Genomic DNA, 461,373 nt, shown 5'->3' with positions numbered 1-461,373 from the left:
CGAGGAGATCGGCCGCGTCTACGGTTACAACCGCCTGCCCAGGACCGATGCCGCGTCCCACATGGAACTGCGCCCGGTGTCCGAGGCCGTGGTGGATATCGAGCGCATCAAGGACCTGCTGGTGGACCGGGGCTACCAGGAGGCCATCACCTACAGCTTCGTGGATGCCGCCACCCAGCTCAAGATCGAGCCGGAGCTGGAAGTCATCCCGCTGCAAAATCCCATCTCCTCGGAACTGGGCGTGATGCGCACCGGTCTTTGGTGCGGCCTGCTGGATGCGGCCTTGAAGAACCTGAACCGCCAGCAGACGCGGGTGCGTCTGTTCGAGGCGGGCCTGCGCTTCACCCGCCGCGAGGGCGCCATCGTTCAGGAAAAGTCCCTGGCCGGCCTGGTTCTCGGCGATGCGCGCGAGGAGCAATGGGGCGAGGCCACGCGCCGCGTCGATTTCTTCGACCTCAAGGCCGATCTGGAGGCCATCCTGCGCCTGACGGGACATGAAGGCGATGTGGTCTTTGTCGCTGGGCAGCACCCGGCCCTGCATCCGGGGCAGTCGGCGCTCATTACGCTCGGCGGGGAAAAGCTGGGCTGGGCTGGCATGCTGCATCCTTCGCTGGAAAAAGAGCTGGGTTTTGACTGCCGGGTATTTCTGTTCGAGCTGGATCAGGGTATCTTGCTGTCGCGCGAGGTGCCGGCATTCAAACCCTTGTCGCGCTTCCCGCAGGTGCGGCGCGATCTTGCCGTGATCGTCGACGAGACGGTGAAGGCGGCGGACGTGGCGGCTTGCGTGCAGGGCTGCGCCCGGGATCTGATCCGGCAGGTGTTGCTGTTCGATGTCTACCAGGGGCCCGGCATCGAGGCCGGCAAGAAGAGCCTGGCCCTGGGCCTCGTGCTGCAGGATGATGCCGATACCTTGACGGATGCGCGGGTGGATGCGGTCATGACCGCGGTCGTGGCCGAGTTGGTCAATGTCTTTAATGGAAAATTGAGGGATTGAACTTATGGCCTTAACCAAAGCCTGTCTGGTGGAAAAGCTGCTGACGGAACTTGGGATGAACAAACGGGACGCCAAGGTTCTGGTGGATCAGTTTTTCGAAGAGATCAAAACAGCCCTGGAAGAGGGCAGGGCGGTGAAGTTGTCCGGTTTCGGCAACTTCGACCTGCGCGACAAGCGCCAGCGCCCTGGCCGCAATCCCAAAACCGGCGAGGAAATTCCCATCACCGCCCGCCGCGTCGTCACCTTCAAGCCGGGACAGAAGCTGAAGGTGCGCGTCGAGTCCCATTCCGCGTCGGCTTGACGCCCCTGGCATCCAGGTTTCGCTTGCTTCGTGAAGAGACAACCGTGGCGCATTGGGGCAGCGGCTATCCGGGCCTGAGGCTGGCTCCATGATACGGGCTGGTATAGTCGGCGGCACCGGTTATACCGGGGTCGAACTGTTGCGCATCCTGGCGCTGCACCCGGATGTCCGCTTGGCCGCGGTGACCTCCCGGGCGGATGCCGGCAAGCGGGTGGACGAGGCCTATCCCAACCTGCGTGGTTATGTGGATGCCGTATTCCGAGCGCCGGATGCTTCGGCCCTGGCCGAGTGCGATGTGGTGTTCTTCGCCACGCCCAATGGCACGGCCATGCGCATGGCGCCGGAACTGGTCAGCGCAGGCAAGAAGGTCATCGACCTGGCGGCCGATTTCAGGCTGTCCGATCCGGCCGAGTGGGCGCGGTGGTATGGCGAGCCCCATGCTTGTCCGGACCTGTTGGCCGAGGCGGTTTACGGTCTGCCCGAGGTCAATCGCGAGACGATCCGCAACGCGCGCTTGATCGCCTGCCCCGGCTGCTATCCGACTTCGGTGCAGCTGGGCCTGCTGCCACTGGTGGAGGCCGGGCTGATCGAAATGGATCACCTGATCGCGGACGTGAAGTCCGGCGTCAGCGGCGCGGGCCGCAAGGCCGAGATCCCCATCCTCATGAGCGAGGCGGGCGAGAGTTTCAAGGCCTACAACGTGGCCGGGCACCGCCACCTGCCGGAAATCCGCCAGGGTCTGGCGCGAGCGGCCGGGCGGGAGGTGGGCCTGACTTTCGTTCCGCACCTGGTGCCCATGATACGCGGCATCCACGCGACGCTATACGCACGCATGACCGGCGAGGCCGGTGATCTGCAAGCCCTGTTCGAGGCCCGCTACCGCGACGAGCCCTTTGTGGATGTGCTGCCGGCGGGCTCCCATCCGGATACGCGCAACGTGCGCGGCGGCAATCGCTGCCAGATTGCTGTTCACCGACCTCAGGGTGGTGATACTGTGGTGGTCTTGTCGGTGATTGACAATCTGGTCAAAGGCGCCGCCGGACAGGCCGTGCAGAACATGAACCTCATGTTCGGTCTGGCCGAAACCACCGGGCTTCGCGCCATCGGCCTCTATCCTTGACCTTCGAGCCAGTCGCGGGCGCAAGCCCGGCCTCTTCTGGAGGGCACCCATGAATGACCGCAGCGCCGTGATCTCCGCCCTGACCACCCTTCGCGATTATGTGCGTTGGGGAGCCAGCCGTTTCAACCAGGCCAAGCTGTGTTTTGGGCATGGTACCGTCAACGCCATCGACGAGGCCGCGGCCTTGGTGCTGCACGCCATCCACCAGCCGCACGATCTGCCCGCCGGCTATTTCAACTGTGTCCTGAGCCTCGAGGAGCGCGAGGACGTGCTGAATTTGCTGCAGCGCCGCATCGAAGAGCGCTTGCCCGCCGCCTACCTGACGGGGGAAGCCTGGTTCGCCGGCCTGGCTTTTAAGGTGGACCCGCGGGTGCTGGTGCCGCGCTCGCCCATCGCCGAGTTGATCGAGCAGCGCTTCAGCCCCTGGATTGGCGAGCCGGAGGCGGTCGAAGACATTCTTGACCTATGCACGGGCTCGGGCTGCATTGCCATCGCCTGTGCCTATGCGTTTCCGGATGCCGACGTCGATGCGGTGGATATCTCCGCGGATGCCCTGGACGTGGCAGCCAGCAACGTGGAGCGGCACGAGGTGGAAGACCAGGTCAGTCTGTACCAGGGCGATCTGTTCGCAGCCTTGCCGGAAAAACGCTACGACATCATCGTCAGCAATCCGCCCTATGTGAACAGTGAGGAGTGGGAAGGACTGCCGGCGGAGTTTCATGCCGAGCCGAAGCTGGGCCTTGAGGCCGCCGATAATGGCCTGGCGGCCGTAAAACAGATCCTGCGCGAGGCAGGCGAATTTCTCAAGCCCGAGGGAATCCTGGTGGTGGAAGTGGGTAGCAGCGCCGAGGCGCTCGAAGAGGCCTACCCGGAAGTGCCGTTCTGTTGGCTGGACTTCGAACGGGGCGGCGATGGGGTGTTCCTGTTGACGGCGGAGCAGCTTAGGGAGTATTCAGCCCTTTTGAGCTAGGCCGTGGCCGCAGGCCAGGAAGAAGGTTTGCAAGGGAGAGGGACGATGCGTATTGTTTTGCTTGTGGTTTGTCTGTTGCTGGGTTGCTCCAGCAGCCCCAAGCTGACTCCGGTGCCGCCGGACGGCGTGATCCTCGCGTTTGGTGACAGTCTGACCCACGGAACCGGTGCGGGGGATGGCGAGTCCTATCCAGAGGTCTTGCAAGGATTGATCGGGCGGACGGTGGTCAATGCCGGTATTCCTGGCGAAACCACGGCCGAAGGCTTGGCGCGCCTGCCGGGGGTGCTGGATGAAACCACGCCGCGGCTGATGATCCTGTGCTTGGGCGGCAACGACTTCCTGCGCCGCCTGGACGAGAAGCAGGCCGCCGACAACCTGCGCGCCATGGTGGCCCTGGCCAGGTCCCGCGGCGTGGAGGTGGTGCTGATGGCGGTGCCCAGGTTCGGCCTGACGCTATCGCCTCCCGAACTCTATGCCCAGATGGCGGAAGAACTGAAGTTGCCGCTGGAAAGCGGGATCATGCGCTCGGTGGTGATGAACAGCGCCATGAAGTCCGACGAGGTGCACCCCAATGCGGCGGGCTACAAGGCGGTCGCCGAGGCCTTGGCGGAACTGCTGAGGAAGAGCGGGGCGGTTTGACTGCGGCGGAGGCTTAGTCGATTGTTGCCGACCGATCTTTTTGCTCCTTCCTCTTGGCAGGGGAACGGAGATGTTTCAACGGTTGGCGCAGCCATAGTCCAACAATTGGTCACCCGGCAGCCGGGCAAGCCTGTGCGCTTGGTCCCTGCTCCGCTACGTCGGCTGGAATGCGCAAAGGCGAATCCCAGCCCGGTTTAGAGAAAATCAAGAATGTCTGGAAACACCATCGGTAAACTTTTCACCGTCACCTCCTTCGGCGAAAGCCACGGGCCAGCCCTGGGCTGCATCGTCGACGGTTGCCCGCCAGGTTTGCAACTGTGCGAAGCCGACCTGCAGGGCGATCTGGACCGGCGCAAGCCCGGCACCTCGCGTCATACCACCCAGCGGCGGGAGGCGGACCAGGTGAAGATCCTGTCCGGCGTGTTCGAGGGCGTGACCACCGGCACGCCCATTGGTCTCTTGATCGAGAACACCGACCAGCGCTCCAAGGACTACTCGGCGATCGCCGAGCAATTCCGCCCGGCCCATGCCGACTACACCTACCACATGAAATACGGCATCCGCGACTACCGCGGCGGCGGGCGCTCCTCGGCGCGTGAGACCGCCATGCGCGTGGCGGCGGGGGGCATCGCCCGCAAGTTCCTGCGTGAGCGGCTGGGAGTGGAAATTCGCGGTTTCCTGGCCCAGCTCGGGCCCATCAAGCCGCAGCGCCTGGTTTGGGAAGAGGTGAACAACAACCCGTTCTTCTGCCCGGACCCCGATCGCGTTCCCGAACTTGAGGCCTATATGGATGCCTTGCGCAAGGAGGGCGATTCCATAGGCGCGCGCATCAATGTCATCGCCATGGGCGTCCCGCCCGGGCTGGGCGAACCCATCTTCGACCGCCTGGACGCGGACCTGGCCCACGCCCTGATGAGCATCAACGCCGTCAAGGGGGTCGAGATCGGGGACGGTTTCGGGTGCGTGGAGGCCAAGGGCACGGCGTTTCGCGACGAGATCACGCCGGAGGGGTTTCTCAGCAATCATGCCGGCGGCATCCTCGGGGGCATTTCCTCGGGCCAGGACATCGTCGCCAGCATCGCCCTGAAGCCCACCTCCAGCCTGCGACTGCCGGGACGCAGCGTCAATGTGCGGGGCGAGCCGGTGGAGGTGATCACCACCGGCCGGCATGATCCCTGCGTCGGCATCCGCGCCACCCCCATCGCGGAGGCGATGATGGCGATCGTGCTGTTGGATCATTACCTGCGTCACCGCGCCCAGAACCAGGACGTCATCACTGAATTGAAGCCCATCCCCGCCGCGGCCCCATGAGTCCGGCGGCCCGACACGACTGAGGGCCATGGGTGGCGCCGCACCGGTGCCGTACTGGCGGCTCTCCGGGTTTTATTTCTTCTATTTCGCGGCCCTGGGCAGCTTTCTGCCCTATTGGTCGCTGTATCTCCAGGCGAGCGGCTACGGCGCGGACCAGATTGGGCTGATCATGGCCGTGCTGGCGGGCACCAAGCTGGTCTCGCCCAATCTATGGGGCTGGCTGGCGGATCACAGCGACCGAAGCGTGCGGCTGATCCAGTTGTCCTCCTGCCTCACCGCTCTCAGTTTCTTTCTCGTAGACCGTTATTCGGGCCTGGGCTGGATGCTGCTGATCACCTCGGTAGTGGGGCTGTTCTGGAACGCACCCCTGCCATTGTTCGAAGCGGTGACCCTGGGGTTTCTGCAAAGCGATGCCCATCGCTACAGCCGCATTCGCGTTTGGGGTTCCATCGGTTTTGTCGTGGCCGTGCTGGCGGTGGGGGCGGCGCTCAAGTCGGTGCTGCTGATCCAGTGCCTGCCGCAACTGGTGTTCCTGCTGTTCGTCGCCATGGCCCTGGTGACCCTCAGCCTGCGCGAGATATCCATCGCCGCCGGTCAGGGGAGCGCCTCGAAGCTCTGGCGGATTCTGCGGACGCCAGGCGTGGCGGCGTTTTTCTGGGTGGCGATGCTGGTTCAACTGGCACATGGCCCCTACTACGTGTTTTTTTCCATCTTCCTGCAGGAAAGCGGCTACGACAGCGGTCAGACCGGCCAGTTGTGGGCTTTGGGCGTGCTGGCCGAGATCATCCTGTTTCTGTACTTCAGCCGCTTGCAACGGCGCTACAGCGCCCGCCGAATACTCCTGCTCAGCGTGATGCTGGGTGCTCTGCGCTGGTGGTTGATCGCGTGGTACGTGGATTCGTCGTCGCTGATCGTGCTGGCGCAGTTGCTGCACGCCGCCAGCTTCGGCGCGACTCACGTGGTTTCGGTGCAACTGGTGCAGCGCTACTTCGGCCGTGGCCAGCTGGGCAAGGGCCAGTCCCTCTACAGCAGTCTCAGCTTCGGCCTGGGGGGCATGTTGGGCAGTTACTACAGCGGTGAACTCTGGACGGTACTGGGTCCGTCCTGGGTGTTCAGCATCGCGGCGGGCGCCAGCACCCTGGCGGGCCTGATCGTGTGGTGGCGGGTGGAGCGGCCCGCCGACCGTGCCGCTGCGCCGGGCTTGGGTTAGAATGTGGCGCGCGCGACTGCCGGGCGCATCTTAGTGAAGGAAGCCAATCGTGCTTGAAGTCATCAAAGCGGGCGGCTGGGTCATGTGGCCCATCATCGCCTGTTCCATCATCGCCATGGCGATCATCGCCGAGCGCTTCTGGACCTTGCGTTCCAGCCGCATCATGCCGCGCAACCTGGTGCCGCAGATCTGGAACCTGCATCGCCAGGGTCAGCTGGACGCAACCCATATGCGCCAGTTGCGCCTCAGTTCGCCCCTGGGCGCGGTGCTGGCGGCTGGCCTGGCCAACCACCGGCACGGGCGCGAGGTGATGAAGGAGAGTCTGGAGCAGGCGGGGCGCGCCGTGGTTCATGAATTGGGCCGCTACCTCAACACCCTGGGCACCATCGCCTCCATCTCGCCTTACCTGGGCCTGCTGGGCAGCGTGCTCGGCATGATCAAGGTGTTCTCCACCTTTTCAATGGAGGCGGGGATCAGCAATCCGGCGCACCTGGCCGGTGGTATTTCCGAGATTTTGATCGCCACGGCCTCGGGCCTGGCCATCGCCATTCCCAGTTTGATGTTCCACCGCTACTTCCTTGGGCGCGTGGACGACCTGGCTGTCAAGATGGAAGAGGAAGCCTTGCGCCTGATCGAAATGCTGCACGGCGAGCGCGACGAATAGCCATGAATTTCCGGCCGAAGCGGGACGACAAGCCCGATCTCAACCTGATCCCGATGATCGACGTGCTTATCGTGCTGTTGATCTTCCTGGTGCTCACGACCACCTTCAGCCGCGAGGCGGCCCTGCACATCAAGCTGCCGGAGGCCTCCAGTTCCAGCGAGACCGAGGAGAAGGGCGTGGAGATCGCCATCGACGCCGAGGGCCATTACATCGTCAACCAGCACCAGACCATCAATACCGAGGTGGATACCCTGCGTCAGGCCCTGCTGCAGGCGGCGGGCGACAACAAGGACCCCCTGGTGATCATCAGCGCTGACCAGAAGACGCCGCACCAGGCGGTGATGACGGCGCTGGACGCCGCGAGCCAGTTGGGCTTCGTGCACATCAGCTTTGCCGCCAAGGTCTCCGCCGAGGAAAAGCCCTGAACGGGGCCTTGGCTTGAAGCTTTCCGCCGCTCTGACCGGCTGGATACAGGATCAGTGGTACGGCCGGCCTGAGCCGCCCATGCTGCTGCGGCCAGTGGCCGGGCTGTTCTCGGGCGTGGTGTTCCTGCGGCGCAAGGCCTATGCCCTGGGGCTGAAGCGCGCCGAGAGGCTGCCGGTGCCGGTGGTGGTGGTGGGGAACCTCTCGGTGGGCGGCACCGGCAAGACGCCGCTCACCATCGCGGTGGCCGAGATCCTGGCGCGCGCGGGCTTTCACCCGGGCATCGTCAGCCGCGGCTACGGCGGCCGACCGCAGCCGGCGCCGGTCTCGGTGGGCGCGGACAGCGACCCCGGCGAGGTGGGCGACGAACCGGTGCTCATGGCGCGCCGCAGCGCGTGCCCGGTGGCGGTCTACCCGGTGCGGTCGGCGGCGGCCAGGCATTTGTTGGACACTGCGGGCTGCGACATCATCGTGGCGGACGATGGCCTGCAGCATTATGCCCTGGCCCGCGATCTGGAGATCGCCGTGATCGATGGCACCCGCCGCTTCGGCAACGGCGCCTGCTTGCCGGCGGGCCCGCTGCGGGAACCGCCTTCGCGCCTGGCCAGCGTGGATCTGGTGGTGTGCCAGGGCGGCGTCGCCCAGGCGGGAGAGTTCCCCATGCGGCTGGAGGGCGGAGAGGCCGTCAAGCTGCTGGACCCCGGTGAGCGCAGGCCGCTGGCGGCGTTCGCCGGCACCGCCTGCCGGGCGCTGGCCGGTATCGGCAACCCGGAGCGTTTCTTCGCTCATCTCAGGGCGGCAGGGCTGGAGGTGGTGGGGCGGTCATTCCCGGACCACCACCGCTTCGTGCCCGGTGATCTCGAGGGGCCAGAGGGTGTGCCGTTGCTCATGACGGAGAAGGATGCGGTCAAGTGCCGCACCTTTGCGGGCTCCGATCATTGGTACGTGCCGGTTACGGCCCACTTGCCGGATGGCTTTGAACAGCAACTATTGAACCGACTGAAGGCGAAACGCGATGGATAAAAAACTGCTCGACATACTGGTGTGTCCGGTCTGCAAGGGAGATCTCATCTACCGCAAGGACGAACAGGAATTGATCTGCAAGGCCGACCGGCTGGCCTACCCGATCCGCGAGGACATCCCGGTGATGCTGGAGTCCGAGGCGCGCCGGCTCAGCCTGGAGGAATACGACGCCCTGCAAGGAAAGCATAGCGCTGGCCCCGCGGCCCATGGCGATAGCGTATAAGGTCGTCATCCCGGCTCGCTACGGATCGAGCCGGCTGCCCAGCAAGCCGTTGCTGCCCATCGCCGGGCGGCCGATGATTGCCCATGTGTGCGAACGGGCGCTGCTGGCGGAACCGGAGCAGGTGGTGGTGGCCACGGACGACGAGCGCATCGTCGAGGCGGTGGCATCGCTTCCGGTCACTGCCCTGATGACGCGGCCGGATCACCACAGCGGCACCGAACGCATCGCCGAGGTCTGCGAACGGCTGGGCTGGGGGGATGAAACCCTGATTGTGAACCTGCAGGGTGACGAACCGCTGATGCGCCCCGATTTGATACGCCGCCTGGCGGTGGCCTTGTCCCAGCAGGAGGGCTGCCGGGTCGCCACCCTGGCCGCGTCTATCAGCGAGCGGGCGGAAGTGTTCAACCCCAATGCGGTGAAGGTGATCCTGGATCGGGACGGCAATGCCCTGTACTTCAGCCGCGCCCCGATCCCCTGGCATCGCGATTCCTTCTCAGGCCAGGGTGGTGAGGCCGCGCTGCCCGAAGGCTTTCCCTATCTGCGCCATATCGGCATCTATGCCTATTCGGCGGGCTTCCTGCGCCGCTACATTTGCTGGCCGGCTTCGCCTCTGGAGGCGGTGGAGTGCCTGGAGCAACTGCGCATCCTGTGGATGGGGGAGCGTATCTTCGTGCTGCCGGTGGAGCGTGCCCCCGAAGCCGGTGTTGATACCGAGGAAGATCTGCAGCGGGTGCGCCGGGTTCTGGCGGACGCGGCGCCGTAACCTATAAATTAGGCCCCAAAATACCCGCCTGGTATTTCGGGCCGACGCCAAGGTCGTTCGCGCCCGACCTTGGCTGACGCGGCTAGTGGCCGCGCCGGGGCATCCGTGCCCCGCATTAACCCGGCCGGGTTAATAGCCTTTCAGTCCACTTCGAAATCCAGTTCGGCCAGCTTGCGGGACAGGGTGTTGCGGCCATATCCCAGCAGGCGCGCTGCGTCCTGCTTGCGGCCTCGGGTGACGCGCAGGGCGGCGCGGATCAGGATGCTCTCGGCGGAGCGGATGGCATCGCGCGCCACATTGTCGTTCCCCAGGCGCAGTCGCTGATCCACCCAGGTTTCGAAGCATTCCTCCCAATCCAGGGTGGTCGGCTGGCTCAGGCGCGGCGCGCCCAGCAGTTCCGCCGAAAGATCATCGAGTTCTACCTGTCGCTGGCTGAGCATGGCAGTGATGCGGCGACAGGTGTTCTCCAGTTCGCGCACATTGCCAGGCCAGTCCCAGCGGCGAAGGAATTGCTCCGCCTCGGCGCTCAGGATCTTGGCGGGACAGCGCAGTTCGCTGGCGGCTTTTTCCAGGAAATACCGCAGCAGGGGGCCGATGTCCTGGCTGCGCTCGCGCAGCGGGGGCAGCCGCACGCGGATGACGTTGAGCCGGTGGTAGAGGTCTTCGCGGAACTCGCCGGTTTTCACCAGCGGTTCCAGTTCCCGCGCGCAGGCGACGATGAGCCGCACGTCGACAGTGACACGTTCCAGGGCGCCCGCCGGGAAGAACTCGCCCGAATTGAGCACGCGCAACAGGCGAGCCTGCATGTCCAGAGGCAATTCACAGATTCGGTCCAGAAACAGGGTGCCGCCGTGGGCCTGGTCGAAGCAGCCGTAGCGGCGGCTTAAGCTTCCCTCGCCCATGCCTTGGACCTGCCCGAAGAGCTCGGCTTCGACCAGGTGGGAGGGGATAGTGGCCAGGTTCACGCTAACGAAGGGCTGCGATGCACGGGGGCTGAGCTGGTGCATGGTGCGCGCCACCAGTTCCTTGCCGGTTCCCGGTTCTCCCTGTATCAGGACGGTGATATCCGAAGGCGCCAGACGCCGGATGAGCCCGGTCACTTCCCGCATGGCGGGCGACTCCCCGACGATGATGTGTGGCTCGCGCGTTGCAGAGGCGGTGAGCTCAGGTAGGGAGCCGGTCACGCGGTCATTCTCTCCTTTTCCGGTGGTGGCTTCTCCGCCGGAGGGTCGTGGCGAAGAGAGGATGATCGGTTGGCAGTCGGTCAAGGTTGCGGCTCGCTCGCCTGGTTTCGTAACGAAACCAATTAAACCAGAGAGCGGCATGCACTGCAATCGCTTATTGGTGGATTTACACCATTATTTTTTTAATAGAGGCGGAAATGGTTTATATAAACCAGTTTTTCGCCCTGATGTGGATCACGCACTTCCGTTCTTTGGCGATGGCTCATTCAGGCGCTGCCGTATGTCGGTGAATTCCGCCAGCTTGTTCATGACACGCGCGTTGATGGTGTCTGCTGCGAATCGCCCCTCTTCATCCGGTGTCCCCACAGGTGTCGCCAGCAGCAGTTCTAGCGCCTGGTCCGCGGAGTCGACGGCGTGGATGTGGAATCGACCGGCGCGCGCCGCTTCGACGACATCCTCCCGCAGCATCAGGTGGGGCACGTTGGCGGCGGGAATGATCACGCCCTGCTCGCCGTTCAGGCCCCGCGCCGCGCAGATGTCGAAAAAGCCCTCCACTTTTTCGTTGACCCCGCCGATGGGCTGCACCTGGCCGTGCTGGTTCACCGAGCCGGTGACCGCCAGGGACTGCAGCACGGGCAGCCCCGAAAGAGACGAGATGATGCAGCACAGTTCCGCCAGCGAGGCGCTGTCGCCTTCCACCCCGCCATAGGACTGTTCGAACACCAGGCTGACGGCGACGGAAAAGGGCGTGCTGCGAGCGTAGCGGGAGGCGAGGAAGCTGGACAGGATCATGACGCCCTTGCTGTGGATGGCGCCGCCCAGTTCCGTTTCCCGTTCGATATCCACCACTTTTCCCGAGCCCAGGCGGGTGGTGGCGGTAATCCTCGAGGCCTGGCCAAAGGCGAACTCACCCAGGCTGAGCACGGACAGGCCGTTGACCTGGCCAATGGCCCCGCCCTGGGTATCGATGAACAGGGTGCCGCGCTGGATGGCGTCGTAGACGTGATCTCGGACCCGCGCATTGCGATAGACCTGATGCTCGATGGCGGAGACGACATCGTCTCGCCCGATGACCTTACGTCCGGCCTTGCCGGCGCAATAATCCGCCTCCTTCAAGAGGTCGTTGAGTTCGCGCAATTGCGTGGTCAGGCGCTGGGAATCCTGCGCCAGGCGCGCGCCGTGCTCGATCACGCGGCATACCGCCGACTTGTCCAGGGGCCGCAGGTCCTCGCGACGGGCCAGGCTGGCGATGACCCGTGCATACAGGGCGACGCTGTCCCCGCTGCGGGGCATGCTCTCGTCGAAGTCGGCGGATACCTTGAAGAAATCGCGAAACTCCGGGTCGTACAGACAGAGCAGGTAGTAGAGCAAGCGTTCCCCGGTGAGGATGATCTTCAGGTTCAGGGGGATCGGTTCCGGCTCCAGCGAGGCGGTGCTGACCAGGCTGAGGGTGCGCTCCAGGGATTCGATGCGGATTTCCCCTGCCTGCAGGCAGCGTTTCAGGCTTTCCCAGGCGAAGGGTTGCATCAGGAGCTTGCGCGCGTCCAGGATCAGATAGCCGCCATTGGCCTGGTGCAGGGCCCCCGGCTTGATCATGGTGAAATCGGTAACCAGTGCGCCGAGCTGGGCCTGGTATTCGATGCGCCCGATCAGGTTGCCGTGGCTGGGCAGGTCTTCGCACACGATGGGCGCTTGATGGCTGCTTGCGTGGTCCACCAGCAGGTTCACTCGGTAGCGGGAGAGGATGTTGCGGCGGCCGCCAAGCGCAAAAGGCGAGGACGAGTCCGAGCGCGGGAAGAACTCTTCCGCATGCTCGACGATGTCCTGTTCCGCATCGGCCAGGTATTCCATGATGCGTGCATGCTCCGCGTAGCGCTGCCGCAGATCCGCGATCAAGTGGCCGACCGAGAGGGCGGCAAATTCCCGGTTCAGACGCTTGATGCGTTCCTTGGCCTCCTTGCGCCAGATGGGAAACTGCCGCAGCAGCTTTTCCAGTTTCTGGTGCAACTGGGCGATGGTTTCCTGCAAGGCACGCTGTTCTTGTTCGCTCAGCTTTTCGAACTGCTCCGGGCCCATCACCTGGTCATTGGCGTCCACCGGCGCGAAGGCATAGCCGGTGGGCGTTTCGATGACGCTGACATTCTGCTTTCTTGCTTCGCCGCGCAAGGCGTTGAGGGAGGTCAGTTCCTTGATCCTGGCCTTTTCCTCGATGTCCTCGGCGCGGGTGCGATATTCCTCGCCCTCGAAGGTAGCGGGTATCGCGGTGTTCAGTTCCTCGCACAGATGCTCCATGTCCTGGGCAAACCGCTTGCCGACGCCGGCGGGCAGGCCCAGGGCCAGGGGCTTGGCCGGCTGGTCGAAGTTGGTCACGTAGCACCAGTCTTGCGGCGGAGGCTGGTTCTGGGCTTCGCGGGTCACGATTTCCTTGACGGCTGTCAGCTTGCCGCAGCCGGGAGGGCCCAGGGCGAAGATGTTGTAGCCGGGGCGGGCCATGCCGACACCGAAATGGATGGCGGTGAGGGCGCGGTCCTGGCCAATGATGACATCGGCATCGGCCAGTTCCTCGGTGGTTCCGAAATCCAGCAGGGTGCCGTCGCAAGGCGTGTAAAGCTTATCCGCCGGCAACGGGGTATGAAGCGGTTTCATGGCGGCCATTCTGCTCGGGACGGGTGGATGGATGAAGGCAGGAGGGCGGCCAGTACAGGGGCCCTTCGCGTTCTCGTGGAGGGCAGTATAGCGACAGCAGGCTGGCATGAAAGCCCCGCCGGGGGAGATCCATGATCCGCGGCGGGGAAGGGAGGTCGCCGCCGGAGGGCGGCGGGGAGGGCACCCGGCTTCAGTTCATGGCCATGGCGGCCAGGGGGAGTTCCTCGTTCTGGGCCTTGGGCATGTACCAGGCATCTTCGTAGAATTCGACGATGCCGGTCTCGACGTCGTACATGCCGCCAACGATGCCCAGTTTGCCCTGATCCACCAGTTCGCGGAGGATTTCGCTGCTCTGATAAATATCCCGCATGACCCATTTCACATTGTTGATCGCGACGCTGTGGACGAAGTCCGGGTTCTTCGAGTTGTGCGGCGGCGGTATGTGCGTGACCTTGCGGATGGCGGGCTGGACCTTGGCTACGAGGCCGCTGAGATGGCCCATCTGCACGTGGTCGCAGGCTCCCTTGATGGCTCCGCACTTGCTGTGGCCCAGCACCACGATGATCTTGGAGCCCGCGACTTTGCAAGCAAACTCCATGCTGCCGAGTATGTCTTCGTTCAGGATGTTTCCGGCGATGCGGATGCTGAAGATGTCACCTAGCCCGAGGTCGAAGATCAATTCGGACGATGTCCGCGAATCGATGCAGCTCAGTACCGTGGCGAAGGGATGCTGCCCGTCCTTGGTGATGCCGATGAGATTGACCACGTCCCTCTGGGCCTTGAGATTGTTGACGAAGCGGAAGTTTCCTTCCTTCAGCAACTGCAAGGCCAGGTGCGGATTCAGGCGGGACTGCAGGCGCTTGTGCAGGTTGGGCGCATCGATCAATTGCCCGGTCTGCGCGGGTTCCTCGGCCATGACCACGTCGTAGATGCTGGGCGTGTTCTCGATGGCATACTCGCTCTTGAAGCCCAGCAGGGTGAGCTGGATGCTCTTCGCCGGCGCCTTGATCTGGATGAAATCACGGATGATCTCCAGCACGTCGGCATCGATGTAAGCGCTCTTGGAGGCATCGATGATCAGGCGGGAGTCGGGCGGCACGCTGGCCAGGGAAACCAGGACGTTGGCCCGGCTGAGAAACGAGACCTCGGTGCTCAACTCGATCTTGATGATGCGGTCCTTGATGTGCCGATTGCGGAAGAACGACAGGGGATCACGAAAATTGCGCTGGAGGATGAAAAGGATGCTCACGGCCAGGCCGATGGCCACGCCGCGCAGGATGTCCGTCAGCAGGACGGCGCCCACCGTGACCAGGAAGGGAATGTACTGATCGCGCCCCTGAGCGAAGATGGCGCGCAAGGCCTCCGGGCGCACCAGCTTGTAACCGACCATCAGCATCACCGCGGCAACCGCCGCCAGCGGAATATGATTGAGCAGCGCGGGCATGGCGAGCACCGCCAGCAGCAGCAGGGCGCCGTGACAGATGGTGGACAACTGGCTGCGGGCTCCCGCTTCCAGGTTGGCGGAACTGCGCACTACCACCGAGGTCATCGGCAGGCCGCCGATCATGCCGGACAGGGCATTGCCCACGCCCTGCGCAACCAGCTCTTCATTGGGCGGCACATAGCGACGCTCGGGATCGAGCTTGCTGAGCGCCTCCAGGCACAACAGGGTCTCGACCGAGGCCAGCAGGCCGATCATCAGGCCGAATTCCAGCACCTTGGGATCGTTCCAGCGGCTGAAGTCGGGAAAATCCACCGCTTGGGCGAAATCGGCAAGGCCGCGGGTCACCGGCAGGTTGACCAAGTGTGATCCATTCAGGGCCCAGGGGCTATGCAGTGCCAACAGGATTTCATTGAACAGCAACCCGGCCAGGATGGCTGCCAGGCTGCCAGGGATCCAGCCCAGCTTGCGCCGGACGTCCACGGCGATCATGCCCGCCACGGCAAGGAGGGAAACTGCGGCTGCGCCTGGATGCAGATTGCTAAGGAGGCTCCCCAATTCGGTAAAGGTGTTCTTGCCGTCGTTCTGGAAGAAGGCGAAATCCCCTTCGGCGTCCATGTCCCAGCCCAGGGCATGGGGCAGTTGCTTGAGGATGATGATCAGGCCTATGCCGGTCAGCATGCCCTGCACCACGTTGGAGGGAAAGTAATCGGCGATCAGCCCGGCGCGGGCCAGTCCAAGGAGGATCTGCAGCAAGCCTGCGAAAACGACGCTGAGCAGGAAGGCCTCATAGGAGCCCAGTTCCTGGATTGCAAACATCGTGAAGGCGGTCAGGCCGGTGGCCGGTCCGGTCACGCTGTGAGGCGATCGGCTGAGGCTGCCTACCACCAGACCTCCGATGATGCCGGCTATGATGCCGGAATAAAGAGGTGCGCCCGAGGCCAGGGCAATGCCGAGGCACATGGGCAGGGCGATAAGGAACACGACAAGGCCGGCGGGTATGTCCTGTTTGATGTGATCAGTCAGGCGGGCTCGTGGACGCACGGTAGTCACCTCGGGCTTGATAGAGATGGGGTGAAGGTTTCGTTTCGAAACATATAGTGGTATCGATTGCGAACCGTGTCAATCGGGAACAGCCTATTTCCCAAATCGCTGTCGCCGCCAGGTGACACATCGTGACAAAGGCCGGTTCCGTCTGGATAATCTAAAACTTTTGGACGGATTCCAGCATCGACGCCCATGTGGTTTAAAAACCTGTCTCTATTGCGATTTACCGAACCTTTCTCCCTCACCGCCGAGGAACTCGAGCAGCGCCTGCAAAGCGGCCGTTTTAGGCCCTGTGGGAGCCTCGAGCCGGTCAGCTACGGCTGGTGCCCGCCCGTTGGCCGCAACGACGATGACGCCCCACTGGTGCATGCCACCAATGGCTGCATGATGGTCTGCGCCCTCAAGGAGGAGAAGATCCTGCCCGCGTCCGTGGTCAACGAAATTCTGGCGGAGCGGTTGCTGGAGCAGGAGGAGCGCAAGGGCTCGCGCCTGGGCAAGAAGGAGCGAGACGCCCTGCGTGACGAAGTGATCCACGAGCTTTTGCCCCGGGCTTTCAGCCACAGCCGGCGCAACTATGCGTACATCGATCCCAAAGGCGGGTGGCTGGTGGTGGACAGCGCCAGTTCCAAGAAGTCCGAGGAACTGGCGTCCTGGCTGCGCAAGTGCCTGGACAGCCTGCCTGTGTCGCCGCCCGCCAGCAATGAACGGCCAGCGGCCGTGCTGACCCGTTGGCTTAGCGAGGGCGCCGCGCCGTCCGACATCGTGCTCGAGGACGAGTGCGAACTGCGCTCCACCGGGGAGGATGGCGGTATCGTGCGCTGCAAGCGGCAGGATCTGTCGGCTCCGGAAATCCAGAATCACTTGGAGGCCGGCAAGGAGGTCAGCAAGCTGGCGGTCACCTGGAGTGACCGTCTCGGTTTTGTCCTGGACGACGCATTGGGCATCAAGCGACTAAAATTCCTGGATCTGGTTCAGGAACAGGCGAGCGAAGTGGAAGCCGCGGACGAAGTCGAGCGTTTCGACGTGGATTTCTCCATCATGTCATTGGAATTGGCGGCCCTGCTGCCACGCCTGTTCGAACTATTCGGCGGTGAGAGCGCTCCAAACAAGTAACATCATGGTTAAGGACGAAAGAATGTCGCGCAATTTGTGGTATTTCAGGAAGAGCGGCCTGGCCGCAGGTTTTGCGGTTGCGGCCGCATATTACGCGGGCGCCGCTTACTCGGAGGTATTCAGCTTGCCGCCCGCGGGGGATGATCTGATCGGCGAAGTGCGCTACACCAAGGCCCGCCACGAGGACACCCTCATCGATATTGCCCGGGAGTACAGTCTGGGTCAGGACGAGATCGTCATGGCCAACCCCAAGGTGGACCGCTGGCTACCCGGGGAGGGCAAGGATGTGCTCGTGCCCCGCCGCTTCATCCTGCCGGAAGCGCCGCGTGGCGGCATCGTTGTCAACATCCCGGAAATGCGCCTTTACTATTACCCGGACGCCACCGCGAAAACGCCGGCGACCCGGGTGATCACCTATCCCATCAGCATCGGACGCATGGACTGGCGCACACCGCTGGGGGCGACAAAGGTGATGTCCAAGCAGAAGGACCCTTCCTGGCGACCGCCATCCACCATCAAGGCCGAGCATGCCAAGGACGGTGATTTCCTGCCGGACGTCGTGCCGCCCGGGCCGAACAACCCGTTGGGCCGCTACGCCATGAAACTGGGCGTGCCGGGTTATCTGATTCATGGTACCGGCATCGACAAAGCCTATGGCATCGGCATGCGCGTGACCCATGGCTGTATCCGCATGTACCCAGAGGACATCGAGAAACTGTTCCCGCTGGTTTCGGTGGGCACCACCGTGCGCCTGGTGAATCAGCCCATCAAGCTGGGCTGGATGGGCGACGATCTCTATATCGAGGTCAGCCAGCCCTTGGACGAGGATCGCATGAGCTTTCAGGAACTCTACGCGCGCGCCATGGATCAGGTCGCCAAGAAAACCGCCAAGCGCCCGGTGAGTCTGGACACCGAGGCGCTCAAGGCGGCGGTCAGCGAACCGACGGGCATCCCGGTACGTATCTCGGCCGCCGGTCCTGCGGCCATGCCTGTGTCCGCGCCGGTGATGGATGAGCGCCCGCTGCAGTCGTCGCCGGAAAGCGAACCGGCACCGCGGGATGAATATTACCCCGCGGAGGAAGCGCCCCCGTCTTCCGACGAATACCAACTATTCTGAGGCAGAGACGAGCCCGCAGGCGAGAGCAACCCGGCGGTCCTAGCCCGCTTTGGGGGGTACGTAACCTTCCGGCAGGGCCGCGCCAGGGCCGAATAGGTACTTCTCACGCTCCTGAGCGAGAAACTGCTTGGCTTGCGCTTCGAAGGGCATCAGGCGATGCTCGTTGATCAGCATGGTCTGGTGGCGCAACCATTCCTGCCAAGCCTGCTTGGAAATGTTTTCGAAAATGCGCTTTCCAGCCTCGCCAGGAAAAGGCGGCGCATCCAGTCCCTCGGCTTCAGTGCCGAGTTTCACGCAGTTCACGATTCTGCTCATGTCAGGTTCAAGCCTTGTGTGTTGAGGATTGGGAGGCGCCGGCGGCGCACTCTTCCAGGAGCCTGCGAACCGGTGCGGGAAGGGCTAGATCCGGATGCGGGGCGAACCAGGCGCCGTGCCCCGGTTCCGCCGCGTTGTACCGGGCTTTTGCCACCCCGATCACGGGTCGGTAATCCAGGTGAAAGTGGCTGAAAGTATGCCGGCGTTCCGGAAGGCACTCAAGCTCGCCGACTTCCAGACCGCGTTGAATACACCATTCATGGATAGTGTCCAGGCTGTCGAATTCGGGCAGGCTCAGGAGTCCGCCCCAGATGCCGATGGGGGGTCTGCGCTGCAGCCAGAATTCGCCGTTCCGGTTATTCAGGACCGCCAGCAGGCAGCGCCTGACCGGCATTGAGCGGTTGGGGCGCGGGGCCGGAATGGAGGCCGTCTGGCCGCTTCGATGGGCTTCGCAGTCGCCGCTTAACGGGCAGGCATCGCAGCGTGGTCGCGTTCGGGTGCACACCGTGGCGCCCAGGTCCATCATGGCCTGATTATATTCTGCAGTCCGCGACGTCGGCGTGTAACGCTCGCTGAGCTCCCACAGTTCCCGCAGCACGCGAGTCTCGCCGGGCCAGCCGGCGAGACCGGCGTGGCGGCTTAACACCCGCTTGACGTTGCCGTCGAGGATGGCGGCGGGTAGTCCGTGGCCCAGGCTGAGGATGGCGCCGGCCGTGGAGCGCCCGATGCCTGGCAGTGCCGCGAGGGCCTCGAGGCGCTCCGGCAGCCTGCCAGCGTGCCGCTCGACAACCTCTCGCGCCGCGCAGTGCAGATTGCGGGCGCGGCTGTAATAGCCGAGGCCTGCCCAGTAGCTGAGGACTTGGTCCAACTCCGCTGCTGCCAGCGTCGGAAGGTCCGGAAAGCGCTGCATGAAGCGGCTGAAGTAGGGAATGACCGTGGCGACCTGGGTCTGCTGCAGCATGATTTCGGACACCCAGACCCGGTAGGCGGTCGGGGCCTGCTGCCAGGGCAGGTGTTTGCGGCCATGGATTTCAAACCAGTCCAGGACTGCGCGCTGAAAAGCTTGTGGACTCATGCGTGCGTGTTTGCGTTGGGATGAGCGAACTTTTGCTTTAAACTTCCCCCTTTTCGCTGCGGGCCGCCGGGGTTCGCGCGGCCACTGGATTCTACACCGATCAGCATGTTTTCTACCTCACGCGTGACCGCCTTCGTGGTGTTAGTTGCGGCTCTGCTCGTGGCATGCGGGCAGAAAGGCCCTTTGTTCATGCCTGAGGACGAATTGCCCAAGGCGGCAAAAGCCCAGCAGAAGCCCAAAGCCAAGCCAAAGCAGTCTCCCAAGCCGCAGGCGGCGCCGTCACCGACCCCGACCCCGACCCCGCAGCCGGAAGAGCCCTCGCCGGATATGGACGAGACGCAGGATGGCTATGCTCCCATGGCGGACCCCAACGACTTCTGATGACCTGAGCGCATGGACCATTTCAATTACCGTAACGGCGTGCTTTGCGCCGAAGACGTGCCCTTGTCGGCGATTGCCGAGCAGTTCGGCACACCCTGCTATGTCTATTCCCGCGCCACCCTGGAGCGTCATTGGAAGGTGTTCGACCAGGCCTATTCACAAGGTCCGCACTTGATCTGCTATGCGGTGAAGGCGAACTCCAACCTGGCGGTGCTCAATCTGCTGGCCCGCCTGGGTTCTGGTTTCGACATCGTTTCGGTGGGCGAACTGGAGCGTGTGCTGGCGGCCGGCGGCGACCCCGCCAAGGTAGTATTTTCCGGCGTTGGCAAGCGCGAGGACGAGATCCGGCGGGCGTTGCAGGCCGGCATCCGCTGTTTCAACGTGGAGGTGCCCGGGGAGCTTGACAGACTGAACCGTATCGCGGGTGAAATGGGGCTGCGCGCGCCGGTTTCGTTGCGCGTGAACCCCGATGTGGACGCCAACACCCATCCCTATATTTCGACAGGCCTGAAGGAAAACAAGTTCGGGATCGATATCGAGCAGGCGGTGTCTGAGTACCGGCGCGCGGCGTCCATGGCCCATCTGGATGTGGTGGGCATCGACTGTCACATCGGTTCGCAGCTGACCACGACGGAGCCATTTCTCGATGCCCTGGACCGCCTGCTGGGTCTGGCACTGCGCCTGCGCGAAGCCGGACTGCAGATCCATCATCTGGATCTGGGCGGCGGGCTGGGCATACGCTACCGCGACGAGGAACCGCCGGAACCAGCGCAGTTGGCCTCCCTGGTGGCCGAGAAGCTCAAGGGGCAGGACTTTGAAGTCATCATCGAGCCGGGCCGGGCCATCGTCGGCAACGCCGGCATCCTGCTGACCCGGGTCGAGCACATCAAGGCCACCAGCGCGAAGAATTTCGCCATCGTAGATGCCGCCATGAATGACCTGCTGCGCCCGGCGCTCTATGACGCCTGGCAGGCCATCGTGCCGGTTTGCCAGGAGAGTTCGGCCGGCAGCCTCACGGTGGATGTGGTGGGGCCGGTTTGCGAAACCGGCGACTTTCTCGGCAAGAACCGGGAACTGGCGGTAAGCGAGGGGGATCTCCTGGCGGTGCGATCGGCCGGGGCCTATGGCTTCAGCATGAGTTCCAACTACAACTCCAGACCCCGCCCGGCCGAGGTCATGGTGGACGGCGAGCGGGCCCATCTGGTTCGCCCCCGTGAAAATCTGGCATCGCTGTTTGCCGGCGAGAGCCTGTTGGACTGATCCATGCTACATTTCACGAAAATGCACGGCCTGGGCAACGACTTCGTGGTGATCGACGCGGTTCGCCAGCAGGTTGATCTGACTGCCGAGCGCGTACGCCACATTGCCGACCGGCACTTCGGGATCGGCTGTGATCAGGTTTTGTTGGTGGCGCCGCCGCTGCGCGAGGGCGCGGACTTCAGCTACCGCATCTTCAATGCCGATGGCGGTGAGGTGAACCAGTGCGGTAATGGCGCCCGCTGCTTTGCGCGTTTTGTTTATGAGCAGGGCCTGTGCGATAAGGCGGAGGTGAGGGTCGACACGGGCGCCGGTCAGCTCCTACTGCGCCGAGAAGCCGATGGTAACATCACGGTGGATATGGGAATTCCGCGGCACGCGCCAGGGGAGGTGCCCCTGCTGGCGGAACGTGAGTTGCCTGTCTACCGGTTCGAAGCCTTGGGTCAGGCTTTTGAATTTGGTGCGGTATCCATGGGCAACCCACATGCCGTGTTGCGGGTCGAAAGTGTCAGGACGGCACTGGTATCAGAGTTGGGGCCATTGCTCGAGGGTGCGCCGGTGTTTCCCGAACGGGCCAATGTCGGGTTTATGGAAGTGCTCGGCAAGGGACATATCCGCCTCCGGGTGTTCGAGCGTGGTTCCGGCGAGACCCTGGCCTGCGGGAGCGGGGCTTGTGCGGCGGCCGTGGTCGGAATCGAATGGGGGCTGCTGGAGTCTCCCGTGCAGGTGGACCTGCCCGGAGGCACGCTGAGCATCCGTTGGTCCGGACGTGGTTCGGCGGTGCTCATGACAGGGCCCGCCACCACCGTTTTTGAAGGAAAGTTGCAGCTATGAAATTGAGCAAGGCACAGCGACAGGAGCAACCCAGCGTGACGGCTGCCGACGTGGAGGCTTACTTGCGTTCCCACCCGGATTTTTTTCACCAGCATCTGGAACTGCTCGAAACGCTGCGGGTTCCTCACCCCAGCGGCGAGGCGGTTTCCCTGGTTTCGCGCCAACTGGACGTGCTGCGCGACAAGAACCGCCGCTTGCAGATGCAGTTGAACGATATCCTGCAGATCGCGCGCGACAATGATTCGCTGGCGCGCCGCATACACCAGTTGACCCTGTCCCTTCTGGACGCCACTTCCTTGGATGATGCCTTGGGCGGCTTGCGCTGGCTGCTGCATGAATGCTTTCAGGCCGACTTCGTGGCGGTGCGCCTGCTGGAGCCGGTCATCGACAGCCCGATCGCGGACCTGTGCATTCCACCTGACTGCGCCGAGGTGGATCATCTCCGCCATGTGCTGGAAAGCGGCAAGCCGGAATGCGGCCAGCCCACTCCTTTTCAGGCAGAGGTGCTCTTTGGGAGCGAGGGGCCCGACGTCATGTCCTTCGCCCTGGTGCCTTTGCAACATGCCGGGCTCAAAGGGGTTCTGGCCATCGGCAGCCGAAACGCCAGCCGCTTCGAGGCGGGCATGGGACATTTGTTCCTGAACCAGATGGGCGACATCGTCGCCGCACGCCTGGTGGCCTTGCTTAAGGGATTGCCATAGGCCAAGCCAGTGGACTCCTCGGCCGCGCGTCAACAGCTCGAGCGCTTTCTGCAGGGGCTCAAGACGCGCCAGAGGGCTTCGATGCATACCTGTGCCGCATACGGGCGCGACCTCTCCCGATTCCTCACGTTCTGCGGCGTCCAGGGGCTGGAAGGCTGGGACCAGGTGATGCAGCACCATGTTCGCCTCTATGTCGCAGAACGTCATCGGCAGGGCATCGTCAGTCGCAGCCTGCAGCGGGAGTTGTCCGCCCTGCGCGGATTTTTCGATTTCCTGATCAAGGAACGGGTGCTCGGCCTCAATCCGGCTCAGGGCGTGCGGGCGCCCAAAGCCCCCCGCAAGCTGCCGCGTCTGCTGGACGTGGATCAGATGTCGGGCCTGCTGGAGGCGGACCGGGAGGGTCCGCTGGAAACGCGCGATGTGGCCATGTGGGAACTGTTCTACTCCTCGGGCCTTCGTCTCAGTGAATTGACAGCCCTGAACGTGGTGGATATGGACCTGGTGGCCGGTTCAGCGCACGTGCGCTCCGGAAAGGGCCGCAAATCGCGCTACGTGCCCGTGGGGAGCAAGGCCGCGGAGGCCGTGGCGCGATGGCTGTCAGAGCGCGCTAACGTGGCTTCGCCCGGGGAGGATGCCCTGTTCGTCAGTCGCCTGGGCACCCGGATCGTGCCGCGTACGGTGCAGATGCGGCTCCAGCGTTGGGCGCGCAAGCTGGGTGTGGCCGAACAGGTGCATCCGCATATGCTGCGGCACTCTTTCGCCAGTCACATGCTGGAGGCCAGCAGCGACCTGCGTGCCGTACAGGAACTGCTGGGACATTCCAACATCAGCACGACCCAGATCTACACCCACGTGGACTTCCAGCGCCTGGCCGCCGTCTATGACCAGGCACATCCGCGTGCGCGCAAGCGCCATGACCGCGATACCCCTTGAACATCGGGCCTGGGGTTGCCGTGTCAAAGCCGTCGCCCCAGCGAGCTCACTTACGATATAATCCCGGCTGTATAAAAAACGCAACCAGGACAAGCTGATGTCTGTGCTCAAGAAAATGCCTAGCCGCGGGCCGACACCGGTCGGACCTCCGGGACGCTTTAGCCCGAAGATGAGCAAGGAACGGGGCATTGCCTGGAGCATCGGCATGGGAGTGGTCGTCCTGCTCCTGCTTCTGGGAATCCTGACGGAATACTGGGGCCAGGAGCCTGACCGCTTCGATGTGCAGAAGGCGGCCATGGAGGCGGCAGGGGTCGAGAACGTGAAGGAACTTCCCCTGGGTTACGCTTATGCGACTGCCATCATCGAGGTGGCGCAGACCCTGTTGCACAAGCCAGGCGGCTTTCTATCCAATGACATGTTCCCGCCGGGCGTCTTCATGGACAACATGCCAGGTTGGGAATATGGGGCGCTCACCGCCCTGCGTGACGGTACATCTGCCTTGCGCAACCATATCGCCCGCGCCCAGTCGCAATCCAAGGAGGACGCTGACCTGGCCAAGGCGGAACCGATGTTCTATTTCGACCATAAGTCGTGGCAGTTGCCTTCCTCCGAGTCCGAGTACTTCAAGGGCGTGGAAGCCATGGAGCATTACCGTGAGCGCTTGGCCCAGCGGGAATCGCAGTTCTACGCGCGCGCCGACAACCTGCGGCAATACCTCGAGATTCTGGAAAAGCGCCTCGGTAGTCTCTCCAACCGCCTGAGTGCCAGCGCCGGCGACAGCCGCCAGCTGAGCCCGGAGCAACTGCAGCCCGTGCAGATGAAGACGTCGTGGATGATGATCGATGACGTGTTCTTCGAAGCCCGGGGCTACTGTTGGGCGACCATTCAGATCTTGCGCGCCGTGGAATACGATTTCCGCGACATTCTGGGGAACAAGACGGCCATGGTGTCCTTGCAATCCATCATCCATGAGTTGGAGGATGGCCAGGCCGAATTCCTGAGCCCGGTAATCCTCAATGGCGGTGGGTTCGGGCTTTTTGCCAATTATTCCCTAACCTTGGCCAACTACATTGCCCGAGCGAACGCAGCCACCATCGATCTGCGCAATCTGCTGCAGCAAGGCTAGCGAGGTGAATTTGATGTCCGACCACGCGGGTCCGGGTTTTCGGCTGGTCCTATTCCGATAGGTTGGATTTCAAGCATCGCCTTGCAGATTTAGGGTTACCAAGGGCCGTCGCCATATCACGGCCCTTTATTTTGCATAGAGACAGAACTACCGGTCATTCCCCATGAGAGAACTTCCACTGGAACCGCAGATTCCAACCAACGCTTTTCTGCGCCTTTTGTTCATGGTGATCTTTTTTGCCCTGTTCGGCGCGGTACGCATCCTGGCCTGGTTGGTCGTTCTTTTCCAGTTCTTGTCGCATCTGTTTACTGGACGCGTCACCGAGCGCGGCTCGCGCTGGGGCAAGGCGCTTTCCGACTGGATTCATCAGATGCTGCTGTTCATGACCTACAACACCGAACGGATGCCGTTTCCGTTTCATCGCTTGGGTGCCGGCCGGGATTAAACTAGCCTGAGGCGAGCGGCCGTCAGGGATGGAGGGGGCCGCTCCGCACAAGTCCTTGGGCAGCGAAACGACCTTTCAGCAGGATGTGTGCGATCCATCGGTGCTGGCGGCGACCTTACGCGCCTTGGCGGGGCCGCTGCTGGAAAAACTGGCGGACCGCGGCTGGCATGCTAGCACCGTCACACTCAAAGTGCGCTATGCCGACTTCCAACTGGTGACGCGCAGCCGCAGCCGCCAGGACCTGCCGGTGCGGCGGATGGGCGAACTCATGCCGGTGCTCATGGAGCTGCTCCGGCACACGGAGGCCGGACCGAGGAAGGTCCGGCTCATAGGTGTGTCATTTTCCGGGCTTCAGGAACCGGTAGTGGCAATGGGAGCGTTCAGGCAGATGAGCTCGTTCGATTGAACTGTGTGCCTGTCGCCCCGAGTTTCCGTGCAGTCAATCGGGTTTTGGACTAGGAATCGGTTTCCGTGGCCCAATGCAGAAGCGGGTTCACCATACCTTGCATATTGCCAGTGAACAAGCCGCGGGCCGAGTCGCCATTCATGGCATCGGTCATCTGCACCACGATGTAACGGTCTGCGGCGAATTCGCCCCGACGCGGTGAAAGTACCAGGCAGCTGGGCATGATCAGAATGCGGCCATCCAGCAGCAGGTCACCGGGCACGGTGACGGAACTCTTGTAGCGTCCCGCCGGCCGCGGTTTGCCCCGCCATGCCGGGTCGTCGTCCAGCGACGTGAAGATGACGATGGACTCCTCGTTGAGGAAGTGGACGTGAGGCAGCAGTTCATAACCTGACTGCAGCACGTCGTATTCCATTTCCACCACGAAAGGTTCGCGGACGTCGAAGAGGTTGGTAACCTTGCCGTTGGGCCGGCGGACGCGAACCGCGCGCAACCGCGCAATGTCACCTCCCGGCGCTTTTTCCACATCCGGCCATGTCAGTTCGGACAAACTGGTGTCGAGGACCGAGCCAAGATAATTGCTGACGACCTTGGTGGCGGGGCCATCCTCATGCAGTTTCCCCTCGCGCATCCAGATCACGCGTTCGCAGAGCCGGCTCATGGCCTGCATGTTGTGGGATACGAACAGCACGGTTCGCCCCTGCTTGCTCACGTCCTGCATTTTCGTCAGGCACTTGCTGGTGAAACTGGAATCGCCAACCGCCAGCACCTCGTCGACGATCAGCACTTCGGTTTCCAGGTGGGCGGCCACTGCAAACGCCAGTCGCAGGTACATGCCGCTGGAGTAATGCTTTACCGGGGTATCGATGAACTTGCCGACCTCCGAGAAGGCGACGATCTCGTCGAAGTTCTTGAGGATTTCCTGGCGGCGCATGCCCAGGATCGCTCCGTTGAGGAACACGTTCTCGCGACCGGTTAGTTCGGGGTGGAAGCCGGTACCCACTTCCAGCAGGGAGCCTACGCGGCCAAAGATATCGATTTCGCCCCGGGTCGGATCGGTGATACGTGAGAGGACCTTGAGCAGCGTGCTCTTGCCTGCGCCGTTGCGCCCGATGATTCCGACGACTTCGCCGAACTTGATGTCGAAAGAGACATCGTTGACAGCCCAGATGATTTCGTCCAGTTCGGCAGCGCCCGACGCCTTACCCCGCAGCAGGTTGCCGACGCGCCGGAAGGGTCCGACGACCAGATTGCCGATACTCTCGCGCAGTGTCTTGTAATTTGACCGGTGGGTTTTTAGCGCACCGATATGGTACTGCTTGCTAACGTTTCTGACGCTGATTGCAATGTCATTCATGATTCAAACTACGTCCGCAAAAGTCTTTTCCATACGGCGAAAATACACCAGGCCGCTCAGCAGGATGAGCAGCGAAACGCTGGAGGAAACCAGGATCATGTGGAGCGGGAGGATTTCTGTGCCCAGCAAGGCCCATCGAAAACCTTCGACCACCCCGGCCATGGGATTGAGGCCATAGTACATGCGCCAGGCCTCTGGGATCAGGCTGCTGGGATACGCGATGGGGGTCGCGAACAGCCAGAATTGGGTCAGAAAGGGCACGGTGTAGCGCACGTCCCGGAACTGAACATTCATGGTGGCCAGCCACAATGAAACGCCTAGGGAGGTGACAAAAGCCAGCAGGAGGAAGCAGGGCAGCCAGACTACGTTTGCTGTCGGAATGATGTGGAAGTAGGCCATCATGCCTAGCAGCACGGCGAATGCCAGGGTGAAGTCCACGGTGCCAGCCAGAAGCGTTGCCAATGGCATGGCTAAGCGCGGGAAATAGATTTTCTTTACCAGGTTCGAGTTGGTCACCAGGGTATTGGAACCATTGGTCAAGCCATTGGCGAAGAAGCTCCAAGGCACCAGCGCGGCGTAGGCGAAGATGGGATACGGAATGCCGTCGGACGGGATTTTACCGAGCTTGCCGAAGAACAGGCTGAATACCAGCATGGTAAAAAAGGGCTGAATGATGGCCCACGCGGCGCCCAGCACGGTCTGCTTGTAACGCACCTTGATGTCGCGCCAGACCAGGAAATACAAAAGTTCCCGGTATCGCCACAGTTCTGCGAAATTGATCGGAACCCATCCTCTCGACGGCCTGATGCGTATGAATGATCTCTCCGGGTATTGGGCGGAAGGGCCACTACCCATAGGCTCGATTGGTTGTTCGGCTTGCATAGGTCTGGTATCCAGTTAAGGAATTGAACAAATTGAGGTTCCCGCGGCACGCCAGCGAGGCGGCGTCGGCGCGCCCGGAAGTCGAAATCTCGGGGGGCCGTGCAAGGCGTGCATTCCGGGCATGGCCGAGGAAAAGAAACGGCGGCTCACGCTTTACATGCCAGGTCCAAGCGACCGAACGCTTGGGCTTCGGACTTAGCCTAGCACCGCTTATGGAAAAGCACCGCTTCAGCTTCATTCCGAACCGCATCCCCGTAGAGCCCAAGCTGAGTCATAGACTTCCAGCGTGCGCTCAGCAATGCGCGTCCAGGCGAACGCTTCGGCTCTCAGGCGGCTGGCGACGCGCATGGCCTGCCGCTGGCCATCATCGCCGCGCAGGTCCAGAATAGCGCGAGCCAAACGCTCGGGGTCTCTCGTCGGGACCAGGACTGCGCAGGCGGCATCCACATAGTCCCGCACGCCGGCAAGTTCGGTAGAGACGATCGGCACGCCGCAGGCCATGGCCTCCAGGATGCTGTTGTTGGCAGTGGCATCGGTCAGGGGCAGGACCATCAGGTCTGAGCGTTGGTACATGGAAACCAGGGCGCTGTCTGTCACGGACGAGTGCAAGTCTACATTAGGCAACTGCGAATAATGACGGAAAAGCTCGGGTCGCGTCACGATGTCGAAACGCACTTCGGGGGCTGTATCCCCGATCAGGCGGGCCGCTGCGGCCAGCGTTGCGTGATCGCGCAGGTGCGAGCCCACGGCGATGCAGCGGAAAGCCCCATCCTCGCCGCGTTTGACCGTCGGGTCTGGGGTGAAGAAATCGGTGTCTATGCCGTGAGGAACGAAATGGATGAGCTCCATTGGCATGTGTCGAGCTAGAAAGTCCTTTTGAACGTCGGACATCACGATGACCGCGTCAAGATTCGAGAGGAATCCAGCATCCGTAACGACTTCGCGAAAGCGCTGCTCGGGCGTGTGATAGGTTGCCACCAGGATATTGCCCGCGTGCAACTTGCGCAGCAAACCGGCGAAGCGGAACTGGTTTTCCCCGTACAGAAAATGGAAAACCTGTCCTTTGGTCGAGATCCACCGCCTGGCAACGCTCAGTTCCGTGACAAAAGAAGCGCGGTGATACCAGGCCAGCCCGGAACGCCGGATGATGGGCTTGCAAAGCTTGCCGATGATCCGTTGCATTACGCTCAGGTGCTGCGGGGCGTGGATCACTTGCGCACCCAGATAACCGCTGAGGCGATCGTAACCTGAGGCGGAGGCGTGGTGGGCCATGCGCAGGGACACCAGGTTGACCGGATAGCTGCGCGGTGCGGGCCGGCTGGCCTGCGCGTGTTTCCCGAGCTCTGCGGATGCGGTGTTGTCCTTCATCGTGACTGTGCGCTGCCCGTCAGCTTCCGTAGAGGGCGCGCGATATAGCCGCGGGTGAGCCTGGCGGCCGCTCGGACCAGTTCGAGCAGACTAAACGGGTAGCCAACGTTTTCCAGGGACTGGCGCTGAAAATCGCGAAAAGCGGGATCGAGCAGTTTGATGTGCTGGCGAGATAATTCCTCGTAGTAAAGCTGCAGCCTTTCGTCACAGGCCTGCTTCAATTCAGCCTGCGTCATGAAGTCCGGTCCATAACGGGTAAGCATGGCGAGGCCTTCCAACCGGTTGGTGTTGAGCTTCTGCGCGATGGTCGCCGTTCGGGACTCCTCGTGCAGCCGTGTGTAGGTCAGTACTTGGTGGACATAACCAAAGTCCCAGTCTTTCAAGATTTCGAACAGGACCGCCACATCCACGTGCAGGCTGTCTTGCGGATAGAACGGTACCCGGCTGCGCACGATGTCGGAGCGGATCAGGATGGAAGAGGGCGAACCAAAAAGATACGGGCCACCCTGCAATCTGTCCTTGCAGGTAGCCCGGCCTGACAAAACCGTATCGGTGTAAGGAAGTCCGTCGCCGCGCACTTTGCAGCCACTCAGCACGTAGGCTCCCACCACGCCGACACGGGGGTTCGCATCGGCAAGACTTACCATCTTCTCCAGGCATTCCGGATACATCCAGTCATCCGCGTGCAGGATCTTGCAGTAAGCGCTGTCGTCAGCCATGTAGGTGAGAGCGCGATTACTGTTCTCTATGGCTCCGACAAAATCCGTGGCGTCGATTACCCGGATGCGGGGATCGAGCTGCGCATAAGACTGGGCAATGGCTAGAGTCTGATCCTTGCTGCAGTTGTTGGCGATGATGAACTCGAAATTCTCGTAGGTTTGCGCGAGGACGCTTTCGATGCACTCGCGCAGGTATTTCTCGCCGTTGTAGACCGGTGTGACCACCGACACCAGGGGTTGCTGGGCTCGATTCATGCTAATTTGCTGGAAACCCTAATTTGAAGACACCAAGACAAAAACAGCTTGGTTTCGGTAACTGGCGCTGATACGGGTAGACATCATTCCCGCATCCGGACTACGCGGGCGGGGGAGCCGACGGCGATCGCGCCAGCCGGCACATCCTTGGTGACCACGGAACCCGCTCCGACGACCGCGCCGCGCCCGATGCGCACGCCGTCCAGCACGATGACGCCATATCCCAGCCAAACGTCATCTTCAATGACGATACCCCCCTTGCTGACCAGTTCCTGCTCGCGGATCGGGCGTCCCGGCGCAATCTGATGGTTGTACGGGTAGAAGGCGCAGGCCGGTGCGATCTGTACATCGCTTCCGATTTCGATGACGCCGCAATAGGCCGAGAGTTGGTTGCGTGGCTGTATGCTGGTTCTGGCCCCAATACGGATTACGCCGCCAACCCCCGTTTGGAGGATCGAGTCGCGGTGCAGGTGGACCTTCTCCCCCAATTCGATCATGCCCTCCGAATTATCTCCGTACAGCAGTACCCGATCGTCCAAATAGATGTATCTTCCCAACCGGACATTGCGGTGGTTGACGATCGCCGAAGGCGAGACGTAGCCGAACGGCGCCAGGTTGGAAAGCCTCAGTCGGTCATAGTAATGGCCTGTCGCCGCCCAGCAGGCCAGGCGCGTAGCCAGTCGGCCGGTGCGGCTGAGGCTCGCCTTGCGCATCCAGAAGCGCACCCACGCCCTACGCGCACTACTTAGTGACATAGTGAATCCGGTTGTACGTGTGACATGGCCCAAATTCCAAAACCTAGCGGACATCGGCATTCTGTTGCCCCGCAATCGGCTCTGGGCAAGGTGCGAGCACTGATCGCGCCCCCGGGTTATGAAGGTCATGTGATCCCTGGCCTCCATCGATTACGCGCGAGTTGACCGCAAAATACCCGCCGCATTGCCTAATTAAGTGTAGACACAAGGGCGAATGGCGCGCGCGGTTAAAGCATTAAGACTAACTGCTGAACCCGCTTACTGCAAGGCATGCAGCGGCTTTAAGCGCCAGGCTGGGCGTCGCTTGAGGACGACGCCGGCGGCCGGCAATGCCTCGGGCCGCGATTGTTTGCCTATGTTCAAATCGCCGCGGGTGTGGCGACCGACGCAAACGGGGGATAATGGGACCTGGTTTCTTGACGAACGCAATGCGAAGGTAGGTACGCGTGAAGAAGTTCATCAATACGGTCGACACCTTGTTGGAGGAATCATTAAGTGGTTTTGCGCGGGCGCATACGGATATCGTCAGGTTCAATCGCGAGCCGCGCTACCTGGCTAGGTTGGCTGCCCGCAAGCCAGGGAAGGTGGCGCTGATTTCCGGTGGGGGTTCCGGGCATGAGCCGCTGCATGGCGGCTTCGTCGGGCTGGGCATGCTGGATGCCGCCTGTCCTGGCCAGGTTTTCACCTCGCCCACTCCGGACCAGATGCTGGCGGCGGCGCAAGCAGTGGATTCCGGCGGCGGCATACTCTTCATCGTCAAGAACTATGCGGGCGATGTCATGAATTTCGAAATCGCTGCGGAGATGCTGGATCTGCAGCACGCTATCGTGCTGGTGCATGACGACGTTTCCATTCCTGAGCACCAGGGCATGGGAAGGCGGGGCGTGGCCGGAACCGCCATCGTCGAGAAAATGGTGGGTGCCGCCGCCGAGGCTGGGGCCGATCTGGCAACTTGCCAGGCCTTGGGCGAGCGGGTCGTGCGTGCTACAGCGTCCATGGGTGTGGCCCTGACCAGTTGCACGGTGCCTGCGGCTGGTCGACCCACGTTTGAAATTGGCGACAGCGAGATGGAACTCGGGGTCGGCATTCACGGCGAAAAGGGCAGGGAGCGCAGGGCAATAGCTAGCGCAACGGACATCATCGGACTGTTGGGTCAGACCATCGAAGCGGAACTGAAACCAGGCGACGGGCAGCGTGCGCTCCTGCATATCAACGGCTTCGGGGGAACGCCTTTAATGGAATTGTACTTGCTCTATGAACTCGCCGAACGCTTCTGGGCCGAGAGAGGTGTCCGGATAGAGCGTTCCCTGGTGGGCAATTTCACTACGTCCCTGGACATGGCGGGAGCTTCCGTGACCCTGACGCTGCTGGACGACGAACTGATCCGGTTGTGGGATGCGCCGGTGCATACCGCAGCTCTGCGCTGGGGCTGCTGAGGGCCGGGTTCAGGTGCTGCCTTCGAGGTGCCGGACTATGGCTTCGATCATCAATTGGCTGGTTCTGGCGCCTGGATCCAGGTAGCCCCGGGCGCGCTCGCCGAGGAATGATGCGCGGCCTTTGCCTGCGATCATGTCGCGGGTGGATTCGCAGCCCGCGCGGGCCGCTTCAGCAATGGCCTGGAGGGTGACGGCCGGCAGGCTCTGACTTTCCGTCGCCGCCCTCCACGCCTGCGCCACAGGGATCAGCACATCGAGCATGGTCTTGTCGCCCACGTCCGCCTTGCCGCGCTGTTTCATGGCCTGCACTCCTTGGGCAAACCCATGGGCGAGACTTACAGCCGAGCCCTCAGGCGCTTTCAAGGCCTTGCCCATCGCCATGAACAGGGTTCCGTAGAGGGAGCCTGACGCGCCGCCGATGCTGCTCATCAGGCTCATGCCGGATTTCTGCAGGAGGTCTGGCCAGTCCATGGCTTCCCAGTCAGCGGCGGCGCGTAGCAGCGTCTCCAGCCCCCGCTGCAGGTTGGTGACGTGATCGCCATCACCTATGGCCTGGTCCAGCGCGGCGACTTCCTCGGCGTGGTCGCCTATCGCTGCGGCGGCCTTTTGCAGTAATGTCAGAAATTCACGGTTGTGTGCGGACATCGCTGCGAGCCTCCGGTCGAATTCGGTCGGTGTGAAGGTTGGAACCGGGCACGACAACGCCTCGCGGCGGACAGAGTTGCCGGCTAGCGCAAGGTTGCGTGAAACTTGGGCCGCGGCGCAGTTTAATGCAAAATGCTCCCATCAGCTAACAGCTCCCATGCGGCTACCATGACCGACCCCAATATACTCGCAGACGTTCGTGCCCTCATCATCGATATGGATGGCGTACTTTGGGCGGGAGACCAGCCCATGCCGGGCCTTGCGGAGTTCTTCCAAACGCTGCGGCGGCGCTCCATGCGATTCGTGCTGGCTACCAACAATGCCCTGAAAACGCCGGACCAATATGTCTCTAAGCTGGCCAGCATGGGCGTGAGCGTGGCCCGTGACGAGATCATCGGTTCGGGACTGGCGGCCGCCCTGTATCTGAAACAGCATGCCCGGCCTGGCGCCAGGGTATTTCCCATAGGCGGCGATGGCGTGCGGCAGGCGCTCATCGACAATGGCTTTCAGTTGGTGGGTCTGTACGAAAAGAATGCCGACTATGTGGTCTGCGGCATGGATCATGAGTTGTCGTGGGACAAAATTGCGACCGCCACCCTCAATATCCGGGAGGGAGCTCATTTCATTGGTACCAATCCGGATACGTCCCTGCCGACGGAGCACGGTCTCACGCACGGTAATGGCGCCATCCTGGCCGCCTTGCAGACGGCCACCGGGGTAGCGCCCTTCATCATCGGCAAGCCGGAACCGATCATGTATCGCATCGCCATGGAGCGGCTCAAGGCCAATGCCGAGGAGACGGTCGCCGTGGGCGACCGCCTTGATACGGACATTTTGGGAGCCGTACGCACCGGCATACGCAGCATCCTCGTTCTCACGGGGGCGTCCCGGCGGGAACACCTGGCGCAGATGGACTACGAGCCAACCTGGGTCATGCAGGATATTCGCGAAATCACCGCCTTGCTGGCCTGACACTCTCGAGGAATCATCATGGCGCTGTTTCTGGATTCCGCCCATGCCGCGGATGCCCGCACCGCAATGGCCTTCGGGTTCGTGGGTGGGATTACCACCAACCCCAACCTGATGGCGCAGACCGGGCGCAAAGCACTGGAAGTCATCGCGGAATTGACGGAGATCTGCCCCGGTCCCGTGTTCTATCAGTTGTCGGGGGCTACCCTGGAGGATCGAGAGGCCGAGGCGCGGCGCTTTCTCGCTTTGCGCTCCAATGTTGCGCTCAAGATCGCCATGACGTCGGAGAACATTGGGCTCGCCGCGCGTCTGGCCCGCGAGGGCACGACGGTCGGCATGACCGCCTGCTACAGCGCGGCTCAAACGTACCTGTGCTGTGAGGCGCGGACGGCGTATTCCATCGCTTATGTCAACCGCAGTACCCGTCTGCAGGGAGACGGCTTGGCGCTGACCGGGGAAATGCGCGCGGTGGCGGACGCCTGCGGCCGCGAGACACGCATCATGGTCGCCAGCCTCAAGTCGGCCCGGGAAGTCGTGCAGGCCATATTGGCGGGGGCGCAGGATGTGACGATTCCACTTTCATTGCTCAAGGAGATGGGTAATCACCCGTTGTCGGAGCAGACCATAGAAGAATTTGCGAGAGCGGCAGCCTCCGCGTAAGTGACGCGCTTTCCGCCGATTGAAGATGTATTTAACTGAAGGAGTCCCGCCATGAACGACAAGCAATGCGTCGCGGAAGAGGCTGTTCGCCACGTTCAGGATGGAATGTTGATTGGGTTGGGCACCGGTTCGACCGCCAACGCATTTATCGAAGCGCTGGCCCGCCGCTACGCTGAAGAAGGTTTGCGCATACGCGTCGCGGCAAGTTCAGTGGTCAGTACCATCAAGGCCCAGGAACTCGGTCTGCCATTGGTGGCCATGGAGCATCTGACCAGTCTGGACTTGTATGTGGATGGGGCTGACGAGGTGTCTCCCGACCTGGCCTTGCTCAAGGGGCGCGGATCGGACCTGGTTCGCGAGAAACTCCTTGCGCGCGCCTCCGACCGTTTTCTGGTCCTCGTCGATGAAAGCAAACTGGTTGGGCGTATCGGCGAACGTTATCCCATACCGGTGGAAGTCATGCCCTTCGCCTGGCAGGTGGTTCTGCGGGAGTTGGAGCGTCACGGCGCCCAAGGGGGACTGAGGCCGAACGCCTCCAAGGATGGGTTGGCGGTGACATCCCATGGTAGTCTGGTGTTGGACATGCGCTTTCCGGTGGAAATGCCCAGTGCTGCATTGAATGCGTTGCTGGACGCCATGTCGGGTGTCGTGGAGCATGGTATTTTCCACGGTCTGGCGGGCTCCGTTCTGGTCGTCAGCGAGGGCCACGTGCGAACCCTTTCGCCAGCGGGCCCATAAGCCAATCTTTGCATTCCTGGTTGCCGGCGGGCTTGAAACTCGAACGCGCTACCGCCAGTCGGTCGTTGTAAATTCCCTGAAAGCTTGTCTTATGGCCGCGGCTGCTGCGCTTGCTGGCGGCGCTAAATTCACTTCTATACGTGGTTCCTCTGTTCCTGCTGGCCCGTCAGCAAAGTTTACGGTTTCTTGTGTTAGTGCCGTGGTTTCGTTCTAACAATATGAAATTGTGGCGATTTATTGATTGGCATTAAAGCTGCTTTCTTGCTGCTGTGTGGTTCAATTTACTGGAGCAAACGCAATGAAAGCCTTAGAGCCCCTGTGGTACGAAGTTTCCCCTTACGTGTTCTTTATCATCGGCATCAGCGCCATTTCCAACGCAGGACGCATGGGTGAAGTTTTCGGGGTGCTTCTGCTACTTATGGCGCTCCTGATCATCAAAATGCGTTGGACTCATCGCGCCACGATGGCCTATGGCAGGACGCGCGTCGCGCGGAGAGCGCCGCGGCGCGTGGCCGCTACCGCTGACGCTCGGGCCCGCTATCGTCCAAGCCCGCGCATTCCGCGTACACGCTGACCGCTGTTCGGCGCCACAGGGCGGAGGGCGATCGACTCAGTGGGTTCCTGATTGGTCGATCCGATCACCTGCCTGGCAACGGGCTACAAACGACTGAAGCATTGCCTGGGCGGTGTCAAGGGACTCAAAGGGACCCATCAGGCCCTCGCTGGTCTTGAAAAACCAGCGGGCAGGGGTCGCGCCAACGGGTGGTCGTTCGATGATGCGATCTGGGATATTCATGCGGCGTCCATGTTTGTCGAGTGATCGGTGTTGCTGATTGTCGCCATGCTGTCCGCGTTCAATCCAGGCAATAGTTACTTTTGATCCGGTAATTTTCCCGGCCCGGACGCAGGCGTGTCGGAAATCATGCCTCTGTGGAATGTTGGTGTCCTGGCTTTTTTAAGCAGGACTTGTGCCTGAGTTTATGCTGACTTTTACAGCGGTTTGACGAAGCGGTCGGGATGGTTCGTTCGGAACAGTGTCAGCGCATTTTACAGTTCCAGTGGACAAACGCTGGCGTTGAGCCGGTCAAGACGATCAACGCATTGATATTAATAAGATGAATTTTGTCTGGTATGTGTTTTGCTTTTCTGGTCTCTATTGTTGGGGGCACAAGTTCGCAGGGCTATCGGGCGTCGAGATCGAACATTCTCGCTCGCTTCCACTCGGGATTAGCAGCCTGCGAGACTCGCACCGGGTTATGACAGTCCGTACAGAATTTGAAACCATTTTGGAGCAGCTTTGATGTCCACGGTCCCCGCTCATGAACTGATTTCAAGGGAATCGGTGCGCAGCCCAGCACGCGGTTTGGAACACTCGGCTTCGAAGGTGTTGATCCGGCCGCACGTGTCAAAGATCTCTGCGCTGGAGCGTTTGTGCGACGGACTTTACATTTGGGCGAGCCTTTGGACCTGCTCGCAAATCCTGGGCAATGGCTGGCAATCGGATTACAGCGGGCTCACCTTAGGTGCCCTGCTGCTCTTCAATTTCTTCGCGGAGATCTTCGAGGTCTATTACGACTGGCGTGGTTCGCCCATGCACAAGGAGGCGGGGCGCTTGTTCTTGGCGTGGTCGTTCGCCGCTGCGAGCTTGATGGCATTGATTGCGGCTGTCGGAGGTATTCCGGACTCGACTGGCGCTCTGTTGTTGGCTTGGATAATGTCGCTGCCGCCTGTCCTCCTGCTGTCGCACAGCTTGTTCCGCTTGCTGGCCGGACTGGTTCGCCGGTGCAGCAGTGACACCCGGCGCGTCGCCGTGGTTGGGTGTAACGATCTGGGTCTGCGCCTCTTTGCATCGATGACCAGCATGCCCTGGCTGGGTTACAACGCACTAGGGTTCTACGACGACCGGACAGAAGCGGGCGGTCGCGGTCCCGACCGCACCCGATTCAAGCTGATTGGCGGTTTCGATGTGTTACTGGAGGATGCGCGCGAGGGTAGGGTGGACACGCTCTACATCACCTTGCCGCTGCGTTCGGAGAAGCGGATCGAGAACTTGCTCGAGCGTCTGGCCGACACGACAGTATCCGTGTATTTGGTGCCGGACTTGTTCGTCTTCAATCTGATGCATTCTCGTTGGACCTCGATGCAGGGCATTCCCACTGTGAGCGTCTACGAATCGCCTTTCAGCCAGATTGACGGATTTTACAAGCGCGTACAGGACGTGATTTTCGCGACTTTGCTGTTGGGTTTGCTGGCCATTCCCATGCTGCTGGTCGCACTGATCATTCGATTGACCTCGCCAGGCCCCATCATCTTCAAACAACGACGCTATGGCATGCGTGGACAGACCATCGAAGTTCTTAAGTTCCGCACGATGACTGTGTGTGAAGATGGCGACAGCATTCGCCAAGCCACGCGCAACGATCCCCGGGTGACCCCGTTTGGGCGCCTATTGAGGTCCACTTCGCTAGACGAACTTCCGCAGCTCTTTAACGTTCTGGGTGGTTCAATGTCCTTGGTGGGACCGCGGCCCCATGCGGTTGCGCACAATGAGGAATATCGCAAGTATGCGCGCGGCTATATGCTCAGGCACAAAGTAAAGCCTGGCATCACGGGTCTGGCGCAGGTCAGTGGCTGCCGGGGCGAGATCCACGATGAGGAGATGCTGAAACGGCGCATCCATTTCGACCTTGAATACATACGTTCCTGGTCGCCGATGCTGGATTTCAAGATTCTGGCTATGACGGCGGTCAAGGGCGTGTTCGGTGAACAGGCCTATTAAGGCGCAAATCGGGCTAATTCTGGCAAGTCAAGAAACGCGCTGCGGCGTGATTATGGTAGTAGCATGAAAACGACGATGAACAACAGGGTTTCGATTCTTGGGCAGTTCGCTCCGCGCTGGATAGTCTTCAGCCTCTTGCTGATGGCGCAGGCGGGTTTGGCTCAGGCATTCGATCTCATGGTGAGTAGTGCATCGAGCCGCAGTCCGGCGTCACTGCTTGAGGGTGGCACCGTGAGCGGTAACATCTATGTGTTCACGACGCCGGAAACGGGGGCCTCCCGCGTATCCTTTTTCATCGACGGTTCCACGACAGCCAACAAAATCGAGGGGGTAAGGCCCTACGACCTTGCGGGAACCGCAGCTGACGGTTCAGCGTTCCCATTCAACACCGCTGCTTTAAGCGACGGTCTCCATACCTTGAGAGCGGCCGTTCTGACCAGTTCAGGGACAACCGAAACCATAACCGCACAGTTCACGGTAGGTAACACGGTCACGCCGCCGCCTTCGCTGATTTTCGCTCCAGCGAGCACGGCATTTTCGGCAACCGCCGGCAGCAATCCGCCCATCCAAAGCGCCACTTTGTCGACCAGTAACGGGAGTGCCACTACGTATGGCATCACTGTCAGCTACGACGTTGGCGGCAGTACTGCATGGTTGATCGCCACTCCGACTTCGTCAATCTCCAGTTCGTCAGTCGGTGTCAACCTGGCTGTCAACGCAACTGGGCTGCCGGCAGGAACTTACACTGCCACGGTCAACGCTACCGCTAGCGGATACACTGCAGTCAGTTTGCCGGTTACGTTGACGGTGACTTCCGCCACAAGCCCATACGAACTGAGGATGAGCAAGACGTCCGATCGTGCCTCTGCGGTTTCCTTGGACGGACAGACTGTGGCCGGTCAGATTTATGCTTTTACCACCCCGGAGACCGGGGTCAAGAGTGTGTCGTTTTTTCTAGACGGAGCGACCACAGCGTACAAGACGGAAGGGGTGAAGCCCTACGATCTGGCTGGCACAGCGGCAAACGGGTCGGCCTTGCCATTCAATACCGCCAGTCTAAGTGACGGCATTCATACATTGAAGGCCACTATCACAACACTTACATCCGCCACGCCTGAAAACGTGACGGCTCAGTTCACGGTGAAGAACGCTGTCACACCAAGTGCTGCGCTGATATTCTCTCCAGCAAGCGCCACGTTCACGGCGAGTTCCGGCAGCAATCCGGCAGCCCAAGGCGTCACCTTGTCGACCAGTAACGGGAGCGCCGCTACTTCCGGTATCAATGTAACGTATGGCGCTGGCGCCAGCACGGGATGGTTGACCGCCACCCCGACTTCGTCGGTCCCTAGTTCTTCTCTAGGAGTCAACCTGACTGTCAATACAACAGGGCTGCCAGTAGGAACCTACTCCGCCACAGTCAGTGCCAATGCCAGTGGATTCACTGCAGCCAGCTTGCCGGTTACATTGACCGTAACGGCCGCATCGAGCGGGTACGAACTGAGGATGAGCAAATCATCCAATCGCGCCTCTCCGGTTACGCTGGATGGTCAGACTGTCGCTGGGCAAATTTACGTTTTCACCGGCCCGGATACTAACGTTCGCCGTGTCACCTTTTTCCTAGATGGGGCTGCCGCCGCTTACCGCATCGAAGGCCTGGGGCCGTTCGATTTCGCGGGAACGGCCGCTTCTGGCGCTGCTCAGCCCTTCAACACGGCAACACTGACCGATGGCAATCATTTCGTCACTGCAAATATCGAGTTGACGACCGGCGCGGTGCAGAGCGTCACGGCCCAGTTTACGGTCAGTAATAACTCGTCGGTCCCTACTTACAGTTCAGACAATTTCAACGATGGCGACTATACCGGCTGGACGATGTTCGATGACTCCCTCGCGGTGCCATCCAACTGGATTGTCACTGGAGGCCAGCTTGTGCAGACCGCCGAGGTGGGCAATTACGGTACCGCCCTCCTGAATGCCTATCACAAGGGCACATACGCCATTTTCGATGCCACCCGCGGTCTGGAAAACTACCGCTTCCAGGTTACCGCCACGCCGCAGTCCGATCTGGGGCGCGATATTGGTGTCATGTTCCGTTTTGTGAACAATGACAATTACTATCGGCTGTACTTCAGCGCGGACGACGGCGGAGTCCGCCTGGAACGCAAACTGGGTGGCGTGTTCACGACACTTGCAAAGAACGCGCGCGGTTACAAGGCCAATGTTCCTATCACGATCACCATCGAAGCCAAGGGGTCTTTGTTTCAGGTTGGCGTTAACGGCGATGACCAATTGTTCGGGTTTTATGATGCCAACTTGCAGGCGGGTGCGGTGGCACTGTATTGCCGCCACGCTTGTGCATTTGACGACGTCAGTGTGGATTTGAATTCAGGCGCCACCAGTCTGGTCATTGCCAAGCCCGAGGCCTACAGCGTCGCTACGGGTGGTACCCTGAATGTCTCGGCGATCCTTATGAACAAACCGGTTGCCAGTACGGCTCAGGTCCAGTTCTCCCTGGATGGCGTCGCCTGTACTGCGCAGCCGACAGCCGAGTCCCAGGCCGCTCCGGGCTTGTTCCAGGCTCAATGCGCGGCACCCCTCAACGTGCATGTGCAGGACCTGACCGCGCAATTGCTGCTCAATGGTCAGACTACTGCGTTTTCAGATACGAATGTACAGATCGGATCCAGGGGAGCCAATTTCCTGGCCATAGGCGATAGCATCACCTTCGGTCTCGGGGACGATTTCAATGCCGACAACAGCGAGTTGGATGGTTGGGTGCAGAACATGCAGGGGTACGAGGCTCCACTGACGGGGGCCTTAAACCAATTGCACCCGGAAACCCCGACGATCATTTTTAACAGCGGATTCCCGGGTGACCGCGCGCAGGAAGTGCTAGGGAGGGGGCGCCTCGATGCGGCCTTAGAGAAATATAGCGACGCTGATCAGGTTCTAGTCATGTTAGGGACCAACGAGGTTGGCACCAACGTGCCCAGTGGCTTGGACTGTTCCGGAACAGCGTGTGCCGGAACATTCAAGGCGAACATGCTGGAAATCATCCGCAGAATTCGAAACGCAGGCAAAAAGCCATTCGTGGCTAGAATTCCGCCTCGCTTTGGCGACTCGGAAACCACGCTCTACTCGGCTCCAGAGTCGCATGCCAAGAACCTCAAGGCTCAGGAGATGAACCGCGTAATCTCCGAGCAACTTGGGCTAGCGCCCGACGAAATTGGGCCCGACTTCTATGATGCGTTTCTCGGGGCGGGTGTAAATCGCTTCAGTCTTTTTGTAGACACGTTGCATCCCAACGCACTGGGTTACAGCTTGATGGCCCAACTGTGGTACAACCACTTTTCAGGCGACAACGGTATGCCGTTCCTGTTGGATGCCATCTGCGTTCGCGTCGTTAATCAGGGGGGCTGCGTCAGTCCGTCCACGTACAAACAGAACGCAGTAGGGGTGGGCGACCCGTATTACGCAGACGCCAACTACACCATCACGGGTTACGCCACGTCGAGCGTAAACCACCCGGGGGAATTGCCGGCGGAGATTGCGGGCGGCGTGTGGGTCATGACCAACAACGGCGACAAGTCGCTCGCCAATTCGGATTATCTGACCCTGAATTTCGGTGGTTCAGCCACGGTCTACGTCGCTTACGATGATGGTGGTGCCAAGCCCAACTGGCTCACCAGCGGGTTTGTCGACACCGGCATGCGGTTGACGACGTCGAATGCCGCGGCGGCTCCCAGCATGCGGCTTTACCGGAAAACCAGCGTGACGGCTCCATTCACCCTGCTTGGTAACATGGCCACTGGTGCCAGTGGAACACCGGAAAACTATCTTGTCATCGTCAAACCCAACTGAAAGCCGGTGGCGCTAATCGGTTCGCAGCCGGAACCTCCCGTTCCGGCCACCGAGGCCACAATACTTAGGCAGGGCCGCGTACACTTGCTATAGTAACGGAACCAGGCTCGGGCGGCTCCTTTGGGCCGCTCTGCCGCACCTCATCGACGGATGTAAAAGTACACATGCAAGGCTCAACCAACGCGCCGCACTTCGGCGACTATATTGGCATTATCTCGAGGCGCAAGAATCACTTCCTGATTCCTGCGACGATTGTGGCCATCGCGGCAGTTGCCTTGGCCTTCCTGTTGCCTCCGGTTTACCGGTCGACCGCCACCGTGCTGGTGGAAGAGCAGGAGATTCCCGATGACCTGGTGCGGTCGACGGTCACCTCCTACGCATCAGAGCGCATCGAGCGCATCGCTCAGGAAGTGCTCAAGCGTGACAATATTCTCGCCATTGCCGAGAAATACAATCTCTTTCCGGACCTGCGCGCGGTCGGCATGCTGCAGGAGATCCCGGCCAAAGTTAAAGCCAACATACAAAAGGAATTGGTGGGTGCCGACGTGAAAGACCCACGTAAAGGAGGAGGCGGCAAGGCCGAGGCGACTATCGCCTTTACAATCTCTTATGACGGCGATAGTCCGGATGTGGCGCAAAAGGTCACCACCGATCTAGTGGACCTCTTTCTTGGTGAGAACATCAAGGTGCGCATGAAGAGTGCGGAGGAAACAACGGCTTTTCTGAGCGCCGAGTCCGAGGCGTTGAGTCGCGAGATTGCCGAAATCGAGCAGGAGATTGCCGCGTTCAAGGCTGAGAAGGCAGATTACCTGCCGGAAAATCTCAATGTTTACAATCAATTTGTGTTACGCACGGAGGATGAGATCCTTCAGTTGACCAAGTCGATTGACGCTCAGGAACAACGCAAGCTCGAACTGGAAGGTACCTTGATCACCATAGAACCCTATCAGGGCATGGTGTCTTCGACGGGTGAACGCATCATGAGCCCTCAGGAGCAGTTGAAGGTCAAGAAGACAGAATTGATTCGTCTGTCTGCGCTTTATAGCCCGGACTATCCAGATGTGGTCAAGCTCAAAAATGAAATTGCCAGCCTAGAGAAGACGCTGGGAAGGTCAGGCAATAGCGGCCGAGAGAATTTTCAGGATCTGGAACTTCTGAAAAGCCAATATGCCGATAAGCTCGAGAAGTACTCCAAGGACCACCCGGATGTGATAAAACTGGAACGCGCCATCGAAAGGCTTGAGAAGGAACAGAAGGCCACCGCACGAAGTGCCCGTCGTGTTCAGGATGACGCGCCGCCGGAAAACCCCGCGTATATCTCCACGCAGACCCAGATCCGGGCCGTGCAGAGCAATATCAACTCCATGCTGGGTCAGCGCGCAGGTTTGAAGGCGAAAGTGGAGATGTATGAGCAGCGTCTTGCAAGGATTCCTGAGGTTGAACGGGAATACCAGAAACTGATGCGCGATTACCAGGATGTACGTGATCGTTATCACGACATCAAGAACAAACTTTTGCAGGCTAAGATTGCGCAGTCGCTAGAAGAAAAAGGCAAGGGCGAGCGTTTCTCGTTGTTGGAGCCCCCGGATTTTCCTGATCGACCAGTCAAGCCGAACCGTATCGGTATCATGCTTCTGGGGTTTGTATTGGCTATGGGTACAGGTGTCGCCTTCGCCTTCATCGCGGAATTTTTCGACAACAAGATTTATAAAGAGAGCCAACTGGCGGATATCTTGGGAGAACTGCCGCTAGTCAATATCCCCTTGCTGGCGGACGATGACATTGTCGTTACTCGGCAACAGTTAAAGTCCCTTGGGAAGGCATAAAGAGCGCAAGCTGATCGCGTGTCTTGCATTTGCTGGGCTGCCAACTAGTCTTGGATCGAAAATCGGCGGACTGAGCGCTGCGGGAATCCGTGGTTAAAGTCGTTTGTGATGCCAGATCCATCTTCACTTTTGGCGTGAATCTTGCCTTGTATCTAGCTTTCTCTTCATTTTTTCCGGTTTGCGTGGACATCGTATAATGGATCAAAAGAAAAAGTCCTCTGAGATCGCGCGTCTTGAGAATGACTTCGAGGCGGCGATCAATCTGGCGCGCCCCCCAGTCCCAGCGGTTCCCAAGAGCAGAGGCGCTCGGGTATTACCCGAGAGTATTGCGTACAATCAGACCAAAACGATTCCGGTCCCGCCTGATGTATTGGGACGGCGCAGGGTTATTTCTGGCTTGGCGACAGGCAGCTATACCCATGCTTTCAAGGTGTTGCGGACCAAGATTCTGCAACGTCTGCGTGAAAGCAATGAGAACCTGCTTGCCGTTACCTCGCCGCGTGCCGGTGCAGGGTCTACCCTGACTGCTATCAATCTGGCCATAACGCTGACCATGGATCTAGGTAATACCGTGCTGCTGGTTGACTGCAATTTGGCGCAGCCCTCAGTGCACGCGTATTTCGGTATCAAGCCCGATTTCGGTTTGTGCGATCGCTTGACTGACAGTGTGCCCTTGTCGGAGATTCTCATCAATCCCGGTATCGAGCGTCTCGTCATTCTTCCTGGGGGGCGGCCCATAGGACGTTCCTCAGAGATGCTGATGTCCCCTCAGATGAATGATCTGGTGCACGAGATCAAAAACAGGTACCAGTCCCGAATCATCGTGTTCGACTTGCCACCCATGTTCCCCAGCGACGACGCCTTGGCGTTCCTTCCTAGCGTGGACAGCGCTCTTTTGGTTATTGAGGCTGGACGCAGCACCACAGACGAGGTTAGGCGTGCAGCTCGTTTGATCGAGGGTGCCGGCGTAAGGCTGCTCGGGACTGTTTTGAATAAGTGCTGATCGACATTGCCGTGCCGCGTTCAGGGGGGGGCGACAAGGTGGCGGCTTGAATCTACCCCTTGATACCTAGACAATGCTCCGCGATGCGCGGGTTGCCGGCCTCGGACTCAGGTGAGACCATCGCCGTTCTGGATCAACGCGGGGTGAGCCCAAGTTCGTGGCTCAACGGGATCAATTACCAGTGAACTGGAGACGAGGTTAAAGTGAAAAGCAAATTCTTGAGTATCGTGGCGAGCCTGTGTTGTCTGTTCGGCGCCAGTGTCTTTGCGGCTGACGAGAAGCCGACGGAATACCTGATTGCGGCCGGCGACATTCTCGACGTTTCCGTCTGGAAGGAACCTGAATTGACCCGTGAAGTGCCCGTGCGGCCGGACGGGGGCATCACCTTCCCGTTGATCGGAAACGTTAAGGCAGCGGGGAAGACGGCCGATCAGCTGCGGGACGAAATCGCCTCCAGCCTATCGAAATTCATGCCGGATCCGGCCGTGTCGGTGACCGTCAAGATGTTCAAGGGCAACGTCATCTACGTCATCGGAAAGGTCAACAAGCCCGGAGAATACCCAGTCGGTCGGTATGTTGACGTCATGCAGGCCATCAGTCTGGCGGGCGGCCTGACCGTGTATGCGGATGAAGACGATATCAAGGTCTTGCGCCGCACCAAGGATGGCACGGTAACCTTCAATTTCGACTATAACGAGGTAGTCAACGGGGAAAACCTCGAGCAGAACATCATCCTGCAGCCCGGCGATACCGTTATGGTTCCGGAGTGAGGGATTCAGCGCGCCAGATGGGATTCCGGTAGTCGGAGTACACCGAAAATTCGGGTGACCCTTTGCATCCGAAAAAATTGGGAAGGGCGAATGTCTCGGTGCGCGCATGACCGCCATCAGGCACTAGCCTCAAAAAGGTGGCGGGTGCAGGCCACCAGAAGAATTGATGGAGGCATATGAAGGCAGTAATCTTGGCGGGAGGCTATGGGACCCGCATCAGCGAGGAAAGCGCGATCAGGCCTAAGCCGATGGTGGAAGTGGGGTCGATGCCCATACTCTGGCACATCATGAAGATCTACTCCGCTTATGGCATCAATGAGTTCGTGATTTGTTGTGGCTACAAGGGTCACGTCATCAAGGACTATTTCATCAATTACTACCTGCACACGGCCGACCTCACGCTGAACCTGGCGGACAACCAGATGGATGTGCACCAGCACGGCGCGGAACCCTGGAAGGTAACCCTCGTGGATACAGGCGAGGGGACAATGACCGGCGGTCGTCTCAAGCGGGCACGGCGCTATATCGGCGATGAGACTTTCTGCCTGACCTACGGTGATGGCGTCAGCGATGTCAACATTCACGAACTGGTCAAATTCCACAACGAGCAGAAAGTGAAAGCCACTGTCACGGCGGTGCAACCCCCAGGCCGTTTTGGAGCGTTTACCTTGAAAGAGGAAGATACCCGCGTGCCCTCCTTCCGCGAAAAGCCGGACGGAGATGGCGCCTGGATCAATGGCGGTTTCTTCGTGCTGGAGCCTGAAGCCATAGACTACGTCGAAGACGAAACGACGGTCTGGGAACAAGGCCCCATGGTGAGGTTGGCTAAGGAGGGACAATTGGCGGCATACAAGCACAAGGGCTTTTGGCAACCCATGGATACCCTGCGCGACAAACATGTGCTCGATGATTTGTGGGCCAGTGACAAAGCGCCCTGGAAGGTCTGGTAAACCCCATGAGCACGTGTGACTTTCTGGTTCTGGGGGGAGGCATTATCGGCGTCAATGTGGCGCGCGAACTCAAGCGTGCTTATCCGGATGCCAAGGTAGTCGTCCTCGAAAAGGAGGACGGTTGCGGGCGGCACACCAGCGGCCGTAACAGCGGCGTGCTGCACGCCGGGTTTTATTACACGGCGGATAGTCTCAAGGCACGCTTTACCAAGGAGGGCAACCGCGCGCTGACCGAGTTCTGTGATCATCACGGCATTCCCATCAATAAGTGCGGGAAGCTGGTAGTCGCCAAGGACGAGGCGGAATTGAAGACCATGGATGAATTGATTGCGCGCGGCAAGGCCAATGGCATCGAACTGCAGTCCATTACGGCGGCCGAGGCGCGGGAGATCGAGCCACTGGTCGCAACCCATGAGCGGGGCTTGTTTTCGCCCACCACCTCCTCGGTCGACCCCATGCAAGTGCTGGCCAAGATGCAGGAGGATGCCTTGGCTGAAGGCGTCGAGTTCCGCTTCTCGACGCGTTACCTGGGATTCAAGAACGGACAGGTATTGACCAGCGGTGGACCTGTCGAAGCGGGGTACACCGTCAACGCGGCAGGTTTGTATGCCGACAGCATTGCGCGGGATTTCGGATTTTCCCAGGATTATTCGATAGTCCCCTTCAAGGGCATCTATCTGACTTCCAGTCGCAAGCCCGGATTCCTCCGCACCAATATCTATCCGGTTCCCAACCTGAAGAATCCCTTCCTGGGCGTGCACTTCACGGTGACCGTTTCGGGCATGGTTAAGATCGGCCCCACGGCCATCCCGGCGTTCTGGCGCGAGCATTATGAGGGACTGGGGAATTTTGAATTGGGCGAATGCATGGAAGTGCTGGTCAACCAGATGCGACTGCTGACGGGCTCAACTTTCGATTTTGCCGCGCTTTCCATGGAGGAGTTCAAGAAATATTCAAAGCGTCACCTGCTGAATCTGGCGAGCACCATGGTGACGGACATGGATCCGACGCAATTCGACAAATGGGGCAAGCCGGGGCTGCGGGCACAGTTGATCAACATCAAGAAAAAATGTCTGGAGATGGACTTCATTCTGGAGGCCGATAAGCGTTCTTTGCATGTGCTGAACGCCGTTTCGCCCGGATTCACGTGCTCCATTCCATTCTCGAAATTCGTTTGCGAAGAAGTTATTAAGAACTTGGGATAACACTGTGAAGATATTGATTACAGGAAACATGGGATATGTGGGGCCAGGCGTCGTCAAGACTCTGCGCCAAGACTATCCGCAGGCGCAGATCATCGGCTACGACATGGGCTATTTTGCCCATTGCCTTACGGCCTGTGACGTATTGCCTGAGACTCGGGCCGATGTTCAGTATTTCGGTGATGTCAGAAACATGGACCCGGCGGTGCTCGACGGGGTGGATGTCGTTGTGCACCTGTCTGCCATCTCCAATGATCCCATGGGGAATCTCTACGAGGCGGTGACCGAGGAGATCAACTACAAGGCCAGTATCGACATTGCCCGGCTGGCGAAGAAGGTCGGGGTGAAGCGGTTTGTGTTCGCTTCCAGTTGCAGTATTTATGGTTCCGCCGATAGTGCGCCCAGAAAGGAAGACTCGGACCTAAATCCTTTGACGATGTATGCCAAGTCCAAGGTGTTTTCCGAGGAGGCATTGAAAGAGGTGGCGGATGAAGGATTTTCCGTCACCTGCCTGCGTTTCGCCACCGCCTGCGGCATGAGTGACCGGCTGCGCTTGGATCTGGTGCTCAATGATTTTGTCGCCGGAGCCATGGTTTGGAAGAAGATCGATATTCTCAGCGACGGTACCCCGTGGCGGCCTCTGATCCACGTCAATGATATGGCGCGGGCGATTTCCTGGGCCTGTGTCCGTGAGGCCAGTAGCGGTGGCACATGTCTGTCTGTGAACGCGGGTTCCGATGCCTGGAATTTCCAGGTGAAGGATTTGGCGGAGATTGTCGCCAACATCCTGCCGGGTACGGCGATTTCGATCAACAAGGATGCGCAGCCCGACAAGCGCTCCTACCGCGTCGATTTTTCTCTCTATAAGCAGCTGGCGCCGAATCATCAGCCGCAAGTGCGCATAGAGGATGCCATCAGCGAGATCAAGGACCGCTTGTCGTCCATCGGCTTTGCCGATACCGATTTCCGTAGCTCCGATTTTATCCGTCTCAAAGTCCTGCAGAAACTGCAGAACAAAGGCTTGCTGAATACCGACCTGAAATGGGTCCGGGCCTGATCGATCGGATCGTTCCGCACCATCAGCCGCTGCTCAAAGGAATCAGAAGAATGACAGACCATACCTATCACTGCCGTTTTTGCGGGACCGGACTTACCCACAAGTTCGTCGACCTAGGCATGTCGCCCCTGGCGAACTCCAACATCAAGCCTTCCCAACTGAGTCAGGCCGAAGCTTTTTATCCACTGGATGTATATGTGTGCACATCCTGTTTTCTGGTGCAGTTGGCCGAATATGAAAGTCCGGCCAATATCTTTTCGGACTATTTGTATTTTTCTTCCTATTCCGAAAGCTGGCTGCGTCATGCGAAGCGCTACACCGACGACATGCAGAGTCGCTTCGGTTTGAACAGCAGCAATCTGGTGGTGGAAATTGCCAGTAATGACGGATATCTGCTGCAATATTTCAAGGAGAAATCCATTCCCGTTCTGGGAGTCGAACCGGCGGCAAATGTGGCGGAAGTGGCGGTGGCCAAGGGGATACCGTCGGTGGTCAAGTTCTTCGGCGTGGAGACCGCCAAATCCCTGGTCGCTGAAGGAAAGTCAGCAGATCTGTTGCTGGGCAACAACGTGCTGGCGCATGTGCCTGACATCAATGATTTTGTTGGCGGCATGAAGGTGCTGCTCAAGGACAGCGGCATCATCACCATGGAGTTCCCGCACTTGCTGCAGTTGGTGGAACATAATCAGTTCGACACCATCTACCACGAGCATTACTCCTATCTGTCCGCGACGGCTGTGAGCAAGATCTTTGCTGCCCATGGTCTTCGACTTTTTGACGTGGAGGAATTGCCGACCCACGGTGGATCGCTGCGCATCTATGCCTGCCATGACGGCAATGCCAATCGTCCACAGGAAGCGCGGCTCACCGATTTGCTGGCCCGCGAACAGGCGGTCGGCGTTCAGGACCTGGCGTATTACGACAGCTTCACTGAGAAGGTCAAAAGGACGAAGCGCGAGGTGCTTAAATTTCTCATCGCCACCAAGGAAGCGGGCAAGACCATCGTTGGCTACGGTGCGCCCGCCAAAGGAAATACCCTCCTCAATTACTGCGGCGTACGGACCGATTTTCTCGACTACACCGTCGACCTGAGTCCTCACAAGCAGGGACTTTACCTTCCCGGTGTGCACATTCCGATATTCGCCCCTGATCGCATTCGGGAGACCAAGCCGGACTATGTCATGATTCTCCCCTGGAATCTGAAGGATGAGATCATGCAGCAAATGGCCTATATCCGTGATTGGGGCGGCAAGTTCATCACGGCCATTCCAGAGGTTCAGGTTCACTGATTCGTATGCGGTTCTACGAAACGGAAATTCGCGGCGCCTTTCTCATCGAACTGGAACGATTCTCCGACACCCGTGGCTACTTCGCCCGGACGTGGTGTAGAAAGGAGTTTGCCGAGCATGGATTGAACGCCGAACTGGTGCAGTGCAACACGTCCTTCAATCACAGGGAGGGCACGCTTCGGGGCATGCATTATCAAGCGGAGCCATTTGGGGAGTGCAAGCTCGTTCGTTGCACCCGCGGTGCCATCCACGATGTCATCATCGATCTAAGAAGGAATTCCCCCACCTACCTGCACCACGTCGCAGAAACCTTGACCGAAGACAACGGCCGCATGCTGTTCATTCCGGAAGGTCTGGCCCATGGTTTTCAAACCTTGGCTAATGACACTGAAGTGTTCTATCAGATGTCAACTTTTTACGAGGGAAGTGCCGCCCGCGGTGTGCGCTGGAACGATCCGGCGTTTGGCATATCATGGCCCATGGAAGCTCGGTTAATTTGCGACAGGGACGCGAACTATCCGGATTTCAACGGGTCGGATGAATTATGAGGATCAGCGAAGCAAAGACCGAACTTCTCAAAGAACCAGAAATCCTGGGCGGGATGCGGCCGTTGATGGAACAGTTGTACCCCATCTGTCGCAGCATTACCGGTCAAGGTGTGCGCGATACGCTCGAGGTGATTGGCTCGCGGATTGGGCTGGATATGGTGGCAGTTCCTACCGGGACGCAGGCGTTCGACTGGACAGTGCCCAAGGAATGGAATGTGAAGGGGGCTTACATCAAGGGACCCAACGGGGATACCGTTGTCGATTTCGCCCGACTCAACCTTCACCTGGTCAATTACAGCGCGCCATTTCGCGGAGTGATGAGCCTCTCGGATTTGAAGCCGCATCTGCACAGTCTCCCGGAGCACCCGGATTGGGTTCCCTACCGCACTTCTTATTACAGTGAGTCTTGGGGCTTTTGCCTGTCCCATAACCAGTTACAGTCCCTGCAAGATGGCTCCTACGAGGTGGTTGTTGACACCAGCTTGGGTGATGGTGTGCTGAACTATGGCGAGTTTCTGGTGCGAGGAGAGACAGAACGAGAGGTGCTCTTTTCCTGTCATATCTGCCATCCTTCGTTGGGTAACGACAATCTGTCGGGGATTGCTGTGGCGACAACTCTGGCGGACATGCTGACTCGCATGAAGACACGCCTGAGTTACCGGTTTCTTTTCATTCCGGGAACGATCGGTTCAATCGTCTGGCTTTCCCGCAATGAGGAGTGGGCTTCACGCATCGTCCACGGCTTGGTGTTGACCTGCATAGGCGATGCCGGTGGCTTCACCTACAAGCGGAGCCGACGAGGAGACTCATTAACTGACCGCTACATGGAGCATGCATTACGGCGCTTCGGAGTGCCGAGTCAAATCCAAGACTTTTCACCCTATGGCTACGACGAGCGGCAGTTCTGTTCTCCGGGATTTGATCTGCCGGTGGGATGCCTGATGCGCACGCCGCATGGCTGCTATCCCGAATACCACACCTCAGCCGACAACCTCGAATTCGTCAAACAGCAGTCCTTGGAAGAGAGTCTCAGGCTGTGTCTGGATTTCATCGAACTGGCAGAAAACGACGCAGTCTTGGTCAACCAGAATCCAAAATGCGAGCCGCAACTTGGCCGTAGGGGACTTTATAAGGCGGTCGGTGGTCAGCATCGGCAGCAAGACTTTCAGATGGCGGTGTTGTGGATCCTGAATCAGTCAGACGGTCAGCATTCTTTGCTCGATATCGCAGAGCGCTCTGGGATCGATTTTGCCACCATTCGTCATGCGGCCGAGCGCCTGCAAGACGCGGAGTTGTTGCGGCCGGCAGGTCGCGCTTGAAATTGCCCCTGATCGATGACTGAACGCACCGCGATCATAACCGGGGCTGGGAGCGGTATCGGCCGAGCCATCGCCCTGGGCCTTACGGTTTTGGTGGATTCAATCGTCCTTATTGGTCGTGATGCGGCGAAATTGGCGCCGGTATGTGAGGAAATTGGGAAGCGTGGCAAATCCGCGGTTCCTCTATGCGCCGACTTGTCATCAGAGCCAGGGTTGGCTGCAATTCGTCACTATGTGGAGGATCGGTTGGAGGGCCTTGACGCTCTGGTACATTGCGCGGGTGCCTATCGCCGGGGCTTGGTTGGCGACACTGGAACGGAAGACATGGACTGGCACTATGCGGTTAACCTGCGGGCGCCTTGCGCACTGACCCAGATCAGTCTGCCAGCGTTGAGACGATCCCAGGGCCAGATTGTATTCGTCAATTCCAGCGCGGGGCTTTCCGCCAGACCAGCGCTCGCGGCCTACTGCGCCAGTAAGTCTGCCCTCAAGGCTTTTGCCGACGCTCTTCGGGCAGAGGAGAACGCCAACGGCGTGCGCGTGTTGAGCGTATTTCCCGGCCGAACGGCGACGCCGCTGCAAGAGAAAATTTTTGGTCTGGAAAGCCGGATCTATGACCCCGGCTTGTTGCTGCAGCCCGATGATATCGCCCAGACCGTCGTGTCTGCCTTGTCGCTTCCGCGGTCGGCGGAAATTACCGAATTGATGATCCGAGGGATGCGAAAGGTTTAAGCAACTTCGCTGATTTTAGCGTCTGAAGATCGTGTACTGACAGCTTATCGTGCTTCTTGCCTAAGTTCTTGACGGCATGCAGAGTTGGTAAATCTCCGCGACTTGTCTCGCAATATTATCCCAGTCGTAATCCCGCTCGATCATGCCCCGCAGAGCGTCCAGTTCCATAGTGGAAGGCGGATCACTTACCGCTTGAGTCAGGGCCTGCTGCAGGGCGTCCACATCACCCAGCGGAAAGTAACTCGATGCCGGAAGCTCCAGTTCAAGGTGTGCAGGAATGTCGCTGAGCAGAACTGGTAGCCCGTAGCCGAGTGCTTCCAGGGCAGCGATCGGATTGCCTTCGTGCGAAGAAGGCAGCACAAATAGACCGGCATGAGCAAAAAGGCTCCTGAGTGCGGCGCCGGTCAGAAATCCCGTGCAGACGATGTCCGGATTTTGCTGCGCGGCTTCGGTGACGCTCTCAGAATAATCGTCCGGATGGTCGGAAGCGCCGACTATCGCCAGTTTCCATCCGTCCAACCGCGCTTTCTCGAAAGCCTTGATCAAGTCGTGATGCCGTTTCTCCGGTACCAGCCTGCCTACGATGACGACGTAGCGAGAAGGTTCCAGCCCAAACCGAGTAACCTCCGAACTCGCGCCTGCTTCTTGGCCCAGCTGCACGCCGTTGGGAATGCGAAAAGCGGGTTTCCCATATTTCGTGCGAACCAGTTTTTCGAGCTTTCTTGAAATCACGATGCGTTGATTCGCAAAGAGCATTCCCATGGCTTCGCCCCAGCGCAGCACCAAGCGGGCGAATTTCCCCCACTTCTGGCGCTCGTAATCCTCACCATGGTGGGTTACCACTACCTTCAAGCCGGCTAAGCGGGCGACTGGCGTCACGATCGCGGGGCCTATCGCGTGAATATGCAGGATGTCTGGGCGCTCGAAAGCAGCGACTATGACGCCAAGCAGGCTATGCAAGATGGTTTCCAGGGATTTCCTTTTTGGCGCCCACAGACGTTTGAAACGGACGCCGGACCATTCGTCGTGCTCCATGTAGGGCGAGCGCGCCAGCACAATCACGTCATAGCCGAGGGACCGGATTCTCGGGTAGATATTTTCGCAATGGGTTTCCACGCCCCCCATGACCCCTGGAAATCCCCGGAGCCCGAGCACCATAATCTTCATGCATGATTCCTGTGAGTCTTCATGACAGCGGAATGCGCGCAGCCTCCTGGTAGAGGGCCAAAATCCGACCGCGATAAGCATCGGGGGAAAAGTCCGCTTCCATCCACTGACGGGCAAGTCGCCCCATCTCCTCCAGACGGGAATCCGGCAGGTTTAGAAACTCTGATATCGCTTCGGCAAGCGAGTCGGCGTCCCCGCTGACGAAGGTCTTGCCGGTTTCATCTTCGCGGATCATTTCGGTAATGCCGCCTATGCGGGCCCCTATGGCAGGCTTCCCCAGGGCATAGCCTTCCATAAGGCTGATGGGCGCGTTTTCGTACCATTCCGACGGCAGAACCACGGCACGTGCCATGCGGACTTCATCATAGAGGTCCTTTCCTGTCTTGTAGCCTGCAAATTCCACATTAGTTCCTAAAGTCGCAGCCAAGGCCCGCAAACTCGCTTCCTCCGGACCGGTGCCGACGATACGCAGTCCTGCCTTGGTAAGGGCGCAGGCTCTGATCAGGGTGTGCAGACCCTTCTCGTGCCCGAGTCGACCAAAATAGAGCAGTTTGCGTCCGGGCGTGTAGTCAGGCTGTAAGTCCTTGGCGCGAACAAAGTTCGGAACATGGGCGAAGTGTGCCGGATCCCAGCCCCAATCTATCAGCTTCTGAATATAGAAGCGGCTAGGGACCACAAATCGGTGGACATTGTCCTGGTAGCTTCGCAGTGACCGGTTGACGACAGCTTCGAGATAGGCGATTGCGCTGAGCCCAAGCGAACTTTTGAGGCATCGGTGCTTCACCACCTCAAAGAGTTGTCCGTTTTTGCAACGTTCGCAGACCCCGTCGTGACTGAGCATTTTATAGGCAGGACAGGCGATTTTAAGGTCATGCAGAGTGAGGAATGTCGGGATTCCACGTCGCTTCAGCAGCCCCAGGATAGAGGGTGAAATGTGATGGTAGATATTGTGGGCATGGCAGACGTCCGGTTTGATCTTGGACAGCAGGGAATCAAGCTTGCGTCGGGCCTCCAGGGAATAGATGACCTTGGGCACGCGCACCAGCTTTTGCAGCACTGAATACTGCGCACCAAATTCGATTTCCTCGACGAAATGGGGCGACCATGGGCTCGGGAGGTTGCTTGGGTGCTGCATGCAGAAAGGCACGATGTCCCAGTTCAATTCCGCGAAGAGGTCGTTGTGATCGAGAAAAACGGCTTCGGCGCCACCACGCCGATAGTAATAGTTGTTGATCGAAAGCAGGGTAGGCAAAAGGGGCCTCGTTCTTACCTGACTGAACTTGAGTGTTAGCGAAGTATAACCGAGGCGCGAGACATCGAGCAGATCAAGCTCTGTCCGCGACAGTTCATGTCTGGTCGTTCAGAGTCGCGTCAAGCTGGGTGTTGTGCTGCGGCGACAGCAACTGGGTACTTGGCCTCTATTTCCCAACAGCTCTCGCCGGGAGGCGAGGGTAGGTCAAAAATATATTTTGATTTAACAAGCAGTTGTGAGTGTTGCTTTTGCTTTCGGGCGTCGCGCCAAGAAATCCCGTTCCGCTGCCAGGTTCGGCACGGGCGATCCCTGGGTAACCATCAGCAATCACGCGAATGTCGCTTCCTGGCGACATAAATGAAATGTGAAGACGGTGCGAACCCCGTTTGTCAGATTTAAGTATATGAAAATGCGAAACTTTTTGTAAGTGGCCCGCATTTTGTAAAAAAAACTGACGCTGCAGTGTGAAAATACATTTGTCTAAAAATATCTTACTGAGGGTTTTTATGGGTAACCGTTCAACAAAATGGCTCGGAGTTCTGTGTTCGAGCCTGAGTGTTATGTTCGCACTCCATTCGTCGGAAGCGGCTGCCGCATCCAGCCTGCTTGTCAGTGCATCGTCAAACCGCTCAGCACCAAGCACCTTGGCTGGACAAGCCCTGAGCGGGAACATCTATGTGTTCACTAACTCAACCGCAGCGGTCAAGTCTGTTCAGTTCTATCTGGACAACGGTCTGAAGCAAACCGAAGGCGCAGGTCCCTATGATTTCGCGGGCACTGCCGCTAATGGGACAGCCAACCCATTCGATACGAATACCATCGCGACCGGCGGGCATACAATCAAGGCCGTCGTTACACTTACTTCCGGTGCGATCGAGACAGTGACCGGAACGTTCACCCGCAGTGCGCCAGTCACCGCTTCAGCACCGGTTTCCGTTTCGACTACCAGCACCAACTCTGGAAAGAAGTGGAATCCCGGTCATTATGTGATCGCCTACGAAGATGCTGGGGTGGCCAATTTAGACAAGATTAATGGCGATCCCTATTTCAAAGGAATAAATGCTTGGCACTATTGGCGAGAGGTCGAGGGTGGAAAAGGCGTCTACAACTTCAATGAGATAGCGACGGAGCTCGCCAAGGCAAAATCCATGGGCAAGCAGTATTGGCTGACCATGATGTTCAAGACGTTTGCCACTAGACACACGCCTTGCGTGCCGAATTATATGCTGACGGCGGAATACCAGGGTGGACAGTCCGTACGATACAACTCTGACGGATCAGTCAGATCCTGTGTAGCCAAGGTCTGGGTTCCGGCCGTTCAGGCTCGTCTGAACGCGCTTTACTCGGCACTGGGTCAGCGCTTCGATGCCGATTCGAATTTCGAAGGCATCGCGACTTCGGAAAATTCACTGTCCGGCGTTGATGTGATGACCAACCCAAGCGGTTATACGCTGCAGAACTATACCAATGGACTCAAGAGTGGTATGGCGGCTTTAGCAAGTGCTTTCCCGCGTTCACAGGTTTCGGTCACCGTGAATTGGGTCAAGGCGCAGCTCGATCAACTGATTCCCTATGCGCACTCACTCGGGATTGGGATTGGATGTCCGGACTTGATACCGCCGCTTTCGGGTACGACGACTATCGAAAGCTATGCCTACTATCCTTCGTACTATGGCAAGATGCCTCTGGCGGCGAATGTAGAGCTTGGGGTCAAACCGTTCCTCCAAAGCGGACGTCTTTCCCTGACCGACCTTTTTAATTATGGCGTAGTTAACCCTAGAGGTCTGCTTGCAAATTATGTGTTCTGGACGATCGGGCAGCAGGCGAACGATCCAATCTGGAACGTAAAGCCCTTGGTCGACGGTCGCAAAGGCTTCATCAACAGCGCATGTCCCCTCAATACCAGGTGTCAGTAAAGCGTTCGCGCAAGCCAAACTGACTGTGACAGCGGACACCGGGCGACACAATCGCCCGGTGTCTTGTTTTTTTCTAGTTACAAACGTGAGAGGTTTCGCCTTGGGAAGCGCGGAATAGATCCAGCCTGGAAGGTCTAAGCGCCCATCACCGGAACGGCTCTGTTTTCCGTTTACTCACAAATTCAGCCACTTGCTCTCGCCGTTATCGGCAGCGCAATTATGAACTGCGGGATGCGTGCGCAAATCCGAGGTTCCCTTGTCGTCGCCCCCGCATTTATCGCCACAACGTAGGGCTTTCTAGTTTTGAATCGAAGCTTTAAGTGCATCACCATTAGTGCGGGCGGGCCTCATGACCGTCGCTAAATGCATGAAATGCGCTGACTTGCTGAAGCACTGAGGTCTTGATCCTAACAATGAAGCGAACGCCGAAAGCCTTATTGACCTCGCCATCGACAGAATTACGGCGCATGCGCCATGCAGGGCTTCATGGATCGGGTCACAAAGGCGGTGATAACTTATAATCAAACGGCTGTGACGCGGTGGCGTGTTGGTGAAATTTGGACGTCCGCATCGCTTGCGGACAACAAAGACAGCGCTGGGCGCCGTGAATCGCCTCAGAAGTCCGCGCGATCGGTGGCCGGGTTAGGGCTGTTTGCGTTGCGGCTTCGATTCTGAAAAGTTGCTCTGGCTTGCGTAGGCCAGAATAGAGGACGCTGACACAGGCGCTGCGTTGTATACTGCGTGTTCGGAACGCGAATTTGACGGCGCATTAGCCTCACACGCCTTTCCCTCTAAATTACGGAGACTGGTCCACTAGGAGTGATGTATTTTCATGAAAATCAACAATAGCGCCTTACTTGCTGCTGGTTTCGTGATCTGCGGGTCTTCGCCGACTGGCTTGTGGGCTGCCGACTTCGCGCTGCTTCCTAGTATTGCCGGTGAAACCAGTTTTAACGATAACCTGTTTCTTCAGGCAGATTCTCAGCTATCCACTTGGCGAATGGTTGTTTATCCAGGGCTGGCTCTTCGCTATGGTAGTGGCCCGTTCAAGTTGCAAACGACAACATCTGCAGCAATCAACCGATATATCGATAATTCTGAGTTTAATACTGAAGATCAATTTTATCGGGTTGTAAGTGGTTACGATTTCGGGCGACACAATTTGAATCTTGATTTTCGTTATACCAAGATAGCGACATTACGTACTGAGATAGCGGATACCGGTGACTTGCGCTCTACGACTCAGCGTGAGCGAATTAACCTAAACCCTAGTTGGCAGTATTTATTGTCAGAAAATTCGAGGTTAACAATCGGGTATCTGTATAATCAAAACTCTTATGGGCAATCGGCCAGTGGTTTTTCTAATTCTACCCAATTGACCGGTTCGACGTCTCAGGGTGGCAATGTTCTTCTTGATTACTCAATTACAAACAGATTGCGTGTCGGAACGGAGGCGTCTTACTCGCATGTGACTGGTGATACTGGGTATCTGGCTGATAACTACATGCTGAGATTCCCGGTGACTTATGATTATTCGGAGACATTTCGGACTGCTCTGAATGTGGGCGGTAGATATATTCAGGCTAGCAGTGAAGGTGATAATAGCGGTGGTGGAGATATTGGCTTCTTGCTTGGGTTTACCTTTTTCAAAAAGTTTGATATCGGACAGGTTGATATTTCAATAGCGCACGATGTGCAGCCCAGTGGATTCGGTACTCAGCGGCAACGTGATAGTGTAAAGCTAGACTTACGGGGATACGTTACCGAGACTTTATTTGCCGGACTTCTTGCGCAATACTTTAAAAACGAGAACATTGGTAGCTCGACAAGTTCGGCTAACAATCGAGACTTCTTCGAAGTGTCGCCAAATTTGCGTTGGCAATGGACGCATAATTGGGCGGTTAATGCGGGGTATACATTTCGTGCGCAGAAGTTTGACAACCAACAAGGTACGGGCTACGGAAATCTTGTTTTCTTGACTGTCGGATATTCCTTTGATGACCTGTTTCTTCCAGAGTGATTTGCGATTTTCATGGGAAGTGGTGCATTGTCACATTGAGCTTGCGAGTGGCGGTGGCGTTCAGAAAGCTGGCAGGTTTTTCTGTTCAGTCAGAGGCGGACACTTTGCCCTACTTCAGATAATTTAATTTCCATCATTCGGTTCATGGGGCACGGCTGACGTTTTGAAAATATGAGTGCTTGATGCTGGTCGCTCTATGCAGGGCGCCTCTAACTAGTTGGAGTGCTTGTGAAGATCGCGTTATACGTTAATAGCTTTCTGCCTCAAATTGGGGGGCGGGAGTTGGTGGTCTACTATCTGGCGACCGCATTAACCAAGCTTGGACACCAGGTTAGAGTCATTGGTCCTGGAGGATGGTGGAAGAATCGCAAGTTCAAATTTGGGTATCCAGTCTATCGATATCCTATTTTAAATCAGAAGTTGCCTGATATTGTAAAGGTTTCTCAGCTTGGGTATGACTGTTTGTTAAACGGGTGTGACCTGATACATGCCCACGTCACTTATCCCTGCGGTTACCTCGCTGCGCGATTCAAAAGGTTTTCAAGGGTGCCTTTGGTAATTACGCCACACGGAGTCGATATTCACGTTATACCTGAGTTGGGGCATGGCCTGCGGCTCGATCCGGTGATCGCTGAAAAGATAACGTACGCGTTGGAGAGCGCAGACGCTCTGACCGCTATTAGTGCGAGCATCGAGAATTCTTTGCGCGATGCCGGTGCTCCCGCGGACAAGATCGTCTCCATATCCAATGGCGTTGATCTGGATCGCTTCGCTCGCGGATCGGCAGAAGCTGGTCGGGCTTGGCTCGGTCTCCCAGAGAACGCCAGGCTGCTGGTAATGGTGGGCACTTATAATGCCCGCAAGGGCCATGAGGTGATGGTGAGAGCCATGTCCTCTGTGGTTCGTGCAGAACCCAATGCGTACTTGGCTATTGTGGGTAGAAGAAACGAGGTGCTGTTGCCGCTTATTGAGAGCCTCGGACTCAAGGGAAAAGTCTTGTGTCCCGGACAGCTTGATTTTCCTCTCAGCGCCCAGGTTTCCCCGTCCTCGGAATCTCGGACAGACCACCTCGCCGATCTCTATCAGGCTGCGGAGCTGTATATTTCTTCCGGTATCAATGAAGGGTCGGAAGGGCTTTCCCTTGCCCTGCTTGATGCTATGGCGGCCGGCGTTCCCGTTGTCGCCAGCAATATTTCTGGCAACCGCGATATCGTAGTGAGCGGTGAGAACGGCATTCTAGTCACACCGAATGATTCCGAGGCACTCGCGGCAGCTGTCATCGATGTGCTAAGGCAGCCTGATTGGCGCATTAAAATGGGGCAAGGTGCCAAGTCAACTGCGTCGCAATATGGCTGGGATACCATCGCCCAAAAATATCTTGATGTCTACCAACGTGTGTGCCGCAAGTAAGGTGCGCCTGGCCCCGGAAGCGTTGCTCTCAAGGCTCGGGCTGTTTGTCGGTAGCTTTTCTTGCTCGTCTCGCTGACTGCTGAACCGCAGGGTTGACGGTGCCTTCGGTTCGGCTCAGTCGATTTCAACGGTCGCCGATGTCATACCCCTCACATCCGATACCATTTCCGACACGGTCGTAAGCTTGGCAGTCTCCCTCGGGATGCAGTGACTGGCGGTCATAGGCCAGCCAGGCCAAGGCAAAGATCGCCGCGGCCCAGGCGATAATATCTGTTCTGCTCATTCGCTTCCTCGCCCTGTATTGGTGGCTGATAGTGGAGTGCAATCGAAGGGCACTCCGCGCCCTTTGCTCAAAAGGCGGAATGTAATGCATCTCCGCATTTTCGTGAACCCACGGTTAGGATGGTTTTGGCGTATTTCAGACCACAAATGACAATGCGCTAGCATTCCCTGAAGGGGTTTCATGCGGCACAACTGTGCAGGCTTCACATCGTGCACTTTGGCTGACTACCTCTTGGGTGGGTTTCCGCGGCATAATCCCGCGTGCCTCTCGTCGCGAACCTGACAGCCAAAGGAGTGTGCCATGGACGAAAATGCCCTGGGGGCCGAGGCCCCTCTGGACTGGAAGGCCTTCATCGAAAACCGCCGGCAGCGCGCGGACTTCTATTTCAAATCGGTACTGGAAGGTCAGCAAGATTGGTATACCGGCAAGGCCGACACCCAGAAGAGCCGGTATCTGGGGCTGGCAATCCTGGTGATCGTGCTGGGCGCCTTGATCTCCATCCTGCAGGTGTGGGGCGAGAATGCCTGGGTGCCCGGAGCCACCGCCGTGTTGGGCTCGCTGGTGGCGATCCTGCGCTCCGTGGACAGCCTGTTGCGCCCGGCCGAGACCTGGCAGGCCTATCGCAAGGCCTGTGAGTCCATGAAGCGGGAGTACCGGCTCTACCTAACCGGGGCGGATGCCTATCAGGACAGCGCGGACGAAGATGGGGCGTTTCGCCTGCTGGTCAGCCGGGTCGAGGCCGTCATCGCCGAGGAACAGCAGCTTTACTGGCAGTTCAATGGCAAGAGCGCGGAGCCGCAGGCGCCAGCGGCTGCCGGCGTGCCCGATGTTGGGGAACTGAGCGCGCCCGACGCCGAACCGGCGGAGCCTCAGCTTGCCCCGCGGGAGTAGTCCTAACCGGGGCTTTGGAGCGGGAAGCCCTTGCGCCGTGCCTGAAGTCAGATCTATGGGGAGGTCTTTGATGCTTAATCGCGTGGTGTTTGCAGCCTTGTGCTTGATCGCCTCGACGGGACAGGCCGTCGCACTGGACCTGCCGGTGCCGGAAAAGCTGGAGCGGCAGTATGCGCTGAAGGCCCGGACCGTCGAGGTGGTGGAGCCCCACACATCCACGCCGGACGACCCGCTTCGCGTCCGCTACCGGGCTCTGCCCGCTGACGAGTTGCTGGGCCGCTGGTTTGGCGAGGGCTGGAAGGCCCAAGACGCGGCGGTCGTGTTTTTTGCCCGTGATGGCTACCGCTCCGTGATTCCGGCATCCCGCTTTGCCCGCCACCGGGCCTATCTTGCCTTCGGGCGGGAAGACGGCGCGGCTTTTGCCGTGGACAATCGGCAGCAGCACGAGCAGGGCATAGCCTTGGGGCCTTACTACCTGATTTGGGACAACCTGGGGTCTGAGGACTTGCTGCGCCAAGGCGCCTACGGCTGGCCCTATCAAGTCACCCGCGTCGAACTGCAGTCGGCGGCGGATGAGCGCCGCCTCTTGCCGTCCGATGCAAGCCCCGAGGTGCTGCAAGGCTTCGAGGCTTCACAGGAATATTGCCTGACCTGCCACCACATTCGCGGCATGGGCGGAGCAAAGGTCGGCGAGGATCTCGCCCAGGCGGCTTGCCGCTGGAAGCCGGAGGATCTGAAGGCCTGGATGATCGAGCCCGCCCGCTGGCGTCCCGGCACCGCCATGCCGCCGCTCAATCCCAGGTTGAGCGAGAGCGAGCGCAGCCTGGCCTCCGAACGTATTGCCGCCTTCCTAGCCGCGCAGCCTCACGAATCGGGGTGTGCCCTGTCCCGGCCAGGCTCGTAGTCCCTACTGGAAATCCCACGACTTGAACGCCAGGCGGCCGATGCCGCCGCTCCAGTCCGCCAAGCGGGTGGCGATCAGGTGCAGCACGCCATCTTCCTGCTGCACCGTGCCGGTGGCCGCCAGCAGCCGCGCTTTCAGCAGGGCCTTGCGCTGGGTTGCGGCGACCTTCGGCCAGACGATCAGGTTGACCTGCCCGGTCTCGTCCTCCAGGGTCACGAAGGTGACGCCGGCGGCGGTCATGGGGCGTTGGCGGCAGATCACCAGGCCGGCCACACGCGCCTGCACGCCGTCGGGCCGCTCCCATAACTGACGGGCGGTCACCACGCCGCGCCGTTCCAGATCTTCGCGCAGCAGGGCCAGGGGATGGCGGCGCAGGCTCAGCCGGATGCTGGCGTAGTCGGCCAGGATGTCCTCGCCCTCCGAGGGCGGGCGTAGCAGCGGGGCGCCTTCCGCGATGCGGGGCACGCCAAACAGCGGCGTCTGCCGCTCCACCCCCGCCGCGGCCCAGAAGGCACGATGCCGGTTGCCGGCCAGGCCGCTCAGGGCATCCGCCGCCGCTAGGCATTCCAGGTCACGCGCATCCAGCCCGGCACGGGCGGCGAGGTCGGACAGATCCTGGAACGGCCCCTGGGCGCGGGCCTGGACGATGGCTGTGGCGGACGCGGCGGAAAGCCCCTTCACCTGGTTGAAGCCCAGCCGCAGGGCCGGTTCCCTGTCCCTTGGATATTCCAGGGTGCAGTTCTCGCTGCTGGCCTGCACATCCACCGGCCGCACCGCCACCCCATGGCGACGGGCGTCCTGCACCAGTTGCGAAGGGCCATAAAAGCCCATGGGCTGGCTGTTGAGCAGGGCGCAGACGAAGGCCGCCGGGTGGTGGCGCTTGAGCCAGGCAGACACATAGGCCAGCAGGGCGAAGCTGGCGGAATGGGACTCCGGAAAGCCATAGTCGCCGAAACCCTTGATCTGCTGGTAGATCTGCCGGGCGAAGTCGGGGCGGTAGCCGCGCGCCGCCATGCCATCCATGAGCCGCTGCTCGAAGGGCTCCAGCCCGCCCTTGCGCTTCCAGGCCGCCATGGCGCGCCGCAACTGGTCCGCCTCGCCGGCGCTGAAGCCCGCCGCCACCATGGCTATCTGCATGACCTGCTCCTGGAAAATCGGTACGCCCAGGGTGCGCTCCAACACCTTGCGCACCTCGGGACTGGGATAGGTGACGGGTTCCAGCCCCTTGCGCCGCGCCAGATAGGGATGGACCATCTCGCCCTGGATGGGCCCTGGCCGGACGATGGCGATCTCAATCACCAAGTCGTAGTAATTCCTGGGTTTGAGCCGCGGCAGCATGCTCATCTGGGCGCGGGATTCCACCTGGAACACGCCGATGCTGTCGGCCTGCTGCAGCATGGCGTAGACCTCGGGGTCTTCCGCCGGCACCTCGGCCAGGGACCAGGCGCGCCCGGTGTATTCGCCCAGCAATGCCAGCGCCTTGCGGATGGCGGTGAGCATCCCCAGGGCCAGCACGTCCACCTTCAGCAGTCCCAGAGCTTCCAGATCGTCCTTCTCCCACTGGATGACGGTGCGCTCCGGCATGGCGGCGTTCTCCACCGGCACCAGCCGCGACAGTTCCCCTTCGGCGATGACGAAGCCGCCCACATGCTGGGACAGATGGCGCGGAAAGCCTTGCAGTTGCAGCGCCAGGTCGGTCAGGCGGCGACTGGACGGGCTTTCCGGATCGAAGCCGCATTCCCGCAGGGCTTCCGGCATCAGCCGGCAGCCGTCCCAGCGGTCCACTGAGTCGGCCAGCCGTTCCACTTGGGACAGCTCCAGCCCAAGGGCTTTGCCCACGTCGCGGATGGTGCTGCGCGCCCGGTAGGTGATGACGGTGGCCGCCAGGGCCGCCCGGTGCCGGCCGTACTTGCGGTAGATGTACTGGATTACCTCCTCGCGCCGCTCGTGCTCGAAATCCACGTCGATGTCGGGCGGCTCGTTGCGTTCGCGGGAGATGAAGCGTTCGAACAACAGGTCCAGGCGCGCGGGGTCTACCTCGGTGATGCCCAGACAGAAGCACACCGCCGAGTTGGCGGCGGACCCCCGCCCCTGGCAGAGGATGCCGCGCTCGCGGGCATGGCGCACGATGTCGTGCACCGTCAGGAAATAGGGCTCGTAGCCCAGTTCGGCGATGAGGGCCAGTTCGTGCTCGACCTGTCGCCGCACCTTGTCCGGCGCACCATCCGGCCAGCGCCGGGCAAGGCCTTCCTCGGTGATGCGGCGCAGCCAGGAACTCGGGCTATGGCCTTCCGGCACCAGTTCCTTGGGATATTCGTAGCGCAACTCGTCCAGGGAGAACTCGCAGCGCGCGGCGATGTCCAGGCTCGCCGCGAGCCAGTCCGGCGGATACAGCCGGGCCAGCTTAGTTCTGGAGCGCAGGTGGCGCTCGCCGTTGGGGAACAGGGCATGGCCCAGTTGCGCCAAGGGCTTCTTCAGGCGGATGGCGGTGAGGGTGTCCTGCAGCATGCGGCGTTCGGGCGCGTGCATGTGCACCTCGTTGCAGGCCACGACCGGGAGCTTTAGGCGCAGGCCGGCTTCCCTGGCGGCGGTTAGGCGTTCCTGGTCGCGGCCGGAGAGGAAGCGGCCGCAACCCAGCCAGAGCCGGTCGCCGAAACGCTCCTTCAGCCACAGCCCGTCGGCGTCGTCGAGGGCATCGCCTGGCAGCCAGAGGGCCAGGCAGCCCTCGGGCAGGTGCGCGTCCAGATCATCCCGGCTCAGGCGGTAGCTGCCTTTTTCCGCCTGCCGTCGAGCCTGGGTGATCAGGCTGGCGAGCTGGCCGTAGCTATCGCGGGCCTGGGCCAGGAGCACCAGTTTGAGGCCGTCCTCCAGGCGCAGTTCGCTGCCGATGATGAGGCGGATGGCATGGTGCTTGGCTTCCAGGTGGGCGCGCACCACGCCCGCCAGGGAGCATTCGTCGGTGAGGGCCAGAGCCCGGTAGCCCAGGCGCGCGGCCTCCGCCACCAACTCGTCCGGATGCGAGGCCCCGCGCAGGAAGCTGTAATTGGACAGGCAGTGGAGTTCGGCGAACCCCGGCCCGTCGTCCGACTCATCCGAACAGGCCATGGAGTTGCCAGCCGCCGGGCTGGTCCAGATCGCGGAACACCCAGAGCCTTCGGCCCTGGCGGTCAAGCGCCACGCGGTAGTCGCGGCGGATGGGGGCGCCGTCCCACCAGCCGGATTCGATGCGTTCGGGTTCGGAAACCAAGCGCAGCCCGCGCCCAGCCAGGGGCTTCGGCCGTGGCAGCAGCCAGAGCGGGCGGGGCGGCAGGGCGGGCAGCACGCCAGAGGCGGCCTCGCCCGGGCCTTGGGCGCGTTCGGGGCGGTGATCGTCCAGGGCGGCGAGGCCTTGCAGGACCCCGGGGCCCAGCCGCGCCTGCAACTGCTCCAGCGCCGCCTGCCAGGCACGCTCATCCGCAGGCGCAGTGCCCTGCCCACCGAACAAATCCGCCCGTTCGGGACGAAATGGGGCCAGTCCGGTGCTGGAAAGGGTCAGGGCGATGACCGGCGCGGTCAGGGGCGAGCGTTCCAGTTTCTCCCGCAGCAGGGCTAGCCAGTGGGCGGCATCGCGGTTGCCGGAGCGAAAGCGCAGCTCGATGCGGGTGGCGGACCGGCCCAGGTGCAGCAGGGCCAGGCAGATACCCAGGGCCGCGGCGTCGCGGGTCTTGAGGAAAGCCTGGAACTCGGCGGCCAATTCCGCGATGGCCGGGAAGAAATGATCTAGCCGCTCCAGCGCGATGGGCAGGTCGCGCTGGGCGGCGAAGCGCGGCGGCGGTTGATGGGCGCCCGGCAACCGGGTTTCCTGGCCGGTCAGGGCATCCAGTCGGTGCAAAAGACCCGTGCCGTAGCGCCGGGCCAGGCCATCGCGGGGCAAGCGCCACAGGTCCGCCAGCAGGCGCAGGCCGCTGCCCTGCAGGCGGCGCAGGGTCTTGCCATCCGGCAGCAGCGCCGTCAGCGGCAGCCGCCCCAGCGCCGAGCGCAGGTCTTCAGGGTCCTCGATGAGGGCTTCCAGTCCGTTTTCAGCCAGGAGGGCACTGGCTTCGGCGGAAGGCGTGATGGCCAGCACCGGGCGGTGGCCCAGGGCTTCAAGCCGCGCCCGCAGCTGCTCCCTGAGGCTCTCCGCGCCGCCGAACAGCCTGAGGCTGGCGCCGATTTCCAGCAGCAGGCTGCCGGGCCGCTCCAGGCTGACCCAGGCGGTGAAGGCCAGCCCCGCTTCCGCTAGCAGTACCAGAGCCGTGTGCTCCGCCGCGGGCTGGCGCGGCTTTAGGACTAGGCCGGGGCACAGGGCCAGGGCGGCGGCCATCGCCATGCCCGGTTCGGCCCCGGCGGCCCGCGCGGCTTCCGTCACGGCCTGCAGGCAAGGCCGGCCCCGCGCTTCCTCCAGGGTCGCCGCGGGAATGGAGGGCTCCAGGCCCAGCACTTCCAGGGGCAAGTCGGGAAAGTGGGCGCACAGCCAGAGCCGTGCCGGACCCCGTGGCGCGGGTCGGGGCGGCGAGGCCTGGAGGAAGGGGGGCTGAGGCAGGGCGCGGGCGGAAGCAGGCATGGCTCATACCGCAAGCACCAGGGAGCCGCGCTGCAGGCTGCCCCGGGCCTTGAGAAGGTCCACGCCCAGCCCCTCCGGGAGCGGCTGCAGCTTGAGGCGCAGGGCGGCATGGGGGGAGCCGCCACCCGCCAGCAGGAATAGCACCGCCAGGGCCTGGCTCTCCTCCGCGGCCAGTTGCAGCCGGCGCGCCTGGTGATCCGCCAGGCTGCGGGGCCAGGCCAGGACCGCGCCGCAGGCGCCGCTGCGCAGCAGTTTTTCCAGGGTCCAGGGAATATCCGCCTCGCCGCAGGACTCCACCACCAGCACCTGCGCCAGGTCCACGCCGGCTTGCAGCAGGGCCGGCGCATAGGGACGGTGGGGCGGCGCGACCCAGGCTAGATGCCGCCCGCTGCGGCTGATTGCACACAGGGCGGGCAGCAGCAGGCGCAACTCGCCCACGCCCAGGCAGGGAATGCGGATTTCCAGCAGCGCGCCCAATGGCCAGCCGCCGCCCGGCAGGGCCGCGTCCAAGTCCGGAAAGCCGGTGGCGATGACCGGCCCCGTGGTCTGCTCGGCCCTGCGTCCCCGCCACAAGCGGGGCTGGCGGCGCAGCAGGTTTTCCAGCGCGGCGCTGTCCATTTTCAATCCAGCTCGGTGCGGATCACGCCCACCACCACGCCCTCGATGGCCAGGCTTTCCCGCGCCAAGTTCACCTCGATCACCGCGAACTCGGGATTGGCCGGCTCCAGATAGGCCTTGGCCGCTTCCAGGCGCAGACGCTTCACCGTCACCTCATCGTTGATGCGCGCCACCACGATCTGCCCGCTGCGCGCTTCCGGCGTGCGTTGCACCGCCAACAGGTCGCCGTCCAGGATGCCGGCCTCGCGCATGCTCATGCCGCGCACTCGCAGCAGGTACTCGGCGCGGTGCTGGAAAAGTTCCGGCCCCAGCGGGCAATAGCGCTCGATGTGTTCCTCCGCCAGGATGGGGCGTCCCGCCGCCACCCGTCCCACCAGGGGCAGCCCCGCGCCCGCCGGTGGCCTGAGCAGTCGGATGCCGCGCGAGACGGAGGGCACCAGCTCGATCACGCCTTTCTGCGCCAAGGCCTGCAGGTGGCCGCGGATACTGTTGCTGGAACGGACGCCGAAGGCTTCCGCGATCTCGGCGATGGTGGGGGGAAACCCTTCCCGGACCAGGGTCTGCTCGATGAAGGTGAGGATGTCCTGCTGACGGTCGGTGAGCGGCTTCATACTGCTTTTATTAATACTGATTATTTAAGCAGTATTCTAGGCCTTCCGTGGCGGTATGCAACAGGAATGTGGGGCGTGTCCTGCTGTAAGGCTCCGGCACGCTCAGGCGGATTGGTGGTCTTCCCGGGAGGCGGGCGGCGACAGTTCCGTGCTGCAGATCCGGCAGTAGTTGGCGTCCGCCTGATGCCCGTGCGCGCGGCAGCGGGTGCAGGTTCTCTTGTCCAGGCCGCCGCTGTCCTTGCGCATTTCCCGCGACAGTTCCGCGGTGAAGATACCGGTAGGGACCGCGATGATGGCGTAACCGACGATCATGACCAGGGAGGCGACGCCGCGCCCCAGGTCCGTTTTCGGCGTGATGTCGCCGAAGCCCACGGTGGTCAGCGTCACCACGGCCCAGTAGATGCTCACCGGTATATTGCTGAAGCCGTTCTCCGGGCCCTCGATCAAATACATGGCCGAGCCGAAAACCACCAGCAGGGTCGTGACCGTGAACAGGAAAATGCTGATCTTGAGGCGGCTGGCCAGCAGGGCATTGAGCAGCAAATTCGACTGGTTGATGAAGCGCATCAGCTTGAGCACCCGGAATACCCGCAGCACCCGCAGGATACGCACCACCTGCAGGTAATGGGTGCCCGAGATGAACAGGCTGAGATAGAACGGCACGATTGCCAGCAGGTCGATGATGCCGTAGAAGCTGAAGATGTATTTGCTCGGCTTGTGGATGCAGAAGATCCGCAGGATGTATTCGACGGTGAACAGGCCGGTGAAGAACCATTCCGCCAGAAGAAAGAATTCCCCGTGGCGCTGATTCAGCGAGGCGACGCTGTCCAGCACCATGACCAGCACGCTGGCCAGGATGCAGAGGATCAGGGCGATGTCGAAGCCTTTGCCGGCGGGCGTGTTGGCTTGATAGATGATGGTGTAAAGGCTGTGGCGCAGTTCTTCTACACGGCTCCGCACGAAAAGGACTCCTGTCGGGTTGCCTCGGCTGTTCCAGGATTATCGGTCACCTCGGCTCTTCCGCAAACCGCCGCCCCGCTTGTCGCGAGGCCGGCTGCCGTCAATCCAATCGTCGGTTTGGGAGGATGCGGGGCGTTTCAAGCGCCTGCGATCTGGTCCAGGGCCTGGGACAGTGTCGCCACGGTCCGATCCGTGTCATAGAGTTTGTCGAAGCCGAACAGGCCGATGCGGAAGGTGGTGAAATCCGGGCCTTCGCCACACTGCAAGGGCACGCCGGCGGCGATCTGCAGGCCCCGTTCGGCAAACTTCTTGCCGGTGCGGATGCCATCGTCCCCGGTGTAGCAGACCACCACGCCGGGCGCGCCGAAACCCTCGGCCGCCACCGACTTGAAGCCGTGCCGGGCCAACAGTTCGCGCACCTGATTGCCCAGGTTCCATTGCGCCTGGGCGGCCTTGGCGAAGCCGTAGCTTTCCACTTCCCGCATCGCCTGACGCACGGCCCGCAAGCCGTCGGTGGGCATGGTGGCATGGTAGGCATGGCCGCCCTGTTCGTAGGTCTCCATGATGCTCAGCCATTTCTTCAGGTCGGCGGCGAAACTGGTGCTGGTAGTGGCCTCGATGCGCTCACGCGCGGCATCGCCCAGCATCACCAGGCCGCAGCAGGGCGGGCCGCTCCAGCCTTTCTGCGGCGCGCTCACGAGGATGTCCACGCCCAGTGCGCGCATGTCGACCCAGGCCGTACCGGAAGCAATGCAGTCCAGCACGAACAGCCCACCCACCGCATGCACCGCTTCGGCCACGGCCCGCAGGTAGCCGTCGGGGAGGATCATCCCGGCCGAGGTTTCCACATGGGGCGCGAACACCAGATCCGGCTTTTCCTTCGCGATGGCGTCCACCACCTCTTCGATGGGCGCCGGAGCATAAGCCGGCTGGGGGGCCGATTCCACCGGACGGGCGCAAAGCACAAGGGATTCCGAGGGGATGCCGCCCATTTCGAAGATCTGCGTCCAGCGATAGCTGAACCAGCCGTTGCGGATCACCAGGCACTTCTTGCCGGTGGCGAACTGGCGCGCCACGGCCTCCATGCCGAAGGTGCCGGAGCCGGGCACGACCACGGCGCTGCGGGCGCCATAAACGTCCTTGAGGATGCGGGAGACGTCCCGCAGGGTTTCCTGGAACACGTTCGACATGTGGTTGGTGGCTCGGTCGGTATACACCACCGAGTATTCAAGCAGGCCGTCGGGATCGACGCCGGGCAATAGTCCAGGCACGGTTCATCTCCTCATGGAATCATCAAGGCAAACGCAGCAAATTCTGCGCCTCGCCATGAATGGCCCGGACCGCCTGGGTAATCGGGCGGATACGCGCGGCCAACGGCGCGGCAAGCGTCCGGGCGAGGGCAGAGTCTGCACTCAATTGTCGCAGACCTGACAATTATCCGGCCAGTCTTTGCGGAGTCGCGTGTTGGGTGCGGAATCCCCGGACGCTGGCGCGCGGGAACGCCAAGTGCTTCTCGCACGGGTGCCCAGGCGTCTTTGTTACTCGCCCGCTTAAATCTGAACGACTCCCTCGATGTTAGGCTCCCGATAAGCCAAATACCTCCATAGATACTGTCGCCTGTAGGCGTCATAAACTGACCGCGAGACCATTATAAGGTTAAGCTGATTGGCGATTCGCTGACAAAACCTGAAACTATTCATAGTGTCAAGCTTGGAAAAACTACTAATGTATTCTACAGTATTGACTTGGCCAAAAGCCGCGTCATCTCTGATGTTGCTGGCGCGGATGGGTTTGGGTTGAAACTCAAAGATACTTCATTCTTGATGTGCGGATACTGCGCCGTGTTAGTAGGGCTGCTGCCTTCTAATTCAGCTGGGCGCGACTTCTCAATATAGGGAAAATAGCCAATGACTCTCGCCAGATTCATGCGCGGAACCGGATTCAACCCGTTCATTTTCTTGATATGCACGGTATTCCTCTGTGGGATTTCCGACCTACGCGCCGAAGGCAGTCGAACCCTTTACCCCAGCACCTATCCAGTTACCTGCGGCGCTGCGACGGGGCAGGGTTGCCGTTCGAATCTGGATTTGCAACCCGCTGAACGTTATGTCGGGAAAGTGCTGCGACGTACCTTTCTCTACGTTTACGCGCAACAGGGCGAATATATTCTGCTGGGATCCCGCAACCGCGACGCGGGTGGCGATATTCGTGTCTATGACCCCGCGGTGTTCGGTGTTCCCGGCGACGAGACGGTACCCGCCTCGCCCAGCTTCTCCTGTGCCAGCGCCACCGCGCCCGCCGGTTCCTTCAGCGGCGGCAGTCGCGGTCTCATCGCCAGTCGGGCAGCCGAACTGGCCGGCCCAAACAGCGCCGACAATTCCCAAACGGTGGCGGGCGGTTATGCCCCCTGCGCCTATCAGGCGCCCGTCACCGGGATTTACGGTGTGATCTTCTCTGCCGCCAGCACCGGCGGTGCGCCCAACGGCTCTGTCGATACGCCCGCCCGCAGCAGCAATTCCGTTTCTGCCTGGGACGTCACCGTGCGCGGCGGCGCCACCTCCCTCGACGACCTCAATGGCCGCTTGTTCACCTATGCCTGGATCGGCTTCACCGGCGGCAACAACCGTCCCGATTATTCCGTCCATTACTACGTGACCAGCGACGGTTATCGCTATGCTCAGAACCTTCGGGGGCTCGATCCCAACGGTTATGCCCTGTATGCCAATAGCGCCGGATTTCTGGACAATGGCCAGCCGATGTACAAGGACATCCGGGGTCGCGAAGAATTGGTGACCAGCCTGCCGGCGGGCGTCACGACGCAGATCGCCCAGTACCCCAGCTTTTTCAGCGATATCACGCCGGGTGGTCCCAACGAGACCGAACTGGCGCGGGTGCTGGGCGCGCTCGGCATTCCTACCGTGCCCGTCGAGCCAAATCTGTTCAATGTGCGTTTCAGCGGGCATCTGGGCGGTTCGGTGACGACCCAAGGCGCGGGGGGGATTTTTCAATTCGATACCGTCAACGCCCAGAGCTATGAAATCGTCGTCAGCCGCGACGGAATCAATTTCGATCCGGCCAACCCCGCGAACCGTGTGCTCACCGGCACCACCGGTGCTGGCAGCCAAAGCGTGGATTGGGACGGCAAGGACAACAGCGGCGCCGTGTTCCCGGCCCAGGCAGCGCCGTTCTCGTACCGCGTGCGCGGGCACAATGGCGAGATCCACTTGCCCATCATCGACGCGGAGAACAATCCCGGACGCGGGCCGACGATCACCCGCCTGAACGGCAGCGGCAGCCCCAACACGCAGGTGTATTACGACGACCGTGGCTACCGCACCGCCGGCGGCCAATTGGTGGGAATACTGAATGGATTCCTGTGTGGAGCCAGCCTGCCTGGCGGGCCCAGCGTGCAGGTAAGCCTCACCGGTGTGGATTCCGCGACCGGTTACCGCGACTGGGTCTCCGGCCGCAATGCCAACAGCGACTGCGCCCGTGATGCCGGTTGGGGCGATACCAAGGGCCTGAATCTGTGGAGTTCGTTCGCGACCCCGGATGTACTGGGCAGCCTGGGGATCCAGGACGCGTTGGTGGATGTGGCCACCGCGGTCACTGCTCCTGCCAGTGTTGCCGCAGGCACCCAGGTTCAGGGCACCTTCAGTTTTGCCAATAACGGCAGCAGTCCGGCGCAAGGCGTCACCTACAGCATGAGCCTGAACCCCGGGTTGGGGGCCGTCAGCTTCACCAACCTGCCTGCCGGCGCCGGCGCCAGTTACGACAACGCCACTGGCATCGTGACCCTAAGCGGCTTGCCTTCGACCCTGGCGGCAAACCAGAGCATCCCGTTCATTGGCTTTGGCTACACGGCGCCCGCGTCGGGCACCGTTACCGTCAGCACGGCGATCAACACGACGAGCCAGGATGCCTTCACCGAAAACAATACGGCGAGTGCCAGCACCGGCATCGGTGACAGCGACGTCTTGACCACGGTCACGGTGCCGGCTTCGGCGTCTTCCGGCGATCCCGTCAGCGGCAGCTTCAGCTTCGCCAACCACGGCGGAAGTCCCGCGAGCGGCGTGAACTACACCGCCACCATCGGCAGCCCCGGCAGTTTTCCCGTAGCAGTGGACTTCACCAGCCTGCCCACGGGCGTCACCGCCAGCTACGACAGCAGCAATGGCCAGGTGAGCTTCCAAGGGCTGCCCGCCACGCTGGTTTCGGGCCAGGCCTTCAACTTCGGTTTCGAGTACGTGGCGCCCGCCTCCGGGAGTGTGTCGGTGAGCACGTCCATCGCCACCACCTCGCCGGAGTCCAGTACCGCCAACAACACGGCCAGCGGCACCACGGACATCACGCTGGGTTCCGACATGAGCGTCTCGATCACTGGGCTGCCAACCGCCACCAGTCCTGGCGCGAGTGTGACGGGAATCGTCGTCTGCACCAATGAGGGAAGCGGTGCCGCCCAGGATGCCACCTGCGCCGTCAGTACCGGCACGCTGTCTGGCTGTTTTCAGACGCCGGGCGACATTGCCGTCGCGGTTCCCGTCAGCGTGGCCAGCCTGCCGCCAGGGGACAGCATCCGTTGCACCCTCACCGTTACGGCTCCGACCAGCGGCGTGCTCACCGTCAGCGGCAGCACCGGCGCCAGCAACGACCGCAATCCCGCCAATAATGCCGTGACAGTCCCGCCCATTCCGGTCATCGATGCAGTGGACGACGGACCTGTCAGCCTTCCCGTTGGCGGCGGCGTGATGGGCGTGCTTGGCAACGACACGCTGGGGGGCGTGCCTGTGGTCTTCGGCAGCCCGGATGCCACTATTTCCGCGCCGACCCTCATCAGCAACGGCGGGCTGAGCGGCCTGAGCATAGATAGCGCCGGCCGCCTCGTGGTGCCCGCCGACAATCCCAGCGGCCGTTACACCGTGTCCTACCAGATATGCAGTTCGCCCCCGGCTACACCCCCGGCCTGCGACAGCGCGCAGGCGGTGATCCAGTTAGGCGGCGCGGGTGCGGGTAACCGGCCGCCCCTGGCCAATAATGATGCGGCCAGCACCCTCCGCAATGTTCCGGTGGCCATACCGGCGGCCAGTAATGACTCCGCTGGCCCTGGCGCCGTGCTCAATCCAGGCGCCATTGATCTGAATCCCCTGGTCGCGGGCCGCCAGACCAGCTATACGGTGCCGGGGCAAGGAACTTTCAGCATCGACCCGGGTGCGACGGACGGAATCGTGCGATTCACGCCGGTTGCGGATTTTGTTGGCACGGTGTCGGCTGCCTACACCATTGGCGACACTCTGGGGCAGGTGAGCAACCCGGCGCGCATGACGGTGACCGTCATCGAGCCGGCTGCGGGCAATCCTCCGGTCGCCAATGACGACCGCCTCACCACACCGCAGGGCGTACCAGCGACGGTTCCGGCCTCACAGAACGATGTGGCCGGGCCTGGCCAGGTGCTGGCGCCGGGTTCCCTGAGCCTGATCGATCCGGCGGACGGCCAGCCCAAGGCCCAGGTGACCACGGCCGAGGGGGTGTGGCGCGCCAATGACCCCGTGGCGGGCAGCGTGCTGTTCACTCCGGCAAGCGGGTTCACCGGGGTCGCGGTGATCGACTATGTCATCAGTGACGGCAGCGGCGCCAGAAGCGAGCCGGCCTCCATCACGGCGATCGTCACTGGAGCCACGGGCAGCGCGCTGGCCGTGGATGACAGCGGAACCACGCGCGCCACGACGCCCATCAGCCTGTCCGTGCTAAACAACGATCATCCTTCGGCGGGCAGCAGCCTGGTGCCTGGCTCGGTGGATCTGGACCCGACCACGCCGGACAGCCGCGAGTCCACCCGTAACACCCCCGAAGGTGTCTGGTCGGTGGATGACAATGGCCTGGTGCGTTTCGTCCCCACCCGCGATTACCAGGGATCGGGCCAGCCCTTCACCGGCACGGCCACGCTGCCCTACACGGTACGCGACAGCGGCGGACGGATGAGCAATCCCGCGACGGTCACCGTGGTGGTGAGCCCTGCCGCGGTGAACGCGGTGAACGATAACGTCGTGACCCCGGAGAACACGCCGGTGATGTTGAGACCGGCCGCCAACGACCTGGCGGCACCGGGCGCGGTCATCAACCCGGCTACGGTGGATCTGGATCCCAGCACCCCAGACGTCATTGATCGGGGGCCTATCACGACGCCCGAGGGCACGTGGGAGGTGATCGACAATGCCGGGACCGTGCGCTTCACGCCCGCTCCGGGTTATAGCGGCAGCGCCACCATCACGTACCGGGTCAGCGACAGCCTGGGCAACACCGGGACTGCGGTGATCACGGTGACCGTGGCTCCGGCGGAGACCTTGCCCGGCTTGCCGGACGCGGTGGACCAGAACGTGACGACTCCGCAGAACACGCCCGTCAGTGGCAATGTGACCACTGGCGGCACGGTGCCGGAGGGTTCCAGCGTGAGCCTCAACAGCAACCCGACTCATGGCAACGTGATTCTGGAGCCTGATGGGTCGTTTACCTATGTCCCGGATACGAACTACTCGGGGACCGACAGCTTCACATATAAAATCTGTCTGGCGCCGCCCAACCAAGCCATCTGCGATACCGCGACGGTGAACATCACGGTGGGGGACGGCAAGGCTGAGCAGCGGCCGGTGAACCTCACCCTGAAGTCAGGACGCAAATCGGTTCGCTGCGGACGTGCGGTAGCCTTGGTCGTCCGCGGAGGCAGCGGTAAGGGGGCGCTGAAGTTTTCGGTAAGCTCCGAGGGGACGGTGACCTGCAAGATCGTCAAGTCACGGGGCAAGCCCTATCTGAAAGCCTCGGGCACGCCGCCGGGGTCCTGCAGCGTCACCGTCACCAAGAAGGCGGACAAGACCCACGCGGCGGCAACGTCCAACACCATCACCGTGAAGGTGAAGTGATGCGCGTGCTGTCGGGCGGCTGGGCTTTGCTCCGGTGAGACTCATCACGCCGCGCTGCGGCTTACCCAAAAGAACGAGAGCCATGATGACATCGAGACCAAATCGTTCCGATTCGCGCCATACCCGTCGGCTACTGCTTGCCTCATTGTTGATGGCCCAGTCAGTCGGCTGGGCAGAAACGCCTGGTGCCGAGCATGAACTGGACTGGACCGGTTTTTACGCGGGCCTGAGCGCCGGCGCCATCCTCAACGAATCGGATATCAAGGCGACCCATGTGGGGCTGGTGAAGAACCCGGTTCACGACAATATCCAGTTCACGTCTTTCATTCCTGGCGCGCAGGCGGGCTATCTGAAGCATTTCTCCAACGGCTGGGCGGCGGGCGTGGAGATCGATTTCACCTATCCGGACAGCGAAGGGCACGCCGACGTGAGCTGCGGATCGTGCCCGGGCACCGTCGATCACTTCACGGTCAAGAACCGGATTCAAGGTGCGCTGCTGGGGCGTGTCGGTCATCCCTTTCATCATGACCAGTGGTTTCCCTATCTGACGGCAGGGGTCAGTTTCGCCGACACCAGCCTGGGATATACCAACGACGTCGGCGACCGCTACGTGAAGAACACTGCCCAGACCGGCTGGGTGCTGGGTACCGGCCTGGAGTATCGACCGATGCAGCCTTTGTCGGTGCGCGCGGAATACCTCTACACCGACTATGGTGATGCCTTGAACATGAACCTGCCCGTGATCGATGGAACCGAGGATCCGGCGGGCCACGCCGAAGCCGATCTGGCTTCCCACACCTTCCGCATGGCCGTGAACTACTGGTTCTAGCCGTCTGCCAGCGGCGGCGGTCATCCGGCTGCCGCCCATTCCCGACCTGCCTCGCACTCGCTCGGCACCTTGTTCCAGCCTGCGCTTCCAGCGGCATTACCGGCGGAACCCGCAGCCGTTGTAGAATGGGCCTCGTCGAAGTCTCTTCAGCGGTTTTCACTCGCAGCCCGCGGAGGCTGGAGCAGACTTTCAGGGCGCCTTTGCGCGCCCGCTCCGGCCGAGTCGCCCGCAATTCCCGGCTCCGGAGTTTCCCTCAAGACCCAGCAAGAGGCATCTGAACATGAACCAGAATCTGTCACCCGAGTTGAAGCGACTGGTGGAGGGAAGGCACAGCGACCCCTTCGCGTTGCTCGGTCGCCATCCGCAAGGCGATCGCGTGGTGCTGCGGGCGCTTTTGCCCCACGCCGAGGAAGTGTCTCTGGCGGAGGGCGGTCATGTGCTGACGCGCGTCGAGGGGACTGACCTGTTCGAGTGGCACGGGGCCAGCGATCAGGTGCCGGAGCGTTACCGCCTGATCTGGCGCGACGACCAGCACCTGGAACACATCGCCCACGATCCCTACTGCTACCCGCCGCAATTGTCCGATTTCGACCTGCACCTGTTTGGGGAAGGCAAGCACTGGCATGCCTATCGGCTGCTGGGCGCGCGCGTGCACAGCGCGGATGGCGTGGCCGGCGTGTTGTTCTCGGTATGGGCGCCCAGCGCGGAACGGGTCAGCGTGGTGGGCGACTTCAATCGCTGGGACGGCCGTGCCCATCCCATGCGAGTGCATGGCAACGGCGTGTGGGAGTTGTACATCCCAGATCTGGCGCCCGGCGTGGTCTACAAGTTCGAGATTCGCGCCCGCAATGGCGATGTGTTTCTGAAGTCCGACCCCTATGGGCGCCGTTTCGAATTGCGCCCGCTGACCGCGTCCATCGTCGAGCCACCGTCCGAATTCCAGTGGCGTGATGCGGCCTGGATCGAAGCGCGCGCTAAGTTCGACTGGCAGCATGAGCCGATGTCGGTCTATGAGGTGCATCTGGGCTCCTGGCAGAGGGGCCCTGAAGGGGAGATGCTCAACTACCGGGATATCGCCCTGCGTCTGGTGGAGCACGCCAAGGCCTTGGGCTTCACTCATGTGGAACTGATGCCGGTCACCGAGCACCCCTACGACAAGTCCTGGGGCTACCAGACCACCGGTTACTACGCCCCCACCAGCCGCTTCGGCACGCCGGACGATTTTCGCTGGTTCGTCGATCATTTCCACGAGAACGGCATCGGCGTGATTCTGGACTGGGTGCCGGCGCACTTCCCCAAGGATGCCCACGGCCTGGCCTGGTTCGACGGCACGGCGCTCTACGAGCATGAGGATCCGCGCCTGGGCGAACACAAGGACTGGTCCACCCTGATCTTCAATTTCGGCCGTTACGAGGTGAAGAACTTCCTGATTTCCAGCGCCCTGTATTGGCTGGAGGAGTTCCACATCGACGGCCTGCGCGTGGATGCGGTGGCCTCCATGCTGTATCTGGATTACTCCCGCGAAGAGGGAGAGTGGATTCCCAACCGCTACGGCGGGCGGGAGAACCTGGAAGCCATCGACTTCATGCGCCAGCTCAACGAGGTGACCCATGCCGCGGTGCCGGGTGCTCTGGTCATGGCCGAAGAGTCCACCTCCTGGCCGCAGGTGACCAAGCCCACCTATCTGGGCGGGCTGGGCTTCGACCTGAAGTGGAACATGGGCTGGATGAACGACACCCTGCGCTACATCGAAAAGGAACCCATCCACCGCCAGTACCACCAGGGCGAGCTGACCTTTAGCATGCTCTACGCCTTTTCCGAGAACTTCCTGCTGCCCTTCTCCCATGACGAAGTGGCCCACGGCAAGCACTCCATGCTGTACAAGATGCCGGGGGACGAGTGGCAGCAGTTCGCCAACCTGCGCCTGCTGTACGTCTACATGTTCACCCATCCCGGCAAGAAGCTGCTGTTCATGGGCAGCGAGTTCGGCCAGGGGCGCGAGTGGGACAGCACCGGCATCCTGGACTGGTATGTGCGCGACTATCCTTTCCACCAGGGGGTGGAAAAGCTGATCGCTCACCTGAATGGCATGTATTGCGCGAGCCCGGCCCTGCACGGCCTGGACTTCGACTGGAAGGGCTTTGAATGGATCGACTGCCATGACGCGCAGAATTCCACCCTGGTCTACTTGCGCCGCTCCGGCGAGGATTTCGCCGTGGTGGCCCTCAATTTCACGCCGGTGCCGAGGCTAGGCTACCGCATCGGCGTGCCGGAGCCCGGCGTCTACCGGGAACTGGTCAGCTCGGATGCCAACGCGTTTGGCGGTAGCGGCTTGGGCAATACGCAGCCCCTGACCAGCGAGGACCTGCCGTGGATGGGCAGGCCCCATTCCATCGCCATCACCTTGCCGCCCCTGGCCGGTGTGGTCCTGGCGCTGGATACAAAGCCGTCCGCAACCAGGGAGGCGGATGATGAGTAAGGATGCCCTGCCCAAGAACTATCTGCTGCAGAAGCAGGAGCACCGGGCCTTCATCGAGGCGGTGGAGCACCTGGGCAAGGTGGTGCGGGAGCAGGGGCCGATTGACGACAAGACCGCGCACCTGATCCAGTTGGCCGCCGCAGTGGCCATTCACTCCGAGGGTTCCACCCACAGTCATGTGCGCCGGGCTCTCGCGGCCGGCGCCAGCCCGGAGGAAATCCGCCACGCCATCATCCTGCTCACCAGCACCATAGGCTTTCCCACGGTCAGCGCGGCGTTGACCTGGGCTCAAGACGTGTTGGGTGACGGCTGAGGCTTGAGGCGGACAGACCCCAGGGCGCGGAGCCGAGATTTTCATGAAGAACTTCTTTCTCACGGTATGGCTGATGTGCTGGGTCGCGCGGGTTGCGGCCGGAATTCCCGCGACCCCGGTCATGAGCCTTTACCAGTTCAACGGGCCGATGGAAGTCCCGTACTACGACGCCGACAGCTTCGCCGCTTCCGGCGCGGCGAGACCAGCCGGTTATCTCACCCAGGGCAGTTCGGTGATTCCGTGCCTGGTGATGCGCGGCGGCACGCCGCTCACCGACCGCGACGGCACGCCTTACGTGGGTTTCCAGATGGTGGTGGACGTCAACACGGCAACGCCGGCTTCCACCGAGCGCTTCAAGCAGGCCGTGGCGCAGCGGGCCGGCATGACGGTTGCCAACCATCATTGCGAGCCCGGCGTGCGGCATGTCATCGATGTGCGCCGGCTCTACGCCCTGGATAAGGCCCCGTTCTTCCGCCAGGGTGGCGGTGAGGCGGCGCCGGCGAAAGCGGTTACCCAGGGCGAACTGGACGGCATCATCCGCGCTTTTCACAATTCGCCCGACTGCGAGCAGGCCAACCGCGAGCTGGTGGGTCGCCGCCTCGCCCTGCAGCGCGCCTGGGCCGCCTTTGCCGCTGGCCATGCGGGCCGCTGGCCGTCCCGCCAGATCGAGCGCGCCAAGCATCTGGACTATGTGATGCGCACGGCGCTGTTCGAAGGGCATCTGGACCGCGGCTGCAACGCCTATGGCAGCTGCGAGCGCAACATCATCGCCCTGTCCATCCGCAACCGCGGCCGTGAACTGTGCATCGCAGGCCAAGGCTGCGGGAGCGAGGGAGACTTTCAGGGCGTCGCCTCCAAGGTGTCGCAATACAATATCTGGGACGAATTCCTGACCCAGACTTCGGGACTTACCTCCTGCTTTCTGCGCAATGGCCCGGTGCCGGGCCAGCAGGGAGTGTTCCTGGCCAAGCTAAAGGCCATGTACGAGCAGAACCTGCCCGATGTGGAACGCATCCTGTTCGGCGATGACGCTGACCTGTCCGAGATTTTTCCCGGTACGCCCTTGTCCGAATTGAAGGCGGTGCGACATTACTATCACGCCCCGGCCATGGGGAAATGTTTTCCCAGCCACGACCGGGTCGAATACATCACCGGCGCGGTGGCCCATCGAGGCTCGGATTACGCCTTGCTGGCCAATACGCGCATCAAGGTGGACGAAGCCAGCGGCGGGGGTTATCTGTTCCGCAGTTTCAAGGTCAAGGCAGGGGAGGAACGGGATGAAATTGATCTCGTCGACGATTTTCCCGGCTTCGTAGTGGACCGGCGCAAGGTGCAGCTCAAAGGCGCCGGGAGTTGTCCGCCCTATGGTATTCCCCGCGGCTGCTCCTTCGAGGAGGTGGGCCGCTACCGCACCACGCCATCCTGGCTTAACTCGGGCCGTCCGGTGGAAGTGACCTGCCGTATCCGCGATCGCGGCGCCAATTGCCAGGGTCCCGGAAGCCTTGTCACGGCCCGCGTGGGCGGCGTCTGCGACACCCAGATGCGGCCGGTGGCAGGAATCCGCTAGGCCGGCTGTGAACCCTAGGGGCTCGCGATGATCCAGCTTCCACGCGTGACAGGCGTGCGGCCCTGTCCCGAATCAACAACAGAGAGTGAATTTTTGGCCGTTTGCCGCGCGCAGACGCGTTGCATCCTGATGGACGTTGCCGCCCGCAAGGGGTGAATAAGCCATATGCGTAGTGGGCTGGGGCCGATTCCCGGGTCCCTTCCCCTGACAAAGGGCGTTGTCGCTCAAGAGAGACGATTGAAGTAAGTTGTACGCTTATTTTGTGGTTTTCTCGCGAAGGGTGAAATTTTTAAGTAGCTGAAAATTAGCGTTTAAGCTTCTTCGGGGAGGTCGATTCATCCCCCGATTTTTCTAAGTCTCTGGCTGATTCTCTGGCACGGCCATTGCAAACCCTCGGTTGACTTCAACCATTCCGAGGTACCGCGATGAGCGTGAACGAACACGTACTCGGTAACAATTCCTCCTATCTCAGGTTGTCGCCACGGGCGACCCTGGCGAAAGTGCGCGCGCAGCGCCGCCGCCCCCAGGCCGCCTTCGTCGCGCGTTCCGTCACGGCGCTGTTCATGGTGTGTGTAACGGCGACGCTGGCGATGGCCTGGTTAATCCGTGAGCGCGAGTATCTGGTAGCCAAGGAGGGTTTGGGCTACTACTTGGGAATCATCGGCGGTGTCTTGCTGCTGCTGCAGTTCCTCTATCCCCTGCGCAAGAATCTTCGGTTTATGCGCAACTGGGGCACCGTGAAACACTGGTTCTATGCGCACAAGATGCTAGGAGTGCTGGGACCTCTCCTCATCGTGCTGCATTCCAACTTCAAGCTGCACGCCATCAACAGCAATGTGGCGCTGTTCTCCATGCTGGTGGTGGTGGCCAGCGGCCTGGTGGGGCGTTATCTCTACGCCAAACTGCATTCCAGCCATCATGGTGAACTGCTGACCCTGCAGGGGTTGCAGGAGGCCTTCGGGATTTCGCGCGACGCCATGGATCAGGATCTCTACATAGACCCGCGCGTCAAAGAGCATCTGCACACATTCGAGGACGAGGTATTCCTGCCCGAGCCGGGCTTCTGGAAGGGTTTCTGGAACCTGCTGACCCTGGGGCAGCGCACCCGCCTTGCGCGGGCGCGAGCCTACCGCGAAGTGAAAGACACGCTCTACGCGCGCGCTCTTCGGGACGGTTGGAGCGAGGAACTGCTGTCTCTGCGCCAGAACCATGACCGCGAGTTGATCCGCTTCTACCTGAGGGGTGTCTCGCGCGTGGTGGAGTTCCGCTTCTATAGCCGACTTTTTGGTCTTTGGCATACCCTGCACATTCCCCTGTTCGTCATGTTGGTGCTGACCGGCGTCGTGCATGTGGTCGCGGTTCACATGTACTGATTCACGCCGTCACCGAATGACGCAAGGAGACTTTGTCTGATCGTCCGACTGCTGACCGCACTTTTCGTCCTGTGTCTTCTGTCCGCGGGGTTGTCCGCGCAGGCCAGCCCGCTGGAGACCCTGGTCATGCCGGGTGACGTGGTGCAAGGCCACGCCAAGGTCGAAAAGCAATGCGAACGCTGCCACGAGCCTTTCAGCCAGTCCGTGCAGAACAAGCTCTGCCGGGACTGCCATGAGGACGTGGATCATGACGTGCAGCGTGGACAAGGTTTCCACGGCCGCCTCAAGGATATCGAGCAGCGCCAGTGCAAGAGCTGCCACACGGACCACAAGGGCCGGGGCGCACAGATCGTCCTGCTGGACCGTGACACCTTCGATCACGCCCATACGGACTTCGCGCTCAAGGGCGAACACCAGAAGGTTCAGTGCACGGGCTGCCACAAGCCCAAAGCCAAGTTCCGCGAGGCGCCGGGCCGCTGTGTCGACTGCCACAAGGCCGATGATCCCCACCGCGGAAAGCTCGGGGAGAAGTGCTCCGACTGCCACGACGAAAAGTCCTGGAAGAAGGAACAATTCGATCACGGCAAGACGCAGTTCCCGCTACTCGGCAAGCACAAGGACGTCACCTGCCAGACTTGCCATGTGGACCCGGCCTACAAGGATACCCCGAAGGAGTGCGTCGCCTGCCATAAGATCAACGATGTGCACGGCGGCAAACTGGGCCCAAAATGCGAAAGCTGCCACGGCGTCAACGACTGGAAGAAGCCCAAGTTCGACCATGACCGCGACACCCATTTCCGCCTGACCGGGCGTCACGCGAGCACCGCGTGCGCGGGCTGCCACAAGGGCAATGCCTTCGAGGAGAAGCTAGGCACCACCTGCGTCGCCTGTCACAAAAAGGATGATGAGCACAAGGGCCGCAATGGCACCGAGTGCCAGGACTGCCACGTGACCAGCAGTTGGACGCGCAGCAGCTTCGACCATGACAAGACTCGGTTCCCGCTGCGGAACCGGCATGAAAAGGTGGCCTGTGAGAGTTGTCACAAGGGCTCGCTGGTCAAGGACAAGCTCAAGCTGGACTGTGTTTCCTGCCACGAGAAGGACGACGTGCACAAGAAGCAGGAAGGGACGCAGTGCGAGAAATGCCATAACGACCAGGGCTGGAACGTGCGCGTGACCTTCAGTCATGAGCTCACGCGTTTCCCGCTGATCGGCCTGCACGCCATCACGCCCTGCGGCGAGTGCCATCTCAATTCTTCATTCAAGGACGCCGAACAGGAATGCGTCGCCTGCCACAAGCAGGATGACACCCACAAAAGCACCTTGGGAGGGCGCTGCGAGCAGTGCCACAACCCCAATGGCTGGCAGTTCTGGAATTTCGACCATGGCAAGCGTACCGACTTTGCCTTGACCGGCGCCCACGAAACGCTGCAATGCAAGGCCTGCCACAAGGACCCGGTGGTCGGCGACAAGCTGGAACTGCCCGCGGCCTGCAGCGACTGCCATCAGAAGGACGACATCCATCGCGGCAGTTACGGGCAGAACTGCGAACGCTGCCACCAGCCAACGCGCTTCAACGAACTGAAATCGAGCCTCAGGTGAACGCAAAAACTCAGCTTTCGCTGCCCGTCGTGCTGATAAGGTCAACTCCGGCCTTGATCCCGGAGGGGACATTCGCGTCCATCCGCCTGTGGCTCCTGGCCCTGGCGGCACTCGGGTGTCTCCTGTTCGGCGCCGCGTCTGCGCAGGCGGCCGAAGAGGCGGACGCGTCCAAGTCGTTCAACCACATGAGCACCGGTTTCGCCTTGCGCGGTGCGCACGAGCGGCTGACCTGCGAATCCTGCCACGTACGCGGCATATTCAAGGGTACGCCGACTCGCTGTTCCGGCTGTCATCTGCGCTCCACCGACATGGAGGCTTCGAAGAAATCCCCCAACCACATTCCGACCACGGAGGAGTGCGATGTTTGCCATAACGATTTCCTGCCCAACGTGAGCTGGCAGCTGGTCCGCATGAACCATGTGGGGATCGTGAACAACTGTGTCCAGTGCCATAACGGCACCTTCGCGCCGGGCAAGGATGCCAACCATATTCCCACGCAGCAGCCTTGCGAGTTGTGCCATCGCTCGACGGTGAGCTTTGCGGGCGGTCAGATGGACCACACCGGCATTGTCGCCAGCTGCTCCCGTTGCCATAACGGCAATCTAGCCACGGGGAAGTCGGGCAACCATGTCCCGACCTTCCAGCCCTGCGAGATCTGCCATTTCTCGACCACCAGCTTCGCCGGCGCCACCATGAACCACCAGGGCATCAGCACGGGCTGCGCCCGCTGCCATGTTCAGGGCGTCGCCACCGCCAAGCCGCCCAACCATATTCGCACCACGCAGTCCTGCGAGCAGTGCCACCGCTCCTTCGCCACGTTTGCCGGCGCGACGATGGATCACACGGGCATCGTCAGCAACTGTGCCAGTTGCCACGAGGCCGGCAACCTCTATGGCATCACGGGCCGGCCTGCGCCGCCGCACCCACCCAAAAGCGTCGGCGATTGCAGCCAGTGCCATTTGAACACCCGCTCCTGGCTGCCGGCATTCTCACCCTAGTCCAATGAGTACTCTTGCATTGCATGACTCCGCCCATCGCGGCGGCTTGTTGGCGGGGCGCGCGCTGCTGCGAGCCCTGGTCGCCTCCCTGTGGCTGCTGGCGGGACGCTCTGCCTTGGCAGCCGTGCCTGCGGGCGGTCAGATGCTGGACGATGTCCGCGTGGAGAGCGGGGAGCAAGGCGCAGTGATCCATGTGGAGCTCGCCTCGCCCGTGCGCGTGATCCGCCATGCTCCCGCCGAGCAGGGCGATGTCCTGCGCCTATGGGTGATTCCCACCGATGCGGGCCGGGAGCAAGGTGTGGCCGCGCCACGCGAATCGCGGCGGTGGCAGGAGAGCGGCGAGGTTCCCCTGCAGGAAGTGCTCTATGAATATGGCACGGCAGGGGAGCAACTGGTATTGCGCTTTTCCCGGCCCGTCCGCTTCCGATTGAAGCCTGGCCAGGATTTTCGCAGCGTCGACGTACAATTGCTGGACGGCACGGCGGGAGACAGTGCTACGGCACCGATGGCCATGCCCGTTCCGGCGGCGAAGGGTAAGAAATCCTGCGACGTGCTGTTGGGGCGCAACCCGCCTCCGTCCGAATTGCTGGAGGGGGCGCGGCGCTGCGTGGTCCAAGAGGACTGGGCGGCGGTGCTGGGACTCTACGGCAAGCTGCTGCAGCAGCCGGACACGGCCTATCAGGCGGAGGCGCTGGAAATGGTGGGGTTGGCGCGGGAGCGCAGCGGACAGCCGTTCCGTGCCAAGTCCGAGTATGAGAAATATTTGTCGATCTATCCCAAGGGCGAGGGCGCTGTCCGGGTGCGCCAGCGTCTGGACGCTTTGGAAAGCGCGGGAGCGCAGCCGCAGCCCAAGCTCAAGCCGGTCTCCGTGGACGAAGGGCGCAACAGTTGGGAAACCTTCGGCAGCTTCTCCCAATATTATTTCCGCGAAGCCTTGATCAGCGACAGGCAGGGCGAGGTGGCGCAGCAGTCCTTGTTTCTGACCAACCTCGACGTCACCAGCCGCCTGCGCACGCCGCGATTCGATGTGCGGGGTCAGTTCGACGCCCGCTATCGGCAGAACTTCCTGCCGGTCACCTTCAACGAGAATGACCAGTTCCGCGTCAGTAATGCCTTCGTGGATATCGCGGACCGCCAGTTGGGCCTGTCCGGCCGTCTGGGCCGACAATCCCGGGCCAGTGGCGGCGTGATGGGCCGTTTTGACGGCGGCGTGGTCAGCTATCGCTTCAACCCCCAGTGGCAAGCCACCGTGGTCGGAGGTTTTCCGGTCAGGCCTTACCGTTCCACCGCGCCGGACTGGGACAAGTCATTTGCCGGCATATCGCTAGAATACGGGCCTTTCGCGGACTATTTCGCCGGTAACGTGTTCTTCATCAACCAGGTGGCCTCGGGGCGGACGGACCGCCGGGCGGTGGGCGGCGAGTTCCGCTACCAGCACCCGGTGCATCCGGTGTTCACCCTGCTGGACTACGACGTCTATTTCAACGCGCTCAATACCGCGCAAGTGATGGCCAATTGGAACTTCGACAACGGCGCCATCGTCACCTTCACTGCGGATTACCGCAAGACGCCCTATCTCAGCACCAGCAACGTGGTGATCGGCTCGGGCGCCGACTCCTTGCAGGACGCGCTGTTCCGCCAGTCCGACTACAACCTGGCCGCCATCGCGGAGGACAATACCGCCACCTTCAAGACGGCGTCCGTGGGCGGCATCATGCCGCTCACGCCCAGGCTACAAGTCAACGGCGACGTGACCGTGACCGACCTTTCGGCAACCAAGGGCTCGCCCTGGGTCACGCCTTACCAGGGCAGCGGCGTACAGGTGTCCTATGCCGGACAGTTGATCGCTAGCAGCCTGTTTCAGGAGGGAGACATCTGGAACTTCGGCCTGCGCTACTCGACTCAGCAGATCAACGACTACATTTCCCTGTTCGTCGATGGACGCCACCCGGTGACGCCGGATATCCGGCTGGACCCGAGACTCCGGGTGGACTATTTCACCAGCTTTGACGGACCGAGCGTCTGGCGCGTACGGCCGGGCCTGCGTTTCAACTACCGGGTCGCCGGCAAGCTCAATCTGGAACTGGAAGGGGGCTTCGAATACGCCAATCAGCCGGTTTTCAAGGACGAAAGGGATACGACCGGTTACTATATCAGCGCCGGCTATCGTTGGGATTTCTAGGACGCGCCGCCCTGGGACGATGACAGTGGGAGGGGCAGTGCAATCATGCCCTCCAGAGTTTGCCGCCCGGGTCGCGATTCTCCAGCGAAGCACCGAGTCCGCAAGGACTGGAGCTCCTGACACCCGCCGAAGGAAGCGGCACTTCTGCCGCACATACAAATCCGGGCCGCGCGAGCGGTCGTTGTTTTATGACGCGACATGTCCAACACCGATTCTTCCATGCTGACTCCGGATGCCCAGGTTTCCTTCTGGCAGAACCTGCGCCGTGAACGCCTCTACATGCTGCTGTTTGCCGGCATCCTGACTTTCTGTTTCCTGACCAAGGTTGCCCGCCTGGGCTTCCCGACGGACTTCTATTTCGACGAGGTCTATCACGGCTTTACCGCCACGGTCTATCTCCACGGCGATAAGCAGGCCTATGATCCCTGGGCCAAGCCGCCGCAGGGGAAGGCTTTCGAATGGACCCATCCGCCCCTGGCCAAGCTGATCATGACCGGGATGATGGTGGTGTTCGGTGAGAACTCATTCGGCTGGCGCATCGGCTCGGTCCTTTTCGGTACCGCCGCGACGGTGGCGACGGCACTGCTGGCCTTCGAACTTTTCGGCTCCATGACCGTTGCGTTGACCGCCATGGCGCTCATGAGTCTGGAAGGCTTGGTGCTGACCCAGTCGCGGGTGGCCATGAATGACGCCTATTTCATTTGTTTCACTTTGCTGGCCTTCATCTTCTATGTGCGCTGGCGCAAGGATGAGTCTCGCGTGCCGCCGCTTTACCTCTGTGGCCTGGGCCTGGGTCTCGCGGTCGCCACCAAGTGGACCGCCTTCTATCTGTTCGTGATTCTGGCCCTGGATCTGGCCGCCCGCGCCATCTGGACCCGAAGGCTGCCTGAGTCCCGTGTCCTGCTTCACCTGCCCCTGGCCCTGGCGCTGCTGCCGGTTGCTTTGTACATGGCTTCCTATATCCATTTCTTTGCCATGGGCTGGGAATGGAAGAATTTCGTCGAACTGCAGAAGCAGATGTGGTGGTACCACACGGGACTCAAGGCCGGGCATTCATTCCAGTCCGTGCCCTGGCAATGGATTTTGAACCTCAGGCCGGTGTGGCTGTATGTGGACTACTCCAAGGAGGGGTATGCGGCCAACATCTATAACCTGGGCAATTCGGTGATCCTGTACACCGGACTCTGGGCCGTGTTCTCGACCATGGTTCAGATGCGCGACCGCCTCGCCACCTGGCCGGTCTGGTTCGCCCTGCTGTCCTATTTCATGCTATGGCTGCCCTGGACCTTCTCGCCGCGCATGATGCTGTTCTACCACTACCTGCCTGCCGTGCCCTTGCTGTGCATCCTGCTCGCGCGCTGGCTCGAGGACAAGCGCACCAGCCCACTGGCTGGCGAGCAGGTACTGGCGCCCATGGTTCTCGGCATGGCCTTCGTCTGGTTCGTGGTGTTTTATCCGGACAACACCGCCATTGCCGTGCCGCAGGCTTTCGCCGACTTGGTGTACTTCGCCGTGCCGGGCTGGAAGTTCTAATGGCGGTCCGATTTTGTGGGCAGCTAGTCTAGGGCATTGCTGCCGGGATTGCGCGGGCCCGGTCGGATACCGCGACTATGTCGATGCCCCCCCTATGGAACACGATGGGATAATGCCGCTGGTAATCTCGGCCATCGATTTTGAAGCGCCGCCGCTCGTAGTCGCTGAGATAGACGTAGTCGATATGGTAACGATCCATCAGTTCGCGCGCGCTTTCCGGTTGCGTGAACAAGCGGGCCACGTCCGCCGCCTGGCGTTCGTAGTTGATCCCGTGGAAAAACAGGAAGGACGGGGACCCGAGCACGATATTGCGCCCGGTTAGCACGGCCACCGCGTTGTTGTGGTTGTCGGCCGTCAGAAACAGGCTGTCCTTGGGGGTTTGGGCCTTGATGAACTCTGCCGCAGCGACTTCGTCCGCATCGAACAGGCGGTAGGACGAGACCGCCTCCCTGCCCAGACTCAGAAGGGCCGCGAAGCTGCAGACCAGAAGCACGCCGGCAGCCAGCACCACGCGCTCACGCCTTCCAGCCAGCCCATTCCACAGCCGGACCAGGTATTCGCCCACCAGGATGCAGGCGAACACATACCAGATGTAAAACAGCTTGTTGTTGTCATAGGGGTTGGGCTGAAAGATCCATAGCTCCGCAACCACGAAAATCAGCAAGGCTCCGGAATGGATCTGCCAGCGGCGCCGGTCCGCGGCGCATAGCGACGGGAAAACCAGGAGAAACACCGGCCCCACATTCTTGACCCAGAACCAGGGCCAGATGTCGTGATCGTTGGCCCAGTCGAGGTGCAGCTTGACGAAGCCCCCTTCATTGGCCTGGCGGAAGGTCCAGTAGGTCAATTGCGGTATGGAAAGCAAGGCGGCGATCGCAGCGTAGAGCAGCCAATGTTTCCAATAAGCGCGGCGGTCGCCTGGCGTCTGGTCCGGACTATGGGCAAGCAGCCAGCCCAGCGAAACCAGTCCCAGGCCCAGGAAGGAATGGGTGTGGATCATCGGCATGAGCCCTGCGACCACGCCGGTTGCGAGGAAGTAGCGCGCCTTCCGGCTGCTCAGGGCATGCTGGAGGAGCCAAAGGGCAAGAAGCAGAAATGCCCAGCCGGCCAAGGTCGTGCGCTGGGGAATCAGCATGTCGCAGATGACATTGACCCAGCGTATGTTTTTATCCACCAGATTGGTTGGGGTTTCGTAGAACGCCGAGAAGATACGGGTGAAATTTCCGGGGTCCGTGGCCAGATTCTCCAGGAAATAGGCGAAGCCAAAGCCTCCGTTCAGAAAGAACAGGACGGCGGCGAGGATAGCGGCTGCTCGGCTGCCTGTGACGGCATAAGCCAGGACGGGAAAACCCCAAAGCACGCAGGCCATCAGCACCAGGCTGGGCAGTAGGACAGCCCAGCGCAGTGGTGTGCCCAACAGGAAGAAGGACGAAGAGAGGGAATCGACCAGGAAGGGGTAGCTGAGCCGGTGGCCCGGAAAGATGGAGTATTCGGGCGGAAAATGCCCCTGAACGGCAATGCTGGATACGATGCCCAGGTGCAGGCTGAGGTCGCCGAAGGTGGACTGACCCACGTAGAGACCGCCGTCCTCGCCTGGCAACAGCACGTGGGTGTGCAACAGGTAGGCGTAAAGTAGAAGGAAGGGCAGGGTGAAGGTAAGTGCCGGCGCGAAGATGCTCTTGGATTCCACTGGCGGAGATGGCGCGGGCGAGGCGAATCGCCAGCTCAGCAGAGGTATCACAGCCATGGCGCCCAGCGCCAGGCCGTGGCTTAGCGTGCCGAAGCCGAACGGGAACGAGAACAAGGCCACCAGCCACATCATGCCCGCCAGTCCCAGCAGGCTGCCGGACCAGATGCGGAACCACTCCGGCTGATCGCGGAAGACACGCCAGGCAGTGAGTACGCCCAGGGCCAGGAACACCAGCAAGTAGAGGACGCCCACGTTTACCGATCCGAGTTTTTTAATTCAATTCCTTTCGCCAGTTTCTTGGCAAGCCTCGAAGCGGGCCTCGGCCCAGTCGGCATGATCGTTGTTGTTATCGCCGAGGGAGTCCACCGAGAGTAACAGGCGGCGTCCGCCCTTTATGCTGACGTCGACGGGCATGGCCGCGCTGCCCGAGGTCAGTTCCGGACTATTCCAGATCCTAACCTGGTCCAATTCGACGGAAAACATGACGCGGCCGCCGCTGCTGCTCCGATCCAGTCCGGCCGTGGCCTTGAAGCGGCAGGCATCCTCCGGGATACGGTAAGCTATGGACGAGCGTGCGTGGGTTGCAAGGCCCGTGGCATAGCAGTCCGCGGCGATACATAGCGGCTGGCCCTGCAGGTTGCGGTCCGTCTGCAGTTCCCCCCATTCCTGGTACTGGTTTTCCGGTGCCAACTGGTTCAGAAACAATGCCTGTTCTCCGTTAAGCATCGCTTGGGCTGGCCGTGGAATGGCATCGGCCAGCTCCATCCCGAACAGTCCCGTCCAGGCCACGATCAACGCCGCGTAGGGCAAGCCGGGTGCGCTGCTCAAGTAGTTGATCAGGGCATGGGCCGCCACCTCGAAACGTCGGCTGGTGACATGCAAGGCGAGTCCGAAGAATGCCAGGATTACCGTCACCGAAAGGATTTTCCAACCCGGGGGGCTGGCCAGGTTGAGTACGAAATTGGTGTTGAGGTAGACGATGGTGGTGAGTAACGGGTACCAGAGGCGATACCGGGGTTGGTGGCTGACCCACAGGGCGCAGAAGGGCAGCGCCAGGAACAGGTAGCGTTCATGCATGGCGCTGGAGAAGGCAAAGAAACCGAGGGAGGTCAGTACCGCCAGGCCGAGAGCCGAATCCAGCCGAGGCCGGCGCCAGCACCTCAGGAAGGCGAAGCCGGAGAGGGCGGCGAACACCAGCATGCCGATGCGCGAGGGGCTGACCCAGGCCGCCCAGGGGGCGGCTGCCCATTCGCCGGTGAGGAGGGTCGGCGGCGTCAGCCTATGACTGCCTCCCGCGTATAAATACCAGAAGTTGGCCGCGTTCAAGCTGAAATAGGGGAAGGCGCCCACATTGCCCCAATAAGCGCGTTCCATGGCGGCATAGATGCCGCCGGCGGGTATGAAGGGCGCAAAGCAGAGCAGGACCAGAAGGGCGGCTATGATGGCGCCCGGTAGCTGGCGCCTCCACGTATTCATCGCGAGACCGGCAATCACCGGCACGAACACGATCGACTGGAATTTGATCAGCAGGGCCAGGGCCAGCAGCGGCAAGGTCCAGATGGCGCGGCGCCGGTCCATGGCCGCCAGCATCGCGGCATAGAGCGGAAGGAACGGCAGAAGGTCGACCTGTCCCCATAGCGGTCCGGTCAGGAATATCGCCGGGTTGAACACCGTAAGCCAGAAAGTCGCCGACTCCATGGGGTCCGACCCGCGCTCGATCAGGGTACGGGCGACCAGTTCGATCAGCAAGAGCTGGCACAGCAGCACCGGAAGCAGGGTCCAGGTCTTCACCAGCATATCGCTGTCGGGTGTCGCGCCGACAGCGTCCAGCAACCAGACGAGTACCCGGAACCAGTGCTGGATCAGGGGCGGGTAGTTGGCGGGCGGCCACATGGTGGCCAGAGCGGGATAGCCCCCTACCTGCAACTGCCAGATCCAGGACTTCCAGAACTCGATGTCCTGGTCCATGCTGGTCCAGTACAATGCGATGAGCATGGCGGCGGCGCTCAGCCACAGGCCGATGCGCCACCGCCCGCCTGCCGCCGTGGAGTCTTGCATGGTGATTTTCAGTCCTTTGGTTTGCCTGAGCGATCGAAGACTTCGGCGATGAAGTAACGAGGCCGCGCCTTGGCCTCCATGTAGATCTTGCCCAGGTACTCGCCAATCACGCCGAGGCTAAGAAGCTGGATGCCGCCCAGGAAATACATGGGAAGCACCGTGGATGCCCAGCCTGGAATGGCCTCATCGGTGTAAATGCGGACCCACACGGCCCATAGTCCGATGCCGAAGCTGATCGCGGAGATCAGAAGACCCATGGTGGTGATGATTCGCAGGGGCACCACGGAAAACGACGTGATCCCCTGCAGGGCCAAGGCCAGCATCTTGCTCAGAGGATACTTCGATTCTCCGGCGAAGCGCTCGGCGCGGTCGTAGTAGACCGTGCCGGTCGTGAATCCAAGCTGTGGGATGATGCCGCGCAGGAACAAATTGGCCTCCCCGTACTGGCGCAACGCCTCGATGGCCCGTCGGCTCATGAGACGGTAATCGGCATGGTTGAACACGATCTCCACGCCCATCAGGGCCAGCAGGCGGTAGTAGGCTTCCGCGGTGAAGCGTTTGAACACGGAGTCGGTCTTGCGCGCCTTGCGCACGCCGAAGACGATGTCGCAGCCTCCCTGGTAGGCGTCCAGCATTTGCTCAATGGCCGCGAGGTCGTCCTGAAGGTCGGCATCCACGCTGATCACCACATCGGCCTGGGCGGTCATCAGGCCAGCCAGCAGCGCATTCTGGTGGCCACGGTTGCGCGACAACTTTATGCCACAAACGAAGTCATGGGTCCTGGCCTGTTCGCCGATGATGCGCCAGGTGGCGTCCTTGCTGCCGTCGTCCACATAGTAGACCCGGTAGCCGTCGGCGACCTTGCCGCGCTGGTGCAGATCCGCTAGAAGGCTGGCCAGGCGCGATGTGGTTTCCGGCAGGACCTCTTCTTCGTTGTAGCAGGGGATGACCATTGCGAGGGTAGTCATTTTCGTCTGTCCTTGCGTTTTGATGGCTGCGGTTTGCGCTTCGCCGGCTGGCTTCTCTTTCCGCGCCGTGAGGGCGGAGCCGGCTTGGGCTTCGGCGCGGCGAATGTCCAGGTCAGGCTGGCCACAAAGTTCCAGAATAGCACCACGACGGTGGCCGCCAATTGGATCCCGATGTAGGGCCATGCGCTGTACCGCAGGCCTGCTTCGAGAATCAGGCCGTTCAATCCAAGTCCCGTTCCTGCCATGAACACGAAACGAGGCAGTGCGGACAGGTGGCCCCGCGTGGATTTGAAGGTAATGGCGTAGTTCAGCGCATAGTTGAATAGCGAGCTGACGATGAAACCCAGGGTCGATGCCCAGGTCGGGTGCCAGTGCCGGAATTGGACCAGCAGGATCAGGATGAGGTACTGGATGGCCGTGGCGGTGCCGCCCACGGCCACGAACAATATGAATTTGCGCAGTATGACCTTCATGGGTCGTCGTTTTTTGTCCAGGCCCAATGTCCGCGGGGAAGTGCTCTTCCACAAAGCGCATAGTTTAACTGCCCCCGGCGGCCGTGCCACTTTGGCTTTTTCAACGGCAATTGATCGGAGAGCGCAGCCCCTGCCTAAGCCGCTGGGTGATGAAAAGGCACCCCCTTCCAGCGAAACCGGAAGAGGGTTCAGGGCGGGACTTGCAGAGTGAGTCACTCAGGCGTAGAGGCGCCCAAGCTTTAACGGGGAACGATGGAATTACTCTTTGCAGCTTGCTGGCGCATTCTTAACGGTTCTTTCATCCACGTGGCCACCAACCTCGGCGCGGACAACACAGAACGTATCGCCAGTGGCGAACAGGCGCCATTCACCCTTGCTGTTGAGGGTAGCGCTGCCTAGTTTGGCCTGGCTTACTGCATCAGTCAGGTTGACCGAATAACCGGCATAGCTGCCGCTGCTGTCGGCCAAGCTGACTTTTCCGGAGATCAGCGTGGTGTGATCGTGGTTGCGTGCGAAAGCCTTGATGATGGCGATTGCACCGATCTTGGCGTCCACCGGCGCGCCATTGTTATCCATGACCACGATTTCCGTCTGCTTTGAGATCTGCTTATTGTTGGCGTCGAAGTCATCCGACGCGTTGATTTGCAGCGGGAAGCGTTTGCCAGCGTCCTGGGCTTCCGGGGTATACACCAGTTCGGCCTGCCATTGGCGCGTGGTTGGGTCGAACCCTGTGGCGCTCAGTTTTGCGCCGCTGGGCAGCTCATCGATGCTGAAGCTGACCCGGTCACCGTCGGCGTCGGTCGCGCTCAAGGGGATCTTCAGCTCGCTTCCCGGTAGGGCCACGAAAGTGCCAGGAATCGCCGCAATTTCCGGGTGTTCGTTCAGCCAAGCCGCCCGTTTGACGTTGAGCGTCAACTCGTGCTCGCTACTGGTCTTGCCGTCGCTGGCTTTCAGCAGCAAGGGATGCAGCCCGCTACTGCGCTTGCTCGGAGTCCAACTGAAAGTGCCCACGCCGTTCTTGATGCTAAATGAGGCGGAACCGTCCTCCGACTTTGCGGAGACCTTCTTGTTGTCCAGCCAAGCTGACAAATTGATGGGGTCGCCGTCGGTGTCGCTGGCTTCCACCTTGATCGTGACCGTAGAACCTGCGATCAGGCTGGCGCTACTGCCCGGCGTGGCATGGATGCGCGGAATGTGGTTGACCGCTGGCGGCGCGCTTGGCGCCGCGGGTGAGGGCTCGGTGCTCGGGCCAGGCGTAGCGCTCGGATTGGGGGTTGCTGCAGGTGTCGGAGTCGGCACGGCGGAACCGTTAGGCGTCGGCTTCGGAATTGCGGTTCCCTGGGGGGTCGGCACGGGTGCCGTCGTGGGGTTCGGGATCGGTGCCGTGGTCGGCGCGGCGGTTGGTTTGGCCGTTGGCGCTGCCGTCGGTTTGGCGGTTGGTGCGGCGGTGGGTTTCGGAGTGGCTGCCGGGGGACAGGCGGGGCTAACGCCATTGGCGAAGTTCTTGACGCCAGTGTTGCCACAGGACTGAAAGGCACTGAGTGCTCCCGCCTTCACTGTCGATTTATCAACGGTGGCACCGGCATCATGGCAGGCGAAGCAATTTGAAACGCCCGTGGCCGCGGAAATGGCCGGGCTAGCCATGGCACTTCCCGATAAGGCGCTGCCGGTGGCGACCAGAATCGCCAGCGGTAGCGCCTTGCCGTGTAGTTCCGGAAACGCGTGGTTTGGTCTCTGATGTCTCGGTTTCATGGTTCGCTCCTTAGTGTGGTTTTTTGCGTGACCCGGTAACTGTGTGGGCCGTCGTGGCCAATCCACGAATTTGTACACTTACAAGTCACGGAGATGTCTTACGCAGATCGTGTGCCATAAATTTAAAGCATTGAAAAAAATCAAATAATTTATAAATTGCATGGTAATTCTGATAAGAAATGTCGTTATCGCGGGACACTTTCCGTATTGCGAGCCCCCGGTCATGGACGTGCAGTCGGACCTTGCGTGCTGTTTTTGCGGGCGTTTGCGCGAGGCGGACCACACGAATCTGATGTGTCGCTAATTAGCATCGAAAACTCAAAAAAATAGGCAGAAAAGTAGCGAAATGATTGTGAATTTCTATTTATTGCGCCTAAAAGGGGGCAGGTGCTGCGCCGCAGCACCTGCCCAAGGCTGAGTGGGGGGTAAGGACGGGCCGACGGCTGAAGCGCCGGCCGCGCGGTCAGGAGACTTAGTTGTCGCAGTGCTTGGCGCCGCTGGTGTGCTTAACGCCTTTTTTGCCTTGGAATTCGCCTTCGACGAGACAGGGAACGGCGCTCTCATCCGCTACGGGGATACTGGCTCTCCACTTTCCGCGGTGATCAGCGTTGACCCGAGCCAGTTCGGCGTTGCTTTGCGGATCCGTGATGGTGACGGGTGAGGTGATAGCCGCCGAGCGGTCGGACTTGGAGATTCCCTTACGGAAACGCAGCTTCCCGCTCAATTTCAACTCGCCCGTCTTTGCGCTATAGCTCGCGTTCGAGACGGTAGCCGACTTCACGACCGTTGCGTCTTGAGACACGCCTTGCTCGGCAGGCAGCACCTCGATGTCGACCTTCTTCTCCGGAGACACGCTGCCATCGGCCACCGCCCTGAAGCCGATGGTCTTTTTCTGGCCGGCGTCCTCGGGTTTCGGGGTCCAGGTGACCACGGTCTTCGGCTTCTTTAGGTCGTCGTCATAGTCCTGGGTGACCTTAGCGCCTTTGGGCAGGTTGGATGCCTCGATCTTGACGTCGCGGTCCTTGTCGTCATGGGCCGTGACTGCAACCTTGGTAGACGTACCGGCGCGGGTGACCACCTTCTTGGGCGCATCGTCCAGTTCCGGCTTGGATGCATGATCGTCGTCATGCTCGCAGTCATCACGGTCATCGTCATCGCCCTTGAAGTCATGGCGGCCCTTCTTTCGCGAGTCATGATCGTCATAATCGTGCTTGCGGTCATGGTCCTCGTGCTTCTCGTGATCGTCGTCGTCACGACATTCGGGGGTTGGTCGGGGCGTTGCGCTGGGCTTAGGTGTTGCGGTGGGCTTAGGCGTCGCGCTAGGTGCAGGAGTCGGCGTGGCACTGGGAAGTGGCGTCGCTGTAGGGCCGGGTGTCGCGGTCGGTCCTGGGGTTGGAGACGCTGTGGGAGACGGAGTCGCCGTCGGTCTTGGGGTTGGAGTCGGTGTCGGTGTCGCAGTCACGGGATTGCACACCGCATTTACGCCGCCGGATTTGAAGGCGCTGGCGACGCTGGTGGTGGCATTGCCCTTGGATTCACCCCCTGCAGTGGAATTGTGGCAAGTCTGGCAGCCGTTCGTTAATTTCGCGGCGCACTGGCCTGCAACCTGGGCAAATATGCTCGAGGTGGCTGCGGCGTCCGTTGCAAAGCCTGCGGCAGCAAGCATCGCAGCGGCTGGTAGCGCTCTCCCCAGTACTTTTCTGGCCGGCGCATGCGGGACGCCGGTCGATACGGTGTTGCGTTGTTCTTTCATGGGTTACTCCGTGTAGTGGTTGGATAACAAACCCTTCCCGCTGCGCTAACCAGAGGGAAAGGTTCGTGGTACTGACGGGCGCGGCGCGGGCCACGCCCTTCAGTTCATTGCCGGCCGTTTACTTGAGGCAGGTCTCCGGCGCTTTCTTGACGCTGCGGCTGCCTTCCCGGCCGTTGAGTTGGGCGCTGACTTCGCACGGAACCGTTGAGTCGCTTAGGCTATCGACCTTAGCGTTCCACTTCCCGCTGGGCTGGAGCGGGAACGTGCCCAATTGACTGTCTCCCGCGCCGATGAGGGTGATTTGGGCGCCTTCGCTGTATGCCTTGCGGTCGCTGGCGTTCAGGGCATGACTGAAGTCGACCCGCCCGGACACCAGAAGCGCTCCATCGGACCAGCGCGCACTTTGCACCTTGACCCCGGTGATGGCGCCTTCTTCGTAGCCGCTTCCTGCCGGGAAGACACGGATGCGCACCTTCCAGGGTTTGGATGCCTTGTGGCTATCCGCTGTCTGTTTTGCGCTGAAGCGGACCAGGAAACTTTGGTTGGCCTGCGAACTCGACGGAGTGAACTGATATTGGCCGCTCCAGGCTCCTGACGTGTCAAAATCCTGGCCTTCCGACAGCAGGGATCCGCCCTTGAGCCGGGACGCCTTGATCAGGATGGGAACGTCGTTACAGTCCAGCGCGGATACGGTGAAGGACAGGGTTTGGCCGACCGTCGCGTTCTGCTCGCCGATGGGGAACATGATGGGTTTCGCTTTTGCGGAGGCACCATCGCAACTGGCGGAGGCCGCGGTCGAAGGCGTGGGGCTCGGCGATGCGGTGGGAGTTGGGGAAGCTGTGGGAGCCGGTGTGGCTTTCGGTACTGGGGTTGCGGTGGGGGCTGGCGTGGCCGATGGCGCTGGCGGTGCCGAAGGAGTCGGTGTTGCGGACGGCGCGGGTGTAGCCGTTGGGGCGGGTGTCGGGGTTGCGGTTGGCGCACCAATGTCCGCCTGCCCCCCCATCTCCAGGGCGATGGCATTCAATTCCGCATCAGTAAGGGTGGCGAGGCTGGCCATCATAGGCTGCGTGCTTATGGCGGCTTTGGTCGCGGAGGCGTCTTTCTTACCTTTGAAACTGAAGGGGGCGCCCGCGCCTTTGGGATCGGCGCCGTGACACCCACCGCACTTGGTGGCGTAATCGTTGGCAGCCAGACTGTCGGTGGAAACGGCCGCCGCGGCGAGAGCAAGTGCTGCCATGGGCAGCGAAGCGCGATAAGTCGTTGCGGCTAAAGAAGTTTTCTTGTGTTGCATGGCGTATCTCGTGTTGTCAGCGGAAGCCACGGTGGGTGGCATGACCCGAGACAACACAAGTTGCGTGCCAAAATAATAAAGTTCCCTAGATTCAGATGTCTGGAAGGCCCGGCGTGTGTTTTTGGGCTTGTTGGGGCGGAAAAGTGTCGTGGCGTAGGGACAAATCGTAGCCTTCGGCGTGTCGGGTGGTTTGACGGCGCCTGCATTGGTTACGGCATCAAAATCGCTTAGTCACTGGTTTTATAGGGTTTATAAAGGCTTGGCTGGCCGGTCGGACTGCGACGTCCTCGGGCGTCACGTACTTAGAATAAGCCGATATCTGAGTTATGAAGATTGGGGTGGCGTATTGCCCCGACTTCTTATGTCGGGCATGTCTTACGAGGGCTGGCTGGTGCACCGGATCGCGTGGGGGCAGAGCCGCGCGGTTGGCCGTTAATTCCTTGAGTTTTCAAAGGGACGCACCAGGAAATCGCCGACTTGGTTCAGCGATTTCCTGAATGGATAGGTGTCTCGGCGAATTCCAGGGGCTGCGGATATTGCGTCGTCAAGGGCTTGGGGCTAGCGCGAACAATCCGGGGCCTTTTTCACTGTACGCGGCGTTGCGGACTTACCGTTAAACTGAGCCGAAATTTCACAGGGAACGCCGGACTCAGCCGTGGCCGCGGCTTGCACCGACCATTCGCCGTTGGGTTTGACCGCCGCGGTTGCATATGTCACGGCGCCGCTGGTATCGGTGAGGCTCAGGTTGGTGCCGGATGCCAGGGCTCCGCGCTCCGCAGCATTCAGTGCCTTGCTGAATAGCACCTTGCCCTTGACCCGCAAGTTGCCGTTGGACCAACGCGCGCTCTGGATTTTGACAGCGGTGACGGCGCCGTCGTCGTAGGATGATCCGGCGGGAAACACGCGGATTCGCACTGGCCTTGGGGTGGATGCCTTGCGTTCATCTTCTGTTTCCACCGCGGTGAATTTCACGGTGAACGACTTGTTTGCCTGAGATTGGGTCGGGGTAAACGTGAATATGCCGGTCCAAAGGCCTGAGTCGTCGAAGTCCTGGCTGGTCGCGGGCATGGAACTGCCTTTGAGCTTGGAGGCCTTGATGATGATGGGCACATCATTGCAGTCGACGGCGCTCACGGTAATGCTGAGCGTCTGACCGACGCTGGCATCCTGGTCGGGCAGCGCATTGACGAGCGGCTTGTCCTCGGCGCCGTTGCAGGCGCCGGGGGGCGGTGAGGGCAGCGGTGAAGAGGAAGGGGATGGCGCGGGTGCTGGCGTAGGTGACGCGCTAGGCTCGGGCAGATTATCTTCGCCACCCAACTCCCTGGCGATGTCGTTCAATTCGGCGTTGGTCAGGCCTCGCAAGGCGCCCATCCCGCCACGATCAGCATTGATGGCTGACCTGATCTGCGAGGCCGAACGTCCCCGGCGTTCCGAACTCGCCAAGGGGCCGTGGCAGCTTGAACACGCGGAGGTATAGGTGTTCGCCGCCTCTGCCGGTGGCAGGAGCAACGGGGCGGCGAGAATTGCGCAGAGTCCGGTCCTCAGGGCGTTTTGGAATTTGCGGGTGCGGACGTCAATGATCAGGGAGGGCGGAATCCAGTGCATGGGGCATCTCCATTCTGCTGCGGCATCGCTTGAAGGGCCGCCGCACTGCCCGCGTCGCTGCACTCTCGCGGACACGCGCCAGTCACGGCTTGCGCCATCCTACCATCGGGGTAAAAAGCATCGCAATTTTTGCCTGCCCTAAGAGATTCGCTGGTTCTTCCGTGAATGGAAAAAGGTCGACAGGCCAAGGGCTGGCGGATTCCGCAACGACTGAACTGAGAGGGTTCCCTAGAAAAGTCCTGGCCGGTTGTTGACGCCAGGCCAGTGTTCCAGTGCGTCTACTGCCGCCTGATGAGCGTTGCTTTGCGCCAGGGACAGAGCCGTATCATGATTTCTGTTGCGTAGCGCGGTATCCGCTCTGCCATCGAGCAAGGCACGCACGCTGTCGACATGGCCCTGCGCGGCGGCCAGCATGAGCGCGGTATTTCCCAGATGATTCGCGGCGTCCACGTGAGCGCCACGGCCAAGTAAAAGCTTCACGGCCTCCGAGTGGCCATGGGCAGCGGCTAGCATCAGGGCGGAATTGCCGCCGTGATTGACGGCATTCACCTCGGCGCCCCTTTCCACCAGAACCTTCAGGATATCGGTGCGCCCGGTTCTTGCGGCCAGTACCAGCGGCGTATTGCCGCCGGCATCGTCGGCGTCGATGCCGGCGCCGTGGCTCAGGAGTTCATCGACGAGTGCCGCGTCGCCGTTCCCCACAGCCAGCAGCAAAGGAGTATCGCGTCTGGCGTCGGCCCGATTCGGGTCGGAACCGGCACTCAGAAGGGCCCGTGCCGCCTCTTTGAAACCATGCCGCACGGCGAGGGCGAGGGCTGTCTGACCGTCCTTGCGGGCTGCGTTGCGATCGGCGCCCGCGTTTAACAGCGCTTTGATCACGTCCAGGTGCCCGGCAGAGGCAGCCAGGGTGAGCGCCGAATCGCCGTTAGGATCTTGCGGCTGCGTGGTGGCGCCACCCTGCAACAGGGCTTCCGCGGCTTGCACATGGCCGAAGCTGGCGGCGCGCATGAGGGGCGTTCTGCCGTCGCTGTCGCTGACATCGGGGCGTGCGCCGTGTTCCAGCAATAGGCGAACAATTTCCGCGTGACCGTTCCAAGCCGCCCGGGTCATGGCCGTGTCTCCCCGGGCGTCAGCTGCATTGGGGTCGACACGCTGTGCCAACAAGCCCTTGACCGCCGCGGTATCGCCACGCCAGGCGGCAATCGTGAGCGCGGGCCAGCCCTGATAGGCCTTGTTGTTGTCGAGCGGCGGTGCGTTGCTGCACTTGGCCGGGTTGGCGCTGACCTTCGCGGCTGATGGTCCGAGATCGGTCCGGGCACCGGCCTCTACGAGCAATTGGGCGATGGCTTGATGCTGACTGTCCAGCGCGAGACGGTAGGCGGTGCGTCCTTTGCTGTCGCGGGCATCGATGGCGGCTCCACCTGCGAGGGCGTTCTTGACCGCAGCGATATCGCCGCGGCGTACGGCATCATGCAAAACGCTCCGAGCTTTGCCGACCGCGCCTTGCTCCTCATGCGCGGGGCGCGGCTCGTTCGCGCGGCGCTCAGCCATGGCATGCCCCTGTGCCGCGGCGCGCCGATACCAGCGCTCGGCCTCTCCGCGGTCCACGGCGACGCCCAAGCCTTTTTCGTATACCAGGCCCAGTTCGTACTGCGCCGGGGCGAAGCCCTGCCGCGCCGAGGCGGAAAACCAGCGGCATGCCGTGGCGGGATCCTTGTGTACACCGCGTCCTGTGAGGTAAAGGCTGGCCAGGTGATACTGCGCTTCCGCGTTGCCCTTTTCGGCCATCGGGCGCCAAAGTTCGACAGCCTTGGCATAGTCGTGCCGTTGGACGGCCGAAAGGCCCTGGTCGATTTCGGCGCCCAGAAGGCCTCGGAAAGGCAGGGCAAGGGCGCTTAAGAGTATCAGGGTCTTATGTGAAGACGGGTTCCAGGTCATGTGCGATCCTCGTATGTCGGCCGCGTCCGCGGTCGGGTGCCGGCTGTCAGGGCGTGCCGAACTTGGTTTCTACGGCGATACCGAGTCCTGTGAGAAATTCCGTAGGTAGGACGCCGCCGGCGCAGACGATGACGGCGTCGTTGGGTATTTCGCGCGAGCGGCCCGCGCATTGCACGTGCACCGTGTCGGCCGTGATCTTTTCGAGTTCCGATGGCATGAGCACGCTGAGACGCCCAAGCCTTTCCAACTCCTGGATCTGCGAGCGATTTGCCTCTCGCGCCCGTGAAAAAGCGTCGCCGCGGTAGGAAAGGGTCACCTCGGTATCCGGCTGTTCGGCGATGACCGCGGCGGCCTCCAGGGCGCTGTCGCCTCCGCCGACCACCAGCACGCGCCGGCCCCGGTATTGCTCCGCGTCGATCAGCCGGTATACCACCTTTGGCAGTTCCTCTCCGGACACTCCCAGCTTGCGCGGTGTCCCGCGCCTTCCGATGGCCAGGAGGATGGAGTGGGTTCGATATTGGGCCCGATTGGTGGTTACCAGATAGCCTTGATCTTGAGGGGTAGCGCTTTCCATGCGCTCGCGGTAATGAATCTGCAGCCCGACTTTGCTTTCGATAGCCTGCCAAAATTCCAGCAGCGCCTCCTTGGTGGTCTCGGTCAACCGGACCTTGCCGACCAAGGGCAGTTCCACCGGAGCAGTCATGACGATTTTGCCGCGCGGATACTGAAACACCGCTCCGCCCAAGGATTCCTGCTCGAGGGTCACGAAGCGCAGTCCGCGCTCCTTGGCTGCGAGCGACGCGGCAAAGCCGGCAGGACCAGCGCCTACGATCAGGACGTCCAGGCCGTTTTCGTCGTTTTGCCTGCCGTGCTGGCTGATCGACTCCAGGGCCTGGCGACCCTGCTCGATGGCGTTGCGGATCAGACCCATGCCGCCCAGTTCTCCAGCGATATAAATCCCAGGGATGTTGGTCTCGAAGTCCGGTTTGACCATGGGTATATCAACGCCGCGGGTTTCCGTGCCGAACACGAGGCTGATGGCGTCCACGGGACACGCCGCTTTGCAGGCGCCATGGCCGATGCAATGGGTGGGATTGATGAGCTGCGCCCGGTTATCGATGATGCCGAGGATGTCGCCTTCCGGGCAAGCGCGCACACAGGTGCCGCAGCCTATGCAACGAAAGGCGTCGATCACCGGGTGCAGTGAAACCGGCTCGGTGAGGCCGGCTTCTTCATTGGCGCGCAGAATATCCAGGCTGCGTGCCTGCTTGCGTGCTCGCGTGGAGCCGTAGAGCCAGAAGATGAGAATGAGGGGCGCGGCGTAGACCAGCGCCATCCACAACGGAAAAGGCGACCACATGATTAGAAGTTCCTGCGCCGGCCTGCCGGTAGCGGGTAGCGCGTTGTAAGCAGTTGTCGCAGGTTAACCGATCCATTTCCATCGGTTCAACTGTCGGGAATGCGGGACGCTGGCGGGGGAATAGGCGGGCGGAAGCGCCCGTGTGCGGTTCTCGAGAGAAAAGCGGAATCAGCCCACCCTGGATTTCGCCGCGGCCGTGATCCGGAAACGCAGGTTTCCAATGGCTTTCAAAATCAGTGCAGTGTAGCCACCGGGTTTGGAGTCGCAGACCCGCACGGCATGATCTGCGAACAAATCCCCTGTTCCCAGCCAGACGTGGTGCGGCCGATCAGTAACGGGCTGTCTTGGTCGTTTGATCCCGCCGAGGTTGCGCAATCAGGCGGATGGTTCTTGCGCCGATGTGGCTGTGCACCCGGCGAGGGGCTTGGTCGCCAGATCCAGACGATACCGGGTGAACAGCAGCGCTAGTGGCGCATGCGCGTCATGCCGCCTTGGCCGGCGATACGTCCGGCAGACGGCGCTCCTTGGTGGCTTCGCGTATGATCTCCCGGGCAGCCAATGCGCATTTTCCGCACTGATCGCAAGCCCCGAGACATGCCCTCAATTCCCTCATGCTGCTGACGCGATGTTCCAGGACCGCCTTGCGGATCTGGTGGTCGGTGATGTTCTTGCAGATGCAGATATACATACATTCTCAACCAGGATGTGACCTGGATAAAGCATAGCTTTTTTGAGAATGCTTATCAACCGTCTGGAGCGAAAAATTTAACGCCTCCCGCCAGTCTGTTATGGATTTGACTTATCTTTGTTCGTTCACATCTGGCTTTGCAGGTAATTCTGCAGGCCGATGCGGTCGATCAGGCCGAGTTGGGTTTCCAGCCAGTCGGTGTGATCCTCTTCGGTGTCATCCAGCAATTGCATCAGGATACGCCGGGTCTCATAGTCCTGCGCAGCCTCGCAGGCTTTGATGACCTCCTTGAGGTGCGCGATCACCTTGTATTCGACCCCCAGGTCATTCCTGAGCATTTCCGGGACGTCGCGGCCGATAGCCAGTGGCTCGCGCTTGCTCAGGTCGGGCGTGCCTTCCAGGAACAGGATGCGCTTGATGAGGCTGTCGGCATGCTGGCGTTCTTCCTCCATTTCGTGCTGGGTGTGTTCGTGCAATTTGTGAAAACCCCAGTCGTGATACATGCGGGCATGCGCCAGGTACTGGTCGATGGCGGTCAGCTCGCCGGCGAGCAGGGCGTTGAGGTGATCGATGATGTGTGTCTGGCCTTTCATGACAGGGTCCTGGGAATGGGTTGGCTATGCCGAAATTGAAGCAGAATTGCGTATAATAGTCACCTTTTTACCCTGCGCCGGCCCGCGCAGCGGCGGGTGCCATGAATCCATGCCCTAGCCCCGGGCCGCTGGCGCTGACACCACGGAAATGCCATGACAGAAATAGAATACGAAGTCCGAGAACAGGACCTGATAGCCTTCAACGAGCACCAACTGGAGGGCACGGAGAGGCTCCAGAAAGTCATGCGCCGCCACCAGGCCATCATGCCCGGTATCATCGTCACCGTTTCCCTGTTCCTTTTCTTCTACTTCAAGGACATGCTCTCCGCCGCCTATGTCGGCATCATCGCGGTGGCCTGGGGTATCGGCGTACCGCATATCTTGCGCTGGAGCTGGCGCAAGCAGATCCGCACGACCTACAGCGAGGAGGAAAAAGCCGCGGCGGTGGGGCGCTATACCCTGCGGGTTGATCGCGACCATCTGGTGGAAGTCACCCCGAAGGGCGAGTCCAGGATCGCCTGGGGTGATGTGCTGCGCGTCGAAGTCACCAAGAAGTACGCCTTCGTCTTCATTTCCCTGGATTCGGCCCTGATCATTCCGCGCGCTACCATCACCCGGGGCAATTTCAAGGAATTCGTGATCAAGGCGGACGAGCGCATCGACAAGGCGGCCTGATGCCAGGCGTGCCTTTGCATCCACGGCGGCCGGCGGAATGATCGCGTTCAAGTCGCTCGCGCTGCGCCGGGGTGTCCGGCTGTTGTTCGAGGATGTCAGTTTCACCATCCACCAGGGACAGAAGGTGGGCGTTACCGGCGCCAATGGGGCCGGCAAATCCAGCCTGTTCGCCCTGCTGCTGGGACAACTGCACGCCGACGCCGGTGAGCTGAGCGTTCCGCCCGGGGCGGTGATCGCCCATGTGGCCCAGGAGGTCCAGGCGGACGGCCGGGAAGCCATCGAATACATCATGGACGGCGACACGGAACTGCGTGCGGTGCAGGAGGCGCTGCAGCAGTGCGATGCCGGTAAGGACGGCGTGGCCTATGCCCATCTGCATGCCCGCTATGAAAGTATCGGCGGTTATCAGGCCCGGGCGCGCGCGGCCCGGCTGATGAACGGTCTGGGTTTCCAGGCTGAGGACGAAGCCCGGGCCGTGGCGGAGTTCTCCGGCGGCTGGCGCATGCGCCTGAATCTGGCCAAGGCGCTGATGTGCCGCTCCGACATCCTGTTGCTGGACGAGCCCACCAATCACCTGGATCTGGACGCCGTCATCTGGTTGCAGGAATGGTTGGTCGAGTACCCGGGCACACTGCTGCTGATTTCCCATGACCGGGATTTCCTGGATGGCATCACGGACTGTATCGCCCATCTGGAGAACCAGCGAATAACCCTTTATACCGGGAATTACTCAAGCTTCGAGACGCGCCGCGCCGAGCAGCTCGCCCAGCGCCAGTCGGCCTATGAGAGGCAGCAGCGCGAGATCAAGCACATCCAGTCCTTCGTCGACCGGTTCCGCGCCAAGGCCACCAAGGCCCGCCAGGCCCAGAGCCGCATAAAGGCTTTGGCGCGCATGGAAGTGATCGCCATGGCCCATGTCGACTCGCCCTTCGAGTTCACCTTCCCGGCTCCACGCAAGCTGCCCAGGCCTCTCCTTAGTCTGGATGAGGTGAACGTGGGCTATGCCGGCCGTGCGATTCTCGAAGGCGTGCAACTGAGCCTTGCGCCAGGTGATCGTATCGGGCTGCTGGGCGCCAATGGAGCCGGCAAGTCCACGCTGATCAAGACGCTGGCCGGCGCATTGCCCCTGCTGAGCGGACGCTTGACGCGGGCCCAGGATCTGCAACTCGGCTATTTTGCCCAGCATCAGATTGAGCAACTGGACATGCAGGCCAGCCCGCTGCTGCATCTGCAGCGTCTGGATCCCCGCGCCAGTGAAAAGGAATTGCGCGGATTCCTCGGGGGCTTCGACTTTCAGGGTGACATGGCGCTGGCACCGGTGGCCCCCTTCTCCGGTGGCGAAAAAGCGCGGCTGGCCCTGGCGCTGCTGATTTTTCAGCGTCCCAACCTGTTACTTTTGGATGAGCCGACCAACCATCTTGACCTGGAAATGCGCCATGCGCTGGGCGTGGCCTTGCAGGACTACGAGGGCGCGCTGGTGCTGGTATCCCACGACCGCCATTTGCTGAGGACCGTGACCGACGATTTCTGGCTGGTCGGGGCAGGCCAGGTGCAGGCCTTCGATGGAGATCTGGACGATTATCGTCGACAATTGAACGAGTTGCGCCGTACTACCGCCTCGCTTGGCCTCGACGGCGCAAGTGCGGGCGGCCCGTCGCGCAAGGATCAAAGGCGCCAGCAGGCGGAAAGGCGCTCCCAACTCGGCCCCTTGCGCAAGGCCTTGACGACGGCAGAGGCGCGGCTGGAAAGCCTGTCCCGCGCGCGGCAGGAACTGGAGTCGCAGTTGGCGGTTCCGGGCCTTTACGAGCCCAATCAGAAGGAGCGCCTGAAAGAGCTGCTTACAGCGAAGGCCACGGCCGACCGCGAGGTGGAAATGGCCGAATTGGCCTGGCTGGAGGCGGGGGAGGCCCTGGAAATGGCGGAACGGGACATTCCTGCGTGATCCGGCCGGGCGCGGCGCGCCTTGAAGGGGGATGGCCGGTGCCGGCGCTGGCCGACGGGAGATTTTGGATGGAGATGTATTTGGCACGGCAAGGTGAGACGAATCATGCCCTTGATCCAGCTGTTCATTGATATTTGCCTGTTCAGGCGGGGACCACAGGATGTGCCCGCCTCGCAACTGCTCCTCGGACTGGCGGTGCTGGTCTACCTGACTGTCGGCGTGGTGCTGCTCGGCCTCGAGGGCATGAGCATGGAGGCTGTGCTGCAGGCATTGGTGGAACTCCTGATCCTGCTGGGGTTTGTCTGGGGTAATTTAAAATTTTTGCGGCTGCAAAAGCGCTTTGTGCAGACGGCTATTGCCATGCTGGGTGCGGATGCCCTGATCAGCAGCCTCGCTATTCCTCCCGTGGCCTGGATGGCCTATTCGGCGGGTGCCCGCGGCGCTTACCTGCTGCTGTTGCTACTGATGCTCTGGCACCTGGCCGTGGTCGCTCATATACTGCGTCACGCCCTGTCGCGGCCATTGGGCGTGGGAATCGGCCTGGCCGTCGTCTATGTGGTGGCGAGCTATCAGGTCATGTTAACCCTTTTTCCGCCCGCCGCCTGAACGGCGGAGGGCGCGCTACCTGCGCTCCCCGCTCCATCATTACACTGGAGGAATCATGGAAAGCTACCGCAAGATCCTGCTGGCGACGGATTTCAACGAGCACAGCGACCAGGCCGGAGCGCGCGCCATGGACCTGGCCCAGCGCCACCAGGCCGAGTTGAGCGTGCTGCATGTGGTGGAAAACCTGCCCATCGGTGATGCGGCCTACGGCCCCATCGTCCCCTTCGACATCGACCTGACCGACCAGATGATGGACGCGGCCCGCGTCCGCCTGAAGGAACTGGGCGAGCGCCTGGGAGTTCCGGAAAGCCGGCAATTCGTGGAAATTGGCAGCCCGAAGGGTGAAATCATCCGGCTCGCCGAGGACCTAGGCGCGGACCTGATCGTGGTGGGCTCCCATGGCCGTCACGGCATCGCCTTGTTGCTGGGATCCACTGCCGCCAGCGTGGTGCATCATGCCCGGTGCGACGTGCTTGCCGTCCGCCTGCGCGAGCCCTGATCCAGCGCCATCGGTCATTTCGGCCCCGTGTCAGGCACACGCGCGGCGCGCAGGGCCCCAACTCGCCGTCCCCGTGTGTTACGCTCTCGCTCCAGGACTTGGGCCTGAAAGCGAGACGCTTCCGCGCGCTCATCCCCGTGGCAGGCATCGCCTCCGTTCAGGTTCGCGCTTCTCTTGAAGTGGGCTGATGCCCATCAGACAGACCCGGCCCCGCACCCCACCCAATCTTGACTCCAGGAGTCCCCATGGATCGTCCCGTGTTGTCCAGTCTTGCGGCAAAGCCCGCTTTCGATGGATTGAAGAAAACCTGGCGCTGCGATGTCGTAGCCGGATTTCTGGTCTTCCTCATCGCCCTGCCATTGTGCCTCGGGGTGGCTGTGGCCTCCGGCTTTCCGCCGATGTCGGGGCTGATTACCGCCGTCATCGGCGGGCTATTGGTTTCCCGCATCAACGGCTCTCACCTTACCATCACCGGTCCTGCGGCCGGACTGGTGGTGGTCATTCTGGGTGCCGTGGATGCGTTGGGCGAAGGTGACCCCATGGCCGGTTACCGCCGCACCTTGGCCGCCATCGTCGTGGCGGGAGTCATCCAGGTGGTGCTGGGCCTGCGCAAGGCTGGCCGTCTCGCCGCCTTCTTTCCCAACTCGGTGGTCCACGGCATGCTGGCGGCCATCGGCATCATCATCATGATCAAGCAGATTCCGGTCATGGCCGGCGTCGGAACCGAGGCTGGACCGAGCCTGCTTGCGGACCTGGCGGCGCTTCCCCACGGGCTGGCCTTCTTCGTGCCGGAAACGGCCTTCATTGCCCTGGTCGGGCTTGCGATCCTGGTCGGCTGGCCGCTGGTCAACGCCCGTTTCCTGCGAAAAATCCCGGCGCCCCTGCTGGTGATCCTGTCCGGGATGGTGCTGGGGAAGCTATTCGGCCTGGCAGATCTGCACCCCGGAGACGCCTTCATCGTGCCCAAGGACCTGCACCTCGGCCCCGATTTCCTGGTGGCGATACCCGACAGTTTCCTGGCGAGCATCAGCTTTCCCGATTTTTCCCGCGTCCTGACCCTAGCATTCTGGCAGAGCGTCATCGCCATCTGCCTGGTTGGGAGCCTTGAGACCCTGCTCAGCGCTGCGGCGGTGGACAAGCTCGATCCCCGTCAACGGCAGAGCGACCTGAATCGGGACCTTTGGGCCGTGGGAGTCGGAAATGTGCTTGCCGGCCTGATCGGCGGCCTTCCCATGATCGCCGAGGTGCTGCGCAGTTCCGCCAACGTGGACGCCGGCGCCGAGAGCGGCTGGTCGAACTTCTTTCATGGGCTCTTGTTGCTGGTGTTCGTGTTGGCTTTTCCTCATGTGATCGGCGTCATTCCGCTGGCCTCGCTGGCCGCCCTGCTGGTCTACAGCGGCTTCCGCCTGGCCTCGCCCCAGGCATTCGTCCGGACCATGGACTTGGGCCGGGAGCAGATGGCCCTGTTTCTGATCACCATCATCGGGGTGCTGGCGACCAATCTGCTGGTGGGCGTACTGATCGGGGTCGCCGCCAAGCTGGTGCTGCATGTGGGGCGGGGCGTGCCCCTGCGCAATCTCCTCGCGATTTCCTATCAGGTCGAGCATACGGAGCCGGGAACCTGCGTCGTGCGTGTTAGGGGATCGGCGATCTTCTCCAATTTCCTGGCCCTGAAAAGCGAGCTGGCGGGATTTCCGGCGGGCAAGTCCATCATTTTCGATCTGACGGATGCGTACCTCGTCGATCATACCGTGATGGAGTTCATCGAGCAGTTTCGTGAGGACTGTGTCGCGAAGGGCGGCCGTTGCGAGATTCACGGCATCGAGGCGCACACGGCCGCCTCGGCGCATGAATTGTCGGCGCGGATCAACCGGCCGCGATAGGCCGCGCCGTGAGGAACTATTTGCGCCAGAACGCGGGGGTGAACAGGATCAGGGCGGTGAAAACCTCGATGCGTCCCAGGAACATGGCCAGGGAACACATCCAGGTCTGGAAGTCGGTCAGGCTGGCAAAGTTGGTGGCGGGTCCCACCTGGTTGAGGCCGGGGCCGGCGTTGTTGACGCAGGCCAGGATGGCGCTGAACGAGGAAACGATATCGAGACCGCTGATGACCAGCGCCAGGGTCAGGATCACGATGCTCATGAAATAGACGAAGATGAACCCCAGGATGGACAGCAGGATGCTGGAGGGAATCACCATCTTGCCCAATTTGAGGGGATTTACCGAGGTCGGGTGGGTGAGCAGGAACATCTGCATCTGGCTCTGCTTCACCAGGATCAGGGTGCGCATCATCTTGATGCCGCCGCCGGTGGAACCGGTGCAGGAGGTGATGCAACTGAGGAACAGCATCCACAAGGGCGCGAAGATGGGCCATTGGTTGAAATCCACGCTGGCGAACCCGCAGTCGGTAGCAATGGATATCAGATTGAAACTGGCATGCCGCAGGGCGGTCCAAAAGTTGCCATAGGTGCCGGTCAGGAACAGATAGAGGGCGATACCGACGCAACTGCCGAGGCTCAGAAGGAGGAAGGGTTTGGCTTCGATATCGTGCTGGTAGGGGTGCAGGCTCTGGCTGCGCAGGGCCAGAAAATGAGTCGCGAAGTTCATGCCTGCGATTAGCATGAATAGGCTTAGGACGACCTCAATGGCCACCGAGTCGAAATAGCCGATGTTGGCGTCATGGGTGGAGAAGCCTCCCAGTCCCATGGTGGCGAAAGCGTGGCAAACCGCGTCCAGCCATTCCATCCCCGCCAGCCGGAGCGCCAAGATGCAGGCCAGGGTGATGCCGGCATACACGAGCCACAGATTTTTGGCGGTCTCGGTGATGCGCGGCGCCAGTTTGCTGTCCTTCATGGGCCCCGGGGTTTCGGCCATGAACATCTGACGTCCGCCGACTCCCAGTACCGGCAGAATGGCGACGGCGAGTACGATGATCCCCATGCCTCCGAACCAGTTCAGTTCGTGCCGCCACAGATTGATGGCGGGCGGCAGGTTGTCCAGTCCCGCCAGAACCGTGGCCCCCGTGGTGGTGAGCCCCGACATGGTTTCGAAATAGGCGTCGGTGAAGGAAAGATCGCGGATGTAGGACTTCAGCGGGAAGGTGGAGAAGGCCGCCATTCCCAGCCAGGCCATGACCACCAGCAGGAAACCATCCTTGGATTTCAATTCCCGGACATAGTCGCGGGCGATGATCCACAGCACGCCTCCGCAGCCGAAGGTCAGCAGCATGTCCTCCACGAACAGCACCAGGGTGCCATCGTCGAAAACCAGCGAGGTCACGATGGGCATCAGGTAGGTGACACTGAAGACCATCAGCATCAGGCCGAAGACCCGCGCCAGCGAAAACAGCCGGATCAGGGTCGGCGGCAGACTGCTGGCGCTGTGCTGGGAAAAGGCTGCGCTCTGGCTTCGCGGCATCTTGGCGGGAATCCGGCGCTGGCCCAGTTCAGCGCGGCAGTTCCGTGGCGCCCATCAGGTATTCGTCCACGGCGCGTGCCGCCTGGCGGCCCTCGCGGATGGCCCACACCACCAGGGACTGTCCGCGGCGCATGTCGCCGGCGGCAAACACCTTGTCCACCGAGGTGCGGTAGTCGTCGGTGTCGGCCTTGACGTTTCCGCGTTCATCCAGAGCGACGCCCGATTCCTTGAGCAGACCTTCGTGTATCGGATGTACGAAGCCCATGGCCAGGAGCACCAGGTCGGCCTTGAGGGTGAACTCGCTGCCGGGAATCTCGTTCATCACCCAGCGTCCGCCCGCCTGCTTCCATTCCACGCGCACGCAGTGGATCGCGGTGACTTTGCCGCCCGCGCCCTCCAGTTTCCGGGTGGCGACACTCCATTCGCGCGCACAGCCCTCCTCCTGGGAGGTGGATGTGCGCAGCTTGTTGGGCCACTCCGGCCAGGTTAGGGACTTGTCTTCCTTTTCCGGGGGCTTGGGCAGGATTTCCAGCTGGGTCACCGAGGCCGCACCGTGGCGGATGGAGGTGCCAATGCAGTCGGAGCCGGTATCGCCGCCGCCGATGACGATGACGTGCTTGCCGGTGGCGAGTATGGCGGCATCGTCCGCGATCGAATCGCCGGCCACGCGCTTGTTCTGTTGCGGCAGGAACTCCATGGCGAAATGCACGCCGTCCAGCTCGCGCCCAGGCACCTCGAGGTCGCGCGGCTTTTCCGAGCCACCGGTGAGGACGATGGCATCGTACTGCTCCATCAGCGAATCCAGCGGGATGTCCTTGCCGATATGGCTGTTGGGTCGGAACACCACGCCTTCCGCCTGCATTTGGGCGATGCGGCGGTCGATCAGATGCTTTTCCATCTTGAAGTCGGGAATGCCGTAGCGCAGCAAGCCGCCGATGCGGTCGGCCTTCTCGTAGACCACCACGGTGTGGCCGGCCCGGGCCAGTTGCTGGGCGCAGGCCATTCCCGCGGGTCCGGAGCCGATGATGCCCACGCGCTTGCCGGTGCGGCGGGCGGGAATCTGCGGCTTGATCCAGCCTGCCTCCCAGGCGCGGTCGACGATGCTGCACTCGATGCTCTTGATGGTCACCGGTTCGTCGGTGAGATTGAGCGTGCAGGCCGCCTCGCAGGGGGCCGGGCAGATGCGCCCGGTGAATTCCGGGAAGTTGTTGGTGCTATGCAGTACCTCGATGGCTTCCTGCCAGTTGCCCTGATAGACCAGGTCGTTCCAGTCGGGAATGATGTTGTTGATGGGGCAGCCCTTGTGGCAGTAAGGAATGCCGCAGTCCATGCAGCGCGCGCCCTGCTTGCGCACTTCCTCTTCGCTCAGGGGGATGACGAACTCGCGGAAATGCTGGATGCGGTCGCCAACCAGCGTATAACGCCGATCCTGGCGTGAGATCTCCATGAACCCCGTAGGCTTGCCCATTCTTCTTTTACCTCAATTCAATTGATGTCGTGCCGGCGGGCGGCGCTGGCCGCCCAGGCCTGGCTCACGCGCGGGAGGGGTCGCGCGCGCCTGTTCCCACGCGCGCGGCGACTTGGCGGTCTTGTCTCAATGGTGGAGTCCGGACTGCACCTGGCTCTGCCGCATCTTCTCCAGGGCCTGACGGTAATCCACCGGCATGACCTTGACGAAGCGGGGCGCGTAGCTGCTCCAGTTTTCCAGGATGTGGCGGGCGCGCTCGCTGCCGGTGTAGCGGCGATGCCGCTCGATGAGGTTGCGCAGGCGCCGGACATCGTTGCAGGTCATGTCGCGCATGATGTCCACCAGGCCGTGGGTTTCCAGGTCGCCGCCCTGGTGGTCCAGGCTTTCCAGTGCTTCGTCCTCGGAAGGAATGGGCTCCAGTTCCACCATGGCCAGGTTACAGCGGCGCTCGAAATCGCCGCCTTCATCCAGAACGTAGGCGACGCCACCGGACATGCCCGCCGCGAAGTTGCGGCCGGTCTGACCCAGCACCACAACGCAGCCGCCGGTCATGTATTCGCAGCCGTGATCGCCGACCCCTTCCACTACCGCGATGGCGCCGGAATTGCGCACCGCGAAGCGCTCCCCGGCGACACCGCGGAAATAGCACTCGCCGTTGATCGCGCCGTAGAGCACGGTGTTGCCGACGATGATGTTTTCCTCCGGCACGATGGGGCAATCCTTGGAGGGGTAGATGACGATACGCCCGCCCGACAGGCCCTTGCCCACGTAGTCGTTGGCCTCGCCCTGCAGTTCCACGCTGACGCCCGCGGCCAGGAAGGCGCCGAAGCTCTGGCCCGCGGTACCCTTGGCGAGGATGGAAATGGTGTCTTCCGGCAGGCCCTCATGCCCGTAACGCTTGGCGACCTCGCCGGACAACATGGCGCCGAAGGTGCGGTTGTAGTTGTGGACCTCGGTCTCTATCTTGACCGGCTTGCGTTCTTCCAGGGCTGGTTTGGCCTGCTCGATGATGACGCGGTCCAGGGCCTTGTCGAGGCCGTGATCCTGACGCTCGCAGTTGGAGATGGCAACGCCCGGTCCCGCCTCCGGCTTGTGCAGGATCTTGGATAGGTCGATCTTGGAGGCCTTCCAGTGGGAGATGGCGCGGCGCATGTCCAGGGCTTCGGAGCGGCCGACCATCTCGTTGACGGTGCGGAAGCCCAGTTTGGCCATGAGCTGGCGCAGTTCCTCGGCGACGAAGAAGAAGAAATTGACCACGTGTTCTGGCTGGCCGGTGAAGCGCTTGCGCAGTTCCGGATCCTGGGTGGCCACGCCCACCGGGCAGGTGTTCAGATGGCACTTGCGCATCATGATGCAGCCCTCCACGATCAGCGGAGCGGTGGCGAAGCCCACTTCGTCCGCGCCCAGCAGGATGGCGATGGCCACGTCGCGGCCGGTGCGCATGCCGCCGTCGGCCTGCACGCTGATGCGGCCGCGCAGCTTGTTCAGCACCAGGGTCTGGTGGGTTTCGGCCAGGCCGATCTCCCAGGGCAGGCCTGCGTGTTTGATGGAAGTGATGGGGCTGGCGCCAGTGCCGCCGTCATAGCCGGCGATGGTCACGTGGTCCGCGTGCGCCTTGGCGACGCCGGCGGCGACCGTGCCCACGCCCACTTCCGACACCAGCTTGACGCTGATGCGGGCCGCCGGGTTGACGTTCTTCAGATCGTGGATGAGCTGCGCCAGATCCTCGATGGAATAGATGTCGTGGTGCGGCGGCGGCGAGATCAGCCCTACGCCCGGGGTGGAATGACGCACCTTGGCGATGACGCTGTCCACCTTGTGGCCCGGCAGCTGACCGCCCTCGCCGGGCTTGGCGCCCTGGGAGATCTTGATCTGGATGTCGTCGGCGTTGACCAGGTACTCGGCGGTGACGCCGAAGCGGCCGGACGCCACCTGCTTGATGGCCGAGCGCATGGAATCGCCGTTGGCCAGTGGCTTGAAGCGCTCCGGCAGTTCGCCGCCCTCACCGGTGTTGGACTTGCCGCCGATGCGGTTCATGGCGATGGCCAGGGTGGTGTGCGCTTCGTAAGAAATGGAGCCGAAGGACATGGCGCCAGTGGCGAAGCGCTTGACGATCTCCTTGGCCGGCTCGACTTCGTCCAGGGGGACGGGTTCGGCGGCGAACTTGAAGTCCATCAGGCCGCGCAGGGTCAGCAGATGTTCGTTCTGCTCGTTGATGATCTGCGCGTATTCGGCGTAGGTCCGGGCATCGTTGGCACGGGTGGCGTGCTGCAGCTTGGAGATGGTCTCCGGCGTCCAGATGTGGTCCTCGCCGCGTACCCGGTAGGCATATTCGCCGCCCACGTCCAGGGCATTCTGGTAGATGGGGGCGTCCCCGAAGGCGGCGCGGTGGCGGCGCACGGTCTCCTCGGCGATCTCCAGGATGCCGGCTCCGTCGGTGGTGCTGCTGGTGCCGGTGAAGTACTCGTCCAGGAAGGCCTCGCTCAGGCCGATGGCATTGAAGATCTGGGCGCCGCAGTAGGATTGGTAGGTGGAAATGCCCATCTTGGACATCACCTTGAGCAGGGCCTTGCCTATGGCCTTGATATAGCGCTTGTGCACCTCCTCCTCGGAGAGTTTCTCCGGCAGGCGCTCGCGCAGATCCGACAGGCTGTGGAACGCCAGATACGGGTTAACCGCCTCGGCGCCATAGCCCGCCAGCAGGGCGAAATGGTGCACCTCGCGCGCCTCGCCGGTTTCGATCACCAGGCCAACCTTGGTGCGCAGGCCCTTGCGGATCAGATGATAGTGCACCGCCGAGGTGGCGAGCAGGGCCGGGATGGCGATATGGTCCGCATCCACGCGGCGGTCGGACAGCACCAGGATGTTGTTGCCGTCGTGCACTGCCTGTTCGGCCAAGGCGCACAGGGCCTTAAGCGCGGGTTCCATGCCGGCGGCGCCGGTTTCCGCTGTGTAGACCATGCTCAGGGTCTTGGTCTTGAAGGCGCCGGCGGTGCGCGTCTCGATGCGGCGGATCTTCTCAAGGTCCTGGTTGGTCAGGATGGGCTGGTGCACTTCCAGGCGCTTGTGGCTGCCGCCGTCGGCCAGGCCCAGCAGGTTGGGGCGGGGGCCGATGTGCGAAACCAGGGACATGACCAGTTCCTCGCGGATCGGGTCGATGGCCGGGTTGGTCACCTGGGCGAAGCCCTGCTTGAAATAATCGTAGAGCAGGCGCGGGCGGTTGGAGAGTACCGCCAGGGCCGCGTCGGTGCCCATGGAGCCTACCGGCTCCTGGCCGGTCAGAGCCATGGGTTGCAGGAAGAACTTGATGTCCTCCTGGGTATAGCCGAAGGCCTGCTGCCGATCCAGCAAGGTCTTGGTGTCGGGCGCCATGGCTGCCACTTCCGGCGGCAGGTTGTCCAGCGGGATTTGGGTTTCATCCAGCCACTTCTGGTAGGGCGCGCGGTTGGCCAGCTCGGCCTTGATCTCGGCGTCATCGATGATGCATCCCTTCTCCAGATCGATAAGGAACATCTTGCCGGGCTGTAAGCGCCACTTCTTGACGATCTTGTGCTGGGGAATGTCCAGCACGCCCATCTCCGAGGCCATCACCACGTGGTCGTCGTCGGTGATCAAATAGCGCGCGGGCCGAAGGCCGTTGCGGTCCAGGGTGGCGCCAATCTGGCGGCCATCGGTGAAGGCCACGGCGGCGGGGCCATCCCAGGGTTCCATCAGGGCCGAGTGATACTCGTAGAAGGCGCGGCGCTTCTCGTCCATCAGCGGATTGCCGGCCCAAGCTTCCGGGATCAGCAACATCATGGCGTGCACCAGGGAGTAACCGCCGGTGACCAGCAGTTCCAGGGCGTTGTCGAAGCAGGCGGAGTCGGACTGGCCTTCGGCGATCAGCGGCCAGACTTTGTTCAGGTCATCGCCCAGCAGCCCCGAGGACATGGAATAACGGCGCGCGGCCATCCAGTTGATATTGCCACGGACGGTGTTGATCTCGCCGTTATGGGCGATCATCCGAAACGGGTGCGCCAGGTCCCAGGTGGGGAAGGTGTTGGTGGAAAAACGCTGATGCACCAGGGCCAGGGCAGAGATCAGGCTGTCGTCCTGCAGGTCCAGGTAATACAGGCCCACCTGGTCGGCCAGCAGCATGCCCTTGTAGACCAGGGTCCGGGACGAGAAGGACGGAATATAGAAGGCGTTGCCATTGTTCAGGGCCAGGTCGCGGATGGCGTTCTCGGCCTGTTTGCGGATGACGAACAGCTTGCGCTCGAAGGCGTCCTGGTTCTTGCAGGCGTCCCCGCGGCCGATGAACACCTGCCGCACCACCGGTTCGACCTGCCTGACCGATTCGCCCAGGCCGGTGTTGTCCACCGGCACGTCGCGCCAGCCCAGAACGCGCTGGCCTTCGCCGTTTACGAAGTCCTCGATGATCTTTTCGCAGCGGTGCCGTTCTGCGGTATCTGTCGGCAGGAATACCATGCCCACTGCGTAATCGCCGGGCGCAGGCAGATCGATGCCCAACTCGCCGCAACGGGCGCGCAGGAAGGCGTCGGGAATCTGGATCAGGATGCCCGCGCCGTCGCCGGCCAGCGGATCGGCGCCCACGGCGCCACGGTGGGTGAGGTTCCTGAGGAGTTCCAGTCCCTGCCGGATAATGCTATTAGTCTTCTTGCCTTTGATGTGGGCGATGAAGCCGACGCCGCAGGCGTCATGCTCGTTGCGCGGATCATAAAGGCCCTGTTTGGCAGGGAAAGCACTGTAACTCATGTTTTTACCTCGTTCGGCGGCGTGTGGGCCAGGGCCCGCACAGTTTCGCGTCGGGGGAGAGTGAGCGGGTCGGTCATCAAACCGACCGACTTCTCCACGGTGGCCGTAAGTTCTTATTTTGATGATGTTCCTGGGGTTTCAAACGTACCCCGCGAACAAATGGGCGGAGACTATATGGAATCCGGCCAAGATTTTCAAGTGGCCGGGAAACGCAGCATTGCCCGAAAACCATCTTAAGCCCTCGGGCTATCGATTGCACCGGCAAAAGTTGTCAGAGCCTGCTCATTCCTTTTAATTTATTATTCGTGATTCTTGAACGAGGACGATGTGAGGGAAATGCCATGAACGAACAGTACGACATCGCCATCATCGGTGGGGGCATGGTGGGCGCCGCCCTCGGCTGCTGCCTGGGCGACAGCGGACTGCGGGTGGCTGTGGTGGAGGATGCTCCGCCCGAGCCCTTCGCGCCGGAGCAGCCCCACGACTTGCGTGTCTCCGCCATCAGCATCGCCTCCGCGAGCATCGTAAAGACCGTCGATGCCTGGAAGGGGGTAGCCAGTCGCCGCTACTGCCCGTTCCGCCGCATGCGGGTGTGGGAAGACCGGGGCGATGTGGAATTCCGCAGCGAGGACATCAACGAACCCTTGCTGGGCTATATCGTCGAGAACCGGATCTTGCAGTTGGCCCTGCTCGAGCGCCTGGCGGAGTTCTCCAACGTGGATTTTCTTTGCCCGGCCCAGACCCGGAGCATCGAATATTCCGGCCAGCAGTCCGCCATCCAGTTGCAGGATGGACGCACATTCTCGGCGCGTCTGCTGGTAGCGGCCGACGGCGGCTATTCCAGGGTGCGCCAGGCCGCGGGCATGGGCGTGAGCGCCTGGGATTACGAGCAGCACGCCCTGGTGCTCACCGTGGAGACGGGCTACGGCCAGCAGGACATTACCTGGCAGCGCTTCGTGCCCACCGGGCCCCTGGCCTTCCTGCCGCTCACGGGGCCTCATGCCTCCCTGGTGTGGTATCACACGCCGGACGAGGTGAAACGATTGAAGGCGCTGGACGACGACGCATTGCTCGCGGAACTGCTGGCAGCTTTCCCCGCCGATCTGGGCGAGGTGAAGCGCATCACCGCGCGCGGCAGTTTTCCCCTCAAGCGCCAGCATGCCCTGCGCTACATCAAGGAAGGCGTCGCCCTGATCGGCGATGCGGCGCACATGATCCATCCCCTGGCGGGGCAGGGGGTCAATATCGGCCTCCTGGACGCCGCCGCCCTGGCCCAGGTGCTGGTGGGTTCGCATCGGCGCGGCGAGGATTTCGGCGCCATGCGGGCCTTGCGCGAGTACGAAAGGATGCGTCGCAACAACAACCTGGTCATGATGACCACCATGGATCTGTTCTACCGGGTGTTCGGCAACATCCACCTGCCAGTCAAACTGCTGCGCAACCTGGGACTCGGCCTCGCCGAGCGCATCACCCCCGCCAAGCACCTGGCCATGCGCTACGCCATGGGCCTGGGTGGCGAATTGCCACGCCTGGCGCGGGGCGAGGGCATCCTGGGCTGAGTCCCGTTTGTGATACGGGTTTGAACCGTCTGCGTGCGGTACTGTCGAAGGTAACAATACGCAGCGCTTCGAGCCCATCCGGCTTATCAGGGGCGCGGCTGCTTTGCTATAGTTGATGCATCACGGTTCGTTGCCCTCTGCGGCCCATCCTTACTCTTCTTTTTCTCAACACGAGCGACATCCATGTTCAAACTGACTGCGACTGCCATCGCCGTTCTCGCAACGGCCATCATTGCTACCGGTTGCGCCACCTACGGCGGCTACCAGCCGGTGGTTGACACTTACAACGACCCCAATGCCTATCGCCTGCAGCAGGATCAGCAGGAATGCAGCATGTTGGCCAAAGAGGCCGCCAGCACCGGGACCGAGGCCGCCAAGGGCGTGGCTGGCGGTGCCTTGCTGGGCGCTGCCGCGGGCGCGGCCATCGGCGCGGTGGCTGGCAATCCCGGCGGTGGTGCTGCGATAGGCGCGGCTGCGGGCGGTCTTGGCGGTGGTACCTACCAGGGCTACGACGCCGACAACCAGTACAAGCGCGCCTATATCAATTGCCTGCGCAACCGCGGGCATAATGTCGTGAACTAACAGGCCGTACCGGAATCCGGGGCGACGCCCCTAAACGGGGAGAACCTCGGAACACAAGCCCGCCGGCTTCGGCAGTCGGCGGGTTTGCTTTTTTTCTGCGTTCCGGTTATGACCACTGAAGGAGAATCCCGCATGTCTTCTCTCGCCCACGCCTTTCGCGAGTCTGCGGCGCGTCATGGCAGCCGCCCAGCCATTCTCGTTGATGGCGGCGCGCTGAGCTACGCCGAACTGGACCGGTTGTCGGACAGGCTGGCGGCTTCCCTGGCCCTGCAGGGCATCGTCAAGGGTGATCGCATCGGCTTGTACTGCCCGAACGGCGCCGAGTTCGCCATCGCCTATCTCGGCATTCTCAAGGCGGGGGCCGTGGTGGTACCGCTCAATCTCCTGCAGAGCACGGTGGCCCTGAGCTTCATCCTGCAGGATGCGCAGGCGCGTGGGCTGATCTATCACCAGGCCTTCGGCGAGGCCGCGGCTGCCGTCCGGCAGGCGGTCGGTTGCGTGGAATTTTCGGTCTGTATTGGCGAGCCGCCATCCGGGGTCCTAAGTTGGGCCGACTTGATCGGCACGGGGGACGCGCCGCCCGATCCGGCGTTCGATGCGCGTGAAGACCTGGCGGCGATTCTGTACACCTCGGGCACCACCGGGCATCCCAAGGGCGCCATGCTGACTCACGGCAATCTGCTGGCCAACACGGGGAGCGTGCGGGATGCCTGGGAGTGGCAGGCGGGGCGCGACGTGGTGCTGTTGGTGCTGCCCATGTTCCACGCCTTCGCGGCCACCGTGGGGATGTTGTCGCCCCTGTTGGCCGGCTGCGCCCTGGCGCCCCTGGCGCGCTTCGATCCGGACCTGGTGGCGCAGACGGTGCATGATGCCAAAGCCACCATTTTTCTCGGCGTGCCCAGCATGTTTTCGGTCTTGTTGCGCCTGAAGCCGGAGCGCGTGGCGCAGTTTGCGAGCCTGCGCTTTTGTGTCGCCGGCGGCGCGGCCCTGCCGGTGGAGGTGCTGCGGCGTTTCGAGAGCCAGTTCGGCGTGCGCATCTATGAAGGTGACGGTCCCACCGAATGCTCGCCGGTGACCTGCGTCAATCCGGTGGGCCGGCTGGCCAAGCCGGGTACGGTGGGGATTCCGGTGCCGGGGGTGGAGATGCGCATCGTGAACGATGACGGGGCGGAACTGCCCCGGGGCGAGGTGGGCGAAATCGCGGTGCGCGGCGCCAATGTGATGAAGGGCTATTGGAAGCTGCCGGAGGCGACCGCCGAGGTATTTCGCGACGGCTGGTTCCTGACCGGCGATCTCGGCATCGAGGACGAGGACGGCTATTTCGCCATCGTCGACCGCAAGAAGGACCTGATCATCGTCAACGGCATGAACGTCTACCCGCGGGTGGTGGAGGAAGCCCTATACAGTTTTGCCGGCCTGCGCGAAGCCGCCGTGGTGGGTGAACCCCATGACCTGCATGGGGAAATCCCCATTGCCTATGTGGTGCTGGATCCGGCCTGCAGCGCCGGCGAGGCCGAAATCCGGGCCTATTGCCGGGAGCAACTGGGCCGCCATGAGGTGCCCCGCCGCATCGTGATCCTGAAGGAATTGCCGAAGACCGCCACAGGCAAGATCCTCAAGCGGGAATTGCGCCGCCACGGGGAGATCGAGCGTGGCGTGAAATAGGTTTGGAACTGGCGGGCGCGCCTCACCATCTGCTAAGGTTGGCGCTGGACAATCAACCCCGATAAGTAGAGGGAAAACCCATGCGCAACGCCTTGCTCTTTTTCCTGCTCGCCCTGGTTTCGTCTGCTGCTTCCGCCGCCCGCGGCGTCAGCCACCACGGCGGTCCCATCCTGCACTGCGACCCGCCGCAATTCTTCGATGAGTCGCCGGTCAAGGAGTCCTCCGCGCCTTCGTTCCAGCAATTCACCGTGACGGCGTCCGATAACACCGATCCTGCCACCATCCAGGTGTGGGTGAACAATCAGCCGGTGGAGGTCAAGGTGAGCGAGCAGCGCAGTGGCCGCTACCTGGTGGAGGGCAGCCTGGCAGCGCCCATCACCAGCGGCAAGGCTTGGGTGAGGGTGACCGGCGACAGCAAGGACGGCTGCGACGAGTTGTATGTCTGGACCGTCCATATCCGCTGATGAGGTTGTGAAAAAATCGACTGCGCGCCCCGTTCGCTGCGACTTCTTACAACCTCTAAGTTGAACTGAGGCCAGGCCTCAGGCGCCCGCTTCCGCCTCCTGGCCGAATAGCGCGACGGGTTCGTCGGCGGCGGTCAGATCCTCCAGCAGGCCCTGGGCCTGCTCCACGGGTAGGGATTCCACCTGGCGCAGCTTGCGGTCGATGGCGCGGGTGCGCGTCTCGGCGGCATCGATGCTGTTGCGCGCCTCGTCCAGCTTCTTCTTGGTCTTGGCCAGCACATCGCCGAATTTGCCGAACTCGGTCTTGACCGCGCCCAGGACCTGCCACACCTCGCCGGAGCGCTTCTCGATGGCCAGGGTGCGAAAGCCCATCTGCAGGCTGTTGAGTATGGCGGTGAGGGTAGTGGGGCCGGTGACGGTGACCCGGTATTCCCGCTGCAGGTAGTCGAACAGGCCGGGGCGGCGGATCACCTCCGCGTAGAGGCCTTCGATGGGCAGGAACAGCAGGCCGAAGTCGGTGGTGTGCGGCGGCTCCAGGTATTTGTCGCGGATGGTTTTTGCCTCGCTACGGATGCGCGTCTCCAGGGCGCGGCCCGCCTCGTCCATGCCCGCCACATCCCCAGCCTCCTGGGCTTCCAGCAGTTTCTGATAGTCCTCCAGGGGGAACTTGGCGTCGATGGGCAGCCAGACCGTGGTACCCTGGTCGTCGCGGCCCGGCAGGCGGAGGGCGAATTCCACGCGTTCGCTGCTCTTGGGGCGCGTGGTCACGTTGCGCGCGTACTGCTCCGGGCTGAGGATCTGCTCCAGCAGATTGTCCAACTGCACTTCACCCCAGGTGCCCCGCACCTTGACATTGCTGAGCACCTTCTTCAGATCGCCCACGCCGGAGGCCAGGGTCTGCATCTCCCCCAGTCCCTTGTGCACCTGCTCCAGGCGGTCGCTGACCAGCTTGAACGATTCCCCGAGGCGCTGCTCCAGGGTGTTGTGCAGTTTCTCGTCCACGGTCAGGCGCATCTGCTCCAGTTTCTGGTTGTTGTCGCCCTGCATGGCGGTCAGCCGCTCTTCGACCGATTGGCGCAGGGTGTCCATCACCTCCACATTGCGCTGGGTCAGTTGCTGCAACTGCAGGCCCAAGGACTCACCAAAGCTTTTTAGGCCTTCCGCCTGCTCGGCGCGGCCCTGGCGCGCATCCAGTTGGACTTGCCCCAGGCGCTCATCCAGCAGGCGGCGGATCTGCTCCGCCTGTTCCCGCTGGGTCTTCTGAAAACCCGCAAGCTTGTCTTCTACGGTCGCCCGAAATTGTTCCTGCTGCCCGAGCAGGGTGTGACTCAGGCGGTGCAGCGCGTCGTTCAGTTCCTCCCGGTTCTGCCGCAGGGTCTCGCCGGTTTCCCGGCGGTTGCCGGCCATCTCCTCACGCAGCAGGCGCTCCAGGCGTTCGTCGCTGGATTGTTTCAAGGCCAGCGCGGCCTGCACGGCTGTCATGCGGCCTGACAGGCGCGCCAGCTGCCAGGCGAGCACCAGCAGCAGGAGCAGGCAAAGCGCGGCGGCCGCCAGCGGCCAAGGCATGTCGATGGGCATAAGCGGTACCTCGGTTGCCGATTGGATGGTGCGGGAGGATAATTCAGGCGTTCTGAAATTTTGGCTATTATAAGCACAACATCTGCGACTGGCGCGTAGAATCGAGCCTATATCTTGTGCTTGCCCCGCGAATCTTAAGGTGGCTGCAACGCCCCCGGACCTTGTTCTGAAAGGATGGAACGACCATGACCTCAAGCCTGAAGCCCCAAGCCTTTTCTGTGGAAGTGTTGCTGGAAAAGTACGCCAAGAACGGCGAGCAAGAGGCCGACGATATCTTCCGCCGGGTCGCCCGTGCCCTGGCTTCCCAGGAAGAACAGCAGGGCGCATGGGAAACCAGATTCCTCGAGGCGCTGCGGGCCGGATTCGTGCCGGCCGGGCGGGTGATGTCAGCGGCCGGGGCCGGGATCCAGGCCACCCTGATAAATTGCTTCGTGCAGCCCGTGGGCGATTCAGTGTCCGAGGTTGTGGACGGCAAGCCCAGCATTTACGAGGCGCTGGCGGAGTCGGCGGAAACCATGCGCCGCGGCGGCGGGGTCGGTTACGACTTTTCAGCCATCCGGCCCCGTGGCGCCCATGTGCGTGGGACCGCCTCCCGCGCCTCGGGCCCGGTGTCCTACATGCGGGTGTTCGACCGCTCCTGCGAAACCGTGGAATCGGCGGGCGCCCGGCGCGGCGCGCAGATGGGCGTTTTGCGCTGCGATCATCCGGACATCTTCGATTTCATCCATGCCAAGGACCGCAGCGGCGAACTGTCCAACTTCAATCTGTCCGTGGGTGTGACCGACGCCCTGATGCGGGCGGTGGAGGACGATGGCGTCTGGGAACTGCTGCACAAGGCGGAGCCCGGCAGCGAAGCCATGGCGCTGGGCGCCTACCGCCGCGAGGATGGGCTGTGGGTCTATCGCCGCGTGCGGGCGCGCGAGCTTTGGGATGCCATCATGTGTTCCACCTACGATCATGCCGAGCCCGGCGTGCTGTTCATCGACCGCGCCAACGGCGACAACAATCTGTATTACTGCGAAGTCTTCGAAGCCACCAACCCCTGCGCGGAACAGTGGTTGCCGGCCTATGGATGCTGTTGCCTGGGCAGCATTGACCTGACCCGCTTCGTGTCCAGGCCCTTTAACGCCGACGCGGCTTTTGATTTTGCGGGGTTTGTCCGCGTGGCGGCCACCGCCGTGCGCATGCTGGACAATGTGCTGGACGTGACCTATTGGCCCCTGCCCAAGCAGCGCCAGGAAGCCATGGCCAAGCGCCGCATTGGCCTGGGCTTCACCGGCTTGGGCGATGCCCTGGCCATGCTCGGCTTGCGCTACGACCACGAGGAAGCCCGCGCTTTCGCCGGCCGGATCGGCGAGAGCCTGCGGGATGCCGCCTATGGGGCGTCCATCGAACTGGCCAAGGAAAAAGGCGCGTTCCCGCGCTTCGACGCCGAGAAATTCCTGGACTCCGGCTTTGCCGGGCGGCTGCCCGATGTGCTGCGGCAGCAGATTCGCGTGCACGGCCTGCGTAATAGTCATCTCCTGAGCATCGCGCCCACCGGCACCATTTCCCTGGCTTTCGCCGACAATGCCAGCAACGGCATCGAGCCTCCGTTCTCCTGGACCTACACCCGCCGCAAGCGCGAGGTGGATGGGTCGGTCCGGGCTTACGAAGTGGAGGATCATGCCTGGCGCTTGTACCGGGAGAGCGGGGGCGATATCGCTCATCTGCCGCCCAGTTTCGTCACCGCCCTGGATATCTCGGCGTTGGACCACATGCGCATGCTGGCGGCCATCCAGCCCTGCGTGGATTCCTCCATTTCCAAGACCGTCAACGTGCCCGCCGAGTATCCCTTCGAGGAGTTCAAGGATCTCTATCTGGAAGCCTGGCGCGCCGGCCTCAAGGGGCTCGCCACCTACCGCCCCAACGAGATTGTCGGCCAGGTGCTGGTGGCGACGCCGGAGCAGGCCGAGCCTGCCGAGGCGGGGGCGCGGCAGGACTTTGACGAGTCGGACCCGGACCGGCGTCTGCACATCGACAAGGTGCCTGAGCCGGCCCTGGCCAGTCTGCGCTGGCGGCGGCGGCCGCGGCCCGTGGGCGGCAATCCGGCCTGGACCTATTTCGTCGACCACCCCCTGGGCGCCTTCGGCGTGTTCATCGGGCATGTGGTCAATGGCGGCAATCATCCCTTTGAAGTCTGGGTGAACGGGGCCGAGCAGCCGCGGGGGCTGGGTGCGCTGGCCAAGACCCTGTCCATGGATATGCGTTCCAATGACCACGGCTGGCTGGAGACCAAGCTCAAGAGTCTGATGAAGGCCCATGCCGATGACGGCTTCGTGCTGGCCATGCCGCCGGAAGGCGAGCCCCTGTTCGTCCCCAGCCTGGTGTCGGGCTTCGCGCGCCTGGTACACCTGCGCTGCGCCGAACTGGGCGTGTTCGACCAGCGGGAGGAGACGCCAGTGCTCGACGCCCTGATGTCGCCCAAGGAGCCCAAGACCGGCACCGACGGCACCTTGAGCTGGACCGTGGACATTTACAACCCGGCCACCGGGGATGATTTCGTGATGGGCCTGAAGGAACTGTCCTTGCCCAACGGGCAACGCCGGCCCTATTCGGTCTGGCTGTCCGGCGAGTATCCGCGGGTGCTGGACGGTCTGTGCAAGAGCCTTTCCTTCGATATGCGCGTTGTCGACCCCGCCTGGGTGGGCGCCAAGCTGCGGCAGTTGCTGGACTTTCCCGAGCCGCGGGGCGACTTCCTGGCCTGGGTGCCCAGGGAGAGGCGCAAGATTTCCTACCCGTCCACCATCGCCTATTTGTGCCGGCTGATCGTCCATCGCTACGCCATGCTGGGCATCCTCGACGAGGACGGCTTCCCCCTGGCGGAAATGGGTGTCATGGAATACGAGGCGGACAATGTCGTGCCCTTGCGGGCGCGTTCCGTCGGGGCCATGGAGGTGACGCCCGGCAAGCGCTGTCCCGAGTGCGGCAACTACTCCATGATCCGCAAGGACGGCTGTGATTTCTGCACCGCCTGCGGGGCGCTGGGTGCTTGCGGTTGAAGGGTTTATGCGCCGTTTCGGGTCTATTCCCCTGCGTCTGGCTGTGGGATAATATGGAACGTTTTATTCAGGCGGTTTTTCGGGACGGCAGCTAATGGACGAAAACAGGAAAAAGGCGCTGAGCGCGGCTCTGTCGCAGATCGAAAAGCAGTTCGGCAAGGGTTCGGTCATGCGCATGGGCGATGTCGGGGCGCGCGACATCGAGGTCATTCCCACCGGCTCCCTGGCTCTGGACATCGCCCTGGGCTGTGGCGGCCTGCCGCGCGGACGCGTGGTGGAGATCTACGGGCCGGAGTCCTCGGGCAAGACCACCCTGACCCTGGAGGTCATCGCCCAGGCCCAGAAGCTGGGCGGGGTCGCCGCCTTCATCGACGCGGAGCACGCCCTGGATCCTGTGTACGCCGAGAAGATCGGCGTGAACCTGGACGATCTGCTGGTGTCCCAGCCGGATACCGGCGAGCAGGCCCTGGAGATCACCGACATGCTGGTGCGCTCGGGCAGCGTCGACGTGGTGGTGGTGGACTCGGTGGCGGCCCTGACGCCCAAGGCGGAAATCGAGGGCGAGATGGGCGATTCCCATGTGGGCCTGCAGGCGCGCCTCATGTCCCAGGCCTTGCGCAAGCTGACCGGCAACATCAAGCGCTCCAACACCCTGGTGATCTTCATCAACCAGATCCGCATGAAGATCGGCGTGATGTTCGGCAACCCGGAAACCACCACCGGCGGCAACGCCCTCAAGTTCTACGCCTCGGTTCGTCTCGATATCCGCCGCCTGGGCGCGATCAAGAACGGCGAGGAAGTGGTGGGCAACGAGACCCGGGTGAAGGTGGTCAAGAACAAGGTGGCGCCGCCTTTTCGCAACGCCGAGTTCGAAATCCTCTACGGCGAGGGCGTGTCCCACGAGGGTGAGTTGGTGGATCTGGGCGTGCAGTCGGACCTGATCCAGAAGTCCGGTTCCTGGTACAGCTACGGCGGTGACCGCATCGGGCAGGGCAAGGACAATGTGCGCAACTTCCTCAAGGAACACCCGGAGGTGGCCGATGCCATCGAGGCCAAGGTGAGGGAGAAGGCGTTTGGCGGATCGGCGCCGGTGGTGGCCAATCTCGCCGTCAAGTCGCAAGCGGTCGAGGCGGATACCTGACCGATTCCGATCCACTGGCGCAGGCGCGTGCCACGTGTCTGCGCTTTCTGGCGCGCAGGGATTACTGCCAAAGCGAACTCCTCGAGAAACTGCGAGGCCGCGGCTGCGACGAAGCCCTGGCGCGGGCGGTCATTGACCAGTTGGCCGAGGAAGGCGCGCAAAGTGACCGGCGCTACCTGGAGGGCTTCGTGCGCGGACGGGTGGCTAAAGGCTACGGCGAGGCGCGAATCCGGCAGGAACTGCGCTGCAAGGGCTTGGACCCCGAAGAGGCCGCGGCGGCGCTGCGCGAGTACGACTGGGACGAACTCCTGCATGAGGTTTACCGCAAGCGCTTCGGGCGCAGCACGGCCGCTTCCCCGAAAGAGCGGGCCGCGCAGATGCGCTTCATGCAGCAGCGGGGGTTTTCCGCCTCTGCCGTGAGCCGTTTGCTGCGAAGGATGGGTCGCGACGAGGACGATTGAGGGCTTGGCGCGAGGCAGGCCGGGGCGGTGTCCCCAATAAAATGACCGGGTCCGGGCGAATCGGGCCGGTTCGCAAACCAGATTTTAAGAGCATTGTTTCTTCCCATGACCAGCGCCGAACTGCGTTCTTTATTCCTACAGTTTTTCAAGGACCGGGGTCATGCCGTGGTCGATTCCAGCCCGTTGATTCCGGCCAATGACCCCACCCTGCTGTTCACCAACGCGGGGATGGTGCAGTTCAAGGACGTGTTCCTGGGTCGCGAGTCCCGGCCTTACGTCCGTGCCGCTTCCTCCCAGCGCTGCGTGCGCGCGGGCGGGAAGCACAACGACCTGGAGAACGTGGGCTACACCGCCCGTCATCACACGTTCTTCGAGATGCTGGGCAATTTCAGCTTCGGCGACTACTTCAAGCGCGACGCCATTCTCTACGCCTGGGACTTCCTCACCAAGGCCCTGGGGCTGCCGCCGGAGCGTCTGTGGGTCACGGTCTATGACCAGGACAAGGAAGCCGAGGAGATCTGGCTGAAGGAAATCGGCGTCGACCCCGCGCGTTTCAGCCGCATCGGCACCAAGGACAATTTCTGGTCCATGGGTGACACCGGCCCTTGCGGCCCTTGCACCGAGATTTTCTACGATCACGGACCGCACATCCCGGGCGGCCCGCCGGGTTCGCCCGATGAGGACGGTGACCGCTACATCGAGATCTGGAACCTGGTCTTCATGCAGTACGACCGCGCCGCCGACGGCACGCTGACGCCGCTGCCCAAGCCTTCGGTGGACACCGGCATGGGCCTGGAGCGCATCGCCGCGGTGATGCAGGGCGTGCACAGCAACTACGAGATCGATCTGTTCCGCACCCTGGTCAAGGCCGCGGCCGAGCTGGCACGCGTTACCGAACTGGAGCACGCGTCCCTCCGGGTCATCGCCGACCACATCCGTTCCTGCGCCTTTCTGGTGGCCGACGGCGTGGTGCCCTCCAACGAGGGGCGCGGTTACGTGCTGCGCCGCATCATCCGCCGCGCCATCCGTCATGGCTACAAGCTGGGCATTCGTGACGCCTTCTTCTACAAGCTGGTTGCGCCCCTGTGTGCGGAAATGGGCGCGGCCTATCCGGAACTGCTCAAGGCGCGGGAGTCGGTGGAGCGGGTGCTGAAGAAGGAGGAGGAGCGTTTTGCCGAGACCCTGGAGCATGGCATGCGCATCCTGGACGAGTGCATCAAGGGTTTGGCCGGCACTGGCATTCCCGGCGAGACGGCTTTCCAGCTCTACGATACCTTCGGATTTCCGGTCGACCTTACTGCCGACGTGGCCCGCGAACATGGCTTGACGGTGGACATGGCGGGATTCGAGGCGGCCATGGACGTCCAGCGCCAGCGGGCGCGCGCCGCCAGTCATTTCGTCGCCGACTACTCCGGCGAAGTGGAACTGGACGCCCATTGCGAATTCACCGGCTATACCCAGCTGGTGGAGGAGTCCAGGGTGATCGCGGTTCTGGCGGGCGGCCAGCCAGTCCGGTGCCTACAGGCGGGCGAGGACGGCGCGGTCATCCTGGACCGCACGCCCTTCTACGCGGAATCCGGTGGTCAGGTGGGAGATCGCGGGGTGATCCGCACCGCCTCGGGTCTGTTCCAGGTCAGCGACACGCGCAAGCAGGGCGGCGATCTGGTGCTGCACATGGGAAAGGTGCTGGAAGGGATAGTCGAGGCCGACGCCCCGGTGCGCGCCGAAGTGGAGGAATCCCTCCGCCGCGCCACCGCGCTGAACCATTCCGCCACCCATTTGCTGCACGCGGCCCTGCGCAGGGTCTTGGGCGATCATGTGGCGCAAAAGGGCTCCTTGGTGAACCCGGAGCGCCTGCGTTTCGACTTCTCCCACTTCGAGCCGGTGAGCCCGCAGCAGTTGCGCGAGGTGGAACGCCTGGTGAACGAGCAGGTGCGGCACAACGCCGAAGTCAGCGCGGAGGTGATGGACAAGGATGCCGCCATGCAACTCGGCGCCATGGCCCTGTTCGGCGAGAAATATGGCGATCAGGTGCGCGTGTTGCGCATCGGCGAGTTCTCCACCGAGTTGTGCGGCGGCACCCATGTGTCGCGCGCCGGTGATATCGGATTCTTCAAGATTGTCAGCGAGACTGGCGTCGCCGCGGGGGTGCGCCGCATCGAAGCGGTCACCGGCGAAGGCGCTTTGGCTTGGGTCGAAAGCGGTGAGGCGCTGCTGGCGACCATCGGCGAGCGGGTCAAATCGGGCCGCGACGGCCTGGACGAGAAGGTCCAGCAGGTATTGGAGCGCAGCCGCCAATTGGAAAAGGAGCTGGAACGCCTGAAATCCAAGATGGCCAGCGCCGCTGGCTCGGATCTGGCCGGCCAGGCGGTCGAAGTGGCGGGACTCAAGCTGCTTGTCGCGCGGCTGGACGACGCGGACCCCAAGGGCTTGCGGGATCTCGTTGACCAGCTCAAAAACAAGCTAGGCAGCGCCGCGATCCTGCTGGCCGCCGTCAAGGACGGCAAGGTCAGCCTCATCGCGGGCGTGACCCAGGATCAGACCGGACGCATCAAGGCGGGCGACCTGGTGAATGCCGTAGCCACCCAGGTCGGTGGCAAGGGCGGTGGGCGTCCCGATCTGGCCCAGGCCGGCGGCACCGACCCTTCAGGCCTGGATGCCGCGCTTAGTGATGTGCCGGGCTGGGTGGCACAACGTCTTTCCTAATTTTTTAAGTCTTAGAACATGGCGCTTTACGTTCATAAATACGGTGGAACGTCCGTGGGCACCACGGAGCGGATCGGCAAGGTGGCCGACAGGATCGTCAAGGCCCGCGCGCGCGGCGAGGATCTGGTGGTGGTGGTGTCCGCCATGAGCGGCGAAACCAACAAGCTGGTGGCCTATGCCCATGAGGTGCAGGAGCGCCCTGATCCGCGCGAGATGGACGTGCTGCTGTCCACTGGCGAGCAGGTGACTATCGCGCTGTTGGCGATGGCATTGCAGGCGCGGGGGTGCCCGGCGGTTTCCTTCACCGGCTGGCAGGTGCGAATCCGCTCCGACGCGGCCCACACCAAAGCGCGCATCGAGCATATCGATACCGCGCGCATGCAGGCCGAACTGGACGCGGGGCGCGTGGTCGTGGTGGCGGGCTTCCAGGGCATCACCGAATCCGGCGATATCACCACCCTGGGGCGCGGTGGTTCCGACACCACGGCGGTCGCCCTGGCCGCGGCCCTGAAAGCCGACGAATGCCTCATCTTCACCGACGTGGACGGGGTCTATACCACCGATCCGCGGGTCGAGCCGCGGGCTCGGCGGCTGGAGCGCATCACCTTCGAGGAGATGCTGGAGATGGCCAGCCTGGGCTCCAAGGTGCTGCAGATCCGTTCGGTGGAATTTGCCGGCAAATACAATGTCCCCTTGCGGGTGTTGTCGAGCTTCGAGGAAGGCTCTGGCACCCTGATCAGTTACGAGGAAGCAGGAATGGAAAAGGCCTTGATCTCCGGAATCGCGTTCAATCGCGACGAAGCGAAATTGACTATACTGGGTGTCCCGGATCGGCCTGGCATCGCCCACAAGATCCTGGGTCCGGTGGCGGCGGCGAACATTGAAGTGGACATGATCATCCAGAATATCGGAGCGGATCAGACCACGGATTTCACCTTCACCGTGCATCGGAACGAATACAAGAAGGCTCTGGAGATTCTGGAGTCCACATGCAGGGAATTGGGTGGCCGCGAGGTGACCGGCGACGACAAGATCGTCAAGGTCTCCATTGTCGGCGTGGGAATGCGTTCCCATGCGGGCATCGCCAGTAAGATGTTCGAGGCGCTGGCGAAGGAAGCAATCAATATCCGCATGATCTCCACCTCGGAAATCAAGATTTCCGTGGTAGTGGACGAAAAATACCTGGAGCTTGCCGTGCGCACGCTGCACGAGGCGTTTGAACTGGATCAGGCACCCGCGGCGGCCTAGGAACTGTCACAGGGTTTCGTTGTCAGAAATTTCTGATATAATTGCCCGCTCGACTAGCGAGACGCTTCTGGGTTGGCTTGAGGCGGGCTGCTGTGGCTTTTTAATGTAATTGGTGCGATAACACAAAGGAAGGATTTATGTTGATACTGACTCGTAGGGTAGGCGAGACATTGATGATCGGCGATGACGTGACGGTTACCGTGCTGGGAGTGAAGGGTAATCAGGTCCGCATCGGCGTGAATGCTCCCAAGGATGTTTCCGTGCACCGGGAAGAGATCTACGAACGGATCAAGAAAGAGCAGCAGGCCATGGCCGGCAACTCTGGCGAGTAATTTGGGTTCCTGTCTGATTTCGGAGAGATGGCCGAGAGGCTGAAGGCGCTCCCCTGCTAAGGGAGTATGGGTCAAAAGCCCATCGAGGGTTCGAATCCCTCTCTCTCCGCCACTTCTATCTTCCCTTGTAGTTCTGTTGGTGGCCCCGCGATTCAGCGGCTGGCTGCCTTTTTGCGTGCGTATCCTGCGGAGCCGGCGCTCAATTCTGCAGGCAGGTACTGCGGTCTTTGCGATTAGACTTCACATTCCAGAATTTTTCAGTAGAATAGCGCGGTTTAGAACCAGCTTTGCAATTTGTCTTAGGGGATTATCGATGGTAACCATTCGTCTGGCGCGCGGCGGTGCGAAAAAGCGGCCCTTCTATCACGTTGTCGTTGCAGACAGCCGCTCCAAGCGCGATGGCCGCTACATTGAGCGCATCGGATTCTTCAACCCGATCGCAAAGGGCCAGGAAGAACGCATCCGTCTTGATCACGCCCGTATCGAGCACTGGATGGGCAATGGCGCGCAGGCCTCCGGCCGCGTGGCGAGCCTGATCAAGGAATGGGCAAAGAACTCCGCCACCGCTTAAGTTTGCGGGGGCGCTTGCCAGGTGACGCGGCAGGTTGTGGTCGGTGAGGTCGCCGGCGCATTTGGCGTAAAGGGTTGGGTCAAGATCCATTCCCACACCGACCCGCCTGGCAACATACTGAATTACCAGCCCTGGACCCTGGTCGGCGAAGTCGAATCCAGGCCCGTGCGCGTGTTGGCGGGGCGTGTCCATGGCGGGGCGGTGGTGGCGCAACTGGAAGGCGTCGTAGACCGCGACCAGGCCGTGCGCCTGAGGTACACACGGATCACGGTTCCGCGTGAGTGTTTTCCGCCGCCGGAACCCGGACATTATTACTGGTCCGATCTGGTGGGGCTCAAGGTGCGGACAGAAGCTGGGGAGGATCTCGGCGAGGTCAGGGAGATGATGGCCACCGGCGCCAACGACGTGATGATCGTCCGCGGCGAGCGGGAAAGGCTCATACCGTTCGTGCTCGGCGCGTATGTGAAAGCGGTGGATTTGGAGCAAAAGTCCGTCACGGTGGACTGGGACCCGGATTTCTGAGGTCGCCATGCGTTTTGACGTGGTGACCCTGTTTCCCGAGATGATCCGGGACGCCGCGGCCTGCGGCGTGACCGGGCGGGCAGTGAAGCAGGGTATCGTCGAACTGGCGACCTGGAATCCGCGTGACTTCACTCACGATCCGCACCGGACCGTAGACGACCGACCTTACGGCGGCGGCCCCGGCATGGTGATGAAGGTCCAGCCGCTGCAGGATGCCATCGGCGCGGCCCGCGCGGCCCACCCGGATCCGGCGCTGGTGGTCTGCCTCAGCCCACAAGGGCGTACGCTGGATCAGGCCGCGGTTCGGCGATTCGCCGGTTTCTCGCGGCTGGTCTTGGTGGCCGGGCGTTATGAAGGCATCGACGAGCGGCTGATCGAGTTGGAAGTCGACGAGGAATGGTCCATCGGCGACTATGTGCTCAGCGGCGGTGAATTGGCGGCCCTGGTCATCTTCGATGCGGTGACGCGTCTGCTGCCCGGGGTGCTGGGCCATGGGGATTCCGCCGCGCAGGACTCCTACGGCGAGGGCTTGCTGGATTGTCCGCACTACACGCGCCCCGACGAGATCGAGGGAATGCGGGTGCCGGAGGTCCTGCAGAGCGGCGACCATCAGGCTATCCGGCGCTGGCGCTTGAAGCAGGCCTTGGGTCGGACGTGGCTGCGCAGGCCCGACTTGCTGCATAAGCAGGCCCTGGACGCCGAGCAGCAGAAGTTGCTGGAAGAATTTAGAAGCGAATTGAACACCAGATAATCCAGAAGGGGATATTCCATGTCGAACAACATCATTCAGCAGCTCGAAAGCGAGTGGATGAGTCAGAAGACCATTCCGGACTTCGCGCCTGGCGACACCGTGGTGGTGCAGGTGAAGGTCAAGGAAGGCAACCGCGAACGTCTGCAGGCCTACGAAGGCGTGGTGATTGCCAAGCGCAACCGCGGCTACCACTCCGCGTTCACCGTGCGCAAGATGTCTCACGGTGAAGGCGTGGAGCGCGTTTTCCAGACCTACAGCCCGCAGATCCAGGACATCACGGTTAAGCGCCGTGGCGATGTGCGCCGCGCCAAGCTGTATTATCTGCGCGACCGTACCGGCAAGGCCGCTCGCATCAAGGAAAAGATCTAAGCACGGGCCTATGGCCGGGGCTGCACCGGGCATTGGCTTGTTGCCGGCCTCGAACCCATGAGTTCGGGCGGCGGATACGCGGTGATGGCGGCGCCTTTCGGCGCCGTCTTGCTTAGGGCCGAAGGTGGCATTCTCGCCGGTATCGACCTGTTGCCGGAGGCCAAGCCGCCGGTGAAGCCGCAGACGCCAGAACTCCAGGAAGCCCAGCGCCAGCTGCAGTGCTATTTCGACGACCCCGCCTGGCCGTTCGCCCTGCCGCTGCCGGTTCAAGGCACCTTGTTCCAGCGGCGCGTCTGGCAGGCGCTTAGGGCTATCCCCACAGGCGAGGTGCGCCGCTATGGCGATCTGTCGCGATATCTGGGCAGCGCGCCCCGGGCCGTGGCCGGGGCCTGCAAGGCCAACGGGTTTCCCTTGATCGTGCCTTGCCACCGGGTGGTGTCCGGCACCGGTTTGGGCGGGTTCTGCGGCAGATTGGAAGGCCCTTACCTGGAGATCAAGCGTTGGCTCTTGCGGCACGAGGGCTATGACGGCGTCTGAGATCGAGCCGGGAGACCGCGCCCTGATCGACGCCTTTCAGGATGCCCTGTGGGTCGAGGAAGGCTTGAGCGACAATACGCAGAAGGCATACTTCAGCGACCTGGCCCTGTTTTGCGGCTGGCTGCGCAGCCAGCGGCACATCGGTCTGACGGAGACCCAAGGGGGCGACATCGAGGCCTATCTCGCACTCAAGTTCCAGCAGAACGTCAGTCACCGCACCAGCGCCCGCATTATTTCCAGCCTGCGTAAGTTCTATGCCTGGTGCCTCCGACTCGGGAAACTGACTTACGACCCCTGTGCCGGCCTGCAGTCGCCCCATATTGGCAAGCCGCTGCCGCATACCCTGACCGAGCGCGACGTGGAAGACCTGTTGTCAGCGCCCGATGTAAGCACCCCGCTGGGTCTGCGCGACCGAGCCATGCTAGAGGTGCTGTACGCCACAGGGCTCCGTGTCACCGAATTGATCACCCTGCGCATCGGTCAGTTCAATCTGCGCCAGGGCGTGGTGAGGGTCATCGGCAAGGGCAGCAAGGACCGCCTGGTGCCTCTGGGGGAGGAAGCGGAGACGTGGCTCGGCCGCTATTGCTCCGAGGCGCGCCCGGAGATCCTGGGCGGGCGTCAATGCGATGATCTCTTCGTAACCGAACGCGGCGCGGGCATGACCCGCCAGGCCTTCTGGCTGCTGATCAAGCGCCACGCCATCACCGCCGGCATCCACAAGCACCTGTCGCCGCATACCCTGCGCCATGCCTTTGCCACCCATCTGCTCAATCACGGCGCGGACCTGCGCGTGGTGCAACTGCTGCTGGGCCATAGTGATCTGTCCAGCACCCAGATCTACACCCATGTGGCCCAGGAGCGCCTGAAGGAATTGCACAGCCGCTGCCACCCGCGCGGCTGAAACCCCATCGAGGAGTCGAGACCATGTCAGCCGAAATTCATCCCAGCGCCGTCATCGCCCCCGGCGCGCGCCTCGCCGAAGGTGTGAAGGTGGGGCCTTACGCCATCATCGGCGAGCATGTGGAGATCGGACCCGGCTCGGTCATCGGCGCCCATGCGGTGATCGAGCCGCGGGTGCGCATGGGGGGCAACAACACGGTGCATCCCCACGCGGTGCTGGGTGGCTTGCCCCAGGACCTGAGCTTCAGCGCGGACACCGAAACCTGGCTGGATATCGGTGACGGCAATGTTTTCCGCGAGGGCGTCACCCTCAGCCGCGCGACCCAGCCCGGCACCTCCACCCGCATCGGCAGCGGCTGCTACCTGATGAACAACAGCCACGTGGGCCATGATTGCACGGTGGGCGACTACACGATCTTTGCCAGCGGCGCTACTTTGGGCGGCCATGTGCATGTGGGCGACCGGGTGTTTCTCGGCGGCGGGGTGATGACCCACCAATTCTGCCGCATCGGCAGCTTTGCCATGCTCCAAGGCCTGGCCGGCATCAACAAGGATGTGCTGCCTTTCATGATGGTGGGCGGGCGGCCGGGCAAGCACTATCGCCTGAACCTGGTCGGCATGCGCCGCGCCGGCATCGACGGCGAACGCCTGAAGGCAGTGTCCGCGGCCATCCGCCGCCTGCGCAACCGGCAGGACCTGGATGGCTTGCCGGACACGCCGGAGTTGGCCTATCTGCGGGACTGGATCGGCGTAAAATCCCGCCGTGGCATCTTGCCTTTCATCGATGTGAGCCGCGACGCCGAATGAACCGAGATTTCGAGGAAGCACTATGAGCAAACTGCGTTGCGCCGTGGTCGGCGTCGGTTACCTGGGGAAGTTCCACGCGCAGAAATACGCGGCCTTGCCCGATTGCGAACTGGTGGCGGTGGTGGACAGCAATCCCGAAGCCGCCAAGGCGGTCGCGGAGCAGAACCACACGCGGGCGCTGAGCGATTACAAGGAATTGTTGGGCCAGGTGGATGCAGTCAGCATAGTGGTGCCCACCACCCTGCATTTCCAGGTGGCCAAGGATTTCCTCGAAGCCGGAGCCCATGTCCTGGTGGAAAAGCCCATCACGGTCACGGTGGATGAGGCGGACGAGCTGATCCGCATCGCCCGCGAGCGCGGCCTGAGGCTCATGGTCGGGCATCTGGAACGCTTCAACGCGGCGCTGCTGGGGCTGGACCTGACCCATGACAAGCCGCTGTTCATAGAATCCCACCGACTGGCGCCGTTCAATCCGCGCGCCAACGATGTGAGCGTGGTGCTTGACCTGATGATTCATGACATCGACATCATCCTCGACATCGTGGATTCCGAAGTGGAGCGCATCGACGCCAAGGGCGTGACCGTGCTCACCAACGACACCGATATCGCCAATGCGCGCATCACCTTCAAGAGCGGATGCGTGGCCAATGTCACCGCCAGCCGCGCCAGCCTCAAGGTGGAGCGCAAGATGCGCATGTTCATGCCCAATGCCTACGTCTCGGTGGATTTCCAGAACCGCGTGCTGGCCAAGCACCGCAAGGGCGAGAAGGAGATGTTTCCCGGGGTGCCCGAAATCGTCAGCGAGGAATCGGTGTTCGAGAGCGGCGACGCCCTGATGGAGGAGATCCGCCATTTCACCGCCTGCATCCGCGACGGGGCCGAGCCCCTGGTGTCCGGCTGGGCAGGCCGCCGCGCCCTGGCGACCGCGATCGAGATCACGCGACTGCTAAAGGCCTGATCGCGCCTGGCCGCCGGGCTGAACCACTTTCCAAACCTTCAGGAGATTCGCAACCCATGATCCCCATGGTCGATCTGAAAACCCAATACCATCAGCTCAAGGAAGAGATCGACGCCGGCATCCTGGCGGCGCTGGACAACACCGCCTTCGTCATGGGCCCCAACGTACAGGCCTTCGAGAAGGAAGCGGCCGAGTACCTGGGGGTGAAGCACGCCATCTCCTGCGCCAACGGCACCGAGGCGCTGCACCTGGCCCTGGAGGCCGCGGGCATCGGGCCGGGCGATGAGGTGATCACCTCGGCCTTCACCTTCATCGCCACCGCCGAGGCGATCCGCTATGTGGGCGCCAAGCCGGTGTTCGTGGATATCGATCCGCGTACCCTCAACATCACGGCGGCCGCCATCGAGGCGGCCATTACCGCCAACACCAAGGCGGTGATGCCGGTGCATCTGTTCGGTCAGCCCTGCGACATGGCGGCGATCCAGGCGGTGGCGGAGCGGCACGGACTGAAGGTGATCGAGGACTGCGCCCAGTCCTTCGGCGCCAGCATCGCCGGCAAGCAGACCGGCAGCCTGGGTCTCGCGGCGGGCTTCAGCTTTTTTCCGAGCAAGAACTTGGGCGCCTATGGCGACGGCGGGCTGGTCACGACCAACGACGACGCCATCGCCGCCAAGGTGAGGGTGCTGCGCAACCACGGCTCCGAAGTGCGCTATTACCATGACGTGATCGGTTACAACAGCCGCCTGGATGAACTGCAGGCGGTGGTGCTGCGGGTCAAGCTCAAGCGCATCGAGCAGTTCAACGCCGGCCGCCGTCACGCCGCCCACCTGTATTCCGAATTGATGGCGGGCCTGCCGCTGGAAACGCCCTTCGAGGATGGCGTCGGCGTGCACGTCTACCACCAGTACACCCTGCTCAGCGACCGGCGCGATGCGATCATGGCGGCCCTGCAGCAGGCGAAGATCGCCTGCGCCATCTATTATCCCGTGCCCCTGCACCAGCAGAAGGTATTCGCCGCGGACTGCCAGGGGCTGAGCTTGCCCAACACCGAGGCGGTGGCGGCGCGCTGCCTGTCCCTGCCCATCTTCCCGGAACTGAGCGACGAGCAGGTGCGGGAGGTGGTGGCCGTGATCCGGGAAGCCCTGGCGGCTTGAGATAGCCCGCCATGGCTGGGGAAGTTCGGGAGGCCGCGCGCGCGCCGCTGGTCATGCTCTCGGCCGGCGAAGCCTCGGGCGATCAGCATGCGGCCAGCCTGTTCCTGGAACTGAAGCGGCTGATCCCAGAGGTGCGAGGCATAGGCATGGGCGGCGCACGGATGCGCGATGCGGGCGTGGACATTCGTTACGACTCCACCGCCATCGCCATCATCGGCGCCACCGAGGTCATACGGCATTACGGCACCATTCGCCGCGCCCTGCGGCAGATGCAGCAACTGGCCCGGGACGAGCGTCCCGACCTGCTGATCTGCGTGGACTACAAGGAGTTCAATTTCCATCTGGCGCGGGCCGCGAAGGCGGCCGGCATAAAGGTGCTGTTCTACGTCAGTCCGCAGGTCTGGGCCTGGCGCCCGGGACGGGTGAAGAAATACGGCGAGGCGGTGGACCACATGGCGGTGATCTTTCCCTTCGAGGTGCCGTTCTATGAATCCCACGGCATTCCGGTGACCTATGTGGGGCACCCCCTAGCGGGAAAGGTGGTGCCCAGCCTATCCCGTGAGTCCGCGCTGCAGGCGTTCGGCCTCGTGGGCGAGGGACCGGTCATAGGCCTCTTGCCCGGAAGCCGCGGCAACGAAATCAAGCGCCTGCTGCCGGTGATCCTGGAGGCGGCGAAGCGGCTCGCCGAGCGTTTCCCCAAGGCCCGTTTCGTGCTGAGCCAGGCGGAGTCGGTGGCCGATGCCTGGCTGGAGCAACACCTTGCTCCGTTTCATCTGCGCATCGTCTGCGTCAAGGGCCGCAACGTGGACGTGCTGCAATGCTGCGATGCGGTCATCACCGTCTCCGGCACCGCCACCCTGGAAGTGGCGCTGATGGGCGTGCCCATGGCCATCATCTACAAAGTAACGCCCATCACTTATCTGCTGGGGCGCTGGCTGATCTCCATTCCTTTCATCGGCCTGCCCAATATCCTCAGCGGCCGGCGCATCGTGCAGGAATTCATCCAGCACGAGGCCACGGGCGAGAACATCGCCGGCGAGATTGCCCACATACTCGACGACGCAGGTTATGCCCGACAGATGCAAGCGGATCTGCTCGAGGTCAAGACCCTGCTGGGGGAGGGCGGTGGCTCGGCCAATCTGGCGAAACTGGCGGCCGGGATGCTCGCCAGCTCTTGAGGCAAAAAAAGGCCGCGGCGCTTGCCGCGGCCAAGGCACAGTGCGATTGCCGCACCAGGGAAGAGCTCTGTTGCCGCCATCATCGAGCGTCAGTAGCCAGGTTCGCAGTCGGTTCGACCTGGACTCTGGCCTGACATATCAGGCGGCATCTATAAGTTGATCATTCGATTGCCGCTCCTCTGAGTTCCTGCCAATCTTGACCGCTTTGAGCACGCCAAGTTCCTGGCCGGGCACCCTGAGTCCGGGCGGTCCACGTAGAGGGTCGTCCAGGGGAATGCAGGGGGTGCGCTTTTCCCCGCCGGCTTTTGCTGAGCGCCTTAGCCCCGGGACAAGGCGCCAGATTCTGTGGGCGCATCCCTGCGCCGATTCTCTCTGCTCCTTCCTGAGCCGAATTAATCATCAGAGCAGCTTGGTCACAATTACCGCCGCAGATGACACGATGAGGGTGGTGATCATCAGGATGATGATCTGTTGTACGTTCTTGATCTGATCAAGCATGGAGCGGGCTCCTTCTTTGGTGGGGTTTCCGATCTGGCGATGTCCGCGTGTCCACTTCGGCCAACGCGTGACTCCGTATGACTGCCAAGTTGCGTGCCATATCCGCTCGGAGCAGCTATTTCAAATCAGATCAGTGCCTTGTGTCCTCCTGCCGCTACGCGGGGTGAGGAAGAGCAGTGTCGGGAAATCGGACGCCGCTCGACATTTGCACAGTGGGCTGTTTAATAAGTGAACGCAAACTGCCTTGAGTCGGCGCCACGGCGTCTTCCTTTCCATGAGGTTCAGTTCTTTCGTCCCGGAAACTGCCGGAAGGGCAATCCGTTCGGCAGACTATCTTCCGAAGCGGCCGCGGGGCGCTGTGAGCGCGACAGCAAAAGCCCCAGCAGTTCATCCAGCAGCCGTCGCTGCAGGGCGAACTCTTCCCACAAACCGGCAATTCCCATGTGGATTTCTTGAAATGCACCTGAAGAAAGCGGTTGGCGGGCCAGGCCAGCGCCTGATTGGCGACGGTTTCCGCGATGATGAGCAGTGACCGGCGCTGGGACTGGGTTTTCTTCAGCAGCGGCACCAGGTCCATGAAATCGGTGATTTCGCGGTCGTAGAGCAGGATGTAGGGCTCATCGAGTTCGGCGAGGCGACGCTCCTTGTCGGTGCTGAAGTAGGGCGACAAATAGCCCTGCTCGAAATGGACGCCCTCCAGCAATTCCAGTTCGTCCTGGGGTGACTTGCCCAACTCCATATTGACCATATCCCTCGGCCCCACATGGCGGATGGCTTCCAGCAGCAGGTCAGCGACCTGCTCGCCTTCCTTGCCGGCGGGTGGCCAGGTCGATGCCCTTTTTCAGCTCCGTCGGGTTGACGCCTGCGGCCAGGCTGCGGGCGCATTCCCGGGCGATGAAGCGCGCCAGCACTACCGCGGTGGTGGTGCCATCGCCCGCTTCGCGGGAAGTGGCGCCGGCGACATCGCGCAGCAGGCGTGCCCCAACGTCCTCCAGGCGGTCACTGAGGTGAATGGAATTTGCCACGGTGACGCCGTCGCGGGTGAACACGGGAGTGATGCCATCGGTGCGATGTTGAATCATCACGCCGGGCCCCGTCGCACCGAGAGTAAAGCCGACTGCGCGAGCCAGGGTTTCGATAACACGCAGCATTTTGACGCGCGCCGCGCCAGTCCAGGGAACGGCGCAAGGCTTCTTCGTCGTAGGGACCGAGAGAGCGATCCCAGAGTTCGCGAATTTCCTCCACCCGCTCGGACCCGAGGTAATCCATCAGTGCCTGTTCCCGCTAGGCGAGTTGGACGATGCTGGCGTCCAGCTGTCTGGCCATTTCGGCCATGAACTCGGTGTCATTGAGTATGTGTGACACGGTGGCGGGGCAGGGCTGGCGGCACGCGGGCTCACGCCGTGGCCGGCTGATGGAGCGAGTGCACCGTGTTCGGGTCGCAGGCGTCGCCGCAAGGGCCGGACGGCAGGAATTTCTCCAGGAAGACCTGATCCTGGGGAATGCCGAAGTCCGAGCAGGCGAAGTGAGCCGCATCGACCATGGCGGGCCGCGCAGATACAGGTCGGGCTTGACCGGCCTTTCCGCCAGATCATTGCGCAGGATCTCGATGACGTTGCCTTTCTCGAATTCCCACGAATCATCGGTATGCCAGACGCAGAGCCGCACGCTGAGGCTCGCCATCGCGGCTTCCAGAGCCTTCAGTTAATTTATGTAAAAGGCTTCGTGCTGATGGGTGACGCCGAAATAGATGCGGGTCTCCTGGGGTTCCTTCCATTCGTGCATGCGCCTGACCATGGACAGGACAGGGGCCAGGCCGGTGCCGCCGGCGGGGTGCGAATCAGGAACTCCAGGATGCCGTCGGGGTTCGGCACGTTGGAGGGCGAAAAGGATCGGGAAAAATCCGTGCCCAGGATGGTGAGGTCCATACATTGACCAGGGATAAATTGAATGGCCCGAATTCCCTCGGCGTCGGACTGCAGGTGCAGCTTCAACAGGACCACATTGGACGATAGCTGGTTCAGGGCTCGGCCTCGAAGAGTTTTACGTACTTGCGGTCCGGGTGTTGCGCAATGACGGCTTCGAAGGCCTCGATATCGGCTCCGGGCAAGTCATGGGCGAAGCGGTAGGCCAGTTCGGCGTCACCCGCCGCCAGCACGCCAGCTTGCGGGGTGGGCTGTGGGCCTTGCCGTCCGTTGGGCTGCGGGCGGTAGGCAGTGCTTGTATCGAGAAGCAGGGGCGCGCGAGACCTAGCGGCCAATCGGGAAACGGCTAGTCGGCCGGGCTCGGGCGATCCTGCAGGCCGTAAAGCGCCATCTTCTTGTACAGGGTACCTCGGGTGATGCCCAGAATGCGCGAGGCGCGGGTGACGTTGCCACGGCAGACTTCCAGGGCGGCGGCGATGCCGCGGCGTTCCCAGTCGGCGAGGGTGGTTGCCTGGGCGGGCGTTTCGATGACGCGCGCGCCGATGACTCGGCAGGGCTCCGCCTGTTTGGAGGGCTCGGCACCGAGGTCGTGCTTGAGTTCTTCCAGGAAATCGTCGGGCAGGTGCTCGAGACGGATGACGCCGTCTTCCGACAGATTGATGGCGGTCCGCAAGACATTGGAAAGCTGGCGGATGTTCCCGGGCCAGGGGTGGGTCAGGAACAGGTTCATGACCTCCGATGATGGCTTGCGGAAGGGGTCGAAGCCGGCGATCCGCAATTCCCGGGACAGGATGCGGTGGACGATCTGCAACTTGTCATCGCGCTCGCGCAAGGGCGGCACGATCAATTGCGCACCATTCAGCCGGTAGTACAGGTCGCGCCGGAAGCGCCCCTCGCGCACCGCCTGCTGGATGGGCACATTGGTTGCCGCGATGATCTGCACGTCCACCCGCACCGGCCGGCTGGCGCCCACGGGAAAGAACTCGGAGGTTTCCAGCACCCGCAGCAGCACCGCCTGTAGGTCGAGGCACATGTCGCCGATTTCGTCCAAAAACAGGATGCCCTTGTCCGCCAGGAGGAACTTTCCAGACTTGCCTTCCCGGTGGGCGCCGGTGAAACTGCCGGCGGCGTAGCCGAACAGTTCGCTTTCGATGAGTTCGCGGGGGATCGAAGCGCAGTTGACGGCGATCAGCGGCGCGCTGCTGCGGGGGCCCGCGGCGTGAGCCGTCCGCACCAGGTGCTCCTTGCCGGCCCCGGATTCACCGACGAGCAGGATGGGAATCTTGCGGATCTGCAGGCGCACGGCTGTCTCGACGAGCCTTTGCTCGTGACTGCCGGGCCTTGAGCCTGACTCCTGGGCCGGGCCCGCCCCGGAGTTCTTGGTGAGCGTCATGTGCATAGGTGTCTGGACCTCGTTCCTAACGATTCAGGCGTTTCCGCCACAAGTCCATAACCTCAAGAGTCCGGCGTCTATGCGCCGTATTGCTGGCCGCGGCGCCCACAGCATGGCGGCGCGACGGGATGATCAGTGTATTGGTGCGCGAGCGGATAGCCAAGTCCTTGAAATGCGGCATATTGCCGCAGCGCACAGGGAGGTCGCGGGGCAACGGCGCCTCGCCAGCCGCCTTGACCTATGGCGCAAGCGGTGTCCAAAGCGGGATAATCGTGGCCAGCTTTTTTGTCCGAGTGTCATCTGTTCGCATGAATATCCGGTTACAAGCATGAGTCGAGCGTTCGTCAAGGAGTCCGATGCCGAGTCCGCACTGGAAGAGGCTCCCCTTCGGCCGCGCAGTCCGTTTCCCAATTACGTCACGCCTGATGGACTGGCCAGTCTGCATGCCCGCCTGCGCGAGCTGCAGCAGCGGCGACGCGGCCTGGAAGGCCTGGATGACCTGGCCGCGCGCCAGGAGCTGGTCATCGTGGATCGGGACCTGCGTTACTGCAGCGACCGCATCAGCAGCGCAATCCCGGTGGAGCCGGATGGCCAGCCTGGCGACCGCGTGCATTTCGGCGCCGCGGTGGACGTGGAGGTGGCGGGCGAAGCAGATCTGCGCCGCTTTGTCATCGTCGGAGAGGACGAGGCGGATGCCGCCGCCGGCAAGATTAGCTGGATTTCTCCCCTGGCCAAGGTGCTGCTCAACGCCCGCGTGGGTGATTGGGTGACGTGGCGCCGCCCCGCCGGGGACCTGGAGCTGGAAATCGTCGCCATCCACAAAGGTGGTGCGGCAAGCGCCGATGAGGTCGGTGGGTGAGCATCGAAACGCCCGGCATCCAGGTGCGCCGCAGTGCCCGGGCCAAGTACCTGCGGCTGGTGGTGAGGCCGGGGATCATCGAACTGGTGGCCCCCCTGGCGGCGACCGAGCGCCAGGTTCAATCCTTCCTGCAGAAACACAGGTCCTGGGCCGAAGGCAAGGTCCGCGAGATGGATGCCAAGCTCAAGGTCTTCCAGGGTCCAGGCCTGCTCGAACCCGGCGCGACCCTACCCTGGCGCGGGCGCGAGATTCCGCTCGCGGTGGAGGAAACGTCCGGCCGCAGGGCCAATGTCCGCATCGACGAGTGCTTCAGTGTGACGCTGCCTTCCAGGGTGGGTCCAGGCCGCGAGAGCGTGCTCAAGCAGGTGCTTTACAGCTGGATCCGGCACTGGCTGCGGGGCGAGGTGGCCCGCCTGTCGCTCGCCCATGCGCCGCGCCATGGCTTGAACCCTCGCGCCATTCGTATCAAGCGCATGGTCTCGCGCTGGGGCAGTTGCGGACCCCGCGGCGACATCAACATCAACTGGCTGCTGGCGCTCGCTCCGGAGACCGTGCTGGAGTACGTGGTGGTCCACGAGTTGTGCCATATCCGCGAGCGCAATCACTCCGCCGCATTCTGGTCCCTGGTGGCCGAGCACCTGCCGGGCTATGCGCTGGAACGAGCCTGGCTCAAGCGCAATGGGCCTGCGCTGATGCAGCGATTCGCGGAGTTTGGCGCATGAGCAAGTTCGCCCGCAGCCTGTTTTCCTGGGTAGCCATCGCCGCCTTCGTGGTGGGCGTTCAGTTCTATACCAGTCGTAACCTGGTGTCCGGGCAGTCGCCCCCCTTGATGGGTATGACCGCAGGCGGAGCGCCTTTCGACCTGAACAGCCTGCGCGGCCAGCCGGCTGCGCTTTATTTCTGGGCGAGCTGGTGCCCGGTGTGCAAGGCCATGCAGGGCGCGGTCAATTCGGTGGCAAGTGATCATCGCGTGGTCGGGGTGGCGATGCAGTCGGGGGACGCGGAAGAAGTGCGGCGTTACCTGAAATCGTCCGGTTTGGCCGTGGACAGTCTGCCCGATGAAGACGGCGGCATCAGTCAGGCGTTCGGCTTGCGCGGGGTGCCCACGGTTTTCGTTCTGGATTCCCAGGGGCAGATTCGATTTGCCACCTCGGGCTATACCAGTGGGCCCGGTCTGCGACTGCGCCTGTGGCTGGCGGGGCTGTGATGGCCGGCAGCAACACGCCCCCGGCAACGCCACGATCCGGCCCAGGTTCCATGCGGGTGGTGGAGATCACCGCGTTTGGCGGGCCAGAAGTCTTGGCGATGCGGCAACGCCCGGTGCCGGTTCCGGAACCGGACGAGGTGCTCATCAAGGTGGCCGCAGCCGGGGTCAATCGGCCCGACCTCATGCAGCGCATGGGGATGTATCCGCCGCCGCCCGGCGCTTCGGACATTCCGGGCCTGGAGGTGGCGGGGGAGGTCGTGGCGGTGGGCACCCTGGCGGGGTCCCTGCGGGTGGGCGATAAGGTGTGTGCCCTGGTCGCGGGCGGCGGATACGCGGAGTACTGCGTGGCGCCTGCCATCCAGTGCCTGCCGGTGCCGGAGGGTCTGGACCTGGTGGAGGCCGCGAGCCTGCCGGAAACCTTTTTCACCGTCTGGACCAATGTATTCGAGCAAGGCCGGCTGCTTGCCGGCGAGACTTTTCTGGTGCACGGGGGCAGCAGCGGCATCGGCGTCACGGCGATACAACTGGCGCGGCGCTTCGGTGCCCGGGTGATCGCCACGGCCGGGAGCCTCGCCAAATGCCGCGCCTGCGAGGCGCTGGGCGCGACTGCGATCAATTACCGCGAAGCGGATTTTGTCGAGGTGGTCGGCGAAATCACCCAAGGGCAGGGCGTGGATGTGATTCTGGACATGGTGGGAGGCGACTATTTGCAGCGCAACCTGGCGTGCCTGGCAGAAGAGGGACGTTTGCTGCAGATCGGATTGCAGGCGGGGGCGAAAGCCCAGATCAATCTGTTGCCCGTCCTCCTCAAGCGCTTGACCCTCACCGGTTCGACCCTGCGGCGGCGCAGCGTCGCGGAGAAAGGCCGCATAGCCGCCGCCTTGCGCGAGAAGGTCTGGCCCTTGCTGGCACAGGGAAAGCTGCGGCCGGTCATCGACCGCAGCTTTGAACTGGACGCGGCGGCGGAGGCGCACCGCTACCTGGAGAGCGGCGCCCATATCGGCAAGATCGTGTTGACGGTGAATTGAGTGCGGGCGAAATGGGCGCCAATTCTTCTGCTTTTCCTGGCACTTTCCGGGGCGGCGTCGGCCGATGCCCTGGAGGAGGGCATTGCGGCGGTGTCGCGGCGGGATTATGGTGCGGCATTGAAGTTGTTCAAGCCTCTGGCGGAGGCCGGCAATGTGGTGGCCCAGGTCAATCTGGGCAACCTCTACATGAAGGGTGCCGGGGTCAAGCAGGACTATCTGGAGGCGGGGCGCTGGTATCTGCTGGCGGCCGAGCAGAATGAACGCATGGCACAGTCCAAGCTGGGTGTCATGCATTATTACGGACTGGGCACGGAGAAGAATCCGGCAGAGGCGGCACGCTGGTTCACCAAGGCGGCGCAACAGGGAGACCGCTCCGCGCAGACCGTGCTGGCATCTCTTTATGCCCAAGGTGAAGGGCTTTCGCGCGATCCTGCGAAGGCCTACTACTGGTACACCCTCGCCGCGGAGCAGGGCAGCGAGGACGCGGCCCTGGCGCGCAAGGGTCTGGCGGAAGAGATGACGCCGGGGGAAACCGACGAGGCCTTGCGCCTGGTGGGCGAGAGCCGGCGCAAGGCGTCGGAGGATGCCGAGCGGGAACTGGAAGCGGCTGTCGCTGCGGCCAGCGGTGCTGCTGCCGGTAAAGCATCGGGCAACGAAGGAAAAGCGCTCGCCGATCCGGTCAAGGCGGGCAAATCCAGGCGGCCGAAAGGGAGAAAAGCTAAACGCTCTTGAGGCAGGCCGGCGGCGGAATGGCCAGGTCGACCGCGGGCGTTGTCGTCCTGGGGCGACACGGTTGGCGGCCTTGGTTCTGTGCCAGGCTGCCCTGTCATGTGAAGTCGAATTGGAAGATTGATAGGAATCAATGGAGTATGTGCAACAGGATGGAGGGAGGCACAGATGGCTCTTAATTTGCTTGTCATGTTCACACACTGTATCGAGCCTGGCGTTCCGAGAGCTGCGGGACCGGCGGCAGTATTTCCTGAACCTGAATTCAAGTCTATTGTGTCCATGACTTTCGTTTTGGCGCCGGCCTTGCGGCGCGCCCTGCTTCTACTTCTGGTGCTGGGCATTCTGCCCGCCTGTTCATTTCATGAGGGTGTGAGGCCGCAGGTCTATCACGTGACCCGCCCGCACATCGAGCAGGTCGAATCCCACCAATTCGCCATCGGCAAGGACGACAGCATCGTGGGCCGTTTGGCTACGGTCCGGCTGCGCGAAGGTGACAGTCTCTCGGATCTGGCCCGCCACTATGGCCTGGGCTTCGAGCAGATCAGTGCTGCCAATCCGGAGTTGGAACCCTGGGCGCCGCCGGCCGAGACCGTGGTATTGCCCTTGCGCTTCATGTTGCCGGAGGCCCCGCGCAAGGGCATCGTGGTCAACCTGGCATCCATGCGCCTTTTTTACTACGCACCGGGGAAGAAGGGTCAGGACGCGCAGGTGCTGACCTATCCGGTGGGCATAGGCAAGGAGGGGCGTTCCACGCCGACCGGGTTGATGACGGTGGATCGCAAGACCGCGCACCCGACCTGGTATGTGCCCGAGTCGATCCGGCGCGATCACGCACAGAAGGGTGATCCTCTGCCGGCGGTGGTGTCGCCCGGCCCCGACAATCCGCTCGGGGATTACGCCATGTACCTCAGCAAGCCCAGTTACCTCATTCATGGCACCAACAAGCCCTACAGCATCGGTTTCAGGGCCAGTAACGGCTGCCTGCGGCTGTATCCGGAGGACATTGAAAAGCTGTTCCAGGCGGTGCCCAAGAAGACCACTGTCAAGATCGTCAACCAACCTTTCCTGGTGGGGACCCAGGACGGCATGCTGTACCTGGAGGTTCATGATCCCCATGAAGAGATGGATGGCAAGCGCCTGCGACAGGGCTTGGTGGCCAGGCTCAAACAGATGGAAAAGAAGCAGGGGCTGCAGCTGGACTGGCCCAAGGTGGAAGAAGCCCTGGCCCAGGCACGTGGCATTCCCGTGCCCATCCTGACCGGATCCCAGAGCCTGGAACAGGTGCTGGCAGACGCGTTGCCATTGGATCGCCCGCGGCAGTTGTACGGCCAGCCTTCACCCCCGGCGCTGGCGTCCGAGGGCTGGTACATCCGCGCCGCCGAGACCCCGGATGAGGGCAGCGCCCGGCGGCTGGCCGCCATGCTCAATCATCAGGGACCGCGCATACCGGCCCAGGCGGTGCTGAGGGACGGGCGCTACCAGGTTTTGGCCGGGCCTTATCCGGACGCCAAGGCAACCAAGGCGGCGGCCAAGCGGATGAAGATCGATCTGGAGATCAAGGGCGAGATCGTGGAACCCGCGCAGCGGGTGAGCATGCAGGGCGAACTTCGCTGAAGCGGGACTTTCTGCTTTGCGCCGCGGTCTAACGGTGCGAAAATACAAAAGATATAATCCCGCGTAACTAGCATGAAGCTTGCCGATTCCTCTGCGCCCAGTCTCGTCGACCGTTTCGGGCGACAAGTTAGTTATTTGCGCATTTCCGTAACCGACCGCTGCGATTTCCGGTGCATCTATTGCATGGCGGAGGATATGCAGTTCCTGCCGCGTGCCCAAATCCTCACCCTGGAGGAGATCGAAACCGTCGCTTCCGCTTTCGTGGCGCTGGGGGTGGACAAGATCCGGATCACCGGCGGCGAGCCGCTGGTACGCAAGGGCGTGCTGGATCTGCTGCGCAAGTTGGGACGTCTTGAAGGCCTGCGGGAACTGGTTTTGACCACCAACGGCTCGCATCTGGCCGAGATGGCCGCCGAACTGCGTGAGGCGGGGGTCAAGCGCGTCAATATCAGCCTGGATACGCTGGATCCCGACCGTTTTCGCCAGATGACCCGTTTTGGGAGCCTAGAGCGCGTACTCGGTGGCATCGAGGCGGCGCGGCAGGCCGGTTTCGATCGGGTCAAGCTCAACAGCGTGATCTTGAGAAACCGCAATCATCAGGACGTGCGGCCCCTGGTGGCTTTCGCGCTTAGTCAGGGACTCGACATCAGCTTCATCGAGGAAATGCCGCTGGGTGTCGTGGACGGCCACGACCGGGCTGAGGAATATTATTCCAGCGACGAAATCCGGCACGATCTGGAGCGCGAATACACCCTGCTGCCGACCACGGAGGGAACGGGCGGCCCGTCCCGTTACCTGCGCGTGGCCGGTACACAGACTCGGATCGGGTTCATATCGCCCCACAGCCATAATTTCTGCGGCAGTTGCAACCGTGTGCGGTTGACGGCAGAAGGTCGCCTGCTGCTGTGCCTGGGCAACGAGCATTCCGTGGACCTGAAACGGGTTCTACGGTCGCATCCGGGCGACGCCGAGCGCTTGCAACGGGCCATCGTCGCATCCCTGGCCATCAAGCCGGAGCGTCATTATTTCGAGTTGAGGGAGCAACCGGTCATTTTCCGTCACATGAACATGACCGGCGGTTAGCGGCCGGGTGTCTCGCTTCAGAGGTTGTGAAAAATCGTAGCGAGCAGCCCAAGCGCAAGGAGCCCCCAGCGCGGGAGCCCCGGTGCACGTGGGGTACATGAGGATAGACAAAACACATCCTGTGTTTTGCATCTTCGATGCGCTACGCGCCCAAATCGTCTCCCTGCCGATTTGTCCGAGCAGCGTGCGACGCAGCAATCGGGACGCGCAGTAAATTTTTTTTAACAGCCTCTCAGGATTGGGTGAGGGTGTAGCCCTTCGCCTCCAGTTGTTTCAGTACCCCTTGCTCCCCGCCCAGGTGGCCGGCGCCGATGACGATGAAATAGGTGCGGCCATCATCCAGCAGTTCGTCGATCTTGTTGGTCATGGCGGTGTTGCGGTCGCTGAATAGCACTTGGTAGAGCTTGTTGCTGGTGGCGCCCGCATCGAAGCTCTGCCGTACGATGATGTCCATGGCCTCCACGTCGCCATTCTTCCAGGCGTCGATGATCTGCTTGAACTGATCCGGCCCCCGATTCAAGTCCTGCAGGGACTGCAGCAGCATTTGCTCCTGTTCCTGGGGCGAGAATTGCTCGAACAGCTTGACTTGCTGGTCCACGGATTCGATTTCGAGCATCGGTTTCTTGATGCCGTTTTCCTTGATCATGGTCTGATCGATGCCCATGCTCTGATCGTAACCGGCGCTCTTGAGGGCTGTCGCGGTCAGCGACAGGGCCGCCATCCAGGGCTTCTGGGGTTTCATGGCATCCTCGGTCAGGCTCAGCCTCTTGGCCGCTTCCAAGGTTTTCTGCCAGGTGGCGGGCTTCACGTGGTTCTCCAGGATGCTGCCGTCGTGATAGGTACCCGCTTCCGCCAGTTTCCTGGCTGCCTCGCCGGCGCCGGAATTCTCCACATTGGCTTCCACTACCAACACGTCCGAGGCGATGTACGCATCCATGATCCGCGCGGGCAACGGCAGTATCTCGGAGCTCCCGAAATGCATGGAGCCGAGCAGGTATGCGGCACCCTTGCCGGGTTTCTGGGAACTGGCCTTCCACATGAACAGGCGGGTCTGATCCTGGTTGCCGAGTTGCGACAGATGGCTGGGCAACTTGGCGGTGGTCAGTTCCTGGCAGGGCGTGTCGCGGTAAAAGACGTGGCCCTTGGCGTCCGTGCACTTGTACACGCCCGCCTGGGCGCAGCCCAGGTAGGCGAGGAACAGCAGGCTCGCCAGGCCGTGGCGGGAGACTTTGTTTAACGTCATGTTCGAGTGCTCCTTCTTATGGGGGTTCGGCCCGCATGACCTCCGGTGGGTTTCGGGCACACAGCGAGGGCGACAATTCTCGCATACAGGGTGGGTTCCGGCCGCGTTGAGACGGCGTCCGCATGTATGCTAGTCGGTCCCGCAGGTAGGCAAGGGTGATCGCCGCTGCGCATGAAAGCATGCTCGTACACTTTAGTTCAAGTGGCTCCAAACACAACGAAGCCGGCGTGTAGCCGGCTTCGTTGTCGAGCGTGTTTGAGATGGGCCGAGTCAATCCCTCCGGCGAGCGCGTACCTTCTTCATCTGCAAGGTGCCGCGCGGCGTCCACAGGTTCTGGAATGGCCCATCGGAGTTACCGCCGTCGCGGCGTTCCAGATAGATGCAGCGTTTCGCCGGCGGCTTCGGGCGGCGCAACGACAGCAGCAGGGCGCGCGCGGCCAGCGAAAGGATTTCCCGTAATTCGGTCAACATCACTCAATCCTCTTGTCTTGATTGAAACTACCCTGGCGGTCACGCCTCGGTTCTTGTGGCGCCTTCAGACTCAGTATCGGCCAGCCCGCTGCAAATTTGAAGTCCAAGCAACCGGAGCGGGCGGTCAGGCTCGTTGACCGTCGTCCAACAAATCTTCGAAGTCCAGGGCTATGGCGCATATTCCGAATAGTGTGACAGAGCGACTGGCCAACAGTTCCCTGCATCGCCCACGGAAGCGGTCCCACTCCGGTTTGCGTCCAACAGGCGCGGAGAAATCGTCGGCTCCGGCGCTTTCCGTCGCGAGCCTGCCAAGACAAAGCCGCAACAGGTTGGATCGCAGGCGAAACGCGGCCGCCACGCGCGTCCTGTGTTCCCAGAGATCGCCTGTGGCCTTGATCTGGAGTTGCGCCAGCAGGCGATCAAGCCCCAGTTCGCGGGCCAGCCGGAAATAGACCCGGGCAGCTCTGGCCATGGGCGCACCCGACTTAACGGACAATTCGATCAATGCGGGCAGGTCCCCCAGGGCGGGCAGCATGCTGAGCAGCCGTGTTTCCTGTACCGTCAGATCCAGGCTTGCCAGACTGTCCGGGGGCAACGGCCCGGGCAGGTGCGGGTTTTGTGCCCCTGGTGCGGATTCAACAAGTTGCAGAAAGCTGGCCAGGCCTGCCTGCCAGCGGCCCGCCAATTCGGGCTCCCAGATAGCGGCGGGTGAACGCCGCCGAAACCAGTGAAAGGTCTGCGCGATGACGTCCTCTATGGCAATGAGCAGCGGGAGCCGGCTATCGGCTCCAAGCCCTGCGGCCGCTTGGCGAATCTTGCGCCTCACGGGTTCAAAGGCGAATCCGCGGTCGAAGACCAGGTACGCTGCGACGGCCTCGAGCAGCGCTTCGCTTTCGATGGGTTCGCACCAGGCTGGAAAGGCGCTCCCGGCTCGCCCGACGATCCAGTTGGAAATCTGCGCGGCGGCGATCTCGCGAGCCAGGGGATGGTGAGGCAAGCGGTCCGCGAAACGTTCACCCAGCGCTGATGGGAAATAGTCGCGATAGAGGCTGTCATGGGTCCAGGGGGCGAGGAAGGATTCATGTTCCAAGAGGACCTGCTTGATCGCCAACTTGCTGGAGGGCATGAGCATGGCCAGATCCGGGCGGGTGAGGCGTCGCCCCTCGCGGGCCATGACGTCCTTGCGTCCGGGAAACGAGCAGCTGCGCCGATCCAGGAGTCCCGCCCGTGCCAAGTAATCCGCGGTTTCAAGGAATGGCTCCAGATCGTGGCGGCTGCGTTCCAGATCCAGGGATATGGCGAGGCTTTGCTCGGAGTTATGTGACAGGACCGAGAGGCAGACTTCATCGCGCACCCGGTTTAGCCAGAGATCGCGCTCCGCTAAGGTCGCCGGGGCCGATGACGGGTGGGTCAGGAGGATCTTGAGGTTCACCTCATGGTCAGAGAGATCGACGCCGGCTGAGTTGTCCACGGCATCGCTGTTCAGACGGCCGCCGGCCAGGGCATATTCGACCCGAGCCAGTTGTGTTAAGCCCAGGTTCGCACCCTCGCCGACAACTTTCGCGCGCAACTGGCTGGCATCCACACGCACCCCGTCATTGCCGCGGTCGCCCACCTCTTCGTTCTTCTCGCCGCTGGCCTTGACATAGGTGCCGATACCTCCGAGCCAGAGCAGATCGACTGGAGCGGTGAGCAGCAGGCGGATCAGATCCTCCCCGTCCACGGTGGTTCGGCGCAGGCCCAGCCATTGCCGAACTTCGGGGGACAGGGCGATTTCCTTCGCGCTGCGCTCAAACACGCCGCCGCCGGCGGAAATCAGCGCCGGGTCGTAGTCGGTCCAGGTGCCGCCGTCCAGACCGAACAGGCGCTGGCGCTCGGCGAAGCTGCGTTCCTCATCCGGGTTGGGGTCGAGGAAGATGTGGCGCGAGCCGAAGGCAGCCAGCAGCCGGATCTGCCTGGACAGCAACATGCCATTGCCGAACACGTCACCGTCCATGCTGCCCACCCCCACCACGGTCAGTGGCTGGGTCTGCGGGTCACGGCCTAGGTCGGCGAAGTGGCCCTTGACGCATTCCCAGGCCCCTCGTGCGGTAATGCCCAGGCGTTTATGGTCATAGCCGTGGGAGCCGCCGCTGGCAAAGGCATCCCCGAGCCAGAAACCGTATTCCGCAGCGACGGCATTGGCGATGTCCGAGAAGTGGGCCGTTCCCTTGTCCGCGGCGACTACCAGGTAAGGGTCGTCATCGTCGTAGGCGACGATCCCGGGCTGCGGCGTGACACCGGTCTGCGTGCGATTGTCAGTCAGTTCAAGAAGCGCCTTGATCAGTGTGCGGTAGGCTACCTCGGCTTGTTGCCGCGCTTCCTGGCGTCGCAGGCTGGGCGCCTTGACGATGAAGCCGCCCTTGGCGCCATGGGGGACGATGAGGGCGTTCTTTATGATCTGTGTCTGCATGAGCCCGAGAATTTCCTCACGAAAATCATCGGGTCGGTCAGACCAGCGGATGCCGCCCCGGGCGACCTTGCTGCCTCGCAGGTGGATGCCTTCCATGTGCGGCGCGTGCACGTAGATTTCAAACCGTGGCTTGGGGGATGCCATGGAGAAAACCCCCATGCTGTCGATCTTGAGGGCGACGTACCGGTCCGGGCCATCGCGGTGCAGATAATGGTTGGTGCGCAGCGTGGCGTCGATGAGGTTGAAAAGATCGCGCAAGATGCGGTCCGCGCCGCTGTCGTTCACCTTGGCCAGGGCAGCAACCAGTTCCTCTCGTTTGGCGGGCAGCAGTTCCTCCTCGCGACTGGCCGCCGTGGGAAGGTTCGGGTCGGGTTGGAAGCGGACCTGGAAGTATCCGAACAGCAGTCGCGTCACTGCGGGTTCGCGCAACAGGGCTTGGTGGAAGCGCTCCGGCGAGCAGCGGGGATTCCATTGGAAATAGTGATTGCGGTAGGCGCGCAGTACGTCGATGTCCTGCCAGGGCAGGCCGGCGAGAATGGACAGGGCATTGAGCGCGTCGTTTTCTATCGCACCGCGCAGCAGGGCCGTCAAGGTTTCCAGGAGCAGCGCTTTGCGGCAGCGCAATGGATCACCCTGGCAGGCCGGCAGAACGCTGAAGCTGCGTATATGGCTGGCGCGTCCGTCCAGCAGAAAGTCGAAGGCCATCTGGTCCAGCACCCTCAGGTGCAGGTTCTGCAGCAAGGGCAGGATGCGGTCTAGGTCCATGCTGCTCAAACTGTAGACCTGCAGCCGATAGGTGCCGGCGGGAGACTGCCGCGGATCGCGCCACAGGTCCGCGGCGGCAGAGCTGGCGTCGGTCAGGGCATTAAGGCGCAGCGCATCGCGCGCAGCCAGGCTCGGCGGCGTCAACGCAGTGTAAGCGGGGGGCATGGCGGTCAGCGTGGTCGCCGCGTCGGGACCTCGGGCCCGTTTCATGAAGCGGGTGAAGCGTGTGTTCCAGCCGGAATTGCTTTGGATCACGGCGAAGGTCGCAAATGACCCGCCTGATCACTGAAAGGCGAGGAAAAGGTGGAATCAGGCCAGGCGCTTGTGCATTTCCAGCACATTGCCGTTGGCCGTCTTGTGATAGTCGACAGAATCCATGAAGGTCCGGATCAGGAAGATTCCCCGCCCTCGCTCGCAGAGGGCGTCCGGTTCCGGGCATTGAACCTGCTTCAGGTCGAAGCCGCCGCCCCGATCATGCACTTGAATGCGCAGGTTCTTGTCTTCAAGATGGATGGAAATACGGATGGTCTCGGCTGAGGCATGTTCGATGGCGTTGGCCAGGGCTTCGGTGAGCACCAGGTTGAGGTCGTAGGCCAGCGCCTCGCGGTCGCCACTGAAATCGGGAATGCCTTTGGCCAGTTCCTCGGCGATATTACCGATCATCCCCAGGTAGCGGGTATGGGTCGGAATCACGATCTCCAGATCAATTGTGGTCCGACTCATGGGGAGTTTCCTCCACGGCTTCACCCAGGGCGTCCTTGACGGACGGATAGATCTCGAATACCCGGTGCAGTCGGGTGAGTTCGAACATGGACTGAACGCGCGGCTGCAAGCCCACCAGGGTCAGGCTGCCCTGGCGCAGTCCGGCGTTCTTGAATCCGGAAAGCAGAGCTCCCAGGCCGGAACTGTCGATGAACCTTACTTGTCCCAGGTCGACAACCAGCCGAATCTCGCCGCTGTCCAGGAGTCGCAGGATATAGTCTTTCAGGTTGGAGGAATTATGGGCGTCGATGCGCTCTTCCTGAATGTGAAGCAGGGTCTTGTCAGCGTGTTTCTCCGTGGTGATGTTCATTGGTCAGCCTAAGGGTAGGAGTTCTCGGGAGGGCGGTTCAGCGGGATCGGCTGGAGGCGAAGTGCCTGCAGCGATGCAGGAAATCGCCGAGCGAATGACGCTTGAAATGCTCCAGATCCCAGGTGGTATCCTCCAGCAGTCCATGGTACTGCGGGTCCATGACATAAACAAAAGCCCGCGCCGCCGTGCCGGTGAAAGTTACCACGTCAAGCGCCTGCCGAATGTAGAAGTCGTCTTCGAACGCATCCAGATTTTCCATGGCCGCGGCCGTCAAGTCGCGGTAAAGCAGGCCCTCGACGCTTGCCCCTGGCTCAGGGCGGATACCGGGAAAGGACTTTCCCCGGATGCGAAACCTCGCGAAGTGAGGCAGCCGCGCCGGAACCGCCTGAAACCCTTGCCCGGTTACACAGGCCATGACCTCCGGGAGTTGCAAAGAGCCATAGGCGAAAACGGCGTGCTTCATGGGGGGCGTTTCACCTGTCGGGACAGCCAGATACAGTTTAGGCTTTATTTTCGCCTTGTAAACAGGCATTTCCAGTAATTAGGAGAGGGGCAGGCGCCTTTGCGTTCGTGCCCCATGCGAGCATAGATCTTCCGAACATGGCCTTATGAACTGTCGCAGCCTGGCCCCTCCATTGTTTTTCGCGTCCGGAGTCCTTGGCCTGATTTATGAGTTGTTCTGGATGCGGGAACTCACCCTGCTATTCGGTGCCACGGCCCATGCCGCTGCGGTTACCCTGGCGGCCTTCTTTGCCGGCCAGGCCCTGGGCGGGGGTTATTGGGGCGGTCGCGCGCACCTGCTGCAACAGCCTCTGCGAACCTGGGGCATCATGGAATTGGGGATTGCCCTGTCTGCGGGTGGCTGTCTTGCCTTGCGGCCTGTCTTCGGCTGGATTTATCCGGACCTTCACCAGTTGCTTGTGTCAAGCCCCGGCCTGATGCTTTCGGCCAAGTTCTTCCTGTCGTTTCTACTGCTGCTACCCGCCGCTTTCCTTATGGGCGGGACCCTGCCGGTCATGAATCAGTTCTGCGCCAATGCGGGAAAGGGAAGGGGGAACGCCCTCCTGCTCTATGCGTTGAATGCCTTGGGCGGTGTCGGGGGCGTCCTGTTGGCGGGCATCTACCTGCCTTCCGCCTGGGGTTATGACGTGGCCTACGTGGCGGCGATGTCGGCCAGTGCCGCCATTGGCCTGATCGGGTGCATGGCGCGGGGAAGCGCCAGGAGCCTCGCGGAGTCTGCTGGCGCTCCTCGCAGGGTGCTGCCCTTGCCGACGGGTACGCTCTCCGTCGCGTTCCTGTCGGGGGCGGTGGTGGTGGCTCTGGAGGTTTTGTGGACGCGCATGTTCGCACAGGTGCTACAGAACTCGGTGCAGACCTTTTCGTTAATACTGGTGGTTTGCGTGCTGGGGCTCGCTCTGGGTGCGCTGCTGGCAAAGTGTCTGGTGGCCCTGGGGTGGTTGCTGGATGCTTGCCTTTATGGTGTGTTGGCCACCGCTGCCCTTTTGGTCGCTGCCACGCCTCATGAATTTGTCCTCGCCACCGAGGGGCTGCGTTACAGCGGACAAGGTTTGGGCTGGGATGAGTACTTGGTGCATGTGGCGGGCTTGATTGGCGCCGTGACAGGCCCAGCCCTCGTGACGCTGGGGACGGTGTTTCCCCTGCTGCTGGCCAGGACCGCTCATTCGGGCGATCGGCAGGGGCCGTTGCTCGGCCATCTGCTGCGGGTCAATGCCTTGGGCGCTGTGTGCGGCGCGCTTGCGGCAGGGTTTCTGCTGCTGGACTGGTTCGGGCTGTGGAGCAGCATCCGGCTGCTGGCCATGCTGTACCTCCTGGTAGCCCTGGCCGGCGAATACTTTCGCCGCCATGCGCGGGGTTGGCAACGCGCGCTGCCTCTGGCCTGCGCCTTGCTCTTGGTGTCCGCGCTGGATTCAAGCCGGCTGCCGCTGGTGCGCATCGACCCCTTGAACGAGGACGAGAGCCTGCTGCAGGCCTGGGAAGACAGCGCCGGCACGGTCGCGGTGGTGCGCCATGGCGATCAGCTCAAGATCAAGCAGGACAACCACTACACCCTGGGCGGCAGCGGCTCGGCCGCCGCCGAGGCGCTGCAGGGCTCCTTGCCCGTGCTGCTGCACCCAAAAGCCGAGACGGTATTCGCTCTGGGATTGGGGACCGGCATCACGGCCGGCGCTGCGTTGCGCCATCCGATCCGTCAGCTGTATGTGGCGGAGCTCCTGCCGCGGGCCGTCGAGGCGGCGCGCCTGTATTTCGCGCCATATCACTTCGGCCTGTTCGAGGACCCCAGGGCGCGCGTGTTGCAGGCGGACGGGCGCAACTGGCTGGCCGCCACGCGGCAGAATTATGATGTGATCGTGGGTGATCTGTTCGTTCCCTGGCAAGCTGGAACCGGCAGTCTCTACACGCTGGAGCACTTCCAGGCCGCGCGCGAACGCTTGCGCGAGGGCGGCCTGTTCATGCAGTGGATCCCGGCCTATCAGGTTTCCCGGGCGGAATTCGGGGTGATCGCGCGAACGATGCTGGAGGTGTTCCCCCAGGTGACCCTGTGGCGCGGTGATGGCTCGCCGCGCACGCCGGTTTTGGGTCTCCTGGCTCAAGTCAGCCCGGCGCCCCTTCCGCCGGGCGCTCGCCTTTTTTCAGGAGCCACGGATGCCCTGGAGCTGGGCGGTGCGCAGCTTCTAACGCACTATGTGGGCCGGCTGACGGCGGATCGGTTTGCGGACTATCGGGTCAACAGCGACGACCGTCCCGTGATCGAATTCAATGCGCCGGTCACCCAACGACAGCAAAAGCTCGGACAGGCCCAGTGGCTCGCCGGTCTCCCGCTCCTGGAATTCTTGACCGGGATCAGAAACGCTTCGGGGGAAGCGCGCGATCCTTATCTGGCCGCATTGCCGGAGGTGCTGCGACGATTGCCGGAAGCAGGCCTTTGCCTGCAACGGGCGGCGGTCGAAAAGCAGGAGGGCTATCTGACGGCGGCAGAGGGGAGCCAGGCCTGCGCCGAGGCGATACTGAGCGAGTCGGCCAGCGAGAAATCCCGTTAAACCGCCATTCAGGCCCTCGCGCAGGCCCAGGCTTCGATGCGTCGGGCGCCGGCCTTGCGCAGGACGCGGGCCAACTCGTTCATGGTGGCGCCGGTGGTCATCACGTCGTCCAGCACTGCCACATCAAGGCCCCGGTAATCGCCCAGCACCTTGAAGGCATTGCGGAGGTTGCGAGCGCGTTCAGCGGCGGACAACTCCGTTTGCGGAAGGGTCGCCCGGACACGAACGCAACCGCCCAGGTCCAGCGGCACGCCGAGCCGGGCGGAGACTTCGCGGGCGATCTCGATGGACTGGTTGAAGCCGCGTGAGCGATAGCGGGCAGGGTGCAGGGGCACCGGAATCAGGCATTGGGGCCGTTCGTCCCGTTGCGCCAGTCGGTCTGCCAGCAGGCTGCCGAGGACACGGCCGGCGGGATAGCGGGCGTGAAACTTGAGACCCTGGATCAGGTGGCGGACCGGTTCCTCGTAGCGGAAGGCGGCCACGCTGGCGTCGAACTGGGGCGGTTGGCGCTGGCAGGCTCCGCATTCCCTCGCGCTTTCGGAGCCCAGCGGTAGGCCGCAGCGAGGGCAGCACCAGCGGTTGTAAGGCAGGTCCAGGGCGCAGTCCCGGCAAAGATCGCGCCCGTCTGCGCCAGGGTCGCCGCACAGCAAGCAGGTGGGCGGATACAGCCAGTCCTGTATAATGCCTAACCAGCTGTTCATTCCCTGGGCCTGTTCTGATTGACAGCAGCCCGATACCTTGCACCGACGTAGTGGAGAGTCATGCGCATGCACCCATCCGAGTCCATTTCCAATGTAGACCATAGCGGCATTCATGCCGACGGCTGCCGTCACGACTGGCAACTGGACGAGGTGGCTGCGCTGTTCGAACTGCCCTTCATGGACCTGATCCATCGCGCCCAGACGGTGCACCGCGCCCATTTCGACCCGAACGACGTGCAGGTCAGTAGCCTGCTGAGTATCAAGACCGGCGCCTGTTCCGAGGACTGTGCCTACTGCCCGCAGAGCGCACGCTACGAGACCGGGCTCAAGCGCGAGGAACTGATGCCGCTGGAGGACGTGCTCCACGCGGCGCAGGCCGCCAAGCTGCAAGGGGCTTCGCGCTTCTGCATGGGCGCCGCGTGGCGCTCGCCCAAGGATCGCGACATCGAGAAAGTGGCGGCGATGATCAAGGGGGTGCGCGATTTGGGCATGGAAACCTGCGTGACCCTGGGAATGCTCACCGAGAACCAGACCCAGCGCCTCAAGGAGGCCGGGCTGGATTATTACAACCACAACCTGGATACCTCGGAAGAGTATTACTCGCAGATCATCAGCACCCGCACCTACCAGGACCGGTTGGACACCCTGAAGCGGGTGCGGGATGCCGGCATTCACGTCTGTTGCGGCGGCATCGTCGGCATGGGCGAGGATGAGCGCGACCGCGCCGGCCTGCTGGTGGAACTGGCCAATCTGCCACAGCACCCGGAAAGCGTCCCCATCAACCTGCTGGTGCAGGTGGAAGGCACGCCCTTGGCTGGTAGCGAGCCGCTCGATCCCTTCACCTTCGTGCGCACCATCGCCGTTGCCCGTCTGCTGATGCCGAAATCCCGGGTGCGCCTCTCCGCCGGGCGCACCGACATGAGTGACGAACTGCAGGCGCTGTGCTTCCTGGCGGGCGCCAACTCCATCTTCTACGGGGAGAAGCTGCTGACCACGGAAAACCCGGAAGCGGCCAGGGACCGTCGCCTGTTTGCGCGCCTGGGTCTGCGCATGTCCGGAGCGACCGCCGATGTCCTGAACGGATGAGGCCCGATGAGCTTCCCGGCAAGCTGGCCGCGATCGCCGAACAGGGGCTGATTCGGCGCCGACGCCTGGTGGCGGCCGAGTCCGGCGCGCGCGTCCTGGTGCAGGGGCGGGCGCTGGTCAATTTCTCCAGCAACGATTACCTGGGTTTGTCCAGGCATCCGGACGTGATCGCGGCCATGGCCCAGGGTGCCCGAGAGCATGGAGCCGGCAGCGGTGCATCGCATCTGGTGTGCGGGCACAGCACCGCCCATCATGCCCTGGAGGAGGAACTGGCCGACTTCACCGGCCGCGAGCGGGCCCTGCTGTTTTCCACCGGGTACATGGCCAATATGGGTGTGATCGCCAGCCTGTGCGGGCGGAACGAGCGCGTGTATCAGGACCGCCTGAACCATGCCTCCTTGCTGGACGGTGCCGCGCTCGCCGGCGCCCGCCTGATCCGATATGCCCACGCCGATGCCGGCGATCTCCGGCATCGGCTGGCGCAGGACGAGGCTCCGGGCAGTCTGGTGGTGACGGACGGCGTGTTCAGCATGGACGGCGATATCGCCCCGCTGCCGGACCTGGCGGAAGCTGCCGCGGCTGCCGGCGCGTGGCTGGTGGTGGATGACGCCCACGGCTTCGGCGTGCTCGGGACGGGGGGGCGCGGCTCGGTGAGCCACCACGGCCTGGGGCAGGCTGCCGTGCCGGTGCTGATCGGTACTCTAGGCAAGGCCTTTGGCACCTTCGGGGCCTTCGTCGCCGGCAGCGCCGATCTCATCGAATACCTGATCCAGAAGAGCCGCACCTACATCTATACCACGGCCTTGCCGCCCGCCGTGGCGGAGGCGACGCGGGTCAGCCTCCGCCTGTTGCGCGATGAGTCCTGGCGGCGCCAGCGGCTGGGCGAACTTATTGCGCGATTCCGCGCCGGTGCCATGCAACTGGGGCTGCACCTCATGGACTCGCCGACGCCGATCCAGCCGATTCTCTTGGGCGATAACGACGCCGCCCTGCGGGCGGCGGAATATCTGCGCGACCGGGGTTGCCTGGTCAGCGCCATTCGTCCACCCACGGTGCCGGCCGGCAGTGCCCGTCTGCGCGTTACGTTGACGGCCGATCATGAGCCGGAGCAGGTGGATGCGCTGCTGCAAGCGCTTCGCGAGTTTGCATGAACCGGCGTGCCGGAGAGATCCATGCGCGCCATTTCGGTGCCGGGCCGGATGTGGTGATGGTGCACGGCTGGGGTATGCACGGCGGGGTGTGGCGCGATTTCGCCATGCGCTTGGCGGAGCATTTTCGCATCACCTTGGTGGATTTGCCGGGACATGGACGCAGCGGGTTGATTCCGGGGCAGAGCCTGGAGGATTGGGGGGATGCCCTGCTGGGCATGGCTCCGGCTCGGGCGCATTGGCTGGGCTGGTCATTGGGAGGGCTCATCGCTTTGCAGTTGGCCCATCGCCATCCTACGCGCGTTGCCAGCCTGACGATGTTGGCGGGCAATGTGCGCTTCGCCCAGGGCAGCGATTGGCCTCACGCCATGGCGCAAGACATGCTCGAGAAATTCGCCGGCGACATGCTGGCCGACGCCCATCATACCTTGCTGCGGTTCTTGGGCTTGCAGGTGTGGGGGCTGGAGCAGGCCAAGGACTTGATGAAGGAACTGCGGGGGCGGGTCGAAGAATGCGCACCGCCGGAGCCCGATGCCCTTCGGGTTGGCCTGAATCTGCTGCGCGGAACGGATTTGCGTGCCACCTTGGCCCAATTGCGGGTACCACTGCTGTTGCTGATTGGCGGGCGCGACCGGCTGGTGCCGCGGACGGCCGGCCGCAGCATGGCCGAAATGGCGCCACGGGCTCAGATCCACGAGATCGCCATGGCAGGCCATGTGCCATTTCTGACCCACGAAGCGGAATGTGTGCGCGTGCTCGAGGATTTCTGGGGGCGGCATGAACCGGGCGCTTAAGGAAGGAGCTGACGCGCTCGGTGTCCCAGGCCCGGACAAACGCCAGGTGGGACGCGCCTTCACTCGTGCGGCAGCCGGCTACGATGCCGTTGCCCATCTGCAGCGGGAAGTCGGCGATGCCTTGCTGGAGAATCTGCCCCGCCTGGAATTGAGTCCTGAGCGGCTGCTCGACGTGGGTGCCGGGACCGGATATTGCACCCGCAAGCTGCTGCAGCGGTTTCCTGGGGCGAGTTTGACTGCCCTCGATCTCGCCCACGGCATGTTGCTGCAGTGCCGGGCAGGTTCAAGCGAGGGACGGTCCTTGTCCTTCGTCTGCGGTGAGGCGGAGAGCCTGCCCTTGCGCGGCGCCTGCATGGATCTGCTGGTTTCCAATCTGGCATTGCAGTGGTGTCAGGAACTCCCTGCCGCGCTGGCAGAATTTCGCCGCGTGCTGCGTCCCGGTGGCGTGCAGGCGTTCAGCACCTTTGGCCCCGCGACCCTGCAAGAGCTGCGCGAGGCCTGGGCGCGCGTGGACGGCCACAGCCATGTGCTGGAATTCCCGGCCGCGCGGCAGGTGGCCGCGGCGCTGGCGGTAGCGGGGTTCCGCGAGGTGTCCGTGCAAAGCCGGTTGCGGGTTGTTACCTATGCCAGCGTGGAAGCGCTGATGCGCGAACTCAAGGGATTGGGCGCGAGCAATCGCAGCCCAGGTCGCCCGCGCCACCTCGTGGGCAAACGCGCCATGGGCGCCATGATCGAGGCTTATGCGGAGCGGTCCGAGGGCGGGCGGATTCCCGCAAGTTTCGAGATAATTCACGCTTACGCCAGGAGGTTCTGACCATGCCGGGGTATTTCGTCACCGGAACCGACACCGGGGTGGGCAAGACCTGGGTGACCGTGGCTCTGATGGAGGGGCTCAAATCCAGGGGGCTCCGCGTGGCGGGCATGAAGCCGGTGGCCAGCGGTGCCGTTCAGTGCGCCGATGGGCTGCGCAATGACGACGCCCTGCAGTTGCAACGGGCATCGTCCCTGCCATTGTCCTACCAGGAGGTGAACCCCTTCGTCTACGCCCCAGCGGTTTCGCCCCATATCGCCGCCCGTCTAGAGGGCAGGCCGGTGGACGTGGGATTCATCGCACAGCAAGCGCATGAGCTTGAATCCCGCGCGGATCTCCTTTTGGTGGAGGGCGTCGGCGGCTGGGAAGTGCCTCTGGGCAATGACTCGCGGGTTTCGGATCTGGCGATGGAACTGGCATTTCCGGTCGTGTTGGTGGTCGGACTGCGCCTGGGTTGCCTCAATCACGCCATCTTGTCCTACGAGGCCATCGTGCGGGCCGGAATTGAGTGCGCCGGCTGGATTGCCAATCACGTCACGGTGGATTTTGAGTATGCCGGAGCAAACATCGAGACCCTGCAGCGCGAACTGCCGGCCCATTACCTGGGGAATCTGCCCTTTGTTGCAGATCCCGGGAAAAATTCATCGAAGGCCCCGGATAGCTTTCCCGGAAACACTTTAGACATCGATGAATTCTTGCGAAGATTCAAGCTATAAGTTAAATTTCGCCCATTCCACCGGGCGCGAGCAAGTATTCTACAGCGGAAATACACCCAGAATTATTGGGTGATTTTTTTGTGCCCGCCATTTCCCCATGGCGCCGGCTGCAGTCCACAGAGGGTGTTGCCTCTTGTTGGAGCCGGTCGCATGGGTGCTTGTGTTCGGGCCTTGCTTTAAACTCGAAGCCGGGTGACTTAGGCTGAGGTACCATCATGGTCGAAAAAGGGCATGATGCAGAAACGGGCAGGCAGATCATCGTTCTGCGGCCCAACGCATCGCTGGGCCGGCGCGGCATGTGGCTGCTGCTCGGCCTGATGGCCTTGGTGATGGGGGGCATCGGCGCCCTATTCGCCACAGCAGGGGCCTGGCTGGTCATGCCTTTCTCCGGGTTGGAATGGCTGCTGCTGGCTTATTGTTTTCGATTGAGCCTGCGTTATAGCGCCAGGCGCGAGGTGATCACCATCACCGACGCGACGGTGCAGGTGCAGAGAGGTGAGCGCAGGCCCGAGGAGACCCACGAGTTCCAGCGCGCCTGGGTGATGTTGCAGTGGCGCAAATCGCCGATCCGGGGGCGGCCAAGCCGGCTTTGCCTGCGCTTGCATGGCCGGGAAGTGGAAGTGGGACGCTTCCTGGTGGAGGCCGAACGTGAGGCCCTGGCGCGCGAGCTCAAAACCCTGTTGGCTGCAAGATAGACATAAAGTTTCAAGTATTTACGAAGACCGAAGAGGGGGTTCCGTGAAAATAACTAGACATCTGCTCGTCGCGCTGACCTTGGCGCTCTGTGGGCAAGCGCAAGCCGAGTATGCGCTGAACCTGCCCGTGGGCGTCACCGAGACCAGCCGCGAAATTCACGATCTGCACATGCTGATCCTGTGGATCTGCGTGGTGATCGGTATTCTCGTCTACGGGCTGATGATTTATTCCATCATGCACCACCGCAAGTCCAAAGGTGCCGTCCCCGCCCAGTTCCACGAAAACACCAAACTGGAAATCATCTGGACCCTCATCCCCTTCCTCATCCTCTTCGCCATGGCGGTCCCCGCGACCCAGGTGATGATCAAAGCCTACGATTCCAGCAAGTCCGACATGACCATTAAGGTGACGGGCTATCAGTGGAAGTGGCGCTATACCTATCTGGACGAAGGTATCGACTTTTTCAGCACCCTGGACGCCAAGAGCAATGAAGCCCGCCAGGTGGGTTCCAAAATCGACCCCAACACCGTCGAGAACTATCTGCTGAACGTGGATAACCCCATGGTGGTTCCGGTCGGCAAGAAGGTACGCATTCTGTTGACCGCGGCGGACGTCTTGCATGCCTGGTGGGTTCCTGACTTCGGCTGGAAGAAGGACGCCATCCCGGGCTATATCACCGACGGTTGGATCAAGGTGGACAAGGCCGGCACCTACCGCGGCCAGTGTGCGGAGCTCTGCGGCCGCGACCACGGCTTCATGCCCATCGTAGTCATCGCCAAGGAGGAAGGCGATTACAAGCAGTGGCTCGCCGAACAGAAAGCGAAGAAAGATGCCGGCAAAGCCGATGCCTCCAAGACTTTCGCCATGGAAGAACTCATGAGCAAGGGCGAGGAAGTCTACAACTCCAATTGTGCCGCCTGTCATATGCCCAATGGCGAGGGCATGCCCGGCACCTTCCCGGCTATCAAGGGTAGCGCAGTGGCCACCGGTCCGCTGGATCAGCACGTGAACGTGGTCCTCAAGGGCAAGAATGCCATGCCGGCTTTCGACGACATGCTCGACGATGTCTCGCTGGCCGCCGTCATCACCTTCCAGCGCAACGCCTTTGGCAACAACAAGGGCGATTCCATCCAGCCCAGCGAAATCCAGGCGCACAAATAATCTTTCACATTGATGAGGTAAAAGGCTATGACAGCTGTGACTCATGACGATCATCACGATCACCATGATCATGGGCCCGCAAAGGGTTTCATGAGATGGGTGACCACCACCAACCACAAAGATATCGGCACCCTCTACCTGGTGACTTCGCTCATCATGTTCTTCGTCGGCGGGGCCATGGCCCTGGTGATCCGCCTGGAACTGTTCGAACCGGGCATGCAGTTCGTCGATCCGGCGTTTTTCAACCAGATGACCACCTTGCACGCCCTCATCATGGTGTTTGGCGCGGTCATGCCGGCCTTCGTGGGCCTGGCCAACTGGATGATCCCCATGATGATCGGCGCGCCTGACATGGCGCTGCCGCGCATGAACAACTGGAGTTTCTGGATCCTGCCCTTCGCCTTCGTCATGCTCGCCAGCACCCTGTTCATGGAAGGCGGCGCGGCGGCGGCCGGCTGGACCCTGTATCCGCCCCTGGTTCTGCAGGGCGGCAACAGCCTCCCGTTCACCATCTTCACCGTGCACCTGTTGGGCATGTCCTCCATCATGGGCGCGATCAACGTCATCGTGACCGTGTTCAACATGCGCGCGCCAGGCATGACGCTGATGAAGATGCCCCTGTTCGTGTGGACCTGGGTGATCACCGCGTTTCTGCTCATCGCCGTGATGCCGGTGTTCGCCGGTGCGGTGACCATGCTGCTGACCGACAAGTTCTTCGGCACCAGCTTCTTTAATGCGGCCGGCGGCGGCGACCCGGTGCTCTACCAGCATCTGTTCTGGTTCTTCGGGCATCCCGAGGTGTACATCATGATCCTGCCGTCCTTCGGCGTGGTCTCCCAGATCATCCCCACCTTCTCCCGCAAGCCGCTGTTCGGCTACAGTTCGATGGTTTACGCCACCGCGTCCATTGGTCTGCTGTCCTTCGTCGTCTGGGCGCACCACCAGTACACCGTGGGCATGCCCCTGGCCGGTGAGCTCTACTTCACTTACGCCACCATGCTGATCGCCGTGCCGACGGGCGTGAAGGTGTTCAACTGGGTGTCCACCATGTGGAAGGGCGCGATGACCTTCGAGACCCCCATGCTGTTCGCCATCGCCTTCGTGGTGCTGTTCACCATGGGCGGCTTCACCGGACTGATGATGTCCATCTCGCCGGCGGACCTGCAGTATCACGACACCTACTTCATCGTGGCCCATTTCCACTATGTGCTGGTGCCGGGTGCGGTGTTCGCCCTGTTCGCCGCCACCTACTACTGGCTGCCGAAGTGGACCGGCCACATGTATGACGAGGGTCTGGGGAAGCTGCACTTCTGGTTGTCCACCATTTCGGTGAACGTGTTGTTCTTCCCGCAGCACTTCGTCGGCCTGGCCGGCATGCCGCGTCGCATCCCGGACTACGCCGTGCAGTTCGCCGAATTCAACGCCATGTCCAGCGTGGGGGCCTTCGTGTTCGGTTTCTCCCAGCTGATCTTCGCCTACGTGATCTACAAGTGCGTGGTCGGTGGCGAAAAGGCCACGGACGAGGTCTGGGAGGGCGCCAAGGCACACGGCCTGGAATGGCACCTGCCGTCTCCGCCGCCCTATCACACCTGGACCGATGCGCCGGCTCCGGAACTGATCGCGGACAAGCACTGAGGTCAAGCCTGAACGGTTCCGCCCCGCAGGGGGCGGAACAAGGCAGAAGTCATGGATCTACGTAAGAAAAATTTACTCCTGGCGGCTTTCATCGCGGGGCTCGCATTGATGCTCTACGTGTTCGCCATATTCCAGGTTATCGGTTCGAAGTCGGCACACTAGGTGGAGAAAGACGTACCCCAGAAGTCCCATGGGCGGCTGGTAGGAATCATTCTTGTGGTAGCCGGCCTGATGTTCGGCCTCGGGTTTGCGATGGCGCCTTTCTATGACGCCGTCTGCGAATACTTCGGCATCAGCGGCCGGGTGAAGGAAGCGTCGGCGGAAAAGGCCTTTGCGGTAGATACTTCCAGGGAGATTACCCTGGAGTTCGTCACCATGGTGAACGAGAAGATGCCGCTGGAATTTCGCGCCGAGATGCCGAAGATGGCGATCCATCCCGGCCAGTACTACACGGTGAAGTTCTACGCCAAGAACCTGTCGAACAAGAAACTGGTGGGGCAGGCAATCCCCAGCATCGCGCCGGTCTGGGCCGCCTCCCATCTGCAGAAGACCGAGTGCTTCTGCTTTTCCGCCCAGGAGTTCGAGCCGGGTGTCGAGCGTGCTATGCCGGTGCGCTTCGTGATCGACCCGGCGGTGCAGGCGGATGTCCGGGACATGACACTGTCGTACACGTTTTTTGATATCACCGAGAAGAATCAAACATCACAGAAATAACAGGGGACCAAGATGGCTACCAATGAAGCGTATTACATCCCGTCGAAGGCCACGTGGCCCATTGTCGGGTCAATCGGACTCTCCACGTTGCTGGTGGGCTTCGCCAATTTTCTCAATGGAGCCAGCGTCGGTTCGACCATGATGATCCTGGGCGCCGGGGTCATGATTACCATGTTCTTCGGCTGGTTCGGCACCGTCATCAAGGAGAGCGAAGGTGGCATCTACAATCACCAGGTGGATATCTCCTTCCGTATGGGCATGATGTGGTTCATCTTCTCCGAAGTGATGTTCTTCTCGGCCTTCTTTGGCGCCCTGTATTACGCCCGTGCCCATTCGATTCCCTGGCTGGGCGGCGAGTACGGCCATATCGAGAACAAGAACCTCCTGTGGCAGGCCTTCGAGGCGGTGTGGCCCACCAACGGACCGGGCCAGGTCGGCGGACACTTCGAGGTCATGGGTGCCTGGGGTGTGCCGGCCATCAACACCCTGATCCTGTTGACCTCCGGCGGCACAGTGACCTGGGCGCACTGGGGGCTTCTGGCCAATAACCGCGATCAGCTCATCAAGGGCCTGATTGCGACGGTCGTTCTGGGCTTTTCCTTCGTGGTGTTGCAGGGCTTCGAATACCACGAAGCCTACACCGAAATGGGGCTGACCTTGGGTTCCGGAATCTATGGTTCCACTTTCTTCATGCTCACCGGCTTCCACGGCCTGCACGTCACCATCGGCGCCATCATCCTCACCGTCGTGATGGTCCGCAGCATGCGCGGCCATTTCTCCGTCGAGCATCACTTCGCCTTCGAGGCGGCGGCCTGGTACTGGCACTTCGTTGACGTGGTTTGGCTGGGCCTGTTCATCTTCGTGTACTGGTTGTAGATCAAACTTCGCATCCAAAAAACGCTGCTTCGGCAGCGTTTTTTTTTGCCTAAGGACTGGGAGCTTGGTGGCTTCTGCTGGCGGCGACTCGAAACCACATGTTCCTATGAAACGCATTGTGGGCGAAAATGCGTGTTTGACGTGGCTGCTTGCGGGGTTTGGGTGTGCTGATCGAGGAACTGACTGATGCGGTGCCGCTGGAACTGCAAGCCGCCTCCCGTCTCGCATGGGAGCGAATCGGGCTCAGCCTGGAGGCTACAGGCCTGGCCGCCGACCCGGTGCTGCGTGTGTCGCTACCCAAGGTATTGGCCGCCAGCCCCTTCGTGATCGAACGCTGCGCCAGGGATGCTGACATTCTCGCCAGCCTGGCGGGGTCAGGCCGCCTGCAGTCTTCCTTGCAGCCGGATGAGTTGGTGGAGGCTCTGAGTTCCAGGCTAAGCGACGATCTGGACGAAGCCCAATGCAAGGCTCTCCTCCGGCGGTTTCGTAACGCCGAAATGGTGCGTATCGCCTGGCGCGACATTGCCGGGTGGGCACCGCTGGAGGAAACCCTTGGCGATCTCACCGCGCTGGCCGAAGCCTGCATTCAGGTCGGTCTGGAATGGCTGTTCGAGCGCGCTTGCGCCCTGCGCGGCACCCCGCTGAACGGCCAGGGCGAGCCGCAACGGATGACCGTGCTCGGCATGGGCAAGCTGGGCGCCTGGGAGCTCAACTTCTCCTCGGATATCGACCTGATCTTCGCCTACGAGCGCGAAGGGGTTCTCTCTGATCGGCGCGAGACCAGCTACGGCGAGTTTTATACCCGGTTGGCCCAGGGCCTGGTGAAGCTGCTGGACGAGTCTACCGTGGACGGCTTCGTGTTCCGAGTGGACACGCGCCTGCGCCCCTTCGGCGACAGCGGTCCATTGGTCATGAGCTTCGATGCCATGGAGCAGTATTACCAGACCCAGGCGAGAGAGTGGGAGCGCTATGCCATGGTCAAGGCGCGGGTGGTGGCGGGCGATCCTGGCGCTGGGCAGCGGCTGGAGAAGATACTGCATCCCTTCGTCTACCGCCGTTATCTTGATTTCCGCGCTTTCGGCGAACTGCGCGAACTCAAACAGAAAATAGCCCTGGAGCTCAAGCGAAAGGACCGGCAGGACAACGTCAAGCTTGGGCCGGGCGGCATCCGTGAGGTGGAGTTCATCGGCCAGGCCTTTCAACTCATCCGGGGCGGGCGGGAAAAGAGCCTGCAGGAGCGCAGCATCCTGAAAGTGCTCAAGGCCTTGGGCAGCGCCGGCCATCTGCCCGTGGCGGTCGTGAGCAAGCTCGCCGCGGCCTACCGTTTCCTGCGGTTGGTGGAGAACCGCATTCAGCAGTACGAGGACAAGCAGACCCACGATCTGCCCACGCAAGCGCTGGTCCGCGCAAGCCTTGCCTTTGCCCTGGGATTTACGGAATGGGAGGCCTTCATCGCGCAGCTCGAAGAAGTCAGGACGGGCGTGCACGAAGTCTTCGAGCAGGTTTTCGAGTCGCCCCACGTGGAGCAGGGGGGCGACAGCCGGGTCAGCTGGCTGGATCTGGATGAGTCGCTGCTGGAGCGGATGCTGGTGGAATTGGGCTTGCCCGTCGACAGCGGGTTGGCGCCCGCCTTGCGCGAGTTCGCCCTCTGCGCTGCGGTCAAGCGCATGACACCCAAGGGCGTGGTCGAACTGAATCGCCTGCTGCCGCTGTTGCTGCGGATGCTCAGGCCCATGGCCGATCCGCGGACGGCGCTGGTGCGCATCCTGAAACTTTTGGAAACCATTGCCAGCCGCAACGTCTATCTAACCCTGCTGGTGGAAAACCCGCTGGCGCTTTCGCAGTTGGTGAAGCTGGCCGCCGCCAGCAACTGGATCGTGGCCTACATCGCCGCACACCCGCTGTTGCTGGATGAGTTGTTGGACCCGGCGCGGCTCTACGCTCCCCTGAGCCGCGATAAGCTGAAGGCGGAACTGGCCCAGCGACTGGGTAATGTGGATGCGGACGATGACGAGCAGTTCATGCTGGCGCTGCGCCAGTTCAAGCAGCAGAACGTACTCAGGATCGCCGTGGCTGATGTGATGGGGATAATCCCTATCATGGTCGTGAGCGATTACCTCACTTACTTGGCGGAAACCGTCGTCGCGGGGGTGGTGGAACAGGCTTGGCAGTTGACCGCGCAGCGTCACGGGGTTCCACCTGGGCACGCCGGGGATCAGGCGGTGCGCGGCTTTGCCGTGATTGGCTACGGCAAGATGGGCGGGCTGGAGCTGAGCTACGCCTCCGACCTGGACCTCGTGTTCCTTTACGGCGGCGTGCAGGATACGGTCATGACCGATGGCCCGAGTCCGATCCCGGCAGCGCAATTTTTCGCGCGGGTGGGCAAGCGCATCATCAACATCCTGACGACCCGCATGTTGGGCGGCGAGTTGTATGAGATCGACCTGCGCCTGCGTCCCAGCGGAAATTCGGGCCTTTTGGTCAGCAGTCTGGAGGCTTACGAGTCCTATCAGCTCAATGACGCCTGGACCTGGGAACTGCAGGCGCTGACCCGCGCGCGTTTCGTGTCTGGCGATCCGGAAATCGGTGCCGCTTTCGAGGCGATCCGGGCACGTGCCCTGGGCCGGCCGCGCGACCTGGCGGTGCTGCGTGACGAGGTGCGGAGCATGCGGGAGAAGATGCGCGAGAATCTGGCCGTCAAGGATCCTGGCGTGTTCGATCTCAAGCAGGGGCCCGGTGGTATTGCCGATATCGAGTTTATAGTACAATTCAAAGTCTTATCAGGTGCCCATGACTATTCGCAGCTTTTACGCTGGACCGACGTGGTGCGTTCCCTGGATACCCTGAGCGAATGCGCTTGCCTGGACGTGGCGGACGCCCAGGCCTTGCGTGCGGCCTACATTGCCTATCGAGAAAGCACGCATCGTGCCGCGCTGCTGGAGGAACCGGCCGTGGTGCCGGAATCCGAATACACCGACCTGCGGGACCGTGTCCTGGCAATCTGGGATGCGCTGTTCGCGTCGACCGAAAACCCTAAACCCGGAGAAAATTGATGACGATGGACGACAGAGATGGCGTCATCTGGCTAGACGGCGAATGGCTTCCCTGGCGCGAGGCCAAGGTGCACGTGCTGACCCATACCCTGCATTACGGCTGCGGCGTGTTCGAGGGGCTGAGGGCATACGAGACGGCCAAAGGCGCCGCGATCTTCCGCCTGCGCGACCACACCGACCGGCTGTTCCGCTCGGCGCACATCATGCACATGCCGCTGCCCTTCGACAAGGACACCCTGGATCAGGCGCAACTGGACGCCTTGCGCAAGAACCAGCTCTCCAGTGCCTATATCCGGCCCATGTGCTTTTTCGGGTCGGAAGGCATGGGCCTGCATGCCTCCAACATCAAGGTGCACGTCATGGTGGCGGCCTGGACCTGGGGCAGCTATCTGGGCGCGGAGAACATGCAACGCGGCATCCGGGTCCGGACCTCATCCTACACCCGCAACCATGTCAACAGCGTCATGGCCAAGGCTAAGGCCAACGGCAATTACGTCAATTCCATCCTGGCGGTGCGCGAGGCCATCGACGCGGGCTGCGACGAGGCTCTGTTGCTGGACCATGAAGGCTATGTCGCCGAGGGCAGCGGCGAGAACATCTTCATCGTGCGCCGCGGCAAGCTGTACACGCCGGATCTGACTTCGGTGCTGGAAGGCATCACCCGCGAAACCATTATGACCATCGCCCGCGAGCAGGGGCTGGAAGTCATCGAGAAGCGCATCACCCGCGACGAAGTCTATGTGGCGGACGAGGCCTTCTTCACCGGCACCGCGGCGGAAGTCACCCCCATCCGCGAGTTGGATGGCCGAGCCATAGGTGAGGGGGCACGCGGCCCCATCACGGAAAAGCTCCAGTCACTCTACTTCGACTATGTGTACGGCCGTCGTGCGGAGCACGCAGACTGGCTGAGCTACGCGGGCTGACGCCTTCTTCGCGGCATTCTCAGAAAAGGCCCCTGCCAGAGCGCAGGGGCTTTTCGTTTCAGGCGTCATGCCTTATCGCAGCATCAGAAAGAACGCGCCGTCTCCGCGCTGGACATTGAGCAGCAACTGCTCGCCACCACCTTGGGCGGCGTCGCGCAGGGACGCCAAGTCCCTCACCGGCCGACGGTTCGCCATCACCAGGACGTCACCGGGCCGAAGGCCCGCCTGGAAGGCATAGGATGCCGTGTGGATCTTTTCGATGCGCACGCCCTCCACCGGCTCGCTAGGCGCGGTGTTTTCCAAAACCGTTCCCGCCAGCTTGGGATGGATCTTGCGACCATCTTCCTTGACCATCTTAGGCGCGGCGATTTCCGCCTTGAAGGTTTCGCTTTCGCCCTTGCGCACGACCTCCACCTTGGCCTCGTCACCGATCTGCAGCATGCCCACGGCATTGCGCACATCCATGCTGTTGCGGATCCTGCGGCCATTGATGGATGTGACGATGTCGCCCGGTTCGATGCCCGCTTTGGCGGCGGGAGAGCCGGGCTGAATGCCGGTGACCACGGCGCCCTGGCTTTCTTCCAGCCCGAATGCCTGGGCCAAGTCCGGCGTCATATCCTGGATGTTGACGCCCAGAAGACCGCGCTTCACCTCACCGTGGGCGATCAGGGTGTCCTTGATGTCGGAGACCATCTTGGACGGAATGGCGAAGCCGATGCCCACGTTGCCGCCGCTGGGGGCCAGGATGGCGGTATTGATGCCGATGAGTTCGCCGCGCAGGTTGACCAGGGCGCCGCCCGAATTGCCGGGATTGATGGAGGCATCGGTCTGAATGAAGTCCTCGTAACCCTCGATCCCCAGCCCCGAACGTCCCAGGGCGCTGATGATGCCCGAGGTCACCGTCTGTCCCAGGCCGAAGGGATTGCCAATGGCGACCACGAAATCACCGACCTGCAACTGGGCTGAATCCGCCACAGGCAGCTCCTGCAGGTTTTTGGGCTGCACCTTGATGACCGCCAGATCCGACTCCGGATCCGAGCCCACCAACTTGGCGTTCAGTTGCCGGCCGTCGTGCAGGGTGACAAGGATTTCGTCGGCCTTGTCGATAACGTGGTTGTTGGTGACGATATAGCCCTGAGCGGCATCGACGATTACGCCGGAACCCAGGCTGGAGCTTTCCCGCTGGCGTGGCGCGTTGGGGATTTCGAAAAAGTGCCGAAAAAACGGATCGCGCATGAGCGGGTGCTCGGCGATCTCGATCTTGGTCTTGGTGGAGATGTTGACCACGGCCGGCATGGCCTTTTTCAGCATGGGCGCCAGGCTGGGCAGATTCTGACCGTCTACGCTCAGAGGCCAGGCGCCTGACGCTGCCTGTGGCAGGGAAATAAGGACTGCCAAGGGCAGACAGATGAGCAGACGTTGCATGTATCGCATCAAGGGTACCTCGATGTCCAGGTGGATGAAGGAGCTTCGGCTAAGAGGTAAGGGTGGACAGGAGAAATTTAAAGGGTGTAGAAACGTAGGGGGGAGGGTTGGTCTATTATATGAAGCGCCATGCCAGCCTAACAACGCCGATGCGCGACGGCTCCGCCTACGCCGGGGAGTCGGATGCGTGCCGCGCGGTGCCAAGACCGCGGTTGTTGTCCGCGAAGCGCAGACCCGAAGCGGTCAGATGTCTTGGGCGCTTCCTACTTGAGTCGGGACTTTCGTCGTCATGTCTTTCGCTGTCACCGTCAAAGATTCGCAAGACCTACGCAGGCTCATCCCGCTGAATATCCTGTCTGCCGCCCGTTTCGAGGAACTGTGCGCAAAGACCGGGATCGAGGAGGTGGGCCGCGGCGCGGTGCTGTTCAATCAAGGTGACGCCAAGAATGAATTCGTCTACGTGCTGAGCGGCACTGTGTCGCTGCAGGCGGGCGGCATGGAGATGGAGACCATTACCGGCGGCACCGAATCGGCCCGCTTCGCACTGGCCCACCAGATCCCGCGCAAGGTATCCGCCATTGCCAAGGATCGGGTGCGCTATATCAAGGTCGATTCCGTCTACGTCAATCAGCCCAGCGAAACCAGCACTGGATCGGTGGCCACTTACGAGGTGAGTGACATTCCCAGTGACGCCGGTGACGACTGGATCACCACCCTGCTCAAGTCGCCCATATTCCAGCGCCTTCCCCCGGCCAATCTGCAGAACATCCTGAGCCTCTTGGAGGAGGTCGGCGTAAGAGCCGGCCAGGAGATCATCCATCAGGATGAGCCAGGCGATTACTACTACGTGATCAAGCGCGGGCGCTGTGCGCTGACCCGCAAGCCGTCCCGCTTGGCCCGGGAGATTAAGCTGGCCGAACTGAAGACCAACGACACCTTCGGCGAAGATGCCCTGATTTCCGACCAGCCGCGCAACGTCACCGTCACGATGACGACGGACGGCATCCTGCTCCGCTTGAACAAGGCCAATTTCCTCCGGCTTGTGAAGGAGCCCGTCATCAGCTTCGTCAATATGGACACGGCCCAGCGCATGCTGCAGCAAGGCTCGCGTTGGCTGGACGTCCGTGCTCCCGACAGTTTCGATGAAGGCCATCTGCCCGGCGCGGTGAACATACCCTTCTTTCGGTTGCGGATGGAGCTGGCCAACCTGAGCCATCAGTTCAAATACATCCTGGTGTGCGAAACGGGCAAAGTGAGTGAGGCGGCGGCGTTTCTGCTGATCCGCTACGAGTTCGAGGCATACGTGCTCAAGGGCGGCATCAGCGGCGTATTCAAAGATCAGTTGGTGGTAGGGGCTGACCAGCATGCCGTGTCCGGCCCGTCGATTCAGTCGGCGCCTGCGCCGGAGGGGCGGGTTGAGCCGCCTCCAGTCAAGGATCTCGACTTCGATCCGGGGGATGGGCCGGGCGTGGCGCGCAACATCGATTATACGCCGGCAGCGAAACCCGAAGCCCAGGACGAGAGCCACATTGCGGCGATCAGAAGAGATTTGGCGGAGTTGTTGCGGGGCTTGACGGGCCTGCAGCAGCAGGCGCAAGCGTTGACGGAATCGGAGTCACAGATCGAGCTTGAGATATCCGGCGTGGAGGCCAGAGCGCTGGATGCGGACAGCCGATTGCAGAAGTTGGTGGACGAACTGGCGCGCGTGCAGGTTTCCTTGCAATCGCAGGCTCCTTTGGGTTCCAACGCTGCGGAACTGGAAGCCCGTCTAGCCGCCGCGCTGGCCGAGAAGCAGGCTGTGGAACAGCGAACCCAAGCAAGCTTGAAAGACGCGGAGGATCGCCTGAAGACACTGGAAGCCAACTCCCGCGAGGCGCTGGCGGACGTTCAGGGCCTGCTGGCGCAAAAGGAGCGTGAGCTGGCCAATGCGAGTAGCGAGGCAACACGCTTGCGCGAACAATTGCAGCGGGCAGAGGCCTCAGCGCATCCAGCAGGCCAAACAGCAGCGGACTCGGCGGAACTGATGCGCTTGCGCGGGGAACAAGCGGCTGCCGCCAAACGTAATCAGGAACTGGAGCAGCAGATAGCCGAACTGAGCTCCCTGGTGCAGGAGTTCGTAGACCAGCAGGGTGAGGGCGGCAAGCCTGAGTCGGACGACCTGCAGGCGCTCAGGACGGAACTGGATATGGTAAGGACGCAGGCCGAGCAGGATGTGATGGCCATGCAGCGGCGACTGCGGGAACTAGATCAGGAGTCTGCGCGCCTGCGAGCCGAACTGGATACCGCCCAGCGGCGGCTGCTCATGTCGGAAGCGGGGTTGGCGGACGCGACCGCCCGTACAGGTTCACCCGGTCGCGGACTTTGGATCGCGGGCCTATTTGCAATGCTGTTGGCAGGCGCCGGCGCTGCCATTGGCGTCATGCTGGGAACCGAGGCCGGGCGTGCGCTGTTTTTGGGGATGTTGGAGCCGACCGCAGCGGTGCATCTATCCGTGCCTGCCGAATCACCGGCGCCCATCACACCCGAGCCATCGCAAACCGTCCAGCCGCCGGCAGAACCCGGCGGGCCGGCAGGTCAAGCCCTTCCGCCAGAATAGGGCGCTGCGGCGCCGCCGGTCATCGGGCCGGCGGCATGCGGCATTATTTGATTTTACCTTCCTTGTACATCACGTGCTTGCGGACGACGGGATCAAATTTCTTGATCTCCATCTTTTCCGGCATGGTGCGCTTGTTCTTGGTGGTGGTGTAGAAGTGGCCGGTGCCGGCGCTAGAAATCAGTTTGATCTTGTCACGCATGATCCGTCTCCTTAAACCTTCTCGCCGCGCTTGCGGATGTCCGCGAGCACGGTGTCGATGCCGTTCTTGTCGATGATGCGCAGCCCCTGAGCGGAGACACGCAGGCGCACCCAGCGGCTTTCACTCTCGACCCAGAAACGGTGCTCGTGCAGATTCGGGTTGAAGATTCTCTTGGTCTTGTTGTTAGCGTGCGAAACGTTATGGCCTACAATACGTCGCTTGCCCGTTACCTGGCATACTTTGGACATGATTTAACCTCAGGATGTCGCCTAGCGGAATTCGTCGAATTGCACTTTATAAATGAATTGAAGGTTTCTAGTCAAGTGAACCAGAGGTCTGGACGGAAGAGGACGAGACGGCATGAGTGTTAAGCTCGGGATCGTGATGGATCCCATTGGTGGCATCAACATCAAGAAGGATACCAGCTTTGCCATGCTGCTGGAGGCGCAGGCGCGCGATTGGGAGCTGTGGTACATGGAACTGAACGATCTGTACCTGCGCGACGGGCGCACCTATGCACGCATGCGCCAGTTGGAAGTAGACCGCAACGAACTGCGCTGGTTCGGCTTCCTGGGGGAAAAGGAACTGCCCCTGGACAGCCTTGATGTCGTACTCATGCGCAAGGACCCCCCTTTCGACCAGGAGTACATCTACGCAACCTATCTTCTGGAGTGCGCGGAGAACCGCGGCCTGCTGGTGGTGAACAAGCCCCGCTCGCTCCGCGACGCCAACGAAAAGCTCTTCACCGCCTGGTTTCATCACTGCTGCGCGCCCACCCTGGTGGCCCGCGAGCCGGCCCGCATACGCGAGTTCCTGCAGGAGCAGGGCGAAATCATCCTCAAGCCCCTGGATGGCATGGGCGGCGCCTCGATTTTTCATGTGCGCGGCGGAGACCCCAACCTCAGCGTGATTCTGGAGACCATGACCCAGCACCGGCGGCGCTTCGTCATGGCCCAGCGTTATCTGCCGGAAATCCGCGATGGCGACAAGCGTATCCTCGTGGTCAATGGTCAGGCCGTCCCCTATGCCCTGGCGCGGATTCCGGCCCAGGGCGAGAGCCGCGGCAACCTGGCCGCGGGTGGCCGGGCGGAAGGCCGCGAGTTGACAGAAAGAGACCGGTGGATCGTCGGGCAGGTCGGCCCCACGCTGAAGGAGAAGGGGCTGCTGTTCGTCGGGCTGGACGTCATCGGTGATTATCTCACCGAGGTCAACGTCACCAGTCCCACCTGTGTGCAGGAACTGGACAAGCTGTTCGGTTTGAACATCAGCGCGCAGCTTCTGGACGAAGTGACCGCGCTCCTCGGGAGCCGCTGAAGCCGATGGGGGCCGCAGTCGTGCACGGCGAGTGGCATTCCTCGGACCGCTTGCTGGTGACTCTGGTGCTGGCGAGCATCCTTCACGCGCTTTTGATTCTGGGCCTGCGCTTTGAGCTACCGAAGCCGAGCAAGATCCAGAAGTCGCTGGAGATCGCCCTGGTCCGCTCGCCGTCCCGGCAGGCACCGGAGAAGGCCGACTACCTGGCCCAGGAAAACCAGTTCGGCAGCGGCGAAGCGGAGCACAAGGCGATGCCCAATGCGGAGCCGATACCGCAGCAGGGACAGGGGCGCCAGCTGACCCCGGCCCCGAATCAGGCGCGCGCCCCGGAAGTCCGGCCGCGCCAGGTCATCAAACAGGCTCATTCGGAAAAGAAGGTGGTTCAAGACATCGGCGTGGAAACCGAGGTCGAGGAGGAACGGCCGCATCTCAGCGCCGACGCGCTGCGGCAGCAGATTGCCGAATTCAGTTCGGAATACGTCAAGTCCCAGGCCGATCAGGCGCACCGGCCGCGCATGGTGTACGTGAATTCGGTCAATGCCCACAAATACAAGGCCGCGGCCTATGAACGCGCCTGGCAGGACAAGGTCGAACGGATCGGCAACCTGAATTACCCCGACGAAGCGCGGCGCCGCAATCTCTCGGGAGGCTTGCTGCTCAGTGTCGGGGTCAAGCCCGACGGCACCCTCCACAGCATCCAGGTCCGCCGCTCTTCGGGCGAGGCGGTGCTGGACGATGCCGCCATGCGCATCGTGAAAATGGCGGCGCCCTTCGCGCCGTTCCCCGACGAACTGCGTCAGGAGGCCGACGTGCTGGTGATCACCCGGACCTGGAAGTTCTCCAGCGATAATCGAATGGAAACAAGCCGTTAGCTGAGTTCACTTGCAGCGCAACGGCTAAGCCCCGATACTAGGCCCATGATTCAGCAACCCGAAATTCTGACCAATCATTTCTTGATCGCCATGCCCGGCATGGCAGACCCGTTTTTTGCAAAGACGGTTACCTATTTGTGTCAGCATGGTCCCGAGGGGGCCCTGGGGATCATCGTCAACCGGCCGTCCGATCTGACGCTCAAGGACATCATGCAACAAATGAACATCGAGATTCAGGATGCCAAGTGTTGCGATCTGCCCATTTACTTCGGTGGTCCGGTCCAGCCGGAGCGCGGTTTCGTGCTGCATGAGGCGCCGGGTGAATGGGATTCCACCCTGCGCGTATCCGACTCGATCTCGCTGACCACCTCCCGCGACATCCTCGAGGCCATCAGCCAGGGCCAGGGCCCGGAGAAGGTGCTGGTGGCCCTGGGCTACGCCGGCTGGGGCGAAGGCCAACTGGAGCGTGAAATGGTGGAGAATGCCTGGCTGAATGCGCCGGCAGACAAGTCCATCATCTTCGAGCAGCCTTCGGCCCACCGCTGGAAGGCAGCGGCCGAGCTCATGGGCGTGGACATTTCCTTGCTCACAGCCCAGGCAGGCCATGGTTGAAGCTGGCTCATCGCTGGACCCGATGGTTTCGTCTGCCCGGTCGGAAACCTATCTGGGATTCGACTACGGCGAGCTCAAAATCGGCGTGGCGGTCGGGCAGCGCATCAGCGGTACCGCCACCGGCCTGGAAACCATCAAGGTTACGAGCAATGCTTCCAAGTGGGATGCCATATCCCGCCTGGTGGAGGCCTGGCGCCCCAGCGCGTTTGTGGTCGGGTTGTCGCATCAACTGGACGGCAGCGAAAACCCTATCACGCAGCCGACACTACGGTTCTGCCGACAGTTGGAAGGCCGCTTCGGTCTGCCGGTGTTCACCATGGACGAAATGCTCTCCACCATCGAGTCGCGGCACGTGTTCTACCAGGAACGGCCAAAGCGCAGCGCAAAATTCATGGACTCTAAGGACACCATTTCGGCGCAGCTGATCCTGCAGACCTGGCTGCGTCAAATCGATCAAACTTCAGCGCACCATGACTGAACCGAACTGGGATACGGGGGCTTTGCTGGATGCCCTGGAGGACGGTGTGCGCGCCGAAATGGCCCAGCGCGGTATGCGCGATCCCGCCATGGTGGGTATCCATAGCGGCGGCGCCTGGGTGGCCGAAGTCTTGCACCGCCGGTTGGGGCTGCGGGAACCGCTGGGCACGCTCAACATCTCGTTCTACCGTGACGATTTCTCGCAAATCGGCATTCACCCCCAGGTGAAGCCCAGCCGCCTGCCTTTCCGCGTCGAGGGCCGCGACATCATCCTGGTGGACGACGTGCTCTATACCGGCCGTACCATCCGCGCCGCGCTCAATGAAATCTTCGATTACGGCCGGCCCGCGCAGGTAATGCTGGGCGTGCTGCTGGACCGCGACGGGCGCCAGATACCGGTGCAGGCCGATTGCTGTGGTGCCCGTGTGCAACTGCTGCCCGGCCAGCGCATCAAGTTGTCCGGCCCCGAACCGCTGGCTGTCAGCATCCAGTCCGTCTAACCTGCCACGGAGGCTGTGCGATGAACAAGCTGCAGTTTGATGCCGCGGGGCGTTTGCGTCATTTCCTCACCATCGAGGGGTTGGGGCGCGACCTGCTGGTCCGCATCATGGACACCGCCCAATCATTCACCAGCGTCTCTGCGCAGCAGGTGAAGAAGGTGCCCCTGCTGCGAGGCAAGACCATCGTCAACCTGTTCTTCGAGAACAGCACCCGCACCCGAACCACCTTCGAACTGGCGGCCAAGCGGCTGTCGGCCGACGTGCTGAACCTCAACATTGCGACTTCTGCGACGGCCAAGGGAGAGAGCCTGCTGGACACCATCCGCAATCTCGAAGCCATGCACGTGGACATGTTCGTGGTGCGCCATGCGGAAAGTGGCGCGGCGCATTTCATCGCGCAGCATGTGGCGCCTCACATCAGCGTGATCAACGGCGGCGACGGTCGCCACGCCCACCCAACCCAGGCCATGTTGGACATGTTCACCATACGCCGGCACAAGGGCGATTTCTCGCCGCTGAAGGTGGCCATCGTCGGCGATATTCTGCATTCGCGCGTGGCCCGGTCCGAGATCTGGGCGCTGAATACCCTGGGCGTCGCCGAGGTTCGCGGCGTCGGGCCCAGAACCCTGATTCCGGCCGAGGCGGAGAGCCTGGGCATCAAGGTGTTTCACGATCTGGACGAGGGACTCGCGGATGTGGACGTGGTCATCATGCTGCGCCTGCAGCGGGAGCGTATGAGCGGCGCTTTCCTGCCCAGCGAGCACGAGTATTTCGCGCGCTTCGGGCTGACGCCGGAACGGCTCGCCCACGCCAAGCCCGATGCCATCGTCATGCATCCAGGCCCTATCAACCGGGGTGTGGAAATCGATTCGCGGGTGGCGGACGGCCCCAATTCGGTGATTTTGCAGCAGGTCACCTTCGGGATTGCCGTGCGCATGGCGATCCTGTCCATGGCCATGCGCTCGGGCGGCGGCCCGACGGAGGAGGAGCTTCAATGACCGGCAGGCACATCCTCATCAAAGGCGGACGCGTGGTGGACCCGGCCAACGGCGTCGACGCGCTCATGTCGGTTTGCCTCGTGGACGGCAAGGTCGCTGGCCTGGGTTCGCCGCCGGATGGATTTGCCCCGGATCTGGAAATCGATGCGACGGGGCGCATCGTTTGTCCCGGATTCATCGACCTCAGCGCCCGTCTGCGTGAGCCGGGGCAGGAGCAGAAGGCCACCATTGCCAGCGAGACCCGCGCTGCCGCTGCCGCCGGCATCACCACCCTGTGCTGCCCGCCGGATACCTCGCCGGTGGTGGACACGCCCGCCGTCGTGCAACTGCTGCAGGAGCGCGCCGAAAGTGCTGGCATGGCGCGCGTCCTGCCCGTAGGCGCCTTGACCCGGGGTCTGGCGGGTAAGGAATTGAGTGAGATGAGCGCCCTCAAGCAGGCCGGCTGCCTGGCGGTCGGCAATGCGGGGGCTCCGCTCGCCAACTTGCTGGTCATGCGGCGGAGTCTGGAGTACGCAGCCAGTTATGGCCTCCTGGTCGTGATCCGGCCGGAAGATGCTTCGCTGAAGAACAACGGCTGTGCCCACGAAGGCGCTGTGGGCACTCGGCTGGGGCTGCCCGGTATTCCGGCTTCCGCCGAAACCGTGGCGGTTGCCCAGGCGCTGGCACTCATTGAACAGGTTGGCGGTCCGGTGCATTTCGCCCAGCTCAGTACCCGGCGCGCGGTGGCCATGATCGCCCAGGCGCGCGCCGAAGGGCTTCCCGTTACGGCGGACGTGGCGGCGCATTACACCGATCTTACCGAGGCGGCCGTGGACGGATTCAATGCCAACACTCATGTGAGTCCGCCGCTGCGCAGCGAGGCGGACCGTGAAGGTTTACGCCAAGGCCTCGCGAGCGGCACGCTGCAGGCCATTTGTTCCGATCATCAGCCGCACGACGTGGACGCCAAGCAGGATGCATTTCCCTCCACCGTTCCCGGCATTGCCGCACTGGAAACGCTGTTGCCCCTAACCCTGAGCCTGGTGCGCAGTGGCGTGCTGGGCCTGCCGGAGGCCATCGCCCGATTGACCATAGGCCCTGCGCGCGCGCTGGAAATCAACTCCGGCCATTTGAGCCCCGGTGCCACGGCGGATCTGTGCATTTTCGATCCGGACAAGGAGTGGCAGGTCAATGACTCCAACTGGCTTAGTCAGGGACTCAACACGCCGTACTGGGGAGAAACCCTGAGGGGCAGGGTTACTCACACCCTGCGGGCCGGCCGTCTGGTGTACCAGGGGAACTGAGCATTCAAGGATCCATGGCTGGATCAGGCCAGCTTTTTCGGTGGCTTGCGGATGTGGATCTTGGCGCCGGTCTTTGGCGGCTGGGAGCGGAAATCGAAGAGTTGCTTGCGGGCGTCCACCAGATGCTGGCGCCAGTGATCGCGGTAGCCGCTGGTCCATATCTTCACCGCCTGCGAGTGGCCCTCCTGACCCTGATCTGCCAACAGCAATCCGCGCTTGAGCTCGAAATAGATGTCGGCGAAATCGTCGGAAAGGCTGCCTGTCATGTAGCCGTCTCCTGCGTGCAGGTCCGCCTCGGACCAGTATTCGTCGCGCTCGCCGAGGAAGTCCTTGAGCCGGGAGTACAACTCGAATCGCTTGTCCAGATCGGAGATCCAGACATGAGGGGTTGGCGGTGTGTGCCTGGTCAAATGGATGATGTTTAAGTCCAGACGTAGCAGGATCTCACCTGCATCCCGAAGCCAGAGCTCCACTTCGTAGCCGTCGATCTGCTCCACGAGCCTGCAGAAATCCAGGGCGGATTCTGTGAACAGATTGCCATCGACGCGGTTGTTCTGCACTGGATTTCCTGTCCAGATAAAAAAGTACCGCTAAGTCTAGTTGATCCTTGACACATGCTGAGGTGCCCTCCATCGACGCGGAAGATCCCATGCCGGACACACCACCCATAGTCCTCTGCCTCTCCGGCCACGATCCCACGGGAGGCGCCGGACTGCAGGCTGACATCGAGACCTTGGGGCGTTTGGGCTGCCATGCCAGTACGGTCGTCACGGCCCTGACGGTCCAGGACAGCCGGGATGTGGTGCGCGTGTTGCCGCAGGCGCCTGCGGACTTTCTGGAGCAGGCCTGCCGGGTTGTCCGTGACCTGCCGCTGGCGGCGGTCAAGATCGGGCTGCTCGGAAGTGCCGGCGTGGCGCGCGCGGTGGCCGAATTGCTGCGCGAGTTGCCCGGTGTACCCGTGGTGCTGGATCCGGTGCTCGCGGCGGGCGGCGGCACCCTCCTTGCGCGTGAGGACCTCATCGAGGTCTTGTGCGGTGAATTGTTGCCCTGGGTCAGCGTGCTGACGCCCAATATCCCGGAGGCCGAAGCCCTGTCAGGCGAGCGGCAGCCCGGGGTCTGCGCCAAGGTATTGCTGCGGATGGGGACGAGGCACGTCCTAATTACCGGCACCCATGACGAAGGCTCGGAGAAGGTGATCAACCGTTTGTTCGGCCCTGAGGGTGACGCCGAGTGGGCATGGGAGCGTCTCCCCCACAGCTACCATGGCTCGGGCTGCACCCTGGCTTCGGCGCTCGCAGGCTATTTGGCGCAAGGCCTGGATATGCGACTGGCCTGCGAGAGGGCGCAGGTCTTCACCTGGGAGGCCCTGGCGGCGGGCTGGCGTCCGGGCAAGGGGCAACATTTCCCGAGGCGCTGCAACTCCCTCGGCTGAGTGCGCTTCAGGCCGCGCAGTTTTCCATGTACTCGATGCGCATCTGCACCGTGCGGTTGTCGCGGAACTCATTGACGTCCAGGCGGTACGCCAGGCGCAGCCGCTGACAGCCGAGCCAGGCATGCGGCTGGTCCACGAAAAAGGCGATGCCGTCCACCATGCGGCCGCCCTCCGGCACCTGCAGGACCAGCTTCAGGTGCTTTTCGCCCACCACCCGGCACTGGATCACGTCGAACTCGCCATCGAACAGCGGCTCCGGGAAGCCTTGGCCCCAGGGCCCCGCCTGCTGCAGCAGTTCCGCTGCTTCCAGGCAGAATTCTGCTGCCGGCAGCTCGCCGTCGCTGTGCAGGGCATTGGCCAGATCCAGGCCCTCCAGGTGCCCGCGGACTTCCTCGTCGAATAGCTGCCCAAAGCGCTCCAGATTCCCCGACTTCAGGCTAAGGCCCGCCGCCATGGCATGGCCGCCGAACCGGCTCAGCAGACCCGGATGCTGCGCGGCGATGTCGCTGAGCACGTCACGGATGTGCACGCCGGGAATAGACCGGGCCGAGCCTTTGAGCTCATCGCCGCTGCCGGGCGCGAAGGCGATCACCGGCCGGTTCAGCCGCTCCTTGATGCGGGAAGCGAGGATGCCGATCACGCCCTGGTGCCAGCTAGCGTCGTACAGGCACAGGCCGGCGGCATCGCGCCGGTTTTCGGCGGGCTCCAGCCGGTCTAGCATGTACAGGGCGTCCAGCTTCATCTGTTCCTCGATCTCGCGCCGCTCGCGGTTGAGCTCATCGAGGCGGGCCGCCAGGGTCTTGGCGCTGGCAAAGTCCTCGCTCAGCAGGCACTCGATGCCCAGGCTCATGTCCTCCAGTCTGCCGGCGGCGTTCAGGCGCGGCGCCGCGGCGAAACCCAGATCCGACGCGACGGTCGACTTTGGATTGCGGCCGGCGATTTCCAACAAGGCCTGGATGCCCGGCCGCCCCTGACCTGCGCGAATGCGCTGCAGGCCCTGATGCACCAGGATGCGGTTTACGTGGTCCAGCGCCACCACGTCCGCCACGGTGCCTAAGGCCACCAGGTCCAGTAGTTGCCCCAAATTTGGTTCGGCATGCCTGGCGAACCAGCCGCTTTCCCGCAGCCGCGCACGCAAGGCCATCAGCACATAGAACATGACGCCAACCCCGGCCAGGGCCTTGCTGGGAAAACGGTCGCCCGCCAGGTTGGGGTTGACGATGGCGTCGGCCTCCGGCAACTGGCTGCCGGGCAGGTGGTGGTCGGTGATGAGGACGCGAATGCCGGCTGCGCGGGCCGCCCGCACGCCCTCGATGCTGGCAATGCCGTTGTCCACCGTGATGATGGCGTCCGGGTTTTGCCGGGCGGCAACCTCCACGATTTCCGGCGTGAGCCCATAGCCGTACTCAAAGCGGTTGGGCACCAGATAGGAAACTTTGGCCGCGCCGAACTCCCGCAGGCCCAGAAGGCCCACGGCGCAGCTGGTGGCGCCGTCGGCGTCGAAATCGGCCACGATGAGCAGGTGGCGCCCCTCGCGAATGATCTCCGATAGCTGCTCGACCATCGCCTCCATCCCCGAGAGTAGCCAAGGGGAGGGCAGCCTTGCCAGGGTGCGGTCCAGTTCCTCGGGGCTGACTAGGCGTCGTGCGTGGTAGATTCGCTGCAACAGCGGCGGCAGGTCCGGTAGTTGCGCGCTCCCATCGGGCAGGGCGCGCCGCAGGATGCTTTTCTTGACGGGGTGGTAGAGCATGCGGCCGGTGAGTCGGGAAAGCCTAGGCTCCGGCCGGGTTCGGTGGTTCCGGGGTGTTGGGTTCGGTGCCCAGTCCGCGCTGCAGGCAGCGGGGGCAGATATCCTGACCGTCTTCGTTCAGGCTCCAGCCGGCGGCCAGGGCTTGTTCCCTGGAGCCGTCGAACCACGAGCGCCCGTCGCTGAAGCGGCGGCCGCTGAGTCCGAAGGGACGCGGGGCGATGCGCCGCGCCTCTATTGTTCGGATAGCGCTGGGGTTGCAGTAATCGCAGAAGATAAAGGTCCGTAAGCTCATGCTGTCTCCCCTGGGCGCGTCTTGCGCGATCAGCCGGCGGTGTGGGTGGCGATGTACTGCTTCAGCGCGCCGAGGTTGCAGTCCATCACCTCGACCCGTTGCGGCAGGTTCTCGATGCCCTCCAGGGCCGGCGGCCGCTCGGGGGCTCGGTCCAGGGCTTCGCGGATGGCTTCCTCGAACTTGGCGGGCAGGGCGGTTTCCAGGCAGATCAGGGGCAAGTCCTCGCGTCGCTGCTCCAGGCCCACCTTCAGGCCATCCGCCGTGTGGGTGTCGATCATGACACCGTATTTGGTCCAGGTGTCGCGGATGGTGCGCAGGCGGTCGGCATGGGTACTGCTGCCCGAGGCGAAGCGGAACTCGGGCAGGGCCTGCCAGTATGCGCTGCCCTTGATGTCGATGGAGCCGCCGGCATCCACCCGGCTCCAGAAGTCCCGCAGCTTGGCGCCGTCACGCCCGACCAGATCGAACATGAAGCGCTCGAAATTGGATGCCTTGGAGATGTCCATGGACGGGCTGCTGGTGTGGTAGGTCTCCTTGGTGCCGCGCGGGCGGTAGACGCCGGTGCGGAAGAACTCGTCCAGCACATCGTTCTCGTTGGTGGCCAGGATCAACTGCCCGATGGGCAGGCCCATCATCCGCGCGATATGGCCGGCACAGATGTTGCCGAAGTTGCCGGAGGGCACCGCGAAGGCGACTTCCTGCGCGCTGGTGGCGGTGGCGGCCAGGTAGGCTTTGAAGTAATAGACGATCTGCGCGGAAACCCGTGCCCAGTTGATGGAGTTGACCGTGCCGATGCGGTGCCGGGCCTTGAAGTCCAGATCGTTGGAGACGGCCTTCACCAGGTCCTGCGCGTCGTCGAATACCCCGCGCACGGCGATGTTGTGGATGTTCGGGTCGTCCAGGGAGTACATCTGGGCGCGCTGGAAGGCGCTCATCTTGCCGTCGGGGGAGAGCATGAATACTCGGATGCCGCGCTTGCCGCGCATGGCGTATTCCGCCGCCGAGCCGGTGTCGCCCGAGGTGGCGCCGAGGATGTTCAGTTCCGCGTGCTGCTTCGCCAGCGCGTATTCGAACAAATTTCCCAGCAACTGCATGGCCATGTCCTTGAAGGCCAGGGTCGGCCCATTGGACAGTTCCAGCAGGCACAGGCCCGGCTCCAGCACCCTGAGCGGCGCGATCTGCGTGGTGTCGCTGTCGCTCCGGGCGTTGCCGTATACCTCGGGCGTGTAGGTCTTGCGCAGGATAGCCTTGAGGTCATCCGCGGGAATGTCGGTGGCGAATTTCGACAGGACTTCGTAGGCCAGGTCGGCGTAGCTCAGCTCACGCCAGCCGTCCAACTCGTCCCGCGTCACCTGGGGATAGCTTTCCGGCAGGTACAGCCCGCCGTCCGGAGCCAGTCCGCCTAGCAGGATTTCCGTGAAGGTCTTGGCGGGCGCGTTGCCGCGGGTGGAGATGTATTTCATGGATTCTTATAGTTTGGTTCTGGTCGTTGCGTTGCCCCTGGACGCCTTAGTCTACTAGCAGTAGGAACGGCGTGCCGTTCAACATTCCCCGTGCCGGTGAGGGCGTTTGGATAGGATGTGCCGACGCAGGAAGGGTTGCGGCTAATGCAACCGTTTGCGATTGGAGGCGCATCACTTGCGATCGGTGCGCTTCGTGCCTCAGCACATCCTATAGAGCTGAGGCAGTATCAGCTTGGGTCTCAGCCCAAGGTCTCCATCCGAATCCGCTTCACCGGCTTGTTAATGGTGGCCAGGGCCTCGATCTCGGCGATGGCGGCATTCAATTCGCGCTCGGGCACCTTGTGGGTGAGCATGATGATGGGCAGGTGGCTTTCGCCCGTCAGCGGCTCCTTCTGGATGATGGCCTCGATGCTGATGTTGCGGCCCGCCAGGATGCGCGTCACATCGGCCAGCACGCCGGGCTTGTCCTCGGCGGACAGGCGCAGGTAGTAGGCGGTTTCGATGTCGCCGATGGGCAGCACCGGCGTGTCGGCCAGGGCCGTGGGCTGGAAGGCCAGGTGCGGGACCCGGTTCTCCGGGTCGCTGGTGAGGGCGCGGACCACGTCGACAATGTCGGCTACCACGGAAGAGGCCGTCGGGTCGGCGCCGGCGCCGGCGCCGTAGTAAAGCGTCGGTCCCACCGCGTCGCCCTTGACCACCACCGCGTTCATCACGCCGTCCACGTTGGCGATGAGGCGGCGATAGGGAATCAGGGTCGGGTGCACGCGCAGTTCGATGCCTTTCTCGGAGCGCCGGGCCACGCCCAGCAGCTTGATGCGGTAGCCCAGGGCCTCGGCGTAGGTGACGTCCAGGCGGGTTACGCCGCTAATGCCTTCCACGTAGACCTTGTCGAACTGCAGCGGAATGCCGAAGGCGATGGAGGCGAGGATGGTCAGCTTGTGGGCGGCGTCGATGCCTTCCACGTCGAAGGTGGGGTCGGCTTCGGCGTAGCCCAGGGCCTGGGCCTCTTGCAGCACGTCCTCGAAGTCGCGCCCTTTGTCACGCATCTCGGTGAGGATGTAGTTGCAGGTGCCGTTGATGATGCCTGCCAGCCATTCCACGCGGTTGCCGGTGAGTCCCTCGCGGATGGCCTTGATGATGGGTATGCCGCCGGCCACCGCCGGCTCGAAGGCCACCATCAGCCCTTTCTCCCTGGCCTTAGCGAATATCTCGTTGCCGTGCAGTGCGATCAGCGCCTTGTTGGCGGTAACCACGTGCTTGCCGTTGTCCAGGGCCTTGAGCACGAGTTCCTTGGCCAGGGTTTCGCCGCCGATGAGTTCCACCACGATCTGGATGTCCGGATCGTTGACGATCTCCAGCGGGTCCTGGGTCAGCGCAATCCCGGTGGTGTCGCAGATGCGCGAGCGTTGCAGGTCGCGGGTAGAGGCGCGGCAGATCTGGATCTCGCGCCCGGCCCGGCGGGTGATTTCATCGGCATTGCGGCGCAGCACGTTGACGGTGCCGCCGCCGACGGTGCCCAGGCCCAGGAGGCCAATTTTGACGGGATTCAAAGGGAGTTCCTCGTGAGTGTGGGGGCGTGAGTCAGGCGGAGCCGTCCTTGCGGAACATCTGGCGGATGCCGCGGATGGCCTGGCGCGTGCGGTGCTCGTTCTCGATCAGGCTGAAGCGCACATGGTCGTCGCCGAACTCGCCAAAGCCAATACCTGGGGACACGGCCACATGGGCCTCCAGCATGAGCTTCTTGGCGAATTCCAGCGAGCCCATGTCCCGGTACTGTTCGGGAATGGGCGCCCACACGAACATGGTGGCCTTGGGCGGCGTCACCGCCCAGCCGGCATCGTTCAGACCCTTGCACAGCACGTCCCTTCGCTGGTGATAGAGGTTGCAGATATCCGCGACGCACTGTTGCGGACCTTCAAGGGCGGTGATGGCGGCCACCTGAATGGGGGTGAAAGTGCCATAGTCCAGGTAGGACTTGATGCGGCCCAGGGCCGCCACCAGTTCCCTATTGCCGCACATGAAGCCCACGCGCCACCCCGGCATGTTGTAGCTCTTGGACAGGGTGAAGAACTCCACCGCCACGTCCTGGGCGCCCGGCACCTGCAGGATGGAGGGCGCCACGTAGCCGTCGAACACCAGGTCCGCATAGGCGAGGTCGTGCACGACCCATATCTTGTACTCGCGGGCCATTGCCACCACCTTCTCGAAAAACTCCAGCTCCACGCACTGGGTGGTGGGGTTGCCCGGGAAGTTCAAGATCAGCATCTTGGGCTTGGGCCAGGAGGTGCGTATCGCCTTCTCCAATTCCTCGAAGAAGTCCACGCCCGGCACCATGGGCACGTGGCGCACATCGGCCCCGGCGAGGACACAGCCGTAGGGGTGGATGGGATAGGCGGGATTGGGCACCAGCACGGCGTCGCCCGGCCCGAGGGTGGCGAACATCAGATGCGCCAGACCTTCCTTGGAACCGATGGTGACGATGGCCTGGGCGTCGGCGTCCAGATCCACGTCATAGCGCGTCTTGTACCAGTTGCAGATGGCCTTGCGCAGGCGTGGAATGCCCTTGGACACCGAGTAACGGTGCGCCGTGCCTTTCTGCGCCACTTCCACCAGTTTGTCGACGATATGCTGGGGGGTGGGGCGGTCCGGGTTGCCCATGCCGAAGTCGATGACGTCGATCCCCTGAGCCCGCTCCTTGGCCTTGAGTTCGTTGACGATGTTGAAAACGTAAGGGGGAAGGCGTTTGATGCGTTGAAATTCTTCCATCCAGGACTCTTGAGTGTCGTGATGCGGGCGTCACTGCGCGCAGGGCGGCCGGCGGATTTCTAAATTAAATCCGTAAACTTACTGGCGCCGGGCCTGGCTGTCAACGCGCATGAAGCGAAAACGGACGGCGGCTACTGCGTCTGGGCAGGCTGGCTGTCGACGGGTTGGTTGCGGCTGAGGGCCGCCCAGCCTTGTACGATGCGGTAAATGATCCACATGAGATCGGCGATGAGGATGAAATAACCGATGCCCCACAGTGCGGTGGCAGCGCCGAGCACTCCCCACAAAAGGCTGAACCAGAAGGTCCTCAGCTGCCAGCGCCGATGGCTGTCCAGCCAGGTGCCTGCCACCGATGCCCGCATGAGGTGGCCGATGATGGCCGCGAGCACATAGGTGAAACCGAGGGCAAGGGATGCTGCCTGAAGCGCGTAGGCCACAGTGAGCAGATTCTTCTCCCGGTGCAGATCGCGGTTGGCATTGGGCTGGTTCATGGGCTTGACTCCACTCAGGCCGGCAGGCTCTGTTCACTGCGGTGGCCGGCTTGTCTTCCTGCAAGCCTCGCATCGAATGCGCGCAGCCGCTCTACGGTACCGATGTCCATCCAAAATCCTTGATGCAATTCACCGCTGACCCGGCCCGCCGCGATGGCCCGCCGCAGCAAGGGCGCCAGGGGAAACGCGCCCGGCTGGCAGCCGTCGAATAGTTCCGGGCGGTAGACGCCGATGCCGGCGAAGGTGTGGCGCTGACCTTCATTGGTGACCAGGCCGTCCGAGAGAGGGAAATCGCCCGCCTCATGGTGCGGGGGATTGGGCACCAGCACCAGATGGGCCTGATCGACAGGCTGCTGAATCAAACGTCCGAACGGAAAGTCCACGGCGATGTCGCCGTTGACCACCAGGAAGGGATCAGGTCCCAACAGCGGCAAGGCGTGAAAGATGCCGCCGCCGGTTTCCAGGGCGGGCCAGCCCTCCGGCGAATAGGCGATGCGGGCACCGAACCTCGATCCGTCGCCCAGGCGTTCGGGAATCTTTTGCCCCAGATGCCCCAGGTTGATGACCAGTTCGTGAAACCCTTCGTTCACCAGGCTCTCGACCAGGTGCTCGATCAGCGGCCGTCCCCCTGCCGCCAGCAAGGGCTTGGGGGTGTGATCGGTCAAGGGACGCAGGCGCTCGCCACGGCCGGCGGCCAGGATCATGGCCTTCATGCGGGTGCTCCCAGGACCGCGCCAGCCCGGTCCAGCACCTGTTCGCGCAGTAGGTCCAGGAACTCGGCCAGTTCCGGGTAGTCCTGACCTACGCTCATGACATAGCTCAACGTGCGCGGGATGTCCTTCAGGTAGCCGTTCTTGCCGTCGCGCAGTTTCAGGCGCGAGAAGATCCCGATGGCCTTGAGGTGGCGCTGTATCCCCATGAGGTCGAACCAGCGCAGGAACTCGGCCAGACTGCCGGTTTCAATGCCGTGCTGCTTGATGAGCCCATGGTAGTCCGCCGCCCACTGCCGCACCCGGGCGGGTGGCCAGGCCACATAACAATCGCGCAACAGGGACACCAGGTCGTAGGTGACGGGGCCGATCACCGCGTCCTGGAAATCGAGGATGCCAGGGTTATCGACGGACGTGACCATCAGGTTGCGGGAATGGTAATCCCGGTGCACGCAGACCCGTGGTTGCTCCAGGGCCGATGCCACCAGCAGACGCCACGTCCGCTCCAGGCACTGGTCGCGGTCCGGATCGGACGGCAGTCCCAGCAGTTTGCCCAGGAACCAGTCGCGGAACAGGTTCATCTCGTTGCGCAGCAGGGTTTCATCGTAATCGGGCAGTCCGCAGCTTCCCGTATCCACGCCGGCCTGAAGCCGCGCCAGGCTGTCCATGGCGTCGCCATAGAGCCGGTCCGCGCTGGCCTCATCGAGCCGGTCCAGATAGTTCTCCGAGCCGAAGTCATCCAGCAGCAGGAAGCCGTTGTCCTCGTCCGCGGCATGCACCGTCGGTGTGCTGACCCCGGCGTCCTGCATGAGCCGGGCGATCTTCATGAAGGGCCTCACGTCCTCCATGGGCGGCGGGGCGTCCATGGCGATATAGGTCTCGCCATCGCACCAGACACGAAAGTAGCGGCGGAAACTCGCATCGCTGGACGCGGGCTTGAGGTTTTCGGGCGGCTTGCCTAAGGGCTGGGTCAACCAGCCCGTCAGTGCCTGGATCCTTGGGTCTGTCGCGACGGGAGGTACGCTTCCTTGTTCAAAAATGCTCATAATGCTGGGGATCATGGGGTAGAATGCCACGCTTACAGTATTTGACCACAAACGCAGTCTCCACGGTATGTTGCTTACACCCAGTCCGCATCATTTCCTGAGTTACGCCCCGCCAGTGCCCTGCTTACGTCAGAGAGCCTGAAGTCTGAGCTGGCGCGCGCAAACTGCGGTTCGTTAGTGCGGATTCGGAACAGGTCTTCCATGATACGGATTATCGGCCCGGCCAGGAGCCGCTGGCTGCTTTTGTGTGCTTTTGGCCTGCAGCAGCCTTTGGGCGCGCACGCGGCGACGCCTGGTTGGGATTGCCAGCGCAGCGCTGACGGCAAGGAGTGGGTGTGTACCGCAGGACCGGGTGGCTCCGCTGCCGGGGCGCCTGCGGGGCGTCCCGCGCAACCTGCGGCGCGCCCAGCTCCCGTGGTCAGGACGCTGGAAGCCGAGGAGCCAACGGCCGCTCCGGAGACGGAAGCCAGCGAGCAAGTGGCGCGGCCGGCGCCACCGCAGCGTGTACCGCGGGATACGCCGGCCGAGCCTGAGCCAACTGAAACGGCGGAGTCCCCGGCCGAGGAGACGGTCGAGGAGTCGACCCTGGCCGAAGGTCAGGAGTCCGCAGGCGTAGAGGATGAACGGGAGGAACCCAGGGTCACCTTTAAGCGCCTATCCGGCGTGACAGCGCCGGTCCTGGCCGAAGCACCGCGCAAGGAGTCGGTGAAGCCGGCTGCGCAGCCTGGCTGGACCTGCAAGGCCGGCGGCGAGCAGCAATGGGACTGTGGGCTGGTGGGCGCCGACCCGCGCGGCGAAGCGCATACCGTGGGCGAGGCGGCGGACAGCGTGGCGGACTGGGAGGAATCGGGCACCATCACCGGGCAGGACGAGGCGCGATTCCGCAGCATCATGGCGCGCATGCCCGCCGACCCCTGGAAGCTCACCTGCGGCAAGCGCAAATCCGAGATCACCCCGTCGAAGTACTTCATCATGTCGCCCGAGGACGAGATAGCGCGCGCCCAGGCGCCGCTGGAGATCCAGTCCGATACCGCCGAACTGGTGCATGGCGAGGTGTCCAATTTCGAGGGCACCGCGGACCTGGTGCGGGCGGATCAGAGCCTGTTCGGCGATTTCGTCACCCACAATAACGAATCGGGCACGCTGAACGCCCAGGGAAATGTGATCTACCGTGAAAAAGGCCTGTCCTTTTCCAGCGATACCGCGTTCCTGCGTCTGAAAACCGACCAGGGCGTGTTGCGCAACTCCCAGTTCGTGATCGAGACCGTTCCGGCGCGCGGCACCTCGCGGCGCACCACCATCGACAGCAAGTACCTGACCCGTTATGAGAAGGTCAGTTACACCACCTGCGAGCCGGGACGTCAGGACTGGCTGATGCACGCCTCTACCGCCAAGATCAACAAGGAGACGGGGCGCGGTTTCGCCAAGAATGCCTGGCTGGAGTTCAAGGGCGTGCCCTTTCTCTACACGCCTTTCATGAGCTTTCCAGTGGATGATCGCCGCCAATCCGGTTTTCTGACGCCTACCTTCGGTTCCAGCAAGGTCAGCGGCTTCAATTTCATCCTGCCTTATTACTTCAACCTGGCGCCCAATTACGACGCCACCTTCACGCCACGGCTGCTCACAAATCGCGGCATGCTCTATCGCGGCGAGTTCCGGTATATGACCGACTGGACCAAGGGCATGATCCAGGGCGAATACATGCCCCACGATGACCAGCGTGACGATAGCCGCGGCATGATCGCCTTCCGCAATCGGGCCAGGTTCACCAAGAACCTGACTTCGCGCGTGAACATTTTCCGTGTGTCGGACGACCGCTACTTGAATGAATTGGGGAATATCCTGCATATTCCCAACAACATCTACATCCCCAGTCATGGGGATCTGACCTATACCGGCACCAATTACAGTGTCTATGCGGCAACGGATGTCTTTCAGACGATTTCGCCCAACATCCCCAATTCAGCTCAGCCCTACGCCCGTCTGCCCCAGCTGACATTCAATTATTGGCAGAATGTCTTTGACACGGGCCTGATGTTCCAGAGTACCGCCGATGCCGTCAACTTCTACAACCCGGATCGGGTGGAGGGACAGCGCTTGTCGCTGCGTCCCAAGCTCTCCTATCCGTTCGTCAATCCAGGCGGGTTTGTCACGCCCAGCGTGACCTTGCAGCACTCTCAATATTGGTTGAACTACCCGGACAATGTGGTCAACAACGGGGATAGCCAGAGCCTGACTGTGCCGATTTTCTCGGTTGACACTGGCGCATTCTTCGATCGGGATTTCCAATTGGGTTCGCTGCCCATGCAGCAGACCCTGGAGCCCAGGCTGTTTTACGTCTACATCCCCGAGGTCAATCAGGACGATATTCCCAACTTCGACTCGGCGCAATACGACTTCAACTTCTATCAGCTGTTCCGCGAGAACCGCTTTGTCGGAACCGATCGGGTTGGCGACACCAACCAGATTACGGCGGCTATCACCAGCCGCTTCATCGACCAGGATTCCGGCCTGGAGCGCCTAAAGCTCAGCCTGGGCGAAATCTTCTATTTCAGCAACCGGAATGTGCAGCTGAACTCGACGATTGCACCGGATACCAGCACTGTCTCGAACATAGTGGGCGAGGTTTCATCTTCGCTCACCGATGCGTGGTCGTTCAAGAGCACGGGTCAATGGAACCCAGACACCAACCGCATTGGGCGCGGACAAGTTGGTATTTTCTACAACAACCGGCGGAATGACGTTTTCAGTGTCTCCTACCGTTACTTGGGCGATCCCAATGACATCAGTCAGGTGAAGGTGAATCTGGCAGACATCGGTTTCCGCATTCCTTTCGCCGATGGTTGGCACGTGATCGGGCAGTGGCAGTATTCCATTCTGGACCAGCTCACCACCCAGGCGGTGGCTGGCATCGAGCACGAAACCTGCTGCTACCGATTGAGCTTGGTGGGTCTGCGCTACCTCAACGGCACCACAACAACAGGTGTTCAGGTTCTTGCGGAAGACGCGCAGGCCAACAACACGGTGTTCTTCATGCTCGAACTGAAGGGTTTGACCCGCCTGGGCGACCAGATCGACCGTTTCCTGTCGCGCAACCTGCGCGGCTACCGCCTGGAAAACGAATTCTAGAAAGTGAAGCCACGATGAAGTCGACGTTTCCTTACTTGATGAAAGCCCTCATGCTGGCGGTCGGATTGAGTCTGTTCCCGCCCTTGCTGCAGGCGGAGCGGGAATTGGACCGGATCGTGGCTGTGGTGGATGACGGCGTGATCCTCGAAAGTGAGCTGGCCGAGCGCGTCGAGGGCATTCGCCGTAGCCTCCAGCAGAACAAGACGCCCATGCCGCCCGAGGATATCCTGGTGCGCCAGGTCCTCGAACGGATGATCGTGGACAAGCTGCAGGAGCAACTGGCCGAGCGCAGCGGCATCAAGGTGGACGAGGAAACCCTGCGCATGGCGGTGCAGCAGATCGCGCAGCGCAATCGCATGAGCCTGGAGGAGTTCCGCCGCTCCCTACGCGAGGAAGGCATCGACTACGGCAGCTTTATCGAACAGATCCGGGGTGAAATCGCCATCAGCCGCTTGCGCAATGCCCAGGTCAACCAGCAGATCAAGGTCAGCGACCGCGAAATCCAGAATTATCTGGATACCCAAGGCTCAGAAGGGCCTGCAGCGGACAAGGAATACCTGCTAGGGCACATTTTGATCGCCACGCCGCGGGCCGCGTCCCCCAGCGACGTGCAGAAAGCCAAGGAAAAAGCCGAAAGCGTGCTGGCTGATTTGCGCAAAGGCCAGGACTTCAAGCAGGCGGCACTGAGCGCCTCGGACGACGAACTGGCGCTCAAGGGCGGCGATCTGGGGTGGCGCAAGTTCAGCGAGATTCCGGGCCTGTTCGCAGAGTACGTGAGCAAGATGAAGGACGGTGATATCGAAGGGCCGATACGCAGTTCCAGTGGCTTCCACATCATCAAGCTGTTGGGGCTCAAAGGGGGGGGGGAGCATACCCTGACCAAGACGCGCGTGCGGCATATCCTCATCAAGCCCAACGAGGTCCTGTCCGACGAGGATGCCAAGCAGAAACTGCTGGCCCTGAAGAGCCGCATCGAAAGTGGCGAGGACTTCTCCGTGCTGGCGCGTGGTCATTCCGACGACAAGGGCTCAGCCATCAAGGGCGGCGAACTGGGCTGGGTACAGCCCGGCGCCCTGGTGCCGCAGTTTGAAGAGGCCATGAGCCGGCTTGCCGTCAATCAGCTCAGCGACCCCGTGCAAACCCAGTTCGGCTGGCATCTCATCCAGGTGCAGGAGCGGCAGGAATCCGACGACTCGGATGAGTTCCGCCGCAACAAGGCGCGCGAGGCCATCTTCAAGCGCAAGGTGGAGGAGGAGACCGAGCTGTGGCTGCGTAAGCTGCGCGACGAGGCCTACGTGGAAATCCGCCTCACCGGCACGCAGGAATGAACCTGCGTTCCGGTGCAGCAGGCTGATACGCGCCATGATCCCACGTATCCTCCTGACCTTGGGCGAGCCGGCGGGCATTGGGCCTGATCTCTGCGCGCTGATTTCCCGCCAATCATTTCCCTGTGAACTGGTGGTGGTAGGCGACCCGCAGGTACTTGAGGCGCGGGCGCGCATGCTGGGCGTCTCTTTGCAACTGCTGGACGCGGACCCGCGCCTTCCCGCGGTGCCACATCGGCCCGGCAGCCTGCGCTACCTGAAGGTTGATGGTGCCGCAGACACGCAGCCGGGCCGTTTGAGTCCCGGTCATTCCCACTATGTGCTGCGCAGCATCGAGGCGGCCGTGGAAGGTTGCCTCGCGGGTACCTATCATGGGGTGGTGACAGCGCCTGTGCACAAGGGCATCATCAACCAGGCCGGCATCGCCTTTTCGGGCCATACCGAGTATATCGCGGCGATGACAGGTGGCCATCCGGTGATGATGCTGGCGACCAAGGGACTGCGGGTGGCCTTGGCGACCACCCATTTGCCGCTCAAGGACATCAGCGCTGCGATTACCCGCGAAGTGCTGGAGTCGGTCGTGAGGGTGCTGGTCGGCGATCTGACGCGGCGCTTCGGGATCGCGCAACCGCGCTTGCTGGTGTGCGGTCTGAATCCCCACGCGGGCGAGGGCGGCCATTTGGGGCGGGAGGAGCTGGATGTGATCATCCCTGTGCTGGACGCCCTGCGTGGCGAGGGCATGGATCTGGTCGGCCCGCTCCCCGCCGATACCTTGTTTTTGCCGCGCAACCTGGAGAAAGCCGATGCTGTATTGGCCATGTACCACGATCAGGGCCTGCCGGTGCTGAAATTTGCCGGATTCGGCCAGGCCGTGAATGTGACCTTGGGACTACCCATCATCCGCACCTCGGTGGATCATGGGACGGCGCTGGATCTTGCCGGAACCGGAAAAGCCGAAACCGGGAGCCTGGAGGCGGCCATCAGCATGGCCATCGAGATGGCGCAGTTCGCGCAGGGCGGGACACCGGTTTGAGTCATAAGCCTCGAAAGCGCTTTGGCCAGAATTTCCTGCGCGATGACAACGTGGTGTTCGCCATCGTATCGGCTATCGCGCCGCGCAGCGATCAGCACCTGGTCGAGATCGGCCCGGGGCAGGGCGCGCTGACGCGGTTGCTGCTGGCCGAGGCGGGGCGGCTGGACGTGGTGGAGTTGGATCGCGATCTGGTGGCCGAGCTAGCTCGGCGCTTTTCCGGCGAGGCACGCTTGTCCGTGCATTCCGCCGATGCGCTGAAGTTCGATTTCAACTCGCTCAGTTCGGGAGAGAAGCTGCGCGTCGTCGGTAATCTGCCCTACAACATTTCGACTCCGCTGTTGTTCCACCTGTTCCAGCAGTCGGATGTCATCGCCGACATGCATTTCATGCTGCAAAAGGAAGTCGTGGACCGTCTTTGCGCCGCGCCCGGCGACAAGGAATATGGGCGTCTGGGCGTGATGGCACAGTATTACTGCGACATGCAGCCTTTGTTCGATGTGCCGCCGGAAAGCTTTTTCCCGCCGCCCAAAGTCATGTCCAGCGTGGTTCGATTGGTCCCGCACGCTCAGCCGCCGGTGGAGGTCGTTGTCGAGGCCTTGGGCAAAGTTGTAAGCGCCGCTTTTGGTCAGAGACGCAAGACCTTGCGCAATGCCCTGGGCACCCTGCTGACGGAGGAGGCCATCCGTGCTGCGGATGTCGATCCCGGGGAGCGGGCGGAAAACCTGTCGTTGGCGGATTATGCGCGTCTTGCCAAGCGAGTTGAGGATCAGGAATCCGGCTGAGGAAGTGCGGGGCGCCTGAAAATCAAAACCCCGGGCAGACTTGCGTCCGCCCGGGGTCTCGGATGAAAACCTTTGGGGTATGAACCCAGAGGTCTTATTTCATCATGGACTTCTTGAACATGCGATCCAGCTTGCTGTTCACTTCTTCTGCAGCTGCAGCAGCTCTGCGAGCGGAAGCGTCGGCGCTGGAGGCCTTGGATTCGGCAGCCTGAGCAGCGGACAGCGCTTCATCAGCGGTGCTCTTCACAGAGGAAACTTCTGCCTTCAGGCCGTCGACCTGAGACTGCAGATTGCTGAGATCGCCCTTGCTGGCGCAACCAACGGTCAGGCCGGCGGCTACCAGAATCACTGCGAGCTTGGTTACTTTCATCATATGCTTCTTTCCTTCTTTTCAAATGAAAGATTGTACAAAGTCATTCAATCCTTCCGGAGTGAACGGGTCCCAATGCCTAGTTTGCCGGGATTCCAGCAAGCTTTCCAGAACTATTTTAGCGCATTTCAGCGAATGACAACCAGGGTACCGCGGCGTACCCACTGACTGAGCCGGTCGATCTGCTGATTGGTCAGCGCGATGCAGCCGTGCGTCCAGTCGAAGTTCTCGTGCACCGTCGGATTGGCTCCCCCCAGCCCATGTATGCCGATCTGTCCTCCCAAAGGCGTGTTTTGCGGCGGAACCCCGTCACGGAGGTTGGCGCGCGCGATGGCCTGGAAGGTGTCCTCGCCGATCAGGCCGCCCGCAAAGGCGCGTTTGGCGTTGTCGAGATTGGGATAGGTGAAGCCAAAGAAGCGATGGTATTTGCTGCTCTCGTTAATCCAGCCTATGCGGTACTCGCCCAAGGGTGTCTTGTCGTCGTTACGCATCTTTTCGAAGCCGGCGCCGCGCCGGCCGATGGCAATCTGCGGAAAAACTTCTTTCTCAACAGGGCCGTCCATCACCTTCAACACACGCGGCTGGGTTTCCACCAGCAGCCAGATGTCCGGCGCGCTGTCTCCCGCAAAACTTGTGTTCATCCAAAACCACACGAAAGGCAGAAACAGGCGCGAATTCACATTACCTCCCCACATACAATACAATCTCAAGCATCCCAAAGGGTGTTGCACACATAATTATTTAAACCATTTCTTACTCGCTTGAAAATACGGGCCATGAAAACAGAATTTCGCACCACGTCGCCCTTTCCGGACCAGAAGCCCGGGACCTCCGGACTGAGGAAGAAGGTCAAGGTATTCCGTCAGCCCAATTATCTGGAAAATTTCGTCCAGTCCGTGTTCGACGCGCTGGGGGATGCCGCCGGCAAGACCCTGGTGCTAGGTGGTGATGGCCGTTACTTCAACCGCGAGGCCCTACAGATCATAGTCAAGATTGCCGCTGCCAACGGCGTCGGAAGGCTGCTGATCGGCCAGGGCGGTTTGCTGTCCACCCCGGCGGCCTCCTGTGTCATCCGCAAGCACAAGGCTCACGGCGGATTCATCCTCTCCGCCTCGCACAATCCCGGCGGGCCGGATGAGGATTTTGGCATCAAGTACAACGTCACCAACGGCGGCCCCGCGCCGGAAGCGTTCACCAATGCCGTCTACGCGCGCAGCCGGGAGATCACCGAGTACCGGATCGCCAACGTACCAGACATCGATCTCGACCGCCTGGGCGAAATCAAGGTGGGCGAGATGGCCGTGAGCATCATTGATCCGGTCAGCGACTACGCCGCGCTCATGGAGCATCTGTTCGATTTCAAGCTGATTTCCTCATCGCTGAAGTCGGGTTCCATAACGCTTTGCTTCGATTCCATGCACGCCATCACAGGCCCGTATGCGCGGCGTATTCTGGAGGACGAGCTGGGCGCTGCCGCGGGTTCGGTGATCAATGCCGAACCACTGGAGGACTTTGGCGGCGGTCATCCCGACCCGAACCTGGTGCACGCCCACGAACTGGCGGAACTGATGTACAGCGCCAAGTCGCCCTCACTGGGCGCGGCCTCCGACGGGGACGGCGACCGCAACATGATCATGGGCGATCATTTCTTCGTTACGCCGAGCGACAGCTTGGCGGTTTTGGCGGCGAACATTCACCTGTTGCCCGGATATCACGATGGCCTGCGGGGGGTCGCCCGTTCCATGCCAACCAGCCAGGCTGTGGACCGGGTCGCCCGGGCCATGGGCATCGAATGCTACGAGACGCCGACGGGATGGAAGTTCTTCGGCAACCTGCTGGATGACCGCAAGATTACCTTGTGCGGCGAGGAGAGCTTCGGGACCGGCTCCGACCATGTGCGCGAGAAGGACGGCCTCTGGGCCGTGCTGTGCTGGCTGAACCTGATTGCGGTGCGCAAGCAGTCAGTGGCGGACATCGTGCGCGAACACTGGCGCCGCTTCGGTCGGGACTTCTACTCTCGACACGATTATGAGGGCGTGGAGACCAGCGTGGCGGAGGGCATCATGGCCCATCTGCGCGAACAGTTGCCGGGCCTGCCGGGTAAGCAATTCGGTGAATATACGGTCAGCTATGCCGATGATTTCCGCTACGAGGACCCCGTGGACGGCAGCATCAGCGAGAAACAAGGTGTGCGCATCGGTTTCGAGAACGGCTCGCGCATGGTGTTCCGTTTATCCGGTACCGGAACCGAGGGCGCCACGTTGCGTATCTATCTGGAACGCTACGAGCGCGATCCCGCTCTGCACGGCCAGGATACCCAGGAAACCCTGAGCGAATTGATCGCCCTGGCCGAGACCTTGAGCGAAGCAAAGCGGCGCAGCGGCATGGCCAAGCCCACGGTCATTACCTGAGGCTGAGGCTTTGCGGCCAAACCCTCGGGTCCTGGCTCAAACCGCGTAGTCGGATTGGATGTGGCCGTTGTCGTCAATGTGCAGGCGCAGCCTGCCAAAGCGGTTGCGGCGGTCCGCCACGCAACCAGCGCCTTCCATGATGACTTCGTCGAAACGCACAGTGATTTCGACTTGGTCCGCGCTGCGGCTTTCCACGTGGAAATGCAGGGAATCGTTGTCGATCCAGCCGTTCTGCGCGCAGAACCGGTGCAGTTCGCGGGTGTGTAGCAGATATTCATGAATAGCTGTCGATAGGTCGTTGGCGTTCACCTGTGACTCCGGGTTGTGGCTCCGCCAGCGCGGGTGCCTTGTGGATGATTGGGTACGGCGCGGTCTGGAGCGCGTCCTCTGCATTCCTGATCGGTTGTTTCGGGGTGTGCCTGCATCCATCCCAGCCCCTGCTATTGTAGAGCCTAAGTATGACTCCGCGTTGACGCCATGAGGGCCGACATGCCAGACAGCGCAGTTCCCGCCTTACCCTTCGATCCCTCACCGGAAGCCGCCACGGCGTGGTTGGCGGCGCTGCCGATAGACAATTCCCGGGAACGCTGCAAGTTCCTGTTCGCCGGCTTGCAGGCCCTCAACGCCAGCCGATTGTCCCCCTTGCTGCATTTGCAGGTTCTTGAGCGTCTGCGGCCCATGGTGGAGCTGGAATCGGGCCAGCTATTGAATAGTGTTCACGGAAAGCCCTTGCCCATGGATGAGCGCGTACGCAAAGCGGCCAAGCTGAGTGCGCAATTTCAACTGGAACTGGCGCGCGGCTTTGAAATTCTGTCTCAGGCCTGGCCAGAGGTCGAGGACGAAGGCAGCCGGGCGGGGTTACTGCATGGCGCTATGTTGGCTTACGAGCAGTACCTGCTCCGATTGGCACTGATGTACGAGTCCGCGCCCTCCAAACTGTGGGCGGGTGTGCACGCCCTGTTTCAGTTGGCCGCGAAGGACGGACTGGAGGAGCGCAAGGAGTTAGGGATCGGCGCCGTGTTCAAGCGACTTTTGGCGTTTCGGCTTGCCTGTGCGACACGTCTGGAGCAGGGTGACGCCCGCCTTCTGCACGAACTGCTGTGCGAGCATGGAGAACTGCTGAACTTGAGCTCGGAGCCGGTCCTCGATGGCGGTGGCGCAGACTTCGCCGTGGACCTCAATTCGGGAGCCTTGCCGGGGCCTGTTGTCTCTGGCAACAGCGTGGCCCCGGAGCGTCGCTATTTGTTCACCGGCGTATTCCGCCGAAAGCTGGCGCAACTGATGCAGGCGTCCACGCCGAAGGCCGGGCGCCTCGATGAGGCGCTCGCGTCCCGCTTGATTGTAAGACTCGGCGGTTTGCCCGCCTGCGCGCCGGAACAGAAAGGCCGCCAGGCCATGGTGGTGGGGGGGCTGGAGGCGATTTCGCGCGTTGCGGCCAAAGCCGCGCGCCTCAAGAGCGCCGGGGGAGGCTGGGCTGGAGCGGGGGACCTGGAGTTGTTGCCGCTGAGCGATTACGGCGGGGCCGGACCGGTTGCGCAGTCGAAATCCAGCGGGGAGTTCGCTGCCGACGCAAGCCGGAAGGTGTCCGCTCCGGTTGCGACTGGCGCTATCTTCGGTCGCGCGGAGGGAGAATACCCATGTGCCGTCATGCGCGCGGAAATTCCCGGACTTTATCTGCTGGAGACGGCGACGGCGCTGCGCTCGGGTCACCTGGCGGCGCTGAACACGGATAATACCCTGCTGCAGGTGGGCGTGGTCGGCGCTTCCCGCGCCCAGGGCGGTGGCCGTTTATATGCATTCGAACTGGTGGCCAACGACGTGCGCCCGGTGCGCGTGTTCAGCGGTGCCCTGTCGGCGCCGGTGAATGGATTGCTGGCGCCTGCCAGCCGGGATGCAGCGGACATCAGCCTGATCATCCCGCCCAGCAAGCTGCGCAATGGCAGCGTGCTGGAGTTGGAAAGCGGCGGCCGTCGCAGTGCCTATTGCATCCGCAGGCTTCTGGAATCCACCGGCGAATTTACTCAACTGGAACTGACGCCTGCGGCTACATGAACTTCCAGTGCGGGAACATGACGGCCTGTCCGTAGGGATAGCCCTCGGGCGTCAGCAGGTTCCAGATGACGGCATCCTCGATCAAAAAACGGCGGCCTCTTCGGCCGATGCGGATGCCGCGATAATTTTCCACGAATCCCTGCCGGGTCACTTCGGCCATCACCGCGGCGCGGGCTTCCCGCAGAGCCGTTTCGGCAGACATGCGCGAGGGCAGGCTGGTGAATTCGTCCCAACTCATGGCGAACAGGGCCAGCCCGGTCTGATTGACGTAGTTGAACACGGGATCCTTGCCGGTGTCGTGCGAGGCAACGACGAAGGGGGCTTCGAAGATATATCGAGCCGCCTCCAGGTCCGTCATGCGCGGCGGTACGAGTTCTCGCCCGGTCCAGTGGCGCAAACTGTTGCGTAGGATGGCCACATGCTCGGCGAGAAAGCCGTTGTCCTCGCGCGGCTCGGGAAATTGGCTCATGGATGGGTTTGCCTCTGGCGTTGGCGGGGCTTTGGCTCTGGCCTGCCCTCTTCGTTGATATTCATTTTAGTGAAGGAATCCGATGATGCACGAATTATCGACCACGCCGCTGGTGAGTTGCGAGTGGCTGCAAGAGAACCTTGCCAGGCGCGACCTTATTGTCCTGGACGCGAGTTTCTTTCTCCCGAACCAGGGCCGCAATGCAGCGGAGGAATTTGCGCGGGAACATATTCCCGGCAGCCGCTTCCTCGACATCGATGCGGTAGCCGACCGCGCTTCGCTCCTGCCGCACATGCTGCCGTCGCCGGAACAGTTCGCCCAGGCGGCTGGCGGCATGGGCATCGGCAACCATACCCACGTCGTGGCGTACGACAGCAATAATTTCATGGCCTCCGCCCGCGCCTGGTGGATGTTCCGGATATTCGGGCACGATCGCGTCTCGGTCCTGGACGGCGGATTCCGCCGGTGGCGCGCGGAGGGGCGGCCCGTGGACACCAAACCGGTGGTTCCCGAGATCCGGGAATTTTCGGCTGCTTTTCGGCCGCAGTTGGTCGCGGACCTGGCCAGGATCAGGCAGGCCATGGTCGAGCCGGCGGCCCAGATCGTCGACGCCCGCTCCGCCGGGCGTTTCGCCGGCACTGAACCGGAACCCCGCGCGGGGCTGCGTTCGGGGCACATTCCGGGCAGCCTCAACCTGCCTTACCGGGATCTGGTCGATGACGCCAGTTTTTGCCTCAAGCCTGCCGAAGAGTTGCAAATGCGTTTTCAGGCGGCGGGCCTTGATCTGGCGCGACCTGCCTACACCACGTGCGGCACCGGGGTCACGGCCGCGATCCTGGCCCTGGGCCTCCATTTGCTTGGCAAGGAGGACGTGGCGGTTTACGACGGCTCCTGGACCGAGTGGGGCGGCCGCGAAGACACGCCCGTCAGCACGGGTTAAGCGCGCCCGGTCTAGGTTTCTGTGCCCGGCTCGATTTCCTGCACCAGCAGCCAGGGCGCGACCACCACACCCCAGAACACCGCCTGTCGGCGGTTCCAGCCCTCGGCGTCCTCGACGCTGGCGCGCGCCACCTGACCCGATGCAAACCAGGGCATGACGCGCTCGCGGTCGTCCGCCGCGAAGCAGGCAGCCACCTCGACAAGGTCCAGTTCAGCAGCCACCCGCACCACCGCGCCGCGGGCAAAATGCCGCTGGATTTCAGGCCAGGCGAGCCGGCCGGTTTCCCGGTTGAGCCGTTCGCGCAGGGGCAGGTCTTCGTCGTGCATGTTTGTCTCGCTGAAGCGTGGTCGTTGGCCTCAATATACAACACACGCCGTGCCGGCGGGCCTGGATGTGCGGCCCTGGCGCGGTGGGTGAATCGTGTAAAATAGGGCGAGCGCAAGCGTGTTCACATGCCTTGCCAAGCGCTGACCGATTTGTATGTCGACCCTGCCCCATGGCTCCCGGGGCAGGAGCAGGGGATTGATCTGAAGAGATGGCCTGATGCCAGAGAACTTGATTGAAGAACTGAAGACCATGCTGATCGAGGGATTGCGGCTGGAGGACGTGGCGCCGGAGGATATCGCGCCCGATGGCGCGCTGTTCGGTTCCGGCTTGGGCCTTGACTCCATCGACGCGCTGGAGATCGGCGTCATGCTGGACCGCCGCTACGGCGTGAAGATCACCTCGGGTGACGAACGCAATCCCCAGATATTTGCCTCGCTCAATGCCTTGGCCGAATTCGTGGCCAGCAACCGCACCCGCTGAACGTGTTGAAGCGGATCAGGGCTGTCGCCGTCGTCCTATTCGTCCTGGCTTACCCGTTTCTCAGCGCCTACTGGGTGCGCCAGGGCTGGAGCGCAGGCGTGCTGCTGCTGTTTGCGGGACTCTGTGCGTGGCGCGGCTTCAAGGCCAGCCAGAATGCCTTCCGTCTAGGCTACGCCGCGGGAGCCTTGCTGCTGACGCTGGGCGCCCTGATCGCGGGTGACGCCGCCGCGCGCCTGATCCCCGCCGTGGTTTACGCCTTTCTCGCCGGACTTTTTGGCTACACCCTGAACTCGCCCCCGTCCTTGTGTGAGCGCCTGGTGCGCCTGCAGTTCCCCGAGTTCCAGCCTGGCATTGCGGAATACCTGGTGCAACTGACCTGGGTGTGGGCCGGGTTCTTCGCCGTCAACGCCATCGCTTGCGCAGTTCTTGCCCTGATGGGCAGCGAGGAGGTATGGACCTTCTATACCGGCGTGGTGGTCTACCTGCAGATGGGTGTCCTCGCGGCCGGCGAATTTCTCTACCGCCCTTTCCGCTTTCCCGATCTGGAGATTCCCGGGCCGCTGGCCACCTTCCGGGCGATCGCGGCCCAGGCGCCTCGGGTATTCCGCGACGTCGAGCGATGAAACGGCGCATGCTGTTCTGCCTGGCGGCCTTGGCGCCCGGATACGCGATGGCCGCGGAAGCCGACTGGGGCCTGTTGCAGCAGCGCCTGCATCAGGCCGGACCGGCGGAGTTCCGCTACGAGGAGACCCGCAGCCTGGAACTGATGGCGAAGCCCTGGCATGGGCAGGGGTATCTGCTTTCCGGCTCCGATGGCAGCCTGGTGAAACTGCAGTTGTCACCCCAGCGCGTGATCATGGCCATCAGCGGCCCGAGCATGTATTACTACGATCCGGGGCAGGGCCAGCGCCGTTCCGCCGCGCTCAGCTACGCGGGCGATGCCGCGGAGCAGATCCGCGTGTTCCGCGCCATCCTGCAGGGCCGGCCCGAGGACCTGCGGGCGCGCTACGACCTTACCGCCGAATCCCGCGGCGAATCATGGCGGCTGCGGCTGTCCGCCAAGACGAAAACAGCTGGTTCTGCCCTGGAGTCCGTCGAGATTGCAGGCGGCGCCGACCCGCTGGGGCGGCAGGTGTCGATACGCCAGGCCGATGGGGAAACAACCGAATACCGTCTCGAAAAAACCGGCGAGGGCCAGGCCCTGGAGTTTTCGGTCCAGAGACTGCTGCAGGAAGCCGCCGGAGACTGATCCTTGTCCTTCGCCTGGCGCAAGCGCCTGTTCATCCTGGTTTTTCCCCTGCTGCTGGCGTTGACCTACGGGCAATTGCGGGTCGAAAGCGATCTGAACGCCTTCTTCACCGCCACCGACAGCGAGGATTCCGCCCTGCTGGCGGGCCTGCTGCAATCGGGTGAAATGTCCCGGCGCTATCTGGGCCTGGTGGCGGGGGCCAATGGGGATACCCAAGGCACCGGCGCCATGACCGATGCGCTGATGCAAAAGCTGGAGCGGCTGGATGGGGTGGAGCGCGCCTGGCGCATGGACCAACCGCCGCGGGAATGGGCGAACGCCGTGCAGGCCTATGCGCCCTTCGGCCCCCTGATCTTCAGCCTGGACCCGGGTTCCGAAAGCACGCTGTTCGATCCTACCCGCTTGGCGCAACGAGCCATGGGTTTGCAGCAGGCGCTGCTGTCGCCCCAGGGCGGTTTCCTCAAGCCCATCCTCAAGCAGGACCCGCTGCTCCTGTCCTTGCAGGGCTTTCGCGGCCTGGAGGGGATCATGCAGGGCGAGGGCAGCGCCGGGCGCTTCGTGCTGCAGTCTCATGCGCCTTCCCTGAACGTGGCGGCCCAGGCGCAGTTGCAGGCGGCCATCCGCGGCGAGTTCGACCGGCTCAACGCGGAACGGGGCGGGGCGTACCGGCTGAGCATGACCGGCATCCCGGTGTTCACCGTCGCCACCAGCGAGGCCATCGGCCGGGATGTCACCCTGGTGTCCGTGGTTTCCAGCATCGGTGTCACCCTGGTGTTCCTGCTGCTGTTTCGCTCCTTCGCCGCCTTGCACTGGATGCTGTTGATTCAGGCGGCTTCCTTCGCCGCTGGCGCCCTGACCACCGCCCTGGTGTTCGGTCGGGTGCACAGCCTGACTCTGGCCCTGGGCGCCAGTCTCATCGGCATCTGCACCGATTATCCCATCCATGTGCTGGTGCACAGCGCCAAATCCCGTTTCGTTTCGCCTCTGCAGGCGGCGAAGCTGGTGTGGACCAGCCTGGTAATGGGCGGATTGACCACCGTGATCGGTTACGGCGCCCTGGGTCTGACCGGCTTTCCTGGGCTGGAGCAGATTGCCGTGTTCGCGGCGGGCGGCATCGCCGCGTCGCTCTTCCTGACGCGCTGGGTGCTGCCGGCCCTGCTCGGCAAAGCCAGGCTGCATCCCGCGCATCTGCCGGGAATTCACGCCTGGGTGCTGCTGTGCGCGCGCTACCGCCGGCCGCTGGCCTGGCTGCTGCTCGGACTGAGCTTGGCCGCGCTGGCGGCGCTGCCGCGTATGCGCTGGATGGATGATCTGCAGAAGCTGTCAGTGGACATGAGCACGCTGCGGCAGCAGGACGCACTGATCCGCGCCGGCACCGGTAGCATCGAGCCGGGCCGCTTCGTGCTGATTCAGGCACCGGACCTGGAATCGGCCCTGCAGCGCAGCGAAGCGGCGGAGCGCCGCCTGAGGATTCTCAAATCCGAGGGTGGACTGGCCGAGTATCGCGGCATTTTTCCCTGGCTGGTGTCCGCGTCCCTGCAGCAGGTCAATGGGGAGGTCTATCGCGCCGCCCTGACGCCGCAGTATCGGGAGGCTTGGCGCGAAGCCTTGGCCACCGCCGGACTCTCCGTGGAAAAGCTGGGCGCGCTGCCGGATCTTCCCGCAGGGGCCATGCTCACGCCGGAAGCGGCACTGGCGGGCGAGGCGGTGAAAGCGATACTCTCCGGCCAGGTGATCCGGCAGAACGGGCGGGTTGCCCTGGCCATCTGGCTCGGCCACCACGATCCGGCCAAGGTCGAGGCCGCCCTGCACGGCCTGGACGGGGTGCGCTACTTCAGCCAGCGCGATGTCATGAACCGGGTGGCCCAGCAGCACCGGGACCGTTCCCTGGAAATGCTGGGCTGGGGCATCCTGGTCATGGCGGGGCTGATCTGGCTGCAGCAGCGCAGCCTGCGGCGCGTGGCCCTGACCCTGCTGCCCACTCTTGCCTCGGTGCTGTTCATCATGGCCGCCTGGGCGCTGGTGGGGGAGGAAGTCAGCTTCCTGCACGTGATCGGCCTGCTGCTGTCGGTGTCCCTTTGCGTGGACTATGGCATCTTCTTCATGGACAACCGGGTGCACGACACCGATATCACCTACCACGCCATCGCCTCGTCCACGCTGACCACCCTGGCCTCCTTCGGCGCCATGGCCCTGGCGCGCACGCCGACCCTGCCCATCCTGTCGGTGTCCGTCACCCTGGGCGTCACCCTGGGGTTCCTGCTCTGCCCACTGCTGGTGAGCGCTGACCGCAGCCGGGTTTCCAGGGCCACGTCATGATCGAACCGGTCGCCATCACCGCCTACACCTGCATCAGCGCCGCGGGGGACGGCGTGGAAGCCTTGTGGCAGGCGCTGGTCGATAACCGCTGCCGCCTGTCGTCCCTGAAACTGTTCGAACTGCCCTTCGAGACCGTCGTCGGCGCGGTCAAGACGCCGTTGCCCGAAGTTTCTGAACGCTTGGCGGCCTATGGCTGCCGCAATGCGCGCCTGGCCCTGAAAGCTCTCAACCAGGACGGCTTCCGCGCCCGGGTGGAGGAGGCTATGGATCGCTACCAGCGCGAGCGCGTGGGCCTGGTGCTGGGCACCAGCACGTCCGGCATCTACGACTCCGAGGCCGTCTACACTCGGTTCCTGGAAACCGGCACCATGCCTTCGGACTTTCATTTCATGCGCCGTCACGCCGCCCAGGCCACCGCCGAGTTCCTGGCCCTGGAACTGGGGCTCGCCGGTCCCAGCTATGCCATTTCCACTGCCTGCTCATCCAGCGCCAAGGCTTTGGCGGCGGGGCAGCGTCTGATCTCGGCCGGGGTGTGCGATGCGGTGCTGGTGGCAGGCGTCGACACCCTGTGCCGCCTGACCTTGCGCGGCTTTCACAGCCTGGAGCTGATCGACCCGCAGCCCTGCAGGCCCATGGACAGTTCACGGCGGGGCATCAATATCGGCGAGGGCGCGGGGATGCTGCTGTTGGAACGGCGGGCTGCGGCCAATGCCGGCGCGCCATTCTTGCTTGCGGTGGGCGAATCCTCCGACGCCCACCACATGAGCGCGCCGCATCCGGATGGGGCCGGAGCGGCCCGCGCCATGGCCATGGCCTTGGAGAGGGCGGGCGTGTCGCCGGAGTCGGTGGACTACATCAACCTGCACGCCACCGCGACGCCGCTCAATGACCAATCCGAGGCGCGCGCGGTGACGCAGATGTTCCCGAAGCCGCCCCCCTGCAGCGGCGTGAAAGGTCTGCTGGGCCACACCCTGGGCGCCGCCGGGGCGGTGGAGGCCGTCGTCAGCCTGCTGGCCCTGGAGCGCGGCCTGTTGCCCGGTACCTGCGGATTCCGGGAACTGGGCGTGGACAGCGCCTTGCCGGTGCTGGGCGACCCGCAAGCGGGCGCGCGTCCCCGCCATGTGCTGAGCAATGCCTTCGGCTTCGGCGGCAACAATGCCAGCGTGCTGTTGCGGTCGGGAGGGGCATGATGGAGCGCATGAGCCTGTTGGGATATGCGGTCTGCGGTATCGGTTTGGAGTCGGACGCACTGCCCTTCGACGTGGGTGGCATCGACCGCGATGCCATGCCCGCCGGTCTGCGCCGGCGCGCCAGCGAGGCGACCCAGTTGGCCTTCAGCGCCGCCGCCCGCGCCTGCAGGGAAGCCGCACGCTCACCCGCCGCACTGCCCTCGGTGTTCGCCAGCGTGGGCGGCGAGATGCAGGTCACCGACCAATTGTGCATCGAACTGGCCAAGCCGGAAGGTCTCGTCTCGCCCACGGCATTCCACAATTCGGTGCACAACACCGCCGCGGGTTACTGGACCATCGTTCACGGGTGCCCGGAACCGGCAACTGCATTGGCTGCCGGGCATGACACGTTTGCTCTTGGATTGCTGGAAGCCTGGTGCCAGCTGAGCTGCAACGGCGGTGAGCTGCTCGTGGTCTGTTACGATGAGCGCTGGCCCGGCTACCTGGCGCCGCCTCTGGGCCGTGTGGCCGTGGCCAGCGCTATGGTTTTGGCGGCAGGGGATGTGCCTGAGGCTCTGGCGCACTTGGGAAAGCCCTGTCCGATCGGTGCGAGCGGTAATCGCGCGGAGTTCTCAAATCTGCTGGAAACGGCCCCGGCGGCCTGGGCCTTGCCTCTGTTGCAATCGGCGGCATTGGGCGAAGCCGGCCCGGTGGCGCTGTCGGGCAACGGCTGGGTAGGGGATCTGTTGCTTGCGACGTCTGCTGCCGCTTAGGTCTTCCAAATCTCTTTCACGCAGGCGTAGCGGTGACAACCGCAAAGGACACGCAAGGGTTCGGCCGGATGCTTCGCCGCCTATCACAACGCCTTACTCTGCGCGCAGCCGCGTTATAATTCCAAATTCCGGCGGCCACGCAGCCTGTGCCTGGCCATCAGTGGAATGCCTAGAAGGAGATCATGAATGAAGAACCCTACGCCCGGACTCGTGCTGCTTGCTGTTGTACTCGGTGTCAGCGGCTGCGCCAGCTCCAAAAAGGAAGGCCCCTCGGCCAGCCAGGCCAGCGATGAGGAGTCGCGCATCGTCGGCAGCATACCCGCCAGCAGTCCCTGGTCGAAGCTCAAACTGGGCATGACCAAGGGCATGGTGCACGAAATCATCGGCCCGCCTTCCGACGAAATGACCTACAGCACCGGCAAGATGTGGATTCCCTTCTACTTCGGCAAGGACGTGGCGCGCCTGGAGGAGATGTACAAGGGCCAGGGGCGCATCACCTATACCGGCATGGGCGTGGGCGGCACCAACTACAAGGTGTACCGCATCGTCTACGACACGACGGAGGACGGTCATCCGGACCGTTGATGGCCTGTCGGTCCCTGGAGTCTGAAGGTGCCGGCAACGCGCTTCGATTATGACGTGACCGTGGTGGGCGGTGGGCCCGCGGGCTCCACCGCGGCCACCTTGCTGGCCCAGCATGGTCACCGCGTGCTGCTGCTGGAGCGCGACAGCCATCCGCGTTTTCACATCGGCGAGTCCATGCTGCCTTTGAGCGAGCCGGTGGTGGAGCGCCTCGGCATCGACTGGAGCGCCGGCAACCAGTTCAAGAGCGGCGCCCTGTTCATGGACGAAGCCGTGGGGCGCCAGATTTTCTTTCCCCTGAGCCGTCAGCGCCGCACCTACCAGATCGAGCGCGGACCTTTCGACGAGTTGCTGTTCCGCAATGCGGCGGCCCAGGGTGTCGAGACCCGCGAAAACGAGAAGGTGCTCAAGGCCGACTGCGCGGAGGAGGGCGTGACCGTGAGCACCCAAGCGGGCAGCCACCGCAGCCGCTATCTGGTGGACGCCAGCGGCCGCAGCGCCTTCATGGGCCGGGCGCAGGGCGGCATCGCGCGCATCTCCAACCTGGGGCAGTTCGCTGTCTTCAGCCATTACCGTGACATTCCCCGGAACGACACGGCCGATGAACTGTTCCGCACCGGGACGATCTATATCCCTGTGGTGGATATCGGCTGGATCTGGATCATCCCCTTGAGCGGCCGTCGCCTCAGCGTCGGCCTGGTGGTTCAGAAAGCGCGCCCCGCCGGCAGCGTGGAGGACCTGTTCCGCCGCTATCTGGGCCAGTCGCCCGTCCTGCGTCAACTGCTGGAGGGCTCGGAGCAGGATGCCCCGATTCGCACCGAGGCGGATTTCAGCTACACCAACCAGACCCGCTATGGCCTGCGCTACGCCTGCTGCGGGGATGCCGCCGGATTCCTGGACCCGGTGTTTTCCTCGGGCGTGTTCCTGGCCTTCACCGGCGCGGCGCGGGTGGCGGACCGAGTGCACCAGGGCCTGGTTTCGGGCACTGAGGCCGACCCGCAACTGCACGCGGGCGATGACGATGAATATCTGCTGGGCTTCAACACCATGCGCGTGTTCGTGGAGCGCTTTTACCAGTCCGACATGGTGCATAACCTCTTCTTCGAGGCCGACCAGCACCCGCAATTACGGGACGAGATCGCCCAGCTCCTTGCCGGCGATTTGTGGAGCGGTGTCAATCATTTGCAGAACCGTCTGTTGGCAGGCCGGCATGCCAGCCACTGGTAGTACATGGAATCCATGAAGGAAAAACTGAGGGCATTCATTTTCAGCGAGCTGATCTATCACGAGGCGCCGGAAGCCTTCGGCGACGCGGACGATCTGCTGGAAGCGGGGCTGGACAGCATGGGCATCATGCGCCTGGTGATGTTCGCCGAGAAGGAGTTCGGCGTCACCCTGCCCGACAACGAGATCGAGCCCGAGAACGTGCGCAGCCTCAGCGCGCTGGAGCAGTGGATCACCCGCACGGCTTCGGCATGAGCGAAACGCCGCGCTGGTTCAATCCGGCCGATTATTTCACCTTTGTCCTCGATCAGGAGATCCGCGCCGCCGGAATGCCGGGGGGCTACTGCGGCTTCGTGCTGGAACTGGAGGGCACGCCGGACCTGGCCCGTCTGCAGGCGCGACTGGACCTTTTGGCCGAGCGCTTTCCTCAGGCCACAGCGCGCCTGGAGCGGAGGGGAAAGCGCCATGCCTGGGTGCCCTCGGGTGAGCGCATCGCGCTGATGGTGCACCCCGGCGCCGATCTCGAGGCCTGCCGCGCCGTCGCCGTGGAGCTCCTCAATCGGCCGGCGCCCCTCAACCAGGCGCCGCCCTTGAGCCTGCACTGGATAGCCGGCGACAGCGGTGGCCTGCTCATGCTGCAGTGGCTGCACCCCTTGCTGGACGCTACCGGCGGCAAGCTCCTGTTGGAGTTCCTGTGCAGCCAGGATCCGGATCGCTACCGCGATGGGCCGTCACTCATCGGCGAACGCCTGGCGAAGTGGAGCTTCTGGAAGAAGGCGGCCTTATTCCTCAAGGCCAAGCGCCACAACGATCGGTGCAATCGCCTGGACAGTTGCCTGCCGACCCGTTCGGAAGCCGGTCCACAAACCCTGCACCTGCGGCTGCGGCGCTACAGCGCGGAAGAATCACGGCAGATCAACGCCCTGGCGCAGCAGACCATGGGCCTGGCGGGCAAGACGCTGTACACCATCGGTAGTTTCATGCGCGCCATGGAACTGGCGGGTCCGCCCGCGGCCAAGGCCGGCTACTGCGTGCCCTATGCCTTCAACCTGCGCCGGCAGAACGCGCCGACGCCGGTCTTCGCCAACCATGTCAGCTGTCTGTTCGCGCGCGCCACCCGGGCGCAGGCGGCGGACCGCGCCACGCTCATGGGGCATCTGCTGGCTGATTACCGGCGCACCATCGCCGAGGAATTGGACTATGCCTATCTGCCCTCCATGTGGATGGGCCAGTGGCTCTCGCCCGAGCGCTACGCCCGGCTGCTGCGCAAGCAGCACAGCGGCGGGGAACTCAGCAGCCTGTGGTTTTCCGATGTGGGGGAGCAACGCTTCGGCCATGGCGAGTTCCTGGGCGCGCGGGTTCTGGGCGTGTTCCATCTGTGCTGGATGACCCTGCCACCCGGGCTTGCCCTGCTGGTCGGGCAGGCCAACGGCCAGATCACCCTGTCCTTCAACTATTTGAAGCCGGCGGTGGACGAGGCCTGGCTGGAATGCCTGCTGGCACACATGGATGCTGAACTGCTGGGGGGGGCTGCGCCCGGGCATGTTGCTTGATGCCTTCCTTGGACGCTGCGCGACGGCCCCGGAAGTCCTGGCGGTTACGGAGCCGGGAAGGGCGCTAAGCTACGGTCAGTTGCTGGCGGCAGCAGTTGCGCTGGCGCAGGCGCTGCGAAGCCGGGGAGCGGAGCCCGGCCAACGGGTTGCCGTCTGCCTGGACCGCGGCATCGATGCGGTCATCGCCGTGTTCGGCAGCTTGCTGGCCGGCTGCTGTTATGTACCGCTGGACATCCGCAGCCCGCCGGCCCGCCTGCGCCGCATGCTCGAAGACGCCGCGGCGGCCCCGGTGATCGGCGCCGGGGATGCTCCGGACTGGCTGGAGAACGCACGCTGGCTGGACCTGAATACCGCCCGCCTGCCTAGTCTCACCGGTTTCGAACGGAAGCCGGTGGAAGCCTCCGAACCCGCCGCAATTCTCTATACCTCAGGTTCCAGCGGAACCCCGAAGGGTGTCGTGCTCAGCCACGGCGCGGTGCAGGCGTTTGCCGCGTGGGCGTCGGACCTGCTGGCGTTGCGCCCGGAGGATCGCATCGTCAGCAGCGCGCCGTTTTTTTTCGATCTGTCCACCTTCGATCTCTACGCCGTGCTGGGCCGCGGCGCGAGCCTGCATTTCCTTCCCTCCGGGCTGACCCTGGCGCCGGCCCGGCTCAGCGCCTGGCTGCGCGAGCAGGCCATCAGCGGTTGGTACACCGTGCCCTCCCTGTTGTCTTTCCTGGCCTACAAGGGCAATCTGCCAGACACTCCTTTGGATGCCTTGCGCTTCCTGGTGTTCGCCGGCGAGGTGTTTCCTGCGCCGGCACTGATGGCGCTGGCCGAGGCTCTGCCCGAGGTACGGCTGTATAATTTCTACGGACCTACGGAAACCAACGTGTGCTGCCATTGGCAGGTGGAGCGTTCGCGGCTGCGGCCGGACCAAGCCATTCCCATCGGCTTCCAGGCGGCGGGGGACGAGCTGAGACTGGTGGACGGGGAATTGTGGGTGCGCGGCCCGACACTGGCGAGCGGGTATCTGTCCGGGGGACGTGTGCAAGCCCTGTGCGATGCGGAGGGCTGGTATGCCACCGGGGACCGGGTGAGCCTGGGGCCGGACGGCGCGTACCGGTTTCACGGCCGGATGGGCCGCATGCTCAAGTGCTCGGGTTATCGCGTCGAGCCCGCCGAGATCGAACAGGCGGCCTTGCGGGTTGCGGGCGTCCGCGCCTGCGCCGCGGTGGGCATCGACGATCCTGCGGCCGGACAGCGCCCGGTGCTGGCACTGTGCCTGGAATCACCAGCGGTGCTGGTTGAGGTGAGAACCATGTTGAAACACCAATTGCCTGCCTACATGCAGCCGGTGCGCTGGCTGCAACTGGACGAGTTGCCCCGGTTGTCCACCGGCAAGCTGGATTACGCGCGCCTCAAGACCCTGGCGGCCGGATCATGAGCAGCGAGGACGTATTACCGCAAGCCGCTCCGGACGGGGAAAGCCGGCTGCGCCAGCGTTTTCGCAAGGTGGCGGAGCAGGGCATTCTCGGGCATGCCGTGCCCATGGCCTTCGGCGGTCTCGGCGACGGCTTCGGCGAGCTCTACAAGGCGCACCGGCTGCTGGGCAGGGCCTGCCGCGATCCCGGCCTGGTGCTGGCGGTGAATGCGCATCTGTGGGGGGCGGTGTTTCCTCTCCTGCAGCATGGTAGCGAGGACCAGAAACAGGAGCTGCTGCCCCGGCTGATCAGCGGCGAATGGCTGGCGGGTCATGCCATCACCGAGCCCAGCGGCGGTTCCGACGTGCGGGCGATGGCCACCCGCGCCGAGCCGGTGGCGGATGGCTTTCGCCTGAGCGGCGAGAAGCGCTACATCACCAATGTGCCGCTGGCCGACTGGCTGGTGGTCTACGCCAGGCTGCAGGAGGGCATCAGCGCTTTCCTGGTATCGGCGCGGGATGCCGGCTGCCGCATGACACAGGACGGCGCGGTGCGTGCCTGCCGCGGCAGCGCCACCGGTTCGGTCCTGCTGGACGGCTGCCTGGTGGGCTTCGACCGCCTGCTGGGCAAGGCCGGCGCGGGCGGGTCCATGATCCAGCGCGCCCTGGAACTGGAGCGCAGCTTCGTGTTTGCCGGCATCGCCGGCGTGATGGAGTGGCAGTTGGAGCAGGTGGTCACCCACAGCCGCGAGCGGCGTTCCCGGGGCGTGCACCTGGGTCATCATCAGGCCATCAGCCACCGCATTGCCGACATGAAGTTGCGCCTGGACACCATCGATCTGTGGCTGCGGGAGTGCGTCCGGCTGTGCGAAGCGGGCCAGCGCATCAGCCTGGTTTCGGCCCAGACCAAGCTCTTCGCCTCGGAGGCTTTCCTGCAATCAAGCCTGGACGCGGTGCAGATCCTCGGCGCGAAAGGCCTGGAGCAGAGCGGATCGGGCATGCAGGAACTGGTGCTGGATGCCATGGCCGGGAGGCTGTTTTCCGGGAGTTCGGAGATTCAGAAGAACATCATCGCCGCGCTGCTGGGGACAGGGGAAGGCTTTCGCGGCAAAGGACGGTGAGCAAATACGAACCGGCCCGATGCGCGGGCCGGCGTTTCACGGCTGTTTCAGTGTTTCAATTCTGTTTCTGGCGCTCAGGCGACCACCAGCAGCACGTTCTGCGTCACCACATAGGAATAGAAGATGACGCTTGAGGCCAGGGTGGCGGTGATCCAGCGGCTCTTGGACCGGCGACGGTCGAAAAACATGAAGATAATGAAGGCCATGCCACCGGCCTTGAGCAGGGGGATGGCGCAGCCCAGGCCGATTACGTCGGCGCAGTAGTTGAGGACCGGGTTGGCTTCCGCCACATCGAAAAACGTCAAGCCGAGGTAGGTGATCACGCCGTCTGCAACATGCAGGAGCCCGAATAAAACTATCAGTAAAGCGTCCACGGAAGTCTCCAAAAGACCCGGCTCAGGACCAGCCTCCAATAGGCTGCAACCCTTGACGGGCGGTCAAAAACGAAGCTAAACGGTCCACGCGAAGTTCGGGCATCCTGACGTCTTAATGAAGCTATTTTCCTTGCTCCGAACCTTTCGTGGGGACTTTCCAGGGCACGGGCTATCGACGCGTTCGCCAATGTCGGAGGCGTGGCGGTGAACCGTTGTGCCCTGCCGCTGACTACCAGTCCCGCAGATGGGCGGACGACACTTTTTTGCCACGTCTGAAATATTATTGGCAGAGTTCGTGCCAAGTTGAGGGCTGCACCGCTATCGGGTGGAATTTTCGTGCCCAGAGGCTCAGGTGACCGAGGCCCTGAGGCCGGATGTGTAAAGGATTTCGCTGACGGAAAGCATGGTTTTTGGGCGGGGAGCAGCGCGGGCCCGTCAGGCTCCCTGAAAGGCGCGTATGCCAGGAATTGCCTGATATTCGGGCAACAATCGCATCAATTTGGGGTTCATTGTGCGGCAAATGGCGCAATTGTGCCGTCGTTTCACCTGATGCATCCGTCCTTGCGATGGCTTGTGGCTCCCCGCACGGTTATCAGCGTTGGGGAAAACGTGCAACCTAGTCAATGGTTTGCCTGGCTTTGTCGGGTCTCGTTCATATTTCACCGGAATTTACAGCTGGTGTGTCGCATGTCTTACAAGGGCATGCACCGCAATAGCGCGGATGTTGCAAACCCACGTTTCAGCGGTTGGTCAGTTGCAGCTCGATACGCCGGTTACGGGCGTAAGCGTCCGGCGTATCCGCCGTGTCGAGTGGCTGGAACTGGCCGAAACCGTTGGCGGACAGGCGCTCCGCCGGGATGCCCTGGGCCGTCAGGTACTTGACGATGGCAACGGCGCGCGCGGTGGACAATTCCCAGTTGGAGGGAAAGCGCTCCGTGTTGATGGGCAGTTTGTCCGTATGACCGTCGATGCGCAATACCCAGTCGACGCCCGACGGGATCTTGGCGCTCAGTTCGCGCAGGGTACTGACTAGTTGCGCAAGGCGCGCCTCGGCGGGGGCGCCGAGATCGGCGGAAGCGGATTCGAACAGGATATCCGTGGGCAGCACGAAGCGGTCGCCCACCACGCGCACATCGGGCCGGTTTCCTAGGGCCTCGCGCAGCTTGCCGAAGAACTCCGAGCGGTAGCGCTCCAACTGGCTGACCCGGTTGGCCAGCGCCAGGTTCAGCTGCTTGCCCAGATCCTCGATCTTGAGGTCTTTGGCCTGAACGTCCTTGTTGGCGACATCCAGGGCTGCGGCCAGTTTCGCCAGTTGCTCGTTGAGGGCGGCGATCTGCCGGTTCAGCAGCTCGACCTGGGCTGTGGCCTGGGCATTCAGTTCGGTCTGTTTCACCAGTTCCTGCTGGTTGCCCTGGAGTTCGGTGCTCATGCGCGCGATCTCCGCCTCCAGTTGCCGCTTCAACTCGCTCAGGGCAGCGACGTTGGCCGTCAGGGCCTGGGATTCGGCGGTGGTCCGGTCCAGCGACTGGCGCAGTTGATCGCGCTCGTTCGCCGTCTGCCCCAGGGATGCGCTGAGTTCCGCCATCCGCTTGTCCAGGGATGCCCGAGCTTCTTCGCTCAGGGACAGGGTGCGCGCCAGTTCAGCCACTTTGCCCTGCAAGGCATCCAGGGCCCGGTTCTTGCCGGCCAGGGTGTCCGAGAGCACGAACTGGCCGATGGCGAAGATCAGCAGCACGAAGATCATCACCATGATCAGGGAGGTGAGCGCGTCGACGAATCCCGGCCAGATATCGAGAGCGCGCCGCCGGCGCCGGGCCAGGCTGCTCAGGACGCGGCCTCGCGGCGGTGCTGCGGGTCCATGGCGGCGGCAATGGTGCGCGTCATCAGGCGCAGTTCGGCGCGCAGATCCTCGGATAATCGGGATTCGCCATGGGGTTGGCTCGCCAACTGGCGCAAGGCGGCCTTTAAATCTTCCTGCACTTCGATGGCGGCCTGGCGCTCGCGGGCGTCGCGCCCCAGCAGTTCGTTGAGGCGCCCGAGCTGGCTTGCCAACTCGGCCAGTTGTTCGTTGCCGCTGCGGTGCTCGCGCTCGTTCTCGCCCATGGCACGCTGCATGCGTTCCAGGCCGTCCGCGGTCTGCTCCAGCAGGGCCTGCACATAGGCGGGCACCGATGCCTCGGCTTCCAGGGCGCTGCCCGAGGAGAGGTGCGTCATCCCCGACAGCCATTCCTCCAGTTCGTTGTAGAAGCGGTTCTGCGCGTGGCCGGCCTGCAGGTCCAGGAAACCGATGACCAGGGAGCTGGCCAGTCCGAAGAGGGACGTGGAGAAGCTGGTGGACATGCCGCCGAGGGGTTCCTTGAGGTTCTCCTTCAGGGCACCGAACATGGACACGGCATCGTTGCCGACGTTCAGGGTGCCGATGATGTCGGCGACCGAGCGGATGGTGACCAGCAGTCCCCAGAAGGTGCCCAGCAGTCCCAAAAAGATCGCCAGGCTGATGAGGTAGCGCGACAGGTCGCGGGATTCCTCCAGGCGCAGTTGCACGCTATCCAGGATGGTGCGCATGGAAGGCGCCGACAGGGCGGCGCGCCCGCGCTCGCGCCCCGCCAGCATGCGCGCCATGGGCGCCAGCAGGCGCGGCTTGCCGGCCAGGGCGCGTTCCGGGTTGGAGCGGCGGTAGGATTCGATCCAGTCCACTTCGCGGTTCAGCACCAGCACCTGACGGATGTTGACGATGATCCCCGCGGCCAGCACGGCCAGGATGACGCCGTTGAAAAAGGGGTTGGCCGCGAAGATGTCCGCCAGCCGATGAATTACCAGAAAGGCCAGGGCGGCGACAGCGCCAAGGAAGGCTGACATCCAGATGAGAACGCGGGAGGGGTTACTCATGGCAGAAGGGTCGGATTCGGGTCATGCAGGGCGGCCGGGTGGTTGGCGTTGCTGCATCTTGACCCGCTGGAGCGGCCCGCGTCAAATGCCGTCCCGGCTTTTCAGGCGTTCTCCGCGCCTTGCTTGAGGTTCCCCGCATGCAGGCCGCATTCCTTTTTTGCCGCGTCTTCCCACCACCAGCGTCCCTGGCGCTCGTGCTGGTTGGGCAGCACCGGCCGGGTGCAGGGTTCGCAACCGATGCTGACGAAGCCCTGGCGGTGCAGTGCATTGTAGGGCACGTCGTAGGCTTCGATGTGGTCCCAGACCTGCGCGGAGGTCCAGTTGGTCAGTGGGTTGAACTTGACCAGCGAATGCTCCGGCGTGGTGAAGGCGCCGTCCAGTTCCACCTCGGCCACCGCCTCGCGGCTGGGACTCTGATCGCGGCGCTGTCCGGTGATCCAGGCGTCCAGTTGAGCCAGATGCCGGCGCAAGGGCGAAACCTTGCGAATGCCGCAGCATTCCTGGTGGCCGTCCCGGTAGAAGCTGAACAGGCCCTTGGTGCGCACCAGGACTTCCAGTTCGCGGTGATCGGGGCTGAGGATTTCCAGTTGTATGGGATAGCGCTCGCGCACCTGTTCGATGAAGCGGTAGGTTTCCGAATGCAGCCGTCCCGTGTCCAGGGTGAACACCCGGATGCCGGGCTTCAGCTGGCTGGCCATATCGATCAAGACCACGTCCTCGGCGCCGCTGAAGGAGATGGCGATATTATCGAAGCTGGCCAGCGCCGCCTTGAGGATGGTCCTTGGGTTCTTGCCCGCCAGTTCCTGCTGCAGGGATTCCAGGTTCAATGGTGTTTCAGCGTTCATGGTTTTAATGTGTGGTGGAGCGCGGTGCGACGCGGTTGCCGACTAGAGCGGTCAGCCGACGGCTCTTGATTCGGCGGGCAGGGGCTGGCAGGCCTGCTCGAAGTAGCGCCTGAGGAATTCTTCGAAGCTCAGGGTGTCGCTGGCTTCGATCTGCGCTTGCTCCTGCAGGGACTGGGCTGACTGCCGGGCGAATTCTTCGGCCCGTTCCGGGGACAAAGCCCTGGATTTCAGGCTTCGCGCATGTTCCGACGAGACTCGGACCCCGTATTCCCCGAAAGATTCCCGCCCCTGCCGCAGCTCGTCCAGCACTTTGGCGGAGGGAGTCGCGTCCGGATCACGGATGGCATGCTCCAGGCGAGCGAGGCTGCTCGTATAGGCCTGCGCCGCGACGCCCTGGTCCAGGGCCGCGGCGATGGCGGTCATTCCATCGGCGATTTCCCGGGCCCAGTCGCGCAACAGCATCTGGCCATTGCCGCGCCACAGGCTGAATCCGGGGGTGCGTCCGCAGCAGGCCACGGTCAGGGAATTGCCGGCGTAGGTCTTGCGGTCATGGCCCTGGAAGGGCGGGCTGTCCTCCAGGAGGCAATACAGCATGAAGACCTCCAGGAAGCGCAGGCCTTCCAAATCGATGCCGACGGGATGGGCGCAGCCCAAGTCGACGGAGCGCAGCTCCACGTAGCGAATGCCGCGCCGCTTCAATGCCAGGGTGGGCTTCTCGCAGGACTGGGCGATCTGTTTGGGGCGGATGGGGCTGTAATACTCGTTTTCGATCTGCAGGATGTTGGTGTTCAACTGCCGGTAGTCACCCGCGACTTTCACCCCGATCCGCTCGTATGCGTCATAAGGCGTGCTGATGGCACGGCACAGGCTGGACACGTAGTCGTCCAAGCGGTTGAAACAGATTTCCAGGCCCGCCTGGCTGTCGTTGCGGTAACCGATATCGCTCATGCGCAGGGAGGTGGCGTGCGGCCGGAACAGCGTCCGCGCGTCCAGGGCCTCGAAGCGCGCGGTCATGTCCTCGCGTCCGGCGAAGAAGGAGCGGCACAGGGCGGGAGAGGAACCGAACAGGTAGAGGATCAGCCAGCCGTGGCGGTGTACGTTGCGGATCAGGCGGAAATACTGATCGGCGATATAGGCCTGGAGCGTCTGGCGATCCCCCTCCAGTTCCTGCAGCACGGGCCACAAGGCCTCGTTGACCGAATAGTTGAAGTGAATTCCCGCGATGGCCTGCATGGCGCGGCCGTATCGCCAGGCCAGGCCGCGGCGGTAGACATGCTTCATGCGCCCGATATTGGAATTGCCGTAGGTGGCGATGGGAATGCTGGCGTCGCCTTCGATCTCGCAGGGCATGGAGGTGGCCAGGAGCAGTTCGTCGCCCAGATGCTGGTAGACATAACGGTGCAGGTCCTCGAGAAAGCCGAGGGTTTCCGCAGGGTCCTGGAAAGGGGGCGTGATCAGTTCGATCAGCGCCTCGGAATAGTCCGTGGTGATATAGGGGTGGGTGAGGGCGGAGCCCAGGGATTCGGAGTGGGGCGTGGTGGCGATGGTGCCTTGTGGCGTGATCCTGAGGCTCTCCTTCTCCAGGCCTTTCAGTCCGCCTTTAAGTAAATGCTGCTGACCGGCCTGCGCCAGGCGGCGCAGCCGGGACTCGATGCTGGTGTTCAAGGCGTTACCGTCCTGGTCGGATGATCGGGGCGTGGGGGCGATTGGAATGGGCCGGGATTATATCAGACGCGGGCCGGCGCCTCGCGCGGTTCCATATTACCAGCTGAAGAGCACCCATTGCGGGATGTTCATGCCTTCCTCCACGGTGCCGCGGCGGTGATCCATGGTGCCGTCGCCATCGGTGTCCACCAGATAGTAGGCGGGACCAATTGCCGGCTTGATTTTGACCATGTAAAGCCGGTTATGGATGCGGTATTCCTCGATGGTGTCCTTGCCGCGCTTGATGATGGTGATGTCGGGCTCCATGGTTTCGCCGCTCTCCACCGGAGGCGGCATGTCGGGCACATCGGGCACGGGAGTCAGACCCCTGGGCGGCGCTTCCTCCACCGCATGGGCCAGGCCCCAGGCCAAAAGGAGTAATAGACTGAGATGACGGGCCATGGGATTACCTTCCAGGTCTCGGGTTTCGATACGCCATCATATTACACATCGCCCTTGCTTGTCCGTGGTAATCCGGTCCCACAAATGATGCGACTCACGGCTGTTGCGGACCGGATGCCGGGAGCCGTTCCACCAGCCTCGGGTAGTCGACCTTGCCGGTGGCGAGCAGGGGCAGTTCGGCCTGCGGCAAGACGGTTTTCGGCACATGCAGTTCGCCATAGCCTTCCCGCCGCGCTTGCTCCAGAAGTGCTCCCCGCTCGGCCTCGGCGCAGGTGGTGAACAGCAGTATCTGCTCGCCCTTGCGCGCATCGGGGATGGCGATGGCGGCATGCAGGTGTTCCGGCCACAGGCGCGCGGCCAGTTCCTCCACCGCGCCCAGCGACACCATTTCGCCGCCGATCTTGGCGAAGCGCTTGGCCCGGCCGAGGATGGTGAGGTAGCCCTCGGCATCGACCTCCGCGAGATCTCCGGTGTCGTGCCAGCCAGGACCAAAACACGAGGCGGGCGGGATCACCTGGCCCGGGTTCGCGGGAAACAAATAGCCCAGCATCACGTTCGGGCCCGACACATGCAGCCGCCCGCCGCGCGCGAATCCGGGCACAGGCTCGATGCGCCAGCGGATGCCGGGCAGCAGCCGGCCCACGCTGCCGGGACGGCAATGCATGGGCGTGTTGACCGCCAGGGCCGGACTGGTCTCGGTGACGCCGTAGCCCTCCAGGACGCGCAGGCCGAACTTGTCGGACCACAGCCGGCGCGTTTCGGCCTGGAGCTTTTCGGCGCCGGCGAACACGTAGCGCACGCTATAGAAATCGTAGGGATGGGCGCTGCGGGCATAGGCGGCAAGAAAGGTGTTGGTGCCGAACAGCACCGTGGCATTGATGTCGTAGGCGATTTCCGGGATCTGCCGGTAGTGTAGGGGAGTGGGGTAGAGGAAATTGCGCATGCCCGCCAACAGGGGCAGTAGGGTGCCGGCGGTGAAGCCGAAGGAATGGAACAAGGGCAGCACGTTGAGGATGCGGTCCTGGGCGTTGAAATCCAGCTTGGCGCAGATCTGGCTGCAGTTGGCCAGCAGGTTGGCGTGGGACAGCGCCACGCCCTTCGGCGCGCCTTCGGAGCCTGAGGTGAACAGGATGAGCGCGCAGGCATCGGGGTCGCCGGACGGCTGACCCAGGCGGCGGGCATGCAGTCCCTGCAGCCAGAAACCCAGCTTGCGGGTCAAGCCAGCGCCCGCGGCGAGATCTTCCAGATAGACGGTGCGCCGTTCCGCCGCCAGTTCCTGCGCCTGTTCCTCCAGCTTGGCCAGCGCCAGGAAGCGCCTCGAACTGACGATGGTCCTGGCGTCCGCGCACTGGCAGGCCAGGCGCATGTTGCGCACGCCGGCGCTGTAGTTGAGCAGGGCCGGCACGCGGCCTGTGCGTTGCAGGCCCAGCACGCTCGCGACCGTGGCGATTCCGCTGGGTAGCAGCAAGGCGATGGTTTCCCCCGGCTTACTGACATCGGCGAGCAGGTCGCCGAGGGCGATGGCGCGGGTGATGAGTTGGTCGTAGCTGACAGGTTTGCGCTGCAGGTCTTCCAGGACGATGCGGCGCCCGCCGTGGGTGCGGCGCGATTCCACCAGGGCCTGGAACAGGGTGCGCCGGTGGTTTTCCGTGGCGAACACCATCTCGCTCATGATGTCCTCGAGCCAGGTGCCCAGCCGCCGGCGGCGTTCGTCCCCGCTGATATCCAGAGGAATTTCAGCCGTCTGCGGCGGCAGTATGTTGAGGCTGATGGCGGGGAACCAGCGGATGGGCACGATGCCGCGCAGCCGCGAGAACGGCGTGAACTGGGCGCCATCGATGCGGACGGGGAGGATGCGGGCCCCGGCGTGATCGGCCACCATGCCGGCGCCGTCGTAGATCTTCATCAGCGCGCCGGTGACGGTAATGCGCCCTTCCGGAAACACCACCGCCTTGTTGCCCTGACGGATGTGCCGTGTCAGCGCCTTCAGCGACATGGCTTGGGTCGGGTCCATGGGGAATACCCGCGCCAGCCGCAGCGCCGGCTTGACCCACCACTGCGCCGCGATGTGCGTGTTGATGGCGAAGGTGACGTCCTCGGGCAGAAAAGCCCACAGCAGCACGGGATCGAGAAACGAGGCGTGGTTGGCGACGATGAGCACCTTGTCGCCCGCCGCGCGGATGTGCTCGGTGCCGGTTACCTTGACTCTGTACATGCGCGCAAGCAACCAGCGCACCATTGTTCTGATCATGCTCACCTCCGGGGCGGCTAGTCTAGCGCAGCCGGATTACAGCATCGAGAAACGGTGTCGTGCGGCGTGAGCACCAAACAATTGACCTGGTCGGCCGAAACAGGGTCGAATGCGTTTGAAATGGGAGTGCGCTCGTCCGGCACGGTCAGAGCGGCTCCCGCTGGTGAGGCGGATACGTGAAAATCCCAAAATCCTTATGCGCCGGCTTCTGGTGGGCCGGCATCGTGCTCGCAGCCGCACTGGCCGCAGGCTGCTCGCCGCTGGTCAATCCACCCGGACAAGCAGTGAGCCCGGCGCAGCTGAAACGCTCCCACTTCGTCACCGCCGATCGGGTCGTCCTGCCCGTGCGCAGTTGGGTGCCCGCTGACGGCCAGGTGCAAAGCGTCATCGTGGCGCTGCACGGCTTCAACGACTACAGCAAATTCTTCTCCATGCCCGCGGCCTATCTCAGCGCACAGGGGGTGGCCTGTTACGCCTATGACCAGCGCGGCTTCGGCAATGCGCCGGGGCGCGGCCTGTGGTCCGGCATCGAGGCCTACACCCGCGATCTCGCCGAGTTCACCGACGCGGTACGGCAGCGACATCCGGGGGTTCCGGTCTACATCCTGGGGGAGAGCATGGGCGGCGCGGTGGCCATCGTCGCCATGACCGGAGCCAATGCGCCCCCTGCGGACGGGCTGATCCTGTCAGCGCCGGCGGTATGGAGCCGCGACACCATGCCCTGGTATCAGCGCCTGTTGCTCGGCGCGGGGGCGCGCACCGTGCCCTGGATGGAACTGACCGGCGAGGGCCTGGGCATCCTGCCTTCCGACAACATCGAGATGCTCAGGGCCTTGGGCCGCGATCCCCTGGTGATCAAGGGCACACGCATCGACGCCATGTATGGCCTGGTGGACCTGATGGATGCGGCCATGGAGCAGTCCGCACGTTTGCGTCCGGATACCCTGGTGCTTTACGGCGACCGCGACCAGGTGGTGCCCAAGGAGCCGGTGTACCGGATGTTGCGCAGCCTTCCCAAGGAAGCGCCGGTGCGGACCGCCTTCTATGCGCAGGGATATCACATGTTGCTGCGCGACCTGCATGCGGAAGCTGCCTGGCGCGATATCGCTGCCTGGCTCCGCGACCGCAAGGCGCCGTTGCCTTCGGGCGCGGACCGTCACATCCCACCGGCGCTGCGCGATGCCCTGCCGCTCACGGCCCACGCCCAGCCGGTCGTGGGCGCAGTGGACGACGGGCGCCACGGTATCGACGAAACTCCCGTCCCGGCGGTGTTCTGAGCGCGGAATGACGGAGGCTCTATACTCTGCGATGAAGCAATTGCACCCACTGCCAAGAAAGGCGCTCCCATGAAACCCGAAGACCTCCTCCAAAGCGACATCAAGCTGTTCTCCATGCCGACCATCGTCACTGAGCTCAATCTGATGGTCTCCACCGGTTCATCGCGCGAAATAGGCCATCTCATCGCCACCGACGCGGGGCTGACGGCGCGACTGCTGCGAGTGGCCAACAGCGGCTTCTACGCCAGCACCAAGGAGATCACCACCCTGGACCAGGCGGTAACCATGGTGGGGACTCGCCAGCTGGTCAACCTGGTGATGGCGACGGTGGCAGTCAACCGGTTTGCGTCCATCCGTCAGGACCTGATCGACATGGAGACCTTCTGGCAAAGCTCGGTAATCATGAGCGTCGCCGCCGACATGCTCGCGGAAGCCGCGCATTCCCGCGAGCGCGGCCCCTTGTTCCTGGCCGGGCTGCTGCACGACCTGGGTTCGCTGATCCTGTATTCCAAGGAGCCGGAGAAGTCTCAGGCGATCCTGCTCGAGGCCGAGGGGGTGAGGGCGCGACTGCCCGAACTGCAGCGGCGGGAGTTCGGTTTCACCTATGCTGACCTGGGCGCGGCCCTGGCCCGGCTGTGGAAGTTGCCTGAAACCGTGGAGTTGCTGCTGCGCCTGCAGTTGATGCCGCTCGATTCGGACGAGCACAGCCCCGAGAGCCGCCTCATGCGTCTGGCGGGCCTGGTCACCACCGGGCTGGTCGATGGCCAGGCGGTGGAGGACGTCTGCGCCGCAGCCGAACTGGAGGGCCAGGGCGCGTGCCCGTTGCCGGCGGAAGCCATCGCCCATGTGATGGACAATGTCCAGGAGCGGGCGACGCAGCTTTACGGCAGTCTGATCTGAAAAGTTTCTCGGAATTCTTTCAGGATTTCTTCAAGGCCTTGGCCCAGGCATCGGCCATGGCCCCCTGGGGTTGCGGAGCCGCCTGGGGTCGCCGCTCGCGGCCGGGAGACGGCCGGTTCGCGCCGCGATCCGGCTTGCCGCTGGGTTGACCAGCGTCGCGTCCGGGCTCGGCGTCCTTGCGCATGCTCAGGGAGATGCGCTGGCGCTGCACATCCACTTCCAGCACCTTGACCCGGACCATGTCGCCGGTTTTTACCACCTCACGGGGATCTTTGACGAAGCGGTCGGCGAGATGGGAGATGTGCACCAGCCCGTCCTGATGCACGCCGATATCCACGAACGCGCCGAAGTTGGCCACATTGGTCACCACGCCCTCCAGCACCATGCCGGGCTTGAGATCGGTGATCTTCTCCACCCCTTCCATGAACTTGACGCTCTTGAACTCCGGGCGCGGGTCGCGACCGGGCTTCTCCAGCTCCTTGAGGATGTCCGTGACCGTGGGCAGGCCGAAGCGCTCGTCCACGTAGGTTTCGGCGTTGACGCCGCGCAGGAAGGCGGCATTGCCGATCAGCTCGCGGATGTCCTTGCCGGTCTGGGCGATGATCCGGTTCACCACCGGGTAGGCTTCCGGGTGCACCGCCGAGGCGTCCAATGGGTTCTTGCCCTGCATGATGCGCAAAAAGCCGGCCGCCTGCTCGAAGGTCTTCTCGCCCAGGCGTGAAACCTTTTTCAATTCCTCGCGGCTGCCGAAGGGCCCGTTCTGGTCGCGGTAGGCGACGATGTTCTGGCCGATGCTCTGGGACAGGCCCGACACATAACGCAGCAAGGAGGCCGAGGCGGTGTTCACGTCCACGCCCACCGCGTTCACGCAGTCTTCCACCACCGCGTCCAGGCTGCGCGCCAGCTGCGACTGGTTGACGTCGTGCTGGTACTGGCCGACGCCGATGGACTTGGGATCGATCTTGACCAGCTCCGCCAAGGGGTCCTGCAAGCGACGGGCGATGGAGACGGCGCCGCGCAGGGAGACGTCCAGCTCCGGGAATTCCTTTGCCGCCAGCTCCGATGCGGAGTACACCGAGGCGCCTGCTTCCGACACCGTGATCTTGGTGAAGCTCAGCTCCGGGTGGCGCTTCATCAGGTCGGCCACCAACTGGTCAGTCTCCCGGGAGGCGGTGCCATTGCCGATGCTCACCAGTTGTACGCCATGCTGCTGGATGAGGTGGGCCAGCACGGCGATGGACTGGTCCCACTGATTCTTGGGCGCATGGGGGTAGATGGTGGCGGTCTCCAGCAGCTTGCCGGTGGCGTCCACCACCGCCACCTTGCAGCCGGTGCGGATGCCGGGGTCGAGCCCTAGGGTGGCTTTTGGCCCTGCCGGCGCCGCCAGCAGCAGGTCCTTGAGGTTGCTGGCGAAGACGCGGATGGCTTCTTCCTCGGCGGCTTCCCGCAGGCGCTGCTTCAGGTCCAGGTCGATGCGGGTGAGGATCTTCACTTTCCAGGCAAAATGCACCGCGTCCAGCAGCCAGCGGTCCGCCGCGCGGCCTTGGTCGGCAATCCCGAATGCGCGTGCCACCAGGCCTTCGCAAGTGGCATGGCTTAGGTCCTCGTCCTTGCCGACTTTCAACTGCAGGTTGAGGATATCCTCGTTGCGGCCGCGGAACAGGGCCAGGGCCCGGTGGGAGGGAATCTTGACGAGGGGTTCCTCGAATTCGAAGTAATCGCGGAACTTAGCGCCTTCGGTCTCCTTGCCTTCCACGACCCGCGAAGCCAGCAGGCCCTCGTTCCAGACCTTCTCGCGCAATTCGGCGAGCAGGGCCGCATCCTCGGCGAAGCGCTCCATGAGGATCTGGCGTGCGCCTTCGAGGGCCGCATCGGCATCCGCCACCCCCTTGGCCTCGTCCACGTAGGCCAGAGCTTCTCCCTTCGGGTTCAGCCGCGGGTCGGCCAGGAGCTTGTCGGCCAGCGGCTCCAGCCCCGCCTCGCGGGCGATCTGGGCCTTGGTGCGGCGTTTGGGCTTGTAGGGCAGGTACAGGTCTTCCAGCAGGGTCTTGCTGTCCGCCGCCAGGATCGATTGCTCCAGTTCCGGGGTCAGCTTGCCCTGCTCGCGAATGCTGGCCAGGATGGCGTCACGGCGCTCGTTGAGCTCGCGCAAATAAATTAGCCGGGTTTCCAACTGGCGCAACTGGGTGTCGTCCAGTCCCTCGGTGGCTTCCTTGCGGTAGCGGGCGATAAAAGGCACGCTGGCCCCTTCGTCCAGCAGGGCCACGGCCGCCCGCACCTGTCTTTCCCGGCACCCCAGCTCCTCAGCGAGTCGCGCGATCACATCCATCAAAAAACACCTTGTCTGGTTGGTATTGGCGCTATAGTTTAACCGCATTCGGCCTTGGGCCGGGCAGCGGTGCGGGCGCCGCGTTTAAATCCGGGCCTTGGGTTCCGGCGGGTTCAAAGATTTCTGGAAAGCGGGCATGAGCATCAATACCCGGCGTCTGGCTCTGGCCATCGCCAATGCAGTGGACCTGGTGGGGGTGGACGACACTGCTCACGGCAAGCGGGTCGGCATCATGGCACGGGAGTGCGCGAGCGTCCTGGGTTTTCCCCAGGCGGTGTGCGACCGTCTCTTCGAGGCGGGCCTGATCCATGACTGCGGCGTGTCTTCCACCCAAGTGCACCGCATTTTGGTGACCGAGCTGGATTGGGAGGGCGCGCAGGCCCATTGCGATCTGGGCGCCAGGCTGGTGGCGGGATTCGGGCCCATGGCGGACCTGGCGCCTATCGTGCAGTTCCACCACACCCATTGGAACGAGTTGCCGGATTCCCTGGACCCGACGCTCGCCCTGCATGCCAACCTCATCTACCTCGTGGATCGCGTCGACATGCTGGCGGCTGCCTATCTTCGGGGTAATCAGCAACTGTTGCACGCGGAGGAGATTCGCTCGCGCATTGCGTCTTTCTCTGGCACTTTCTTTGCACCAGAGTTGGTGGATTCCTTCCTCGAGACATCTTTCCCGGAAGCCTTCTGGATGCTGCTGGCCCCGGACAACATCAGCCAGTATGTCAATGAAATGGGGGATGAGGACGGTCTTGAGATCATCGATCTGAACCAACTGAGGCAGTTTGCCGCCATCATCGCCCACATCGTCGATGCCAAGTCGCATTTCACCGTGGAGCATTCCGAGGGGGTGGCCCGATTGTCGCGCTACCTGGCGGAGTGTCTCGGGCTGAGCGCGGAGTGCTGTGACAAGATCGAGATTGCGGGGCTGATGCACGATATCGGCAAACTGCAGATTCCCGACGAGATTCTGGAGAAGCCGGATATCCTGAGCCCCTCCGAGCGCACCCTGATGAAAAGCCACAGCTTCGTCACCCTGCAGATCCTGAAGCAGATCGACGGCATGGACGACATCGCGCAATGGGCTTCCTACCACCACGAATCCATCAACGGCACCGGCTATCCCTTTCACCTGGAGGGCGATGAATTATCCATCGAGGCCCGCATCATACGCGTCGCCGACATCTACCAGGCCATGGCCCAGCTCCGTCCCTACCGGCTGGCGCCGACCGCGCCCGATGTCATCCTGGGCGTCCTACGGTCCATGGTGCGCGATGGGCATATCGATGGCCGCGTGGTCGATCTGGTGGCGGAGAACCTGGCCTATTGCCATGGCCTCGCCGTGGCGGCGCCATCGACCTGAACACGGCCTAATGCGGCGATCAGAAATAGCGCATCAGGCTGAAGCCGACTTCGCTGGCGGAGCGGTCTTGCCCCTGTTCGCGGCTGAGGCTGAAGGACAGCGCCAGATCGCGTCCCAGGTTTATGGCATGGCGCAGGGATAGCTTGCCGCCGCAGTAGGCGCTCCCGATCAGGTAGCAATCCAGTTCGAAAGCCGCCATCCCCTGACCACCCAGACCGCGATAGAGCCAGCCGGCCCGGGGCCCCAAGCCGATCTGCGCCCCGCTTTCCAATCCGCCACCCGCGTCCAGCCGGGCGCCAGCCATGGCATAGGCAATCCCGCCCGCAAGAGGGTAGGACCAGCCCACCTCGCCGCTCAGGCTGCCCAGCAAGGGACGGCTGTCTCGCATCAGCCTGCGATAGGCGCCCAAACCGATGGACCAGGACAGCGGCTGGATGAATTCGCTGCGCGGGCTGAGGGAGCGGATGTTCACCGCGTCCAGACGCTCCAGTTGCAGACGGTTGTCCTCGTAATAGCGCAGGCTCCCGTCCAGCAGCGCGATCTGCGCGCCCGGCCGGTAGCCGGGCCAGGGATCGGTGAGTTCATGGTAGGCCGAGCGCAGGCGTATTTCGCCGTAGGCGCGATGATCGTAAAACCCCGCTCCCAGCCCGAAGGCAGCCGGTTTGTGGCCCTGATCGTCGCGCACGGCGGGGGCTTGCGGGGCCTTTAGTGGCGAGGCGGCGGCGATGCGGCTGCGCGCCCGCAGCAGGGCCAGGGAGGATTTGGCCGTGGCATCGCGCTCCAGTTTGTCATCCAGGGCGCGGAAGCGTTCCGACTCATAGGCGGTTTCCAGCACTGCCGCCTGCCGCATTGGCGCCAGCCGCGTCAGTTCAGTGTCGTCCGGGGATGTGTCGCCATGCTTCAGTCGCTTGGCGAGTCGACGCTCGGCGTTACCGAGTTGATCGGCGTGAGCGGTGAGCACGGTTGCGGCCGATGGCCGGTAGCGGGTGTCGGCCACCAGTTTGGCGGCGACGATGGCGCGCACGGTGTCGGCGGGGATTGCCCGCCAGGGGAACTCTGCACGCAGCCGAAGGCCGGTTCGGGCCACGTCCAGCAGAGCCAGGAGGCGGTACGAGCAATTCTCGCCGATGAAATAGTAGTCGAAGCGCACCGGCTGCAGTTCGAAGCTGTGGTCCACCAGTTGCGCCACTTCGGCCGGGCTCAGGTTGAGGCGGTATTCCCAGATGTCCCGGTTCTCGAAGTCCCGGTATTCCTTGATCTTGTCGTAATAGGGCCTGACCCCCAGGACGCCCGGATAGCCGCCGAACAGTCCGCGATAGGCATAGAACAGTTCGTTTTCGTCCACCGCCTCGGCGGCGTAATTGAGGGTGTAGGCGAGAAGCGCGCTGGAATCGGTCTGGCCCTCCCGATCCAAGCGCAGGAAGGTGTGGCCGAACATAGAGGAAGGGCTGTTGAGGTAGGCGGTGGGGAAGATCAGGCTGACCTCGTGCGCCTTCAGGGTACTCCGCCATTCGGCCAGGGCCTTGCAGCGGCGTTCGGGCAAGTCGAAGTGCAATCGCTGCTGCAGCCAGCGGGCCCGCGCAGGAAAGCGGCACTGCGGGTGCCGGTCGCCGCTCCCAGGGCTGAGCAGCGCTGCCAGCGTGGCGTTAAGTTCTGCCGCAGGGTCGGCCTTGCCTTGGGCGGCGAGGAAGAATCCGGGGTCGTCGGCGTCGCTAGCGTAACCAGCGCCCAGCCAGTTGCGACGGTAATGGCCCAAGGCCAGCCAGGCTTCGTCGTGGGCAAGGTCCAGGCGCTCGGCCCTTTCCTGCAAGGGTCGGGCTTCGGGCAAGGCCCCGGCTACGGTCGGAAGCAGCAGGCAGACGCACAGCAGCCAGCGTGCCGGGGCGCTCATGTGGCAGGGAACAGCCTGCGCCGCCATCGGGCGGCGCGCCGGTGAGAGGGGCGGAATCAGCCCGCGTACTTGGACAGGGCCGGATCGGCCTTGAGCAGGGCCTGCAGCGTATCCATGACCTGATCGCTGGTCACCGCCTCGTTGGGATAGAGCCTATCGAAATGGCTTTTGGCCAGCGCGTTGAAGGCGGGGCGGTCCGCCGCCGCGACCCCCATCACCTCGGACAGTCCGTCCAGGGTTTCGCCCTCGCCGCGTGCGATGTCCTCGGCCAGCTTGGTCATGTTGGCGCTGATGTAGACACGCCCGCCCTTGTAGCGGATGGGCTGGCTGGGGTCGCAACCCAGGGTGCCGGAAGACATGCCGAAGGTGGCATTGCCGAAGCTGCCATTGGTGGTCATGGCGAAGATGTGGGCGCCCACGCCGGAATTGCCGTCGAACAACAGGGAACCCCAGCCGCAGCCGCCGGCGCCATCGCCGCGGTTGGACGTGCTTTGCGGTGGCGCCGCGTTGACGAGCAAGGGGGCGGCCAGCATGAGACTGGCGAAAGCGAGTTTCTGCATTTTGTCTCTCCTTAGCGTATGTGTGAGCTGCTGTGGTTTAAATACCAGATTTGCCGGGAACAAGACAATCGGCGCATCTACCTCTCAGGCACCGGCCTTGGCGCGCAGGAAGTCGATGATCCCGGACAGGGGCACGTTCTCGCTCTGGGCGTCACGCCGACCCTTGTATTCCAGGGTGCCGGCGTCCAGGCCCTTGTCGCTGATGACCACGCGGTGGGGTATGCCAATGAGTTCCATGTCGGCGAACATGACGCCGGGACGGGCCTTGCGGTCGTCGAACAGCACGTCGAAGCCGGCTCCCCGCAGTTCCTGGTAGAGCTTCTCCGCCGCTTGTTGCAGACGCTCCGAGGTGTGCATGTTCATGGGCAACAGGGCAACCTGGAAGGGGGCGAGCGCCTCGGGCCAGATGATGCCGCGCTCGTCGTGGTTCTGCTCGATGGCGGAGGCCACCACGCGGGAGACGCCGATGCCGTAGCAGCCCATGATCATCACCTGGTTCTGCCCCTGCTCATTGAGCACGGTGGCGTTCATGGCCTGGCTGTACTTGGTGCCCAACTGGAAGATATGACCCACCTCGATGCCGCGGGCGATGCGGAGTGTGCCGATGCCGTCTGGGCTGGGGTCGCCGTCGACTACGTTGCGGATGTCCGCAACGACGGCGGGCGCGGGCAGGTCGCGTCCCCAGTTGACGCCGGTCAGGTGGTAGCCGTCCTCGTTGGCGCCGCACACGAAGTTCACCAGGGCTGCGGCGCTGCGGTCGGCGATGACCGGAATGCGCAGGCCCAGCGGCCCCAGCGAGCCCGGCCCGCAGCCTGCGGCCTCGCGCACTTCGGCCTCGCTGGCGAAGCGCAGCGGGCTGGCCACCGCCTCCAGCTTGGCGGCCTTGATGGCGTTGAGTTCATGGTCGCCGCGCAGCAGCAAGGCCACTACGCCGCCTTCGCTGCCCGCCACCAGCAGGGTCTTGAGGACGCGCTGCGGCTCCAGCTTGAGAAAGGCGCTGACTTCCTCGATGCTGTGCTGGCCGGGCGTGGCCACCTTGCTCATCGCGGCCGGCGCCTCGGAGGGCGCTGCCAGGGTCAGGGCCTCGGCCTGCTCCACATTGGCGGCATAGCTGCTCTCGTTGGAGAAGGCGATGGCGTCCTCGCCGGAGTCCGCCAGCACGTGGAATTCATGGGAGTGGCTGCCGCCGATGGCGCCGGTGTCGGCCAGTACCGGGCGGAACTTCAGCCCGAGGCGGGTAAATATCTCGCTGTAGGCGGCATACATGGCATCGTAAGTTTGCTGCAGCGAGCCCTGGTCGAGATGGAAGGAATAGCCGTCCTTCATCAGGAACTCGCGGGCGCGCATGACGCCGAAGCGCGGCCGGATCTCGTCGCGGAACTTGGTCTGGATCTGGTAGTAGTTGACCGGCAGTTGTTTATAACTTTTGATCTCGCCGCGGGCCAGTTCGGTGATGATCTCCTCGTGGGTGGGGCCCAGGCAGAACTCGCGCTCGTGGCGGTCCTTCAGGCGGCACAGTTCAGGGCCGTATTGCTCCCAGCGACCGGATTCCTGCCACAGTTCGGCGGGTTGCACCACCGGCATGGACACCTCGAGCGCGCCGGCACGGTCCATTTCCTCGCGCACCACGCGCTCCACCTTGCGCAGCACCCGAAGGCCCAGGGGCAGCCAGGTATACAGGCCAGCCGCCAGCTTGCGGATCAGGCCAGCCCGCAACATGAGCTGATGACTGACGACCTCGGCGTCGGCGGGTGTCTCCTTGAGAGTGTTCAGGGGAAATTGGCTGGTGCGCATGGATGCCCTTTCGGCGTATGTGTGAATGTTGGCGTATCATTCTACCTGCTGCCGGTGTCCCGGTCAGCCCGAGGCAGCTCACGCCGCCGCAGTGTGGCCCAGCAGAGGGAGAAAAGGATGAAGCGAGCATCGCCGATGGCGTCAGCGGAAGATGGCCCTGGGGATCTGGTGCTGAGCAGCGCCGAAAAGGCCCAGGTTGCTCAAGTGGCCCGCGAACTGGCGGCGCTGATGGAACTGCCGGACGATCCCAGGATCCTGACGGCGGCTTACGACATACTGCGCTTGTTCGTCGTGGATGGCCACATGCCGGTGCCGGTGGCGATCGATACCATGAGCCGCAGTCTCAGGTTGACGCTGGAGCGATTGGCGCAGCAGGAGTCGCAGCACTGAAATCCTGCGCCGACATTATTCCCACGTTCCCGCACCCTGAACCATGAGCCTGTCCAATACACACCGCCCGCCCTTCTACCGACATCTGTATTTCCAGGTGATCGCCGGCGTGCTGCTGGGCATCGCCACCGGCTGGCTCTATCCGCAGTTGGGGGAGCAGTTGAAGCCCCTGGGCGACGGTTTCATCAAGCTCATCAAGATGCTCATCGCGCCCATCATCTTCACCACCATCGCCCTCGGCATCGCCCACATGGGCGATATGCGCAGGGTCGGCCGGGTCGGCTTGAAGGCGCTGATATATTTCGAGTTGGTGACCAGTCTGGCCCTGGTCATCGGTCTGGTGGTGGTGAACGTGCTCAAACCCGGCGCCGGCATCGGGGCCGATGTCAGGACCCTGGATGCGACCTCCGTGGCCGCCTATGCCGAGGGCGCGAAACACCTGAGCGCGGTGGATTTCGTCCTCAACATCATCCCGGACAGCGCCGTGGGCGCCTTCGCCAAGGGCGAGATCCTGCAGGTGTTGCTGTTCTCGGTGCTGTTCGGCTGGGCCCTGGGTGCACAGGGAGAGAAGGGGCGCGCCGTCACGGAACTGCTGGAGCGGATCTCCGCCACCCTGTTCGCGATGATCAACATGGTCATGCGGCTTGCCCCTCTCGGGGCCTTCGGCGCCATGGCCTTCACCATCGGCAAATACGGCATCGACACGCTGTTGTCCCTGGGCAAGCTGATGCTCAGCGTCTACCTCACCTGCGGCCTGTTCGTGACCCTGGTGCTGGGCCTGATCGCCCGCCTCAGCGGCTTCAGCCTGTGGCGGCTGATCCGCCACATCGGCGAGGAAATCCTGCTGGTCTTGGGTACCTCGTCCTCGGAATCGGCCCTGCCGCGCTTGATGGAAAAACTGGAGGCCTTCGGCTGCTCGCGCACCGTCGTCGGCCTGGTGGTGCCGACCGGCTATTCCTTCAACCTGGACGGCACGTCCATCTACCTCACCATGGCCGCGGTATTCATCGCCCAGGCCACCGATACCGAGCTGACCCTCTGGCATCAGTTGACCATCCTCGCGGTGCTGCTGCTGACCTCCAAGGGGGCGGCCGGCGTCACCGGCAGCGGCTTCATCACCCTGGCGGCGACCCTCTCGTCCGTGGACGTGCTGCCCGTGGCGGGGCTCGCCTTATTACTCGGCGTTGACCGCTTCATGTCCGAGGCGCGCGCCATCACCAACCTGATCGGCAATGCGGTGGCCACGGTCGTGGTAGCCAAGTGGGAGAAGTCCTTTCGCACACCAGTCGCGAGCGAAGACGGTGGAGCGTAGCCACGAGGCGACGCCGTGCGGTGCGCGAAGCGCTTTCATGGTGCATATAAACGATGGGCGGTGGTTGAATTAAACCACTGGTGGCGGTTAGGGACAGGCCTTGATGGCGCGGGTCGCGGGGTTTCGCGGCTCTGGGAGCCCGGAGCCGAATGGCACGGTTGCTGTATGGGGTGATGACAGTCTCTCAGCGCGACCCTCTCTGCACCATGAGCAATTCACGATCAAACACAGCCCTCTCGTTGCCGGCAAGCGGCCTGGCCGGATTGCGCGATAACTGGCGCAACGACGCCATGTCGGGTTTTCTGGTGTTCCTCATTGCCTTGCCCTTGTGCTTAGGTATAGCCATGGCTTCGGGCTTTCCGCCCATGGCCGGCATCATTAGCGCCATGATTGGCGGCTTGGTGGTCTCGCGCCTCAGCGGCTCCTACGTGACCATCAATGGACCCGCCGCGGGCCTGATCGTGGTGATCCTGGATGCGGTTCAGGAGATGGGGCAGGGCGACGCCATGGCAGGTTACCGCTACACCTTGGCTGCCATCGTCGTGGCCAGCCTGCTGCAGATCGCCATGGGTTTGCTCAAGGCAGGCCGGCTCAGCGCCTTCTTTCCCTCCTCCGTTGTGCATGGCATGCTGGCCGCCATCGGCATCATCATCATGGCCAAGCAGATCCACACCCTGCTCGGCGTCAAGCCCGATGCGCCCACCCTGCTGCAGACCATCGGCAAGATCCCCGCAAGTTTCATCGACCTCAACCCCGAGGTGGCCGTGATCGGCGGTCTGGGCGTGGCCATACTCGTCGTCTGGTCGTTCATCCGCAACCGCTATCTCAAGATGATTCCGGCGCCCATCCTGGTGGTGCTGCTGGGTGTGGGGCTGGGCCAGTACTTCGATCTGGATCACGAGCATATCTATATGTTCCTGCCCGACGATCCGCACCTGCCACATCATGAATTCACGGTGGGGCCCAAGTTTCTGGTGGCGATTCCCGACAACTTCCTGGCGGGTTTCTATTTCCCGGATTTTTCGATGATGGGCACGCTGCTATTCTGGGAAAACGTGATCACCATCTGCCTGGTGGGCAGCCTGGAGAGCTTGCTGAGCGCCGCGGCGGTGGACAAGCTGGACCCCTACAAGCGCTATTCCGATCTCAACCGCGACATTACGGCGGTCGGTGTCGGCAACTTCCTGAGCGGCATGGTCGGTGGCCTGCCGATGATTGCCGAGATCGTGCGCAGTTCGGCCAATATCAACAACGGCGCCCGCACCGGTTGGGCCAATTTTTTCCACGGGGGATTCCTGCTGTTGTTCGTGGGCCTGTTTCCCAATCTGATCCACGAGATTCCTCTTTCCGCGCTAGCCGCCTTGCTGGTCTTTACGGGGTTCAAGCTGGCGTCGCCCCGGGAGTTTCTCAAGATGCAAGCCATCGGCTGGGGCCAGTTCGTCGTGTTCATCATCACCATCGGCGGCGTGCTGGCGACCGATCTGCTGATCGGTGTCGCCATCGGCATGGTGGCTGAATTTCTGGTGCACGTGCTGCGCAGCGTCAACTGGTCGGAGGTGCTCAGGCTGTATTTTCGCGTCGACGACCTCGGCAACGGCGTTTATCGCATCTCGGTGGACGGGGCCGCCTTCTTCGCCAACTTCCTGTCGCTCAAAAGCGAACTGGCCGCTCTGCCGGAGCGCAAGAAACTGATCTTTGATCTGTCGGAAGCGGAAACCATCGACCACACGGTGATGGAGTTCATCCATCATTACTGCGAAGACTACCGGCGCCGCGGCGGTCAGTGCGAGATTCATGGCTTGCATCGGCACAAGGCGTCTTCGCAGCACCCCTTGGCGGCGCGGCGCCGGGTTCAGGACCGAGACAACGATGCAGACGGCGACCAGCAATTTTCCCGGATCTGATGCCTGCACAGTGATCGCGCCCGTCTGGGTCTGAGGTCATTCTCTCGCGCTTATTGAAGCGGAGCGCCACCGCACCGGTATAATCGGAGCATGGTTCTCGCGAAGCCCGCCCTCAAGACAGTGCTTGATCGTCCCGCCCAATTGCGCGGGCTCGCGATGCTGGCCCTGCTTGGACTGGTGCTGGCCATCCTGGTGGGAATGATCTGGCGAAACCTGTCGCGGCTCGATACCATACAGGCTTATGTGAGCTATTCCCATTTGGTGCAGGACGCGGGACTCGGACTGCAGCAAGTTCTGGTGGATACGTTTTCCGGCATTCACCCTGGACCGCGGCGGCTGCAGGAGCAGTCCGAGAAGATTCGCAAGTTGATCCGTGAAGATGCACATCTGGATCAGGATACGCCGGCGCGCCTGGGTGTGGTCGATTCGGCTTTGCGGGAGGCGGGCGGTGGCAGCTTGGCCGATGCGCGGAGCCAACTGTCGGATGCGGTCAAGGTCATGCACCTGATCCTGAGCGCGGAGACCGACCAGCGCGAGAGGGTGCTGGAGGAAATCAGCCGCGACACCCTGGCGGAACTGGAACTGGCCACCGGAACGCTCACCGTGATACTGGTGACCGCGTGGATCTTCCTGCGGCGACGCATACTTGCCCCGCTCAACGATCTGAGACATTTGCTGTCGAACCTGGCGCAGGAGGATTTCGTGCCCATGGACACCAAAGGCCTCGATCCCTTGCTGGTGCCCGTGTTCGACAGTTACAACCTGATGGTCCGCAACCTGGGTGAGTTGGAGGAAGCCAAGCGCATGTATGCCTTGTCCCTGGAAGCGGAGGTAAGGTCTGCGACCCAGGCCCTGCTGGAACAGCAGCGCAGCCTGGCGCGGGCCGAACGACTGGCGGCCATTGGCGAACTGGCGGCGGCGGTGGCCCATGAACTGCGCAACCCGCTTGCGGGAATCCAGATGAGTTGCCAGAACCTGCGCAACGAAATCCGCGACCCCGATCAGGCGGAGCGGTTGGATCTCATCGGCGCCGAATTGAAGCGCATGGCGCGCCTGCTCAACAACCTGCTTGAGCAGGGCAGGCAGTCGCCTTTGCCAGCCTGCGAATTCAACTTGGCGGAACTGGTGCGGGAACTCCTGGCGCTCACGCGGTATCAGGTGCCGGCGGAGATCATGCTGGAGCAGGATATCCCCGCCGATCTGGAGTGCTATCTGCCGGAGAGCAACCTGCGCCAGATACTCTTGAACCTGGTGCTGAATGCGGCCCAGGCCCTGGTGGGCAACCCAGGCACAATCCGCCTGGTGGCGCAGCGAGAAGAGGATAAAGTGCTCTTGGAAGTGATCGACGATGGGCCTGGGTTCAGCCCAGAAATTCTCGCGAAGGGGATTCGCCTGTTCGGTACCGGCCGGGTGCGTGGCACAGGCCTGGGCTTGGCCATCGTGCAGCGTTTCGTGCGTGAACTGGGCGGGCAGATCCGCCTTTCCAATCAGACGCCTCATGGCGCCTGCGTCAGTATCACCTTGCCGCTTCGGAGCAGTCAGCCATGAGTCACGGTGGCCTGTTGATCATCGAGGATGAAGCCCTGCTCGGGGCGGAAATCAGCCGCCACTATCGCAAGGAGGGCTGGGAGGTGGAATGGGCCGTTAATCTGGCCGAGGCGCGCCGCTGCCTCCTGGAAAGGCAGTTCGATCCGTTGCTGGTGCTCACCGACATGAACCTGCCCGACGGCAATGCGCTGGATCTCATGGAGGAGGTGCGCGGACGCCAGGCTTATGCGGAGTGGATATTTCTCACAGGCTACGGCGGTGTGGCCGATTCGGTGCGGGCCTTGCGCCTGGGCGCCTACGATTTTCTGGAAAAGCCCTGCGATCTGGAAAGGCTGGGGCTGGTGGTGGCCAGCGCCACGCGGAGCGCCAACGCCCAGCGCCGCTTGCTGGATCAGGCTCAGCAGCGTCACCGGCGCTACTCGCCGGAAGCCTATGTGGGGCACAGCGAGGCCGCCCGGCAAGTGCGCGAACTGCTGGGCAAGCTGACCCGGGTGCCATTCAGCGCACTCCTGGTCGGTGGCGAGACGGGGACCGGCAAGGGTTTGGTAACCCGTATCCTTCACTATGCGGGCAGCCGTGCGGCAAACCCGTTGGTGGAACTGAACTGTGCCGCCCTGCCGCGGGAACTGCTGGAGTCCGAATTGTTCGGACATGAGGCGGGCGCCTTCACAGGAGCTACCACGAGGCACCGCGGCCTGATTGAACAGGCGGATGGCGGTACGCTGTTCCTGGACGAGATCGGCGAGTTGCAACTGGATCTTCAGGCCAAGTTGCTCAAGGCCATCGAGGACCGCAAGATTCGCCGCCTGGGTGGGGAGCGGGAAATTTCGGTGGACGTGCAAGTGGTGGCCGCAAGCAACCGCGATCTGGAGGAAATGGCCAGGAACCGCGAGTTCCGGAGTGATCTGTACCACCGCTTGAGCGTGTTCCGGCTCAATCTGCCGCCCCTGCGCGAGTCCAAGGAGGACCTGAGCGAACTGGTGCCGTTATTCGTGGCCGAGTTCAATGCCAAATCGGGGCGCCAGGTGCGGACCATTCCTGACGAGGCATGGAAGCAGCTGCGGGCCCATGACTGGCCGGGTAACGTGCGTGAGCTGCGCAATGTGGTGGAGCGCTGCGTGCTTTTCTCGGAAGGTCCCGAGTTTCCCGCCCAGTGGCTGCAGTTGCCGGGTCAGGCTGGCGCGGCTCCGATGCGAGCCGCCTTGGCTGAGGGGGAAGACGGCTTGTTCATACCCCTGGATGGCAGCATGAACCTGGACGACATGGATTGCTTCATCATCCGCACCGCCCTGGAACGCAGCGGACACAATACCGTGGCCGCGGCACGGGCCTTGGGCACCACGCGCGAGACCCTGCGCTACCGTATTCGCAAATACGGGTTGGACGTGGCGACGCGCTAAAACCCGGTCTACGTGGCGGGCGGCGCTTGTGCAGATGCGCCGCCGTGTTCGCTCGTCGGGTTACTTCTTGATGTAAAGATCCGTGATCGAGCCTTCGATCATCTCCGCCGCAAACGCAAAGGTTTCCGACAGGGTGGGGTGCGGGTGGATGCTAAGGGCGACGTCTTCCACGTCCGCGCCCATTTCCAGGGCCAGTACCGCTTCGGCAATCAGTTCCCCCGCATTGGGGCCGACGATGCCCGCGCCCAGGATACGCTTGCTTTCCTTGTCGACGATCAGCTTGGTCAGGCCCTCGCGGCGGCCGATGCCGATGGCGCGGCCGCTGGCGGCCCAGGGGAAGGTGGCTTTTTCGATTTCGATGCCCTTGGCCTTGGCTTCCGTCTCGGTCAACCCCATCCAGGCCACCTCCGGGTCGGTGTAGGCGACCGAGGGAATGGTCAGGGCCTGGAAGGCGGAGTGCTCGCCGGCGATCACTTCGGCTGCCACCTTGCCCTCATGGGTGGCCTTGTGGGCCAGCATGGGATTGCCGACGATATCACCGATGGCGAAGATGTGGGGCACGTTGCTGCGTTGGCGGTTGTCCACGGGGATGAAGCCGGCTTCGTTCACGGCCAGGCTGGCGGCCTCGGCGTTGATGAGCTTGCCGTTGGGGCGGCGGCCCACCGCCACCAGCACCCGGTCGAAGAGTTCCGGCTCCGGGGCCCCTTCGCCCTCGAAGTGCACCAGCAGGCCTTCCGGCTTGGACTCGACCTTGGACACCTTGGTCTTCAGCATTATCTTCTCGTACTGCTTCTGCACGCGCTGGTGCAGCGGCTTCACCAAATCGGCGTCGCAGCCCGGGATCAACTGATCCATCAGTTCCACCACGCTGATTTTGGAGCCCAGGGCATGGTAGACATTGGCCATTTCCAGGCCGATGATGCCGCCGCCGATGACCAGCAGCTTGCCCGGTATGTCGGCTAGGGCCAGGGCGTCGGTGGAATCCATCAGGCGGGGGTCTTCATAGGGGAAGCCCGGAATCTTCACCGCCTTGGAGCCGGCGGCGACGATGGCGTGGTCGAAGGTGATGGTCTTGGTGCCCTCGGCGGTTTCCACTGTCAGGCTCTTGTCGCTGGCGAAGCGCCCCTCGCCGCTGACCACGGTCACCTTGCGCTGCTTGGCCAGGCCGGCCAGCCCCGTGGTGAGGGTCTTGACCACGCGGTCGCGCCAGTCGCGGATCTTGGCCAGGTCGAATTCCGGCTTGCCGAAGGCGACGCCGTAATGGCTCACTTCTTCCGCTTCATGGATCACCAGAGCCAGGTGCAGCAGGGCTTTCGACGGAATGCAGCCCACGTTCAGGCACACGCCGCCCAGTACCGGATAGCGTTCCACCAGCACCACCTGCTTGCCCAGGTCCGCGGCGCGGAAGGCGGCGGTATAGCCGCCGGGGCCGCCGCCCAGCACGAGGACTTCGGCGTGGAGTGGGGAGGATGCGCTGTCTGGGGTATTGCTCATGAGGCTAACCTTCTGGAAAGAGTAATTTGCTGGGTTTGACCGGTTTACAGGGGCCGCGCCGCGTCGGTTGCCGCGGGTTCCAAATCCTCGAACAGGTCGGCCGGGAACTCGTGCTTGGTTTCCTGTTGATCTTCCCAGGCCAGGTATTCCTCGGCGCTCATGGTCAGGCGTTCGGCGGTGCCCATGGGAGTCCTCCCGTCTGGGGCGGGCGGCGCTAGGCGCGCTCCGCCGTCACAGCAGAACCCGCCGCAAGTCCGTCAGCACCTGCGCCAGGAAGGCGGCGAAGCGCGCGGCCTGGGCGCCGTCGATGACGCGGTGGTCGAAGGACAGGGAGAGCGGCAGCATCAGGCGCGGCTCGAACTGTCCGCCCCGGTACACGGGCTGGGTCTTGGAGCGGGAAACACCCAGGATCGCCACCTCCGGCGCGTTGATGATGGGCGTGAAGCCGGTGGAGCCGATGCCGCCCAGGCTGGAGATGGTGAAGCTGCCGCCCTGCATTTCCTGGGACTTGAGCTTCTTGCCGCGGGCGCGCTCGCTGATTTCAGCCAGTTCCTGCGCCAGTTCGATCACGCCTTTGCGGTCCGCGTCGCGCACGACGGGTACCACCAGGCCGTCTGGCGTGTCCACGGCGACGCCGATGTGGTAGTACTGCTTGAGGACCAGTTCCTCGCCGTTGGCCGCCAGGGAAGCGTTGAAGGTCGGGAAGGCCTTGAGCGCGCCCACCACGGCCTTGATCAGGAAGGGCAGCAGGGTGACGCGTGCGCCTTTCTTCTCGGCTTCCGCCTTCAGGGAAACCCGGAAGGCTTCCAGTTCGGTGATATCGGCTTCCTCGTGCAGGGTCACATGGGGAATCGTCACCCAGTTGCGGTGCAGGTTGGCGGCCGACAGCTTGTTGATGCGCGACAGCGGGCGATGTTCGATGGGGCCGAACTGGGTGAAATCGATTTCCGGCGCTTCCGGCAGGGAAAGACCGATGCCGCCGCCAGCCGGGGCCTGCAAACGGGCCTTGACGTAGTTCTGCACGTCTTCCTTGAGGATGCGGCCCTTGGGACCGGTGCCCTTGATGCGCGCCACCTCGGCGCCCAGTTCGCGGGCGAAGCGGCGCACCGAGGGGCTGGCGTGGGGCTTGCCGCCCACGCTCTCTTCCACGGGCGGAGCGGCCAGGACGGCTGGCGCGGGTTTGGGGGGCGGCGAGGGCGGGGCGGGTTCGCTGGCCGCCGGGGCCGCGGGTGCCGGATCCGGCGCGGCGGGCGCTGGAGCGGCTGCCGCCGCGGGCGCGCCTTCCTCCAGGGTCAAAGTCAGGATTGGCGAGCCTTCGTTCACCTTGTCGCCCACCTTGACTGCCATGCTCTTCACCGTGCCCGTGAAGGGGCAGGGAATTTCCATGGCCGCCTTGTCACTCTCCAGGGTGATCAGCGAATCCTCGGCCTTGACCGCATCGCCCGGCGCAACCAGGACCTCGATGATCTGTATGTCCCGGAAATTACCGATATCCGGCACCGTGACGATCTTTTCCTCTGCCATATACGTAAGAGCTCCTCAAACAGTAACCGGGTTGGGTTTTTCCGGGTCGATGCCATAGCGCTCCATCGCTTCCTTGACCTTGGCCACGGGCAGCGTGCCCTCGTCGGCCAGGGCCTTGAGCGCGGTCAGCGCGATGTACTTGCGGTCCACCTCGAAGAAGTTGCGCAGGGCGGAGCGCCGGTCGCTGCGTCCGAAGCCGTCGGTGCCGAGGGTGACGAAAGGCTTGCTCAAGAAGGGCCGGATCTGGTCGGGCACCAGTTTCATGTAGTCGGTGGCCGCCACCACCGGGCCCTTCTCGCCGTCCAGGCACTGCGAGACATAGCTGGTTTTCGCGGGCTGATCCGGGTGCAGCAGGTTCCAGCGCTGCTGGTCCAGGCCATCGCGGCGCAGCTCGCTGTAGCTGGTGACGCTCCACACCGTGGCCTTGATGCCGAAATCCGCCTCCAGCAGATCCGCCGCTGCCAGGCTCTCCCTGAGGATGGCGCCGCTGCCCAGCAACTGAACCACAGCCTCCTTGCCCGCATCCTTGAGCTTGTACATGCCGCGCAGGATGCCGGGTACGGAACCCTCGGGCAGGTCCGGGTGGGCGTGGTTCTCGTTCATCACGGTGACGTAGTAGAAGACGTTCTCGCCTTCCTGGTACATGCGGCGCAGGCCGTCCTGCACGATTACCGCCAGTTCGTGGGCGAAGCCCGGGTCATAGGCCACGCAATTGGGGATGAAGGACATGGCCAGATGGCTGTGGCCGTCCTGATGTTGCAGGCCCTCGCCCGCCAGGGTGGTGCGTCCCGCCGTGCCGCCCATGAGGAAGCCGCGCGCCTGCATGTCGCCCGCCGCCCACATCAGGTCGCCCACGCGCTGGAAGCCGAACATGGAATAGTAGATGTAGAACGGGATCATCTGCACGTTGTGGTTGCTGTAGGCCGTGCCCGCAGCGACCCAGGAGGCCATGGCGCCGGCCTCGCAGATGCCTTCCTCGAGGATCTGGCCGGTCTTGTCCTCGCGGTAGTACATGATCTGGTCCGCGTCTTCCGGGGTGTAGAGCTGTCCCACGGAGGAATAGATGGCGTACTGGCGGAACATGCCGTCCATGCCGAAGGTGCGGGCCTCGTCGGCGACGATGGGCACCACGTACTTGCCGATCTTCTTGTCGCGCAGCAGGGTGGTGAGCATGCGCACGAAGGCCATGGTGGTGGACATCTCGCGGTCGCTCTTCTTCAGCAGCGCGTCGAACACGCTCAGATCCGGCACCTGCAGCAGCGGAGCCTCACGGCGGCGGGTGGGCAGATAGCCGCCCAGGGCCTTGCGGCGCTCGTGCAGATAGGTGAGTTCGGGGCTGTCGTCCGCCGGCTTGTAGAAGGGCGCTGCGCTGATCTTCTCGTCCGGAATCGGGATATTGAAGCGGTCGCGGAAGGCCTTCAGGGCCGTCTCGTCCATCTTCTTCTGCTGATGGGTGGTCATCTGGCCTTCGCCGGCCTGGCCCATGCCGTAGCCCTTCACCGTCTTGGCCAGGATTACCGTGGGCTGGCCCTTGTGGTTCACCGCCGCGTGGTAGGCCGCAAAGATCTTGTGGGTGTCGTGGCCGCCGCGGCTCAGGCGGTAGATTTCGTCATTGGACATGTGGGCGACCATCTCCAGCAACTCCGGGTATTTGCCGAAGAAGTGCTCGCGGGTATAGGCGCCGCCCTTGGCCTTGTAGTTCTGGTATTCGCCGTCCACCGCCTCTTCCATGCGCCGGCGCAACAGGCCCTTGGTGTCCTTGGCGAGCAGGGCGTCCCACTGCGAACCCCAGATTACCTTGATCACGTTCCAGCCGGCGCCGCGGAAGGTGCCCTCCAGTTCCTGGATGATCTTGCCGTCGCCACGCACCGGGCCGTCCAGGCGCTGCAGGTTGCAGTTGACCACGAAGATCAGGTCTTCCAGTTTCTCGCGTCCGGCCAAACCGATCGCGCCCATGGATTCCGGCTCGTCCATCTCGCCATCGCCCATGTAGGCCCAGATCTTGCGGCCGGCGGTATCCAGAATGCCGCGGTCCTGCAGGTATTTCATGAACCGCGCCTGATAGATGGCCATCAGCGGGCCCAGCCCCATGGATACCGTGGGGAACTGCCAGAAGTCGGGCATCAGCCAGGGGTGCGGGTAGGAGGAAAGTCCGTCGCCGCCCACTTCCTGGCGGAAGCGCGCCAGATGTTCCTCGGTCAAGCGGCCTTCCAGGAAGGCGCGGGCGTAGATGCCGGGGGATGAGTGACCCTGGAAGAACACCAGATCGCCGCCATGATCCTTGCTGGGGGCGTGGAAGAAATGGTTGAAGCCCATCTCGTAGAGGGTGGCCGAGGAGGCGAAGCTGGCGATGTGCCCGCCGTACTCGGAGGAAATCTTGTTGGCCTGCACCACCATGGCCATGGCGTTCCAGCGGATGTAGGAGCGGATGCGGTGCTCCAGTTCGTCATCGCCCGGATATTTAGCCTGCAGATGCGGGGGTATGGTGTTGATGTAGGCGGTGCTGGCTTTGTAGGGCAGATTGATGCCTGACCGCCGTGCCTTGTCTACCAGGCGCTCGATGATGTAGTGGGCGCGCTCCGGGCCTTCGGCCTCGATCACGGCTTCCAGAGCGTCCAGCCATTCGCGGGTTTCCGTGGAGTCGAGATCGTCGGTAAGGCCAGAAGGTAGGGGCGGATTGGCTGGAGTCATTATGGTTTCCTTCGCTCGGCAGGCGGGATTCAAATACGAAATTGCGATTATAACCAGTCGAATGGGGAGTTCCCACCCGCAGGAGGTTCGCATTCCATCGATCTGGTGAAAAAGGCTGTACGGTTTTTCAACCCCGCCGAAACAAGGGCTGAAACCGCGCTGCCGCCATCTTGGGGTCGCCGGAGCCGAAAACGCCGTCGATGACGGCCAACAGTCCCGCCCCCGCGTGCAGCAGGTTTGCGCCATTGGCGGCCGTGATGCCGCCGATGGCGACGATGGGCAGGTGAATGTGGCGGCGCGCTTCCGTCAGGGTTTCCGGCTTGGCACAGGGGGCATGGGGTTTGCTGCGGGAGGGGAAAAAGCGGCCGAAGGCCACGTAGTCAGCCCCCGATTGTTCGGCCGCCATGGCGCGCTCCAGCGAGTCGTAGCAGGAAACGCCAATGATGGCGTGCTGCCCGAGGGCGCGCCGGGACAGGGCGATGTCGCCATCATCCTTCCCAAGATGCACGCCGTCCGCGCCGATCTGCGCAGCCAGTTCCACGTCATCATTGATGATGAGCGGCACGCCGGCTTTTCGGCATAGCTCCAGCAAGGGGGAAGCTCCGGCGCGGCGCTCGGCGGCGTTCTTGCAGCGGTACTGAATCACGGCGGCGCCGCCGGCGATGGCCGACGATACCGCATTCAGCAGGGCGTCAATCGCGGAGAGGTCTTCGGGGGTGATGGCATACAGTCCCTGTTCGGGAAACGCCGTCGGGGCGGTTGCGCCTCGAGTCAATGCCAGCCGCCGTATTGCTTGGTGGGGTCGCCCTTGAAGCTCTCGGTGGTGGCGCCGCCCCCGCCTCCGCCACCACCGGAGCGCTTGCGCTGCGCGATCGCGGCTCCCGCGGCCTTGGCCAGGTTGGTTTCCGTGATGCCACCCAGGCTCAGGGCCGTTTCCACCACGATGGTGGTCACCGGGCTCACATCCTGCTCGGTGGCCTGGCTGTCGGTCACCGCCGCTTTCAAAGGCTGGTTCGGGGCCTCGTCCGGATACGCGAAGACGATCAGCGGATAGGCCGTTCCCGCGGGGATGCTCAGGTCGGCCTTGGCGCCGTTTTTCAGTTCGCCTTTCGCAATAACGGACCCGCCGGAATCCTTGGCCTCGACCTTCGCCGCGGTGACAGGCCCCTCGTCGTTCAACACGCTCACGGTCAGCCTGGCCGGTCCCGCGCTGGTCGTTCTGGCGCTGGTGCCGCCACTGTCGCAGCCCGTCAACGTGGTTATCAGCGCGCAGGCCAGGGCCGAGGAAAGCAGAATTGTCTTGTTCACGGAAGATCTCCCAGGGGAGGTTTGGACAAGGCAGGGGCTTCCTGCCGTTTGAATAGATAGAATCCGGCGAGCATGCCAACACTGAATACGATGGCGGTGGGCATGGCGCCGGCCGCGGCCAGCAGTCCTGCGCCCGGGCAATAGCCGCTCAGTCCCCAGCCGACGCCGAACAGGACTGAGCCGACGATCAGTCGGAGGGTGATCCGCTCGGAGGTAGGCAGGTGGAAAGACTCTTCGAAGAGCGGACGCCTTCTTCGGAACAGCCATTGATAGGCGGGCAGGGTGACACCGATGGCGCCTGCCATCACCGCCATCAGGGCGGGGTTCCAGTGGCCGGTGACATCCAGGAACGCCAGCACCACCGACGGTTGCACCATGCCGCTGAGTCCGAGGCCCAGGGCGAAAAGCAGACCTAGTATGAATGCCGAGAGCATTGCCTTCATGCCGCCGCCACCGTAACGAGCTTGACCACCCATACCGTCAGCATGGCGCTACCCATGAAGCTCAGCGTGGCCAGCAGTGCCCTGGGCGACAGCCGGCTCAGACCGCAGACCCCATGACCGCTGGTGCAGCCCCCACTCAGGCGCACGCCATAGCCCACCAGAAGTCCGGACACCAGGTAAATGGGCAGCGATCTGGCCTGCTCCACCTGCAGTGTCTGCGGAGAGAAAAGTCCCAGCAACAAACCGCCCAGGCCCAGTCCGGCCAGGAAGGCGCGCCGCCAGCCGCGATCATTGGCCGTAAGGCCCAAGGCTCCGGCGGTGATTCCGCTGACGCCCAGAATGCGGCCATTCAAGGCCATGAGCGCGGCGGCGGACAGGCCGATCAACAGTCCGCCGGCGAGGGCGAGCCATAGGGAGAGCAGGGTATCGGTCATTGGACTTGCAGCATGGACAGGGTTTTCCGAGCCCCAGAGGCGCGCAGCGGCGCATTCCTGGGTGGAATTCCGCAGTATTTCGCTCAAGGGTCGCTGCATTGTTCACATTTACGCGACTCACTGCAAGCCCCGCGCTCGGGGCGCGAGGCTACCGCTCAATAGCGCGGCAAGCGGTGACGTAAAGGTGGCAGCGAGGCGCTGCTCGATTTTCGCGGGCTGGGGGGCTTGAGGGCCTTTTTGTGAACCCAGGCCAATAGCCGATAGGTCAATCCCAGGCCCGCCATGGTGGCCATGCCGGCGAGGAACTCGGGATGTTCGGTGGCAAGCCGGAGCACCTCCTGGGCCAGTTCCAGGGTGAATTCCCGCGAGAGCACATAGAAGCCTACTATCAGCACAAACCAGCCGAACACCTTGCGCAGGCGGGCCGCGCTCAGGCGCCGCGAGAGCAGGCTGCCCAGCAAGCTCCCGCCAATGGCGGCCAGGGTCACGGCGCCGGTGAATGACCAGTCGATGTGCACGTGATGGACGTATCCGGCGAGGGCCGCGGTGGAATTGAGCACCAGCACGAACAGCGAAGTGCCGACCGCGGCGTGCATGGGCAACCGCCCGAGCAGGTTGAGCGCCGGGACGATGAGAAACCCGCCGCCGGCTCCCACCAGTCCGGTCACGCCACCCACCATCAAGCCATCCAGCAGGATGGCGGCCACCGGCAGGTGCGCCGGGCACAGGCTGGCACCCTCGGCTTCCGGTGTCGCTTGATCGCCGCGCTTGCGCAACATGGCGGTCGCGGTGGTCAGCATCACGCCAGCGAATAGCAGCAGCAGGAGGCCGCCGGGGATGAGTCCCGCCAGACGCCCGCCGCCGTAGGCCCCGAGCATGCCCGAGCAGGCGAAAACCAGCCCGGTTTTCCAGCACACCCGCTTGCCGCGGGCGTGGCCTAGCATGGCGATGAGGCTGGTGGTGGCGACCATCACCAGGGCGGTGGCGATGGCGGTCTTGGGCTCCATGCCGTAGAGGTAGACCAGCATGGGCACCGCCAGGACCGAGCCGCCTCCGCCCAAAAGGCCCAGGATCAGGCCGATAAAGGCTGCGAGTACGAGGACGAGCGTCATGGGCTTGTTCTTCCCTGTCAACCGTGACGCGAGGTGCCTTCCACCCTCCCGCAGGCCTGGTTGGCGGGGAGGGCCTGATCGATTTGCTTGGGGTAGGCCAGCTTCAGTTCCTGCATGATGGCAATGAATTCATCGCGCGTGCGGCCTGCGCCCAGGCGCGGGTTTTTGGCCATTTCCTGCTTGATGGTGGACACGGTGTTGCCCTGATAATCGTGGCCGGGATACACCAGGGTATCAGGCGGCAGGGTAAACAGCTGGTGGTGGATGCTGTCGTAGAGTTGGCCGGCATTGCCCTGCTGGAAATCCGAGCGGCCGCAGCCATTGATGAGCAGGGCATCGCCGGTGAATACCCGGTCCTCCATGACATAACTGACACAGCCGTTGGTGTGGCCGGGGGTATGCCGCACTTCGAATTCCAGATCGCCCAGTTGCAGGGTGACACCGTCGGTCACTAGCAGGTCGGCGCAGAGTGCGCCCGCATCCCGGTGCACCACGCTCTTGCTCCCCAGGCGTTCCCGCAGTTGTCCCGAGCCGGTGATGTGATCGGCGTGCACATGAGTTTCCAGGGTGTAGTAGAGCTCCAGCTTCAGGGTCTCCAGCAGTTGCACGTACTGCTCCACCTCGCTGGCCACCGGATCGATGATCATGGCCTTGCGCGTGCGTTCGCAACCCAGCAGGTAGGAGTAGGTGGATGTCTCCGGTTCGAACAGCTGTCTGAAGATCATGCGGGCTCTCCTTATAATTCGGGTTGATCTGAATCTGCTAGAAGCAGGAAGCAGGCCATGAGCTGAGGGTGGCTGGATTTCGACTTCAAGCGATTGAAACTAAAGCATAGTCCTGGAATCGAGAGGCGCGCTGGGGGCGGCGCCGGTGTGTTTCTTGAAAGAATATGATACGTTTGTGAAACATTTGAACCCTGGTGAAACGATGACCGAGCACTCCGCCTTCCTGAAAAGCTGGTTGCTCCAGGTGGGGGCGGATCAGGTCGTGGAAGCGCTGTCCGCCATGCTGGATTGCGGCGCCCTGTTCGCGGTAGACGGCGAATGCCGCATCGTGTTCTGGAGCAAGGGGGCGGAGCGCCTCCTCGGCCTTTCCCGGAGCGAGGTGTTGGGGCGAACGAGCCGCAGCATTCCGCCGCTGAGCCATTGCGCAGTGTCCAAGCAGCTCAGCGCCGGGGAGGTCATACAGGGCGATGCCATGGAACTGCCCGGCAGCGTCGGAATGGTCAAGGTGCGGCAGGCCGCGCGGCCGTTCTTCGATGAGCAGGGACGCTTTGTGGGCGCTCTCGAAGTGCTGTGGCCCGAATCCGCGGTGGCTGTGCCGCCGCGTCCGCCGACCGAGGATGCGACGGAGGACTTCCATGGCATCCTGACCCGCGACCCCGCCATGAAGCAGGCCTGCCGGGTCATCCGCAACGTGGCTCAAACCGAGGCCACGGTGCTCATCCGGGGCGAGTCGGGCACGGGCAAGGAACTGGTCGCGCGCGCCATCCATGCTGAGAGTCACCGCGCCCGTAAGCCGTTCCAGGCCGTCAATTGTGCAGCCATCAGCGCGAATCTGCTGGAGAGCGAGTTGTTCGGCCATGTGCGCGGCGCTTTCACCGGCGCGCTGCGTGACCATGCCGGCCTCTTCCAGCGGGCGGACGGCGGCACCCTGTTTCTGGACGAAGTCGCGGAACTGCCCCTGGAACTGCAGGCCAAGCTGCTGCGGGTGCTGCAGGAGCGGGATTTCGTGCCCGTCGGCGGCGACCGGGCCATCAAGGTGGACGTGCGCATCGTCGCCGCCACTCATCGCTCGCTGCGGGATCAGGTGCGCGAAGGGCGGTTCCGCGAGGATCTGATGTACCGCCTGCGGGTGGTGCCCCTCTTCCTGCCTGCGCTAAGGGAACGGCGTCAGGACATCAGCCTGCTGCTCTGGCATAACATCGACCGTCACAATGTGCAGGGTCACCGTCGCGTCGTGCGCGTCGATCCGGATGCCATGCGCGCATTGCTGGATTACGCCTGGCCCGGCAATGTGAGGGAGTTGCAGAACGTGATGGAGTACGCCTTCGCTGTGGGACGCGGGGAGGTTCTCCGCCTGGAGGATCTGCCGCCAGAGTTTCGCGAGGAGCGCGCCGCTTCGGCACGGCCGCCGTCGAACTTGCCTCCGCTGCGGTTGACGGGTGCGCAGGAGGCGGACTTGATTCGCGACGCGCTGCGAGAATACGGCGGCCGCATCGAGCCTGCCGCCAAGTCCTTGGGGATGAGCCGTGCCACCTTCTGGCGCAAGCGCAAACAACATGGCTTGTGAAAATTCAGGGCCACGGCCCGTGATTCCCCAACCGGCCAGCGGGCGCAGATCCGGTGCCGAGGCATCTTCTCTGTGCGGCCACACCACGCGTCAGCCAGGTCGAGACGAGCCTGCTTGAGGTGACGGTTCGATGCGTTCCCGTTCTTTCCTAGCGCGTTTGGGTTATCGGCCCTATCCCTGGGTGCTGCTGGCGGCATCGCTGTGCCTGACCGTTTACTCCAGCCTGATGGCGTACCGGCAGGTTGGGCAGGAGTCGCGCCAGCGCTTCGTGCTTGCCGCCGGAGAAATCAAGACCCGGCTCGAGGATCGCATCAGCGCCTACGAACAGGTGCTGCTCGGCGCGCGCGGGCTTTTCGCGGCGGATGTCGCGGTATCGCGCCAGGTCTGGCACCGCTTCGTCGAAAGCCTGGAACTGCAGCGCCGCTTTCGCGGCATTCAGGGTCTGGGTTATGCGCTGCACCTGGCCCCCGGATCCTTGCCTGCCCACGAACTGGATGTGGCGAGGGAAGGCTTCGAGGCCTATCGGGTCTGGCCGTCGGGGCAACGTGACGAGTACAGCGCCATCGTCTATTTGGAGCCTTTCAACGCGCGCAACCAGCGCGCCTTCGGCTTTGACATGCTGTCGGAGCCGGTAAGACGTCAGGCCCTGCAGGCATCTCGAGACAGTGGACAGATCACTGCCACGGGCAAGGTGACCCTGGTTCAGGAAACCGGCAAGGACACGCAACCGGGTTTCCTGATCTATCTGCCGGTCTACCGTGGCGGTGCCGATCCCGGCGATGTGGAGCGACGCCGCGCGGAACTGCTGGGCTGGGTATATGCGCCGTTTCGCATGGGTGATCTCATGGACGGCATTCTGGGTGCCCTGCAGCAGCAGGTCCATCTGCACCTCTATGATGGCGCGGCGCCATCGCCCGCGAACCTGCTGTACGACAATCGGCCCGAGGGCGCCGCCGGCACCGGTTCCGAGTTGCAACTACAGTATCGGATCGACGTGGCCGGACATCCCTGGACCCTGGCACTGTCTGCGCTGCCGGGATTTTCCGGTTTTGCGTCAGGCCATGGTTTCACCGCCCTGGTGATGGCGGGGGGCAGCCTGGTCAGCCTGTTGCTGTTCGCCATCGCCAAGTCGCTGGTTGGCACCCAGATGCGGGCGCGGGCAATCGCCGCCGAACTGACCCAGAGTCTGCGCAAGAGCCGTGAACTCCACCACCGTATCGTGACCCTCGCCCACGAAGGAATCCTGGCTGTGGATACGCGTTTTCGGGTGACCTACTCCAACCCGAGGCTGGCCGAGCTGCTGGGCTGCCCGCTGGAGTCCCTGATTGGCCGGCCGGTTATGGAACTCGTCGAGACGCAGCAGCGAGCGCTGGTAAAGGTGAAGCTGGAAAACCGTCGGCGGGGTATCAGCGAAAGCTATGAAGTGAACCTGCTCAAAGCCGACGGCGGGCGTGTCCCGGTGCTGCTCTCCGCCGCGCCGCTGCTGGGCGAGGGCGGTTCGTTCATGGGGTCGTTCGCCATGATTGTGGATATCTCCGCCCGCAAGCACGCGGAAGCGGCCCTGCAGGAAAGCGAGTCGCGCTTCAGGAGCCTGGCCAATTCCGCCAGCGATGCCATCATCAGCATCGATGCGGATGGCAAGGTGGTGTCGTGGAACCGCGCCGCCGAGACCATCTTTGGCTACAGCGAGGAAAGCATACTGGGCAACCCGGTCTCGCAGATCATGCCTCCGGAGTTGGCCAGGCAGCATCAGGCCTTCGTCAGCGCCTATCTCCAGCGTGGCGTGCCGCGCGTCATGGGCAAGACCGTGCAGTTGAGCGGCCGCCGCCGCAGCGGCGAGGATTTTCCCCTGGAACTGTCCCTCTCCGAGTGGAGTCTGGATGGAAGACGCTATTTCGGCGCCATCATCCGCGACATCACCGAGCGCATGCGCGCCGCGGAGGCGCTCACGCAGAGCGAGGAGCGCTTGCGGCGCGCCATCCTCAATGCGCCGGTGCCCATGGCACTGCACGCGGAAGACGGCGCCATCCTTCTGCTCAGCGAAACCTGGCAGACGCTGAGTGGTTACTCCATGGAGGACGCACCGACGCTGTCGGCATGGCTGGAGCGGGCGCAAGGCCGGAGCCCGGTTGAAGGCGAAGCGGGTCCGGTCTGCCGGCTGCCTTTTGCCGAAGGCGAGGTCCAGATTTGTACCCGCGACGGGCGGTGGCTCATCTGGGATTTTCACTCGTCTCCGCTGGACACCCTGGCCGATGGCCGCAAACTGATTGTCACCACCGCCATGGACGTGACCGAGCGACGCGCCAACGAGGCGCGCGTCTGGTTCCTGGCGCATCATGATGCGCTGACCAGGCTGCCCAATCGGCAACTGCTGCAGGAACGCGTGGAGCGGGCGTTGAGTATGGCCAAGCGCAAATGGGGCCGGCTCGCCCTGATCTATTTCGACATCGACCATTTCAAGCGAGTCAATGACGAATTGGGCCACGATGTGGGCGATGCACTCCTGGTGGCCGCTGCGCAGCGTCTGCGCGATTGCGTGCGTGACAGCGATACCCTGGGACGCCTGGGTGGCGACGAGTTCCTGGCCCTCCTGCCGGAAATCAGCGGTGCCGGCCAGGCCGCATCGGTTGCCGAGAAGATCCGCGATGTCCTGGCCAGGCCCTTCGACTTGAAGGGGCAGGCCGTCAAGGTTTCCACCAGCATCGGCATCGCCCTGTTTCCTGAGCACGGGCCCGATTTCGCCAGCCTGCTCAAAGGCGCCGATGTGGCGATGTACCTGGCCAAGGGCAGCGGCCGCGACCGTTGCTGCTTTGCAGCGCCAGCCGGCGACGCGAACAGCACCCAGCAGCCTCCCGAGTCCGCGTGAACCCGCGGGCGATTCGGCTATAATGCCGCGATCTTGCTCCATCAACCCTGCTGAGAAACATGTCGAAATCGAACGTCAAGAAAGTTGCGCTGGCTTATTCCGGCGGTCTGGATACCTCCGTCATCCTCAAGTGGCTGGAAGAAACCTACGGCTGCGAAGTGGTGACCTTCACCGCCGACATCGGTCAGGGCGAGGAAGTCGAGCCGGCGCGCGCCAAGGCGCAGGCCATGGGCATCAAGGAAATCTACATCGATGACCTGCGCGAGGAATTCGCCCGCGATTTCGTGTTTCCCATGTTCCGCGCCAATACGATCTATGAGGGCGAATACCTGCTCGGCACCTCCATCGCCCGGCCACTGATCGCCAAGCGCCTGATCGAGATCGTCAACGAGACCGGCTGCGACGCCATTGCCCACGGCGCCACCGGCAAGGGCAACGACCAGGTGCGCTTCGAGCTGGGCGCCTATGCCCTTAAGCCGGACGTCAAGGTCATCGCCCCCTGGCGCGAATGGGACCTGACCTCCCGCGAGACCCTGCTGGCCTACGCCGAGAAGCATGGCATCCCCATCGAGATGAAGCGCGGCAAGGCCTCGCCCTATTCCATGGATGCCAACCTGCTGCACATCTCCTACGAAGGTGGCGTGCTGGAGGATCCCTGGGCGGAGCCGGAAGAGGACATGTGGCGCTGGTCGGTATCGCCGGAAGCGGCGCCCGATAGCCCTACCTACATCGAGCTGAGCTATGAGTGCGGTGACATCGTCGCCATCGATGGCGAGGCCATGAGCCCGGCGGCGGTGCTGGCCAAGCTCAACCAACTGGGCGGCGCCAACGGCATCGGCCGGCTGGACATCGTGGAAAACCGTTACGTGGGCATGAAGTCTCGCGGCTGCTACGAGACGCCGGGCGGCACTATCATGCTGCGCGCCCACCGCGCCATCGAGTCCATCACCCTGGACCGGGAAGTGGCGCACCTGAAGGACGATCTGATGCCGCGCTACGCCAGCCTGATTTACAACGGCTACTGGTGGAGCCCGGAGCGCCTCATGCTGCAGCAGATGATCGATGCCTCCCAGGTCAGCGTCAACGGCCAGGTGCGGGTGAAACTGTACAAAGGCAACGTTACGGTGGTTGGGCGCAAGTCGGAGAGCAACAGCCTGTTCGACATGAACATCGCCACCTTCGAGGACGACAAGGGCGCCTATAACCAGAAAGACGCCGAAGGTTTCATCAAGCTTAATGCGCTGCGTATGCGCATCGCCGGCAAGAAAGGCGTGAAGTTCGCCGGTTGAGGGCGGACGGACGTACAGCAGAAGGAGAGGAATCGGATGGTCCAAGACGCGCAGAACCTGATCTGGATCGATCTCGAAATGACCGGACTGGACCCCCAGAACGACTACATCATCGAGATCGCCACCGTTGTGACCGACAAGGAACTGAATGTCAGGGCCCGCGGGCCCGTCATGGCTATCCATCAGAGCGAGGAGGCCCTGGCGCGCATGGATGACTGGAACCGCAAACAGCACGGGGAATCGGGGCTGATCACCCGGGTGCGGGAGAGCCGCATCAATGTCGGCGAGGCCGAGCGGCGCACCCTGGACTTCCTGGCGCAATGGCTGCCGAAGGGAGCCTCGCCCATGTGCGGCAACAGCATCTGCCAGGACCGGCGCTTCCTGGCACGCTGCATGCCGAAGCTGGAAGCCTTCTTCCATTACCGCAACCTGGATGTCTCCACGGTCAAGGAACTGGCGGCGCGCTGGGCGCCCAAGCTCAAGGACGGCTTCAAAAAGAAGAACTCCCACCTGGCGCTGGACGATATCCTCGAGTCCATCGAGGAGCTTAAGTACTACCGGGAACGTTTTTTTCGCTTCTGAGCGCCTGAGTCTGTAAACCGGGCCCGGGCTTTCAACTCGGGGTGCCTGCGCTCAGCGCTTCCAGGATGAGGGGCTCTTCGGCCATGAAGTCCTGTATGGCGAGGGACAGATCTTGCATGTGGTTCTCGAGTTCCGTGCGCTCGTCCGTCTGATCCAGGGCCCGCTCTAGCTTGCCTGCCGCTTCCCGGATGGCGTGGAGTCCGCAAAAGGCCGAGGAGCCGTGGATCTTGTGGGTGATGTCGCGGGCATCCTCCAGCTTTTCGTGGGTCACGGCTGCGTTCAGTTCCGTCAGCTGTCGTGGCAGTTCGGTGAACAGCTTGCGGCAGATGGTAAGAGCCAGTTCGCGGTTACCCGAGGTTTTTTCCAGCAGGGCGTCGGCGTGGGGCGCCCGCACCGCCGGGATTGCCGGCTGCGAAGCATCGCCGCGGGGTGGACCCAGGTGTCCCTGGACGAGTTGCCGCAATTGTTCCTCGGTGACGGGTTTGATCAGGCAATCCATGAAGCCGGCTTCCATGACCTCCCGGCGCTGCGCCGGCTGGGCATGAGCGGTGATGGCAATGACCGGCGTCTCATGGTTGGCACCCGGCAGCTTACGCAGTTCCCGAATCACCGTGAGTCCGTCCATTCCGGGCATCTGCAAATCCAGGATGATCAGGTCGAAAACAGTGTCGCGGCTGGCGCTCAAGGCCTCTGTTCCGTCCTTGGCCGATTGCACGCTGGCGCCCAAGGCCGTGAGTTGCGCGCCGAGCAGGATGCGGTTGATCTCGTTGTCGTCGGCAATCAGGATGGTGCGGCCCAGCAGGTCGGGAACCGCGAGGCGCTGGTCGGCGGAACGTTTTGCGAGGCTCTCGGTGTTCGGATGCATGATCAGTTTGCGCAAGCGTTCGGTGGGGACGGGTGCCATCAGGCAGACAGCGCCGCTGCGGCGATAGAACTCCAGTAGCCGGTTCTCCGCGGTGGGCAGGATGACCACCGGACGGGCACCCAGGCGGCCGGCCTGCTCCAGCCACTGGGTCATGGATGAGTGCATCTCGCCTTCCTGGGCCGTGGCTTTCAGCAGCACCGTACGGCCATGGGTCTCCGGCCGGTAGCTGGATACGAAAGCCTCCCAGTTGGCAAAACTGGTCACGCTAGAGGAAACGGTCTCCAACTGGAAGCGCAGGGCCTGCCGTGAAAGACGGTCGTTATCCACCAGTACCAAGGGAGTGCTGGCCGGTGGAAGTCGCTCCTCGCCGGCGGTTTGGGTGATGGGCAGGTCGAACCAGAAGGTTGTGCCGCGCCCGGGCCGGCTGGCCACCTGGAGATGGCCGCCCATCTTGTCGACGATGTTATTGGCGATGGTCAGACCGAGACCGGCGCCGCGCTCGCGGTCGATGGCGTAGTCGCTGAGCTGCTGAAAGGGGACGAACAGATTCGCCAAGTCGCGGGCGTTGATCCCGCGCCCACTGTCGGACACCGAGAACAGCAGCTTGGGTGCGCCCAGCGGCTTTTGCAGGCGCACGCGCACTACCACGCGCCCGCGGCGGGTGAATTTGAGGGCATTGCTCAGTAGATTGTTGATCACCTGTTGCACCCGGATCGGATCGCCCAGCACCGAGGCGGGTACGTCGGGGGCGACCCAGAGGATCACGGGCAGATGGGGCGAGCGCTGCATCTGCAGGGCGATGGCGTCCTCCAGATAGGGTCGCAGCATGAACATGTGGATGTTCAGACTGATCTTGCCCGCTTCCAGGGTGGCCAGGTCGAGGATCTCGTTGATGATGGCCAGCAGGTTCTTGGCGGACCGCTCGATCAGGCGCAGCTTTTCGTTCTGCTCGTCGTTCAGCGGCGTCTGCCCCAGCAGTTCGGCGAAGCCGATGATGCCGTTCATGGGCGTTCGGATCTCGTGGCTCATCTGCGCAAGGAACTGGGACTTCAACGCCGTCTGCCGTTCCGCGTTGCGCCTTGCGGCATCCAATTCGGCGTTGCGCCGCTCCAGGGACTTGAGGGTGTTCTGCAATTGCCGCGTGGCGTCCTGGATCTGCTGTTCCAGGGTCTGGCGGTTCTTCTGCAGCTCCGCCGCCATGGCGTTGAAGCCGGCCTGCAGGTAAGCCAGTTCGGCGCTGGCCGGCACATTGGTGCGCGTTTCCAGGCGGCCCTCGGAGAGCGCATGCACGGCGCTGGTCAGCGAAATGATCGGTGAACCGATGCGGCGCCCCATGCGGTCGGCGAGCAAACCGGTGAGCAACAGCCCGCCCAGTCCTATGGCCAGGGCATGAATCAGGGTTTCACGTTGGCGCTGTACCGTCTCGCTACCTGACAATACCAGGCGCACGGTGCCGATGGGCCGGGGTGCCGCTGAGGAGCCTTCTGCCGGCGCTTCCAGCACGGCGGCGGACAGCAGCAGGCGTTCCGACTCCCGACTGGCGGAATTGCGCCTGGAGCCGGCTATCTTGCTGTGGATGTCCCACACTTCCACCTCCACCACGTCGCTTTCCTTGAGGATCTCCTGGGTGAGGCGCCTGAGGGCGGAAACGTTTCCGTCCGCCAGGTTGGTCGCAGCAACCGCCGTCAGCTGCTTGAGTATGATGTCGCCGCGTTCGCGCTGGCTGTTGTAGAGATCTTCAAAGCGCGCATTGACGAAGTAGCCGGCCATCACGATGCCAATGAGGGCTGCGGGCAACAGGCCCAACAGTAGCAGGCTGGCTTTGATTCCGGGTTTGAACCTCAAATGCGCGTTCCGAGTCGTAAAATGAACAGCGGCGCATCGGCCGAAAGCGAATGCGGTCTTATGCACCCGGCGTAAGCAGCCGGACGCGCTGACTCAATGGGTCACGCGGGCTATGACCGGGAACCCGACCGCTAATTGTAGAGGGTGCGCGTGCAATGCGACAGTATGGTAATCGACGCGGCGCGGGCGTCAAAGCCTTGCGCCGGTGAGAGGCGGGCCAAGCGGCCCTTGGGAATGAAGCTTGCTGTAGTGCAGTACAGAGCTGTGGTGCCGTTCAGAACAGACGGGGCAGCAGTATGAATCCCCATACGCATCCGGCCAGCGCGAGGGACAACAGCACCGCCGCCGAACCCACGTCTTTCGCTCGGCCGGACAGTTCGTGGCGCTCGAAACTGATGCGGTCGACCACGATCTCGATGCCGGTGTTCAGCAACTCGACGATCAGCACCAGCAGGACGCTACCCAGCAACAGGGCCTTTTCCACGGGGCCCTGGCCCAGCCAGAGGGCCAGGGGTGCCGTCGCCGCCAGCAGATACACTTCCTGGCGGAAGGCTTCCTCGCTGAGCCAGGCCGCCTTGAAGCCTTTCATGGAGTTGAAGAAGGCCGCATAGATGCGGGCCATGCCTTTCAGGTTCTGTCCTGCCATGGGTATCGCTACGTCGTGCTGAAAAGGGGAAATCGCGGTCGGGTCAGTCCCGGCGGGTGATGGCTTGCGCCCAGATGCGGTCCACCCAGGCCTGGTCGATATGGAAATTGCCCTCGCAAATCCAGTCTACCACCGCCTGAGCCACGTCGGGATAGCGCACCTCGACGGCCTGGCTGTGTTCCAGCCAGGTTTCGATGCTGGCGGAGTCCAGGGACTGCATCACCTGTCCCAGTTGCAGCAGTTCCAGGGCAAGGGCATTGGACATCTGCTCCATCTGGCCCTGCAAGGGTTTGGCCAGGAGCTTCTTGCCCTGATGCAGGGATTCGCTGGCCAATTCGAAGCCGGCGTTGCAGATCACCCCGGCGGCATCGGCGAAATCCGCCTGGAAACCGGCGCGTGAGAGCTGCCTGACATGGATGTGTTCGGCCGGTTCGTGGCGGTCATGGGGCATGGCCGGGCTGTAGATGGTGAACTGGTGGTCATGGAAGCGGCGCAGCAGACCGATGACGTGATCCACGTCCTCGAAGGGCAGGTAGACAATGATCTTGCGCGGATCCACAGGTTTGCGTTCCGCCCCGGTCTCGAAGATGGGCGGCAGGATCGGATGATGGAAATGGTGCCAATGCACGCCCAGGCCCAGCTTCACCGGCGCGAAATACCGCAGTATCTGCGTTCCGAGGAAATCGGCGGCGGCCTTGGGGATGTCGTAGCCGAAAGCGTATTGATGACCGATGCCGAGGACGTGCTTGACGCCCTGCAGCTTCGCGGCCCAGGCCGTCACCGGCTCGAAGTCGCTGATCACCAGGTCGTAGCCGCCCAGGTCCAGTTGCCGCACATCGCGCGCGAAGTTCAGCAGGTTGTTGCGGAAGGCGGTACGGACATGCTGGATATGTCCGTCGCGGGTGCTGAAGGTCAGTCCTTCGCGCCATTGGTAATCGTCGAACACCTCCATTTCAAACAGTTGTTCCCAGGGCCGGCCGGAGAACAGGTAGTCGACTTCTATGCCCGCTTGTTTCAACTTGGGCGCCAGGGCTCTGGCGCGGGTGATGTGACCGTTGCCGGTCGCCTGCACACCAAAAAAGATTCTCACGCGTTCAAAATCTCCAGACTCAACAGGGCCAGGCCGCTGCCCATCAGGGCGCCGATGAAGGTGTCAGTGGGGAAGTGCACGCCCAGCACCACCCTCGCCATGCCCACCAGGGATGCCCAAGTGAGCAGAAGGGGAGCGAGCGGCGGGTGAAAATAGCTGAGGCAGGTAGCCACCAGGAAAGCGGCCGAGGTATGCCCCGAGGGAAAGCTGAATCGGTCCGAGGGAACGATGAAACTCTGGATGTTCAGCACCACTGGGGGGCGGTCGCGCCGGCACAGGTTCTTGAGGATCGCATACAGCGGGCGTTCCATGAGCAACCCCAGCACGAGGCTATGCAGCAGGAGCAGGTCTGCGGGGGTCTTCGAGCAGAGCAGCGCGGCTCCCAGCAGCACATAGAGGGGACCGTCGGCGGTTTTCGATATCCAGCGCGCGCAGTGGACCTGGAACTTCTGGGTCTTGCGGCGCATGACCCAGCTGAACAGATTGATGTCGAATGTGGTAATGGTGTGCATGAGCTTCATGGCGCTTACCTCGTGGCATGGACCTCGGCGCCTGTCCCTGGCCTTTGGCTTTGCTCGGCCGCCAAACCAACGGGCGGCGGCCAGGCTTCCCTTGACTGTTCGTTCAGCTTAGAAAGCATTCATGACAGAGACGTGACTGGATGATGATCAGTCCGTGACAGAAGGCGGGGCGGACTTGCGAGCGGAGCGCTGCCACCAGGCGGCCGGGCGCGCTTCGTGGCGGGAAATCGGCGCCAGATGGCCTTCGAACTGTCGCGCGCACCGGGTCCAGGAGTAGCCCATGGCATAGGTTCTGCACGCGGCCGGGTCGAGGGTCATGGCCTCGAGCGCCGCTTCCCGCAGATTCTCGCTGAGACAGCCCACCCGCTCGTCGAGTATGACGTCCTTGGGGCCCTGAACTGGAAAAGCGGCAACCGGCACGCCACAGGCCAGGGCCTCCAGCATCACCAGTCCGAAGGTGTCGGTCAGGCTGGGAAACACGAACACGTCCGCATCAGCCAGGTGCATGGCCAGTTCCTCACCCATCCGGTAGCCGACGAAGCGGACTTCCGGGTGCCTGGCTTCCAGTTCCTCGCGCTGCGGACCATCGCCAATCACCAGCTTGCTGCCGGGCAGGTCCAAGGACAGGAAGGCCTCGATGTTCTTCTCAATGGCGACGCGGCCCGCATACGCAAAGACCGGCCGCGGCAGGTCCAGATAGCCCTTGTCCCGTGGCCGGAACAGATCCGTGTCCACGCCCCGCGACCAATGCACCGGGTTGGCGAAGCCGCGTCCCTTGAGTTCCTCGATCAGGGTGGGTGTCGCCGCCATCAGACGTGTGCTCCCAGAATGAAACCAGCGCAGAAAGGCGTAGCTCCAGGCCAGCGGGAAACGCAGGCGCAGGTGGATGTATTCGGCGAAACGGGTGTGAAAGGAACTGGTGTAGGGCAGGCCGCGTCGGCGGCAGTAGTTGCGCGCCGCCATCCCCAGAGGTCCTTCCGTCGCGATATGGATGGCGTCGGGCTGGAAGCGGTCCAACCGCTCCCGCAGCCCCCGGCCGCAGCCCAGGGCCAGACGGATTTCGTGGTAACCGGGACAGGGCCAGTTGCGGAACTGGTCCGGTGTGAAGGTCTCGACGCTGTGGCCCAGGTTTCTCAGTTCTTCGCAGGTCTTGAGCAGGGTGGTGACGACGCCGTTAACTTGTGGGCGCCAGGCGTCCGTGATCAGGGCAATTTTCAAGGGTCGATTCCTCAAGTCGTTGAATGCTTTCTTCCACCCAGCGGATGACAGAGAGTTCGCCAGTAGGCGACTCGGCGAGGGCGGTGCAGCTTTCCACCCAGTCGCCGCAGTTGGCGTATTCGATACCGCCTGCGGTCTGGCGCAAGGCGGCGTGGTGAATATGGCCACAGATGACTCCGTCCAACTGCTCCTCGCGTGCCGCGTGCAACAGGGCCTCCTCGAAGGAGAAGATGAAGTTGACGGCGTTCTTGACCTTGTGCTTGATGTAGGCCGACATGGACCAGTAGGGGAAACCCAGGATGCGGCGGGCATGGTTGAACCAGCGGTTCAACTCGATCAGGAGGTCGTAGGCTTCGCTGCCAAGCATCGCCAGCCAGCGGCTGGAGCAGACGACGCCGTCGAACTCATCGCCGTGCAGCACCAGGAAGCGGCGGCCGTCGGCGGTCCGGTGGACGGCGCGTTCCACGATCTCGACGCCATTGAAGACCGTGCCGATGTGCCCGCGCAGGAGTTCGTCGTGGTTCCCCGGAATGTACTGCACCCGGGTCCCGTTCTTGGCCATGGCGAAGATGTGGCGCAGGATTTCGTTGTGCAGTCCCGGCCAATAGAATCCGCCTTTCAGCTTCCACAGGTCGATGATGTCGCCGACCAGGTAGAGCTGCTCGCAGTCCACGTGGCGAAGAAAATCCAGCAGATACTCGTCCCGGCAACCACGCGTGCCGAGGTGTACATCGGAGATCCAGACGGTGCGGTAGCGCAGTCGCATGATTTGACCTTTCCGGGTGTTGGGCTTGCGCACAAGATAGAAAGGCCGTGTTACGGTAGCATAACGCCTTGATTACGATTGCGTTACGGCTGGAAGGTAGTATGTTGGGAAGGTAGTATGTTGGAAAGAATGCGCGCGCCAGGAGCGCGACCGGGCAGGGAGTGAGGTGAGCGGGGGGGCTGGCTCGGGCCTAACGCTGGGGTGGTTTAGGCCCGGGCCGGGTGCTTATTTTTCGGCTAGCCGCGAACGCACGAAGAGGAAGGCCGCTTCCACCGCGGCCGTGATTGCTCGCTCGTCGTTCACGCGCTCTTCATCGGTGAGGTAGAAGGCGTAATCCACCGGATGGCGGATGTAGCGCGGCTGCAGTCGGTTGAGCGCGACGCAGGCCACGTCCGCAAGGATGCCGGGGTCTTCCGCCATATCCGGGAAAAGGTCGGCAGCCTTGGTCACCGCGTCGAACACGGCGCGCTCGCGGTAATTGTGGACGGAAATGAAGTCGGCGTTCATGGGTTTCCTCCTGCGGCGCGTCCATGGATTGAGGCTCACATACTGGCGAGCCCAACGATATTGTAGCCGGCATCCACGTACATGATTTCGCCGGTGATGCCGGAGGCCAGGTCCGAGCAGAGGAAAGCTCCCGCGTTGCCCACTTCCTCGATGGTGACGTTCTTGCGCAGGGGCGCTGCATCGGCGGCCTTGCTGAGCATCTCGCGGAAGTTGTTGATGCCGGAAGCGGCTAGGGTGCGGATGGGGCCGGCGGAAATGGCGTTGACGCGAGTGCCTTCCGGACCCAGGGCCACGGCCATGTAGCGCACGTTTGCTTCCAGGCTGGCCTTGGCGATGCCCATGACATTGTAGTTCGGGATCGCCCGTTCCGCGCCCAGATAGCTCAGGGTCAGCAGGGCGCCGTTGCGGCCGGCCATCATCTCGCGCCCGGCCTTGGCCAGGGCGGTGAAGCTGTAGGAGCTGATATCGTGGGCGATGGCGAAGTTCTCGCGGGTCACGGCGTCCACATAATTGCCATCCAGCGCTTCGCGCGGCGCGTAGGCCACGGAGTGCACGATGCCGTCCAGCCCGTCCCAATGCTTGGCCAACCCTTCGAAGACCTCAGCGATCTCCGTGTCGCTGGCGACGTCGCAGGGCAGGACGATCTTGGAGCCGAATTCCTCCGCGAACTTCTCGACCCGGTCCTTGAGCTTTTCGCCCTGGTAGGTGAAGGCCAGTTCGGCGCCTTCCCGCCGCATGGCTTCGGCGATGCCGTAGGCGATGGAACGGTTGCTGGCGACCCCCACGATGAGGATCTTCTTGCCGTGCAGAAAGCCCATGATGTCTCCTCTTCAGCTTTGTTTTTGTGATGATGGCGCGCAATTCTACCGGATTGCCGCGTATTACGGCTATCGGCGGCGGCTTTGCTGTGGGGGGCTTACGCGGGGGCGCCGCTATCGGCTGCGATGCCCGCGGCCTGGAACAGGGCCTGGGTGTAAGGATGCTGCGGGTTCGCCGCCAGCGCCTCGGCCTCGCCCTGTTCCACCAGCACGCCGTCCTTGAGCACCAGGATGCGGTGGGACATGGCGCGCACCACCGCCAGGTCGTGGCTGATGAACAGATAGGAGAGGCGGTATTTCTGCTGCAGGCGCGTCAGCAATTGCAGGACCTGCTGCTGAATACTGACATCCAGGGCCGAGGTGGGCTCGTCCAGGATCAGCACCTCGGGCTTGAGGATCAGCACCCGTGCGATGGCGATCCGCTGTCGTTGTCCCCCGGAGAATTCGTGGGGGTAGCGCGGCAGGGCGGAGGCGTCCAGGCCCACTTCGCTCAGCGCCTCGGCCACGAGCCGCTCACGTTCGTCAGGGGAAAGATTGGGCTGGTGCAGCGCCAGGCCCTCGCCGACGATCTCGGCGACGGTCATGCGCGGAGAGAGCGATCCGAAGGGGTCCTGGAACACCACCTGGATGCGGGAACGCAGGGCGCGCCGCTGCTCGGCGGAGAGGCTGGCCACATCCTCGCCGTGAAACAGCACTTGGCCCCCGGCCATTTTCTGCAAGCCCAGCAGGGCCATGGCCAGGGTGGTCTTGCCGGAGCCGGATTCGCCCACCAACCCCAGGGTCTCGCCCCGGCGCAACTGCAGGTCAATTTCTTTGACCACGGGGGTGCTGACCGACTTGAACCAGTTGCGGATGCCTTCCAGCTTGCGCGGAAAGCTGACCGCCACGCCGCGCCCTTCCAGCAGGCTTGGGGCACCTTCGCCCAGGGGGCCGACCTCGCGCCGGGGACGGCTGTCGATGAGCATGCGGGTATAGGGTTCCCGGGGCGCAGTGAACAGGGTCTCGGTATCGGCGCATTCGACCAGCCGGCCGCGTTCCATGACGCCCACCCGACTGGCGAAGGAGCGCACCAGGTTGAGGTCATGGGTGATGAGCATCACCGCCAGGCCGTATTCCTCTTGCAGGTCGCGCAGCAGTTCGACGATCTGTGCGCGTATGGTCACGTCCAGGGCGGTGGTGGGTTCATCCGCCAGCAGCAGTTTCGGCCGGCAGGCCAGGGCCATGGCGATCATCGCCCGCTGGCGCTGTCCGCCGGAGAGTTCGTGGGGGAAACTGCCGAACTTGTGGGCGGCCTCGGGAATGCCTGTGCGCTGCAGCAGGGCCACCGCCCGCTGCACGGCTTCCCGCCGGCCCAGACCTTCGTGCAGTTCCAGGGCCTCCACGATTTGCTTGCCCACCGGGAATAGCGGGTTGAGGGCAGTCATGGGCTCCTGGAAGATCATGGCGATATCCGCGCCGCGGATCTGCTGCATGTCCGCTTCGAGCTTCTGCAGCAGGTTTTCGCCGCCCCAGAGGATCTCGCCGCGGGTCTCGGCCTGCTCCACCAGGCGCAGGACGCTCAGTGCCGTGACGCTCTTGCCGGAGCCGGACTCGCCCACCAGGGCGAAGCGCTCGCCCGGGGCAATGGCAAAGCTGACGTCCCGCACGGCCTCGACGCCGCCGCCGAAACGGACGCTGAGCCCGCGTATCTCCAGCAGCGCCGTCATTGGCTGCCCGCCTTGCGGGTGTCCATGGCGTCGCGCAGGGCCTCGCCCATGAAGGTGAGCAGCAGCAGGGTGATTACCAGCACGGCGAAAGTGGACAGTGAAATCCACCAGGCATCCAGGTTGTTCTTGCCCTGGGACAGCAGTTCCCCCAGGCTCGGAACCGAGGGCGGAACGCCGAGCCCTAGGAAGTCCAGGCTGGTGAGGGCCAGGATGGCGGCGCTCATGCGGAAGGGCAGGAAGGTGATCACCGGGGTCAGGCTGTTGGGGAGGATGTGCCGCCACATGATCTGCACATTGCTGAGGCCCAGGGCGCGGGCCGCGCGCACGTACTCCAGGGTGCGGTTGCGGTAGAACTCGGCGCGGACATAGTCCGAAAGCCCCATCCAGCCGAAGGCGGAGAGCAGCACCACCAGCAGCCACAGGCTGGGATCGAAGATGGAGGCGAAGATGATGAGCAGGTAAAGCTCGGGCATGGAGCCCCAGATCTCGATCAGCCGCTGGGAAATGAGGTCGAAGCGCCCGCCGAAAAAGCCCATGAGGGCGCCGGTCAAGACCCCAATGAAAACGCCGATGGCGGTCAGGGCGAGCCCGAATAGGATGGACAGCCGGAAGCCATAGAGTAATCGGGCGAACACGTCGCGGCCGCGGTCGTCGGTGCCCAGCCAGTTTTCCGTAGAGGGCGCGGCCGGGTTGGGCGAGGGCGCGAAATAATTGAGGGTATTGAACGAATAATGGTTCAGGGGGTACAAGGCGAAATTGCCGGGTTCGGCGAAGCGCTGCTGCAGGAACGGGTCCAGGTAGTCGGCGGGCGTGGGAAAGTCGCCGCCGAACACGGTTTCCGCATAGTCGTTGAACAAGGGGCAGTACCATTGCCCCTGGTAATGCACCAACAGCGGCTTGTCGTTGCTGATGAGTTCCGCGCAGAGGCTGATGCCGAACAGCAGCAGGAACAGGATCAGGCTCCAGTAACCGAGACGGTGGCGGCGGAAACGCAGCCAGGCGCGGCGGCCGGGGGAGAGCCGAGATTCCTGTCGGTCTGGTAATTCAGCGGCGTTCAATGAATCTTCCTGGCTACCTTAAGTAATTTCGGGACGATCGGCTCCATTGCCGTGGGCATTAGGACCCGTTCAGCCGCGCTGAGCCTCGCAGCTCGCACAAGGATCAGCCCGAAGGGGCACAGCAGGGACGCGGTGCGGCGGCGGAGGGCAATGGATGGCCCTTCCGCCGGCCCCGCAGTGCGAGCGAGAAGCTCAGGAGCTTTCGTGACTGTCGGGCGGCCTTTTCTTTGGTTACTTTCTTTTGGCCGCGCAAAAGAAAGTAACCCGCCTTCGGGTGCGGGAACCCGAAATAAAAAGGTTATCGCGTAGCGATTCGACATAAATTCAAGGCATTACCGCGAGTCACGCAACGGTTATCGTTAATCAATGGATTCAAAATGAATCCGCGGGTCCACCCACACATAACACAGGTCCGAGACCAGCTTGGTCACCAGGCCGATGAGGGTGAACAGATACAGCGAGCCCAGCACCACCGGGTAGTCACGCCGCACCACCGACTCGTAGGACAAGAGCCCCAGGCCATCCAGGGAAAACAGTGTTTCGATCAGCAGTGAGCCGGAAAAGAAGGCGCCGATGAAGGCTGCGGGAAAGCCTGTCACCAAAGGGATCAGGGCGTTGCGAAAAACATGCTTCCACAGCACCTGGCGCTGCGACAGGCCCTTGGCCCTGGCGGTGAGCACGTATTGCTTGCGGATTTCCTCGAGGAAAGCGTTCTTGGTGAGCATGGTGATCACGGCGAAGCTGCCCACCACCTGGGCCGTCACCGGCAGGGTGATGTGCCAGAGGTAGTCGAGGATCTTGCCGCCCAGGGTCAGTTGCTCCCAGTTGTCCGAGGTCAGCCCGCGCAGGGGAAACCATTGCACGAAGCTGCCGCCGCCGAACAGCACCAGCAGCGCGACCCCCAGCACGAAGCCGGGGATGGCGTAGCCCACCAGCACCACCAGGCTGGACAGAGTATCGAAGCGGGTACCGGCGCGCACTGCCTTGGCGATCCCCAAGGGCACCGAAATTAGATAGGTGAGGATGAAGGTCCAAAGCCCGAGGCTAATGGACACCGGCAGCTTGGAACGGATCAATTCCGCCACGCTGGTGTGCTGGTAGTAGCTCTCACCCAGGTCGAACACCAGGAATCGCTTCAGCATCAGGATATAGCGCTCCAGGGGCGGCTTGTCGAAGCCGTACAGCGCCTGGATTTCCTTGAGCCGCTCTTCGTCCACGCCCTGGCGGCCTTTGTAGGCGCCGGCGGTGCTGCTGGCGGCCTCGCCGCGTCCCATCTGGCCGTGGCGCAGCTCCGTCATCATCTGCTCCACCGGGCCGCCGGGCACGAACTGGATCACCACGAAGGTCAACGTGATGACCCCCAGCAGGGTGGGCAGCATCAGCAGGATACGCTTGAGCAGATAACTCCACATGGGGCTAGGGCTCCTTCCACCAGGTGGTGACCACCCAGTCATCGGCCCGATAATACAGGGGCAGGGTTTCCGGGAATCCGAAGCCGCGCCGGTAGGCGACCCGGTGGGTGGTGCTGGTGTAATGGGGCACGATGTAGAAACCGGCCATGAGCACCCGGTCCAGGGCGCGGGCCGCAGCCACTAGATCGGCCCGGGTCGAGGCGCCGAGTACCGACTGGATGATGGAATCCACCGCCGGGGAACGCAGCCCGACATAGTTCTCCGAACCCTTGACCTCCGCCGACTGGCTAGCGAAGCGGTCCATCAACTCGTTACCCGGACTCTGGGTGGCGGGGTAGGGCACGTCGATCATGTCGTAATCGAAATCCTCCACCCGCTTCTGGTACAGGGCATTGTCAGTGATGCGCTCGGTGGCGCGGATGCCGAGGCGCTCCAGATTGCGGATATAGGCCCCGTTGACCCGGGACATGACGCCGTTGTCCAGCAGTTCGAAGGCAAAGGGCTCGCCCTTGTCATTGCGCAGCGCGCCGTCGCGGTAATGCCATCCGGCTTCTTCCAGCAAGGCCCTGGCCTTGCGCAGGTTGTCGCGCAGACTGGAAGGCGGCGCGGTGCTGGCCGGCGGCGGGAGCGGTGCGAACACCGAAGGCAGAAGCTGCGCCCGCAGCGGCTCCAGCAGTTTCAACTCATCCGTCCGAGGCAGGCTGCCGGGGGTGCCGATGGCGGCCAGTTCGGTATCGAAGAAATAGCTGTTGAGGCGGGTGTATTGGCCGAAGAACAACTGCCGGTTCATCCACTCGAAGTCGATGGCCAGGGCCAGCGCCTTGCGCACGCGGATGTCCTGAAACAGCGGCCGGCGCAAGTTCATCACGAAACCCTGCATGCCGGCGCCGTTGTGATGGGGGAATTCGTGCTTGATCAACTCGCCGCTGCGAAAGCGCGGACCCTGGTAGCCGCGCGCCCAGTTCTTGGCGCGGAACTCGAAGCTGACATCGAAATCCCCGGCCTTGAAGCCTTCCAGTTGCGCCGTGTCGTCCCGGTAGAGTTGGTGGACGATGCGGTCGAAATTGAACATTCCCTTGCGCACGTTCAGGTCCTTGCCCCAATAGTTGGGATCGCGGCGGTAGGTGATGGAACGGCCGGGATCGAACTTCTCGATGAGGTAAGGCCCGCTGGAGACCGGCTTTTCATAGGCCAGCTTGTCGAAGGGCGTCACGCTGCCGTCCGGCTGGCGACCCCAGTCCTTGGAGAACACTGGCATGGTGGCGACGATCAGCGGCAGTTCGGCGTTGGGCACCTTGAATTCGAAGCGTATCTCGCGCTCGGACATGACGGTGACTTTGGCCACGTCCGCATACATGGAACGGAACAGCGGGCTGGCCAGCTTGCTCACCAGGGTGTCGAAGGAATCCTTCACGTCCTGGGCCAGCACCGGCGCCCCATTGGAAAAATGCGCCTTGGGATTGATATGGAACACCACCGATAGCCGGTCGGGTGCCAGGCGGATATCGTCCGCCAGCAGCCCGTAGACACTGGCGATTTCGTCGCTGGAGCCGGTGGCCAGGCTCTCGAACAGCATGGGCCCCAGGTCCGGGGCGGCGATGCCCTTGAGGGAAAAGGGATTGAACTTGTCGTAGCTGGGCTGCTGCACGGGAGAGAGGGTTAGCGTTCCGCCCTTGGGCGCCTGCGGATTGACATAGCCGAAGTGGTCGAAGCCCGCCGGGTACTTGGGCTCGCCGTACTGGGCGATGCCGTGGGCGGCGAAAGCGGGGGAACTGCACAGGCAGAGCAACGCTGCCGCAAGGCGCGGCCCGTTCAGGGGTGAAGGGCGAGGGGAGTTCATCGGGCGGAAAACGTGCGGGTATGGGCGGCAGGTATCCATGACTAGCCGAGCGAAGGATGCGGGAAGCCCCTGCGACTGTCAAGCCGACAGGATTTGCCGATCAATTTCCCTCCATCAGGCCGCTGTGAGGTGTCAGCCATACGCCATTCCATGTAAGCTAATCCAACGTTTTTCCTGATGAATATCTTATGTTGCTGCAATTCAGTCTGAGCGCCGGTTGCCGTTTACGTGGGTTCGGCACATGAGCCGGCTCAGCATCATCCATCATGCCGCTCCGACGCCGGAACAACGTGAGCTCATTTTCGACCGCGTTGGCGGTGAGATCATAGAATCGCTGGACCACTGCTGGTTGTGTCACGCCGCGGCCATCGGTCCGGCGGGGCTGGCCGACCTGCGTGCCGCGCTGCCCTTCGACATCAATCCGCTGCCAGAGGGTTTCGTTCCGGGCGAGGTGCGCCTGATCGTCAGCGACATGGACTCCACCCTGATCGCCATCGAGTGCATCGACGAGATCGCCGACATGCTGGGACTGAAACCCCAGGTGGCCGCTATCACCGAGGCGGCCATGCGCGGCGAGCTGGAGTTTGCGGAGGCTCTCACCCGGCGTGTGGCCCTGCTGGAAGGCCTGCCGGCCGAACAACTGCAACGGGTGTATGACGAGCGCCTGCGGCTCAATCCGGGGGCCGAGACCTTGATGGAAACAGCGAGGAGGCTGGGTATCAAGACCGCTGTCGTCTCGGGCGGCTTCACCTTCTTCACCGAACGCGTGCGTCAGCGGCTGGGTTTGGATTATGCGCTGGCGAACGAGTTGGAAGTGACGGAAGGCCGTCTCACCGGCCGCGTGCTGGGCACCATCTGCGGAGCCGAGGCCAAGGCGGAATTTCTGGAACGCACCTGCCGGGAGCTGGACATTGACTTGGCCCAGAGCATTGCAGTGGGCGATGGTGCCAACGACCTGCCCATGCTGAACCTGGCGGGGCTGGGCGTGGCCTATCACGCCAAGCCCAAGGTGCAGGCGGAGGCCGACGTAGTGATCAATCATGGCGGGCTGGACAGCCTTTGCCATTTTTTGTCTCCGCTGCCCGGCGCAGCATTTCCTAAACACGACGAGGAGTTGGAATGCGGTACTGGCTGATGAAAAGCGAACCGGGCGCCTTCAGCATCGACGACCTGGCGTCCCGCCCCGGGCAGACCGAGCCTTGGGATGGCGTGCGCAACTATCAGGCGCGCAACATGATGCGCGACGAGATGAAGGTGGGCGACCCGGTCTTCTTCTACCACTCCAACTGCGAGGTGCCGGGCATCGTCGGCATCGCCCGGATCGCGCGGGAAGCCTACCCTGATCACACCGCCTTCGACCCGCAGCACATTCATTACGATTCCGGCAGCGATCCGGCCAATCCGCGCTGGCTCATGGTGGACGTGCAGTTCGAGCGCAAGCTCAAGCGCACCATCCCCTTGAGCGAGTTGAAGGACCGGCCGGAACTGGGCGGCTTTGCCCTGGTTCGCCGCGGCAATCGCCTGTCGGTGATGCCCGTGACCCAGGCCCAGTGGGAGTTCATCCTAGGCCTGGAGTGATGGGGGCGCGTTCAGTCCTTGACCGGGCGCTTCTCAAGTTTTCTTTGGAGGGTGCGCCGATGCATCCCGAGTGCGCGTGCCGCCGCCGAGATGTTGCCGTCGTGCTCCACCAGCACCTTCTGCAGGTGTTCCCATTCCAGACGCTTCACGGATAAGGGCTTGTCCTTGATCTCCACCTTGTCATCGCCGGCGTCCTTGTGCAGCGCTGTCATGATCTCGTCCGCGTCCGCCGGCTTGGTGAGGTAATGGATGGCCCCAAGCTTGATGGCCTCCACGGCGGTGGCGATGCTGGCAAACCCGGTAAGCATGACGATGCGCGTATTGTCGTCCAGTTCCACCAGGCGCTTGACCATGTTCAGCCCCGAGTCGTGGCCGATGCGCAGGTCGATGACGGCATACTCCGGTTCCACTTCCTCTGCGGTGGCGATGCCGGCCTCCAGGTCGTGGGCGACGAAGACCTCGAAATGCCGTTTCTCCAGGGCTTGCCGCAGCACCATGCAGAACGTTTTGTCGTCGTCCACCAGCAGCAGGCGAGGATTCTCTGAGGTTTCGGTCGTGTCGCTCATGCGGTCCAGTTTTCGTTCGAGGGTGAAAGTGGCAGGGTGATGCGGGTCTTGGTTCCGGTGCCATCCTTGCGCGGCAGCATCTGGATCTGCCCGCCCAGGCGCTCAATGGCGGCGAAGGCCAGGAACAGGCCCACGCCCAGGCCATGTTCCTTGCTGGAGACGGGCGCCTTGCCGATGCGCGCGGAGACCGCCGGGGTGATGCCCGGACCCTCGTCGCGAATTTCCAGGCTGGCGTATTCGAAGGTCCAGCGGGCCGACAGTTCGACCTTGTGGGGGGATACGTCGGCGGCGTTGTTGAGGATATTGATGAGCGCGTGGGTGAGGGTTCGCTCCGCCAGGATGCTCGGGCTGGGCTCATAACCCTGTTTGAGGTACTCCAGCGCGGAGCCGGGGCGCTGCTGCCGCCAGCTTTCCACCACTTCGTCCAGGTAGCTGGAAACCGGCATCACATGGCCCGCCTCCGCCCGCATCTCCCCGGCTGAAGCGGACATGACCGAAAGCGCTTCCTTGCAACGGTTCACCTGCTCCCTGAGGATCTTCATCTTTTCCAGCATGTCGGGGCATTCGGCCTGTTCGTACTCCTGCTCCAGATCGTGGATCAGGATGGCCATGGTTCCCAGAGGCGTGCCCATCTCATGGGCGGCGCCGGCGGCCAGGGTGCCCAGCGCCACGACGCGCTCGTTGCGCAGGGCCTGCTCGCGCACCTCCGCCAGCTTGCGCTCGCGGGCACGCAGGGTTTCTGCCATGCCGACGACGAAATAGGCTACCAGCACGGCGCTGAAGACGAAGCCGAACCACATGCCGAACACGTGCAACTCGATGTCGTGGTGTTCCATCATGGCGTGGAGGTGGGGTGGCGTGTCCTCGTTGAGCGTCATGGGCACGATCTTGGGCAGGGGTTCGTAGTAGCCCATGAGGATGGTGTAACAGGCGGAGGTGAAAACCACCATGTACCAGGTGAACGCCTGCGGCAGCACGGTGGCCGCGATGATGAGGGGGAGCAGGAAGAACCAGGCGATGGGATTGGTGGCGCCGCCGGTCCAGTACAGGATGGAGGTGATGGCCAGCACGTCGGCGCCCAATTGCGCCGCCAGTTCGATGTCGGTGACCGGGCGGTCGATGCTCAGGCGCAGCCAGGCATACCAGTTGAGTGCGACCTGGGCCGTGATGATGCCGGTGAGTGCCGCCTGGTGCAAAGGTATGTCGAGGCCATAGACGCTGATTAGGACAGTCAGCGCCTCCACGCAGATCATCAGGTTGCGCAGGATGAACAGCCAGCCGAGGTTCCTGCGAGTGGAACTGTCGGAAATGGCCGGAATGGGGATGCTGATCAGCGGTTCGGCGTTCATTCGCGCGATTCTAGCAGCAGGAGGCAGGAATCAAGCATGCGACAATTCGCCGCGTCTGCCGCTCGGCGGGAACCGGTACTCACCCGTTTGACCCGGGTCGCTGAATACGGCCTGCGGCCGCAACCGCCCGGATTACGCGACAATTTGTCACATTCCAAAAGTCAATACCCCTTGGTAACCTTTCGCTCAACTTGTTGGGGATTTGCCTTTTCAAGTGATTGATGCACGAACTGTGTGTTTCAAACCTCCTCTTTAGATGCAGGGATCCAAAAATCCCTGCATTTTTTATGTCTACTTCCTGCTGAAACCTTCAGCCCCAAGCCCCCGGAATTCAACGTGCCCGCAGGCTGTCGCATTGCGGTTTATTGCCCCCGGCTTGAGCTTGCTGCATGAGCGTCAAGGCAGACGGGATCCGCGCTTCCAGGTCTTTCATGCGCGTGCCGTGTGAGGGATGGGTGGAGAGAAATTCCACCGGCTGGGACCCTCCGCCGGCACGGTCCATATTTCGCCACAGATCCAGGCTTTGACGCGGGTCGAATCCGGCCTTGGCCATTAGATCCAGACCCAGCAGGTCGGCCTCGCTCTCCTGCAGCCGGTTGTAAGGCAGCAGGATACCGTATTGCGCTCCCACGCCGAGCAGCCCCATCAGGCTTTGGCCTGTGGCGCTAGTCGGGCTGGCGATCGCCTGCAGCACATTGAGCCCTTGGCTCAGGGCCATTTGCTGGGACACGCGCTCGTTGGTATGACGAGCCAGGACGTGGGCGACCTCGTGGGCCAGCACCGTAGCGAGTTGGTCTTGGTTGGTGGCCACGGCGAAAATGCCGCTGTGCACCCCGATCTTGCCGCCCGGCAGGGCAAAGGCATTCGGTGTGGCGTCCTGGAAGACGACCACTTCCCATTGCCCACCCGTCTCTTTCACGATGGCGCCGGCCACGCATTCCACGTAGGTATTGGCGCGAAGATCGCGGTCCAAGGGAGTTTTGCCCTTGATGTTGACGAAAGCCTGATTGCCCATCTGTGCCATCTGGCTGTCCGGCATCATGGCGAATTGGGTGCGCCCCAGTGGGGTGGTCGCACAGCCTGAGAGCAACAGGAGAGCGCCCAGAAGGACCAACAGTCTTGGCATGCAGGAATCCATAAATTGAGAACTGGCGCTGATGATAGCGAAACCGTGCGAGCGGCTTCAATCGTCGCCGGTCTGCGACACCGCCGCTGCTTCAGGGCAGGCCACCCCAGTGCCTCCCAGGCCGCAATAGCCGCTTGGGTTCTTGGCCAGATACTGCTGGTGGTAGGCTTCCGCGTAATAGAAGTCCGGCGCCGGCGCGATTTCGGTGGTAATGGCTCCAAAGCCGGCCCGTTGCAGCGCTTTCTGATAGATTTGCCGGCTTTCCACAGCAAGCCTGCGCTGGTCTTCCGAGTAGGTGTAGATGGCGGAGCGGTACTGGGTGCCGAAGTCGTTACCCTGGCGCATGCCTTGGGTGGGATCATGGGATGTCCAGAACAGACGCAGCAGATCCTGATAGGAGATGACACCGGGGTTGAACACCACCAGCACCACTTCCGCATGTCCCGTGAGGCCGGCACAGACTTCCTCATAGCTCGGGTTAGGCGTGAAGCCACCTGCGTAGCCGACGGCGGTGATATATACTCCGGCCTGCTGCCAGAAGCGTCTCTCCGCGCCCCAGAAGCAGCCCAGACCGAAGATCGCGGTCTCCAGCCCTTCCGGGTAGGGCGGTGGCATGCTGTGGCCGTTCACGAAATGGTGTTGAGGGACTGGCATGGGGGTGGAACGCCCGGGTAGGGCGGTCCGGCTATCCGGCATGGTCGTGTGCTTCATTGAGGCCCCTTGAGGTACGGAGTGAATCCCGCGTAAAAGTGTGCGGCGTGATGCGATGTATAAACAGACATTGGATTGAAACAAAAGGTTCTCCGCCAGTGACTTCGATCGGGGCGGGCTTCATTCCTGAGGACACACTGGCACCACCCATGTTCCAAAATTGCCAAGAGCCATGACGCGCTGGCGCCCCGCGGGGGAACGTAAGTCCCCTTATATTACCCCCGAGGGTTATGCGCGGCTTCAGGAAGAGCAGCAGGCGCTGTGGGCCCGGCGTCATGAGGTAACGGCGGCGTTGGCAGCGGCCGCCGCCGAGGGTGACCGTTCCGAAAATGCCGAATACATCTACCGCAAGAAGGAACTGCGCGAGATAGACCGCCGGATCCGCTACCTGCAGAAGCGCCTGCCCGATCTCACGGTGGTGACGGAAACCGCGGGCAAGCGCGGCCGCATCTATTTCGGCTGCTGGGTCACTGTCGAGGATGAGGCGGGCCGTGAGTCGACCTACCGCATTGTCGGCCCCGACGAACTGGATCCCAGCAAGGGCTGGATCAGCATGGATTCGCCGGTGGCCCGTGCCTTGCTGGGCAAGGCCCTGGACGATGAGGTCACGGTGGCGACGCCCGCTGGCACGGCGCGCTATTACATCACCGCGCTGGGCTACGTCCCGCCCGATGAGGTCTGAGCGGACTCGCGGCCGGTTTCACATCAGGCAGTGGCTGTTGTCCGCCAGGGCTTGCGCGGTGGTCGCAAATTCCTGTTCGCGGCTCAGGAAGGCATCGACGATGGATGGGTCGAAGTGACTGCCGCTGCCTTCGATGATGATCTGCCTCGCTTTTTCGTGGGGAAACGCGGGCTTGTAAACCCTGGCGGTGGTGAGGGCGTCGTAGACGTCGGCCAGGGCCAGGACGCGGGCCGCCAGTGGAATCTCGGCGCCGCTCAGTCCCTTCGGGTAGCCGCTGCCGTCCCAGCGCTCGTGATGGCAATAGGCGATGTCCATGCCGGTGCGGATGAAGCCTTGATAGCGGCATTCCTCTAGCACCGAGCGTAGGGTATCGCCACCGATGCTGGCATGGGTCTTCATCAGCTCGAACTCTTCTTCCGTATGGCGTCCGGGTTTCTTCAGGATATGGTCCGGAATGCCCACCTTGCCGATGTCGTGCAGGGGAGAGGAACGCACCACGTCCTCGATGAAGGCCTGCGTTATCTGCGGTCCTAGCACGGGATGGCTGCGCAGCGCCTCGCAGAGCAGCCGGCAATAAACCTTCAGGCGATTCAGGTGCTGCCCGGTTTCCGGGTCCCGGTATTCCGAGAGCTTGGCGAGGGCCATGATCACCGCATCCTGAGTCTCGTCCCGCTCCTGGTGATGCTGCCGTCCGCGCAAGGCGATGGATGCCGAATCGGCGATGGAATTCGCTGTCGCAATGGCCTCCTCCGTGAACGGCGCGCGGCTGGTGCCAGACAGCATCATGATGCCTACCGGCTCGGAACCGGTCAGCAGCGGTACGGCCAGGATCGGAAAGTCCAGCAGGTGGGTGCGGTCCGCCGCGTTGAGATTCACCTCGTCTGGATCCGCGAAAACCTGGATGCGGCGCTTTGCCAGGACGCTTCCCGCCAGACACTGGGCTGATTCCAGGGTCGTGCCTGGGATATTGGGGTCCGTGGCGCCCAAGGCCTGCAATTGCCCCTTTTCCGCGTCAAACCCCCACAGTGAGACCAAGGGGCTTAGCAAGATCTTTGACGTGGTGTTGACCGTCAGATTGGCTACGGCGGCCACGCTTTCGAGGCCATTCAGCGTGGAGACGAACTCGTAGAGTCGTTTGAGCGTCCGCGTACGCTCGGCGACCTTGCCTTCCAGTTGCAGATTCAGTTGCTGCAGTTCCGCGTTTGCCTGGTTGATCTGACGGGTCAGTTCCCGTTCGGCGGTGATGAGGCGATGTTGCTCGAACGAGTCATCCAGGGCCTTGAGCAGAACTTCGTGGCTGACCGGTTTGTTTAGGAAACGGAAGATATTGCCGTGGTGCAGGGCTGACACCGCCACGTCCAGTTCGGCGCGGCCGGTGAGCATGATCGAGACCGTGTCGGACGAGAGTTCTCGGATTCGGCGCAGGAACTCCACGCCATCCATGCGCGGCATGTTGTAGTCGGACATGACCACCGCGAATGGCCCTTCGCTCTGGAAAACCTCCAGGCCTTCGGAGCCGCTACCTGCGGTAATCACGTCATACTCCCTGCGCAGCTGGCGTCTGAGTGCGGAAAGGATGTTCGGTTCATCGTCGACGCTCAGAATTCGCCGCTTCGTCATCCCGCAGCTCCCTTGCCTTGATCCAAGATATCGTCCGCCATTTGCCGCCAGCGGTCCACTTTCTCGCTGACACCGATACGCGTCAGGTATTCCATATCCAGCGTGTGCGCGAAGAATCGCTCGGGCGGACCGGACTTTTCGGCCAGGATGGCGACCGCGGCATGCACCGCCGTTACGCCGCAGAAACCGTGGTAGGTGAGTTCGCCGGGGTGGTGCTGCAGCAGAACCGATTCCACGATGCGCGGCGGCAGGGCCCAGAGGCCCAGGACGTAGCTCGCGGCTTCGGCATGGGTGGTGCCGAGCAACTGGTTTTCCGTGTCCTCGAAGGAAGCCGAGGGGTTCGCGGTCATGGCCTGCACCGCCTGGGTGAACTTGTCGGTCATGCGGGTGACGAAAAGCAGCAGCCCCAGATTGTGCAACAGGCCGCCCATGTACGCCTGGTCGGGGCGGTCGTCGCCGAGGTTCTGGGCCAGGGTGATGCGGCGGGCCAGGTTGGCCGTCTGGATCGAGCTGTTCCACAGGCTGTCGATGGAGATAGGCAAGTTCTTCACGGCGGGAGAGAAGGACTCGAATACATAGCTGCTCAATACCAGCGCGCGCAATTGCTTGACGCCCAGCAACGCTACGGCCTCGTTTACGCTGGAGACACGCCGGCCCAAGCCGAAAAACGACGAGTTGACCACTTGCAGCAGCTTGGCTGCGATGGACATGTCCTTGGCAATGATGGCGGCGATGGTTTTGCCATCGCAGCAGTCGGAGCGCAGCGCGTCATTGAGCTCCTGGTAGACCCGAGGCAGCGCGGGAATCTTGCCGATATTGCCGAGCGCCGCGCGGATGCGCGGATTCTCGATGCAATCACGGATTTTCAGGGTCTGGACGATGGCCGCCGATAGCGTGTCGGAATCGCAGGGCTTGGTGAGGAACTGGTGGGCCAGTTCCACCACGCGGGTCGCGGCGCTGGCCTCCACATGGCCACTAAGGATGATGCGTGCGACGGAAGGATAATCCAGCATCACGTGTTCCAGCAGTTGGTGGCCCTGCATCCCGGCCATCTTCATGTCGGTAACGAGCAGGTCCACGGGCTGGCTGGCGAGTATCTTCAAGGCGGCCTCGCCGCTGGTGACAAAGTGCATGTCCCATTCGGTGCGCTGGCGGCGCAGGACACGCTGCATGCCGGACAGCACGTTTTCCTCATCGTCCACGAAGACGATCTGTTTTTTGGGGGGCGTTTCAGGCATGTTCGGCTGCCGCCTTTTGTTCCAACTGCAAGGGTATCTGGATGTGGAAGGTTGTGCCCTGGCCTGGCTCCGATTCGAACCATAGCCGCCCGCCGTGCTTGGCCACGACCTGATGGGCGATATGCAATCCCTGGCCGGTGCCCTTACCCACCTCCTTGGTAGTGAAGAAGGGGTCGAATACCCGGTCCTGAATTGCCTCGGGTATGCCCGTGCCGGTGTCCTTGATGCTGATCTGCGCAAAGCCGCCGGTGTTCTGCGTGACCAGCGTGATCAACCCGCGTTCCGGTCCTTTGTCCGCGATGGCATGGGCCGCGTTGACGATGAGGTTGAGGAATACCTGGTTCAATTCAGACGCATAGCATTCCACGAGCGGTAGCTCAGCGAACAGGGTTTTGGTATCGGCCACATACTTGTATTCATTCTTAGCGATGGTCAGCGTGTTGCGCAATGCGGCGTTGATATCGACCGCGGTAACTTTTGCCCGGTCGATATGTGAGAAATCCTTCATCGCCCGGACGATGTGGCTAACGCGCTCCGTGCCTTCTATCGCCTGGCTGATGGCCTTGGGCGTGTCATCCAGTATAAATGCCAGGTCATATTTTTCCTCGGCGGCCAACATGCGCTCCCTGCACACGTCCGGTACCGACTCGGCGCAACGTTGGATTTCCGCGATCAGCGCGGAGAGATCCTCGAAGTTCTGCCGCAAGACATGCAGGTTGTCCCCGACGTACTGAATGGGTGTGTTGATTTCGTGAGCGACGCCTGCCGCGAGCTGGCCGATGGATTCCAGGCGCTGAGCCTGATGCAGCTGTGCCTCCAATTGCTTGCGCTGGGTAATGTCGGTGATGGAGCCGACGAAATAGCGCGCATCCGCGCATGTCATCTCTCCAATCACAATTTCGATGGGAAAGGTCTTGCCGTCGCGACGCTGCGCCATCAATTCGCGTCGCTTTCCAAAAAGGTCACTTCGACCGGATTCCTTCAAGCGTCTCAGATACTGGTCATGTGAGCTGGCGACTTCCGGCGGCATCAGCACGTTCACATGCTGCGCGATGAGTTCGTCGTTACCGAATCCAAACATGGCGCACAAAGCCGCATTGCATTTCTGAATTACGCCCGATTCATTGATAACGAGCACACCACTGCTGAGGTTGTTCAGGATGGAACGCAGTCGTTGTTCGCTCTCCGTCCGGTTTTCCAGCTCGAGGTGAATCTTGTCCAGGGCCCGGCCCAGAAAGTACCCATACAGGCCCATGACAAGCGGGGCCGAATCCAACAGCCATAGGTTGAGAAACTCCCGGTGCAGGGCGACTGCAGACTCAAAAGAAAACGGAAAGCCGTGATAGTGCATCTCCATGGTGCAGCCAATCACAGGAAACGCCAGGCCCGCCAGTGCAGACAAACTGGAAATCAGGTGAGCGTAACGATAGGAACGGGGCATAAAATCGACTCGATCACTCAATACGGCTGAGTATAGGCCAGCTTGAATGCAGCACGCGGATACGCCTCTGTTCAGGTTCGGCGTAGCGTTCAACGAGGGTGGGCTAAACTGCATTAACAGAAATGGCCTGCGCCTGCGGTGCCGGAATGAGCACGGTAGGTGAAGATCCTGCTGTATAGCTGCTGCTGGATGGATGCTGTGGAACTCTGGATTGCGACGATCATCTTGTGCGTGTCCGCGGGATTGCTTGCCCGCTATGTCTACAAGCGGAGCCGCAGACGCGTCGAGCCGGATCGGGCCGAGTTGCCCGAACTGCCGGAGCGTAAGGAGCAGGAACCTGCGCCTTCGCCGCCGAGGGAAACCCCTGTCTCGGCGGCATCTGTTGCCGAGCCCGTGGCCGGAAGCGTCGCTCCGGTGGAGATCCTCAAGCTGTTTGAGCCTTTGAACCTCTGGTCCGAAGAGGAACTCGCGCTCCTGGCGACGGATCATCCCAGCCTTATATTTCCCGCGGGTAGCCTGTTGTTCCGGCGTGATGAGGCCTTGCCCTGGGGGTTCTACCTGTTGAAGGGGGAAGTGGAGCTGGTGAGCGGCGAGGGCGCCGCGCTGACCCTGAAGGCGCAAGATGAGCAGGCCAGTTTCCCTTTAGGCTGCGCCGAGCGGAACCAGACGGACTGCATCGCGAAATCGCAGGTGGAGGTGCTGCGTCTGCCCCGGGACGTGGCCCTGGCCAGTGGATTAGCGGCAAAGCGCCATGTTAGCGGTATTGACGTCCAATCCATGGATCTGCCGCCTATCCTCAAGGGGAGCAGCGCGTTTTACGTATTCTGCCAGACCTTCGAGAGCCGTCAGGTCAAGCTGCCGACGTTGCCCTCGGTGGCGCTCAAGCTCCGTGAAACCTTGCGCAGCAAGGATATCAATCTGGAAGAGGCCGCCCGGATCGTGCAGATCGATCCGGTCACGACAGCCAAGCTGATCCAGGTGGCCAATTCGCCCCTTTATCTCGCGGCGCAGCGGATCGCCACCTGCCATGGCGCAGTGGTCAGGCTCGGCTTGGAGGCGACCCTGAATCTTGTCGTCAGCATCGGCCTGCGCGGATTATTCCGCTCCAAGAATACCCAGATCAACCGCTTGATGAATCAGATCTGGCACAAGAGCGTGCAAGTATCCGTGCTGGCCTCGGTGCTGGCCAAGGAACTGGGACAGGTGGAGCCCGATCAGGCACTGCTGGCTGGGCTCACCTACCGCATCGGCGCGATTCCTTTTCTCAGTTTCGTGGATCATTTGCCTCAGGGCGGTTACACCGTTGAGGAAATCGAGGCGGCGATCCCGTTGTTGTCAGGGCCTGTGGGCAAGATGGTGTTGACCGAGTGGGATTTCGCGGAGCAGTACCTGGACTTGCCACTGCTCGCCGATGACTGGTTTGCCGATACCGGCGACAGCTTTGGCCTACCCGATCTGCTGCGCCTAGCCGTCTGGCACAGCTATCTGGGAGAGCCGCGGGCGAGGAGCCTGCCGCCGATTGTCGCATTGCCTTCATTCGGCAAGCTGAAGCGTTCCAGGCTTACGCCGGAGTTCTCCCTGGCTTTGTTGCAGAAATCCAAGGCCCAGATCGACGAAACCTCAAAAGTGCTGGCCTCGTGAGCCTTGCCAGCCAGCCGCGACCGCTGCGGTTCGCTCATACACACGGGGTTGAACCATGTCCGACCGGAATATCGAAGCGTGGCACGCCATCGTCAAAGCCTATAACGAGGCCATCTATGACACCGATGGCGAGCGCGCGCTACAGGTGGTCGAGGATGCGTTGGCTCAGGGACTGACGCCGGAGGACGTCGTCTTCAAGGTCATCATTCCGGCGCTTGAGGCCATGATGGAGCAGATCAATCACGATCCGGACGCCAACCTCGCGCAGCACTTCATGACCGCGCAGATCGCCACCAAGGTGACCGAGAGGATGCTTGCCAAATTCAGTCAGCCTCCTCAAACAGTGGGCCGCGTGATCATCGGCACCTCGCAGGGCGATCTGCATTCCCTGGGCAAGCGGATTGTGGTGGGGTGTCTCAAGTCACTGATGGTGGACGTGGTCGATCTGGGCATCAATGTGCCGCCGGAGCGCTTTGTCGATGAGGCCGAGGCGCACGGGGCCCAGGTAATCGCTATCTCCTCCATGATGGTACACACCGCCAGGAGCGCTCAAGGTTGCGTGCGAGTGCGACAGCTCCTCAAGGAGAGGGGACTGGAAGAACGTGTTCGCATCGTGGTTGGAGGGGCGCCATACCGTTTCGATCCGCAGTTGTTCAGGCAGGTGGGTGCGGATGCCTGGGCGGAGGACGGCATTACCGCCGGGCGGGTGATTCTCGAACTTATCAGGGAGGTCAAGCCGTCATGAATGCTCTGCAACGCTTGCAGGCCGCAATCCAGGGTGAGCCGGCCGACCGCATTCCCATTTTTTGCAATATGCTGGAGCAGGGTGCCCGCGAACTGGGGCTACCGATGGCCGAGTATTATTCCAGGGGCGAGTACGTCGCGGAGGGCCAACTGCGGCTGCGTGAAAAATACGGTCACGACAATGTCTGGAGCTTGTTCTACGTGGGCAAGGAGGCGGAATTGCTGGGTTGCCGCAAGATCCTTTTTTCCGATGAGGGCCCTCCTAACGTGGCGCACTTCGTGATCAACAATTACGAGGATGTCAGCGGGTTGGAAGTTCCCGAGGATGTGGCGACGCACCCGGCCTTCGAGGAGACCGCCAAGTGCTTGAACATCCTGCGCGCCGAGGCAGGCGGCAAGTATCCCATCTGCGCCTATCTGACGGCTTCCATGACCTTGCCCGCGCTGCTCATGGGTATGGACCGCTGGTTGGAGCTGTTGCTGACCGGGCCGGAGGACGTGCGCGACGAGCTCCTGGAAAAGTGCTCGGAATTCTTCCGCAAGGAGATAGCGGCCTACCGCGCCGCTGGCGCGGATGTGCTGCTGTATTCCAATCCCTTCGGCTCGCCCTATTTTCTTGGCCAGAAGTACTTTCAGGAATTGTCGATGCCCTGGATGAAGCGGGACCTTGAGCCAGGCGGAACCGCCAACGTGGTTTACTACTGCGGCGGTGCGCGCATGAATCCGGTCATCGACCAGGTGATCAAGGAACTCGGACTGGGTGCGTTCTACCTGGGGCCCGAGGATGACATAGCGGAAGGCAAGCGCCTGGTGGCAGGCCGTGGGCTGACCTGCGGCGTGATCAATGACATCAAGCTTCTGAGCTGGACGCCGGCGGAGGTCCGCGCGGTGGTTCGCGAGATGATCGCGGCCGGCAAGCCGGGCGGCCGCTTCCTGTTTGGCACCATTCTCATGCCTTACCAGATTCCGGAGGAGAACATCCACGCCATGCTGGATGCGGCGCGTGAGTTCGGGAGCTTCGAGCATGCCTGGAGCGGATGACGGCTCCACAGCAGGCGATTCGCCCGGCAACGGTCTTGAGGGCGATGCACGTGAGCTGGCCCGGCTGAACGAACGGCTGCGTCGCCTGGCGGCGGACAAGGCCTACCTGCAACTGGTCAACCACCTGATGACCCGCCTGAGTAACCTGCCCGGGCTGGACAACCTGATTCAAGGCTTTCTTCAGTGTGTTTCGGACACCATTGGCGGCACCAATGTGCTGCTGTATTACTGGATCAAGGGCGTCCTGCATCGGGCGGATGTTTACGGCAATCGCTGCGAGCCGGAAGGTATTGACGATCCTGGCGTCGATGAGGCCGCCATCAACCTGCAACCTTTGCAAATCGAGCACGATATAGTGAGCGCCAAGATGCGCCCCTCGGCCATGGTAGGGGCTTGGACCTGGATTTACCCCCTGGCGGTTGGGGAGGATCTGGTAGGCGTGCTCAAGATAGAGAATCTGCATATGAGCTCGCGGGAAATGCAGGCCTATCTGCCCAACTTTTTCGCTTTCGCAGCCGCCTTGCTGAAAAACGACATTCAGGGATTCTGGCTGCTCAAGGAGGCTTACGACGAACTGCAGGCAACCATTCTTTCGCTGGCCGCGGCGCGAGAAGCCGCCGAGGCCGCGAGCCGAGCCAAGAACAGCTTCCTGGCCAATATGAGCCACGAGCTGCGCACCCCGCTGAATGCGATTCTCGGATTTTCACAATTGCTGGCGCGGGAGCCGACGCTGGGCGCCAAACAACGCGCCAACTTGCAGGCCATCCAGCACAGCGGCCAGCATCTGCTGGAACTGATCAATGACATCCTGGAACTCAGTCGCATTGAGGCGGGGCAGTTACAGCTCAAGACCGAGACTTTCAGTCTCGCGGCGCTGGTGGAGACGGTCCTGGAGATGGTGCAGGGGCGGGCGCAGGCCAAAGGCCTCCAGCTAGCATGCGAGTGTTTGGCCGAACTGCCCGCGCATGTGGAGGGAGACTGCCATCATCTGCGGCAGGTTTTGATCAACCTCCTGAGCAATGGCATCAAGTACACCATTGCGGGATGCGTCACGCTGCGTGTCGATTGGGATGGCCAGCACGCCAGCTTCGCGGTGGAGGACACAGGCATTGGGATACCGGAGGCGGAAAGGGAAAAGGTATTCACATCCTTCTACCAGACCGATTTTGCGTCGAAGCAGGGTGAGGGGGTCGGTCTGGGTCTCGCCATCAGCCGTGATTACGTGCGCCTGATGGGCGGCGAGCTGCAGGTGGAAAGCCGCGTCGGGGTGGGTAGCCGTTTCGCGTTTCGGGTGCCTTTGCTTGCGCGCGACGTGGCGCCTGCCGCCGGGGATTGCGGGATCGGCGAGATCGTTGGTCTGTCGGAAGAACAGCCGAACTGGCGGGTACTGGTGGTCGACGATGATGCGGATGGCCGTACGTGGCTAAGCCAGCTTCTGCAGGGGGCCGGCTTCGAAGTCCGGGTCGCTGCGCACGGCGGGGACGCCCTGGTCCTTTGCACCACCTGGCGCCCGCATTTCATCTGGATGGATGTGCACATGCCCGTGATGAACGGAATCGAGGCCTGCGCACAGATTCGGGCCATTCCGGGATGTGAAAGCCTGCCGATCGTGGCCGTCAGCGCCACGGCTCATGAAGACACTCAGGATCAGGTTCTGGCAAGTGGTTGTTGCACGGATTTCCTGATCAAGCCCATGTCCGCCGAGGACGCTTTTGCAACCATGCGTAAATTCCTCGGCGTCCAATACCGATATGCGCCTGCTGCTGCGACGCCTGCCGTCGGAGCTGTGGCACCAAGCCGCGACCTGGAAGCCGGGGACCTTGCGCAGATTCCCTCCCAGCAGTTGCATAAGCTGCTGCAGGCGGCTAAAACCCTGGACGCGGACGCCGCGCGCGAGGCATTGCATGCCATGAGCGATGCGCCCGCCGATGTCGCACAGATTTTACGCCAGTGGGTCGAGGACTATCGGTTCGACCGCATTACAAAATTGCTTTCATCTTCAAGCCGCTGATCCTTAAGGGTGTTACTTTTCGGAACCGCTTCAAAGTGTTTTGAACTGGGCCCCGGGGTTATTTGCAGCGACCTATGACCGGCTGAATCTCTGCTATTTTTACTGCCAATCCCAAGGTTCACAGCGGTCGACCTTATGCAGCAGCAAGCGCCTATCGATGCCAATCAACTCGTTGAAAACGTCAGCGGTCTGGTAACCCTGCCTGACGTCTACATCCGTATTTCACGGGCCATTGATAGTCCCAAGAGTTCCAGTGCCGACATCGCCAAGGCGGTCAGCCAGGATGCTTCGTTCACGGTCCGGTTGCTGAAGCTGGCAAACAGCGCGCTCTACAGTTGTCCTGCGAAGGTGGACTCGGTCGGCAAGGCCATCACCCTCATCGGCATTGCCCAGGTGCGCAATCTGGTACTCTCCATGTCGGTGGCGCGTAGCTTTGCGGGCTTGTCCAATGACCTGGTTTCCATGGAGAATTTCTGGAAGCACAGCGTCCTGTGTGCGCTTTGTGCGCGCTTTCTCGCGTCGGAAATGCGTCGCCGCTGCGATCCGGACGCAATGTTTACAGCGGGACTGCTGCATGACATAGGTGAACTCATCATCTTCAACCGCTTACCAGAAAAGGCTGCCGAAGCGCTGACCATGGTGCTCGACAGCGGCGAGGAAGTGGGTGTCTATGCGGCTGAACGGGAGGTCATGGGATTTGACCATAGCTTGGTTGGCGGCTTGCTTGCAGAACGCTGGAACCTGCCTTCCGTCCTCCAGGAATGCATCGCGTGCCATCACAATATCGGCAGCGCCAAACAGCACCCGAAGGAAGTCGCGCTGATACATATCGCCAACGTTTGCGCCCTGATGGCGGAGGTCGATTCCCTCGACCCAGACGACGTCGAACCCATAGACCCGCTGGCCTGGGAACGCACGGAACTGTCGCCCGAGATGCTGGAAGGGCCGGTGCGCAAGGCTCAGGAAGAGCTTCAAGAGGCGCAGAAACTCTTTGTGGACGTAGCCAGCTGATCTCACACACGGATCCCATGACAACTACGACAAACAGCACGGGACAAACTCTGCGGCCCACCATTGCCGGGTTCGAACATATCAAACGTGTCTGGAATTCCACGTTTGGAGCCTACACCGCGCGCATATTGCCGGGGGAGTTATACGTGACCCTGCATGACGAAGGCGTCACCACTACCTTGGGATCGTGCATTGCCGCCTGCATTCGCGACAAGAGCAGCGGCATAGGCGGCATGAATCACTTTATGCTTCCGACAGGCGGACCGGACAATTGGGGCGGTGGCAACGCCATTGCCAGCGCCGCAACGCGGTATGGCATTTACGCGATGGAGCAACTCATCAACCATATTCTGCGCAACGGCGGAAAGCGGCAGAATCTGGAGGTGAAACTATTCGGGGGTGGGCGCATCATTCCCAATATGTCGGATGTGGGGCTACGCAATATCGCCTTCGCGCGTGAGTTCCTGAGTGACGAAGGGCTCAAGGTGGTAGCGGAGGATGTGGGTGACATCTTTCCGCGCATGGTGGCTTATTTCCCTGCCTCGGGCCGGGTGAAGGTCAAGCGCCTGCGCTCCTTGCACAATAACGTGATTGCCAACCAGGAACGTTGCTACGTGGAGACCATCAAGGAAACCCCCGTGGCTGGGGATCTGGAACTCTTTTAGCCCCCAGTTCCGGAGCCGTTACTTCCCGTCTTGTCGCTTGTCCCGAGCCTGTTTCGGGGCTCAGGCCATGCCTTGAGCCATTTCCGGTTTAGGCTCCCGCAGCAGCAGGTTGTCCACCGCTTCGGCCGGTGTCATGCCCTCGTTCAGGATACGGTACACCTGTTCGGTGATCGGCATCTCGATGCCCTTCTCGCACGCGAGCTTGTAGATGATGGATGCCGCCGTGGCGCCTTCAATCTCCTGGCCGATTTGGGCTGTTACCTCTTCACGCGATAATCCTTGCCCGAGACCCAGCCCGAAACGCCGGTTGCGCGACTGATTGTCGGTGCAGGTCAACAACAGGTCACCGACGCCGGCCAAGCCCATCAAGGTCTCCATGCGGCCTCCCATGGCGAGCCCGAGCCTCAGCAACTCCGCCAAGCCACGCGTGATCAGGGCTGCCCTGGCGTTCGCCCCGAACCCCAACCCGTCCGCCATGCCGGCGGCGATGGCGAGCACGTTCTTGGTGGCGCCGCCCAGTTGCACACCCACAATGTCGCTGGTGGTGTAGGCGCGAAAGTACTTGTTATGCAGCAATGCCGCGGTTTTCGCCGCCATGTCGGTCTGACGGGAGGCGACTGTGATAGCGGTGGGCTTGCCGGCGGCAACTTCGCTGGCGAAGGTCGGTCCCGACAGCACTGCGGCCGGGCGGTCGGCACCCATGATATCCGTCACCACATCACTCAGCAGGCGCCCGCTGGTCTTTTCCAGGCCCTTGGTGGCCCAGGCCAGGCCGGCGCTATCAGGCATAGCGGGGTGCATGGCCATGAGGGTTGCGCGAAAGGCGTGGCTAGGCACCGAGACCAGCGCCAGTTCGCATTGTTCCACAGCCTCGCCCAGATCCGCGGTTACCTGCAGGGTTTCAGGAAACGGGGCCTCTGGAAGGTAGCGCTTGTTGCAGCGATCCCTGCCCAAGTTGGCGATGTGTTCCGGGTGGTGACCCCAAAGCAGCACCTGATGCCCGTTGCGTGCGATCAGTAAAGCAAGCGCCGTTCCCCAGGAGCCAGCGCCGATGACGGATATAGTCATGCCGATTGATTGGAAGCGAAGGGAAAGCTCAGTTGACGCTGGTGTTGCCGGCGGTTGCCTGCTGTTGCTGGACGTGCTGCATGTACAGCGCGTCGAAATTCACCGGCGCCAGCAGCATCGGGGGAAAGCCGCCCTTGATGACCAGGTCCGAGACGGCCTCGCGCGCATAGGGGAACAGGATGTTGGGGCAGAAACTGCCGATCATGGGCGAAAGTTCCTGTTCGTTGAAACCGGAAATGGTGAAGATGCCAGCTTGCGACACTTCCACCAGATAAGCGGTCTTTTCTTCCAGAGTTACCGTGACCGTTACTGTCAGGCTGACTTCATAGAGGTCCTCTTGCAGGCTCTGCACATTGCTGGCCAGGTTGAACTCGACCTTGGGTTCCCATTTCTGGGTGAATACGGCGGGTGAGTTGGGAGTCTCGAACGAAACGTCCTTGATGTACAGTTTCTGCAGCGCGAACTGCTTTTCCTCTTCAGCCATGATATATCCTCGGTGGTGGTGTTCTTTGAACGGGTTATGCGGGGCGAGCCTGTCGTCTGGAGCCTGTTACTTGCCCTTCTTCTTTACCATCGGCAATTTGGCGTCTTCCCAGGCCAGCATGCCGCCTTTCAAATCGTAGACCTCAGTAAAACCGGCCTGCGTCAGCTTTTTGCAGACATGAGCGGAGCGCGTGCCTTGCTGGCACGTCACGATGACCGGCGTATGCTTTCTTGGCTCCAGTTCATAAAGCTTGTCATCGACGCGCGCGAGCGGGATCGCCATCGCGCTTTCGATATGCCCCTTCGCAAATTCGTGGGGTTCCCGCACATCGATGACGATGGTGCGGTCATCGTTGAGCAGTGTGACGGCACCGGTGGGGGAGACCACCTTGTACTTTCGGGTGATGCTATCGAACAGATCCTGAACCAGGAGCAGGGTGACGACAAACAGTCCGCTGCTCAAGATCCAGTGATTGCTGATGAATTCTACAATGCGTTCGAAATCCATGCAGGTTGCCTATATCTAAACAAGTGAGAGGGGTAATGGGCTTTTGATCGGAGCGCCGATGGAGACCGGTTCGGAAGCTGCCGGCCTGCTGCCCCGGGCTTTATTCTAGGGCAGTGCCGCAAGCCGACCAGATTCGCTGCGTGGCATTCGAGCGCTATTCTCCGTGGGGGCAGAACATTTGCTTCAGTTGAAATATGAGCTGCAGCGTATTGGGATTTTCTATGTAGTAGTAGACCCGGTTCGCATCCTTGCGGCACGCCAAGATACCTTTGTCGCGCAATATGCCCAGGTGCTGAGAAATGTTGCTTTGCGTGGTCCCGACCTGATCCACGATATCCTGCACGCTGACCCGGTCGTTTCCCAGAGTGCACAGTATCTTCAGACGCAGCGGGTGCGACATGGCCTTGAGGTACTGGGCAGCCCGGGCAATCTCGGCATCATTGGAGATAATCTGTTCGTCTACTGTGCTCATGGCTGACTTGGGTTCCCCGGGTACCTTGGGCATGCGGCCTAAGGGCCTCTATCGAACCTGACACAGGCACGACGGGCGCGACAAAACAAGATAAACTATCTTGCACTTGGGGCCGTGAGCGGCAGGGTCGCCGCGTGACGATGACGTCTTATTAAGTAAGCCCGAGATTATACGTGTAACTCGCGCTGTCCTAAACCCATTGAGGAATCAATTTTTCCTGTGGGGTTTTGGCGGGGCGCCTGCTGCAGGAACCTAATGGCAGCCAGGGGCCTTCTTGACCGTTAGAGCCCGGTCTGATGCGCGCTCAGGTCGATCTTGTGCCGGCATCATCTCCACGTGCCCGGTTCGGCCAAACCCCGGACGATAGTTTATGGCTTTCCCCTCGCGACGAAGGACCAAGTGTGTTTGTCTGCTGCAATCTGGCTCGAAACCGCGTGCCAGGCTGTGGCCCATGAAACGGCGCACGAGCTGGGGCTTCGTGATGTTGGCTGTTTGTCTGGGACCGGTGGCAGCGGAAGAGGGGGGCGCGCCGAACGTGGACCTAGAGCAGGTGCGCGGCCGCATCCGGGAGATACAGGCGTCCTTGCAAGGTCTGGAGGATCAGCAGAGCAGCCTGTCGGGTCAACTGGCGGGCATCGAACGGCAGTATGGTGAGTTTGCCAAGGCCTTGCGCAAACTGGAACACGAGGTGCAGGAGGGGGCCCGGCGCCTGGCGTCTCTTGGCAAGCGCCAGGAGCAGTTGAGGGCGGACATTCGCCAGCAGAACCAGGCTCTTGCAGGGCAGTTGCGCTCGGCTTATGCTGCTGGAAGGCAAGATTGGCTCAAATTGGCGCTGAACCAGGAAGAGTCGGCCCGCGCCAGTCGGATGCTGGCCTATTATGGATATCTGAACCGAGCCCGGTTTTCCCTCATTCAATCCCTGGACACGGATCTTTCCCAACTGACCCAGGTCGAGGCAGACCTAGTCGCGGCGCGCGGCCGTCTCGAATCCACTCGCAGCGAGATGGCGCAGCAGCAGCAGCGCTTGAGCGAGGCCCGCAAGGAGCGGCAGACGGTGCTTGCGAAGTTGACGCTGGAGGCGAAGGACAAGAGTGACGAGCTTAAGTCGCTGCAGGAGGATGAGCATCGCCTTGAGGGCCTGATCGGTAGACTGCAGGCAGAGATGCCGGCGTTTCCCCAACGGGATGAGGGCTCCGCTGCCGCGCAGCCAGAGGAGGGCATGCGACTGCCGGTGAAAGGTCCCGTTCTGGCCGGGTTTGGCGCACCGAGGATGTCGGGAAAGTGGGACGGTGTTTTGATCGGGGCGTCCGAGGGTACTCCTGTACGATCCGTGGCCGCAGGACGCGTAGCTTTCGCTGATTGGTTGCGCGGTTACGGGCTATTGACGATTGTCGATCATGGAGACGGCTACATGAGTCTTTATGCTTTCAATCAGAGCCTGCTGAAAAGCGTCGGTGACTGGGTCGAGGCGGGCGAAACCATCGCCCACGTGGGTGCGAGCGGTGGCAGGCGCCAGCCCGGCTTGTATTTCGGTATTCGCGAGAAGGGACGCCCGATCGATCCGATGGCCTGGTGCGCGCGTGGCCATTGATTTCACGGCGGCGCCCTGTTCCGGTGTTCCGGGCGGCCGCGACGATTCGGTTACAGCCACTGTGACTGGATCCATGAATTCTTGATGATGGGAAATTACTCCATGGTGAAGCAAAAGAGTCTGATGCTGGTCGCGTTTGGCGCGGGCCTGGGCGCATTGTTGGCGTCAGCCGGAAGCGCGCTGGCCGAGCGCGATACCGGTGACTTGAATGGTATCCCGTTCGAGGGCCTGAAGACGTTCTCGGAGGTCTACGGCCGGATTCGTCAGGACTATGTCGAACCGGTGCCTGATACAAAGCTGTTGGAGGACGCAATTCGCGGCATGCTCTCCGGTCTCGACCCCCATTCGGCTTACCTGGATCAGGAGCAGTACAACGAACTCAAAGTCGGGACCACCGGACAGTTCGGCGGTCTGGGTATCGAGGTAGGCATGGAAAATGGCTTCGTTAAGGTCATTGCCCCCATCGATGACACGCCGGCGCAAAGGGCAGGCATCAAGGCCGGTGACCTGGTGATCCGTCTCGACGACAAACCTGTGAAAGGCATGACGCTCAACGACGCCGTCAAGATGATGCGTGGAGAGCCTGGCAGCGAGATCGTGCTGACCGTCGTCCGCGAAGGCGTGGAGCAACCGCTCAAGTTCAAGCTGATCCGCGACGTGATCAAGGTGCAGAGCGTCAAGAAGCGCATGCTGGAGGACGGTTATGGCTACTTGCGCATCACCAGCTTCCAGTCCAAGACTGGGGATAATGTCACCGAAGCGGTCAACGAGATGAAGAAGTCAGGCGATCTCAAAGGCCTGGTGCTCGATCTCCGCAATAACCCAGGCGGTGTGCTGAACGCGGCCGTTTCCGTCAGCGATGCCTTTTTAGAAAGTGGCTTGGTGGTATACACGGATGGCCGCATTGAAGACGCGAAGATGAAGTTCAATGCGACACCGGGCGACCTGCTCAAGGGTGCTCCCATTGTGGTACTAATCAACGCCGGTTCCGCTTCCGCATCGGAGATTGTGGCTGGGGCGCTGCAAGACCATAAGCGCGCGATCATCATGGGTGAAAAGACCTTTGGCAAGGGATCGGTCCAGACCATACTCCCGACCAGTAACGGTGGAGCGGTGAAGCTGACCACGGCGCGCTATTACACGCCCTCGGGCCGCTCTATCCAGGCGGAAGGCATTACGCCTGACGTGCCAATCTCCAAGGTGAAGCTGGAAACGGTGCAACAGTCCGAATTCTCTCCCATCAAGGAGGCCGACCTGGTGAACCATCTCAGCAACGAGAAGGCGGGCAAGAAGGACGATTTGAAGGGGCAGGAAAAGACAGAAGAATCCTTGGCGGTTCAGGACTATCCGCTCAATGAGGCCCTAAATCTGCTCAAGGGTATCAATATCGTCCGGCAGGGCAAGCTGAACTGATGCCGGTACGGCGGGTTTCCGCTAATAATGAAAAGGGCGCCTCGGGCGCCCTTTTCATATCATCGCCGCCGGTAAAGCGGTTGCCGTTCGTCGATCGCTGCCTGGTACTTTACGGTGAAGTCCTGCAGCGCCGGGAGTTGCGCCAATAGGTCCGCACCCGCAGGGAATTCAAAGGCATTGACACCGACACGAGACAGGAAAAACATCTGGTCGCGAATGAATTCGCCGCGCACCCTCAACTCTCCTGTGAAGCCGTAGCGTTCCCTTAGTAGGCGGGCCAGGGAGAAACCACGCCCGTCTGTCATGCTGGGCATTTCGATGCAAACCAGCTGAAAGCGTGACAGGTCATCAAGGAACTCAGCGGGCGCATCCTCGCCTTTCACGCGCAAACCCAAAGCTTGTCCACGGTCGGTCAGCGTATCGCGATCACGGAGCCAGCGCTTTAGTGAGACCGTGAAACGGCTCTCTGGTGGCGTGTCGTCGTCCGAAAGATGAGTCCAGTCATCCGTGACGATGTTACCGTCTTTAATGATTTGCATAGACCTTCTCCTGAAAGGGTTCCACGCCTAGACGGCGCACGGTTTCGAGGAAAGGTTCCTCCTCCAGCCGCAATTCCGTATAGGTCTTGAGAATGCACTCAATGGCGTCGGCGATATCCATTTTCGCAATTGCCGGTCCCAGGCGCTCTCCCAGTGAAGCATCGTCGGAAGAGGATCCGCCCAGAGTCAGCTGGTACCATTCTTCGCCTTTCTTGTCGACGCCAAGGATGCCGATATGTCCTACGGCCTGATGACCGCAACCGTTCATGCAACCGGAAATATTGATACGGAGGTCCCCCAGATCGTACAGATAATCCATGTTTTCCAGGCGGGAATAGATTTCTTGCGCAACCGGGATGGAGCTGGCATTGGCCAAAGAGCAGAAATCCAGGCCAGGGCAGCAAATCATGTCGGTGGCTTTGCCGATATTGGCGGTCGCAAGCCCCAGTTCCGAGAGTGCAAGCCATAGCGTATGCAGTTCATCCTGGCGGACGTCGGCAAATACCAGGTTCTGAGTATGGGTAACGCGCAGTTCACCGAAGCTGTATCGGTCACACAGATCGGCAACGGCCTCCATTTGCTGCGCCGTCAAGTCCCCCGGGGGTACGCCTGGGGCTTTCAGGGAGAGAAATACGGCGCGATAGCCAGGCACCTTGTGCTCCGCCGTGTTATGGCGCAGCCACGCGGCGAAGGCGGGCGAAGCGTCCGACGGGGTCGCGGTGTTTGCCGCGGCATCGTAGGCGGGCGGAGTGAAGAATCGCGCAACCCGCTGGATTTCCGCAGTATCCAAGACCAGCGAATCGCGAATCTGCGACCACTCGTCTTCCACCATGCGGGTGAAGGTTTCGATCCCAGTCTCCTTTAGTAGGATCTTGATGCGTGCCTTGTACTTGTTGTCGCGTCGGCCAAACAGGTTGTAGACCCGCAGGATCGCTTCCAGGTAGGACAGCAAATGCGCTTTTTCCAGGAAGGGGCGGATGGTCCGACCTATGATGGGCGTGCGCCCCAGGCCGCCTCCGACCAAGACTTCGAAGCCTACGTCTCCGTTGGTGTTTCTGACCAAGTGCAGGCCGATATCGTGCAACTGCGTCGCAGCGCGGTCCTTGGCGGCACCGCTCACTGCGATCTTGAACTTGCGCGGCAGAAAGGCAAATTCAGGGTGCAGGGTGGACCATTGCCGGATGATTTCGCAATAGGGCCGCGGATCTTCCAATTCGTCGATCGCCACGCCGGCCAGGTGATCGCTGGTGACATTGCGGATGCAATTGCCGCTGGTCTGGATGGCGTGCATCTGAACGGATGCCAGGTCAGCCAGGATGTCAGGAACTTCCTCCAACTTGGGCCAATTGAACTGAATGTTTTGGCGGGTCGTGAAGTGGCCATAGCCACGGTCGTACCTGCGCGAGATATGCGCCAGCATCCGCATTTGACGGGAGGACAACAGCCCGTACGGCACGGCGATGCGCAGCATCGGAGCGTGCCGCTGGAGATACAGACCATTCATCAATCGCAGCGGGCGAAATTGGTCCTCGGTCAGTTGCCCGGCGAGAAAACGGTGCGTCTGATCCCGGAACTGGGCAACCCGCTCGTCGACGAGTGCCTGGTCAAAATGGTCGTACTGGTACATGGTCCGTATCTTCAAAAAGGGCGCTTCGCCAAAAAGACCCACTGCAAAGCTGCGAAAATCGCCCGCGCCTCAACGCGGTGCCTGGAGGTCTCATGCGGAGAAGGCTGTTTCATCTTTAATCGAGCCGGGAATTGTAAAGCAAGCCTGGGGGGTGAGGCCACTTTCAATTGGTAAAGGGCGCGTGTTCCTGGCAGGTCGAGGCATTTATTTGTACATGGAATAACACTTTCTTCTATATAATCGACGCCTTTAAGTATTTAGGGGACTTGTGTCGCCGTGAAGAAGGCGCTACGCGCGCTTTTGGCGTCCGGGTGAATGTTTCTATACAAATAAAGAGGGGTTCTGCCTTGTTACGCGCACTCGCTTTGTTCTCGCTGCTTTTTGCCGTGCCGGCGCTGGTATCGGCGGAAGAGATGCAGGTTTTGGGGCTGACTGGCTCGCAGCGCGGTTTTTACTGCGTACTGATCTTCATCATTGCCTATGCCTTTGTCATGACAGAGGAATTTACGCACCTGCGTAAATCTAAGCCAGTTATCCTGGCGGCAGGCATCATTTGGGCTCAGGTCGCCTACATGGCAGGTACCAATGGTGTTCCGGCGGAAACCGTGCACAAGGCCTTCGAAAACAATCTGGCCGAGTTTGCCGAACTGATGTTGTTCCTGTTGGTCGCGATGAGCTACATCAATGCCATGGCGGAGCGCAATGTGTTTGAGGCGCTCAGGGCCTGGTTGGTGAACCGTCGCTTCGGCTACCGCAAGCTGTTCTGGATCACAGGCGTCATTACGTTTTTCCTATCCTCCGTCGCCGACAACCTGACTTCGGCTCTGTTGGTCGGTGCGGTGGTGATGGCCGTCGGCGTCAACAGCCCGAAGTTTGTTGCCCTGGGGTTCATCAATTTGGTGAGCGCGGCAAACGCGGGTGGTGCCTTCAGTCCGTTCGGCGACATCACGACGCTGATGGTTTGGCAGGCGGGAAAGGCCGAGTTCTTCGACTTCTTCATGTTGTTCATTCCTTCGGTGGTGAATTTCGGCGTTCCGGCCGCGATCATGCATTTCGCTATTCCTGACGATGCCCCCACCTTCAGTGGCGAAGACGAAAAGGTCGTGCTGAAGCCGGGTGCCATTCAGATTTGCGGATTATTTCTTCTGACCATCGTCACTGCGGTAAGTTTCAAGCAGTTCCTGCACCTGCCGCCCTTCATGGGCATGATGGTGGGTCTGTCCTTCCTCATGTTCTACGGCTATCGCCTGAAATTGGTCTTTAACATGGGCGGTGACAAGTTCGACGTGTTTCAGCATGTCCGTGATTCGGAGTGGGACACCCTGCTGTTTTTCTTCGGCGTAGTTTTCGCTGTGGGCGGTCTTGGTTTCATTGGATACCTGCAACTGGCGTCGGCTGCCATGTATGACGGCTTGGGAGCGACTACCGCCAATATCCTGATCGGTGTGCTGTCCGCCATTGTCGACAATATCCCGGTGATGTTTGCAGTACTGCAAATGAATCCGGACATGAGTCTCTATCAGTGGATGCTGGTCACGCTGACCGCCGGCGTGGGCGGCACCATGCTTTCGGTGGGATCCGCTGCTGGCGTGGCGCTGATGGGGACCTCCCGCGGCATGTACACGTTCTTTAGCCACCTTAAATGGACGCCCGCCATTGTCGCTGGATATGCGGCGAGCATCCTGACGCACTATCTCATCAACGGCTGACATCTGGGAGCGGCCGCACACCGGCCGCATATCACCGCGAAGCGCTTGGCTCTTGCCAGGCGCTTTTTGTTTGCCTCGATTCATCTTTTTGCCCGAGCCGGCCGGCGCGCGTCAAGGCGCTGACGGGTCTCGGTGCGCTTCGCCCTGTTCAGCCAATTAATCGGCAAAAGATGCTTTTCTCCGTCAAGGCTTTTCTGCGCTGGACGATAAGAAGGTGAACGCGTTTTCTGAATCAACAGAAACGTGCAATACCGACGAGGGGGGGGCGCCATGGAACATGACCACGCTGCTGGTGGGACGATGACCGAAATCGATGTTTCGGATTATTTGAGGAGTTCCCTGGCCGTTGCGCTGTCGCATCAGCACATCGAGGCCGCCGACGAAACGATCTTTTACGTCGTCAATCTGTTGGGTTACTACAGCGGAGGCGACGTTTCCTTCTCAAAGCTCGAGGAAGGGGTCTTCAAGCATCCTTTGGCTGGGCTTTACATGCGTGCTGTGGGTGCTGATTCACCCAAGGAGCAGCAGAATTCGTTACGCCGTCTCGGAGACGTCGCACTCCTTGCCGCCAGTCTGTGCGCAACCGGGTCGGTTCCGGCCAAGTCCGGTTTTTCAGAATATTACCTCTCCATGGGTGCCGCCGCGTACGGTTTTCTCGCTGAGGCGGCCATGGACTCCAGTCATGCCCGCCTCTACGCGGTTGTATTCGGGGAATTGGCTACGAAGTTCTCCGAATTTGTCCACGTACTCGCCGAAGTTTTGGAAAGCGCGCACGCTGACGCGCCAAGCGACGCTCTCCGCCTCTACGAAAACTGGTCGCGCACCGGCAGTACTTGGCTGGCTCACCGGTTGCGCTGTCTTGGAATCGAACCCAGCGCCGCTTCAGTCAGCAGATTGCAACACTGACAGCCTGCAACTCCACCGCAATCGAGCTCAGGATCCCGTGCGGGCATGAGGCATGTAGTATGCCGCCGAAGCTTCGGACTTGCCCGGGGATGCCGCGATGGGCTTGAGCTCGATGACGCCGCCTCCCAGTGCGATATGCGCCAATTGGGCAGAGTTCTCCACTCCAAGTTTCTTTATGATGCGTGTCTGGTGAACGCCCACGGTTTTCGGGCTCGATTTCAATATCCCGGCGATTTCGATCACTGTGTGGCCTTCGGCGAGAAAGCGGAACACTTCAAACTCTCGTGGGGTGAGGAGGTGTATGCCCCAAAACAGTGAATCCTTGCCGACCTCAAGGTCTTCGTCAAAAAAGCTGTCGCCTTTTGCCAGCGTTTCGATGGCCCTGAGCAGCTGGTTTGGTTCGTCCGTCTTGTAGACAAGGCCCTTGATGCCTGCGTTGCTGGCTCTAACTTTCAGAATCGGGTTGCGCTGAGCGGCGAATCCCAGAATACCTGCATCCCTGTCTTCGTGGCAGACCCTCCTGGCGAATTCAAATCCTTCGTGGTCTGCAAGGCAGAGATCCATGATGGCAACATCGGGACGTGTTTGGCGGTACATGTCCCACGCTGCGCTATAGCTTTCGGCCTCACCAATTACAGTGATATTCGATTGTTGTCCCAGAAAGTAACGGATGCCAGCGCGGACAACGGGGTGCCGGTCGATTATGAGCAACTGTGTCATCATCATGTCCTTGAAATTCAGAAAAATATCTACTTTTTCGGCAGTAGTTCACAAAACTTTAGGCGGGTCGTGAGATTTTTTCACGGTCCATGCGCCATACATACGAAAACTCCCATGGTAGTGTAGACTACTTCACATTCCATTTTTCGAGTTTGCATGCCCATCATGGCCGTGGCGCCTGATTTGGCAGGCGTGCAGTGCTGGAAATTCGGTTGAGGCGAATCTGGGTCCCGTATCTCGGACAGCCGAACGTCACGAAGTCATCGGAGAGCGTTGAAGGGTATGTGGCTCCAGAAAACCATAAGCCTCAAGTCACGTGACCGCGGATTCCACTTGGTCACAGACGAATTGGTGCAGGCTCTGCCGGAGATCCGGCAATTCAGGGTAGGGGTGCTGCATTTGTTTATCCGCCATACGTCGGCGTCGCTGGTGATCAATGAAAATGCGGATCCCACCGTCCGTCGAGATCTCGAAGTACATATGCGGTACCTCATTCCCGATGGTGCGGCGCATTTTCGCCACACCCAGGAAGGCGATGACGACATGCCGGGTCATATCAAGGCATGCCTGATTGGATCGAGTCTGTCGATTCCGGTTGGAGGTGGCAGGCTTCTCTTGGGCACTTGGCAGGGAGTTTATCTGGGGGAGCATCGCGAGGCCGCAGGTGCTAGAACCTTGGTTGCCACCTTGAACGGCGAGGCGGCCTGAATCGAAACAGATTGTGGGAGACTGTCGACGATGAACAAGATATTTTTGCTCGGGCTGCTGTTCGTTTCGCTACAGGCTTCGGCGGGAAGCGCCTGGGAGGAGTCCGGTGTGCCACTCGCCAAGCCTGTCGAGGTGACAGTGCATCGGAGTCCAAGCTGCGGATGTTGCGGCAAATGGATCGAGCACATGCGGAACAGCGGATTTGTGATCAAGGACATCAAGGAATCGGACATGGATGCAGTCAAGCGTCGCGCGGGAGTCCCCAAGGTTCTGGAGTCGTGCCATACGGCTGAGTTGGGGGGGTATGTGGTCGAGGGGCATGTGCCGGCCAAGGATATTAAGAAAATGCTGAACGAGAAGGCGGCGTTTCTGGGACTGGCTGCGCCCGGAATGCCTGCGGGTTCGCCAGGCATGGAAATGGGGGGGCACAAAGATGACTTCTCGGTGATTGCGTTCGACAAGCAGGGAAATGCCGATATCTACGTGGAACACAAAGGTTACTAAGGCTACGGAAGCTTGGAGCGAAAACGTGGGTGAATTGGCATAAAAGTTTGCGGCAATTCCCGCAGTTGGCATGCTCACGCTAGAGCGACCGGATGGCTCACGCGAACTTGCGTCGTGTGCAAGATTTCAGTCTTTGCGCGGTATGGAGGGGCGCTTTGGGGCCGAACTCAGTAAATTGATGCAAAGCTTCCACAGTGGCTCACGTTTTGCTTCATCAGATCGCCGACGCGCTTGATCGCAGCCTTTAAGCGCCGACTTGTTTGAGCGTCGGGCAACCCCTTGACGTGGTTTCGGCTCAGACGTATATACCGTCACGTGATCCGCGTCTCGGGTGAATCCTAGGCGCTGAGTGCATGCAACCCGCATATCGTGTCTGTCTTCGTCGTCCCGCATGGAGCCGGAATTGTCCGGCAGGAGCATATGATGAACGTAGCGGAATTAAGGTCTATCGCCCGTTTCAATGGTATTTCCGACCTGCAGATGTTCAGCAGCGAAAAGCAGTTGGTGTGGGCTATACAGAGAGCGAGGGGCGAGGATACCTGCTTTCTTGGGGATACCCGCTTCAAGTGCCAGGAAAGCGAATGTGAGTGGCGCGATGACTGCCGCCGCCTGGTGGCCGAGTGGCGTCGGTAACGCAGCGTTCCCCGTGCGTCGAGCCTGGACTGCCTGATGGTCTGGTTTTCGCCTGAGATTGACGCGCTACGGAAATAGAGTGCCGCCGGTTCCACGCAGATCGCAAACATACCTGATGCCGGCAGCTGGCCGTCCAATGCCGGGCGCTCAAGGGTTGCACCGGATCTCCTGAGTTGACGCGCGTTCGCCGCGCAGCGAATTTTCCTCGGTATAGTTTTCTGCTTGCCGCGCAGCGTGTTGAGCGCGCCGCTCGGGGCGGTTATTTTAATCGCTCCAAATCGTCGAAAGAGCCCTCATGAAGATCGGACTGCCCAGAGAGACCAAGGATAACGAAAACCGCGTTGCCATGACCCCGCGCGGGGTAGCGCAACTCTGCGCTTCTGGGAGTAGCGTGGTGGTGCAGGAAGGGGCAGGGGTTGGCTCCGGGTTTGCGGATGCCGAGTATGCGGCGGCCGGCGCACGTATCGGCGACGTTGAGGAAGCTTGGGACGTGGATCTGGTTGTCAAGGTCAAGGAGCCTCTCGAGTCCGAATACCCATTTCTGGCCGGGCAGAGCGTCTTCACCTATTTTCACCTCGCCGGTTGTCCGCCACATCTGACGCGTACCCTGCTGGAAAGCGGGACAACGGCGATTGCCTATGAAACCCTCGAGGACGCTGCGGGCCGCCTTCCACTGTTGGCGCCCATGAGTGCTATCGCTGGCAACATGGCCTCGCTCGTCGGTGCCTATTACCTGGCGCGAGCCCATGGCGGCAAGGGTGTGCAACTGGGTCAGGTGCTGGGGATTCGTCACGGTCGGGTATTGATCATCGGCGACGGCGTCGTCGGCTTTCATGCCGCTCGGACTGCGTATGGTCTCGGAGCCCATGTTACCGTTGCTGGGCTCGATGCCGACAAGGCTGCGCGGATGCGCGCTGAAATTGGTCCGGATCTCGGCTTTTTTCTGTCAGAGCCCAGGGCTATTGCAGAGGAGCTAAGGCGGGCTGATCTGCTGGTCGGCGCCGTGTTGCAACATGGTGCGCGGGCTGATTACGTGGTGAGCCGCGACATGGTTGCCGGCATGGAGCCGGGGTCCGTGCTGGTGGACGTGAGCATCGATCAGGGCGGCTGCATCGAAACTTCGCGGCCGACCCGCCACTCGGATCCGGTATATGTTTCAGAGGGCGTGATTCATTACTGCGTGACTAATATGCCGGGGGCTTATCCCAGGACCTCGACCTTGGCCTTGACGGAGGCGACGTTTCCCTACTTGGCCAAGCTTGCGGAGCGGGGGTTGGACGCCTTACGCGGTGACCCGGGCTTCTCCAAGGCGCTCAATGTCCACCGTGGTCACATCACCTGCCGGCCGGTCGCAGAGGCCTTGGGCATGCTGGAAAAATACCAGGACTGGAATCCGCTGTAGCGCTCCTGAGAGTGCCAGTGGCTGCCTCGGAGACTGTGTGCTCGTCGCCTCAGTATTCGTCTTGACCGTCCAGCAAGTCGTCGAGGGTGATGTCCTGGGAGTCCCGACCATGCAAGTCGGGGTCAGAGTAGCCGAGGTCATCCACTTCCAGGTCGTCGTAGGGAGCGCTCCAGTCCTCGGGCGCCTCAATCGGTGTAAAGACCGAGTCTTCCCACGAAGCGAAGTCGAATTCCCCGATATCGCCGTTGTAGTACTGAACCTCGATGGAATCGTTGTCCTCGTCCAGGGCGACGATACGGAAAGTCCTGCCGCTCGCCAGATCCTGGTACCACTCCTGCAAAATAGGACTCACGTTGCTCATGGCTGCTCTCCTGCCGCTTGACTGTCACTCGCGGGCCTGCAGGCCAAGAATAGCACGGATCGCCCGGCCGCAACCCTTGTCTGAGCTGAAAACCCGCGCGCTCAGTTTTCTCCAACCAATTGGATGAGGTTCTGGCACAACTGCTTCTTGCGCGCGTCATCCGTCAGTGGCAGGTCGTTCTCGTCGGTGATGTAGAAGATATCTTCCGCGCGGCTGCCGATGGTGGAAATCTTGGCATTGCGCAATCGGATGTGTGACCTGTCGAAAGCCTGTCCGACCTTTGATAAAAGGCCGGGGCGGTCGGTCGCGATCAACTCGATGATGGTATGGCGGTTGTGCGGATCCTCGTGGAAATAGACCTGGGTCGGAACCGTGAAGTGCTTGATCACACGGGGTTCGCGGCGCTGCACCGCAATCGGTTCCTCGGTGGGATGCAGCAGACACTCGCGCAGTTTGGAGCAGATCTGCACCTGGCGGTGCTGGTCGCGGATGGGAGCGCCCGACTGTTCGAGCACATGATAGCTGCTGAGCACGAAGCCGTTTCCGGTGGTGATCACCTTGGCGTCGAAGATGGTGAGGCCCAGTTGGTCGAGGACGGCGGTGCTGTGGGAAAAGATGAAATCCTGATCCTGCGCGTATAGGAAGACTTCTGCGCTGCCCCGCTGGCTGACCGGGCGCAGCAGGACCAGCGGCAAATCCTGTTCCGGTGTCGAGGCAATGGCGATGGTATGCCAGGCGATTTCATCCGGCAGGTAGCGGAGGAAATAGTCATCGACGAAAGTCCTCCAGACCTGGTTGACAGATGATTCCCGCAATCCCAGTCGGTGCAGCAAGGCGCGCGACTCCTCGCGCGAGGCCCGTATCTTCTCGGCCAGATCCGGCGGATTTTCCAGGCCGCGCCGGAATGCCCAGCGCGTCGCGGTGAACAGTTCACGAAGCAAGGCCCCTTTCCACGAGTTCCACAGGTTGGGGTTGGTTGCGCGGATGTCGGCGACGGTCAATAAATACAAGTGATTGAGGTGGGTCGGGTCGCCCACGACGGTGGCGAACTCCCGGATCACCTCCGGGTCGTTGATGTCCTTGCGCTGGGCCGTCATGGACATGAGCAGATGGTGGCGCACCAGCCACTGCACCAGGCGCGTATCGTCCTCGGAGATGTTGTGGCGGCGGCAGAAGTCGCCCGCGATGCCTTCCCCCAGCAGCGAATGGTCGCCACCGCCGCCCTTGGCGATGTCATGGAAGAGTGCCGCGATATACAGAATCTCCGGGCGCTCGATGAGTTGGAATATCTCGTAGCAGTGCGGGTTTTCCGAGCGGTGCCGCTCCAGGGCGAAGCGCCGGAGGTTGCGAATCACGAACAGGGTGTGTTCGTCCACCGTGTAGACGTGGAACAGATCGTATTGCATCCGGCCCACCACGTTGCCGAAGGCGGGCAGGTAGGCGGCCAGGAGGCCGTAACGGTTCATGCGGCGCAGTTGGTGGGTGATGCCGCCCGGCTGCCGCAGGATTTCCATGAACAGCTTGCAGGCATCCGGGTTCCTGCGGAAATCCTCATCGATCAGATAGAGGTGCTGGCGAATGAGGCGTATGGTGGAGGCGCGGATGCCCTGAAGGTCGGAGTTTTGTTGCAGGATCAGGAAGATTTCCAATAGCGCCAGCGGGTTCTCGGCGAAAACGCGCGGGTGCAGGGCCTCGATGTAGTGATTGACGGCCTGGAAGCACGTGTTGATGGGCAACATCAAGGATTCGTCCTGGTTGTGCAGAATGACTTCCTTGAACAATTGCAGCACCATTTCGTTGAGCCGTTCCAGGCCCACGACGGTGCGGAAATAGCGCTGCATGAAGTGCTCGACGGCCTCATTGATGTCGGCGTCGTTATGGCCGAACTGTCGGGCCAGATCCTTCTGGTAGTCGAAAAGCAGTCTGTCCTCGCTGCGTCCGGTCAGGGCGTGCAAGGCAAAGCGGACTTGCCAGAGGAAATTCTGCGCCTCTAGCAGTTCATCGAATTCTGCCGCAGTGAGCCAACCGTGGACGATCAGGTCGCGCAGGTCACGGGAATTGTAATGGCGCTTGATGATCCAGCCGATGATCTGGATGTCGCGCAGCCCGCCGGGCCCTTCCTTGATATTGGGTTCCAGGTTGTAGGCGGTATCGTGGTATTTGGCGTAGCGTGCCTGCTGCTCCGCCATCTTCGCTTCGAAAAAGGCGGGCGATGGCCACAGGTGCTCCGGGCCCAGACGCGCGAGCAGGGTGTTGAAGAGCGGCTCGGAACCGTGCAGAAGCCTAGCTTCCAGCAGGTTGGTCATCACGGTCTGGTCGGCGCGTGCCAGTTCGACGCAGCTGGCGATGGTGCGGGCCGCCTGTCCCAGCTTCAGGCCGATGTCCCATAGGAACCTGAAGAATTCAGCCAAGCGAGGCTGGTAGTCGGGTTCGGCTATCGACTCGCCGTCCTCCTCCGGCAACAGCACCAGCAGGTCGATATCCGAATGCAGGTGGAGTTCCTGCCGGCCGTAACCGCCGACGGCGATCAAGCTCAGCCCTTCGGCTAACTCCCCCAGTTGTTGACTCCAGGCGGCGAGCAGTAGCCCGTCCATGAAGTCGGCGCGCGCCCTGATCAGGCGGGCGATGGACGTTCCCGCGCGAAATTGGCGCGCCAATTCGGCGTTGTTGGCCTGAATGAGTGTCTTGCAGCGCCTTTCGTCGCGGTAGTCGCAGACAGCGCCGGATTCAGTTCGCGACTCGAAGGCTGGGTTGTTCAATGGCTTCTTCTTGCCTGAGGGTCAGGATCTCGTAACCGTCCGATGTCACCAGCACCGTGTGCTCCCACTGGGCCGACAGGCTGTGGTCCTTAGTCACGGCGGTCCATCCGTCGGGCAATATCTTAACGTAGCGCTTGCCCAGGTTGATCATGGGCTCCACGGTAAAGATCATCCCTGCCTGCAAGCGGGCGCCCTCGCCCGGCTTTCCGTAGTGCAGCACCTGAGGTTCCTCGTGGAAGCCGCGCCCGATCCCATGCCCGCAGAACTCCTGCACGACCGAGCAGCCGTGGCTTTCCGCGTGCTTCTGGATGGCGTGTCCGATGTCGCCGAGGTGCGCGCCCGGGCGTACCTGGCGGATACCCAGATACATGCATTCCTGGGTCAATCGGACCAGACGCTTGGCGCGTATGGCGGCTTCCCCGACCAGGAACATCTTGCTGGTGTCGCCGTGATAGCCGTCCTTGATCACGGTGATATCGATGTTGACGATGTCCCCGTTCTTGAGCTTCTTCGGTCCGGGAATGCCATGGCAAACCTGGTGGTTGACCGATGTGCAGATGGATTTCGGAAAGCCCTTGTAGTTCAGCGGGGCCGGAATTGCCTGCTGCGTATTTACGATGTAGTCGTGGCAGATGCGATCCAATTCCTCGGTGGTGACGCCAGGCACCACGTAGGGTTCGATCATTTCCAGCACTTCGGCGGCAAGGCGGCCAGCCACGCGCATTTTTTCGATTTCGGCGGGTGTTTTCAGGATGATGCTCATGCGCGGCCAGGGGAGATGATGAGGGTGTGCGACGGACGCCTCGGGCGGTTGATGGATGCCGCGTGGATTGTTGATGAATCCGCTTTATGGTATAAAGCATGGCTTGTTTTGGCAACCACACACACTCATCGTCACGCCCTGCGGGGTGCCAGTGCACCAAGTGCCTGGTCGCCGGGTGGGATGGGTGGAGGCTTAACCCCCCGGCCGGCTTTTGTTCGCGGCCTTTTTTACATCAGGAGTTTTTCAATGTCGACCGTAACCATGCGTCAGATGCTCGAAGCCGGTGTTCATTTCGGTCATCAGACGCGGTATTGGAATCCCAAGATGGCGCCTTTCATTTTCGGCGCCCGCAGCAACATCCACATCATCAATCTGGAAAAGACGCTGCCCCTGTTCAACGAGGCGATGAAATACCTCGAAGAAACCGCCGCGAACCGCGGCCGAATTCTGTTTGTAGGCACCAAGAAAACCACCCGCAAGGTCATTGAAGAGGAAGCGAGCCGCTGCGGCATGCCCTACGTCAATTATCGCTGGTTGGGCGGCATGTTGACCAATTTCAAGACCATCAAGCAGTCCGTGTCGCGTATGAAGGAGCTTGAAGCCATGCGTGATGATGGCCGCCTGCACCGCTTCAGCAAGAAGGAAGCCCTGGGCATGATGCGCGAGTTGGACAAGCTGACCCAGAGCATGGGCGGCATCCGCGATATGGATCGTCTGCCCGACGTGCTGTTTGTAATGGACGTGGGCTACGAGAAGAATGCCATCTGCGAGGCGAAGAAGCTGGGTATCCCCGTGGTTGGTATCGTCGATACCAACAACAACCCGGCTGGCATCGACTACATCATCCCGGGCAACGATGACTCGATCCGCGCCGTGCAACTGTATGCACAGAGTGCTGCCGCGTCCATCCTGCAGGGTAAGGCCAATGGCGTGAACTTCGCTGCCGGCGGTGAAGACGAATTCGTGGAGATGGACGCCAGCGCCGCTGCGCCGGTCGTCGAGGCGGAAGCTGCCGCCGGACTGAGCGAGTAAGGGAGCCGCCGGTAAGGCTGCGAACCCGATTCTCCAGAGGAACTCGGAAACGCCTCCTTTCGGGGGCGTTTTCATAAGAATCAACCAGTTAATCTAAGAGGTATTTGATGAACATTTCAGCATCGATGGTGAAGGAGCTGCGTGAGCGGACCGGCTCCGGCATGATGGAATGCAAGAAGGCCCTGGTGGAGGCCAGCGGCGACCTGGAAGCCGCCATCGAGATCATGCGCAAGGCGGGTCTGGCCAAGGCCGACAAGAAGTCCAGCCGCACGGCTGCCGAGGGCTGCCTCTGCGTGAAGAGCAGCGCCGATGGCAAGCGTGCCGCCATGGTGGAGGTCAACTGCGAGACCGATTTCGTGGCCAAGAACGACGACTTCATCGCCTACGCCAACGATGTGGCGGCCGGCGTGCTGGATTCGTCCGTGGCGTCGGTTGATGAGCTTCTGGGTACCGTGCTGCCCAGCGCCGGCATCAGCTTCGATGAGCGCCGCAAGGAACTGATCGCGAAATTGGGCGAGAACATCAATGTGCGCCGTTTCGAGCGCTTCGCCTCAGATTCCGGCATTACCGCGAGCTATCTGCACGGCACCCGCATTGGCGTGTTGGTGGAACTGTCGGGCGGCGATGCCGCTCTCGGCAAGGATATTGCCATGCACGTGGCCGCGAGCCGGCCGGTCTGCGTCGACGAGGCCGGCGTGCCCGCCGAGAGTGTCGCCAAGGAGCGGGAAATCTTCTCCGCCCAAGCTGAAGCCAGCGGCAAGCCGGCCAATATCATCGAGAAGATGGTTGAGGGCCGCATCAAGAAGTTCCTGGGCGAGGTGACCCTGGTCGGTCAGCCTTTCGTCAAGGATCCGGATCAGACGGTAGGCGCCCTGCTCAAGGGCAAAGGCGCCAGCGTGCTGCGCTTCATCCGCTTCGAGGTGGGTGAGGGCATCGAGAAGGAGGAGAGCAACTTCGCCGAGGAAGTCATGGCGCAGGTGCGCGCTTCCTGATCGGCCTGGGGCCTACCCGCCTCCTGATACCCCGGGCCGGTGGCATGGCAGCGCGCCATGCCGCAGGCCCGCATTTGCAGCAATCCAGAGAAGGAACAGAATGATCGTGGCACAGTACAAACGCATCCTGCTCAAGCTCAGCGGCGAAGCCTTGATGGGGGAACAGGGTGGGGGTATTGATCCTCACACCATTCAGCGGCTGGCCGGCGAGATCAACGACCTGTGCCATGCCGGCATCCAGGTGGGTCTGGTCATCGGTGGCGGCAACATCATACGGGGCGCGGAAAAGGCCTCCGAGGGGCTGGACCGGGTCACCGGCGACCATATGGGCATGCTGGCCACCGTGATCAATGCCCTCGCCATGCAGGACGCTCTGGAGCATCTGGGGCAGCAGGTGCGAGTCATGTCTGCTCTCAAGATCAACCAGGTGTGCGAGGATTACATCCGCCGGCGCGCCGTGCGTCATCTGGAAAAGGGGCGCGTGGTGGTGTTCGCGGCAGGCACCGGCAACCCGTTTTTCACTACGGATTCCGCAGCGAGCCTTCGGGCTATCGAAATCGGGGCGGACCTTCTGATCAAGGCCACCAAGGTCGACGGGGTTTACTCCGCCGATCCGGTCAAGAACCCCTCGGCGCAGTTCTACCCCAAGCTCACCTATGACGAGGCCCTGGATCAGCGTCTGAGCGTGATGGACGCGACGGCGCTTGTGCTTTGCCGCGACCACAACATGGCGCTGCGTGTCATGAACGTTTTCCAGCCCGGCGCGATCATGCGCCTGCTGCAGGGTGAGGATATCGGTTCGCTGATCGTGACCGGCAAGGTCGCCTGAGGCGAGGGCGGCTCCGCGGTTGGGCAGGCGAAGCCCTCCCGAGAATTTGACTGAAATCGGAACATAGCGATGATCGACGACATACAAAAACGGACCAGCGAGCGCATGAAGAAGAGCATCGAAGCGCTCAAGCACGAGTTTTCCAAGATCCGCACGGGCCGGGCGCACCCCAGCCTGCTGGAACATGTCAGCGTCAATTACTACGGCAACGAAGTGCCCCTGTCCCAGGCCGCCAATGTTGCGGTGGAGGATGCCCGTACGCTCTCCATCACTCCCTGGGAGCGGGCGATGATTCCGGTGATCGAGAAGGCCATCCTCGCGTCCGATCTGGGTCTGAACCCCGCCACCAATGGCCCCGTGATCCGGGTGCCACTGCCCCCCCTGACCGAGCAGCGGCGCAAGGACCTGATCAAGGTCGTGCGCGCCGAGGCGGAAAATGGCCGCGTGGCGATCCGCAATATCCGCCGCGACGCCAACAATGAACTGAAGGCGGCCCTCAAGGACAAGCAGATTTCGGAGGACGAGGAGAAGCGCAGCGGGGACCAGATACAGAAGCTGACGGACCAATACATCAAGGAAATCGAAGGGCTGCTGACGGAGAAGGAAGCCGACCTGATGGCCATCTGAGACCGGCGACCCCCGTGCTACCGGTGCAGTTAGCTTCCCTTAAGACGGAAACCAAGTAGTGGAAATCGACAATACAGAGTCCAGCGACGAGCGCATACCGCGGCATATCGCGATCATCATGGACGGCAATGGGCGCTGGGCCAAGCAGCGCTTTCTGCCCAGGACCGCAGGCCATCGCGCCGGCGTCGGCTCGGTGCGCAAGGCGGTTGAGTACTGCGCCAAAAAGGGGGTTGCGGCCCTGACCCTGTTCGCATTCAGCAGCGAAAATTGGCGCCGGCCGGCCCAGGAAGTGTCGGTGCTAATGGAACTATTCCTGACTACCCTGGAGAAGGAGACCGACAAGCTGCATCAGAACAACGTGCGGCTGCGCGTTATCGGCGACCGCTCGGCGTTTTCCGCCGAACTGCAGGCCCGCATCGCTGCGGCCGAACGCATGACAGAGGCCAACCAGGGTCTTTGCCTCAATATTGCCGCCAATTATGGGGGGCGCTGGGATATCGTCCAGGCGGCGCGAAGCCTGGCTGAGCAAGTCGCCGCAGGGGCGCTGCAGCCTTCGCAGATCGATGCCGAACTGTTCGACAGCCGCACCAGCCTTGCCGGTCTGCCGGAGCCCGACCTGTTCATCCGCACCGGCGGTGAACAGCGGATCAGTAATTTTCTGCTGTGGCAGATGGCCTACACCGAACTGTATTTCAGCGCTGCCCTGTGGCCCGATTTCGACGAGCAGGAACTGGAAGCCGCCATCCGCGACTATGCCAGCCGTCAGCGTCGTTTCGGCTATACCGGGGATCAGGTGGAAATGCTTTCCGTGAACCAGGGAGGGCGCTGAGGCGCCGCTTCCGCAATAACAAGAAATTCATATGCTGCGTAACCGCGTAATCACCGCTCTTGTCCTGGCTCCGCTGATCATCGTAGCCATTCTCTTCCTGCCAGCCTTCTGGTTCGCCGTGGTGTGGGGCGCCGTGGTGGCCGTTGCCTCCTGGGAGTGGGCGGATCTGGCGGGGCTCTCCACGCCGGTTCCCCGCCTGCTGTTCGTCGCCGCTTGCGGCGCATTCATGTTCACGGGACCGCAGTGGGGGGATTTCGCCCTCGACTGGCTGCCCTGGGTGGTGGTGGCCTGGTGGTTCGTGTTCAGCATCCTGGTGCGGCGCATACCTGACAAGCTCCTGGCCTGGAACTACCCTACGGCCCTCAAGCTCGGCATCGGCCTTTTCGTGCTGATCGCTTCCTGGATCCTGTTGGTCTGGGTGCGCGCCAACTTTGGCACCATGCAGGTGCTTTACCTGCTGCTGCTGGTGTGGCTGGCCGACGTCGCCGCTTATTTTGCCGGCAAGCGTTTCGGCCTGACCAAGCTGTCGCCGGAGATCAGCCCGGGCAAGACCGTGGAAGGATTGTACGGCGCACTCGTAGCCGCCGCTTTGTTTGCCGTTGCCGTTGGATTTTACAAGGGCCTGAATCCAGTGCTCATCGCCGATTTTGCACTCATCTCCGTACTTGCGGTCGTGGTGTCCGTCATCGGTGACCTGTTCGAGAGCCTGGCCAAGCGTGTCCGTGGAGTCAAGGACAGCGGTTCGCTGCTGCCGGGCCACGGCGGCGTCCTTGACCGGATAGACAGTCTGCTGGCAGCGGTGTCCGTCTTCTACCTGGGTTCGTTCCTGAGGGAGATTTTTCTGTGAAAGGCATCTGCGTCCTGGGTTCCACCGGATCTATCGGCGTTTCCACTCTGGACGTGGTGGGGCGCCATCCCGGCGCCTACCGCGTGGTGGCGCTTACGGCCAACAACAACCTGGATCGATTGCTGGAGCAGTGCCGGGCGCACCGCCCAAGCTATACCGTGCTGCTGGATGAAACGAAGGCGGCCGAATTCCGCCATCGTCTGATTGCCGAGGGCCTGTCGGGAATCCAGGTGCTTTGCGGTGCCAAGGCCCTGGAGGAAGTCGCCACACTGCCCGAGGTGGATAGCGTCATGGCGGCCATCGTCGGCGCGGCGGGGTTGTTGCCCACCCTCGCGGCGGCGCGTGCCGGCAAGAGCGTGTTGCTTGCCAACAAGGAAGCCCTGGTGATGTCCGGGCCCTTGTTCATGCAGGCGGTGGTGGAGTTCGGCGCCGAGTTGCTGCCCATCGACAGCGAGCATAATGCCATCTTCCAGTGCATGCCAGCGGGTTACCATGCCGGGCGCAATCCGCCGCAAGTGCGGCGCATTCTTCTAACGGCCTCGGGTGGGCCTTTCCTCAACAAGGGCGTCGACGAACTGCACGAGGTGACGCCGGATGAGGCCTGCGCCCATCCCAACTGGGTGATGGGTCGCAAGATTTCCGTTGATTCCGCCACCATGATGAACAAGGGCCTGGAGGTGATCGAGGCCTGCCTGCTGTTCAATGTGGCGCCGGAGCAGGTGCAGGTAGTGGTGCATCCGCAGAGCGTGATCCATTCCATGGTGGATTATGTGGACGGCACAGTGCTGGCCCAGATGGGCAACCCGGATATGCGCATTCCCATCGCCCATGCGCTGGCCTGGCCCGACCGCTTTGACTCGGGCGCGGAACCTCTGGACTTATTCGCGGTCGAACAACTGAATTTCCGGAGTCCCGATTTCGAGCGCTTCCCGAACTTGGGGCTGGCCTACGAGGCGGTCCGCGCCGGCGGCATCACCCCCGCGGTGCTCAACGCAGGAAACGAAGTGGCGGTAGCGGCCTTTCTCGCCGGAAAAATTCCATTCACGGCGATTCCCGCCATCAACGAATACTGCATGGAAGCCATCCCGTCCCGTCCAGTGGACTCCATCGAGGGGGTCCTGGCGGCCGACACCGAGGCCCGCGCGGCCGCCGAGGCTTACATAGCGCGCATGTAATCTCCCACTACCCAGGTTTGCCAGGCCATGCATACATTGTTTTATTTCCTGCTTGCGTTGGGCGTCCTGATCAGTTTTCACGAGTACGGGCACTTCATCGCCGCGCGAAAGCTGGGCGTCAAGGTGCTGCGTTTCTCCCTGGGGTTCGGCAGAACCCTGTGGCGATACCAGAAAGCCCCGGACCAGACTGAATTCGTCATCGGCGTGCTGCCCCTTGGGGGCTATGTGAAAATGGTGGACGAGCGCGAGGAAGTGGTGGATCCAGCCGATCTTCCGTATGCGTTCAACCGCCAAAGCCTGCTGAAGCGGTCCATCATCGTTGCCGCCGGCCCCGTTTTCAATTTCCTTCTGGCCATCCTTCTGTACTGGGCCGTGTTCATGATCGGGGAAACCGGCACTAAGCCGGTGTTGGGTCCGGTGCCGCCGCAGACCCTGGCAGCGGATGCGGGCTTTACCGAAGGCGATGAGATCGTGCAGGTGGGCGATACCGAGACGCCGACCTGGAACCTCGCCATGAATGCCTTTCTGGAAGCCATGCTGATCGATGAGAAGGTTCGATTCATGGTGAAGGATCGCGATGGACGCTCCATTCAGCGCGAACTCCGCGTGCCCTCGGAACTGGCGGAGCAGCCGGAAAAGTTGTACGAACAACTGGGCATGAAACCCTGGCAGCCCCTCCTGGAACCCGTGGTGGAGCGTGTCGAGCCAGGGAGCCCGGCGGAAGCTGCGGGTTTGCGCGGCGGCGACCGACTGGTGAGCGTGGACGGGACCGTCATCGACACCTGGCAGCAATGGGTGGAGCATGTGCGCGCGCACCCCGGCGAGCCGCTGCGCCTTGCCATCGAACGTGACGGGGTGACCGTCAACCTGTCTATCACGCCGACGGGCATCGACTCCCCGCAGGGCAAGGTGGGGCGTATCGGCGCCATGGTCAAGGTGCCCGAGGGTGTGATGGATGCGATGAAAGCCGAATACAAGCTGGATGCCTTGCCGGCCTTGGGGGCCGCTTTCCTGCGCACCGGCGAATATTCGGTGATGACCCTGAAGATGATGGGGCGCATGGTCATAGGCGAGGCGGCCATCGAGAATCTCAGCGGTCCCATCAGCATTGCACAATACGCCGGGCAATCGGCGCGCATGGGCCTGGTGCAGTTCTTCAAGTTTCTGGCCATCGTCAGTATCAGCCTGGCCGTGCTGAATCTCCTGCCCATTCCGGTACTCGATGGCGGACACCTGTTGTTCTATCTGATCGAGGCTTTGAAGGGCAGCCCGCTGTCCGAAAATGTGCAGGCGTTTTGTCAGCAGGTTGGCATATTTCTATTGTTGTCCCTCATGGCGCTGGCGTTTTTTCTGGACATCGAACGCCTGTTATCGTGAAATCGGCTGCTTTACCGGCTTTTCCAAACTGCGGAATCCAATTTCGCCTCAACCACGGACCTCATCCATGAAGAAACGTTTTCTGACATTCATGATCGCCGGACTGACGGCGGTCTCCGCGGTGGCGGCGGAAGCTCCCGGCGCGACCAAAGCCATTGAGGATTCCCTCAAGCTGGCGTTGCCTGGCATGAAGCCCGACAGCATCAAACCCAGTCCGATCAGCGGCCTCTACGAAGTCATGGTGGGTCCCAAGCTGTTCTATGTGTCGGGCGATGGCAATTACCTGATCCAGGGCAGCCTGATCGACGTGAAGGCCAAGGAAGATCTCACCGAGCCGCGCGTGGCAGAGGCCCGCATGGGTGCGCTAAACAAGGTGGGTGGTAATCGCATGATCAGCTTCAAGCCCAAGATCACCAAGCATCATGCCTACGTGTTCACCGATATCGATTGCGGGTACTGCCGTAAGCTGCATTCCGAGATCGATCAGTATGGCAAGGAAGGCATCGAGATCAGTTACCTGTTCTTCCCCCGCGCCGGGGAAGGGAGCGACTCCTGGAAAAAGGCCATCTCCGTCTGGTGCTCCAGCGACCGCAACGGTGCGCTGACCAAGGCCAAAAAGGGTGAAACGGTGGAATCCAAGTCGTGCGACAACCCGGTTGCTGAGCACTATGCCCTCGGCAACGCCATCGGCGCACAGGGCACACCCATGATCGTAACGGAGAAGGGAAATGTTCTGCCGGGCTATGTGCCGGCCAAGCAACTGGCCAAGATTCTGGAAACCGAGGCCAGCACCAACAAGAGCGCTTCACGCTGACGTCTATCTAAGCCCTTTGCAGAACGAGAAAAGCCGCCCTTGGGCGGCTTTTCTTTTCAGCGTGCTCTGAGTTTTCAACTTGCCTTGGCGAGACGTGGATACACAAAACCTGCCAGGGCGCCGCCGAGAATGGGCGCGAGCCAGAACAGCCACAACTGCAGCACGGCCCAGTCGCCCACATAGACCGCCACCGCCGTGCTACGTGCCGGGTTGACCGAGAGGTTGGTGACGGGAATTCCGATCAGGTGGATCAGGGTGAGCCCGAGGCCGATGGCGATGGGCGCGAAGCCCGCCGGAGCGCGGGAGTCGGTCGAGCCCAGGATGATGAACAGGAAAAAGAAGGTCAGCACCACCTCGGCAATGAAGCAGGCGGTGAGGGAGTAGTGGCCGGGCGAATGCTCGCCGTAGCCGTTGGAGGCAAAACCGCCGGACACGTCAAAGCCCGCCTTGCCGGTGGCGATCAGGTAGAGGACTCCGGCCCCCACGATCCCGCCCAGTACCTGCGCGCCGATGTAGGGTAGCAATTCGCTGGCTGGAAAGCGGCCTCCCACGCACAGGCCAATGGAAACCGCCGGGTTGAGATGGCAACCGGAAATGTGGCCGATGGCATAGGCCATGGTCAGCACTGTCAGGCCGAAGGCCAGGGCGACGCCGACAAAACCGATCCCGAGTTCCGGAAAGGCGGCTGCCAGCACGGCACTGCCGCAACCACCGAAGACGAGCCAGAAAGTACCAAAGAACTCCGCGGAAGCGCGATTGACGATGGGCATTGGAAGGTCTCCTTGTATTGTTGTTATCGCCGCTCCTTGATATCACCGACTGTCACCTGCCGGCAACAAAAATTTCTTAGTGCGCCGGTTCCAGCCGGTATTCGCCCCGGGTTGCGTCGCGCAGGGCCATGCCCAGGGCCTCGAACTTGCCCGATTCCAGGCTGATCAGGATACGCACGCCCGCGTCCGTGTATTCCTCTCCGCCCCGTTCCGCCTCCGCCGCATCCAGCAGCCGGTACAGGCTGCCCATGTGCTCGAAGGCCACTTCCGCGATCAGTTCCACCCGGGGCGATTCGGTCTTGCGTTCTGCCTGCCGCAGAGCCTCGGCCGCCGTGCCGCCGTAGGCCCGGACCAGGCCGCCGGTGCCCAGCTTGGTACCGCCGAAATAGCGGATTACGCCGACCACTACATGGTCTAGGTCCTGGCCCTCGATGGCGCGCAGGATGGGCTGGCCCGCCGTGCCGCCGGGTTCGCCGCCGTCGCTGAAACGGTACTCGCCGGCTATCCGATAGGCCCAGCACAGGTGCGAGGCATCCGCGTGGCGCTGCGCCACCGACTGCAGGAACGCGGCGGCCTCGCGGGCGTTGTCGGCCCGCGCCGCGTAGGCGATGAAGCTGGAGTTCTTGACGATTTCCTGGTGCTGGCTGGGGGCCGCCAGGGTGGTGAAACTGCGCAAGATTATGCGTTCGGCGCGTGAGCGCTCAGATTGACTCCAGGTGATAACTGACCACGCGCTCCACTTCCTTGCGCGAGCCCAGGATCACCGGCACGCGCTGGTGGATGTTCTGCGGCGTCAGGCTCATGATGCGCTCGCGTCCGGTTGAACTGGCACCGCCTGCCTGCTCGATGATGAAGCTCATGGGGTTGGCCTCGTACATCAGGCGCAGCTTGCCGCCCTTGCCGGGATCCTTGGTATCCAGGGGGTACATGAAGATGCCGCCGCGGGTGAGTATGCGGTAGACCTCGGCCACCATGGAGGCGATCCAGCGCATGTTGAAATTCTTCTCCCGCCCGCCGTCCTTGCCCTTGACGCATTCGGCCACATAGCGCTGCACCGGTTCTTCCCAGAAGCGCTGGTTGGACATGTTGATGGCGAACTCGGCGGTATCTTCGGGGATGCGCATATTGGGGTGGGTCAGGATGAACTCGCCCACGTCGCGGTCCAGGGTGAAGCCGTTGACGCCGTTCCCCGTGGTCAGCACCATCATGGTGGTGGGACCGTACACGCAAAAGCCCGCGCAAACCTGCTGGGTGCCGGGCTGCAGGAAGTCTTCGGCGGTGAGATTGCCCCCGGCTTCCGGCGCGCGCAGGATGGAAAAGATGGTGCCGACCGAGATGTTCACGTCGATGTTCGACGAGCCGTCCAGTGGGTCGAAGCAGATCAGGTACTTGCCTCTCGGGTAGCCGGAAGGAATCTGGATGATCTCGTCGTTTTCTTCAGAGGCCATGCCCGCCAGGTGTCCGGTCCATTCCAGGGAGCGGATGAAGATGTCGTTGGTGATCACGTCCAGCTTCTTCTGCACCTCGCCCTGGATGTTCTCCGACCCCGCCAGCCCCAGGTTGCCGGCCAGGCTGCCCCGGTTCACCTCGTGGGCGATGGCCTTGCAGGCGCTGGCCACGTCGTTGACCAGCAGGGTGAACTCGCCCGTCGCCTTGGGGGACTTGCGCTGTTCGCGGATGATGAACTGGGTCAGGGATTCGCCTTTCATGCTGCCTCGCGGGTCTTGGGGCGGTCGGAGCGCGCGTTCGGGCTAGGCCGCCGTGGCCAGCACGTCACGCACGCTGGAAATCTTCAGGGCATTGGTGGCGCCGCTGTGGCCGGTCAGATCGCCCTTGGTCAGGATCACCAAATCGTCCTGGGTCACAAGCTTGCGATCTAAAAATTCCTGGACGATGGCCTTGTTCAGCACGGCGTGGTCGGAAATGCCTGTTTCGCTGAAGCTGATGGGATACACCCCCCGCAACAGGGTCACGCGCCGGCAGGTCTTCTCGTGGGCGGTCAGGGCGAAGATGGGGATGCCGGAACTGATGCGGGACATCCACAGGGGCGTGTGGCCCGTTTCCGTCAGCGCGCCGATGGCGCGCACTGGCAGGTGATTGGCGATGTACATGGCCGACATGGCGATGGCCTCGTCGATCTTGTGGAAGCGCTGGTCATTGCGGTGGTTGGATTGCCGCATCCTAGGGTATTTCTCGGCCTCCAGGCAAACCCGCGCCATGGCCGCGACGGCGCGGTCGGGGAAGCGCCCGGCGGCGGTCTCGGCGGAAAGCATTACCGCGTCGGTGCCGTCCAGCACCGCGTTAGCCACGTCGGACACCTCGGCGCGGGTGGGCTGCGGATTCTCGATCATGGACTCCATCATCTGGGTCGCCGTGATCGCTACCTTGTTGTGCTGGCGCGCCAGGCGGATGAGGCGTTTCTGCTCGTGGGGCAGCAGGGCGTCGCCGATCTCCACACCCAGGTCGCCGCGCGCCACCATGATGGCGTCGGAAGCCTCGATGATCTCCTCGATCACACCCTTGGCGATGGCGTCGGCGCGCTCGATCTTGGCGACGATGCCCATGTCGCTGCCTTCGCTGCGCAACAGCGTGCGGGCCTCGAGGATGTCGTACTTGGAGCGGGGAAAGGAAATGGCCAGGTAATCGGCGCCGATCATCACCGCGGTGCGCAGGTCCGCGCGGTCCTTGTCGGTGAGGGCCGGGGCGGACAATCCGCCGCCCTGCTTGTTGATGCCCTTGTGATCGGACAGCACGCCGCCGCTGGTCACCACGCAATGGACCCGCGTGCCGGCCACGGCTTTGACTTTGAGTTCGATCAGGCCATCGTTGAGCAGCAACTTGTCGCCGGCCTTCACGTCTCGCGGGAGGGCCTCGTAGGAGCAGCCCACCTGGGTGGCGTCGCCATCGTCGTGGGGAAGCGCGGTGTCCAGGTCGAAGCTCTGGCCGTCCTGCAGGGTGACCTTGCCGCCCTTGAAGCAGGCGACGCGGATCTTGGGGCCTTGCAGGTCGGCGAGGATGCCCACATGGGTGCCCAGGCGGCGGGCGATGTCGCGGACCAGTTCGGCGCGCGCCTGGTGTTCCTCGGCGCTGCCGTGGGAAAAATTGAGCCGGACCACATCGGCGCCGGCTCGGAGGAGTTTTTCGAGGGTTTCCGGGGCCTCGCAGGCAGGCCCTAAGGTTGCGATGATCTTAGTGCGACGAAATGTCTTCATTCCTGTTCATGGATTGATCCCTGCGAATGCGCGTTCTCTCCTCAACGCGCGTTCATCAGGGCGACGGTCGTGTCCAGCATTCGGCAGGAGAAGCCCCACTCGTTGTCATACCAGCTGAGAACCTTCACCAGATTGCCGATCACCTTGGTCTGGGTGGAATCGAAATTGGACGATGCGGTGGTGTGGTTGAAGTCGCTGGAGACCAGGGGCTGGTCGTTGTAGTGCAGAATGCCCTTGAGTTCGCCTTCGGATGCCGCCTTCATGATGCCGTTGATTTCCTCGGCGGTGGTTTCGCGGCTGGCGATGAAGGTCAGGTCCACCACCGAGACGTTCGCGGTGGGGACGCGCACGGCAAAGCCGGACAGCTTGCCGTTCAGTTCCGGCAACACTAGGCCCACGGCCTGGGCGGCGCCGGTCTTGGTCGGGATCATGTTCAGGGCTGCGGCGCGGGCGCGGTACAGGTCGCTGTGGTAGACGTCCGTCAGCACCTGGTCGTTGGTGTAGGAATGGATGGTGGTCATCAGGCCGGAAACGATGCCGATCTTGTCCTGCAGGGGCTTCACCAGGGGCGCCAGGCAGTTGGTGGTGCAGGACGCGTTGGAGATCACCGTATCGCTGCCCTTCAGCACGCTATGGTTGACGCCGTAAACGATGGTGGCGTCGGCTTCGTTCTTGTCCGCGGGGGCGGAGATGATTACTTTCTTCGCGCCGGCGTCGATATGCGCCTGGCATTTGGCCTTGTTGCGGAACACGCCGGTGCATTCATGCACCACGTCCACGCCGAGAGCGCCCCAAGGCAGCTTTGACGGATCGCGCTCGGACAGCACCTTGATGCGGTCGCCGTTCACCACCAGGTCGCCGTCCTCGATGGTCACGGTGCCCTGGAAGGGGCCGTGGACGGTGTCGTGCTTGGTCAGGTGGGCATTGATGCGGGCATCCCCCAGGTCATTGATGGCGACGACCTTCACATCCGTGCGTCCGGATTCGTAAATGGCGCGCAGCACGTTGCGGCCGATGCGTCCGTATCCGTTGATCGCGACTTTAATCGTCATAGCCATGTCTCCTGGTCAATGTTCTTCTGTTCTTAGGGGGGTCTTCAGCGTGCCCGAACCGGCCCGATTCTGTGGCAGCTGGGTGCGGAATGACCCGCATCGGCGGCCCCGGCCGTCGCCGTCATGCGACGGGGACGGGCGGAAATCGTTGACTTTCGACTATACCAAAGTCGCCACAAGCTAGTCCAGCGAGAGCTTGGCCTGCCAGGGCTCATCAATGCTTGCCCAGCGACAGGGTATCCGGCGGTCACATCGCGCTGACCCTGATTCTCTGCTTTACTGTTGAGCAAAAACGCGCAAGGACTGAACCATGAGCGATTGCCGAACGCCTGTCCCGCCCGAGTTGCTTCGTTTTCGGGTCGATCCTGCCGGTTTCGATTTCGCCAGCACCGATGAACTGGAACCCTACCTGGGTGTGCTGGGACAGGAGCGGGCGCAGGCCGCCATCGAATTCGGCGTCGCCATGCAGCGGCCGGGTTACAACATATTTGTCATGGGCGATCCCGGCTGCGGCCGGCTGTCCCTGGTCACCCATTACCTGCAGACCCGGGCACACGACCTGGCGGTGCCCTCCGACTGGCTCTACCTCAACAATTTCACCGATATTCGCCAACCCCTGGCCTTGGAACTGCCGGCGGGGAAGGGCAAGTCCCTGGTGGCCGACATGGAGGCCTTCGTCGACAATCTGATGGCGACCTTTCCCACCGCCTTCGAAAACCCCGCCTTCCAGCGCGGCAAGCAGGCCATCGAACTGGAATTCAACCAGCGTTACAGCCGCGCCATCGACGAAGTGGAAGCCGCCGCGCGCGCCGAGAGCATCGCCCTATTCCGCGAAGGTGATTCCGTGTCCTTCTCGCCCATGCTGGGTGGCGAGCCGGTGAGCGAGGAGGAGTTCGCCGGGTTCCCCGAGGAGGAGCGGGAGGCTTTTCATGCCACGGCCAAGCGCCTGGAGAAAAACCTCAACGACGCGCTGATGGCCCTACCCCAGTGGAAGCGGGAGAGCAGCGAGCGCCTGCGGCAGCTACAGCAGGATACCATCACCCAGGCGGTGGAGCCCCTGCTGGTCGGCCTAGCCGAAACCTATGGCGAGGCGCCGGCGCTGCTGCGCTATCTGGAGGATGCCCGGCACGACCTGCTGCGCACGGTGGCCGAGATGCTCATGGAAGACCGGCCGCTGGAGGGGCGGGATGAAGTGAGCAAGCGCCAGGACCTGGTCAACCGCTACTGCCCCAAGCTGCTGGTGAGCCACGCCGGCGAGGATGCGCCGGTGGTGTATGAACCCAATCCCACCTACGGCAACCTGTTCGGCCGGGTGGAATACGTGAACGAGCAGGGCGCCCTGGTCACCCATTACAAGTTGATTTATCCGGGGGCCGTGCACCAGGCCAATGGCGGTTACCTGATCCTCGATGCGGAGAAGCTGGTGTCCGAGCCGCATGTGTGGCCGGCGCTGAAGCGGGCCTTGAAGAACCGCCAGATCCGCATCGAGGCGCCCCAGCAGGATCCCGGCCAGGTGGCGGTGGTGACCCTCAATCCCGAGGAAATACCGCTGCGGGTCAAGATCGTGCTCATCGGCGACGCCGAACTTTATTACGTCATGCAGGCCCTGGACGATGAGTTCAATGAGCTGTTCCGTGTGCTGGCGGATTTCGATGACCACCTGACCCGCAATGCCGCCACAACCCTGGACCTGGCCCGCCTCATCAGGGCCCATGCGGATGAAACTGGCTGCCCGGCCCTGACGCCGGCGGCGGTGGCGCGGCTGGTGGAGGTCAGCATCCGCCACGCCGGGCATACCGGGCGTTTGTCCGCACGCATCGGCGATCTGTTTGAACTGGTGGGCGAAGCGGACTTGCTCCGCGGGCGTGAGGGCGGCGCCGCGATCGACCAGTCCCACGTGGAGTCCGCCCTGCGCCTTCGCGAGCAGCGCCTGGGCCGCATCAGCCAGCAGTTGCGGGAGGAAGTGCTGGAGGGGAGGGTGCTCATCGACACCGCCGGGTCCGCCGTGGGCAAGATCAACGGGCTGACCGTGCTGGAAGTGGGCGACAGCCGTTTCGGCATGCCGGCGCGCATCACGGCAACCCTGTACCCTGGCACCCGAGGGGTGGTGGACATCGAGCGCGAGGTGCTGCTGGGGCAGGCGATTCATTCCAAGGGCATCATGATCCTCTCGGGCTATTTGGGGCATCGCTATGCGCGGGATTTCCCGCTGGCCGTATCCGCCAACATCGCCATCGAGCAGTCCTACGGCTATGTGGACGGCGACAGCGCCTCCCTGGCCGAAGTGTGCGCCCTCATCTCGGCGCTTACCGGCATCCCCATTCGCCAGTCCCTCGCCACCACCGGGTCCATCAACCAGTACGGCGAAGTTCAGGCGGTGGGCGGCGTTAACGAGAAGATCGAGGGTTTTTTCCGGTTGTGCGCCGAGCGCGGGTTCCATGGCGAACACGGGGTGATCATCCCCAAGGCCAACCTCAGCAGCCTGATGCTGGAGCAGGATGTGGTGGAAGCCGCGACGCGCGGCGACTTCGCGGTGTACTCCGTGGATTCCGTGGACGAGGCTCTTGCCTTGCTGACCGGCATTGCGGCGGCCACGGTGAACGCCAAAGCGGTGTCAAAACTGCGTTCTTTGTCCCGCCTCAGCGGCAACGGCCGCTCGCGCTAGCGCCGATGCGAGGTATGCGTAATTCCGCCTGACGCGGTGCCGATGTCTTGCAAATTTGCTGACATGGTCATACAGTTGGATCGCCGCCATGCGGCAGTCGGGGATGTAGCTCAGCTGGGAGAGCGCCGCGTTCGCAATGCGGAGGTCGTGAGTTCGATCCTCATCATCTCCACCAGACACCAGGGCCCGGATAGTTTCCGGGCCTTTTTTGTGTCCGGGGTTCCGGCGTGGCATGAGGTTTTCGGCGCCGCGAGCGGCGCTGATACAATGAGGCACCTCCATCCATCTCATCCTCACGCACGATGAAGCCGATTCCTCCAAACTCCGTGCAGATCGTCGCCAGAACTGGCCCGGCGGGCTTGAGCAGGGCACAGAAGCGCTTCAATAGCCTGATCAAGAAGCTGGACAAGCAGAAGGCGAGCCTCAACGAGTGGTCCGAATCCATACCCCGCATTCATCAGTATGCGGCGAAGGATTACGAACCGCTGATTGACGAGTACCGTGCCCTGGAGACCCAGCATCTGCGCCTGCTGGATGAGGCCCATTCAAACTCCGCCTTCAAGAAGCCCGAGCGCCGCAAACTCAGCCATCTGATCCGTGAGGTCGCCGGTTCGCTCATCACGGGGGGGCGCGACGATGAATTGAAGGAAATCTACAACCGGCACAGTGACGCCGATTATGATGAGGACCAGCGCGCCATGGAGGCGAGTGCGGGCGAATATATCAAGTCGATGATGGAGGACATGCTGGGGATGGACCTAAAGCATGTGGACACGAGCTCGCCGGAAAAGCTCCAGGATTTTCTTCAGGACCAGATGCAGGCGGAGCGGGCCGAACGCGAGGCCCGCCAGGCCAAACGCAAGAAGAGCAAGAAGCAAGTGGCGCTGGAGGCGCAACAGGAGGCCGAGCGTCTCCGCATCAAGCAATCCATCCAGGAGATCTACCGCAAACTGGCCACCCAGTTGCATCCAGACCGGGAGCCTGACCCCCACGAGCGCGAGCGCAAGACGCGGCTGATGCAGGAAGTCAACCAGGCTTATGGCAAGAAAGACCTGCTTGCATTGCTGGAACTGCAGTTGCAGGCGGAGCAGATCGATCAGGGCCACATCAACCAGATCGCCGAGGACCGCCTCGAGTCCTATAACCGCTTGCTCAAGGAGCAGTCCGATGAATTGCAGCGGGAAATTGCTGAAATCGAACGGGAATGGAAGATGCAGCTGAACCTGCCGCCCTATGCCGTGGTGACGCCCAGGGCCTTGATGGCCCGATTGCGCGATGACATCCAGGGCTTGCGCTACCAGATCGCCATGGTCAAACGGGACCTGGCTGCGCATGCCGATACCCAGAACCTCAAGGCGTGGCTCAAGGCCTACAAGGTTCCGAAGCCGCGCGCGTTTGACGATTTCCTTGGGGACCTAGGGCCGTTCGGACGAGGCTGAGGGCAGTCTGTTCTTGCCAGGAGTTCATCGTGGCGCGGGCCACGGCAATTTTATCTACGGGGGAAAGATCGCGATGTCCAAGTTCCGTTTAGCCGGGGTGTTCCTGTGCCTGCTCGCCGCGAGCGGCTGTTCCGAGCCCGGTTCGAAGCCCGATGCGGTGATCCATTCGCCAGGTTACAAGTGGCACCCTGGGCATTACCTCAATGCCTACTGGGGCAAGTACATTTCAGTCCAGATACGGCAGGCTCAATCCAGCCCTGCCTTCAAAGGCATCAGTGTCATTCATGGCTGGTGGGATCTGGAGAAGGACAAGGACCAGTACGATTTCAGCGCGATAGACCGTGAACTGGAGGCCGTTCAATCAGCCGGCCTGCAACTCATCATTCAGGTTGCGGATCGGAGCTTCAAGGATCAGGACTGCGCACCGGCCTACTTGCGGACGCCGGCTTTTGGCGGCGGGCAGTCCCGCGTCGGTAAAAAGTGCACGGTGCTACGGCACAATCCGGCGGTGCAGGACCGTTTGATCGCTCTGTACCAGGCCTTGGGTCAACGCTATGACAGCCACCCGAACTTTGAGGCGGTCATGATGGAGGAAGACAGCATGGAGAAAAAGGGCACTAACTTGGACGGCTACAGCGATCGCGCCTATATCGATCAGTCCAAGCGCGGCATGAGCGCATTGGCTCAGGCCTTTCCGCATACGGTGGTGTTCAAATGGCTGAACTGGGGGCCCGGCATACCGGAGCTTTTCGCTCACGCATGTAGTCTCGGCATCGGCGTCGGCGCCCCGGACCTGGATCCCAAGTTGAAGACCTGGGCGTATCCCGCGCCCTGGCAGCAATACGCCCACAAGATACCCCTGGAAATGTCGGTGCAGGATCCACGCGTACAAAAAACCGTGCTCAACGGCAGCGACGTGCGGGCGATCTTCGATTTCGGCACCAGTGATCCGCCGTCAGGCCTGGCATTGAATTACATCGTCTGGGACCAACCCGAGAAGCCGGGCGTCATCAGCTTTCAGAACGACATCAAACCCTATATCGTTCAGCGGGATGGCTTCATTCAGCGCGCTTGCCCCGCAGTGCTCGCCTCTCGGGGCGGCTGCCGGTGATGTAAAGGCCGTGCCCGAATGTTTCGGACAGGCCAATGGAAGGAGACTCTGTCATGAATGGCGATAAGCCTCGCTGGGATTTGCCTGCCGTCTCGACCCGGGTGCCGCTGCGCACGGTTCTGTCCGTCCTGCTGGTGCTCGTGTTTCTCTGGACCAGTTATTACACCATTCCCGCCGAGTCAGAGGGCGTGGTGCTGCGCTTCGGCAAGTTCATCGCCAAGGTGCCGCCGGGCCTGCACTTCAAGATTCCATTCGGCGTGGATCAGGTGACGGTGGTGCCGACGCAGCGCCAGCAGAAGCTGGAGTTCGGTTTCGCCACGTCGGAATACACCAATCCGGACCAGGTCGGTGTTGACCCGGACAAGGAACGCTCCATGGTGACGGGCGACCTGAATTCCGCCCTGGTGGAGTGGATCGTGCAGTACCGCATCACCGAGCCCGAAAAATACCTGTTCGATGTGCGCCAGCCCGGCCTGACCCTGCGCGATATCTCGGAAGCGGTGATGCGCGAGGTTGTGGGCGACCGCACGGTGGACGAGATCATCACCATCGGGCGTCAGGAAATCGAGGAGGCGGCACTGTTGCGCATCAAGGACCTGGCCGGGCTCTATCAACTCGGCGTGTCCATCAATCAGGTGCAGCTCAAGAATGTCAATCCGCCGGAGCCGGTGCAGCCTTCGTTCAACGAGGTCAACCGGGCGCAGCAGGACCGGGAGAATGTCATCAACCTGGCCAATGGTGAGTACAACAAGGCGGTGCCGCGCGCCCGGGGCGAGGCGGACCAGCAGGTGCGTGCGGCGGAAGGCTATCGCTTCAAGCGCATCAACGAGGCCGAGGGCGATGTGGCGGCTTTCGGCGCGGTCCTGGAGCAGTACGTCAAGGCGCCCGAGGTGACCCGCACACGCATCTACCTGGAGACCCTGGGCGAGGTGTTGCCCCAGGCGCGCCAACAGATCATCGTCGATGACACGGTGCAGCAGATCCTGCCCATGCTGCCCTTCCCGACGCCGCCGGAGGCATCGAAATGAACCTCTCGCCCAAGCTGGCCCTTGCCATCGCATTCATTGGCCTGGTGGCGCTGAGTGCCGCCTTTACCGTGGACCAGACCGAACAGGTGATCGTCACCCAGTTCGGCCGACCGGTAGGCGACCCCATCACTGAGCCGGGCCTGCATTTCAAGCTGCCCCTGATCCAGCAGGTGAACCGTTTCGACAAGCGCTATCTGGCCTGGGACGGCCCCATGGTGGAGATGTCCACCAAGGACAAGACCTACGTGCAGGTGGACACTTTTGCGCGCTGGCGCATCACCGATCCCATGCGCTATTACTTGCGGCTGCGCGACGAGCGCAGCGCGCAGTCGCGCCTGGAGGACATACTCGGAAGCGAAACGCGCACCGCCATTGCCCGTCATGAGCTGATCGAGGTGGTGCGCACCGACAAGGACCGGCAGCCGCTGCAGGATCAGAGCCTGATGGACGCCGCTTCCAGCCTGGGCAATCTGGGTCAGCTGCGCCCCATCCACAGTGGGCGGGTGGCCATCGAGAAGGGCATCTTCGCCGCGGCCGCGCCCAAGCTGGCGGAGTTTGGCATCGAGTTGCTGGACGTGCGCTTCAAGCGCATCAATTACAACCCGGAGGTGCTGGAGCGCATCTATCAGCGCATGATCAGCGAGCGCCTGCAGATCGCCCAGCGTTTCCGCTCGGAAGGCGAGGGCGAGGCCGCCCGCATCAACGGCAACAAGGAGCGCGACATCAACGAGATCGCCTCCACCGCCTACAAGCGGGTGCAGGAGATCCGCGGCGAGGCCGACGCCAAGGCCACGGAGATCTATGCCAAGGCTTACACGCAAAAGCCGGAGGCGGCCGAGTTCTACCGCTTCCTCAAGAGCATGGACACCTACCGCCGGGTGGTGGATGGCGATGCCACCCTGGTGCTGTCCACCCGCAGCGATCTCTACGCGCTGCTCAAGCGCGCGGAGGACAAGGGCGGCCACTGAGTCGCCGGGATTTTGAACCACGGGCACATCGGGCAGGTATCCATGGACATACTGACGCAAAGACTGGTGGAGTTGGAAAGCCGGCTGGCTTATCAGGACGATCTGGTGGTGACGCTGAACGATGTCGTCAGCCGTCAGCAACTGCAGATCGACCGACTGGAGGCCACGGTCAGGGTCTTGCTGGATCGGGTGCAGCGCCTGTCGGCGCTGGCGGAAGGTGCCGATCCCGCTGCAGAGGAAAGACCGCCCCATTATTGAGGCCGCGGCTTCGTTCAAGCAGCCAAGCCATTGGAACGAGCGGGTCAAAATCCGTTCTCGACGAGACGGCACGCCAACTGCGGGTGCCGAGCAGGGCGGCGATCGCTTCAGGCTGCGCGGCGGCGCAGGCGCATGAATAGGCCCGGGTCGGGTTTCTGTGTCACCGCCAGTGCCGGCTCGACCGGTTCTGGTGACACCGGCTCCAAATCATAGAACTGGGCGATGAGGGCCAGCATCAGGCAGGCTTCGGTGAGCGCGAGGTGATTCCCCACGCAGACCCGGGGCCCTGCGCCGAAAGGCATGAAAGCCAGGCGGTGCGCGGGCTTGCCGGCTTCGTCCAGGAAGCGTTCGGGTTGGAACCGGTGCGGATCGCTCCAGTATTCCGGGTGGCGGTGGATATTGCGGATGTTCACGAAGACCGTCGAGCCGCGAGGCAGCAGGCAGCCTTCCATGTGCGTATCCTGCGTCACCCGGCGCATGATGCCGACGGCGGGCGGATAGAGCCGCAGCGCCTCCTCGAAGACCGCGCGGGTGAAGGGCAGTCGGGGCAGGTCATCCACGCGGGGATTGCGCCCGCCCAGAACGTCGCTCAGTTCCCGCTGGAGCCGGTCTTTCGCCTCGGGGTGCCGTCCCAGCAGGTACCAGGTCCAGGTCAGCGCCACCGCCGTGGTTTCGTGGCCCGCGGCAAACACGGTCAGCGCCTCGTCGCGGATCAAGGCGTCGTCCATGCCCTGGCCGCTTTCCGGGTCGCGCGCTTCCAACAGCAGGTCCAGCAGGTCGCCGCGGCGCATCCCCCCTTGACGCCGCTGCGCGATCAGCCCACCGATCAGCCGGTGCAGAATGCCCTTGGCGCGCCTAAAGCGCAGATTGCCTGGCGTCGGCACCCAGACTGGCCGCAGGAAGGGGTTCTGCATGCTCTGCGCGGCGTATTCCAATGCGGTCTTCAGGGCAGGTCCGAGCACGTGGACTTGGTCCAACACGCTGGTGCCGAACATGGTGCGGGTGATGATCTCCAAGGTCAGCCGCATCATCTCCTCGCCCACATCCACCACCGAGCCGTCGCCGAGCCGGTTCCAACGTTCCAGCAGCCGCTCACCCGCGCCGATGATTTCGTCTTCCATGGCGCCCACGGAACTGCGATGGAACAGGGGTTGGATGAGACGGCGTTGCCGCTTCCACAGGGCTCCGCTGCTGGTTACCAGGCCTTGGCCCAGCACCAGGGCGATGCCCCGCGGCTGCTCCGGCCGGTAGGTCTTTACGAAGAGCTCCGGCTGATCGATCAGGGCCTGCTGCGCCAACCGCGGGTGGCTGAGCATGTGCAGCACATGGGTTCCGAGCCTAAAGCGCACCAGGTCGCCGTAAGTGTCGAACCATTCGCCCATCTGCTGCAGCGGGTGGCGTTTGAAAGTCCCGAGGTTGCCGAGCAGAAAATCACCTGGCGGCCCGGGAGCCAGCGTGGGCGCTCGGGAGGGCAGGGGCGCGCTCACGCCGGGCCTCAAGGCGCGGTGGCGTATATCAGTTGCAGCATCTGGTCGGCGGCGCGCACCATGGCTGCATGGGTCAAATGGTTTACGCCATCCAGCAGATCAACGGCAGGGTCGACATGCGCCGCTTGGTAGAGGTTGATGGTGAAGATCTTATCCTGCTCCCGGTTCTTGAAGGCATTATCCCAGGCGGCGGAAAGCGCCAGATACTGCTCCGTCGTGATGAGACCGGGGACGCCCTCGATATTAAGGTCATCGAGGTTGTTCTGGAGTTCCACGATGACGCTGAGGCCTTTCGCGCGCGCCGCTTGCACAGCCCTTTCGGTGTTGGCGATCATGCGGGTGACACAGCCGGGCACGGCGAAATCTACGGCGAAATAGCAATCGTCCGGCAGGGTGATGATCAGATGCGTCGCGGTCGAGGCCAGACCGGCGCCGGTAGGCACTTGGCTGTATCGGAAACCCTGATCGAACTGGTTTTTCAGGCTTGGCCAGAACGGCACGCTGCCGTCGCCCACGGCATCGTAGCGCCCGTTGGGCAGATCGTAGGAGGTGGTTGCGGCCCGAGCCAGGGTGAATACCTGCAGCGCACCCTGAGCTCTTTCCACGAGCACGCTGCCAAGGCCAAAATAGCCCGGTATGGACGAGGTCTCGCTGTGTGGCGTCAGGAGCCCGATGCGGCGCCGCAACACCGGCCACTGGCCCGATCCGATGGAGGCGCCGGTGACGATTACCGCCGGCACGCTGGGCATTCCGACCAATTCCTTGGTGAGCATGCCGGCGAGCGGGGCCTTGGCTGGCAGCCAGAGCATGAGCCCGAGGCAGGCGATGTAGGGCAGAATTCTCATCGGGGTGACTCCTAATTGTGCGTGAGTGGGTCGATGTCCCAACCTGGGTTCCCAGAATGCGCGGATGGTTTATTGATGAGGCGCAGCTTATAGTGCCGTATCTCGAAAGTGGCCTTGCACGGGGCGGGCGCGGCAAGCTGCGACTGCATCTGGCTGAGGATACGGCGGCAGCCCGCGGCAGGCGCGAAGTGGCTTTCTAGGTCGTGCCCTGGTCGCTTCATGGGTGCGTCATAGCGGCATTTTATCGTCGATGGCCCGCAGATTATAAAGAAATTTCTGGTTGCCGCGGCTTCACGGGTTGCTGGCATCTTCTGCCTACGCTTATTCGCGAAGTGCGCTTTTGGCGCCGTTTATCTAGATTCCGCTGTGCGGAGAGGAAGGCATGACATGGCGGAGAATCCACGAGTCTTGACCACCGACGTCCAGATCGCGGGACTCTTGTCGCAGGTCCGGCGCGTGGCGGTGTTGGGCATTCGCTCCGAGGCCTACCGGGACAGGCCCGCCTTCTACGTCCCCGCCGCCTTGGCGCACATGGGTCTGGAGATCGTCCCCGTGGCCCTGCACGAACCGGCAGTGACTCATATCCTGGGGCAACCGGTTTACCACAGCCTGGCGGAGGTGCCGGGAACCCTGGACCTGGTGGATGTGTTTCGCCGCCCGGTGGACCTGCCGGCCCACCTGGAAGAACTCCTTGCCATACGCCCGCGCGCGGTTTGGTTCCAGTCCGGCATCCGCCATGATGCGGTGGCGGAACGCCTTGCGGCCGAAGGCATCCTGGTGGTTCAGGACCGCTGTCTGATGGTCGAATACCGGCGCTATGCCCACGCTCTGCCGGTGCGCGCCTGACGACCGGGGAACGGCTGGCGTCCGGGCGCGTCAAAGCAGTACGCGCTGAAGAGCCTACGCGCTGCCGATAAGGAGCCGAAGCGCTTAACACCACAAGAAGAGAGAAGGAGGAGGCATGAGCAGTTTGACAGGCAAAGGGGCCAGCGCCCCGGTACAGGCATTTTTCAACCGCAGACACCGCTTGCTGATCGGCCAGGATTGGGTCGACGCGGCGTCGGGGGCCAGCTTTGCAGTCATCGATCCGGCAACCGGCGAGACCGTCAGCCAGGCGGCCGATGGCGGAGAGGAGGACGTCAACCGCGCCGTGCGCGCGGCGCGGGCGGCGTTCGAGTCAGGCCCCTGGCGCGATCTCAAGCCGTCCGAACGCAGCCGGCTGATCTGGAAGCTGGCGGATTTGCTGGAGGCGCACGCGGAAGAGTTTGCCGAGATCGAGAGCCTGGACAACGGCAAGCCCAAGCGTGTCGCCCTGGCCTCCGACGTCGCGCTCTCCATCGAGATGTTCCGCTACATGGCGGGCTGGCCCACCAAGCTGGAGGGCACGACAGTGCCCATCAGCGTGCCGTATATGCCCGGCTCCCGGTTTCTCTCGTACACGCTACGCGAGCCGGTGGGCGTGGTTGGGCAGATCATCCCGTGGAACTTCCCGCTGCTGATGGCGGCCTGGAAACTGGGGCCCGCGCTGGCTACTGGTTGCACGGTGGTGCTCAAGCCCGCCGAGCAAACGCCCATGTCGGCCCTGCGCCTGGGTGAACTCATACTGGAAGCGGGTATTCCCCCCGGCGTGGTGAACATCGTCACCGGCGGCCCGGTGCCCGGGGCGGCCATCGCGGCGCACCCGGACGTGGATAAGGTGGCCTTCACCGGTTCGACGGAAGTGGGCAAGCTCATCGTCAAGGCTGCGGCGGGCAACTTGAAGAAGCTCACCCTGGAACTGGGCGGCAAGTCGCCCAATGTGGTGTATGCGGATGCCGATCTGGATCTGGCCATCCCCGGCGCGGCCCACGCCATCTTCTTCAACCATGGCCAGTGCTGCAACGCAGGCTCAAGGCTCTACATCCAGGAGAAGGTCTTTGACCGGGTGGTGGAAGGCGTGGCCGAGGTGGCCGGAAGGATTCGCCTAGGACCCGGCCTGGACCCGCAGACGCAGATGGGCCCGATGGTGTCGCAGGAGCAGCAGAACACTGTCTCCGGCTACCTGGAGTCGGGTTTGGCCGCGGGCGCCCGCGCCCTGGTGGGCGGCAAGCGCTGCGGCGAGCGCGGCTATTTTGTGGAACCCACGGTTCTGGTGGATGTGCAGCCGGACATGAAGGTGGTGCGCGAGGAAATCTTCGGGCCGGTGGTGACCGCGATGCCCTTCCGCGAGCCGGAAGAGGTGCTGCCGGTGGCCAACGACACCATCTACGGCCTGGCGGCCGGGGTATGGACCCGCGACATCGGCAAGGCCCACCGCACGGCGGCGCGGCTACGGGCGGGTTCGGTGTGGATCAACTGCTACCACGTGTTCGACGCCGCGCTGCCCTTCGGTGGCTACAAGCAGTCCGGGTGGGGTCGGGAGATGGGGCACGATGTGCTCAACAACTACACCGAGGTGAAGGCGGTCACCGTCAACCTGGACGCCTAGGCTTCGCTCCGCGCGGGCGGCGCCCTTCAGCGCGCCGCCGCTTTCGCCGGGCCAGCCTCGCTGACGGCCGCCAGGGCATTCTCCCGGGTGGGCGCCGCCGGGGTTTCCGAGCGCGCAAGCATGGGAATCAGGGTCGGCGATAGCGATTTCAACACCTGCACCGGCAGCGCGCTGGTGAAGTGGAAACGGCTGGCCGCCGGTCCCTTGACGTAGGCGGTGAGTGCGCCGAAGTGGCGGTCGCCGAGCATGAAGGTGAATGTGGCGGTGCGGCTGACCACTTCCTCCGCCAGCAAGCGGCCACCGGGTCCATTGATGCGGCGGCGGTGGTCGCCGGTGCCGGTCTTGCCGGCGATGATCAGCGCCTGTCCGCCCAGTTTGTAGGCGCCGCGCACGCGCACGGCGGTGCCGTTTTCCACCACCCCGGTCAGTGCCTTGCGGGCCGCCGCGGCCACTTCCGGCAACATCACCCGCTTCGGTTCCGCTTGGGGCAGGGCCATCTCCATCTCGTAGGGGGTGGCGGCGGCGAAGTGCACCGTGTCGAAGCGGTTCATGGGGTAACGCAGGCCCCCACTAAGCAGGATGCCCATCAGCTCCGCCAGGGCCGCCGGGCGGTCGCCGGCGGCGCCTATGGAACTGGCGTATGAGGGCGTGAAGGATTCGAAGGGATAGCCCAGGCGCTTCCAAGCCTGATGGACCATGGCGAATCCTTCCCGCTCCACCAGCATGCGGATGCGCTTGTTCTGGGCGAACTGGCGGTTGGTCTTGAACAGCCAGCGGTACACCTGCTGGCGCTCGAACACGCTGGCCTCGTTGACCTGGCTCAGGGAGGCGCCGGGATGCTTGGCCAGATAGGCCACCAGCCAAAGTTCCAGGGGGTGCACGCGGGCAATGTAGCCGCGGTCGTGCAGGTCGAAGCTGTCGATGGCGTATTTGGCGTAGAGCTTGGGTATGTCGCTGGTGGCCAGGACCCCGCGCGGCAGATGGGCCTTCAAATAGCTTTCGAATTCCGCCAGGCTGCCGGAGGGATTGACCGAGCGGTAGACGGTGGCCAGCCGCTTGGGCGCCGGATACACGCCCTTGGTGAGGAGTTCAAGCGCCTCCTGCGGCCCTTTGTCCCGGTATTTCCGGTAGAAGCGGCGCATATAGGTCCTGCCTTCCTCGTCGGCGAAGCGTTCCAGGTACTGCGTGCGCCTGGGGGCGTCGTCCTCGTCCAGCCACCGCCCGACCCCGCCGGGCTTGTAGATGTGGTGGTAGACCACGTCCCGCATCAGGCGGATGAATACCAGGTTCACCGACTGCTCCAGGGCGCGGCGCACGCTCATGATGCGGTTGTTGTCGTCCTTGTTGAAATTGGCGAACACATGCAGGCCGCCGCCGGTCATGAAGGCTTCGCCGGGACTGGCGGAGTAGCGTCGTTCCAGGGCGGCTTCCAGGATGTCGGGCAGGCCGATCTGTGGTGTGGCAAGGAGCTGATCGATGACCCAGCGCGAGAGGTAGTCGCGCGGGTGCAGTTCAACCGACTTCAGGGTCTTGGCCGGGGTGCCGGCATACTGCTGGTGCAACTCCGCGATCAATTCCAGGTAATGCACCATGGTGCGCATCTTGGCGGTGGAGCCGAGGTCCAGCTTGATGCCGTCGCTGATGTCCAGCGGATCGTTCTGGTTGTCGGTCTGCACCCGCAGCAGATTGCCCTGCGGGCCCTGTTCGTAGAGCACCAGGCTGTAGACGATGTCGCTCAGGTCATTGTTGGCATCCAGCAGGCGAAAGCCCATGACGCCGGCATCCAGGGCGGCCTGCGGTTCGCTCAGGCGGCGCAGGGCCGCGGTGACGGCGGTCTGCGTGCGCGGGTCGAGGGTGGCGCGGGCGCTGGCATCCAACCGGTCCAGATCGTACAGGCGCTTCACCCCCAGGGACATGGCGAGCCGGGTGCGCAGGACATTCTGGGTCTTGTGGTCCACGTAGAAGCGGGCAGGCACCGGCTGCGGCTTGTCGTTGAAGCGGCTGCGTTCGGCCAGGGCCGCATCGCGCAACCCGGCGGGGATGACGTGCTCGTTGGCGAGCAGGCGCAGGTGCTGGTCCGCCAGCTGCTCCAGGTCTTCGCGCCCGGCCAGCAGGTAATAGGAGGGGCGGCGCTGCGCCAGCAGCAGGCAGAGCACCTGCCGATAGGCTTGGGCCTGGGCTGTTCCCAGATTTTCACCGGTGAGGCCGGCGGCCTGACCCAGCAGCTTGTTGACGGCGGCGAAGTCCGCGCCGAACCAGGCGGCAAGGCCGTCGCCCAGCCCGTTCACTTCGCCGTAGCCGGGTATCGCCGCCAGCGGCATGGAATTGAGGTAGGTCAGGGCGATCTCGCGCCGCGCCTGGGTGGTATCCGCACCGCCCAGATAGGCGCGCAGGGCGGCGCTGGCCATCTGGCGCAGCTTCTCCCGCGCTGAATCCGTGCGGCCTTCGGGGGAGTGGCGGTATTTCTCGATCTGGGTGGCCAGGGTGCTGCCCCCGGGGACATGAATGCCGGCGCCCAGTTTGCGCGCGACCAGGTCGAGGCTGGCGCGCGCCAGACGGTCCCACTCCACCGCCGGATTGCGGTGCGGATGCTCCTCATCCAGCAGCTCCCGGTTTTCGATGTAGAGCAGGGTATTCAGAATCACCGGCGGAATGGCGTCGAACGCCGGGTAGACTCGCGCCGGGTAGACGGCCTCGTACACCGGGTTGCCGTCGCGATCGACCAGGCTCAGGCCGGCCTGGGTTTTCTCTGGATAGGGCGGAAACAAACCGCGTTCCGCCACCTCGAGCAGCTTGGGCGAGAAGCGCGCCTGGCTGGCTACCGCGAAGCCCTGGTTGCGCAGGCGCTGGGCGAACTGGGGCAGCAGGGCGTAGCCCAGCCGGATGTCATAGGGGCCTGCCTGGGGGTAGCGCACCGCGTTCGTGGGTCCTTTTTCCAGGCGGTAGGACATCCGGGCGGCCAGCTCCGATAAATAGCGCGCCTGCAGGTCGGAACTGCGCATTTCCTTGAGTGCCGCATAGCCGCCGACTGCCAGTAGGCCGACCACGGCACCGGTGAGTAACAACCTGAACAATAACTTCCCGCATCCTTTCATACATCGAGTCGGAAGGCTGAATGAAATTTAGCAAAAGCTTAGACCGGCGCGGGGACCCCCGTGCGGACGAAACCGCCTTGCCGGACGAAATATTTTCGCGGGGCCGCCACGGGGCCAGCGGGCACCGCTTCATCCCGGGGTAGCACGGCCACGCGCGCCTGCCTCATTCCGCCCAGACCGACCAGCGCTCGGACCGCAGGGCCGCGGCTATGGCCTGCGCGCGGCCTTCCTGCAAGGCGTCGCCGGCAACTGTCGCGTCGATTCCGGAGCAGGCTTCCAGTGCGGCCTGCAGCAAAGCTGCCTTGGGGTATTCCGGGAAGTTGCGGTTGCCGTAGGCGCGGTAGTCGCAGGCGCACAGCGTCAACAACTGCTGGAACCGCTGGGGTCGTTGGAAGGCGTCCACCCGCTCCAGCATGGCGGCGATCGGTCCGGCACGCATCGGCGTGACCCGATGCACCCGTTCCAGCTCCGCCAGGGCGAGCAGGGCGAGTTCGCGGCAGTCATCGGAGACGCCGAAGCGCTGGCTCAGGTCCAGGATGCGGGGATGGCCGCGCTCCACATGCCGGTAATGGACGGGCAGGTGTTCCTTCGGCGAGTCCGCCTTGCCCACGTGCATCACCAGCGCCGCGTAGCGTACCGGCAAAGGCGCATGGCAGGCCGCCGCCTCGTCCAGCACCCGCAGCAGGTGCAAGCCGATATCCACCTGGCTCGGATCGTCGGAGATCTGCGGCACGCCGAAGACGGCGGCCACCTCGGGCAATATGACGCGCAGCGCGCCGCACTCGGAGAGGGCGCGCAACATATGGGAAGGGGCTTGCGACATCAGCCCGCGTTCCAGTTCCGGCCAGATGGCGGCAGGCGCCACGGTCTCCAGCACGCCGGCCTCCACCTGCTCGTACATCAGGTCCAGGGTGTCGTCGTCGAGACGGCCGCCGGGGCCGGCGGAAAGGGCTGCCAGACGCAGGATGCCCAGCGCCGGGTCGGTCTGAACCAGCTCCGAGGAGCGTATGGGTGAGTCGGAATTCATGGTGGGCCCGCCTTAATGAATTTTCCCAATGGTCACGGTAGAATGGCGCGGGCGTCAACGGTAAGCGGCTGCGTCTCGGGGAAATTCAGTGCAACCAGATCCGGTCTGGTGCAGGGGCGCGCAGGAGCCGCCAGGGGGTTTCGGATTTACTCCCCACGCAAAGCTAACATGCGCTTGTAAGGGCAGGCTATACGCATAATTGTGTAGTCCGTAATCCCTCGGCGCGCGCGTGCCGGCTACCGGATCGCCGCGGGGCGTCCAAGGCCCGGAAATATTTAGATGTGGGATCAGGGGATTTGCGGATAGGTAGGGGGTTACAGCGGGCGTATACTACGGCAAAGGATTTGACGGCTTGATATCCCGAGGGCACAGGCAGAAGGAGCCGGCCTGGTTCCCGCCTTCCGACCCGCTCAAAGCGCATTTATGGGCATGCAAGAAGCGACACTCAACAGCGGCGCGGGTCCAAGGGTTTCCTTGGACCATCCGACCCTGCTGTTTTCTTCAGGCAGCCACCGGGTGTTCTGGCTGGGGATCACCGACGAAACGGCGTTTCGCTGCAATGCCTATATGGTATGCGACGGCGACGAGGCCATCCTGATCGATCCCGGCAGCAAACTGTTCTTTTCCCAAGTGCGGGAGCGGGTCGCGCAGATACTGTCCCCGGAACAGGTCAGCGGCATGGTCCTGTGCCACCAGGATCCGGACGTGGCGGCCTCCATGACGGATTGGCTGGACGTCAATCCGGAAATGCGGGTGTGCACCAGTCCCAGGACCCGGGTGCTGCTGCCGCATTTCGGCCGCAGGGATTTCCAGGTCCACGACACCGCCGAGAACCCTCGTCTGGATCTGCCCAGCGGCGCCTGCCTGCAGTTTATCGACGCGCCCTACCTGCATTCCCCTGGCGCCTTCGCCACCTACGACAGTGCCGCCCGTTTCCTGTTCTCCGGGGACATCTGGGCGGCCCTGGATCTGGATTGGAGTCTGACGGTGCCGTCCTTCGCTGAACATATCCCCAAGATGGATTTGTTCCATCTGGATTACATGGGCTCCAATCTGGCGGCGCGGGGCTTTGTCAAGCGAATCGAGGATCTGGCCATCGATGCCATCCTGCCCCAGCACGGGTCCATCATCCAGGCCGGCGATGTGCCGGCCGCCCTGGATTATCTGCGTGAAATCCGCTGCGGCACGGATATCGTCTACGCCGCCCTGGACGACTGAACATGGGCGACACGCAGGATCTGGAGCGTAAGGTCGAGGAGCTGGAGCGAAAAAATCGGCTGCTGGCCGAAGGCCTGCGTCAGGCGGAGCGCCTGCGACAGATCTGGGGCGATTCGGTGCAGCAGCTCAAGAGCGCCAGGGCCGAGTTGAAAGCCTCGCGGGCCTTTCTCGACCGGGTGCTGGCGGTCGCCCCCGACCCCATCGCGGTGGTCGACCGGCGCGGCCGCTTCGTGCTGGCCAACGAATCCACCGCCCGCCTGCTGGGCGTCTCCTGCGAAAGGATCATCGGCACCCGTGCCCTGCGCTGGCTGCCGGCCGACGAGCGGAGGCAGGCCCTGTTCCGCTTCCGACGGGCCTGGACCGACGGTACCGCGGATTTCACCGTAGGGGGGAGCGCCGGCACCCGGCTGGTGTTCGCCGAGTGGAGCGTGCTGGATTCGCATGATGGCAAAACCCTGGTCCTGGCGGGCCGGGACGTCACCGAGCAGCGTGGCAACCGGCGCCTGCTGAAGCTGGAGAACCAGATCCTGGCCTCCATCAGCAGCGACCTGACCCTGCCCATCATCATGGAGACCTTGTGTCATGGCATCGAGGAATTGCTGGACGGATCGCTCTGTTCCATCCTGCTGCTCGACGACGAGGGTCGCCGGCTGCGCCACGGCGCGGCGCCGAGCCTGCCGGAGGCCTATTGCGCCGTCATCGACGGTGTCGAGATCGGACCCCAGGTAGGCTCCTGCGGCACCGCCGCCTTCTGCAGCCGCCAGATCGTCGTCGCGGACATCGCCAGCGATCCCTTGTGGGCCCCTTTCAAGGACATCGCGCTCAGCCATGGCCTGCATGCCTGCTGGTCCACGCCGATTCTGTCGGCCAATGGCACCGTGCTCGGCACCTTCGCCATCTACCACCGCGCGCCCCATGTACCGTCTTCCTTCGATCTGCTGGCGGCGAGCCGGGCGGCCCATTTTTGCAGCCTGGCCCTGCACCGCAAGCGCACCGAGGAGGCGCTGTCACGCAGCGAGGCGCGCTTGCAGGAGATCACCGCCACCCTGGGCGAAGGGGTTTACGTGCTCGACGTGGCGGGCCGCATCTCCTTCGTCAATCCGGAACTGGAGCGGCTTCTGGGGTGGACCGTGGAGGAACTGATCGGCAGGAATGGCCATGATTTGTTCCATTCCCGCAAAGCGGACGGCGAGCCCTATCCGGTGGAGGCCTGTCCGGTGCACCAGGTGTTGCGGAGCGGCCTGGCCCACCGCAGCCATGAAGAGTGGTTCTGGCGCAAGGATGGAACCTGCATCCCGGTTTCCATCGTGGTCACGCCCATCATCCGTGACGGCGAGATCGTCGGTGCGGTCTCGGCGATCCAGGACATTTCCGAGCTGCGGCGCGCCCAACAGGCCCAGCAGGCAGCGGCACGCTATGCCCGCAGCCTGATCGAAGCCAGTCTGGATCCCTTGGTCACCATCAGTCCCGAAGGCAGGATCACCGATGTTAACCAGGCCTCCGAGGACATCACCGGCCTGACCCGCAGGGAATTGATCGGCACCGAGTTCGTCAATTACTTCACCGAGCCCGACATGGCCCAGGCCGGCTACCGCCAGGTGTTGGAACGGGGCAGCGTGCGTGATTATCCGCTGACCATCCGCCATCGCAACGGAATGACCCGGGACGTGCTCTACAACGCCAATGTGTACCGGGACGAGCGCGGCGAGCTGTGCGGGGTATTCGCCGCGGCGCGCGACATCACCGAGCGCAAGAAGGCGGAACAGCAGATTCACCGGCTGGCCTTCTACGACACCCTGACCGACCTGCCCAACCGCCGCCTGCTGCTGGACCGGCTGGAACATTCACTGGCCCAGGCCAAGCGGCATGGCTGGTCCATGGCGCTGCTGTTCCTGGATCTGGATGATTTCAAGCAGGTCAACGATAACTTCGGCCACGAGACTGGCGACCAGTTGCTGGTGGCGGTGGCGCTGCGGCTGCTGGCCTGCGTACGCCGCGGCGACACCGTGTGCCGCCAGGGCGGGGACGAGTTCATCATCGTCCTGGAGAACATCGACTTGGGCAGGGCGGCCCTGGCCGCAGAGAAGATCATCGGTGCCCTGGAGCAATCCATCGAGGTGAAGGGTCATGTGCTGCGGGTCACCGCCAGCATCGGCGTCGCCATCTACCCCGGCGACGGTTCCGAGGATTCCCAGGAACTGATCAAGCATGCGGATTCGGCCATGTACGAAGCCAAGCGCTCCGGCCGCAACCGCTACCGCATCCACAGCAAGCGGGAGCTATGGGCCGCGCTGACAGAGGATGAGAAGGGGCTGATGGGCCAGGACGCGAGCTGATGCCCGCCGGGTCGGGCCTGGTTTTGCCTGGCGGGGCCAGGTTCCGGCGGCGTCAGGCATCCCGGCGCGCCCGTTCCCGCTCCAGCGCCGCCACATAGCGCTGCAACTGCCTGGCGAAACTGCGGCTCATGTCCCGGAAAGCGAAGCCGACCCGCGTCACCGCGCTGCGGCCCTGACTGCGGGCGGTGTTGCGCTTGTTGCGGATTTCCAGGGAAACGCGTTCCTCGCGCAGGCCGTCGATGAGCAGCGCGCAGTTGCCGAACACCTGCCCGACGCGCCCCCAGTAATCCAGACGCCCGGATTTGTCCAGCAAGGCCAGGCCCAGCAGGCTGATGTTCAGCACTTCGAATTCAGCGATCTCGTCGTTGGGCAGGGGAACCCGGCACAGCACCGGTGCGGCGCGCGGCAGCGAGATCCGGTAGTTCTCGCGGCGCTGGACCCAGATCATGGCCGCGGGAATCGGCGCCGCCAGCACGTCCTGGCCGTCGAGGGTGGCTTCCCGCAGGCGCGCGCAGGTGAAGCGCACGTCGGCTCCCTGCACCGAGGCGGAAAACGACAGCAGAGCGGCCTCGCACAGTTGTGCCGGCATCTGTTGCGGGGTTTCCAGGGCCATCAGGCCTTTTTGCGGAAGCAGTTTGATGAGGGTGGAGGTGACGCTGGCGCCTGAGTCGTCCCAGCCGATGCTCAGCAGGGTTCCGTTCCGCTGCAGGGTCTGCAGCTTTTCCAGGATGTTGGCCGCGCTGGTCAGGGTGAAGGCGGCGAGCGGGTCGGCGGGGGAGGGCTCGGTCATGGTCCTTGGCTTCGCTCCGGGCTGGTTGGCGTGTTACGCGCCGGCGTTCACCCCGAAAAGCATATGCCGTTTCCGGCGATTTCCAAGTGGCGGGCGCCGCCGCCGAACCTCAAGGTAAGGCCGCCAGGAGCTGCTCCAGGATTTCGGGCTCCACCGGCTTGACCAGATGGCGGTTGAAGCCAGCCAGCCGGGAATTGTGCACGTCCCGCTCCTGGGCCCAGCCGGTCATGGCCACGATGGTCGCGCCGCGTCCCCAGGGCAAGGTGCGCATGCGCCGGCAGGTATCGTAGCCGCTCAATCCGGGCATGCCGATGTCCAGCAGGACCAGCTCTGGCCGGTAGGAAGGAAACTGGTGCAGGGCTTCCTCGCCGCTGTGGGCGCAGCGGACGTCCTGGCCGAGCAGTTCCAGCAGCAGCCTGAGGCTGTCCACGATGCTGGCATTGTCGTCCACCACCAGCACGCGGTGGCGGCGCAGCTCACCGGCGGGCGCGAGGGGCAGGGGCGGCGCTTCCGGTGCCGCCTCGCTGCCTGTCGCAAGGGGCAGTGTCACCACGAATTCGGACCCGTTCCCTTTGCCGCCGCTCAAGGCCTCGATGCGGCCCCCGTGTTTCTCCACCAGACGCTTTGCCAGATTCAGGCCGATGCCCAGCCCACCGGTGCCACGCTGATAGGTCTGGTCCACCTGGGTGAACAAATCGAAGACTCTTTCGAGCATGTCCTTGGGGATGCCGATGCCGCTGTCGCGCACCCGCACCACGGCGTCACCGCGCTCCACCGCGAGCCGCAGATCGATGCGTCCGCCCCGAGGGGTATACTTCGCGGCGTTGTTGAGCAGGTTGGCAAGCACCTGGGCCAGGCGCACCGCGTCGCCGCTGATGGGGACGGGCTGGGCGGGCAGTTCCAGGTTCAACTGGTGGCCGGCCTCTTCCACCAGGCTTCGGCCGGCGTCCACCACGCCCTTGATGATCCGCCTCAGGTCGGCGGTCTCGGTGTGCAGTTCGATACGCCCCTGACGGATGCGGCTCATATCGAGCAGATCGTCCAGCAGCCGAACCATGTGCAGCAACTGGGGCTCCATCAGCGCCAGCACCTCCCGGCGCTTGTCCTCATCGTCGCCCGCCATCTTCAGCACGCGGATGCCGTTGCGCAGGGGCGCGAGGGGGTTGCGCAATTCGTGGGCGAGGGTGGCGAGGAATTCGTCCTTGAGCCGGTCTTCCCGGCGCAGCGCCTCCTCCGCGGCTTTCAGATCGCTGATGTCCTGCACCGTGCCGAAGGCGTCGAGGAATTCCCCGTCGGCATCGAATTCCAGCTCGCCCGTTTCCTTGAGCCAATACCATTCGCCGTCGACTTCGACCCGGTACTCGGTGACATAGCAGCCACGATGGGCGAGTGCCTGCAGCCAGGCCTGGTCCAGCCGGTCGGCGTCCTCCGGGGGCAGCAGCGTCAGGAGGCCCGCGTAGTCCATGGGCGTGCCCGGCACGATGCCGAACATGCGGTAGGTCTGGGCGGACCAGATCAATGCTCCGGTCCGCCCGTCCAGGCGCCAGTTGCCGATCTTGCCCACCGTCTGGGCGCGGGCCAGATCGTCGCGATTGCGTTGCAACTCCTGCTCCGTCAGCTTGCGCTCGGTGATGTCCCGAGCCATGACCAGCAGGCCGGTGACCTGTTCCCCGCTGTTCTTGAGCGGTATCAGATCGGTGCGCAGCCAGCGCGCGCTGCCGGAGGGCAGTTCAAGGAAATCTTCACGGCCCAAGATTGGCTCGCCGGATGCGATCACGGCTTCGTCGGCCTCGCGGAAGGCCGCGGCCTTCTCGGGAAAGAGCTCGGACATTAGGTGGCCCTCGACCTGAGACTTGGGCAAGCCCCAGGCTTCGGCCACCGTCCGGTTGACCCGCAACAGCCGGCCCTGCGTGTCTTTGTAGAAGATATGCGCCGGTAGGGTATCCAGGATCATCTGCAACTCGGCCTGCAGGGAGCGCAGGCTGGTCTCAGTCTCGTGCTTCTCGGTCACGTCGTTGGCGATCACCAGGGCATGGGGTTCATTGACCAGTTGAAGGCGATGCACCGAGCCCATCATGATGCGCTTGCGGCCGCTGCGGCGCAGGGTGAAGCTGGCCTCCACATTGCGCACGGTGCCCTCGCGCTGGAGGCGCTCGAAGATATCTGCCCTTAGTGCGCGGTCCTCCCAGAGCTTAAGGTCCTCCGATGTGCTGTCGATGACCTCCTCCGGCTGCAATTCGAAGGTCTCCAGCATGCTGCGGTTCACTTCGATGCAGCGGTTGTCGCGCAGCCGCATGATGGCCATGCCCATGGGGCATTCCATGAAGGCCGCGGAAAACTTGGCCTCGCTGTCCCGCAGGGCGGCCTCGTAGTGCTTTTGCTCGGTGATGTCGCGGCCGACGCATTGGAATTCAGACAGCGCGCCGTCCGGATCGAAAAAGCCCAGATTGACGAACTGACCCCAGCGGATAGCGCGCTCGCCGTCGTAAAAGCGATTTTCCACGCGGACGATCGGGTTTGCGGGTGAGAGGGCGGCCAATTGCGCCTCCACCGCCGCTACGTCATCCTCCGCCACCAGCGGCTGCCAGCGGCGGCCGAGCAGGGCCTCCGCGCTCTGGCCGAAAGTCCTGCAAAATGCCGGATTGGCGTAGGTCACGGTGCCGTCCGCGCGAAAGCGCGCGATCATCTCGGTCTGGGATTCGACGACTGCGCGGTAGCGTGCTTCGCTCTCCTGCAATTGCCCGTGGGCGTCGCGCAGGGACTGCTCGATGGCCTTGATGTCGCTGATGTCCTGGAGCGTGCCGAACACGTCCGGCCGCCGCCGGCTGTCACCCACCCGTGGCTCGGCCTTTTCCCGGACCCAAACCGTGCGGCCTTCCACCAGCAGGCGGTGCTCGATGTCATAGGGCTTGCCGCACAGGGCTCGGGATCGGCACTCGGCCACCCATTCGCGCTCGTCCGGATGGACCTGGGCCAGCAGCATGGCCTGGTTCACGTCGGCGCCTTTGGGGATGCCCAGGATGCGGTAGGTCTCGTCGGAGCAGAGGATCACGTTGCCGCGATCGGTTATGCGCCATACGCCGATCCTGGCCATCTCCTGGGCCCGCTGCAGGTCCAGTTGGGTGTCACGAAAGGCCTGTTCGGCGTTGTGCAGATCACTGATGTCGCTGAGCATCACCCTGAAGTCCGGCCGGCCTTCCTTGTCCTGAGCGCGCCGCAGAATCAGGCGCGCCCAGAACCGCTGGCCATCGCCTTTGATCAGGCGCAGCTCCAGGCTGCGCGTGCCCAGGCCTTTGCGGTGCTGGCTGAAATGCTCCCGGTAAAGCGCGCTGTGGTCGGGATCGACGCAGCTGAAGAAAGGCCGCCCTTCCAGGAAAGCCCGGGGGCGGTCCAGAAGGGCCGCGGCGGTGAGGTTCACTTCCTGAATGACGCCGGTGTCCGACAAGGTGATATAGCCCACCGGCGCCACTTCGAACAGGTCCTGATAGCGCTCGCGGGCGGCTTCCAGATTTTGCTGGATGCTGCGCAGTTCCTCGTTCTGCAGTTCCAGTTCGTGCTGGTGCACCTGCAGTTCGGCCAGGGCGCGCTGCAGTTCCTCGCGGGTCGTATCGGCTTCAGGCGGCCGGCGGCGGGAGCGTCCGGCTGCGTCCCGGGTGTTGGTTGCTGCGGCGGGCGACGCTTCCGGCGTGCGGCTCTTCTTGTCGTCCACGGCCATGGGCATTTCCTCCGGACTGATCGTCGAGTATGCAAGGCAATCCAGTAAACCAGCGGCGCGCGCATCCGGGTGGCAGGCAGCTGAGCGCAAAGTCATGAAATACTAAAAATCAGTATAACATCGCGCACTTGATACCCCTATAGTACGCGAAACGGCTTGAACAGCGCTGGTCCTGGTTCCTGAACTCTTTCTTGATGGCCGCGCGCCGTCTTCTATTGCTTGCCCGATGGTTGGCAGCCGCTACCGCATCCAGTCCGGATGGCGTATGGTACGCGCTTTCTCAGTCGCTCACCCGGAACCCGACATGGCCGAGCCATCCAATCCCAGACGCACAAAGCCGCGTCAGGCCCAATCCGGCCTCGCGGCCGCCGCGAATGGCGTCATGGCATACGCCGCCGGCGACGATTTTCCCATCGTCGGCATTGGCTGTTCGGCCGGTGGCCTGGAAGCCCTGGAACGCTTCTTCAGCAAGGTGCCGGAGAACTGCGGGATCGCCTTCGTGGTCATCCAGCATCTGGATCCGCGCCGGCCGAGCATGCTGCCCGAGTTGCTCGGGCGAGCCTCCCGCTTGCCGGTGGGCGAGGCGCGCAATCGCACGCGAGTCAAGCCGGGGCATGTCTACGTGACCCCGCCGGATCGTGAGTTGTCCTTGCTGCACGGCACCTTGCTCCTGCTGGAGCCCACGCCGTCCCAGCCCTTGCGCCTGCCCATCGATTTCTTCCTCCGCACCCTGGCGGAAGACCTTCAGGAGCGGGCCATAGGCGTGATCCTCTCCGGCATGGGCTCGGACGGATTGCTGGGCCTGCGCAGCATCAAGGAGCGGGGCGGGTTGACCCTGGCCCAGGACCCTGCCGAGGCGCGCTCGCCAAGCATGCCGCAGAGCGTCATCGAGGCCGGGCTGGTGGATATCATCGACTGCGCCCAGGAACTGCCGGCGCGCATCGCCGCCATTCTCAACCGCCCACAGCGGCTGCCGGCCGGGGAACTGCAGGTGGCGCCGGCCACGCAGAGCGCCCTGGCCAAGATCATCGTGCTGCTGCGCGATCGCTGCGGCTGCGACTTTTCCGAGTACAAGACCAGTACCCTGTACCGCCGCATCGAGCGTCGCACCGCCCTGCATCAGTTGAGCGGAATCGCGGCCTATGTGGGCTACCTGCGGGAGAATCCCAAGGAACTGGATCTGCTGTTCAAGGAGCTCTTGATCGGGGTCACCAGTTTCTTTCGCGATCCGGGCGTCTGGGACCAATTGCGCGACCGCGCCCTGCCCACCCTGTTCAAGCATTACGGTTCCGGCGCCACCCTGAGGGCCTGGGTGCCGGCCTGTTCCAGCGGGGAGGAGGCATACTCCCTGGCCATCGTGTTCAGGGAGGCCCTGGAGAAAGCCGATCCCGGCGGGCGCTACTCGCTGCAGATCTATGCCACCGACATCGACCAGGACGCCATCGACCGGGCGCGCCGGGGCCATTTCCCCGAGAACATCTCCAGTGACGTCACGGCCGAGCGCCTCAAGCGCTTTTTCGTGGCGGACGAGAACGGCGGCTACTTCATCGGCAAGGACATCCGCGACATGGTGGTGTTCGCGCCGCAGAACATCATCGCCGACCCACCTTTCACCAAGCTGGACATCCTGAGCTGCCGGAACCTGCTGATCTACTTCGGCGCCAACCTGCAGCGCAAGCTGCTGCCCCTGTTCCATTACGCCCTGAACCGGGACGGGCTGCTGGTGCTGGGCAGTGCGGAGACCGTGGGCAATTTCAATGACTTGTTCGAGCCGCTGGACGGCAAGTTCCGGGTGTTCCGGCGCATGGAACAGGCTTCGCCGGTGACGCGACTGGACTTTCCCGCCCGCGGTCCGGTGGAGGCGGTGCCCGGCGGGTCGGCGGAGCCGGCCGGCCTGCGCGATACCCTGGAATACCTGACGGACCAGTTGGTCCAGCAGAATTTCGCCCCGCCCGCCGTGCTGGTCAACGGCGATGGAGACATCCTGTACTTCAGCGGACGCACGGGCAAATACCTGGAGCCGGCGGCGGGCAAGGTGAATGTCAACATCCACGCCATGGCCCGGGAGGGCCTGCGCGAGGCGCTGACCGGCGCCATCCGCAATGCCCAGCGCCACCCCGAACCGATACGTCTCAACGGCTTGCGTGTCGGCAGCAACGATGGCACCCAGATTGTGGACGTGATCATCCAGGGATTGACGGATCCTGAACTGCTGCGCGGGCGGGTGCTGGTGGTGTTCCGCGAAGTCCCCGCGTTGCCGCGGCGCGGCGGGCGGCGCAAGCTCGGCGAAACGCCCGACATCCTGGAGGCGGAACTGCAGCAGACCCGCGAGGCGCTGCGGGTGGCCCACGAGGAGATGCAGACCTCGGTGGAGGAATACAAGTCGGCCAACGAAGAACTGCAATCCACCAACGAGGAACTGCAGTCCACCAACGAGGAGCTGACCACCTCCAAGGAAGAACTGCAGTCCCTCAACGAGGAACTGCAGACCGTCAACGCCGAGCTGCAGTCCAAGGTGGACGAGCTGTCCGGCGTGCGCAACGACATGACCAATCTGCTCAACAGCACCGAGATCGCCACCATCTTCCTCGACAGCGCCTTGAAGCTGCGCCGTTTCACATCCCACGCCACGTTCCTGTTCAAGCTGATTCCCGGCGACATCGGCCGCCCCCTCACCGACGTTGCTTCGGAGCTCAAGTACCCGGCGCTCAAGGAAGACGCCCAGGAAGTGCTGCGCAGCCTGATTTTCCGCGAGAAACAGGTGGGCAGCCACGACGGTCGTTGGTTCCGGGTGCGCATCATGCCTTACCGGACCCTGGAGAACCTCATCGATGGTGTGGTCATCACCTTCATCGACATCAGCGACATCCGGCGCGTCGAGCAGGAATTGGATGAGACCCGGGCGCGTCTGGCGCAGGAAGCCAGCGCCCTGGCTCGGTTCCGCGACCTCAGCGTCGTCCTGTGGCAGGCGCCCGGCCTGCAGGCGGGGTTGGACGCCTTGCTGGACGCCCTGCTGACTTCCTTGGGTGCTCCCCGGGGCAATCTGCAGCTGCTTTCCGGCGACACGGAAAGCCTCCATATCGTCGCCCAGCGGGGCTTCGAGCAGGATTTCCTGGAATTCTTCCGGGAGGTCTCGGCCGCACACGACACCGCCTGCGGGCGCGCCTTGCGCAACGGCGAGCGGGTGATCATCGAGGATGTGGAACTGGACGTGGCCTTTGCGTCCTTTCGGGAAATTGCCCGCAAGGCAGGGTTCCGCTCCGTGGTGTCCGTGCCGCTGAGGGGGATCGGCGGAGCCGCGGTCGGCATGCTGTCGGCGCATTTCGCCGAGCCCCGCCGCTTCGCCGACCACGAGCTGCAACTGATGGAATCCTTCGCCCGCTTGGCCGCGGCCTTCATCGAACGCGTTCGCCAGGAAAAATAAGGCTCGATCTGCGGTAACCGTCGACACAAATCCGCTTCCATCCCCTCTGCGGGGGGGCAGGAGTGAAGACATCGGACGGCGGCCACGCCTGATCTCGCCCGGCCGCGTTCATGCGCCTGGTTGCCTTCAACCAGCGATTGGGGCGTTTCCACCATCTTCCCACAGCCCGGGCCTCCGGCATCCCCGCCAAGCCCCGGGACAGCCGGGATTTCTCAGTCCCCGCCGTTTGGCACCAATCCTGCCTCATCCCGCCTGACGCCCCGGTTCAGCCGGGCGTTTACCTCGCCTGTATTCCAGGCATCCAATGACCACCGGATTGTCAGCAATGCAAAACAACAGCTCGTACGAGGAAGCTGCCATGGTCTGCCATACCAACCGCCGGGAAGAAGAGCTTTCGCGACTGCGGGCGCTGGAGCAGCGTTCCGGCCGGCGGATACGCGTGATGCGCATGTCCGGCGAACCAGTCGCATGCATCGATCTCAAGATGGAGGTGTGGACGGCGGAGGATGCCAATTTCCCGCGCAGCGCGCTTTCCGAGGTGCATGCCAGTCTGGTGCTGGGGGCGCTGTATCCTTTTGTGCCGCCCCGGGTGGAGGTCAAGACTCGGGTCTTCAATCCATTGGTGGACCCGCAGGGGCGTCTTCACTTTGGTCTGGATTGGTCCGCTGGCTGCCATCTGGACAACCTGGCTTGCCGCGTGTTCAAGATACTGGCCTTCGACGAGGGCGCGCTGAGCCTTGGGACTGTCGTCAATGATGCCGCCGCGGAATGGTATCAGACCGCGCGATCCCTGTTGCCCTCGGTGTTTCCCAGCGATGGTCTGGCGGGGGTCGGACCGGACGCGGCGCACAGCTTTTCAGCTATCGGCGGCGGCCTCTAGCCGCCCGGCACGCCAGTCCGCCGGCGCCGCTTGCAGCGGCGCGCCTATCTCCCGCTTTCTCACAGCGTCCCGGCTTCGGGAACCACGGCACGCCATCCTTCCCAGCGTGTCGCAGCAGGGCCGGAGCCTTTGGATCAGCCCCGAATTGGGCATCAACGGCGTGGTCTGCGCCCAATGCCACCCCAATGCCGCCAATAACCCACCCGGAAACCTATCCCAAGTTCCAGAAGCAGTTGGGCAAGGTGGCGGTGCTCGCGGAGATGATCAACTGGTGCATCCGCAATCCGCTCCAGGGACAGCCCCTGGCCTTGGACGATCCGAAGATGACGGCGATCCAGTCTTATGTGGTCTGGTAGCGCCGGGGGGCAACCTTGGATTCGGCGAAGCACTGAGAACCTCGGGACCGGCGTGCGAAGCTGATCGCGATCCAATCAGCGGGATGATCGCAAATTGCAGGTGCCCCCATGGTCAAGCATTTTGACCGCGTGACGGTCGTGGTTCGCGATCAAAGCTCGCAGCTATTCCTCCTTTGTAACCTTTGGCGAATCGGAAGCCGACGGGCCGGGCCCCGGATATCGCTTAACGTTTTCCCGCTGGTGCCGCTGTAATCGAAGGTAGGTGCTGCGAGTGCCTGCACCGGAACCTACCCTCGCTAATTCTGTCCACACTATGACGCAACTAGAGATCGTGTCATGAGCAGCCGTGATCCTCAGATGAATACTTACACTGTTACCCTGATCAATTTCAATGGCAGACGGGTTTGCCGCCGAGTCAGGTCGTGGAACCAGACGGACGCGAAGGAGACAGCCGCCCAGATGGCCCAACATCAGAACTGGGTGAGAGGCTGGGCTGTGACCGGCTATGAGGTCAGTCTGCAGCCCTCGGCGGAGTCGGGTGGCTAGACGCCGCTAAGGCGTATTTCCACTATCTCCGTTTGCCGCAGATAGATCAGACAGCGCTTCGTGCGGGAGCCTCTCTCCCTCAAACGCGAAGGCTGACGTATCTGCAGGGATCGTCCCTTGAGCCCGCTTGAATTCGGGCGCGGCCGGCATGGCCTTGATCGCGCTCTGCCTTCTTTTCAATGCCGATAGAGCGACGTTAGCAGTTCGTTGCGGCCTGCGATTCCCAACTTGTTGTATATGGCCTGGCTGTGGGCCACCACGGTGCTCATGCTCAGGCGCATTTCGTGGGCGATTTCCTTGAACGAGCGGCCCAAGGCGATCTTCAGGCAGACCGCCGATTCCTTGCTGGACAGGGGAAAGCGCCGCAGCGTTTTGGCCAGCTTGAGCTGAAGCGGCACATGACGAGTCACCGTTACCGCAAAACTCGGCTTGCCGTCCCTCCCCAGGGATTCCAGGCGGTTGCTGCGGAGTCCAAAGCGTCCCCAGCGGTTTGACCAGCGCCGGTCATCGTCCGCATCGGCGGGTGATTCGATCGGTGCGCCCCGCCCGGGTCGGAGATAAGTCATCAGCGTTTCGCCCAAGGAGTCCGGATCCAAAGGGGTCCAATGGCGGCCCGGAGCCCATCGGCGATCCAGGGCGTACTGGATGAACTGCGCGCCGCGCGCGCTGATATGCCCGACGTTGCCTTCTTCATTCAGGATCACCATGACCTGATCCCCGCTTTCGACCCAGGAGCCGCTGTCCTCGGCTGGGGCCACCATGGCGCGGGATAATAATGGTGCCAGTTCTTGCAGTCGCTTCAGATGGCCCGGGTCGAATGCCTGGTCCTGCGCGTCTCGCCTGAGAACCAGCAGGGCCGAGCGGCCACTGCTATCGGATGAGCTCAGTTTGAGGGCGAGCGTGCGGCTGGCGGCATGCCCCTCGGGTTCACAACCATCCAGCCGGAGGGGTTCGCCGCTGCCCCGAGAGGGGTGTGACGGCAACGTTGTCGCGGCCTGATCTAAGGCCTTGATGGCGTCGGGGTTGGCTTCGCGCAGGAGCGGGAGCCAGTCGCCGGTATCCGCGAGGCACTTGCCGTTTTGCCAGTCGACATATTGATAATGGGGCAAGAGATCCGGCTCGAACTCCATGAAGGCGCCGGAAGCAAACGGCAGCATTCGCCGCAGCGACTCGAACAAGTCGGGCAGCACGATGCAAAACGGCAGCCCCATGTTACTGATCTGTCTGAAGTAGCTGATTTCCTGCCGGTCTGCGGCCACGCCGGGACTCATTGGCCACCTCCTGCGCGCGCTTGGCGGCTCGCCGATATATTGTGCGCGCAATAAGATAACTCCCGATTCGCACCTCGTGCTTGCGTTCCGCTGGATCGGGCCAAAGCCGGTTCCGCAATAGCCAATGCTCTGTTTGCCATCATTGATCCCCCAGTCGAATTCCGACACCGCATGTCGGCTTGGCAGGGAGAATGCCTGTTGAGCGGTAGGGCATCAGTCAAAAATTTACAAAAACTTACGATTGTTTTCACTTCCTGCTCCGGTAATCTGACCCCACATCCGGCAACCCACGCAGCGAAAGCGGCCGCCGGAACCCGAAGGAATTCACCTGCCATTGGGGGCTGTCCATGAAACGATTCGATCTACAACGCCATCTCGTAATAAGTGCAAGTCTTATGTTGCTGGGGCTGATGCCGGTGTCGGCCAAGGAGGAGGCGTCGGTGCAGGTCATCGACGGCAACTTGAGCGTGAAGGCTCAGGACATGCGCCAAGATGATCTGCTGAAGCTCATCAGCGACAAGACGGGCATCCGTTTCCATGCCGAAACTCCGCTCGATCAAAAGGCGAGCGTGTCGTTTCAGGGCTTGGGGGCGGAAGCGGCGCTGCGCGAAATCCTCGGCAGCGGAGCCAATCTGTTCTTCCGCTACGGAGAGACCAAGGCCAAGCCTTCCTCGGCGTTGCCGGAGGACGTCTGGGTGCTCGGAAAAGACAGTTCAGGGAGCGCTGGACTACGCGCCCTCAGCACCGCCAGGGAAATCGGGCCGGAAAGCAATCCGGCAGGGCCCGCAACCGTGGATGTCAAGCCAATGAACGGAGAGGAAAAAGCGACGACGCTGGAGCGATTGCGTTCGGGCAGTTCCGAGGAGCGGGTTCAGGCGATGGCGCGCTTGTTCGAAGACGGCAAGGCGGGTGAAGACGAGGTGCGCGCGGCGCTTGAAACCGCCACCAACGACGGGGATCCGCAAGTACGCATGATGGCGATGCAAGCCCTTGCCAACCTTCCTGACGGCTCCAGATACGTCCATGAGGCCTTGCATGACCCCGATGCCGGGGTGCGCTTGATGGCCTTGGCATCACTGTCGCCTGGCACGGAGGACGGGCATCTGGTCCGGGAAGCCCTGAACGACCCCGACCAGACAGTCCGGTCGCAGGCGGAGGAAATGGTCAAGTCACTTGGCCTTGCATCAACTGAAAGCCCCTAGTCGGGCCCGAGACAAGCCGTCGCCTTTGCCAGGGGCAAGGCGACGCAATGGAGTTAGGGGAAAGGGCATGCGCGGTGTTGCATCACCGCAGCACCCGTTCTCCTCTGCCGACGGCAACGGCAGACGGTGACTGGCAGGTCACCGAAACCTGCCCCGAGGGCAAGCCAAGTTCCCTCGGCTGTTTCTTGTTCGTCCTTCAATGCAACTGGGAGTATACATCATGAACAATGCAATCCTGAAGAGCACCGTCGCCATCGCAGCCGTCATGGGCGGCCTGGCCGCCGCACCCGCCGCTCACGCAGTCGCCGTCGCGGGCACTCTCGCCGCGTTCGCCGATGCCGCCGATGTCTACCGGGTGACCTGTCCGCTGGGAACCAGCCGGATCACCGGGGGCATCCTGGACGTGGGATACGGGAATAACGGCACGAATGTTAATCTGGCGTTCTTCGATACGACGCCGCCCGGGTTGTCCGCGGTTGCCACGGATGCGGAAAACGTATTTCCGTTGTCGATTCCCAGTGGCCAAGTCAACCTGATCAGAGGACCGGGCCAGTACTACATGTACGTGTGGCATTCCGGTAATTTGATTGCCGAGAGCTACGTAGCCAACTACGACTGCCGCAATGCCGCGGGCGGCATATTGGCGTCCGCCAGGCTTCAACTGCAGAACCAGTAAAGCCTCGCGGACCCTCGCGCCGCGACCCGGCCTGCCCGGGGAGCGGCGCATACTCACAGAGAGGCTTGGGGTCCGTATTGCCTGGCTGACTTCACGCGTTCGGTCATAGTGCTCCAGCAGAATCCGGCGATTTCGGATAGGTCGAAGACTGACGCGGGCGGCCTTAACCGGCAAGGCTTGCGTTAGCGGTAAGATAAGCGATTGATTTGGCGGAGAGGGTGGGATTCGAACCCACGTGGGGATGTTAGTCCCCCATCCGATTTCGAGTCGGCGCCGTTATGGCCACTTCGGTACCTCTCCGGAGGCAGGCCCATTATCATAGCAAAGCGTCGCCGGCATTGCATGAACTTCGGGAACGAGCGCGTTCGATCAGGTCTTCCGCTCAGCGCCGGCGCTTGAAAAAGGTTTTGAGCTGTTCCGAACATTCCGCCGCGAGCACCTCGCCGGTGACTTCCACGCGGTGGTTGAGAAAATCCACATCCGCCAGTTGCAGCGCGCTGACAACCGCGCCGCGCTTGGGGTCGAGCGCCCCGAAAACCAGCCGTTTGACGCGGGCGTGAACGATGGCGCCCATGCACATGACGCAGGGTTCCAGGGTCACATACAGCGTGGTGTCCAGCAACCGGTAGTTCTGCAGAACCTGACCTCCGCCGCGCAGGGCGACCATCTCCGCATGGGCGCTGGGATCGTTGCGCGCGATGGGGCAATTCCAGCCTTCGCTGAGGATGGCATCGTCCTTGACCAGCACGGCGCCAACCGGCACCTCGCCAAAGGACTCCGCCCGGCTGGCCAGAGCCATGGCGTGGCGCATCCAGTCTGCGTCGTCCAAGCGCCTAGCGTCCTTCCAGCCACTCGCGCAATTGCGCGTCTTCCATGGGGCGCGCGAACAAATAGCCCTGCGCCAGGTCGCATCCCTCCTGCAGCAGCGCCTCCTGCTGCCATTGATCCTCGATGCCTTCGGCCACGACCCGCATGCCGAAGGCATGTCCCAGGGCGATGACCGCCCGGCAGATGGCGCGGTCGTCTTCCTGCAGGGCGACGCCGTCCACGAAGCTGCGGTCGATCTTCAACTCGCTGGCAGGAAAGCGCTTGAGGTAGCCCAGGGAGGAATATCCGAGTCCGAAATCGTCCAGTGAAAGGGGGATGCCCTGGCTTCTCAGTCGGTCGAGGCTGTCGTGGGTGGATTCCACGCTCTCCAGCAAAGTATGTTCGGTGATCTCGACGCACAGGCGCTGCGGCGTTATGCCGTAGGCGGTCAGCGCCCGGCTGAGATCCTCGCAGATGCCGGCGTTCTTGATGTGGTGCGCGGAGATGTTGACGGATACCCGAGGCACCTGCACGCCCTCGCCATCCCAGAGTTGGATCTGGCGGCAGACGGTGTTCAGCACCCATTCGGTCAGCGGGATGATCAACCCGAAGCGCTCAGCGACGGGGATGAAGCGATCGGGTGGGATCAGCCCCAGTTCCGGGTGACGCCAGCGCAGCAGGGCTTCGAGTCCCACCAGTTCCTCGCTGGCCAGGTCGACCTGCGGCTGGTAGACCATGAATAGTTCTTCGTGCTCCAGGGCACGCCGCAGTCCTGACTCGATGCTCAGCCATTCCTGGGCCGAGCTGTTCAGTTCGCCGGTGTAGTATTCGCAAGCGCCACGTCCTTTTTCCTTGGCGCGGCACATGGCCATGTCGGCGTAGGTGAGGAGGGCTAGCGCGTCGCTCGTGTCCTGGGGATAGACGCTGATGCCCATGCTGACGGAGGCGAACACCTTGCGCTCCGACAGCAGCACCGGCGCCTCGAAGGCACGCAGGATGTCCTGCGCCAGCAAATGGGCGTCCAGGGGATCGGAGCCAGTCATCAGCAACATGAATTCGTCGCCGGCGATGCGCGCCAGGGTGTCGCCGGGCCGGGTGCAACTGGTTATCCGTGTGACAGCTTCCTTGAGCAGGGTGTCTCCGGCATCATGTCCCAAGGTGTCGTTGATCAGCTTGAAGTTGTCCAGATCGATGGCGCAGACCATCACCCGTTCGTCATCTTGCGCCTGGCCGATGGCCTGCGCCAGCCGCTCGCGGAACAGGGTCCGGTTGGGGAGCCCGGTCAACTCATCATGGCTGGCAAGGAACTCGATGCGCCGGTTGAGGGAGACGGTCTCGCTCACATCGCGGCCGACACCCCGGTAGCCCTTGAAGTTGCCGACGTGGTCGAAGATGGGCTTGCCCGAGAGGCGCAGGCTGAGCACGTGGCCCTGCTGGTCGGTGAAATCCACCACCAGATCGCGAAAAGCGTGGCGCTGATTGAGATCCCTGAGGGCCTGAACGTAGGTCTCGTCGGAGAAACCTGCGTCGGTGGCGCGCAGGAGCAGGTCGGTCAGCGTGGTGGATGTCAGACCGCAGGGTCCCCCGCCGGCCAATACGATGCGCAGGTGCGCGTCGGCTTCCCAGAACCAGTCCGCCACGGATTCCGCGTAATCGCGGAAGCGCTGTTCGCTTTCCTCCAGCTGTCGGCCCTTTTCCTCCAGCTCCTCCAGCTTCTTGCTCAGCTTGGCTTGGAGCCTCTCGCCATGCATGGCCTCGAAGGCCTCGCGCGGCGCCGGCGTCCCGCCTGCAGTCTTGCCCTTGGACGAATCGTGCAGCACGTCCTCCAGCGCTTGCATCAGGCGGCCCATTTCCATCGGCTTGGTCAGATAGCGCGTTGCGCCCACCGAGAAGGCAAGCGCCTGGTCGCGCGGCTCGGTGTAAGTTGCGGTGTAGAAAACCACCGGCACCTGGGCCAGGGCCGCATCCTGTTTGAGCGCCCGACAGAGCGCGTAGCCGTCCATCTTGGGCATCAGGATGTCCGAGATGATCAGGTCCGGCGTCCGTTCACGGGCCAGTTCCAGGGCGCGATAGCCGTTGCCCGCGCTGCGCACGGCATAGCCCGCGGAACCCAGGGCCGCCACGAGCAATTCCCGCGAGTTCTCGTCGTCTTCAGCAATGAGGATGTCAGGCGGTGGGGTGTCCATCCAGGACCTCGCGGATTTGCTGTATGACGGTGCGCGGATCGATGGGCTTCTCGATGTACCCGTTGCATCCGGCGGCGATCAGGTTCTCCCGGTCGCCGGACATGGCATAGGAGGTGACCGCGATGATGGGTACGCTCTTGCCTGCCTCTTTTTCCCGGATTCGGCGCAGTACTTCGGTGCCCTCGATGTCGGGCAGTTGAATGTCCAGGAGGATGAAGTCCGGCGGGATGGTCAGCGCATGGCGCACACCCTCCAGTCCGGTAGGCGCATGCTGGACCTGATAGCCGGCGCATTCCAGGATGAAACGGATCAACTCCAGGTTGTCCTCGTTGTCTTCAATGACCAAGGCAGTCGCCATCTCTCAACCCTCTTGCTGCGGAGTCGGCACGCTGGGCTGCTCCGCCGGCGCCTGGACGGATGCCGGTTGCGGCGGGCACAGCGGCAGCCAAAGGCTGAAGGTGCTGCCCCGTTCCGGCTCGCTTTCCACGCCCACGTCGCCGTGCAGCAGTTCGCGCATGATTTTGCGCGTCAGGTAGAGGCCGAGCCCGGTCCCTGGCGTATTGATCTTGAGGCGCGAGTTGATGCGCTCGAAAGGCTGGAAGATCCGGGTCAACCCGGCGGCATCGATGCCGATGCCGGTGTCGCGCACCCACACCCGCACGCCTTCTTCACAGGGCTCCGCGCCGATTTCCACGCGGCCCCGCTCGCTGTATTTGACCGCGTTGCTCACCAGGTTCAGCACGCACTGGTAGAAGCGCTTGCGGTCCGCCACCACGCTCATGTTGGGGCAAGACTCCACATGCAAGGCCAGCCCTTTCTGCGCCGCCTGATGATGCACGGAGGCCGCGGCTTCTTCAAGCACTTTGCCGATTTCGAAGGGTTCGCAGAAGGTCTCTACATAGCCCGCCTCGATCTTGGAAATGTCGATCACATCGCTGATGAGGGTCAGCAGGTGTTTGGCGGAGCGATAGGCTCGGCCCAATTGGTCTTTCTGTTTCTCGTTGAGCTCCCCGGATAGGCCTTGCAGCACCACGTCGGTGAATCCGATGATGGAGTTGAGCGGCGTGCGCAGTTCGTGGGACATGGAGGCCACGAACATGGACTTGATGCGGTCGGCGGATTCGGCGGCCTCCTTGGCATGCAGCAATTCGCGTTCGACTTCCTTGCGTCGGGTGATGTCGCTACCCACGCTGACTAGCCCTAAGGCCTGGCCGTCAGGTCCGATCATGCGCTCCGACGCCCAGGCGAACAGCCTTAGCTTACCTTCGGCGTCGATCACGGGCATTTCGTATTCCCTCGCCGGCTGGCCGTCCAGCATGTCCCGCATGCGATCCTTCAAGGGCTGGCGCCAGTCCACGGGCACGAACAGCGAGGCGAAATCGAGGTCCATGACGGCCTCCCGATGGCGGCCGAAGACCCGCTCGGCCTCCGGATTGAATTCGAGGATATGCCCTTCCGGGGACAGCCCCAGGATCACGCTGGGGGCCATCTGCACCAAGGAGCGGAAGCGCTGCTCACTGACCCGCAGCTCTGCTTCGATGCGGGCACGGGTGTCAATCTCCTCACGCAGTTCCGTGTTGGCCCGCTGCAGGTCGCCGGTGCGCTCGTCCACCAGTTGTTCCAACTGATCCCGGTGGCGCGCCAGGACGGCGTGGGCATAGGCCTGCGCCACCTGATCGGCGACCTCCCCGGCGAAGCTGATTTCGTCCTGGCTCCAGCGGCGCGTCGCTTTCGTCTGCTCGATGCAGAGTACGCCCTTGGTCTGCCCGCCCAGACGGATTGCCGCGTCCAGCATGGAGACCACGCCGGTTTCGCGCAGGTAGCCGTCGCGGAATTCGCTGGTGCGCGGGTCGTCGGCAGCGCTCTCGGCAGGTATGGCGCGGGCGGAGGTGAGTGCCTCGAAGTAACGGGGGTAGTCCTCGCTTTGCAGCAGGGCGCCGCGTGAGTGGGCCCCCGTGTCGGCCTGATAGAGCTCGGCGCATTCCAGCGTCCTGCCTTCGTTGCGCAGCAGCCAGATGCTAACCCGGCTGGCGCCCAGGGCCTCGGCGGCGATGGCCGAGATGCCTTGCAGGGCGTCGCTCAAGGCCGCGGCACCGCCCTTGTTGCGGGAGGCCATGGCGACGATGGCGGCATGATAGCGCTCCATGCGCTGGAACAGGTCGTGCAGATCCTGGGTTCGCTCGGCGACCTGGCGCTGCAGGGATCGGTTCCACAGGAACATGGCCAGCAACCCCAGCGCAATGAAGGCTGAGACGGCCAGGGCGATCTGCAGGGCGCGCCAGAGCGAGGGATCAGGCTGCGGGGGCGCTTGTACCCAGCGGTTGTAGATCGCCTGCCGTTCGGCCGGATCAATTTTCGCCAGGGCCTTGGCCAGGATTCCATGAAACTGCGGCCAGTCGCCCCGGACGGCCATGCCCAGCCGGTACTTCAACCCGGTGTCGCCGGCAATGCGCAGGTCGCTCAAGCCTTCCCGATTGAGCCACCAACTGGCGGTAGGCAGATCCGAGACGAAGGCCTCGTAAGCCCCGAAGGCCAGGCGTTGCAGTCCGCTGCGGGTATCGGGCACCTGTTCGAGGCGGGCGCCGGGATACCGGCTGACCACGAGTTCCTGGGCGGCGTAGCCGGCGACGACGGCCACAGGTTTCCCTTTCAGGGCACGCAGGTCGCGCATGGCTGCGTGGCCGTCACGGACGATCACGTACAGGGGGAATTCCAGGAAGGGCTCGGTGAACAGCCAGTGCTCGCGCCGCTCGGGCGTGTCGGCGAACACGGAGACCATGTCCACGCCCTTGATTTTGGGATCGTTGCTCTGCTGCTGCTTGGGTCCTGGCACGACCCATTGGAATTCCAGTCCGAGCTCGTCCTGCACGCGCTGCAGGTAGTCCGCCACCATACCGCCGGGCTGGCCGTGCTCGTCGACGAAGGAAATTGGCTGGTAGTCGGGGGACAGGGCCACCCGGATATGGGGATGATCGGTCAGCCAGGCGCGCTCTTCAGAGCTGAGTTCCAGGCCCGCCACCGGGGCAGCGGCAAGCTGCAAGATCAGACCCAGTATCAGTCGTGCCCTGCGCCGCTTTGCCATGCTGGATCCTCCCGGTCGGCTGTTGGAGGAGCCGGCGCCCTGGCCCGCTCCCTGGGGTCAGAAACTCATTCCCACTCGATGGTGGCGGGGGGTTTGCCTGAGATATCGTAGGTGACGCGGGAGATGCCGGGTATTTCGTTGATGATGCGCCGCGACACCAGATCCAGGAAGGCATAGGGCAGGTGGGCCCAGTGCGCCGTCATGAAATCCACGGTTTCCACGGCCCGCAGGGCCACGACATAGTCGTAGCGGCGGCCATCGCCCATTACGCCCACGGAGCGTACCGGCAGGAACACCGCGAAGGCCTGGCTGGTCTTCTCGTACAGGCCGTGGCGGTAGAGTTCCTCGATGAAGATGGCGTCGGCGCGGCGCAGCAGGTCGGCGTATTCCTTGCGCACTTCGCCCAGGATGCGCACCCCCAGGCCGGGGCCGGGGAAGGGGTGCCGGTGCACCATTTCCGAGGGCAGGCCCAGTTCCAGGCCGATGGCCCGCACCTCGTCCTTGAACAGTTCGCGCAGGGGTTCGATTAGCTTGAGCTTCATGTCCGCGGGCAGGCCGCCCACGTTGTGATGGGACTTGATCACGTGCGCCTTGCCGGTCTTGGAGCCGGCGGACTCGATCACGTCCGGGTAGATGGTGCCCTGGGCCAGCCAGCGGGCGTCGGTGAGCTTGCCGGCTTCCTCATCGAAGATTTCCACGAACAGGGCGCCGATGATCTTGCGCTTCTGCTCCGGGTCGGCCACGCCCTCCAGGGCGGAGAGGAATCGCTCTTCCGCGTTGACCCGGATAACGTGGACCCCCATGTGCTCGGCAAAAGTCGCCATCACCTGATCGCCCTCGTGCAGGCGCAGCAGGCCGGTGTCCACGAACACGCAGGTGAGCTGGTCGCCGATGGCCTCGTGCAGGAGCGCCGCCACCACGGAGGAGTCCACGCCGCCCGAGAGCCCCAGGATGACCTGCTCGCGGCCGACCAGCTGGCGCACGTGGGCGATGCTATCGCTGATGATATTGAACGGGGTCCACAGGGCGTCGCAATCGCAGATGGCGCGCACGAAGCGCTCGATGATGCGGGTGCCTTGCCGGGTGTGGGTCACCTCGGGATGGAATTGCAGGCCGTAGAAGCGGCGGTCCTCGTCGGCGATGCCGGCGATGGGGGCGCTGTCGGTGCCGGCGATCAGCTTGAATCCGGGGGGCAGGGTGGTGACCTGGTCGCCGTGGCTCATCCACACGTCCAGGATGCCGAAACCTTCCGGGGTGGTGTGGTCCTCGATGTGCCGCAGCAGGGCGGAATGGCCGCGGGCGCGCACCTGGGCATAGCCGAACTCCCGGTGATCGGCGCCTTCCACCTTGCCGCCCAGTTGTTCCGCCATGGTTTGCATGCCATAGCAGATGCCCAGCACCGGAACTCCCAACTCGAACACGCATTGGGGAGCGCGCGGTGTGTCGCTGGCGGTGACGGTCTCGGGGCCGCCGGAGAGGATGATGCCGCGGGCCGCGAAGCCGCGTATGAAGGCCTCGTCGCAGTCCCAGGGATGGATTTCGCAGTACACGCCCACTTCCCGCACGCGGCGGGCGATCAACTGGGTGTACTGGGAGCCGAAATCCAGGATGAGGATCTTGTGGCTGTGGATATCGCCCGCGGGTGTGGTCATGGGGTTGGTCTGGCTGGGTTAGTCGAGCCGGTAATTCGGCGCTTCCTTGGTGATGGCCACGTCATGCACATGGCTTTCCTTGATGCCGGCGGAGGTGATGCGCACGAAGCGGGCGCGGCAGCGCATGTCCTCGATGGTGCCGTTGCCGGTGTAGCCCATGGCGGCGCGGATGCCGCCCACCAGTTGGTGGACGATGGCGACCATGCTGCCTTTGTAGGGCACGCGCCCTTCGATGCCTTCCGGCACCAGCTTTTCGGCGTCGGTGCTGTCCTGGAAATAACGGTCGCTGGAACCCTGCTGCTGCGACATCGCGCCCAGGGAGCCCATGCCGCGGTAGGACTTATAGGAGCGGCCCTGGTAGAGCTCCACCTCACCGGGGGCCTCCTCGGTGCCGGCGAACAGGCCGCCCAGCATGACCGAGTAGGCGCCCGCGGCCAGGGCCTTGGCGATGTCGCCGGAATAACGCACGCCGCCGTCGGCGATGAGCGGCACGCCGGACTCCCGCAGGGCCTCGGCTACGTTGGCCACGGCGGAGATCTGCGGCACGCCGACGCCGGCGACGATGCGCGTGGTGCAGATCGAACCCGGGCCGATGCCCACTTTGACCGCGTCAGCGCCAGCTTCCACCAAGGCCCTGGCGGCGTCGGCGGTGGCGATGTTGCCGCCGATGACCTGGATGTGCGGGAAGTTGCGCTTGATCCAGTTCACCCGGTCCAGCACGCCCTGGGAATGGCCGTGGGCGGTGTCCACCACCACCACGTCCACGCCGGCCTCGGCCAGGGCCGCGACCCGCTCCTCGGTGCCGGACCCGGTGCCGACGCCGGCGCCCACGCGCAGTCGCTCGAATTCGTCCTTGCAGGCTTGCGGATAGTCCTTGGCCTTCTGGATGTCCTTGACGGTGATCATGCCGCGCAGTTCGAAGCGCTCGTTCACCACCAGCACCTTCTCGATGCGGTGCTTGTGCAGCAGGTGAATGGCCTCGGCCTGGCTGGCGCCCTCGCGCACCGTGACCAGCCTGTCCTTGGGTGTCATGACCTTGGTGACGGGTTCGTCCAAACGGGTTTCGAAGCGCAGGTCGCGGCTGGTGACGATGCCCACCAGTTCGCCCTTGTCCACCACCGGCACGCCGGAGATGCTGCGCGCGCGGGTCAGGCTCATGACGTCGCGGATGCTGACATCGGGCGGGACGGTGATGGGGTCTTTGATCACGCCGCTTTCGAATTTCTTCACCATGCTCACTTCGTAAGCCTGGCGCTCCGCGGTCATGTTCTTGTGGATGATGCCGATGCCGCCTTCCTGGGCCATGGCAATGGCCAGGCGGCCTTCCGTTACGGTGTCCATGGCGGCGGACACCAGCGGGACGTTCAGGTTGATCTTGCGGGTGAGCTGGGTCTTGAGGCTGACGTCGCGCGGAAGGATGTCGGAATAGGCAGGAATCAGGAGGACATCGTCAAAGGTAAGGGCTTCTTGATCTATGCGCATGATTCATTCCTGCCTACTTAAAATCTTGTAATTCTACGTTTTTTGTGTGTCCCCTGTAAATTGCAATGCTAAGCCGGCGGCCCGGTGATGGCCGCCAGACATGGATCAAGGGTTTGAAAGCTATGGGAAAGCCGGCTCAATCGGCTTTCTCGTGAATGAGGCGGATGGCCTCGTTGTGTTCAGCCAGGGCCGCGACTTGAGTGCTGACATCCTGGCCCAGGTTCTTGTCCTGGGCCAGGTAGAGTTGGGCCATGGCGGCGGTAACGATGGGGTTGAAGAAAGCACCTTCCAGCGTGCCGGCGAAGGCCAGGGCAAAAACATAGCGCCAGAAGCCCACGTCCACCGGCAACAGCGAGATGAAGTAATTGACCGGATACAGCATGAGCACGAAGGCGGCGGCCAGGCTGGCCAGTTCGAACAGCAGGCCGTAGAGGCGGTATTTCAGCAGGGCTTCGCTGTGGGCAGCGTGGATGACCAGGCCACGTTCGGCGGACCTCCAGGGATTGGCCGCCGCCGCATCGGCGAAGTTGAGGGCCATGATGGCCGGCCCGCATAGCCGGGATAAAAAGCCCGACAGCCATTTCCCTGCCTGGGTGAGTGTGGGGTTGCCGGTTCGCTCCAGCATGGGGCAGGGCGGTGTTGGCAGGGCTTGCAGCGCCTGGCCCAGTGCGGAACCCACCTGCACGAAACTGGATGGCGTGAAGCGTTCCGCGGCAGCTTTCTTGGCGAATTCGATCTGAGCCTTGCCTTCCGGGAGTTTGGCCACCCGTGTCTGCTCCACCAGCAGGGCCAGGGTGCCGGCCTGGGCATTGAACAGGGCGCTGCCGCGGAACTTATAAAGCAGGTAAGCCAGTCCGGCGAACCCCAGGACCGCACCCACGCTGGCAAGTGCGGTGGGTTTGGCCGAGAACGAGGAAAACGCGATAAGCGTTCCGGCGCCGGCCAATGTTCCGAACAGCAGGGCCAGGCTGATGCCCAGGTAGACCATGAAGCGGTACAGCACGAAGGGCATGGAGGTTTCGATGGAGCGTGTGGCGGCCAGCAGGCTGAAATTCCACATGGGCAGTCCTCGTTGGTTGGCTTTGGGCGTGGCCTGATATAAACGCAGGCAGCCCTTATTATTTGGGGAAACAGGCGGCGGCAGCCTCGGCTTTTGCTTCCTTAAGCTTCTTGCGCAGCTTGTCTGATTGGGGCGGGTCACGGAATTCGGCACCGCGCTCGCCAGGGGTATTGAACAGGAAGGTGAAGGTCTGTGCCTGGCCGAATTCCTCGTAGCTCATCTTGCTGGCGATCTTGTCCGCGCTGCAGACGCAGTGATAGAGGTTGTCGTAGTTCTGTCCGCCATGCTCCTGCATGCAACCCAGCACGTATTCGACCCGGGCCTGGGTGGGAAAATCGTTGACCGCGGCTGCGGCAGCCGCCGGGGCCTCAGGTTTGGGTGCGCTGGCGCAGGCGCCGAGTAGTCCCAGGCCAACGCACAAGGCGATGCGGCGGGCGGCGAGGGCGCGGGAAAAGATGTTCATCTGTTCAATTCTCCGTTTAGGAATCGCAAAGTGCTGCGGGATGATAGAGCACAGCCCTCGGCGCGCGCAATTTCCGTGAAAACTCGGCCCGGCGCGGAGTTGCGCGTCGCTTCGCGATCTCACGGCTGGCAGACGGGCACGATAAGGCCGATTCAAAATGACCCGGCCCAGTGTTTAATGCCGGCCTCGGAACTTCCATGAGCGGCGAGTGGTATTGCAATTTCTGTGCTACAAAATATAATCGTTCTCACCTGCAAAACAGTGGATGAGATCGTATCTTATGAGACACAAAGAAAGACTGGCCGCATGGTGCCTGGGTTCCGCAGCGGTGATGGGGTGTGCGGATGTATCCGCGGCGGCGATGCCAGCCACCATGGAGGACATGTGGAAGATCATTCAGCAGCAGCAGAAGGAAATCGAGGCGCTGAAGGCGAAGTCGGCCGAGAACGATCATCTTAAGGAAGAGGTCAAGCAGCTCAAGCAGGCCGAGCAGGCGCGTCCGGCGACGCCTGTTGCCGCTGCCGCGCCAGGTGCTCCGGAAAAGACGAAGTCGGCCAAAAGCGACTCCGATCGCAAAACCGACATCCTGGCGTCGGAAGTGGAAAAGCTGAAGAGCGCCCTGGTGATTCCCGAATCGCGGGAATACAAGAGTCAATACGGCTTTGGCCCTGCGGCATCCCAGGTCTACCGCGTTAATCGAGGTCTTTCCATTGGGGGTTACGGCGAGGCGTTTTACACCAATTACACCGACCACAAGGATGGCAAGAGCGATTCGGCCGACCTGCAGCGGGCGGTGTTGTATGCCGGTTACAAGTTCAATGACTGGATCATCCTCAACAACGAGATCGAGTTCGAGCACGCGACTACCGGTGAGGGCGACGAGGAAAAAGGCGAGGTTTCGGTCGAGTTCTCGCAGCTGGATTTCCTGCTGCACAAGAACGCCAATATCCGCGCGGGTCTGATGTTGGTGCCGATGGGGTTCATCAACGAAATACACGAGCCCACGACCTTCCACGGCAACCGCCGTCCTGACGTGGAGCAGTACATCATACCTTCGACCTGGCGCGAAATGGGCGCAGGGCTGTTCGGCGAGATCGTGCCCGGGCTTCAATACCGCATGTATGCCATGAACGGGCTGAATGCCTCCAAGTACGAGAGCATCGGTATCCGCGAAGGCAGGCAGGGTGGCAGTCAGGCCATCGCCGAGAACTGGGCGTTCACCGGCCGCGTCGACTACACCCCGAATTTTGCCCCTGGCCTTTTGATCGGTGCTTCCGCCTTTGTGGGCGACGCCGGCCAGGGCAAGCTGTATGATGGGCAAAAGGCAAACGTTCTCACCCAGCTTTATGAAGGGCATTTGCAGTGGCATTATAAGGGTTTGGAATTCCGGGCCTTGGGTGCGTACGGCAAAGTGGGCGATGCCGGCTTGGTCAGCGCGGCCAACGGCGAGGTGGTCGGCAAGGACAATTATGGTTGGTATACCGAAGTGGCCTACGACGTGATGCCCCTGCTGTGGAAGGACAGCACGCAGTACCTGGCGCCGTTCTTCCGCTATGAGAAGTACGACACCTTGGCCAGCGTGCCGGCGGGCTATGCGGACGACGGTAGCTATGACCGCTGGATCTACCAGGCGGGCCTGACCTACAAGCCGATCCCGAACATCTCCGTGAAAGCGGACTACCGGAATATCAATTCCAAGAGCGGGACGCAGCCCAGCGAACTCAATCTGGGCGTGGGCTTTATCTATTAATCCGGGCGTGCTGGCGGGTGCCGCAGCGCCCGCCAGACCTGACCGGAGCGGTATGACGACGAGAATTTTGCGCTGGATCGTGATCGGATTTCTGGCAGCCGGGCTGCCCATCCGCGCGGCCATGGCGGAGGTGTATTACAGCAAGGATGAAGCGCTGGAGCTGGCTTTCGGGACGGATGCTCAGGTGGAGCCGCAGTCGGTTTTCCTCAACGACGAGCAGGCGGCGGAAATCGAACGGGTCGCCAAGGCGAAGCTGGATTCCAAGTTGTTCACCTTTCATGTGGGCAAGAAGAACGGGCAGGTTTTGGGCTATGCGGCCATCGAGTCGCATACGGTAAGGACGCAGCCGGAGGCGCTGCTGGTCGTGTTGAACCCGGCGGGTGATTTGACGCGTGCTGAGATTCTGGCCTTTCACGAACCACCGGAGTACCAGCCTCCGGCACGCTGGTTCGAAAGGTTGTACGGCAGGTCGGTGGATGGCCTGGTGCTGGGGCAGGGCATCGACGGCATCGCCGGTGCCACCATGAGTTCCCGTGCGGCGCTGGACAGCATCCGCAAGGTAATGACCATTTATCGTTTGGCGCTCAAACCGGAGGCGGACTAATGCGTTTCTTTGTGACCGGCGAGCAGAAGCGGCAAAGCCTGCTCAATGCCATCGTGCTGATGTTCCTGGGCTATATCGCCTTGCTCTGGATCACCAACGGCATGATGTACTTCCACAAGATGAGTCTGACGCCGGATTCGGTGGTCAGCTATTACCTGGGGTCCGAGGAGAACTTTACCCAGCCCAAGAGCTACCAGAGCCTGCTGGAAGTGACCCACTTCCACTTGTTCTCCATGGGCATCCTGGTGCTGACCCTGGCTCATCTGTTGCTATTCACGCCCTTGAACATGAGCCTCAAAATCTGGCTGACCGGCATGAGCTTCGTCTCCGCTGTGGCCGACGAGGCGGCGGGATGGCTGGTGCGTTTCGTTCATCCAGGCTTTGCCTGGTTCAAGATTGGCGCCTTCCTGATGCTGGAGTTCAGTCTGCTGGCCTTGCTGGTTCTGGTGATCATCTCACTGGTCATGCAGCGCCTGGCGCAACGGGAACGCGGAGGGCTGGAACGCGATGGCGGCATGGCAGCGATGGCGCCGAGTGGTGGTGAAGGCGGCTGAACGGATTTACGTTTACGCGGCTAAGTCTGGGGCTCAAAGGCTACGGAGCAGCCTGCGAGTCTCCTGTTGCAGCTTTCCGCGGTAAAACAGCAGTTTCCAACGGGCACCGCCGCATTGCCGCCACAGCACAGCAGAGCGGATGCCAGCCAGCAGCAGTGCCCGAATCTTGTGGGCATTCGCCGGATTGCCGAGATGGACCGGTTCCCCCATGACCATCACACGCGGCTGCAGCTGGCTGATGGTTTCCTGATAGACATCCGCCAGGTTGGCGATGACATTCTCGTGCAGGATGCCGAAGTGCACTGCCTGGGTCGCGGCCCGCTCGACGCCGTTGCGGATTTTGTCTTGCATATCCCGGCGCTTTTGCAGCTTATTCTCCAGAAAAATCAGCGAAGCAGCGTAACGGGCGAGTTCCGGGTCCATTCCCCCTGAGCCGCCCAACTGACTGTCCAGCCGTTTCAGTCCGGTCTTGAGCCTGTCCAGGCCGCCATAAATGTCGATCACGCTATCCGCGTTGATCTTGAGTATGCCGGATAGCGCAGTTTCCATCTCTTCGCTCTCGGCGCTGCCGGTCTTGGCGATGCGCTGGACCAGATGGACCGCCAGGGTCAGGCCGGCCAGGGCGATGGTCTGGTTGGTAAGGGTCTTGATCATGATTTGAAGTGCCTACGGTTGGCGCCGATTGTATTTGACCGCGTTGCCCCTGGCCAAGGTCACCGGATATTTCTCCCCGTTCTTGCGCATCTTGGCGTAAACCGCCTGCTCCAGGTCGATGTCCAGTTGGTCGGCTAGTCGCAGCAGGTAGATCAGCACATCGGCGATTTCCTCGCTGACCTGGGCGTATTCCGCTGGTTTCTCGCCAAGATGCCGCGATTCGTCTTCCGTCAGCCACTGGAAGGGCTCCATCAGCTCGGCCGCTTCCACGGCCAGGGCCACCGCGAGATTCTTGGGACTGTGGAACTGCTCCCAGTCGCGCGCCTCGGCAAACTCACGCAGTTGCTGCTGTACGCTCTTGATATCCATGAATCGGTTCGTTTTCCGACAAGGGTGTTTGTTCACCGTGCGGATTAGGCGAAAATAAGCCCGCCGGGTGGCATGCCCGCGCATTGGCCGCTCGCGGCCTATTATCTTCCAATTTGATCGCGCGCGAGGGTTTAGTCGTGGAAAAACTGATTCAAGAACTGCAAAAAACCATTGCCGCCTTGGAAAAATTGAGCGAGTCGACCCAGACCGCATCTGACCAGATCGACGAATTGCTGGATCAGCTTTTTCAACAGAAGATCGATCTGGTCAAGGCCAGACTGAATGAATCTTCACCGCCCTTTCAACAGGCCTTGCAGGCGGTCGGGCAGGCCTCGTCCAAGGCGGGCCGGGCGGTCAAGGAGCCCGGGAGGATTCCCGAGATGACCGAGGCGGTGGCCGGCGCCATCGGGAAACTGGCCATGTTGCTGGACAACGTAGTCCCCGCGGAATGACAACTTGTGCCCTTGAGCCGGCGGGGCACGATTCGGCGCGGCCTGCCCGCGAGGTTCCCGCATCGTGTCCCTGCGGCTCCGGGTTGCTCCTGTCTGCCTGTTGCGGGCCCTACCTGGCCGGTGTTTCCGCACCGGCCACGGCCCAGGCGCTCATGCGTTCCCGCTATACCGCCTACGTCATGGGAGACGAGGAATATCTGCTGGATAGTTGGCATCCCGCCAGCCGTCCGTCGCAGCTTCATCTAAAGGACGAAGGAATCCAGTGGGAAGGCCTTGAGCTGCTGCGTTGTGCGCAAGGGTTGGAGTCGGATCTAAGCGGCGAGGTCGAGTTCATCGCCCGCTTCCGGCAGGGCGGCACGTTGCAAGGGATGCGCGAGCTGAGCCGGTTCGAAAGGGTGCAGGGGCGTTGGTACTACCGGGACGGGCACGTGCAGGCGGTCTTATCCAGTCCGCCCCGGCCTGGCCGCAACGAACCCTGCCATTGCGGCAGTGGCAAAAAATACAAGAAGTGCTGCGGGGCCTGATTCCCGTCCTATCTTGGCAGACCGTCTGGCGCTAGACTCGGGGCTGCAAGCTGAGAGGCGCCGTCATGAACAAAACCTTGGAGCGTTACCGCTGTCCTCCCCTCGATCCAGAGGGCTATCGGCGGCTGGTGGCCCGCGTTGGGCGTTGCCATCTGGATCAGCGCCTGGGTATCGAGGAAGAATTCGAGGCGCGGATCTTCGGCCAGGGACGCACCTTCTTCCATATCGAGAATTGGTATTCGGTGCACGGCCTGATGCGCTTGGCGCTGCGGCTGATGTTCCTGCACGGGCGCGGCCGGCGCAATGCGCGCGCCATCGAGGTACGCCGCAACGAACTGCTGGTGCCGCATCTCCCACGGGAGTTCGATGGCTTTACCCTCTTGCACGTGACCGACCTGCATCTGGACGGCGCCAGTGATCTGCCCGATGCGCTGATCGAGGCCATTGCCAAGGTCGACCACTACGACATCTGCGTGCTGACCGGCGATTTCCGGGTCAAGACCTTTGGACCGTTTGAGGCGGCGTTGGACGGAATGGCCAGGGTCATGGCGCATCTGCATGGCCCGGTGTACGGCATTCTTGGCAACCACGATACCATCCGCATGGCGCCTGGCCTGGAGGACATGGGCGTGACCATGTTGCTCAACGAGGTGGCGAGCATACGGCGGGGCGACGCGGTCATTTACCTGGCGGGTATCGACGATCCGCATTATTACCGGGCGGACAATCTGGAGAAGGCGACCGACAGCATACCGCGCGACGCGGTCTCCATCCTGTTGTCCCATTCGCCGGAAATGTACCGGCATGCGGCTTATGCCTGCTTCGACGTGATGCTGTGTGGACACACCCACGGCGGCCAGATCTGCATGCCTGGCGGCATCCCGCTGATACTCAACGCCGGCGCCCCGCGCGCCATGTGCAACGGGCCCTGGCGTTACAAGGGGCTGCAGGGTTATACCTCGGCGGGCAGCGGGGTCTGTATCGTCGATATCCGCCTCAACTGCCCGCCGGAGATCACGCTGCATACCCTCCGCAGGGGTTGAGCGTTTCGATTCCGCTATTCAGCCGGATGCCCTCGAACAGGACCGCAACAGCCTCCGGTGTGCGACGCTTGCGCGTCTTTGCGCTCTTGCTCGCGCTGGCGGTCTTGGCGACGGATCTGATCTTCCGCATGGGCGGAATGGCGGCCTTATACGACTACTTGACCATCTCGGAACGCCTGCCGGCCCCGGCGCAGCGAGAGTGGTTTCTGTTGCGCCTATCTACCCATCAGGTGCCGCTGTTGTCGGACGAAATCGACATCCTTGGCAGGGTTAGGGACGCCGGTTATCGGCGGCTCATGATCTATTACTCCATGCCGACCGCGGAGCGGGAGAAATTCGTGGAATGCTCGCCGCTCAGCCAGGGGATGGCGCCCACCGAATTCTTCCGGCTCAAGCTGGAACCTATGGGGATCGGCGCCGAGCGCTACCGGCTGGTACGGATCGACGCGCCTTACGCCAGCGATGAACCTTTTGCCACACTGGCACGGGCTGTTGCCGAGGAGCGCGCGGCGTCGATCACCTTTGCGTCGTTGCCACTGGAACAGCGTGGCTTTGCGCTGATGGCACGGCGCTACTTCGGTATTCCGGCATACGCCTTTGACGCCAGATCGCACCATTCCAGCCGGGAGAGTTGGTGGCGCAGTCACTCCGGCCTGGAGTCGGTGGCTGCCGCTTATCTAAATCTGCTGGGGGCCGCCTGGCCATGATGCGAATCGTCCGGGTTGCGGCCGGTTTCCTGCTGCTTGCCCTCATTCTGGATGCCAGCCTGTTGTGGCGGGCCGCCCTGGATCAACGGCCGGACGCACTCCCGACGAATGCCTCCCTCATCGTGCTGGATGCCTGGGCCAGTGACTCGGTCACACGGCAGGCATTTGATCTGGCGCAGCACTTTGACGGCGCGCTTCTTCTCAGCGTGGGACCGCCGCCGGAGCGCCCGCAAGATTTGGCGGCGGAGGGCGTCTGCTTGCCGGGAACATCATTCGCGGCCAAGACCCGCGCGCAACTGCTTTCCTGGGGGGTGCCGGAAGATCGTGTGATCCTCCTGGAACAGGACCGGCGCGGGACACATGATCAGGCGCAGCTGGTGCTGGATTGGTGGCGGCAGCGCGGCGGGCCGGACGGGACGGTCATCGTGGTGACGGAGTGGTTTCATCGGCAGCGCTCACGCCTGGCTTACAGGACCGTCATGCCGGAAGTCCCTGTGCGGGTGGCTGGCGATGCGTCGTCACCCAACCCGGCGGATTGGCCTTTACGCGACCGCCGCACGAGCTTGTTCTCCGAATTCTTGAAACTGGCTTACTATCAGTCCAAGGGATTGATTTCAATGAATGCCCTGGCCCAGTCCGGGAGCCTGTGGTGACTGGCCGTCCGCCACTAGGCGGTGTGCTATGATGTCGCCGTCCGCAATTCTGATGTCAGCTTGAATTGAAACGCTCTTCCCCAGAGGAACGCTTGACCAATCTCCAGGGCATCCTGATGGATCTGGACGGCGTGCTGTTCGTGGGAGATTCCGCCATCGAGGGTGCCGTTGAGGCGGTGGCCCGCGTCAAGTCGTCCCGACTGCGTTGCCGCTTCATTACCAACACCAGCACCGTGTCCCGAGACATTCTGGTGTCCAAGCTGCAGGGCCTGGGTTTCGAGATCGCGGCGTCGGAAATCTTCAGCGCGCCCAGGGCTGCCGCGTCACTGTTGCGCGGCATTCCCAATGCCGCCTGCTTCCTGCTGGTCGCCGAGGATGTGCGTTCCGAGTTCCAAGGCCTGCGTGAGGTCGAACTGGAAAAGGCGGATTACATCGTATTGGGTGACATTGGGGATTCCTGGTCCCATGAGTTGCTGAACCGCATCTTCAATCGGCTCATGAATGGCACGCGGCTCATCGCCATCCACAAGAACCGCTACTGGCAGACCAGTGCCGGCCTGACCCTGGACATCGGCGGATTGGTTACCGCGCTGGAGTACTGCAGCGGTGTGGGGGCCACCGTGGTGGGCAAGCCATCCGCCGATTTCTTTCGGCTCGCGCTCGGCGATATGGGACTGCCTGCCGCGCGCGTCGCCGTGGTGGGTGATGATGTGGATTCGGATGTGGGCGGCGGCCAGATGGCTGGCCTGTTTGGCATCCTCGTGCGCACCGGCAAATTTCGACGTGCGCAGGTGGAGGCCTCGCGGGTGGAGCCGGACATGATCATCGATTCCGTGCGGCACCTGCTTCCCTTGTTCGGCCTGGAGAACTAGTTGCTGCAGACTGCCCATCTCGGCCGCTTGGCGCACCTGCAGGGCGATCCGAATCGGGTTCACGACGCCCTGGAAGTGATCGAGGATGGGGCTTTGCTGCTGGACGCGAATGGCGTCATCGTCCTGGCAGGCGCACGCGAGGCCATCCTCAAGGCGGCCCCTTTGGCGAACCGGGTGGACCACGGCGCTGCCTGGCTGCTGCCGGGGCTGGTGGATGGGCATGTCCACTTTCCCCAGTTCTACGCGACTGCCGCTGCCGGAACGGGCCTGCTGGACTGGTTGAACCGGTCGATCTTTCCCGCGGAGAAGGCGCTTGCCGACCCTGGCGCCGCGGCGCCACTGGCGTCACGCTTCGTGCGCCGCCTGTTGCGCTCGGGTACGACCACGGCGGCCGTTTTCGGGTCCCAGTTCCTGCCCGCCAACGCAGCGCTGTTCGAGGCCGCCGCAGTCGGCGGGTTGCGTTTGATCGCGGGCGCCACGCTCATGGATCACGGGGCGCCTGAGGACTTGCTGCAGACGCCGGAACAGGCTTACGCCCAGTGCAAGCAACTGATCGAGGAGTATGCCGCGCAGCCGCTTTTGCACTATGCGGTGACACCCCGCTTTGCCCTTTCCTGCAGCGAAGCCATGCTGGAAACCTGCGGCGCCCTGCTCAAGGAGTTTCCGCAGGTCTATTTGCACACCCATATCAACGAGAGCCCCGGCGAGATCGAGGCTGTGGGGCGCACGTTTCCGTGGGCGCGGCATTACCTGGACGTGTACGCACGCTTCGGTCTGCTGGGGGAACGTACCATCCTGGCGCACAGCATTCATTCCGGCGCTCCCGAGCTGACGCACATGGCCGAAGCGCGCTGCGCAGTCTGTCATTGCCCGGGCAGCAACCTGTTCCTGGGCAGTGGCCTGTTCCCGCTGCGAGCGCATCAGCGGCATGGGCTGCGCGTGGCGGTTGGAACCGATGTCGGGGCCGGAACGCATTTTTCGGTATGGAACGAGCTGTCGGAGTGCTACAAGGTGCAGCAGTTGCAGGGACACACGCTCGGGGTTGCGGAACTGCTTTATCTGGGCACCTTGGGCGGAGCCGAGGCCCTGGGACTGGCCGCGCAGACAGGCAATTTTGCGCCCGGAAAGAGCGGTGATTTCATCGTGCTGGCGACGGAGGGAGACGCCTATCTCGCGGAACGTTTGCGGCGCTGCGATTCCCTGGAGGATCAGTTGTTCTGCCTGATCCATCTGGCCGGGCCCTGCCACATGAAAGCCGTCTATGCCGGCGGAAGAGAGGTGAGTGCATGATCGGGCGATTGCCGTTGCTGTTGGTCTTCGTCCTGGCATGGGCAGGGAGCGCCCTGGCGGTACCTGCTTTTGAACTGGGCAGAACGGGCCTGGAGCCGCGCGATCTGGCCGTGGTGATCAACGAAGACGACCCTATCAGCGTCAAGTCGGGCGAGTATTATGCCCAGCGGCGCGGTATCCCTTCGGAAAATCTGGTCCGTGTGCGCTTTCCGTACAAGGACGAGGTGCTCTCGCGGGGCGATTTTCAACGCCTCAAAAGCGAGGTGGACCGGCTGACGCCCTCTCACGTGCAGGCCTACGCCCTGGCCTGGACTACGCCTTACCGTGTCGATTGCATGTCCATCACGGCGGCCTTTACCTTTGGTTTCGACCCGGCCTACTGCTCCCGCAGCAAGTGCGGTACCACCAAGGCGAGCCCCTATTTCAACTCGCCCAGCCGCGCGCCCCACCAGGATCTCGCCATGCGGCCCTCGATGATGCTGGCGGGGCAGACCTACCAGGACGTCAAGGCCCTGATCGACCGGGGTATCTCTGCCGATTTCACCTACCCCAGGGGGACTGGTTACCTGGTCAATACCAAGGACAAGAACCGGAGCGTGCGTTCGGTGTACTTCGACGAGATCGTTCGCGTACTCGGCGATGCCATCAAGTTGGAGCGGGTTGACGCCGATGCCATCCGCAGCAAGCGGGACGTGATGTTCTATTTCACCGGGGCGGTCAGCGTGCCGGGGCTGTCCAGCCTCCAGTTCCTGCCGGGAGCGATTGCGGACCACCTCACATCCACGGGCGGGGCGCTCACCAGCAGCAAGCAGATGAGCGTCTTGCGCTGGCTGGAGGCCGGCGCGACCGGGAGCTACGGCACCGCGGTGGAGCCGTGCAATCACCTAGCCAAGTTTCCGCATCCCGGCGTCGTCATGGCGCGCTATGCCGAAGGCGCCACCTTGCTGGAAGCCTACTGGAAGAGCGTGGCCTGGCCCGGGGAAGGCGTCTTCGTGGGCGAACCCCTGGCGCGCCCGTTTGCGCCGCGTGTGGTGCAGTCGACGGAGGGGCACGCCGACCTGGCAGTTTTCAGCCCGGAGTGGAAGAACCTGCCACTGCAGGGTGCCAACTCGGCCATCGGCCCTTACCGCCCGGTAGAGCTTTACCCGATACATCCCGGTTTCAACGATGTGCGCCTCAAGTTCCCTCAATCCGGCGCCTTTTACCGAATGATCCCTTGAATGGGATAATGCCGCTTTGCCCTTGCCAATAACCTTGATGCACTTCTGGAACGCCGGAGCCTTGCTCGCCGCAGTATTTGCGTTGTCCTTCCTGATCACCGGGCGGGTTCGTCGCTATGCGCAGGGACGCTTGCTGGACGTGCCCAACGACCGCAGTTCGCACCAAGCGCCGACACCGCGGGGCGGCGGTTTGGCCATCGTACTGGCCTTTGCGTTGGGCTTGTTGGTTTCCTCGGCGGCGGGCTGGCTGTCTGGACAGTCCCTGGCGTTCCTTACCGGCGGGCTGATGGTGGCCGCCGTCGGCTTTTGGGACGATCACGGTCATGTGCCGGCGCGTTGGCGGATGCTGGCCCACGTGCTGGCGGCAGTCCTGGCGGTTTACGGCATGGGGGGCATGGCCGTCCTGTGGGTGAACGGTCAGACTGTGGCGCTCGGCTGGGCCGGGCCGGTCCTTGCGGTCGTATTCATCGCCTGGATGCTGAATCTGTTCAACTTCATGGATGGCATCGATGGCATCGCGGCAGGCGAGGCACTCAGCGTCGCGGCGAGCGCCGCGGGACTCTCACTCTGGTTCCAGCCTGACACCCGACTCTGGCTGGCCTATGCTTTGCTGGCCATGGCCGCAAGCGGCTTTCTGCTCTGGAACTGGCCTCCCGCGCGGATTTTCATGGGCGATGTGGGCAGCGGCTTCCTCGGCTTCATGCTGGGGGTGTTCGCCTTGGCGGGTGGAGCCGGCGGTGGCCTCAGCCTGGTGGTATGGTTGATTCTGACGGGGGTCTTCGTGGTGGATGCCAGTTTTACCTTGGCGATCAGAATGATTTCGGGCCAGCGCTGGTACGAAGCGCACCGCAGTCATGCTTATCAGAAGGCCAGCCGCGTGCTGGGAGGGCATAAGCCCGTGACTCTCCGGGTACTCCTCATCAATGGGGTGTGGCTGCTGCCCCTGGCCGCGCTGGCCGCGGCTAGGCCGGAACTGGAGCTGGGCGTGCTGCTGCTGGCGTACCTCCCCTTACTGATTCTGGCGGCGTGCTTGGGCGCCGGACGCGCCAGCTGAGCACGAGGCGATTCGTGGACCTGTTCGTCAAACTGCGTTCCCGCTCGGTCATCCTGACCCATGATCTATTCATGGTGGCCCTGGCCTGGTTGGGTGCCTACTGGCTGCGCTTCAACCTGTCGGCCGTGCCCGATCCCTATTGGACTGTGGGTCTCTACTGGCTGACCCCGGTCATCCTGTTGCAGGCCCTGCTTTTCCACGTGTTCGGCCTGTATCGCGGGGTCTGGCGCTTCGCTTCCATTCCGGACCTGGTGCGCATCGGCAAGTCCGTGAGCCTGGGCGTGGTGGGCATAGCCCTCATGGCGTTCCTGTACAACCGGTTGTTCGGCGTGCCGCGCTCGGTGCTGCCGCTTTACGCCGTCCTGCTGGTTATGCTGTTGTGCGGTCCGCGCATCCTCTATCGCATGTCCAAGGACAGAGGCGCCTTACAGGAGCATGGCAAACGAGCCCTGATCGTGGGCGCCGGCTGCGCCGGGGAAATGCTGGTGCGTGAACTCATGCGCGAGCGCGACTCGGGCTTTTTGCCCGTGGCGTTTGTCGACGACGATGTCCGCAAGAAGGGCCGCGAGATCCACGGGCTGCGCGTGCGCGGCGACTGCGGGCGGATTCCCCGCCTGGTGCGCAGCCAGAACATCGAGACCATCCTGATCGCTTTGCCCTCCGCCACGGAAAAGGACATGCGCCGTATCGTGGAGATTTGCGAGGGTACGGGTGTGCCGTTCCTGACTCTGCCCTCGGTTCAGGACTCCTTGGCCGGCGGGCTGACCCGATCCTTGCGCGATGTGTCCATCGAAGACCTGCTGGGTCGGGACCCGGTGCGCCTGGACCGAGGCGCGGTCGGACAGTATCTGGCGGGCAAGCGGGTACTGGTTACCGGCGGAGGTGGCTCCATTGGTTCGCAACTGTGCCGGCAGATCGCCCAGTTCCAGGTCGAGCGGCTGGTCATCTTCGACCAGAGCGAGTACAACCTCTACAAGATCGAGGCGGATCTGCGCCGCGACCATCCGCGTTGCCAGGTGGTGCCGCTGCTGGGCAGCGTGACTGACCGCGAGGCCGTTGAGCGCATGCTCGGCGCGCACCGGCCCGATGTGATCTTCCATGCCGCGGCCTACAAGCACGTGCCGCTTCTGCAGGAGCAGGCGCGCATCGCCATCCTCAACAATGTCATGGGAACCCGGTCTCTGGCGGAGTCCGCCCTGGCTGCGGGCGTCGGCGAATTCGTGCTGATTTCCACCGACAAAGCCGTCAATCCCACCAATGTCATGGGCGCGAGCAAGCGCGCCGCAGAGATGCTGGCGCAATGCCTCAACGAGCAGGGTCGCACCCGGTTCGTTACGGTGCGCTTCGGCAATGTGCTGGATTCGGCGGGCAGCGTCGTGCCGCTGTTCCGCGAACAGATCCGCGCGGGCGGGCCGGTGACCGTGACCCATCCGGACATCACCCGTTACTTCATGACCATCCCCGAAGCCTGCCAACTCATCATGCAGGCCGCCGCCGTGGGGGAGGGCGGGGAAGTGTTCGTGCTCGACATGGGGGAGCCGGTCAAGGTACGCTACTTGGCCGAACAGATGATCCGGCTCAGCGGCAAGCGCCCGGGGATCGATGTGCGCATCGAGTACATCGGCCTGCGTCCCGGCGAAAAGATGTACGAGGAACTGTTTCATCACCAGGAACAGTTGGCGCCCACCGGGCACAGCAAACTCTTCCTCGCGCAGTCACGCCGACTCGACCGGGTTGAACTGCTCGGACGGATGGATGAACTGGCCGCCGCCATCGCGGCGTTCGACGAGGCCCGAATCCTGGATCTGCTCAAAGGACTGGTGCCGGAATTCGAGAACGGTGCTGGCGAGCTGGCGGTTGTGTCGGGTAGTACTAAGGACACAGTCGAGATCACGCAAACCGCACTTGTATTGTGAGGGTTCCTTCGGTATTATTCCGGCTTTTCGTAGAAAGCCATTGTTTGGAGCGCGATCAGCATGAAAACGTTTAGCGCAAAGCCGGCCGAAGTAAAGCGCGACTGGTACGTCATCGACGCCGATGGAAAGACGCTCGGTAGACTGTCCACCGAAATCGCACGCCGTCTGCGCGGTAAGCACAAGGCCGAGTACACCCCGCACGTGGATACCGGCGATTACATCATCGTCATCAATGCCGAAAAAGTGCACGTGACGGGCAATAAGGAACAGGACAAGATTTACTACAAGCACACCGGCTTCATTGGCAACATGAAGTCCGTAAGCTTGGGCAAACTGCGCGGCACACATCCGGAGCGCATCATCCAGACCGCCGTAAAGGGCATGTTGCCGAAGAACCCGTTGGGTCGTGCGATGTTCAAGAAGCTCAAGGTGTATGCCGGTACCGAGCATGGACATCAGGCACAGCAGCCGAAGTTGTTGGAAATTTAAAGAATTCAAGTCAGGTCAACCATGGCACAAACTCAGAATTACGGAACCGGTCGCCGCAAGAGCGCAGTGGCGCGTGTGTACGCCAAGTCCGGCACGGGGCAGATCATCATCAACAACAAGACGCTGGAAGAATATTTCGGCCGCAAGACGGACCGCATGATCGTCCGTCAGCCCCTCGAACTGCTGGAGATCGGTGAGAAATTCGATATCATCGTGAAGGTCATGGGCGGTGGCCCGTCTGGCCAGGCCGGTGCTATCCGTCACGGTTTGACCCGCGCTCTGATGGACTACGACGAAACCTTGCGTCCTGCGCTGCGCCGGGCGGGCTATGTCACCCGCGACGCTCGTGAGGTGGAACGCAAGAAGGTCGGCTTGCACAAGGCACGTCGCCGTCCGCAGTACTCCAAGCGTTAATCGCTTGCCGGCGCCCGCCTCATGCGGGTGTCGTCACATGCTTTATTGGGGGATCGTCTAGCGGCAGGACTACGGACTCTGACTCCGTCAACCTAGGTTCGAATCCTAGTCCCCCAGCCAAAATAGGAAAGGGCTTAGCAGTAAAGTGCTAGGCCCTTTGTCTTTTTGGGGTCCATATAGGGTCCAGTTCGGCAGAATTTTGGACTAGGGCCTACCTTCTCTTGGTTCTCAGGCGTTTAATTCCCAGCCGGTTGTACACTTTCACTGATTCGCCTACTGAGGGATGGCGCTTTCGGATTGGAAAAACCGCGCAATTAGCCATATGGAATTGGAACTTAGAAGGGAGATAGGAGGATGAAAAGCCTTGCCTTAGTTGCTTAGCCCACACTGTGCGGTCCACCAATGACCCCGTCGTCAATTGACTGCTGACGAAAGGGGCGAGGCATCGGAAAGCACCCCTGTCTGCGCCCGTAAGGTAAGGAATCATGTGCCAGACGATCAGCGGTTACCAATGAAGTTTGGAGAACTGGACGTAAGGAAGTGGACATGCTTTTCAACAGATTGCTCGACGTTTTGAGGACCGGCATTTTGCTGGTGGTGGTCAGCTTGATCCCGCTAAAAGCGGCTGCGGCGCCGTCAACGCGTTTCTGGGTTGCTCCCTATGGCAACGATCAGGGACCGGGTTCCGAAATTAGCCCTTTCAGAACACTGGAGCGTGCCAGAGACGCTGTCCGCGCGCTTCCAAAACGATTATCGGGTGATATTTACGTCAATATAAAAGCTGGTCACTATCGACTTGATAAGCCACTCGTGCTGGACGAAGGCGATTCGGGTCGAACTGGTCATGACGTAGTGTATAGGGCTGCTGATGGTGGAGCCGTCGTGATTTCAGGTGCAATCCCCGTCACGAATTGGCAGCCTACCGATGTGCCAAAAGTCTGGATGGCGCGCGTAGGTGCTCATCGAAGCCGTCAGTTCTATGTGAATGGAAGGCGGGCTATTCGAGCCCGGACGACCGCATTTCCTGCCGGCTTTCGTCCATGCAACAAGCCCTCTGTATATCCACTGTGCGTCAGTCTGATCAGTGGCGTCGAGTACGTCCCATCCGATCTCAATTCGAACGCGTGGAATGACCCCTCAACCTGGAAAAATCCCGAACACATCGAAGCGGTATCACAGGTGCAATGGAAGATGTACCGTTTTCCCTTGCAGACTGTGCTTCCTTACGATGGGCTGAGCCCGGGCCTCATGATTTTCCAAGAGCCGGCCTGGACCAATGCGAACTTATTTCAGGACAGCGCTGGGAATCAGGCCGTCTGGGGCTTGTGGCAGGTTACTTGGTTCGAGAATGCGCGGGAGTTCCTCGATGAGCCTGGAGAATGGTATCTCGATGAGGCGGAGGGAAACCTTTACTACTTCGCCCGAACTGACGAGGACATGGCGTCTGTGGACGCTGAATTACCCATTCTCGAGACGCTCGTGCAGGGGCATGGGAAGCATGGCGCGCCGATCCACAACATACGCTTCGAAGGTCTTACTTTCACCGGTGCGACCTGGATGCAGCCCAGCAGCCCGGACGGATACATATCAGACCAGAGCGGGTTTCATCTCACCGGCTTCGGGCACGTGCCCAACGTGATCGGGCATGACCCGAGCGATGAGCGTACCCCGGGGAATGTCACCTTCCGCTATGCCCACCACATCCAATTCAAGGCCAACATATTCTCCCATCTGGGCGCCGTGGCTCTCGATTTCGGAACGGGAAGCCAAGACAATTTAATTGCTTCCAATCTTTTCTACGATATCTCTTCGGCCGCCATACAAGTGGGGGGAATCGACCGTGTTGATCACCATCCCACGAATCGCTACGACCGAACCCGAGGTAATACGATCTTTAATAACCTCGTGCGGGAGACTGGGCGGGAATATACCGACGCGGCCGGCATCTATCTTGGGTTCACTTCCGACAGTTTGGTCAGCCATAACACCGTGGTGAATGTTCCTTGGTCGGGGATTGCAATGGGCTGGGGTTGGGGGCTGCTCGATGTCGGCAGTTATCCGGGCGTTTCACATGCCTACAGTGGCCAGTGGGGCATGTGGCAGACCCCAAGCAGCAACCGCAGAAGCCGGATAATCAACAACCGAGTTGATGACTTCATTAATACGTCTTGGGATGGCGGGGCTGTTTACACCACCGGGTTTCAGGGTAGCGGCCTCAGGAATGGCCTGGTGATCTCCCAGAATGTCGCAACAAACAAACGGCCCTTAGGCGGCGGCAATACTTTCTACACAGACGGAGGAAGTCGCTTTATTACCCTAAAAGGCAATGTCTCGTTGTTCAACCCACAAGGGGTAGCCGAATTCGCACCCGATCCCAACCCCCTGGACCCACTACCTTACGCAGGCCTATTGCCTCTTTTCGACGGCCTCCCGTATGGCGGTGACTTTGGAGGATGCCTAACCTACGGTGACATCACCTTCAGAGGGAACTTCCATTGGTATTTGACGCCTGTCGAGTTTTTTGACTTGTGCAAGGGTACTACCTATCAATCCGGTAATTTTCCCATTCATTTGGTATGGAAGAACAATCGCAGGGTCTCAGCTCCCGCTGACGTTCCGAAACGTCTCCTAGAACGTGCCGGCGTTATGAGTCGGCCGGCAAGCATACCCGAGAGCCTCTGGATTGTTCCGCCTAGTCCTTGAGATCCTCGAAGGCTGACAAGAAATCCAAACCGTGCGGGCATAGACCCGTAAGGCGGTCAGTAGAACGGCGAGGATGGACAGGAATTCGATCATGGTTGTGCTCCGAGGCGGGCAGGCTTGGAAGCTTTTCATCCACGACACGCCGAAGCGCGCAGAGAGCTGCGGATTCCGATGCGGTCGACAGGCGCGAGGTTGTTCAGGTCAGCATGCCGTCGCGCCTATTGCCTCAGTAAATCGTCTGTCGTCAGAGATCTCCCGTCTTGGGCAGGGACTGAACGGTCAGCACATCGCAGGTGGAATCGGCGATGACGTGGCGAGTCACGCTGCCTAGCAGCATCAGTTCGAACATCGATTGCCCGTGTTTGCCCAGGACGATCAAGTCCGCGGCTATCATCTTCTCCCGGTCGAGAATGACGCGCGCGGCCTCCCCGTGCTCCACCACGCTGAGGAGCCTGTGCCCGTCACCCCTCACTTCCTCGAACAGGGTCCTGATGCGGTTGATGGCTTGCCGCCGAGCGCGCGAGCGGCCGATGTCGATCTCCTCCTCCTGCACCCCGGCCTGCCACAGCATGCCTTCGAAAGGAACGCTGGAGGCATGCACGACCGTGATCGTGGCCTCGGGTGCGAGCAGCATCGCCATCTTGAGCGCTTCCGCCGCGTGCGGTGAGAAATCGACCGCCACCAGAACCCGACGGTAGCCGCCTTGCGGCGGGCGCTTGACCACGAGCACCGAGCCATTGCAGATACGCAGCAGGCGGTCCGTGGTCGTACCGGGTATCAGGTCGCGCAAGGGATTGAGGCCATGGGCGCCCAGCACCAGCAGGTCGGACTGCTGCGAGGCCGCCTGAATCTCCTCCAGAACCCGGCCCACCGCGATCCGCGGCAGGGGAGTGATCTGGTTATTGGCCGTGATCCGTGCTGCAGCGGCCTCCAGTTCCCGCCGGGCCTCGTCCACCAGATTGGCCTCCGCGGCATCATGGGAGCGCAGCACCTCATGCACCGCCTTCAGGGAATTCGCGTCGACCACATGGAGCAAGCGCAGGGTGGCACCATGTTCGCCAGCCAGTAGCGCGGCCCGGTCAGCCGCCTGCGTGGCGCTTTCCGAGAGATCCGTCGCCGCCACGATGGTACGCAGACCGCGATTGCGGGCCGTGCCGTGCAAAGACAAGCGGGCGGGCTTGCTGGCCTTTTCGGTGGCGGCGGCTCGCCGGCGCATTTTCTTGAAGCCGCGCAGGATGCCCTTTTCCAATTCGGCGACAAGAAAGACGAAGAATCCGGCCATCAGCACCTTGAACCACTCATCCCCGGAGAGGTCGGTGGATTCGAACAGGCTCTGCAGAGGCGTCGAATGGGTATAGGCCAGTTGCAGGAGGGCGCAGGCGCCGATGGCCATCAGCACATAGCGGTTACCGAACAGGCCCTCGAGGGACAATGAGGATTTGTACAGGGAGCGGCTGTTGATCAGATAGAACATTTCCGCCGCGACCACCGAGCTGACCGCCATGGTGCGTGCGGTCTCCAGGCTGGAGCCGCGATCCAGCTCCCATAGGAACAACCCGAGGGAGCCTGCCATGATGAGCACGGACACCATCAGCACGCGCCAGGCGAAGAACCAGGACAGCAGGGACTCCTCGGGCCGGCGCGGAGGCCGCCGCATGGCGTCGCGTTCGGGATGCTCGAAAGCGAGGGCTAGCCCTAAGGTGCTGGAAGTGACCATGTTGATCCAGAGCACTTGGGCGGGCGTCAGCGGCAGAACCAGCTCGAACAGGATGGCCGCGATGACCACCAGTGCTTCGCCGCCGTTGGTCGGCAGCATGAACAGGACGAACTTGCGGATATTGTCGTAGATGCCCCGACCTTCGCGCACCGCATTGCCGATGGTGGCGAAATTATCGTCGGCCAGCACCATGTCCGAGGCCTCCTTGGCCGCTTCCGTGCCTTTCAAGCCCATGGCCACGCCTACATCGGCCCGCTTCAAGGCGGGCGCGTCGTTGACGCCGTCCCCGGTCATGGCGACCACTTGCCCTGCCGCCTGCATGGCCTGCACCAGGCGGAGTTTGTGCTCGGGGCTCGCCCGGGCGAAGATGTCCACATCCAGCACCATTTCGCGCAGGCGCTCATCGTCCATGGCTTCGATGTCGGAGCCGGTCAGCGCCAAGCCGCCGTGACCGATCCCCAGCCGCGCGCCGATGGCTCGCGCCGTATCGACATGATCGCCGGTGATCATCTTGACCCGGATGCCGGCGGCATGACAGACGGACACCGCGGCAACGGCCTCGTCTCGCGGCGGGTCGATGATACCGACCAGGGCCAGCAGGGCGAATCCGCTTTCCAGATCGGAGAAGCGCACCTCCCGTTGCGAGGCGTCGACGGTCTTCGCGGCTATGGCCAGCAGGCGCAGGCCGGCGCTCGCCGCTTCCCGCGCGGCGGTGTCCCAATAGGCCCTGTTCAAGGGCTGTAAGCTGGCGCCCTCCTGGACATCGCACATGGCCAGGATTCGTTCCGGCGCCCCTTTCACAAAGATCGTTCCCGAGCCTTCATGGTCATGGTGCAGCGTGGCCATGAGCTTGTGCTCGGATTCGAATGGAATGGCGTCGGTCCGCGGCCGGGTCTGGCGTTCCCAGGCGGAGTCGGTGCCGGCCTTGGCAGCGAATGCGAGCAGGGCGCCCTCCGTGGGATCGCCGATGACCTGCCAGGTATCATCGGCGTTACGGCGCAACTGGGCATCGTTGCAGAGCACGGCGGCGCGCGCGATCCGGCCCAGTTCGGGATACTGCTCCGCCGATACAGCCGCGTCGAGCAGATGAATCGCGCCTTCCGGCGCGTATCCAACGCCACTGATCTCGAACAGCCGTTCGGCGGTGATGACCCGCTGGACCGTCATTTCGTTGCGGGTAAGGGTGCCGGTCTTGTCGGAGCAGATGACCGTGACCGAACCCAACGTCTCCACCGCCGGCAGATGGCGGATGATGGCCTTGCGCTGGGCCATGCGGCGCACACCGAGGGCAAGGGTGATGGTCATGATGGCCGGAAGCCCCTCGGGGATGGCCGAAGCGGCCAGCGCGACGGTCATCATGAACATCTCGCGGCCTGGATGGCCATGCCACCAGACGCCGACGACAAAGGTGGCGACGGACATCAGGACGATGGCCAGGGCCAGCCAGTGTCCGAATCCGGCAATCTGGCGCAGCAGGGGTGTCGTAACCGCCTTGACCTGCTCCAGCATCGTGCTGATGCGGCCCAACTCGGTTTTCAGGCCGGTTGCCACCACCACCCCGGTCGCCTGCCCGGACACCACCAGGGTGCCGGAATACAGCATGCAGCGGCGGTCGCCCAGCACCGCATCATCGGCAACCGGGTCGACGGTCTTTTCCACCGCTTCGGACTCGCCGGTCAGGATCGCTTCATTCACCCGAAATCCCTTCGCCGCAACCAGACGCAGGTCCGCCGGCACCTTGTCGCCGGAGGCCAGGGCCACGATGTCGCCGGGCACCAGGTCCTCGCCCGGTATATCGATGCGCTCGGCCTCGCGTATCGCGGTCGTGCGCAGGGAGAGCATGCCGCGGATCGAATCCAGGGCCCGCTCCGCCTTGCCCTCTTGGATGAAACCGATGACGGCATTGACCAGCACCGCTGCCAGCAGGACGCCGGTGTCCACCAAATCGCCCAGCAGGGCGGTGACGCCAGCCGCAACCAGCATCACGTAGATCAGGACATTGTGGAATTGAAGCAGAAAGCGCAGCCAGGCCGGGCGTCGGCGCGGCGGTGGCAGGCGGTTGTGCCCAAAGCGTTTAAGCCTCAGCCGCGCGTCACGCTGAGAGAGCCCGCGCTGCGGATCGGTGCGCAACCGTTCCATGGTGGCTTCGGCGGTGCATCCATGCCATTCGCCCTCTAGTTTGAGTGACTGGCGTTCGTCATGGGACATGGTCGTTCTCCTGGCACCTGCAAAACCATCCGGCGATGGCAGCATAGGCTTGGCCAGCGGGTTAGGGCTGTAGCCGGCGCCCGAGAGCAGGGTGGGCGTTTACCTCGTGTGAGCCGAGACGCCGCTCGTGCAGAAAGTCCGTTGCATTCCCGTTCAATTAAACGGCGTTCCGCCGCGAAAGGCCATCCGTTAACTCACTGGCCACGGCCATCCTCCTATCCCGCAGATTTATGGCTTTAGTCTTGCTTTCACTCTGTCTGATGCGGATGGCGCGAGAAAAGTTCACTGACCCCGTGAAAGCCGGCTGACACGCCAGCCGAATACCACCACAACTTGAGAGGGCTCAAGGGCAATTCCATTCGATGGGCACAGCCACCTTGGCTGCATCCAGGAATGACCCGCTCCCATTCAGCCCCATGGCGTTCATGCCGTCGCAGTATCGGAATTGAATGACGGCGCTGGTATGACTTGGTACCATCATCCGGTATGGCGCCGCCGCCGGCCAAAAATAACAAGAAATCTATAAATCAAGGGCGGGAGGTATCGCTTGAATCAGGTGAGCACCCCTAGATCAGAGCAGGATATCGCTGCTGAACTTCAGCAGTGCATACCAGTTTTACGGGAAATTCCAACGAATATATTGGGGGAAGTTGCACGAGGCGGAAAGCATCAAGCTACCCCCTCCGGGACTGTGCTTTTTCGTGAAGGCGATAGTGGAGATCATTGGTATTGTATCCTTGCCGGGGATATCCGCGTGCATGCCAAAGGCAATACCGAAATCGACCGCGAAATAACCGTGTTCCACGCCGGTGATACCTTCGGTGAACTCGCTCTGCTGGATGGAAATCCACGCTCCGCCACGGCGACCTGCATAAGCCCATGCCGTTTGTTTCTGGTCCCTCAGGAAGTATTTTTGCTTTTGCTCGGCAGCAGTCCCGCAATGCTGACCGTGATGCTTCGCCGCTTGGTCACCAAGATCCGGTACGATACCGAGCAGATTTTGGAAACCGAACTTGAGAAAGAGCACATACGTGCGGAACAAGAGGCGGCTCGGCGTCGCGCCATGTCTCAATTGGTGGCGGGAGTGGCTCATGAGATCAATACGCCGCTGGGGATCGCCAATCAGGCGGCGAGCTTGATTGGCGAGATATTGCATGCTCCCGGCGCGCCTCCTGTTCTCGACAAATCGGCTATCGAAGACTTGCGAGATGCAAGCCAACTCATCCTGACCAATATAGAGCGGGCCAGCCGGCTGATAACCACCTTCAAATCGCTCTCCGTGGCACAGGCGCGCGATGTTCGCGAGAAGGTATCGCTACGGAAACTCGTGGAAGATACTGTCGAGCTTTTTAGTTTGAAAGGGCGCAGCAAGCAACTGCAAATTGCACTTGAAGACCGGCTAGGCGCCGGGATGTCGGACTGGGTCGGGTATCCAGCGATCTTGAGCCAGATCGTGCTCAATTTGTTGACGAATGTCGAGCGTTATGCATATCCCTCGGGAAAGCCGGGTCCTGTCGAAATCATATTGAACGGTTCGAGTGACGGCGATACGTTTTCTGTCATCGTCCGTGATTATGGTCAGGGGATAGATCCCAACCATCTTTCTCAAATCTTTGAACCATTTTTTACCACCGGCAGGCACCAAGGCGGCACTGGCTTGGGTTTATCAATTGTAAAGAATCTTGTAACCGAATCCCTGGGGGGGGGCATCACCATCGACTCGCAACCCGGCGAGGGCACGACCGTGAGAATGACATTGCCACGGTGTGTGGCCAGCCATGCAGAAGTTTGAATAATTTACTGGAAAGGGGTTTCGAGACGACTATTTAGCCTGCAGCTTGCACCGGGCACCTACCTATGGATTCGAGTCGATAGCGATGGAGTTGTTTTGGATATGCTAACAGTCCATACTCCAGCCCCTGTCATGAAGCTGATGCCCAGCAGCACTTCATTAGTGGAAACGATTTGACCCATCGCGATGGGGCATGCGGTCCGCGTTTGCGAGCTGTATAAAAATCTTAATGGACAAAGAAAAATTAGAATTGAAAGGGGAGAAAGCTTATGCGCATCCTGTTAATCGCGTCGGCCTACAATGGTCTGTGCCAACGTGTCCACGTGGAGTTAGTCGATCGGGGGTATGAGGTTTCCATCACCCTGTCCCTCGGGGATGACGCTGTCCGCAAGGCCATCGCGCTGTTTCAGCCCGATCTCATCATTTGCCCCTTCCTCAAGGAAAAACTGCCCGAAGACGTTTGGCGCGAGCACTTATGCATCATTTTGCATCCGGGCATCATGGGCGATCGTGGGCCATCGTCCCTGGACTGGGCCATCATGCGGCAAGAATCGGAATGGGGAGTGACGGCTCTGAAGGCGGTCGAGGAAATGGACGCGGGGGATATCTGGAGCACCCTCAACTTCCCCATGCGCGAAGCAACAAAGGCCAGTCTTTATCGGCGTGAAGTGACGAGGGCTGCGGTACAGGCCATCCTGACCACGATAGATCGCTTCGCCAGCAAGGCCTATACGCCGGAGCCGCTGGACTACTCGCGGGAAGACGTTCGCGGCGAATTGCGTCCGCTGATGAAGCAGGATGTACGGGCCATCGACTGGTCCACGGATACCGTCGCGACCATCATCCGCAAGATCAATGCCGCCGACAGCGCGCCCGGCGTGCTGGATATGCTCTACGGCGAAGAATACTTTCTCTACGGTGCCCATGCCGAGGATGTCTTGCGGGGTCGCCGACCCGGTGAGGTGATCGCCCAGCGGCACGGTGCTATTTGCCGCGCGGCCGTCGATGGCGCCGTCTGGATATCCCATCTGCGCAAGCGCGATACCCCGGAAAAGCAGCCCTTCCTAAAGCGTCTGATACAGAGCAGGAAGACGCCTACCTTCAAGCTGCCCGCCGCCATGTTATTGGGCGACAAACTCGCGGTGATCAAGGAATCACCGATAGACCTGCCTTATATGGGCAAGGAGCAAACCTACTGTGAAATCTGGTATGAGGAGAGTAACAAGGTCGGCTATCTACATTTCAATTTTCACAATGGCGCGATGGGCACGGAGCAGTGTCAACGCCTGCAGCAAGCGTATCTGGCCGTGCGCAGCAGGGACATCAAGGTTCTGGTGCTCATGGGCGGCACCGATTTCTGGTCCAATGGCATCCATCTGAACTGGATCGAAGCGGCCGACGATCCGGCCCGCGAATCCTGGCGCAATATCAATGCCATTGACGATGTCGTCCGGGAGATCATCACGACGGATTCCCTGCTGACCGTATCTGCCATTGCCGGTTCCGCCGGTGCCGGAGGCGTCATGATGACCCTGGCCGCGGATCAGGTCTGGGCACGCAAGGGTGTGATCCTGAATCCGCATTACAAGACCATGGGACTTTACGGATCGGAGTATTGGACGTATCTACTGCCAAAGCGCGTCGGGCCGGGCCGGGCCCTGGAACTCACCGAAACACCCTTGCCCCTGGGCATGAAGAAGGCCAAGGCCATCGGGCTGGTCGACGAAGTCCTGCCCGAAGAGACAGGCGCCTATCAGGCCGAAGTGCGAAAAATGGCCGAGGCCTTGGCCGCCAGCTCCGATTATCAGGAACTACTGGAGAAGAAGCGGGCGCAACGCGCGCACGACGAGGCGATCAAGCCCCTAGAATCCTATCGTGCCGCGGAGTTGCAGCACATGCGGGCTAACTTTGCCGGTCAATTTTATGGGGGAGATGTTAATTATCATGAGGCGCGCTATAACTTCGTGCACAAGATAAGGCCAAAAGAGACGGCGTGTTATCTGGCCCAACACCTCAAACTGGACTTCGCTCGCTTGAGCGAGTTGCGCCAACCCCTAGCCTATTGACCGGAGACCCGCACATGTTCTTTGAATACTGGCCAGTACTCATCGTAGACGATGAACCGGATGTTCTCGCGGTCTCGCAGTTATCCATGAAGCGGTTTGAGGTTTATGGCTTGCCCTTGAAACTATTTACCGCGAAAAGCCGCGGGGAAGCAGTCGCCTTGCTCAACGACGATCCCGAGGTTGCCAATTCCCTGGCCATCGCGATACTCGACGTGGTCATGGAAACCGATCACGCGGGTCTTGAGCTGTGTGAATATATTCGTAATGGATTGGGTAATAAACTGACCCAGATCGTCATCCGGACCGGTCAGCCGGGTATTGCGCCCGAACGCGATGTCATCGACAAATATGATATCAACGGCTATTTCAACAAGACGGAAGCGACCCAGGACAAGCTGTATTCGCTGGTCAAGAGCGGTGTGCGCCAATACCTGAGCTTTGGTATGGCACAGTCCACCGTCGACCTGCTCGGCCGGTTGGTTGCTGCTGAGAAGTCCCGGGCGAAGATCCTCCAGGCGGTGGAATCGGTCGGGGGCATGAGCGGCAGCCTGTCATCGACGCCGCGCTGGCTGTTCATCGATGGCAAACCCTTGTTCGCGGACGAGGTCGACGCGGAGCAGGGTTTGAAGGAATTGGCGGCCCTCAACGCACAGGAGGGCGTGCCGCTGAATCCGTTTGGCGATCGCTACGTGTGCATCAGCAAGGAACTTCACCTCATCCAGGTGCATGCCAAGCCAAACCAACCGCAGACCGAATTCGTGTTCAAGAGCCGGTTTGCGCCGACCGATGCGATCATTCAGTTGCTGCACAGTTTTGTGGCCGCTCTGGCGGTGGCCTGGCACGGCAGTGCGTAAGCCCGCGAGCATCCCACCGGAATTTGATTCAGACGGCCAGTGGCGTTGATGGCGCCGCTTCAGTGTCACGCCGCCAGTAAGCCATGGTCAGAGTTTCAATCATCGGGCTGCGGGGAATTCACCCACCCTTGCGGCTGCAAGCCATCACGCAGGAAAGGCCGTTCACTCCCGCATCCTTGCGGGAACGTCCCGACTTTCGGAGCGATGGGCGACCCCGTCAAAAGGGATATCTGATACATCATCCGGGTTTGGTTCACGGAACCGCAGATAAACAAGGCCTTCATGCGATCGCGTTCGTCGTGGTCGTCGGCATTCGTTCTAATCTGCTCCGCTATTACGACAGGGGTATGACTGGAGCTTTGCAGTTTGGTGACGTCGGGGAGGAAGGTCGCAGGTCTGTGGTTCCTTTTAGCAATGCCTGGACATTTCAGGGTGTAGATGACCCCGGAGCTTCGTGAGCAATTCCCGGTCAGCGTTTCCGTTCAGGCAGGGTTGGCTTCCTGCGCGATGGTCTCGAAGGTCCGTTCGTTTGGGGCGTTTGAATTTTTTTTGAATACGGCGTCCACATTGATTTCATCGAAACACACCACCTGTCCGACACGGAGTGGGGGATCGACATCCTTGGAGCAGAGACACCCGGTGTAGCCGCCCTCGGAAAATCCGGTCACTTCGGCCAGTACCGGCCTCCGGTGCATGAATAGCCGCACGGTATCGCCGATTTCTATGTGTCGGCTGACGCCACCGACGCCTTGGCCTGGCGCGGCCTGGATCAAAATCACCATGCCTTCGCGCCGCTTGTCGAATTGAGTCGTTATGTTCGTCATGTTCGGGGTCTGATTGAAAACTACAGGGTCAGAAGTGACTTCGGCCGCCGAGCGCAAGCCTGTGTCCGGTTAACCGTATAAACCCTCCGCATGACGGCTTGTTGAAAATCCCATTACGATAAGGTGAATTGGCTCGCAGGAAGTCCCGGAAATCGAGGCGTGCCATTCCTCGTTCATTGCCGTCATCGCACCGTAATCCACCGCTGTTAACTTCGCCGTCCGTCCTGCCATCGGGCTGTGTCTGAGCTGATCAACCAAGGCACGCACCTCGCCGCAGGGTTTTCACCCAAACCAAGTGAGGCGAATTAACCGTCATGAAGCATGAAACGAACGTACCAGGCCGGGCTCGCTCCGGCTCTGATTGCAAGCGTGCGCACCCTGCCGGCCTGCTGGCGCTGGCAGTTTCCTCGCTGGCAATCTTTGCGGTTGCTTCCGTAGCTGCTGCCAGCGACAGCGACCCTTATGCCATCGGGCTGTGGGGCGATCTCCCGTATTCCGCAGTGCAGGCCGCCGGTGTGGCCAATCTGGTAGAGGACATGAACGCTCAGCGCCTGGCCTTCAGCGTGCACGACGGGGACCTGAAGTCCGGTGGATCGGAGTGCACCGATACGGTGTATACGACGGCCCTGGGCTATTTCAATGCGTTGAAGGCGCCGGCCATGTTCACGCCCGGCGACAACGACTGGACGGACTGCGACCGCAATCCCGCTTACAATTCCCTGGCACAACTGGACAAGGAGCGTCAGCTGTTCTTTAGCACGCCTTTCTCCTTGGGGCAGCGCAAGGTCAGGCAGGAGGTTCAGACATCCGGAAAGTGCATCGACGCCTCTGGCGCGTTTGTGCCCTGCGTGGAGAACCGCCGCTGGACCTTAGGACGCGTGGTCTATGCGACTCTCAATGTCCAGGGGTCGTGCAACAACTTGTGCGACGTCGCGCCCGATCCGGTTGAGTACGCGGCGCGCAATGCCGCCAACATCGAATGGTTGCGCGAGACTTTCGCACAGGCCAGGGCCAAGAAGGCTGCCGCCGTCATGCTCATTTCCCAAGCCAACCCAGGTTGGGATCAAAGTGATCCGACTCGCGCGCCGCGGCGCGATCCGAAGACTCTGGCTGAAACCGATGGTTTTCCCGACGGCTTCCAGGAATTCCTGCTGGCCCTGCGCGAGGAAGTGATCGCCTTCCGCAAACCAGTTTCCTACGTCCATGGCGATTCGCACTATTTCCGGGTGGACAAGCCGTTACTGGACGTCCAAGGCAAGCGCCTGGAGAACTTCACCCGGGTGGAGACCTTCGGCGACAACCAAGGCAATGGCACTAACGATGTGCAGTGGCTGAAGGTGCTGGTAGATTCTCGCAGTCGCGACGTGTTCGCCTATCAGCCGCAAATCGTGCCGTCTAACCGCTTCGCTGTTCCAGCCCCCTAGGCGGCGCTGCAGCCGCATGGTACTGAGGATGGTCCTAGCCGCCATCACGCGGGACGGTGACATGATGCGTGTGCTCGACGTACTGGCTGAAGACGTGGGCATCCGCGGCATCTTTTCTGACTGGCCGGCGACGGTCACCTACTACGCCAACTGCAAGGGCTTGTAAGCGTCTACCGCGTTGTCCAAAGCTCCCTCGCCTCAAGGCGAGGGAGTTCCTTAGTGGCCTGAAGTCACAGCGACCTGAATCGTCCAGCGGGGCGGTCTGTCATCGTTCTGCAACGGTTCTGTCACAAATAAATCATATCCTTACGAGTCTGTCTGCGGCGCCCCGGGCTCAATTTGCCGGGCGCAGCCGAAGCGGGTTTTGACAGGCTGCTTGCGGTCAACCGTCGGTGGGTGTCTTTGCAGGCTTCGGCAGGACTTTGGCCGAAAGCAGCTTGCACCTTCCCTTCAGACACTATTGAGAGTACACGCATGTATAAGTCATGCCTTTTGACGCTGGGTCTTGCGCTTGCCGTAGGCCAGGCCTCTGCCGCTGGCCCCGAGGTTTAGTGGTCTCATGTTTGGACATACGGCCACGACAACGCCGGCACCGGGCAGTCGTCGGAAATTCCCGCCTTTGACGAGAAGCGCCGCGAATTTTGGGTGATTGGCGGGTCCGGCCTCGAAATCCTGGGCTGGGACGGTGCCAGTCGAGCGCGCATCGACCTGAGCGGAATTGGCACAGTGAATTCCGTGGCCTTATACGGCAACCTGGCTGCCGTGGCCATCGCCGACGCCGTCAACACCGACCCTGGCGTGGTGCAGTTTTACGATGTGGCGACACGTACCTTGGTGGGCAGCGTCAGTGTGGGGGCCAACCCCGACATGCTGGCGTTCACCTCCGATGGTGAACGCCTCCTGGTGGCGAACGAGGGCGAGCGCGGCAATGGCGCCACGAATGCCGGGGTGGATGCGGAAGGTTCCGTTTCCGTCATCCGAATCCGCCGCGGCCAGGCCTGGCTGGAATCCACCGCCACGTTTCCGGCCGATGCGGCGGGGACGCAAGCCTTGCGTGACCGCGGTGTGCGCATCACGCCGGGCGTGATGGCAAACCTGGATATCGAGCCGGAATTCATCGCGATCGATGCTTCCGATGAGACGGCCATGGTGACCTTGCAGGAGAACAACGCCGTGGCCACCCTGGATATCAAACGGGGGCGCTTCACGCAGATCAGGAGTCTGGGGCTGAAGGATTTTTCTCTGCCAGAGAATCTGTCGGACCTGACGGATCGGCCCGCTGGGGTGGTAGCCTTCGCAGCGCCGCCCGCCGGCCTCACGGTGAAAGGCCTTTATCAGCCGGACAGCGTGTTGGCCTAAAAGACCTTGGGACGCCAATACTACATCTATGCCAACGAGGGGGACGCGCGCTCGGATGGGAGCGACGAAGCACGCGCCAGCACGCTGGGCGTTGCGGGAAACATCGGCCGTCTGACCATCAGCACCCTGGACAGCACGGCGACAGACCTCGTGGCTTTCGGAGGGCGTTCCATCAGTATCCGTGATTCATGCGGAAAGATCGTCTTCGACAGTGGCAACCTGCTGGATGTGAAAGCTCATGCAGCGGGCTTGTATGACGACAGTCGCAGCGACAACAAGGGCGGTGAGCCTGAGGGCTTAGCGATCGCCAAGCTGGGATCGCGCTGGATTGCCTTTGTTGGCCTGGAGCGCGCCACCACGGCAGCGATCGCCCTGTTCGACGTAACAGACCCGGAACATGCGCAGTTCCTCGACCTGATGACTCACCCCGGCGATGCCGCGCCAGAGGGCCTCAAGGCGTTTCGGGTTAAGGAGGATACCTACCTGGCGGTAGCGCACGAAGCCTCACATACCACGACGCTGTACAAGATTGGGCTGAAATAATAGCGTCGATCAAGGTTCGGCCCGATTCCGCCGCTCTCGGCCGAATCGGGCCGGCCGTTTCCCGATTTCAGCTCAACGCGCCTTCTTGGGTCTGCCGGTCTTGATCCGGGGAAGCGCCTTCACGGCGCTGATCAGCTTCTGGTCGGTTTGCTTGGCCAGAATATTCAGGGCCACGCGTACGATCTCGCTTTTTTTCACCTCGATTCCCGCCGCCAGACAGCGTTCTTTCAACTGCTTGATGGCCGCGTAATCCGACTCGGGCAGGGTGAAACTGTCCCGGATAAGCTTTTCCTTCTTGCTTTCCGTTTTCTCGGGCTTGAGAGCCGCTTTGGCGACTTTGACGGGCTTCTTTGTGCTTTCGGTCTGGATGGTCGGGGCTTCAGCGACCGCTTCGGACTGGACGGCCGGAGGTGCCTTTTGCACGGTTTTGCTTGCAACAACGGCTGTGGTTCTTGTTTTTGCCATGAATCGCTCCAATCATCGAATTAGGGAAACGCGGAACAAATCCATCCTGGATTTCTCGGCGCTCGTCACCGCAAAACGCAGTTTTCTGGTCACTCAAAAAATCAGTGACTTGCAGTCAAAGATTTTGGCAGTGTATCCCTGCACTAGGTGAACCGCGAATAAATCGGCGGTTCCGTTGGTATAAACAGTTTATACCGTTTTACGAGAGTCGCCAGCCCTTCCAACTTTCTTGTCTTCCCTCAGAAATTCGTCGTGCCGATTCTTCCTTGCCCTCGGATTTCTCTGCGCTGCGACATGAAACCGTCATATCGGCGAGGCATAGTCTCCCGCCGTACAGCCGGGACAGAAGCTAAACGGTCTTTGGCTTTCTTAACTGTGCTCAACTTGCTTGTCCCGATCTGCCATGCGCGTTTCAGCTTTTATGTTTCTGGCGCCAGTCCTGCTTTTCACGGCGGGCTGTGCCCATAGTCCTTCGTCATTACCGGAGCCTGCGCCCGATTTTAACCTGGCTGACTTCTTCAAGCGCCCGGTAGGTCCCAAAGGCCTGGAGCCAACTCCTGAATTGCTCGCCATGAAAGGCAAGCGCGCACAAATCAAGGGTTACATGGTCATGGAAGAGGACCCTGTCCCCGGCTTGTTCATGCTGACTCCCAGGCCGGTGAGCATGGCGGAACTGGCTGATGGGCCTTCGGACTTTTTGCCGCCGGCCACCTTGTTCGTCCACTTGCCAAAACCGGCCGAGGCCAAGATCGCCGCCTACCGCCCCGGCATCTGGACCGTCACCGGCACGCTGGAACTGGGCGCCAAGCACGAGGCCAATGAACGAGTCTCCTACGTCCGCCTGATTCCAGACGACACGGAGGTCATTCTGGCGCCAGAAGGTGAGGTCCCGCAGTTCCTTGAATCGGGCACCGCCAGCGTCGGACATTATCATCATTGAGCCTGCGCAATAGGTCACCCTAATTGGAATTGATCACGCCGAACCAAAAACAACGAACCACTCTTTTGCGGAGTAGCCTCATGAAAACTAGGAATATAAAGTCCGCCGGACTGGCCTGGGCGGCGCTGGCCGTTTTCACGGTCGCGGGTTCACAGGCGCAGGCCTTGACGGTTTCGCGCCTGACACCGCCCAGCGAGTTGTTCGCCAGCGGCAGTCCAAGCCCGGTCATCTCCCGTTTCGTCGCCGGTCAGCGCTTCGACCTGCAGGCGACGGCGCAGCCCGATGCGGGGCAGAGCATCCAGTCGGTGCGCTTCCTGGTGGACGGCCGGCCCGTGTCGGGAAGCGTCAGCCTGGTCAGCAGTGGCCTGGTGGCCGGTTTGCCGGCTGGCACGGCGGTGGCATCGTTGCGCGCCTTCTCCTACAGCAAGCCCGGCGTGCACACGCTCACCGTCGAGGCGGTGCAGAGCAATGGTGCGGTGGTGGGTCGTGACGGCAATTTCGAAATTGTCGATATCGACCGGGGCGGACGCAAAATCAAGAACGTGATCATCATGCTGGGCGACGGCATGGGCTCCGGCCACCGAACGGCCGCACGCATCACGCAGAACGGCGTAAGCCAGGGAAAGGCGCTTAACCGCCTAGCGATGGATACCTTTCCGGTCACCGCCAACATCATGACGGCATCCCTCAACTCCATCGTCACGGACTCGGCGCCCGGCATGCAGAACTATGTGACGGGCAACAAGTCCGCCAACAATCAGGAAGGAGTCTGGCCCGACGACACTACGGCGGTCTTTGATAACCCCAGAGTCGAGTACATGGCGGAGTTTCTGGCGCGGACCCAGGGCAAGAAGCTTGGCATCGTGACCACCGCCGACGTCTTTGATGCCACGCCGGCCTCCATGGCGGTTCATACCCAGAATCGCGGAGCCGGCACTGGCATCGTCGACCAGTTCTTCGACGATCGCGACACCACGGGCCTGACGGTCCTGATGGGCGGTGGCCGCAAATGGTTCCTGCCCAGCCCTACCAGTTGCCCGGCGGAGGGTTGCGGGAGCGCCACCGGCTTCAACGGTTCGGCACGCGGCGACAGCACCGACTATGTGCTGCCGGCGGAGCTGGCTGCAGCCTGGGACGTCTCGGTCGGCGCACTCGACGCCGGCCGGGATCTGATAGCCGAGTTTCAGGGTGCCGGCTGGTCCTATGCACCCGACAAGGCGGGCATGATGGCGGCGCCAGAAAGCCAGCCCTTGCTCGGGCTCTACGCGCTTTCCAATATGAACGTGGCGCTCGACAAGTTAGGGAAGCGCCGGGGTACGTCCAGTGTGGTGGACGACTACGGCTTTCCGGACCAGCCTATGCTGGATGAAATGGCCAACAAGGCGCTCAGATTGCTCGATCGCCAGAGTCCGAAAGGCTTCGTGCTGATGGTAGAGGGCGCCTCCATCGACAAGCAGGCGCATAACATGGATAGCGAGCGTTTCATCCTGGATACCATCGAGTTCGACAAAGCCGTGGCCGTTGCTCAAAAGTACGCCAAGTCGCATCCCGACACCCTGGTGTTGGTCACCGCCGATCATGAGTGTGCCGGCGTAGCCGTCATCGGCGGCTCGCGTGTCACTGACGCGGACTTGCAGGCCCGCATAGCGACCGGCCAGGGGGCGCCCCAGGTCCGTGCCGGAGTCGTCGGTACCTACGAGGCAGCCGGCTTTCCCAAATATGCGCCAGCGGCTGATGGTTACCCGGCCGACACCGACCCTGACCGCAAGATGCTGATCGGCTATGCCGCCAACGCCGATCGCTATGAAGACTGGCGAAGCAATAGCCAGCCTCTGAGGGACAGCCAGCAGCCTGGTAATAATGTGGCCCAGCTGAACGCCTATCCGGCGGGTCCCTTGAACCGCGACACAGCCGGCAACTTCCTGGTTACAGGGCAGATTGCCGACCCGGTCGCCGCGCATACCGGCAACGACATTCCGCTGTCGGCTTGCGGGCTGGGGGCCGCGCTGTTCGGCGGCACCATGGACAATACGGACGTATTTTTCTCTGTCATGCAGGGTGTGCTCGGCGGCACAGGCAATCCGTCTGGAGCAGCGCGAACTGCTTGCCGATGAATTTACTCTGAGGAAAGCGATTGACTTAACAGGAGGGATCCTGTCCTCTCCCTGTCCAAATCAAAACAAAAAAGCCTTACCAGTAGGTAAGGCTTTGATTTATTTGGCGTCCCCAAGGGGGTTCGAACCCCTGTTGCCGCCGTGAGAGGGCGGAGTCCTAGGCCGCTAGACGATGGGGACCTTGTGACCGGCAAATGATACTACAGCTTGGACTCAAGCAAAACCCGAATTTCAGGATGGATGCTCAGGGGATTGAACGCAGTCCAGGCAGCCCTTCGGCTCTCGTCTTTAGCTACCGGCGGGGCGGCTGCATCAGCGGCATTTGAGGATGGCGCGACACTCGGTTACTATTCTTCTCTTTTTATAACCTTACATTAGAAGCTTCCAATTCTGCCTATCCTCGATTTCGTCAAGAAGCTGTTTCGGATAGACCGCGCCCCTGCCACGCCCGGAAAGGCGCTGGAGGTACCCCAAGGCTCGGGGCCCCGGGTGTACTCCCGCTCGGAACACACCATATCCCGCAACTCCATCAGCGAAAATGCGCTGAAGGTCCTCTATCGCCTGCGGAAAGCCGATTTTCAGGCCTATCTGGTGGGGGGGTGCGTGCGCGACCTTTTGCTCGGTTACGAGCCCAAGGACTTTGACGTGGTGACCGACGCTCACCCCGAGCAGGTGCGCGCCGTGTTCCGCAACTGCCGGCTGATCGGCCGTCGCTTCCGTCTCGCCCACGTCCACTTTGGCCCGGAGATCGTAGAGGTAGCCACCTTCCGGGGGCGTTCGGAGGAGATTGGCGAAGGCGATCGCGTGCTCGGTTCGGGCGGGCGCATCCTGCGCGACAATGTCTACGGCACCATTGAAGAGGATGCCTGGCGGCGCGATTTCACCGTCAATGCGCTTTATTACAACATCCGCGACTTCTCCGTGGTGGACTATGTCGGCGGCATGGAGGACCACCGCGCCGGGGTGTTGCGGCTGATCGGCGATCCGGAGCAGCGCTATCGGGAAGATCCGGTCCGCATGCTGCGCGCCATCCGCTTCTCGGTGAAGCTGGGTTTCACCATCCATCAAAGCTGCGCCGAGCCCTTGCACCGGCTCGCGCACCTGCTGGCCGGTGTGCCGGCCGCGCGTCTGTATGACGAGGTGCTCAAGCTGCTGATGAGCGGCTATGCCGTGCAGACCTTCGAGCAGCTCAGGCACTATCGCCTGTTCGGCGCGCTGTTCCCGGAAACTGAAGCCTGTCTGGCCCAGGAGCCTGAGGGATTCCCGCTGACGTTTCTGGCCAAGGCGCTGGAAAATACCGACGCGCGCCTTCAGGAAAACAAGGGTGTCGCGCCGTTCTTCCTGTTCGCCGCGCTGCTGTGGGAGCCTGTGCGGGCGGCGGCAAAGGCACGGATCGAGGAGGGCGACAACGATGTCTTCGCCTATCAGGAAGTGGCCAACGAGGTGATGGGCCGCCAGCTTCGACATATCTCCATACCTCGCGCCGTGGGCCAGCCCGCGCGCGAGGTATGGATGCTGCAGCCCAGGCTGGAGCGCATCAAGGGCGTGAGACCCTTCAAGTTGCTCACTCACCCTCGTTTCCGCGCCGCTTACGACTTTCTGCTGGTGCGGGCGGCGACCGGGGAGGCTGATCCGGAGTTGGCGGATTGGTGGACGCGTTTCCTGGGGGCGGACGATGCCGAGCAGCGCGCCATGACCCGCGAAGGCGGCGGTCGTCGTTCCGGCCGCTCACGCTCCCGCGGCCGCCGCGGCCCCAGGCCTCCCAGGGCTACGCAGAATGCCGGTGACTGAGCCGGTCACGGCCTATATCGGGCTGGGCAGCAATCTGGAACATCCCGAGGACCAACTCCGTTCGGCGCGCAAGGCTATCGCTGCGCTGGCCGGTCTTCGGGAGTTGTCCATCTCCAGTCTCTACCGCAGCGCCCCAATGGGGCCTTCGGACCAGCCGGATTACGTGAACGCCGTCATGGCGGTTTCCACGACCCTGGAGCCGCTGCAACTGCTGGACGCCCTCCAGGCCATCGAGCAGGCCCAGGGCCGGGTGCGTAGCGGCGAGCGCTGGGGCCCGCGCACACTGGACCTGGACCTACTCCTGTATGGCGAACAGAACATCGATCTGCCACGCCTGAACGTGCCGCATCCGGGTCTCGCCCAGCGCGAGTTCGTGCTCTATCCCTTGGCCGAAATTGCCCCGCCGCAGCTTAATGTGCCGGGTCACGGCGCGTTGGGTGATCTGCTCAAGCAATGTCCCGACCGCGGCATCCGGGTGATCGGCCGTGTCTAGCGCGCAGGGCAAGGTCACCCTGCCGCGTCTGCTGCGGATGAAGGCGGCGGGCGAGAAGATCGCAGTCCTGACCGCCTACGATGCCGGCTTTACCGCCGCGTTGGACCGGGCCGGGGTCGATGTCATCCTGGTGGGCGACTCGCTTGGAATGGTCGTCAAGGGCGGCGGCACCACGCTGACGGTCACCCTGGATGAAATGGTTTATCACAGCCGCTGTGTGGCCTCTGGCGCGAGCCGGGCGTTCATCATCGCGGACCTGCCTTTCATGAGCTACCCGACGGCGGAGGCGGCGGCGCAGAATGCCGCGCGCCTGTTCCGCGAAGGGGGCGTCAACATGGTCAAGCTGGAGGGCGGCCGCAGCCGTTGCGAGATCGTCCGCTTCCTGGTGTCCCAAAACATGCCGGTGTGCGGCCACCTGGGATTGCTGCCCCAATCCGTCCATGCTCTCGGCGGCTATCACATGCAGGCCGGTGACGAGGCTTCGGCCCAGGCCCTGCTGGAAGACGCCCTGGGTCTTCAGGAGGCGGGCGCCAGCCTGCTGGTGCTGGAGTGCATCCCGGCGCGCCTGGCCGGTGAGATCAGCCGCGCACTTAGGATTCCTTGCATCGGCATCGGCGCCGGCGTCGACTGCGATGGCCAGGTGCTGGTGCTGCACGACATGCTGGGCATGGGAGCCGGCAAGCGTCCGCGTTTCGTCAAGGACTTCCTTTCTGGCGCGGGTAGCATCGAAGGCGCGGCGGCGGCCTATGTGGAAGCGGTCCGCGCGGGCCAGTTTCCAGGGCCCGAGCACAGTTACTGAGGCGAACGCGCCTGATGCAGACCGTTGAAACCATTGCCGCCTTGCGCGCGGCCACAGGGGCGTGGCGCCAGGGCGGGGAGCGCATCGCCTTGGTGCCCACCATGGGCAACCTGCACGAAGGCCATCTGCATCTGGTCGCCGAGGCGAAACGCCAGGCCCGGCGCGTGGTGGTGAGCATCTTTGTCAATCCCACCCAGTTCGGTGCCGGCGAGGACTTCGCGAACTACCCCCGAACCGAGGAGGCGGATGCCGCCAAGCTGCGCGAGGCTGGGGTGGACCTGCTGTTCCTGCCCAGGGTCGAGGAAATGTATCCGGGGGGCAGCCAGGGCATGAGCTTCGTCGAGGTGCCGGGGCTGTCCGACCGGCTGTGCGGGAAGGTTCGGCCCGGGCATTTCCGCGGGGTCGCCACCGTCGTGTGCAAGCTGTTCAACATGGTGCAGCCCGATCTGGCCCTGTTCGGGGAGAAGGACTTCCAGCAATTGGCGGTGATCCGGCGCATGACCCGCGACCTCAACCTGCCGGTGGAGATCGTCGGCGTGCCCACGGTGCGCGAGCCCAGCGGCTTGGCCATGAGTTCGCGTAATGGCTACCTCAGCCCCGAGGAAAAGACGCGGGCGGCTTTCCTGCACCAATTGCTACTGCGGATTGCCGATCAACTGCGTGCCGGACAGCGGGACTATGCGGCGCTGGAGACGCAGGGCGAGCACGAATTGCGGGAGGCGGGATTTGCGCCGGACTATCTGGCGATCCGCCGAGCCAGCGATCTGGAAATGCCTGATACCGGCGATGTTGAACTGGTCGTGCTGGTGGCGGCGCGCCTGGGGAAAGCCCGTCTCATCGATAATATTTCCTTAGGATTGGGCTTGGTTTGATGAACAAACCGTTTACCCTCGCCAAGAGGGGGCCGGTTGCTCCGGAACAAAGCCTTGCGGCATAATTCGTCCTCCCCACAGCCCTGACAGGTTATATTGATGCAGACCACCCTATTGAAAGCGAAGTTGCACAGGGCGCGTGTGACGCATTCGGAGCTGGAATACGAGGGCTCCTGTGCGATAGACGGTGTCCTGCTGGACCGCGCGGGCATAAGGGAGTATGAGCAGATCCACATCTACAACGTCAACAACGGCGCCCGCTTCATCACCTATGCCATCCGCGCCCAGGACGGCTCCGGCATCGTCTCGGTGAACGGCGCGGCGGCCCGCCATGCGGCGCCCAACGACATCGTCATTATCTGCGCCTACGCAGTGCTAAGCCAGGCCGAGTTGCTGAACTATCAGCCCAATCTCATCTACGTCAACGAAAAGAACCAGATCGAGCGCGTCGGCCACGCCATTCCGGTTCAGGCTGCCTGAGCCAAGCGATTGCTTTTGAGGAATATTGAGCGGCCTTTAGGCCGCTTTTTTTGGGCCTGCGATTTGGCGCGGCGCTTGACAAGTTTCGGCGGCGCGCCGGATGCTACATGCCACGTCTCGTTTGGAGAAGGGCCATGAGCAGAAAAGAAGAACGTGTTTACTCCGAAACTGAAATCGCGGAAAAACTCCAGGCGGAACTCCCTCACTGGTACTACGAGAACGGCTGGATTCGCCGCAAGTTCCGCACGAGCGGCTGGAAAGGCACGTTGATGGTGGTGAACACCGTGGGCCATCTGGCGGAGGCCGCCTGGCATCATCCGGACCTCACCGTGTCCTATGCCTTCGTCATCGTCAAGCTGGTGACCCATAGCGCCAAGGGTATCACCGACAAGGATTTCACCCTGGCCCGGAAGATCGAGGAGGTGATTCAGTGGAACGCGGCGGCGGAAAGCGGCGGCGCGCTGGAAGGCACGCCGGACGACCCGCGGTTCAAGTACATCAAATACGACTAAGGGAAGGGCCTGTTTCTGCTCTAGCGCAATGAGCCCATTCTAAAAACACGGAAAGCTTCCGTGATGGGGAAACGCTGATTTAATCAAGTGACGGGCAACGCAGCAAAGTGTCTGCACACCTAAAATCCTGACGCTCCATTCGATGATCAAGCTGACCAGTGTTCTTGACCTGGGCCTCCAGTACAAGAGTCGCGTAACGCGCCGGGAGATGTTTCTAGTCGAAATGGAGCGCGTGGCGCCTTGGGCTGAACTAGTGGCGTTGATAGAGCCGGTGTATCCCAAAGGTCAGCGAGGCAGGTAACAAACGGCTGATTATACTTTAAGCAATTTTGGTGGGTCAGATCTTGTGGATGCTTCGTATTTGCCTGCATGGAAAGTATATGTAAAGTCAACTTGATTTTGATGGGCACATCAATGAGGCAGCAGAGTTCTGGTTGTTGCTATATTGTCGATTCTTGCTCCTCGTTTTTGTAAACAGTAACCAAATTTGCATATATGATTAAATCCATTTTTTGGAACTTTATTTCGCTTTACATAAATATTAAAAAGCGCCTCATTCTTCTTAAGTTTTGCATCATTTACCGGCTTTATAGATTGGCCGGTGAGGAGAATAAATACTTTGAAGAATGCTCTTACTACCTTTCCCGTTATCCGGGGTTGTGGGGTATGTGGATCCGAATGAAATTCTACGCCAAGTTTATGCCGGGCTTCTCAAAGAATCCGGTGTACTTATCTCAAGGCGTACACATCTGCCGGCGGTCGGTGGAAATTGGAGAAGGCACCTATGTGGGCGCCAACTGCAACTTTGGCGGCGGTAAAATTGGACGGATGTGCCTGATTGCAGATAATGTACAAATCATACCTGGACGGATAACCCACGGCTTTGCCGATAAGACCAAACTGATGCACCACCAACCGGGTAAATACGAACACATTTCCATTGGCGACGACACTTGGCTTGGTACCGGTGCCATCATCATGGCCAACGTCGGCACCGGGTGTGTGATCGGAGCAGGTTCTGTGGTGACTCGGGATATTCCAGACTACTCTGTCGCGGTGGGGGTTCCTGCCCGGGTTATCAAAACCAGATAGAGTAGCGCCGCTTTGAGCCCATGGGATGTGCCATAACAATTCTCGAGACGACGTACCACACATCGCGATCCTTTTAATATTTACTGAAATCCAACACCAGTAAGTTGTCGCAGAATGTGGTTATCAGCCGGTCCTGCAATAACGCTGCAGGTGGCGCGGACAATGGGGTTTCTGGCGAATCGAAAATGCAACGTCAATAGGCTGTCCAGAGCGCCTGATTGAATCCATGGGTGGGTTCAAAGACGAAGGCACCCTTTCGAATTTCAACGGCCTATCAGAAGCCTATTGATCCACCGCGAAGTCGACAATCTTGCGCAGCTTGCCGTTCATCTCGCGGAAGAAGGCGTTTAGCTTTTCATTGTCCGAGTCCTCGGGCAGCAGATGGGTGGTGACGATCACCTGGCCGTTTTCCGAGCGCACGGCCACGTTGCACGGCATGTGGGCCACCGCGGCGGGCGACATTTCCAGCATTTGTTTGGCCAGGGTCAGGTTGCAGAACTGCAGCGTGTCGTAGTCGGGGAAGGCGATGTTCTCCCGGCTGCGGATGACGCTGCCGATGTGGTTGTGGCCGGTGATGCGGAAATTCTGCTCGGTGATGGCCAGTTCCAGTTCCGCCAGCACATCGTCGTAGGGTTTGGCCGCGGTGGCTTTTTCGTAATTGACAGGACCGGGCCTGGGCGGGTGCGCTGTACAGGCGGCCACGGTGAAGAGAATCGGCAACAGTAGGCGTCGATGGTGCATGGCGTGGTGGCGGGGCGAATTCATCCGGGCAGCGGCGCGCTCAAGGGTAGCATCATGATTCCGGAGCGTGCAAAGATCACCGGCGTGGTGCTGGCGGGCGGGCGCGGCTCGCGCATGGGCGGCGAAGACAAGGGCTTGATCCCGTTCCGAGGGCGGCCCATGGCGGAGTATGCCGTGGATGCCTTGAGGCAAGTGGCGGGGCAGGTCGTGATCAGCGCCAACCGCAACCTCGATGTGTATTCGCGCTTTGGCTGCCCGGTGGTGACCGATGCGAACGCGGATTTCGGGGGGCCCCTGGCCGGCCTGCTCGCGGCGATGAAGGCGGCGCAGACCCCGTATCTGCTCAGTGTCCCCTGCGATGCGCCGCTGCTGGAAGCCCGCTATCTGCTGCGGTTGTGCGAGACCCTGGCGAAGGAGGGCGCGGAAATCTGCGTAGCCGATGATGGTGGCCGCATTCATCCAGTCTTTGCCCTGCTGGATGTCTCCCTGGCCCCCGATCTGGAAGCATACCTGTGTGCTGGCGAACGCAAGGTGCAAGCCTGGCTGCGCCGGCATCGCTTGGCCCTGGCGGATTTCCGCGACTGCCCGGAACGGCTCGCTAACATCAACTCACAGGAAGACCTTTCGCGCCTGGAGGCGGGAGCCGGCCCATGAGGCGGCCCGGTTCATCTTCGCGCCGATGAGTTATTATTAGCTTGGTTCATTTGGCTGTATGGAAATGCCGCCGCGGCCTTTCGAGACGCCCGCCGACGCAGGGTGTCAGGGTGCCGGTGGCATCGGATATGTTGCATCAACCAGGACGTTCGGTCGTCAATCCATGTCGGAACATCAAAAAAGCCAGGATTCGTATTTATTGACGGGCAGGGGGGAAATCCTCGAGCGGCTGCGGATCATGCAGCGGCAGAAGATCCTGCTCTCGGCAACGCCGGGAGGCCAGACCTCCGGTTTCATGACCACCATCGTCAAGGTGATCCCGGACAAGGGTCTGTTGGCCATCGATGCCACCAACAGTGGCAGCCTGAACGCCTCCATCACCAATGCCCGATCTGTGACCTTCGATGCACAAGTCGAGGGCGTGCAGGCCCGCTTCAGCGCCACCGACATCAGCGAAGCCAAGCTCGACGGCCATAGTGTGTTTGCGGTGCCCATTCCCAATTCCTTGTACTGGCTGCAGCGGCGCACCTTCTTCCGGGTCAGCGTGCCGCTGTCCTGGCAGATGAAATGCCGGATCCCGATGTCGGAAGACAAGGTCGGTGAATTCGAAGTGATGGACTTAAGCCTGGGCGGTTTGGCGATCCACGACCGGGCCAATCTGTTTCGGGAGCACAAGGAGAAAGGAACCCACTTCGCCAATTGCTCGATTCTGGCTACTGGCATCAAGGATGAAATGTTCGGCCTGGACCTGCGCTACATCTTCGAGATCAAGGGCATGGAAGGGCGCAGCGAGACCTGGCGGCTGGGCTTTGCCTTTTCCGACTTCACCCGTAACTTCCAGGTGCAGTTGCAGAAGCTGGTCTACGAGCTCGAACTGCAGCGCAAGGAAGCCGAAAAGCGCGTTCGCGACTAGGCGGCGTTCACAGATAGGCGCGCAGTTGGGGGGGCGCCTGCTTCCGCACCAGTTGGTTCTTCAGCGCCCATTCATCGCCCTGGTCGACGTTTGCCAGGAACTGGGTCTCTTTCCCCGACAGCACTGCCAGCGGGGTTCCGTCGCGGAACAGCACGCGGTTGCCCGCCAGAGCTGGCAGCTTCGCCCCAGGTGTCACGATACCCACCAGATTGAGCGGATCGGCGGCGCTGACGGCGCAGATCTCTCCGCTGTCCTCCACACGGCGCATGGCCCGCAGCGATTCCACCGCCTCCGGCAAGGCAAACTGTTCTCCGTAATGCCCCGCCACGAAGCGCCCGCCGCGTAGTTCCCCGCGTGCCTCCATGGCGCGTAGCACCCAGAGCAGTTCGCCCCAGGGCGGCAAGGTCGATTCCCGTTTCAGCAGTGCCTTGAAGACGACGCCGTAGCGCTTGAGCAGGATGCGGGCCATGGCCTCGGCAGTCTGTGGGTCGCGCCCGGGCGGGGCGGCCCGGCGCGCGATAGCCGACCAGCGGCCCGATTCCTCGATACCGAAGGGGTTGATGCCGCGCCAGCGACGCTTTTTGTCTTCCGGCATCAGCAGGGCGCGCAGACCCTTGAAGCTGTCGGAATGGGCCAGGCCGCGCGCGGCGAGTTCCGCCAGTGCGGATTCCAGGTGGGTGCCGAGCAGGCCGCAGTGCTCCGCCAGTTCCTCGAAGAAGCAAGCGCCCCGCGCCTCCAATACCTGAAGGACACGCTGGGCCTGGCCGGCCAGGCCGGTCCCGTTCTCAGGCGGGTTTACGGCTTGCCACAGGCCAGCCCGTTTGCGCGCCACCAGGGCGATGGGTGAATTCTTTACCGGCGCGCTGGCTTCGGAACCGGCGCTGAGCCGCAACCACACGAAGCGCCCGGACAGGCACAGATTGTCCAGCCAGGACGGATCGTAAGCCTTGATGCGCGCCGGCAGAATATCGCTCTCCCAGGCGACCGCGGCGGTCTCGAAACCTTCCAGTTGCTCCAGCACCTCGGCCAGGGCGGCGGGGCCTTCGCCGCGGGCATCGGGCAAGACGCGCTGCCAGCGGAACAGGAAGCGCAGGAATTGGGCGCTGGTGACGGGCTCGATTTCCTTGCGCAAGCGATTCACGGTGTAGCGGTGGATGCGCGCCAGCAGGCTGCGGTCGCACCACTCCAAAGCCGTCGAGCCCGGCGTGAACTGGCCGCGCAGGATGGCGCCTTCGGTTTCCAGGCGCAGCAGGGCCGTGTCCACCGTGCTTGACGCCAGCCCGATCTGCCGCGCCAGCTTACAGGCCTCCACAGGCCCCGAGACGGAAAGCCGGGCGCGCAGGATCTCGGCCAGGGCGGGGTCCGCTTCCAGAGGCTCCCGGTAGAAATCCTCCGGCAGCCGCAGCGCCGGGGTGAATCGCGCCGTCGGGCAGGCCGCCTGGAACTGCGGCAGACGTTCGGCGGCCAGCCACAGGGGCGCGTCGGCTTGCTCCATGCGGGTCGCGCGTCCCAAAGACAGCAGTTTCTCGAACAGGCCGCGCCAGAGGGGCGGCGTATCCTCGCCCTCCACCAGAAAACCGGCCAGGTTCAGGGCATCGTGCAACTCCTCCAGGTCAACGGCTTCCGGCCAGGCCTCCGCCCGCACCTGGTCGATGGCGGCCTGGTCCAGCCGGCCCAGGTCGGCCGCGGTGCTCGGGTCCAGCCAGCGCCGGCTGGCGACGGCGCGGGTGCGGCGCTCCTCCAGGGGCGCGTCATCGAGGAAGGTGTAGACGCGGCTGTTGACGATCTCCGCAGCCAGGGGCGAGGGTTCCACCAGATCGCGTGCCACCACGCGGATGCGCCCGCTTTCCAGCCCGCTGATGACCTGGATCAGGCGCTCGATGTCCATGGCCTCGGTGAGGCAGTCCTCGATGGTCTGTTCCGCCAGGGGGTGGTCGGGAATCTGCCGGTCGCCGACGATGTTTTCAAAGCAGGCGATCTGGTCGGGAAAGGCCGCAGCCACCAGATCCTCGGCCTGCATGCGCACCAGATGGGGCGGCGTCTTGCGCCCGCCCTGGAAACGGCGGATGGCCAAGGCGCAAACGGCGTTCCAGCGCCAGCGGACGTTGAACATGGGCGCCGCCAGCAGCGCCTGGATCAACAGGTCGCGCACGGTCTTGGAATTGAGGTAACGCGCCACGTCTTCCAGGGGAAAGCTGTGAGCCGTGCTCAGGGAGAGGATGACGGCGTTCTCGGTGGCCGCCGCCTGCAGTTCGAAATTGAAAGTCCGGCAGAAGCGCTTGCGCAGGGCCAGGCCCCAGGCCCGGTTGAGGCGGCTGCCGAAAGGCGCGTGGATGATGAACTGCATGCCGCCGGATTCATCGAAGAAGCGCTCGAACACCACCGTATCCATGCTCGGCAACTCGCCCAGGGCCGCTTTCGCGGCGGCGATGTAGGCGGCCGCCTGGGCCGCCGAGGCGTGACTGACGCCCAACTCCTGGCACAGCCAGCGCGCGGCCGGCTGCCAGCCATCCGCCGCACTGGGACCCAAGTGCGCGGCGATGTCCAGGCGCAGGCGCGAGACCGCCTCGGACAATTCCTGGGTGCGCCCGGGCGCTTCGCCGAACCAGAACGGAATGCTCGGCGGCTGGCCGTGGGCATCCTCCACCCGCAGGCTGCCGGCATCCAGGCGCACCACGCGCCAACTGGCGTTGCCCAACTGAAAGATATCGCCAGCCATGCTCTCTATGGCGAAATCCTCGTCCACGGTGCCGATGAATTCCTCGGCGGGCTCCAGGATCACCCGGTAATCGGCATTGTCCGGAATCGCCCCGCCGCAGGTGATGGCGGTGAGGCGCGCGCCGCGACGGGCGCGCAGGCGGCGGTTGATGCCGTCGCGGTGCAGGTGCGCAGCACGCAGTCCGCGCCGGGTGGTGAAGCCTTCCGCCAGCATCTTCACCACGGCGTCGAATTCGTCCCGCTCCAGGCCGCGGTAGGGGTAGGCCTGCCGCACCGTGTCGTAAAGCTCAGCCTCGCTCCAGTCCTCGCAGGCCACCATGGCGACGATCTGCTGCGCCAGCACGTCCAAGGGCTTGTCCGGGATGCAGATCCGGTCGAGCTCGCCGCGCTTGACCGCCGCTATCAGGGCCAGACACTCGATCAGGTCATCGCGGCTGGTGGGGAATAGGCGCCCTTTCGGCAAGCCTCCGGCAAAATGGCCGGAGCGGCCCACGCGCTGCAGGAAGGTGGCGATGGAGCCGGTGGTGCCGAACTGGCAGACCAGGTCCACATCGCCGATGTCGATGCCCAGTTCCAGGGAGGCGGTGGCCACCAGCGCCTTCAGCTTGCCCTCCTTCAAGCGGCATTCCGCCGACAAGCGCTGTTCCCGCGCCAGGCTGCCGTGGTGGGAGGTGACGTGGTCTTCGCCGATGCGCTCGCTCAGGGCGCGGGCCAGGCGCTCCGCCATGCGCCGGGTGTTGACGAAGATGAGCGTGGTGCGGTGCTCGCCGATGAGTTGCGCCATGCGGTCGTAGACTTCCTTGGCGGCTTCCTGGGACAGCACGGCCTCCAAGGGGCTCTCCGGCACCTCGATCGCCATGTCCAGGCGGCGGATGTGGCCCGTGTCGATGATATGGCAGCTGTCGCGGGCGCCGGTGAGGAAGCGGCCCACTTCCTCGATGGGGCGCTGCGTGGCGGACAGTCCGATGCGGGTCAGGGCACCGCCGGTGAGCCGCTGCAGCCGCTCCAGGGACAAGGCCAGGTGCGAGCCGCGCTTGCGGCCCAACACCGCGTGGATCTCGTCGACGATCACGCAGCGCACGGTTTTCAGCAAACGCCGCCCGCCCTCGCTGGTGAGCAGGATGTAGACCGACTCCGGTGTCGTCACCAGGATATGCGGCGGTTGCCGGAGCATGGCGGCCCGCGCCAGGGCCGGCGTGTCGCCGGTGCGCACCATGGCGCGGATCGCCGTGCCCGGAAAGCCGTGCTCGAGCAGGCGGCGGTTGATGCCGACCAGGGGCTCTTCCAGGTTCTTGTGGATGTCGTTGCTGAGGGCCTTCAGGGGCGAGATGTAAAGTACCCGGGTGGCCTCAGGCAGGCTGTATTGCGCGGCGTCCCTTGCCAAGTCGTCGAGCGCCGCCAGGAAGGCCGCCAGGGTCTTGCCCGAGCCCGTGGGCGCGGCGATCAAGGTGTCCTTTCCGCTCTTGATGGCGGACCATGCCTGCTGCTGGCACTCCGTGGGGGCTGGGAAGGTGTCCAGGAACCAGCCGGAAACGGCGGGGTGGAAGTGTTCGATCATGGACTTAAGGTAAACCAATTCGGGCTACGGGTGAATGTGGGGCTTTCAGGTTCCGGCATTGAAATACAGACGGGGCATGAACTTAATTGGTGCGATTTTGGTCGCCATGCGCACCAACTTGACGCGGGTCGCCGTGCACTAATCTGGTCATGGCTGCCCCAAATCAAGGCGGATAGCGTGCTTACGTTTTCAGGCCCAATTCTTGCCCGTGCCCAGGAGATTCGTTCGACGAGGTATTCCATGGAACACACAAACAGTAGCAGCGACGTACTCTTCATCTTGCTAGGCGCCATCATGGTGCTTGCCATGCACTCCGGCTTCGCCTTTCTCGAACTCGGCACCGTCCGGAGGAAGAACCAGGTGAACGCACTGGTGAAGATTCTCTCCGATTTCGCCATGTCCACCGTGGCGTACTTCTTCATTGGCTATTACCTGGCCTATGGCGTGCAGTTCTTTACCGGCGCCGAACACCTGGCCGCCAACAGCGGCTATGAACTGGTCAAGTTCTTCTTTCTGCTCACCTTCGCCGCGGCCATTCCGGCAATCGTGTCCGGCGGCATCGCCGAGCGGGCCCGCTTCAATCCGCAACTGGCGGCGACCTTCCTGCTGGTGGGGCTGATCTATCCGTTCTTCGAGGGCATCGCCTGGAACAAGAACCTGGGTGTTCAAGCTTACTTTGAGCAACAGTTTGGCGCTGCGTTCCATGATTTTGCCGGTTCCGTCGTGGTGCACGCGGTGGGGGGCTGGATCGGCCTGGCAGCGGTGCTGATGCTGGGGCCACGGCGTGGGCGCTACCAGCGTGACGGCGCCATTTCGGCCCATCCGCCGTCCAGCATTCCGTTTCTGGCCCTGGGGGCCTGGATCCTGACCGTGGGCTGGTTCGGTTTCAACGTCATGTCGGCGCAGACCTTGAACGCGGTTAGCGGCCTGGTGGCCCTGAATTCCCTCATGGCCATGGTGGGCGGCACCCTGGCAGCCCTCGTCATTGGGCGCAACGACCCGGGTTTCGTGCATAACGGTCCCCTGGCAGGCCTGGTGGCGGTGTGCGCTGGCTCGGACCTGATGCACCCGCTGGGCGCCCTGGTGGTGGGAAGCGTGGCCGGCACCTTGTTCGTGTACATGTTCACCTTGACCCAGAACCGCTGGAAGATCGACGACGTGCTGGGCGTATGGCCGCTGCACGGGCTCTGCGGCGCATGGGGCGGCATTGCCGCCGGGATTTTCGGGCAGTCGGCCCTGGGAGGACTGGGCAACGTCAGTTTCATGTCGCAGTTGCTGGGTACGGGGCTGGGCGTCGTTATCGCCTTGGCTGGCGGCTTTGCCATCTACGGTGGCCTGAGACTGACGGTGGGGCTGCGCCTGGATCCGGAGCAGGAATTCAATGGCGCCGACCTGACCATCCACAAGATCTCTGCCTCGCCGGAAAAGGAGGCGGGCTGGTAAGCGGGATGGTCGACGCTTGGCCGGGCTCCCGCATCTGGGCTAACATCGCAGGACGCCGGAGTTCGACCGGCGTCCCCATCGACCCAGACCGGATCACCCCATGAAAGAAGGCTCCCGTCCGCTCCATGTGCTGCAGGTTTCTGAAGACTGCATCTATCTGACCGCCAGCTACGTGCTCATTCTGGGCGCCGCCATGCTGCTGCTGGAGGCCGTGACGGGCGCTGTGAGGCACATCCTCGAACATGATTACGGCGGCGCGGTGATCTACCTGCTGGACCGGGTGCTGTTGGCCATGATGGTGGCGGAGATCGTCTACACCCTGGGCAATGTGATCCGCTCGCGGCAACTGGAGGCCGAGCCGTTTCTGATCGTGGGTATCATCGGCGCGGTCAGGCGCATGCTGGTGGTCACCGCCGAGAGCGTTGAGCATGCCGAGATCGCCGACCCCCGTTTCCTGGCGGGAACGACGGAAATCGGGCTGCTGACGCTGGTCATCCTTATCCTCTCCATATCGATACGGGTGATGCGCGGCAGCAAGAGCCAGGCCGATGCAACCCACTGAGATTCCGTCAGGGTGTCTCCCGTTCTGCCGCAGCGGGTCGCAGCGGCCGTAACAGCTTTTCAAGCAAATAGGGGTCGTCGAAGTGCCGTCTGCCGATGAAGGCGATGGCATGCCGCCCCCATTCCCGCATGGCGCCGGCGTTGGCCACGCCCATGGGCCATAACAGGAAGCGCTCGGCCCGCTCGGTGCTTGCGACGAAGCCGTCTCCATCGAACAGGCTCCGTCGCGCGGATCCACCGGGCAGCGGCAGGGACAGGAGCTCCCGATAATCGCGCCAGCCATGGACCGCCGCGTCTACTCCCGATTTTGCACTGACCGACTGGATGAAGTGGGTGCGCGAGCTCAGCCTCAGGCCGAGCCGCTGCCCCGGCTGAAGCGGGCCTAGAGGAAAGGGCGAGAGGATAGGTTCGCCCCCGTCCTTGGGCTGTTCCACGCGGTAGCCGGGCCCCGGAAAGACCTGGTAGTAGCAACCGCAGGGGTGGATGCTGTCGTAGGCCAGCGGTTCACCCGTGGCTGTCAGGGTGACGCGCCAGATGAGGCCGTCCAGCCTGCCTGAATAGATGTCAAGAGGGTGCTCGGCGCGGCGGGCAGGAAACCAGGCCAGGTAGTTCAGTTGCAGCAGGATCCGGCCGTGGAATCGGGTATGGCTGCTCATCCGGTAGACCACGGGCCGGCTCGTGTCCACATGTGGTCTCCCCCGCTCGCTCAAAGTCAGGGCGCCGATGCGGTCGCTGTCATCCACGGTGTCCACTTCCCAGATGGGAGCAAAGGTCTGGAACAACCGCGCCAGTTCAGGCTCCGAGGGTTGTGGCAAGCCCAGGCTGTTAGCGGATGCGCGGCGCAAGAGATCAGCGATCTGGGTTTTGCTCAAAGGCTCGCCGCCCGGAGGGGCGTAGCGTGTCCGGCGGCCCATGGGCGTCGGCGGATGGGCATAGGCGGCACGCAGTTCGTTGTGCAGGCGATAGACGCCTTCCAGCAAAGGCCATTTCAACAAAGGATAGGCGCCGAGGAGGCGCGCGGTGTCGTCATAATCGTCCGGCACACTCACCACCTTAGCGAGCCGGGATCGCCGGCCCGGAGCACGCATATCGTACTGGGTCAGCCGTGCGGCGCAGGTTTCGGCGATTTTCAAGGGATCCTGTCCCGGGGAGAACCAGGTTCTGATCCGTGCCTGGGCAGACGGCGGCAGATTGGCCCATTCGTTATGTCGCGCCGAGTTCCCCAAGGCGGTAAGGGTTTCCAGCCAGATCCCAAAAGCTTCTGATGATAACGCTTCGCCTGCGAAGGAGGCCAGAAACCGGTTCGCGCGCAGTTGTGGGAAGCCTGGGACGTTCGCGGCGCCGGCGTCGGCGGCTCCCGCTTGGGCAATTGTCCGGTCCAGGGTCACCAGCAGATTCCGGCAGCCGTCGGCCCCTGAATGCTGCGGGCTGTTGGCGCAGCCTGCGAGCAACAGCGGGCAGGCCAGGCTTGCAAACTGGCTGGGTAGGGTTGCTGCGGCTTGCCACCATGCCCGGTTGCGACGATGCTGTGTCACCATGCGAAAACCTCGAGCGTCAGGTGCAGGTGGATGGCTACCGGTAGGGGCGCTTACCCTGTGGTGCGGCGTGGCCTGTTCGGCCGACGTTCCCCGGCTTTCCGTAGAATACGAGAACCGCGAATTCATTGTTACCGCCGAACTGGTTTTGAGTGCGCCACGATCCGCGGTGTTCCGGGTGCTGTCCGATTATCCGGGCTGGGTGCGGCTGAACCGCAACATCACCGACAGCGCCGTGCTGCCTCCGAAAATCGGCGGACAAGTCCGCGTGCGGTCGAGCACCCGGGCCTGCCTGTTGTTCCTGTGCAGGGACATCGTCCAGACCCAGGCGGTGACCCTCCATGGCGATTCCGAACTGGTTGCCGTCACCGATTCGGAGGCAGACAACCTGCGTCAGGGATGGGTGCGCTGGCGGCTGGCTGATCGCGGCTCGGCGACCTTCGTGCGTCTGGATGCACGCCTGGCCCCGGATTTCTGGCTGCCGCCCCTGATCGGTCCCTGGAGTGTCCGCTCGGTACTGCGCGGACAGGTGCTGGAAACCGCGGTCAATCTGGAACGCCTGGCGGCGGCCGGCGGGCGGTGAGGGTTGCCGCGCCGGCTGCCCATGCCTTGCTCGTTACCAGAATTTGCCCAGTATGAAGAGCACCACGCCCGGGAACAGCAGGGCTGGGGCCCACCAGCCTCCCGAAAGGATGGCGATGATGGCGGCGACGAGGATCAGGATGCCGATCACCTGCAGCTTGCCGCCCAGGTGCGTGATGGGGGCGGGTGCGCGAACCGGCTTGCCGCATTGGGGGCAGGTGGAGATTGGGTCCTCGTCGGATAGCTCGGCGGAACAGGCGGGGCAACGGAAATGTGCCATGGGTTTCTCCTCTTCGTGGTGTAGGCCCGGTACGTGCCAGGCTCGTTGTTTTGTGTGGGTTGGGGCTTCCCGCCCGCAGGCTGGTTCCCGCTCCGTTGATACCGCGCCGCCGCCCTCCTGGCAAGTGCGTTGGGTGCCTTAGGGCTCTCGCGCGTTGGTTCCGCCTCCTGTATCATCCCGCGGCAGTTGGGGACGGCAGCCGTTCCCGGTCACTCGAGAATCAGCTTGCCCGAACGCAGTCGTCTATTCCTGCGCGAGCCCCGCTGGGTTGGCGCGCATCCTGGCCTATCCCTTGAAGCCCCTGTCGCTTCCTGGCTTTACGAATCCGGTTCCCTGACTGCTCGCCTGCGCGGCGTGTGCGACTCCGGCTTCGGCGTGCGTGTATTGCGCCAATGTTGGGACCGGCCTTTTCCCGGCGAAGCGCGCGCCCTGGGCCTGAATCCCTGCCGGCGCGCCCTGGTGCGGGAGGTGATGCTGCATTGCCACGATCATCCCCTGGTGCTGGCGCGTTCCGTGATACCCGAGACGGCCCTTCGCGGCGTGCAACGGCGCATGGCGAATCTGGGCGAACGACCCTTGGGCGAACTGCTGTTTGCCTGCCGCAAGCTGGCGCGCCTGCGCCTGGATCTTGCGGAAGTCCCCGCAGCCAGTTGGCGGAAGAGCGCCCTTAGTCTCGCACAGACCGGCAACCAAGCCATCTGGGGCCGTCGTTCCCTGTACGGCGTCGCGAGAGGCCAGGTGCTGGTGTGCGAGTTTTTCCTGCCGGCCCTGCTTGAAATGAAAGATTCGGCGCCATGAACAGCCCGATGTCGACTCGGCCTGACTGGCGGCAGCGGTTGGGCTACTACTGGCGCTTGATGCGCTTCGACAAGCCCATCGGCATCTTCCTGTTGCTGTGGCCGGCCCTGTGGGCTTTGTGGATTGCCGGCGAGGGCAAGCCGGCGCCGACGGTGGCAGCCGTCATCGTGACCGGGGTGGTGCTGATGCGCGCGGCGGGTTGCGTCATCAACGACTACGCCGACCGCGATTTCGACCCCCATGTGGAGCGCACCCGGCTGCGTCCCATCGCCGCCGGGCAGGTGTCGCCGCGGGAGGCGCTGATCCTGTTCGTAGTGCTATGCCTGGTGTGCTTCGTGATGGTGCTCAGCATGAATGGGCTGACCATCGCCTTGTCGGTGCCGGGCGCCTTCCTGGCGGCTTCCTATCCCTTCATGAAGCGCTACACCCATCTGCCCCAGGCCTATCTGGGCATGGCTTTCGGCTGGGCGGTGCCCATGAGCTTCGCCGCGCAGACAGGCTCCATTCCCGGCGTGGCCTGGGCCTTGTTCGCTGCCACGGTGATCTGGGCGCTGGTGTATGACACCATGTACGCCATGGTGGATCGGGAGGACGATCTCAAGATAGGCGTGAAATCCACCGCCATCCTGTTCGGCCGCTACGACCGGCAGATCATTGGCGCCCTGCAATTGGCCATGCTGACGATCCTTTACGGCGTCGGCGCTAGGCTGGGACTGGGCGTCTTCTACAACCTGGGCCTGTGTGCGGCGGCGGGCCTTTCGGTCTACCAGCAGTTTCTCATCTACCACCGCGAGAAGCCGGCCTGCTTCAAGGCTTTCCTGAACAATCACTGGTACGGCGCGGCGGTTTTCGCCGGCTTGGCGCTGCACTACCTCACAGTTTGAGCTCCAGCCGCCGGTCGGTGCCCTCAAGTCCTTAAGCTCGCAGAAAAAAATTCCTTCTTTTGCGGCCTCGCCCTCTTGCGAAAAGCCGATGGCGGCTGGAAGATTGGCGCATCATTATTCCTGCGGGGAAACACATGCTGGCGGACTTGAATGCGGGGGGCGGTCATGGATGAGCGCGCGCGCAAGGTGGACTATGTCGAGAAGGTAAAGCTGCGTGTGGGCGATCTGCACCCCGGCATGTATGTGTGCGAGCTGGATCGTCCCTGGCTGGAAACGCCGTTCCTGCTGCAGGGATTCGAGATCAAGAGCGACATTGATATCGAGGCCCTGCGCCGCCACTGTCAGTACGTCTACATCGACATGCTGCGCACGCGCACGGTGGAGATGACCATCGATGCCCTGCCGCCCCGCTCTTACCTCAACGACAAGCGCCTGACCAGCTTCGAGAAGGAGATCGAGACCGCCGAGACCACGCGCAAGCAGACGGCGATCATGATCCGGGGCATCATCAACGAGGTCCGCTTCGGCAAGACCGTGGACATCGCCATGGCCAAGGATGCGGTGTCGTCCTGCGTCGCCAGCGTCATCCGCAATCCGGACGCCATGATGTTCCTCACCCAGCTCAGGCGCAAGGACGAATACGCCAGCCAGCATGCTTTCAACGTTTGCATCTATTCCATCATCCTGGGCCGCCACGCCGGCTTCGATGCCGCGGAACTGGAGGCTTTGGGCACCTGTGGCCTGCTGCACGACATGGGCAAGATCGCCATTCCCGAGACCATCCTCAACAAGGAAGGGGCCTTGAGCCGCGAGGAAATGGCGCTGATGCGGGAACACACCACCAAGGGCCGGGAAATACTGCTGGCCGGGCACAACATCTTTTCCGGCAGCATCGACGTGGCCTACGGGCATCATGAAAATCTCGACGGAACAGGCTACCCCCGCGGGCTGGAGGGCCATCAGCTGAGCCAGAACTGCAAGATCGTGGCGGTGGTGGACAAGTACGACGCCATCACCAGCGCGAGGCCCTACCGCCCGGCCCGCGATCATCTGCATGCCGTGGGCATCCTCAACAAGATGGCCAAGGAGCGGCAGCTGGACGGGTTTCTCACCGAGGGCCTGATCGGCTACCTGGGCATCTATCCGCCCGGCAGCGTGGTGGAGCTGAGTTCAGGGGAAACCGCCATCGTCTTGGAATCCAACCCGGCTCAGCGGCTGCGTCCGCAGGTGCTGGTGGTGCGCGACCGTGAAGGCGCCCAGGTCGAGCGCTTCATGGATCTGGCGGAGACCTCCAAGGACGCATTCGGCAATCCGCTGCGGATCAAGTCGGTGCAGCGCAGCGACGCGGCGGAAGTCGACCTCAACCGCTACCGCAAGGTCATCCTTGATTCCCTGAATGCCTGATCGGCGCGTTTAGGTCCGTCAAACCCGATAGGTGTCGGCGCCGGCCATCAGCAGGTCATATTGCTGCTCAATGGCGGCCTTCAGGGTAACCGCCGGCAGGCCGCATACGATCTTCCTCTTGTTGCCGACCCAGCCGATGGCGTCCTTGGGTCCCAGGCTCACGATATAGCCCTGTTCCTTGTAGCGATACGGCGCAAGAGTGGCACTGCGGGCGGCGCTCACCACATTGCGGGCCACCAGCTTGCCCTTGCGCACCGCCACTTGGGCGGACAGGGTGTCGGCGCCAGGTGACGGAAAGCGCGCGCAGTCGCCCGCGGCAAAAATTCGGGTCAGGGGGATGCCAGCCGCCTGGACCCGGCCAAAGGCATCGGTTTCGATGTTCTGTGGGGCGGGGCGGACACCGGAAAACAGCAGTGTCAGGTCAGAGTCGAGGATCTTCGGCTCCTGCGTCTTGACCGGCTTGATGGTCAGCTTCGTGCCTTCCTGCGTCAGAAATTCCGTCGAAGCCAGCCAGTCGATGCTCTCCTGCCTCAGCCGGGCGGCGACATGTTTATGAAAGGCGGGCGGAAACTGGGTGAGCAGGCGCGACTCCAGTGTGATCAGACGCAGGCGGAAGCGGCCCGGCGCTGTGGGCCGCAGGAAAGCCGCAATCTCGAAGAGAAACTGGATGCCGGTGGCGCCCCCGCCCACCACGCTGATGGCGCCGCCCGAACCCCGCCTTGCGCAGAGCGATTGAAGATCCGTCTGGGCCCGGTTGAGGAAGAAATCATCCAGGGTCAGGACGCTCGATTCCGGCGGCGGCGGAGCGCTGCGGGCACCGGTGGCGATCACCAGAAAATCGAAGTGAACCTGCTGTTCGCCTATTTGCAGGTAACGGCGATCTTGCCAGCGCAGCAGGCTGTCCTGATCGAAACGCAGCTTGCCCTGGACGAAGCGCAAGCCGAAGCGGCGCGCGAGATCGGCATAAAGCACGCAACAACTGCGCAAGGAGTGGCGCAGGCTCTCGTGCAGGCGGGTCGTCTTGATGTGCGCCTGGCGCGGCGCGATGAGTGTCAGATCGGCTTCAGGCGCCTGATCGCGGATCGAAAGGGCCGCCGCCAGGGCCGCGTAGCCGCCCCCCAGCACCGCGACACGGAAAGGCGCGTGTCCGCGGCGGCCGGGCGCGGCGCTCATATTAGCGCGTGGCCCGGTTTACCATTGGCACCAGTTGGGCTGGCCATCCGGACGGAAGGAATACTGGCCGCCTGACAGATCCCCCATGGGGCGCTTGAAGGCATAACAGGCGGGCAGTCCGACGAAAGCATTGCCTGCCCGCACGATGGCGTCGTGGGGGGGGGCGATGGTGGCGAGCCCGGCGAAGGGCGACAGCCCGATGAACAGGCCGGTGCCCACGACGGTCGCGACCAGGCTCACCGGACGGACGATGATGAGATCGACAAAGATGTCCACGGCGTCCTTCCCTGGATCGTCACGGATGGGGGCGGTCGGAGCGCCGCTGGCGGCGGCGGCGGTGAGCATCAGGATGAGCAGGCAAAGGGGCTTGAGGGCTTTCAAGTGAATCTCCCGCGTTCAGGGCAGAGGTCCTTCGTGCCGGCCCGCCCTGGGATCGAGTGAACAATCCACGTTTCCCTGGCAGGTACCGGGTATAGTGATTGCAGCTTAGAATATCTCACTGGTGCCTTCAAGCCGCGCGGCAACGCCAAATATCGCATACGGCAAGCGGTGTTATCATAAGCGGCTTTTTCGGGGCTTGACGCTGGTGTGCCGCCCCATCCGAGACCACAACCCTATTCCGGAACCTTTCCCATGAGCACGAGAACCAGGTTCGCGCCGAGTCCAACCGGCTACCTTCACATCGGCGGCGCGCGCACCGCGCTGTTTTCCTGGCTGTATGCGCGCAAGCACGGCGGCACCTTCATCCTGCGCATCGAGGACACGGATCTGGAGCGCTCCACGGTCGAATCGGTGAACGCCATTCTGGAGGGCATGACCTGGCTGGGCCTGGAGTACGACGAGGGGCCGTTCTACCAGACCCACCGTTTCGACCGCTACAAGGAGATCATCCAGACTCTGCTGGACACCGGCCACGCCTACCGATGTTATTGCAGCAAAGAGGAATTGGAGGTCCTGCGCGCCGAGCAGATGGCCAACAAGCTCAAGCCGCGCTACGACGGGCGTTGCCGCCATCGCAGCGAGCCGCGGGAAGGGGTGGAGCCGGTGATCCGCTTCCGCAACCCGGACGAGGGCGAGGTGGTCATCGATGACTGCGTGAAGGGCAGGGTGGTGGTCAAGAACGGCGAACTCGACGACCTGATCATCGCCCGCTCGGACGGCTCGCCCACCTATAACCTGTCGGTGGTGGTGGACGACCTGGACATGCGCGTCACCCATGTCATCCGCGGCGACGACCATCTCAACAACACCCCGCGCCAGATCAACATCCTCAAAGCCCTGGGCGCGGAACTGCCGCGATATGCCCACGTGCCCATGATCCTGGGCGCCGACGGCGCGCGCCTGTCCAAGCGGCACGGCGCCGTGAGCGTCATGCAGTACCGCGACGAAGGCTATCTGCCGGAGGCGGTGCTCAACTATCTGGTCCGACTGGGTTGGTCCCACGGTGATCAGGAAGTGTTTTCCATCGACGAAATGATTGAACTGTTCGATGTCCAGCACATCAACCACTCCGCCTCCACTTTCAACCCGGACAAGCTGCTGTGGCTCAACCACCATTACCTGATGCACGGCGACCCGCTGCACGTAGCCCATCACTTGCGCTGGCACCTGGGCCAGATGGGTGTGGACCCCACCGACGGACCGGATCCGGTGGAGGTGGTTAAGGCGCAGCGCGAACGCAACAAGAACCTGGTGGACATGGCGCAGAGCAGCCTGTTCTTCTACCGCGACTTCGAGACTTACGACGAGAAGGCGGCGCGCAAGAATCTGACGGAGCAGAGCGCACCCCTGTTGCAGTCCCTGACGGAGCGGTTGCAGAGCGTGCCGGCGTGGCGCACGGAATATCTGCATGCTGCGGTCGAAGCCACCGCGGAAGCGGCGGGCGTCAAGCTCGGGGCCGTGGCTCAGCCCTTGCGTGTGGCGGTCACGGGCACCTCGGTCTCGCCACCCATCGACATCACCCTGGAACTGCTGGGACGGGAGAAAACCCTGGCCCGTATCACGCGTGCATTGCAGTTCACGGCGAAAAAAGACTAGACAAGATGGACGCCGCCGCCTAAAATGCACAGCTCAAGTTGCTTGGGGCCATAGCTCAGCTGGGAGAGCGCTACAATGGCATTGTAGAGGTCGCGAGTTCGATCCTCGCTGGCTCCACCAACCACCACATAAGTTTTGTCCCCATCGTCTAGAGGCCCAGGACACCGCCCTTTCACGGCGGCGACGGGGGTTCGAATCCCCCTGGGGACGCCATATCAAGAAATCGGGCGCTTCGGCGCCCTTTTTCGTTTGAGTCCCGTGTCGCCTCGGGTGAAATTCCGCAAACCTTCCCCCTCACTTCGAGTCGCCAGGCAGCGTTCTTTTACAAGGCACTGGGCTTCAGGACCACCGGACCGGAAGTACGAGCGCATGGCATCGCATTCAGGCCCATGCGCCTGATGTTTGGTGGTCTATAAACGCAATCGACGAGCGCCAACGATGTGGCTTGGGTTGCGCTGTCTTCAGGAACCCCAACACTATCCTTTACTTCGTGTTAGGCTTCGCAAGCCTGCGCTAACCTGCCTCGGTACTTGAATCGACCAGCCATTCGGCAATTGCCGTCCAAGGCCTTCCTCTGATCGATTGCGACGGCATTTGCTGCTGGCTGGAATGCAGGAGCTTCGGAGTCTGCGACTCGTTCGAACTTTGGCCGTGATCCTTAGTTTGTGAGGGTGTACAGTGTGATAAGGCAATCGCGTTGAGGCGGCGTCGAAGCGTGTGACAGTTCAAATTTCCGCGATCATCTGCACCCACAACAGGGCGGCACTGTTGCCGGAGTCGGTGCGGAGTGTCTTCGCTCAAACCCTAGAGCCTGCAGACTACGAGCTCATCGTGGTCGATAACGCAAGCCAGGACGCGACACCGCAGGTCGTCGCGGGGCTGATAGCCGCAAAGCCCGCGACCCTGGCGGTGATTGCCCTGCGCGAACCAAACCTGGGCCTCGCCTGTGCCCGCAACGCTGGCTTGAGCGCCGCGCGCGGTGAATTCGTTGCGTATCTCGATGACGATGCCGTGGCGGATCCGCACTGGCTCCGTGCGACGATTGAAGCATTCGTTTCGTCAAAGGCGATCGCCTGCGTGGGCGGTCCCGTGCAACCGCTGTGGCCTGCCACTCCGCCGACCTGGTTGGACGAATTTCTGCAAAGTTACCTATCCGTCTTGAACCTCGGGGAAACGAAGCGGCCGGTCGACCCGAGCCGGGAATGGCTCGCTGGCGCCAATATCGCGTTTCGCAAGGCGTCTTTGCTTGAGATCGGCGGCTTTGCGAAGCACCTCGGTCGCCAGGGTGTCAATCTGATGTCGAGTGAGGATACCGACGCGGTCCTGCGGCTCGCGCAGCGAGGGCATCAAATCTGGTACACGCCGGATGCTTCTGTCAAACATCACATCCATGCGCAGCGCATGTCCCGTTACTGGATTCTCAACAGGGCATTCTGGCAAGGCGTATCGAATGTCCTGATGTCCCTCGGGGGGAACTCGATTGAGATGCCAGGCTTGCAGCAGCGTCGGATCAATAGGCTGCTTTTTTGGTCGCTCGGAAAAGAGTACCTGAAGGATTATTTAAGGCATGATGTGCTGGGCCGTCATTCGCATATGCGATGGCTGGCCCGACGGGCGAAAAATCTCGGCACCGCGTTTGCCGAGTCGCTGATAAATTTACCCGGCCCTTAGTGGCCGGGTTAATGCGGGCACGGATGCATCGGCCCGAAATACCAGGAGGGTATTTTGGGTCCTGATCAACAACTTTACGGGAGAACTTGATGGCTACCAACAAAGTTTTGGTGATCGGACTCGACGGCTACGAGGATTCCCTTGGCGAGCAGATGATGGCGCTGGGGGAACTGCCCGCGCTCGCGCGCCTGAAGCGGATGGGCGCCCACATGCTTCTGGATCACGGCCCGGCGCAGCGCACCGGCCTCGCGTGGGAACATGTAGCCTCCGGTCTCTCGCCTGAGGATGCGGGTCGCTGGGCTGCCGTTTCATTCGATCCCGCCACTTACAGTGCGTGGCAGGAGGGCACGAGCCTGGCGCCGTTTACCGCTCGACTGGAGGCGCGGACGGTGGTGTTCGATGCCCCCTATTTTGACTTGAGGCGGGCGCCAAACGTACAGGGCCTGGTGAATTGGGGCGCCCACGATCCAGGCATTGCGAGCAACTCCCGTCCTGACGATCTGCTGAGCGAGTTCTTCGGGCGTTTTGGCGAATACCCCGCAAAACCTTTCATCTACGCATTACCCTGGTCGAGTCCGGAGAAGTCACGCATGACCGGGGAAGCCTTGACGCAGGCAGTGAACACGCGGACCGAGGCCGCGCTCTGGCTGTTGCAAGAGCGTTTTCCCGAATGGGACCTGGGGTTCGTCGTGGTCAGCGAGCCGCATTCGGCGCTCGAAGCACTCTGGCACGGCGTGGACCCGGCACATCCGCTGCACGGGCTGCCTTCGGCCGAACCGGCCGGAGAAGGTCTGCGCTCGGTCTACCGGGCCGTCGACAATCTGGTGGGCCGTTTGACCGAGGCCTTTCCCGAGACCACCGTGCTTGTGTTCTCCATGGGCGGCATGGGGCCTAACCGTTCCGACGCCGCGAGCATGGTGTTGCTGGGGGAACTTCTTTACCGGAATGCTTTCGGCAAAACCCTGCTGCAACAGCGGCCGGATTGGCTGGCGGCGCGGAACGGAATCCCCCTTCTGGGACCGGACGAGGACTGGCTCAGGTCATTACAGTCCTTGATACCGGCGCCTGCGCCCGCTCCCCGAACCTTGGCATCGCGGCTGCGAAAAAGACTGTCTGCCGTTTTGCCAGAATCCCTGAAGAGCTATCTGGGCCCTCTGCTGAAGCCGTCCAGTGCGGCGAAGACGGATGCGCCTGATCCATCCGGGCCGGTGCGTTTACGCGTCGAGTGGATGCCCGTTTCGCGTTATCGGGCGTTCTGGCCCGCAATGCCGGCCTTTGCATTGCCTTCGTTCTATGACGGGCGAATCCGTATCAACCTCAAGGGCAGGGAGCGCGACGGGATGGTGGAACCGAACCAGTACCGCCAGGTCTGCGATGAGTTGGAGTCCTTGTTGCGATCTTGCACCGATCCGGCGACCGGGGAAGGTGTGGTCGAGTTTATCGAGCGACCGGCCGGTGATCGTGATCCGCTGACCTTAGGTCAGAGTGAATGCGACTTGGTGGTCGTCTGGAAAGGGCCGCTGGCGCTGGAACACCCAACGCTCGGCCAGATCGGTCCCATCCCGTATCGACGCAGCGGCGGACACACGGGGCCTTATGGCATGGCCTACATTGTCGGCTCACGGCTGGCTCCCGGTGACCTTGGCGTTCACAGTTCCTTCGACATCGTTCCAACCATCATTGAGCTTCTGGGCGAGTCGGTCCCGAGCGGCGTCAGTGGAACTAGCCTTTTGGCGGCCCGCGGTCATGAACGCGCGATGGCGGTCAACGCTTGATCCTCGATTTTTTCACGCTTCCGGGTAACGCAAACACCACGCCTCGGACGCTCGGCACCACGGCTGGGGGCTATGCGTTGCAGTTCGTAAACTCACTCTAAACGGCCGCGCTCCGTAATCTGCGTTGACAAGACCCAGGCTGCGGGAGCAGGCTTTGATTCAGGCAGCGAGCCTGTCCCTTGGAATGAAATCAGCGATGTTCCGGCGCGAAGGCGTTCGGTTGCGACGTGGTGTTTTGTTCTTGGGGCGCAAAATGTGCGGCAAGCACGAACCTGCCGTGGCTGCCGCCAGGGTTTGGGACGCACGGTAAAGGACGAGGACCGATATGAGGAAACGGCAATCGCGCACAGATGGCGCTCTGGCTTGGGTTCCAGTTTGGAGTCTGCTGTCGGTGGCGCAGGTCCAGGCGGTGGATGTGTGGACGGTGGGCGTCGACAACAGCCGCCAGGGCTGGAACCGCTTCGAGACCGTCCTGACCCCTGCGACGGTCCCCGCGCTTAAAAAGCTCAGGGAGTTCCCGGTGGACGAGAAGATCGACGTCTCGCCCCTGGTCGTCGGCGACAAGCTCTATGTGTTCACCATGAGCAATACGGCTTATGTCTTCGACGTGAACACCGGGGTGGAACTCCGACAGCGCCAACTGGCGCCGCCCTTCGATCCGGCTGATATCGCCAACCCGCCCGGCAAGGGCATGGACCTCCACAACATCTACCGCAGTTGGGGGATTACCGCCACGCCGGTGATCGATACGGCATCGGGTACCCTATACGTCACCACCTTCGGCAAGCCCAATGCCGGGAGCAATAATCTGGAGCGCAACAATCTGCTCTGGATCCTCGATGCCAACACCCTTGCCGACAAGAAGCCGCCGGTGCTCATGGCGGGCAATCCGGACAATGGCGGCGAGGGCATCAGCAACGGCTTCGCGGTGCCTTATCAGAAGATGCGTGCGGGCCTCGGCCTGCTCGGCGATGGCGGCGGCGGACAGGCGGTGATCGTGTCGTTTTCCATCAACGGCGAGAACCCGGAAGGGCCCGGCCACGGATTCGTGGCGGCCTACGATGTGCGGGGCCTCAACCGCGAACCCGGCTTCACGCCGACGCCGGCCATCTGGAGCGTGACCCCCACCGGCGGCGCCGGCGGCATCTGGATGTCCGGTTCGGGGCCGGCCATCGAGGGCAACGACATCTATCTGGCTACCGGCAACGGCATGGATCCGGGGCGGACGCCGGGCAATTTCGCCGAGTGCTTTGTGAAGCTGCGCTATACCCCCGGCGCCGCCAACGTGAACGGCGGCAAGCCGAAGCTGGAGGTCAATGATTACTGGGCCGCCTTCAGCGATTTCGCGCGTGGCGATACGGATCAGGACCTGGGCGCGGCGGGGGTGTTCATCACGGCCCGCGGGAATCTGGTCGGCGGCGGCAAGGATGGCATCCTCTACAACCTGGACAAGACCAATCTGGGCAAGCACTCCTGGAATCCGCATTTCAATCTGCCATTCACGGCCACCTACCTGCCCGCGCCGCCCAACGGACCCGCGGGCCTGCCCACCAACGCGGCGATCGACCCCAACTGGCCCATCGTCAAGCTGGACCGGGCGGTGCCGCCCAACACGCCCTTCGGCATGACCTACCACATCCACGGCACCCCGGTGTACCTGGAGAATGCCATTCAGGGTTTCGTCTACGTGTGGGGCGAGAACGAGCGCCTCAAGGCCTACAGCTATGATTTCGCCACGCGGCGGATCACCCAGTTCTTCGGCGAAGGCACCCAGTTCGCCTCCGGCAACATGCCCGCACCTGGCGGCATGCCGGGCGGGCGCGCGGTGGTAAGTTCCAATGGAACCGCGCCGGGAACCGCGGTGGTTTGGGCGGCCTATCCGACCCAGGGCAATGCCAACGCCGAGATCGTTCCCGGCGCCCTGGTCGCCTATGACGCCACCCAGGCGGTCAACGGCAAGCTCAAGCAACTTTTTCACAGCAATACCAAGGCGGCGGACAAGTTGGGCAACTTCGCCAAATACTCCACGCCGGTGGTGGCGAACGGAAAGGTTTATGTCGGCACCTTCAGCAACAAGGTCGTGCAGTATGGGTTTTGACCGTAACCGTTCGCGCTGCCCGCACGCTCTCAAGGACGTTCCCATGAAAAAAACCTGCCTTGTCTTCAGCGTCTTCAGCGCTTTCCTCCTTGCGGCCTGCAGTCATGTCGAACCCAAGCCGCCGCCCGTTTCGGCAGCGCCAAGCCCGCCGCCCGAACCGACTCGGCCGGTGGCCGAGGCTACGGCCAGCGTCGGCGATGGCTTGAGCGAACTGAGCGCCATGACTTTCGCCTGTCCGAAGGCCGCACTGAACGCCGCGGCGCGGGCGGCCAAAGCGGTGAAGTCGCAGGGCAGCTACCAATTCACCTATTTCCGCATGCTCAATAACGCCCACCACAGCCTCTACGAGGTGCATTTCAAGAGCAATGTGTACGACGAACCGGAACTGAAGTACTGCGTTTCCCTCTATTGCCAGCAGGGATGGGACCCGAAGACCGCCAAGACCGAGGTGCGGCTGGTCGACGAAAGCAAGACTGGCAATTCCAAGGCTGCGAAGCATGATGCCTTGTGCGGGCATGAGGCGGTGCCGGGGAAGAAGCGGAAGTAGCCGTAGGATTTGGCTATGTCTGCGGTAACCGTTGAAAGAGGTCCGTACCCTTGCCCCTCTCCGGGTTCGGGTGGGGGTTGGACCTTGACGGGTGCAAAGAGCTTCGACGTTGCTTCTTCGTCACGGCGTCCTATTCCCAACCATCCTTACCCCGAAGGGGTAAGGCGCGACGGCATCGGATGGTAACAATCGCCGGCAAACTCTATTCCGGTTGATCGGGTATCAACACACTCGAACCCATCGTGCGGCGCGCTTCCAGCTCGGTGTGCGCGCGGACGGCGTCCCGTAGGGCATAGGTCTGACGGATCTCGATGCGCAGCGCGCCGCTTGCGACCATCCCGAACAACTCTCCCGCCATCTGCAGCAGGTCGGCGCGATCCGCCGTGTAGGCGCCCAAGGTGGGGCGGGTCAGGAACAGGGAACCGCGCCGTGAGAGTTCCAGCACGTCGAAGGGTGGCACCGGCCCCGAGGCATTGCCGTAGCTGACCATCAGCCCCAGCGGCTCGAGGCAGGCCAGCGAACCTTCGAAGGTGAGCCTGCCCACCGAGTCGTAGACCACCGGCACGCCCTTTCCTTCGGTGATTTCCCTCACCTTGTCGACGAAGTTCTCTCGCGTGTAGACGATGGCGTGATCACAGCCGTGCGCGCGGGCCAGGGCCGCTTTTTCAGCATCGCCCACGGTGCCGATCACGGTGGCGCCGAGAGCCTTTGCCCACTGACAGAGGATCAGGCCCACGCCTCCAGCGGCGGCATGCACGAGGAGGGTGTCGCCGGGCTGCACACGGTAGGTGCGGCGCAGGAGGTATTGCGCCGTGAGTCCCTTGAGCATCAGCGCGGCGGCGGTTCTGAGGTCGATAGACTCGGGCAGTGGAACGAGACTGGCGGCCGGCACGTTCCTTGACTCGGCATAGGCGCCCGGCGCTCCGCCCGCGTAGGCGACCCGGTCGCCCGGTCTGAATTCGGTCACTTCGCTCCCCACGGCCTCCACGACGCCCGCCGCTTCAACACCTAGCCCCGAGGGCAGGGGCAGGGGATAGAGGCCGCTGCGGTGATAGGTATCGATGAAGTTTAGTCCCACCGCCTCCTGCCGGATGCGCACTTCGTGCTCACTGGGTTCCGACAGTCCAATGGACACCCAGTGCATGACTTCGGGGCCGCCGGGCTTGTCAAAGCGGATCGCGTGGGGCATGGGGAGTTACTCCAGTGACGATGGTTGCCCGATGAAGATAACACGGAGCTGTGTGACCGAGTGCGTGCTCAGCTCGGAACAAATAAGGAAATACCCTGAGGAGGATATTGGATATTTTCGAAACAGAACTATGCTTAATCCTGCCCTTTGATGGGCAACTCGCTTTAAATCGGCTCCGCCGTTGCATGAAGCGAATTCCTGACACCTCATTCATTCGTGAATCGTTATGACTACTCATCGTTCTCTGAAACCTCTTTTATTCGGCGCCCTCGCTCTCGCCGCTGTGCTATTCGTCGTTCTTGGCGTGATGGCCACAAGCCCATGGATGTGGCTGCCGGTCGCGCTTGGCGTTTCGGCAACCGCGTGGGTCGGATTCCTGTTCGAGCGTTCCGTCGCCGCGCCTCTGGAATCGGTGCACCAGGGATTGAGCCGCATGGCGCGAGGCGAGGCAGGCGTGGAGTTCCACTTGGCCGGCGCGGGCGAGGTGGGGGCTGTGGTCGAGGCGGCGCGCAAGCTGCAGGAAGGCCTGGTCCGGGACAAAGACCAGAATGCGCAACAGGCCGATTGCGTGGAGCGGGTGATGGCTGCCCTGGATAGCGTCTCCACCAATTTGATGATCGCCGACTCCGGCAACAACATCGTTTACATGAACAAGTCGGTGAAGGAAATGCTGCGGGCCGCGGAAAGCGACTTGCGCAAATCGATGCCGCATTTCAGCGTGGACCGCCTGCAAGGCGCTAATATCGACCAGTTCCACAAGAACCCGGCGCACCAACAGGGGCTGCTCAAGGCCTTGTCCGGCAATCACCGTGCGGAAATCAAGCTGAGCGGACACGTCTTCGGTTTGTCGGCCAACCCGGTTGTCAACGCCCAGGGGAAGCGCATCGGCACGGTGGTCGAGTGGTTCGAGCGGACCAAGGAGGCTGCGACCGAGGCCGAGTTCACCGAGGTCCTCGAGGCGTTGGCGGAGGGCCGACTGGACCGTCCGGTGCGTGGTGAGTACACCGGCCTGTTCGCTCAGATGAAGACTAGCGTCAACAATGTCATCCAGGCGCTCAATGCCCTGATTGACCAGATGAACCATATGGCCAGCGAGCATGAGAAAGGCGACATCGACGTGGTGGTCGACGTGGGACGGTTCCAGGGCTCCTACCGCCAGGTCGCGCAGGGCGTCAACGACATGGTGGCGGGACACATCGCAGTGAAAAAGAAGGCCATGGAGTGCGTGCGGGAGTTCGGCGAAGGCAATTTCTCGGCCCCGCTGGAGCGCTTCCCCGGTAAGAAGGTCTTTATCAACGAAATCATCGAGCAGGTCCGCCGCAATCTGCAGGCACTCATCACCGATGTGGACATGCTGGCGGCGGCAGCCGTGGAGGGGCGTATTCAGGTTCGGGCCGATGCCAACCGCCACCACGGCGACTTCCGCAAGATCGTGGAAGGCTTCAACGCGACCCTGGAGACTATCGTGGATCCGATCCTGGCGGTGAAAGAAGCCGCCGACGCGATCAGCACCGCGTCGCGGGAGATTTCCAACGGTAACTCGGACCTGTCGCGCCGGACCGAGCAGCAGGCATCCAGCCTGGAAGAGACGGCATCCAGCATGGAAGAATTGTCGTCCACGGTGAAGCAGAACGCCGATAACGCCAGGCAGGCGAACCAGATGGCGGTCGCCGCATCGGAAGTGGCGGTGAAGGGCGGCGAAGTGGTGCAGCAGGTGGTCGATACCATGACCGCCATCAATGAAAGCTCGCGCAAGATCGTGGACATCATCAGCGTGATCGACGGCATTGCGTTCCAGACCAACATCCTGGCCCTCAACGCGGCGGTGGAGGCGGCGCGGGCCGGCGAGCAGGGCCGCGGGTTTGCTGTGGTGGCGGGCGAGGTGCGCAACCTGGCGCAGCGCTCGGCAGCTGCCGCCAAAGAGATCAAGGGGCTGATCACCAACTCCGTGGACAAGGTGGAGGACGGCAGCAAGCTGGTGGAGCAGGCGGGCAAGACCATGGACGAGGTGGTGGGCGCGGTGAAGCGGGTCACCGACATCATGGCGGAGATCGCCGCGGCTTCGGTAGAACAGAGCAGTGGCATCGAGCAGGTGAATCAGGCGGTGGTCAACATGGACGAGACGACCCAACAGAATGCCGCCCTGGTCGAGGAGGCGGCTGCGGCTGCTGAATCGCTGCAGGAACAGGCCGAGACTCTGGCGCGGACGGTGTCTCAGTTCCGCCTGGAGGGGGCTGCTTCGCATCAGGCTGTTTCAAGGCCCAGGCCCTCGTATCAGCAGCCGGTCAGCCGGCCACTGGCGGCGAAGCCGGCTCCGGCTCGGCCTCCAGTCAAGAAGAGCGCGCCGAAAGCTGTGCCGCAACCGGCGGCCGATGACGACTGGACCGAGTTCTGATACCGGTTGTCTGACACCCAGCGTGCAAAGCCTCAAGGAAGAGGCTGGGGTGCGGTTAAACCAGGCGAAAGCATGATGATTCAAAAAAAGGCGCGGCCAACAGGGAGCTCTCTTGGGGTTTCGCCGACCGCGCAAAAGTGGCGGGGGGAGATAGGAGGAAAAACCCCGCCACTTTCTTCCGACAAGATCCCCGCGGGATAGTTCTGCCGCTGTGCGGGGCGCGGCGTCTAATCGCTTACGGTGTCCGGTAGCGGATTCCGCCATTGGCTAAGTACCGGACTCTCCATTGGGTGGAGGCCGAGCACGTCCAGCCGTCAATTTCGAGACTCGCGGCAAATGTCCGGTCGCTGATTTCCAGGTCGGCCCTGGAGCTGGACAGGCGCAGGCTGTTATCCTTGGCGTTCAGCTCAACACGGATCTGCCCCATCCCGCCGTCGCGCTGGCGCAGGGTATAGAGGTGGCGCGAACGGTCGTAGCTCAGGCGGGCATCCGCCAGGTTTCCTGAATCCGAGTGGCCGAGGCGCGCGTGTATCTGCTTGGCGAGGCCCAGTTCGAATACCGCGTCGTCCAGGCCCTTGCAACCGTCCAAGCGGATATCGAAGCCATCGCCCCCGTGTTGGCTGCGTTCGATCACCGTGCCACGTATGGCCGACGCCGCCACGGAGGCTTCGCAGGCATCGCCTACAAGGTCCGCGTCGCTGTCAGCCTGATCGTTGCTGAGCAGGCGGCAGTTGTCCGCGCCGTCCAGAATGCCATCGCCGTCGGTGTCGGGCAGGCGCCAGTCGCTTTTGTATAGGACGGCCTCGTGCCAGTCCAGGAGGCCATCGCTGTCGCTGTCGATGGGGTCCGAAGTCACCCGGTCAGAGGGCGTGTCGGGATCGCCGAGGATACTGAAACTCCACAGTAACGCACCCCGCCTGATGTTGGCGCCTGTCTGCTTGACGATGCCCAGGCGCGGCACCCACCAGGCATAGAACGTCTCCGCCGATGATTGTCCGCCGGCTTGCAAGAGGTTTTGGTATTTGATCTTGAGGGCGTTCAGGGTACCGAACGGTAGGCGCAGGACCTCTTTTCCCAGCATCTGCGCCTTCATTCGGCCCCGCAATGCCACGCCATAGGGTTGTATCGACACCCTCGCCCGCACTACGCGGTGTTCGGACGGCTTGGCGTATGCCCAGTTTTCTATGAATGGCGGCTGAACGGACATGGCAATCCGCAAGCCCATGACCTCGGCGTCTCCCCCGTAAAAGCGCAGTTCCGTGCCTTCGTGCGCGAACCATTGATTGAGGTTCACGCCGCCGGACGCGTTCTCGATGACGCAGACCGGGATTGGCGGCAGTAGCGTGGTATTTCCGCATTCGATCACGCTGCGCACGACGGTTGGGCCTTCTCCGGTCGCCAGATTGACGTAACTCCAGGTGTTGCCGGCTTCCATCCCGAACTCGTCGGGCGCTCTGGCTGCTTCAACAAGGACGGGCAGGCCGAGAACAAGTGCGGCGCACAATGCTTTGGTGTTCATGTTCCACCCCCTTGCGCGTTAGCGCGCAGGTGGACACAGGTTAGGGAGGGTTTCGCGAAATCGGAACTGTGGTGCTACTTACCTATTGTCCCGGCCCTTAAATGTGCCGGGTTAATGCGGGGCACGGATGCTCCGGCGCGATCGGCGCCTCGCTGATTTCCAGCGAAGGAGTCCCTGCGCTGCATCAGGAGTCCGCCCCGGCGCTGTCGGTGGCGGCCTGACCGGTGGGCGTGCGCCTACCTGCGAGATAAGCCTGGAACGCGTCGGCCGGCATGGGCTTGGCGTAGAAATAACCTTGCGCGCTGTCGCAGCAGTGTTCGCTCAGGAATCGCAACTGCTGTTCGGTTTCCACGCCTTCGGCGATGGTGGCCAGATTCAGGCTGCGCGCCATCTGGATGGTGGCATGTACGATGGCGGCATCCACCGGGTCGCTCACCATGTCGCGCACGAAGGACTGGTCGATCTTCAGGGTGTCGACGTTGAAGCGCTTGAGATAGGCCAGGCTCGAATAGCCGGTGCCGAAGTCGTCGATGGCCAGTTTCACACCCAACGCTTTCAGTTCCCTCACGGTTGTGAGGACGATTTCGTTGTGCTGCAGGAGTAAGGATTCGGTAATCTCCAGTTCCAGCAAGTGGGGCTTGAGGCCGGTTTCCGAGAGGACCCTCGCCACCTGCAGTGCCAATTCGCCGCGACGGAACTGAACGGGAGAGAGGTTCACCGCCACGGAGATCTCCGATCCGGAAAGGGCTCGCCAACTGGCGGCCTGCCGGCAGGCTTCGCCCAGCGCCCACTCGCCGATGGCGCTGATGAGGCCACAGTCTTCGGCAATGGGAATGAAGCGCGCCGGTGGCACCTGCCCCAACTCCGGATTGCGCCAGCGCAGCAAGGCTTCCGCGCCGGTCACGGTCCCGCTGTCCAAGCGGAATTGGGGCTGGAAGTGCAGGCTGAGCTCGCCTTTGCTAAGGGCGTGGTGCAGATGGGTGCGGATGCGCAGGTGCTCCGTGGCTTCCACATTCATCTGGGGGGCAAAAAACCGGTAGGTGTTGCGGCCCGCTTCCTTGGCCCGGTACATGGCGGTGTCGGCCCGGCGGAACAGGGTATCGAAGTCGCGGCCATCGTCGGGGAATACCGCCACGCCAATGGACAGCGTCGTAGAGAGTTCATGGCCCTCCACCCGAACTGGAATAGCCAGGCGCGATAGGATCTTGTCCAGCACGCCCTCGATGGATTCGGCGTCACGCACATCCGAGAGCAGGATCAGGAATTCGTCGCCTCCCTGGCGGCTGATGGTGTCGGTGTCTCGCACGCAGCCACGCAGGCGCGCCGCCACTTCCTGCAGCAGTGCGTCACCCACCGGATGCCCGAGGGAATCGTTGATGGTCTTGAAGTTGTCCACATCCAGGAACAACAGCGCAGTCTTGCTGCCGGAACGCTCCGCCAGGTTCATCGCCTGCTCGGCCCGGTCCTTGGCCAGGGCGCGGTTGGGCAGGCTGGTCAGGGGATCGTGATAGGCCAGGAAAGCTACCCGGGCCTCGGCCTCCTTGCGGGCGCTGATATCGCGCGCGTAGCCCACGGTGCCGATGACTTGGCCGTTCATGTGCACGGGTGACTTGTAGGTCTCGTTCCAGATGGTGCGTCCCCCGCTCTCGATGGGTTCCTCGACGTTGCGGGGAACGCCGCTCTCCAGCACGGCGCGGTCGTCCGCCACGTACGCTTCGGCGAACTCCCTAGCGGCAATGCCGTAATCGGTCTTGCCCACCAGCGATTCCGGTGAAGGCTGGCCGAAATAGCGGGCAAATGGCTGGTTGACCGAGAGGAAGCGGCTTTCCCGATCCTTGAGCCATACCGGAAAAGGGAAATTGTCCAGCACGGCGCGGTGGTAACGTTCACGCAGCCGGATCTGGTCCTCCAGTTGCTTGCGCTCGCTGATGTCCTGGAAGGTCCCGGTCAGGAAGGGTCCGCTGGGTTCCTCCACCCGTCCGACGCAGCGCAGTTCCGCAATAAAACGCCGCCCACTCTGCGCCACCATCTCGCATTCCATGGTGAACGGAGCTCCGGTTTCCCAGGCAGTCATTAGATTGCGACGTACCTCCGGGAGTATGGCGGGGGCGTAATAGGCCAGGCCTTCGTCCAGGGTTTTCGGGGGATCGCTGACGGGACGCTCCAGCAGGCGAAATACTTCCTCGGTCCAGAGCACCGTGTCGGCCAGCGGATTGGCCTTCCACCCGCCGACCCGGGCGATGGACTGGGTTTCTTTCAGAAACATGTGGGCTTCCTGCAAGGCCCGCGCGGCCTGCTTCTGCTCGGTGATGTCCTGCCAGATGGCCGCCAGGTAGGTGTGGCCGCGGATGTCGAGTACCCTGTTGCTGACGCGCATGTCGCGTAACTGGCCGCTCTTGCTGCGATGGCGGACCTCGAACACCATCGGCAAGGCGCCCGCCAACAAAAGGCCCATTTTGTCGGTCACCCGCTCGCGGGAGTCATCGGCTTGAACCTCCATCAGAGTCATGGCCGAAAACTCGTCCCGGCTGTAGCCAAGGCTCTGACAAGCGGCGTCGTTGAACTCGGCGAAGCGCAGCGTCTCGGTGTCGATCAGCACGATGCCGTCCACCGCCTGGTTGACGATCGCGCTGTAGATTTCCTCGCGTTCCTTGAGCGCCTCCTGCGCCTGCCGTGCCGCCGTGATATCGCGGGCGATGCCAAGAACGCCGATCAACTGGCCCTGTGCGTCCAGGGTCGGCGACTTGATGGTTTCGAACAGGCCACGGTAACCGTCCTGCTTAAAGTCCAGCCACTCCTCATTGATCAGCGGGGCTCGCGCTTCCGCCGCCGCGCGGTCGTTGTGGCGGAAGAAGCGGGCGGTGGCCTCGTCGACGAAATCAAAATCGGTCTTTCCCAGGATCTCGTCCTCGCTGGCGCCGTACATGCGTTCGAAGACGGCATTGCAGGCGAGGTAGCGGCCTTCCAGGTCCTTGATCCAGACCGGGTCTGGAATGCTGCGGATGAGGGTATGCAGGCGCCGGCGCTCGGTTTCCAGTGCCTCGCGTTGGGCAATTTGTTCCCTGATATCGCGGCTTACACCGATAATGGCGGGCACGCCATCCCACTCGCCGCATACGGCGCGGGTGTCCACGGCGATTCGCTCGCCGTCCGCCTTGATGAGGGGAATCGGGCACTGACGACGGGTGCCGGCGCGCACCTCTTTGAGCAACCGCTGCGCCTCCTCCGCGTACTCGGGCGGATGTACCGAGAAAATAGACTTGCCGATGAGATCGGCGCCGTAACCCAGCCGAAAAACGGCCTGGTTGATGTGGATAATGAGGCTGTCATGGCCGACCACGAACAGGTAGTCTTCCATGGTGTCGAAAAGTTGCCGTAGATTCTGCCGCTCCTGATCCAGGCGTCGGTCCGCGCGTTTACGCGCCGTGATGTCCTGCAGGATTCCGACGGTGCGCAAGGGCTGGCCGCCGGCATCCCGCTCAAGCACGCGTGTGCGCTCGTGCAACCAGAGCCATTTCCCCTCAGCCTGGCGCACGCGGTATTCGGCCTCAACGATCTGGTCGCCGCGGGCGGCGCTGGCCTCGATCTCCTGCTCGAAGGCCGCCACGTCCTCCGTGTGAATCATCGCCAGCCAGCCGTCCAGGGAACGGGGCAGCTCCTCGTATGCGCAACCGAGCAGCGCGGCCATGGACGGGCTCCAGGTGTGGCTGTCGTTGACATGGTCATATTCCCACGTGCCTGAGCCTGTCGCCTCCATCACCATCTGCAGGTCATTTTCCAGGCGCTGTCGCGTCGCATCCAGTTCGCTGCTTCGCCGCCAGGCTTCGTCGAACAGCTCGATGCCGAGCTTTTCCAGCAGTCGGGACTGATTGACCACGCCCAGGATCCGCCGCTGCGCGTTGACCACCGGAAGGTGACGGACGCTGTTCGCAGCCAGGAGATGGACGGCTTCGGCCACGCTGGCGTCGGGGTCGATGCTGTGGACGGGGGCGCTCATGACGCTGCGCAAGACGATCGCGTCCGGGTCGGGGTGATCGGACAGCAGCCTGGCCATGTCGCCTTCCGTAAGAATGCCCACTGGCTCTGAGTGCTCGGTGATCAGAATCAGATCGGACTTGAGCTGAACCATGAGCTGGAGTCCCTGGGCCAGGCTGGCCGAGGGCGGTAGCGTTGCCAGTACCGGTTCGGTGACGGCCCGCAGGCTTTTTACCTTGCGAAAAAAGTCGGCGCCGATATGGCTGAGAAAGTCGGTCAGGGTAACGACGCCCAAGGCCGTTCCAGCGCCGCCTTCTACCACCAGCAGATGCCGCAAGGCATGATGCCGCAGCAGGGCATAGGCGGCGCGAAAATCCAGGTCCGGATCGGCGGTCACAACCGGTTGAGACATGAGCAGCGCAACCGACGTGGCGCCAGCGGTCCGCAAGTGGATCAGGCGCACCAGGTCGCGGTCGGTCAGGATGCCAACCGGTCGGTTGTCATCGACCACGACGACGCAGGACACCCGTGCCCGCGCCATGCTGGCCGCTGCCTGATCCAGGGTGCAGGCGGGCGTGACGCTGTGCACGCGGCGGGTCATGATGTCGACCAGCTTCAATTTGTCGATGGTGTCCAACGCGTTGGCGCTCTCAGGGGACTGCTGGATAAAGCCGGAAGCGAACGGTCTCGCGGTGCCGGCCCGTGCCAGCGTTAGAGGATGTCACGGCGCCGAACGGGGCAGCATCGATTGATCCGCCTCGCGCTCACCATGATACAGAAAGTTCTTAGGTGGGTACATGTGGCCCGCGAAGCGAGGAAATCCAGCGCCGGTGTTCGAGGTCGTGAAGAGTTTAGTTGGAAGTCGGCAATTGCGCAGGCGTGGCGATGGGCGCCGCCGCAGGCAGAGGCATCCGGAGGGAGGCGCGTAAGACGCGCCGGCGAAACAGGGAACTCACTGCTGAGCGCGCAGGGTAGGCCCCTGCCGCAAGGTCCGCTCGGGAACCTCCGCGACAGGGGCGGGCAGCGTTCAGGACCGGCCGAGCCCTGTGTGTATTATGGTCCCCACGTGCTCGCCGCGCAGGGCAGCGGTGAGCCGGCCTGGCACGAGCCCGTTGACCACCTGCACGTGCTCGATGTGACGCGCGGTCGACATGACCTCCAGGCAGGCACGGTCGATGGGCAGCGGTCCCGGGTGCTTGGCCAGGTCAATGGCGTTGGCTTCCCGCAGCAACTGGGCAGTCTTTCCGTCCGGTGACTTAGGATCGGTGCTGTAGACGCCATCCACATCTTCCACGATGGTCAGGCCGGCGGCACCCAGCGCATCCGCCAGCAGGAACGCGCCGGTATCGGCCCGGTGCTGAGGGATACGCGATCCTGGAAACTCGTGGTGGTGGTAGGGAGGAAACGCGCTGCCCACCACGGCTCGGGCTGCCGTGAGGTGAATGGCGAGCTGGCTTGCCAGGGTGTGATGCTCCACATAGGAAACGCCCTCCGGCGCCAGGAGCGATGCCAGGATATGGCCATTTTGGCCCGCTTCGCTGGCTGCCAGCGGAGCCAGGGAGCCGACCGGAAGCCCGAGGTCGAGGCCGACGCTGTATAGATGCCGGGCCCGTACGCCGGCGCCGGTCAGGATCAGCATACGATGCTCTGGAAGAATCTTGCGCAGTTCGTCGACGACCGGCAGGATCGCCTCGGCGCCACGGTCCATGATGGATCGCCCGCCGATCTTGACCACCTGCAGCCAGGGCAGGATGCGAATCGGCTTGACGCCCGCGACTGGACGGGTGAGATCGCTGTCCAGCAGGGTTTGCCGCGCGAGCGGAGAGGCGACGTGTTTGATGGTGTTGTGCGTGTCAGCCATTGCGGTGATTCTCAGCTTGCAGTGATGAGGGTACCGACGTGCTCTCCCGCGAGCGCACGGGTCAGGTTACCCGGGACCAGGCCGTTGATGACCTGGACCTCGCGGACGTAATGCGCCGACTTGAGCAGGTCGAGCATGGGGAACTCCAGAATCGAATCGTGCAGCCCCTGCGCTTTCATCTCGTCCACCGAGATTTTCGGGATGAACTTGGCATCCTTCGTCGTTTTAGGATTGGCGGTATAGAGGCCGTTTTCGTCCTTCACATAGATCATCGCCTTGCAGCCGAACTGCTCGGCGACGAGGAAGCAGCCGGCGTCGGTGCGGTAGGGCGGGATCACGCCTTCGGCGGCCGGACGAGTCCAGATGCTGTAGGGCGGCATGCCGCTGAAGACCACCCCATTGACTTCGGCCAGGAACAGCGGCACCGCCGAGAGGCCGGCGCTGCTCACCTGGGAGATGCCGTACTGGGCAAGCAGCTGTCCCAGCATCGCGGCGTTCTGGTTCGCCACGGAATCGCCCAGTTGAGAGAGCACGCCTGCCGGAAGGTTCAGCCCCGCGGCGATGGAATAGAGGTGTCTTGCGCGGGTGCCTGCGCCGGTGCCGATGAGCAGCTTATGGGCGTTGCGGGCGGCGATGATCTCCTCCACCAAGGGGTAGACCGCTGCGCGGCCCCGGTCGATGACGCTCTGACCGCCGATCTTGATTACCGCCGCGTCGGGCAGAATACGAAACGCTGATGCCTTGGATGCGGCCTCCAGAAGCTCCGGGTCGGTCAACGACCGTTGCATGAGGAGTTCTTCGAGCCCGGCTGTCGTGTTGGTCATGTGTGCGCCCTTATTGCATGCTTGATTTTTTCTGCGCTTCGCCCAGCCGGGCCGCGCGAAATGGCACTTTCCGGCGGTAGCCCAGTTGAATGAGCTTCCATATCTCGCCGTGGTTGCTCGGTTGCGCGACGTCTGGAGTCTGATTCGACTCGCGTTCGCTATATTGAGTTAGGATGATCCTGCGCTGCGTGCACTAGCTTGAAACCCCGTAAAAACGAATGACTGGCATCACAGCAGCCTTCAAAGGCAGGGTCAAACATACACCAAGCATTCCGCGCTTGCAATTGAATTTAGAGTCTAACCAAATGTATTTAATAGAGTTAGTGCTGCAAATTGGTGCGCGAAAGCCATCTTGGTGCGATATGCATGAGTTGAATCGACGGGTCGGCGTGGAACCGTTTGTACGATCTCAGCTGTTTCTGGCCGGTCACGTCAGGATATTTACTAAAAAAAGACCATGTTCGAACCTGCACATCCATAGCTCACTGGACCTCTCACGAACGGCTTGATATGGCGGGGAAATCACGCTGCGTTCGATTGAAAGACCATTGCCGTTTGCGGTAATTGACTGTGTAGCCGGCGAATCTTACGATGGGTCTATATAGATATATCGATTCGAGGTGCATCATGCGTTCCGACTGGGCCGAACAGCCGCCTGACCAGTACCGGTCTGAAGTCACCTATCCCCTGGAATATGAGTCCCACCACGACGCGGTGAGCCAGTCCCGCAAGACTTGGGGATACGATCTGCGCGGTGAGCGTTGCTTTTATCAGCATGAGTTCACCCTTTCCGAGGAACGCTTTGACGTGGATGAATTTCCCATCAGGGTCGACGTGTTCTGGGAACGGGTAACTGCCTGGCGGATGAAAAACGGCCAGTGGCTACGCCTGAGGCGCTGGTCGGACTCCCTGGACAGTTGCCCCAAGCGCTATGTGACGGACCCTGCGGAAATTGTCAGCGAGGCCCACCTGCAGACCATGGCGACCTGAAGACCGGACAGCCTCTCCCGGTCCCGCGGCAGTTTGCAGAGCATCGCACGCGGGCCTGGCAGTCGCGGCATTATGAGGTGTTGCGGGCAGGCTTTTCGATTTGATGACGTCGGCGCCGCCGGTGACACGCGGTTCGGGGTGAGCCAAGCCTCCGTTTGCTGCGCCAATGCCGAGGGCAGCCGCCCTCTGCTAACTCTCAGCGTTCTCCGGCGCTACTTTGGCTTCCGCTGGAGCATCGCGCATCATGTCCTTGAACAGGCCCAAATAAGCCGCGGCCACCTGGCGGGTCGCGGTGATCATTTCCCGGTAGCGGGCAAGCACCTCGTAGCCGAAAGGCGTCAGGTGCGCGCCCCCGCCGTGGCTCCCACCCTTGGCCGTCTCGATCAGGGGCGTCTTGAAACAGCGGTTCATTTCGTCCACCAGAAGCCAGGCGCGGCGATAACTCATCTCCATGCTCTTGCCGGCCGCCGATATGGAGCCGGTGCGCTCGATGGCCTCCAGCAGATCGGCCTTGCCGGGGCCCATGGCGATGTGGTCGCCATGGAACAGGCGCAGATTGAGCTTGAGCCTGGGCAGGCAAGCTTCGTCAGACGGAGACGCCGTGATTATCTGGTACTTGGTTGAGACCCTCTTGTTCTTCAGCCGAGGCATAGTCTTTCCCGTGATCCATTCAATAGCAGCGAGCATAAGCAAAGGACCGTGACGGTTCAATGCATATTGCGCCGAAATGGTGCCGGCGCTTGCGGATTTCAGCGATCCGCGGAAATCGCTATATCCATGAAAATACTAAAGTTTATGAATATCTTATTAGATACGACTACTGTGATAAAGCATATCGCCTGTGTGCCCTTCTTATCGCACAAATAGCTTTTTAAATTAACAATTTGAGTTGTTTTGGTGCGTCTTGCCTGAAAATGGTGCCGCCTAAGCGGGAGATATGTGGCTTACGGACTTTTTGTTCCTGGTAAACATGTAGATAGTGACAAAAAATGAAATTGGTACACAAAATGCCTATCGCTTTCGGAATGCCAAATAAGATATATCGAAGGTACAATTGCCACTTCTAACGGGCGGCAGCACATCGGGGCCATGCCTCATGAGATGGGCCCGGAGACTAATTGCGTGCCTGATAGGCGCCCACTTGAGCCAAATTTTTTCAATCGGAGTTCGATCATGTATTTAATTCGATACAGTGTCACAGTCGCCGCCCTGGCCGCCAGCCTGGCCGCTTCCCCGGCATGGGCCCTGGCGCCGACCGCGACCCCGTCCATTACCCTGCGTATCGCCGGTTCTACCATCCAGGACAACAATCTGATCGACGTCCTGAACGACATCTGCAAGGCCGGTACCCTGGACCTGTATCGTGATAACGATGCTGTGGGCCAGGGCACCTATTACCGGGCCTATTTCTGCACGCTGGATTCGGCCAAGGTGCCGGGCCTGAGCCTGGCGGACCCGAATCTGCTGATCCTCAAGCGCAACCGCAACGGCGCCATCACCGGCGTCCTGCCCATGCTGGAGCCCACCAAGCCCATCAATTTCATGGGCATTAGCAATACCGTCAGCGGCGCTGCCCAGTGCACCCAGGCAACGCCCGGCGCCACGTATCTGTGCAGTACCGACCGCACCGGAGACGTGACCAAGCAGACGCCCGACATGGGCGTGCTGGACGTGGACCCATACGGCTTCCGCGGTCCCAACTACACCCCCACCATCGACGGCACCACCTACAGCCAGGGCAGCACGGCGGCGGTGACCGCGGCGCTGACGGTGCGTAATGGTGGCGGCGTGATCCAGAACACGCCGGTTACCAAGGATCTACGCGACGCCCTGCAAAGGGCGCAAATCGCCAACGGTACCCTGCCTGGTACCTGCACGGCCGGCGACGAAACGGCGGCCTGCATGCCCAGCCTGAGCAAGTCCCTGCTCACCAGCCTGTTCGCGGGACGCATCGGGAAGTGGAGCGATATCAAGGTGAACGAAGGCGGGGTTTCCAAGGCCTTGACGGACTATGCGTCCACGCCCCCGGATAACGAACTGGTGCACATCTGCCGTCGCAACAAGGGCGCCAGCACCCAGTCCGCGATCAACGCCTATTTCCTCAATACACCCTGCGCCGCCACCGGGACGCCGCCGGTGGAAGTGAGCAATCCGGTCTTGGGTCCCGTGGTGGTGACGCCTACCCAGGTAACCGCCACCGAGAACTGCCTGGACGATTTCAACGATGGCAGCAATGTGGCAGGTCTCAATGCCAGCGGCGCCAAGGTATGGGCCATCAGCATGCTCACTACCGAACGCAACGCCAACCTGAGCCGGAACTACCGCTACATCAAGATTGACGGCTTCGCCCCGACGGTCGCCGAGGTGGCGGCCGGCCATTACGCCTACTTCTCCGAGGCCGCCTACGCATGGCGCAAGGTGGACCCCAAGCCCAGCGCGGACCAGGAGGTGATCCTCGAGAAGATCACCACCGACGCCACCTCGCCGGCGGTGTTCGGTGCACTGAACGCCCTCACGTCCCAGCCTTGGGCGCTCGGTACCGAAGCCGGTTACTTCATCGCGGTGACCTCCCAGGGTTATCCGGTAGTCCATCCCTTCGATCCGACCCAGCCGGTCACGCCCTACACCCACGCGCCCAACGGCGCCACGGTGGACAACTGCCGCAACCTGCAGGTGGACGACAGCGCCAACGGCAAGCAGCCGCTGCTGTAAGCGAACCCGCGCGCTATCCAGAGGCCCGAGCGGTTCCGCTCGGTGCCTCTGAGCACGCCTGAAACAGAGACTGAAATCACTCCTTCCTGGAGACCATCGATGAGAATTTTTAAGAGCCTTTTGGCAAGCGCCGCCTTGCTGCTGGGGCAGCCCGCGCTGGCGGCGATCAGTGACGGCACCCGCGGCGACCCGTCGGAGTTGTTCGTGGCGGTCTATGACGAGGCATCGGGCAAGTCCTACTACAAGGACCTGGGCCGCACCCTGGTGCAGTTCCTGCAAAACCCCGGCGGCACCTACGACTTGTCTTCCGACCCGGCGTACTCGGCCTTCCTCGGCAAATCGGGACTGGTGTTCAACGTGGCGGGCTTCTATCCGCTGAAGTCCGACAACAGCAATATCAGCCAGTGGGGTTACCTGCTCTCCAGCAGCGAGGGGGCGGGCATTCTCCGCTCCAACTTCGTCGCCATCGACGCCGTGCGGCAGAAGATCCAGTACTACGTGCTGGATCTGAACACCACGCCCTATGACGGAACGCCGGCCTCGGCCGCGGCCAATTTGTCGGCGGCCTTCACGGCTTCCGACGCGGGCTATTTTGCCGGCGACGACTGGGGCTCCGACCTGGGCGGCCAGGTGGCGGGCAGCACCGTGGCCACCACCGACACACCGCTGGATTTCTATTACGTCAACAATTCCACCGGACAGGCGGAAGGCCAGATACTCAAGGCGGGCAGTTGGACACTGTCTTCAGCCGGCGTCTTGACCTTTGCCTCGTCGGGAAGCCTCGGTTCCAATCAACCGCCCACCGCCAATGCCGGCGCGGACCAGGCCGTGGGCCTGGGTGTCACGGTAAGCCTGGATGGCAGCGCCAGCAGCGATCCGGACAGCGCGCCGACGCCCTTGACCTATACCTGGACACAAACCAGTGGAGCCAACGTCACCCTGACCAACGCCAACAGCGCGACGCCCAGCTTCCTGGCGGGAACGGCGGGAACCTACGACTTCACCCTCACCGTGAACGATGGCGCCGCCAACGCCAGCGACACGGTTCAGGTGATCGTCACCGAGTTCCCGGCTTCAGGGCCGGCGGTTCTGCTGGATGTCCCATCCACCTGGACGGTAGGCCAGCGGCAAACCATCACCTGGCGCTATCAGGAGATCAACGGCAAGCGCAAGGCCACCATCAAGTTCGCCAAGAACGGGGTGAAGTTCAAGAAGCTAATCAAGACCGTGCCCTTGCGCAAGGGCAGCATCCCCTGGAAGCCGGGCAAGAGCTTCGTCACCGCCAACGGTGCGCTGCAGATCTGCGTGAAGCCCAGCAACAAGAGCAAGGCTCTGTGCGATACGGCGGCTATCGTGGTCGAGCGCAAAGCCAAGTAGCAAGGTTGGTCTGATTGCGCTTGAAGGTCCGGGCCCTGACCGCGGCAGCCTTGCTGTTGCCGGCCAGCGCTGCAACCGCAGCGCTCGAGATGTTCGATGTCCGCGAATACCGGGTGCGGGGTAATACCCGCCTGCCGGTACGCGACGTCGAGAAGACCGTTTACCCTTTTCTCGGCCCCGGCAAGACCGTGGACGACGTGGAGGCCGCGCGCAAGGCGCTGGAAGCGCTCTATCAGGCGCGCGGTTTCGCGGCCTGCAATGTGGACATCCCCGAGCAGGAAGTTGGCTCTGGGGTGATCGTCCTGCAGGTCAGCGAGGGCACGGTGGACCGTCTCAAGGTTACGGGGGCCCGTTATTTTTCCCCTTCCAAGATTCGCGAACAGGTTCCGGCCCTGGCCAAGGGCGAAGTGCTGGACCTCCCCAAGGCCCAGGCTCAGTTGGCGGAATTGAGCCAGCAGAGTCAGGACCGCAGCATCACACCTGTCATGCGCGCCGGCCGGACGCCCGGCACGGTGGAGGTCGATCTCGGCGTGGAAGATCAGCTCCCGCTGCACGGAAGCGTCGAAGTCAATGGCCGCAATAGCGCCAATACCTCGCGCTTACGGCTGATCGGCCTGCTGCGCTACGACAACCTGTGGCAACGCTATCACAGCGCCTCCCTGCAATATCAGGTATCGCCGGAGAACACCCAGGATCTGGAAGTCTGGGCCGGCACCTATGTCATGCCCGTGGATTTTCTCGAATCCCGCCTGGCCTTTTACGGCATCGGCCTCAATTCCAGCAGCGACATCGCTTCCGCTGGCGCCCTTACGGTGGTGGGCAACGGCAACATCTACGGGCTGCGCCTGGTCAAGCCCCTGCCCGGGGAAGGGCGCTATTACCACAGCGCCACCTTTGGCTGGGACTACAAGGACTTCGGTCAGTCCCTGGTGCTGGCCGGTTCGGACACCCAGAACACGCCGATCTCCTATTCGCCCTTCCTGCTGTCCTACGGTGGCGGCCTGACCTGGGAGGACAATTCGCTCACCCAGTTCAACGCGGAGGTGAACTTCTCTATCCGCGGACTGGGCAACACCCAGCAGGAGTTCGAGGACAAGCGCGCCGGCTCCACCTCCGCCTACATCTACGGGGCCGCCGACCTGCGCCACCGCCAGATGCTGCCGGCGGATTTCCAGGCGCACATGCGCCTGGCCGGGCAACTGGCGGATTCGCCCCTCATCAGCAACGAGCAGTTCGGGGCCGGCGGCTGGCAGAGCGTGCGCGGTTACCACGAAACCCAGGCGCTGGGCGACAACGGGTTCAACGCCAGCTTCGAAATGCACTTCCCCGATCTCGCCTTCGCCGCCTCTGACGGCGTGGACCGGCTGCGCCTGTTGCTGTTCGGCGATTATGCGCGGCTGTGGATCCAGGATGCCTTGCCGGGCGCCCCCCGCGGCTACACCCTGGCCAGTTGTGGGGCGGGGCTGCGGTTCCGGGCCTTCGCCCATTTCATCAGCGAGCTGGATTGGGCCTATCCCCTGGTGGCCCTGGACAGCACAGGCGTCGGTGAGCAGCGCTTGGACTTCCGGGTGGCCTATGAATACTGAATGTACCTATCCTCGGGGCCTACTTCTGGCGCGGGTCATCCACTCGTTGCTGGTCATGAGCGTGTGCGCCCAGGGTGTCTGCGCGGCGGAACTGCCCGTGGCCGAACAGGCCTTCGCCGCTTTGGGAATCGCCGAACATGCCGTGAGCGGCAACACCCTCAATGTCATCCAGCACACCGACCGCGCCATTCTCGACTGGCAAAGCTTCAACGTGAGCCGCGACGGCGCCGTGCGATTCCGCCAGCCCTCCGCTTCGGCCATCGCCCTGAACCGTATCCACCAGGCCGACCCCAGCCGCATCCTTGGCACCGTCAGCGCCAATGGCCAGATCTATCTGGTCAACCAGAACGGCTTTCTGTTCGGCAAGGACGCCAAGGTGGACGCCAACTCCCTGGTGGTCAGCACCCTGCAGATCAGCGATGACACGTTCCAGCGCGGCCTGACCAAGGTGATCGACCAGGACGGACGTCCCACGCTCACCAGTGACGGCACGGTGTTTCGCACCGGCGTTGATGGCAAGCCCGAGAAGATCGCCATCGAGGTCGCCGCCGGCGCCAAGATCGATGCCGCCGCGTCCGGGCGCATCGTCATGGCTGCGCCAGCCATCCGCAACCAGGGCAGTGTATCCGCCCCGGACGGGCAGGTGGTGCTGGCGGCGGCTTCGGACAAGGTTTACCTGCAGGAGGTCAGCGGCGATCCGGCCCTGCGCGGCCTCCTGGTGGAGGTGGGCAGCGGCGGCGAGGTGGCCAACCTGGGCAAGCTGCTGGCGGATCGCGGCAATGTGACCCTGGTGGGCTTCGCCGTGAATCAGCAAGGCCGCATCTCTGCCAAGACAGCTGTGCGTGCCAACGGCTCCATCAAGCTGCTGGCTCGGGAAGGCGCCGCGGTGCGCCGGGAAAGTGACCGCTGGGTGCTGGAAGCGAAGCAATCCATCCGCGCCCAGGATACGGGCGACGGACTGGGAACCCGCGCCAGCGTCATCCTGGGCGAAGGCAGCCTGACCCAGGCCAGCCCGGACCTCAAGGACAAGGCCACCGCCGTGGATAGCCAGACACAGGAAGCCTCGCGCGTCGACATCATGGGCAACCGGGTGGAGCTGTGCGCCGGCTCTCTACTGCGGGCCCGGTCAGGCCAGGTGAACATCACCGCTACCGAACATCCGGACTTGCCTGGGGCGGAGGGTGTCCGCAACGAAAGCCGACTGATCATTGACCAGGGTGCGCGCATCGACGTGTCCGGCCTCAAGCGCGTGTCTTTGCCCATGGAACGCAACGTGGTGAAGGTGGAACTGCGCAACAACGAGCTGCGCGACTCGCCCTTGCAGAAGTCCGGCATCCTCAATGGCAGGACGGTAAGCGTCGACATCCGCAAGGGAACGCCAATCGGCGATATCAGCGGCGCGCTGGAGCGCATAGGCCGCACGGTGCGCGAGCGCAGCACGGCCGGGGGCAGCCTCAAACTGGGCTCCGAAGGCGACGTCCTGTTGCAGCAAGGATCGTTGCTCGATTTCTCAGGCGGATCCCTGCTGTACCGCCCCGGCTACATCAAGACCACGCAGCTGATTCAGGACCGCCACACTGTGGATATCGGCGAGGCCAGCCCCGATGTGCGCTACGACGGCATCCTCGGTGATATCGAGAAGACCTACCGGGCCTGGCATTTCACCCGCCGTTGGGAAGTGCCGGGAGCTGGTGGGCAGGGCCGCTTCGAGGCAGGCTATGTCGAGGGCAAGGGGGCGGGCTCGCTCAGCATTGCAGCGAACGTCCTGGAACTGGAAGGTGGCTTGAAGGGCGGCGCGGTGAGCGGGCTGCATCAGCGTCAGGCGGAACAGTACGTGCCGGGTGGGAACTTGAGCATCGATCTGGCGCGGACACCCGACAGCACCCAGCCGGTGCAGCTGGGTGGTGTGGCCGATGCCTCGGCATCCCAGCCGACTCTGGTCCTGGGCGCCGATTTCATGCCGGCGGCAGGGTTGGGCAAGGCCTCCATCGCTTCGGGGGGCGTCGTCACCGTGCCCGCCGACGTCACGGTGCAGGTGCCAGGCTCCGGCTCGCTGGCCCTCCGGGGCGGGGAAGTAAAAATGGACGGCGGCATCCGCGGCGCCGCAGCCAGTGTCGAACTGTCCACGCGACTGACGTCGAGCACCCAGGGCCGTCTCAGCGGTGGAGTGGACCTGGGCCCCACGGCGCTGATCGATGTGGCCGGGCAGTGGGTCAATGACCTGCCCGACCCCCAGGCCAGGCCCTACCTGGGCCCTGTATTCCGGGACGGTGGCAGCGTGCAGGTGACCGCCGAGGGCGATGTCAGCATGAAGGCCGGCAGCCGGGTGGACGTGAGCGGCGGTGGATGGCGCGCGGTGGATGGACAAGTGACTGCTGGTAATGCCGGCAGCGTCACCCTGGCTGCCGAAGCTCCGGCAGGCTCCAACCTGCGGCTTGACGGACAATTGCAGGGCTATGCCCTCGGCGGCGGACAGGGTGGGACGCTCTCCCTGGCCTCCGCGCGGGTCGACATCGGCGAGGGCGACACGGCCGGAGCAGGGCTGAGGCTGGCCAGCGGCTTCTTCAGCCAGGGCGGCTTCCAGACTTTCCAGGTCTCGTCCAACCGGTCCGGCATCACCGTTCAGGCCGGCACACAGGTCAGTCCGGTGGTCGCCAATCGCGAGCTGGACCCCGGCTTTACCCGCCAGCGCACCGGGGCTGCGCTCGCGCGTTTCAGCCATGTCGAGACCTTGCAGGAAGCCGCGCGTCAGCCTGCGAAGCTCACGCTCACCTTGGCCCGGACCAATGGCGACGGCGGGCCGGACGCCGCCATCCGCCTTGAACCCGGCGCACAAATACGCACCGATGCGCGTGGGGCCGTGAGCCTGGTCTCCGATACCAGCCTTTTCCTGGAAGGGTCCATCATCGCGCCGGCGGGAAACATTGCCCTGCAGGTCACGCCGCCCTTCGGCACCGATCCCGGATTTCTGGCCGGCCAGGGCATCTGGCTGGGAACCGGAGCCAGCCTGGCCGCGCCTGGGCAGGCACTGCTGATGAACGATCCGGCCGGCCTCATCACCGGCGATGTGCTGGATGGGGGCACGGTATCCCTGCGCGCGGACCGCGGCTTCGTCAACTTGCTTCCCGGTTCGGTCATCGATGTATCCGGCACCGCCGCCCGCGTTGACGTGGCCAGCCAGGGCGTGGCAGGCGGGGTTTTGCCCGTCAGGCGGCTGGTTCCATCCAATGGCGGCAGCATCGAACTGCGGGCGGCGGAAGGCATGCAACTGCAAGGCACGCTGCGGGCGGCGCCGGGGCCGGTGGCCGGGGCCGCGGGCGGCAGCCTGTCAATCGAGCTGAACAAGCTCACTCGCAGCGAGCCCGATCCTCTGTCCACCGGACAACAGCCCTTTCCCGACGCGCCCAGCGTGATTCGGGTCAACGGGATGCAGGTGACGGACCGTCCCGTGGATCTGAGCTTGGGCAAGGCCTTGCCCGCTTCGGAATTCGGCATCGCGACACTCTCCCAATCCCAAGTGGAAGAAGGCCGTTTCGCCAACCTGTCCGTCACAACTCCCGGCCGCATCGAGTTGCAGGGTGATCTTGTGTTGCAGACCCAGCGCAGCATCCGCCTCGATTCGCCTGTGCTGCAGGCCAGGCCCCAGGGCGGGCGCGCATCGGCCGAACTGGATTCCGCCTATATCGCCCTTGGTTCGCGCCAGACCCGGCCGGGCGACGGGGTTGCGGTGACGGGTTCCGGTAGCCTGACGGCCAACGCGGGCCTGATCGACCTGGTTGGAACCACGGTACTCTCGGGCTTTGGCAAGGCCGACCTGGCCAGCACCGGCGACATCCGGCTGGAGGGCATACGCACTACCCAGGAGCAGCGTGATCTGACCGGCGAGTACCTCATGGCCGGCGACCTGAGCCTTGCCGCCGATCAGGTGTATCCCACCACCTTGTCCGATTTCCGCATCGCGCTGGAAAACGCCCCTACCGCTGCCCTGCGCATCGCGCCGGGGGACGGTCCGAGCCCGGTTTTTTCGGCCGGCGGTTATCTGCGGATGGAGGCGCCGGTGATCGAACAGGGCGGCGTGCTCAAGGTACCTTTGGGCAGTCTCAGCCTGACGGCGGCCACCCAACTCGACATGCTGCCGGGCAGCCTGACCACCAACGCGGGCGGCGGCGCGCTCATTCCCTTCGGCCGCACCCAGGGCGGACTGGACTGGGTCTATCCCCTGGGTACCCAGAAACTGGTGTATGCCAGCCGCGCCGAGGGTACTTCCCTGGCCCCGCCGGACAAGCAGTTGAACCTCAGTGCCGGCGCGGTTCAATTGGAGGCTGGCGCCAAAATCGACAGCTCCGGCGGCGGCGACCTGTTCGCCTTCGAATTCGTGCCCGGCATCGGCGGCTCCAAAGACGTGCTGGAGAGCGATGCTTCGGCGCCGAAATTCGCGGTGCTGCCCGGATTCCAGGGCAACGCGGCGCCGACGGACCCGCTGGAACTGCCCACCTCGGGGCTGCAGGTGGGCGACAGCGTGCATCTCGCGAGCGGCGGGGGCCTGCCTTCTGGCGATTATGTCCTGTTGCCCGCCCACTATGCCCTGCTGCCGGGGGCGTTTCTGGTGACGCAGCAGGCAGGCACCCGCGATTTCGGGCCGGGCAACCGCTTCCGCAACGACCTTGGCAATGTGGTCATCGCGGGGTATCGCAGCGTGGCGGGCACGCCCTTACGGGATGCACGCTGGAGCGGATTCGCCGTGACGCCGCGCTCTGCGGTAAGGGCTCGCGCCCAGTATGACCTGGCCACGGGGAATGCGTTTTTCAGCGCCCAGGCGGAGCGCAAGAAGCAGGCGGTGGCACAACTGCCGCAGGATGCCGGCAGCCTGGTGATCGATGCCCAGTCGGCCCTGGCGCTGGCCGGAGACGTGGTCGCCACGGCTGTCAAGAATGGCCGGGCGGGAGCCCTGGATATCGCCGCGCAGCGTATCGAGATTGTGGCCGACGCCGCGCCCGGCGGCGCGGGCCAGGTGCGGCTGTCCGCCGCCGACCTGGACCGCCTGCAGGTGGGCAGCGTGCTGATAGGCGGGGTGCGCTCGGTCGGCGAAAACGCTACCAATATTGCCACCCGGGCGCAGAACATCACCGTCGCCCAGGATGCGGCACTGGCCGCTCCTGAATTGATCCTGACCGCGCAGGACGGCATTCAGGTGGGCGAAGGCGCGCATCTCAGCGGCACCGGCAAGGCAGTTGTCCAAACAGTCAAGCCATTGCACATCGAGGGTGACAGCGCGCTGCTGCGGGTCTCCGCCGGTCCGCAAGCGGAGGTGCAACGGCAAGGCGGAGACGGGACTCGCGGGTCGCTCCAGGTCGCAGCCGGCGCGGTGCTGGAAGCCGATGGCTCCATGAATCTGGATGCCAGCGCCGAATCCAGCTTCCAGGGCCAGCTAGCGATGAAAGGCGGTTCCCTGCAGGTGACCGCGCCCCATGTCGCGCTGGGTGAGGCGAACGGGCGTACGCAGGGCCTGCTCTTGAGCGCCAGCCAGTTGAACGCCTTGAATCTGGATAGCCTGGTGCTGGGCAGTCCCAATCCTGTGGGCGTCGAGGGCAGCTTCGAGCTGAATCTGGGCAGTCTGGACTGGCGCAGCGCGGGCGTGGCGGGCCATGGCGCGGCGGGCGACGTTGCGCAGATTTCCGCAGACACCCTGAGTCTCTCCAATCCCTATGCGGCTTCCGCCGAAGCCGGTCATGGCAATGGCGTCCTGCAACTGCGGGCGCAGCGTTTCGTGCTGGGTGCCGGCGCCTATCGCGTCGATGGTTTTTCAAGTGCCGATGTTCAAGCCGCCGGGCAAATCGCCGGTTCCGGTGCGGGGAGCCTGCAATCGACGGTGGATCTGTCCTTCACGGCGCCGGTTTGGACCAGCGGCCCCGGGGCGAATACCCAGATCCAGGCTTCGGGGCATGCCGTGTCCGTGGCCCGCTCCGGCGAGGCTTCGCCGGCGGCCCCGGCCCTGGGCGGACGTTTGGACATCGCCGCGGGTAATCTCGCTTTCTCCGGCAATGTCAGGCTGCCTTCCGGCCAGGTGCGCCTGAGCGTCGAGCGCGGCAACCTGAGCCTGGATGCCGGCACGCGCATCGACGTGTCGGGGCGCGCGGTGGGCGCCGATGCCGTTCTGAGTGACGGCGGAAGCATCGCGCTCAGCGCCGCCGCCGGCGATGTGTTCCTCAATCCCTCGGCCAGCCTGGAACTGGGCGGTAGCCGCGGCGGTGGCCTGGAAGTGCAGGCGTCGGGCCGGGTGGAGCTTGCCGGCAGCATGAATGCCGCAGGTAGCAATGCACCGGGCAGCTTCAGCCTGGACCAGGGAACGGCGAAAGCGGGCGACGCGTGGTCTGCCCTGTTTAATCAACTGGTGGCTTCGGGTTTTGGGGATACCCTGGACTTGCGGGTGCGCCAGGGCGATTTGGTGGTGGCCGCCGGTCAGCGCTTGGCGGGACACGACATCAGTCTGGCGGCGGATGCGGGTGATGTGCGCATCGGCGGAACCGTCGCTGCCCAGGGCAGCGGCGCAAGGGTCTTGCTCGACGCCGGCGACCGGCTGGAACTGGCTTCCACCGCCCAGGTGACGGCACGGGGAACCGGTGGTAAGGCGGGGCTGCTGTGGCTGCAGGCCACCGATGGCGATGGCGATGGCAACGCCGGCGTCGACATTGCGTCAGGCGCCGCGCTGGATGCGTCACCCGGCGATGCCGGCACGGCGGCGGGGGCGGTGCAGCTCGCGGCCCTGCGCAGCACCGACGACGTGGCGGTGAGCGGCGATTTGCGCAGCGCGGTGAAGGCCGGGCAGGTCACGGTCGAGGCGGTGCGCACGGAGGTTCACGAAGGCACGATCACTGCCGCCGAGACTGCGGCCTGGGAAACGGATACCGCGGCCTTCATGACCCATGCCGACGCCATCGAAAGCCGCCTGGGCATTCCCGGCGGGCTGCGTCCCGGCCTTACGGTGCAAAGCCCGGGCGATCTGGTTCTGGGCGCGCAAGGCTGGGATCTTTCGGGCCAGCGTTACGGCGGGCGGCCCGGCGTGCTGGTTCTGGAGGCCGCGGGCGATCTGCGCTTCGATGGTTCCCTCAGCGACGGCATTCTGTCTTACGACCCGTCCGGCATCGATGTGTCCGCGCTGCTGGGGGCGGGCACCTTCATACCGGTGAAGGACCAGCTGATGTCCGACCGCTCCTGGGGCTACCGGCTGGTGGCGGGCAAGGACGTCAGCCTGGCTTCCGGCGCCTTGGTGCGCACCGGGACCGGCGACATCGACGTGCAGGCGGGGCGGGATTTTGTCCTGGCCGATGATACCTCCGCGCTCTATACCGCAGGCCGGGCCGAGACACAAGCGCGTTACGGCAGCTTGAAACCTTCCTTCGTGGCCTTCGGCTTTTACGGTGAGTATCCGGTCGAAGGGGGCTCGATCCGCATCAACGCCGGCCGCGATCTGGTGGGCGCGGCCACCGGCCAGTTCTTCAACGACTGGTTTGTCGAGACCGGCAACTGGAGCCGCAACCCCACCCACACCGGAGAGACACCCACCGCCTGGGCCCTGGCCCTGGGCGCGGCGGATATCCGTTTCGACGGGCAGCCCCTGGCCAACTCGCGTTTTCGCCAAAATCTGGGCGCCCTGGGGGGCGGCGACGTGGACCTGCGCGCCGGCCGCGACGTCCATGATTTGTCGGTGATGCTGCCGACCACCGGCAAGCAGCTGGGCCAGCAGGCCCGGCCTGAGGTGCCTTCGGACTCCAATTTCCTCAGCAACCAGGTACAGGTGGGCGGTGGCGGAGATCTGACCCTGACCGCCGGAGGGGACGTGCGCGGCGGAACCTTCTATGTGGGCCGGGGCAGCGCCACCCTCCGTGCGGGCGGTGCGCTCAGCACCGACGAAGCGGGGTTGGGCTCCGTTCTGGCTCTTGGTGAAAGCCATTTCGACGTGCAAGCGGTGGGCGACGTCGCGATCGGCGCCGTGCTCAATCCCACCGTGATTGCCGGGGGCCGCAATGCCAGCTATTTCTTCACCTATTCCGCCGACAGCCAGCTCAAGCTGGATTCCGTGGCGGGTGATGTGCGACTGCAAAACGATGTGAATGGCCTGGTGAGCGCACTCAATGCGCGGCGTGCCTCCAGCGAATCCCTTGATCTGCCGGGTGCCGCGCTGCGCGCCTTCGCCGTCTATCCCGGCTCCCTGGAGGTCAGCGCGCCCCAGGGCAGCATCGGCATCGAGCACTCGCTGGTGACCTTGCCTTCCGCCCAGGGACGGTTCGCGTTGGAAGCGGGCGGGAACCTGACTACGGGCAACGCCGGTGTCAACGTGACGGTCCTGCAGTCCGATGCCGACCCGACCCTGCTGCCCTCCGTGGCGTTTCCGGCGCGCAGTTTCCTTGACGCCTCGCAACGGCTCGATCCCTTTGGGGCCGCGAGCCTGATCCACGCGACCAGCCCGCTGCACGGCAGCACAGCCGAGCCGGCCACGCTTCGCGCCGGGGGAAACATCCTGGCCCAGGATCCACTGTTGTTCAGCTTCGCATCGCCGGCGGAGGTTACCGCTGGCGGCAATCTGCGCGACGTGAGTTTCAAGCTGCAGCACGCCGGATACCGGCTCTCGACCTTCGATATGGGGGGCGATCTGAGTTTCACCACGCCGCGCGCCGCCGCCGGCAATCTGCTCAACCTGGTGCGCGGCATCGAGCTGTCCGGTCCGGGCGAGTTGTGGATCAATGCCGGCGGCAGCGTGGACCTGGGCACATCCCAGGGCATCTATACCCTGGGCAATACCTTCAACACGGCGCTGCCGGACGAGGGTGCCAGCATTTCGATCCTGGTGGGCGTGAAATCCCCGCCCGACTTCGACGCCTTCGCCAAGGCCTACGACCCGACCGCTACGATCAATCGGGCCGCATTGACCGCCTTCCTGCGCCGGCGCGGCGGTGACGGAACCCTCAGCGAGACCGACGCGCCCGCGGTGTATGCCGGCCTTGCGCCCACGGAGCAGCGCGAATTCCTGTTTGGCCTGTTCTTCACCCAGTTGTCCGATGCCGCCAAGAAGGCCGCCGTCAGTGGGCTGAAAAAGGACTATGAGCCCGGGTTCGCCGCCGCGGACCGCCTGTTTCCGGGCGGCGCCGACTTCAAGGGCGACGTCAGCCTGGTGTTCAGCCGCATCCAGACCGTGGACGGCGGCGATATCAACCTGCTGGTGCCCGGAGGCGAGGTGAATGCGGGGCTGGCGGTCTCTTTCTCGGGGGCCAAGCCCACCAGCCAACTGGGCATCGTCACTCAGCGTGACGGCGCCATTAATGCCTTCGTGGACAGGGACTTCCAGGTGAACCAGTCGCGGGTATTCGCCCTGGACGGCGGCGATATCACCGTGTGGTCCTCCAACGGCAACATCGACGCGGGGCGCGGGGCCAAGTCGGCCATCGCCGCGCCGCCCCCCATCATTTCCTTCGACGCCCAGGGCAATCTGCGCATCGAGTACCCGCCAGTGGTCTCCGGCAGCGGCATCCGCACCGCCGCCACCACCACCGGCCGTGACCCCGGCGATGTGGTGCTTGCCGCGCCCCGTGGTGTGGTGGACGCCGCCGAGGCGGGCATCGGTGGCAATAACGTCACCATCGCCGCGAACGCCATCATCGGCGCCAGCAACATCGATGTGGGAGGCGTGGCCAGCGGCTTGCCCACGGTCAACGTGGCGGTGCCCGCGCTCCCGGCCGGCGCGGAAAGTGCCGCCGCCAGCGCCGCCCAGGCGGCCCAGCAGAGCACCGCCCAGGCGGATAGCAACTCGGCGACAAACCCGGTGAGCGCCAGCAATTCCTCCCTGCTGCGGCCCCTGCAGGTGGACGTGCTGGGCTTTGGCGACTGTTCCATCCGCGATGTGCGCGAAGGCAAGCCCGGCTGCGGCTGATGCCTGTGAAACCCATTGAACGACCTGACGAGATGAGCCTGATGAATGTCCGTACCGCGTGCCGCCTGCTGGCGGTCTGCTGCCTGTGCCTCAGTCCGCCGCTGGCCCATGCCTGGTGGGACGATCACTGGAGTTCGCGCAAGCAGATCAGCGTGGATGGCGGAATCACCGGGGCCGACGTGAAGGACACCCTGACCGATGTGCCGGTGTTGTTGCGCCTGCACCTGGGCAACTTTGCCTTTTTCTCGGAACTGGCGCCGGGCGGCCGTGACCTGCGTTTCATCGACAACCAGGGCTTGCCGTTGAAGCACGCGTTGGCGCGGCTGGATGCGGCCAACGACCAGGCTCTGGTCTGGATCAAGCTGCCCCAGGTGCGCGGCGGGGTGAGCAGCGACGCGTTCTGGATGTATTACGGCAATGGCAATGCGCCGGATGCCTCCGACAGCAAGGGACTGTACGACACGGCGCAGAGCTTGGTGTTTCATTTCGGCGACGGCGAGGCGCTCCCCAAGGACGCCACCGCCTATGCCAGCCATGCGGCCGACTCCAAGGCCCAGCCAGAGCCCGCCGGCTGGATTGGTTCTGCCGCCCGGTTCACGGGGGCCGGTGGCGTCAGCGTCAACCCCGCGCCGCAATTGGCCATCGCGCCGGAGCCCGGCTGGACTTTCTCAACCTGGGTGCGCATCGACCAGCCCCAGGGGACCGTGAGCCTGGTATCCGCCTCGGAGGGCGGCAACGGCTTGAGCCTGGAACTACAGGGCACCGCCCTGACGGCCCGCTACCAGGGACCGGCCGGTCAGGGCCAGACGACCGCGGCGAACCTGGCCTTGGGGCGCTGGCAGTATGTGGCGCTGACCGCCGATAAAGCGGGTTTGCATCTGTACGTCGATGGGGCACCCGTCGGTCATTCGCCGGTAAGCCTGGCGGCGTTCACGCCCACATTGAGATTCGGCGAGGGCCTGGTGGGTTTGCTGGACGAGATCCAGGTGGCCAGGACGGCGCGAAGCGCCGACTGGATCAAGCTGCAATTCCGCAGCCAGAGCCCGGATTTCACGCTGCTGAGCTTCGGCCAGGACGAGGGCAAGGAAAGCGGCGGAGGCACCAGCTATTTCGTCATCATCCTGCAGAGCCTCACCGTGGACGGCTGGGTGGTCATCGCCCTATGCGGCGTGATGTTCGTCATCAGTTCCCTGGTGATGGTGACCAAGGGGCTGGCCATCTCCCGGGCGCGCAAGGATAACCGGGCTTTCCTGGCGCAGTACCGCGACATCGACGCCTCCGATCCCGGCGCACTGGATCAGGACGAAAGCGAGGAAGAAAAGGAGTTTGCCGATTCCGATTTCCTCACTGCCCTGGTGGGCAAGCACGACCATTTTCAGTCCTCGCCCATCTACCACGTCTACCATGCCGGCGTGCAGGAGCTGAAGAAGCGGGTGGCCCGGGGTGGCAGCAATCGCATGCTGACCCCGGAGGCGCTGAACGTCATCCGCGCGCGCCTGGACGCGGCGGTGGTGCGGGAATCCCAGAAACTCAACCGCAGCATGGTGTTGCTCACCATCGCCATCTCCGGCGGGCCGTTCCTGGGCCTGCTCGGCACCGTGCTGGGGGTGATGATCACCTTCGCCGTGATCGCCGCCACCGGCGACGTCAACATCAACTCCATCGCCCCCGGCATCTCCGGTGCCCTGCTCGCCACCGTCGCCGGCCTGGCCGTCGCCATCCCCGCCCTGTTTGGCTACAACTACCTGCTCACCCAGATCAAGGACCTGACGGCGGACATGCACGTGTTCACCGACGAGTTCCTGGCCATGGTCTCCGAGCGCGCCGCGGACCTGCAGCGCGAGGGCTGAGCCATGAAAGTCGGCGAGGAAGGCAAGGTCTATGACGACATCAATATTACGCCCATGCTGGACGTGGCGTATGTGCTGCTGCTGATCTTCATCATCATGACCACGGCGACGGTGCAGGGCATCACCGTCAACCTGCCCAAGGCCAGCAGCACGC

388 protein-coding genes, 7 tRNA genes and 4 pseudogenes (1 of these 399 only partly in view) are annotated in these 461,373 nt (G+C 62.5%); 241 read left to right on the top strand and 158 right to left on the bottom strand.

Features of this window, described 5'->3' with window-relative positions; translation table 11 throughout:
- The 12 genes from pheT to kdsB all read left to right on the top strand — a co-directional run.
- Positions 1 to 994, top strand: the end of a protein-coding gene (pheT, locus tag EK23_RS01970; protein WP_045223566.1) for a phenylalanine--tRNA ligase subunit beta. 1,385 nt of this gene lie to the left of the window's left edge; only the last 994 of its 2,379 coding nucleotides appear in the window; its start codon lies off the left edge, out of view; its stop codon occupies positions 992 to 994.
- 4 nt (positions 995 to 998) lie between these two features.
- Positions 999 to 1,295 carry an integration host factor subunit alpha gene (locus tag EK23_RS01965; RefSeq protein WP_045223565.1) on the top strand — a complete coding sequence of 99 codons (297 nt, stop codon included), beginning with the start codon at positions 999 to 1,001 and terminating at the stop codon, positions 1,293 to 1,295.
- A gap of 88 nt (positions 1,296 to 1,383) precedes the next feature.
- Positions 1,384 to 2,415, top strand: coding sequence for an N-acetyl-gamma-glutamyl-phosphate reductase (gene argC / locus EK23_RS01960; protein ID WP_045223564.1), 1,032 nt, complete (start codon positions 1,384 to 1,386; stop codon positions 2,413 to 2,415).
- A gap of 49 nt (positions 2,416 to 2,464) precedes the next feature.
- Positions 2,465 to 3,385, top strand: coding sequence for a 50S ribosomal protein L3 N(5)-glutamine methyltransferase (gene prmB, locus EK23_RS01955; protein WP_045223563.1), 921 nt, complete (start codon positions 2,465 to 2,467; stop codon positions 3,383 to 3,385).
- Between the two features lie 45 nt (positions 3,386 to 3,430).
- The gene (locus tag EK23_RS01950) at positions 3,431 to 4,024 is read left to right on the top strand and encodes an arylesterase (protein ID WP_045223562.1); all 594 of its coding nucleotides are present in this window, start codon (positions 3,431 to 3,433) and stop codon (positions 4,022 to 4,024) included.
- Between the two features lie 210 nt (positions 4,025 to 4,234).
- Positions 4,235 to 5,335 (top strand): chorismate synthase, encoded by a 1,101-nt coding sequence (gene aroC, locus EK23_RS01945; RefSeq protein WP_045223561.1) that lies wholly within the window; start codon positions 4,235 to 4,237, stop codon positions 5,333 to 5,335.
- A 28-nt stretch (positions 5,336 to 5,363) separates the two neighbouring features.
- Complete coding sequence (locus EK23_RS01940; RefSeq protein ID WP_045223560.1) at positions 5,364 to 6,545, top strand: MFS transporter; 1,182 nt, start codon at positions 5,364 to 5,366, stop codon at positions 6,543 to 6,545.
- A gap of 49 nt (positions 6,546 to 6,594) precedes the next feature.
- Positions 6,595 to 7,209 (top strand): MotA/TolQ/ExbB proton channel family protein, encoded by a 615-nt coding sequence (locus tag EK23_RS01935; protein WP_045223559.1) that lies wholly within the window; start codon positions 6,595 to 6,597, stop codon positions 7,207 to 7,209.
- Positions 7,210 to 7,211: 2 nt separating this feature from the next.
- Positions 7,212 to 7,634: an ExbD/TolR family protein gene (locus tag EK23_RS01930; RefSeq protein WP_045223558.1), complete on the top strand. Its 423-nt coding sequence runs from the start codon at positions 7,212 to 7,214 to the stop codon at positions 7,632 to 7,634.
- 79 nt (positions 7,635 to 7,713) lie between these two features.
- A complete protein-coding gene (gene lpxK / locus EK23_RS01925) occupies positions 7,714 to 8,655 on the top strand; it encodes a tetraacyldisaccharide 4'-kinase (RefSeq protein WP_045223938.1) in 942 nt (313 codons plus the stop codon).
- Positions 8,648 to 8,878, top strand: coding sequence for a Trm112 family protein (locus tag EK23_RS01920; protein WP_045223557.1), 231 nt, complete (start codon positions 8,648 to 8,650; stop codon positions 8,876 to 8,878). Before lpxK ends, EK23_RS01920 begins: the two co-directional genes overlap by 8 nt.
- On the top strand, positions 8,862 to 9,641 hold the full coding sequence (gene kdsB / locus EK23_RS01915; RefSeq protein ID WP_045223556.1) for a 3-deoxy-manno-octulosonate cytidylyltransferase: 780 nt from the start codon (positions 8,862 to 8,864) through the stop codon (positions 9,639 to 9,641). The genes EK23_RS01920 and kdsB overlap by 17 nt, the downstream gene beginning before the upstream one ends.
- Positions 9,642 to 9,781: 140 nt before the next feature.
- Here the strand turns inward: kdsB and EK23_RS01910 are convergent, their stop codons facing one another.
- The 3 genes from EK23_RS01910 to EK23_RS01900 form a co-directional block, all read right to left on the bottom strand.
- A complete protein-coding gene (locus tag EK23_RS01910; RefSeq protein WP_052807829.1) occupies positions 9,782 to 10,825 on the bottom strand; it encodes a sigma-54-dependent Fis family transcriptional regulator in 1,044 nt (347 codons plus the stop codon).
- 234 nt (positions 10,826 to 11,059) lie between these two features.
- Positions 11,060 to 13,471, bottom strand: coding sequence for a Lon protease family protein (locus EK23_RS01905; RefSeq protein WP_045223936.1), 2,412 nt, complete (start codon positions 13,469 to 13,471; stop codon positions 11,060 to 11,062).
- Between the two features lie 190 nt (positions 13,472 to 13,661).
- Positions 13,662 to 15,956 (bottom strand): bifunctional SulP family inorganic anion transporter/carbonic anhydrase, encoded by a 2,295-nt coding sequence (locus tag EK23_RS01900; RefSeq protein ID WP_045223935.1) that lies wholly within the window; start codon positions 15,954 to 15,956, stop codon positions 13,662 to 13,664.
- 195 nt (positions 15,957 to 16,151) lie between these two features.
- Here EK23_RS01900 and rdgC point away from each other — a divergent pair, with 195 nt between their 5' ends.
- Together rdgC and EK23_RS01890 are read left to right on the top strand one after the other, a co-directional pair.
- Positions 16,152 to 17,072 (top strand): recombination-associated protein RdgC, encoded by a 921-nt coding sequence (gene rdgC, locus EK23_RS01895; protein ID WP_045223555.1) that lies wholly within the window; start codon positions 16,152 to 16,154, stop codon positions 17,070 to 17,072.
- A 22-nt stretch (positions 17,073 to 17,094) separates the two neighbouring features.
- Positions 17,095 to 18,189, top strand: a complete 1,095-nt coding sequence (locus EK23_RS01890; RefSeq protein ID WP_052807827.1) for a L,D-transpeptidase family protein — start codon at positions 17,095 to 17,097, stop codon at positions 18,187 to 18,189.
- Between the two features lie 39 nt (positions 18,190 to 18,228).
- On the opposite strand, the gene EK23_RS01885 is transcribed toward EK23_RS01890, so the two are convergent.
- Together EK23_RS01885 and mutY are read right to left on the bottom strand one after the other, a co-directional pair.
- Positions 18,229 to 18,504, bottom strand: a complete 276-nt coding sequence (locus tag EK23_RS01885; RefSeq protein ID WP_045223554.1) for an oxidative damage protection protein — start codon at positions 18,502 to 18,504, stop codon at positions 18,229 to 18,231.
- A gap of 7 nt (positions 18,505 to 18,511) precedes the next feature.
- A complete protein-coding gene (gene mutY, locus EK23_RS01880; protein WP_045223553.1) occupies positions 18,512 to 19,579 on the bottom strand; it encodes an A/G-specific adenine glycosylase in 1,068 nt (355 codons plus the stop codon).
- A 105-nt stretch (positions 19,580 to 19,684) separates the two neighbouring features.
- Here mutY and lptM point away from each other — a divergent pair, with 105 nt between their 5' ends.
- The 8 genes from lptM (at position 19,685) to EK23_RS01840 (ending at position 25,662) form a co-directional block, all read left to right on the top strand.
- On the top strand, positions 19,685 to 19,960 hold the full coding sequence (gene lptM / locus EK23_RS01875) for an LPS translocon maturation chaperone LptM (RefSeq protein ID WP_045223552.1): 276 nt from the start codon (positions 19,685 to 19,687) through the stop codon (positions 19,958 to 19,960).
- A gap of 12 nt (positions 19,961 to 19,972) precedes the next feature.
- Complete coding sequence (gene lysA, locus EK23_RS01870) at positions 19,973 to 21,220, top strand: diaminopimelate decarboxylase (RefSeq protein WP_045223551.1); 1,248 nt, start codon at positions 19,973 to 19,975, stop codon at positions 21,218 to 21,220.
- A gap of 3 nt (positions 21,221 to 21,223) precedes the next feature.
- A complete protein-coding gene (gene dapF, locus EK23_RS01865) occupies positions 21,224 to 22,051 on the top strand; it encodes a diaminopimelate epimerase (RefSeq protein WP_045223550.1) in 828 nt (275 codons plus the stop codon).
- Positions 22,048 to 22,752 (top strand): DUF484 family protein, encoded by a 705-nt coding sequence (locus tag EK23_RS01860; RefSeq protein ID WP_045223549.1) that lies wholly within the window; start codon positions 22,048 to 22,050, stop codon positions 22,750 to 22,752. Before dapF ends, EK23_RS01860 begins: the two co-directional genes overlap by 4 nt.
- Positions 22,753 to 22,761: 9 nt before the next feature.
- On the top strand, positions 22,762 to 23,685 hold the full coding sequence (gene xerC, locus EK23_RS01855; protein WP_045223548.1) for a tyrosine recombinase XerC: 924 nt from the start codon (positions 22,762 to 22,764) through the stop codon (positions 23,683 to 23,685).
- A gap of 97 nt (positions 23,686 to 23,782) precedes the next feature.
- A complete protein-coding gene (locus EK23_RS01850) occupies positions 23,783 to 24,811 on the top strand; it encodes a DUF2333 family protein (RefSeq protein WP_082053855.1) in 1,029 nt (342 codons plus the stop codon).
- 163 nt (positions 24,812 to 24,974) lie between these two features.
- On the top strand, positions 24,975 to 25,256 hold the full coding sequence (locus EK23_RS01845; RefSeq protein WP_045223547.1) for a DUF4389 domain-containing protein: 282 nt from the start codon (positions 24,975 to 24,977) through the stop codon (positions 25,254 to 25,256).
- Positions 25,257 to 25,311: 55 nt separating this feature from the next.
- The gene (locus EK23_RS01840; protein WP_158002428.1) at positions 25,312 to 25,662 is read left to right on the top strand and encodes a DinB/UmuC family translesion DNA polymerase; all 351 of its coding nucleotides are present in this window, start codon (positions 25,312 to 25,314) and stop codon (positions 25,660 to 25,662) included.
- Between the two features lie 49 nt (positions 25,663 to 25,711).
- On the opposite strand, the gene EK23_RS01835 is transcribed toward EK23_RS01840, so the two are convergent.
- The 5 genes from EK23_RS01835 to EK23_RS24070 form a co-directional block, all read right to left on the bottom strand.
- Positions 25,712 to 27,019, bottom strand: a complete 1,308-nt coding sequence (locus EK23_RS01835) for an ABC transporter ATP-binding protein (protein WP_045223545.1) — start codon at positions 27,017 to 27,019, stop codon at positions 25,712 to 25,714.
- A 3-nt stretch (positions 27,020 to 27,022) separates the two neighbouring features.
- The gene (locus EK23_RS01830) at positions 27,023 to 27,763 is read right to left on the bottom strand and encodes an ABC transporter permease (RefSeq protein ID WP_200892053.1); all 741 of its coding nucleotides are present in this window, start codon (positions 27,761 to 27,763) and stop codon (positions 27,023 to 27,025) included.
- A gap of 372 nt (positions 27,764 to 28,135) precedes the next feature.
- A complete protein-coding gene (locus EK23_RS01825; RefSeq protein WP_045223544.1) occupies positions 28,136 to 29,269 on the bottom strand; it encodes a glycosyltransferase family 4 protein in 1,134 nt (377 codons plus the stop codon).
- Entirely contained in the window at positions 29,266 to 30,243 is a 978-nt protein-coding gene (locus EK23_RS21410; RefSeq protein WP_052807825.1) for a glycosyltransferase family 2 protein, read from the bottom strand. Before EK23_RS21410 ends, EK23_RS01825 begins: the two co-directional genes overlap by 4 nt.
- A gap of 83 nt (positions 30,244 to 30,326) precedes the next feature.
- On the bottom strand, positions 30,327 to 30,998 hold the full coding sequence (locus EK23_RS24070; protein WP_045223543.1) for an acyltransferase: 672 nt from the start codon (positions 30,996 to 30,998) through the stop codon (positions 30,327 to 30,329).
- Positions 30,999 to 31,444: 446 nt separating this feature from the next.
- Between EK23_RS24070 and dhaK the strand changes: the two genes are divergently transcribed.
- The gene (gene dhaK / locus EK23_RS01810; RefSeq protein ID WP_045223542.1) at positions 31,445 to 32,434 is read left to right on the top strand and encodes a dihydroxyacetone kinase subunit DhaK; all 990 of its coding nucleotides are present in this window, start codon (positions 31,445 to 31,447) and stop codon (positions 32,432 to 32,434) included.
- 9 nt (positions 32,435 to 32,443) lie between these two features.
- On the opposite strand, the gene dhaL is transcribed toward dhaK, so the two are convergent.
- Positions 32,444 to 33,079: a dihydroxyacetone kinase subunit DhaL gene (gene dhaL / locus EK23_RS01805; RefSeq protein ID WP_045223541.1), complete on the bottom strand. Its 636-nt coding sequence runs from the start codon at positions 33,077 to 33,079 to the stop codon at positions 32,444 to 32,446.
- A gap of 168 nt (positions 33,080 to 33,247) precedes the next feature.
- On the opposite strand from dhaL, the gene EK23_RS01800 reads away from it, so the two are divergent.
- From EK23_RS01800 to EK23_RS01720, 17 genes are all read left to right on the top strand, one after another.
- Positions 33,248 to 34,051 carry an HAD-IIA family hydrolase gene (locus EK23_RS01800; protein ID WP_045223540.1) on the top strand — a complete coding sequence of 268 codons (804 nt, stop codon included), beginning with the start codon at positions 33,248 to 33,250 and terminating at the stop codon, positions 34,049 to 34,051.
- An 18-nt stretch (positions 34,052 to 34,069) separates the two neighbouring features.
- On the top strand, positions 34,070 to 34,708 hold the full coding sequence (locus tag EK23_RS01795) for a transaldolase family protein (RefSeq protein WP_045223539.1): 639 nt from the start codon (positions 34,070 to 34,072) through the stop codon (positions 34,706 to 34,708).
- A 51-nt stretch (positions 34,709 to 34,759) separates the two neighbouring features.
- Positions 34,760 to 35,446 (top strand): ribose-5-phosphate isomerase RpiA, encoded by a 687-nt coding sequence (rpiA, locus tag EK23_RS01790; RefSeq protein ID WP_045223538.1) that lies wholly within the window; start codon positions 34,760 to 34,762, stop codon positions 35,444 to 35,446.
- A gap of 298 nt (positions 35,447 to 35,744) precedes the next feature.
- Positions 35,745 to 36,020: a hypothetical protein gene (locus tag EK23_RS01785; RefSeq protein ID WP_045223537.1), complete on the top strand. Its 276-nt coding sequence runs from the start codon at positions 35,745 to 35,747 to the stop codon at positions 36,018 to 36,020.
- A 51-nt stretch (positions 36,021 to 36,071) separates the two neighbouring features.
- On the top strand, positions 36,072 to 36,266 hold the full coding sequence (locus tag EK23_RS23210; RefSeq protein ID WP_145998528.1) for a hypothetical protein: 195 nt from the start codon (positions 36,072 to 36,074) through the stop codon (positions 36,264 to 36,266).
- Between the two features lie 582 nt (positions 36,267 to 36,848).
- A complete protein-coding gene (locus EK23_RS01775; protein ID WP_158002427.1) occupies positions 36,849 to 38,225 on the top strand; it encodes an undecaprenyl-phosphate glucose phosphotransferase in 1,377 nt (458 codons plus the stop codon).
- Between the two features lie 63 nt (positions 38,226 to 38,288).
- Entirely contained in the window at positions 38,289 to 42,086 is a 3,798-nt protein-coding gene (locus tag EK23_RS01770) for a GDSL-type esterase/lipase family protein (protein ID WP_082053853.1), read from the top strand.
- A gap of 164 nt (positions 42,087 to 42,250) precedes the next feature.
- Entirely contained in the window at positions 42,251 to 43,912 is a 1,662-nt protein-coding gene (locus EK23_RS01765) for a Wzz/FepE/Etk N-terminal domain-containing protein (protein ID WP_052807824.1), read from the top strand.
- 196 nt (positions 43,913 to 44,108) lie between these two features.
- A complete protein-coding gene (locus tag EK23_RS01760; protein WP_052807822.1) occupies positions 44,109 to 44,915 on the top strand; it encodes a CpsD/CapB family tyrosine-protein kinase in 807 nt (268 codons plus the stop codon).
- 203 nt (positions 44,916 to 45,118) lie between these two features.
- On the top strand, positions 45,119 to 45,685 hold the full coding sequence (locus EK23_RS01755) for a polysaccharide biosynthesis/export family protein (protein WP_045223534.1): 567 nt from the start codon (positions 45,119 to 45,121) through the stop codon (positions 45,683 to 45,685).
- 176 nt (positions 45,686 to 45,861) lie between these two features.
- Positions 45,862 to 46,635: a glucose-1-phosphate cytidylyltransferase gene (gene rfbF / locus EK23_RS01750; RefSeq protein WP_045223533.1), complete on the top strand. Its 774-nt coding sequence runs from the start codon at positions 45,862 to 45,864 to the stop codon at positions 46,633 to 46,635.
- A 5-nt stretch (positions 46,636 to 46,640) separates the two neighbouring features.
- On the top strand, positions 46,641 to 47,840 hold the full coding sequence (gene lhgD, locus EK23_RS01745) for an L-2-hydroxyglutarate dehydrogenase (protein ID WP_045223532.1): 1,200 nt from the start codon (positions 46,641 to 46,643) through the stop codon (positions 47,838 to 47,840).
- A 4-nt stretch (positions 47,841 to 47,844) separates the two neighbouring features.
- Positions 47,845 to 48,894, top strand: coding sequence for an NAD-dependent epimerase/dehydratase family protein (locus tag EK23_RS01740; protein WP_045223531.1), 1,050 nt, complete (start codon positions 47,845 to 47,847; stop codon positions 48,892 to 48,894).
- Positions 48,895 to 48,944: 50 nt separating this feature from the next.
- Complete coding sequence (locus tag EK23_RS01735; RefSeq protein ID WP_045223927.1) at positions 48,945 to 50,183, top strand: class I SAM-dependent methyltransferase; 1,239 nt, start codon at positions 48,945 to 48,947, stop codon at positions 50,181 to 50,183.
- Between the two features lie 5 nt (positions 50,184 to 50,188).
- Positions 50,189 to 50,731, top strand: coding sequence for a dTDP-4-dehydrorhamnose 3,5-epimerase (gene rfbC, locus EK23_RS01730; RefSeq protein ID WP_045223530.1), 543 nt, complete (start codon positions 50,189 to 50,191; stop codon positions 50,729 to 50,731).
- Entirely contained in the window at positions 50,728 to 52,050 is a 1,323-nt protein-coding gene (locus EK23_RS01725) for a DUF4910 domain-containing protein (protein WP_082053852.1), read from the top strand. Before rfbC ends, EK23_RS01725 begins: the two co-directional genes overlap by 4 nt.
- 15 nt (positions 52,051 to 52,065) lie before the next feature.
- Complete coding sequence (locus tag EK23_RS01720; protein WP_045223529.1) at positions 52,066 to 52,782, top strand: SDR family NAD(P)-dependent oxidoreductase; 717 nt, start codon at positions 52,066 to 52,068, stop codon at positions 52,780 to 52,782.
- 60 nt (positions 52,783 to 52,842) lie between these two features.
- On the opposite strand, the gene EK23_RS01715 is transcribed toward EK23_RS01720, so the two are convergent.
- The 3 genes from EK23_RS01715 to EK23_RS23205 all read right to left on the bottom strand — a co-directional run bounded on the left by EK23_RS01715 (position 52,843) and on the right by EK23_RS23205 (position 55,874).
- A complete protein-coding gene (locus EK23_RS01715) occupies positions 52,843 to 53,949 on the bottom strand; it encodes a glycosyltransferase family 4 protein (RefSeq protein ID WP_045223528.1) in 1,107 nt (368 codons plus the stop codon).
- A 19-nt stretch (positions 53,950 to 53,968) separates the two neighbouring features.
- Complete coding sequence (locus EK23_RS01710; RefSeq protein ID WP_045223527.1) at positions 53,969 to 55,201, bottom strand: glycosyltransferase family 4 protein; 1,233 nt, start codon at positions 55,199 to 55,201, stop codon at positions 53,969 to 53,971.
- 166 nt (positions 55,202 to 55,367) lie between these two features.
- Positions 55,368 to 55,874 (bottom strand): hypothetical protein, encoded by a 507-nt coding sequence (locus tag EK23_RS23205; RefSeq protein ID WP_145998527.1) that lies wholly within the window; start codon positions 55,872 to 55,874, stop codon positions 55,368 to 55,370.
- 4 nt (positions 55,875 to 55,878) lie between these two features.
- Here EK23_RS23205 and EK23_RS01705 point away from each other — a divergent pair, with 4 nt between their 5' ends.
- The 3 genes from EK23_RS01705 (at position 55,879) to EK23_RS01695 (ending at position 60,547) form a co-directional block, all read left to right on the top strand.
- Positions 55,879 to 57,117 carry a hypothetical protein gene (locus tag EK23_RS01705; protein ID WP_145998526.1) on the top strand — a complete coding sequence of 413 codons (1,239 nt, stop codon included), beginning with the start codon at positions 55,879 to 55,881 and terminating at the stop codon, positions 57,115 to 57,117.
- Positions 57,118 to 57,949: 832 nt separating this feature from the next.
- Complete coding sequence (locus EK23_RS23200) at positions 57,950 to 59,137, top strand: porin family protein (RefSeq protein WP_145998525.1); 1,188 nt, start codon at positions 57,950 to 57,952, stop codon at positions 59,135 to 59,137.
- A gap of 228 nt (positions 59,138 to 59,365) precedes the next feature.
- Complete coding sequence (locus EK23_RS01695; protein WP_045223524.1) at positions 59,366 to 60,547, top strand: glycosyltransferase family 4 protein; 1,182 nt, start codon at positions 59,366 to 59,368, stop codon at positions 60,545 to 60,547.
- Between the two features lie 124 nt (positions 60,548 to 60,671).
- On the opposite strand, the gene EK23_RS23580 is transcribed toward EK23_RS01695, so the two are convergent.
- Positions 60,672 to 60,830, bottom strand: a complete 159-nt coding sequence (locus EK23_RS23580; RefSeq protein ID WP_158002426.1) for a hypothetical protein — start codon at positions 60,828 to 60,830, stop codon at positions 60,672 to 60,674.
- A gap of 300 nt (positions 60,831 to 61,130) precedes the next feature.
- Between EK23_RS23580 and EK23_RS01685 the strand changes: the two genes are divergently transcribed.
- Positions 61,131 to 61,721 carry a DUF4231 domain-containing protein gene (locus EK23_RS01685; RefSeq protein ID WP_082053850.1) on the top strand — a complete coding sequence of 197 codons (591 nt, stop codon included), beginning with the start codon at positions 61,131 to 61,133 and terminating at the stop codon, positions 61,719 to 61,721.
- Between the two features lie 70 nt (positions 61,722 to 61,791).
- Entirely contained in the window at positions 61,792 to 62,625 is an 834-nt protein-coding gene (locus tag EK23_RS01680; protein ID WP_235281876.1) for a c-type cytochrome, read from the top strand.
- A gap of 3 nt (positions 62,626 to 62,628) precedes the next feature.
- On the opposite strand, the gene EK23_RS01675 is transcribed toward EK23_RS01680, so the two are convergent.
- The 7 genes from EK23_RS01675 to EK23_RS23575 form a co-directional block, all read right to left on the bottom strand.
- Positions 62,629 to 65,730: an error-prone DNA polymerase gene (locus EK23_RS01675; protein ID WP_045223521.1), complete on the bottom strand. Its 3,102-nt coding sequence runs from the start codon at positions 65,728 to 65,730 to the stop codon at positions 62,629 to 62,631.
- Positions 65,714 to 67,207: a Y-family DNA polymerase gene (locus EK23_RS01670; protein WP_045223520.1), complete on the bottom strand. Its 1,494-nt coding sequence runs from the start codon at positions 67,205 to 67,207 to the stop codon at positions 65,714 to 65,716. Before EK23_RS01670 ends, EK23_RS01675 begins: the two co-directional genes overlap by 17 nt.
- 3 nt (positions 67,208 to 67,210) lie before the next feature.
- A complete protein-coding gene (gene imuA / locus EK23_RS01665) occupies positions 67,211 to 67,825 on the bottom strand; it encodes a translesion DNA synthesis-associated protein ImuA (RefSeq protein WP_045223519.1) in 615 nt (204 codons plus the stop codon).
- Positions 67,826 to 67,827: 2 nt separating this feature from the next.
- Positions 67,828 to 68,436: a transcriptional repressor LexA gene (gene lexA / locus EK23_RS01660; protein ID WP_045223518.1), complete on the bottom strand. Its 609-nt coding sequence runs from the start codon at positions 68,434 to 68,436 to the stop codon at positions 67,828 to 67,830.
- A gap of 102 nt (positions 68,437 to 68,538) precedes the next feature.
- Complete coding sequence (locus EK23_RS01655; protein WP_045223517.1) at positions 68,539 to 69,396, bottom strand: ion transporter; 858 nt, start codon at positions 69,394 to 69,396, stop codon at positions 68,539 to 68,541.
- 137 nt (positions 69,397 to 69,533) lie between these two features.
- Entirely contained in the window at positions 69,534 to 70,667 is a 1,134-nt protein-coding gene (locus EK23_RS01650) for an aminotransferase class V-fold PLP-dependent enzyme (protein WP_045223516.1), read from the bottom strand.
- Positions 70,668 to 71,128: 461 nt separating this feature from the next.
- A complete protein-coding gene (locus EK23_RS23575; RefSeq protein ID WP_158002425.1) occupies positions 71,129 to 71,365 on the bottom strand; it encodes a hypothetical protein in 237 nt (78 codons plus the stop codon).
- 148 nt (positions 71,366 to 71,513) lie between these two features.
- Between EK23_RS23575 and EK23_RS01645 the strand changes: the two genes are divergently transcribed.
- The 10 genes from EK23_RS01645 (at position 71,514) to EK23_RS01600 (ending at position 89,186) form a co-directional block, all read left to right on the top strand.
- Positions 71,514 to 76,310 carry an Ig-like domain-containing protein gene (locus tag EK23_RS01645; protein WP_158002424.1) on the top strand — a complete coding sequence of 1,599 codons (4,797 nt, stop codon included), beginning with the start codon at positions 71,514 to 71,516 and terminating at the stop codon, positions 76,308 to 76,310.
- A 151-nt stretch (positions 76,311 to 76,461) separates the two neighbouring features.
- Positions 76,462 to 77,139 (top strand): outer membrane protein, encoded by a 678-nt coding sequence (locus tag EK23_RS01640; protein WP_045223514.1) that lies wholly within the window; start codon positions 76,462 to 76,464, stop codon positions 77,137 to 77,139.
- 280 nt (positions 77,140 to 77,419) lie between these two features.
- Positions 77,420 to 79,618 (top strand): 1,4-alpha-glucan branching protein GlgB, encoded by a 2,199-nt coding sequence (gene glgB / locus EK23_RS01635; protein WP_045223513.1) that lies wholly within the window; start codon positions 77,420 to 77,422, stop codon positions 79,616 to 79,618.
- The gene (locus EK23_RS01630; RefSeq protein ID WP_045223512.1) at positions 79,611 to 79,931 is read left to right on the top strand and encodes a carboxymuconolactone decarboxylase family protein; all 321 of its coding nucleotides are present in this window, start codon (positions 79,611 to 79,613) and stop codon (positions 79,929 to 79,931) included. The genes glgB and EK23_RS01630 overlap by 8 nt, the downstream gene beginning before the upstream one ends.
- A gap of 43 nt (positions 79,932 to 79,974) precedes the next feature.
- Positions 79,975 to 81,498 carry a hypothetical protein gene (locus EK23_RS01625; RefSeq protein ID WP_045223511.1) on the top strand — a complete coding sequence of 508 codons (1,524 nt, stop codon included), beginning with the start codon at positions 79,975 to 79,977 and terminating at the stop codon, positions 81,496 to 81,498.
- Between the two features lie 425 nt (positions 81,499 to 81,923).
- Positions 81,924 to 82,871: a hypothetical protein gene (locus EK23_RS01620; RefSeq protein WP_052807820.1), complete on the top strand. Its 948-nt coding sequence runs from the start codon at positions 81,924 to 81,926 to the stop codon at positions 82,869 to 82,871.
- 126 nt (positions 82,872 to 82,997) lie between these two features.
- Entirely contained in the window at positions 82,998 to 84,473 is a 1,476-nt protein-coding gene (locus tag EK23_RS01615) for a cytochrome c family protein (RefSeq protein WP_200892052.1), read from the top strand.
- Positions 84,470 to 85,471 carry a hypothetical protein gene (locus EK23_RS01610; RefSeq protein ID WP_045223509.1) on the top strand — a complete coding sequence of 334 codons (1,002 nt, stop codon included), beginning with the start codon at positions 84,470 to 84,472 and terminating at the stop codon, positions 85,469 to 85,471. Before EK23_RS01615 ends, EK23_RS01610 begins: the two co-directional genes overlap by 4 nt.
- 4 nt (positions 85,472 to 85,475) lie before the next feature.
- Positions 85,476 to 87,653 (top strand): hypothetical protein, encoded by a 2,178-nt coding sequence (locus EK23_RS01605; protein WP_145998524.1) that lies wholly within the window; start codon positions 85,476 to 85,478, stop codon positions 87,651 to 87,653.
- Between the two features lie 198 nt (positions 87,654 to 87,851).
- Positions 87,852 to 89,186 (top strand): phospholipid carrier-dependent glycosyltransferase, encoded by a 1,335-nt coding sequence (locus tag EK23_RS01600; protein ID WP_045223508.1) that lies wholly within the window; start codon positions 87,852 to 87,854, stop codon positions 89,184 to 89,186.
- A gap of 28 nt (positions 89,187 to 89,214) precedes the next feature.
- Here EK23_RS01600 and EK23_RS01595 read toward each other — a convergent pair whose 3' ends face one another.
- From EK23_RS01595 to bfr, 12 genes are all read right to left on the bottom strand, one after another.
- Entirely contained in the window at positions 89,215 to 91,128 is a 1,914-nt protein-coding gene (locus tag EK23_RS01595; RefSeq protein WP_045223507.1) for a hypothetical protein, read from the bottom strand.
- Between the two features lie 24 nt (positions 91,129 to 91,152).
- Complete coding sequence (locus EK23_RS01590; protein ID WP_045223506.1) at positions 91,153 to 92,934, bottom strand: NPCBM/NEW2 domain-containing protein; 1,782 nt, start codon at positions 92,932 to 92,934, stop codon at positions 91,153 to 91,155.
- A gap of 8 nt (positions 92,935 to 92,942) precedes the next feature.
- Positions 92,943 to 93,902, bottom strand: a complete 960-nt coding sequence (locus tag EK23_RS01585) for a glycosyltransferase family 2 protein (protein ID WP_045223505.1) — start codon at positions 93,900 to 93,902, stop codon at positions 92,943 to 92,945.
- On the bottom strand, positions 93,899 to 94,375 hold the full coding sequence (locus EK23_RS01580) for a GtrA family protein (RefSeq protein ID WP_082053910.1): 477 nt from the start codon (positions 94,373 to 94,375) through the stop codon (positions 93,899 to 93,901). Before EK23_RS01580 ends, EK23_RS01585 begins: the two co-directional genes overlap by 4 nt.
- Positions 94,376 to 94,633: 258 nt before the next feature.
- Positions 94,634 to 96,127 carry an Ig-like domain-containing protein gene (locus EK23_RS23195; protein WP_145998523.1) on the bottom strand — a complete coding sequence of 498 codons (1,494 nt, stop codon included), beginning with the start codon at positions 96,125 to 96,127 and terminating at the stop codon, positions 94,634 to 94,636.
- A 472-nt stretch (positions 96,128 to 96,599) separates the two neighbouring features.
- Positions 96,600 to 97,880 (bottom strand): hypothetical protein, encoded by a 1,281-nt coding sequence (locus tag EK23_RS23865; protein WP_200892051.1) that lies wholly within the window; start codon positions 97,878 to 97,880, stop codon positions 96,600 to 96,602.
- Between the two features lie 118 nt (positions 97,881 to 97,998).
- Complete coding sequence (locus EK23_RS23860; protein ID WP_200892050.1) at positions 97,999 to 99,171, bottom strand: c-type cytochrome; 1,173 nt, start codon at positions 99,169 to 99,171, stop codon at positions 97,999 to 98,001.
- 558 nt (positions 99,172 to 99,729) lie between these two features.
- Complete coding sequence (locus EK23_RS01550) at positions 99,730 to 100,776, bottom strand: c-type cytochrome (protein WP_045223501.1); 1,047 nt, start codon at positions 100,774 to 100,776, stop codon at positions 99,730 to 99,732.
- Between the two features lie 228 nt (positions 100,777 to 101,004).
- Complete coding sequence (locus tag EK23_RS01545; protein ID WP_052807811.1) at positions 101,005 to 102,714, bottom strand: ankyrin repeat domain-containing protein; 1,710 nt, start codon at positions 102,712 to 102,714, stop codon at positions 101,005 to 101,007.
- A 46-nt stretch (positions 102,715 to 102,760) separates the two neighbouring features.
- On the bottom strand, positions 102,761 to 104,074 hold the full coding sequence (locus tag EK23_RS01540; protein WP_045223499.1) for an NAD(P)-binding domain-containing protein: 1,314 nt from the start codon (positions 104,072 to 104,074) through the stop codon (positions 102,761 to 102,763).
- Positions 104,075 to 104,555: 481 nt separating this feature from the next.
- Entirely contained in the window at positions 104,556 to 104,762 is a 207-nt protein-coding gene (locus EK23_RS01535; protein ID WP_045223498.1) for a (2Fe-2S)-binding protein, read from the bottom strand.
- Between the two features lie 125 nt (positions 104,763 to 104,887).
- Positions 104,888 to 105,355 (bottom strand): bacterioferritin, encoded by a 468-nt coding sequence (bfr, locus tag EK23_RS01530; protein WP_045223497.1) that lies wholly within the window; start codon positions 105,353 to 105,355, stop codon positions 104,888 to 104,890.
- Between the two features lie 153 nt (positions 105,356 to 105,508).
- Here bfr and EK23_RS01525 point away from each other — a divergent pair, with 153 nt between their 5' ends.
- From EK23_RS01525 to EK23_RS01505, 5 genes are all read left to right on the top strand, one after another.
- Positions 105,509 to 106,030, top strand: a complete 522-nt coding sequence (locus EK23_RS01525) for a YcxB family protein (RefSeq protein WP_045223496.1) — start codon at positions 105,509 to 105,511, stop codon at positions 106,028 to 106,030.
- Between the two features lie 37 nt (positions 106,031 to 106,067).
- The gene (locus EK23_RS01520) at positions 106,068 to 107,972 is read left to right on the top strand and encodes an ATP-binding cassette domain-containing protein (protein WP_045223495.1); all 1,905 of its coding nucleotides are present in this window, start codon (positions 106,068 to 106,070) and stop codon (positions 107,970 to 107,972) included.
- 105 nt (positions 107,973 to 108,077) lie between these two features.
- A complete protein-coding gene (locus EK23_RS01515) occupies positions 108,078 to 108,578 on the top strand; it encodes a hypothetical protein (protein WP_045223494.1) in 501 nt (166 codons plus the stop codon).
- A gap of 55 nt (positions 108,579 to 108,633) precedes the next feature.
- Positions 108,634 to 109,077: a universal stress protein gene (locus EK23_RS01510; protein ID WP_045223493.1), complete on the top strand. Its 444-nt coding sequence runs from the start codon at positions 108,634 to 108,636 to the stop codon at positions 109,075 to 109,077.
- A 245-nt stretch (positions 109,078 to 109,322) separates the two neighbouring features.
- Positions 109,323 to 110,960: a SulP family inorganic anion transporter gene (locus tag EK23_RS01505; protein ID WP_045223492.1), complete on the top strand. Its 1,638-nt coding sequence runs from the start codon at positions 109,323 to 109,325 to the stop codon at positions 110,958 to 110,960.
- Between the two features lie 16 nt (positions 110,961 to 110,976).
- Here the strand turns inward: EK23_RS01505 and EK23_RS01500 are convergent, their stop codons facing one another.
- From EK23_RS01500 to gltB, 3 genes are all read right to left on the bottom strand, one after another.
- Positions 110,977 to 112,494 (bottom strand): TrkH family potassium uptake protein, encoded by a 1,518-nt coding sequence (locus EK23_RS01500; protein ID WP_235281875.1) that lies wholly within the window; start codon positions 112,492 to 112,494, stop codon positions 110,977 to 110,979.
- A gap of 28 nt (positions 112,495 to 112,522) precedes the next feature.
- Positions 112,523 to 113,962, bottom strand: coding sequence for a glutamate synthase subunit beta (locus tag EK23_RS01495; RefSeq protein WP_045223491.1), 1,440 nt, complete (start codon positions 113,960 to 113,962; stop codon positions 112,523 to 112,525).
- Between the two features lie 126 nt (positions 113,963 to 114,088).
- The gene (gene gltB, locus EK23_RS01490; protein ID WP_045223490.1) at positions 114,089 to 118,717 is read right to left on the bottom strand and encodes a glutamate synthase large subunit; all 4,629 of its coding nucleotides are present in this window, start codon (positions 118,715 to 118,717) and stop codon (positions 114,089 to 114,091) included.
- A 341-nt stretch (positions 118,718 to 119,058) separates the two neighbouring features.
- On the opposite strand from gltB, the gene EK23_RS01485 reads away from it, so the two are divergent.
- From EK23_RS01485 to EK23_RS01470, 4 genes are all read left to right on the top strand, one after another.
- Complete coding sequence (locus tag EK23_RS01485; RefSeq protein ID WP_045223489.1) at positions 119,059 to 120,276, top strand: FAD-dependent monooxygenase; 1,218 nt, start codon at positions 119,059 to 119,061, stop codon at positions 120,274 to 120,276.
- 183 nt (positions 120,277 to 120,459) lie between these two features.
- Positions 120,460 to 120,858 (top strand): YMGG-like glycine zipper-containing protein, encoded by a 399-nt coding sequence (locus tag EK23_RS01480; protein ID WP_045223488.1) that lies wholly within the window; start codon positions 120,460 to 120,462, stop codon positions 120,856 to 120,858.
- Positions 120,859 to 120,990: 132 nt separating this feature from the next.
- Positions 120,991 to 122,523: a long-chain-fatty-acid--CoA ligase gene (locus tag EK23_RS01475; RefSeq protein WP_045223487.1), complete on the top strand. Its 1,533-nt coding sequence runs from the start codon at positions 120,991 to 120,993 to the stop codon at positions 122,521 to 122,523.
- 80 nt (positions 122,524 to 122,603) lie between these two features.
- The gene (locus EK23_RS01470) at positions 122,604 to 122,987 is read left to right on the top strand and encodes a hypothetical protein (protein WP_045223486.1); all 384 of its coding nucleotides are present in this window, start codon (positions 122,604 to 122,606) and stop codon (positions 122,985 to 122,987) included.
- Between the two features lie 78 nt (positions 122,988 to 123,065).
- Here EK23_RS01470 and EK23_RS01465 read toward each other — a convergent pair whose 3' ends face one another.
- A complete protein-coding gene (locus tag EK23_RS01465) occupies positions 123,066 to 124,565 on the bottom strand; it encodes a DNA recombination protein RmuC (RefSeq protein WP_045223485.1) in 1,500 nt (499 codons plus the stop codon).
- 185 nt (positions 124,566 to 124,750) lie between these two features.
- Here EK23_RS01465 and EK23_RS01460 point away from each other — a divergent pair, with 185 nt between their 5' ends.
- The 18 genes and pseudogenes from EK23_RS01460 (at position 124,751) to lpxB (ending at position 141,241) form a co-directional block, all read left to right on the top strand.
- The gene (locus EK23_RS01460; protein WP_045223484.1) at positions 124,751 to 127,606 is read left to right on the top strand and encodes an adenosylcobalamin-dependent ribonucleoside-diphosphate reductase; all 2,856 of its coding nucleotides are present in this window, start codon (positions 124,751 to 124,753) and stop codon (positions 127,604 to 127,606) included.
- Between the two features lie 94 nt (positions 127,607 to 127,700).
- Positions 127,701 to 128,747 (top strand): recombinase RecA, encoded by a 1,047-nt coding sequence (gene recA, locus EK23_RS01455; RefSeq protein WP_045223483.1) that lies wholly within the window; start codon positions 127,701 to 127,703, stop codon positions 128,745 to 128,747.
- A pseudogene (locus tag EK23_RS24845) lies at positions 128,687 to 128,878 on the top strand (hypothetical protein); the annotation flags it as partial. The gene recA and the pseudogene EK23_RS24845, both read left to right, overlap by 61 nt.
- Before the next feature lie 9 nt (positions 128,879 to 128,887).
- A complete protein-coding gene (locus tag EK23_RS24840; RefSeq protein ID WP_052807809.1) occupies positions 128,888 to 129,208 on the top strand; it encodes a regulatory protein RecX in 321 nt (106 codons plus the stop codon).
- 105 nt (positions 129,209 to 129,313) lie between these two features.
- Entirely contained in the window at positions 129,314 to 131,914 is a 2,601-nt protein-coding gene (alaS, locus tag EK23_RS01445; RefSeq protein ID WP_045223481.1) for an alanine--tRNA ligase, read from the top strand.
- Positions 131,915 to 131,932: 18 nt separating this feature from the next.
- The gene (locus EK23_RS01440) at positions 131,933 to 133,162 is read left to right on the top strand and encodes an aspartate kinase (RefSeq protein WP_045223480.1); all 1,230 of its coding nucleotides are present in this window, start codon (positions 131,933 to 131,935) and stop codon (positions 133,160 to 133,162) included.
- Between the two features lie 137 nt (positions 133,163 to 133,299).
- Positions 133,300 to 133,494 carry a carbon storage regulator CsrA gene (csrA, locus tag EK23_RS01435; protein WP_045223479.1) on the top strand — a complete coding sequence of 65 codons (195 nt, stop codon included), beginning with the start codon at positions 133,300 to 133,302 and terminating at the stop codon, positions 133,492 to 133,494.
- A gap of 21 nt (positions 133,495 to 133,515) precedes the next feature.
- A tRNA-Ser gene (locus tag EK23_RS01430) sits at positions 133,516 to 133,606 on the top strand.
- A gap of 201 nt (positions 133,607 to 133,807) precedes the next feature.
- Complete coding sequence (gene rpsP / locus EK23_RS01425) at positions 133,808 to 134,065, top strand: 30S ribosomal protein S16 (protein WP_045223478.1); 258 nt, start codon at positions 133,808 to 133,810, stop codon at positions 134,063 to 134,065.
- Positions 134,066 to 134,086: 21 nt separating this feature from the next.
- Positions 134,087 to 134,587 carry a ribosome maturation factor RimM gene (gene rimM / locus EK23_RS01420; RefSeq protein WP_045223477.1) on the top strand — a complete coding sequence of 167 codons (501 nt, stop codon included), beginning with the start codon at positions 134,087 to 134,089 and terminating at the stop codon, positions 134,585 to 134,587.
- Positions 134,588 to 134,594: 7 nt separating this feature from the next.
- Positions 134,595 to 135,338, top strand: a complete 744-nt coding sequence (trmD, locus tag EK23_RS01415) for a tRNA (guanosine(37)-N1)-methyltransferase TrmD (RefSeq protein WP_045223476.1) — start codon at positions 134,595 to 134,597, stop codon at positions 135,336 to 135,338.
- 18 nt (positions 135,339 to 135,356) lie between these two features.
- Entirely contained in the window at positions 135,357 to 135,707 is a 351-nt protein-coding gene (rplS, locus tag EK23_RS01410) for a 50S ribosomal protein L19 (RefSeq protein ID WP_045223475.1), read from the top strand.
- 57 nt (positions 135,708 to 135,764) lie between these two features.
- The gene (locus tag EK23_RS01405) at positions 135,765 to 136,244 is read left to right on the top strand and encodes a methylated-DNA--[protein]-cysteine S-methyltransferase (RefSeq protein ID WP_045223474.1); all 480 of its coding nucleotides are present in this window, start codon (positions 135,765 to 135,767) and stop codon (positions 136,242 to 136,244) included.
- Positions 136,231 to 137,145, top strand: coding sequence for a site-specific tyrosine recombinase XerD (xerD, locus tag EK23_RS01400; protein WP_045223473.1), 915 nt, complete (start codon positions 136,231 to 136,233; stop codon positions 137,143 to 137,145). The genes EK23_RS01405 and xerD overlap by 14 nt, the downstream gene beginning before the upstream one ends.
- 23 nt (positions 137,146 to 137,168) lie before the next feature.
- Positions 137,169 to 137,951 (top strand): acyl-ACP--UDP-N-acetylglucosamine O-acyltransferase, encoded by a 783-nt coding sequence (lpxA, locus tag EK23_RS01395; RefSeq protein WP_045223472.1) that lies wholly within the window; start codon positions 137,169 to 137,171, stop codon positions 137,949 to 137,951.
- A 22-nt stretch (positions 137,952 to 137,973) separates the two neighbouring features.
- Positions 137,974 to 138,909, top strand: coding sequence for a Gfo/Idh/MocA family protein (locus EK23_RS01390; protein ID WP_045223471.1), 936 nt, complete (start codon positions 137,974 to 137,976; stop codon positions 138,907 to 138,909).
- 56 nt (positions 138,910 to 138,965) lie between these two features.
- Positions 138,966 to 140,063, top strand: coding sequence for a DegT/DnrJ/EryC1/StrS family aminotransferase (locus EK23_RS01385; protein ID WP_045223470.1), 1,098 nt, complete (start codon positions 138,966 to 138,968; stop codon positions 140,061 to 140,063).
- A gap of 11 nt (positions 140,064 to 140,074) precedes the next feature.
- Positions 140,075 to 141,241 carry a lipid-A-disaccharide synthase gene (gene lpxB, locus EK23_RS01380; protein ID WP_045223469.1) on the top strand — a complete coding sequence of 389 codons (1,167 nt, stop codon included), beginning with the start codon at positions 140,075 to 140,077 and terminating at the stop codon, positions 141,239 to 141,241.
- 652 nt (positions 141,242 to 141,893) lie between these two features.
- On the opposite strand, the gene EK23_RS21400 is transcribed toward lpxB, so the two are convergent.
- The 7 genes and pseudogenes from EK23_RS21400 to EK23_RS01360 all read right to left on the bottom strand — a co-directional run bounded on the left by EK23_RS21400 (position 141,894) and on the right by EK23_RS01360 (position 145,063).
- The gene (locus EK23_RS21400; protein WP_145998522.1) at positions 141,894 to 142,502 is read right to left on the bottom strand and encodes a hypothetical protein; all 609 of its coding nucleotides are present in this window, start codon (positions 142,500 to 142,502) and stop codon (positions 141,894 to 141,896) included.
- Between the two features lie 25 nt (positions 142,503 to 142,527).
- On the bottom strand, positions 142,528 to 142,890 hold the full coding sequence (locus tag EK23_RS21395; RefSeq protein ID WP_052807806.1) for a TCP-1/cpn60 chaperonin family protein: 363 nt from the start codon (positions 142,888 to 142,890) through the stop codon (positions 142,528 to 142,530).
- A 133-nt stretch (positions 142,891 to 143,023) separates the two neighbouring features.
- Complete coding sequence (locus tag EK23_RS23190) at positions 143,024 to 143,422, bottom strand: hypothetical protein (protein ID WP_145998521.1); 399 nt, start codon at positions 143,420 to 143,422, stop codon at positions 143,024 to 143,026.
- A gap of 21 nt (positions 143,423 to 143,443) precedes the next feature.
- Positions 143,444 to 143,671: a hypothetical protein gene (locus tag EK23_RS24645; protein ID WP_082053844.1), complete on the bottom strand. Its 228-nt coding sequence runs from the start codon at positions 143,669 to 143,671 to the stop codon at positions 143,444 to 143,446.
- Positions 143,584 to 143,763 (bottom strand): annotated as a pseudogene (locus EK23_RS24640) (aromatic/alkene monooxygenase hydroxylase FAD-binding subunit MmoC); the annotation flags it as partial. The pseudogene EK23_RS24640 and the gene EK23_RS24645, both read right to left, overlap by 88 nt.
- Positions 143,760 to 143,999, bottom strand: coding sequence for a hypothetical protein (locus tag EK23_RS23180; protein WP_145998520.1), 240 nt, complete (start codon positions 143,997 to 143,999; stop codon positions 143,760 to 143,762). The pseudogene EK23_RS24640 and the gene EK23_RS23180, both read right to left, overlap by 4 nt.
- 11 nt (positions 144,000 to 144,010) lie before the next feature.
- Positions 144,011 to 145,063, bottom strand: a complete 1,053-nt coding sequence (locus tag EK23_RS01360; RefSeq protein ID WP_052807802.1) for a sigma-54-dependent Fis family transcriptional regulator — start codon at positions 145,061 to 145,063, stop codon at positions 144,011 to 144,013.
- A gap of 322 nt (positions 145,064 to 145,385) precedes the next feature.
- On the opposite strand from EK23_RS01360, the gene EK23_RS01355 reads away from it, so the two are divergent.
- The 7 genes from EK23_RS01355 (at position 145,386) to moaA (ending at position 151,577) form a co-directional block, all read left to right on the top strand.
- Positions 145,386 to 145,916, top strand: a complete 531-nt coding sequence (locus EK23_RS01355; RefSeq protein ID WP_045223466.1) for a GreA/GreB family elongation factor — start codon at positions 145,386 to 145,388, stop codon at positions 145,914 to 145,916.
- Positions 145,913 to 146,638 carry a M48 family metallopeptidase gene (locus tag EK23_RS01350; protein WP_045223465.1) on the top strand — a complete coding sequence of 242 codons (726 nt, stop codon included), beginning with the start codon at positions 145,913 to 145,915 and terminating at the stop codon, positions 146,636 to 146,638. The genes EK23_RS01355 and EK23_RS01350 overlap by 4 nt, the downstream gene beginning before the upstream one ends.
- Positions 146,635 to 147,123, top strand: a complete 489-nt coding sequence (locus EK23_RS01345; RefSeq protein WP_045223464.1) for a protein disulfide oxidoreductase — start codon at positions 146,635 to 146,637, stop codon at positions 147,121 to 147,123. Before EK23_RS01350 ends, EK23_RS01345 begins: the two co-directional genes overlap by 4 nt.
- Positions 147,124 to 147,173: 50 nt before the next feature.
- Positions 147,174 to 148,151 carry an NAD(P)H-quinone oxidoreductase gene (locus EK23_RS01340; protein WP_045223463.1) on the top strand — a complete coding sequence of 326 codons (978 nt, stop codon included), beginning with the start codon at positions 147,174 to 147,176 and terminating at the stop codon, positions 148,149 to 148,151.
- The gene (locus tag EK23_RS01335; protein ID WP_235281874.1) at positions 148,152 to 148,883 is read left to right on the top strand and encodes a tetratricopeptide repeat protein; all 732 of its coding nucleotides are present in this window, start codon (positions 148,152 to 148,154) and stop codon (positions 148,881 to 148,883) included.
- 276 nt (positions 148,884 to 149,159) lie between these two features.
- The gene (locus EK23_RS01330) at positions 149,160 to 150,494 is read left to right on the top strand and encodes a L,D-transpeptidase family protein (RefSeq protein ID WP_045223462.1); all 1,335 of its coding nucleotides are present in this window, start codon (positions 149,160 to 149,162) and stop codon (positions 150,492 to 150,494) included.
- A 72-nt stretch (positions 150,495 to 150,566) separates the two neighbouring features.
- Positions 150,567 to 151,577 carry a GTP 3',8-cyclase MoaA gene (gene moaA / locus EK23_RS01325; protein WP_045223461.1) on the top strand — a complete coding sequence of 337 codons (1,011 nt, stop codon included), beginning with the start codon at positions 150,567 to 150,569 and terminating at the stop codon, positions 151,575 to 151,577.
- 232 nt (positions 151,578 to 151,809) lie between these two features.
- On the opposite strand, the gene EK23_RS01320 is transcribed toward moaA, so the two are convergent.
- The 6 genes from EK23_RS01320 to EK23_RS01295 all read right to left on the bottom strand — a co-directional run bounded on the left by EK23_RS01320 (position 151,810) and on the right by EK23_RS01295 (position 158,043).
- A complete protein-coding gene (locus EK23_RS01320; protein ID WP_045223460.1) occupies positions 151,810 to 152,820 on the bottom strand; it encodes a TraB/GumN family protein in 1,011 nt (336 codons plus the stop codon).
- A 270-nt stretch (positions 152,821 to 153,090) separates the two neighbouring features.
- Positions 153,091 to 153,294: a hypothetical protein gene (locus EK23_RS01315; protein WP_158002422.1), complete on the bottom strand. Its 204-nt coding sequence runs from the start codon at positions 153,292 to 153,294 to the stop codon at positions 153,091 to 153,093.
- Positions 153,295 to 153,415: 121 nt separating this feature from the next.
- Positions 153,416 to 156,763: an NAD-glutamate dehydrogenase domain-containing protein gene (locus EK23_RS01310; protein ID WP_052807800.1), complete on the bottom strand. Its 3,348-nt coding sequence runs from the start codon at positions 156,761 to 156,763 to the stop codon at positions 153,416 to 153,418.
- A 54-nt stretch (positions 156,764 to 156,817) separates the two neighbouring features.
- A complete protein-coding gene (locus tag EK23_RS01305; RefSeq protein WP_045223458.1) occupies positions 156,818 to 157,231 on the bottom strand; it encodes an ATP-binding protein in 414 nt (137 codons plus the stop codon).
- The gene (locus EK23_RS01300) at positions 157,212 to 157,580 is read right to left on the bottom strand and encodes an STAS domain-containing protein (RefSeq protein WP_045223457.1); all 369 of its coding nucleotides are present in this window, start codon (positions 157,578 to 157,580) and stop codon (positions 157,212 to 157,214) included. The genes EK23_RS01305 and EK23_RS01300 overlap by 20 nt, the downstream gene beginning before the upstream one ends.
- A gap of 37 nt (positions 157,581 to 157,617) precedes the next feature.
- Complete coding sequence (locus tag EK23_RS01295; protein WP_045223456.1) at positions 157,618 to 158,043, bottom strand: gamma-glutamylcyclotransferase family protein; 426 nt, start codon at positions 158,041 to 158,043, stop codon at positions 157,618 to 157,620.
- 145 nt (positions 158,044 to 158,188) lie between these two features.
- Here EK23_RS01295 and EK23_RS01290 point away from each other — a divergent pair, with 145 nt between their 5' ends.
- Positions 158,189 to 160,639: a spermidine synthase gene (locus tag EK23_RS01290; protein ID WP_097990816.1), complete on the top strand. Its 2,451-nt coding sequence runs from the start codon at positions 158,189 to 158,191 to the stop codon at positions 160,637 to 160,639.
- 8 nt (positions 160,640 to 160,647) lie between these two features.
- Here the strand turns inward: EK23_RS01290 and EK23_RS01285 are convergent, their stop codons facing one another.
- Entirely contained in the window at positions 160,648 to 161,340 is a 693-nt protein-coding gene (locus EK23_RS01285; RefSeq protein ID WP_045223454.1) for a ComF family protein, read from the bottom strand.
- A 66-nt stretch (positions 161,341 to 161,406) separates the two neighbouring features.
- Between EK23_RS01285 and bioB the strand changes: the two genes are divergently transcribed.
- From bioB to EK23_RS01225, 12 genes are all read left to right on the top strand, one after another.
- Entirely contained in the window at positions 161,407 to 162,426 is a 1,020-nt protein-coding gene (gene bioB, locus EK23_RS01280) for a biotin synthase BioB (protein ID WP_045223916.1), read from the top strand.
- A complete protein-coding gene (bioF, locus tag EK23_RS01275) occupies positions 162,423 to 163,577 on the top strand; it encodes an 8-amino-7-oxononanoate synthase (RefSeq protein ID WP_045223453.1) in 1,155 nt (384 codons plus the stop codon). The genes bioB and bioF overlap by 4 nt, the downstream gene beginning before the upstream one ends.
- Positions 163,574 to 164,368 carry a pimeloyl-ACP methyl ester esterase BioH gene (gene bioH, locus EK23_RS01270; RefSeq protein ID WP_045223452.1) on the top strand — a complete coding sequence of 265 codons (795 nt, stop codon included), beginning with the start codon at positions 163,574 to 163,576 and terminating at the stop codon, positions 164,366 to 164,368. Before bioF ends, bioH begins: the two co-directional genes overlap by 4 nt.
- Positions 164,352 to 165,182 (top strand): malonyl-ACP O-methyltransferase BioC, encoded by an 831-nt coding sequence (gene bioC / locus EK23_RS01265; RefSeq protein ID WP_045223451.1) that lies wholly within the window; start codon positions 164,352 to 164,354, stop codon positions 165,180 to 165,182. The genes bioH and bioC overlap by 17 nt, the downstream gene beginning before the upstream one ends.
- 2 nt (positions 165,183 to 165,184) lie before the next feature.
- On the top strand, positions 165,185 to 165,895 hold the full coding sequence (gene bioD, locus EK23_RS01260; protein ID WP_082053842.1) for a dethiobiotin synthase: 711 nt from the start codon (positions 165,185 to 165,187) through the stop codon (positions 165,893 to 165,895).
- A gap of 215 nt (positions 165,896 to 166,110) precedes the next feature.
- Positions 166,111 to 166,590, top strand: coding sequence for a DUF2244 domain-containing protein (locus EK23_RS01255; RefSeq protein WP_045223450.1), 480 nt, complete (start codon positions 166,111 to 166,113; stop codon positions 166,588 to 166,590).
- A 43-nt stretch (positions 166,591 to 166,633) separates the two neighbouring features.
- Positions 166,634 to 167,752 (top strand): cytochrome c oxidase subunit II, encoded by a 1,119-nt coding sequence (gene coxB / locus EK23_RS01250; protein WP_045223449.1) that lies wholly within the window; start codon positions 166,634 to 166,636, stop codon positions 167,750 to 167,752.
- A 27-nt stretch (positions 167,753 to 167,779) separates the two neighbouring features.
- The gene (gene ctaD / locus EK23_RS01245; RefSeq protein ID WP_045223448.1) at positions 167,780 to 169,387 is read left to right on the top strand and encodes a cytochrome c oxidase subunit I; all 1,608 of its coding nucleotides are present in this window, start codon (positions 167,780 to 167,782) and stop codon (positions 169,385 to 169,387) included.
- A 162-nt stretch (positions 169,388 to 169,549) separates the two neighbouring features.
- Positions 169,550 to 170,101 (top strand): cytochrome c oxidase assembly protein, encoded by a 552-nt coding sequence (locus EK23_RS01240; RefSeq protein WP_045223447.1) that lies wholly within the window; start codon positions 169,550 to 169,552, stop codon positions 170,099 to 170,101.
- Positions 170,102 to 170,113: 12 nt separating this feature from the next.
- Positions 170,114 to 170,977, top strand: coding sequence for a cytochrome c oxidase subunit 3 (locus EK23_RS01235; protein WP_045223446.1), 864 nt, complete (start codon positions 170,114 to 170,116; stop codon positions 170,975 to 170,977).
- A gap of 164 nt (positions 170,978 to 171,141) precedes the next feature.
- On the top strand, positions 171,142 to 174,030 hold the full coding sequence (gene glnE, locus EK23_RS01230; protein WP_235281873.1) for a bifunctional [glutamate--ammonia ligase]-adenylyl-L-tyrosine phosphorylase/[glutamate--ammonia-ligase] adenylyltransferase: 2,889 nt from the start codon (positions 171,142 to 171,144) through the stop codon (positions 174,028 to 174,030).
- Positions 174,030 to 174,953 carry a branched-chain amino acid transaminase gene (locus EK23_RS01225; RefSeq protein WP_045223444.1) on the top strand — a complete coding sequence of 308 codons (924 nt, stop codon included), beginning with the start codon at positions 174,030 to 174,032 and terminating at the stop codon, positions 174,951 to 174,953. The genes glnE and EK23_RS01225 overlap by 1 nt, the downstream gene beginning before the upstream one ends.
- 72 nt (positions 174,954 to 175,025) lie before the next feature.
- Here the strand turns inward: EK23_RS01225 and EK23_RS01220 are convergent, their stop codons facing one another.
- The gene (locus EK23_RS01220) at positions 175,026 to 176,387 is read right to left on the bottom strand and encodes a DegQ family serine endoprotease (RefSeq protein WP_045223443.1); all 1,362 of its coding nucleotides are present in this window, start codon (positions 176,385 to 176,387) and stop codon (positions 175,026 to 175,028) included.
- A 280-nt stretch (positions 176,388 to 176,667) separates the two neighbouring features.
- On the opposite strand from EK23_RS01220, the gene EK23_RS21390 reads away from it, so the two are divergent.
- Entirely contained in the window at positions 176,668 to 178,974 is a 2,307-nt protein-coding gene (locus tag EK23_RS21390) for a cyclic nucleotide-binding domain-containing protein (protein WP_052807798.1), read from the top strand.
- Between the two features lie 43 nt (positions 178,975 to 179,017).
- On the opposite strand, the gene rpmG is transcribed toward EK23_RS21390, so the two are convergent.
- A complete protein-coding gene (gene rpmG, locus EK23_RS01210) occupies positions 179,018 to 179,173 on the bottom strand; it encodes a 50S ribosomal protein L33 (RefSeq protein WP_045223442.1) in 156 nt (51 codons plus the stop codon).
- 11 nt (positions 179,174 to 179,184) lie between these two features.
- Entirely contained in the window at positions 179,185 to 179,421 is a 237-nt protein-coding gene (gene rpmB, locus EK23_RS01205) for a 50S ribosomal protein L28 (RefSeq protein ID WP_045223441.1), read from the bottom strand.
- Between the two features lie 112 nt (positions 179,422 to 179,533).
- On the opposite strand from rpmB, the gene gshB reads away from it, so the two are divergent.
- Genes gshB through EK23_RS01170 form a run of 7 tightly spaced genes read left to right on the top strand, consistent with a single transcriptional unit; the run spans position 179,534 to position 185,229 of the window.
- The gene (gshB, locus tag EK23_RS01200; RefSeq protein ID WP_045223440.1) at positions 179,534 to 180,487 is read left to right on the top strand and encodes a glutathione synthase; all 954 of its coding nucleotides are present in this window, start codon (positions 179,534 to 179,536) and stop codon (positions 180,485 to 180,487) included.
- A gap of 5 nt (positions 180,488 to 180,492) precedes the next feature.
- A complete protein-coding gene (locus tag EK23_RS01195; protein ID WP_045223439.1) occupies positions 180,493 to 181,359 on the top strand; it encodes an energy transducer TonB in 867 nt (288 codons plus the stop codon).
- A 45-nt stretch (positions 181,360 to 181,404) separates the two neighbouring features.
- Entirely contained in the window at positions 181,405 to 181,971 is a 567-nt protein-coding gene (locus EK23_RS01190; RefSeq protein WP_045223438.1) for a YqgE/AlgH family protein, read from the top strand.
- Entirely contained in the window at positions 181,964 to 182,449 is a 486-nt protein-coding gene (gene ruvX, locus EK23_RS01185; RefSeq protein WP_235281872.1) for a Holliday junction resolvase RuvX, read from the top strand. Before EK23_RS01190 ends, ruvX begins: the two co-directional genes overlap by 8 nt.
- Complete coding sequence (gene pyrR / locus EK23_RS01180) at positions 182,442 to 182,948, top strand: bifunctional pyr operon transcriptional regulator/uracil phosphoribosyltransferase PyrR (protein ID WP_045223436.1); 507 nt, start codon at positions 182,442 to 182,444, stop codon at positions 182,946 to 182,948. The genes ruvX and pyrR overlap by 8 nt, the downstream gene beginning before the upstream one ends.
- 20 nt (positions 182,949 to 182,968) lie before the next feature.
- Positions 182,969 to 183,946, top strand: coding sequence for an aspartate carbamoyltransferase catalytic subunit (locus EK23_RS01175; protein WP_045223435.1), 978 nt, complete (start codon positions 182,969 to 182,971; stop codon positions 183,944 to 183,946).
- Positions 183,943 to 185,229, top strand: coding sequence for a dihydroorotase (locus tag EK23_RS01170; protein ID WP_045223434.1), 1,287 nt, complete (start codon positions 183,943 to 183,945; stop codon positions 185,227 to 185,229). The genes EK23_RS01175 and EK23_RS01170 overlap by 4 nt, the downstream gene beginning before the upstream one ends.
- 23 nt (positions 185,230 to 185,252) lie before the next feature.
- Here EK23_RS01170 and EK23_RS01165 read toward each other — a convergent pair whose 3' ends face one another.
- Positions 185,253 to 185,789, bottom strand: a complete 537-nt coding sequence (locus EK23_RS01165; protein WP_045223433.1) for a DUF5063 domain-containing protein — start codon at positions 185,787 to 185,789, stop codon at positions 185,253 to 185,255.
- 47 nt (positions 185,790 to 185,836) lie between these two features.
- On the opposite strand from EK23_RS01165, the gene thiD reads away from it, so the two are divergent.
- Positions 185,837 to 186,661: a bifunctional hydroxymethylpyrimidine kinase/phosphomethylpyrimidine kinase gene (thiD, locus tag EK23_RS01160; RefSeq protein WP_327037021.1), complete on the top strand. Its 825-nt coding sequence runs from the start codon at positions 185,837 to 185,839 to the stop codon at positions 186,659 to 186,661.
- A 7-nt stretch (positions 186,662 to 186,668) separates the two neighbouring features.
- Here thiD and recJ read toward each other — a convergent pair whose 3' ends face one another.
- From recJ to EK23_RS01120, 8 genes are all read right to left on the bottom strand, one after another.
- Positions 186,669 to 188,411 (bottom strand): single-stranded-DNA-specific exonuclease RecJ, encoded by a 1,743-nt coding sequence (gene recJ, locus EK23_RS01155; RefSeq protein WP_045223432.1) that lies wholly within the window; start codon positions 188,409 to 188,411, stop codon positions 186,669 to 186,671.
- Between the two features lie 22 nt (positions 188,412 to 188,433).
- Positions 188,434 to 188,703, bottom strand: coding sequence for a hypothetical protein (locus EK23_RS01150; protein WP_045223431.1), 270 nt, complete (start codon positions 188,701 to 188,703; stop codon positions 188,434 to 188,436).
- Positions 188,704 to 188,732: 29 nt separating this feature from the next.
- Positions 188,733 to 190,166 carry a threonine synthase gene (thrC, locus tag EK23_RS01145; RefSeq protein WP_045223430.1) on the bottom strand — a complete coding sequence of 478 codons (1,434 nt, stop codon included), beginning with the start codon at positions 190,164 to 190,166 and terminating at the stop codon, positions 188,733 to 188,735.
- Positions 190,167 to 190,405: 239 nt separating this feature from the next.
- Positions 190,406 to 191,716, bottom strand: a complete 1,311-nt coding sequence (locus EK23_RS01140) for a homoserine dehydrogenase (protein WP_045223429.1) — start codon at positions 191,714 to 191,716, stop codon at positions 190,406 to 190,408.
- A 31-nt stretch (positions 191,717 to 191,747) separates the two neighbouring features.
- Positions 191,748 to 192,932, bottom strand: a complete 1,185-nt coding sequence (gene alaC, locus EK23_RS01135; protein WP_045223428.1) for an alanine transaminase — start codon at positions 192,930 to 192,932, stop codon at positions 191,748 to 191,750.
- 131 nt (positions 192,933 to 193,063) lie between these two features.
- Positions 193,064 to 193,423 (bottom strand): DUF4870 family protein, encoded by a 360-nt coding sequence (locus tag EK23_RS01130; protein WP_045223427.1) that lies wholly within the window; start codon positions 193,421 to 193,423, stop codon positions 193,064 to 193,066.
- Positions 193,424 to 193,437: 14 nt separating this feature from the next.
- Positions 193,438 to 194,136 (bottom strand): N-acetylmuramate alpha-1-phosphate uridylyltransferase MurU, encoded by a 699-nt coding sequence (gene murU, locus EK23_RS01125; RefSeq protein WP_045223426.1) that lies wholly within the window; start codon positions 194,134 to 194,136, stop codon positions 193,438 to 193,440.
- On the bottom strand, positions 194,133 to 195,179 hold the full coding sequence (locus tag EK23_RS01120; RefSeq protein ID WP_045223425.1) for an aminoglycoside phosphotransferase family protein: 1,047 nt from the start codon (positions 195,177 to 195,179) through the stop codon (positions 194,133 to 194,135). The genes murU and EK23_RS01120 overlap by 4 nt, the downstream gene beginning before the upstream one ends.
- 201 nt (positions 195,180 to 195,380) lie before the next feature.
- Here EK23_RS01120 and EK23_RS01115 point away from each other — a divergent pair, with 201 nt between their 5' ends.
- The 4 genes from EK23_RS01115 to rsmA are packed head-to-tail and all read left to right on the top strand — an operon-like array spanning position 195,381 to position 201,448.
- Complete coding sequence (locus EK23_RS01115; protein ID WP_052807796.1) at positions 195,381 to 198,308, top strand: LPS assembly protein LptD; 2,928 nt, start codon at positions 195,381 to 195,383, stop codon at positions 198,306 to 198,308.
- Between the two features lie 38 nt (positions 198,309 to 198,346).
- Positions 198,347 to 199,636, top strand: a complete 1,290-nt coding sequence (locus EK23_RS01110) for a peptidylprolyl isomerase (protein WP_045223911.1) — start codon at positions 198,347 to 198,349, stop codon at positions 199,634 to 199,636.
- A gap of 34 nt (positions 199,637 to 199,670) precedes the next feature.
- Positions 199,671 to 200,666, top strand: a complete 996-nt coding sequence (pdxA, locus tag EK23_RS01105) for a 4-hydroxythreonine-4-phosphate dehydrogenase PdxA (RefSeq protein WP_045223424.1) — start codon at positions 199,671 to 199,673, stop codon at positions 200,664 to 200,666.
- Positions 200,663 to 201,448 carry a 16S rRNA (adenine(1518)-N(6)/adenine(1519)-N(6))-dimethyltransferase RsmA gene (gene rsmA, locus EK23_RS01100; protein ID WP_045223423.1) on the top strand — a complete coding sequence of 262 codons (786 nt, stop codon included), beginning with the start codon at positions 200,663 to 200,665 and terminating at the stop codon, positions 201,446 to 201,448. Before pdxA ends, rsmA begins: the two co-directional genes overlap by 4 nt.
- Positions 201,449 to 201,542: 94 nt before the next feature.
- On the opposite strand, the gene EK23_RS01095 is transcribed toward rsmA, so the two are convergent.
- Together EK23_RS01095 and EK23_RS01090 are read right to left on the bottom strand one after the other, a co-directional pair.
- Complete coding sequence (locus EK23_RS01095) at positions 201,543 to 201,821, bottom strand: Lpp/OprI family alanine-zipper lipoprotein (protein WP_045223422.1); 279 nt, start codon at positions 201,819 to 201,821, stop codon at positions 201,543 to 201,545.
- A gap of 125 nt (positions 201,822 to 201,946) precedes the next feature.
- Positions 201,947 to 202,459, bottom strand: a complete 513-nt coding sequence (locus EK23_RS01090; RefSeq protein WP_045223910.1) for a L,D-transpeptidase family protein — start codon at positions 202,457 to 202,459, stop codon at positions 201,947 to 201,949.
- Between the two features lie 135 nt (positions 202,460 to 202,594).
- Between EK23_RS01090 and EK23_RS01085 the strand changes: the two genes are divergently transcribed.
- Positions 202,595 to 204,229, top strand: a complete 1,635-nt coding sequence (locus tag EK23_RS01085) for an alpha-D-glucose phosphate-specific phosphoglucomutase (protein ID WP_045223421.1) — start codon at positions 202,595 to 202,597, stop codon at positions 204,227 to 204,229.
- Between the two features lie 36 nt (positions 204,230 to 204,265).
- Here EK23_RS01085 and EK23_RS01080 read toward each other — a convergent pair whose 3' ends face one another.
- Entirely contained in the window at positions 204,266 to 204,538 is a 273-nt protein-coding gene (locus EK23_RS01080; RefSeq protein WP_052807793.1) for a hypothetical protein, read from the bottom strand.
- Between the two features lie 180 nt (positions 204,539 to 204,718).
- Here EK23_RS01080 and EK23_RS01075 point away from each other — a divergent pair, with 180 nt between their 5' ends.
- Positions 204,719 to 206,281, top strand: a complete 1,563-nt coding sequence (locus EK23_RS01075; protein ID WP_045223420.1) for a cyclic-di-GMP receptor FimW-related protein — start codon at positions 204,719 to 204,721, stop codon at positions 206,279 to 206,281.
- Here the strand turns inward: EK23_RS01075 and EK23_RS01070 are convergent.
- Positions 206,274 to 206,750 (bottom strand): MEKHLA domain-containing protein, encoded by a 477-nt coding sequence (locus EK23_RS01070; RefSeq protein ID WP_045223419.1) that lies wholly within the window; start codon positions 206,748 to 206,750, stop codon positions 206,274 to 206,276. The two genes, EK23_RS01075 and EK23_RS01070, sit on opposite strands and share 8 nt — an antisense overlap.
- 82 nt (positions 206,751 to 206,832) lie before the next feature.
- Between EK23_RS01070 and sseA the strand changes: the two genes are divergently transcribed.
- The gene (gene sseA / locus EK23_RS01065) at positions 206,833 to 207,690 is read left to right on the top strand and encodes a 3-mercaptopyruvate sulfurtransferase (RefSeq protein WP_235281871.1); all 858 of its coding nucleotides are present in this window, start codon (positions 206,833 to 206,835) and stop codon (positions 207,688 to 207,690) included.
- Between the two features lie 11 nt (positions 207,691 to 207,701).
- On the opposite strand, the gene EK23_RS01060 is transcribed toward sseA, so the two are convergent.
- A complete protein-coding gene (locus tag EK23_RS01060) occupies positions 207,702 to 208,016 on the bottom strand; it encodes a DUF2288 domain-containing protein (protein WP_045223417.1) in 315 nt (104 codons plus the stop codon).
- A gap of 217 nt (positions 208,017 to 208,233) precedes the next feature.
- Between EK23_RS01060 and EK23_RS01055 the strand changes: the two genes are divergently transcribed.
- The 12 genes from EK23_RS01055 (at position 208,234) to EK23_RS01000 (ending at position 219,889) form a co-directional block, all read left to right on the top strand.
- On the top strand, positions 208,234 to 208,497 hold the full coding sequence (locus EK23_RS01055) for a phosphopantetheine-binding protein (protein ID WP_045223416.1): 264 nt from the start codon (positions 208,234 to 208,236) through the stop codon (positions 208,495 to 208,497).
- A gap of 2 nt (positions 208,498 to 208,499) precedes the next feature.
- Positions 208,500 to 209,120 (top strand): COG4648 family protein, encoded by a 621-nt coding sequence (locus EK23_RS01050; RefSeq protein WP_045223415.1) that lies wholly within the window; start codon positions 208,500 to 208,502, stop codon positions 209,118 to 209,120.
- A gap of 8 nt (positions 209,121 to 209,128) precedes the next feature.
- Positions 209,129 to 209,746, top strand: a complete 618-nt coding sequence (locus tag EK23_RS01045; protein ID WP_097990814.1) for an outer membrane lipoprotein carrier protein LolA — start codon at positions 209,129 to 209,131, stop codon at positions 209,744 to 209,746.
- Between the two features lie 3 nt (positions 209,747 to 209,749).
- Positions 209,750 to 212,065, top strand: coding sequence for an MMPL family transporter (locus EK23_RS01040; protein ID WP_045223413.1), 2,316 nt, complete (start codon positions 209,750 to 209,752; stop codon positions 212,063 to 212,065).
- Positions 212,062 to 213,255, top strand: coding sequence for a beta-ketoacyl-ACP synthase (locus tag EK23_RS01035; RefSeq protein WP_045223412.1), 1,194 nt, complete (start codon positions 212,062 to 212,064; stop codon positions 213,253 to 213,255). Before EK23_RS01040 ends, EK23_RS01035 begins: the two co-directional genes overlap by 4 nt.
- Entirely contained in the window at positions 213,252 to 214,007 is a 756-nt protein-coding gene (locus tag EK23_RS01030) for a beta-ketoacyl synthase chain length factor (protein ID WP_235281870.1), read from the top strand. Before EK23_RS01035 ends, EK23_RS01030 begins: the two co-directional genes overlap by 4 nt.
- Before the next feature lie 186 nt (positions 214,008 to 214,193).
- Positions 214,194 to 214,592: a hypothetical protein gene (locus EK23_RS01025; protein WP_045223410.1), complete on the top strand. Its 399-nt coding sequence runs from the start codon at positions 214,194 to 214,196 to the stop codon at positions 214,590 to 214,592.
- A 27-nt stretch (positions 214,593 to 214,619) separates the two neighbouring features.
- Positions 214,620 to 215,816, top strand: a complete 1,197-nt coding sequence (locus EK23_RS01020) for an NAD(P)/FAD-dependent oxidoreductase (protein ID WP_045223409.1) — start codon at positions 214,620 to 214,622, stop codon at positions 215,814 to 215,816.
- 12 nt (positions 215,817 to 215,828) lie between these two features.
- Positions 215,829 to 216,068, top strand: a complete 240-nt coding sequence (locus tag EK23_RS01015; protein ID WP_045223408.1) for a phosphopantetheine-binding protein — start codon at positions 215,829 to 215,831, stop codon at positions 216,066 to 216,068.
- Entirely contained in the window at positions 216,065 to 217,366 is a 1,302-nt protein-coding gene (locus EK23_RS01010) for a hypothetical protein (RefSeq protein ID WP_045223407.1), read from the top strand. Before EK23_RS01015 ends, EK23_RS01010 begins: the two co-directional genes overlap by 4 nt.
- Complete coding sequence (locus EK23_RS01005; RefSeq protein ID WP_235281869.1) at positions 217,323 to 218,792, top strand: AMP-binding protein; 1,470 nt, start codon at positions 217,323 to 217,325, stop codon at positions 218,790 to 218,792. Before EK23_RS01010 ends, EK23_RS01005 begins: the two co-directional genes overlap by 44 nt.
- A complete protein-coding gene (locus EK23_RS01000) occupies positions 218,789 to 219,889 on the top strand; it encodes an acyl-CoA dehydrogenase family protein (protein WP_045223406.1) in 1,101 nt (366 codons plus the stop codon). Before EK23_RS01005 ends, EK23_RS01000 begins: the two co-directional genes overlap by 4 nt.
- 74 nt (positions 219,890 to 219,963) lie before the next feature.
- On the opposite strand, the gene EK23_RS00995 is transcribed toward EK23_RS01000, so the two are convergent.
- From EK23_RS00995 to EK23_RS00965, 7 genes are all read right to left on the bottom strand, one after another.
- Positions 219,964 to 220,263, bottom strand: a complete 300-nt coding sequence (locus tag EK23_RS00995) for a DUF5658 family protein (protein WP_145998519.1) — start codon at positions 220,261 to 220,263, stop codon at positions 219,964 to 219,966.
- A gap of 739 nt (positions 220,264 to 221,002) precedes the next feature.
- Entirely contained in the window at positions 221,003 to 222,082 is a 1,080-nt protein-coding gene (locus tag EK23_RS00990; protein WP_045223907.1) for a peptidoglycan -binding protein, read from the bottom strand.
- Positions 222,083 to 222,087: 5 nt separating this feature from the next.
- Positions 222,088 to 223,152 carry a coiled-coil domain-containing protein gene (locus EK23_RS00985; RefSeq protein WP_045223404.1) on the bottom strand — a complete coding sequence of 355 codons (1,065 nt, stop codon included), beginning with the start codon at positions 223,150 to 223,152 and terminating at the stop codon, positions 222,088 to 222,090.
- A gap of 101 nt (positions 223,153 to 223,253) precedes the next feature.
- A complete protein-coding gene (locus EK23_RS00980) occupies positions 223,254 to 223,997 on the bottom strand; it encodes a phosphoadenylyl-sulfate reductase (protein ID WP_045223403.1) in 744 nt (247 codons plus the stop codon).
- A 51-nt stretch (positions 223,998 to 224,048) separates the two neighbouring features.
- Positions 224,049 to 225,662 carry a glutamate--cysteine ligase gene (gene gshA / locus EK23_RS00975; RefSeq protein WP_045223402.1) on the bottom strand — a complete coding sequence of 538 codons (1,614 nt, stop codon included), beginning with the start codon at positions 225,660 to 225,662 and terminating at the stop codon, positions 224,049 to 224,051.
- A gap of 96 nt (positions 225,663 to 225,758) precedes the next feature.
- Positions 225,759 to 226,103: a DUF2782 domain-containing protein gene (locus tag EK23_RS00970; protein ID WP_045223401.1), complete on the bottom strand. Its 345-nt coding sequence runs from the start codon at positions 226,101 to 226,103 to the stop codon at positions 225,759 to 225,761.
- Between the two features lie 94 nt (positions 226,104 to 226,197).
- A complete protein-coding gene (locus EK23_RS00965; protein ID WP_045223400.1) occupies positions 226,198 to 228,354 on the bottom strand; it encodes an AMP-binding protein in 2,157 nt (718 codons plus the stop codon).
- Between the two features lie 176 nt (positions 228,355 to 228,530).
- On the opposite strand from EK23_RS00965, the gene EK23_RS00960 reads away from it, so the two are divergent.
- Both EK23_RS00960 and EK23_RS00955 read left to right on the top strand, forming a co-directional pair.
- On the top strand, positions 228,531 to 229,631 hold the full coding sequence (locus tag EK23_RS00960; RefSeq protein ID WP_327037020.1) for an alpha/beta hydrolase: 1,101 nt from the start codon (positions 228,531 to 228,533) through the stop codon (positions 229,629 to 229,631).
- A gap of 69 nt (positions 229,632 to 229,700) precedes the next feature.
- Positions 229,701 to 230,531, top strand: coding sequence for an HDOD domain-containing protein (locus tag EK23_RS00955; protein ID WP_052807789.1), 831 nt, complete (start codon positions 229,701 to 229,703; stop codon positions 230,529 to 230,531).
- A gap of 19 nt (positions 230,532 to 230,550) precedes the next feature.
- On the opposite strand, the gene EK23_RS00950 is transcribed toward EK23_RS00955, so the two are convergent.
- Complete coding sequence (locus tag EK23_RS00950; RefSeq protein WP_045223399.1) at positions 230,551 to 232,860, bottom strand: Tex family protein; 2,310 nt, start codon at positions 232,858 to 232,860, stop codon at positions 230,551 to 230,553.
- A 136-nt stretch (positions 232,861 to 232,996) separates the two neighbouring features.
- Here EK23_RS00950 and EK23_RS00945 point away from each other — a divergent pair, with 136 nt between their 5' ends.
- Positions 232,997 to 234,223, top strand: a complete 1,227-nt coding sequence (locus EK23_RS00945; RefSeq protein ID WP_045223398.1) for an HD domain-containing phosphohydrolase — start codon at positions 232,997 to 232,999, stop codon at positions 234,221 to 234,223.
- A 19-nt stretch (positions 234,224 to 234,242) separates the two neighbouring features.
- Here EK23_RS00945 and EK23_RS00940 read toward each other — a convergent pair whose 3' ends face one another.
- The 3 genes from EK23_RS00940 to EK23_RS00930 form a co-directional block, all read right to left on the bottom strand.
- Positions 234,243 to 236,114 carry an Lnb N-terminal periplasmic domain-containing protein gene (locus EK23_RS00940; RefSeq protein WP_158002421.1) on the bottom strand — a complete coding sequence of 624 codons (1,872 nt, stop codon included), beginning with the start codon at positions 236,112 to 236,114 and terminating at the stop codon, positions 234,243 to 234,245.
- 56 nt (positions 236,115 to 236,170) lie between these two features.
- On the bottom strand, positions 236,171 to 236,674 hold the full coding sequence (locus tag EK23_RS00935; protein WP_052807786.1) for a DUF3015 family protein: 504 nt from the start codon (positions 236,672 to 236,674) through the stop codon (positions 236,171 to 236,173).
- An 84-nt stretch (positions 236,675 to 236,758) separates the two neighbouring features.
- Entirely contained in the window at positions 236,759 to 238,468 is a 1,710-nt protein-coding gene (locus EK23_RS00930; protein WP_045223397.1) for a proline--tRNA ligase, read from the bottom strand.
- A 117-nt stretch (positions 238,469 to 238,585) separates the two neighbouring features.
- Here EK23_RS00930 and EK23_RS00925 point away from each other — a divergent pair, with 117 nt between their 5' ends.
- From EK23_RS00925 to EK23_RS00905, 5 genes are all read left to right on the top strand, one after another.
- A complete protein-coding gene (locus EK23_RS00925; protein WP_145998518.1) occupies positions 238,586 to 238,858 on the top strand; it encodes a hypothetical protein in 273 nt (90 codons plus the stop codon).
- Between the two features lie 43 nt (positions 238,859 to 238,901).
- Positions 238,902 to 240,170, top strand: coding sequence for a dicarboxylate/amino acid:cation symporter (locus tag EK23_RS00920; RefSeq protein ID WP_045223395.1), 1,269 nt, complete (start codon positions 238,902 to 238,904; stop codon positions 240,168 to 240,170).
- Positions 240,171 to 240,376: 206 nt separating this feature from the next.
- Positions 240,377 to 242,074: a SulP family inorganic anion transporter gene (locus EK23_RS00915; RefSeq protein WP_045223394.1), complete on the top strand. Its 1,698-nt coding sequence runs from the start codon at positions 240,377 to 240,379 to the stop codon at positions 242,072 to 242,074.
- 90 nt (positions 242,075 to 242,164) lie between these two features.
- Positions 242,165 to 243,622, top strand: coding sequence for a sensor histidine kinase (locus EK23_RS00910; protein ID WP_045223393.1), 1,458 nt, complete (start codon positions 242,165 to 242,167; stop codon positions 243,620 to 243,622).
- The gene (locus EK23_RS00905; protein WP_045223392.1) at positions 243,619 to 245,022 is read left to right on the top strand and encodes a sigma-54-dependent transcriptional regulator; all 1,404 of its coding nucleotides are present in this window, start codon (positions 243,619 to 243,621) and stop codon (positions 245,020 to 245,022) included. Before EK23_RS00910 ends, EK23_RS00905 begins: the two co-directional genes overlap by 4 nt.
- Before the next feature lie 60 nt (positions 245,023 to 245,082).
- On the opposite strand, the gene lpdA is transcribed toward EK23_RS00905, so the two are convergent.
- The 10 genes from lpdA to EK23_RS00860 form a co-directional block, all read right to left on the bottom strand.
- Positions 245,083 to 246,516 (bottom strand): dihydrolipoyl dehydrogenase, encoded by a 1,434-nt coding sequence (lpdA, locus tag EK23_RS00900; RefSeq protein ID WP_045223391.1) that lies wholly within the window; start codon positions 246,514 to 246,516, stop codon positions 245,083 to 245,085.
- 44 nt (positions 246,517 to 246,560) lie between these two features.
- On the bottom strand, positions 246,561 to 246,701 hold the full coding sequence (locus EK23_RS23570; RefSeq protein WP_158002420.1) for a hypothetical protein: 141 nt from the start codon (positions 246,699 to 246,701) through the stop codon (positions 246,561 to 246,563).
- Between the two features lie 46 nt (positions 246,702 to 246,747).
- Positions 246,748 to 248,040: a dihydrolipoyllysine-residue acetyltransferase gene (aceF, locus tag EK23_RS00895; protein ID WP_045223390.1), complete on the bottom strand. Its 1,293-nt coding sequence runs from the start codon at positions 248,038 to 248,040 to the stop codon at positions 246,748 to 246,750.
- A gap of 15 nt (positions 248,041 to 248,055) precedes the next feature.
- On the bottom strand, positions 248,056 to 250,731 hold the full coding sequence (aceE, locus tag EK23_RS00890) for a pyruvate dehydrogenase (acetyl-transferring), homodimeric type (RefSeq protein WP_045223389.1): 2,676 nt from the start codon (positions 250,729 to 250,731) through the stop codon (positions 248,056 to 248,058).
- 127 nt (positions 250,732 to 250,858) lie between these two features.
- On the bottom strand, positions 250,859 to 251,506 hold the full coding sequence (thiE, locus tag EK23_RS00885; RefSeq protein ID WP_045223388.1) for a thiamine phosphate synthase: 648 nt from the start codon (positions 251,504 to 251,506) through the stop codon (positions 250,859 to 250,861).
- Entirely contained in the window at positions 251,503 to 252,039 is a 537-nt protein-coding gene (locus EK23_RS00880; RefSeq protein WP_052807783.1) for a hypothetical protein, read from the bottom strand. Before EK23_RS00880 ends, thiE begins: the two co-directional genes overlap by 4 nt.
- Entirely contained in the window at positions 252,036 to 252,482 is a 447-nt protein-coding gene (locus EK23_RS00875) for a DUF6691 family protein (RefSeq protein WP_045223387.1), read from the bottom strand. Before EK23_RS00875 ends, EK23_RS00880 begins: the two co-directional genes overlap by 4 nt.
- Positions 252,479 to 253,003 (bottom strand): YeeE/YedE family protein, encoded by a 525-nt coding sequence (locus EK23_RS00870; protein WP_235281868.1) that lies wholly within the window; start codon positions 253,001 to 253,003, stop codon positions 252,479 to 252,481. The genes EK23_RS00875 and EK23_RS00870 overlap by 4 nt, the downstream gene beginning before the upstream one ends.
- Positions 253,004 to 253,071: 68 nt before the next feature.
- A complete protein-coding gene (locus EK23_RS00865) occupies positions 253,072 to 254,028 on the bottom strand; it encodes a sulfite exporter TauE/SafE family protein (RefSeq protein ID WP_082053840.1) in 957 nt (318 codons plus the stop codon).
- A 17-nt stretch (positions 254,029 to 254,045) separates the two neighbouring features.
- Entirely contained in the window at positions 254,046 to 254,753 is a 708-nt protein-coding gene (locus tag EK23_RS00860) for an MBL fold metallo-hydrolase (RefSeq protein ID WP_045223385.1), read from the bottom strand.
- 202 nt (positions 254,754 to 254,955) lie between these two features.
- Between EK23_RS00860 and EK23_RS00855 the strand changes: the two genes are divergently transcribed.
- The 4 genes from EK23_RS00855 (at position 254,956) to orn (ending at position 261,057) form a co-directional block, all read left to right on the top strand.
- Positions 254,956 to 256,320, top strand: coding sequence for a sigma-54 interaction domain-containing protein (locus tag EK23_RS00855; protein ID WP_045223384.1), 1,365 nt, complete (start codon positions 254,956 to 254,958; stop codon positions 256,318 to 256,320).
- Between the two features lie 130 nt (positions 256,321 to 256,450).
- Positions 256,451 to 259,186: a sensor domain-containing diguanylate cyclase gene (locus EK23_RS21385; RefSeq protein WP_052807779.1), complete on the top strand. Its 2,736-nt coding sequence runs from the start codon at positions 256,451 to 256,453 to the stop codon at positions 259,184 to 259,186.
- Positions 259,187 to 259,245: 59 nt separating this feature from the next.
- Positions 259,246 to 260,475 carry an argininosuccinate synthase gene (locus tag EK23_RS00845; protein WP_045223383.1) on the top strand — a complete coding sequence of 410 codons (1,230 nt, stop codon included), beginning with the start codon at positions 259,246 to 259,248 and terminating at the stop codon, positions 260,473 to 260,475.
- A 36-nt stretch (positions 260,476 to 260,511) separates the two neighbouring features.
- A complete protein-coding gene (gene orn, locus EK23_RS00840; protein ID WP_045223382.1) occupies positions 260,512 to 261,057 on the top strand; it encodes an oligoribonuclease in 546 nt (181 codons plus the stop codon).
- A 31-nt stretch (positions 261,058 to 261,088) separates the two neighbouring features.
- Here orn and EK23_RS00835 read toward each other — a convergent pair whose 3' ends face one another.
- The 12 genes from EK23_RS00835 to EK23_RS00775 form a co-directional block, all read right to left on the bottom strand.
- Entirely contained in the window at positions 261,089 to 263,767 is a 2,679-nt protein-coding gene (locus tag EK23_RS00835) for a response regulator (protein ID WP_045223381.1), read from the bottom strand.
- A 274-nt stretch (positions 263,768 to 264,041) separates the two neighbouring features.
- The gene (locus EK23_RS00830; RefSeq protein WP_045223380.1) at positions 264,042 to 264,413 is read right to left on the bottom strand and encodes a diacylglycerol kinase; all 372 of its coding nucleotides are present in this window, start codon (positions 264,411 to 264,413) and stop codon (positions 264,042 to 264,044) included.
- 43 nt (positions 264,414 to 264,456) lie between these two features.
- Positions 264,457 to 265,503 (bottom strand): MJ1255/VC2487 family glycosyltransferase, encoded by a 1,047-nt coding sequence (locus EK23_RS00825; RefSeq protein WP_045223379.1) that lies wholly within the window; start codon positions 265,501 to 265,503, stop codon positions 264,457 to 264,459.
- A complete protein-coding gene (locus EK23_RS00820; RefSeq protein WP_045223378.1) occupies positions 265,500 to 266,024 on the bottom strand; it encodes a phosphatase PAP2 family protein in 525 nt (174 codons plus the stop codon). The genes EK23_RS00825 and EK23_RS00820 overlap by 4 nt, the downstream gene beginning before the upstream one ends.
- 147 nt (positions 266,025 to 266,171) lie before the next feature.
- The gene (locus EK23_RS00815) at positions 266,172 to 267,242 is read right to left on the bottom strand and encodes a glycosyltransferase family 4 protein (protein WP_045223377.1); all 1,071 of its coding nucleotides are present in this window, start codon (positions 267,240 to 267,242) and stop codon (positions 266,172 to 266,174) included.
- Positions 267,199 to 268,008 (bottom strand): UDP-2,3-diacylglucosamine diphosphatase, encoded by an 810-nt coding sequence (locus tag EK23_RS00810; protein ID WP_045223376.1) that lies wholly within the window; start codon positions 268,006 to 268,008, stop codon positions 267,199 to 267,201. Before EK23_RS00810 ends, EK23_RS00815 begins: the two co-directional genes overlap by 44 nt.
- Positions 268,009 to 268,233: 225 nt before the next feature.
- A complete protein-coding gene (locus EK23_RS00805; RefSeq protein ID WP_045223375.1) occupies positions 268,234 to 268,515 on the bottom strand; it encodes a late competence development ComFB family protein in 282 nt (93 codons plus the stop codon).
- Positions 268,516 to 268,550: 35 nt separating this feature from the next.
- Positions 268,551 to 269,333 (bottom strand): enoyl-ACP reductase FabI, encoded by a 783-nt coding sequence (locus EK23_RS00800; RefSeq protein WP_045223374.1) that lies wholly within the window; start codon positions 269,331 to 269,333, stop codon positions 268,551 to 268,553.
- Positions 269,334 to 269,431: 98 nt separating this feature from the next.
- A complete protein-coding gene (locus EK23_RS00795) occupies positions 269,432 to 271,039 on the bottom strand; it encodes an ABC transporter ATP-binding protein (protein ID WP_045223373.1) in 1,608 nt (535 codons plus the stop codon).
- Complete coding sequence (locus EK23_RS00790) at positions 271,036 to 272,097, bottom strand: ABC transporter permease (protein ID WP_045223372.1); 1,062 nt, start codon at positions 272,095 to 272,097, stop codon at positions 271,036 to 271,038. The genes EK23_RS00795 and EK23_RS00790 overlap by 4 nt, the downstream gene beginning before the upstream one ends.
- A 359-nt stretch (positions 272,098 to 272,456) precedes the next feature.
- The gene (locus tag EK23_RS00780) at positions 272,457 to 273,509 is read right to left on the bottom strand and encodes a microcin C ABC transporter permease YejB (RefSeq protein ID WP_045223370.1); all 1,053 of its coding nucleotides are present in this window, start codon (positions 273,507 to 273,509) and stop codon (positions 272,457 to 272,459) included.
- Between the two features lie 4 nt (positions 273,510 to 273,513).
- The gene (locus EK23_RS00775; RefSeq protein ID WP_045223369.1) at positions 273,514 to 275,349 is read right to left on the bottom strand and encodes an extracellular solute-binding protein; all 1,836 of its coding nucleotides are present in this window, start codon (positions 275,347 to 275,349) and stop codon (positions 273,514 to 273,516) included.
- 241 nt (positions 275,350 to 275,590) lie between these two features.
- Here EK23_RS00775 and serB point away from each other — a divergent pair, with 241 nt between their 5' ends.
- Positions 275,591 to 276,484, top strand: a complete 894-nt coding sequence (serB, locus tag EK23_RS00770) for a phosphoserine phosphatase SerB (RefSeq protein ID WP_045223368.1) — start codon at positions 275,591 to 275,593, stop codon at positions 276,482 to 276,484.
- Entirely contained in the window at positions 276,469 to 276,927 is a 459-nt protein-coding gene (locus EK23_RS00765; protein ID WP_045223367.1) for an EVE domain-containing protein, read from the top strand. The genes serB and EK23_RS00765 overlap by 16 nt, the downstream gene beginning before the upstream one ends.
- 11 nt (positions 276,928 to 276,938) lie before the next feature.
- Here the strand turns inward: EK23_RS00765 and EK23_RS00760 are convergent, their stop codons facing one another.
- The 4 genes from EK23_RS00760 to msrA all read right to left on the bottom strand — a co-directional run bounded on the left by EK23_RS00760 (position 276,939) and on the right by msrA (position 280,679).
- Entirely contained in the window at positions 276,939 to 277,493 is a 555-nt protein-coding gene (locus tag EK23_RS00760; RefSeq protein ID WP_045223366.1) for a response regulator transcription factor, read from the bottom strand.
- Positions 277,490 to 278,842: an ATP-binding protein gene (locus EK23_RS00755; protein ID WP_235281867.1), complete on the bottom strand. Its 1,353-nt coding sequence runs from the start codon at positions 278,840 to 278,842 to the stop codon at positions 277,490 to 277,492. Before EK23_RS00755 ends, EK23_RS00760 begins: the two co-directional genes overlap by 4 nt.
- A 331-nt stretch (positions 278,843 to 279,173) precedes the next feature.
- The gene (locus tag EK23_RS00750; RefSeq protein ID WP_045223898.1) at positions 279,174 to 279,968 is read right to left on the bottom strand and encodes a M48 family metallopeptidase; all 795 of its coding nucleotides are present in this window, start codon (positions 279,966 to 279,968) and stop codon (positions 279,174 to 279,176) included.
- A 57-nt stretch (positions 279,969 to 280,025) separates the two neighbouring features.
- A complete protein-coding gene (gene msrA / locus EK23_RS00745; protein WP_045223365.1) occupies positions 280,026 to 280,679 on the bottom strand; it encodes a peptide-methionine (S)-S-oxide reductase MsrA in 654 nt (217 codons plus the stop codon).
- Between the two features lie 172 nt (positions 280,680 to 280,851).
- Between msrA and greB the strand changes: the two genes are divergently transcribed.
- On the top strand, positions 280,852 to 281,361 hold the full coding sequence (gene greB / locus EK23_RS00740) for a transcription elongation factor GreB (protein ID WP_045223364.1): 510 nt from the start codon (positions 280,852 to 280,854) through the stop codon (positions 281,359 to 281,361).
- 18 nt (positions 281,362 to 281,379) lie between these two features.
- On the opposite strand, the gene EK23_RS21380 is transcribed toward greB, so the two are convergent.
- Genes EK23_RS21380 through EK23_RS00725 form a run of 3 tightly spaced genes read right to left on the bottom strand, consistent with a single transcriptional unit; the run spans position 281,380 to position 285,660 of the window.
- Positions 281,380 to 282,981 carry an HD domain-containing phosphohydrolase gene (locus tag EK23_RS21380; protein ID WP_052807774.1) on the bottom strand — a complete coding sequence of 534 codons (1,602 nt, stop codon included), beginning with the start codon at positions 282,979 to 282,981 and terminating at the stop codon, positions 281,380 to 281,382.
- Positions 282,978 to 284,219, bottom strand: a complete 1,242-nt coding sequence (locus tag EK23_RS00730) for a response regulator (protein ID WP_045223363.1) — start codon at positions 284,217 to 284,219, stop codon at positions 282,978 to 282,980. Before EK23_RS00730 ends, EK23_RS21380 begins: the two co-directional genes overlap by 4 nt.
- Positions 284,212 to 285,660, bottom strand: a complete 1,449-nt coding sequence (locus tag EK23_RS00725) for a two-component system sensor histidine kinase NtrB (RefSeq protein WP_052807772.1) — start codon at positions 285,658 to 285,660, stop codon at positions 284,212 to 284,214. The genes EK23_RS00730 and EK23_RS00725 overlap by 8 nt, the downstream gene beginning before the upstream one ends.
- A 159-nt stretch (positions 285,661 to 285,819) precedes the next feature.
- Between EK23_RS00725 and EK23_RS21375 the strand changes: the two genes are divergently transcribed.
- From EK23_RS21375 to cheD, 6 genes are all read left to right on the top strand, one after another.
- Positions 285,820 to 287,301: an HDOD domain-containing protein gene (locus tag EK23_RS21375; protein ID WP_052807770.1), complete on the top strand. Its 1,482-nt coding sequence runs from the start codon at positions 285,820 to 285,822 to the stop codon at positions 287,299 to 287,301.
- A gap of 55 nt (positions 287,302 to 287,356) precedes the next feature.
- Positions 287,357 to 288,046, top strand: coding sequence for a cobalamin B12-binding domain-containing protein (locus tag EK23_RS00715; RefSeq protein ID WP_045223362.1), 690 nt, complete (start codon positions 287,357 to 287,359; stop codon positions 288,044 to 288,046).
- Positions 288,043 to 289,086 (top strand): uroporphyrinogen decarboxylase family protein, encoded by a 1,044-nt coding sequence (locus EK23_RS00710; RefSeq protein WP_045223361.1) that lies wholly within the window; start codon positions 288,043 to 288,045, stop codon positions 289,084 to 289,086. The genes EK23_RS00715 and EK23_RS00710 overlap by 4 nt, the downstream gene beginning before the upstream one ends.
- Positions 289,070 to 291,097: an ATP-binding response regulator gene (locus EK23_RS00705; RefSeq protein ID WP_052807769.1), complete on the top strand. Its 2,028-nt coding sequence runs from the start codon at positions 289,070 to 289,072 to the stop codon at positions 291,095 to 291,097. Before EK23_RS00710 ends, EK23_RS00705 begins: the two co-directional genes overlap by 17 nt.
- Positions 291,098 to 291,232: 135 nt before the next feature.
- On the top strand, positions 291,233 to 292,108 hold the full coding sequence (locus EK23_RS00700; protein WP_045223360.1) for an HDOD domain-containing protein: 876 nt from the start codon (positions 291,233 to 291,235) through the stop codon (positions 292,106 to 292,108).
- A gap of 17 nt (positions 292,109 to 292,125) precedes the next feature.
- Complete coding sequence (cheD, locus tag EK23_RS00695) at positions 292,126 to 292,773, top strand: chemoreceptor glutamine deamidase CheD (RefSeq protein WP_045223359.1); 648 nt, start codon at positions 292,126 to 292,128, stop codon at positions 292,771 to 292,773.
- Positions 292,774 to 292,833: 60 nt separating this feature from the next.
- Here cheD and EK23_RS00690 read toward each other — a convergent pair whose 3' ends face one another.
- The 4 genes from EK23_RS00690 to EK23_RS00675 form a co-directional block, all read right to left on the bottom strand.
- A complete protein-coding gene (locus tag EK23_RS00690) occupies positions 292,834 to 293,841 on the bottom strand; it encodes an NAD(P)H-dependent glycerol-3-phosphate dehydrogenase (protein WP_045223358.1) in 1,008 nt (335 codons plus the stop codon).
- A 28-nt stretch (positions 293,842 to 293,869) separates the two neighbouring features.
- On the bottom strand, positions 293,870 to 294,325 hold the full coding sequence (gene secB / locus EK23_RS00685; RefSeq protein ID WP_045223357.1) for a protein-export chaperone SecB: 456 nt from the start codon (positions 294,323 to 294,325) through the stop codon (positions 293,870 to 293,872).
- A 66-nt stretch (positions 294,326 to 294,391) separates the two neighbouring features.
- Entirely contained in the window at positions 294,392 to 294,832 is a 441-nt protein-coding gene (locus tag EK23_RS00680; RefSeq protein WP_045223356.1) for a rhodanese-like domain-containing protein, read from the bottom strand.
- Positions 294,833 to 294,986: 154 nt separating this feature from the next.
- A complete protein-coding gene (locus EK23_RS00675) occupies positions 294,987 to 295,304 on the bottom strand; it encodes an ArsR/SmtB family transcription factor (RefSeq protein ID WP_045223893.1) in 318 nt (105 codons plus the stop codon).
- A gap of 451 nt (positions 295,305 to 295,755) precedes the next feature.
- On the opposite strand from EK23_RS00675, the gene EK23_RS00670 reads away from it, so the two are divergent.
- Positions 295,756 to 296,895: a murein hydrolase activator EnvC family protein gene (locus tag EK23_RS00670; RefSeq protein ID WP_045223355.1), complete on the top strand. Its 1,140-nt coding sequence runs from the start codon at positions 295,756 to 295,758 to the stop codon at positions 296,893 to 296,895.
- Between the two features lie 102 nt (positions 296,896 to 296,997).
- The gene (locus EK23_RS00665; RefSeq protein WP_045223892.1) at positions 296,998 to 298,308 is read left to right on the top strand and encodes a S41 family peptidase; all 1,311 of its coding nucleotides are present in this window, start codon (positions 296,998 to 297,000) and stop codon (positions 298,306 to 298,308) included.
- A 59-nt stretch (positions 298,309 to 298,367) separates the two neighbouring features.
- Here the strand turns inward: EK23_RS00665 and EK23_RS00660 are convergent, their stop codons facing one another.
- Complete coding sequence (locus EK23_RS00660) at positions 298,368 to 298,847, bottom strand: DUF934 domain-containing protein (RefSeq protein WP_045223354.1); 480 nt, start codon at positions 298,845 to 298,847, stop codon at positions 298,368 to 298,370.
- Positions 298,834 to 300,474, bottom strand: coding sequence for a nitrite/sulfite reductase (locus tag EK23_RS00655; protein ID WP_045223353.1), 1,641 nt, complete (start codon positions 300,472 to 300,474; stop codon positions 298,834 to 298,836). The genes EK23_RS00660 and EK23_RS00655 overlap by 14 nt, the downstream gene beginning before the upstream one ends.
- A gap of 413 nt (positions 300,475 to 300,887) precedes the next feature.
- Here EK23_RS00655 and nhaD point away from each other — a divergent pair, with 413 nt between their 5' ends.
- Both nhaD and EK23_RS00645 read left to right on the top strand, forming a co-directional pair.
- Positions 300,888 to 302,183, top strand: coding sequence for a sodium:proton antiporter NhaD (gene nhaD, locus EK23_RS00650; RefSeq protein ID WP_438941134.1), 1,296 nt, complete (start codon positions 300,888 to 300,890; stop codon positions 302,181 to 302,183).
- A gap of 270 nt (positions 302,184 to 302,453) precedes the next feature.
- Positions 302,454 to 303,089 carry a hypothetical protein gene (locus tag EK23_RS00645; RefSeq protein WP_145998517.1) on the top strand — a complete coding sequence of 212 codons (636 nt, stop codon included), beginning with the start codon at positions 302,454 to 302,456 and terminating at the stop codon, positions 303,087 to 303,089.
- A gap of 27 nt (positions 303,090 to 303,116) precedes the next feature.
- Here EK23_RS00645 and EK23_RS21370 read toward each other — a convergent pair whose 3' ends face one another.
- On the bottom strand, positions 303,117 to 303,815 hold the full coding sequence (locus EK23_RS21370) for a response regulator transcription factor (protein ID WP_052807764.1): 699 nt from the start codon (positions 303,813 to 303,815) through the stop codon (positions 303,117 to 303,119).
- 276 nt (positions 303,816 to 304,091) lie between these two features.
- Here EK23_RS21370 and EK23_RS00635 point away from each other — a divergent pair, with 276 nt between their 5' ends.
- From EK23_RS00635 to ald, 4 genes are all read left to right on the top strand, one after another.
- On the top strand, positions 304,092 to 304,517 hold the full coding sequence (locus EK23_RS00635) for a secondary thiamine-phosphate synthase enzyme YjbQ (protein ID WP_045223350.1): 426 nt from the start codon (positions 304,092 to 304,094) through the stop codon (positions 304,515 to 304,517).
- Positions 304,518 to 304,547: 30 nt separating this feature from the next.
- Complete coding sequence (locus tag EK23_RS00630; protein ID WP_045223349.1) at positions 304,548 to 305,021, top strand: DUF411 domain-containing protein; 474 nt, start codon at positions 304,548 to 304,550, stop codon at positions 305,019 to 305,021.
- Between the two features lie 420 nt (positions 305,022 to 305,441).
- On the top strand, positions 305,442 to 305,654 hold the full coding sequence (locus EK23_RS00625; protein ID WP_045223348.1) for a hypothetical protein: 213 nt from the start codon (positions 305,442 to 305,444) through the stop codon (positions 305,652 to 305,654).
- A 295-nt stretch (positions 305,655 to 305,949) separates the two neighbouring features.
- A complete protein-coding gene (gene ald / locus EK23_RS00620; RefSeq protein WP_045223347.1) occupies positions 305,950 to 307,056 on the top strand; it encodes an alanine dehydrogenase in 1,107 nt (368 codons plus the stop codon).
- A gap of 49 nt (positions 307,057 to 307,105) precedes the next feature.
- Here ald and EK23_RS00615 read toward each other — a convergent pair whose 3' ends face one another.
- The 3 genes from EK23_RS00615 to map all read right to left on the bottom strand — a co-directional run bounded on the left by EK23_RS00615 (position 307,106) and on the right by map (position 310,939).
- The gene (locus tag EK23_RS00615) at positions 307,106 to 307,417 is read right to left on the bottom strand and encodes a DUF6763 family protein (RefSeq protein ID WP_045223346.1); all 312 of its coding nucleotides are present in this window, start codon (positions 307,415 to 307,417) and stop codon (positions 307,106 to 307,108) included.
- Positions 307,418 to 307,518: 101 nt separating this feature from the next.
- Positions 307,519 to 310,176 carry a [protein-PII] uridylyltransferase gene (gene glnD / locus EK23_RS00610; protein WP_082053836.1) on the bottom strand — a complete coding sequence of 886 codons (2,658 nt, stop codon included), beginning with the start codon at positions 310,174 to 310,176 and terminating at the stop codon, positions 307,519 to 307,521.
- Positions 310,145 to 310,939, bottom strand: a complete 795-nt coding sequence (map, locus tag EK23_RS00605; RefSeq protein ID WP_045223345.1) for a type I methionyl aminopeptidase — start codon at positions 310,937 to 310,939, stop codon at positions 310,145 to 310,147. The genes glnD and map overlap by 32 nt, the downstream gene beginning before the upstream one ends.
- 246 nt (positions 310,940 to 311,185) lie before the next feature.
- On the opposite strand from map, the gene rpsB reads away from it, so the two are divergent.
- From rpsB to EK23_RS00560, 9 genes are all read left to right on the top strand, one after another.
- Complete coding sequence (rpsB, locus tag EK23_RS00600) at positions 311,186 to 311,971, top strand: 30S ribosomal protein S2 (protein ID WP_045223344.1); 786 nt, start codon at positions 311,186 to 311,188, stop codon at positions 311,969 to 311,971.
- Between the two features lie 107 nt (positions 311,972 to 312,078).
- Positions 312,079 to 312,963, top strand: a complete 885-nt coding sequence (tsf, locus tag EK23_RS00595) for a translation elongation factor Ts (protein WP_045223343.1) — start codon at positions 312,079 to 312,081, stop codon at positions 312,961 to 312,963.
- A gap of 106 nt (positions 312,964 to 313,069) precedes the next feature.
- Positions 313,070 to 313,792, top strand: a complete 723-nt coding sequence (pyrH, locus tag EK23_RS00590) for a UMP kinase (protein ID WP_438941132.1) — start codon at positions 313,070 to 313,072, stop codon at positions 313,790 to 313,792.
- Between the two features lie 69 nt (positions 313,793 to 313,861).
- Positions 313,862 to 314,419 carry a ribosome recycling factor gene (frr, locus tag EK23_RS00585; protein WP_045223341.1) on the top strand — a complete coding sequence of 186 codons (558 nt, stop codon included), beginning with the start codon at positions 313,862 to 313,864 and terminating at the stop codon, positions 314,417 to 314,419.
- A gap of 118 nt (positions 314,420 to 314,537) precedes the next feature.
- On the top strand, positions 314,538 to 315,248 hold the full coding sequence (uppS, locus tag EK23_RS00580; RefSeq protein WP_235281897.1) for a polyprenyl diphosphate synthase: 711 nt from the start codon (positions 314,538 to 314,540) through the stop codon (positions 315,246 to 315,248).
- A gap of 31 nt (positions 315,249 to 315,279) precedes the next feature.
- Positions 315,280 to 316,095 (top strand): phosphatidate cytidylyltransferase, encoded by an 816-nt coding sequence (locus tag EK23_RS00575; RefSeq protein ID WP_045223339.1) that lies wholly within the window; start codon positions 315,280 to 315,282, stop codon positions 316,093 to 316,095.
- Positions 316,092 to 317,270 carry a 1-deoxy-D-xylulose-5-phosphate reductoisomerase gene (gene ispC / locus EK23_RS00570; protein WP_045223338.1) on the top strand — a complete coding sequence of 393 codons (1,179 nt, stop codon included), beginning with the start codon at positions 316,092 to 316,094 and terminating at the stop codon, positions 317,268 to 317,270. The genes EK23_RS00575 and ispC overlap by 4 nt, the downstream gene beginning before the upstream one ends.
- A 27-nt stretch (positions 317,271 to 317,297) precedes the next feature.
- Entirely contained in the window at positions 317,298 to 318,647 is a 1,350-nt protein-coding gene (rseP, locus tag EK23_RS00565) for an RIP metalloprotease RseP (protein ID WP_045223337.1), read from the top strand.
- Positions 318,648 to 318,714: 67 nt separating this feature from the next.
- A complete protein-coding gene (locus EK23_RS00560) occupies positions 318,715 to 319,461 on the top strand; it encodes a DsbC family protein (protein WP_045223336.1) in 747 nt (248 codons plus the stop codon).
- A gap of 74 nt (positions 319,462 to 319,535) precedes the next feature.
- Here the strand turns inward: EK23_RS00560 and aqpZ are convergent, their stop codons facing one another.
- The 5 genes from aqpZ to gap form a co-directional block, all read right to left on the bottom strand.
- Positions 319,536 to 320,231 carry an aquaporin Z gene (aqpZ, locus tag EK23_RS00555; protein WP_045223335.1) on the bottom strand — a complete coding sequence of 232 codons (696 nt, stop codon included), beginning with the start codon at positions 320,229 to 320,231 and terminating at the stop codon, positions 319,536 to 319,538.
- A gap of 76 nt (positions 320,232 to 320,307) precedes the next feature.
- Positions 320,308 to 320,907, bottom strand: coding sequence for an IMPACT family protein (locus EK23_RS00550; protein ID WP_235281866.1), 600 nt, complete (start codon positions 320,905 to 320,907; stop codon positions 320,308 to 320,310).
- 25 nt (positions 320,908 to 320,932) lie between these two features.
- On the bottom strand, positions 320,933 to 321,940 hold the full coding sequence (locus tag EK23_RS00545) for a class 1 fructose-bisphosphatase (RefSeq protein ID WP_045223333.1): 1,008 nt from the start codon (positions 321,938 to 321,940) through the stop codon (positions 320,933 to 320,935).
- 42 nt (positions 321,941 to 321,982) lie between these two features.
- On the bottom strand, positions 321,983 to 323,443 hold the full coding sequence (pyk, locus tag EK23_RS00540; RefSeq protein ID WP_045223332.1) for a pyruvate kinase: 1,461 nt from the start codon (positions 323,441 to 323,443) through the stop codon (positions 321,983 to 321,985).
- A gap of 41 nt (positions 323,444 to 323,484) precedes the next feature.
- Positions 323,485 to 324,495 carry a type I glyceraldehyde-3-phosphate dehydrogenase gene (gene gap, locus EK23_RS00535; protein ID WP_045223331.1) on the bottom strand — a complete coding sequence of 337 codons (1,011 nt, stop codon included), beginning with the start codon at positions 324,493 to 324,495 and terminating at the stop codon, positions 323,485 to 323,487.
- Between the two features lie 310 nt (positions 324,496 to 324,805).
- Here gap and EK23_RS00530 point away from each other — a divergent pair, with 310 nt between their 5' ends.
- The 7 genes from EK23_RS00530 to EK23_RS00500 all read left to right on the top strand — a co-directional run bounded on the left by EK23_RS00530 (position 324,806) and on the right by EK23_RS00500 (position 331,964).
- On the top strand, positions 324,806 to 327,160 hold the full coding sequence (locus tag EK23_RS00530; protein ID WP_045223330.1) for a Lon protease family protein: 2,355 nt from the start codon (positions 324,806 to 324,808) through the stop codon (positions 327,158 to 327,160).
- 99 nt (positions 327,161 to 327,259) lie between these two features.
- Positions 327,260 to 327,335: transfer RNA gene (locus EK23_RS00525), tRNA-Ala, on the top strand.
- 127 nt (positions 327,336 to 327,462) lie between these two features.
- Positions 327,463 to 328,599: a hypothetical protein gene (locus EK23_RS00520; RefSeq protein ID WP_045223329.1), complete on the top strand. Its 1,137-nt coding sequence runs from the start codon at positions 327,463 to 327,465 to the stop codon at positions 328,597 to 328,599.
- Between the two features lie 73 nt (positions 328,600 to 328,672).
- Complete coding sequence (locus EK23_RS00515) at positions 328,673 to 329,710, top strand: hypothetical protein (RefSeq protein ID WP_045223328.1); 1,038 nt, start codon at positions 328,673 to 328,675, stop codon at positions 329,708 to 329,710.
- 53 nt (positions 329,711 to 329,763) lie between these two features.
- Positions 329,764 to 330,738, top strand: coding sequence for an FtsH protease activity modulator HflK (gene hflK, locus EK23_RS00510; RefSeq protein WP_097990808.1), 975 nt, complete (start codon positions 329,764 to 329,766; stop codon positions 330,736 to 330,738).
- Positions 330,735 to 331,706, top strand: a complete 972-nt coding sequence (gene hflC, locus EK23_RS00505; RefSeq protein WP_045223326.1) for a protease modulator HflC — start codon at positions 330,735 to 330,737, stop codon at positions 331,704 to 331,706. The genes hflK and hflC overlap by 4 nt, the downstream gene beginning before the upstream one ends.
- 42 nt (positions 331,707 to 331,748) lie before the next feature.
- A complete protein-coding gene (locus EK23_RS00500) occupies positions 331,749 to 331,964 on the top strand; it encodes a SlyX family protein (protein WP_045223325.1) in 216 nt (71 codons plus the stop codon).
- A 107-nt stretch (positions 331,965 to 332,071) separates the two neighbouring features.
- Here the strand turns inward: EK23_RS00500 and EK23_RS00495 are convergent, their stop codons facing one another.
- On the bottom strand, positions 332,072 to 333,451 hold the full coding sequence (locus EK23_RS00495; protein ID WP_052807762.1) for a cytochrome P450: 1,380 nt from the start codon (positions 333,449 to 333,451) through the stop codon (positions 332,072 to 332,074).
- Positions 333,452 to 333,459: 8 nt separating this feature from the next.
- Entirely contained in the window at positions 333,460 to 334,296 is an 837-nt protein-coding gene (locus EK23_RS00490) for a hypothetical protein (protein ID WP_045223324.1), read from the bottom strand.
- Between the two features lie 387 nt (positions 334,297 to 334,683).
- Between EK23_RS00490 and EK23_RS00485 the strand changes: the two genes are divergently transcribed.
- Positions 334,684 to 335,142 (top strand): CoA-binding protein, encoded by a 459-nt coding sequence (locus EK23_RS00485; RefSeq protein ID WP_045223323.1) that lies wholly within the window; start codon positions 334,684 to 334,686, stop codon positions 335,140 to 335,142.
- 115 nt (positions 335,143 to 335,257) lie between these two features.
- Positions 335,258 to 336,763, top strand: a complete 1,506-nt coding sequence (locus tag EK23_RS00480) for an aldehyde dehydrogenase family protein (protein WP_045223322.1) — start codon at positions 335,258 to 335,260, stop codon at positions 336,761 to 336,763.
- 26 nt (positions 336,764 to 336,789) lie between these two features.
- On the opposite strand, the gene EK23_RS00475 is transcribed toward EK23_RS00480, so the two are convergent.
- Together EK23_RS00475 and EK23_RS00470 are read right to left on the bottom strand one after the other, a co-directional pair.
- On the bottom strand, positions 336,790 to 339,837 hold the full coding sequence (locus EK23_RS00475) for a transglycosylase domain-containing protein (RefSeq protein ID WP_200892047.1): 3,048 nt from the start codon (positions 339,835 to 339,837) through the stop codon (positions 336,790 to 336,792).
- A gap of 184 nt (positions 339,838 to 340,021) precedes the next feature.
- Entirely contained in the window at positions 340,022 to 340,885 is an 864-nt protein-coding gene (locus EK23_RS00470; RefSeq protein ID WP_045223320.1) for a tRNA nucleotidyltransferase/poly(A) polymerase-related protein, read from the bottom strand.
- Between the two features lie 429 nt (positions 340,886 to 341,314).
- On the opposite strand from EK23_RS00470, the gene EK23_RS00465 reads away from it, so the two are divergent.
- Entirely contained in the window at positions 341,315 to 342,103 is a 789-nt protein-coding gene (locus tag EK23_RS00465) for an oxygen-binding di-iron domain-containing protein (RefSeq protein WP_045223888.1), read from the top strand.
- A gap of 2 nt (positions 342,104 to 342,105) precedes the next feature.
- A complete protein-coding gene (locus EK23_RS00460) occupies positions 342,106 to 344,439 on the top strand; it encodes a PAS domain S-box protein (RefSeq protein ID WP_045223319.1) in 2,334 nt (777 codons plus the stop codon).
- Between the two features lie 52 nt (positions 344,440 to 344,491).
- Here the strand turns inward: EK23_RS00460 and EK23_RS00455 are convergent, their stop codons facing one another.
- Together EK23_RS00455 and EK23_RS21365 are read right to left on the bottom strand one after the other, a co-directional pair.
- Positions 344,492 to 345,229 (bottom strand): flagellar brake protein, encoded by a 738-nt coding sequence (locus tag EK23_RS00455; RefSeq protein ID WP_045223318.1) that lies wholly within the window; start codon positions 345,227 to 345,229, stop codon positions 344,492 to 344,494.
- A gap of 109 nt (positions 345,230 to 345,338) precedes the next feature.
- Entirely contained in the window at positions 345,339 to 348,944 is a 3,606-nt protein-coding gene (locus tag EK23_RS21365; RefSeq protein ID WP_052807758.1) for a PAS domain-containing hybrid sensor histidine kinase/response regulator, read from the bottom strand.
- A 304-nt stretch (positions 348,945 to 349,248) separates the two neighbouring features.
- On the opposite strand from EK23_RS21365, the gene EK23_RS00445 reads away from it, so the two are divergent.
- The 3 genes from EK23_RS00445 to EK23_RS00435 all read left to right on the top strand — a co-directional run bounded on the left by EK23_RS00445 (position 349,249) and on the right by EK23_RS00435 (position 353,604).
- A complete protein-coding gene (locus EK23_RS00445) occupies positions 349,249 to 352,368 on the top strand; it encodes a chemotaxis protein CheB (RefSeq protein WP_082053833.1) in 3,120 nt (1,039 codons plus the stop codon).
- A gap of 325 nt (positions 352,369 to 352,693) precedes the next feature.
- Complete coding sequence (locus EK23_RS00440; RefSeq protein WP_045223317.1) at positions 352,694 to 353,248, top strand: ubiquitin-conjugating enzyme family protein; 555 nt, start codon at positions 352,694 to 352,696, stop codon at positions 353,246 to 353,248.
- A 185-nt stretch (positions 353,249 to 353,433) separates the two neighbouring features.
- Complete coding sequence (locus EK23_RS00435; protein ID WP_235281865.1) at positions 353,434 to 353,604, top strand: c-type cytochrome; 171 nt, start codon at positions 353,434 to 353,436, stop codon at positions 353,602 to 353,604.
- Between the two features lie 722 nt (positions 353,605 to 354,326).
- Here EK23_RS00435 and EK23_RS00425 read toward each other — a convergent pair.
- Positions 354,327 to 355,421 (bottom strand): helix-turn-helix transcriptional regulator, encoded by a 1,095-nt coding sequence (locus EK23_RS00425; RefSeq protein ID WP_045223315.1) that lies wholly within the window; start codon positions 355,419 to 355,421, stop codon positions 354,327 to 354,329.
- Positions 355,422 to 355,768: 347 nt separating this feature from the next.
- Between EK23_RS00425 and EK23_RS00420 the strand changes: the two genes are divergently transcribed.
- On the top strand, positions 355,769 to 356,623 hold the full coding sequence (locus EK23_RS00420; protein WP_145998515.1) for a HEAT repeat domain-containing protein: 855 nt from the start codon (positions 355,769 to 355,771) through the stop codon (positions 356,621 to 356,623).
- Positions 356,624 to 356,843: 220 nt separating this feature from the next.
- Positions 356,844 to 357,299: a hypothetical protein gene (locus EK23_RS00415; RefSeq protein WP_045223313.1), complete on the top strand. Its 456-nt coding sequence runs from the start codon at positions 356,844 to 356,846 to the stop codon at positions 357,297 to 357,299.
- A 207-nt stretch (positions 357,300 to 357,506) separates the two neighbouring features.
- Here EK23_RS00415 and EK23_RS00410 read toward each other — a convergent pair.
- The 9 genes from EK23_RS00410 to EK23_RS00370 all read right to left on the bottom strand — a co-directional run bounded on the left by EK23_RS00410 (position 357,507) and on the right by EK23_RS00370 (position 368,031).
- Positions 357,507 to 357,599: transfer RNA gene (locus EK23_RS00410), tRNA-Ser, on the bottom strand.
- Positions 357,600 to 357,681: 82 nt separating this feature from the next.
- Positions 357,682 to 358,128 carry a tRNA adenosine(34) deaminase TadA gene (gene tadA, locus EK23_RS00405; protein WP_200892084.1) on the bottom strand — a complete coding sequence of 149 codons (447 nt, stop codon included), beginning with the start codon at positions 358,126 to 358,128 and terminating at the stop codon, positions 357,682 to 357,684.
- A gap of 4 nt (positions 358,129 to 358,132) precedes the next feature.
- Positions 358,133 to 360,292 carry an EAL domain-containing response regulator gene (locus EK23_RS00400; protein ID WP_045223311.1) on the bottom strand — a complete coding sequence of 720 codons (2,160 nt, stop codon included), beginning with the start codon at positions 360,290 to 360,292 and terminating at the stop codon, positions 358,133 to 358,135.
- Positions 360,273 to 360,650 (bottom strand): response regulator, encoded by a 378-nt coding sequence (locus tag EK23_RS00395; protein WP_045223310.1) that lies wholly within the window; start codon positions 360,648 to 360,650, stop codon positions 360,273 to 360,275. The genes EK23_RS00400 and EK23_RS00395 overlap by 20 nt, the downstream gene beginning before the upstream one ends.
- Before the next feature lie 3 nt (positions 360,651 to 360,653).
- Positions 360,654 to 363,374: an ATP-binding protein gene (locus tag EK23_RS21360; protein ID WP_052807756.1), complete on the bottom strand. Its 2,721-nt coding sequence runs from the start codon at positions 363,372 to 363,374 to the stop codon at positions 360,654 to 360,656.
- Between the two features lie 65 nt (positions 363,375 to 363,439).
- The gene (gene guaA / locus EK23_RS00385) at positions 363,440 to 365,026 is read right to left on the bottom strand and encodes a glutamine-hydrolyzing GMP synthase (RefSeq protein WP_045223309.1); all 1,587 of its coding nucleotides are present in this window, start codon (positions 365,024 to 365,026) and stop codon (positions 363,440 to 363,442) included.
- A gap of 18 nt (positions 365,027 to 365,044) precedes the next feature.
- Complete coding sequence (gene guaB, locus EK23_RS00380; protein WP_045223308.1) at positions 365,045 to 366,508, bottom strand: IMP dehydrogenase; 1,464 nt, start codon at positions 366,506 to 366,508, stop codon at positions 365,045 to 365,047.
- 136 nt (positions 366,509 to 366,644) lie between these two features.
- Entirely contained in the window at positions 366,645 to 367,568 is a 924-nt protein-coding gene (locus EK23_RS00375; protein ID WP_045223307.1) for a hypothetical protein, read from the bottom strand.
- A gap of 58 nt (positions 367,569 to 367,626) precedes the next feature.
- Positions 367,627 to 368,031, bottom strand: a complete 405-nt coding sequence (locus EK23_RS00370) for a hypothetical protein (RefSeq protein ID WP_045223306.1) — start codon at positions 368,029 to 368,031, stop codon at positions 367,627 to 367,629.
- A 280-nt stretch (positions 368,032 to 368,311) separates the two neighbouring features.
- Here EK23_RS00370 and EK23_RS00365 point away from each other — a divergent pair, with 280 nt between their 5' ends.
- Genes EK23_RS00365 through EK23_RS00355 form a run of 3 tightly spaced genes read left to right on the top strand, consistent with a single transcriptional unit; the run spans position 368,312 to position 370,939 of the window.
- Complete coding sequence (locus EK23_RS00365; RefSeq protein WP_045223305.1) at positions 368,312 to 369,781, top strand: TonB-dependent receptor; 1,470 nt, start codon at positions 368,312 to 368,314, stop codon at positions 369,779 to 369,781.
- Between the two features lie 52 nt (positions 369,782 to 369,833).
- Positions 369,834 to 370,385 carry an FMN-binding protein gene (locus EK23_RS00360; RefSeq protein ID WP_235281864.1) on the top strand — a complete coding sequence of 184 codons (552 nt, stop codon included), beginning with the start codon at positions 369,834 to 369,836 and terminating at the stop codon, positions 370,383 to 370,385.
- Positions 370,385 to 370,939 carry an Aq_1264-related membrane protein gene (locus EK23_RS00355; RefSeq protein ID WP_045223304.1) on the top strand — a complete coding sequence of 185 codons (555 nt, stop codon included), beginning with the start codon at positions 370,385 to 370,387 and terminating at the stop codon, positions 370,937 to 370,939. The genes EK23_RS00360 and EK23_RS00355 overlap by 1 nt, the downstream gene beginning before the upstream one ends.
- 33 nt (positions 370,940 to 370,972) lie before the next feature.
- Here the strand turns inward: EK23_RS00355 and hflD are convergent, their stop codons facing one another.
- Positions 370,973 to 371,593, bottom strand: coding sequence for a high frequency lysogenization protein HflD (gene hflD, locus EK23_RS00350; protein ID WP_045223303.1), 621 nt, complete (start codon positions 371,591 to 371,593; stop codon positions 370,973 to 370,975).
- A gap of 12 nt (positions 371,594 to 371,605) precedes the next feature.
- Positions 371,606 to 371,962 carry a nucleotide pyrophosphohydrolase gene (locus tag EK23_RS00345; protein ID WP_045223302.1) on the bottom strand — a complete coding sequence of 119 codons (357 nt, stop codon included), beginning with the start codon at positions 371,960 to 371,962 and terminating at the stop codon, positions 371,606 to 371,608.
- A gap of 137 nt (positions 371,963 to 372,099) precedes the next feature.
- Between EK23_RS00345 and EK23_RS00340 the strand changes: the two genes are divergently transcribed.
- The 14 genes from EK23_RS00340 (at position 372,100) to EK23_RS00275 (ending at position 385,299) form a co-directional block, all read left to right on the top strand.
- A complete protein-coding gene (locus tag EK23_RS00340) occupies positions 372,100 to 372,414 on the top strand; it encodes a hypothetical protein (protein WP_045223301.1) in 315 nt (104 codons plus the stop codon).
- Complete coding sequence (locus EK23_RS00335) at positions 372,411 to 372,938, top strand: YchJ family protein (RefSeq protein WP_082053831.1); 528 nt, start codon at positions 372,411 to 372,413, stop codon at positions 372,936 to 372,938. The genes EK23_RS00340 and EK23_RS00335 overlap by 4 nt, the downstream gene beginning before the upstream one ends.
- A 65-nt stretch (positions 372,939 to 373,003) precedes the next feature.
- On the top strand, positions 373,004 to 373,981 hold the full coding sequence (locus tag EK23_RS00330; RefSeq protein WP_045223299.1) for a metallophosphoesterase: 978 nt from the start codon (positions 373,004 to 373,006) through the stop codon (positions 373,979 to 373,981).
- Positions 373,982 to 374,049: 68 nt separating this feature from the next.
- Positions 374,050 to 374,688 carry a hypothetical protein gene (locus EK23_RS00325; RefSeq protein WP_045223298.1) on the top strand — a complete coding sequence of 213 codons (639 nt, stop codon included), beginning with the start codon at positions 374,050 to 374,052 and terminating at the stop codon, positions 374,686 to 374,688.
- Positions 374,685 to 375,341 (top strand): YdcF family protein, encoded by a 657-nt coding sequence (locus EK23_RS00320; RefSeq protein WP_045223297.1) that lies wholly within the window; start codon positions 374,685 to 374,687, stop codon positions 375,339 to 375,341. The genes EK23_RS00325 and EK23_RS00320 overlap by 4 nt, the downstream gene beginning before the upstream one ends.
- Positions 375,342 to 375,433: 92 nt before the next feature.
- Positions 375,434 to 376,213: a TIGR01458 family HAD-type hydrolase gene (locus EK23_RS00315; RefSeq protein ID WP_235281863.1), complete on the top strand. Its 780-nt coding sequence runs from the start codon at positions 375,434 to 375,436 to the stop codon at positions 376,211 to 376,213.
- Positions 376,214 to 377,503: a guanine deaminase gene (gene guaD / locus EK23_RS00310; RefSeq protein WP_052807754.1), complete on the top strand. Its 1,290-nt coding sequence runs from the start codon at positions 376,214 to 376,216 to the stop codon at positions 377,501 to 377,503.
- Complete coding sequence (locus EK23_RS00305) at positions 377,500 to 378,723, top strand: TIGR03790 family protein (RefSeq protein WP_045223296.1); 1,224 nt, start codon at positions 377,500 to 377,502, stop codon at positions 378,721 to 378,723. Before guaD ends, EK23_RS00305 begins: the two co-directional genes overlap by 4 nt.
- A 37-nt stretch (positions 378,724 to 378,760) precedes the next feature.
- Positions 378,761 to 379,777 carry an MraY family glycosyltransferase gene (locus EK23_RS00300; protein ID WP_045223881.1) on the top strand — a complete coding sequence of 339 codons (1,017 nt, stop codon included), beginning with the start codon at positions 378,761 to 378,763 and terminating at the stop codon, positions 379,775 to 379,777.
- A 14-nt stretch (positions 379,778 to 379,791) separates the two neighbouring features.
- The gene (locus EK23_RS00295) at positions 379,792 to 381,693 is read left to right on the top strand and encodes a polysaccharide biosynthesis protein (protein WP_045223880.1); all 1,902 of its coding nucleotides are present in this window, start codon (positions 379,792 to 379,794) and stop codon (positions 381,691 to 381,693) included.
- A gap of 60 nt (positions 381,694 to 381,753) precedes the next feature.
- Positions 381,754 to 382,182: a 50S ribosomal protein L13 gene (gene rplM, locus EK23_RS00290; RefSeq protein ID WP_045223295.1), complete on the top strand. Its 429-nt coding sequence runs from the start codon at positions 381,754 to 381,756 to the stop codon at positions 382,180 to 382,182.
- Positions 382,183 to 382,203: 21 nt separating this feature from the next.
- Positions 382,204 to 382,596 (top strand): 30S ribosomal protein S9, encoded by a 393-nt coding sequence (rpsI, locus tag EK23_RS00285; RefSeq protein WP_045223294.1) that lies wholly within the window; start codon positions 382,204 to 382,206, stop codon positions 382,594 to 382,596.
- A gap of 46 nt (positions 382,597 to 382,642) precedes the next feature.
- Positions 382,643 to 382,716: transfer RNA gene (locus EK23_RS00280), tRNA-Gln, on the top strand.
- 426 nt (positions 382,717 to 383,142) lie between these two features.
- Positions 383,143 to 385,299, top strand: coding sequence for a right-handed parallel beta-helix repeat-containing protein (locus EK23_RS00275; RefSeq protein ID WP_145998514.1), 2,157 nt, complete (start codon positions 383,143 to 383,145; stop codon positions 385,297 to 385,299).
- Between the two features lie 244 nt (positions 385,300 to 385,543).
- Here the strand turns inward: EK23_RS00275 and EK23_RS00270 are convergent, their stop codons facing one another.
- On the bottom strand, positions 385,544 to 389,224 hold the full coding sequence (locus tag EK23_RS00270; protein WP_082053830.1) for an HAD-IC family P-type ATPase: 3,681 nt from the start codon (positions 389,222 to 389,224) through the stop codon (positions 385,544 to 385,546).
- A 556-nt stretch (positions 389,225 to 389,780) separates the two neighbouring features.
- Between EK23_RS00270 and EK23_RS22280 the strand changes: the two genes are divergently transcribed.
- The 3 genes from EK23_RS22280 (at position 389,781) to EK23_RS00255 (ending at position 393,936) form a co-directional block, all read left to right on the top strand.
- On the top strand, positions 389,781 to 391,016 hold the full coding sequence (locus EK23_RS22280; RefSeq protein ID WP_235281896.1) for an ATP-binding protein: 1,236 nt from the start codon (positions 389,781 to 389,783) through the stop codon (positions 391,014 to 391,016).
- Positions 391,017 to 391,285: 269 nt separating this feature from the next.
- The gene (locus EK23_RS00260) at positions 391,286 to 393,082 is read left to right on the top strand and encodes an enoyl-CoA hydratase-related protein (protein ID WP_045223292.1); all 1,797 of its coding nucleotides are present in this window, start codon (positions 391,286 to 391,288) and stop codon (positions 393,080 to 393,082) included.
- Between the two features lie 14 nt (positions 393,083 to 393,096).
- Entirely contained in the window at positions 393,097 to 393,936 is an 840-nt protein-coding gene (locus tag EK23_RS00255; protein WP_045223291.1) for a response regulator, read from the top strand.
- 482 nt (positions 393,937 to 394,418) lie between these two features.
- Here EK23_RS00255 and EK23_RS00250 read toward each other — a convergent pair whose 3' ends face one another.
- Positions 394,419 to 394,760 (bottom strand): hypothetical protein, encoded by a 342-nt coding sequence (locus EK23_RS00250; RefSeq protein WP_045223290.1) that lies wholly within the window; start codon positions 394,758 to 394,760, stop codon positions 394,419 to 394,421.
- Between the two features lie 314 nt (positions 394,761 to 395,074).
- On the opposite strand from EK23_RS00250, the gene EK23_RS00245 reads away from it, so the two are divergent.
- The 3 genes and pseudogenes from EK23_RS00245 (at position 395,075) to EK23_RS24915 (ending at position 398,086) form a co-directional block, all read left to right on the top strand.
- Positions 395,075 to 396,184, top strand: a complete 1,110-nt coding sequence (locus EK23_RS00245; protein ID WP_235281862.1) for a hypothetical protein — start codon at positions 395,075 to 395,077, stop codon at positions 396,182 to 396,184.
- 16 nt (positions 396,185 to 396,200) lie between these two features.
- Complete coding sequence (locus EK23_RS22965) at positions 396,201 to 396,350, top strand: hypothetical protein (protein ID WP_235281861.1); 150 nt, start codon at positions 396,201 to 396,203, stop codon at positions 396,348 to 396,350.
- 443 nt (positions 396,351 to 396,793) lie between these two features.
- Positions 396,794 to 398,086: pseudogene (locus EK23_RS24915) on the top strand (choice-of-anchor I family protein).
- 72 nt (positions 398,087 to 398,158) lie between these two features.
- Here the strand turns inward: EK23_RS24915 and EK23_RS00230 are convergent.
- The gene (locus EK23_RS00230) at positions 398,159 to 398,551 is read right to left on the bottom strand and encodes a hypothetical protein (RefSeq protein ID WP_145998513.1); all 393 of its coding nucleotides are present in this window, start codon (positions 398,549 to 398,551) and stop codon (positions 398,159 to 398,161) included.
- A 403-nt stretch (positions 398,552 to 398,954) separates the two neighbouring features.
- On the opposite strand from EK23_RS00230, the gene EK23_RS00225 reads away from it, so the two are divergent.
- Both EK23_RS00225 and EK23_RS00220 read left to right on the top strand, forming a co-directional pair.
- Entirely contained in the window at positions 398,955 to 399,491 is a 537-nt protein-coding gene (locus tag EK23_RS00225) for a hypothetical protein (RefSeq protein ID WP_045223288.1), read from the top strand.
- A gap of 80 nt (positions 399,492 to 399,571) precedes the next feature.
- Positions 399,572 to 401,605, top strand: coding sequence for an alkaline phosphatase (locus EK23_RS00220; protein ID WP_082053828.1), 2,034 nt, complete (start codon positions 399,572 to 399,574; stop codon positions 401,603 to 401,605).
- A gap of 104 nt (positions 401,606 to 401,709) precedes the next feature.
- Here EK23_RS00220 and EK23_RS00215 read toward each other — a convergent pair.
- Positions 401,710 to 401,785: transfer RNA gene (locus EK23_RS00215), tRNA-Glu, on the bottom strand.
- Between the two features lie 207 nt (positions 401,786 to 401,992).
- Here EK23_RS00215 and pcnB point away from each other — a divergent pair.
- The 8 genes and pseudogenes from pcnB (at position 401,993) to EK23_RS24515 (ending at position 407,644) form a co-directional block, all read left to right on the top strand.
- Entirely contained in the window at positions 401,993 to 403,396 is a 1,404-nt protein-coding gene (pcnB, locus tag EK23_RS00210; RefSeq protein WP_052807741.1) for a polynucleotide adenylyltransferase PcnB, read from the top strand.
- Positions 403,383 to 403,889, top strand: a complete 507-nt coding sequence (folK, locus tag EK23_RS00205) for a 2-amino-4-hydroxy-6-hydroxymethyldihydropteridine diphosphokinase (RefSeq protein ID WP_045223286.1) — start codon at positions 403,383 to 403,385, stop codon at positions 403,887 to 403,889. The genes pcnB and folK overlap by 14 nt, the downstream gene beginning before the upstream one ends.
- Positions 403,882 to 404,688 (top strand): 3-methyl-2-oxobutanoate hydroxymethyltransferase, encoded by an 807-nt coding sequence (gene panB / locus EK23_RS00200; protein ID WP_082053827.1) that lies wholly within the window; start codon positions 403,882 to 403,884, stop codon positions 404,686 to 404,688. The genes folK and panB overlap by 8 nt, the downstream gene beginning before the upstream one ends.
- Positions 404,689 to 404,702: 14 nt before the next feature.
- Positions 404,703 to 405,560: a pantoate--beta-alanine ligase gene (gene panC, locus EK23_RS00195; RefSeq protein WP_045223285.1), complete on the top strand. Its 858-nt coding sequence runs from the start codon at positions 404,703 to 404,705 to the stop codon at positions 405,558 to 405,560.
- Between the two features lie 99 nt (positions 405,561 to 405,659).
- Positions 405,660 to 406,040, top strand: coding sequence for an aspartate 1-decarboxylase (panD, locus tag EK23_RS00190; protein WP_045223284.1), 381 nt, complete (start codon positions 405,660 to 405,662; stop codon positions 406,038 to 406,040).
- 134 nt (positions 406,041 to 406,174) lie between these two features.
- Positions 406,175 to 406,552, top strand: a complete 378-nt coding sequence (locus EK23_RS00185; RefSeq protein ID WP_045223283.1) for a 4a-hydroxytetrahydrobiopterin dehydratase — start codon at positions 406,175 to 406,177, stop codon at positions 406,550 to 406,552.
- A 142-nt stretch (positions 406,553 to 406,694) separates the two neighbouring features.
- Positions 406,695 to 406,850: pseudogene (locus EK23_RS23840) on the top strand (IS5/IS1182 family transposase); the annotation flags it as partial.
- 197 nt (positions 406,851 to 407,047) lie between these two features.
- Complete coding sequence (locus EK23_RS24515; protein WP_052807739.1) at positions 407,048 to 407,644, top strand: acyltransferase; 597 nt, start codon at positions 407,048 to 407,050, stop codon at positions 407,642 to 407,644.
- 282 nt (positions 407,645 to 407,926) lie between these two features.
- Here EK23_RS24515 and EK23_RS00175 read toward each other — a convergent pair whose 3' ends face one another.
- Positions 407,927 to 408,385 (bottom strand): DUF302 domain-containing protein, encoded by a 459-nt coding sequence (locus EK23_RS00175; protein WP_082053826.1) that lies wholly within the window; start codon positions 408,383 to 408,385, stop codon positions 407,927 to 407,929.
- Between EK23_RS00175 and mobA the strand changes: the two genes are divergently transcribed.
- Together mobA and EK23_RS00165 are read left to right on the top strand one after the other, a co-directional pair.
- Positions 408,377 to 409,039 carry a molybdenum cofactor guanylyltransferase MobA gene (gene mobA, locus EK23_RS00170; RefSeq protein WP_235281859.1) on the top strand — a complete coding sequence of 221 codons (663 nt, stop codon included), beginning with the start codon at positions 408,377 to 408,379 and terminating at the stop codon, positions 409,037 to 409,039. The two genes, EK23_RS00175 and mobA, sit on opposite strands and share 9 nt — an antisense overlap.
- A gap of 199 nt (positions 409,040 to 409,238) precedes the next feature.
- Positions 409,239 to 409,952 (top strand): flagellar brake protein, encoded by a 714-nt coding sequence (locus EK23_RS00165; protein ID WP_158002418.1) that lies wholly within the window; start codon positions 409,239 to 409,241, stop codon positions 409,950 to 409,952.
- Between the two features lie 7 nt (positions 409,953 to 409,959).
- Here EK23_RS00165 and EK23_RS00160 read toward each other — a convergent pair whose 3' ends face one another.
- Positions 409,960 to 414,228: a DEAD/DEAH box helicase gene (locus EK23_RS00160; RefSeq protein ID WP_045223870.1), complete on the bottom strand. Its 4,269-nt coding sequence runs from the start codon at positions 414,226 to 414,228 to the stop codon at positions 409,960 to 409,962.
- A 240-nt stretch (positions 414,229 to 414,468) separates the two neighbouring features.
- Between EK23_RS00160 and EK23_RS00155 the strand changes: the two genes are divergently transcribed.
- Positions 414,469 to 415,671: an ammonium transporter gene (locus EK23_RS00155; RefSeq protein ID WP_045223281.1), complete on the top strand. Its 1,203-nt coding sequence runs from the start codon at positions 414,469 to 414,471 to the stop codon at positions 415,669 to 415,671.
- Positions 415,672 to 415,771: 100 nt separating this feature from the next.
- On the top strand, positions 415,772 to 416,233 hold the full coding sequence (locus EK23_RS00150; RefSeq protein WP_045223280.1) for a phosphate-starvation-inducible PsiE family protein: 462 nt from the start codon (positions 415,772 to 415,774) through the stop codon (positions 416,231 to 416,233).
- Positions 416,234 to 416,240: 7 nt separating this feature from the next.
- Here EK23_RS00150 and EK23_RS21340 read toward each other — a convergent pair whose 3' ends face one another.
- A complete protein-coding gene (locus EK23_RS21340; RefSeq protein WP_052807738.1) occupies positions 416,241 to 417,770 on the bottom strand; it encodes a hypothetical protein in 1,530 nt (509 codons plus the stop codon).
- On the opposite strand from EK23_RS21340, the gene EK23_RS21335 reads away from it, so the two are divergent.
- Complete coding sequence (locus tag EK23_RS21335) at positions 417,769 to 418,350, top strand: SRPBCC family protein (protein WP_145998512.1); 582 nt, start codon at positions 417,769 to 417,771, stop codon at positions 418,348 to 418,350. The genes EK23_RS21340 and EK23_RS21335 overlap by 2 nt on opposite strands.
- Before the next feature lie 33 nt (positions 418,351 to 418,383).
- Here the strand turns inward: EK23_RS21335 and EK23_RS00135 are convergent, their stop codons facing one another.
- The gene (locus EK23_RS00135) at positions 418,384 to 418,629 is read right to left on the bottom strand and encodes a hypothetical protein (protein WP_045223279.1); all 246 of its coding nucleotides are present in this window, start codon (positions 418,627 to 418,629) and stop codon (positions 418,384 to 418,386) included.
- A 225-nt stretch (positions 418,630 to 418,854) separates the two neighbouring features.
- Between EK23_RS00135 and EK23_RS00130 the strand changes: the two genes are divergently transcribed.
- From EK23_RS00130 to EK23_RS00120, 3 genes are all read left to right on the top strand, one after another.
- The gene (locus EK23_RS00130; RefSeq protein WP_052807734.1) at positions 418,855 to 419,427 is read left to right on the top strand and encodes a chorismate--pyruvate lyase family protein; all 573 of its coding nucleotides are present in this window, start codon (positions 418,855 to 418,857) and stop codon (positions 419,425 to 419,427) included.
- A complete protein-coding gene (ubiA, locus tag EK23_RS00125) occupies positions 419,424 to 420,311 on the top strand; it encodes a 4-hydroxybenzoate octaprenyltransferase (protein WP_045223278.1) in 888 nt (295 codons plus the stop codon). The genes EK23_RS00130 and ubiA overlap by 4 nt, the downstream gene beginning before the upstream one ends.
- 165 nt (positions 420,312 to 420,476) lie before the next feature.
- Positions 420,477 to 421,715: an HD-GYP domain-containing protein gene (locus tag EK23_RS00120; RefSeq protein WP_052807733.1), complete on the top strand. Its 1,239-nt coding sequence runs from the start codon at positions 420,477 to 420,479 to the stop codon at positions 421,713 to 421,715.
- Positions 421,716 to 421,733: 18 nt separating this feature from the next.
- Here the strand turns inward: EK23_RS00120 and EK23_RS00115 are convergent, their stop codons facing one another.
- Together EK23_RS00115 and EK23_RS00110 are read right to left on the bottom strand one after the other, a co-directional pair.
- The gene (locus EK23_RS00115) at positions 421,734 to 422,888 is read right to left on the bottom strand and encodes an NAD(P)/FAD-dependent oxidoreductase (RefSeq protein ID WP_045223276.1); all 1,155 of its coding nucleotides are present in this window, start codon (positions 422,886 to 422,888) and stop codon (positions 421,734 to 421,736) included.
- Between the two features lie 18 nt (positions 422,889 to 422,906).
- Entirely contained in the window at positions 422,907 to 423,269 is a 363-nt protein-coding gene (locus EK23_RS00110; protein ID WP_052807731.1) for a hypothetical protein, read from the bottom strand.
- Between the two features lie 252 nt (positions 423,270 to 423,521).
- On the opposite strand from EK23_RS00110, the gene gltX reads away from it, so the two are divergent.
- The 8 genes from gltX (at position 423,522) to EK23_RS00075 (ending at position 431,016) form a co-directional block, all read left to right on the top strand.
- Complete coding sequence (gene gltX, locus EK23_RS00105) at positions 423,522 to 424,925, top strand: glutamate--tRNA ligase (protein WP_045223275.1); 1,404 nt, start codon at positions 423,522 to 423,524, stop codon at positions 424,923 to 424,925.
- Positions 424,926 to 424,969: 44 nt separating this feature from the next.
- Positions 424,970 to 425,045 (top strand) — tRNA-Ala (locus EK23_RS00100).
- 17 nt (positions 425,046 to 425,062) lie between these two features.
- Positions 425,063 to 425,138: transfer RNA gene (locus tag EK23_RS00095), tRNA-Glu, on the top strand.
- Positions 425,138 to 425,341 carry a GNAT family N-acetyltransferase gene (locus EK23_RS24635; RefSeq protein WP_082053903.1) on the top strand — a complete coding sequence of 68 codons (204 nt, stop codon included), beginning with the start codon at positions 425,138 to 425,140 and terminating at the stop codon, positions 425,339 to 425,341. The genes EK23_RS00095 and EK23_RS24635 overlap by 1 nt, the downstream gene beginning before the upstream one ends.
- Positions 425,342 to 425,642: 301 nt before the next feature.
- Positions 425,643 to 426,596, top strand: a complete 954-nt coding sequence (locus EK23_RS00090; RefSeq protein WP_052807729.1) for a glycosyltransferase family 2 protein — start codon at positions 425,643 to 425,645, stop codon at positions 426,594 to 426,596.
- An 89-nt stretch (positions 426,597 to 426,685) separates the two neighbouring features.
- Positions 426,686 to 428,371: an alkaline phosphatase family protein gene (locus EK23_RS00085; RefSeq protein WP_045223274.1), complete on the top strand. Its 1,686-nt coding sequence runs from the start codon at positions 426,686 to 426,688 to the stop codon at positions 428,369 to 428,371.
- A gap of 325 nt (positions 428,372 to 428,696) precedes the next feature.
- Positions 428,697 to 430,469: a hypothetical protein gene (locus EK23_RS00080; protein ID WP_145998511.1), complete on the top strand. Its 1,773-nt coding sequence runs from the start codon at positions 428,697 to 428,699 to the stop codon at positions 430,467 to 430,469.
- A gap of 43 nt (positions 430,470 to 430,512) precedes the next feature.
- The gene (locus EK23_RS00075) at positions 430,513 to 431,016 is read left to right on the top strand and encodes a hypothetical protein (protein ID WP_145998510.1); all 504 of its coding nucleotides are present in this window, start codon (positions 430,513 to 430,515) and stop codon (positions 431,014 to 431,016) included.
- A gap of 202 nt (positions 431,017 to 431,218) precedes the next feature.
- On the opposite strand, the gene EK23_RS00070 is transcribed toward EK23_RS00075, so the two are convergent.
- Positions 431,219 to 432,205: a quinone oxidoreductase family protein gene (locus EK23_RS00070; protein WP_045223271.1), complete on the bottom strand. Its 987-nt coding sequence runs from the start codon at positions 432,203 to 432,205 to the stop codon at positions 431,219 to 431,221.
- Positions 432,206 to 432,530: 325 nt separating this feature from the next.
- Between EK23_RS00070 and EK23_RS24435 the strand changes: the two genes are divergently transcribed.
- A complete protein-coding gene (locus EK23_RS24435) occupies positions 432,531 to 434,600 on the top strand; it encodes a methyl-accepting chemotaxis protein (RefSeq protein ID WP_045223270.1) in 2,070 nt (689 codons plus the stop codon).
- A 235-nt stretch (positions 434,601 to 434,835) separates the two neighbouring features.
- Here the strand turns inward: EK23_RS24435 and EK23_RS00060 are convergent, their stop codons facing one another.
- The 4 genes from EK23_RS00060 to EK23_RS00045 all read right to left on the bottom strand — a co-directional run bounded on the left by EK23_RS00060 (position 434,836) and on the right by EK23_RS00045 (position 442,779).
- Positions 434,836 to 436,119, bottom strand: a complete 1,284-nt coding sequence (locus EK23_RS00060; protein ID WP_145998509.1) for an L-type lectin family protein — start codon at positions 436,117 to 436,119, stop codon at positions 434,836 to 434,838.
- A gap of 184 nt (positions 436,120 to 436,303) precedes the next feature.
- Positions 436,304 to 440,731, bottom strand: coding sequence for a PAS domain S-box protein (locus tag EK23_RS21330; RefSeq protein WP_052807727.1), 4,428 nt, complete (start codon positions 440,729 to 440,731; stop codon positions 436,304 to 436,306).
- A gap of 390 nt (positions 440,732 to 441,121) precedes the next feature.
- Entirely contained in the window at positions 441,122 to 441,955 is an 834-nt protein-coding gene (locus tag EK23_RS00050; RefSeq protein ID WP_045223268.1) for an amino acid kinase family protein, read from the bottom strand.
- Positions 441,956 to 441,966: 11 nt separating this feature from the next.
- Positions 441,967 to 442,779, bottom strand: a complete 813-nt coding sequence (locus EK23_RS00045) for an amino acid kinase family protein (protein ID WP_045223267.1) — start codon at positions 442,777 to 442,779, stop codon at positions 441,967 to 441,969.
- A 627-nt stretch (positions 442,780 to 443,406) separates the two neighbouring features.
- Here EK23_RS00045 and EK23_RS00040 point away from each other — a divergent pair.
- Complete coding sequence (locus EK23_RS00040; RefSeq protein ID WP_045223266.1) at positions 443,407 to 443,769, top strand: hypothetical protein; 363 nt, start codon at positions 443,407 to 443,409, stop codon at positions 443,767 to 443,769.
- A gap of 189 nt (positions 443,770 to 443,958) precedes the next feature.
- Here the strand turns inward: EK23_RS00040 and EK23_RS00035 are convergent, their stop codons facing one another.
- Positions 443,959 to 444,420, bottom strand: a complete 462-nt coding sequence (locus tag EK23_RS00035) for a winged helix-turn-helix domain-containing protein (RefSeq protein WP_082053822.1) — start codon at positions 444,418 to 444,420, stop codon at positions 443,959 to 443,961.
- A gap of 522 nt (positions 444,421 to 444,942) precedes the next feature.
- On the opposite strand from EK23_RS00035, the gene EK23_RS00030 reads away from it, so the two are divergent.
- From EK23_RS00030 to EK23_RS00005, 6 genes are all read left to right on the top strand, one after another.
- Positions 444,943 to 446,481: a hypothetical protein gene (locus EK23_RS00030; RefSeq protein ID WP_045223265.1), complete on the top strand. Its 1,539-nt coding sequence runs from the start codon at positions 444,943 to 444,945 to the stop codon at positions 446,479 to 446,481.
- A gap of 99 nt (positions 446,482 to 446,580) precedes the next feature.
- Entirely contained in the window at positions 446,581 to 447,858 is a 1,278-nt protein-coding gene (locus EK23_RS00025; protein ID WP_045223264.1) for a PKD domain-containing protein, read from the top strand.
- Between the two features lie 14 nt (positions 447,859 to 447,872).
- Positions 447,873 to 449,444, top strand: a complete 1,572-nt coding sequence (locus tag EK23_RS00020; RefSeq protein WP_052807725.1) for a ShlB/FhaC/HecB family hemolysin secretion/activation protein — start codon at positions 447,873 to 447,875, stop codon at positions 449,442 to 449,444.
- On the top strand, positions 449,434 to 459,369 hold the full coding sequence (locus EK23_RS00015; protein ID WP_045223263.1) for a filamentous hemagglutinin family protein: 9,936 nt from the start codon (positions 449,434 to 449,436) through the stop codon (positions 459,367 to 459,369). Before EK23_RS00020 ends, EK23_RS00015 begins: the two co-directional genes overlap by 11 nt.
- Positions 459,370 to 459,410: 41 nt before the next feature.
- A complete protein-coding gene (locus EK23_RS00010; protein WP_045223861.1) occupies positions 459,411 to 461,219 on the top strand; it encodes a DUF2341 domain-containing protein in 1,809 nt (602 codons plus the stop codon).
- Between the two features lie 3 nt (positions 461,220 to 461,222).
- A partial coding sequence (locus EK23_RS00005) for an ExbD/TolR family protein (RefSeq protein ID WP_045223860.1) occupies positions 461,223 to 461,373 on the top strand: 151 nt, incomplete at its 3' end.

This window comes from Methyloterricola oryzae, assembly GCF_000934725.1.
In the GTDB taxonomy this organism is placed as follows: domain Bacteria; phylum Pseudomonadota; class Gammaproteobacteria; order Methylococcales; family Methylococcaceae; genus Methyloterricola; species Methyloterricola oryzae.
This window is presented reverse-complemented; position numbering and strand designations above follow the sequence as displayed.

Coding starts and splice junctions, on each gene's coding strand:
- EK23_RS01965 (WP_045223565.1), top strand. CDS start 999: ATGGCCTTAACCAAAGCCTGTCTGGTGGAAAAGCTGCTGACGGAACTT.
- argC (WP_045223564.1), top strand. CDS start 1,384: ATGATACGGGCTGGTATAGTCGGCGGCACCGGTTATACCGGGGTCGAA.
- prmB (WP_045223563.1), top strand. CDS start 2,465: ATGAATGACCGCAGCGCCGTGATCTCCGCCCTGACCACCCTTCGCGAT.
- EK23_RS01950 (WP_045223562.1), top strand. CDS start 3,431: ATGCGTATTGTTTTGCTTGTGGTTTGTCTGTTGCTGGGTTGCTCCAGC.
- aroC (WP_045223561.1), top strand. CDS start 4,235: ATGTCTGGAAACACCATCGGTAAACTTTTCACCGTCACCTCCTTCGGC.
- EK23_RS01940 (WP_045223560.1), top strand. CDS start 5,364: ATGGGTGGCGCCGCACCGGTGCCGTACTGGCGGCTCTCCGGGTTTTAT.
- EK23_RS01930 (WP_045223558.1), top strand. CDS start 7,212: ATGAATTTCCGGCCGAAGCGGGACGACAAGCCCGATCTCAACCTGATC.
- lpxK (WP_045223938.1), top strand. CDS start 7,714: ATGCTGCTGCGGCCAGTGGCCGGGCTGTTCTCGGGCGTGGTGTTCCTG.
- EK23_RS01920 (WP_045223557.1), top strand. CDS start 8,648: ATGGATAAAAAACTGCTCGACATACTGGTGTGTCCGGTCTGCAAGGGA.
- kdsB (WP_045223556.1), top strand. CDS start 8,862: ATGGCGATAGCGTATAAGGTCGTCATCCCGGCTCGCTACGGATCGAGC.
- EK23_RS01905 (WP_045223936.1), bottom strand. CDS start 13,471: ATGAAACCGCTTCATACCCCGTTGCCGGCGGATAAGCTTTACACGCCT.
- rdgC (WP_045223555.1), top strand. CDS start 16,152: ATGTGGTTTAAAAACCTGTCTCTATTGCGATTTACCGAACCTTTCTCC.
- EK23_RS01890 (WP_052807827.1), top strand. CDS start 17,095: ATGTCGCGCAATTTGTGGTATTTCAGGAAGAGCGGCCTGGCCGCAGGT.
- EK23_RS01885 (WP_045223554.1), bottom strand. CDS start 18,504: ATGAGCAGAATCGTGAACTGCGTGAAACTCGGCACTGAAGCCGAGGGA.
- mutY (WP_045223553.1), bottom strand. CDS start 19,579: ATGAGTCCACAAGCTTTTCAGCGCGCAGTCCTGGACTGGTTTGAAATC.
- lptM (WP_045223552.1), top strand. CDS start 19,685: ATGTTTTCTACCTCACGCGTGACCGCCTTCGTGGTGTTAGTTGCGGCT.
- lysA (WP_045223551.1), top strand. CDS start 19,973: ATGGACCATTTCAATTACCGTAACGGCGTGCTTTGCGCCGAAGACGTG.
- dapF (WP_045223550.1), top strand. CDS start 21,224: ATGCTACATTTCACGAAAATGCACGGCCTGGGCAACGACTTCGTGGTG.
- EK23_RS01860 (WP_045223549.1), top strand. CDS start 22,048: ATGAAATTGAGCAAGGCACAGCGACAGGAGCAACCCAGCGTGACGGCT.
- EK23_RS01850 (WP_082053855.1), top strand. CDS start 23,783: ATGTCTGTGCTCAAGAAAATGCCTAGCCGCGGGCCGACACCGGTCGGA.
- EK23_RS01845 (WP_045223547.1), top strand. CDS start 24,975: ATGAGAGAACTTCCACTGGAACCGCAGATTCCAACCAACGCTTTTCTG.
- EK23_RS01835 (WP_045223545.1), bottom strand. CDS start 27,019: ATGAATGACATTGCAATCAGCGTCAGAAACGTTAGCAAGCAGTACCAT.
- EK23_RS01825 (WP_045223544.1), bottom strand. CDS start 29,269: ATGAAGGACAACACCGCATCCGCAGAGCTCGGGAAACACGCGCAGGCC.
- EK23_RS21410 (WP_052807825.1), bottom strand. CDS start 30,243: ATGAATCGAGCCCAGCAACCCCTGGTGTCGGTGGTCACACCGGTCTAC.
- EK23_RS24070 (WP_045223543.1), bottom strand. CDS start 30,998: ATGTCACTAAGTAGTGCGCGTAGGGCGTGGGTGCGCTTCTGGATGCGC.
- dhaL (WP_045223541.1), bottom strand. CDS start 33,079: ATGTCCGCACACAACCGTGAATTTCTGACATTACTGCAAAAGGCCGCC.
- EK23_RS01800 (WP_045223540.1), top strand. CDS start 33,248: ATGACCGACCCCAATATACTCGCAGACGTTCGTGCCCTCATCATCGAT.
- EK23_RS01795 (WP_045223539.1), top strand. CDS start 34,070: ATGGCGCTGTTTCTGGATTCCGCCCATGCCGCGGATGCCCGCACCGCA.
- rpiA (WP_045223538.1), top strand. CDS start 34,760: ATGAACGACAAGCAATGCGTCGCGGAAGAGGCTGTTCGCCACGTTCAG.
- EK23_RS01785 (WP_045223537.1), top strand. CDS start 35,745: ATGAAAGCCTTAGAGCCCCTGTGGTACGAAGTTTCCCCTTACGTGTTC.
- EK23_RS01770 (WP_082053853.1), top strand. CDS start 38,289: ATGAAAACGACGATGAACAACAGGGTTTCGATTCTTGGGCAGTTCGCT.
- EK23_RS01765 (WP_052807824.1), top strand. CDS start 42,251: ATGCAAGGCTCAACCAACGCGCCGCACTTCGGCGACTATATTGGCATT.
- EK23_RS01760 (WP_052807822.1), top strand. CDS start 44,109: ATGGATCAAAAGAAAAAGTCCTCTGAGATCGCGCGTCTTGAGAATGAC.
- rfbF (WP_045223533.1), top strand. CDS start 45,862: ATGAAGGCAGTAATCTTGGCGGGAGGCTATGGGACCCGCATCAGCGAG.
- lhgD (WP_045223532.1), top strand. CDS start 46,641: ATGAGCACGTGTGACTTTCTGGTTCTGGGGGGAGGCATTATCGGCGTC.
- EK23_RS01735 (WP_045223927.1), top strand. CDS start 48,945: ATGACAGACCATACCTATCACTGCCGTTTTTGCGGGACCGGACTTACC.
- rfbC (WP_045223530.1), top strand. CDS start 50,189: ATGCGGTTCTACGAAACGGAAATTCGCGGCGCCTTTCTCATCGAACTG.
- EK23_RS01725 (WP_082053852.1), top strand. CDS start 50,728: ATGAGGATCAGCGAAGCAAAGACCGAACTTCTCAAAGAACCAGAAATC.
- EK23_RS01720 (WP_045223529.1), top strand. CDS start 52,066: ATGACTGAACGCACCGCGATCATAACCGGGGCTGGGAGCGGTATCGGC.
- EK23_RS01715 (WP_045223528.1), bottom strand. CDS start 53,949: ATGAAGATTATGGTGCTCGGGCTCCGGGGATTTCCAGGGGTCATGGGG.
- EK23_RS23205 (WP_145998527.1), bottom strand. CDS start 55,874: ATGTTCCCGCTCAGGGCTTGTCCAGCCAAGGTGCTTGGTGCTGAGCGG.
- EK23_RS23200 (WP_145998525.1), top strand. CDS start 57,950: ATGAAAATCAACAATAGCGCCTTACTTGCTGCTGGTTTCGTGATCTGC.
- EK23_RS23580 (WP_158002426.1), bottom strand. CDS start 60,830: ATGAGCAGAACAGATATTATCGCCTGGGCCGCGGCGATCTTTGCCTTG.
- EK23_RS01685 (WP_082053850.1), top strand. CDS start 61,131: ATGGACGAAAATGCCCTGGGGGCCGAGGCCCCTCTGGACTGGAAGGCC.
- EK23_RS01680 (WP_235281876.1), top strand. CDS start 61,792: ATGCTTAATCGCGTGGTGTTTGCAGCCTTGTGCTTGATCGCCTCGACG.
- EK23_RS01675 (WP_045223521.1), bottom strand. CDS start 65,730: ATGGCCTGTTCGGATGAGTCGGACGACGGGCCGGGGTTCGCCGAACTC.
- EK23_RS01670 (WP_045223520.1), bottom strand. CDS start 67,207: ATGCCTGCTTCCGCCCGCGCCCTGCCTCAGCCCCCCTTCCTCCAGGCC.
- imuA (WP_045223519.1), bottom strand. CDS start 67,825: ATGGACAGCGCCGCGCTGGAAAACCTGCTGCGCCGCCAGCCCCGCTTG.
- lexA (WP_045223518.1), bottom strand. CDS start 68,436: ATGAAGCCGCTCACCGACCGTCAGCAGGACATCCTCACCTTCATCGAG.
- EK23_RS01640 (WP_045223514.1), top strand. CDS start 76,462: ATGGCCCAGTCAGTCGGCTGGGCAGAAACGCCTGGTGCCGAGCATGAA.
- glgB (WP_045223513.1), top strand. CDS start 77,420: ATGAACCAGAATCTGTCACCCGAGTTGAAGCGACTGGTGGAGGGAAGG.
- EK23_RS01630 (WP_045223512.1), top strand. CDS start 79,611: ATGAGTAAGGATGCCCTGCCCAAGAACTATCTGCTGCAGAAGCAGGAG.
- EK23_RS01625 (WP_045223511.1), top strand. CDS start 79,975: ATGAAGAACTTCTTTCTCACGGTATGGCTGATGTGCTGGGTCGCGCGG.
- EK23_RS01620 (WP_052807820.1), top strand. CDS start 81,924: ATGAGCGTGAACGAACACGTACTCGGTAACAATTCCTCCTATCTCAGG.
- EK23_RS01615 (WP_200892052.1), top strand. CDS start 82,998: ATGCCGGGTGACGTGGTGCAAGGCCACGCCAAGGTCGAAAAGCAATGC.
- EK23_RS01605 (WP_145998524.1), top strand. CDS start 85,476: ATGAGTACTCTTGCATTGCATGACTCCGCCCATCGCGGCGGCTTGTTG.
- EK23_RS01600 (WP_045223508.1), top strand. CDS start 87,852: ATGTCCAACACCGATTCTTCCATGCTGACTCCGGATGCCCAGGTTTCC.
- EK23_RS01590 (WP_045223506.1), bottom strand. CDS start 92,934: ATGCAAGACTCCACGGCGGCAGGCGGGCGGTGGCGCATCGGCCTGTGG.
- EK23_RS01585 (WP_045223505.1), bottom strand. CDS start 93,902: ATGACTACCCTCGCAATGGTCATCCCCTGCTACAACGAAGAAGAGGTC.
- EK23_RS01580 (WP_082053910.1), bottom strand. CDS start 94,375: ATGAAGGTCATACTGCGCAAATTCATATTGTTCGTGGCCGTGGGCGGC.
- EK23_RS23195 (WP_145998523.1), bottom strand. CDS start 96,127: ATGAAACCGAGACATCAGAGACCAAACCACGCGTTTCCGGAACTACAC.
- EK23_RS23865 (WP_200892051.1), bottom strand. CDS start 97,880: ATGAAAGAACAACGCAACACCGTATCGACCGGCGTCCCGCATGCGCCG.
- EK23_RS23860 (WP_200892050.1), bottom strand. CDS start 99,171: ATGCAACACAAGAAAACTTCTTTAGCCGCAACGACTTATCGCGCTTCG.
- EK23_RS01550 (WP_045223501.1), bottom strand. CDS start 100,776: ATGCACTGGATTCCGCCCTCCCTGATCATTGACGTCCGCACCCGCAAA.
- EK23_RS01545 (WP_052807811.1), bottom strand. CDS start 102,714: ATGACCTGGAACCCGTCTTCACATAAGACCCTGATACTCTTAAGCGCC.
- EK23_RS01540 (WP_045223499.1), bottom strand. CDS start 104,074: ATGTGGTCGCCTTTTCCGTTGTGGATGGCGCTGGTCTACGCCGCGCCC.
- EK23_RS01535 (WP_045223498.1), bottom strand. CDS start 104,762: ATGTATATCTGCATCTGCAAGAACATCACCGACCACCAGATCCGCAAG.
- bfr (WP_045223497.1), bottom strand. CDS start 105,355: ATGAAAGGCCAGACACACATCATCGATCACCTCAACGCCCTGCTCGCC.
- EK23_RS01525 (WP_045223496.1), top strand. CDS start 105,509: ATGACAGAAATAGAATACGAAGTCCGAGAACAGGACCTGATAGCCTTC.
- EK23_RS01520 (WP_045223495.1), top strand. CDS start 106,068: ATGATCGCGTTCAAGTCGCTCGCGCTGCGCCGGGGTGTCCGGCTGTTG.
- EK23_RS01515 (WP_045223494.1), top strand. CDS start 108,078: ATGCCCTTGATCCAGCTGTTCATTGATATTTGCCTGTTCAGGCGGGGA.
- EK23_RS01510 (WP_045223493.1), top strand. CDS start 108,634: ATGGAAAGCTACCGCAAGATCCTGCTGGCGACGGATTTCAACGAGCAC.
- EK23_RS01505 (WP_045223492.1), top strand. CDS start 109,323: ATGGATCGTCCCGTGTTGTCCAGTCTTGCGGCAAAGCCCGCTTTCGAT.
- EK23_RS01500 (WP_235281875.1), bottom strand. CDS start 112,494: ATGCCGCGAAGCCAGAGCGCAGCCTTTTCCCAGCACAGCGCCAGCAGT.
- EK23_RS01495 (WP_045223491.1), bottom strand. CDS start 113,962: ATGGGCAAGCCTACGGGGTTCATGGAGATCTCACGCCAGGATCGGCGT.
- gltB (WP_045223490.1), bottom strand. CDS start 118,717: ATGAGTTACAGTGCTTTCCCTGCCAAACAGGGCCTTTATGATCCGCGC.
- EK23_RS01485 (WP_045223489.1), top strand. CDS start 119,059: ATGAACGAACAGTACGACATCGCCATCATCGGTGGGGGCATGGTGGGC.
- EK23_RS01480 (WP_045223488.1), top strand. CDS start 120,460: ATGTTCAAACTGACTGCGACTGCCATCGCCGTTCTCGCAACGGCCATC.
- EK23_RS01475 (WP_045223487.1), top strand. CDS start 120,991: ATGTCTTCTCTCGCCCACGCCTTTCGCGAGTCTGCGGCGCGTCATGGC.
- EK23_RS01470 (WP_045223486.1), top strand. CDS start 122,604: ATGCGCAACGCCTTGCTCTTTTTCCTGCTCGCCCTGGTTTCGTCTGCT.
- EK23_RS01465 (WP_045223485.1), bottom strand. CDS start 124,565: ATGCCCATCGACATGCCTTGGCCGCTGGCGGCCGCCGCGCTTTGCCTG.
- EK23_RS01460 (WP_045223484.1), top strand. CDS start 124,751: ATGACCTCAAGCCTGAAGCCCCAAGCCTTTTCTGTGGAAGTGTTGCTG.
- recA (WP_045223483.1), top strand. CDS start 127,701: ATGGACGAAAACAGGAAAAAGGCGCTGAGCGCGGCTCTGTCGCAGATC.
- alaS (WP_045223481.1), top strand. CDS start 129,314: ATGACCAGCGCCGAACTGCGTTCTTTATTCCTACAGTTTTTCAAGGAC.
- EK23_RS01440 (WP_045223480.1), top strand. CDS start 131,933: ATGGCGCTTTACGTTCATAAATACGGTGGAACGTCCGTGGGCACCACG.
- csrA (WP_045223479.1), top strand. CDS start 133,300: ATGTTGATACTGACTCGTAGGGTAGGCGAGACATTGATGATCGGCGAT.
- rpsP (WP_045223478.1), top strand. CDS start 133,808: ATGGTAACCATTCGTCTGGCGCGCGGCGGTGCGAAAAAGCGGCCCTTC.
- trmD (WP_045223476.1), top strand. CDS start 134,595: ATGCGTTTTGACGTGGTGACCCTGTTTCCCGAGATGATCCGGGACGCC.
- rplS (WP_045223475.1), top strand. CDS start 135,357: ATGTCGAACAACATCATTCAGCAGCTCGAAAGCGAGTGGATGAGTCAG.
- EK23_RS01405 (WP_045223474.1), top strand. CDS start 135,765: ATGAGTTCGGGCGGCGGATACGCGGTGATGGCGGCGCCTTTCGGCGCC.
- xerD (WP_045223473.1), top strand. CDS start 136,231: ATGACGGCGTCTGAGATCGAGCCGGGAGACCGCGCCCTGATCGACGCC.
- lpxA (WP_045223472.1), top strand. CDS start 137,169: ATGTCAGCCGAAATTCATCCCAGCGCCGTCATCGCCCCCGGCGCGCGC.
- EK23_RS01390 (WP_045223471.1), top strand. CDS start 137,974: ATGAGCAAACTGCGTTGCGCCGTGGTCGGCGTCGGTTACCTGGGGAAG.
- EK23_RS01385 (WP_045223470.1), top strand. CDS start 138,966: ATGATCCCCATGGTCGATCTGAAAACCCAATACCATCAGCTCAAGGAA.
- lpxB (WP_045223469.1), top strand. CDS start 140,075: ATGGCTGGGGAAGTTCGGGAGGCCGCGCGCGCGCCGCTGGTCATGCTC.
- EK23_RS21395 (WP_052807806.1), bottom strand. CDS start 142,890: ATGCTGCGTGTTATCGAAACCCTGGCTCGCGCAGTCGGCTTTACTCTC.
- EK23_RS23190 (WP_145998521.1), bottom strand. CDS start 143,422: ATGGCGAGCCTCAGCGTGCGGCTCTGCGTCTGGCATACCGATGATTCG.
- EK23_RS24645 (WP_082053844.1), bottom strand. CDS start 143,671: ATGTATGGACCTCACCATCCTGGGCACGGATTTTTCCCGATCCTTTTC.
- EK23_RS01360 (WP_052807802.1), bottom strand. CDS start 145,063: ATGCACATGACGCTCACCAAGAACTCCGGGGCGGGCCCGGCCCAGGAG.
- EK23_RS01355 (WP_045223466.1), top strand. CDS start 145,386: ATGAGTCGAGCGTTCGTCAAGGAGTCCGATGCCGAGTCCGCACTGGAA.
- EK23_RS01345 (WP_045223464.1), top strand. CDS start 146,635: ATGAGCAAGTTCGCCCGCAGCCTGTTTTCCTGGGTAGCCATCGCCGCC.
- EK23_RS01340 (WP_045223463.1), top strand. CDS start 147,174: ATGCGGGTGGTGGAGATCACCGCGTTTGGCGGGCCAGAAGTCTTGGCG.
- EK23_RS01330 (WP_045223462.1), top strand. CDS start 149,160: ATGACTTTCGTTTTGGCGCCGGCCTTGCGGCGCGCCCTGCTTCTACTT.
- moaA (WP_045223461.1), top strand. CDS start 150,567: ATGAAGCTTGCCGATTCCTCTGCGCCCAGTCTCGTCGACCGTTTCGGG.
- EK23_RS01320 (WP_045223460.1), bottom strand. CDS start 152,820: ATGACGTTAAACAAAGTCTCCCGCCACGGCCTGGCGAGCCTGCTGTTC.
- EK23_RS01305 (WP_045223458.1), bottom strand. CDS start 157,231: ATGAGTCGGACCACAATTGATCTGGAGATCGTGATTCCGACCCATACC.
- EK23_RS01300 (WP_045223457.1), bottom strand. CDS start 157,580: ATGAACATCACCACGGAGAAACACGCTGACAAGACCCTGCTTCACATT.
- EK23_RS01295 (WP_045223456.1), bottom strand. CDS start 158,043: ATGAAGCACGCCGTTTTCGCCTATGGCTCTTTGCAACTCCCGGAGGTC.
- EK23_RS01290 (WP_097990816.1), top strand. CDS start 158,189: ATGAACTGTCGCAGCCTGGCCCCTCCATTGTTTTTCGCGTCCGGAGTC.
- EK23_RS01285 (WP_045223454.1), bottom strand. CDS start 161,340: ATGAACAGCTGGTTAGGCATTATACAGGACTGGCTGTATCCGCCCACC.
- bioB (WP_045223916.1), top strand. CDS start 161,407: ATGCACCCATCCGAGTCCATTTCCAATGTAGACCATAGCGGCATTCAT.
- bioF (WP_045223453.1), top strand. CDS start 162,423: ATGAGGCCCGATGAGCTTCCCGGCAAGCTGGCCGCGATCGCCGAACAG.
- bioH (WP_045223452.1), top strand. CDS start 163,574: ATGAACCGGCGTGCCGGAGAGATCCATGCGCGCCATTTCGGTGCCGGG.
- bioC (WP_045223451.1), top strand. CDS start 164,352: ATGAACCGGGCGCTTAAGGAAGGAGCTGACGCGCTCGGTGTCCCAGGC.
- bioD (WP_082053842.1), top strand. CDS start 165,185: ATGCCGGGGTATTTCGTCACCGGAACCGACACCGGGGTGGGCAAGACC.
- EK23_RS01255 (WP_045223450.1), top strand. CDS start 166,111: ATGGTCGAAAAAGGGCATGATGCAGAAACGGGCAGGCAGATCATCGTT.
- ctaD (WP_045223448.1), top strand. CDS start 167,780: ATGACAGCTGTGACTCATGACGATCATCACGATCACCATGATCATGGG.
- EK23_RS01235 (WP_045223446.1), top strand. CDS start 170,114: ATGGCTACCAATGAAGCGTATTACATCCCGTCGAAGGCCACGTGGCCC.
- EK23_RS01225 (WP_045223444.1), top strand. CDS start 174,030: ATGACGATGGACGACAGAGATGGCGTCATCTGGCTAGACGGCGAATGG.
- EK23_RS01220 (WP_045223443.1), bottom strand. CDS start 176,387: ATGCGATACATGCAACGTCTGCTCATCTGTCTGCCCTTGGCAGTCCTT.
- EK23_RS21390 (WP_052807798.1), top strand. CDS start 176,668: ATGTCTTTCGCTGTCACCGTCAAAGATTCGCAAGACCTACGCAGGCTC.
- rpmG (WP_045223442.1), bottom strand. CDS start 179,173: ATGCGTGACAAGATCAAACTGATTTCTAGCGCCGGCACCGGCCACTTC.
- rpmB (WP_045223441.1), bottom strand. CDS start 179,421: ATGTCCAAAGTATGCCAGGTAACGGGCAAGCGACGTATTGTAGGCCAT.
- gshB (WP_045223440.1), top strand. CDS start 179,534: ATGAGTGTTAAGCTCGGGATCGTGATGGATCCCATTGGTGGCATCAAC.
- EK23_RS01195 (WP_045223439.1), top strand. CDS start 180,493: ATGGGGGCCGCAGTCGTGCACGGCGAGTGGCATTCCTCGGACCGCTTG.
- EK23_RS01190 (WP_045223438.1), top strand. CDS start 181,405: ATGATTCAGCAACCCGAAATTCTGACCAATCATTTCTTGATCGCCATG.
- ruvX (WP_235281872.1), top strand. CDS start 181,964: ATGGTTGAAGCTGGCTCATCGCTGGACCCGATGGTTTCGTCTGCCCGG.
- pyrR (WP_045223436.1), top strand. CDS start 182,442: ATGACTGAACCGAACTGGGATACGGGGGCTTTGCTGGATGCCCTGGAG.
- EK23_RS01175 (WP_045223435.1), top strand. CDS start 182,969: ATGAACAAGCTGCAGTTTGATGCCGCGGGGCGTTTGCGTCATTTCCTC.
- EK23_RS01170 (WP_045223434.1), top strand. CDS start 183,943: ATGACCGGCAGGCACATCCTCATCAAAGGCGGACGCGTGGTGGACCCG.
- recJ (WP_045223432.1), bottom strand. CDS start 188,411: ATGCTCTACCACCCCGTCAAGAAAAGCATCCTGCGGCGCGCCCTGCCC.
- EK23_RS01150 (WP_045223431.1), bottom strand. CDS start 188,703: ATGAGCTTACGGACCTTTATCTTCTGCGATTACTGCAACCCCAGCGCT.
- thrC (WP_045223430.1), bottom strand. CDS start 190,166: ATGAAATACATCTCCACCCGCGGCAACGCGCCCGCCAAGACCTTCACG.
- alaC (WP_045223428.1), bottom strand. CDS start 192,932: ATGGAAGAATTTCAACGCATCAAACGCCTTCCCCCTTACGTTTTCAAC.
- EK23_RS01130 (WP_045223427.1), bottom strand. CDS start 193,423: ATGAACCAGCCCAATGCCAACCGCGATCTGCACCGGGAGAAGAATCTG.
- murU (WP_045223426.1), bottom strand. CDS start 194,136: ATGAAGGCCATGATCCTGGCCGCCGGCCGTGGCGAGCGCCTGCGTCCC.
- EK23_RS01120 (WP_045223425.1), bottom strand. CDS start 195,179: ATGAGCATTTTTGAACAAGGAAGCGTACCTCCCGTCGCGACAGACCCA.
- EK23_RS01115 (WP_052807796.1), top strand. CDS start 195,381: ATGATACGGATTATCGGCCCGGCCAGGAGCCGCTGGCTGCTTTTGTGT.
- EK23_RS01110 (WP_045223911.1), top strand. CDS start 198,347: ATGAAAGCCCTCATGCTGGCGGTCGGATTGAGTCTGTTCCCGCCCTTG.
- pdxA (WP_045223424.1), top strand. CDS start 199,671: ATGATCCCACGTATCCTCCTGACCTTGGGCGAGCCGGCGGGCATTGGG.
- EK23_RS01095 (WP_045223422.1), bottom strand. CDS start 201,821: ATGATGAAAGTAACCAAGCTCGCAGTGATTCTGGTAGCCGCCGGCCTG.
- EK23_RS01090 (WP_045223910.1), bottom strand. CDS start 202,459: ATGAACACAAGTTTTGCGGGAGACAGCGCGCCGGACATCTGGCTGCTG.
- EK23_RS01085 (WP_045223421.1), top strand. CDS start 202,595: ATGAAAACAGAATTTCGCACCACGTCGCCCTTTCCGGACCAGAAGCCC.
- EK23_RS01075 (WP_045223420.1), top strand. CDS start 204,719: ATGCCAGACAGCGCAGTTCCCGCCTTACCCTTCGATCCCTCACCGGAA.
- EK23_RS01070 (WP_045223419.1), bottom strand. CDS start 206,750: ATGAGCCAATTTCCCGAGCCGCGCGAGGACAACGGCTTTCTCGCCGAG.
- sseA (WP_235281871.1), top strand. CDS start 206,833: ATGATGCACGAATTATCGACCACGCCGCTGGTGAGTTGCGAGTGGCTG.
- EK23_RS01060 (WP_045223417.1), bottom strand. CDS start 208,016: ATGCACGACGAAGACCTGCCCCTGCGCGAACGGCTCAACCGGGAAACC.
- EK23_RS01055 (WP_045223416.1), top strand. CDS start 208,234: ATGCCAGAGAACTTGATTGAAGAACTGAAGACCATGCTGATCGAGGGA.
- EK23_RS01045 (WP_097990814.1), top strand. CDS start 209,129: ATGCTGTTCTGCCTGGCGGCCTTGGCGCCCGGATACGCGATGGCCGCG.
- EK23_RS01035 (WP_045223412.1), top strand. CDS start 212,062: ATGATCGAACCGGTCGCCATCACCGCCTACACCTGCATCAGCGCCGCG.
- EK23_RS01030 (WP_235281870.1), top strand. CDS start 213,252: ATGATGGAGCGCATGAGCCTGTTGGGATATGCGGTCTGCGGTATCGGT.
- EK23_RS01025 (WP_045223410.1), top strand. CDS start 214,194: ATGAAGAACCCTACGCCCGGACTCGTGCTGCTTGCTGTTGTACTCGGT.
- EK23_RS01015 (WP_045223408.1), top strand. CDS start 215,829: ATGAAGGAAAAACTGAGGGCATTCATTTTCAGCGAGCTGATCTATCAC.
- EK23_RS01010 (WP_045223407.1), top strand. CDS start 216,065: ATGAGCGAAACGCCGCGCTGGTTCAATCCGGCCGATTATTTCACCTTT.
- EK23_RS01005 (WP_235281869.1), top strand. CDS start 217,323: ATGCTGAACTGCTGGGGGGGGCTGCGCCCGGGCATGTTGCTTGATGCC.
- EK23_RS01000 (WP_045223406.1), top strand. CDS start 218,789: ATGAGCAGCGAGGACGTATTACCGCAAGCCGCTCCGGACGGGGAAAGC.
- EK23_RS00985 (WP_045223404.1), bottom strand. CDS start 223,152: ATGAGTAACCCCTCCCGCGTTCTCATCTGGATGTCAGCCTTCCTTGGC.
- EK23_RS00980 (WP_045223403.1), bottom strand. CDS start 223,997: ATGAACGCTGAAACACCATTGAACCTGGAATCCCTGCAGCAGGAACTG.
- EK23_RS00970 (WP_045223401.1), bottom strand. CDS start 226,103: ATGGCCCGTCATCTCAGTCTATTACTCCTTTTGGCCTGGGGCCTGGCC.
- EK23_RS00965 (WP_045223400.1), bottom strand. CDS start 228,354: ATGATCAGAACAATGGTGCGCTGGTTGCTTGCGCGCATGTACAGAGTC.
- EK23_RS00955 (WP_052807789.1), top strand. CDS start 229,701: ATGAAACCCGAAGACCTCCTCCAAAGCGACATCAAGCTGTTCTCCATG.
- EK23_RS00950 (WP_045223399.1), bottom strand. CDS start 232,860: ATGGATGTGATCGCGCGACTCGCTGAGGAGCTGGGGTGCCGGGAAAGA.
- EK23_RS00945 (WP_045223398.1), top strand. CDS start 232,997: ATGAGCATCAATACCCGGCGTCTGGCTCTGGCCATCGCCAATGCAGTG.
- EK23_RS00940 (WP_158002421.1), bottom strand. CDS start 236,114: ATGAGCGCCCCGGCACGCTGGCTGCTGTGCGTCTGCCTGCTGCTTCCG.
- EK23_RS00935 (WP_052807786.1), bottom strand. CDS start 236,674: ATGCAGAAACTCGCTTTCGCCAGTCTCATGCTGGCCGCCCCCTTGCTC.
- EK23_RS00930 (WP_045223397.1), bottom strand. CDS start 238,468: ATGCGCACCAGCCAATTTCCCCTGAACACTCTCAAGGAGACACCCGCC.
- EK23_RS00925 (WP_145998518.1), top strand. CDS start 238,586: ATGAAGCGAGCATCGCCGATGGCGTCAGCGGAAGATGGCCCTGGGGAT.
- EK23_RS00920 (WP_045223395.1), top strand. CDS start 238,902: ATGAGCCTGTCCAATACACACCGCCCGCCCTTCTACCGACATCTGTAT.
- EK23_RS00915 (WP_045223394.1), top strand. CDS start 240,377: ATGAGCAATTCACGATCAAACACAGCCCTCTCGTTGCCGGCAAGCGGC.
- EK23_RS00910 (WP_045223393.1), top strand. CDS start 242,165: ATGGTTCTCGCGAAGCCCGCCCTCAAGACAGTGCTTGATCGTCCCGCC.
- EK23_RS00905 (WP_045223392.1), top strand. CDS start 243,619: ATGAGTCACGGTGGCCTGTTGATCATCGAGGATGAAGCCCTGCTCGGG.
- lpdA (WP_045223391.1), bottom strand. CDS start 246,516: ATGAGCAATACCCCAGACAGCGCATCCTCCCCACTCCACGCCGAAGTC.
- EK23_RS23570 (WP_158002420.1), bottom strand. CDS start 246,701: ATGGGCACCGCCGAACGCCTGACCATGAGCGCCGAGGAATACCTGGCC.
- aceF (WP_045223390.1), bottom strand. CDS start 248,040: ATGGCAGAGGAAAAGATCGTCACGGTGCCGGATATCGGTAATTTCCGG.
- aceE (WP_045223389.1), bottom strand. CDS start 250,731: ATGACTCCAGCCAATCCGCCCCTACCTTCTGGCCTTACCGACGATCTC.
- EK23_RS00875 (WP_045223387.1), bottom strand. CDS start 252,482: ATGAAGGCAATGCTCTCGGCATTCATACTAGGTCTGCTTTTCGCCCTG.
- EK23_RS00865 (WP_082053840.1), bottom strand. CDS start 254,028: ATGACGCTCGTCCTCGTACTCGCAGCCTTTATCGGCCTGATCCTGGGC.
- EK23_RS00860 (WP_045223385.1), bottom strand. CDS start 254,753: ATGATCTTCAGACAGCTGTTCGAACCGGAGACATCCACCTACTCCTAC.
- EK23_RS00855 (WP_045223384.1), top strand. CDS start 254,956: ATGACCGAGCACTCCGCCTTCCTGAAAAGCTGGTTGCTCCAGGTGGGG.
- EK23_RS21385 (WP_052807779.1), top strand. CDS start 256,451: ATGCGTTCCCGTTCTTTCCTAGCGCGTTTGGGTTATCGGCCCTATCCC.
- EK23_RS00845 (WP_045223383.1), top strand. CDS start 259,246: ATGTCGAAATCGAACGTCAAGAAAGTTGCGCTGGCTTATTCCGGCGGT.
- orn (WP_045223382.1), top strand. CDS start 260,512: ATGGTCCAAGACGCGCAGAACCTGATCTGGATCGATCTCGAAATGACC.
- EK23_RS00830 (WP_045223380.1), bottom strand. CDS start 264,413: ATGGCAGGACAGAACCTGAAAGGCATGGCCCGCATCTATGCGGCCTTC.
- EK23_RS00820 (WP_045223378.1), bottom strand. CDS start 266,024: ATGAAGCTCATGCACACCATTACCACATTCGACATCAATCTGTTCAGC.
- EK23_RS00810 (WP_045223376.1), bottom strand. CDS start 268,008: ATGCGACTGCGCTACCGCACCGTCTGGATCTCCGATGTACACCTCGGC.
- EK23_RS00805 (WP_045223375.1), bottom strand. CDS start 268,515: ATGAACGCCGACTTCATTTCCGTCCACAATTACCGCGAGCGCGCCGTG.
- EK23_RS00800 (WP_045223374.1), bottom strand. CDS start 269,333: ATGGGCTTTCTGCACGGCAAGAAGATCCTCATCGTGGGGGTCGCCAGC.
- EK23_RS00795 (WP_045223373.1), bottom strand. CDS start 271,039: ATGACGGCGCTGCTGGAGATACGCGGGCTCAGCGTCCGTTTCGGCGGC.
- EK23_RS00780 (WP_045223370.1), bottom strand. CDS start 273,509: ATGTGGAGTTATCTGCTCAAGCGTATCCTGCTGATGCTGCCCACCCTG.
- EK23_RS00775 (WP_045223369.1), bottom strand. CDS start 275,349: ATGAACTCCCCTCGCCCTTCACCCCTGAACGGGCCGCGCCTTGCGGCA.
- serB (WP_045223368.1), top strand. CDS start 275,591: ATGAGCCGGCTCAGCATCATCCATCATGCCGCTCCGACGCCGGAACAA.
- EK23_RS00765 (WP_045223367.1), top strand. CDS start 276,469: ATGCGGTACTGGCTGATGAAAAGCGAACCGGGCGCCTTCAGCATCGAC.
- EK23_RS00760 (WP_045223366.1), bottom strand. CDS start 277,493: ATGAGCGACACGACCGAAACCTCAGAGAATCCTCGCCTGCTGCTGGTG.
- EK23_RS00755 (WP_235281867.1), bottom strand. CDS start 278,842: ATGAACGCCGAACCGCTGATCAGCATCCCCATTCCGGCCATTTCCGAC.
- EK23_RS00750 (WP_045223898.1), bottom strand. CDS start 279,968: ATGCCAAGACTGTTGGTCCTTCTGGGCGCTCTCCTGTTGCTCTCAGGC.
- msrA (WP_045223365.1), bottom strand. CDS start 280,679: ATGAAGCACACGACCATGCCGGATAGCCGGACCGCCCTACCCGGGCGT.
- greB (WP_045223364.1), top strand. CDS start 280,852: ATGACGCGCTGGCGCCCCGCGGGGGAACGTAAGTCCCCTTATATTACC.
- EK23_RS21380 (WP_052807774.1), bottom strand. CDS start 282,981: ATGACGAAGCGGCGAATTCTGAGCGTCGACGATGAACCGAACATCCTT.
- EK23_RS00730 (WP_045223363.1), bottom strand. CDS start 284,219: ATGCCTGAAACGCCCCCCAAAAAACAGATCGTCTTCGTGGACGATGAG.
- EK23_RS00725 (WP_052807772.1), bottom strand. CDS start 285,660: ATGCCCCGTTCCTATCGTTACGCTCACCTGATTTCCAGTTTGTCTGCA.
- EK23_RS00715 (WP_045223362.1), top strand. CDS start 287,357: ATGTCCGACCGGAATATCGAAGCGTGGCACGCCATCGTCAAAGCCTAT.
- EK23_RS00710 (WP_045223361.1), top strand. CDS start 288,043: ATGAATGCTCTGCAACGCTTGCAGGCCGCAATCCAGGGTGAGCCGGCC.
- EK23_RS00705 (WP_052807769.1), top strand. CDS start 289,070: ATGCCTGGAGCGGATGACGGCTCCACAGCAGGCGATTCGCCCGGCAAC.
- EK23_RS00700 (WP_045223360.1), top strand. CDS start 291,233: ATGCAGCAGCAAGCGCCTATCGATGCCAATCAACTCGTTGAAAACGTC.
- cheD (WP_045223359.1), top strand. CDS start 292,126: ATGACAACTACGACAAACAGCACGGGACAAACTCTGCGGCCCACCATT.
- EK23_RS00690 (WP_045223358.1), bottom strand. CDS start 293,841: ATGACTATATCCGTCATCGGCGCTGGCTCCTGGGGAACGGCGCTTGCT.
- secB (WP_045223357.1), bottom strand. CDS start 294,325: ATGGCTGAAGAGGAAAAGCAGTTCGCGCTGCAGAAACTGTACATCAAG.
- EK23_RS00680 (WP_045223356.1), bottom strand. CDS start 294,832: ATGGATTTCGAACGCATTGTAGAATTCATCAGCAATCACTGGATCTTG.
- EK23_RS00675 (WP_045223893.1), bottom strand. CDS start 295,304: ATGAGCACAGTAGACGAACAGATTATCTCCAATGATGCCGAGATTGCC.
- EK23_RS00670 (WP_045223355.1), top strand. CDS start 295,756: ATGAAACGGCGCACGAGCTGGGGCTTCGTGATGTTGGCTGTTTGTCTG.
- EK23_RS00665 (WP_045223892.1), top strand. CDS start 296,998: ATGGTGAAGCAAAAGAGTCTGATGCTGGTCGCGTTTGGCGCGGGCCTG.
- EK23_RS00660 (WP_045223354.1), bottom strand. CDS start 298,847: ATGCAAATCATTAAAGACGGTAACATCGTCACGGATGACTGGACTCAT.
- EK23_RS00655 (WP_045223353.1), bottom strand. CDS start 300,474: ATGTACCAGTACGACCATTTTGACCAGGCACTCGTCGACGAGCGGGTT.
- nhaD (WP_438941134.1), top strand. CDS start 300,888: ATGCAGGTTTTGGGGCTGACTGGCTCGCAGCGCGGTTTTTACTGCGTA.
- EK23_RS00645 (WP_145998517.1), top strand. CDS start 302,454: ATGGAACATGACCACGCTGCTGGTGGGACGATGACCGAAATCGATGTT.
- EK23_RS21370 (WP_052807764.1), bottom strand. CDS start 303,815: ATGATGATGACACAGTTGCTCATAATCGACCGGCACCCCGTTGTCCGC.
- EK23_RS00635 (WP_045223350.1), top strand. CDS start 304,092: ATGTGGCTCCAGAAAACCATAAGCCTCAAGTCACGTGACCGCGGATTC.
- EK23_RS00630 (WP_045223349.1), top strand. CDS start 304,548: ATGAACAAGATATTTTTGCTCGGGCTGCTGTTCGTTTCGCTACAGGCT.
- EK23_RS00625 (WP_045223348.1), top strand. CDS start 305,442: ATGATGAACGTAGCGGAATTAAGGTCTATCGCCCGTTTCAATGGTATT.
- ald (WP_045223347.1), top strand. CDS start 305,950: ATGAAGATCGGACTGCCCAGAGAGACCAAGGATAACGAAAACCGCGTT.
- EK23_RS00615 (WP_045223346.1), bottom strand. CDS start 307,417: ATGAGCAACGTGAGTCCTATTTTGCAGGAGTGGTACCAGGATCTGGCG.
- map (WP_045223345.1), bottom strand. CDS start 310,939: ATGAGCATCATCCTGAAAACACCCGCCGAAATCGAAAAAATGCGCGTG.
- rpsB (WP_045223344.1), top strand. CDS start 311,186: ATGTCGACCGTAACCATGCGTCAGATGCTCGAAGCCGGTGTTCATTTC.
- tsf (WP_045223343.1), top strand. CDS start 312,079: ATGAACATTTCAGCATCGATGGTGAAGGAGCTGCGTGAGCGGACCGGC.
- frr (WP_045223341.1), top strand. CDS start 313,862: ATGATCGACGACATACAAAAACGGACCAGCGAGCGCATGAAGAAGAGC.
- uppS (WP_235281897.1), top strand. CDS start 314,538: ATGGACGGCAATGGGCGCTGGGCCAAGCAGCGCTTTCTGCCCAGGACC.
- EK23_RS00575 (WP_045223339.1), top strand. CDS start 315,280: ATGCTGCGTAACCGCGTAATCACCGCTCTTGTCCTGGCTCCGCTGATC.
- rseP (WP_045223337.1), top strand. CDS start 317,298: ATGCATACATTGTTTTATTTCCTGCTTGCGTTGGGCGTCCTGATCAGT.
- EK23_RS00560 (WP_045223336.1), top strand. CDS start 318,715: ATGAAGAAACGTTTTCTGACATTCATGATCGCCGGACTGACGGCGGTC.
- aqpZ (WP_045223335.1), bottom strand. CDS start 320,231: ATGCCCATCGTCAATCGCGCTTCCGCGGAGTTCTTTGGTACTTTCTGG.
- EK23_RS00545 (WP_045223333.1), bottom strand. CDS start 321,940: ATGAAAGGCGAATCCCTGACCCAGTTCATCATCCGCGAACAGCGCAAG.
- pyk (WP_045223332.1), bottom strand. CDS start 323,443: ATGAAGACATTTCGTCGCACTAAGATCATCGCAACCTTAGGGCCTGCC.
- gap (WP_045223331.1), bottom strand. CDS start 324,495: ATGACGATTAAAGTCGCGATCAACGGATACGGACGCATCGGCCGCAAC.
- EK23_RS00530 (WP_045223330.1), top strand. CDS start 324,806: ATGAGCGATTGCCGAACGCCTGTCCCGCCCGAGTTGCTTCGTTTTCGG.
- EK23_RS00520 (WP_045223329.1), top strand. CDS start 327,463: ATGAAGCCGATTCCTCCAAACTCCGTGCAGATCGTCGCCAGAACTGGC.
- EK23_RS00515 (WP_045223328.1), top strand. CDS start 328,673: ATGTCCAAGTTCCGTTTAGCCGGGGTGTTCCTGTGCCTGCTCGCCGCG.
- hflK (WP_097990808.1), top strand. CDS start 329,764: ATGAATGGCGATAAGCCTCGCTGGGATTTGCCTGCCGTCTCGACCCGG.
- hflC (WP_045223326.1), top strand. CDS start 330,735: ATGAACCTCTCGCCCAAGCTGGCCCTTGCCATCGCATTCATTGGCCTG.
- EK23_RS00500 (WP_045223325.1), top strand. CDS start 331,749: ATGGACATACTGACGCAAAGACTGGTGGAGTTGGAAAGCCGGCTGGCT.
- EK23_RS00490 (WP_045223324.1), bottom strand. CDS start 334,296: ATGAGAATTCTGCCCTACATCGCCTGCCTCGGGCTCATGCTCTGGCTG.
- EK23_RS00485 (WP_045223323.1), top strand. CDS start 334,684: ATGGCGGAGAATCCACGAGTCTTGACCACCGACGTCCAGATCGCGGGA.
- EK23_RS00480 (WP_045223322.1), top strand. CDS start 335,258: ATGAGCAGTTTGACAGGCAAAGGGGCCAGCGCCCCGGTACAGGCATTT.
- EK23_RS00470 (WP_045223320.1), bottom strand. CDS start 340,885: ATGAATTCCGACTCACCCATACGCTCCTCGGAGCTGGTTCAGACCGAC.
- EK23_RS00465 (WP_045223888.1), top strand. CDS start 341,315: ATGCAAGAAGCGACACTCAACAGCGGCGCGGGTCCAAGGGTTTCCTTG.
- EK23_RS00460 (WP_045223319.1), top strand. CDS start 342,106: ATGGGCGACACGCAGGATCTGGAGCGTAAGGTCGAGGAGCTGGAGCGA.
- EK23_RS00455 (WP_045223318.1), bottom strand. CDS start 345,229: ATGACCGAGCCCTCCCCCGCCGACCCGCTCGCCGCCTTCACCCTGACC.
- EK23_RS21365 (WP_052807758.1), bottom strand. CDS start 348,944: ATGGCCGTGGACGACAAGAAGAGCCGCACGCCGGAAGCGTCGCCCGCC.
- EK23_RS00445 (WP_082053833.1), top strand. CDS start 349,249: ATGGCCGAGCCATCCAATCCCAGACGCACAAAGCCGCGTCAGGCCCAA.
- EK23_RS00440 (WP_045223317.1), top strand. CDS start 352,694: ATGCAAAACAACAGCTCGTACGAGGAAGCTGCCATGGTCTGCCATACC.
- EK23_RS00435 (WP_235281865.1), top strand. CDS start 353,434: ATGCCGCCAATAACCCACCCGGAAACCTATCCCAAGTTCCAGAAGCAG.
- EK23_RS00425 (WP_045223315.1), bottom strand. CDS start 355,421: ATGAGTCCCGGCGTGGCCGCAGACCGGCAGGAAATCAGCTACTTCAGA.
- EK23_RS00420 (WP_145998515.1), top strand. CDS start 355,769: ATGAAACGATTCGATCTACAACGCCATCTCGTAATAAGTGCAAGTCTT.
- EK23_RS00415 (WP_045223313.1), top strand. CDS start 356,844: ATGAACAATGCAATCCTGAAGAGCACCGTCGCCATCGCAGCCGTCATG.
- EK23_RS00400 (WP_045223311.1), bottom strand. CDS start 360,292: ATGGACACCCCACCGCCTGACATCCTCATTGCTGAAGACGACGAGAAC.
- EK23_RS00395 (WP_045223310.1), bottom strand. CDS start 360,650: ATGGCGACTGCCTTGGTCATTGAAGACAACGAGGACAACCTGGAGTTG.
- EK23_RS21360 (WP_052807756.1), bottom strand. CDS start 363,374: ATGGCAAAGCGGCGCAGGGCACGACTGATACTGGGTCTGATCTTGCAG.
- guaA (WP_045223309.1), bottom strand. CDS start 365,026: ATGACCACACCCGCGGGCGATATCCACAGCCACAAGATCCTCATCCTG.
- guaB (WP_045223308.1), bottom strand. CDS start 366,508: ATGCGCATAGATCAAGAAGCCCTTACCTTTGACGATGTCCTCCTGATT.
- EK23_RS00375 (WP_045223307.1), bottom strand. CDS start 367,568: ATGTGGAATTTCAGCCTGCTGGCCGCCACACGCTCCATCGAAACCTCC.
- EK23_RS00370 (WP_045223306.1), bottom strand. CDS start 368,031: ATGAACATCTTTTCCCGCGCCCTCGCCGCCCGCCGCATCGCCTTGTGC.
- EK23_RS00365 (WP_045223305.1), top strand. CDS start 368,312: ATGAGACACAAAGAAAGACTGGCCGCATGGTGCCTGGGTTCCGCAGCG.
- EK23_RS00360 (WP_235281864.1), top strand. CDS start 369,834: ATGACGACGAGAATTTTGCGCTGGATCGTGATCGGATTTCTGGCAGCC.
- EK23_RS00355 (WP_045223304.1), top strand. CDS start 370,385: ATGCGTTTCTTTGTGACCGGCGAGCAGAAGCGGCAAAGCCTGCTCAAT.
- hflD (WP_045223303.1), bottom strand. CDS start 371,593: ATGATCAAGACCCTTACCAACCAGACCATCGCCCTGGCCGGCCTGACC.
- EK23_RS00345 (WP_045223302.1), bottom strand. CDS start 371,962: ATGGATATCAAGAGCGTACAGCAGCAACTGCGTGAGTTTGCCGAGGCG.
- EK23_RS00335 (WP_082053831.1), top strand. CDS start 372,411: ATGACAACTTGTGCCCTTGAGCCGGCGGGGCACGATTCGGCGCGGCCT.
- EK23_RS00330 (WP_045223299.1), top strand. CDS start 373,004: ATGAACAAAACCTTGGAGCGTTACCGCTGTCCTCCCCTCGATCCAGAG.
- EK23_RS00320 (WP_045223297.1), top strand. CDS start 374,685: ATGATGCGAATCGTCCGGGTTGCGGCCGGTTTCCTGCTGCTTGCCCTC.
- EK23_RS00305 (WP_045223296.1), top strand. CDS start 377,500: ATGATCGGGCGATTGCCGTTGCTGTTGGTCTTCGTCCTGGCATGGGCA.
- EK23_RS00300 (WP_045223881.1), top strand. CDS start 378,761: ATGCACTTCTGGAACGCCGGAGCCTTGCTCGCCGCAGTATTTGCGTTG.
- rplM (WP_045223295.1), top strand. CDS start 381,754: ATGAAAACGTTTAGCGCAAAGCCGGCCGAAGTAAAGCGCGACTGGTAC.
- rpsI (WP_045223294.1), top strand. CDS start 382,204: ATGGCACAAACTCAGAATTACGGAACCGGTCGCCGCAAGAGCGCAGTG.
- EK23_RS00275 (WP_145998514.1), top strand. CDS start 383,143: ATGCTTTTCAACAGATTGCTCGACGTTTTGAGGACCGGCATTTTGCTG.
- EK23_RS00270 (WP_082053830.1), bottom strand. CDS start 389,224: ATGTCCCATGACGAACGCCAGTCACTCAAACTAGAGGGCGAATGGCAT.
- EK23_RS00260 (WP_045223292.1), top strand. CDS start 391,286: ATGCGCATCCTGTTAATCGCGTCGGCCTACAATGGTCTGTGCCAACGT.
- EK23_RS00255 (WP_045223291.1), top strand. CDS start 393,097: ATGTTCTTTGAATACTGGCCAGTACTCATCGTAGACGATGAACCGGAT.
- EK23_RS00250 (WP_045223290.1), bottom strand. CDS start 394,760: ATGACGAACATAACGACTCAATTCGACAAGCGGCGCGAAGGCATGGTG.
- EK23_RS00245 (WP_235281862.1), top strand. CDS start 395,075: ATGAAGCATGAAACGAACGTACCAGGCCGGGCTCGCTCCGGCTCTGAT.
- EK23_RS22965 (WP_235281861.1), top strand. CDS start 396,201: ATGGTACTGAGGATGGTCCTAGCCGCCATCACGCGGGACGGTGACATG.
- EK23_RS00230 (WP_145998513.1), bottom strand. CDS start 398,551: ATGGCAAAAACAAGAACCACAGCCGTTGTTGCAAGCAAAACCGTGCAA.
- EK23_RS00225 (WP_045223288.1), top strand. CDS start 398,955: ATGCGCGTTTCAGCTTTTATGTTTCTGGCGCCAGTCCTGCTTTTCACG.
- EK23_RS00220 (WP_082053828.1), top strand. CDS start 399,572: ATGAAAACTAGGAATATAAAGTCCGCCGGACTGGCCTGGGCGGCGCTG.
- folK (WP_045223286.1), top strand. CDS start 403,383: ATGCCGGTGACTGAGCCGGTCACGGCCTATATCGGGCTGGGCAGCAAT.
- panC (WP_045223285.1), top strand. CDS start 404,703: ATGCAGACCGTTGAAACCATTGCCGCCTTGCGCGCGGCCACAGGGGCG.
- panD (WP_045223284.1), top strand. CDS start 405,660: ATGCAGACCACCCTATTGAAAGCGAAGTTGCACAGGGCGCGTGTGACG.
- EK23_RS00185 (WP_045223283.1), top strand. CDS start 406,175: ATGAGCAGAAAAGAAGAACGTGTTTACTCCGAAACTGAAATCGCGGAA.
- EK23_RS24515 (WP_052807739.1), top strand. CDS start 407,048: ATGATTAAATCCATTTTTTGGAACTTTATTTCGCTTTACATAAATATT.
- mobA (WP_235281859.1), top strand. CDS start 408,377: ATGGTGCATGGCGTGGTGGCGGGGCGAATTCATCCGGGCAGCGGCGCG.
- EK23_RS00175 (WP_082053826.1), bottom strand. CDS start 408,385: ATGCACCATCGACGCCTACTGTTGCCGATTCTCTTCACCGTGGCCGCC.
- EK23_RS00160 (WP_045223870.1), bottom strand. CDS start 414,228: ATGATCGAACACTTCCACCCCGCCGTTTCCGGCTGGTTCCTGGACACC.
- EK23_RS00155 (WP_045223281.1), top strand. CDS start 414,469: ATGGAACACACAAACAGTAGCAGCGACGTACTCTTCATCTTGCTAGGC.
- EK23_RS00150 (WP_045223280.1), top strand. CDS start 415,772: ATGAAAGAAGGCTCCCGTCCGCTCCATGTGCTGCAGGTTTCTGAAGAC.
- EK23_RS21335 (WP_145998512.1), top strand. CDS start 417,769: ATGCGAAAACCTCGAGCGTCAGGTGCAGGTGGATGGCTACCGGTAGGG.
- EK23_RS21340 (WP_052807738.1), bottom strand. CDS start 417,770: ATGGTGACACAGCATCGTCGCAACCGGGCATGGTGGCAAGCCGCAGCA.
- EK23_RS00135 (WP_045223279.1), bottom strand. CDS start 418,629: ATGGCACATTTCCGTTGCCCCGCCTGTTCCGCCGAGCTATCCGACGAG.
- ubiA (WP_045223278.1), top strand. CDS start 419,424: ATGAACAGCCCGATGTCGACTCGGCCTGACTGGCGGCAGCGGTTGGGC.
- EK23_RS00120 (WP_052807733.1), top strand. CDS start 420,477: ATGGATGAGCGCGCGCGCAAGGTGGACTATGTCGAGAAGGTAAAGCTG.
- EK23_RS00115 (WP_045223276.1), bottom strand. CDS start 422,888: ATGAGCGCCGCGCCCGGCCGCCGCGGACACGCGCCTTTCCGTGTCGCG.
- gltX (WP_045223275.1), top strand. CDS start 423,522: ATGAGCACGAGAACCAGGTTCGCGCCGAGTCCAACCGGCTACCTTCAC.
- EK23_RS00085 (WP_045223274.1), top strand. CDS start 426,686: ATGGCTACCAACAAAGTTTTGGTGATCGGACTCGACGGCTACGAGGAT.
- EK23_RS00080 (WP_145998511.1), top strand. CDS start 428,697: ATGAGGAAACGGCAATCGCGCACAGATGGCGCTCTGGCTTGGGTTCCA.
- EK23_RS00075 (WP_145998510.1), top strand. CDS start 430,513: ATGAAAAAAACCTGCCTTGTCTTCAGCGTCTTCAGCGCTTTCCTCCTT.
- EK23_RS00070 (WP_045223271.1), bottom strand. CDS start 432,205: ATGCCCCACGCGATCCGCTTTGACAAGCCCGGCGGCCCCGAAGTCATG.
- EK23_RS24435 (WP_045223270.1), top strand. CDS start 432,531: ATGTGGCTGCCGGTCGCGCTTGGCGTTTCGGCAACCGCGTGGGTCGGA.
- EK23_RS00060 (WP_145998509.1), bottom strand. CDS start 436,119: ATGAACACCAAAGCATTGTGCGCCGCACTTGTTCTCGGCCTGCCCGTC.
- EK23_RS00050 (WP_045223268.1), bottom strand. CDS start 441,955: ATGGCTGACACGCACAACACCATCAAACACGTCGCCTCTCCGCTCGCG.
- EK23_RS00045 (WP_045223267.1), bottom strand. CDS start 442,779: ATGACCAACACGACAGCCGGGCTCGAAGAACTCCTCATGCAACGGTCG.
- EK23_RS00040 (WP_045223266.1), top strand. CDS start 443,407: ATGCGTTCCGACTGGGCCGAACAGCCGCCTGACCAGTACCGGTCTGAA.
- EK23_RS00035 (WP_082053822.1), bottom strand. CDS start 444,420: ATGCCTCGGCTGAAGAACAAGAGGGTCTCAACCAAGTACCAGATAATC.
- EK23_RS00030 (WP_045223265.1), top strand. CDS start 444,943: ATGTATTTAATTCGATACAGTGTCACAGTCGCCGCCCTGGCCGCCAGC.
- EK23_RS00025 (WP_045223264.1), top strand. CDS start 446,581: ATGAGAATTTTTAAGAGCCTTTTGGCAAGCGCCGCCTTGCTGCTGGGG.
- EK23_RS00015 (WP_045223263.1), top strand. CDS start 449,434: ATGAATACTGAATGTACCTATCCTCGGGGCCTACTTCTGGCGCGGGTC.
- EK23_RS00010 (WP_045223861.1), top strand. CDS start 459,411: ATGAATGTCCGTACCGCGTGCCGCCTGCTGGCGGTCTGCTGCCTGTGC.